The 456433-nt window shown below is 56.0% G+C and carries 461 protein-coding genes, 5 tRNA genes, 4 rRNA genes, 1 other RNA gene and 1 riboswitch (2 of these 472 running past the window's edge); of the genes, 200 read left to right on the top strand and 271 right to left on the bottom strand.

Translation table 11 applies throughout. From position 1 onward, the window contains the following. On the top strand, positions 1 to 534 hold the 3' end of the coding sequence (locus M2422_RS18140; RefSeq protein WP_064673288.1) for an integrase arm-type DNA-binding domain-containing protein. It extends 726 nt beyond the left edge of the window; 534 of the gene's 1260 nt are visible here — the last part of the coding sequence; the start codon falls outside the window, past its left edge; the stop codon is at positions 532 to 534. A 196-nt stretch (positions 535 to 730) separates the two neighbouring features. On the opposite strand, the gene M2422_RS18135 is transcribed toward M2422_RS18140, so the two are convergent. The 3 genes from M2422_RS18135 to M2422_RS18125 all read right to left on the bottom strand — a co-directional run bounded on the left by M2422_RS18135 (position 731) and on the right by M2422_RS18125 (position 3230). Continuing rightward, positions 731 to 1609: an integrase domain-containing protein gene (locus tag M2422_RS18135; protein WP_064673289.1), complete on the bottom strand. Its 879-nt coding sequence runs from the start codon at positions 1607 to 1609 to the stop codon at positions 731 to 733. Positions 1610 to 2544: 935 nt separating this feature from the next. After that, complete coding sequence (locus tag M2422_RS18130) at positions 2545 to 2766, bottom strand: helix-turn-helix transcriptional regulator (RefSeq protein ID WP_064673387.1); 222 nt, start codon at positions 2764 to 2766, stop codon at positions 2545 to 2547. Between the two features lie 2 nt (positions 2767 to 2768). Further along, the gene (locus tag M2422_RS18125) at positions 2769 to 3230 is read right to left on the bottom strand and encodes a hypothetical protein (RefSeq protein ID WP_064673290.1); all 462 of its coding nucleotides are present in this window, start codon (positions 3228 to 3230) and stop codon (positions 2769 to 2771) included. Between the two features lie 466 nt (positions 3231 to 3696). Between M2422_RS18125 and M2422_RS18120 the strand changes: the two genes are divergently transcribed. From M2422_RS18120 to M2422_RS18110, 3 genes are read left to right on the top strand one after another with little or no spacing between them, the layout of a single operon-like run. Beyond that, positions 3697 to 3987 (top strand): nucleotide modification associated domain-containing protein, encoded by a 291-nt coding sequence (locus M2422_RS18120; RefSeq protein ID WP_064673291.1) that lies wholly within the window; start codon positions 3697 to 3699, stop codon positions 3985 to 3987. Further along, positions 3980 to 4462 carry a TIR domain-containing protein gene (locus tag M2422_RS18115; protein ID WP_074399181.1) on the top strand — a complete coding sequence of 161 codons (483 nt, stop codon included), beginning with the start codon at positions 3980 to 3982 and terminating at the stop codon, positions 4460 to 4462. The genes M2422_RS18120 and M2422_RS18115 overlap by 8 nt, the downstream gene beginning before the upstream one ends. Then, positions 4463 to 5077, top strand: coding sequence for a hypothetical protein (locus M2422_RS18110; RefSeq protein ID WP_074399182.1), 615 nt, complete (start codon positions 4463 to 4465; stop codon positions 5075 to 5077). Here the strand turns inward: M2422_RS18110 and M2422_RS18105 are convergent. The 8 genes from M2422_RS18105 to M2422_RS18070 form a co-directional block, all read right to left on the bottom strand. Then, a complete protein-coding gene (locus M2422_RS18105) occupies positions 5070 to 6089 on the bottom strand; it encodes a thymidylate synthase (RefSeq protein ID WP_064673292.1) in 1020 nt (339 codons plus the stop codon). The two genes, M2422_RS18110 and M2422_RS18105, sit on opposite strands and share 8 nt — an antisense overlap. After that, positions 6076 to 7050 (bottom strand): nucleotide kinase domain-containing protein, encoded by a 975-nt coding sequence (locus tag M2422_RS18100; protein ID WP_064673293.1) that lies wholly within the window; start codon positions 7048 to 7050, stop codon positions 6076 to 6078. Before M2422_RS18100 ends, M2422_RS18105 begins: the two co-directional genes overlap by 14 nt. 24 nt (positions 7051 to 7074) lie before the next feature. Then, the gene (locus M2422_RS18095; RefSeq protein ID WP_064673294.1) at positions 7075 to 7638 is read right to left on the bottom strand and encodes a hypothetical protein; all 564 of its coding nucleotides are present in this window, start codon (positions 7636 to 7638) and stop codon (positions 7075 to 7077) included. 3 nt (positions 7639 to 7641) lie between these two features. Then, a complete protein-coding gene (locus M2422_RS18090) occupies positions 7642 to 8784 on the bottom strand; it encodes a toll/interleukin-1 receptor domain-containing protein (protein WP_074399183.1) in 1143 nt (380 codons plus the stop codon). Between the two features lie 344 nt (positions 8785 to 9128). Further along, a complete protein-coding gene (locus M2422_RS18085; RefSeq protein WP_064673296.1) occupies positions 9129 to 10271 on the bottom strand; it encodes a Fic family protein in 1143 nt (380 codons plus the stop codon). A gap of 602 nt (positions 10272 to 10873) precedes the next feature. Continuing rightward, the gene (locus M2422_RS18080; protein ID WP_231113502.1) at positions 10874 to 11296 is read right to left on the bottom strand and encodes a hypothetical protein; all 423 of its coding nucleotides are present in this window, start codon (positions 11294 to 11296) and stop codon (positions 10874 to 10876) included. Positions 11297 to 11462: 166 nt separating this feature from the next. Continuing rightward, positions 11463 to 11756 (bottom strand): DUF1493 family protein, encoded by a 294-nt coding sequence (locus tag M2422_RS18075; protein WP_231113503.1) that lies wholly within the window; start codon positions 11754 to 11756, stop codon positions 11463 to 11465. Positions 11757 to 11887: 131 nt separating this feature from the next. Further along, positions 11888 to 12439: a helix-turn-helix domain-containing protein gene (locus tag M2422_RS18070; protein WP_064673297.1), complete on the bottom strand. Its 552-nt coding sequence runs from the start codon at positions 12437 to 12439 to the stop codon at positions 11888 to 11890. 672 nt (positions 12440 to 13111) lie between these two features. Between M2422_RS18070 and pgaA the strand changes: the two genes are divergently transcribed. Genes pgaA through pgaD form a run of 4 tightly spaced genes read left to right on the top strand, consistent with a single transcriptional unit; the run spans position 13112 to position 19257 of the window. Continuing rightward, complete coding sequence (gene pgaA / locus M2422_RS18065) at positions 13112 to 15550, top strand: poly-beta-1,6 N-acetyl-D-glucosamine export porin PgaA (RefSeq protein ID WP_064673298.1); 2439 nt, start codon at positions 13112 to 13114, stop codon at positions 15548 to 15550. Between the two features lie 8 nt (positions 15551 to 15558). Further along, on the top strand, positions 15559 to 17496 hold the full coding sequence (gene pgaB, locus M2422_RS18060) for a poly-beta-1,6-N-acetyl-D-glucosamine N-deacetylase PgaB (RefSeq protein ID WP_064673299.1): 1938 nt from the start codon (positions 15559 to 15561) through the stop codon (positions 17494 to 17496). Further along, positions 17489 to 18817: a poly-beta-1,6-N-acetyl-D-glucosamine synthase gene (gene pgaC / locus M2422_RS18055; RefSeq protein ID WP_059347680.1), complete on the top strand. Its 1329-nt coding sequence runs from the start codon at positions 17489 to 17491 to the stop codon at positions 18815 to 18817. Before pgaB ends, pgaC begins: the two co-directional genes overlap by 8 nt. Further along, a complete protein-coding gene (pgaD, locus tag M2422_RS18050) occupies positions 18817 to 19257 on the top strand; it encodes a poly-beta-1,6-N-acetyl-D-glucosamine biosynthesis protein PgaD (protein WP_064673300.1) in 441 nt (146 codons plus the stop codon). Before pgaC ends, pgaD begins: the two co-directional genes overlap by 1 nt. A 178-nt stretch (positions 19258 to 19435) precedes the next feature. Here pgaD and gss read toward each other — a convergent pair whose 3' ends face one another. From gss to M2422_RS18020, 6 genes are all read right to left on the bottom strand, one after another. Then, on the bottom strand, positions 19436 to 21301 hold the full coding sequence (gene gss / locus M2422_RS18045) for a bifunctional glutathionylspermidine amidase/synthase (RefSeq protein ID WP_064673301.1): 1866 nt from the start codon (positions 21299 to 21301) through the stop codon (positions 19436 to 19438). Positions 21302 to 21412: 111 nt separating this feature from the next. Continuing rightward, entirely contained in the window at positions 21413 to 22390 is a 978-nt protein-coding gene (locus tag M2422_RS18040; protein ID WP_058841934.1) for an ABC transporter ATP-binding protein, read from the bottom strand. Beyond that, entirely contained in the window at positions 22387 to 23364 is a 978-nt protein-coding gene (locus M2422_RS18035) for an ABC transporter ATP-binding protein (RefSeq protein WP_064673302.1), read from the bottom strand. The genes M2422_RS18040 and M2422_RS18035 overlap by 4 nt, the downstream gene beginning before the upstream one ends. Beyond that, positions 23357 to 24202: an ABC transporter permease gene (locus M2422_RS18030; protein WP_064673303.1), complete on the bottom strand. Its 846-nt coding sequence runs from the start codon at positions 24200 to 24202 to the stop codon at positions 23357 to 23359. Before M2422_RS18030 ends, M2422_RS18035 begins: the two co-directional genes overlap by 8 nt. A 5-nt stretch (positions 24203 to 24207) precedes the next feature. Further along, a complete protein-coding gene (locus M2422_RS18025; RefSeq protein WP_081273732.1) occupies positions 24208 to 25161 on the bottom strand; it encodes an ABC transporter permease in 954 nt (317 codons plus the stop codon). A 45-nt stretch (positions 25162 to 25206) separates the two neighbouring features. Further along, a complete protein-coding gene (locus tag M2422_RS18020; RefSeq protein WP_064673304.1) occupies positions 25207 to 26796 on the bottom strand; it encodes an ABC transporter substrate-binding protein in 1590 nt (529 codons plus the stop codon). Between the two features lie 245 nt (positions 26797 to 27041). On the opposite strand from M2422_RS18020, the gene yghU reads away from it, so the two are divergent. Then, a complete protein-coding gene (gene yghU / locus M2422_RS18015) occupies positions 27042 to 27908 on the top strand; it encodes a glutathione-dependent disulfide-bond oxidoreductase (RefSeq protein WP_023309162.1) in 867 nt (288 codons plus the stop codon). Positions 27909 to 28060: 152 nt separating this feature from the next. Then, entirely contained in the window at positions 28061 to 28393 is a 333-nt protein-coding gene (locus M2422_RS18010) for a hypothetical protein (RefSeq protein WP_029740720.1), read from the top strand. Positions 28394 to 28500: 107 nt separating this feature from the next. Here the strand turns inward: M2422_RS18010 and M2422_RS18005 are convergent, their stop codons facing one another. The 4 genes from M2422_RS18005 to M2422_RS17990 all read right to left on the bottom strand — a co-directional run bounded on the left by M2422_RS18005 (position 28501) and on the right by M2422_RS17990 (position 31849). Further along, positions 28501 to 28755 carry a hypothetical protein gene (locus M2422_RS18005; protein WP_023309166.1) on the bottom strand — a complete coding sequence of 85 codons (255 nt, stop codon included), beginning with the start codon at positions 28753 to 28755 and terminating at the stop codon, positions 28501 to 28503. 127 nt (positions 28756 to 28882) lie between these two features. Continuing rightward, the gene (locus M2422_RS18000) at positions 28883 to 30430 is read right to left on the bottom strand and encodes a methyl-accepting chemotaxis protein (RefSeq protein ID WP_064673305.1); all 1548 of its coding nucleotides are present in this window, start codon (positions 30428 to 30430) and stop codon (positions 28883 to 28885) included. Positions 30431 to 30775: 345 nt separating this feature from the next. Next, a complete protein-coding gene (locus M2422_RS17995; RefSeq protein WP_023309169.1) occupies positions 30776 to 31264 on the bottom strand; it encodes a TIGR00645 family protein in 489 nt (162 codons plus the stop codon). Between the two features lie 81 nt (positions 31265 to 31345). Next, on the bottom strand, positions 31346 to 31849 hold the full coding sequence (locus M2422_RS17990) for an ESA_00282 family adhesion-associated protein (protein WP_023309170.1): 504 nt from the start codon (positions 31847 to 31849) through the stop codon (positions 31346 to 31348). Between the two features lie 103 nt (positions 31850 to 31952). On the opposite strand from M2422_RS17990, the gene M2422_RS17985 reads away from it, so the two are divergent. Both M2422_RS17985 and M2422_RS17980 read left to right on the top strand, forming a co-directional pair. Beyond that, a complete protein-coding gene (locus M2422_RS17985) occupies positions 31953 to 32357 on the top strand; it encodes a hypothetical protein (protein WP_064673306.1) in 405 nt (134 codons plus the stop codon). A 1-nt stretch (position 32358) separates the two neighbouring features. Next, complete coding sequence (locus tag M2422_RS17980) at positions 32359 to 32808, top strand: hypothetical protein (RefSeq protein ID WP_064673307.1); 450 nt, start codon at positions 32359 to 32361, stop codon at positions 32806 to 32808. 42 nt (positions 32809 to 32850) lie between these two features. Here the strand turns inward: M2422_RS17980 and exbD are convergent, their stop codons facing one another. Continuing rightward, the gene (exbD, locus tag M2422_RS17975; RefSeq protein ID WP_023309173.1) at positions 32851 to 33276 is read right to left on the bottom strand and encodes a TonB system transport protein ExbD; all 426 of its coding nucleotides are present in this window, start codon (positions 33274 to 33276) and stop codon (positions 32851 to 32853) included. A gap of 4 nt (positions 33277 to 33280) precedes the next feature. Further along, the gene (gene exbB, locus M2422_RS17970; RefSeq protein ID WP_023333405.1) at positions 33281 to 34012 is read right to left on the bottom strand and encodes a tol-pal system-associated acyl-CoA thioesterase; all 732 of its coding nucleotides are present in this window, start codon (positions 34010 to 34012) and stop codon (positions 33281 to 33283) included. A gap of 251 nt (positions 34013 to 34263) precedes the next feature. On the opposite strand from exbB, the gene metC reads away from it, so the two are divergent. Then, positions 34264 to 35451: a cystathionine beta-lyase gene (metC, locus tag M2422_RS17965; RefSeq protein WP_064673308.1), complete on the top strand. Its 1188-nt coding sequence runs from the start codon at positions 34264 to 34266 to the stop codon at positions 35449 to 35451. A 143-nt stretch (positions 35452 to 35594) separates the two neighbouring features. Continuing rightward, the gene (gene yghB / locus M2422_RS17960) at positions 35595 to 36254 is read left to right on the top strand and encodes a DedA family general envelope maintenance protein YghB (protein WP_023309176.1); all 660 of its coding nucleotides are present in this window, start codon (positions 35595 to 35597) and stop codon (positions 36252 to 36254) included. Positions 36255 to 36298: 44 nt separating this feature from the next. Here yghB and M2422_RS17955 read toward each other — a convergent pair whose 3' ends face one another. Further along, the gene (locus M2422_RS17955; RefSeq protein ID WP_033146645.1) at positions 36299 to 37198 is read right to left on the bottom strand and encodes an AraC family transcriptional regulator; all 900 of its coding nucleotides are present in this window, start codon (positions 37196 to 37198) and stop codon (positions 36299 to 36301) included. A gap of 195 nt (positions 37199 to 37393) precedes the next feature. On the opposite strand from M2422_RS17955, the gene yqhD reads away from it, so the two are divergent. After that, positions 37394 to 38557 (top strand): alcohol dehydrogenase, encoded by a 1164-nt coding sequence (gene yqhD, locus M2422_RS17950; protein WP_064673309.1) that lies wholly within the window; start codon positions 37394 to 37396, stop codon positions 38555 to 38557. A 105-nt stretch (positions 38558 to 38662) separates the two neighbouring features. Then, a complete protein-coding gene (gene dkgA, locus M2422_RS17945) occupies positions 38663 to 39490 on the top strand; it encodes a 2,5-didehydrogluconate reductase DkgA (protein WP_023309179.1) in 828 nt (275 codons plus the stop codon). An 83-nt stretch (positions 39491 to 39573) separates the two neighbouring features. Here dkgA and M2422_RS17940 read toward each other — a convergent pair whose 3' ends face one another. Further along, positions 39574 to 41745, bottom strand: a complete 2172-nt coding sequence (locus M2422_RS17940; RefSeq protein ID WP_064673310.1) for a YgiQ family radical SAM protein — start codon at positions 41743 to 41745, stop codon at positions 39574 to 39576. Between the two features lie 199 nt (positions 41746 to 41944). On the opposite strand from M2422_RS17940, the gene M2422_RS17935 reads away from it, so the two are divergent. Then, positions 41945 to 43420: a TrkH family potassium uptake protein gene (locus tag M2422_RS17935; protein WP_064673311.1), complete on the top strand. Its 1476-nt coding sequence runs from the start codon at positions 41945 to 41947 to the stop codon at positions 43418 to 43420. Positions 43421 to 43450: 30 nt separating this feature from the next. Here M2422_RS17935 and ftsP read toward each other — a convergent pair whose 3' ends face one another. From ftsP to M2422_RS17915, 4 genes are all read right to left on the bottom strand, one after another. Next, complete coding sequence (gene ftsP / locus M2422_RS17930) at positions 43451 to 44863, bottom strand: cell division protein FtsP (RefSeq protein ID WP_033146650.1); 1413 nt, start codon at positions 44861 to 44863, stop codon at positions 43451 to 43453. Positions 44864 to 44921: 58 nt separating this feature from the next. Then, complete coding sequence (gene plsC / locus M2422_RS17925; RefSeq protein ID WP_023333413.1) at positions 44922 to 45659, bottom strand: 1-acylglycerol-3-phosphate O-acyltransferase; 738 nt, start codon at positions 45657 to 45659, stop codon at positions 44922 to 44924. A gap of 163 nt (positions 45660 to 45822) precedes the next feature. Next, positions 45823 to 48081 carry a DNA topoisomerase IV subunit A gene (gene parC / locus M2422_RS17920; protein ID WP_029740706.1) on the bottom strand — a complete coding sequence of 753 codons (2259 nt, stop codon included), beginning with the start codon at positions 48079 to 48081 and terminating at the stop codon, positions 45823 to 45825. A gap of 118 nt (positions 48082 to 48199) precedes the next feature. Then, the gene (locus M2422_RS17915) at positions 48200 to 48601 is read right to left on the bottom strand and encodes a YgiW/YdeI family stress tolerance OB fold protein (protein WP_023309189.1); all 402 of its coding nucleotides are present in this window, start codon (positions 48599 to 48601) and stop codon (positions 48200 to 48202) included. Between the two features lie 139 nt (positions 48602 to 48740). Between M2422_RS17915 and qseB the strand changes: the two genes are divergently transcribed. The 4 genes from qseB to M2422_RS17895 all read left to right on the top strand — a co-directional run bounded on the left by qseB (position 48741) and on the right by M2422_RS17895 (position 51767). Beyond that, positions 48741 to 49400: a quorum sensing response regulator transcription factor QseB gene (gene qseB / locus M2422_RS17910; protein WP_064673312.1), complete on the top strand. Its 660-nt coding sequence runs from the start codon at positions 48741 to 48743 to the stop codon at positions 49398 to 49400. After that, complete coding sequence (gene qseC, locus M2422_RS17905) at positions 49397 to 50734, top strand: quorum sensing histidine kinase QseC (protein ID WP_064673313.1); 1338 nt, start codon at positions 49397 to 49399, stop codon at positions 50732 to 50734. The genes qseB and qseC overlap by 4 nt, the downstream gene beginning before the upstream one ends. A gap of 105 nt (positions 50735 to 50839) precedes the next feature. Then, entirely contained in the window at positions 50840 to 51421 is a 582-nt protein-coding gene (locus M2422_RS17900) for an NAD(P)H-dependent oxidoreductase (protein ID WP_023333418.1), read from the top strand. Positions 51422 to 51452: 31 nt separating this feature from the next. Then, a complete protein-coding gene (locus M2422_RS17895) occupies positions 51453 to 51767 on the top strand; it encodes a putative quinol monooxygenase (protein WP_008502984.1) in 315 nt (104 codons plus the stop codon). An 83-nt stretch (positions 51768 to 51850) separates the two neighbouring features. Here M2422_RS17895 and M2422_RS17890 read toward each other — a convergent pair whose 3' ends face one another. Genes M2422_RS17890 through M2422_RS17870 form a run of 5 tightly spaced genes read right to left on the bottom strand, consistent with a single transcriptional unit; the run spans position 51851 to position 56524 of the window. Then, positions 51851 to 52738: a MurR/RpiR family transcriptional regulator gene (locus M2422_RS17890; RefSeq protein ID WP_064673314.1), complete on the bottom strand. Its 888-nt coding sequence runs from the start codon at positions 52736 to 52738 to the stop codon at positions 51851 to 51853. After that, positions 52735 to 53685, bottom strand: a complete 951-nt coding sequence (locus M2422_RS17885) for an iron-siderophore ABC transporter substrate-binding protein (RefSeq protein WP_064673315.1) — start codon at positions 53683 to 53685, stop codon at positions 52735 to 52737. Before M2422_RS17885 ends, M2422_RS17890 begins: the two co-directional genes overlap by 4 nt. Positions 53686 to 53694: 9 nt before the next feature. Further along, entirely contained in the window at positions 53695 to 54735 is a 1041-nt protein-coding gene (locus M2422_RS17880) for an iron ABC transporter permease (protein ID WP_064673316.1), read from the bottom strand. Continuing rightward, the gene (locus M2422_RS17875; RefSeq protein ID WP_064673317.1) at positions 54732 to 55715 is read right to left on the bottom strand and encodes an iron ABC transporter permease; all 984 of its coding nucleotides are present in this window, start codon (positions 55713 to 55715) and stop codon (positions 54732 to 54734) included. Before M2422_RS17875 ends, M2422_RS17880 begins: the two co-directional genes overlap by 4 nt. Then, a complete protein-coding gene (locus M2422_RS17870; RefSeq protein ID WP_048979118.1) occupies positions 55712 to 56524 on the bottom strand; it encodes an ABC transporter ATP-binding protein in 813 nt (270 codons plus the stop codon). Before M2422_RS17870 ends, M2422_RS17875 begins: the two co-directional genes overlap by 4 nt. Before the next feature lie 386 nt (positions 56525 to 56910). Between M2422_RS17870 and M2422_RS17865 the strand changes: the two genes are divergently transcribed. Beyond that, on the top strand, positions 56911 to 59052 hold the full coding sequence (locus M2422_RS17865; RefSeq protein WP_064673318.1) for a TonB-dependent siderophore receptor: 2142 nt from the start codon (positions 56911 to 56913) through the stop codon (positions 59050 to 59052). A gap of 83 nt (positions 59053 to 59135) precedes the next feature. Here the strand turns inward: M2422_RS17865 and parE are convergent, their stop codons facing one another. From parE to nudF, 5 genes are read right to left on the bottom strand one after another with little or no spacing between them, the layout of a single operon-like run. Then, entirely contained in the window at positions 59136 to 61028 is a 1893-nt protein-coding gene (parE, locus tag M2422_RS17860; RefSeq protein WP_029740698.1) for a DNA topoisomerase IV subunit B, read from the bottom strand. Between the two features lie 28 nt (positions 61029 to 61056). Next, on the bottom strand, positions 61057 to 61638 hold the full coding sequence (yqiA, locus tag M2422_RS17855) for an esterase YqiA (RefSeq protein WP_008502976.1): 582 nt from the start codon (positions 61636 to 61638) through the stop codon (positions 61057 to 61059). Then, on the bottom strand, positions 61638 to 62465 hold the full coding sequence (gene cpdA, locus M2422_RS17850) for a 3',5'-cyclic-AMP phosphodiesterase (protein ID WP_024906493.1): 828 nt from the start codon (positions 62463 to 62465) through the stop codon (positions 61638 to 61640). Before cpdA ends, yqiA begins: the two co-directional genes overlap by 1 nt. Positions 62466 to 62492: 27 nt before the next feature. Then, complete coding sequence (locus M2422_RS17845) at positions 62493 to 62915, bottom strand: DUF1249 family protein (protein WP_003862516.1); 423 nt, start codon at positions 62913 to 62915, stop codon at positions 62493 to 62495. Continuing rightward, positions 62912 to 63544 (bottom strand): ADP-ribose diphosphatase, encoded by a 633-nt coding sequence (nudF, locus tag M2422_RS17840; protein WP_259141727.1) that lies wholly within the window; start codon positions 63542 to 63544, stop codon positions 62912 to 62914. Before nudF ends, M2422_RS17845 begins: the two co-directional genes overlap by 4 nt. A gap of 204 nt (positions 63545 to 63748) precedes the next feature. On the opposite strand from nudF, the gene tolC reads away from it, so the two are divergent. The 3 genes from tolC (at position 63749) to M2422_RS17825 (ending at position 67251) form a co-directional block, all read left to right on the top strand. Beyond that, the gene (gene tolC, locus M2422_RS17835) at positions 63749 to 65227 is read left to right on the top strand and encodes an outer membrane channel protein TolC (RefSeq protein ID WP_033146662.1); all 1479 of its coding nucleotides are present in this window, start codon (positions 63749 to 63751) and stop codon (positions 65225 to 65227) included. A gap of 192 nt (positions 65228 to 65419) precedes the next feature. Beyond that, positions 65420 to 66088, top strand: coding sequence for a DUF1190 family protein (locus M2422_RS17830; protein ID WP_029740695.1), 669 nt, complete (start codon positions 65420 to 65422; stop codon positions 66086 to 66088). Positions 66089 to 66090: 2 nt separating this feature from the next. Next, a complete protein-coding gene (locus M2422_RS17825; protein ID WP_064673319.1) occupies positions 66091 to 67251 on the top strand; it encodes a glutathionylspermidine synthase family protein in 1161 nt (386 codons plus the stop codon). A gap of 92 nt (positions 67252 to 67343) precedes the next feature. On the opposite strand, the gene ygiD is transcribed toward M2422_RS17825, so the two are convergent. Continuing rightward, positions 67344 to 68132: a 4,5-DOPA dioxygenase extradiol gene (gene ygiD, locus M2422_RS17820; protein ID WP_064673320.1), complete on the bottom strand. Its 789-nt coding sequence runs from the start codon at positions 68130 to 68132 to the stop codon at positions 67344 to 67346. 196 nt (positions 68133 to 68328) lie between these two features. Between ygiD and zupT the strand changes: the two genes are divergently transcribed. Further along, positions 68329 to 69102: a zinc transporter ZupT gene (gene zupT, locus M2422_RS17815; protein ID WP_033146665.1), complete on the top strand. Its 774-nt coding sequence runs from the start codon at positions 68329 to 68331 to the stop codon at positions 69100 to 69102. Positions 69103 to 69134: 32 nt separating this feature from the next. On the opposite strand, the gene ribB is transcribed toward zupT, so the two are convergent. Beyond that, positions 69135 to 69788: a 3,4-dihydroxy-2-butanone-4-phosphate synthase gene (ribB, locus tag M2422_RS17810; protein WP_023309208.1), complete on the bottom strand. Its 654-nt coding sequence runs from the start codon at positions 69786 to 69788 to the stop codon at positions 69135 to 69137. A 106-nt stretch (positions 69789 to 69894) separates the two neighbouring features. Next, positions 69895 to 70045, bottom strand: a riboswitch (FMN riboswitch). A gap of 119 nt (positions 70046 to 70164) precedes the next feature. Here ribB and ubiK point away from each other — a divergent pair. After that, positions 70165 to 70461, top strand: coding sequence for a ubiquinone biosynthesis accessory factor UbiK (gene ubiK, locus M2422_RS17805; protein WP_064673321.1), 297 nt, complete (start codon positions 70165 to 70167; stop codon positions 70459 to 70461). 117 nt (positions 70462 to 70578) lie between these two features. Here ubiK and hldE read toward each other — a convergent pair whose 3' ends face one another. Genes hldE through M2422_RS17790 form a run of 3 tightly spaced genes read right to left on the bottom strand, consistent with a single transcriptional unit; the run spans position 70579 to position 76228 of the window. Next, a complete protein-coding gene (hldE, locus tag M2422_RS17800; protein ID WP_033146667.1) occupies positions 70579 to 72009 on the bottom strand; it encodes a bifunctional D-glycero-beta-D-manno-heptose-7-phosphate kinase/D-glycero-beta-D-manno-heptose 1-phosphate adenylyltransferase HldE in 1431 nt (476 codons plus the stop codon). 40 nt (positions 72010 to 72049) lie between these two features. Next, a complete protein-coding gene (gene glnE, locus M2422_RS17795; protein WP_049015847.1) occupies positions 72050 to 74905 on the bottom strand; it encodes a bifunctional [glutamate--ammonia ligase]-adenylyl-L-tyrosine phosphorylase/[glutamate--ammonia-ligase] adenylyltransferase in 2856 nt (951 codons plus the stop codon). 21 nt (positions 74906 to 74926) lie between these two features. Beyond that, entirely contained in the window at positions 74927 to 76228 is a 1302-nt protein-coding gene (locus tag M2422_RS17790; protein WP_064673322.1) for an inorganic triphosphatase, read from the bottom strand. 229 nt (positions 76229 to 76457) lie between these two features. Here M2422_RS17790 and M2422_RS17785 point away from each other — a divergent pair, with 229 nt between their 5' ends. Beyond that, on the top strand, positions 76458 to 77078 hold the full coding sequence (locus tag M2422_RS17785) for a TIGR04211 family SH3 domain-containing protein (RefSeq protein ID WP_024906484.1): 621 nt from the start codon (positions 76458 to 76460) through the stop codon (positions 77076 to 77078). Positions 77079 to 77138: 60 nt separating this feature from the next. Continuing rightward, on the top strand, positions 77139 to 78380 hold the full coding sequence (locus tag M2422_RS17780) for a multifunctional CCA addition/repair protein (protein ID WP_064673389.1): 1242 nt from the start codon (positions 77139 to 77141) through the stop codon (positions 78378 to 78380). Between the two features lie 10 nt (positions 78381 to 78390). On the opposite strand, the gene bacA is transcribed toward M2422_RS17780, so the two are convergent. Together bacA and folB are read right to left on the bottom strand one after the other, a co-directional pair. Further along, positions 78391 to 79212 (bottom strand): undecaprenyl-diphosphate phosphatase, encoded by an 822-nt coding sequence (bacA, locus tag M2422_RS17775; protein ID WP_033146670.1) that lies wholly within the window; start codon positions 79210 to 79212, stop codon positions 78391 to 78393. Positions 79213 to 79317: 105 nt separating this feature from the next. Beyond that, complete coding sequence (folB, locus tag M2422_RS17770; RefSeq protein WP_064673323.1) at positions 79318 to 79686, bottom strand: bifunctional dihydroneopterin aldolase/7,8-dihydroneopterin epimerase; 369 nt, start codon at positions 79684 to 79686, stop codon at positions 79318 to 79320. A gap of 107 nt (positions 79687 to 79793) precedes the next feature. Between folB and plsY the strand changes: the two genes are divergently transcribed. Together plsY and M2422_RS17760 are read left to right on the top strand one after the other, a co-directional pair. Then, a complete protein-coding gene (plsY, locus tag M2422_RS17765) occupies positions 79794 to 80414 on the top strand; it encodes a glycerol-3-phosphate 1-O-acyltransferase PlsY (protein ID WP_023309216.1) in 621 nt (206 codons plus the stop codon). Between the two features lie 84 nt (positions 80415 to 80498). Continuing rightward, the gene (locus M2422_RS17760) at positions 80499 to 81965 is read left to right on the top strand and encodes an MFS transporter (protein WP_059446127.1); all 1467 of its coding nucleotides are present in this window, start codon (positions 80499 to 80501) and stop codon (positions 81963 to 81965) included. A gap of 40 nt (positions 81966 to 82005) precedes the next feature. Here M2422_RS17760 and M2422_RS17755 read toward each other — a convergent pair whose 3' ends face one another. Continuing rightward, positions 82006 to 82428 carry a MarR family winged helix-turn-helix transcriptional regulator gene (locus M2422_RS17755; protein WP_045356087.1) on the bottom strand — a complete coding sequence of 141 codons (423 nt, stop codon included), beginning with the start codon at positions 82426 to 82428 and terminating at the stop codon, positions 82006 to 82008. Positions 82429 to 82575: 147 nt separating this feature from the next. On the opposite strand from M2422_RS17755, the gene M2422_RS17750 reads away from it, so the two are divergent. The 9 genes from M2422_RS17750 (at position 82576) to ureG (ending at position 89214) form a co-directional block, all read left to right on the top strand. Then, positions 82576 to 83589 carry an alpha/beta hydrolase gene (locus tag M2422_RS17750; protein WP_064673324.1) on the top strand — a complete coding sequence of 338 codons (1014 nt, stop codon included), beginning with the start codon at positions 82576 to 82578 and terminating at the stop codon, positions 83587 to 83589. A 145-nt stretch (positions 83590 to 83734) separates the two neighbouring features. Beyond that, positions 83735 to 84562, top strand: coding sequence for an urease accessory protein UreD (locus tag M2422_RS17745; protein ID WP_064673325.1), 828 nt, complete (start codon positions 83735 to 83737; stop codon positions 84560 to 84562). Positions 84563 to 84572: 10 nt separating this feature from the next. After that, positions 84573 to 84875 carry an urease subunit gamma gene (locus tag M2422_RS17740; RefSeq protein WP_006811999.1) on the top strand — a complete coding sequence of 101 codons (303 nt, stop codon included), beginning with the start codon at positions 84573 to 84575 and terminating at the stop codon, positions 84873 to 84875. Between the two features lie 10 nt (positions 84876 to 84885). Further along, positions 84886 to 85200: an urease subunit beta gene (locus tag M2422_RS17735; protein ID WP_064673326.1), complete on the top strand. Its 315-nt coding sequence runs from the start codon at positions 84886 to 84888 to the stop codon at positions 85198 to 85200. Continuing rightward, the gene (gene ureC / locus M2422_RS17730; protein ID WP_064673327.1) at positions 85193 to 86896 is read left to right on the top strand and encodes an urease subunit alpha; all 1704 of its coding nucleotides are present in this window, start codon (positions 85193 to 85195) and stop codon (positions 86894 to 86896) included. Before M2422_RS17735 ends, ureC begins: the two co-directional genes overlap by 8 nt. Before the next feature lie 9 nt (positions 86897 to 86905). After that, positions 86906 to 87364 carry an urease accessory protein UreE gene (gene ureE, locus M2422_RS17725; protein ID WP_064673328.1) on the top strand — a complete coding sequence of 153 codons (459 nt, stop codon included), beginning with the start codon at positions 86906 to 86908 and terminating at the stop codon, positions 87362 to 87364. Positions 87365 to 87373: 9 nt separating this feature from the next. Beyond that, on the top strand, positions 87374 to 87913 hold the full coding sequence (locus tag M2422_RS17720; protein ID WP_064673329.1) for a HupE/UreJ family protein: 540 nt from the start codon (positions 87374 to 87376) through the stop codon (positions 87911 to 87913). Beyond that, on the top strand, positions 87913 to 88587 hold the full coding sequence (locus M2422_RS17715; RefSeq protein ID WP_063409301.1) for an urease accessory protein UreF: 675 nt from the start codon (positions 87913 to 87915) through the stop codon (positions 88585 to 88587). Before M2422_RS17720 ends, M2422_RS17715 begins: the two co-directional genes overlap by 1 nt. Positions 88588 to 88596: 9 nt before the next feature. Beyond that, the gene (ureG, locus tag M2422_RS17710) at positions 88597 to 89214 is read left to right on the top strand and encodes an urease accessory protein UreG (RefSeq protein ID WP_014071813.1); all 618 of its coding nucleotides are present in this window, start codon (positions 88597 to 88599) and stop codon (positions 89212 to 89214) included. Between the two features lie 46 nt (positions 89215 to 89260). Here ureG and tsaD read toward each other — a convergent pair whose 3' ends face one another. Then, the gene (gene tsaD, locus M2422_RS17705; protein ID WP_029741753.1) at positions 89261 to 90274 is read right to left on the bottom strand and encodes a tRNA (adenosine(37)-N6)-threonylcarbamoyltransferase complex transferase subunit TsaD; all 1014 of its coding nucleotides are present in this window, start codon (positions 90272 to 90274) and stop codon (positions 89261 to 89263) included. Positions 90275 to 90510: 236 nt separating this feature from the next. Here tsaD and rpsU point away from each other — a divergent pair, with 236 nt between their 5' ends. The 3 genes from rpsU to rpoD all read left to right on the top strand — a co-directional run bounded on the left by rpsU (position 90511) and on the right by rpoD (position 94588). Beyond that, on the top strand, positions 90511 to 90726 hold the full coding sequence (gene rpsU, locus M2422_RS17700; RefSeq protein ID WP_001144069.1) for a 30S ribosomal protein S21: 216 nt from the start codon (positions 90511 to 90513) through the stop codon (positions 90724 to 90726). A gap of 115 nt (positions 90727 to 90841) precedes the next feature. After that, positions 90842 to 92587 carry a DNA primase gene (gene dnaG, locus M2422_RS17695; protein WP_023333458.1) on the top strand — a complete coding sequence of 582 codons (1746 nt, stop codon included), beginning with the start codon at positions 90842 to 90844 and terminating at the stop codon, positions 92585 to 92587. A gap of 153 nt (positions 92588 to 92740) precedes the next feature. After that, positions 92741 to 94588 carry an RNA polymerase sigma factor RpoD gene (gene rpoD / locus M2422_RS17690; RefSeq protein WP_023309228.1) on the top strand — a complete coding sequence of 616 codons (1848 nt, stop codon included), beginning with the start codon at positions 92741 to 92743 and terminating at the stop codon, positions 94586 to 94588. A gap of 101 nt (positions 94589 to 94689) precedes the next feature. On the opposite strand, the gene mug is transcribed toward rpoD, so the two are convergent. Further along, complete coding sequence (gene mug / locus M2422_RS17685; protein ID WP_023309229.1) at positions 94690 to 95196, bottom strand: G/U mismatch-specific DNA glycosylase; 507 nt, start codon at positions 95194 to 95196, stop codon at positions 94690 to 94692. A gap of 125 nt (positions 95197 to 95321) precedes the next feature. Here mug and M2422_RS17680 point away from each other — a divergent pair. Beyond that, a tRNA-Ile gene (locus M2422_RS17680) sits at positions 95322 to 95397 on the top strand. Between the two features lie 81 nt (positions 95398 to 95478). On the opposite strand, the gene M2422_RS17675 is transcribed toward M2422_RS17680, so the two are convergent. The 9 genes from M2422_RS17675 to M2422_RS17635 all read right to left on the bottom strand — a co-directional run bounded on the left by M2422_RS17675 (position 95479) and on the right by M2422_RS17635 (position 102532). Further along, positions 95479 to 95679 (bottom strand): ogr/Delta-like zinc finger family protein, encoded by a 201-nt coding sequence (locus M2422_RS17675; protein ID WP_029741756.1) that lies wholly within the window; start codon positions 95677 to 95679, stop codon positions 95479 to 95481. 67 nt (positions 95680 to 95746) lie between these two features. Next, on the bottom strand, positions 95747 to 96901 hold the full coding sequence (locus M2422_RS17670; RefSeq protein ID WP_048979131.1) for a phage late control D family protein: 1155 nt from the start codon (positions 96899 to 96901) through the stop codon (positions 95747 to 95749). Continuing rightward, positions 96898 to 97362 carry a phage tail protein gene (locus M2422_RS17665; protein ID WP_023309232.1) on the bottom strand — a complete coding sequence of 155 codons (465 nt, stop codon included), beginning with the start codon at positions 97360 to 97362 and terminating at the stop codon, positions 96898 to 96900. Before M2422_RS17665 ends, M2422_RS17670 begins: the two co-directional genes overlap by 4 nt. Positions 97363 to 97373: 11 nt before the next feature. Continuing rightward, positions 97374 to 99653, bottom strand: a complete 2280-nt coding sequence (locus M2422_RS17660; protein WP_064673331.1) for a phage tail tape measure protein — start codon at positions 99651 to 99653, stop codon at positions 97374 to 97376. Next, positions 99646 to 99765 carry a GpE family phage tail protein gene (locus tag M2422_RS17655; RefSeq protein ID WP_064673390.1) on the bottom strand — a complete coding sequence of 40 codons (120 nt, stop codon included), beginning with the start codon at positions 99763 to 99765 and terminating at the stop codon, positions 99646 to 99648. Before M2422_RS17655 ends, M2422_RS17660 begins: the two co-directional genes overlap by 8 nt. 32 nt (positions 99766 to 99797) lie before the next feature. Continuing rightward, the gene (locus tag M2422_RS17650) at positions 99798 to 100106 is read right to left on the bottom strand and encodes a phage tail assembly protein (protein WP_064673332.1); all 309 of its coding nucleotides are present in this window, start codon (positions 100104 to 100106) and stop codon (positions 99798 to 99800) included. Between the two features lie 56 nt (positions 100107 to 100162). Further along, on the bottom strand, positions 100163 to 100681 hold the full coding sequence (locus M2422_RS17645; RefSeq protein WP_023309235.1) for a phage major tail tube protein: 519 nt from the start codon (positions 100679 to 100681) through the stop codon (positions 100163 to 100165). An 11-nt stretch (positions 100682 to 100692) separates the two neighbouring features. Then, positions 100693 to 101880: a phage tail sheath protein gene (locus M2422_RS17640; RefSeq protein ID WP_064673333.1), complete on the bottom strand. Its 1188-nt coding sequence runs from the start codon at positions 101878 to 101880 to the stop codon at positions 100693 to 100695. A 58-nt stretch (positions 101881 to 101938) separates the two neighbouring features. Then, complete coding sequence (locus tag M2422_RS17635) at positions 101939 to 102532, bottom strand: recombinase family protein (protein WP_032659854.1); 594 nt, start codon at positions 102530 to 102532, stop codon at positions 101939 to 101941. A gap of 155 nt (positions 102533 to 102687) precedes the next feature. Here M2422_RS17635 and M2422_RS17630 point away from each other — a divergent pair, with 155 nt between their 5' ends. Both M2422_RS17630 and M2422_RS17625 read left to right on the top strand, forming a co-directional pair. Next, positions 102688 to 102945, top strand: a complete 258-nt coding sequence (locus M2422_RS17630) for a hypothetical protein (protein ID WP_223998064.1) — start codon at positions 102688 to 102690, stop codon at positions 102943 to 102945. Beyond that, positions 102932 to 103126, top strand: a complete 195-nt coding sequence (locus tag M2422_RS17625) for a hypothetical protein (protein WP_064673334.1) — start codon at positions 102932 to 102934, stop codon at positions 103124 to 103126. Before M2422_RS17630 ends, M2422_RS17625 begins: the two co-directional genes overlap by 14 nt. An 86-nt stretch (positions 103127 to 103212) precedes the next feature. On the opposite strand, the gene M2422_RS17620 is transcribed toward M2422_RS17625, so the two are convergent. The 17 genes from M2422_RS17620 to M2422_RS17540 form a co-directional block, all read right to left on the bottom strand. Next, the gene (locus M2422_RS17620; RefSeq protein ID WP_033146685.1) at positions 103213 to 103812 is read right to left on the bottom strand and encodes a tail fiber assembly protein; all 600 of its coding nucleotides are present in this window, start codon (positions 103810 to 103812) and stop codon (positions 103213 to 103215) included. Then, positions 103812 to 104861: a phage tail protein gene (locus tag M2422_RS17615; RefSeq protein WP_064673335.1), complete on the bottom strand. Its 1050-nt coding sequence runs from the start codon at positions 104859 to 104861 to the stop codon at positions 103812 to 103814. Before M2422_RS17615 ends, M2422_RS17620 begins: the two co-directional genes overlap by 1 nt. Further along, on the bottom strand, positions 104858 to 105466 hold the full coding sequence (locus M2422_RS17610) for a phage tail protein I (protein WP_064673336.1): 609 nt from the start codon (positions 105464 to 105466) through the stop codon (positions 104858 to 104860). The genes M2422_RS17615 and M2422_RS17610 overlap by 4 nt, the downstream gene beginning before the upstream one ends. Further along, entirely contained in the window at positions 105459 to 106367 is a 909-nt protein-coding gene (locus tag M2422_RS17605; RefSeq protein ID WP_039260509.1) for a baseplate assembly protein, read from the bottom strand. The genes M2422_RS17610 and M2422_RS17605 overlap by 8 nt, the downstream gene beginning before the upstream one ends. A gap of 5 nt (positions 106368 to 106372) precedes the next feature. Then, the gene (locus tag M2422_RS17600; protein ID WP_064673337.1) at positions 106373 to 106723 is read right to left on the bottom strand and encodes a GPW/gp25 family protein; all 351 of its coding nucleotides are present in this window, start codon (positions 106721 to 106723) and stop codon (positions 106373 to 106375) included. After that, on the bottom strand, positions 106720 to 107361 hold the full coding sequence (locus tag M2422_RS17595; RefSeq protein WP_033146689.1) for a phage baseplate assembly protein V: 642 nt from the start codon (positions 107359 to 107361) through the stop codon (positions 106720 to 106722). The genes M2422_RS17600 and M2422_RS17595 overlap by 4 nt, the downstream gene beginning before the upstream one ends. 112 nt (positions 107362 to 107473) lie before the next feature. Next, the gene (locus M2422_RS17590; RefSeq protein WP_064673338.1) at positions 107474 to 107941 is read right to left on the bottom strand and encodes a phage tail protein; all 468 of its coding nucleotides are present in this window, start codon (positions 107939 to 107941) and stop codon (positions 107474 to 107476) included. Then, positions 107904 to 108149, bottom strand: coding sequence for an Rz1-like lysis system protein LysC (gene lysC, locus M2422_RS17585; RefSeq protein WP_229226321.1), 246 nt, complete (start codon positions 108147 to 108149; stop codon positions 107904 to 107906). Before lysC ends, M2422_RS17590 begins: the two co-directional genes overlap by 38 nt. Next, on the bottom strand, positions 108037 to 108450 hold the full coding sequence (gene lysB / locus M2422_RS17580) for an Rz-like lysis system protein LysB (RefSeq protein ID WP_249425401.1): 414 nt from the start codon (positions 108448 to 108450) through the stop codon (positions 108037 to 108039). Before lysB ends, lysC begins: the two co-directional genes overlap by 113 nt. 8 nt (positions 108451 to 108458) lie before the next feature. Further along, positions 108459 to 108968, bottom strand: a complete 510-nt coding sequence (locus M2422_RS17575) for a lysozyme (RefSeq protein ID WP_048981243.1) — start codon at positions 108966 to 108968, stop codon at positions 108459 to 108461. Next, complete coding sequence (locus M2422_RS17570) at positions 108952 to 109173, bottom strand: HP1 family phage holin (RefSeq protein WP_023309247.1); 222 nt, start codon at positions 109171 to 109173, stop codon at positions 108952 to 108954. The genes M2422_RS17575 and M2422_RS17570 overlap by 17 nt, the downstream gene beginning before the upstream one ends. Further along, positions 109164 to 109367 (bottom strand): tail protein X, encoded by a 204-nt coding sequence (locus M2422_RS17565; protein WP_064673340.1) that lies wholly within the window; start codon positions 109365 to 109367, stop codon positions 109164 to 109166. Before M2422_RS17565 ends, M2422_RS17570 begins: the two co-directional genes overlap by 10 nt. A 179-nt stretch (positions 109368 to 109546) precedes the next feature. Next, positions 109547 to 109987: a DinI-like family protein gene (locus M2422_RS17560; protein ID WP_081273730.1), complete on the bottom strand. Its 441-nt coding sequence runs from the start codon at positions 109985 to 109987 to the stop codon at positions 109547 to 109549. A gap of 109 nt (positions 109988 to 110096) precedes the next feature. Further along, positions 110097 to 112286 (bottom strand): replication endonuclease, encoded by a 2190-nt coding sequence (locus M2422_RS17555; RefSeq protein WP_064673341.1) that lies wholly within the window; start codon positions 112284 to 112286, stop codon positions 110097 to 110099. Position 112287: 1 nt separating this feature from the next. Further along, positions 112288 to 112509 (bottom strand): TraR/DksA family transcriptional regulator, encoded by a 222-nt coding sequence (locus tag M2422_RS17550; protein ID WP_045404086.1) that lies wholly within the window; start codon positions 112507 to 112509, stop codon positions 112288 to 112290. Further along, positions 112509 to 112736, bottom strand: a complete 228-nt coding sequence (locus tag M2422_RS17545) for a DUF2732 family protein (protein WP_023309252.1) — start codon at positions 112734 to 112736, stop codon at positions 112509 to 112511. Before M2422_RS17545 ends, M2422_RS17550 begins: the two co-directional genes overlap by 1 nt. 68 nt (positions 112737 to 112804) lie before the next feature. Next, the gene (locus M2422_RS17540; protein ID WP_033146696.1) at positions 112805 to 113143 is read right to left on the bottom strand and encodes a DUF5347 domain-containing protein; all 339 of its coding nucleotides are present in this window, start codon (positions 113141 to 113143) and stop codon (positions 112805 to 112807) included. 227 nt (positions 113144 to 113370) lie between these two features. On the opposite strand from M2422_RS17540, the gene M2422_RS17535 reads away from it, so the two are divergent. After that, positions 113371 to 113946 (top strand): phage repressor protein CI, encoded by a 576-nt coding sequence (locus M2422_RS17535; protein ID WP_047060318.1) that lies wholly within the window; start codon positions 113371 to 113373, stop codon positions 113944 to 113946. A gap of 282 nt (positions 113947 to 114228) precedes the next feature. Next, positions 114229 to 115398: a DNA repair protein gene (locus M2422_RS17530; RefSeq protein WP_033146698.1), complete on the top strand. Its 1170-nt coding sequence runs from the start codon at positions 114229 to 114231 to the stop codon at positions 115396 to 115398. Here M2422_RS17530 and M2422_RS17525 read toward each other — a convergent pair whose 3' ends face one another. Continuing rightward, a complete protein-coding gene (locus tag M2422_RS17525; RefSeq protein ID WP_064673342.1) occupies positions 115399 to 116163 on the bottom strand; it encodes a siderophore-interacting protein in 765 nt (254 codons plus the stop codon). A gap of 147 nt (positions 116164 to 116310) precedes the next feature. On the opposite strand from M2422_RS17525, the gene M2422_RS17520 reads away from it, so the two are divergent. Continuing rightward, on the top strand, positions 116311 to 116805 hold the full coding sequence (locus tag M2422_RS17520) for a PadR family transcriptional regulator (RefSeq protein WP_029741394.1): 495 nt from the start codon (positions 116311 to 116313) through the stop codon (positions 116803 to 116805). Here the strand turns inward: M2422_RS17520 and M2422_RS17515 are convergent. Then, on the bottom strand, positions 116802 to 118361 hold the full coding sequence (locus M2422_RS17515) for a methyl-accepting chemotaxis protein (RefSeq protein WP_023333505.1): 1560 nt from the start codon (positions 118359 to 118361) through the stop codon (positions 116802 to 116804). The two genes, M2422_RS17520 and M2422_RS17515, sit on opposite strands and share 4 nt — an antisense overlap. Before the next feature lie 337 nt (positions 118362 to 118698). Then, positions 118699 to 120219: a PAS domain-containing methyl-accepting chemotaxis protein gene (locus tag M2422_RS17510; RefSeq protein ID WP_064673343.1), complete on the bottom strand. Its 1521-nt coding sequence runs from the start codon at positions 120217 to 120219 to the stop codon at positions 118699 to 118701. Positions 120220 to 120654: 435 nt separating this feature from the next. Between M2422_RS17510 and ygjG the strand changes: the two genes are divergently transcribed. Further along, entirely contained in the window at positions 120655 to 122034 is a 1380-nt protein-coding gene (ygjG, locus tag M2422_RS17505) for a putrescine aminotransferase (RefSeq protein WP_023309267.1), read from the top strand. Positions 122035 to 122117: 83 nt separating this feature from the next. Here the strand turns inward: ygjG and M2422_RS17500 are convergent, their stop codons facing one another. Continuing rightward, a complete protein-coding gene (locus tag M2422_RS17500) occupies positions 122118 to 122720 on the bottom strand; it encodes a helix-turn-helix domain-containing protein (RefSeq protein ID WP_064673344.1) in 603 nt (200 codons plus the stop codon). Between the two features lie 42 nt (positions 122721 to 122762). Between M2422_RS17500 and M2422_RS17495 the strand changes: the two genes are divergently transcribed. Next, positions 122763 to 123452, top strand: coding sequence for a B3/4 domain-containing protein (locus M2422_RS17495; RefSeq protein ID WP_064673345.1), 690 nt, complete (start codon positions 122763 to 122765; stop codon positions 123450 to 123452). A gap of 55 nt (positions 123453 to 123507) precedes the next feature. Here the strand turns inward: M2422_RS17495 and lsrG are convergent, their stop codons facing one another. Genes lsrG through lsrA form a run of 6 tightly spaced genes read right to left on the bottom strand, consistent with a single transcriptional unit; the run spans position 123508 to position 129193 of the window. Further along, on the bottom strand, positions 123508 to 123801 hold the full coding sequence (lsrG, locus tag M2422_RS17490; protein ID WP_033146706.1) for a (4S)-4-hydroxy-5-phosphonooxypentane-2,3-dione isomerase: 294 nt from the start codon (positions 123799 to 123801) through the stop codon (positions 123508 to 123510). Continuing rightward, the gene (lsrF, locus tag M2422_RS17485) at positions 123798 to 124685 is read right to left on the bottom strand and encodes a 3-hydroxy-5-phosphonooxypentane-2,4-dione thiolase (protein WP_048981229.1); all 888 of its coding nucleotides are present in this window, start codon (positions 124683 to 124685) and stop codon (positions 123798 to 123800) included. Before lsrF ends, lsrG begins: the two co-directional genes overlap by 4 nt. Before the next feature lie 11 nt (positions 124686 to 124696). Beyond that, complete coding sequence (gene lsrB / locus M2422_RS17480; RefSeq protein ID WP_033146708.1) at positions 124697 to 125698, bottom strand: autoinducer 2 ABC transporter substrate-binding protein LsrB; 1002 nt, start codon at positions 125696 to 125698, stop codon at positions 124697 to 124699. Position 125699: 1 nt separating this feature from the next. Next, positions 125700 to 126677: an autoinducer 2 ABC transporter permease LsrD gene (gene lsrD / locus M2422_RS17475; RefSeq protein ID WP_064673346.1), complete on the bottom strand. Its 978-nt coding sequence runs from the start codon at positions 126675 to 126677 to the stop codon at positions 125700 to 125702. Then, on the bottom strand, positions 126678 to 127709 hold the full coding sequence (gene lsrC, locus M2422_RS17470) for an autoinducer 2 ABC transporter permease LsrC (RefSeq protein WP_064673347.1): 1032 nt from the start codon (positions 127707 to 127709) through the stop codon (positions 126678 to 126680). It lies immediately after the preceding gene. Continuing rightward, a complete protein-coding gene (lsrA, locus tag M2422_RS17465) occupies positions 127706 to 129193 on the bottom strand; it encodes an autoinducer 2 ABC transporter ATP-binding protein LsrA (protein WP_064673348.1) in 1488 nt (495 codons plus the stop codon). The genes lsrC and lsrA overlap by 4 nt, the downstream gene beginning before the upstream one ends. Positions 129194 to 129408: 215 nt before the next feature. Here lsrA and lsrR point away from each other — a divergent pair, with 215 nt between their 5' ends. From lsrR to M2422_RS17450, 3 genes are all read left to right on the top strand, one after another. Further along, positions 129409 to 130380 carry a transcriptional regulator LsrR gene (gene lsrR / locus M2422_RS17460; RefSeq protein WP_064673349.1) on the top strand — a complete coding sequence of 324 codons (972 nt, stop codon included), beginning with the start codon at positions 129409 to 129411 and terminating at the stop codon, positions 130378 to 130380. 32 nt (positions 130381 to 130412) lie between these two features. After that, positions 130413 to 132011, top strand: a complete 1599-nt coding sequence (lsrK, locus tag M2422_RS17455; protein WP_064673350.1) for an autoinducer-2 kinase — start codon at positions 130413 to 130415, stop codon at positions 132009 to 132011. Between the two features lie 206 nt (positions 132012 to 132217). Beyond that, positions 132218 to 134239 carry an NADPH-dependent 2,4-dienoyl-CoA reductase gene (locus M2422_RS17450; protein WP_064673351.1) on the top strand — a complete coding sequence of 674 codons (2022 nt, stop codon included), beginning with the start codon at positions 132218 to 132220 and terminating at the stop codon, positions 134237 to 134239. Between the two features lie 120 nt (positions 134240 to 134359). Here M2422_RS17450 and rlmG read toward each other — a convergent pair whose 3' ends face one another. Further along, positions 134360 to 135496, bottom strand: a complete 1137-nt coding sequence (gene rlmG, locus M2422_RS17445) for a 23S rRNA (guanine(1835)-N(2))-methyltransferase RlmG (protein WP_010435862.1) — start codon at positions 135494 to 135496, stop codon at positions 134360 to 134362. Between the two features lie 83 nt (positions 135497 to 135579). On the opposite strand from rlmG, the gene M2422_RS17440 reads away from it, so the two are divergent. From M2422_RS17440 to sstT, 4 genes are all read left to right on the top strand, one after another. Next, positions 135580 to 136083: a YgjP-like metallopeptidase domain-containing protein gene (locus M2422_RS17440; RefSeq protein WP_023333531.1), complete on the top strand. Its 504-nt coding sequence runs from the start codon at positions 135580 to 135582 to the stop codon at positions 136081 to 136083. Between the two features lie 70 nt (positions 136084 to 136153). Continuing rightward, positions 136154 to 137152 (top strand): Gfo/Idh/MocA family protein, encoded by a 999-nt coding sequence (locus M2422_RS17435; protein WP_048974668.1) that lies wholly within the window; start codon positions 136154 to 136156, stop codon positions 137150 to 137152. Positions 137153 to 137400: 248 nt separating this feature from the next. After that, positions 137401 to 138369, top strand: coding sequence for a TerC family protein (locus tag M2422_RS17430; RefSeq protein WP_029739669.1), 969 nt, complete (start codon positions 137401 to 137403; stop codon positions 138367 to 138369). 219 nt (positions 138370 to 138588) lie between these two features. Then, a complete protein-coding gene (gene sstT, locus M2422_RS17425) occupies positions 138589 to 139830 on the top strand; it encodes a serine/threonine transporter SstT (protein WP_064673352.1) in 1242 nt (413 codons plus the stop codon). Positions 139831 to 139968: 138 nt separating this feature from the next. On the opposite strand, the gene M2422_RS17420 is transcribed toward sstT, so the two are convergent. Both M2422_RS17420 and uxaC read right to left on the bottom strand, forming a co-directional pair. Continuing rightward, entirely contained in the window at positions 139969 to 141456 is a 1488-nt protein-coding gene (locus tag M2422_RS17420) for a UxaA family hydrolase (protein ID WP_064673353.1), read from the bottom strand. A 17-nt stretch (positions 141457 to 141473) separates the two neighbouring features. Further along, complete coding sequence (gene uxaC / locus M2422_RS17415; protein ID WP_047060289.1) at positions 141474 to 142886, bottom strand: glucuronate isomerase; 1413 nt, start codon at positions 142884 to 142886, stop codon at positions 141474 to 141476. 475 nt (positions 142887 to 143361) lie between these two features. Between uxaC and M2422_RS17410 the strand changes: the two genes are divergently transcribed. The 11 genes from M2422_RS17410 (at position 143362) to M2422_RS17360 (ending at position 150662) form a co-directional block, all read left to right on the top strand. Beyond that, a complete protein-coding gene (locus M2422_RS17410; protein ID WP_023333537.1) occupies positions 143362 to 144660 on the top strand; it encodes an MFS transporter in 1299 nt (432 codons plus the stop codon). Between the two features lie 115 nt (positions 144661 to 144775). Further along, entirely contained in the window at positions 144776 to 145552 is a 777-nt protein-coding gene (exuR, locus tag M2422_RS17405; RefSeq protein WP_023309288.1) for a transcriptional regulator ExuR, read from the top strand. A 344-nt stretch (positions 145553 to 145896) separates the two neighbouring features. Beyond that, a complete protein-coding gene (gene yqjA, locus M2422_RS17400) occupies positions 145897 to 146559 on the top strand; it encodes a DedA family general envelope maintenance protein YqjA (RefSeq protein WP_024906405.1) in 663 nt (220 codons plus the stop codon). Positions 146560 to 146561: 2 nt separating this feature from the next. After that, complete coding sequence (gene mzrA, locus M2422_RS17395) at positions 146562 to 146945, top strand: EnvZ/OmpR regulon moderator MzrA (RefSeq protein WP_039260467.1); 384 nt, start codon at positions 146562 to 146564, stop codon at positions 146943 to 146945. A 142-nt stretch (positions 146946 to 147087) separates the two neighbouring features. Then, positions 147088 to 147456 (top strand): DUF1090 domain-containing protein, encoded by a 369-nt coding sequence (locus M2422_RS17390; protein ID WP_023309291.1) that lies wholly within the window; start codon positions 147088 to 147090, stop codon positions 147454 to 147456. A gap of 31 nt (positions 147457 to 147487) precedes the next feature. Continuing rightward, complete coding sequence (locus M2422_RS17385; RefSeq protein ID WP_008503141.1) at positions 147488 to 147793, top strand: YqjD family protein; 306 nt, start codon at positions 147488 to 147490, stop codon at positions 147791 to 147793. 1 nt (position 147794) lies between these two features. Then, positions 147795 to 148187, top strand: coding sequence for a phage holin family protein (locus M2422_RS17380; RefSeq protein WP_023333540.1), 393 nt, complete (start codon positions 147795 to 147797; stop codon positions 148185 to 148187). Between the two features lie 2 nt (positions 148188 to 148189). Continuing rightward, positions 148190 to 148486: a YqjK-like family protein gene (locus tag M2422_RS17375; RefSeq protein ID WP_039260464.1), complete on the top strand. Its 297-nt coding sequence runs from the start codon at positions 148190 to 148192 to the stop codon at positions 148484 to 148486. Between the two features lie 253 nt (positions 148487 to 148739). After that, entirely contained in the window at positions 148740 to 149132 is a 393-nt protein-coding gene (locus tag M2422_RS17370) for a DoxX family protein (RefSeq protein ID WP_023309292.1), read from the top strand. A gap of 71 nt (positions 149133 to 149203) precedes the next feature. Beyond that, positions 149204 to 150190: a glutathione S-transferase family protein gene (locus M2422_RS17365; protein ID WP_064673354.1), complete on the top strand. Its 987-nt coding sequence runs from the start codon at positions 149204 to 149206 to the stop codon at positions 150188 to 150190. A 106-nt stretch (positions 150191 to 150296) separates the two neighbouring features. Next, positions 150297 to 150662, top strand: coding sequence for a DUF805 domain-containing protein (locus M2422_RS17360; RefSeq protein ID WP_029739660.1), 366 nt, complete (start codon positions 150297 to 150299; stop codon positions 150660 to 150662). 41 nt (positions 150663 to 150703) lie between these two features. Here M2422_RS17360 and M2422_RS17355 read toward each other — a convergent pair whose 3' ends face one another. Then, positions 150704 to 151606: a LysR family transcriptional regulator gene (locus M2422_RS17355; RefSeq protein WP_029739659.1), complete on the bottom strand. Its 903-nt coding sequence runs from the start codon at positions 151604 to 151606 to the stop codon at positions 150704 to 150706. A 104-nt stretch (positions 151607 to 151710) separates the two neighbouring features. On the opposite strand from M2422_RS17355, the gene M2422_RS17350 reads away from it, so the two are divergent. Continuing rightward, the gene (locus tag M2422_RS17350; RefSeq protein WP_033146726.1) at positions 151711 to 152412 is read left to right on the top strand and encodes a pirin family protein; all 702 of its coding nucleotides are present in this window, start codon (positions 151711 to 151713) and stop codon (positions 152410 to 152412) included. 81 nt (positions 152413 to 152493) lie between these two features. Here M2422_RS17350 and M2422_RS17345 read toward each other — a convergent pair whose 3' ends face one another. The 9 genes from M2422_RS17345 to garL form a co-directional block, all read right to left on the bottom strand. Beyond that, a complete protein-coding gene (locus M2422_RS17345) occupies positions 152494 to 152904 on the bottom strand; it encodes a Spy/CpxP family protein refolding chaperone (protein ID WP_048974673.1) in 411 nt (136 codons plus the stop codon). A gap of 151 nt (positions 152905 to 153055) precedes the next feature. Then, positions 153056 to 155350: a formate C-acetyltransferase gene (gene pflB, locus M2422_RS17340; protein WP_064673355.1), complete on the bottom strand. Its 2295-nt coding sequence runs from the start codon at positions 155348 to 155350 to the stop codon at positions 153056 to 153058. Between the two features lie 15 nt (positions 155351 to 155365). Continuing rightward, positions 155366 to 156574 (bottom strand): propionate kinase, encoded by a 1209-nt coding sequence (gene tdcD, locus M2422_RS17335; RefSeq protein ID WP_064673392.1) that lies wholly within the window; start codon positions 156572 to 156574, stop codon positions 155366 to 155368. 30 nt (positions 156575 to 156604) lie between these two features. Then, entirely contained in the window at positions 156605 to 157936 is a 1332-nt protein-coding gene (tdcC, locus tag M2422_RS17330; RefSeq protein WP_023333551.1) for a threonine/serine transporter TdcC, read from the bottom strand. 9 nt (positions 157937 to 157945) lie between these two features. Beyond that, positions 157946 to 158935, bottom strand: a complete 990-nt coding sequence (gene tdcB / locus M2422_RS17325; protein ID WP_033147079.1) for a bifunctional threonine ammonia-lyase/L-serine ammonia-lyase TdcB — start codon at positions 158933 to 158935, stop codon at positions 157946 to 157948. 100 nt (positions 158936 to 159035) lie between these two features. Continuing rightward, complete coding sequence (gene tdcA, locus M2422_RS17320; protein WP_008501504.1) at positions 159036 to 159956, bottom strand: transcriptional regulator TdcA; 921 nt, start codon at positions 159954 to 159956, stop codon at positions 159036 to 159038. Positions 159957 to 160632: 676 nt separating this feature from the next. Then, positions 160633 to 161009, bottom strand: an RNA gene (rnpB, locus tag M2422_RS17315) — RNase P RNA component class A. Between the two features lie 59 nt (positions 161010 to 161068). Next, positions 161069 to 161959 carry a 2-hydroxy-3-oxopropionate reductase gene (garR, locus tag M2422_RS17310; RefSeq protein ID WP_033146730.1) on the bottom strand — a complete coding sequence of 297 codons (891 nt, stop codon included), beginning with the start codon at positions 161957 to 161959 and terminating at the stop codon, positions 161069 to 161071. A gap of 21 nt (positions 161960 to 161980) precedes the next feature. Further along, entirely contained in the window at positions 161981 to 162751 is a 771-nt protein-coding gene (gene garL / locus M2422_RS17305) for a 2-dehydro-3-deoxyglucarate aldolase (protein ID WP_064673356.1), read from the bottom strand. Positions 162752 to 163124: 373 nt separating this feature from the next. Between garL and garD the strand changes: the two genes are divergently transcribed. Further along, entirely contained in the window at positions 163125 to 164696 is a 1572-nt protein-coding gene (gene garD, locus M2422_RS17300; protein ID WP_064673357.1) for a galactarate dehydratase, read from the top strand. Between the two features lie 153 nt (positions 164697 to 164849). Here the strand turns inward: garD and rsmI are convergent, their stop codons facing one another. Then, entirely contained in the window at positions 164850 to 165713 is an 864-nt protein-coding gene (rsmI, locus tag M2422_RS17295) for a 16S rRNA (cytidine(1402)-2'-O)-methyltransferase (protein ID WP_023309315.1), read from the bottom strand. 62 nt (positions 165714 to 165775) lie between these two features. Between rsmI and M2422_RS17290 the strand changes: the two genes are divergently transcribed. From M2422_RS17290 to dolP, 4 genes are read left to right on the top strand one after another with little or no spacing between them, the layout of a single operon-like run. Beyond that, positions 165776 to 167953: a penicillin-binding protein activator gene (locus M2422_RS17290; protein ID WP_064673358.1), complete on the top strand. Its 2178-nt coding sequence runs from the start codon at positions 165776 to 165778 to the stop codon at positions 167951 to 167953. Further along, positions 167911 to 168306: a YraN family protein gene (locus M2422_RS17285; RefSeq protein ID WP_064673359.1), complete on the top strand. Its 396-nt coding sequence runs from the start codon at positions 167911 to 167913 to the stop codon at positions 168304 to 168306. The genes M2422_RS17290 and M2422_RS17285 overlap by 43 nt, the downstream gene beginning before the upstream one ends. A gap of 21 nt (positions 168307 to 168327) precedes the next feature. After that, positions 168328 to 168918 carry a DnaA initiator-associating protein DiaA gene (diaA, locus tag M2422_RS17280; RefSeq protein ID WP_003861754.1) on the top strand — a complete coding sequence of 197 codons (591 nt, stop codon included), beginning with the start codon at positions 168328 to 168330 and terminating at the stop codon, positions 168916 to 168918. A 9-nt stretch (positions 168919 to 168927) separates the two neighbouring features. Beyond that, the gene (gene dolP, locus M2422_RS17275; protein WP_029739641.1) at positions 168928 to 169503 is read left to right on the top strand and encodes a division/outer membrane stress-associated lipid-binding lipoprotein; all 576 of its coding nucleotides are present in this window, start codon (positions 168928 to 168930) and stop codon (positions 169501 to 169503) included. Between the two features lie 67 nt (positions 169504 to 169570). Here the strand turns inward: dolP and M2422_RS17270 are convergent, their stop codons facing one another. Then, the gene (locus tag M2422_RS17270) at positions 169571 to 170608 is read right to left on the bottom strand and encodes a permease (protein ID WP_064673360.1); all 1038 of its coding nucleotides are present in this window, start codon (positions 170606 to 170608) and stop codon (positions 169571 to 169573) included. A 40-nt stretch (positions 170609 to 170648) separates the two neighbouring features. Continuing rightward, positions 170649 to 171293, bottom strand: a complete 645-nt coding sequence (locus tag M2422_RS17265; protein WP_064673361.1) for an NAD(P)H-binding protein — start codon at positions 171291 to 171293, stop codon at positions 170649 to 170651. A 128-nt stretch (positions 171294 to 171421) separates the two neighbouring features. Between M2422_RS17265 and M2422_RS17260 the strand changes: the two genes are divergently transcribed. Next, a complete protein-coding gene (locus M2422_RS17260; protein ID WP_023333577.1) occupies positions 171422 to 171940 on the top strand; it encodes a type 1 glutamine amidotransferase domain-containing protein in 519 nt (172 codons plus the stop codon). On the opposite strand, the gene M2422_RS17255 is transcribed toward M2422_RS17260, so the two are convergent. Continuing rightward, positions 171920 to 172354 (bottom strand): YhbP family protein, encoded by a 435-nt coding sequence (locus M2422_RS17255; protein WP_064673362.1) that lies wholly within the window; start codon positions 172352 to 172354, stop codon positions 171920 to 171922. The two genes, M2422_RS17260 and M2422_RS17255, sit on opposite strands and share 21 nt — an antisense overlap. Before the next feature lie 14 nt (positions 172355 to 172368). Here M2422_RS17255 and M2422_RS17250 point away from each other — a divergent pair, with 14 nt between their 5' ends. Then, positions 172369 to 172698, top strand: a complete 330-nt coding sequence (locus M2422_RS17250; protein WP_023309323.1) for a GIY-YIG nuclease family protein — start codon at positions 172369 to 172371, stop codon at positions 172696 to 172698. Here M2422_RS17250 and M2422_RS17245 read toward each other — a convergent pair. Both M2422_RS17245 and M2422_RS17240 read right to left on the bottom strand, forming a co-directional pair. After that, positions 172685 to 173188: a GNAT family N-acetyltransferase gene (locus M2422_RS17245; protein ID WP_023309324.1), complete on the bottom strand. Its 504-nt coding sequence runs from the start codon at positions 173186 to 173188 to the stop codon at positions 172685 to 172687. The two genes, M2422_RS17250 and M2422_RS17245, sit on opposite strands and share 14 nt — an antisense overlap. After that, entirely contained in the window at positions 173182 to 173706 is a 525-nt protein-coding gene (locus tag M2422_RS17240; protein ID WP_029739636.1) for an SCP2 domain-containing protein, read from the bottom strand. Before M2422_RS17240 ends, M2422_RS17245 begins: the two co-directional genes overlap by 7 nt. Before the next feature lie 211 nt (positions 173707 to 173917). On the opposite strand from M2422_RS17240, the gene M2422_RS17235 reads away from it, so the two are divergent. From M2422_RS17235 to M2422_RS17225, 3 genes are all read left to right on the top strand, one after another. After that, the gene (locus tag M2422_RS17235; protein WP_023309326.1) at positions 173918 to 174913 is read left to right on the top strand and encodes a peptidase U32 family protein; all 996 of its coding nucleotides are present in this window, start codon (positions 173918 to 173920) and stop codon (positions 174911 to 174913) included. A 7-nt stretch (positions 174914 to 174920) separates the two neighbouring features. Next, positions 174921 to 175799 (top strand): U32 family peptidase, encoded by an 879-nt coding sequence (locus M2422_RS17230; protein WP_064673363.1) that lies wholly within the window; start codon positions 174921 to 174923, stop codon positions 175797 to 175799. 78 nt (positions 175800 to 175877) lie between these two features. After that, a complete protein-coding gene (locus M2422_RS17225; protein WP_259141656.1) occupies positions 175878 to 176885 on the top strand; it encodes a luciferase-like monooxygenase in 1008 nt (335 codons plus the stop codon). A gap of 85 nt (positions 176886 to 176970) precedes the next feature. On the opposite strand, the gene mtr is transcribed toward M2422_RS17225, so the two are convergent. The 12 genes from mtr to M2422_RS17165 form a co-directional block, all read right to left on the bottom strand. Then, positions 176971 to 178215 carry a tryptophan permease gene (mtr, locus tag M2422_RS17220; protein WP_039260524.1) on the bottom strand — a complete coding sequence of 415 codons (1245 nt, stop codon included), beginning with the start codon at positions 178213 to 178215 and terminating at the stop codon, positions 176971 to 176973. A gap of 142 nt (positions 178216 to 178357) precedes the next feature. Then, positions 178358 to 180262, bottom strand: coding sequence for a DEAD/DEAH family ATP-dependent RNA helicase (locus tag M2422_RS17215; protein WP_064673365.1), 1905 nt, complete (start codon positions 180260 to 180262; stop codon positions 178358 to 178360). After that, entirely contained in the window at positions 180255 to 180335 is an 81-nt protein-coding gene (gene yrbN / locus M2422_RS17210; protein ID WP_097397692.1) for a protein YrbN, read from the bottom strand. Before yrbN ends, M2422_RS17215 begins: the two co-directional genes overlap by 8 nt. A gap of 107 nt (positions 180336 to 180442) precedes the next feature. Next, positions 180443 to 181327, bottom strand: a complete 885-nt coding sequence (nlpI, locus tag M2422_RS17205) for a lipoprotein NlpI (RefSeq protein ID WP_023309331.1) — start codon at positions 181325 to 181327, stop codon at positions 180443 to 180445. Between the two features lie 108 nt (positions 181328 to 181435). After that, positions 181436 to 183574: a polyribonucleotide nucleotidyltransferase gene (pnp, locus tag M2422_RS17200; protein ID WP_024906369.1), complete on the bottom strand. Its 2139-nt coding sequence runs from the start codon at positions 183572 to 183574 to the stop codon at positions 181436 to 181438. A gap of 242 nt (positions 183575 to 183816) precedes the next feature. Continuing rightward, positions 183817 to 184086: a 30S ribosomal protein S15 gene (gene rpsO / locus M2422_RS17195; RefSeq protein ID WP_003861789.1), complete on the bottom strand. Its 270-nt coding sequence runs from the start codon at positions 184084 to 184086 to the stop codon at positions 183817 to 183819. A gap of 154 nt (positions 184087 to 184240) precedes the next feature. Continuing rightward, positions 184241 to 185191, bottom strand: coding sequence for a tRNA pseudouridine(55) synthase TruB (gene truB / locus M2422_RS17190; RefSeq protein WP_064673367.1), 951 nt, complete (start codon positions 185189 to 185191; stop codon positions 184241 to 184243). Continuing rightward, on the bottom strand, positions 185191 to 185595 hold the full coding sequence (gene rbfA / locus M2422_RS17185; RefSeq protein WP_003024988.1) for a 30S ribosome-binding factor RbfA: 405 nt from the start codon (positions 185593 to 185595) through the stop codon (positions 185191 to 185193). The genes truB and rbfA overlap by 1 nt, the downstream gene beginning before the upstream one ends. Before the next feature lie 89 nt (positions 185596 to 185684). Continuing rightward, a complete protein-coding gene (gene infB, locus M2422_RS17180; RefSeq protein ID WP_029739629.1) occupies positions 185685 to 188372 on the bottom strand; it encodes a translation initiation factor IF-2 in 2688 nt (895 codons plus the stop codon). A 24-nt stretch (positions 188373 to 188396) separates the two neighbouring features. Beyond that, positions 188397 to 189899 (bottom strand): transcription termination factor NusA, encoded by a 1503-nt coding sequence (gene nusA / locus M2422_RS17175; RefSeq protein ID WP_029739628.1) that lies wholly within the window; start codon positions 189897 to 189899, stop codon positions 188397 to 188399. Positions 189900 to 189927: 28 nt separating this feature from the next. Further along, a complete protein-coding gene (gene rimP, locus M2422_RS17170; protein ID WP_014833432.1) occupies positions 189928 to 190380 on the bottom strand; it encodes a ribosome maturation factor RimP in 453 nt (150 codons plus the stop codon). Positions 190381 to 190587: 207 nt separating this feature from the next. Next, positions 190588 to 190664 (bottom strand) — tRNA-Met (locus M2422_RS17165). Between the two features lie 287 nt (positions 190665 to 190951). Between M2422_RS17165 and argG the strand changes: the two genes are divergently transcribed. After that, positions 190952 to 192298 (top strand): argininosuccinate synthase, encoded by a 1347-nt coding sequence (argG, locus tag M2422_RS17160; protein WP_064673368.1) that lies wholly within the window; start codon positions 190952 to 190954, stop codon positions 192296 to 192298. A 191-nt stretch (positions 192299 to 192489) separates the two neighbouring features. On the opposite strand, the gene M2422_RS17155 is transcribed toward argG, so the two are convergent. The 6 genes from M2422_RS17155 to rlmE form a co-directional block, all read right to left on the bottom strand. Further along, positions 192490 to 192576, bottom strand: a tRNA-Leu gene (locus M2422_RS17155). 9 nt (positions 192577 to 192585) lie between these two features. Next, positions 192586 to 192918, bottom strand: coding sequence for a preprotein translocase subunit SecG (secG, locus tag M2422_RS17150; protein ID WP_023333590.1), 333 nt, complete (start codon positions 192916 to 192918; stop codon positions 192586 to 192588). Positions 192919 to 193141: 223 nt separating this feature from the next. Next, positions 193142 to 194479 (bottom strand): phosphoglucosamine mutase, encoded by a 1338-nt coding sequence (gene glmM / locus M2422_RS17145; protein ID WP_045888050.1) that lies wholly within the window; start codon positions 194477 to 194479, stop codon positions 193142 to 193144. After that, positions 194472 to 195320, bottom strand: coding sequence for a dihydropteroate synthase (folP, locus tag M2422_RS17140; protein ID WP_048981192.1), 849 nt, complete (start codon positions 195318 to 195320; stop codon positions 194472 to 194474). Before folP ends, glmM begins: the two co-directional genes overlap by 8 nt. A 98-nt stretch (positions 195321 to 195418) precedes the next feature. Beyond that, complete coding sequence (ftsH, locus tag M2422_RS17135) at positions 195419 to 197353, bottom strand: ATP-dependent zinc metalloprotease FtsH (protein WP_029739626.1); 1935 nt, start codon at positions 197351 to 197353, stop codon at positions 195419 to 195421. A 102-nt stretch (positions 197354 to 197455) separates the two neighbouring features. After that, positions 197456 to 198082: a 23S rRNA (uridine(2552)-2'-O)-methyltransferase RlmE gene (rlmE, locus tag M2422_RS17130; protein WP_003861812.1), complete on the bottom strand. Its 627-nt coding sequence runs from the start codon at positions 198080 to 198082 to the stop codon at positions 197456 to 197458. A 127-nt stretch (positions 198083 to 198209) separates the two neighbouring features. Here rlmE and yhbY point away from each other — a divergent pair, with 127 nt between their 5' ends. Beyond that, entirely contained in the window at positions 198210 to 198503 is a 294-nt protein-coding gene (gene yhbY / locus M2422_RS17125) for a ribosome assembly RNA-binding protein YhbY (protein WP_003861814.1), read from the top strand. Positions 198504 to 198654: 151 nt separating this feature from the next. On the opposite strand, the gene greA is transcribed toward yhbY, so the two are convergent. Beyond that, a complete protein-coding gene (gene greA / locus M2422_RS17120; RefSeq protein WP_014171793.1) occupies positions 198655 to 199131 on the bottom strand; it encodes a transcription elongation factor GreA in 477 nt (158 codons plus the stop codon). Between the two features lie 228 nt (positions 199132 to 199359). Here greA and dacB point away from each other — a divergent pair, with 228 nt between their 5' ends. The 3 genes from dacB to pmrB are packed head-to-tail and all read left to right on the top strand — an operon-like array spanning position 199360 to position 202498. Continuing rightward, positions 199360 to 200793: a serine-type D-Ala-D-Ala carboxypeptidase gene (gene dacB / locus M2422_RS17115; protein WP_033146743.1), complete on the top strand. Its 1434-nt coding sequence runs from the start codon at positions 199360 to 199362 to the stop codon at positions 200791 to 200793. A 2-nt stretch (positions 200794 to 200795) separates the two neighbouring features. Next, positions 200796 to 201458: a two-component system response regulator PmrA gene (pmrA, locus tag M2422_RS17110; RefSeq protein WP_033146744.1), complete on the top strand. Its 663-nt coding sequence runs from the start codon at positions 200796 to 200798 to the stop codon at positions 201456 to 201458. After that, positions 201455 to 202498 carry a two-component system sensor histidine kinase PmrB gene (gene pmrB / locus M2422_RS17105; RefSeq protein ID WP_064673369.1) on the top strand — a complete coding sequence of 348 codons (1044 nt, stop codon included), beginning with the start codon at positions 201455 to 201457 and terminating at the stop codon, positions 202496 to 202498. Before pmrA ends, pmrB begins: the two co-directional genes overlap by 4 nt. 34 nt (positions 202499 to 202532) lie before the next feature. On the opposite strand, the gene cgtA is transcribed toward pmrB, so the two are convergent. The 4 genes from cgtA to rplU form a co-directional block, all read right to left on the bottom strand. Next, positions 202533 to 203708, bottom strand: coding sequence for an Obg family GTPase CgtA (gene cgtA, locus M2422_RS17100; protein ID WP_023333597.1), 1176 nt, complete (start codon positions 203706 to 203708; stop codon positions 202533 to 202535). A gap of 15 nt (positions 203709 to 203723) precedes the next feature. After that, positions 203724 to 204689 carry a DMT family transporter gene (locus M2422_RS17095; RefSeq protein WP_023309346.1) on the bottom strand — a complete coding sequence of 322 codons (966 nt, stop codon included), beginning with the start codon at positions 204687 to 204689 and terminating at the stop codon, positions 203724 to 203726. Positions 204690 to 204785: 96 nt separating this feature from the next. Then, on the bottom strand, positions 204786 to 205043 hold the full coding sequence (gene rpmA / locus M2422_RS17090; protein ID WP_004385076.1) for a 50S ribosomal protein L27: 258 nt from the start codon (positions 205041 to 205043) through the stop codon (positions 204786 to 204788). A gap of 19 nt (positions 205044 to 205062) precedes the next feature. Further along, complete coding sequence (rplU, locus tag M2422_RS17085) at positions 205063 to 205374, bottom strand: 50S ribosomal protein L21 (protein ID WP_003025032.1); 312 nt, start codon at positions 205372 to 205374, stop codon at positions 205063 to 205065. A 257-nt stretch (positions 205375 to 205631) separates the two neighbouring features. Between rplU and ispB the strand changes: the two genes are divergently transcribed. Then, positions 205632 to 206603 carry an octaprenyl diphosphate synthase gene (ispB, locus tag M2422_RS17080; protein WP_024906360.1) on the top strand — a complete coding sequence of 324 codons (972 nt, stop codon included), beginning with the start codon at positions 205632 to 205634 and terminating at the stop codon, positions 206601 to 206603. 229 nt (positions 206604 to 206832) lie between these two features. Further along, positions 206833 to 207120, top strand: a complete 288-nt coding sequence (sfsB, locus tag M2422_RS17075; protein WP_023309348.1) for a DNA-binding transcriptional regulator SfsB — start codon at positions 206833 to 206835, stop codon at positions 207118 to 207120. Positions 207121 to 207180: 60 nt separating this feature from the next. On the opposite strand, the gene murA is transcribed toward sfsB, so the two are convergent. From murA to mlaF, 7 genes are all read right to left on the bottom strand, one after another. Then, on the bottom strand, positions 207181 to 208440 hold the full coding sequence (gene murA, locus M2422_RS17070; RefSeq protein ID WP_023309349.1) for a UDP-N-acetylglucosamine 1-carboxyvinyltransferase: 1260 nt from the start codon (positions 208438 to 208440) through the stop codon (positions 207181 to 207183). A gap of 50 nt (positions 208441 to 208490) precedes the next feature. Then, positions 208491 to 208745 carry a BolA family iron metabolism protein IbaG gene (ibaG, locus tag M2422_RS17065; protein ID WP_008501458.1) on the bottom strand — a complete coding sequence of 85 codons (255 nt, stop codon included), beginning with the start codon at positions 208743 to 208745 and terminating at the stop codon, positions 208491 to 208493. Between the two features lie 126 nt (positions 208746 to 208871). Beyond that, complete coding sequence (gene mlaB / locus M2422_RS17060) at positions 208872 to 209165, bottom strand: lipid asymmetry maintenance protein MlaB (protein WP_023309350.1); 294 nt, start codon at positions 209163 to 209165, stop codon at positions 208872 to 208874. After that, on the bottom strand, positions 209165 to 209800 hold the full coding sequence (mlaC, locus tag M2422_RS17055; RefSeq protein ID WP_033146748.1) for a phospholipid-binding protein MlaC: 636 nt from the start codon (positions 209798 to 209800) through the stop codon (positions 209165 to 209167). The genes mlaB and mlaC overlap by 1 nt, the downstream gene beginning before the upstream one ends. 18 nt (positions 209801 to 209818) lie before the next feature. Next, a complete protein-coding gene (mlaD, locus tag M2422_RS17050; protein ID WP_033147081.1) occupies positions 209819 to 210367 on the bottom strand; it encodes an outer membrane lipid asymmetry maintenance protein MlaD in 549 nt (182 codons plus the stop codon). Positions 210368 to 210371: 4 nt separating this feature from the next. Then, positions 210372 to 211154, bottom strand: a complete 783-nt coding sequence (gene mlaE, locus M2422_RS17045; protein ID WP_010436044.1) for a lipid asymmetry maintenance ABC transporter permease subunit MlaE — start codon at positions 211152 to 211154, stop codon at positions 210372 to 210374. 7 nt (positions 211155 to 211161) lie between these two features. Continuing rightward, on the bottom strand, positions 211162 to 211974 hold the full coding sequence (gene mlaF, locus M2422_RS17040) for a phospholipid ABC transporter ATP-binding protein MlaF (protein WP_024906354.1): 813 nt from the start codon (positions 211972 to 211974) through the stop codon (positions 211162 to 211164). A 227-nt stretch (positions 211975 to 212201) separates the two neighbouring features. Between mlaF and M2422_RS17035 the strand changes: the two genes are divergently transcribed. From M2422_RS17035 to npr, 11 genes are all read left to right on the top strand, one after another. Next, positions 212202 to 213179 carry a calcium/sodium antiporter gene (locus M2422_RS17035; RefSeq protein ID WP_023309354.1) on the top strand — a complete coding sequence of 326 codons (978 nt, stop codon included), beginning with the start codon at positions 212202 to 212204 and terminating at the stop codon, positions 213177 to 213179. Positions 213180 to 213192: 13 nt separating this feature from the next. Next, complete coding sequence (gene kdsD / locus M2422_RS17030; protein ID WP_032659705.1) at positions 213193 to 214179, top strand: arabinose-5-phosphate isomerase KdsD; 987 nt, start codon at positions 213193 to 213195, stop codon at positions 214177 to 214179. Between the two features lie 14 nt (positions 214180 to 214193). Further along, complete coding sequence (gene kdsC / locus M2422_RS17025; protein ID WP_023309356.1) at positions 214194 to 214760, top strand: 3-deoxy-manno-octulosonate-8-phosphatase KdsC; 567 nt, start codon at positions 214194 to 214196, stop codon at positions 214758 to 214760. Then, entirely contained in the window at positions 214757 to 215332 is a 576-nt protein-coding gene (gene lptC, locus M2422_RS17020) for an LPS export ABC transporter periplasmic protein LptC (protein WP_064673370.1), read from the top strand. Before kdsC ends, lptC begins: the two co-directional genes overlap by 4 nt. Next, positions 215301 to 215855, top strand: a complete 555-nt coding sequence (gene lptA, locus M2422_RS17015) for a lipopolysaccharide ABC transporter substrate-binding protein LptA (RefSeq protein ID WP_033146750.1) — start codon at positions 215301 to 215303, stop codon at positions 215853 to 215855. The genes lptC and lptA overlap by 32 nt, the downstream gene beginning before the upstream one ends. A gap of 6 nt (positions 215856 to 215861) precedes the next feature. Beyond that, positions 215862 to 216587 (top strand): LPS export ABC transporter ATP-binding protein, encoded by a 726-nt coding sequence (lptB, locus tag M2422_RS17010; RefSeq protein ID WP_033146751.1) that lies wholly within the window; start codon positions 215862 to 215864, stop codon positions 216585 to 216587. A gap of 47 nt (positions 216588 to 216634) precedes the next feature. Further along, positions 216635 to 218068: an RNA polymerase factor sigma-54 gene (rpoN, locus tag M2422_RS17005; protein WP_047060252.1), complete on the top strand. Its 1434-nt coding sequence runs from the start codon at positions 216635 to 216637 to the stop codon at positions 218066 to 218068. Positions 218069 to 218090: 22 nt separating this feature from the next. Beyond that, positions 218091 to 218378 carry a ribosome hibernation promoting factor gene (gene hpf, locus M2422_RS17000; protein WP_008501444.1) on the top strand — a complete coding sequence of 96 codons (288 nt, stop codon included), beginning with the start codon at positions 218091 to 218093 and terminating at the stop codon, positions 218376 to 218378. Positions 218379 to 218460: 82 nt separating this feature from the next. After that, complete coding sequence (gene ptsN / locus M2422_RS16995; protein WP_008501443.1) at positions 218461 to 218952, top strand: PTS IIA-like nitrogen regulatory protein PtsN; 492 nt, start codon at positions 218461 to 218463, stop codon at positions 218950 to 218952. Positions 218953 to 218997: 45 nt separating this feature from the next. Further along, a complete protein-coding gene (gene rapZ / locus M2422_RS16990; protein ID WP_014885397.1) occupies positions 218998 to 219852 on the top strand; it encodes an RNase adapter RapZ in 855 nt (284 codons plus the stop codon). Then, positions 219849 to 220121 carry a PTS phosphocarrier protein NPr gene (npr, locus tag M2422_RS16985; RefSeq protein WP_003861872.1) on the top strand — a complete coding sequence of 91 codons (273 nt, stop codon included), beginning with the start codon at positions 219849 to 219851 and terminating at the stop codon, positions 220119 to 220121. Before rapZ ends, npr begins: the two co-directional genes overlap by 4 nt. A gap of 39 nt (positions 220122 to 220160) precedes the next feature. On the opposite strand, the gene mtgA is transcribed toward npr, so the two are convergent. From mtgA to lptF, 5 genes are all read right to left on the bottom strand, one after another. Then, the gene (gene mtgA / locus M2422_RS16980; RefSeq protein WP_064673371.1) at positions 220161 to 220886 is read right to left on the bottom strand and encodes a monofunctional biosynthetic peptidoglycan transglycosylase; all 726 of its coding nucleotides are present in this window, start codon (positions 220884 to 220886) and stop codon (positions 220161 to 220163) included. Then, entirely contained in the window at positions 220883 to 221536 is a 654-nt protein-coding gene (elbB, locus tag M2422_RS16975; protein WP_039260518.1) for an isoprenoid biosynthesis glyoxalase ElbB, read from the bottom strand. Before elbB ends, mtgA begins: the two co-directional genes overlap by 4 nt. 232 nt (positions 221537 to 221768) lie before the next feature. Next, the gene (gene arcB / locus M2422_RS16970) at positions 221769 to 224102 is read right to left on the bottom strand and encodes an aerobic respiration two-component sensor histidine kinase ArcB (RefSeq protein ID WP_064673372.1); all 2334 of its coding nucleotides are present in this window, start codon (positions 224100 to 224102) and stop codon (positions 221769 to 221771) included. Between the two features lie 135 nt (positions 224103 to 224237). Then, on the bottom strand, positions 224238 to 225320 hold the full coding sequence (gene lptG, locus M2422_RS16965; protein ID WP_024906346.1) for an LPS export ABC transporter permease LptG: 1083 nt from the start codon (positions 225318 to 225320) through the stop codon (positions 224238 to 224240). Further along, a complete protein-coding gene (lptF, locus tag M2422_RS16960; RefSeq protein WP_024906345.1) occupies positions 225320 to 226420 on the bottom strand; it encodes an LPS export ABC transporter permease LptF in 1101 nt (366 codons plus the stop codon). Before lptF ends, lptG begins: the two co-directional genes overlap by 1 nt. 266 nt (positions 226421 to 226686) lie before the next feature. On the opposite strand from lptF, the gene pepA reads away from it, so the two are divergent. From pepA to M2422_RS16935, 5 genes are all read left to right on the top strand, one after another. Then, positions 226687 to 228198, top strand: a complete 1512-nt coding sequence (pepA, locus tag M2422_RS16955; RefSeq protein ID WP_023309366.1) for a leucyl aminopeptidase — start codon at positions 226687 to 226689, stop codon at positions 228196 to 228198. Between the two features lie 86 nt (positions 228199 to 228284). Further along, complete coding sequence (gene holC / locus M2422_RS16950; RefSeq protein ID WP_008502815.1) at positions 228285 to 228728, top strand: DNA polymerase III subunit chi; 444 nt, start codon at positions 228285 to 228287, stop codon at positions 228726 to 228728. Then, a complete protein-coding gene (locus M2422_RS16945; RefSeq protein WP_064673373.1) occupies positions 228728 to 231583 on the top strand; it encodes a valine--tRNA ligase in 2856 nt (951 codons plus the stop codon). The genes holC and M2422_RS16945 overlap by 1 nt, the downstream gene beginning before the upstream one ends. A gap of 123 nt (positions 231584 to 231706) precedes the next feature. Beyond that, positions 231707 to 232210 (top strand): GNAT family N-acetyltransferase, encoded by a 504-nt coding sequence (locus M2422_RS16940; RefSeq protein WP_064673374.1) that lies wholly within the window; start codon positions 231707 to 231709, stop codon positions 232208 to 232210. A gap of 83 nt (positions 232211 to 232293) precedes the next feature. Beyond that, positions 232294 to 233313 (top strand): NAD(P)-dependent alcohol dehydrogenase, encoded by a 1020-nt coding sequence (locus M2422_RS16935; protein WP_033146757.1) that lies wholly within the window; start codon positions 232294 to 232296, stop codon positions 233311 to 233313. Between the two features lie 92 nt (positions 233314 to 233405). On the opposite strand, the gene M2422_RS16930 is transcribed toward M2422_RS16935, so the two are convergent. Beyond that, positions 233406 to 235052 carry a dihydroxyacetone kinase subunit DhaK gene (locus M2422_RS16930; RefSeq protein ID WP_045888044.1) on the bottom strand — a complete coding sequence of 549 codons (1647 nt, stop codon included), beginning with the start codon at positions 235050 to 235052 and terminating at the stop codon, positions 233406 to 233408. Between the two features lie 138 nt (positions 235053 to 235190). Between M2422_RS16930 and M2422_RS16925 the strand changes: the two genes are divergently transcribed. Next, entirely contained in the window at positions 235191 to 236693 is a 1503-nt protein-coding gene (locus M2422_RS16925) for a helicase HerA-like C-terminal domain-containing protein (protein ID WP_033146759.1), read from the top strand. Here M2422_RS16925 and M2422_RS16920 read toward each other — a convergent pair. Continuing rightward, positions 236673 to 237614: a TIGR01212 family radical SAM protein gene (locus M2422_RS16920; RefSeq protein WP_039260405.1), complete on the bottom strand. Its 942-nt coding sequence runs from the start codon at positions 237612 to 237614 to the stop codon at positions 236673 to 236675. The two genes, M2422_RS16925 and M2422_RS16920, sit on opposite strands and share 21 nt — an antisense overlap. 687 nt (positions 237615 to 238301) lie before the next feature. Between M2422_RS16920 and gltB the strand changes: the two genes are divergently transcribed. Then, complete coding sequence (gene gltB / locus M2422_RS16915) at positions 238302 to 242762, top strand: glutamate synthase large subunit (protein ID WP_064673375.1); 4461 nt, start codon at positions 238302 to 238304, stop codon at positions 242760 to 242762. Positions 242763 to 242771: 9 nt separating this feature from the next. After that, the gene (gltD, locus tag M2422_RS16910) at positions 242772 to 244190 is read left to right on the top strand and encodes a glutamate synthase subunit GltD (RefSeq protein ID WP_023309377.1); all 1419 of its coding nucleotides are present in this window, start codon (positions 242772 to 242774) and stop codon (positions 244188 to 244190) included. Between the two features lie 28 nt (positions 244191 to 244218). On the opposite strand, the gene sspB is transcribed toward gltD, so the two are convergent. From sspB to zapE, 5 genes are all read right to left on the bottom strand, one after another. Then, entirely contained in the window at positions 244219 to 244716 is a 498-nt protein-coding gene (gene sspB / locus M2422_RS16905) for a ClpXP protease specificity-enhancing factor (protein ID WP_064673393.1), read from the bottom strand. A gap of 5 nt (positions 244717 to 244721) precedes the next feature. Continuing rightward, on the bottom strand, positions 244722 to 245360 hold the full coding sequence (gene sspA / locus M2422_RS16900) for a stringent starvation protein SspA (protein ID WP_014885418.1): 639 nt from the start codon (positions 245358 to 245360) through the stop codon (positions 244722 to 244724). A gap of 308 nt (positions 245361 to 245668) precedes the next feature. Then, positions 245669 to 246061: a 30S ribosomal protein S9 gene (gene rpsI / locus M2422_RS16895; protein ID WP_003860436.1), complete on the bottom strand. Its 393-nt coding sequence runs from the start codon at positions 246059 to 246061 to the stop codon at positions 245669 to 245671. Positions 246062 to 246076: 15 nt separating this feature from the next. Beyond that, on the bottom strand, positions 246077 to 246505 hold the full coding sequence (gene rplM, locus M2422_RS16890) for a 50S ribosomal protein L13 (RefSeq protein WP_006178824.1): 429 nt from the start codon (positions 246503 to 246505) through the stop codon (positions 246077 to 246079). 291 nt (positions 246506 to 246796) lie between these two features. Continuing rightward, complete coding sequence (gene zapE / locus M2422_RS16885) at positions 246797 to 247921, bottom strand: cell division protein ZapE (protein ID WP_064673376.1); 1125 nt, start codon at positions 247919 to 247921, stop codon at positions 246797 to 246799. A gap of 189 nt (positions 247922 to 248110) precedes the next feature. Between zapE and zapG the strand changes: the two genes are divergently transcribed. The 3 genes from zapG to degS all read left to right on the top strand — a co-directional run bounded on the left by zapG (position 248111) and on the right by degS (position 251207). Next, positions 248111 to 248509 carry a Z-ring associated protein ZapG gene (gene zapG, locus M2422_RS16880; RefSeq protein WP_008502832.1) on the top strand — a complete coding sequence of 133 codons (399 nt, stop codon included), beginning with the start codon at positions 248111 to 248113 and terminating at the stop codon, positions 248507 to 248509. 171 nt (positions 248510 to 248680) lie between these two features. Then, complete coding sequence (degQ, locus tag M2422_RS16875) at positions 248681 to 250048, top strand: serine endoprotease DegQ (RefSeq protein WP_064673377.1); 1368 nt, start codon at positions 248681 to 248683, stop codon at positions 250046 to 250048. Between the two features lie 91 nt (positions 250049 to 250139). Next, the gene (gene degS / locus M2422_RS16870; protein ID WP_023309386.1) at positions 250140 to 251207 is read left to right on the top strand and encodes an outer membrane-stress sensor serine endopeptidase DegS; all 1068 of its coding nucleotides are present in this window, start codon (positions 250140 to 250142) and stop codon (positions 251205 to 251207) included. A 57-nt stretch (positions 251208 to 251264) separates the two neighbouring features. On the opposite strand, the gene mdh is transcribed toward degS, so the two are convergent. Beyond that, complete coding sequence (gene mdh, locus M2422_RS16865) at positions 251265 to 252203, bottom strand: malate dehydrogenase (RefSeq protein ID WP_023309387.1); 939 nt, start codon at positions 252201 to 252203, stop codon at positions 251265 to 251267. A 397-nt stretch (positions 252204 to 252600) separates the two neighbouring features. Here mdh and argR point away from each other — a divergent pair, with 397 nt between their 5' ends. The 3 genes from argR (at position 252601) to yhcN (M2422_RS16850) (ending at position 254087) form a co-directional block, all read left to right on the top strand. Beyond that, entirely contained in the window at positions 252601 to 253071 is a 471-nt protein-coding gene (argR, locus tag M2422_RS16860; protein WP_023309388.1) for a transcriptional regulator ArgR, read from the top strand. Between the two features lie 375 nt (positions 253072 to 253446). After that, positions 253447 to 253710: a peroxide/acid stress response protein YhcN gene (gene yhcN / locus M2422_RS16855; RefSeq protein ID WP_023309389.1), complete on the top strand. Its 264-nt coding sequence runs from the start codon at positions 253447 to 253449 to the stop codon at positions 253708 to 253710. A gap of 110 nt (positions 253711 to 253820) precedes the next feature. Further along, positions 253821 to 254087: a peroxide/acid stress response protein YhcN gene (gene yhcN, locus M2422_RS16850; RefSeq protein ID WP_032659672.1), complete on the top strand. Its 267-nt coding sequence runs from the start codon at positions 253821 to 253823 to the stop codon at positions 254085 to 254087. Positions 254088 to 254148: 61 nt separating this feature from the next. Here the strand turns inward: yhcN (M2422_RS16850) and M2422_RS16845 are convergent, their stop codons facing one another. The 5 genes from M2422_RS16845 to aaeX all read right to left on the bottom strand — a co-directional run bounded on the left by M2422_RS16845 (position 254149) and on the right by aaeX (position 259128). Continuing rightward, on the bottom strand, positions 254149 to 254421 hold the full coding sequence (locus tag M2422_RS16845; protein ID WP_023309391.1) for a barstar family protein: 273 nt from the start codon (positions 254419 to 254421) through the stop codon (positions 254149 to 254151). Positions 254422 to 254466: 45 nt separating this feature from the next. Next, on the bottom strand, positions 254467 to 255921 hold the full coding sequence (locus M2422_RS16840; RefSeq protein ID WP_064673378.1) for an NAD-dependent succinate-semialdehyde dehydrogenase: 1455 nt from the start codon (positions 255919 to 255921) through the stop codon (positions 254467 to 254469). A 90-nt stretch (positions 255922 to 256011) separates the two neighbouring features. Beyond that, complete coding sequence (aaeB, locus tag M2422_RS16835; RefSeq protein ID WP_033146764.1) at positions 256012 to 257979, bottom strand: p-hydroxybenzoic acid efflux pump subunit AaeB; 1968 nt, start codon at positions 257977 to 257979, stop codon at positions 256012 to 256014. A gap of 5 nt (positions 257980 to 257984) precedes the next feature. After that, on the bottom strand, positions 257985 to 258917 hold the full coding sequence (aaeA, locus tag M2422_RS16830) for a p-hydroxybenzoic acid efflux pump subunit AaeA (RefSeq protein WP_023309394.1): 933 nt from the start codon (positions 258915 to 258917) through the stop codon (positions 257985 to 257987). 7 nt (positions 258918 to 258924) lie between these two features. Further along, the gene (gene aaeX / locus M2422_RS16825; RefSeq protein WP_003860416.1) at positions 258925 to 259128 is read right to left on the bottom strand and encodes a p-hydroxybenzoic acid efflux pump operon protein AaeX; all 204 of its coding nucleotides are present in this window, start codon (positions 259126 to 259128) and stop codon (positions 258925 to 258927) included. Positions 259129 to 259307: 179 nt separating this feature from the next. Here aaeX and aaeR point away from each other — a divergent pair, with 179 nt between their 5' ends. Beyond that, a complete protein-coding gene (aaeR, locus tag M2422_RS16820) occupies positions 259308 to 260234 on the top strand; it encodes an HTH-type transcriptional activator AaeR (protein ID WP_023616809.1) in 927 nt (308 codons plus the stop codon). Between the two features lie 77 nt (positions 260235 to 260311). On the opposite strand, the gene tldD is transcribed toward aaeR, so the two are convergent. The 8 genes from tldD to csrD form a co-directional block, all read right to left on the bottom strand. Beyond that, on the bottom strand, positions 260312 to 261757 hold the full coding sequence (gene tldD, locus M2422_RS16815; protein WP_029740073.1) for a metalloprotease TldD: 1446 nt from the start codon (positions 261755 to 261757) through the stop codon (positions 260312 to 260314). 84 nt (positions 261758 to 261841) lie between these two features. After that, positions 261842 to 265645, bottom strand: coding sequence for an AsmA2 domain-containing protein YhdP (yhdP, locus tag M2422_RS16810; protein ID WP_064673379.1), 3804 nt, complete (start codon positions 265643 to 265645; stop codon positions 261842 to 261844). A 42-nt stretch (positions 265646 to 265687) separates the two neighbouring features. Beyond that, positions 265688 to 267157 carry a ribonuclease G gene (gene rng, locus M2422_RS16805; protein WP_010436156.1) on the bottom strand — a complete coding sequence of 490 codons (1470 nt, stop codon included), beginning with the start codon at positions 267155 to 267157 and terminating at the stop codon, positions 265688 to 265690. Beyond that, positions 267147 to 267740, bottom strand: a complete 594-nt coding sequence (locus M2422_RS16800; protein ID WP_047646446.1) for a nucleoside triphosphate pyrophosphatase — start codon at positions 267738 to 267740, stop codon at positions 267147 to 267149. The genes rng and M2422_RS16800 overlap by 11 nt, the downstream gene beginning before the upstream one ends. 9 nt (positions 267741 to 267749) lie before the next feature. Continuing rightward, complete coding sequence (mreD, locus tag M2422_RS16795; RefSeq protein WP_023309399.1) at positions 267750 to 268238, bottom strand: rod shape-determining protein MreD; 489 nt, start codon at positions 268236 to 268238, stop codon at positions 267750 to 267752. After that, a complete protein-coding gene (mreC, locus tag M2422_RS16790; protein ID WP_033146767.1) occupies positions 268238 to 269254 on the bottom strand; it encodes a rod shape-determining protein MreC in 1017 nt (338 codons plus the stop codon). Before mreC ends, mreD begins: the two co-directional genes overlap by 1 nt. Positions 269255 to 269316: 62 nt before the next feature. Then, positions 269317 to 270360, bottom strand: coding sequence for a rod shape-determining protein MreB (gene mreB, locus M2422_RS16785; RefSeq protein WP_000913396.1), 1044 nt, complete (start codon positions 270358 to 270360; stop codon positions 269317 to 269319). Between the two features lie 282 nt (positions 270361 to 270642). After that, positions 270643 to 272583: an RNase E specificity factor CsrD gene (gene csrD, locus M2422_RS16780; protein ID WP_064673380.1), complete on the bottom strand. Its 1941-nt coding sequence runs from the start codon at positions 272581 to 272583 to the stop codon at positions 270643 to 270645. Positions 272584 to 272765: 182 nt separating this feature from the next. Here csrD and M2422_RS16775 point away from each other — a divergent pair, with 182 nt between their 5' ends. The 14 genes from M2422_RS16775 to M2422_RS16710 all read left to right on the top strand — a co-directional run bounded on the left by M2422_RS16775 (position 272766) and on the right by M2422_RS16710 (position 285682). Continuing rightward, the gene (locus M2422_RS16775) at positions 272766 to 273740 is read left to right on the top strand and encodes an MDR family oxidoreductase (protein WP_032659658.1); all 975 of its coding nucleotides are present in this window, start codon (positions 272766 to 272768) and stop codon (positions 273738 to 273740) included. A gap of 77 nt (positions 273741 to 273817) precedes the next feature. Beyond that, positions 273818 to 274819: a protein-methionine-sulfoxide reductase catalytic subunit MsrP gene (gene msrP, locus M2422_RS16770; protein ID WP_064673381.1), complete on the top strand. Its 1002-nt coding sequence runs from the start codon at positions 273818 to 273820 to the stop codon at positions 274817 to 274819. Then, positions 274820 to 275419 carry a protein-methionine-sulfoxide reductase heme-binding subunit MsrQ gene (gene msrQ, locus M2422_RS16765; protein WP_032659655.1) on the top strand — a complete coding sequence of 200 codons (600 nt, stop codon included), beginning with the start codon at positions 274820 to 274822 and terminating at the stop codon, positions 275417 to 275419. A 234-nt stretch (positions 275420 to 275653) separates the two neighbouring features. Further along, positions 275654 to 276106, top strand: coding sequence for a type II 3-dehydroquinate dehydratase (gene aroQ, locus M2422_RS16760; protein ID WP_023309405.1), 453 nt, complete (start codon positions 275654 to 275656; stop codon positions 276104 to 276106). A gap of 21 nt (positions 276107 to 276127) precedes the next feature. Then, complete coding sequence (gene accB, locus M2422_RS16755) at positions 276128 to 276589, top strand: acetyl-CoA carboxylase biotin carboxyl carrier protein (protein ID WP_010436174.1); 462 nt, start codon at positions 276128 to 276130, stop codon at positions 276587 to 276589. Positions 276590 to 276599: 10 nt separating this feature from the next. Next, the gene (gene accC / locus M2422_RS16750) at positions 276600 to 277949 is read left to right on the top strand and encodes an acetyl-CoA carboxylase biotin carboxylase subunit (protein WP_023333644.1); all 1350 of its coding nucleotides are present in this window, start codon (positions 276600 to 276602) and stop codon (positions 277947 to 277949) included. 108 nt (positions 277950 to 278057) lie between these two features. Then, positions 278058 to 278300 (top strand): YhdT family protein, encoded by a 243-nt coding sequence (locus tag M2422_RS16745; protein ID WP_064673382.1) that lies wholly within the window; start codon positions 278058 to 278060, stop codon positions 278298 to 278300. Beyond that, entirely contained in the window at positions 278290 to 279741 is a 1452-nt protein-coding gene (gene panF / locus M2422_RS16740; RefSeq protein ID WP_064673383.1) for a sodium/pantothenate symporter, read from the top strand. The genes M2422_RS16745 and panF overlap by 11 nt, the downstream gene beginning before the upstream one ends. An 11-nt stretch (positions 279742 to 279752) precedes the next feature. Further along, positions 279753 to 280634, top strand: coding sequence for a 50S ribosomal protein L11 methyltransferase (gene prmA, locus M2422_RS16735; protein ID WP_047650964.1), 882 nt, complete (start codon positions 279753 to 279755; stop codon positions 280632 to 280634). Between the two features lie 128 nt (positions 280635 to 280762). Continuing rightward, entirely contained in the window at positions 280763 to 281503 is a 741-nt protein-coding gene (locus M2422_RS16730; protein ID WP_033146772.1) for a carbonic anhydrase, read from the top strand. A gap of 330 nt (positions 281504 to 281833) precedes the next feature. Then, the gene (gene dusB / locus M2422_RS16725) at positions 281834 to 282799 is read left to right on the top strand and encodes a tRNA dihydrouridine synthase DusB (protein ID WP_023309409.1); all 966 of its coding nucleotides are present in this window, start codon (positions 281834 to 281836) and stop codon (positions 282797 to 282799) included. Between the two features lie 23 nt (positions 282800 to 282822). Then, positions 282823 to 283119 carry a DNA-binding transcriptional regulator Fis gene (fis, locus tag M2422_RS16720; RefSeq protein WP_000462905.1) on the top strand — a complete coding sequence of 99 codons (297 nt, stop codon included), beginning with the start codon at positions 282823 to 282825 and terminating at the stop codon, positions 283117 to 283119. A 177-nt stretch (positions 283120 to 283296) separates the two neighbouring features. After that, a complete protein-coding gene (locus M2422_RS16715; RefSeq protein WP_023309432.1) occupies positions 283297 to 283461 on the top strand; it encodes a DUF2556 family protein in 165 nt (54 codons plus the stop codon). Between the two features lie 139 nt (positions 283462 to 283600). Next, positions 283601 to 285682 (top strand): bifunctional diguanylate cyclase/phosphodiesterase, encoded by a 2082-nt coding sequence (locus M2422_RS16710; RefSeq protein WP_064673384.1) that lies wholly within the window; start codon positions 283601 to 283603, stop codon positions 285680 to 285682. On the opposite strand, the gene envR is transcribed toward M2422_RS16710, so the two are convergent. After that, on the bottom strand, positions 285598 to 286317 hold the full coding sequence (envR, locus tag M2422_RS16705) for an acrEF/envCD operon transcriptional regulator (protein WP_074399187.1): 720 nt from the start codon (positions 286315 to 286317) through the stop codon (positions 285598 to 285600). The two genes, M2422_RS16710 and envR, sit on opposite strands and share 85 nt — an antisense overlap. A gap of 385 nt (positions 286318 to 286702) precedes the next feature. Here envR and M2422_RS16700 point away from each other — a divergent pair, with 385 nt between their 5' ends. The 7 genes from M2422_RS16700 to M2422_RS16670 all read left to right on the top strand — a co-directional run bounded on the left by M2422_RS16700 (position 286703) and on the right by M2422_RS16670 (position 296119). Then, on the top strand, positions 286703 to 287842 hold the full coding sequence (locus M2422_RS16700; RefSeq protein ID WP_064673385.1) for an efflux RND transporter periplasmic adaptor subunit: 1140 nt from the start codon (positions 286703 to 286705) through the stop codon (positions 287840 to 287842). A gap of 11 nt (positions 287843 to 287853) precedes the next feature. Further along, positions 287854 to 290967: an efflux RND transporter permease subunit gene (locus M2422_RS16695; RefSeq protein ID WP_064673386.1), complete on the top strand. Its 3114-nt coding sequence runs from the start codon at positions 287854 to 287856 to the stop codon at positions 290965 to 290967. A gap of 303 nt (positions 290968 to 291270) precedes the next feature. After that, complete coding sequence (locus M2422_RS16690; RefSeq protein WP_008502867.1) at positions 291271 to 291492, top strand: lipoprotein; 222 nt, start codon at positions 291271 to 291273, stop codon at positions 291490 to 291492. 473 nt (positions 291493 to 291965) lie between these two features. Beyond that, a complete protein-coding gene (locus tag M2422_RS16685) occupies positions 291966 to 292991 on the top strand; it encodes an amino acid ABC transporter substrate-binding protein (protein WP_023333654.1) in 1026 nt (341 codons plus the stop codon). Positions 292992 to 293058: 67 nt separating this feature from the next. Further along, positions 293059 to 294240 carry an amino acid ABC transporter permease gene (locus M2422_RS16680; protein WP_023309438.1) on the top strand — a complete coding sequence of 394 codons (1182 nt, stop codon included), beginning with the start codon at positions 293059 to 293061 and terminating at the stop codon, positions 294238 to 294240. 9 nt (positions 294241 to 294249) lie between these two features. Then, complete coding sequence (locus tag M2422_RS16675) at positions 294250 to 295353, top strand: amino acid ABC transporter permease (RefSeq protein ID WP_033146777.1); 1104 nt, start codon at positions 294250 to 294252, stop codon at positions 295351 to 295353. A gap of 7 nt (positions 295354 to 295360) precedes the next feature. After that, positions 295361 to 296119, top strand: coding sequence for an amino acid ABC transporter ATP-binding protein (locus M2422_RS16670; RefSeq protein ID WP_023309440.1), 759 nt, complete (start codon positions 295361 to 295363; stop codon positions 296117 to 296119). Positions 296120 to 296223: 104 nt separating this feature from the next. Here the strand turns inward: M2422_RS16670 and rrf (M2422_RS16665) are convergent. The 6 genes from rrf (M2422_RS16665) to M2422_RS16640 form a co-directional block, all read right to left on the bottom strand. Continuing rightward, positions 296224 to 296339: ribosomal RNA gene (gene rrf, locus M2422_RS16665) — 5S ribosomal RNA — on the bottom strand. Between the two features lie 43 nt (positions 296340 to 296382). After that, positions 296383 to 296458, bottom strand: a tRNA-Thr gene (locus M2422_RS16660). Between the two features lie 14 nt (positions 296459 to 296472). After that, positions 296473 to 296588, bottom strand: a 5S ribosomal RNA gene (rrf, locus tag M2422_RS16655). A 69-nt stretch (positions 296589 to 296657) separates the two neighbouring features. Next, positions 296658 to 299563: ribosomal RNA gene (locus tag M2422_RS16650) — 23S ribosomal RNA — on the bottom strand. 183 nt (positions 299564 to 299746) lie between these two features. Further along, positions 299747 to 299822: transfer RNA gene (locus M2422_RS16645), tRNA-Glu, on the bottom strand. 84 nt (positions 299823 to 299906) lie between these two features. Beyond that, positions 299907 to 301446: ribosomal RNA gene (locus M2422_RS16640) — 16S ribosomal RNA — on the bottom strand. The 16S, 23S and 5S rRNA genes sit together here with 2 tRNA genes alongside, the layout of an rRNA operon. Positions 301447 to 301917: 471 nt before the next feature. Between M2422_RS16640 and M2422_RS16635 the strand changes: the two genes are divergently transcribed. After that, positions 301918 to 302472, top strand: coding sequence for a gamma carbonic anhydrase family protein (locus M2422_RS16635; protein WP_058841964.1), 555 nt, complete (start codon positions 301918 to 301920; stop codon positions 302470 to 302472). Here M2422_RS16635 and M2422_RS16630 read toward each other — a convergent pair. The 6 genes from M2422_RS16630 to dprA are packed head-to-tail and all read right to left on the bottom strand — an operon-like array spanning position 302448 to position 306231. Beyond that, complete coding sequence (locus M2422_RS16630; RefSeq protein ID WP_064673108.1) at positions 302448 to 302696, bottom strand: DUF1488 domain-containing protein; 249 nt, start codon at positions 302694 to 302696, stop codon at positions 302448 to 302450. The two genes, M2422_RS16635 and M2422_RS16630, sit on opposite strands and share 25 nt — an antisense overlap. Then, complete coding sequence (gene aroE / locus M2422_RS16625; RefSeq protein WP_064673109.1) at positions 302693 to 303511, bottom strand: shikimate dehydrogenase; 819 nt, start codon at positions 303509 to 303511, stop codon at positions 302693 to 302695. The genes M2422_RS16630 and aroE overlap by 4 nt, the downstream gene beginning before the upstream one ends. 4 nt (positions 303512 to 303515) lie before the next feature. Continuing rightward, positions 303516 to 304088: an L-threonylcarbamoyladenylate synthase type 1 TsaC gene (gene tsaC, locus M2422_RS16620; protein ID WP_033146781.1), complete on the bottom strand. Its 573-nt coding sequence runs from the start codon at positions 304086 to 304088 to the stop codon at positions 303516 to 303518. Continuing rightward, positions 304081 to 304635 carry a type I DNA topoisomerase gene (locus tag M2422_RS16615; RefSeq protein WP_064673110.1) on the bottom strand — a complete coding sequence of 185 codons (555 nt, stop codon included), beginning with the start codon at positions 304633 to 304635 and terminating at the stop codon, positions 304081 to 304083. The genes tsaC and M2422_RS16615 overlap by 8 nt, the downstream gene beginning before the upstream one ends. A gap of 26 nt (positions 304636 to 304661) precedes the next feature. Then, on the bottom strand, positions 304662 to 305135 hold the full coding sequence (smg, locus tag M2422_RS16610) for a DUF494 family protein Smg (RefSeq protein WP_008503477.1): 474 nt from the start codon (positions 305133 to 305135) through the stop codon (positions 304662 to 304664). After that, positions 305107 to 306231, bottom strand: a complete 1125-nt coding sequence (dprA, locus tag M2422_RS16605; RefSeq protein ID WP_064673114.1) for a DNA-protecting protein DprA — start codon at positions 306229 to 306231, stop codon at positions 305107 to 305109. The genes smg and dprA overlap by 29 nt, the downstream gene beginning before the upstream one ends. A gap of 127 nt (positions 306232 to 306358) precedes the next feature. Here dprA and def point away from each other — a divergent pair, with 127 nt between their 5' ends. The 5 genes from def to mscL all read left to right on the top strand — a co-directional run bounded on the left by def (position 306359) and on the right by mscL (position 311135). Further along, positions 306359 to 306868, top strand: a complete 510-nt coding sequence (gene def / locus M2422_RS16600; RefSeq protein ID WP_006812188.1) for a peptide deformylase — start codon at positions 306359 to 306361, stop codon at positions 306866 to 306868. Between the two features lie 25 nt (positions 306869 to 306893). Next, on the top strand, positions 306894 to 307841 hold the full coding sequence (fmt, locus tag M2422_RS16595) for a methionyl-tRNA formyltransferase (protein ID WP_047059615.1): 948 nt from the start codon (positions 306894 to 306896) through the stop codon (positions 307839 to 307841). 51 nt (positions 307842 to 307892) lie between these two features. Continuing rightward, entirely contained in the window at positions 307893 to 309179 is a 1287-nt protein-coding gene (gene rsmB, locus M2422_RS16590; protein WP_064673111.1) for a 16S rRNA (cytosine(967)-C(5))-methyltransferase RsmB, read from the top strand. Positions 309180 to 309201: 22 nt separating this feature from the next. Then, positions 309202 to 310578 carry a Trk system potassium transporter TrkA gene (gene trkA / locus M2422_RS16585; RefSeq protein ID WP_008503482.1) on the top strand — a complete coding sequence of 459 codons (1377 nt, stop codon included), beginning with the start codon at positions 309202 to 309204 and terminating at the stop codon, positions 310576 to 310578. A gap of 146 nt (positions 310579 to 310724) precedes the next feature. After that, positions 310725 to 311135 carry a large-conductance mechanosensitive channel protein MscL gene (gene mscL / locus M2422_RS16580; RefSeq protein WP_023309449.1) on the top strand — a complete coding sequence of 137 codons (411 nt, stop codon included), beginning with the start codon at positions 310725 to 310727 and terminating at the stop codon, positions 311133 to 311135. Here the strand turns inward: mscL and M2422_RS16575 are convergent, their stop codons facing one another. From M2422_RS16575 to rpsJ, 31 genes are all read right to left on the bottom strand, one after another. Further along, positions 311136 to 311351 (bottom strand): alternative ribosome-rescue factor A, encoded by a 216-nt coding sequence (locus M2422_RS16575; protein WP_023333665.1) that lies wholly within the window; start codon positions 311349 to 311351, stop codon positions 311136 to 311138. Between the two features lie 57 nt (positions 311352 to 311408). Then, entirely contained in the window at positions 311409 to 311834 is a 426-nt protein-coding gene (gene zntR / locus M2422_RS16570) for a Zn(2+)-responsive transcriptional regulator (RefSeq protein WP_029740638.1), read from the bottom strand. A gap of 2 nt (positions 311835 to 311836) precedes the next feature. Beyond that, positions 311837 to 312205 carry a DUF1992 domain-containing protein gene (locus tag M2422_RS16565; RefSeq protein ID WP_064673112.1) on the bottom strand — a complete coding sequence of 123 codons (369 nt, stop codon included), beginning with the start codon at positions 312203 to 312205 and terminating at the stop codon, positions 311837 to 311839. 108 nt (positions 312206 to 312313) lie between these two features. Next, positions 312314 to 312697, bottom strand: a complete 384-nt coding sequence (gene rplQ, locus M2422_RS16560) for a 50S ribosomal protein L17 (protein ID WP_001216368.1) — start codon at positions 312695 to 312697, stop codon at positions 312314 to 312316. A 40-nt stretch (positions 312698 to 312737) separates the two neighbouring features. Next, entirely contained in the window at positions 312738 to 313727 is a 990-nt protein-coding gene (locus tag M2422_RS16555) for a DNA-directed RNA polymerase subunit alpha (RefSeq protein ID WP_002919219.1), read from the bottom strand. 25 nt (positions 313728 to 313752) lie between these two features. Further along, positions 313753 to 314373 (bottom strand): 30S ribosomal protein S4, encoded by a 621-nt coding sequence (rpsD, locus tag M2422_RS16550; protein WP_004868345.1) that lies wholly within the window; start codon positions 314371 to 314373, stop codon positions 313753 to 313755. 33 nt (positions 314374 to 314406) lie between these two features. Further along, on the bottom strand, positions 314407 to 314796 hold the full coding sequence (rpsK, locus tag M2422_RS16545) for a 30S ribosomal protein S11 (protein ID WP_003863312.1): 390 nt from the start codon (positions 314794 to 314796) through the stop codon (positions 314407 to 314409). A 16-nt stretch (positions 314797 to 314812) separates the two neighbouring features. After that, a complete protein-coding gene (gene rpsM / locus M2422_RS16540; protein WP_003863308.1) occupies positions 314813 to 315169 on the bottom strand; it encodes a 30S ribosomal protein S13 in 357 nt (118 codons plus the stop codon). 146 nt (positions 315170 to 315315) lie between these two features. Then, positions 315316 to 315432, bottom strand: coding sequence for a 50S ribosomal protein L36 (rpmJ, locus tag M2422_RS16535; RefSeq protein ID WP_000868187.1), 117 nt, complete (start codon positions 315430 to 315432; stop codon positions 315316 to 315318). A 31-nt stretch (positions 315433 to 315463) separates the two neighbouring features. Further along, entirely contained in the window at positions 315464 to 316795 is a 1332-nt protein-coding gene (secY, locus tag M2422_RS16530; protein WP_003863305.1) for a preprotein translocase subunit SecY, read from the bottom strand. 7 nt (positions 316796 to 316802) lie between these two features. Next, a complete protein-coding gene (rplO, locus tag M2422_RS16525; protein WP_003863304.1) occupies positions 316803 to 317237 on the bottom strand; it encodes a 50S ribosomal protein L15 in 435 nt (144 codons plus the stop codon). Positions 317238 to 317240: 3 nt separating this feature from the next. Beyond that, on the bottom strand, positions 317241 to 317420 hold the full coding sequence (rpmD, locus tag M2422_RS16520; RefSeq protein ID WP_003863301.1) for a 50S ribosomal protein L30: 180 nt from the start codon (positions 317418 to 317420) through the stop codon (positions 317241 to 317243). Positions 317421 to 317426: 6 nt separating this feature from the next. Continuing rightward, positions 317427 to 317927: a 30S ribosomal protein S5 gene (gene rpsE, locus M2422_RS16515; protein WP_003863299.1), complete on the bottom strand. Its 501-nt coding sequence runs from the start codon at positions 317925 to 317927 to the stop codon at positions 317427 to 317429. 14 nt (positions 317928 to 317941) lie between these two features. Then, a complete protein-coding gene (rplR, locus tag M2422_RS16510) occupies positions 317942 to 318295 on the bottom strand; it encodes a 50S ribosomal protein L18 (protein ID WP_003863297.1) in 354 nt (117 codons plus the stop codon). A 9-nt stretch (positions 318296 to 318304) separates the two neighbouring features. Beyond that, positions 318305 to 318838, bottom strand: a complete 534-nt coding sequence (rplF, locus tag M2422_RS16505) for a 50S ribosomal protein L6 (protein ID WP_003863296.1) — start codon at positions 318836 to 318838, stop codon at positions 318305 to 318307. Positions 318839 to 318850: 12 nt separating this feature from the next. Beyond that, on the bottom strand, positions 318851 to 319243 hold the full coding sequence (gene rpsH, locus M2422_RS16500) for a 30S ribosomal protein S8 (protein ID WP_006178918.1): 393 nt from the start codon (positions 319241 to 319243) through the stop codon (positions 318851 to 318853). Positions 319244 to 319273: 30 nt separating this feature from the next. Then, on the bottom strand, positions 319274 to 319579 hold the full coding sequence (rpsN, locus tag M2422_RS16495) for a 30S ribosomal protein S14 (RefSeq protein WP_003863291.1): 306 nt from the start codon (positions 319577 to 319579) through the stop codon (positions 319274 to 319276). Between the two features lie 14 nt (positions 319580 to 319593). After that, positions 319594 to 320133: a 50S ribosomal protein L5 gene (gene rplE, locus M2422_RS16490; RefSeq protein WP_001096206.1), complete on the bottom strand. Its 540-nt coding sequence runs from the start codon at positions 320131 to 320133 to the stop codon at positions 319594 to 319596. 14 nt (positions 320134 to 320147) lie between these two features. After that, positions 320148 to 320462 carry a 50S ribosomal protein L24 gene (gene rplX, locus M2422_RS16485; protein ID WP_003863287.1) on the bottom strand — a complete coding sequence of 105 codons (315 nt, stop codon included), beginning with the start codon at positions 320460 to 320462 and terminating at the stop codon, positions 320148 to 320150. 10 nt (positions 320463 to 320472) lie between these two features. Beyond that, positions 320473 to 320844, bottom strand: coding sequence for a 50S ribosomal protein L14 (gene rplN, locus M2422_RS16480; RefSeq protein WP_002919748.1), 372 nt, complete (start codon positions 320842 to 320844; stop codon positions 320473 to 320475). Between the two features lie 166 nt (positions 320845 to 321010). Continuing rightward, the gene (rpsQ, locus tag M2422_RS16475; protein WP_008503489.1) at positions 321011 to 321265 is read right to left on the bottom strand and encodes a 30S ribosomal protein S17; all 255 of its coding nucleotides are present in this window, start codon (positions 321263 to 321265) and stop codon (positions 321011 to 321013) included. Beyond that, positions 321265 to 321456 carry a 50S ribosomal protein L29 gene (gene rpmC / locus M2422_RS16470; protein WP_003863282.1) on the bottom strand — a complete coding sequence of 64 codons (192 nt, stop codon included), beginning with the start codon at positions 321454 to 321456 and terminating at the stop codon, positions 321265 to 321267. The genes rpsQ and rpmC overlap by 1 nt, the downstream gene beginning before the upstream one ends. Continuing rightward, positions 321456 to 321866 carry a 50S ribosomal protein L16 gene (gene rplP, locus M2422_RS16465; protein ID WP_002919759.1) on the bottom strand — a complete coding sequence of 137 codons (411 nt, stop codon included), beginning with the start codon at positions 321864 to 321866 and terminating at the stop codon, positions 321456 to 321458. The genes rpmC and rplP overlap by 1 nt, the downstream gene beginning before the upstream one ends. Before the next feature lie 12 nt (positions 321867 to 321878). Further along, a complete protein-coding gene (gene rpsC, locus M2422_RS16460; RefSeq protein ID WP_000529945.1) occupies positions 321879 to 322580 on the bottom strand; it encodes a 30S ribosomal protein S3 in 702 nt (233 codons plus the stop codon). 17 nt (positions 322581 to 322597) lie between these two features. Next, positions 322598 to 322930 (bottom strand): 50S ribosomal protein L22, encoded by a 333-nt coding sequence (gene rplV, locus M2422_RS16455; protein ID WP_002919773.1) that lies wholly within the window; start codon positions 322928 to 322930, stop codon positions 322598 to 322600. A 14-nt stretch (positions 322931 to 322944) separates the two neighbouring features. Further along, entirely contained in the window at positions 322945 to 323223 is a 279-nt protein-coding gene (gene rpsS / locus M2422_RS16450; protein ID WP_001138117.1) for a 30S ribosomal protein S19, read from the bottom strand. A 16-nt stretch (positions 323224 to 323239) separates the two neighbouring features. Beyond that, complete coding sequence (gene rplB, locus M2422_RS16445; protein WP_000301859.1) at positions 323240 to 324061, bottom strand: 50S ribosomal protein L2; 822 nt, start codon at positions 324059 to 324061, stop codon at positions 323240 to 323242. Between the two features lie 17 nt (positions 324062 to 324078). Beyond that, on the bottom strand, positions 324079 to 324381 hold the full coding sequence (gene rplW, locus M2422_RS16440) for a 50S ribosomal protein L23 (RefSeq protein ID WP_000617546.1): 303 nt from the start codon (positions 324379 to 324381) through the stop codon (positions 324079 to 324081). Continuing rightward, positions 324378 to 324983, bottom strand: coding sequence for a 50S ribosomal protein L4 (gene rplD / locus M2422_RS16435; protein WP_000424395.1), 606 nt, complete (start codon positions 324981 to 324983; stop codon positions 324378 to 324380). The genes rplW and rplD overlap by 4 nt, the downstream gene beginning before the upstream one ends. 10 nt (positions 324984 to 324993) lie before the next feature. Beyond that, positions 324994 to 325623: a 50S ribosomal protein L3 gene (rplC, locus tag M2422_RS16430; RefSeq protein WP_006178923.1), complete on the bottom strand. Its 630-nt coding sequence runs from the start codon at positions 325621 to 325623 to the stop codon at positions 324994 to 324996. 32 nt (positions 325624 to 325655) lie between these two features. Continuing rightward, positions 325656 to 325967 (bottom strand): 30S ribosomal protein S10, encoded by a 312-nt coding sequence (rpsJ, locus tag M2422_RS16425; RefSeq protein WP_001181005.1) that lies wholly within the window; start codon positions 325965 to 325967, stop codon positions 325656 to 325658. 380 nt (positions 325968 to 326347) lie between these two features. Between rpsJ and M2422_RS16420 the strand changes: the two genes are divergently transcribed. Beyond that, entirely contained in the window at positions 326348 to 326821 is a 474-nt protein-coding gene (locus tag M2422_RS16420; protein ID WP_064673113.1) for an A24 family peptidase, read from the top strand. Here the strand turns inward: M2422_RS16420 and bfr are convergent. From bfr to fkpA, 11 genes are all read right to left on the bottom strand, one after another. Next, positions 326805 to 327281: a bacterioferritin gene (gene bfr, locus M2422_RS16415; protein ID WP_008503492.1), complete on the bottom strand. Its 477-nt coding sequence runs from the start codon at positions 327279 to 327281 to the stop codon at positions 326805 to 326807. The genes M2422_RS16420 and bfr overlap by 17 nt on opposite strands. Positions 327282 to 327353: 72 nt before the next feature. Further along, on the bottom strand, positions 327354 to 327548 hold the full coding sequence (gene bfd / locus M2422_RS16410) for a bacterioferritin-associated ferredoxin (protein ID WP_008503493.1): 195 nt from the start codon (positions 327546 to 327548) through the stop codon (positions 327354 to 327356). Between the two features lie 179 nt (positions 327549 to 327727). After that, on the bottom strand, positions 327728 to 328912 hold the full coding sequence (tuf, locus tag M2422_RS16405) for an elongation factor Tu (protein WP_014068448.1): 1185 nt from the start codon (positions 328910 to 328912) through the stop codon (positions 327728 to 327730). Positions 328913 to 328981: 69 nt separating this feature from the next. Then, positions 328982 to 331096: an elongation factor G gene (gene fusA, locus M2422_RS16400; protein WP_033146789.1), complete on the bottom strand. Its 2115-nt coding sequence runs from the start codon at positions 331094 to 331096 to the stop codon at positions 328982 to 328984. A gap of 96 nt (positions 331097 to 331192) precedes the next feature. Beyond that, positions 331193 to 331663, bottom strand: coding sequence for a 30S ribosomal protein S7 (rpsG, locus tag M2422_RS16395; protein WP_004106370.1), 471 nt, complete (start codon positions 331661 to 331663; stop codon positions 331193 to 331195). Positions 331664 to 331759: 96 nt separating this feature from the next. Then, positions 331760 to 332134 carry a 30S ribosomal protein S12 gene (rpsL, locus tag M2422_RS16390; protein WP_000246815.1) on the bottom strand — a complete coding sequence of 125 codons (375 nt, stop codon included), beginning with the start codon at positions 332132 to 332134 and terminating at the stop codon, positions 331760 to 331762. 124 nt (positions 332135 to 332258) lie between these two features. Then, positions 332259 to 332546: a sulfurtransferase complex subunit TusB gene (gene tusB / locus M2422_RS16385; protein ID WP_033146790.1), complete on the bottom strand. Its 288-nt coding sequence runs from the start codon at positions 332544 to 332546 to the stop codon at positions 332259 to 332261. A 7-nt stretch (positions 332547 to 332553) separates the two neighbouring features. Beyond that, positions 332554 to 332913 carry a sulfurtransferase complex subunit TusC gene (tusC, locus tag M2422_RS16380; protein WP_033146791.1) on the bottom strand — a complete coding sequence of 120 codons (360 nt, stop codon included), beginning with the start codon at positions 332911 to 332913 and terminating at the stop codon, positions 332554 to 332556. Then, positions 332913 to 333299 (bottom strand): sulfurtransferase complex subunit TusD, encoded by a 387-nt coding sequence (tusD, locus tag M2422_RS16375; protein ID WP_033146792.1) that lies wholly within the window; start codon positions 333297 to 333299, stop codon positions 332913 to 332915. The genes tusC and tusD overlap by 1 nt, the downstream gene beginning before the upstream one ends. Beyond that, positions 333299 to 334021 (bottom strand): transcriptional regulator, encoded by a 723-nt coding sequence (locus M2422_RS16370; RefSeq protein ID WP_014171909.1) that lies wholly within the window; start codon positions 334019 to 334021, stop codon positions 333299 to 333301. The genes tusD and M2422_RS16370 overlap by 1 nt, the downstream gene beginning before the upstream one ends. Positions 334022 to 334187: 166 nt before the next feature. Beyond that, on the bottom strand, positions 334188 to 335006 hold the full coding sequence (gene fkpA / locus M2422_RS16365) for an FKBP-type peptidyl-prolyl cis-trans isomerase (protein ID WP_023309460.1): 819 nt from the start codon (positions 335004 to 335006) through the stop codon (positions 334188 to 334190). 238 nt (positions 335007 to 335244) lie between these two features. Here fkpA and M2422_RS16360 point away from each other — a divergent pair, with 238 nt between their 5' ends. Continuing rightward, positions 335245 to 335463 carry a protein SlyX gene (locus M2422_RS16360; protein WP_023309461.1) on the top strand — a complete coding sequence of 73 codons (219 nt, stop codon included), beginning with the start codon at positions 335245 to 335247 and terminating at the stop codon, positions 335461 to 335463. 197 nt (positions 335464 to 335660) lie between these two features. On the opposite strand, the gene slyD is transcribed toward M2422_RS16360, so the two are convergent. The 4 genes from slyD to kefG form a co-directional block, all read right to left on the bottom strand. After that, a complete protein-coding gene (gene slyD, locus M2422_RS16355; protein WP_014833521.1) occupies positions 335661 to 336251 on the bottom strand; it encodes a peptidylprolyl isomerase in 591 nt (196 codons plus the stop codon). A 94-nt stretch (positions 336252 to 336345) separates the two neighbouring features. Next, positions 336346 to 336546, bottom strand: coding sequence for a YheV family putative zinc ribbon protein (locus M2422_RS16350; protein WP_033146793.1), 201 nt, complete (start codon positions 336544 to 336546; stop codon positions 336346 to 336348). Positions 336547 to 336559: 13 nt separating this feature from the next. Continuing rightward, positions 336560 to 338365 (bottom strand): glutathione-regulated potassium-efflux system protein KefB, encoded by a 1806-nt coding sequence (gene kefB, locus M2422_RS16345; RefSeq protein WP_064673715.1) that lies wholly within the window; start codon positions 338363 to 338365, stop codon positions 336560 to 336562. After that, a complete protein-coding gene (gene kefG / locus M2422_RS16340; protein ID WP_021242220.1) occupies positions 338365 to 338919 on the bottom strand; it encodes a glutathione-regulated potassium-efflux system ancillary protein KefG in 555 nt (184 codons plus the stop codon). The genes kefB and kefG overlap by 1 nt, the downstream gene beginning before the upstream one ends. 135 nt (positions 338920 to 339054) lie before the next feature. Here kefG and M2422_RS16335 point away from each other — a divergent pair, with 135 nt between their 5' ends. From M2422_RS16335 to M2422_RS16320, 4 genes are all read left to right on the top strand, one after another. Continuing rightward, positions 339055 to 340959, top strand: a complete 1905-nt coding sequence (locus M2422_RS16335; protein ID WP_033146795.1) for an ABC transporter ATP-binding protein — start codon at positions 339055 to 339057, stop codon at positions 340957 to 340959. A 112-nt stretch (positions 340960 to 341071) separates the two neighbouring features. Next, positions 341072 to 342094, top strand: coding sequence for a hydrolase (locus M2422_RS16330; protein ID WP_064673714.1), 1023 nt, complete (start codon positions 341072 to 341074; stop codon positions 342092 to 342094). Next, a complete protein-coding gene (locus tag M2422_RS16325) occupies positions 342091 to 342309 on the top strand; it encodes a YheU family protein (RefSeq protein ID WP_008503016.1) in 219 nt (72 codons plus the stop codon). The genes M2422_RS16330 and M2422_RS16325 overlap by 4 nt, the downstream gene beginning before the upstream one ends. 30 nt (positions 342310 to 342339) lie before the next feature. Then, entirely contained in the window at positions 342340 to 343209 is an 870-nt protein-coding gene (locus M2422_RS16320) for a phosphoribulokinase (protein ID WP_023309465.1), read from the top strand. 66 nt (positions 343210 to 343275) lie between these two features. On the opposite strand, the gene M2422_RS16315 is transcribed toward M2422_RS16320, so the two are convergent. Next, positions 343276 to 343680, bottom strand: a complete 405-nt coding sequence (locus tag M2422_RS16315) for an OsmC family protein (RefSeq protein ID WP_008503018.1) — start codon at positions 343678 to 343680, stop codon at positions 343276 to 343278. A gap of 311 nt (positions 343681 to 343991) precedes the next feature. Between M2422_RS16315 and crp the strand changes: the two genes are divergently transcribed. Together crp and M2422_RS16305 are read left to right on the top strand one after the other, a co-directional pair. Then, the gene (gene crp / locus M2422_RS16310) at positions 343992 to 344624 is read left to right on the top strand and encodes a cAMP-activated global transcriptional regulator CRP (protein WP_000242758.1); all 633 of its coding nucleotides are present in this window, start codon (positions 343992 to 343994) and stop codon (positions 344622 to 344624) included. 57 nt (positions 344625 to 344681) lie between these two features. Beyond that, positions 344682 to 346769 carry a YccS/YhfK family putative transporter gene (locus M2422_RS16305; RefSeq protein WP_064673713.1) on the top strand — a complete coding sequence of 696 codons (2088 nt, stop codon included), beginning with the start codon at positions 344682 to 344684 and terminating at the stop codon, positions 346767 to 346769. On the opposite strand, the gene M2422_RS16300 is transcribed toward M2422_RS16305, so the two are convergent. The 4 genes from M2422_RS16300 to ppiA all read right to left on the bottom strand — a co-directional run bounded on the left by M2422_RS16300 (position 346766) and on the right by ppiA (position 349931). Continuing rightward, entirely contained in the window at positions 346766 to 347986 is a 1221-nt protein-coding gene (locus tag M2422_RS16300; protein ID WP_172421409.1) for an aspartate aminotransferase family protein, read from the bottom strand. The genes M2422_RS16305 and M2422_RS16300 overlap by 4 nt on opposite strands. An 87-nt stretch (positions 347987 to 348073) precedes the next feature. After that, positions 348074 to 348637, bottom strand: a complete 564-nt coding sequence (gene pabA / locus M2422_RS16295) for an aminodeoxychorismate synthase component 2 (RefSeq protein ID WP_047059796.1) — start codon at positions 348635 to 348637, stop codon at positions 348074 to 348076. A 30-nt stretch (positions 348638 to 348667) separates the two neighbouring features. Further along, the gene (locus tag M2422_RS16290) at positions 348668 to 349252 is read right to left on the bottom strand and encodes a putative adenosine monophosphate-protein transferase Fic (RefSeq protein WP_039263091.1); all 585 of its coding nucleotides are present in this window, start codon (positions 349250 to 349252) and stop codon (positions 348668 to 348670) included. Positions 349253 to 349358: 106 nt separating this feature from the next. Then, positions 349359 to 349931, bottom strand: a complete 573-nt coding sequence (gene ppiA, locus M2422_RS16285; protein ID WP_064673712.1) for a peptidylprolyl isomerase A — start codon at positions 349929 to 349931, stop codon at positions 349359 to 349361. A gap of 277 nt (positions 349932 to 350208) precedes the next feature. On the opposite strand from ppiA, the gene tsgA reads away from it, so the two are divergent. Then, positions 350209 to 351393, top strand: coding sequence for an MFS transporter TsgA (gene tsgA / locus M2422_RS16280; RefSeq protein WP_039263090.1), 1185 nt, complete (start codon positions 350209 to 350211; stop codon positions 351391 to 351393). Between the two features lie 3 nt (positions 351394 to 351396). Here tsgA and M2422_RS16275 read toward each other — a convergent pair whose 3' ends face one another. After that, positions 351397 to 352713, bottom strand: a complete 1317-nt coding sequence (locus tag M2422_RS16275; protein WP_064673711.1) for a cytosine deaminase — start codon at positions 352711 to 352713, stop codon at positions 351397 to 351399. A 239-nt stretch (positions 352714 to 352952) separates the two neighbouring features. On the opposite strand from M2422_RS16275, the gene nirB reads away from it, so the two are divergent. From nirB to M2422_RS16255, 4 genes are all read left to right on the top strand, one after another. Next, entirely contained in the window at positions 352953 to 355496 is a 2544-nt protein-coding gene (gene nirB / locus M2422_RS16270; RefSeq protein WP_064673710.1) for a nitrite reductase large subunit NirB, read from the top strand. Then, positions 355493 to 355819, top strand: coding sequence for a nitrite reductase small subunit NirD (nirD, locus tag M2422_RS16265; RefSeq protein WP_023309475.1), 327 nt, complete (start codon positions 355493 to 355495; stop codon positions 355817 to 355819). Before nirB ends, nirD begins: the two co-directional genes overlap by 4 nt. Positions 355820 to 355954: 135 nt before the next feature. Continuing rightward, positions 355955 to 357328: a siroheme synthase CysG gene (gene cysG, locus M2422_RS16260; RefSeq protein ID WP_064673709.1), complete on the top strand. Its 1374-nt coding sequence runs from the start codon at positions 355955 to 355957 to the stop codon at positions 357326 to 357328. A 143-nt stretch (positions 357329 to 357471) separates the two neighbouring features. After that, positions 357472 to 357642, top strand: a complete 171-nt coding sequence (locus tag M2422_RS16255) for a YhfL family protein (RefSeq protein WP_058841980.1) — start codon at positions 357472 to 357474, stop codon at positions 357640 to 357642. Between the two features lie 144 nt (positions 357643 to 357786). Here the strand turns inward: M2422_RS16255 and trpS are convergent, their stop codons facing one another. From trpS to pilM, 12 genes are all read right to left on the bottom strand, one after another. Beyond that, positions 357787 to 358791 (bottom strand): tryptophan--tRNA ligase, encoded by a 1005-nt coding sequence (gene trpS / locus M2422_RS16250; protein ID WP_023309477.1) that lies wholly within the window; start codon positions 358789 to 358791, stop codon positions 357787 to 357789. Beyond that, complete coding sequence (gph, locus tag M2422_RS16245; protein WP_033146807.1) at positions 358784 to 359545, bottom strand: phosphoglycolate phosphatase; 762 nt, start codon at positions 359543 to 359545, stop codon at positions 358784 to 358786. The genes trpS and gph overlap by 8 nt, the downstream gene beginning before the upstream one ends. Further along, positions 359538 to 360215, bottom strand: a complete 678-nt coding sequence (rpe, locus tag M2422_RS16240; protein WP_024907923.1) for a ribulose-phosphate 3-epimerase — start codon at positions 360213 to 360215, stop codon at positions 359538 to 359540. Before rpe ends, gph begins: the two co-directional genes overlap by 8 nt. A 41-nt stretch (positions 360216 to 360256) precedes the next feature. After that, positions 360257 to 361069 (bottom strand): adenine-specific DNA-methyltransferase, encoded by an 813-nt coding sequence (gene dam / locus M2422_RS16235; RefSeq protein WP_033146808.1) that lies wholly within the window; start codon positions 361067 to 361069, stop codon positions 360257 to 360259. 67 nt (positions 361070 to 361136) lie between these two features. Continuing rightward, positions 361137 to 362435, bottom strand: a complete 1299-nt coding sequence (gene damX, locus M2422_RS16230) for a cell division protein DamX (protein ID WP_259141516.1) — start codon at positions 362433 to 362435, stop codon at positions 361137 to 361139. Positions 362436 to 362527: 92 nt separating this feature from the next. Next, on the bottom strand, positions 362528 to 363616 hold the full coding sequence (gene aroB, locus M2422_RS16225; protein ID WP_064673708.1) for a 3-dehydroquinate synthase: 1089 nt from the start codon (positions 363614 to 363616) through the stop codon (positions 362528 to 362530). A gap of 57 nt (positions 363617 to 363673) precedes the next feature. Beyond that, a complete protein-coding gene (gene aroK / locus M2422_RS16220; RefSeq protein ID WP_003861630.1) occupies positions 363674 to 364195 on the bottom strand; it encodes a shikimate kinase AroK in 522 nt (173 codons plus the stop codon). 286 nt (positions 364196 to 364481) lie between these two features. Next, a complete protein-coding gene (hofQ, locus tag M2422_RS16215) occupies positions 364482 to 365705 on the bottom strand; it encodes a DNA uptake porin HofQ (RefSeq protein ID WP_231113511.1) in 1224 nt (407 codons plus the stop codon). Then, positions 365632 to 366036 (bottom strand): HofP DNA utilization family protein, encoded by a 405-nt coding sequence (locus tag M2422_RS16210; RefSeq protein ID WP_064673706.1) that lies wholly within the window; start codon positions 366034 to 366036, stop codon positions 365632 to 365634. Before M2422_RS16210 ends, hofQ begins: the two co-directional genes overlap by 74 nt. Next, positions 366026 to 366481: a hypothetical protein gene (locus M2422_RS16205; protein WP_064673705.1), complete on the bottom strand. Its 456-nt coding sequence runs from the start codon at positions 366479 to 366481 to the stop codon at positions 366026 to 366028. The genes M2422_RS16210 and M2422_RS16205 overlap by 11 nt, the downstream gene beginning before the upstream one ends. Positions 366482 to 366484: 3 nt before the next feature. Next, entirely contained in the window at positions 366485 to 366979 is a 495-nt protein-coding gene (locus M2422_RS16200; protein WP_033146814.1) for a PilN domain-containing protein, read from the bottom strand. Then, entirely contained in the window at positions 366976 to 367752 is a 777-nt protein-coding gene (gene pilM, locus M2422_RS16195) for a pilus assembly protein PilM (protein ID WP_064673704.1), read from the bottom strand. Before pilM ends, M2422_RS16200 begins: the two co-directional genes overlap by 4 nt. A 120-nt stretch (positions 367753 to 367872) precedes the next feature. On the opposite strand from pilM, the gene mrcA reads away from it, so the two are divergent. Next, entirely contained in the window at positions 367873 to 370425 is a 2553-nt protein-coding gene (mrcA, locus tag M2422_RS16190; RefSeq protein ID WP_064673703.1) for a peptidoglycan glycosyltransferase/peptidoglycan DD-transpeptidase MrcA, read from the top strand. A gap of 88 nt (positions 370426 to 370513) precedes the next feature. On the opposite strand, the gene nudE is transcribed toward mrcA, so the two are convergent. Beyond that, the gene (gene nudE / locus M2422_RS16185; protein ID WP_008503041.1) at positions 370514 to 371074 is read right to left on the bottom strand and encodes an ADP compounds hydrolase NudE; all 561 of its coding nucleotides are present in this window, start codon (positions 371072 to 371074) and stop codon (positions 370514 to 370516) included. Between the two features lie 324 nt (positions 371075 to 371398). On the opposite strand from nudE, the gene M2422_RS16180 reads away from it, so the two are divergent. The 5 genes from M2422_RS16180 (at position 371399) to pckA (ending at position 377598) form a co-directional block, all read left to right on the top strand. Continuing rightward, entirely contained in the window at positions 371399 to 373534 is a 2136-nt protein-coding gene (locus tag M2422_RS16180) for an intracellular growth attenuator family protein (protein WP_033146817.1), read from the top strand. A gap of 68 nt (positions 373535 to 373602) precedes the next feature. Beyond that, positions 373603 to 374286, top strand: coding sequence for a GMP/IMP nucleotidase (gene yrfG, locus M2422_RS16175; RefSeq protein ID WP_048976270.1), 684 nt, complete (start codon positions 373603 to 373605; stop codon positions 374284 to 374286). Further along, positions 374283 to 374684: a ribosome-associated heat shock protein Hsp15 gene (gene hslR, locus M2422_RS16170; RefSeq protein WP_029740483.1), complete on the top strand. Its 402-nt coding sequence runs from the start codon at positions 374283 to 374285 to the stop codon at positions 374682 to 374684. The genes yrfG and hslR overlap by 4 nt, the downstream gene beginning before the upstream one ends. A 17-nt stretch (positions 374685 to 374701) precedes the next feature. Continuing rightward, the gene (gene hslO / locus M2422_RS16165) at positions 374702 to 375586 is read left to right on the top strand and encodes an Hsp33 family molecular chaperone HslO (protein WP_161495995.1); all 885 of its coding nucleotides are present in this window, start codon (positions 374702 to 374704) and stop codon (positions 375584 to 375586) included. A 392-nt stretch (positions 375587 to 375978) separates the two neighbouring features. Beyond that, positions 375979 to 377598, top strand: coding sequence for a phosphoenolpyruvate carboxykinase (ATP) (pckA, locus tag M2422_RS16160; RefSeq protein WP_023309493.1), 1620 nt, complete (start codon positions 375979 to 375981; stop codon positions 377596 to 377598). A gap of 125 nt (positions 377599 to 377723) precedes the next feature. Here the strand turns inward: pckA and envZ are convergent, their stop codons facing one another. After that, on the bottom strand, positions 377724 to 379070 hold the full coding sequence (envZ, locus tag M2422_RS16155; protein ID WP_010436407.1) for a two-component system sensor histidine kinase EnvZ: 1347 nt from the start codon (positions 379068 to 379070) through the stop codon (positions 377724 to 377726). Next, entirely contained in the window at positions 379067 to 379786 is a 720-nt protein-coding gene (gene ompR / locus M2422_RS16150; protein WP_001157751.1) for a two-component system response regulator OmpR, read from the bottom strand. The genes envZ and ompR overlap by 4 nt, the downstream gene beginning before the upstream one ends. Before the next feature lie 232 nt (positions 379787 to 380018). Here ompR and greB point away from each other — a divergent pair, with 232 nt between their 5' ends. From greB to feoC, 5 genes are all read left to right on the top strand, one after another. After that, positions 380019 to 380492 (top strand): transcription elongation factor GreB, encoded by a 474-nt coding sequence (greB, locus tag M2422_RS16145; protein WP_064673702.1) that lies wholly within the window; start codon positions 380019 to 380021, stop codon positions 380490 to 380492. A gap of 87 nt (positions 380493 to 380579) precedes the next feature. Beyond that, positions 380580 to 382910, top strand: a complete 2331-nt coding sequence (locus tag M2422_RS16140) for a Tex family protein (protein ID WP_064673701.1) — start codon at positions 380580 to 380582, stop codon at positions 382908 to 382910. Positions 382911 to 383245: 335 nt separating this feature from the next. Continuing rightward, entirely contained in the window at positions 383246 to 383473 is a 228-nt protein-coding gene (gene feoA, locus M2422_RS16135) for a ferrous iron transporter A (RefSeq protein ID WP_008503050.1), read from the top strand. A gap of 30 nt (positions 383474 to 383503) precedes the next feature. Continuing rightward, positions 383504 to 385822, top strand: a complete 2319-nt coding sequence (feoB, locus tag M2422_RS16130; protein WP_064673700.1) for a Fe(2+) transporter permease subunit FeoB — start codon at positions 383504 to 383506, stop codon at positions 385820 to 385822. 10 nt (positions 385823 to 385832) lie between these two features. Continuing rightward, positions 385833 to 386069 carry a [Fe-S]-dependent transcriptional repressor FeoC gene (gene feoC, locus M2422_RS16125; protein WP_048976275.1) on the top strand — a complete coding sequence of 79 codons (237 nt, stop codon included), beginning with the start codon at positions 385833 to 385835 and terminating at the stop codon, positions 386067 to 386069. A gap of 33 nt (positions 386070 to 386102) precedes the next feature. Here the strand turns inward: feoC and M2422_RS16120 are convergent, their stop codons facing one another. Beyond that, complete coding sequence (locus tag M2422_RS16120; protein ID WP_033146824.1) at positions 386103 to 386372, bottom strand: YdgH/BhsA/McbA-like domain containing protein; 270 nt, start codon at positions 386370 to 386372, stop codon at positions 386103 to 386105. A 111-nt stretch (positions 386373 to 386483) separates the two neighbouring features. Further along, entirely contained in the window at positions 386484 to 387257 is a 774-nt protein-coding gene (gene bioH, locus M2422_RS16115) for a pimeloyl-ACP methyl ester esterase BioH (RefSeq protein WP_045888430.1), read from the bottom strand. A 36-nt stretch (positions 387258 to 387293) separates the two neighbouring features. Between bioH and gntX the strand changes: the two genes are divergently transcribed. From gntX to gntT, 3 genes are all read left to right on the top strand, one after another. Continuing rightward, positions 387294 to 387977, top strand: coding sequence for a DNA utilization protein GntX (gene gntX / locus M2422_RS16110; protein ID WP_064673699.1), 684 nt, complete (start codon positions 387294 to 387296; stop codon positions 387975 to 387977). 61 nt (positions 387978 to 388038) lie between these two features. Continuing rightward, a complete protein-coding gene (gene nfuA / locus M2422_RS16105) occupies positions 388039 to 388614 on the top strand; it encodes a Fe-S biogenesis protein NfuA (protein ID WP_008503055.1) in 576 nt (191 codons plus the stop codon). A gap of 390 nt (positions 388615 to 389004) precedes the next feature. Next, positions 389005 to 390321 carry a gluconate transporter gene (gene gntT, locus M2422_RS16100; protein WP_039263070.1) on the top strand — a complete coding sequence of 439 codons (1317 nt, stop codon included), beginning with the start codon at positions 389005 to 389007 and terminating at the stop codon, positions 390319 to 390321. Positions 390322 to 390401: 80 nt separating this feature from the next. On the opposite strand, the gene malQ is transcribed toward gntT, so the two are convergent. After that, positions 390402 to 392483, bottom strand: coding sequence for a 4-alpha-glucanotransferase (malQ, locus tag M2422_RS16095; RefSeq protein WP_064673698.1), 2082 nt, complete (start codon positions 392481 to 392483; stop codon positions 390402 to 390404). A gap of 9 nt (positions 392484 to 392492) precedes the next feature. Next, positions 392493 to 394886 (bottom strand): maltodextrin phosphorylase, encoded by a 2394-nt coding sequence (gene malP, locus M2422_RS16090; RefSeq protein WP_064673697.1) that lies wholly within the window; start codon positions 394884 to 394886, stop codon positions 392493 to 392495. 586 nt (positions 394887 to 395472) lie between these two features. Between malP and malT the strand changes: the two genes are divergently transcribed. Then, positions 395473 to 398178 (top strand): HTH-type transcriptional regulator MalT, encoded by a 2706-nt coding sequence (gene malT, locus M2422_RS16085; protein WP_029742188.1) that lies wholly within the window; start codon positions 395473 to 395475, stop codon positions 398176 to 398178. Between the two features lie 62 nt (positions 398179 to 398240). On the opposite strand, the gene M2422_RS16080 is transcribed toward malT, so the two are convergent. Genes M2422_RS16080 through glpE form a run of 3 tightly spaced genes read right to left on the bottom strand, consistent with a single transcriptional unit; the run spans position 398241 to position 400226 of the window. Then, complete coding sequence (locus M2422_RS16080) at positions 398241 to 398999, bottom strand: DeoR/GlpR family transcriptional regulator (protein ID WP_008503060.1); 759 nt, start codon at positions 398997 to 398999, stop codon at positions 398241 to 398243. 16 nt (positions 399000 to 399015) lie between these two features. Then, on the bottom strand, positions 399016 to 399846 hold the full coding sequence (glpG, locus tag M2422_RS16075; RefSeq protein WP_045888427.1) for a rhomboid family intramembrane serine protease GlpG: 831 nt from the start codon (positions 399844 to 399846) through the stop codon (positions 399016 to 399018). A 47-nt stretch (positions 399847 to 399893) separates the two neighbouring features. Further along, positions 399894 to 400226, bottom strand: coding sequence for a thiosulfate sulfurtransferase GlpE (gene glpE / locus M2422_RS16070; RefSeq protein ID WP_006177908.1), 333 nt, complete (start codon positions 400224 to 400226; stop codon positions 399894 to 399896). A gap of 302 nt (positions 400227 to 400528) precedes the next feature. Here glpE and glpD point away from each other — a divergent pair, with 302 nt between their 5' ends. After that, positions 400529 to 402037, top strand: coding sequence for a glycerol-3-phosphate dehydrogenase (glpD, locus tag M2422_RS16065; RefSeq protein WP_047059847.1), 1509 nt, complete (start codon positions 400529 to 400531; stop codon positions 402035 to 402037). Positions 402038 to 402132: 95 nt separating this feature from the next. On the opposite strand, the gene glgP is transcribed toward glpD, so the two are convergent. From glgP to asd, 6 genes are all read right to left on the bottom strand, one after another. After that, on the bottom strand, positions 402133 to 404580 hold the full coding sequence (gene glgP, locus M2422_RS16060) for a glycogen phosphorylase (RefSeq protein ID WP_029740650.1): 2448 nt from the start codon (positions 404578 to 404580) through the stop codon (positions 402133 to 402135). A gap of 18 nt (positions 404581 to 404598) precedes the next feature. Then, on the bottom strand, positions 404599 to 406032 hold the full coding sequence (glgA, locus tag M2422_RS16055; RefSeq protein WP_023309509.1) for a glycogen synthase GlgA: 1434 nt from the start codon (positions 406030 to 406032) through the stop codon (positions 404599 to 404601). Continuing rightward, positions 406032 to 407327 carry a glucose-1-phosphate adenylyltransferase gene (glgC, locus tag M2422_RS16050; protein WP_023337914.1) on the bottom strand — a complete coding sequence of 432 codons (1296 nt, stop codon included), beginning with the start codon at positions 407325 to 407327 and terminating at the stop codon, positions 406032 to 406034. Before glgC ends, glgA begins: the two co-directional genes overlap by 1 nt. A 17-nt stretch (positions 407328 to 407344) precedes the next feature. After that, positions 407345 to 409318: a glycogen debranching protein GlgX gene (glgX, locus tag M2422_RS16045; protein WP_064673696.1), complete on the bottom strand. Its 1974-nt coding sequence runs from the start codon at positions 409316 to 409318 to the stop codon at positions 407345 to 407347. Next, positions 409315 to 411501: a 1,4-alpha-glucan branching enzyme gene (gene glgB, locus M2422_RS16040; RefSeq protein WP_064673716.1), complete on the bottom strand. Its 2187-nt coding sequence runs from the start codon at positions 411499 to 411501 to the stop codon at positions 409315 to 409317. The genes glgX and glgB overlap by 4 nt, the downstream gene beginning before the upstream one ends. Before the next feature lie 249 nt (positions 411502 to 411750). After that, on the bottom strand, positions 411751 to 412854 hold the full coding sequence (gene asd / locus M2422_RS16035) for an aspartate-semialdehyde dehydrogenase (protein WP_033146834.1): 1104 nt from the start codon (positions 412852 to 412854) through the stop codon (positions 411751 to 411753). Positions 412855 to 413033: 179 nt separating this feature from the next. On the opposite strand from asd, the gene yhgN reads away from it, so the two are divergent. After that, positions 413034 to 413627 (top strand): NAAT family transporter YhgN, encoded by a 594-nt coding sequence (yhgN, locus tag M2422_RS16030; RefSeq protein ID WP_003861574.1) that lies wholly within the window; start codon positions 413034 to 413036, stop codon positions 413625 to 413627. Between the two features lie 153 nt (positions 413628 to 413780). Here yhgN and tusA read toward each other — a convergent pair whose 3' ends face one another. Further along, complete coding sequence (gene tusA, locus M2422_RS16025; protein WP_008503071.1) at positions 413781 to 414023, bottom strand: sulfurtransferase TusA; 243 nt, start codon at positions 414021 to 414023, stop codon at positions 413781 to 413783. Between the two features lie 167 nt (positions 414024 to 414190). On the opposite strand from tusA, the gene M2422_RS16020 reads away from it, so the two are divergent. Next, positions 414191 to 414856, top strand: a complete 666-nt coding sequence (locus M2422_RS16020; RefSeq protein WP_023309514.1) for a 7-cyano-7-deazaguanine/7-aminomethyl-7-deazaguanine transporter — start codon at positions 414191 to 414193, stop codon at positions 414854 to 414856. Positions 414857 to 414928: 72 nt separating this feature from the next. After that, a complete protein-coding gene (locus M2422_RS16015; protein ID WP_064673695.1) occupies positions 414929 to 415486 on the top strand; it encodes a DcrB family lipoprotein in 558 nt (185 codons plus the stop codon). Between the two features lie 4 nt (positions 415487 to 415490). On the opposite strand, the gene M2422_RS16010 is transcribed toward M2422_RS16015, so the two are convergent. Further along, positions 415491 to 416708, bottom strand: a complete 1218-nt coding sequence (locus M2422_RS16010) for an MFS transporter (protein ID WP_064673694.1) — start codon at positions 416706 to 416708, stop codon at positions 415491 to 415493. Positions 416709 to 416853: 145 nt separating this feature from the next. Here M2422_RS16010 and M2422_RS16005 point away from each other — a divergent pair, with 145 nt between their 5' ends. The 20 genes from M2422_RS16005 to acpT all read left to right on the top strand — a co-directional run bounded on the left by M2422_RS16005 (position 416854) and on the right by acpT (position 433946). Then, on the top strand, positions 416854 to 417903 hold the full coding sequence (locus M2422_RS16005) for an AI-2E family transporter (RefSeq protein ID WP_032662225.1): 1050 nt from the start codon (positions 416854 to 416856) through the stop codon (positions 417901 to 417903). A 337-nt stretch (positions 417904 to 418240) separates the two neighbouring features. Then, a complete protein-coding gene (locus M2422_RS16000) occupies positions 418241 to 418630 on the top strand; it encodes a hypothetical protein (RefSeq protein WP_023309518.1) in 390 nt (129 codons plus the stop codon). A 69-nt stretch (positions 418631 to 418699) separates the two neighbouring features. Further along, entirely contained in the window at positions 418700 to 419764 is a 1065-nt protein-coding gene (locus M2422_RS15995) for a methyltransferase (protein ID WP_048977523.1), read from the top strand. 66 nt (positions 419765 to 419830) lie between these two features. Then, on the top strand, positions 419831 to 420553 hold the full coding sequence (locus tag M2422_RS15990) for a beta-ketoacyl synthase chain length factor (protein ID WP_039263062.1): 723 nt from the start codon (positions 419831 to 419833) through the stop codon (positions 420551 to 420553). After that, positions 420550 to 421365 (top strand): 1-acyl-sn-glycerol-3-phosphate acyltransferase, encoded by an 816-nt coding sequence (locus tag M2422_RS15985; protein WP_064673693.1) that lies wholly within the window; start codon positions 420550 to 420552, stop codon positions 421363 to 421365. The genes M2422_RS15990 and M2422_RS15985 overlap by 4 nt, the downstream gene beginning before the upstream one ends. Further along, a complete protein-coding gene (locus M2422_RS15980; protein WP_008503081.1) occupies positions 421346 to 421603 on the top strand; it encodes a phosphopantetheine-binding protein in 258 nt (85 codons plus the stop codon). The genes M2422_RS15985 and M2422_RS15980 overlap by 20 nt, the downstream gene beginning before the upstream one ends. 10 nt (positions 421604 to 421613) lie before the next feature. Further along, positions 421614 to 421865, top strand: a complete 252-nt coding sequence (locus M2422_RS15975; protein ID WP_024908875.1) for an acyl carrier protein — start codon at positions 421614 to 421616, stop codon at positions 421863 to 421865. A 6-nt stretch (positions 421866 to 421871) separates the two neighbouring features. Continuing rightward, positions 421872 to 422459 carry a hypothetical protein gene (locus tag M2422_RS15970; RefSeq protein WP_064673692.1) on the top strand — a complete coding sequence of 196 codons (588 nt, stop codon included), beginning with the start codon at positions 421872 to 421874 and terminating at the stop codon, positions 422457 to 422459. Continuing rightward, positions 422452 to 423813: an acyl-CoA synthetase gene (locus M2422_RS15965; RefSeq protein WP_064673691.1), complete on the top strand. Its 1362-nt coding sequence runs from the start codon at positions 422452 to 422454 to the stop codon at positions 423811 to 423813. The genes M2422_RS15970 and M2422_RS15965 overlap by 8 nt, the downstream gene beginning before the upstream one ends. Next, the gene (locus tag M2422_RS15960; RefSeq protein WP_039263058.1) at positions 423800 to 424153 is read left to right on the top strand and encodes a hydroxymyristoyl-ACP dehydratase; all 354 of its coding nucleotides are present in this window, start codon (positions 423800 to 423802) and stop codon (positions 424151 to 424153) included. Before M2422_RS15965 ends, M2422_RS15960 begins: the two co-directional genes overlap by 14 nt. Continuing rightward, a complete protein-coding gene (locus M2422_RS15955) occupies positions 424144 to 425835 on the top strand; it encodes a glycosyltransferase (RefSeq protein ID WP_064673690.1) in 1692 nt (563 codons plus the stop codon). Before M2422_RS15960 ends, M2422_RS15955 begins: the two co-directional genes overlap by 10 nt. A gap of 3 nt (positions 425836 to 425838) precedes the next feature. Then, positions 425839 to 426261 carry a thioesterase family protein gene (locus tag M2422_RS15950; protein ID WP_023309526.1) on the top strand — a complete coding sequence of 141 codons (423 nt, stop codon included), beginning with the start codon at positions 425839 to 425841 and terminating at the stop codon, positions 426259 to 426261. Continuing rightward, positions 426258 to 426863 carry an outer membrane lipoprotein carrier protein LolA gene (locus M2422_RS15945; protein ID WP_064673689.1) on the top strand — a complete coding sequence of 202 codons (606 nt, stop codon included), beginning with the start codon at positions 426258 to 426260 and terminating at the stop codon, positions 426861 to 426863. Before M2422_RS15950 ends, M2422_RS15945 begins: the two co-directional genes overlap by 4 nt. Then, on the top strand, positions 426832 to 429156 hold the full coding sequence (locus tag M2422_RS15940; RefSeq protein ID WP_064673688.1) for an MMPL family transporter: 2325 nt from the start codon (positions 426832 to 426834) through the stop codon (positions 429154 to 429156). Before M2422_RS15945 ends, M2422_RS15940 begins: the two co-directional genes overlap by 32 nt. Then, on the top strand, positions 429153 to 429731 hold the full coding sequence (locus M2422_RS15935) for a DUF3261 domain-containing protein (RefSeq protein ID WP_033146845.1): 579 nt from the start codon (positions 429153 to 429155) through the stop codon (positions 429729 to 429731). The genes M2422_RS15940 and M2422_RS15935 overlap by 4 nt, the downstream gene beginning before the upstream one ends. A 1-nt stretch (position 429732) precedes the next feature. Continuing rightward, positions 429733 to 430902, top strand: a complete 1170-nt coding sequence (locus M2422_RS15930; protein WP_064673687.1) for a beta-ketoacyl-[acyl-carrier-protein] synthase family protein — start codon at positions 429733 to 429735, stop codon at positions 430900 to 430902. Then, positions 430899 to 431372, top strand: coding sequence for a hypothetical protein (locus tag M2422_RS15925; RefSeq protein WP_064673686.1), 474 nt, complete (start codon positions 430899 to 430901; stop codon positions 431370 to 431372). Before M2422_RS15930 ends, M2422_RS15925 begins: the two co-directional genes overlap by 4 nt. Next, positions 431369 to 432100 carry a 3-ketoacyl-ACP reductase FabG2 gene (locus M2422_RS15920; RefSeq protein WP_032662188.1) on the top strand — a complete coding sequence of 244 codons (732 nt, stop codon included), beginning with the start codon at positions 431369 to 431371 and terminating at the stop codon, positions 432098 to 432100. The genes M2422_RS15925 and M2422_RS15920 overlap by 4 nt, the downstream gene beginning before the upstream one ends. After that, a complete protein-coding gene (locus M2422_RS15915) occupies positions 432097 to 433326 on the top strand; it encodes a beta-ketoacyl-ACP synthase (protein WP_058842005.1) in 1230 nt (409 codons plus the stop codon). The genes M2422_RS15920 and M2422_RS15915 overlap by 4 nt, the downstream gene beginning before the upstream one ends. 2 nt (positions 433327 to 433328) lie before the next feature. Continuing rightward, positions 433329 to 433946 (top strand): 4'-phosphopantetheinyl transferase AcpT, encoded by a 618-nt coding sequence (gene acpT, locus M2422_RS15910; RefSeq protein WP_064673685.1) that lies wholly within the window; start codon positions 433329 to 433331, stop codon positions 433944 to 433946. Here acpT and arnF read toward each other — a convergent pair. The 8 genes from arnF to M2422_RS15870 form a co-directional block, all read right to left on the bottom strand. After that, positions 433894 to 434283 carry a 4-amino-4-deoxy-L-arabinose-phosphoundecaprenol flippase subunit ArnF gene (gene arnF, locus M2422_RS15905; RefSeq protein ID WP_064673684.1) on the bottom strand — a complete coding sequence of 130 codons (390 nt, stop codon included), beginning with the start codon at positions 434281 to 434283 and terminating at the stop codon, positions 433894 to 433896. The two genes, acpT and arnF, sit on opposite strands and share 53 nt — an antisense overlap. Continuing rightward, positions 434280 to 434615, bottom strand: a complete 336-nt coding sequence (gene arnE, locus M2422_RS15900) for a 4-amino-4-deoxy-L-arabinose-phosphoundecaprenol flippase subunit ArnE (protein WP_033146851.1) — start codon at positions 434613 to 434615, stop codon at positions 434280 to 434282. The genes arnF and arnE overlap by 4 nt, the downstream gene beginning before the upstream one ends. Beyond that, the gene (arnT, locus tag M2422_RS15895; RefSeq protein ID WP_064673683.1) at positions 434615 to 436270 is read right to left on the bottom strand and encodes a lipid IV(A) 4-amino-4-deoxy-L-arabinosyltransferase; all 1656 of its coding nucleotides are present in this window, start codon (positions 436268 to 436270) and stop codon (positions 434615 to 434617) included. The genes arnE and arnT overlap by 1 nt, the downstream gene beginning before the upstream one ends. Next, positions 436267 to 437169 (bottom strand): 4-deoxy-4-formamido-L-arabinose-phosphoundecaprenol deformylase, encoded by a 903-nt coding sequence (gene arnD / locus M2422_RS15890; RefSeq protein ID WP_058842007.1) that lies wholly within the window; start codon positions 437167 to 437169, stop codon positions 436267 to 436269. Before arnD ends, arnT begins: the two co-directional genes overlap by 4 nt. Next, positions 437166 to 439148, bottom strand: a complete 1983-nt coding sequence (gene arnA, locus M2422_RS15885; protein WP_064673682.1) for a bifunctional UDP-4-amino-4-deoxy-L-arabinose formyltransferase/UDP-glucuronic acid oxidase ArnA — start codon at positions 439146 to 439148, stop codon at positions 437166 to 437168. Before arnA ends, arnD begins: the two co-directional genes overlap by 4 nt. Next, a complete protein-coding gene (gene arnC, locus M2422_RS15880) occupies positions 439145 to 440128 on the bottom strand; it encodes an undecaprenyl-phosphate 4-deoxy-4-formamido-L-arabinose transferase (RefSeq protein WP_029740674.1) in 984 nt (327 codons plus the stop codon). The genes arnA and arnC overlap by 4 nt, the downstream gene beginning before the upstream one ends. Before the next feature lies 1 nt (position 440129). Continuing rightward, positions 440130 to 441269, bottom strand: coding sequence for a UDP-4-amino-4-deoxy-L-arabinose aminotransferase (gene arnB, locus M2422_RS15875; RefSeq protein WP_023309541.1), 1140 nt, complete (start codon positions 441267 to 441269; stop codon positions 440130 to 440132). Positions 441270 to 441595: 326 nt separating this feature from the next. Further along, positions 441596 to 442099 (bottom strand): phenolic acid decarboxylase, encoded by a 504-nt coding sequence (locus M2422_RS15870; protein ID WP_008503103.1) that lies wholly within the window; start codon positions 442097 to 442099, stop codon positions 441596 to 441598. Positions 442100 to 442198: 99 nt separating this feature from the next. Between M2422_RS15870 and M2422_RS15865 the strand changes: the two genes are divergently transcribed. Together M2422_RS15865 and M2422_RS15860 are read left to right on the top strand one after the other, a co-directional pair. After that, a complete protein-coding gene (locus M2422_RS15865; protein ID WP_064673681.1) occupies positions 442199 to 443080 on the top strand; it encodes a LysR family transcriptional regulator in 882 nt (293 codons plus the stop codon). 32 nt (positions 443081 to 443112) lie between these two features. Then, positions 443113 to 443907: an SDR family NAD(P)-dependent oxidoreductase gene (locus M2422_RS15860; RefSeq protein ID WP_045403298.1), complete on the top strand. Its 795-nt coding sequence runs from the start codon at positions 443113 to 443115 to the stop codon at positions 443905 to 443907. 5 nt (positions 443908 to 443912) lie between these two features. Here the strand turns inward: M2422_RS15860 and M2422_RS15855 are convergent, their stop codons facing one another. Continuing rightward, a complete protein-coding gene (locus M2422_RS15855) occupies positions 443913 to 444440 on the bottom strand; it encodes an NlpC/P60 family protein (RefSeq protein WP_029740677.1) in 528 nt (175 codons plus the stop codon). Positions 444441 to 444679: 239 nt separating this feature from the next. Here M2422_RS15855 and M2422_RS15850 point away from each other — a divergent pair, with 239 nt between their 5' ends. Continuing rightward, complete coding sequence (locus tag M2422_RS15850; RefSeq protein WP_014885577.1) at positions 444680 to 445342, top strand: HAD family hydrolase; 663 nt, start codon at positions 444680 to 444682, stop codon at positions 445340 to 445342. A gap of 60 nt (positions 445343 to 445402) precedes the next feature. Here the strand turns inward: M2422_RS15850 and M2422_RS15845 are convergent, their stop codons facing one another. Beyond that, entirely contained in the window at positions 445403 to 446428 is a 1026-nt protein-coding gene (locus M2422_RS15845; RefSeq protein ID WP_024908851.1) for a TerC/Alx family metal homeostasis membrane protein, read from the bottom strand. Positions 446429 to 446594: 166 nt separating this feature from the next. Next, complete coding sequence (locus tag M2422_RS15840) at positions 446595 to 446993, bottom strand: potassium channel family protein (RefSeq protein ID WP_023309546.1); 399 nt, start codon at positions 446991 to 446993, stop codon at positions 446595 to 446597. Positions 446994 to 447310: 317 nt separating this feature from the next. Here M2422_RS15840 and M2422_RS15835 point away from each other — a divergent pair, with 317 nt between their 5' ends. Beyond that, the gene (locus M2422_RS15835; RefSeq protein ID WP_048981458.1) at positions 447311 to 448645 is read left to right on the top strand and encodes an MFS transporter; all 1335 of its coding nucleotides are present in this window, start codon (positions 447311 to 447313) and stop codon (positions 448643 to 448645) included. Positions 448646 to 448682: 37 nt separating this feature from the next. Here M2422_RS15835 and M2422_RS15830 read toward each other — a convergent pair whose 3' ends face one another. Beyond that, positions 448683 to 449420: an IclR family transcriptional regulator gene (locus M2422_RS15830; RefSeq protein WP_023309548.1), complete on the bottom strand. Its 738-nt coding sequence runs from the start codon at positions 449418 to 449420 to the stop codon at positions 448683 to 448685. 169 nt (positions 449421 to 449589) lie between these two features. Here M2422_RS15830 and M2422_RS15825 point away from each other — a divergent pair, with 169 nt between their 5' ends. Continuing rightward, positions 449590 to 450282: an RraA family protein gene (locus M2422_RS15825; RefSeq protein WP_064673680.1), complete on the top strand. Its 693-nt coding sequence runs from the start codon at positions 449590 to 449592 to the stop codon at positions 450280 to 450282. After that, positions 450282 to 451220 carry an NAD(P)-dependent oxidoreductase gene (locus M2422_RS15820; protein ID WP_064673679.1) on the top strand — a complete coding sequence of 313 codons (939 nt, stop codon included), beginning with the start codon at positions 450282 to 450284 and terminating at the stop codon, positions 451218 to 451220. The genes M2422_RS15825 and M2422_RS15820 overlap by 1 nt, the downstream gene beginning before the upstream one ends. Positions 451221 to 451252: 32 nt before the next feature. Here the strand turns inward: M2422_RS15820 and M2422_RS15815 are convergent, their stop codons facing one another. Further along, positions 451253 to 452449, bottom strand: coding sequence for an NAD(P)/FAD-dependent oxidoreductase (locus M2422_RS15815; RefSeq protein WP_069303397.1), 1197 nt, complete (start codon positions 452447 to 452449; stop codon positions 451253 to 451255). 228 nt (positions 452450 to 452677) lie between these two features. Here M2422_RS15815 and pitA point away from each other — a divergent pair, with 228 nt between their 5' ends. Next, positions 452678 to 454177, top strand: coding sequence for an inorganic phosphate transporter PitA (gene pitA / locus M2422_RS15810; protein ID WP_023309552.1), 1500 nt, complete (start codon positions 452678 to 452680; stop codon positions 454175 to 454177). Positions 454178 to 454231: 54 nt separating this feature from the next. On the opposite strand, the gene uspB is transcribed toward pitA, so the two are convergent. Continuing rightward, a complete protein-coding gene (gene uspB, locus M2422_RS15805; RefSeq protein ID WP_003861224.1) occupies positions 454232 to 454567 on the bottom strand; it encodes a universal stress protein UspB in 336 nt (111 codons plus the stop codon). A 282-nt stretch (positions 454568 to 454849) separates the two neighbouring features. On the opposite strand from uspB, the gene uspA reads away from it, so the two are divergent. After that, positions 454850 to 455287 carry a universal stress protein UspA gene (uspA, locus tag M2422_RS15800; protein WP_003861223.1) on the top strand — a complete coding sequence of 146 codons (438 nt, stop codon included), beginning with the start codon at positions 454850 to 454852 and terminating at the stop codon, positions 455285 to 455287. A gap of 90 nt (positions 455288 to 455377) precedes the next feature. On the opposite strand, the gene rsmJ is transcribed toward uspA, so the two are convergent. Both rsmJ and prlC read right to left on the bottom strand, forming a co-directional pair. Further along, complete coding sequence (rsmJ, locus tag M2422_RS15795) at positions 455378 to 456130, bottom strand: 16S rRNA (guanine(1516)-N(2))-methyltransferase RsmJ (protein ID WP_029740252.1); 753 nt, start codon at positions 456128 to 456130, stop codon at positions 455378 to 455380. 7 nt (positions 456131 to 456137) lie between these two features. Continuing rightward, a protein-coding gene (gene prlC, locus M2422_RS15790) for an oligopeptidase A (RefSeq protein WP_064673676.1) crosses the window boundary here: on the bottom strand, positions 456138 to 456433 show its final stretch. It continues 1747 nt past the right edge of the window; the window shows 296 of its 2043 coding nt (coding positions 1748–2043); its start codon lies off the right edge, out of view; it ends in the stop codon at positions 456138 to 456140.

The following is a 456433-nucleotide window of genomic DNA, read 5'->3' as shown; positions in this document are numbered from 1 at the left end:
CGCTTTGCCCGCTGGGCGGAGATCGATCTGGATGGCGCAATGTGGACTATCCCCGCCGAGCGTGAGCCGATTCCGGGTGTGCGTTATTCAGAGCGTGGCGCGAAGATGAAAACACCACATCTGGTGCCACTGTCAAAACAGGCGGTGACGGTGCTGAAACAGCTAAAGCTGCTGTCCGGCAACAGTGAACTGCTGTTTCCCGGCGACCACGATCCGCATAAGCCGATGAGCGAAAACACCATCAACAAGGCGCTGCGGGTGATGGGCTACGACACAAAGGTGGACGTGTGCGGTCACGGCTTCCGCACGATGGCCTGTAGCGCGCTGATCGAGTCCGGGCGCTGGTCGAAAGACGCCGTGGAGCGGCAGATGAGCCATCAGGAACGTAACAACGTTCGTGCTGCGTATATCCACAAGGCGGAGCACCTCGACGAGCGCACTCAGATGATGCAGTGGTGGTCGGACTATCTCGACGCCTGTCGGCAGAAGTTCGTTGCGCCGTATCGGTATGACAGGCAGATTCAGGTAGCCTGAGCCATTCAGCGAGTCACGCCAGAAAGCAGATCTCAGCGGATCTGCTTTTTATTTGCACCAGCGTCGGAATCCATTTCGCTGCGCCAGTTACAGCCCTTTTAACCCTTTGGCCTTTTCCGGTCTGGCGCTGTTACCCTTACTATTCCTTTACCCTTCGGCCTTTTGCTTTTCATGATTGCACCAGAACAGGAAATTATTATTCTTCCCGTTGCCCGTAAACCTGCACCACATACCGCCCGCGTCCGTCGCCGTGGCCCAAATCCATCGCGGCCAGCGCCAGCGCTTCTTTTTCGCTGAATCCCTGCGCCAGATATTGGCGGAGCGCATCCTGCGTCCACGCATAGCGCAATGAATGCGGGGTATAAATCCCCGTCAGCCCGGCCTTCGCGATTTCTTTGCGCCAGTAATTCATGGCGCTCTGGAGGCTGGGCCGATCAATCAGCCTGCCGTTACGTTGCTCTGCGACAGACAGGGCGTTATCCAGCGCTTTTTTCACTGCGTCAGTATCCTGAATAACGGTTTCGCGCGGACGATGGCCTTTGGTGCCAAACACTACCGTCAGACGGGTTTCGCCGCGCTCCAGCGCCTGTTTCCACGTTTTTAATGACTGACAACACTGTACCGCTTCCTGCGAGCGCAGCCCCATCAGTCGCGCCAGTTCCAGCGTTGCTGCCAGCCCTGCGTCTTTGTCGCGGACGGCTTCCAGCACCCTGCTGTAATACTCCGGCGTGATGGCCCGGTTGGTGCCGTTACGGGATGCGCCAGCCAGTCCTAATGCTTTATTGGTCAGGCGCGAATGTTCCGCCACCTGCTTACGTCCGGCCTGTTGCAGCACACCACGCAACGCGGCCATTTCGTTTTGCAGCGTCCGTTTACCGATCTCCTGCGCCAGCCGCGCCTGAATATAGCATTCGATATGGCGAACCTTGATCTGTTCCACCCGCTGGATCTGGATATTCAGCGAGCGTAAATGGCGGCTGAACCGCTGCACAATGTGAATACGGTCATCCACCATTTTAAAACTGCCGCCAGCCCTTTTCGCCAGCGCCTTCATTTCACCACCTAATTTGCCCATAGCTACCCCTTGCCGCTGTTAAAAAGCACAATCTGGCCCCGGCGTATGCTTTGTGGCTGCGCCAGAACGATACCTTCACGCCGGGGTGGCAGGTTGTTGAGGTGTAGGGAGTTTCAGGCTGTACGCGGTACAGGCTGCCTGCCGTAGCAGGAAATTCTCCGGGGCGTCATGCCCCCCTCGGTATCGATCTTTTTCTCCTTTTCTGAACCGACAGCGGCCTGAAAACAGCGTGTCAGTGTGGGGGATTAAGGGCGCAGGCCAGACTTTCCGTGGCTTGCGTCGGCGTGGTGGAACGGCGTCACTTGCGCCCGCATTGCGGGACTCAAGTGACGCCTGGTTCAGCGTTACGCTCTGAGAACGCAAATTCTGGTGCAGTTTTACGGCCACGCGGCAGCAAATGCCTTACGGCAAATGCAGGCCGCAGCCCGTAAAAGTTAAGGGCGCAGGTGTGGCAGCAGGTTGAAGGGTTTACCGGAAAGTTTTCGGCACAGAGCAGCATTGATCAGAGATCTGGCGCAGGTAAAAGGCGCTGAAATTCAGCAGGTGTAAGTGAGCCGTGAAATCGGGTGATTTCCGGTTGGGTGGAATGACAGCCGATGAACTGGCGCAGTTAAAGAGTGTATCTGAGCCTCCGCCGCGATGTTCTGCGACCCGGTGTTTGCAGAGGTCTGCACCGGTAAAGGGATCAACCGTCCTGACGGAACAGGTGCTTCTTTCAGGTTGCGAAGCAAAGGGCGCTGTCGACGACAGCATAGAGCAGGAGGAAGATTACACCCGGTTTTCGCGAATGAAAAGGGGAAACCTTTTTTCTGGAAATTGAGTTTTTTGTGGATTTTTTCGCGATTTTATGAATGACAGTCTGCCGCGCTTCGCTTGCCTTCTCCCGATCTTCCGCCTGCACATGCAGCCAGAAGATCGGGAGAGTCTGTTTTGCTTTAGCAGTATTCAGGCTTGCGGTAGCGGGAAGGCCAGATTTGCTCTGGTGCAACGCCCAGCGCGTCGGCGATCAGTCTTTCCCCTTTGGGCCAGCGGCGGTTAAGCGCATTTGCCAGCGTGGAAGACGCCAGTCCGGATTTACGGGAAACGGCGGACAGCGACGTCCCCTGCTTTTTCAGCGCCGCGATAATGTCGGCAGAATGCCAGTCGGGTTGCATCATGATCATGCCGCCTCCCCGTCGATAAACTTCACACCGTCGGCGGTACGCAGCCAGCGCGGGGCTTTCATTTCCGCCGCGAAGTAGTTGACCAGGTCGTACAGCAGACAACTCAACTGCTTCTCCTTTTCAGAAGAAAATCCCTGCTCCGCCAGCGTCTGCGTCAGGGCGAGGCAGTAGCTACACAGTTCGGTGCATTCCGGCCCAAACTCGGGGGAATTCGCCGGGAGGGTGTCGACGGTCAGGCTTTCAACAAGATGGGGCGGAACGGGCTCTAACAGCGTGGGCTGGAGCAGCATCAGAGCGGCGCTGAGTCTGCCGCACAGCGCCATTTTCAACGTTGGGTCATCGTTTTCAATCAGGGTTTCGGCGAAGTTTTCGCAGTGGTCGGCAAGGACGGTGAAGTCCGTAGCGGCATTGAAGGGAACAGCAAGTAACGGGTGTGTCTGGATTGGGGTAGTAGCCATAAGGCAACCTCCGGTATGTGAATTTAAATTCCACCACCGAAGAGACCAATCTTCCGGGTGGTGGACTGAACGGAGTTGGTCTTACCGGCCATACCCACACCGGCGCACCTTGCGGTGCCCCCGCCCAGCCCACCATAGAGGTATAGCCGAACGCACGACATAAAAAAGACGCTAACGCGCCATATGTCGCAGGTATGATATTCGGGAGACCAATCCCGGCACCTGATTTGGCAGGTGCGTTCAATACGATACACCGACAAACACTAAACAACAAGGAAGTTAATGAAAAGACACATGAATCTTACTTTCTTACTGTGTCGCCTGCGTCGCGTTTTCTTGGCTTGAAAAGCCACATTGTTGGTGCTAGATTCGGATTTAGCCAAGAGAAAATCTAACAGTAGTAGTAAGTTAGGCTTCAGTTTTTCAAAATTCCTTAGAAAATTTTAAGCAAATTGAGGATGAATCGATGACAGAAACGCAGATACGCTCGATAACCGAAGATATCATACAGATATTACTAAAGAAAAATGCTGATTATGGCGGAGCAAGTTTTGATTTGGGTTTGAACGGTAATATGGTACATCTATGGGATAAGGTAAGGCGTTATCGAACCTTAGTTGAAAAACATAATAAAGGAGAGTCACCAAATTTTGAATCAATTGAGGATACCCTAAAGGACATTATTGGGTATGCAATTATTGGTCAAATTATTTTAAATAATGAAAAAAATGGAACAGAAGGAAGCCAAAATGAGTAACGTAAAAAACATTTTTATTAGCCATCATGGCAAAGATGATGAACATGTCCAAAGATTAAAAACTCGATTAAAAGATGATGGGTATGATGTCAGAAATAGTTCCGTTGATAGCACAAAACACCAAGACGTCAGGCCATCTGATAAAGAAATAGCTAAAGACTTAAGTGACGGTATTAATTGGGCTGGAACTTTTATCTGTTTGGTTGGAGAACAAACTCATTCAAGGAGCTGGGTAAACTATGAAATTGAAGAAGCATATAAACAAGGGAAACCTATTGTTGGCATTTATATGCATGGCTGTGCCAACTCCGTAGAGTTACCTGAGAATCTTGAAAAATATGGTAACTACGTAATAGGATGGAACTCATTAGATAAATTAGGTGATGTTTTAGATGGAAAGCCGATACCTCGTGAAAATCCAGATGGCACATTAAAAACGCCAAAATTTGATGTTGTGAGAGTGAATTGTAATTAAATGAAACACTTTACTTATAAAATTGACCATGATTTTGGTTTAGCTCCAAATCCTTTTTGGGGTTATTGTACTCTTGCTATCTGCAAATCAAGTATAAGAAGAAACAGAAATTTAAACATTGGTAGTTGGGTGTTTGGTACGGGTAGCGTAAAATTAAAAAATTTACATAAGTTAATTTATGCTATGAGAGTAGATGAAACGTTAACTTTTAATGAATACTGGAATGATCCAAGATTTTCACATAAAAAACCTATTTTAAGTGGAAGCTTACCACAGTTATATGGTGATAATGTGTACCACCAAGATCCAACTACCGGAATATGGATTCAGGAAGATTCAGCGCATTCACTTGCCAATGGTTTAGTTAATCAAAAACACCTTGACCGAGACATTAGTGGAAAAAACGTTTTAATATCTCAAAACTTTTATTATTTTGGTGATCATGCAGTTGACATACCTCAAGATCTAATTGAATCGACATGCACAAACAGTAGAGACAAGCAGTTTGTCGAAGAAGAACCAGCCATACAACTTCTATTATGGCTGGAACAAGAAGGTTATAATAAAAATTATCTTTATGGAAATCCTATAAGTTGGAAACAACATGTTAAATAGGTTTATCGGATATTATCTGATTTAAAATTGGATTAACAAAAACAACAGGGAGTTTATTTGTTTTAGAAAAAATTACTTTAGCCCAATCGTTAAAAAAATCGTCTCCAAAATCTTCCAGATATGATATTTCACCTAATCGTATTTTTTGTTCCCACTCACCCAATTTATTTACTTTTTCATCAAATCCTACTAAGGAATTAAAACTTTTCGGATAGGTAAAATAATCATCAACTACATCAGATATTGCAGCCAACCGCTCTACAAGTTCTCTATGAATATCATAATAATGAATATTATTAGCAATATGGTAATAAGAACCGACTTCTAACCCCAGAATCTTCGCGAAATATTCCTGCATGAATGTATAGTTAAAAATATTAACTGCACTAGCACCCCATATAAAATCATTTGAACGCATATATACTGTTAGATTCAATCTATTACTTTTGGGTTGTCTCATAAATTGTAACAATCTTGTGCAAGGAAGATCTTTTGTTTGCTTTATTCCTCCATCAATTTCGAAGCAATCTTTGGCAGGATCTCCAATTGTTATTATCCCTTGACGAGTATAAGGATCTTGCTTAAACTTCTCACTAATATAGTGAAACTGGTCAACTTCTAACATTTGAAATTTAGTAATATCTTCACTTTCTCCTTTCTTATAATCTAAAGCATTTCCATTGAAACATCGAAATCTAGGACCATATCCTCCCCGCATAAATTTTCTATCATCAGAAAAATCTTCCATTCTATTTAAATAAAACTGAATTAACTCTAAATCGTTTCGCCCTAACGCTAACCATAATGATTCTGCATATGGGAGGAAAACATTCCAATTTCTATCAGGAATTGTTACCCATCGAGAAAGTGGATTAGTAATTTTAATTACAATAGGTTCAGGGAGTTCCCAGCACGTTTTTCCTCTAGTTGTACGCTCAACTCCATGCTCTAATAAAATCTTAGCCATACCTGTAAGAAAACTATTTATTCCAGAAAACTCAACGGTAACCATATTCGAGAACCTTATCGTTTAAATTCCATTTGGGAGGGAAGAAATAGGATATATTAGACAAACTTTTTTTATATTTCTGTTTTATCCTTATATTCCCTAAATTTAATTCTGGCATTTTGACTCTTAAATACTTATCTGTTTCGCAAAAACAGTTTTGCAGATCAATAAGCTTAGGCTCCCTTCCTAATAAATTTTTAAAATTATTTTCTCCATAATACCCCCTATAATATTCGATGTTATCGTACGTATATTTTATTAAATCCTCATTACTGTAGCCACCGTTATCAATAAAGCATTTTTTTATTCCTCGAATAGCACCAATCCCTGCCATGACAAAACTATTTTCATCAAAATCGATGACATCACTATAGTTAAAATCAATAGCATACTGGTAAGCTAAAAAATCACCAATAAATGGGCACCCTCTAAGAATTAAAAAAACCTCATTCATATTCTTTGCTTTAATTATTCGTTCAAGAAGTTTTCCTTTGATAAATATTTCATCTATCATTCTTAACCATCGTTCATGTTTAGAAACATAGTGATTATACTCATTGTGACTTCCTGTCATAAGGTATGCAGAATTGAATATAGGAGTTACAGCTATTCTTTTAGCTAAAATTTTAGCCATATAATCTACATTGAAGTTAGAGCAAGATATATTACCAAGATGATTCTCTAAGTATTCCCATGTATCTATTCTATTAAAAACTTTAAAAATCAATATTCTAAGCAATATATCTCTCTCATCATAATTATGATGTGTGTATATTACATTTTTTATCAAATACTGACTCACTCTATCACACGCCCGATATACATTAGTGAATTTATTCAAAGCCAATATATTATCATCTGTCCATGGAGAATTTTCTTGATTAAATTTTCGCCAAAAAATCTCCATTCTCTCATTCATAAAATGAAAATAATACTTAAATGCTTCATGTCTTACTTTCACCATTTCAGATTCCTTAAAAATTCTTTATTATAATAGTTCGGAAAAAAACATGTTTGCAAAGTCAACCGTATATAAATCTGTTTTAATCATCCCAGATATTCCATCTGCCAATAACTTTGCTGCACCACCAGTAGCAGCTACTGGTAAAACTTTTGCATTTGGGTGAAAATTTTTAAAAATTTTAAATTCTTCCTCTGAACCATCCATTCCCCCAATGAAGACAGCAGCATCCAGATCGGTTCTCGAAAGCATAGCATTTCTCATTTCAAGAAGGCTTTGTTCTCTATCATTATTAACCGCATCGACATAAACAACATTATCAAATTTTTCGTTTTCATTAGGAAACCAATCTTCGAAATATCGACTTTGATAGAGAATAACTGATTGGGCATATTCAACTCCCATATCTTCACAGATATTCCAAATCATTGGGGTAATAGCAGGATGCCCTCCCCACACTATCCTATGTTCTCTTATAACAGCTATAACTAATTCTCTGACCGCACACTGAATTAAAAAAGGATTAGCTGTTTCATGGTATGTACCACGATCCACTAAGGGAACACTAGCAGAAAGAAAAATTGTACTCATTATTCAAGCCTCCCAATCAGCAAATCGCCAAGCCGCTTCAAAAGACTTAACCCATCGTACGCTATGTATCTCGCTTCCAAGCCACTCCAAATGCCCTAACCAACGAGAATGTAGCCCCACAGGATCGTATACAACTGCTACAGACTTTCTACTGGAATTAATTGACGCGTCATGAAGGGTTACAGAAGTAGGAACGCCCACAGTAGGATAAACAATAACTTCTTTTTCCCCAGGAAGGCGGATAAAAATAGCGTTATGCGCACCAACCCCCAATACTTCTCCTTGGATTTGAGTGACCGCATTCCGTATGTTACTAACAAGATTTAGGTTTCTTATCGCGTGGCTTTGGCTTCTAACCGTTTCTAACTGAACACATATTCTCTCAATAGCTTGCTGAGACAAAAATCCTGTGTTCTCGTCAAATTCATTAGCGAGTAATTCAACTCTACTTGCAGTTGCTGTTCTAGGAGAAGGTGTTGCATCAGGCCATCCCACACGCAATACAGCAATTCCTTTAGATAAGGCCCTCCCAAATTCCGCATTAGTCCATCTGCTCTCAAAATAAGTAGGTGTATCAAGCATGATTAACACATCAGAATCACATAAACGATGCCAAAGCATCGCCTGAAAGTCCTCCCCTAAAGCAATATCATGAGTATCTAAGAAAACATCGAATAAACGAGCAGACAATGCATCAAACAACTGAAGTGCAACCTGTTTTGCTTCATCTCTCCGATAACTCACAAACACCCGCCGTTGTCGTGGTAAGAGCCCCACACATTCCAACAGGGCTGTCGCAGTTCTTTCTGGGCCATGTACACTATAATCCAAGCAATTAATAGGCCTCAAAACATCTGGTATTTCTTCATGTACTTTTTTAATATCAGACACTACAGGAAGTATCGGTATACCTTTATGCAATAAATCAGAAACATTGGCAGATGATACATCTGGGGCACCAAAAAAAATCGCAGCAGCAGAGTTCGTTTGTTCAGGGATAAACTGCTTGGGATAAACACTCCATGCAACCTCTTTCCCCAATTCGAGGCCAAAAGGATGGAGCATATCCTTCAAGGCTTTCTCCAAATCACCCAAAACAGTTTCGTCAATCTCTCCAAGTACAGCAAGCTCATAAAAACTAGACAAGATTCTTCCTCCAGACAATTCCCTCGACACAATGCTGGCTCCAAGTCCCATAGTTATCTCATATCAATATCATGTTCAAATGACAACTCAGGGTATCTTGAATATCCATGATTCTACCTAGAGAAGGTAGCCTAATACCATGTAATTAAAGAAAAAAGGCCTAAGATACGAAACACAATTTTCTGCCACTAAACTGTGAGATATTTCACATAAAACGCAAAATAAAGAAGGAATCTAACGCATGATTTTTTCTCATTGTAAATTGTAAACGTCTATTATCTCACACGCATCACTAACAATATGATTTTATTATTTCTTTATAATTATAATAAACATTTATGACATCACAAATCAGGAATAAACCCTTCTTCCCGCAGAACCTTAATCACTCCACGTATCAGATACGAATTAGAAAATTTCGCCGTATAGGTACGCGCCCCTTCTTCTACTGGCTGGAGCAGTCCCCGTTCAATTAGTTTACCAAGCTGGTAAGTCACCTGCGTCGGTTTCAGATCAGGCAACACAGCACGTAGATCGCCCGCTTTTATCGTCCCCAGTTCAACCGCACGTTTCAGAACCTTTAATTCCAGCGGATTTATCAACCCTCTTTCCGACGAAAAATCGATGGCCGGATACAGGATCTTTTCGCTCAGGAAAGCGTGGTTCGTCAGTTGATCGACTTTCTTCAGCTCAGAGGAGATCCCCGAAAGCACATATAAGCACCATTCTTCCAGCCCCTGCTCTGTTCCCTTATCGGCTAACGAAAGCATGGCGTAATAGCGTTCACGATCGTTACAGAATACGGCTGTCGGATTGAGGACCCGACCACCTGTCTGAACGTTAAAACCATACTTGATAAGCAACGCATAGGTCAGCAATCTGACCGTTCTGCCATTACCGTTGCCAAAGGGATGTATCCAGCCGAAACGATGATGTACCAGCGCAATCTTCATCAAGTCATACTTTGGCTTATCGGCGCGGTTAATAAAGGAGGTCAGTTCCGCCATATAATCAGGGACGCGGATGTGGTCCGGCGGCAAATGGTCAGACTGAGCGATGCTGACGTTATGTTGCCGATATGCACCGGGCGTTCTGTCGCCTTCCTGTTGCAATCCGGCTACCGCCAGACTATGCAACTCGCGGATAAAATATTCCGTTATCTCATCGCCGTTGTTCAGATATTCGTCGATGTACTCCATCGCGGCTTCAATATTGTTGATTTCTTTGAGCTGATCCGTCGAACTCTGCGTTCCTTCAACCTTGCTTTCAACATAGTCGGCAAGCGTGGTGTGGTTTCCCTCAATTCTTGCAGAGCCAAGACTCTCCAGCATGTGGAATACGGCCTTCAACTGCGCAAACAGGATAGGGTGAACGTCGGTTTCCAGCCGCAGGTGCCGGAGTAGCTCCAACTCCGTCAGCGCATCGACCAAAGGGGAGTCAAAGCAGGGATTCAGGAGCGAGAGTTCAAAGTGATTAAATTGAGCCATGATGTTTAGTTATCTCAACTGGTGCATGACGGTATCTCAAAAGTATAGCAAAAATACTAATAGAATCTATAAATTAGAAATAACATCGTTTCTGATTATCTCAAAAACCGTTGTTCCAATATATCAAATGTAAGTTTGAACGATGTTCAATGTGAGGGGGAGGGGGATGGGGCTTTGTCTGCATAATGCAGTATGGATTTTTTAGTGCCGCTATATGTGGACACCGAACCGTTATGTGTGGAGTTTCCCCCACTATATGTGGACCTCAGACCGTTATGTGTGAACCTGACTCCACACATAACGAAGCTCCTACCCTTAAACAACGATTTTTCGTGATAAATATCACAAAAATAAAGCGATTTTTTATGGGGGCCTTCGTGGGGGCGCTGTTTCCGAGAAACACCAACAAAACCAATAACAAACAGTATGTTAATCGTGGATATGATTCCGAGTCCGGCACCACTATTTAGAAAACCCAGCCTATGGCTGGGTTTTTGCTATATGGCTACGGCCGATTTCTGGGCGTTGATAAGCGTGGCTTTAATGCAGGCACGCTTACGCTAATAGCCCGGTAAGTTAATACAGGCGGTGGCTCTTTTTTATCACTTAATTTTGCCGGATAAATTGCTGACCTGATTTGAAAGGTTGTCGTTGCTCCGCTTCATGTCATCAAGGCTTTTTTGCAATCGCTCGATCTTACTCTCCTGCTCAGAATTCTTTCTCTCAAGCTGTAAAACCTTCTGAGTTAGCTCATCGACTTTGCGGTTGTCGGACTTCATCTTACTCAGGCTATTCTGCATCTCCTGTAGATCCGACTCCCTGAAATCAGAAGGCTCGATTTCATCTGCATCAGAAATTACCGGGATATATCCTCCATTAGCGCTGCTGGGTTTGATACTAACCTGAACTTTATTTAGCCCCGCAGAGTGCGCGTAACCTATTGAAGAAAAATAAAAAAAAGAAACAACACACAGACCAGACAGATATTTATTCATTTCTAACGTCCTTTTAAATTTTTCAATCACTTCCAGGAGTCTCCTTCTGGTATCACCCGCTCAGGATAAAACACATGGCTTAGCCACTGGCAGTTCATAAACGGGGTTAAAGAGCAGAAGATACTATTCGTTTTTCATTATAATACGCGTTTCCTCTCCCCCAAAATCCAACCGCCACCCGATCATTTTCTGCCACCTAACATCCGCCGGTAGATAGCGGTTTGTACTGCCGATCGCGGAATTTTTTTCTGAGCCGAAACTGAAACCAAAACAGCTCCGGTTCAAAATAATGGTCCATCACAAAGTTGCTGTACTCAATTCCGTACCGGGGGAAAAGGTCAAGCAGCATGTCCTCAAGATCTTCAGGTATGAGATTGAAATGCTCCTGGAAGGTCCATTCTTTCTTTGCCGGAGATTTACGGTCACTGTAATTCTCAGTGAGGTAATCTAACAATTCTTGCTCATCATGTAGCATCAGAAAAATTTCCAACCAGTCTCTTCAACCGTGTCCATTACATCGTCCTTTCACTTGTTTTGAGCCAGAGTAAATCCATAGCTAAAACAAGGATGTCGTCACCGTCCAGTTTTCTTAAAACTCAGAATACCGCCCGCAAGTCAGTTCTATGCTTTTGGTTTCTCCCCACCCCAGGGATCGTTCCCACCTGCGTCCAGCAGTTTGTTTTTAAAGATAAACAAACACGCCTCGTTGAAGTTCTCCGCTCCCAGGCGTTCCGAGAGAGCCGTTCGTTTACGATAGAGGCTTTTCACCGACGTATTCAGCTCATCGGCGATGGCTTCCATCGGCATCCCTGCCCGCAGCAACCGCAGCATGATCGCTTCGTGCGTGCTAAGCCGTAAGTTAAGCAGCCACTTCGTGGTCAGGCGCCTGCCCTTCATATTGAGCACCAGGTTAAATAACGACGCCATATCCGGCGCGGTCAGCGACGTGTTCATAAATAACTTCATACTGAGCAGATTCTCCTCGCGGTGTCGCATATCGAGCATAACGCAGCAGATTGTTTTTTTCGTTCTGGCCGGATGGCGTATCAGGTAATCATATAAACGGAGCGGAGAACGACTATCAATCAATACAGAATATTCATCTGCACCGTTATCAAATATGTTTCTGTCAATCGAGTCGAGCAGGATAATATCCGGGAAAAATATCCGCATCCCCCTGACAAGGTAGCGATCCTGAGTCACTAAAACAATTGAAGTTGCCACTAACCATCCCTTTTAGATTAAAGCAAGCACGATCCCTCGCAAAGAAGGCCGCCTTCGTTTTATAGCGCTGTTATATTAACGATAAATGTATTCTGGCTTTGGACATCCCTCAATACAGACATTGATGAGTAAGACTTCCTGTAGACTATCATTCAATGGCTGCCATTAATTATAAATAAAAAACAATCGCAGAAAAGTCACTTCTCTAAACATTAAGAATTTTTGTCATGAAACTTCCCAAACATGCACCAGAAAGTACTTTAATTGAGGCAGGTAAACCACATTAAAAATATATACAAAGCTGTCACAATATAAATAAAATACCAATATATCAATCAGTTACAAATAAACAATCATTTCAATAAAACCGCCAAAAACCACTCGATACAGAATTATCTCAAAACAACACAGCCCCATTTCAACATATTTATCCGGCAACATATCAGGTGTACATTAGCTTTCACCCAGTCCACTGAGATAAGGATCCATAATTACCTTTAGGTAAGTACCCCGTAACATCACTGCATTCAGATTTAATGTTCTCATTTATGGCCTTTAACCCTGAGTTTAAAGGCGGCCGTGTTATGCAATGGATTCATGATAAACAAATGGCAAATAGATATGGAAAGATCGCTTCGCTTCAATACGTTATTCTTTTATCGCACCCCAACATTATTGTTTCTGTTATTCCTCTTTCCTGTTCTGGCTCAGGCTACTGAATCCGTATATGAGCAACAGATTCAACAGGCGCGTAACGGTAATTACTCGCCGTTTCTCGATTATCTTCAGCGTTATCAGCAGCAGCATGCCCTGACGCCAGAACACGTTGCGGACTGGTTACAGGTTGCGTCCTGGGCAGGTCATGATGACGAGGTTATTCAGGTCTGGCAGCGTTACGGTATTTATATGCCGCTGCCCGCCCGCGGCGTTGCTGCCGTCGCGCAATCCTGGCGGAATAAAAAAGCCTGGCAGCCAGCTCTGGCGCGCTGGAAAGAGGCGCGTAGCCTTGCGCCGGATAACGACGAGTATCGTATCGGCTACATAAAAACTCTCGCCGATGCCCGCATGGACACGCTTGCCCTGCAGGAAGCCCAACGGCTGGTAGCGGAAAATCCCTCTCAGGCACATCTTGAGACGCTCTCGTATGTCTGGTTACGCCAGGGAAAAAGCTGGGATCGGCTTCTGGCAGACACGCGCGCGCTGAATATCGCGCCTGAGAATAAAGCGCTCCTCAGCGAGCTGATCGACGCGCTAACGGATAGCCGGGTGAACACCCCCGCGCTGCAGCTTTCACAAAGCGTCACGCTGTCCCCCGCGGAGCGTCGCCGTCTTGAGCGTAATGCCGCCGCCGAACGGGTTCGCCTTGCCGATGTGCCCGGCAGAACAGAAAAGGAGCGCCTGCAGCTTGCGCAAACCGCGCTGAATCGTTACGACGATCTGCTTTCCCGCTGGCAAAACGATCCGCAGGCGGCGGAAGACGTCGTCCTGGCGCGTATCGACAGGCTTGGCGCGCTGTATGCGCATGGTGATTACCCGCAGGTCATCCGTGAATATCAGGCGCTGACGGCTGAGCAGCATCCGGTGCCGGGCTGGGCCATCGGCTGGGTGATTTCCGCGTATCTGCAGGAGCAAAACGCTGCCGCCGCCTTCGCGCTTCTGCAACGCTATCCGCAATACGCTTCCGATCCGCAGGACGAGGAGCACGCGCTTTTCTACGCCTGGCTGGATACGGGAGATTATCAATCCGCCCGCCGATATGCTGAGCGCCAGACCCGCAGCGTCCCGTGGACCCGCTACGATTTCGGCTCCCCAACCCCTCAGCCGAACGATCGGTGGCTTACCGGACAGTCGCTCCGCTTTAACTATTTGCTGGCAACGAATGCGCTGCCGGAAGCCGAAAAGCTGGCGCACCGTCTGGCGACAACGGCGCCGGGCAATCAGGGATTACAGATTGACTACGCCACCCTGCTTCAGGCGCGGGGCCTGCCACGTGCGGCCGAGCAAACGCTGAAAAAGGCGGAGGCGCTGGAGCCGTCCAATACAGAGCTAGAGCAACAGCAGGCTTACGTCGCAATGGATCTACAGGAGTGGCGACAGATGGATTTACTGGCCGACGACGTGCTTGCCCGCGCGCCTGCCGATCGCAGCGTCAGGCGTCTCGACAGGCTCAGAACGGTCCACCGCATGTCCGAGCTGCGCCTCAACGCGAGCAAGGGCTTGCACTCCGATAGCCCCGTCAGCGGGACTCACGACCTGAGCTGGGACGCCACGCTCTATGGCCCACCCGTAGCGGACAGCTGGCGGCTGTTTGCAGGCACCCGCTACGCGCAGAGTAATTTCGATGAAGGCAAAGGCACCAGCCGTCACCTTTTGGGCGGCGTCGAGTGGCGACCACGCGACCTCCAGCTCGAAGCCGAGCTTTCCAGCAACCGCTATCACGGCGAAAACAAGCCGGGCGCTCGCCTCGCAACAACGTACTTTGTGAACGATAGCTGGCAGGTCAGCGGCAGCCTGGAACGCCTGTCGCGCACTACGCCCCTTCGGGCGTTACGCAACGGCATTAGCGCCAACCGGGGTGAAGGTGGGGTGCGCTGGCATCAAAACGAGCGACGTGAGTACCAGTTCAGCGCCGCCCTCAGCCGCTTCTCCGACCATAACCGTCGCCAGGAATACACCCTCGCGGGCAAGGAGCGTCTCTGGCAGGCCCCGTCCCTGACGCTGGATCTCGAGCCGGGGATCGCCGCCAGCAAAAACAGCCTGCGCGACACGCTCTACTACAACCCGGCGCGGGATCTGTCCGTGACGGCGGCCCTGGCCGTTGACCATGAAATGTACCGCCATTACGACACCCTCTGGAGCCAGCAGTTCGTGGCGGGAGGCGGCAGCTACTGGCAGAAAAATCAGTCCGCTGGCGCCATCGCCCTGCTGGGTTACGGACAGCGCGTCCAGTGGAACAACGTCATTGATACCGGCGTGATGCTGAACTGGGATAAACGCCCTTACGACGGCAAACGCGAGAGCAACCTCTCCGTCACGTTTGACGCGACTTTACGCTTTTAAGGATGAATATGCTGAACACACGTTTTTCCGTGAGCCTGATACTCCTCGGCTGGCTCTGCCTCAGCGCGAGCGTCTGCGCGCAGGCGATCTCGTTCATTGCGCCCAAAGAGAGGCCGCAGCTGGAGGCGAGTAAACCCTGGCCGAAGAACCAGTTTCTGGTCCTGGCCTACCACGACGTCGAAGACGATGCCGCCGATCAGCGCTATCTCTCCGTTCGCACCAGCGCGTTAAACGAGCAGATAAGCTGGCTGCTGCACAACGGCTACCACGCCATCAGCGTGCAGGACATTCTCGATGCCCATGACGGGAAAAAAACGCTGCCGCCAAAAGCCGTTCTGCTCAGCTTTGACGACGGCTACAGCAGCTTTTACACCCGCGTCTGGCCGCTGCTTCAGGCATGGAACGTTCCTGCGCTGTGGGCGCCGGTGGGCAGCTGGGTGGATACGCCGGCAAATCAAAAAGTTAACTTCGGCGGCCTGATGACGCCCCGCGAGCGCTTCGCAACGTGGGACATGGTGCGCGAGCTCAGCCACTCCCCGCTGATTGAGATCGGATCGCATACCTGGGCCTCGCATTACGGCATTCCGGCCAACCCGCAGGGCAGCCGGGAACCGGCCATCGCCAATCGCTTTTATGACAAAGCGACGGGTCGCTATGAAACCGACCAGCAGTTCAGCCAGCGGATCGGCGATGACGTCCGTAAAGTGACTAAAAAAATCACGCAGGTGACGGGCAAAGCGCCGCGCGCCTGGGTCTGGCCCTACGGCGCCGCCAGCGGTACGTCGCTCGCTATCGCCAGACAGCAGGGTTACCGGCTGGCCTTCACCCTTGAGGACGGGCTGGGGAACGTGCAGGATCTGGGCAACATCCCCCGCCTGCTGATCGCCGGGAATCCCTCGCTCAAGGCGTTTGCCAGCACGGTCAGCCAGGTTCAGGAGCGCGATCCTGTGCGCGTCATGCACGTCGATCTCGACTACGTTTACGATCCCGATCCGGCCCAGCAGACCCAAAACATCAACAGGCTGATCCAGCGGGTTTACGACATGAAGATCAGCCATGTTTTCCTGCAGGCGTTTGCCGATCCGCAGGGCGACGGTAAGATCAAGGCGCTCTATTTCCCCAACCGTCGGCTGCCGGTTCGGGCCGATCTCTTTAATTTTGTCGCCTGGCAGCTGCAAACCCGCGCCGGGGTAAAAGTCTTCGCGTGGATGCCGGTGCTCTCGTTCGATCTCGATCCTTCCCTGCCGCGCGTGCAGCGCCGGGATCGTCAAACCGGCCAGCGGCGCGAAGCCACCGAGCCCTATATCCGGCTCTCCCCGTGGGACCCGCAGGTGCGCCAGCAGGTGACGGACATCTATGAAGACCTGGCCCGCTATGCCAGCTTCAACGGGATTTTGTTCCATGACGATGCGGCGCTGACGGACGTGGACGATGCCGGTCAGAACGCCACGCGCCAGAAAAGCCAGACGCTCATCGGGTTTACCCACGCCCTGAGCCTGGCGGTGAAGCATATTCGCGGTCCGCAGATAAAAACCGCGCGCAATATGTTCGCCTTACCCATTCTGCAGCCCGAAAGCGAAGCGTGGTTTGCGCAGAATCTTGATGATTTTCTGGCGGAGTACGACTGGACGGTGCCGATGGCCATGCCTCTGATGGAGTCCGTTCCGGCAGACGAGAGCGATGCCTGGCTGACGCGTCTGGTTAACGCGGTCGCCGCACGCCCCGGCGCGCTTGATAAAACCATTTTCGAGCTGCAGGCCAGGGACTGGGACCAGAAACCGCAGCGCGCCGTGTCCGACAGCCAGCTTGCGCAGTGGATGCGCGTGCTCCAGCTGAACGGCGTCAAAAACTACGGTTACTACCCCGACGACTTCATCAACAACCAACCTGATATCTCACGCATCAGGCCTGAATTTTCTTCGTACTGGTACCCTGACAATGACTGATCGCATTATCGCCTTCTCTATTTTATGTCTGGTATTCGGGTTGCCGTTAGGCGTGGCCGCCCTCTTTACCGGCGAACTGATTCTGGATTTCGTGTTCTTCTGGCCGCTGTTCATGTCGGTGCTCTGGATAACAGGCGGCCTCTATTTCTGGTTTCAGCTTGAACGCCACTGGTCGTGGGATAAAGACACGCCCGCCCCGACGCTCGCGGGTGAGCCGCTCATCTCTATTCTTATCCCCTGTTTCAACGAGGGACGAAATGCCCGGGAGACCATCAGCGCCGCGCTGGATCAGCGGTATGAAAATATAGAAGTTATCGCCATCAACGACGGATCCTCTGACAACACCGCGCAAGTGCTGCAGGAGTTGGCGCAGGAACAGCCGCGCCTGCGGGTGATTAACCTCGCGGAAAATCAGGGGAAAGCGCTGGCGCTTAAGGCCGGAGCCGCGGCGGCGCGGGGCGATCTGCTGGTCTGCATTGACGGCGACGCCCTGCTCGACCGTGATACCGCCGCTTATCTGGTGGCACCGCTGATTCAGTACCCCCACGTCGGGGCTGTCACCGGGAATCCGCGCATTCGCACGCGCTCCACGCTGATTGGCCGCATTCAGGTGGGCGAGTTCTCATCCATTATTGGGCTCATCAAGCGGACGCAGCGGATCTATGGCCGGGTCTTTACCGTCTCCGGCGTCATCGCCGCGTTTCGCCGACAGGCGCTGGCGGACGTCGGGTACTGGAGTCCGGACATGATCACCGAAGACATCGACATCAGCTGGAAGCTTCAGCTGCGCCACTGGGATATCTTTTTTGAGCCGCGGGCGCTGTGCTGGATCCTGATGCCGGAGACGCTGAGGGGCCTGTGGAAACAGCGTCTGCGCTGGGCTCAGGGGGGCGCGGAGGTGTTTCTGGTCAACCTTCGCAGGATCGTGCGCTGGGAGCATCACCGCATGTGGCCGCTGTTTCTGGAGTACGCGCTGTCAACGCTGTGGGCCTTCGCGTACGCGATGACGGTGCTGCTGTTCCTCCTCAGCCAGGTTGCGCCTGTTCCCGCCAGGCTGACCGTGGAGAGCCTTTTTCCACCGGAGTTTACCGGGCTGCTGCTGGGCGTGATGTGCCTGCTGCAGTTCCTGGTCAGCTTGTACATCGAGCGGCGCTATGAACGTAAAGTGGCCAGCTCGCTTTTCTGGGTGATCTGGTTCCCGATGGTGTACTGGATGATCGGCCTGTTCACCACCCTCGTCGCATTTCCAAAAGTCATGCTTAAACGCCAGCGCGCCCGCGCGCGCTGGATCAGTCCGGACCGGGGAAAAGGGAGCATTTAATGAACGAAAACACCTTAATTTTGACCGAGCATCGGCTCTTGCCGCGTCTTTTTGATGCCGCGCTAACGCTGGTGGCGTGGGGAGGATTTCTGTTTTTCCTGTATGCCCGTCTGTGGATGCAGCTAACCGATGAGAGCGACCACCGCTGGGGCGTGATTATCGCGTCCTTTAATACGGTGTTGCTCTACCTGCTGTTCGCCGCGATCAACGGCTGGCTGCTGATTTTGTGGTATCAGTACAACCGCCGCCGCGCCAACGTGAGACGGCGCCAGCCGGGCTATTTTCACCAGGAGGAGCTGGCCCGCAGCTTTAACGTCTCACCGCAGATCATCTCCGAGATGAGCCAGTACAACCTGCTGACGGTGTACCACGATCAGATTGGCCGCATCATCGATCTGAAGATCAGCGAGCGGCTGGAAGAGGAAGAGGAAGAACAGTAGCGAAAAGCCCCCGCAGGAGACCCTGCGGGCTGAGGGAACCACAGTATTTTGTAGCAAGGAACATAACGTGACCTGAGCCGTATGTTCCCCCTCACCCCAGCCCCTCTCCCTCAAGGGAGAGGGGGCCGTCCGTGCAGGCATTATTTTGTAGGCAACCCTCAACCCTGCGGGGAGATTTTTATAGCGAGTCCTTCACCACAATCAGCGGCTCAATATCGCTCTCTTTCTTCACCACCAGCGAGTCATCGCCGCGCAGACAGGTGCCGCCGTAGTTCCCGCCCACGGTGAAGGTGCAGACCTGTATGTACTTGCCGTCGACCTTCGGCAGGCACCACAGCTGCTGGTAGATGTTTTTGCGGTCAACAAACTTGCCGCTGGATTTATCCAGCAGTTCGTCCTGAGCGCTGATGAGATCGATATTGCTGCCGCAGCGGCCGGCAATCGGCTTGACGGCATAGCCGGTCTGCTTCAGCAGATCGTTAACCTCAAAATCGGTGTCGAGCAGGTAACGGTGATTCGGGAACAGCTGCCACAGAACCGGGAGAATCGCCTTGTTGCCGGGAATAACGGTCCACAGCGGTTCGAAGACCAGCACCTCCGGACGCAGCAGGACGTCAATCAGGCGCACCTCGCTCTCGGGATGTCCGGTCCGAATAGGCACGGCGGCGTATTCGGTTTCGCTGACCTCGCGGATCTGCTCTATCGCCGTTTCCCACGCCCAGGTTTTCCACACGCAGTTGACGTGGCGACCTTCGTCGTCAATCAGCTGCCCGGCGGCATCCCAGCTGAGCGCCTCCAGCCCGTGCAGGATTTTGGTCTCGAACCCGGCCTGCATCAGCGAACGCTGAATAAAGAGCGCGTGATAGTCCTCTTCGACATCGTTGTCCTGCATGATGTGGACGAACGGCCGCGCGTGGCTGTGCTTCCACGCGCCGGTCAGCTCTTCCAGCAGCCCTTCCGCCGGGTTATGCCCGCTGCCGCGATAGCCGTTTTTCACCCACTCTTCGAGAATCAGCCCGCCCTCGGTATGGCAGGACGCGGAGTCGGCGTTGTACTCGTAGACCTTAATGCCGCGCTCATCCATGCAGAAATCCATACGACCGGTGATCATATGGTGGCGACGCCACTGCCAGGAGAGGCGCAGGCGCGGCCAGAGGATTTTCGGGATGTCGAAAAGCGCCAGCAGGCTGTCGTCTTTCAGCACCTTGTCCGTCGCGTGCAGGTACATCAGGTGCAGTTCGTTGGTGGCCTTGATCAGCTCCTGCTCGGCGCTTTCGGTAATGGTGAAGTACTGGCAGGGATCTTTGTTGATCACATGGCCGTTGGCGCGGATATACGCCTGCTGCAGCGCATCATTTTCGTTAAGCCATTTTCCGTCGAACTGACGTTTGTTCTTCAGCCGCGCGCCGCTGATTTTCAGCAGTTCGCCGTCTATTTCCGGCTGGGGAATGCTGTGTTCCGCGTCGTCGGTCTGGATCATCCAGCCGAGAATCTCCGTGTCGTTGAAGGTGTCATGGATCGTGTAACACCCGTTCTCCACGCTCAGACGCAGCTCGCGCGTCCACTGCTGCCCGAGCGGCAGCGGGGAGTGAATCACGTTCTGCTCCGCAATACGCACCTTATCGTCGAGAAGCTGGGTTATCACCGCCACGTGGCCGGTCTCGTGAAACTCGCCGCCCTTTTGCCAGATCAGCAGCGCCCCGGCGCGCGGCGCGCGTTTTGAACCGTTGGCAAAAGCCTGAAGGGGCAGAATGTTATCGTTCACCACCTGGCGCAAAAAGCGCAGGGAGAAGATTTCCCACGCCATGCCGACATCGGTAAACACGAAGCCATAGTTGAGAAACAGGAAACGGCGGGCAAACTCAACGCATTGCCACTTGTGGCCCATGTATTCGTTGCCGATATAGCTGCGAAAATCCGCGTCTTCCGGGTATTTTCGCGGGTCCAGACTGCCGTAATTTGAAGAGTAAATCGCCACGCCACCGGGCGCATAGCCTAACAATGTCCCGAATGGCGCATCACTGCTTAACTTTCCTTTACGCATGTATCCAACCTAAAACAGGCAGGCGGCAATTTTTTTAAGGGTTGTCGTCGTCTGCACGTTGTAATTAACCTGACAGAGGGACATTTATCATACACCTGCGCGGCGCATTAACTACATGTTAAACAGCCAGCATGCCGCGAAATGCCCTGGCGCAATCTCCTGCATGGCTGGCTCCTGCGTCTGGCACACCGGCATCGCGTGCGGGCAGCGGCTGCAGAACTTACAGCCCGGCAGCGCGGACGTGGGGCCTGGAATGTCGCCGCGCAGGGTGGCGTCTTCGAGGTTACGGATGCGCGGATCGGGCTGGGGAACCGCCGCCAGCAGCGCGCGGGTGTAAGGGTGCGCCGGACGTTGATACAGTTCATTCGCCGGGGCCACCTCCACCAGTTTACCGAGATACATCACCCCAATGCGGCTGGAGATATGCCGCACCATGGAGAGATCGTGGGCGATGAACAGATAGGTTAGCCCCAGCTCCTGCTGCAGATCCTGCAAAATATTCACCACCTGCGCCTGCACCGAGACGTCCAGCGCCGAGAGCGGCTCATCGCACAGCACGAATTCAGGATGCACGGACAACGCGCGGGCAATACTGATGCGCTGACGCTGCCCGCCGCTGAACTCATGCGGGAATCGTTCAAGGTGCTCGTGCTTCAGTCCCACTTTGTAGAGCAGCGTTTCCGTACGTTCCCGCTGTTCTTCGCGGCTGTAGCCGTGAATCTGCATCGGCTCGGCCACCAGCTGTCGCACCGTCATTCCGGGGTTGAGCGAGGAGTAAGGATCCTGAAAAATCGCCTGCATCCGCTTACGCAGCGGCTTAAGCTCTTTTTCACGGGCGTGGGCGATTGCCTGCCCGGCGAAGTGGATCTCGCCCGAGGTGATATCGAAAAGGCGCAGGATGGCGCGCCCGAGGGTGGATTTTCCGCAGCCGGACTCCCCCACAAGGCCAAACGTTTCGCCGGGCTGGATATCAAAGCTCACGCCATCAACCGCCTTCACGGCCACGCCTTTACGCAGCAAACCGCCGTTGAGCGGATAGTGTTTGCGCAGATCGCGCACGCTCACTAATGGCGCCAGTTGTTCACTCATGCCTGAATCTCCTTGTCGGCCCATAGCCAGCAGGCGGCGCGATGGCCCTCTCCGGCAGTGTAAAATGCAGGCTGTCGTTCACACTGGGGCATGCGCTTCGGGCAGCGTTCCGCGAACGGACAGCCCGGCGGCGGATTAAGCAGGCCAGGCGGCGAACCTTCAATGGGCGATAAACGCTGATTGACCTCATCCGGACGCGGCAGCGAGGCCAGCAGCCCCTGGGTGTAAGGATGCGCAGGGCGATAAAAAATGTCCTCCACGCTCCCCTCCTCCATTACCAGCCCGCCGTACATCACCACCACGCGGCTGCAGACCTGCGCCACCACGCCGAGATCGTGAGTGATCAGCAAAATCGCGGTCCGGGTCTGCTGTTGCAGACTTTTTAGCAGGCGCAGGATCTGCGCCTGAATGGTCACGTCCAGCGCGGTGGTCGGTTCATCGGCGATCAGCAGCTTAGGGTTGCAGGAGAGCGCAATGGCGATCATCACCCGCTGGCGCATCCCGCCGCTGAACTCGTGGGGATACTGGTCGTATCGCCGTTCCGCCCCGGCAATGCCTACCTGTTCCAGCATGGCGATGGCCGCCGCTTTGGCCGCTTTTTTGCTGAGTCCTTTGTTGCGCATCAGGATCTCAGCCATCTGCTTGCCGATGGTCAACACCGGGTTCAGGGCGGTCATCGGATCCTGAAAAATCATCGCGATCTGGTTGCCGCGAATGGCGCGCATCTGCGCGGGCGTTTTCTGCGCCAGATCCTCATTCTGGAAGCGGATGCTGCCGCCGGTTATCCGTCCGTTGCTCCCCAGAAGCTGGATAATCGACTTACAGGTGACGCTTTTCCCGCAGCCCGACTCGCCGACGATGCCGACGAGTTCCCCCGGCTGAACCTGAAAGCTCACGCCGCGCACCGCGTGAACCTCGCCCTCGCGGGTGCGGAACGTGGTTTGCAGGTTCTCAAGCGCTAATAAGTTACTCATCGCGATTCGCTCCCGGCTCAAAGGCGGTACGGAACACATCGCCCAGCACGTTAAAGCTGAACACCGTCAGCAGGATCAGAATGCCGGGGAACATCGCCAGCCACGACGCTTCGCCAATATAAGACTGCGCGTTGTTAAGCATGCTTCCCCACGACGCCGCGGGCGCCTGCACGCCCAGCCCTAAGAAGCTGAGGGTTGACTCCATCAGAATAGCCGAGGCGATATTGAGCGTGGCCGCCACGATAATGGTCGGCAGCACGCCGGGAATAATGTGGCGCACGATGATGCGCAGCGGATGCTCTCCCGACGCGCGGGCATAAAGCACGTACTCGCGCTCTTTCACCGACAGGGTTTCAGCACGCACCAGACGCGACATGTTCATCCACGTCAGCAGGCTGATAATCAGAATGATGCTATCCACGCCCGGCTTGAGGTAAGCATTCACCACCAGCAGCAGGAAGAAGGCCGGAATGGCCATCAGGATATCCACGGCGCGCATCATCAGGTTATCCAGCCAGCCGCCAAAATAGCCGCTCACCGTTCCCACCACCGTGCCGATAAGCGTGGAAAAGAGCATCGCCAGAAAACCGACCATCAGGGAGATCTGGCCGCCATACAGCGCGCGGGTGAAGTAGTCGCGGCCGTATTCGTCGGTGCCAAACCAGTGCGCGGCATCCGGCGGCAACGTGCGCGCGCCGAGCGACATCCGATCCGGATCGTACGGGCTTAACCCCGCACAGAGCGCGGCGACGACGAAAATAAAAAGCACAAACAGAGAGAACTGCGCCGGACGGTTGCGGCGCAGCTGGTGACGAACCTGCTGCCAGCGTCTGCTCATCCGGGTTACCTCAGCGTACGAATGCGGGGATCGGCGAAGCGATAAAGCACGTCGGCGATCAGGTTTCCGACGATCAGCATCATCGACGAGAGCATGATGATCGCCATAATCAGCGGGTAATCCAGCGAGGCGATCGACTGGATCCCGAGCAGCCCCATCCCCGGCCAGGAGAAGACGCTTTCCGTCACATAGGCCCCCACAATCAGCTCTCCGAACGACAGGCCGAACAGGGTAATCACCGGCAGCAGCACGTTTTTCAGCACGTGGCGGAACAGAATACTGGAACGCGTGGCGCCGTAGGCAAGCTGGGTCTGCACGTAGTCGGCCGAGAGCTGAGAGATGGTGTTGGAGCGGATGTAGCGCACGTAGCTGGAAAGGTTGTAGAACGTGAGGGCAATACACGGCAGCACGCCGTGACGCAGCAGATCCAGCCCGTTATCCTCCATGCCGATGGTGCGCATCCCCATGCTGGGGAACCAGTTAAGCTGCACGGCAAAAATGGTGATGAGCAGGATGCCGAACCAGAATATCGGAACAGAAATGCCGATATAGGCGAATAAATTGAGCAGATGATCCAGCCAGCGGTGCTTAAATGCCCCCGCCAGCAGGCCCAGCGGGATCGCCAGCACGATCGCCATCAGCAGCGACGCGCCCATCAGCCCCAGCGTGGCCGGAATGCGTTCGCCGATCATCTCCAGCACCGGGCGGTGGTAGATCAGCGAATAGCCGAGATCGCCCTGCAGGACGTTTTTCAGCCACAGGACGTACTGCGTGACCAGCGGCTTATCGAGCCCCAGGCTCTGGCGAATACGCTCGATGTCTTCCGGGGCCATACGCGGCGTAATGTACGCCGCCACCGGATCGCCGGGCGCGAGCTTGACCAGCAGAAACGCCACCAGTGAAATAAAAAACAGCATCGGCAGCAGCTGCAGCAGCCGACGCGTGAGGAGTGTGTTCACGACGTGCCCTTTCAAAAGCCCCGACCTGACGGCCGGGGCAATCACTTATTTCTGATAGATTTTTGACAGATCCTGGAACAGATAGACCGGTTTCGGCTCCGCTTCCTCGGTGCCGCCAAAACGCTTGTCCACCGCGACGGTCGCATTGGTGTAGGCGATCGGGTAGTAGGTCATATCGTTCGCCACGGTCTGCTGAATTTGCTTGTAGATATCGGCACGTTTTGCGGCGTCGGTTTCGACTGCGCCTTTATCCCACAGGGCATCAAACTGCGGATTTTTGTAGTGCGCGTAGTTATAGGCTTCGTTGCTCATGAACAGCGATTTGTAACCGTCCGGCTCGGAGCCCATGATGTAGCCGCCCAGGTTCAGCTCCCACGCGGTATTGTTCATATCGAGGCTGCGCTGAGACATGGCGTTGGAGTCCAGCGGCATCAGCTCCACGTTCACCCCAATGCCCTTCAGCGCCTGCTGAATGTAGAGCGCCATGCTCTCCAGGGTTTTGTTGGTGTTCACATACGCCAGGCGCAGCTTGAGGTTGTCCGGCGCGCCGGACGTCTTCAGCAGCTCTTTGGCTTTTTGCAGATCGAACTTGTACTGCTCGACGTCATCCGTCTTGTAAAGCGTATCTGGCGTCAGGAAGGAGGTCGCCGGTTTAGCGTAGTCGAGCGAGGTAAAGGCGGTCTGGGTGAGCTCGTCTTTGTTGATGGCATACGCGATGGCCTGGCGCAGCGCTTTGCTCTTCATCACCGGCACGTTCTGGTTGAACGTCATATAGGCCAGACGGCCTTCCGGATAGACCACGAAGTCAAACTTACCGGTATTTTTCAGACGGTTCACATCCTGCGGGTCAACCATCTTGAGGTTGATTTCCCCGTTTTGCAGCGCAAGGTTGGCGGCGTTGCTGTCTTTGGCGAAACGGTAGGTGACCGAATCAAGCTTCGCTTTGCCGTTCCAGTAATCGTCAAAACGGGTCAGGGCGTAATACTGCCCGGCGCGGTACTCTTTGAATTTGAACGGCCCGGAGCCGACCGGCGCATCGTTTTTGCTGCTCTTTTCCAGGTCGCCTTCACCGGCGAACACGTGCTGCGGAATCGGGTAGATTTGTACCAGGGTGCCGGTAAAGGCCGCGCTGACCTGCGGTAGGGTGAATTTGACGGTGCGCTCATCCACCTTGCTCACCTGTACCGGCTTGTCGCCGTAGGTGAACATGCTGCGGAAGAAGCTGTGCTGTTTGGCATCCAGCAGCTTATTGAACGTAAAGACCACGTCGTCCGCCGTCAGCGGCTGGCCGTCCTGCCATTTGAGGTTGGGTTTTAACGTCAGGGTATAGCTCAGGTTGTCGGCGGAAGGCGTCAGGCTTTCCGCCAGGCCCCACTCAATGTTGCCGTTATTAAAGCTGTACAGTGGGGCATAGAGCGCCTGCATGATCGTTAACGTCGTACGGTCACTGGCATAGAGCGGATTAACGGCTAACGGGTCGCCGGAGGTAATTCCAATAATTAGCGAACCGCCCTCTTTTGGCGCGTCGTTTTTTGCCGCAGCCGCACTGTTTGTCTCTTTATTTTTCGCATCATCACAGCCCGCCAGGCCTAACGCGAGCGAAACGACCACTGCCGATAACAGAAGCTTGCGCATCTCACTAACTCCTTGCCTTATAAAGTGTTTATTACTGCATCTTTTATTTATGTTGAAGCATCATATTCAGCTTTATCGGTTTACGCATTAATTATGAAAATGCGATTTTCGATTAAGCTTATGCCGGATTTGATATATATAAGCGCCGGAAGGAATAGCGGCAGATCGATTACGCTCAGTTCGTTAAACGCTTCACAAATCTCCTGCTACACTGCCTCAACACATCACTCAAAAGGCAGGCCAACATGTCAGACAACACGTATCAGCCACCAAAAGTGTGGGAATGGAAAAAGAACGGCGGCGGCGCGTTCGCCAACATCAACCGCCCGATTTCCGGCGCGACCCATGAGAAAGATCTGCCCGTGGGCTCCCACCCGCTGCAGCTTTACTCTCTCGGAACACCGAACGGTCAGAAAGTGACGATCATGCTCGAAGAGCTGCTGGCGCTGGGCGTGACGGGCGCAGAATACGACGCATGGTTGATCCGCATCGGCGAGGGCGATCAGTTCTCCAGCGGGTTTGTTGAGGTGAACCCGAACTCGAAAATACCGGCGCTGCGTGACCACTCCACGAACCCGCCAACGCGCGTCTTTGAATCCGGCAATATCCTGCTCTATCTGGCAGAGAAATTCGGTCACTTCCTGCCGAAAGATCCGGCGGGACGCACCGAGACCCTGAACTGGCTGTTCTGGCTGCAGGGCGCAGCGCCGTTCCTCGGCGGCGGCTTTGGCCACTTCTACAACTACGCGCCGGTAAAAATTGAATACGCGATTGACCGCTTCACCATGGAAGCCAAGCGCCTGTTCGACGTGCTGGATAAACAGCTGGCGCGCGGTCGCTACGTGGCGGGTGAAGAGTACACCATCGCGGATATCGCCATCTGGCCGTGGTTCGGCTGCGTGGCGCTGGGCAGCGTCTATAACGCCGCCGAGTTCCTCGATGCAGAGAAGTACACAAACGTGCAGCGCTGGGCGAAAGACGTGGCGAATCGCCATGCCGTTAAGCGCGGCCGTATCGTTAACCGCACCAGCGGCGAGCTGAACGAGCAGCTCCACGAACGCCACGCGGCGAGCGACTTCGATACCAATACGGAAGATAAGCGTCAGGCGTAATGTTCAGCCGGGCGGGTCCCCGCCCGGCAACTGAGATCCCTGCCCAGGGCATGATTAGCTTAAAGGGTGAGCCGGTATTGCTGGCACTATCTGGACGTTTTTCTCGCGTGAGAAACGACGTCTCAACCGACAGCAGTCACAAAGGATCTGTTATGAAACTTATTAAAACAACGCTGGTTATCAGCGCCCTCATTTTTTCCACCTCGGGAATGGCTATCGACAAAACCGCCGCTGGCGCGGTAGCAGGCGCGGCCATTGGTGCGGCCACGGGCAAAGATCTGAAATCGACCGTTGGCGGCGCCGTCGTGGGCGCAGGCACAGGTGCCATGTTCAAAAACGGCGGCAAAGGTAAAGCCGCGCGTAAGGGCGGCGCGGTAGGTGCTGCCGTGGGCGCAGGTGCCGCGGCGGTTACCGGCAAGAGCGTGCTGAAAGGTGCGGCCGTTGGTGCGGGCACGGGCGCGCTGATTGGTGAAGCGACGCACTGATAAATACAGCCGGGCAACGCTGCGTTTGCCCGGCATGAATCACATCCCCGATGATGCTTTTCGTTTATTGTTCGTGCCTCATCCCTGAATAGTTTCCGTTAACCGCATTAATACTTAATGTCCCGCGCTTTTTGTCTTCCGGACTGTTTCATCTGACGCTTGTCCTGACGGCAGTCGTGATTACTCTGGTTATTGTTCGCCACGCAGGTCTGCTTCACCTGCCGCGACGCGTCGCGGGTTTCCTGCCTGACATCACGCGCCACGCGCCGCTCCTGCGCCTGCTGGGTCGCACTGGCAGAAACCGAGAACAGCATCAGAAGAATGCAAGAAAGGACAGGAATGACAGATAACGATCTGTTCATAGCAACACCTCGGAGAAGAGAGCCCAGAACGTCAGGGGGGTTAGCAAAAGAATAGCAGCTTCAGAAGGAGCTGAATGGGGAAGGCGTTAATAATATAAGGCCGCACAAGGCGGCCTTATAGGTTGCGTTATGCCGTCAGGCGGAACTTCTGCACCGAGCGCTGAAGCTCTTCGGTCTGGCGCTCCAGCGCCGCCGCTGCCGCAGAAACCTCTTCAACCAGCGAGGCGTTTTGCTGGGTAACGCCGTCCATCTGGGTAATGGCAATCCCGACCTGCGAAATACCCTTGCTTTGCTCCTCAGAGGCGGAAGCGATTTGCTTCATGATGGTTGTCACTTCCGTCACGTCGCGCAAAATCGCATCCATGGTGGTGCCGGTGTCGCTCACCAGCTGCGCACCCTGCTCTACGCGGGAAACGGAATCGGTAATCAGCCCTTCAATCTCTTTAGCCGCGTTGGCGCTGCGGCTTGCCAGGTTGCGAACTTCGCCTGCCACTACCGCGAAACCACGCCCCTGTTCGCCGGCACGCGCCGCTTCAACCGCCGCATTGAGTGCCAGAATATTGGTCTGGAAGGCAATGCTGTTGATCACGTTGGTGATTTCAGCAATTTTCTTCGAGCTTTCCGAAATACCGCTCATGGTGGTCACCACCTCTTCCACCAGCGAGCCGCCGCGGCTGGCGGTAGTTGAGGCGACATCGGCCAGCTGGCTGGCCTGACGCGCGCTTTCCGCGTTCAGTTTCACCGTGGCGGTCAGCTGTTCCATGCTGGCTGCCGTCTCTTCCAGCGCAGCCGCCTGCTCTTCGGTACGGGAAGAGAGGTCGTTGTTACCGCTGGAGATTTCCGTCGCGCCGCGCCAGATATTTTCACTGCCGGAGCGAATCGTGCTGACCGCTTCGCGCAGGCTGTCCTGCATCGCGCTCAGCAGCGGCACCAGCTGCCCCACGCAGTTGCGGCCGAACGGCTCAATGGGCTGGCTGAGATCGCCCTGGGCAATCTGGCGGAACTGCTGGCGAATGCGAGCCAGCGGTTTGACCAGCATCGCCACCAGATAACGGTCGGTGAAGAGCAGGATCAGCAGGCCGATAATCGTGGCGACGATAATCACCGTGCGGGTCATACTTGTCAGGCCGTCCACCACCACGCGGGTACTGTCGAGCGACTTCGCGGCGGCATTGTTGAACTCCTCAGCGGCCGCACCGAACGCGCGGCTCAGCGGTGGCGTGACGTTGTTGGCCTGCTGGCGATACCCCTCCAGAGCCCCCTGCTTCGCCTGCTGCATTTGCGGCGTGACGCCCTGTTCAAGCAGCGCCTGCCAGGAGCCGATCACCCGGGAAGAGACCTGCTCGTCCATCGGGCCTGGGGAGATCGCTTTCATCTCGGCCAGTTTCTTGCCCATGTTATCCAGCGCCTGTTGGGCAGAGGACAGATCCGGCGTGCCGCCTGCGGCTTTGTCTTCCATCGCACGGCTCAGACGGGTCACAAAGCGGAAATATTGATCGTTACCCTGGCTGAGTACCGTCATCTGTTTAACCAGCTGGCGATCGACTTCATTGCCATCCGATACGCGAGAAAGGGACCAGGTGCTGTACAACCCAACGCCCGCCCACATTAAACAAAAGATCCCGAGAATCGTCAGCATGACGAAACGGATCGTGAAATTACGGAGCATATTCATAAGTCTTCCTTGCCGTGAGGGTGAGTTCGCCCAGAGGCGAGTACTACTCTCGTTATCGGCAGGAAAGAGGGAAATTATAACGTTTTGTGATCATTTTTAATTAGCGTGGCTTCACTGGTCACACAGCTGCCGTTAATCATTAGGCCCGCGCTTAGTGATGCAATTTATGATGTGATAAGTGCAGAGTGGGAAAGCGCTTTGAATCTGTGGCAGGCGTCGTCGGATAAATAATGCTGTCTGATGCCCTCACCCCGGCCCTCTCCCACAGGGAGAGGGAGAAAGGCCGCACCGAGCGGTCCCCTCGCCCCTTTGGGGAGAGGGTTAGGGTGAGGGGTAAGGTGTACTTTATTTCTTACTGATCTTATCCAGATACCCCATCACAAACGCAGACAGCACAAACGTCAGGTGGATGATGACGTACCACATCAGTTTGTTATCCGGCACGTTCTTCGCGTCCATAAACACGCGCAACAGGTGGATAGAGGAGATCGCCACAATCGACGCGGCCACTTTATTCTTCAGCGACGAAGCATCCATTTTGCCCAGCCAGCTGAGCTTCTCTTTACGCTCGTCGATATCGAGCTGGGAGACAAAATTCTCGTAGCCGGAGAACATCACCATCACCAGCAGCCCGCCCACCAGGGTCATATCCACCAGCGACAGCAGAACCAGAATCAAATCCGCTTCGGCAATAGAAAAAATGTTCGGCAGAACATGCCAGATTTCCTGAAAGAACTTAATCGTCAGTGCGATAAGTGCCAGCGAAAGGCCAAAATAGACGGGGGCCAGTATCCAGCGGGAGGCGTACATGGCATTTTCAAAAAAGCGTTCCATAGAGTCCTGTTTGCAAAAGAAACCAGCGCCCAGTATATCTCAACGGCGCTGACTGTTTGCAATAACTCAACGGTACGTCACTCAGACGTTGTCTGGGTTTACCTCGGGACGTGCGTACTCCGGCCAGACAAGCGCCACCAGTTCAGGATAGGCTTCCAGACTGAACTCGCGAAAACACTGACGCAAATTTAATACGTCCAGATCGGAATAAGAGACCTTCTCGCCGTTAAGACAGCGCTTTTTAATATTGTCATAATATTTATAGACTGCTGAATTCAGATCGCTACAGCGACGCTGCGCCTCAAACAGTCCAGGCGTGTCATTAATTTCCGACATTTTCATGCGCTTAATTGTCGCGTGTAAAAAGTCGATATATTCGTGGTTCACCCGCCAGTACCAGACAGGCGTAACGGAGTTCATCAATACAGAGAAATGGTCTTCCCCTTCCTCTTTTGTCATCAGTTCAGGTTGCGGGGGTTCACTGGTGTCTTTCGACACTTTCGTTTTATTGAACTCCTGCATCAATAAAAGCACACCAGCGGTCAGTAATAGTAATGTGATGACCGTAAAAAAGATGCTGTTCATGGGTAGGCTCCTTTTTTTTTGATTTTAAATTTGCCTCATGATATTGTCAACGAATCTCACGCCTTTACCAACCCCACCCTGTTGAAAATAAAGGAAATTAAAAATGCTGCCCGACTATCTCGTCCCGGCTAAGTACCACATTACGCCTGTGGAACAGCAACCGACGGAAGCAGAAAAAGAGGCCAGTTTCACTCAGGGGAAAAGAAAGCTCTCTGATTTCGAGCCCGATATATTAATTGGTGTTTCCCGAACTGGCAAATCCCGAAATATGTTGCTGGAAGAGCACGATCGCCATATAAAAGATCGCTTATTTCGCGCCATAAAAATTGAAGCCTTTGTCCACCTGCTGAATGACCTGCAGGCCGAGGGTGAAATAGATTCCCAGAAACTAAGTCAAATAATGGCTGAAAAAACCGAAGAAATTAATGAAGCGGGCAATGAAATTTGGCTTAATTTAATTACGCGCGAAAAAAACAACCCAATCTTTTATAGCCTGGGGGAAGATTAACGTGAAAGAAGTTAAAAACAACGACGTTTATTTGACTTTAGATGATAAAAAAAGTGATGAATTTATCTTAAAGCAAAATCTCGAGGCGCTGAGAAACACAAAAAATGACGAGATGACGCGTATTACGCAAGACCTGGTATCGATCCCGGCGACGCTGGTTCGTCTGAAATGGCAGAATCGCCGTGAAATTTATCCGTTGCAGGTCAAAGAAGAAATTTACGGTGCCGTGATGAACGCCATCATAGAGCAGCGTCCCGAGCTGAAAGAGAAGCTTCTGGGACGTCTTGAGGCCAATTATCAGTATCTGCTTGCCAGAGAAATCTCCACCCTGCGTCTGACGCGCAAGCTGTCCGACGGTGAGTACCGTACCTCAAACGTCACCTGCGTGGCGCTTGATGAGGACGCGCTGGCAATCCCTTCTACCGCACCGACGGATAATAAAAACGCTTAAGCCGACAGGCATAAAAAAAGCCGGCTTTCGCCAGCTTCTTTATCACTTCGAGGCCGCTTTCTCTTCGCCGACCAGTCCAATCTTCAGGTAACCCGCCTGATGCAGCGTGTCCATTACCTTCATCATGGTTTCATAATCAACGGTTTTATCCGCGCGGAAGAAGACCGTGGTGTCTTTCTTACCGCCCGTAAGCTGCTCCAGCGCCGGGATGACCGAGTCGGCCGTCACCGGGTCGTTCCCGAGGAACATTGATTTATCCGCTTTCACCGACAGGTAGATAGGCTTCTCCGGGCGCGGCTGGGGCTGGCTGGAAGAGGCGGGCAGATTCACCTTCACATCCACCGTCGCCAGCGGCGCGGCCACCATGAAGATAATCAGCAGAACCAGCATGACGTCGATAAACGGCGTCACGTTGATTTCATGCATTTCGCCGTTATCGTCCAGATTTTCGTTTAGACGCATCGCCATACTCTTAACCTGCGCGCAGTTTAGACGCCGCGTGCACCGGCTTAACCGAGCTGGCGTTCAGGTCGAGATCGCGGCTTTGCAGCAGCAGAACCTGCGCGGCAACATCACCCAGCGTGGCTTTGTAGCTGCCAATCATGCGTGCGAAGATGTTGTAGATAACCACCGCCGGGATAGCGGCGACCAGACCGATTGCCGTCGCCAGCAGCGCTTCTGCGATACCCGGCGCCACGACCGCCAGGTTGGTGGTTTGGGTCTGCGCGATACCGATAAAGCTGTTCATGATGCCCCAGACCGTTCCGAAAAGACCGATGAACGGTGAGATCGCGCCGATGGTCGCCAGATAGCCATTGCCGCGTCCCATGTGTCGGCCAACGGCCGCAACGCGACGCTCCAGGCGGAAACCGGTACGTTCTTTGATCCCTTCGTTATCTTCACTGCCAGCGGAGAGTTCCAGCTCGTTCTGCGCTTCGTTCACTAACAGGGTGGTCAGGCTTTTCGCGTGGAAGGATGAGGTCATATCTGAAGCCTGATCCAGAGAGCGGGCTTCAGCCAGCTGCTGCTGTTCCCGCTTAAGGCGACGCTTCTGCGAAAGCAGCTCGGCGCTTTTGCTGAAGAAGATAGCCCAGGTGACAACGGACGCCAGAATCAGGCCGATCATCACAATCTTAACCACGATGTCAGCATGCTGATACATGCCCCAAACGGAGAGATCCGTCTGCATCAAATTATTACCCACTCTGTATCTCCAGGACGCAAATCACAAAATCTGAGCGTAATAATATCAAAACGCCGTCGAATTGATAGTAGTTCTCATTAGTATTTGCATGGTGCCGTAATTTTCGTTCACTTTCCTTGCGCTTACGCAGTAAAAATTTCTTATGCAAATTTTTGCTAATATTTTCTGCTTATTCGATAAGCCCCGGGGTGCAGTTTTTTCCAATCGTGGTAGTCTGGACGTCCAGACGTATAAAAACAGGGTTAGCGAACATGACAAAGAAGCATCTTGATACCACGCTGGTACAGGCAGGACGCAGCAAAAAATATACGCAGGGATCGGTCAACAGCGTGATTCAACGAGCCTCCTCGCTGGTGTTTGATACCGTTGAGGAGAAAAAAATCGCCACGCGCAACCGCGCGAAAGGCGGGCTGTTTTATGGCCGTCGCGGCACGCTAACCCATTTCTCTCTTCAGGAAGCGATGTGCGAGCTGGAAGGCGGCGCAGGCTGCGCGCTGTTCCCGTGCGGGGCGGCGGCGGTCGCCAACACCATTCTGGCGTTTGTGGAACAGGGCGACCATATCCTGATGACCAACACCGCCTACGAGCCCAGCCAGGATTTCTGCACCAAAATCCTCAGCAAGCTCGGCGTAACGACCGGCTGGTTCGACCCGCTGGTTGGTGAAGGCATTGCCGAACTTATTCAGCCAAACACGCGCATTGTGTTCCTGGAATCTCCGGGATCGCTCACCATGGAAGTTCACGACGTGCCGGCTATCGTGAAGGCCGTGCGCAGCAAAGCCCCAGAGGCGATCGTGATGATCGACAACACCTGGGCGGCGGGCGTGCTGTTTAAAGCCCTGGAATTCGACATTGATATCTCGATTCAGGCGGCGACGAAATACCTGATAGGCCACTCTGACGGCATGATTGGCACCGCGGTTTCCAACGCGCGCTGCTGGGATCAGCTGCGTGAAAATGCTTACCTGATGGGCCAGATGGTGGATGCAGACACGGCCTACATGACCAGCCGCGGACTCCGCACGCTGGGCGTTCGCCTGCGTCAGCACCATGAAAGCAGCCTGAAGGTGGCCGAATGGCTGGCGCAGCATCCGCTGGTTGAGCGCGTGAATCATCCCGCGCTATCGGGCAGTAAAGGCCACGAATTCTGGCAGCGTGACTTTACGGGCAGCAGCGGTCTGTTCTCGTTCGTGCTGAAAAAGCGGCTAAATAACGACGAGCTGGCGAGCTATCTGGATAATTTTACCCTCTTCAGCATGGCCTACTCCTGGGGCGGTTTTGAATCTCTGATCCTGCCTAACCAGCCGGAACAGGTTGCGGCTCTGCGCCCCGGCGGTGAAGTGGACTTCAGCGGCACCCTGATTCGACTGCATATCGGTTTAGAAAACGTTGACGATCTGATTGCCGATTTAGCAGCAGGGTTCGAGCGTATCGTGTAGAGTGCTGGCTGAAAATGTACTCCCTGGACGCTTTTGTGGACACCGCAAGCAGAAAAGTCTGCTTGAGTTGCGCCCGGGATCAAACCCGACGGGCGAATAAGGGAGTACAATAGCGCTATATCTGCTGTTCCACAGGAAAGTCCATGGCTGTTATTCAAGATATTATCGCGGCGCTCTGGCAACACGACTTTGCCGCGCTGGCGGATCCTCACGTCGTCGGTATCGTTTACCTCGTGATGTTCGCAACTCTGTTTCTGGAAAATGGATTACTGCCAGCCTCTTTTTTACCCGGTGACAGCCTGCTTTTACTTGCCGGGGCGTTAATCGGAAAAGGCGTCATGGACTTCACGCCAACGATGGTTATTCTCACTTCCGCAGCAAGCCTGGGCTGCTGGCTGAGCTATCTGCAGGGCCGCTGGCTCGGGAATACCCGCGTCGTGAAAGGCTGGCTGGCGCAGTTACCGCATAAATATCATCAGCGTGCGACCTGCATGTTCGATCGCCACGGCCTGCTGGCACTGCTGGCGGGGCGTTTCCTCGCGTTTGTTCGCACGCTTCTGCCTACGATGGCGGGCATTTCCGGTCTGTCAAACCGCCGCTTCCAGTTCTTCAACTGGCTGAGCGCTCTGCTGTGGGTGGGTGTGGTCACCACGCTCGGCTATGCGCTGAATATGATCCCCTTTGTGAAACACCATGAAGATCAGGTGATGACCTTCCTGATGGTGCTGCCGATGTTCCTGCTGGTGGCAGGACTGGTGGGAACCATCGCGGTGGTGATTAAGAAGAAGTACTGCAGCGCCTGATCCCCTCACCCTGACCCTCTCCCCATAGGGGAGAGGGGAAAAGCTTAAGCTCCCTGCATCGTTCTTATGCGTGACGCATCCTCTCCCGGCGTAACGCCGAAATAGCGCTTAAACTCCCGACTGAACTGCGACGCACTTTCGTAACCCACCCGCATCGCCGCCGCGCTGGCCTTCATGCCGTCGTGGATCATCAGCATCCGCGCCTTATGCAGCCGGTAGGTTTTAAGGTACTGCAGCGGCGAGGTGCTGGTTACCGACTTGAAGTTATGGTGAAACGCCGAGACGCTCATGTTCGCTTCCGCCGCCAGCTGGTCGACGCTGAGGTTTTCCGTGTACTGGCTTTCGATACGCTTGAGCACGCGGCTTATCAGGCTGAAGTGGGTCTGTCGGCTCACCAGAGCCAGTAACGCCCCGCCGCCCGGGCCTAGCAGCACGTGGTAGAGAATTTCGCGGACGATCTGTTTGCCCAGAATACGCGCGTCCAGCGGCCTTTCCATCACGTCCAGCAGACGTTCAATGGCGCAGAGGATCTCTTCCGACAGCGTCGCCGAGTTAATCCCGCTCGACGCCATAGACGGCTGGAAGAATTCGTCTTCGCCAATATCCATCAGCAGCTCCTGCAGCTGAAGAATATCGACGTTGACGCGAATACCGGCCAGCGGAACGGCCTCTGTCGCGAAGGTTTCACATTCGAAGGGTAAAGGTACCGTCAGGAGCAGATATTCATTGGTGTCGTAGCGGAACACGCGCTCGTTGATATAGCCAATTTTATGGCCCGAGAAGAGAAAAACGATGCCCGGCTGGTACATGACCGGCGTGCGCGTCCCGGGCTGCGTGCCGTAGAGCAGGCGAATGTCAGGAAGCAGATCGCTGACACCATTTTCTTTATCTATCAGTCTTTTAATCTGCGCAGTGAGCTGATGGCAGATCGCTTCACGGTTCATATTACGTTACTCCGGGTACGGTTTCCGAAGTTGACAGTGTGCGTCGTTTTCCGCGCTTTCTCCAGCGCTCTGTAGAAATGGGCAAGACATCGGCAGGAATGTGCATTGAGAGGATAGCCCCGGACAGACACAATGTGCAGCATCAGGTCGCCCTCTGCGCCACCACGGTTTTTCACCCACTAAAGGGAACGAGCAATGAACAACTTTAATCTTCACACCCCAACCCGCATTCTGTTTGGTAAAGACGCTATCGCCGATCTGCGCGCGCAGATCCCCGCTGACGCCCGCGTACTGATCACCTACGGTGGCGGCAGCGTGAAAAAAACCGGCGTGCTGGATCGGGTTTACAGCGCCCTGGACGGTCTGGACGTGCGTGAGTTCGGCGGCATCGAGCCAAACCCGTCTTACGAAACGCTAATGAACGCGGTGAAAATTGCCCGCGAAGAAAATATCACCTTCCTGCTGGCCGTCGGCGGCGGCTCCGTGCTGGACGGCACCAAATTCATCGCGGCGGCAGCGCACTACGCTGACGGCATCGATCCGTGGCACATTCTGGAAACCCGCGGCAGCGACATTAAAAGCGCCATCCCGATGGGCTCCGTGCTGACCCTGCCGGCCACCGGTTCTGAATCCAACAAGGGCGCGGTGATCTCCCGTAAAACGACCGGCGACAAACAGGCCTTTATGAACGAACACGTTCAGCCTGTGTTCGCGATCCTGGATCCGGTTTACACCTACACCCTGCCTGCGCGTCAGGTGGCGAACGGCGTGGTCGATGCCTTTGTTCATACCGTTGAGCAGTACGTCACGTATCCGGTAGATGCCAAAATTCAGGATCGCTTCGCGGAAGGCATTCTGCTGACGCTCGTCGAAGAAGGTCCGATAGCGCTGAAAGAACCGGAAAACTACGACGTTCGTGCCAACGTCATGTGGGCGGCAACGCAGGCGCTGAACGGCCTGATCGGGGCTGGCGTGCCGCAGGACTGGGCAACCCATATGCTGGGCCACGAGCTGACGGCGATGCACGGTCTGGACCACGCTCAGACGCTGGCCGTTGTGCTGCCTGCGCTGTGGAACGAAAAACGGGATACCAAGCGCGCCAAGCTGCTGCAGTACGCAGAACGCGTGTGGAACATCACCGAGGGTTCTGACGATGCGCGTATTGATGCCGCCATCGAAGCGACCCGAAGCTTCTTTGAAGGTCTGGGCGTGCCAACGCGTCTGTCCGGCTACGGCCTGGACGGCAGCTCCATCCCTGCCCTGCTGGCGAAACTCGAAGAGCACGGCATGACCCACCTGGGCGAACACGGCGATATTACGCTCGACGTGAGCCGTCGCATCTACGAAGCGGCACGCTAAGCGTTTTTGCCCTCCCGACTTTCGTTTTTTGACATTTCGTCCAGACTTAATGCACAACCCATCGCCGGAGGAACCCTCCGGCGATGCGCACCTGAAGGAGGAAAAATGGCAAACCAAACCGTAATCAAGCTGCAGGACGGCAACGTGATGCCCCAGCTGGGGCTAGGTGTATGGAAAGCCGGTAACGACGAGGTCGTCTCCGCCATTCATAAAGCCCTGGAAGTCGGCTATCGGTCCATTGATACCGCCGCCGCATATAAAAACGAGGACGGCGTGGGTAAGGCACTGGCCAGCGCTGGCGTCCCCCGCGATGAGTTATTCATCACCACGAAACTGTGGAACGACGATCAAAAACGTCCCCGCGAAGCGCTGGAGGAGAGCCTGGAGAAACTCCAGCTCGATTTCGTCGATCTCTGGCTGATGCACTGGCCGGTTCCGGCTATCGATCACTACGTTGATGCCTGGAAAGGGATGATTGAACTGCAGAAAGAGGGGCTGGTGAAAAGCATCGGCGTCTGTAATTTCCAGGTTCATCACCTGCAGCGGCTGATTGACGAAACGGGCGTTGCGCCAGTGATTAACCAGATCGAGCTGCACCCGCTGATGCAGCAGCGCCAGCTACACGCCTGGAACGCTACGCATAAAATCCAGACCGAGTCCTGGAGCCCGCTGGCGCAGGGCGGCGAAGGGGTGTTTGATCAAAAGATTATCCGTGAGCTGGCGGATAAATACGGTAAAACCCCGGCGCAAATCGTCATTCGCTGGCATCTGGACAACGGCCTGGTGGTCATCCCGAAATCGGTCACGCCATCGCGCATCGCCGAGAACTTCGACGTCTGGGATTTCCGTCTGGACAAAGAAGAGCTGGGTGAGATTGCGAAGCTGGATAAGGGTAAACGGCTTGGGCCGGACCCGGACCAGTTTGGCGGGTAATCGCGTAAAAAAGCCGGGTGGCGGCTTCGCCTTACCCGGCCTACGTGTCGACATAAAAACCCCGGCTTGCCGGGGTTTTTTATTTACGCTTTGCGCTTCACGGGCTTCTTCACACTCGAATTACCGTTCGAACGCTGATGCACAATCGGCGTGTGCTTGGTCAGCGCCGGGCGCGTATTGCGGTTCTGGCGACGCGCTTCGCGCATCTCATCCAGCGTCGGGGCCGGCACCAGGCAGTCGCGGCGCGAGCCGATCAGGTGTTTTTTACCCATCTCTTCCAGCGCCTGACGGATCAGCGGCCAGTTTTTCGGATCGTGGTAGCGCAGCAGCGCTTTATGCAGACGGCGCTGTTTATCCCCTTTCGGCACCACCACCTCTTCACTCTTGTAGCCAATCTTACTCAGCGGGTTCTTGCCGGTGTAATACATGGTCGTCGAGTTAGCGAGCGGTGACGGATAGAAGTTCTGCACCTGATCCAGGCGGAAGCGACGCTGCTTCAGCCACAGCGCCAGGTTCACCATGTCCTCATCGCGCGTGCCCGGGTGGGCGGAGATGAAGTATGGGATCAGGTACTGCTCTTTACCCGCCTGCTTTGAATAGGTATCGAACAGCTCTTTAAAGCGATCGTAGCTGCCCATGCCCGGCTTCATCATTTTCGACAGCGGGCCTTCCTCGGTGTGCTCCGGCGCAATCTTCAGATAGCCGCCGACGTGGTGCGTTGCCAGCTCTTTGATGTAGCGCGGATCTTCCACAGCGATGTCGTAACGTACCCCGGACGCGATCAGGATCTTCTTGATGCCCTTCAGGTCGCGCGCGCGGCGGTAGAGGTTGATCGTCGGCTCGTGGTTAGTGTCCATATGCTCGCAAATGCTCGGATAGACGCAGGAGAGGCGACGGCAGGTTTGCTCCGCGCGCGGCGACTTGCAGCGCAGCATGTACATGTTCGCGGTTGGGCCGCCAAGGTCGGAAATCACGCCGGTAAAGCCCGGCACCGAGTCGCGAATCGCTTCGATCTCATTGATGATCGAATCTTCAGAGCGGCTCTGGATAATACGCCCTTCGTGTTCGGTAATGGAGCAGAACGAACAGCCGCCGAAGCAGCCGCGCATGATGTTGATCGAGAAGCGGATCATCTCATACGCCGGGATACGGGCGTTACCGTACGCCGGGTGCGGCACGCGCTTGTACGGCAGCGCAAAGACGCTGTCCATCTCTTCGGTGGAGAGCGGGATCGCCGGCGGGTTAATCCAGATAAAGCGCTCGCCGTGCTTCTGCATCAGCGCGCGGGCGCAGCCCGGGTTGGTTTCATGGTGCAGAATACGGGACGCGTGCGCGTAGAGCACCTTGTCGGCTTTCACCTTCTCGTAGGACGGCAGCAGCACGTAGGTCTTTTCCCACGGTTTCGGGCGCGGCGGCTGCACAACGATTGACTTCGCTTCCGCTTTTTTCGGCTCAACCGGCTTGTTATCGGCACACGGCAGATCTTCACCGTACGGATGCGGGATCGGGTCGATTTTGCCCGGCATATCAATGATGCGGGAATCCACCCCGCTCCAGCCCGGCAGCGCCTCTTTCACCATAATGGCGGTATTGCGCACGTCGCGGATGCTGCTCACCGGCTCACCCTGCGACAGACGGTGCGCCACTTCCACCAGCGGACGCTCGCCGTTACCGTAAATCAGCATGTCGGCTTTGGAATCCACCAGCACCGAGCGGCGAACGGTATCTGACCAGTAGTCGTAGTGCGCGGTGCGGCGCAGGCTCGCCTCGATGCCGCCCAGGATCACCGGGACGTCTTTCCAGGCTTCTTTACAGCGCTGGGTATAGACCAGGGTTGCGCGGTCGGGGCGTTTACCCGCCACGTTATCCGGCGTGTAGGCGTCGTCATGGCGCAGCTTGCGGTCGGCGGTATAGCGGTTGATCATCGAGTCCATGTTGCCTGCGGTGACGCCGAAGAACAGGTTCGGTTTACCCAGACGCATAAAGTCGTCTTTGCTGTTCCAGTCAGGCTGGGAGATGATCCCCACGCGGAAGCCCTGCGCCTCAAGCATACGGCCACAGATGGCCATGCCGAAGCTCGGATGGTCAACGTAGGCATCGCCCGTGACCAGAATGATGTCGCAGCTGTCCCAGCCCAGTTGGTCCATCTCTTCCCTGGACATCGGCAGGAATGGCGCCGGTCCAAAGCAGGCCGCCCAGTACTGAGGCCAGGAGAAGAGGTCACGATCCGGCTGGATCAGGGAAATTGCGCTCATAATGCTTCCGAAGAAAAAATAGACAAAAGGAGCGGGATTATACGCTGTTCATCCGCCAGATTTGAAGAAAAGGATGCAGGAAGCAGGCAGATATTCGTGGAAGTCGTTAAAATACGGCGCCCTGATAATTTTGAATCATAATATTCACTATATTTTCCGGTGAGTTGCCCCGGAACGTGTTATTGCGCGGAGCTCTGTCGTGAAGCCCAACGATTCGTTACATGTATCCCAGCTGCGGGTTGTCCTTCACCTCTGCGGTTTTCTGGTTCTGCTGTACAGCCTTTCCATGCTGCCTCCGATGGTGATCGCCCTGCTGAATAAAGAGCGGACCTACTTTGCCTTCCTGACCACCTTTTTAACCTTTTTTACTCTCGGAGGGCTAACCTGGCGGGCAACCCGTCACGCCGGCATACAGCTTCGCACCCGCGACGGGTTTGTGATTATCGTGCTGTTCTGGCTGCTGTTTTCATTCATTAGCGCCATGCCGCTCTGGATGGATGACGGGCTACAGCTCTCCTTTGCCGACGCGCTCTTTGAAGGGGTTTCCGGGATCACCACCACCGGGGCAACGGTGATCGGGGACGTCAGCGCCCTGCCTAAGTCTTACCTTTATTACCGCGCACAGCTGAATTTTATCGGCGGGTTAGGCGTCATCGTGCTGGCCGTCGCGGTCCTGCCGCTGCTGGGCATCGGCGGCATGAAGCTCTATCAGTCAGAGATGCCGGGGCCGTTCAAGGAGGAGCGTCTGACTCCCCGCCTTGCCGATACCGCGCGGACGCTGTGGGTGACCTACTTCGCGCTGGGCGTGGCATGCACCCTGGCCTACTGGCTGGCGGGAATGTCATTTTTTGACGCCCTCTGTCACGGGCTGTCGACCGTGTCGTTGGGCGGGTTCTCCACCCGCAGCGAGAGCATTGGGTTTTATGACAGCCACGCGATTGAGCTGGTCGCCGGGGCGTTTTCACTGCTCTCCGCGTTCAACTTCACTCTCTGGTACGTCGCCATTGTCAGACGCACCCTGAAACCGATTCGCCGCAGCCCGGAGGTTAAATTCTTTCTGAGCGCCGCCGCGGTGATTATTGTCATCACCGCCTGGCAGGTCTGGCATGCCGGGATGTACAACGCCACGGATAGCCTGGTGCACGCCTTCTTCCTTGCCAGCTCGATGATGACCGATAACGGCCTTTCGACCGCCGACTATGCCAAATGGCCCGCACACACTATCTTCCTGCTGTTGAGCGCCAGCTTTTTTGGCGGCTGCGTAGGCTCGACCTGCGGCGGGATCAAAGCCCTGCGTTTTCTCATTATGTTCAAGCAGAGTATTCAGGAGATGAACCAGCTGGCGCATCCGAGAGCGCTGCTGAGCATTAAGGTGGGCAAAAGCGTGGTGAATGAACGCGTCCTGCGCTCGGTATGGAGCTTCTTTTTTCTCTACGTCATGATCACGGGCTTTTTTGTCTGGTCGCTCAATCTGATGGGCTACGACCTGTTTACCTCATTCGCAACGGTTGCCGCCTGCATCAACAACATGGGGCTGGGGTTTGGCGAGACGGCGTCGACGTTTGGCACGTTAACCGAGGGGGCAAAAATGCTGATGTGTGCGGCGATGATCTTAGGGCGTCTGGAAATTTACCCGGTACTGATTCTGTTCTCGCGCTTTTTCTGGCGGGCATAAAACATTCCCGGCGAACCGGGAATGTTGGGGTTAAGGTGCGGGGTTGATCAGCATCTGCCCCACGGAGCCCCTGTCCATCATCTCCAGCGTCTGGCTGTGGAACAGGAACGGGAAGTGCGGCCACGAAGGCTGACCGTAATAGACAAGCAGTTCAACCTGGCCGTCCACCCAGACGGTATCTTTCCAGCCGCGATCTTCCGGGAACGGCATCGCGCCGTTGACGTTGCGGATCAGGAATGCCACCCCTTCAATATGGAACGACTGCGGCATATCTGAACGGACCGTCCAGCGCTCCCAGGTGCCCTGCTGCGCGGTAATGTCGATGCGGTTAACGTCCCACAGCGCGCCGTTGATGCCCGGGTCATCGCCCAGGCTGATATCACGGCTGCGCACCGGCGAGCCGCTCATGATCTCCTGCGGCAGCAGGCGCATTGGCAGGCTATCGGTCACCAGCGGCAGCAGGCCGGTCGGGCGCAGGGTCAGCACCAGAGTCGAGACAAGAATACTCGACGGTTCAAAGAACCCGCGAATGCGGTCCACAATGCTGGCCGCTTCACCGCAGGTGACAGACACTTCATCCCCATTGGTCATATCAATGAGAACTTCGCGACGTTCGCCCGGCGAGAGCGCCAGCTGTTTGACGGAAACCGGCGCCGGTAAAAAGCCCTGGTCGCCGGAGATCACGTGCAGCGGACGGCCATCGCTCATTTGCAGCTGATAGCGGCGCGAGTTGGACGCGTTGAGCAGGCGCAGGCGCACCCAGCCTCGCGAGACCTCGACATACGGGCTTTGCGCGCCGTTGACCAACAGCGTATCGCCGACGAAGCCACCGCTGCCCGGCTCGCTGTATTCCGGCGTACCGAAATTATCCAGACGCTTGTCCTGGATGATAACCGGGAAGTCATCCACGCCGTAGTGGTTCGGGATCGGCAGGGATTTGCTGACCTCATCTTCCACCAGCCACATTCCGGCCAGGCCATTATAAACCTGCTGCGCCGTGCGGTTAGGCGTGTTGGCGTGATACCACAGGGTGGCCGCGCTCTGGCGAATCGGCAGAACGGGCGCCCAGTCGGCGCTGGGAGACATCATTCGCGCCGCGCCGCCAATTAACGGGCCAGGCACCTGCAGGCCGCTGATGGTCATGGCGACATTTTCAGGGGTACGGTTACTGTAGATGAGCTTTACGTCATCGCCATTCCACACGCGTATGGTCGGCCCAAGGTAACGTCCGTTAATGCCCCAGACCGGCGCGCGCGTCCCCTGGGTAAAGGACCAGTGGCTACGCTGCAGCGTCAGGAAAAGCGGCTGACCGCGACGGGATTCAATTAATGGCGGAATGGGCAGCGGCTGTTGCTGCCCGGCGGCGCTGGCTGTCAGCGGCATCGCACCCGCACAAAGGGCGATCCCGGAAGCCTGAATAAACTGACGCCGACTGAGTGACATATAAGCTCCATCTGAAACGACTAACAACGCGGGAATTCGTTTTCCCTTCAACGCCGGATTAAATCTTACCGGCGGCTTCTCTCTCTGCGACTTCTTTGTCGAGCTGCGCAATATGCTGAGCCATCAGCTCACGGCAGTGCGCTGCCAGCTCGCGCACCTGGTCTTTACCGTATTTGCTGGTATCGACGGGTGGCAGCATTTCGACAATCACCAGCCCGTTATTCAGGCGGTTAAGATTAATCTTATTCGAAGTATTGGAAACGCACACAGGAATAATTGGAACACCTGCCGCAATTGCGGCATGAAACGCACCGGTTTTAAACGGCAGCAGGCCGCGGCCGCGGCTGCGCGTTCCTTCCGGGAACATCCAGATTGAGATTCTGCGCTTTTTAAAATGATTGACCACTTCCGCAATGGTGCTGTGCGCTTTCGCACGGTTATTACGGTCGATCAGCAGGTTACCGGTCAGCCAGTACAGCTGGCCAAAAAACGGGATCCACAGCAGGCTTTTTTTCCCCACCGTCACGGTCGGTGGCAAAACGATATTTGCGGCGGTCACCATATCGTAATTGTTCTGATGGTTGGCGATATAGATGGCGTTACCGAAATTCTCCGCCCCTTCAGGCAGACGTTTTTCAACCTTCAGACCAAACAGCGGCGCAAGGCGACCGAACATATGGCCGAAGGTGGCAACATGCTTAGGATTACGCGGACTGAACAGGCAATAGATGCAGCCGAAAATACAGACCAGAATGCAGTAGATAACGGTAAGAATAAGACGAACAATATATAGCATAGCGACCTCTGAAGCCCCAACAGCTGACAATTATACTTCACCTGTGGCCAGGTAAGGACTTTATTACGAGCGCGTATTGTTAATCGCAACGCACGAATTAACAACGATTTTACGGGAAATTTTATTGAAACTCCCCCTCCGGGCAGAGGGGGATATCACGACATTACTCTTCGCTGTCACCCGCGGTGCTGCGTGCAGGAGAGTCAATCTCCACGCGGTCGATGCGCTGCAGGCCGCGCATCAGCGAGCCGCGGCGACCGCGCTCACCCACCACTTTCTGCAGCTCTTCCGGACGAAGCTTGATCTTACGCTTGCCGACGTGAATGGTCAGCGTGCTCTGCGGCGGCAGGAGGAAGAGGTGCGCCAGGCCATCTTCGCCTTTCGCGGCTTCCGCCGACGGGATGTTGATGATCTTGTTGCCCTTGCCTTTCGACAGCTCCGGCAGATCGCTGACCGGGAACATCAGCATACGTCCGGCGGTGGTGATCGCCAGCAGCATGTCGCTTTCGTTCTCAATCACCAGCGGCGCCATTACGTGGGCGTTGTCCGGCAGGCTAATCAGCGCCTTACCGGCACGGTTACGGGAGACCAGGTCGTTAAAGGTACAGATAAAGCCGTAGCCCGCATCGGAGGCCAGCAGCAGCTTCTGGTCATCGGCTTCCATCAGCATATGGTCAACCGTCGCCCCCGGCGGCAGCGTCAGCTTGCCGGTGAGCGGCTCGCCCTGCCCGCGCGCGGAAGGCAGCGTAATCGGGTCGATGGCGTAGCTGCGGCCGGTGGAGTCGATAAACGCCACCGGCTGGTTGCTCTTGCCTTTCACCGCCGCTTTGAAGCTGTCGCCCGCTTTGTAGCTCAGCCCCGGCGCGTCGATATCGTGGCCTTTGGCGCTACGCACCCAGCCGCTCTGCGACAGAACAATGGTCACCGGCTCGGACGGCTGCATGTCGTGCTCGTTCATGGCCTTCGCTTCTTCGCGCTCGTGCAGCGGAGAACGACGGTCGTCGCCGAAGGCGTCTGCATCGGCCTGCAGCTCTTTCTTCAGCAGGGTGTTCATCTTGCGCTCGGACGCGAGGATCGCCTGCAGCTGATCGCGCTCTTTTTCCAGCTCGTTCTGCTCGCCGCGGATCTTCATCTCTTCCAGTTTGGCGAGATGGCGCAGCTTCAGTTCGAGGATCGCTTCGGCCTGGGTTTCGCTGATGCCAAAGCGCGACATCAGCGCCGGCTTCGGTTCGTCCTCGGTACGGATGATCTCAATCACTTCGTCGATATTGAGGAACGCCACCAGCAAACCTTCGAGGATATGCAGGCGCTTAAGCACTTTCTCCAGACGATGGTTCAGACGACGGCGGACCGTATCGCGGCGGAAGGTCAGCCATTCGGTGAGGATCTCCAGCAGGTTTTTCACCGCCGGGCGTCCGTCGAGGCCAATCATGTTCAGGTTGATGCGGTAGCTTTTTTCCAGATCGGTGGTGGCAAACAGGTGGTTCATCACCTGCTCCATGTCCACGCGATTGGAGCGCGGCACGATCACCAGACGGGTCGGGTTCTCGTGATCCGATTCATCGCGCAGGTCGTCCACCATCGGCAGCTTTTTATTGCGCATCTGGGAGGCGATCTGCTCCAGCACTTTGGCACCGGAAACCTGATGCGGCAGCGCGGTGATCACCACGGCGCCGTCCTCTTTATTCCACACCGCGCGCATACGCACGGAGCCGCGACCGTTCTGGTAGATTTTGCGGATTTCCGCGCGCGAGGTGATGATCTCGGCTTCGGTCGGGAAATCTGGCCCCTGCACGATATCCAGCAGCTCGTCGAGCGTCGCTTTCGGCTGCTCAATCAGGGTAATAGCGGCTTTCGCCACTTCACGCAGGTTGTGCGGCGGAATGTCCGTCGCCATACCGACCGCGATACCGGTGGTACCGTTCAGCAGGATGTTCGGCAGACGCGCAGGCAGCATCTTCGGCTCCTGCATCGTACCGTCGAAGTTCGGCACCCAGTCAACGGTTCCCTGACCCAGCTCGCCCAGCAGCACTTCGGCATATTTAGAGAGGCGGGATTCGGTATAACGCATCGCCGCGAAGGATTTCGGATCGTCCGGCGCACCCCAGTTCCCCTGCCCGTCCACCAGCGGGTAGCGGTAAGAGAACGGCTGCGCCATCAGCACCATCGCTTCATAACAGGCGCTGTCGCCGTGCGGATGGTATTTACCCAGTACGTCACCGACGGTACGGGCGGATTTCTTAAACTTGGCGGTGGCGTTCAGCCCCAGTTCGGACATCGCATAGACGATGCGGCGCTGAACGGGCTTCAGGCCATCCCCGATAAACGGCAACGCCCTGTCCATGATGACGTACATGGAGTAGTTCAGGTAGGCGTTTTCCGTGAATTCATGTAGCGCGAGGCGCTCTGCCATATCGCTCATTACGTGTGATTCCTCAACTCAGAAACCGAAGGGTTTCAGGCAATATTGCCGCAGATACTACCTCATCTGATGAATTGAGTCACAAAGAAAAAGGGCCGCACAGGCGGCCCATTTCGGGTTATTTGTTCAGCTTAATAACCTGCTTCACGTCGATTTCAAACTCGTTCCAGTCTTTATCGACTTTACCCTGCAGTTCAACTTTATCCTGCGGAGTGACGGTCACGCCGTTCCAGCGCTTGTGGTCAATCTCAACTACGACCGTGCCGGACTCATCGCGGAAGGTGTAGCGGTCATCGGACAGGCGCTCGGTGATGTTCCCGCGCAGCTTCACCCAGGCATCGTCCTTCAGGTCTTTCACTTTTGCCGCAGTGGTGAGGTTGGCGTTGTTATCGACAAAACCGCCCTGCTGAGTTTGCGTCTGGGTCTGTGTGGCCGATGGGCCAGTAAAACCGCCCTGAGCAGCAAAGACCGGCGCGGTGGTCATCATCATGATGGCAGCAATTGCAGCGAATTTTTTCATCTTCATCTCTCCCTTTAATGTCGTTTCGCAATCCATTTAACAGGGTAATCCTTAACAACTTCTTAAGGGAAAAATTTATTTATTATTGCTGTACAGCAGGCGCTTACAGAGGGTTTACTGACGACATCAAGGAGGGAACATGCGCATTTTACTGGTAGAAGACGACAGGTTAATCGGCGACGGTATCAAGGCGGGGTTGAGCAAAAAGGGTTTTAGCGTGGACTGGTTTACCGACGGTAAAACCGGCCAGGCCGCGCTCTCCTCTGCACCCTATGATGCCGTGGTGCTGGATCTGACGCTGCCGGAAATTGACGGTCTGGACATCCTGCGCGCGTGGCGCGAGAGCGGGCGCAGCGAGCCGGTACTGATTCTGACGGCGCGGGATGCGCTTAACCAGCGCGTCGAAGGGCTACGTCTTGGCGCGGATGATTATCTCTGTAAGCCGTTCGCGCTGATCGAAGTGGGTGCCCGCCTCGAAGCGCTGGTCCGCCGCAGCCACGGCCAGGCGAGTAGCGAGCTGCGTCACGGGAAGGTCACGCTCGATCCAACCCGTCTCGTCGCCACGCTGGACGGTGAGCCGCTGACGCTCAAGCCGAAAGAGTTCGCGCTGCTGGAGCTGTTAATGCGTAACGCCGGTCGGGTGCTGCCGCGAAAGCTGATCGAGGAAAAACTCTATACCTGGGACGACGACGTCTCCAGCAACGCCATCGAGGTTCACGTCCATCATTTGCGCCGCAAGCTCGGGAGCGAGTTTATCCGCACCGTGCACGGCATCGGCTACACCCTGGGTGACGCATGAAACTGAGCCTGAAGCTGCGCCTGACGCTTCTCTTTTTACTTCTGTCTCTGACGGCCTGGTTTGCCGCCAGCCTGGTTGCCTGGCAGCAGACGACCCACAAGCTCGACAAGCTGTTCGATACCCAGCAGATGCTGTTTGCTAAACGGCTGCTGACGATGGATCTGGACGAGATCCGCGCCCCCGAACGCATGCGCGAGATCCCGAAAAAAGTGAAGCACGGTCGTCTGGACGACGACGCGCTGGCTTTCGCCATTTACGCCGTCGACGGCAAAATGCTCCTCAACGACGGTGAAAACGGACGCGATATTCCGTACCACTATCGCCGCGACGGGTTCGATAACGGGCAGCTGCAGGGCGACAACGACGAGTGGCGTTTTTTATGGCTAACCTCACCCGACGGGAAGTACCGCGTGGTGGTCGGCCAGGAATGGGAGTACCGCCAGGAGATGGCGCTGGACGTGGTCAGCTCGCAGCTGACCCCCTGGCTGGTGGCGCTGCCCGTGATGTTGCTGCTGCTGATCGTCCTCCTGAGTCGGGAGCTTAAGCCGCTGAAAAAGCTGGCGCAGACCCTGCGCTCCCGCTCGCCGGATGCCACCGATAAACTGCCGACCGAAGGTGTCCCTACGGAAGTACGCCCCCTGCTCGACTCGCTGAATCATCTCTTCGCGCGCACCCAGGAGATGATGATCCGCGAGCGCCGCTTTACGTCCGATGCCGCCCACGAGCTGCGCAGCCCGCTGGCGGCCCTGAAGGTGCAAACTGACGTGGCCCAGCTCTCTCATGACGATCCGCAGGCGCGGGAAAAGGCGCTGACGCAGCTGCATGCGGGCATCGACCGCGCTTCCCGGCTGGTGGATCAACTCCTCACGCTGTCGCGTCTGGACTCGCTGGATAACCTTGACGATGTCGAACCGATTCCCCTGGCCGACTTGCTGCAGTCGGCCGTGCTGGATATCTGGCATCCGGCGCAGCAGGCGGGCATTGATATTCGCCTGAACATCCATGCACCAGAGGTGACACGCACGGGCCAGCAGCTGCTCCTGAGCCTGCTGGTGCGCAACCTGCTGGACAACGCGATTCGCTACAGTCCGCGCGGCAGCGTGGTGGACGTGACGCTGGACGCGCGTGGCTTTACCGTGCGCGACAACGGCCCAGGCATTTCACCTGACGCGCTGGCGCGCATCGGCGAGCGCTTTTATCGCCCGCCGGGTCAGGATGCCACGGGCAGCGGGCTGGGGTTATCCATTGTAAAACGCATCGCCGCCCTGCACGGGATGCGCGTTTCGCTGGGCAATGCCCCTGAAGGCGGTTTTGAAGTGAAGGTCAGCTGGTAAGGGATTATTGCGTTTAACGCAAAAGACTTTGCACATTTTGCTCATTTTACCGCACCGTCCTCGCGCGTAGAATACTGGCCATACTCTCATCATCGAGGACAAATAATGAGCAATATCCTGATTATCAACGGTGCAAAAGAATTTGCGCACTCTAAAGGCCAGCTGAATGACACCCTGACCGAGGTCGCGGACGGTTTCCTGCGCGACGCCGGGCATGATGTTAAGGTCGTGCGTGCAGACAGCAATTATGACGTGAAGGCCGAAGTGCAGAACTTCCTGTGGGCTGATGTGGTGATCTGGCAGATGCCAGGCTGGTGGATGGGCGCGCCGTGGACCGTGAAAAAATACATGGACGACGTGTTCACCGAAGGTCATGGTTCACTGTATGCCAGCGATGGCCGCACCCGCTCTGACGCCTCCAAAAAATACGGCTCGGGCGGCCTGATTCAGGGCAAAAAATATATGCTCTCGCTGACCTGGAACGCCCCGCTGGAAGCCTTCACCGATAAAGATCAGTTCTTCGAAGGCGTGGGCGTCGACGGCGCGTACCTGCCGTTCCACAAGGCTAACCAGTTCCTGGGCATGGATCCGCTGCCGACCTTTATCGTCAACGACGTGATTAAAATGCCTGACGTCCCGAGCTATATCGCAGAATATCGCAAGCATCTCGCGGAAATTTTTGCTTAACTGGTAGCCTGGAATTAAAGGAGTAGTAAACATGCTTACCGTAATCGCAGAAATCCGTACTCGTCCAGGTCAACATCACCGTCAGGCGGTGCTGGATCAGTTCGCGAAAATTATCCCGACCGTACTGAAAGAAGAAGGCTGCCACGGCTACGCGCCGATGGTGGATGCCGCCACTGACGCCAGCTTCCAGGCGACCGCGCCAGACTCGATCATCATGGTTGAGCAGTGGGAAACCGTCGCGCATCTTGAAGCGCACCTGCAGACCGCGCACATGAAAGCGTGGAGCGACGCGGTGAAGGGTGACGTGCTGGAAACCCACATCCGCATTCTGGAGCAAGGGGTTTAAGTTTCCCCTCCCCCGCCCTCTCCCGAAAGGAGAGGGAGAACAGATCCAGGCCCGGTGAGCGTCAGCGCTACCGGGCTTTGTTTTTAGGTGCTTTTCTTCCCCGGCTTTAACCCACGGTGTAACTCGTTGATGCGCTTCATCGACTTGATGGTGCGCTGCGGCTCGGTGGAGGCGACGGATAAAATGATCATCTCCAGACACAGCAGCACCGTGCCGTGGAGCGGGATTTTGCCTTTTTCGCCGCCGCGCGGAACGTGGATCACCACGCTGGCCTCCTTGCTGAAACGCGAATCAAGGGCGTTAGTCAGCAGGATAGTTGGAATGCCCAGACGTTTTGCTTCACGCAGGGTGGTTTGCCCCTCCCGGTGCGCGGATTTCTGCGCCATCATCACCAGCACGTCGCCGCGCTGAAGCGCAATCAGCTGCTCGGCAAGCCCTATCCCGGTGCGGTTAAGCGGCGTGGCGGGTAACCCCATGCGGCTGAACAGCCTGGCGGTGTACTCGGCCAGAATGCCGGAGGCGCCAATGCCAAATATGGCGACCTGCCTCGCCTGCGCCAGCAGAGAGACCGCCTGCGCCATCGCGTAGCGGTTGTGGGGCTCGGATAACACCTCGCAGGTGTGTTGATGCCCCTCCAGGACAAAATCAATGCTCGCGTTGACGTCGCTGGCGAGCGTATTCACCGTGGTGGACATCTTTTCGCTTGAGGTGACCACCGGACCAAACCACTGCTCCAGCGTCTGCTTGAGATCGCGCAGCCCGGCGAAACCCAGCGCCTGAATGGCGCGGACCACCGTGGCATCCGACGTTTTCAATACGGCGGCAATCTCCATGGCGGTCTGCTCCATCACCGCCTCGCGGTTGTCATGGATATAGCGTGCAACCTGCAGCAGACGCGGCGTCAGCTGATGCGCACGCGCGCGGAAGCGGTCACCATAGACATCCACGCGCCCTTTCTCTTTGCGGATCACCGTGACGCCTCCGGCAGCGGACGCCCGGCAATCTGCGACTGCACCTGCGCGGCCATCAGCCCTAACGAGGCGTACGAATTCGAGATGGCCTCTTCACGCGAGATCAGCACGTAATGCCCGGTTCTGCAGGCATTCAGGAACTGACACCAGCCCGGCATGACCGCATCCATCGCCGCCAGCTCGTCCTGCGGTTTACCGCCCGTATCCCCGCGCCAGGTGGCGAAGACGAAATCGGCATCCAGCTCCGGCAGGCGCTCGGCGCTGACGTCGATGCGCCCTCCGTCCGGGATGGACTCAATCAGCGGCGGGAAGATGAACCCGGCGTCGCGCAACACGCGGCCCAGCGAGTGGTAGCTGTGCATGGCATTAATCTTTCCCTGATTCGCCTGAATCACGGACACGGTCACCTTGCTGGTATCAATTGTCGCCTTCAGCGCCTTAATCTGCTCCTGATAGCGCCGCTCCAGAACCTTGAGCCGCGCCTGCGTTCCCGTCAGCTGAGCCAGCTTGCGGTAGATCTCCGGCGCACCGCCGTCGAGATGATCGATGCTCACCGTCGGGGCAATTTTTGCCAGCTGTTCCAGCGGGGTGTTGCGGGTCGGCTCGGTAACGATGAGGTCAGGCTTTGCGGCGGCGATGGCTTCAATGTCGATATCGGCCGTGCCGATAAACTTAATGTCGGAATTATCAAAGTCGACGCCGGTCAACATGCCGCTGGAGCGCAGAAAGTGGCTGCCGTCCGGCCGCGTGCGGCCATGGCTTGCCACCGGCGGCACGCCAAGCTCAATCAGCGGAATGGTGATATCCAGATCGTGTAAAGAGACAATCCGTTTCGGATGAACCGGTACCACCACTTTTCGGTTAAGATCGTCAGTAAACGTCTGCGTCGGCTCCGCCGCACCCACCGCGAACCCCACCAGCAACAGCATCGAAAACACTACGCGCATTTTAGTCCCCTAAAATCTGTCCCGACGCTGCCAGAGCAGCAGCAGGAAAAACGGTCCGCCAATCAGTGAAATCACAATTCCCGCCGGCAGCTGCAGCGGGAGGAACGCCAGACGTCCGACGTTATCCGCCAGCAGCACCAGCAGCGCGCCCAGCACGGCGCTTCCCGTCAGGAGCGCGGTTTGCCCACCGCGCAGCAGCAGGCGCGCCATATGCGGGGCAATCAGCCCCACGAAACCTATACTGCCTACGCACGAGACGCAGGCCGCCGTCAGCACCACCGGGGCGAGAACCCGCAGCAGCGCCAGCCGGGTTATGCGCACGCCAAGGCCCGCTGCGGCCTGATTGCCGAGCAACGCCACGTCCGCAGCCCGCGCGGTAAACAGCAGCAGCGCAAACGCGGGGGCAGCCCAGAGCGTGGCTAACCCCACCAGCGTCCAGTTTGCCGCATGCAGGCTTCCCGCCAGCCACAGCATCGCCGTCTGCACGTCGCGCACGTCGGCGGTGGTGATAAAGACGCCCATTGCGGCGGCAAACGCCCACGACACGCCGATGCCGATCAGGATAAATCGCGGGCGCGAGATATCGCGCGCCAGGGCGATAACCAGCAGCGCGGTAAGCAGCCCACCGGCCATGCCGACCAGAGGACGCCAGGCCAGGCCCAGCGCCGGGAACTGAAAAATCAGCAGCAGTACCGCCGCGCTACAGCCCTCCTTCACGCCGATAAGCCCGGGATCGGCCAGACCATTGCGGGTGATGGACTGCATTGCCGCCCCCGCCATGCCGAGCATCGCGCCGCACAGCACCGCCATCAGCAGGCGCGGCAGGCGGATATCCATCACGATGTAGCGCGTCTCCGCCGTCAGGCTCTCAGGAGAAAACAGCGCCCGCCCGATGGCAGAGGTGGGAACAGGCAGAGATCCGTGCGTCAGGCCAAAGCCCAGCAGGCTTAACGCCACCAGCGCTAAAAGCGTCAGGCAGGCCAGCGCCCTCGGGCGAACCAGCGCCGATAAACGGCCAATACGGATCGCGCGGAATCCGGCCCGGTTCATTTGAACATCCTCGATGCCATAAAGATGAATACGGGTGCGCCGACCAGGGCCGTCATGATGCCGGTTGCCAGCTCCCAGGGCGTAAACAGCGTGCGGGCGGCGATATCCGCCAGCAGCAGAACCAGCGCGCCACACAGGGCAGACAGCGGCACCATAACGCGTAAATCCACCGACACCAGACGGCGAATGAGCTGCGGCACGACCAGGCCGATAAAGCCAATCGGCCCGGCAATTGAGACGGCCGCGCCGCAGAGCAGCGCGATGGCCAGCAGGGCAAGCAGGCGGGTTTTCAGCAGCGACACGCCAAGCCCCTGCGCCATCCGGTCTCCCAGCGCCAGCATGTTGAGCGAGGGCGACAGCCCGATGGCGAGAACAAAACCGGCTATTGCGGCCCACAGGGCGCTCCGGAGCGTCTGCACGTTGATCCCGGCCAGGTCCCCTGCCAGCCAGGTGCGCATGGCGAGCAGCGTCTGTTCATCGAGGATTAGCACCGCGGCGGTAATCGACGAGGCAAACGCCGACATCGCCACGCCGCACAGCGTGACCTTCATCGGCGTAAGCCCGGTGCGACCGGACGAGGAGAACATCAGCACCAGCAAAAACAGCGCGGCGGCACCGGCGGCGGCAACGAGCGGGCGCCCAAACGGCAGCGACAGCCCAAGCGCGCTGGTAATCACGACCGCCAGCGCGGCCCCGGCGTTGAGCCCCAGAATATGCGGCTCGCCGAGCGGGTTGCGGATCACGGACTGCAGCAGCACGCCCGCCACGCCGAGCGCGGCGCCCGTCACCATCGCGGCGCAGAGGCGCAGCAGTCTTAATTTGATAATGACGTTATGGTCGAAATTGCGCGGATCGAAATGGAAGAATGCCTCCACCACCGTCTGCGGGGCGATGAAGCGTGCGCCGATGCCCAGGTGCATAATCGCGCCCAGCGCCAGCAGCAGTGCGAAGATCGGAAAGGCCAGAGAGGAGCGCATCATGGCTGAACGGTACTCTGGCGAAACGGCATAAAGAACGGCTTGCCGGTCAACGGGTTTATGGACATATGCACGTCGACATCAAACACCGCTTTGATCAGCTCCGGCGTGCAGACATCGCCCTCATGCAATACGCCTTCAACTTTCCCCTGGCGTAAAAAGACCAGCGAATCGCCGTAGTTTACGGCGAAGTTGAGATCGTGCAGCACCACCACGACGGTACGTCCGTGCCGGCGGGTCAGGGTGTGCAGCAGTTCCAGGATCTCCACCTGATAGCGGAGATCGAGAAACGTCGTGGGCTCGTCAAGCAGGATATACGGCGTTTGCTGCGCCAGCGCCATGGCGATCCAGCAGCGCTGACGCTGGCCGCCGGATAAGCTTTCCACCGGCATATGGGCAAACTCCGCCGTGCCGGTCAGGCGCAGGGCCTCTTCCACCGCCAGCTCGTCCTCGTCGCTCCACTGGCGCATAAAGTTCTGCCAGGGAAAACGCCCGCGCGAGACCAGCTCAAAGACGGTCAACCCTTCCGGGAGCAGCGGAGACTGCGGCAGGATACCCAGCTGGCGGGCGACGGCTTTGGTCGGCTGCTCGTGGATCGCCTTGCCGTCGAGAACTGCCGCGCCGCCAAGCGGCTGAAGCAAACGCGCAATGGTGCTCAGCAGCGTGGATTTTCCGCAGCCGTTCGCCCCTACCAGCACGGTCATTTTCTGCTGTGGGATCGCAAGGGAGATATCATCAACGATGATTTTTTTCTGATAGCCCGCAGAGAGGTTCTCCAGAACCAGTCCCGGTTTTTTTGTGTTGTGAGCCACGTGAATGCCAACGTAATAAAAAAGCGCAACAAATATAAATAAAAATCATTCTCTTTTGAGAGTTTGACGCTGTGCCATGTAGTAGTCAAGAGAAGAAACACCCTGATAAAACCAGGGATAAGCCTGAGGGAAAATGAACAAGGAATGACTTTAAAAAGCATTTAATTCAATAAATTAATAATCATCCCGCTGCGCTTATACGCCCGGCTAAATGTTGTAGTCGATTTTTTATTTTTTCCATTTACTACTACATTCGCGCATGATTGAATGATTCTCAATTACATGTCCGATGCCCACCGTGGCTAACGGACAGACCGTAAAGGGCAATGACTCACACATTTTTCCGCGAAACGTCATTCGCGGGATATTTCGGGATAACAGATGTAATGGCTACGTTCACACCTTCACTCTCTGGGGTAAAAGGGCGCGCGCTCTTTTCACTGCTGTTCATGGCGCCGCTGGTGCAGGCAGCAGATAACACTGCGGCTAAAGGCGGCGAAACGCTTACCGTCACCGCCGATCCAAATACGACGGCGGAGGCCACGAATGGCTATCAGCCGTTGAATACCTCCACCGCGACGTTAACCAACATGCCGATGCTGGATATCCCGCAGGTGGTCAATACCGTCAGCGATAAAGTGCTGGAGGATCAGCATGCCACCACGCTGGACGAAGCGCTCTATAACGTCAGCAACGTGGTGCAGACCAACACCCTGGGCGGTACGCAGGATGCCTTCGTGCGCCGCGGATTTGGCGCGAACCGCGACGGCTCGATCATGACCAACGGCCTGCGCACCGTGCTGCCGCGCAGCTTTAATGCCGCAACCGAGCGCGTGGAGGTGCTGAAAGGCCCGGCCTCGACGCTTTACGGCATTCTCGATCCGGGCGGCCTGATCAACGTCATCACCAAACGCCCGGAGAAAACCTTCGGCGGTTCCCTCTCCGCTACCTCTTCCAGCTTTGGCGGCGGCACCGGACAGATCGATGTTACCGGCCCGATTGACGGCACGCGCCTGGCGTATCGCCTGACGGGCGAATATCAGGACGAGGATTACTGGCGTAATTTCGGCAACGAACGCAGCACCTTTATTGCCCCGGCGCTGACCTGGTTCGGCGACGATGCCACCGTGACCGTGCTCTATTCGCATCGCGACTATAAAACGCCGTTCGATCGCGGAACGATCTTCGATCTCAACACCAAAAAGGCCGTCAACGTCGATCGCAAAACCCGCTTCGACGAACCGTTTAACGTGACCGACGGCCAGTCCGATCTCGCTCAGCTCAACGCGGAGTATCGCCTAAACAGCCAGTGGACCGCGAAGTTCGACTACAGCTACAGCCAGGATAAATACAGCGATAACCAGGCCCGCGTGATGGCCTACGATTCAAAAACCGGCAACCTGACCCGCCGCGTGGATGCGACCCAGGGCTCGACCCAGCGTATGCACACGACGCGCGCGGATCTACAGGGAAACGTGGACATCGCGGGCTTTTACAATGAGATCCTGACCGGCGTGTCGTATGAGAATTACGATCTGCTGCGTACGGACATGATCCGCTGTAAGAACGTTAAGGATTTCAATATTTACCACCCGAGCTACGGCAGCCTCGGCAAGTGCACCACCGTCTCGGCATCCGACAGCGATCAAACCATTAAGCAGGAGAGCTACTCCGCCTACGCGCAGGACGCGCTGTATCTGACCGATAAGTGGATCGCCGTCGCCGGAATGCGCTATCAGTATTACACCCAGTACGCGGGCAAAGGCCGTCCGTTTAACGTGAACACCGACAGCCGCGACGACCAGTGGACGCCGAAGCTGGGTCTTGTTTATAAGCTCACCCCGGCGGTCTCGCTGTTTGCCAACTATTCCCAGACGTTTATGCCGCAGTCGTCCATTGCGAGCTACATCGGCGACCTGCCGCCGGAAACATCAAACGCGTATGAAATAGGCGCTAAGTTTGACCTGTTCGACGGCATTACCGCCAATATTGCGCTGTTTGATATCCACAAGCGCAACGTGCTGTACACCGAGAGCGTGGGTGATGAAACCGTCGCCAAAACAGCGGGCCGCGTGCGCTCGCAGGGCGTGGAGGTGGATCTCGCCGGGTCGCTGACCGAGAACACCAACATTATCGCCAGCTACGGCTATACCGACGCGAAGGTGCTGGAAGATCCGGACTATGCGGGCAAACCGCTGCCGAACGTGCCGCGCCATACCGGCTCCCTGTTCCTGACCTACGATATTCACAATGCGTTTGCCGGCAATACCCTGACGCTGGGCGGCGGCGGGCACGGCGTAAGCCGTCGCTCAGCAACCAACGGTGCGGATTATTATCTGCCGGGCTATTTCGTGGCGGACGCGTTTGCGGCGTACAAGATGAAGCTACAGTATCCGGTGACGCTGCAGGTAAACGTGAAAAACCTGTTTGATAAGACCTACTACACGTCGTCCATTGCGACCAACAACCTGGGCAACCAGATTGGCGATCCGCGCGAAGTGCAGTTTACGGTGAAGATGGAGTTTTGATGTAAAAAAGCCCGGTGGCGCTAATGCTTACCGGGCCTACGATCCATTCCCTCTCCCGGCGGGAGAGGGTTAGGGTGAGGGCATCAGGCCTCAATATCCGCCATATCGCCTTTCTCCTGCAGCCAGTTGCGTCGGTCTTCCGAACGTTTCTTGGCAAGGAGCATATCCATCATGGCGTTGGTTTGCTGCTCGTCTTCGTCGCTGATCGTCAGCTGCACCAGACGGCGCGTGTTCGGATCAAGCGTCGTTTCGCGAAGCTGCATCGGGTTCATCTCGCCCAGCCCTTTAAAGCGCTGCACGTTCGGTTTGCCCTTCTTGCGCTTCAGCTGTTCCAGCACGCCCGCTTTCTCTTCTTCCGTCAGCGCGTAGTAAACCTCTTTGCCGAGGTCGATACGGTAGAGCGGCGGCAGCGCCACGTGGACGTGACCGTTTTTCACCAGCGTTTTGAAGTGCTTCACGAACAGCGCGCACAGCAGCGTGGCGATGTGCAGACCATCGGAGTCCGCATCCGCGAGGATACAGATCTTGCCGTAGCGCAGCTGGCTCAGATCGTCGCTGTCCGGATCGATGCCGATCGCCACCGAAATATCGTGCACTTCCTGCGAGGCCAGCACTTCATCAGAAGAGACTTCCCAGGTATTCAGGATCTTACCCTTGAGCGGCATGATCGCCTGATATTCACGATCGCGCGCCTGCTTGGCCGATCCGCCCGCCGAGTCCCCTTCCACGAGGAACAGCTCGGTACGGTTGAGATCCTGCGCGGTACAGTCCGCCAGCTTGCCCGGCAGCGCAGGGCCGCTGGTCAGCTTTTTACGCACCACTTTCTTCGCGGCGCGCAGACGACGCTGGGCGCTGGAAATGGCCATTTCGGCCAGCATCTCTGCCGCCTGAACGTTCTGGTTCAGCCACAGGGTAAACGCATCTTTCACCACGCCGGAAACGAACGCCGCGCACTGGCGTGACGACAGGCGCTCTTTGGTCTGACCGGCAAACTGCGGATCCTGCATCTTCACGGAGAGCACGTAGGCGCAGCGATCCCAGATATCTTCCGCCGACAGCTTCACGCCGCGCGGCAGAATGTTGCGGTATTCGCAGAACTCACGCATCGCGTCCAGCAGCCCCTGGCGCAGGCCGTTGACGTGCGTACCGCCGAGCATGGTTGGGATCAGGTTGACGTAGCTTTCCGTCAGCAGCTCGCCGCCTTCCGGCAGCCACAGCAGCGCCCAGTCCACGGCTTCGGTATCGCCGCTAAAGTTACCGACAAACGGTTTTTCCGGCAGCGTTGGCAGGCCGTTTACCGCTTCGCACAGGTAGTCGTTCAGACCGTCGGCGTAGCACCAGGTTTGTGCGGTATTGTTAACGTGATCGGTAAAGGTAATTTCCACGCCGGGGCACAGCACCGCTTTGGCTTTCAGCAGGTGCGTCAGGCGAGAAACGGAAAAACGCGGGCTGTCGAAGAAGCTTTCGTCAGGCCAGAAGTGGACGCTGGTGCCGGTGTTGCGTTTGCCGCACGTGCCGACAACCTGCAGATCCTGCACCTTATCGCCGTTTTCAAACGCGATGTTATAGACCTGGCCGTCGCGGCGGACGTTCACTTCCACGCGTTTGGATAGGGCGTTCACCACGGAAATGCCCACGCCGTGCAGACCACCGGAGAACTGGTAGTTCTTGTTGGAGAACTTACCGCCCGCGTGCAGACGACAGAGGATCAGCTCAACGGCAGGCACGCCCTCTTCCGGATGGATATCCACCGGCATGCCGCGCCCGTCGTCGATGACTTCCAGCGACTGATCGGCGTGCAGAATGACGTCAACGCGTTTGGCATGGCCCGCCAGCGCTTCGTCCACACTGTTATCAATAACTTCCTGGCCCAGATGGTTTGGGCGCGTCGTATCGGTGTACATCCCCGGGCGGCGGCGAACCGGCTCAAGCCCGGTGAGGACCTCAATGGCATCAGCGTTATAGGTTTGCGTCATGATTTAAACTAGCAATTCGCATTGATTGTCAGTGGCTGTGCAGTCCAAGAAAATCGACAATCTGGGTGAAATGATTCTCAAAGCCCGTGAAAGCATGGTTTCCGCCCTCTTCTATAGTCTGGCGACAGGAGGCGTAATACGCCACTGCCTGGCGGTAATCCAGCACTTCATCACCCGTCTGTTGCAGCAGCCAGATGAGATCCGGTGCCTCAAGCGGGTCGACCTGCATAACTTTGAGATCGTAAATATGGCGTGACTCTAGCACATATTGCTGCCCGGTGTAGGGGTTCTCGTTTTCGCCAAGAAAGTCCCTCAGCAGCTCAAATGGCCGTACCGCCGGATTAACCACAACGGCGGGCAGCATGAAGCATTGTGAGAGCCAGGTGGCGTAGTACCCGCCCAGCGATGAACCGACCACACCGAAGGTTTCGCCGCCGTGCGCAAGCACAATAGATTCCAGCATCTCCGCGGCCTCTGCCGGGTAAGGCGGCAGCTGCGGGATAATCATCTCAACGTCGGGGTGATGCTCGCTCAGCCACTGGCGAAACTGTGTCGCTTTTGCGGAGCGCGGCGAGCTGTTGAATCCGTGCAGATAAAGGAGCGTAGACATCAATAGCCTTCTGAAGCGGTATCCGGGCGGAATTTTGCACCGGTCAAACGGCAGACTTCCGTGGTCAGCGTGCCGTCGGCATGCAGTTCCAGCCAGCGCCAGCCTGGCGCGATGGTGTCAAGCGTAAAGTTGGCGCAGTGCGGCTTAAACTGAACGCAGGTCGATGGCGTCGCCAGCATGCGGCGTCCGTTCCAGTCGAGATCCTGTTCCTGATGAATATGTCCACACAGCAGATTTTTCACCCGCGGGAACTTCGCCAGCACGCGATCCAGCGCCGCGGAGTTGCGCAGGCTGTGCTGATCGAGCCAGCTGCAGCCCGCCGGCAGAGGATGATGATGAAGCAACAGCAGCGTGTGACGTTCAGGTTCAGCAGCCAGTTTGGTCTCAAGCCAGTCGAGCTGAAACTCGCTTAACTCACCGTGCGGGACGCCAAACACCTGGCTATCAAGCAGCAGGATCTGCCACTGTTCACCCGCAAAAACACATTTCGCCGGAGAAATTCCCGCATCCTGAAGAGAGCTGTACATGGCGGGCTGGAAGTCATGGTTTCCTGGCAGCCAGACGCAAGGCACGCTAAAGCTCGCGATGCCTTCAGCAAAATGCTGGTAGGCCGCGGAGGACTGATCCTGCGCCAGATCGCCCGTTGCGACAATCAGATCGCATGCACGGTTTTCAGCGTGAATGGCGCTAAGTACCGCCTGATAACTCTCCCAGGTGTTGACCCCCAGTAGCGTTTCATGCTTTTCGGCAAAAAGGTGGGTATCGGTGATTTGTAATATCCTGACTGGCGCCCCACCAGCAACAGTCAGGTTCAACAGGCTTTCCAAATGGTGTCCTTAGGTAGGTTTATGACGCTAACAAACCGGAATCGCCATTGCTCCATGTGCTAAACAATATCTTAGCCAGTCGGCTAAAAACTGGTTAATTTGATGCTTTTCGTCGCGTTGATGCAACTTTTTATTCGGGTAATCATACCGCGCCTTGAAGCGAAAGATCTGCTGGCTTGAACACACTTCAGCGACCATCGCGTCGTGATAGAGGCGCACCGTCATCGACGGCAGGCTCCAGTAGCTAATGCTGGGTGCCGTTTGCTCAATCTCCACCAGCGTAGTGTAGCGCGTTGATTCTGTTATCGTTAACCGATACTGCGCGTTGCTCACCTGATAGCTTACCGTTTCGCCGGGTGCGTCGTTTCGCGGCAGCAGGCGGCGCAATTGTGCGAAATTGGTTTCGCACAGGCGCATCATTTCTGGGAAGTCAGGTGTATAGCGCTTCATTTTTTCCACTCGTTTCGTAATGTCTGATAATGCAGCTGCAGCCATTGCAGGGCGATGACAGACGCTGCGTTGTCGATTTTCCCCTCTTCTACCCACTGATAAGCCTGTTCCCGGCTCACCACATGAACCCGAATATCTTCGTTTTCATCTGCCAGACCGTGGATCCCTTCCGCCGTCGTGGCGTCCACTTCGCCCACCATTATGGACAAGCGCTCGCTGGTACCGCCCGGGCTTGCCAGATAGCTCAGCACCGGTTTTGTACGGCCCACCACCAGTCCGGCCTCTTCCAGCGCCTCGCGACGGGCGACGTCTTCAACAGACTCACCTTCTTCGATCATCCCGGCCACCATCTCCAGCAGCCACGGGCTCTCACTGACGTCATAAGCGGCGATGCGGATCTGCTCCACCAGCACAACTTCGTCACGCACTGGGTCAAAGGGTAGCAAGACTGCCGCATGCCCGCGCTCAAAAATTTCGCGTCTGATTTCGCCGCTCATTTCCCCGTTAAACAGGCGATGCCTGAAACGGTAAAGATCCATTGAAAAATAACCGCTATAAAGCGTTTCTCGTGCAATAATTTCTACATCGTTTTTGGCGAATGTCACGGGCAACTTTTCTGGTTTTTGCATGAGTCGAGTCCTGGTAGCAATGGTGATGAAATTGTGAATTTCAAGGCTGTTTGGCTGCCGTTTGTAAGGCTATATGGTAGATTGGTGCAAATTACCGCCAGATGGCACGTTACGCCAACCTTTTGGTATGGAAGATTCTGTTAGAATCGGCAATTATTTTTTAATTAGATCAGCGCTAATACTGCTTCACAACAAGGAATGCAAATGAAGAAATTGCTCCCCATCCTTATCGGCCTGAGCCTGACGGGCTTCAGTGCAATGAGCCAGGCGGAAAACCTGTTACAGGTCTACCAGCAGGCACGTCTGGGCAACCCTGATTTACGTAAATCAGCGGCCGATCGTGATGCTGCGTTTGAAAAGATTAACGAAGCGCGTAGCCCCCTGCTGCCACAGTTAGGTTTAGGTGCAGATTATACCTACAGCAACGGTTTCCGCGACGCTAACGGCGTAAACTCCAATGCTACCAGCGCCTCACTGCAATTGACACAGACGCTGTTTGATATGTCCAAATGGCGCGCCCTGACCCTGCAGGAAAAGAGTGCGGGTATTCAGGATGTGACCTATCAGACCGACCAGCAGACGCTGATCCTGAACACCGCCACGGCGTACTTCAACGTGCTGAGCGCGATTGACGCACTCTCCTACACCGAAGCGCAGAAACAGGCGATTTACCGCCAGTTAGATCAAACCACCCAGCGTTTCAACGTGGGCCTGGTCGCGATCACCGACGTGCAGAACGCCCGTTCACAGTACGACACCGTGCTGGCTAACGAAGTGACCGCGCGTAACAACCTCGACAACGCGCTGGAATCCCTGCGTCAGGTCACCGGGAATTACTATCCTGAGCTGGCGTCGCTGAACGTGGACAGCTTTAAAACGGATAAACCGCAGGCCGTTAACGCCCTGCTGAAAGAGGCGGAAAACCGCAACCTGAGTTTGCTGCAGGCGCGTCTGAGCCAGGACCTGGCCCGCGAGCAAATTCGTCAGGCGCAGGACGGCCATCTGCCAACCCTGAGCCTGAGCGCGTCTACCGGTGTCTCTGATACGTCCTATAGCGGCTCTAAAACCAATACGTCCCAGTATGACGACAGCAATATGGGTCAGAATAAAGTGGGTCTGAGCTTCTCCCTGCCGCTGTATCAGGGCGGTCAGGTCAACTCTCAGGTGAAACAGGCGCAGTACAACTTTGTTGGCGCGAGCGAGCAGCTGGAAAGCGCCCACCGCAACGTGGTGCAGACCGTGCGTTCCTCCTTCAACAACGTGAACGCCTCAATCAGCAGCATCAACGCCTATAAACAGGCCGTTGTGTCTGCACAGAGCTCCCTGGATGCGATGGAAGCGGGCTACTCGGTCGGTACACGTACTATCGTTGACGTGCTCGACGCGACCACCACGCTGTACAACGCGAAACAGCAGCTCTCCAGCGCGCGCTACCAGTACCTGATTAACCAGCTGAACATCAAACAGGCTCTGGGTACGCTGAACGAGCAAGACCTGCAGATGCTGAACAGCGCGCTGGGCAAACCGGTCTCCACCTCTCCGGACAGCGTTGCGCCGGAGAACCCGGAGCAGGTTGCCGCGGTTGATAACTTCAACGCTAACAGCAGCACCCCTGCGGCACAGCCGGCCGCTGCGCGTACCACTACATCCGCCAGCAAAGGCAATAATCCGTTCCGTAACTAAGAGTGTTATCAGGCCCACTGCGGCCTGATGCCCTCCACCCCACCCCTCTCCCACAGGGAGAGGGGCGCATCTGAATCACATCCGAACGTAAGCCAACGTAAAGATCCCCCTGATTCCGCCCCTCTTCGCTTCATTTTCAACCACTCATCCTCTATCCTGAGCGTTATTACCACTGGGTCCTGGAAGACAAACATGAAACGGACAAAATCCATAAATCACGCTTCGTTCCGCAAGAGCTGGAACGCGCGTCACCTCACCCCTGTTGCGCTGGCGGTCACGGCTGTCTTTATGCTGGCAGGCTGTGAGAAAAATGACGAAACGGTTTCGCTGTATCAAAACGCAGACGACTGCTCTGCCGCAACCGGCAAAGCCGCCGAATGTAAAACGGCTTACACCAGCGCGCTGAAAGAAGCGGAACGTACTGCACCGAAATATGCCTCACGCGAAGACTGCGTGGCGGAGTTTGGTGAAGGTCAGTGCCAGCAGGCACCGGCTCAGGCAGGCACCGCACCTGAAAATCAGGCGCAGGCGCAGTCCAGCGGCAGCTTCTGGATGCCGCTGATGGCAGGCTACATGATGGGTCGCCTGATGGGCGGCGGTGCGGGCTACCAGCAGCAGCCGCTGTTTAGCTCGAAAAACCCGGCCAGCCCGGCTTACGGTCAATATACCGATGCCAGCGGCAAAGGCTACGGCGCAGCGACCCCAGGCCGCACCGTGAACGTTCCGAAAACGGCGATGGCGCCGAAGCCTGCGACCACCAGCACCATCACCCGCGGCGGGTTTGGTGAATCTGTGGCGAAGCAGACCAGCATGCAGCGCAGTGCGACAGGCACCTCCTCTACTCGCTCAATGGGCGGCTGATCATGGAACGAGTCAGTATCACCGAGCGCCCGGACTGGCGCGAAAAAGCCACCGAGTACGGTTTTAACTTCCACACCATGTACGGCGAGCCGTACTGGTGTGAAGACGCCTATTACAAGCTCACGCTGGCTCAGGTGGAAAAACTGGAAGAGGTGACGGCCGAGTTGCACCAGATGTGCCTGAAGGTCGTGGAAAAGGTCATCGACAGCGACGAGCTGATGGCAAAGTTCCGCATTCCGAAGCACACATGGGGCTTTGTGCGCCAGTCGTGGAAAACGAATCAGCCTTCGCTTTACTCTCGCATGGATCTGGCGTGGGACGGCAAAGGTGAACCGAAGCTTCTGGAAAACAACGCCGATACGCCAACCTCTCTGTATGAAGCGGCGTTCTTCCAGTGGATCTGGCTGGAAGACCAAGCCAATGCCGGAAACCTGCCGGAAGGCAGCGACCAGTTTAACAGCCTGCAGGAAAAGCTGATTGAGCGTTTTGCCGAGCTGCGTGAACAGCATGGCTTTAACCTGCTCCATCTCGCCTGCTGCCGCGACACGGAAGAAGACCGTGGCACGGTTCAATATCTGCAGGACTGCGCCGCCGAAGCGGAAGTGGCGACCGAGTTCCTCTATATCGAGGATATCGGCTTGGGTGAAAAAGGTCAGTTTACGGATATGCAGGACCAGGTGATAAGCAACCTGTTCAAGCTCTACCCGTGGGAATACATGCTGCGCGAGATGTTCTCCACCAAGCTGGAAGATGCTGGCGTACGCTGGCTGGAGCCGGCCTGGAAGAGCATCATCTCTAACAAAGCCCTGCTGCCGATGCTCTGGGAGATGTTCCCGAACCACCCGAACCTGCTGCCAGCCTATTTTGCGGAAGATGATTACCCGCAAATGGAAAAATACGTTGTTAAGCCGATCTTCTCCCGCGAAGGCGCAAACGTCTCGATTATCGAAAACGGCAAGACGCTGGAAGCGGTTGAAGGGCCATACGGCGAAGAAGGGATGATCGTCCAGGAGTTCTATCAGCTGCCGAAATTTGGCGACAGCTATACCCTGATTGGCAGCTGGCTCATCAACGATCTGCCGGCCGGGATTGGCATTCGCGAAGATCGCGCGCTGATCACGCAGGATCTGTCACGGTTTTATCCGCACATTTTTGTCGAATAGGCCGCAACCTGATGCCCTCACCCCGCCCCTCTCCCACAGGGAGAGGGTGCAAACACTAAAAACGGCAACCTGAGGTTGCCGTTTTGCTTTTATTATCCCACCTGCACCGACAGCATACTCAGACTCCCCATCTCGATACCGTCGACCGGGATCGTCACCGGCTCCTGACCATCCCACGCGCCAAGCACGTACAGCAACGGCAGGAAGTGCTCCGGCGTCGGATTAGAGAGCGAACCGCCATCATGATCCAGATAGTTCACCAGCGGATGCTCCTCAGCCGGGCCTTGCCAGGTCAGGTTCGCTTTAACGTAGTCGTTAAAAGAGGTTGCCCACGGGTACGGCGTGTTCTCACCGTGCCAGCGTGCGGTACGCAGGTTATGCACCACGTTGCCGCTCGCCACCAGCATGATGCCTTCATCACGCAGGGTTGCCAGCTTGCGCCCCACCTCCAGATGCCAGGCCGCCGGTTTAGTGCTGTCGATGCTCAACTGCACCATCGGGATATCCGCGTCAGGATACATTTTAATCAGCACGCCCCAGGAGCCATGGTCAAAGCCCCAGGCTTCTTTATCCAGCGTCACAGGGACAGGTGCCAGCAACTCTACCAGCTTTTGCGCCAGCTCAGGCGACCCGGGGGCCGGATAATGCGTGTCGTACAGCGCCTGCGGGAAGCCGCCAAAATCATGAATGGTTTTTGGCGCTTCCATGGCGGTCACGCCGGTCCCACGGGTAAACCAGTGTGCAGACACCACCACGATCGCTTTCGGACGCGGCAACGTCTCGCCAAGATGACGCCAGGCGCGGGTATAGACGTTGTCTTCCAGAACGTTCATAGGGCTACCGTGGCCTAAAAACAGGGCTGGCATACGGGAAGAAGTCATGGTGATATCCTTACAGAAGGTGTCAATTTAATGGTGCTACATTACGCGCAATCCGGCAAAGATGAACGCAGATAAGCGTGAAGATCATCATCAGGAAATTTGAATGTAAGGAATGTGTAAAGCCGGGTTTTCACCCTCGCTTTGCCAGAAATGAATCATTTATATTAATGAGAATGATTATCATAAGGAGCAATGCATGTCAGTCCCCTTGATCCTGACCATACTGGCGGGCGCCGCGACCTTTATCGGTGCGCTCCTCGGCGTGCTCGGCCAAAAGCCCTCTAACCGCGTACTGGCCTTTTCACTGGGCTTTGCTGCCGGGATCATGCTGCTCATCTCCCTGATGGAGATGCTGCCTGCCGCGTTGGGCACAGAAGGCATGTCTCCGCTGCTGGGCTACGGCATGTTTGTCTTTGGCCTGCTGGGATACTTTGCCCTCGATCGGATGCTACCGCACGCGCATCCTCAGGATTTAATGCAGAAAAACGTGACGCCCATGCCGCGCAATATCAAGCGTACCGCCGTGCTGTTAACGCTTGGCATCAGCCTGCACAACTTCCCGGAAGGGGTCGCTACCTACGTGACGGCCAGCAGCAATCTTGAGATGGGCTTTGGCATCGCGCTGGCGGTCGCCTTACACAATATTCCTGAAGGACTGGCCGTCGCCGGCCCCGTGTATGCCGCAACGGGATCGAAACGCACCGCGGTGTTCTGGGCGGGGATTTCCGGGATGGCCGAAATCCTTGGCGGCGTACTGGCCTGGCTGATCCTCGGTAGTCTGGTCTCTCCGGTAGTGATGGCGGCGATTATGGCCGCGGTAGCCGGGATCATGGTTGCGCTTTCGGTGGATGAACTGATGCCGCTGGCGAAGGAGATCGATCCTAACAACAACCCCAGCTATGGCGTGCTGTGCGGAATGTCGGTAATGGGATTAAGTCTGGTTCTCCTGCAGACCGCAGGAATCGGGTAAAAAAACGCCGGGATATCCCGGCGTTTTTATTTTCAGCTGGCTTTGCGCTCGTGCGCCTGGCGATACTCAACCAGATCTTCAATCGTGACCACCGGCATGTTGTGCAGGCGGGCAAAGGTAATGCATTCCGGCGCGCGCGCCATGGTGCCGTCATCGTTGGTCAGTTCGCACAGCACGCCAGCAGGTTTGAAGCCAGCCAGCGTCACCAGGTCGATCGTCGCTTCGGTGTGACCACCGCGGGTCAACACGCCGCCCGCCTGCGCACGCAGTGGGAAGACGTGGCCTGGACGGTGCAGATCGGATGGCTTCGCACCATCAGCAATCGCTGCACGTACGGTGGTCAGACGGTCAGCCGCAGACACACCTGTGGTCACGCCATGCGCCGCTTCAATGGTCACGGTAAAACCGGTACCAAAGGCGCTGGTGTTGTTTTCGACCATCATCGGCAGATCGAGCTGCTTACGACGATCTTCATTAATACACAGGCATACGATGCCGCTGCCGTGACGGATGGTCAGCGCCATCTGTTCAACGGTCATGTTTTCGGCGGCGAAAATCATGTCGCCTTCGTTTTCACGGTTTTCATCGTCAAGCACCATCACACCGCGGCCTTCGCGCAGTGCATCCAGTGCATGTTCAACACGTTGAGTTGAAGTGCCAAAAGAGGAAAGTAGCGTCTGATTCATGGTAAAAAAACCTCATTAACATTATGGTTACCAGAATCAGGGCAGTCTTAGGAGCGCCGTATAAGCGGCAAAAAGATAACGTGAGCGGGCCCATGCCCGACTTGATCGTTACTCTCTCCCATCCGGACTCTAACCGTCGGCCCCGGAATTACACCGGATCTGCTGACCTTTGAGTATTCACCCAAAGCGCTCGCGGGCTTTCAGCGTCACGCTGATTTACCGCCGGTGGGGAATTTCGCCCCGCCCTGAGAATAAGCGAGATAACTATAACGCTATTGATTATCCTGGGCAATGCATAAGCATCAAACAATTTTGTTTACCCCGGGCATGACGCGCTACAATGGACACTAACACTTTTCCATCAAGGGAAACGCCAATGATTGACCCGAAAAAAATTGAGCAGATCGCGCGTCAGGTTCATGAATCTATGCCAAAAGGCATTCGTGAATTTGGTGATGACGTAGAAAAGAAAATCCGCCAGACCCTGCAGGCGCAGTTGGTTCGCCTTGATTTAGTCAGCCGCGAAGAGTTTGACGTGCAGACCCAGGTTCTGCTGCGCACCCGCGAGAAGCTGGCGCTGCTGGAACAGCGTCTGAGCGAGCTGGAAAACCGCCATGCGCCGGAAGAAGTGAAGCCGGCACCGGCCATTCCACCGGTGGATGACCAGGAGTAAGTGCGGCCTGTTGTGCCCGGTGGCAGCTACGCCTTACCGGGCCTACATGAACGCGTAGGTCGGGTAAGGCGCAGCCGCCACCCGACATAAAAAAACGGGCCAGCTGGCCCGTTTTTTTTACTGACTGTCTTTCTGGATCTTCTTGATGATGTTGGTGGTTGAGCACCCGTCCTCAAAGTTGAGCACCATCACCTCGCCGCCGTTGGCCCAGACCTCTTCGCTACCCGCGATTTGCTCCGGCTTGTAATCCCCACCTTTTACCAGCAGGTCCGGCAGAATACCGGCTATCAGGCGCTGCGGGGTATCTTCTTCAAACGACACCACCCAGTCCACCGCTTCCAGCGCGCCGAGCACAATCATACGCTGCTCGAGCGGGTTCACCGGACGCGTTTCGCCCTTCAGGCGTTTCGTCGATGCATCGCTGTTAACCGCCACAATCAGGCGATCGCCCAGCTTGCGCGCGTTCGCCAGATACGAAACGTGGCCCGCGTGCAGAATGTCGAACACGCCGTTGGTCATCACCACTTTTTCACCACGCTTGCGCGCGGCGGCGACGGCCACCTTCAGCTCGTCTTCGGTCATGACGCCAAAACCGGTATCCGCACGACCGCGCACCGCGTTTTCCAGCTCGATTGGCGAAACGGTTGAGGTACCAAGTTTACCGACGACCACGCCCGCCGCGGCGTTAGCGAAGTAGCACGCCTCTTCCAGCGAGTTTCCTGCTGCCAGCGTCGCCGCCAGCACGCCGATCACCGTATCACCGGCACCGGTCACGTCGTACACTTCCTGCGCCTGGGTTGGCATATGCAGCGGCGCTTTGCCCGGCTGCAGCAGCGTCATCCCCTGCTCGGAGCGGGTCACCAGCAGCGCGGACAGCTCGAAATCGGCAATGATCTTCATGCCGCGCTCAACCAGTTCGTCCTCGGTTTTGCATTTGCCCGCCACCGCTTCAAACTCGGAGAGGTTTGGCGTCAGCAGCGTCGCGCCGCGATAGCGCTCAAAATCGGTCCCTTTCGGGTCGATCAGCACCGGCACGCTGGCTTTACGCGCCAGCTGAATCATCGTTTGCACGCTCGCCAGCGCGCCTTTGGCGTAGTCGGACAGCACCAGCGCGCCAATATTGCCCAGCGCCTGGTTGATACGCTCGTGCAGCGGCTCAGGATCAACGCCTTCGAACCCTTCTTCAAAGTCGAGGCGGATCAGCTGCTGGTTGCGCGACAGCACGCGCAGTTTCGTAATCGTTGGGTGGGTCGGAACAGAAACGAAGTCGCACTTCACGTTCACGTCCGCCAGCGACTTGCTCAGCGCGCGCGCCGCATCGTCGATGCCGGTCAGGCCCACCAGACGCGACTGCGCGCCCAGAGAGGCAATGTTCATCGCCACGTTTGCCGCGCCGCCGGGACGCTCTTCAATGGTGTCGACCTTAACCACCGGTACCGGTGCTTCCGGAGAGATGCGGCTTGTAGGCCCATACCAGTAGCGATCCAGCATCACATCCCCAACAACCATTACCCCAGCACGTTCAAACTCTGGCAGTGTTACTTTCATTCCTGACTCCAGAAAGATTCACAATTTGCGCGCGATAATATCACACTTGATTTGTTACGCACGGTTCCACCAGCCACTTCTGCCAGCTGGCCGTTACCTGAGCACGTTCATGAGCAAAACAGTCCAGCGCCACGTGCCCCGGCTGCTCCTGCAGCGCCAGGTGGTGAAGCTCATCGCGCAGCGTCGTATAGGCGCGGGTTAAGGCCTGCGCCTCCTGCTCGTCCATGATGTCGTTTTGCGCCAGCAGCTCCAGAATGCGCACGTTATCGGACCAGCGCGTCAGCTTCGGCTTGTCGTGGGCGTGCAGCAGCACCAGATACTGGGTAATGAACTCAATATCGGTAATCCCGCCCTCGTCGGCTTTAATATCAAAGCGATCGCGGTGTTTATTGCCGAGATGCGCGCGCATTTTCTCGCGCATTTCGCGCACTTCAGTTTGCAGCGTGCTGCCATCACGCACGGTGGTCATAACGTCCTTACGGATGACGTCAAACTGCGTTTTGAGCTGCGGATCGCCATACACCACGCGAGCGCGCACCAGCGCCTGATGCTCCCACGTCCAGGCTTCATTCTTCTGGTAATCGGCGAAGGATTCCGTTGAGGTCACCAGCATGCCCGCCGCGCCGGACGGACGCAGACGGGCATCCACTTCATACAGAATGCCCGACGAGGTGCGGGTACTGAACAGGTGCATGATGCGCTGCGCCAGGCGCAGGTAGAACTGGCGCCCGTCAATTTCACGCTCGCCGTCGGTCATTACGTCAACCGGGCAGTCGTGCAGGAAGATTAAATCCAGATCGGAGCTATAGCCCAGCTCCCAGCCGCCAAGCTTGCCGTACCCCACGACCGCAAAGCCGCGTCCTTCACGTTCTGCCAAATGTTTCGGCTGGCCGTAGCGCGCCACCATCTGCACCCACGCCTGATGGACCACCGCGTCGATGATCGCCTCTGCCAGCCAGGTTAAGTGATCGCTCACTTTCATCACCGGCAGCGTTCCGGCGATGTCAGCCGCCGCCACGCGCAGCATCTGCGCCTGCTTAAACTGGCGCAGCGCCTCCAGCTGTTGCTCTTCGTCCTCTTCCGGCACGCGCAGCAGATACTGACGCAGCTCGTCCCGGTAGGCATCCGTCGCCGTGGGCTGATACAGCGTGTTTGGGTCGAGCAGCTCATCCAGCAGCAGCGGGTAACGCGCCAGCTTGTTGGCCACCATCGGCGACGCGGCGCAGAGCGTAATCAGGTGCTTCAGCGCCCCCGGAAACTCGCTCAGGAGTTCCAGATAGGTGGTACGCGTGATGATCCCGCTCAGCAGCGGCATCATGCGCGACAGCGGCACCGGCGCGTCCGCCCGCGAGCAGACCTCGCTCAGCAGGTGCGGCATCAGGTGATCCAGCACCTGACGGCCGCGCGGGCCGATGGCGCGTTTGTTCAGCTCAAGACGAAAATCAGCGATCAGCGCCACCACGCGATGGCGCGCGTCGTCGGTTAAGTGCGTCAGCACCGGCGTAGTGTCATCTTCCTGGAGCGCATCCTGCCACAGCTCGCGCCAGTGCTCGGAAAGGGCATCGTCCGGTGATTCACTTTCGTCATCACCGATCAGCTCGTTAAAGATGCGGCGCACGCCTGCCATATGGGCATCCAGCCGTTCGGTTAACGCCGCCCAGTCGTCCACACGCATGCCCCAGGCCAGGCGCGCCCGGTTAAGGTCATCGCCCGGCAGGGTCTGGGTCTGTTCGTCGTTGATGCTTTGCAGCAGGTTTTCCAGACGGCGCAGGAACAGATAGGCCTCGCGCAGGGTTTGCGCGTCGCCGTCCGGCAGCAGGTGCAGCTGCTCGATGGCGCTCAGCGTCGGTAACAGCGAGCGGGACTGCAGGGACGGCTCACGGCCACCGCGAATAAGCTGGAAGACCTGAACGATAAATTCGATTTCGCGGATGCCGCCCGCGCCGAGCTTGATGTTGTCCTTCAGCCCGCGACGGCGCACCTCACGGGCGATCATCCCTTTCATATTACGCAGGGACTGGATCACGCTGAAGTCGATATAGCGACGGAACACGAACGGGCGCAGCATGGCGCGCAGCTCGTTGGCGTAAGCGTCGTCGCTGTCGCCCATGATCCGCGCTTTAACCATCGCATAGCGCTCCCAGTCGCGCCCCTGCTCCTGGTAGTAATCCTCCAGCGCGGCAAAGCTCAGCACCAGCGGTCCGCTGTCGCCAAACGGGCGCAGGCGCATGTCCACGCGGTAAACAAAACCGTCCTGCGTCGGCTGATCCAGTGCCTTAATCAGACGCTGACCGAGGCGGGTAAAGAACTGGGCGTTGTCCAGTTCGCGACGGCCGCCGCGCGTGGAGCCGTTCTCGGGCCAGGCAAAAATCAGGTCGATGTCGGAGGAGAAGTTCAGCTCGCAGCCGCCCAGCTTGCCCATCCCCAGAATCAACAGCGGCTGAGGAACCCCTTCCTCGCTGCACGGCGTGCCCCACTCTTTACAGCAGGCGGCGTAGAGCCAGTCGCGCGCGGCGACAATCAGCGTTTGCGCCAGCTCGCTTAGCTGCTGCAGCGTGCTCTCTTCGCTCACCAGCTCCAGCGCCTGAGCCCAGGCAATGCGCACCATCACCCGACGGCGGAACTGGCGCAGGACGCGCATCAGCGTGGCTTCATCCGCAACGTCTTCGAGTGCGGTTTGCAGCCAGCCGGCGTAATGCCGCCACTCGTCCGCCTGCGGCGGCGCGTTCTCAAGCTCTGCCAGCCAGTCCGGGTTGGCGGTGATGCTTTCCTGCACAAAATCACTGAAGGCGAGCACGCTCTTCGCCTGCTCGCTTAACGATGACGCCGGTAATGACTCAGGCAGACGTTCGCAAACGGTCTGCCACTGCTGCTGTAACGGTGAAGAAAGCGGCATTATAGGGGTTCCTTGCCAGAGTTAACGTTTTCCGCTGTGCAGCCAGAACGGCTCCTGCGAAATGGCCTCATTACGGAAATGCTCAATCTCAATATGCTGGCGGGTTTCAATGGCATGCTTCAGACCCTGCCAGTTCTCCAGCCAGGCCTGCGCCTTCACGCCGTCATAGGCACCGGACAGCAGCACCATGCTGTCGATGTTGCGCGACAGACGGGGAAGCTGATCGCCATACTGGTCGCCCAGCGGGTAAGCAAACGTAGTCTTCAGTTCGGCGGCATGACGGGAAAGATGAATATCCGCGAAACGCTTAAAGTTTTCCGCGATTTTGGCCTCTGCTTTCGCATCCAGGAAGGCGCGCCAGCCGCGCGTCACCAGGAACTCGGTCAGCGCCAGTTTTGCCGTCGCGGCTTGCGGGCTGTAGATCGCCGTTTGCGCCGATACGTCGGAGAGCATCAGCGTTTCGGTTTGCGTCAGCAGGTCACGTAAGTGAGCGCTCGCTTTGCGAGGGACAATACCGCCGAACAGCGTCAGGGTATGGCGTACCAGGGCAATCGCCGCCAGCACGTGGGATTTCGCGTTTTTCACATTTCGCACCCACAGCTCTTCATGGTACTGCCACTGAGAAAGCGCCAGCTCCAGCGCGGCTTCCAGGCCCTGTTCAACGCTGGCTTTCGGCGCAACGTGCAGGATGGTCGTCTCTTTCAGCACGCGCGGCGCATTTCCGGCGGCCAGATGGTAACCCCGCGCGGCTTTACTCAGGCTTCCCTGACGTAACCCGGACTGGTTCACCAGCCTGCGCGCCAGCTTCAGCACGTCATTTACGTTCCCTTCCAGCAGCTCAAGCTCGAGTTCGCAAATCGGTTCCTGGAACTCACCCGCCTTCACGTCGCCCAGATCGAGGGCGATTTCGATGCGGCTTTTGCCTTCCGTCACCAGCCATTTTTCGCGCCAGAAATCAGTGCTGAACAGCGGCTGTACCTGCTCCGCCAGCGTGGAAGGCAGCTCGCCTTCCGGCCAGACTTCCGCCGGGAAACGGTCCAGCTCAAGTTCTGGCTTACTGATGTCGATATTGTATTCCGGGCGCTGGTGTAAACCGCCGACCACGCGGCCGGCAATTTTCATCGTCATCTCGTAGCGCCCGCTCGCGCCGCGGATGCGCAGCCCCATATCGTGGCGGCGAAGCCAGTTGTCTGGCGTTTCGTAATAGATATTAAGCAGTTGTACCGGTGCATGGTGTTCGCCGGAAAGCGTATGCAGATGCTGGCGGAGTGCGTCAACGCTGTCTTTTTCGACGATAAACTTTAATTCGATTTCTTGTGCCATAGCCTTGTACTTTTGCGTGCGTCACAGACGCGTCAATGAGGGCGAACTTCCTCGCCATTTGTTTGTCAGTACATAGTATTTTGCGCCAAATTGCCATGCAATGAGCAATTTGTCGGGCGTAAATCTATAGAGTCGTGACACAGATGATTCTGATTGCTGACGAATGCTTTGCGTAGAGACACTGTTGCCACTACTATCGTTCCACTATTTATGAAAATAACGACTAATGATGCTTAAATTACGCCTGATTGGACTTACTTTACTCGCTTTTAGCGCCGCAACCGCAGTGCACGCTGAAGAGAAGCGTTACGTTTCTGACGAACTGAACACCTGGGTACGCAGTGGCCCCGGAGATAATTATCGCCTCGTGGGCACGGTGAATGCCGGCGAGGAAGTCACCCTGTTACAGACCAACGCGGACACCAATTACGGTCAGGTGCGCGACAGTACCGGTCGCACTTCCTGGATCCCGCTGAAAGAGCTGAGCACCGTGCCAAGCCTGCGCACGCGCGTTCCCGATCTGGAAAACCAGGTGAAGACCCTGACCGACAAGCTGAACAACATCGACGGCACCTGGAACCAGCGCACCGCTGAAATGCAGCAGAAAGTGGCGCAAAGCGACGGGGTGATTAACGGTCTGAAAGAAGAGAACCAGAAACTGAAAAACGAGCTGATTGTCGCGCAGAAGAAGGTGAATGCCGCCAATCTGCAGCTCGACGACAAACAGCGCACCATTATCATGCAGTGGTTTATGTATGGCGGCGGCGTGCTGGGCGTGGGTCTGGTACTGGGTCTGGTGCTGCCGCATCTGATCCCAAGCCGTAAGCGTAAAGACCGCTGGATGAACTAATTCGTCTTCTCTGCCAGACTTACGTATTATTCTGGAAAAGAGAAAACGGGAGAGTTGGGCGTGAAGAGTTATCTGGTCGGTGGTGCGGTACGTGATGCGTTGTTAGGTCTGCCGGTCAAAGATAAAGACTGGGTTGTGGTTGGCGCCACCCCTGAAGAGATGCTCGACGCGGGCTACCAGCAGGTAGGCCGCGATTTTCCCGTGTTTCTGCACCCGAAAAGCCGTGAAGAGTATGCCCTGGCGCGTACCGAGCGGAAATCGGGCTCGGGCTATACGGGCTTCACCTGCTATGCCGCGCCGGACGTGACGCTGGAGCAAGATCTCCTGCGCCGCGATCTCACCATCAACGCGCTGGCGCAGGACGAGCACGGGCAGATCGTTGACGCCTATGGCGGTCAGAACGATCTGCGCAACCGTCTTTTACGTCACGTCTCCCCGGCGTTTTCTGAAGATCCGCTCCGCGTGCTGCGCGTGGCGCGCTTTGCCGCGCGTTACGCCCATCTCAGTTTCCGTATTGCCGATGAGACAATGGCGCTGATGACCGCCATGACCGAGGCGGGCGAGCTTGAACACCTGACGCCAGAGCGCGTCTGGAAAGAGACGGAAAATGCGCTCACCACGCGCAACCCGCAGGTCTTTTTCCAGGTCCTGCGCGACTGCGGCGCGCTGAAGGTGCTGTTCCCGGAAATAGACGCGCTGTTTGGCGTGCCTGCCCCGGCAAAATGGCACCCGGAAATTGATACCGGCGTACACACGCTGATGACCCTGAGCATGGCGGCCATGCTCAGCCCTGACGTGGACGTGCGCTTTTCCACCCTGTGCCACGATCTCGGCAAAGGCTTAACGCCAAAAGAATTCTGGCCTCGCCACCACGGGCACGGCCCGGCGGGGGTGAAGCTGGTCGAGGGGCTGTGCCAGCGTCTGCGCGTGCCGAACGAGATCCGCGATCTGGCGAAACTGGTGGCCGAGTTCCACGATCTGATCCACACCTTCCCTATCCTGAAACCGGCCACCATCGTTAAACTTTTCGATAACATCGACGCCTGGCGCAAACCCCAGCGCGTCGAGCAAATCGCGCTCACCAGCGAAGCTGACGTGCGCGGTCGTACCGGTTTTGAAGCGTGCGATTACCCGCAGGGACGCTTACTGCGCAAAGCCTGGGACGTAGCGAAAGCGGTGCCCACGAAGGACGTTGTCGAAGCGGGATTCAAAGGGCCGGAAATTCGCGAAGAGCTCACGAAACGGCGAATTCAGGCGGTGTCGGACTGGAAGGAAAAGCATTGCCCTCAGCCGAAAGACTGAGGGCCATCGGTCAGAAGAAGACCACGTACACCGCAGCCGCCACGATAAAGCGATAGATCGCGAACGGAATAAACGAGATACGCTTAATCAGCTGCAGGAAGGTTTTAATGGCAATCAGCGCCACGATAAACGCGGTGATGAAGCCGACGGCGAACATCGGAATGTCGCCAGCCGTCAGGAAGTGATAGCTCTTATAGACGTCGAGTACGGTGGCGCCCATCATCATCGGCACCGCCAGCAGGAACGAGAACTCTGACGCGGCGTAACGGCTTACGCCCATCAGCATCCCGCCGGAGATGGTTGCGCCTGAACGCGAGAAGCCCGGCCACAGCGCCAGACACTGGAAGCAACCAATGATAAACGCCTGACGATACGTCATATCGTCCAGACCTTCCGCGCGCGGCGTTTTTGGCTTCAGCACTTCCGCGGCGATCAGCAGGAAGCCCCCCACCACCAGCGCGTACATTACGTTAATCGGGTTAAACAGCGATTTGATGGCGTCGTGGAACACCAGGCCCAGCACCACCGCAGGGATCATCCCAAGCAGAATATGGATCAGTGACAGACGACCTTTACTGGCCCCCTCGTGCTGAGGCGGACGGCCAAAATGGATGCCGATCAGGCCAAACAGGCGACGCCAGAACATTACGACCACCGCCAGAATAGACCCCAGCTGGATCACCACTTCAAACGTTTTTGCGGTATCGCCTTCAAAGCCCAGCAGATGGCCAACGATAATCATATGGCCCGTACTGGAGACCGGCAAAAACTCCGTCAATCCTTCGACCACACCCAGTATTGCCGCCACCAGCAGCGAGTGCATATCGCTCATCTATAAACCCCTAAAAAGATATAAAAAAACGGTCGCCCCAACGGCTACCGTGAAAGATACAGCTTTAAGACCGGTATAACCTAAAATGGTTTAGCAATTATGACGTTAATTCTTGCCTTTCAGATTTGTGCCACGCTCAATAATGACGCCAACGTTGGTGGCGCGCGCCACCGCTCCCGGCTTGCTCAGCTTGATGCGCACCCACGGTGAGTTGAATTTTTTCAACAGCAATTCTGCGACTTCTTCCGCCACCCGTTCGACCAGCGCAAAACGTTGACCTTCAACGTGGCCGATGACCGCTTCACTGATATCGGCATAGCTCAGACAGTCGTTCACGTCATCGCTTTTTGCCGATTTGCGGTTATCCCATCCCATTTCGATATCGAACACCAGCTTCTGCTCGATGGTCTGTTCCCAGTCGTAAACACCAATTGTGGTGATTACCGAAAGTTGCTCTATAAATACAATATCCATCACGACCTGCCTGCTTTTTGGCTAAACCGGATACCACTTCCGGCGAATTATGCGTATTATCCACAGATGCTGAGAATACAGATACATTTTCAAAACGGAACAGCGTTATGAGTGCAATCGCGCCTGGAATGATCCTCCTCGCCTATCTTTGCGGCTCAATCTCCAGCGCCATTCTGGTCTGCCGCATTGCCGGGTTACCTGACCCGCGTGAAAATGGTTCCGGGAATCCGGGGGCGACCAACGTACTACGAATTGGCGGCAAGGGAGCAGCCGTAGCGGTTTTGATTTTTGATGTTCTGAAAGGGATGCTGCCCGTCTGGGGCGCCTATGCGCTGGGCGTTACGCCGTTCTGGCTGGGGCTCATTGCTATTGCTGCCTGCGTTGGCCACATCTGGCCCGTATTCTTCGGTTTTAAAGGCGGCAAAGGCGTTGCGACGGCCTTCGGTGCGATTGCACCTATCGGCTGGGATCTCACCGGCGTCATGGCCGGGACCTGGCTTCTGACCATTCTTCTGAGCGGCTACTCGTCGCTGGGCGCCATCGTCAGCGCGCTGATCGCCCCGTTCTACGTCTGGTGGTTCAAACCCCAGTTCACCTTCCCGGTGTCGATGCTCTCCTGTCTTATCCTGCTGCGTCATCACGACAATATTCAGCGCCTGTGGCGTCGTCAGGAGACCAAAATCTGGACGAAGCTCAAGAGAAAGAAAAAAGACGCTCCGAAGGGTTAGTTATGCCTTATAGCCAAATGTGATTTTGGTCACCTTCTGCCTGTGGTAACTGTTAGGGACACAACACAACCACACAAGAAGAAAATGGCTGAAATCACAGAATCAACTCCCCTTTCAACGGCAGGTATTCCCCCTGATGGCGACATCCAGTGGGTGCGCAGCGCGTCGGATGTATCACGCCTCGTTAATGACGGTTCTCAGGGCCGGACAAACGCCCGTATCGTGGTCGGAATCGCTTTGGGCGGCATTTTCCTCGATGCCTACGATCTGGGCGCGCTGGCGTTTGGCATTAAAGACATCACCCGCGAATTTAGCCTGACGCCCGCCGGTACCGGTATGGTGGCCTCGGCGATTACCTTTGGTGCCATTGTCGGGGCGCTGCTCGGCGGTTACCTCACGGATAAAATCGGGCGCTACCGCGTTTTTATGGCTGATATGGTGTTCTTCGTGGTGGCAGCGATCGCCTGTGCGCTGGCCCCGAACGAATATGTGCTCGCGGGCGCCCGCTTTGTGATGGGGCTGGGGGTCGGGATCGACCTTCCCGTGGCGATGGCGTTTTTAAGCGAGTTCGCCAGGCTGAAAGGGCCCGGAAATAAGGCCTCCAGCGTCGCGATGTGGTGCCCCACCTGGTATGCCGCCATCAGCATCTCCTACCTGCTGGTGCTTTTCTTCTACGCCGTGCTGCCGGAGAGCCACAGCGACTGGCTGTGGCGTTTGATTCTCGGCTTTGGCGCGGTGCCCGCGCTGGTGATTATCGCCATCCGCAGCCGCTATATGAGCGAATCTCCGGTCTGGGCGGCGAATCAGGGCAACCTGAAAGAGGCGGCGTCGATTTTACGCCAGTCGTATAACATCAATGCCCACGTGCCGCAGGACGCGCTCGGCCAGCCCGCACCTGTCGTGAATAAAGCAAAATGGTCAAATTATCTGAACCTGTTCCGCGGCATCTACTTGCGCCGCACGACGCTCGCTACGCTGCTTTCCGTCGTCTCGTCGTTTGCCTATAACGCCGTGGCGTTTGGTCTGCCGGTGATCATCTCCAGCTTCTTTGTCCAGTCGATGCTCACCACCATTCTCATTTCTCTGGCGCTTAACCTGCTGTTTGCCTTCGTCGGCGGACTGCTGGCGGTACGCTACGTACCACGCTTCGGCGCCTGGCGGATGTCGCTTGCGGGTTATGCCTGCCAGCTTGTCGCATTGCTTGGCCTGGCGCTGATTGGCCGACCGGAAGGTGCCTCTGAAGGCGTGCTTGCGGTGGCGATGCTGGCGCTTTTCCTGTTCGGTCAGGGCTTCGGCCCGGGCGCGCATACCATGACGTTCGCCTCCCTGAGCTACCCGACCTCGCTGCGCGGCGTGGGCGTGGGCCTCAACCAGACGCTGATGCGCAGCAGCTCGACGCTGTCGCTGTTTCTGTTCCCGCTGCTGGTGGCGTCGCTGGATACCGCCGTCTTCTGGGTGATTGCGCTGGCGCCGTTTATCGGCCTGGCGTCGCTGCTGGCGATCCGCTGGGAGCCGTCCGGGTATGATGTGGATGCGGAGGACTACCGGTAACGACACATCACTTCGGTGGGTTCACCCCGCCGAAGGTTTCTTATAAATCGTCAAGCAGCGTTCGGGAGAGTTTTTTTAGCGTCTCAAGCTCATCGTCATTCATCCGCATGCTGCAGCGAATCTGATCCGGCAATGCCATCACCCGTTTCTTCAGGTCTTTGGCCTTGTCGGTCAGTACAACATTTTTCATCCTTTCATCACCCACAACCGCGATACGGTTGAGAAATCCTTTTGCCTCAAGCTTTTGTACAAGCGGGGTTAATGTGCCCGAATCAAAAAACGTCTTATCGCTGAGATCGCGAAGTGGGATGTTATCTTTCTCATAAAGCGCCATCAAAACAACGAATTGCGGATAGGTTAGATCCATCTCTTGCAGTAAGGGGCGATACTGGCGAACGAACGCGTTGGTGACCGAGTACAGCGAGAAGCAAAGTAAATCGTCTAGCGTTTTGTTTTCTTTCATTTTTCTATCAACTCCGAATCGGTTTCCTGAAAAAATTATAAATAATGTTTGACTAAAAGTATCTTGCGCGCAAGTATTATAACAACAACTAAATAGCGCACTACATAGTTATCTCATCCGATCAAATACGCTTAAAGAGGTACTACCATGAAAACACTAACCGCCATCCTGGTTTCTTCAGTCTTCGCGTCAGCTGCGGCATCCGCTCAAACCACCAATACCCCAGCCCCGACCGCAGGCGTACAGGCATTTCTGAATGTTTTGAACTCCGGCAAGGGTAAGCCAATGGAACAGATGACCCCGCAGGAGGCCCGCCAGGTACTGATTGGCGCGCAGCAAGGCGCAAAACTGCCGCCCGCTCAGGTTTCTGAAAAAACGATCCAGGTAAATGGCCAGGCGATAAAACTGAAAATAGTGAAACCTGAAAACGCCAGCGGCACGCTCCCCGCCTTTATGTTCTTTCACGGCGGCGGCTGGGTGCTGGGTGACTTCCCTACCCACGAACGCTTAATCCGCGACCTCGTTCGCGCTTCGGGTGCCGCTGCGGTTTACGTCGATTACACTCCGTCACCTGAGGCCCATTTCCCGGTAGCAATTAATCAGGCCTATGAAGCGACAAAATGGGTCGCCGGGCACGGTCAGGAAATTGGCGTGGACGGTAGCCGTCTGGGTCTGGTGGGTAACAGCGTCGGCGGCAACATGGTAGCTTCGGTGGCGCTGCAGGCCAAACAGTTCAATGGGCCAAAAATTCGCTACAACGTCATGCTCTGGCCGGTTACCGATGCGAACTTTGATACTGCCTCGTATAACCAGTTCGAAAATGGCTATTTCCTGTCGAAAAACATGATGAAATGGTTCTGGGATAACTACACCACCAGCGCTGCCGATCGCAACAATATCCTTGCCTCTCCGCTTCGCGCCAGCACCGCGCAGTTGAAAGGCTTCCCCGAGACGCTGATCCAGACAGCTGAGCTGGACGTTCTGCGGGATGAAGGTGAAGCATTCGGGCGTAAACTGGATGCGGCTGGCGTCCCGGTGACCGTCACGCGCTATAACGGTATGATCCACGACTACGGCCTGCTTAACCCGCTGAGCCAGGAGCCAACGGTGAAAGTTGCCCTTGAGCAGGCAGGTGCAGCGTTGCATGAGCACCTGAAATAGTCTCGTCATTGCTTATACAGAGCACGGCCCCGGCCGTGCTTTTGTATTTCTCCTGCCCGCCCATCCATAAGCGACTCGTATGACAGGCTTCATTTCCGCCAGGGCATACTGAAACGTATCCCGATGGTGTGGAAATGGATGCAGCATGTTAGCAGCTCAGGTCACTGATAATACGTATAAAGGCTGGCAGGCGTCGCTTGCCCTGCAGTTTTGTCACACCCCTGAGAAAACCCTCCTGTACTCCGCCCACCACGTCGGGCCGCTCACCGTTCAACGTCCGTTTTACCCCGAAGGGGAAACCTGCCACCTTTACCTGCTGCACCCGCCCGGCGGGATTGTGGGCGGCGATACGCTGGACATTTCCGTTCGGCTGGACGCCAAAAGCCACGCGCTCATCACCATGCCCGGGGCGAGCAAGTTCTATCGCAGCAGCGGCCCGCAGGCGCGTCTGAACCAGTATTTTTACCTCGAGGAAGATTCCACCCTGGAGTGGCTGCCGCAGGACACCATTATCTTCCCCGGCGCGAATGCCGCGCTGCGCTCCGTCTTCCACCTGAAGGCCTCCAGCACGCTGCTGGCGTGGGAGCTGTACTGCCTGGGGCGTCCGGTGATAAGCGAGACCTTTAGCCACGGCACGCTGGAAAGCCGCCTTGAAATCTGGGTTGAAGACGAACCGCGCCTGATCGAGCGTCAGCATCTTAGCGACGGCGATCTCACGCCCGTCGCCGGACGTCCGTGGCTCGGCACGCTGCTGTTCTATCCGGCCAAAGAAGAACATCTCGACGCGGTGCGCGAACGGCTCGCCCCGCTGGAAAATTATGCAGGTGCAACGCTCGTTGACGATCTGCTGTCGGTGCGTTTTCTCTCCGACGACAACCTGATTTGCCAGCGGGTGATGCGCGACATCTGGCAGTCGCTTCGCCCGCTTCTCACCACCAAAACCGCCTGTTCGCCGCGTATCTGGCAGACATAAGAGAAACATTATGGAACTGACCCCCAGAGAAAAAGACAAGCTGTTGCTGTTCACCGCCGCGCTGGTTGCCGAACGCCGCCTTGCGCGCGGGGTAAAGCTCAATTACCCGGAATCGGTCGCGCTGATCAGCGCCTTCATTATGGAGGGCGCGCGCGATGGCGAAACCGTCGCCTCGCTGATGGAAGCGGGCCGCCACGTCCTGAGGCGCGACCAGGTCATGGAGGGCGTCCCGGAGATGATCCCGGATATTCAAGTCGAAGCCACCTTCCCGGACGGATCGAAGCTCGTCACCGTCCACAACCCGATCGTCTAAGGAGCGCGTGATGATCCCAGGTGAATACCAGATCCAGCCCGGAACGATTGCCTTCAACGTCGGGCGTGAAACCCAACGCGTGGTTGTCGAAAATCACGGCGACAGGCCGATCCAGGTCGGATCGCACTACCACTTTTACGAGGTCAACCCGGCGCTGAAGTTCGATCGGGAAGCCACCAAAGGCTACCGACTGAACATCCCGGCGGGCACCGCCGTGCGCTTCGAGCCCGGCCAGAAGCGGGAAGTGACGCTGGTTCAGGTCACGGGGGCGCAGCGCATTTTCGGCTTTCGCGGCGAGGTGATGGGCGAGGTGAAACATGGCTGAGATTTCACGCCGGGCATATGCCGATATGTTCGGCCCCACCACCGGGGATAAAGTGCGGCTTGCCGACAGCGAGCTGTGGGTCGAAGTGGAAGACGATCTCACGGTCTACGGCGAAGAGGTCAAATTTGGCGGCGGAAAGGTGATCCGCGACGGCATGGGCCAGGGGCAGATGACCGCTGAGGGCTGCGTGGATCTGGTTCTCACCAATGCGCTGATCGTCGATCACTGGGGGATCGTAAAAGCCGATATCGGCGTCAAGGACGGACGGATCTTCGCCGTCGGCAAAGCCGGGAACCCGGACATTCAGCCCGGCGTGACGATCCCCATTGGCGCGGCAACGGAAGTCATTGCCGCCGAGGGGAAGATCGTTACCGCCGGCGGGATCGACACCCACATCCACTGGATCTGCCCGCAGCAGGCGGAAGAGGCGCTGGTTTCCGGCGTCACCACCATGATCGGCGGCGGCACCGGACCGGCGGCGGGCACCAACGCCACCACCTGCACGCCGGGGCCATGGTATATCGCCCGCATGCTGCAGGCTGCCGATACGCTGCCGGTGAATATTGGCCTACTCGGCAAGGGTAACGGCTCCAGCCCGGACGCCCTGCGCGAGCAGATTGCCGCGGGCGCCATCGGGCTGAAGATCCACGAAGACTGGGGCGCGACGCCCGCGGCAATTAACTGCTCGCTGGAGGTGGCTGACGAGATGGATATTCAGGTGGCGCTGCACAGCGACACGCTGAACGAGTCCGGGTTTGTCGAAGACACGCTGGCGGCCATCGCCGGACGCACCATCCACACTTTCCACACCGAAGGCGCGGGCGGCGGCCACGCGCCGGATATCATCACCGCCTGCGCGCATCCGAATATTCTGCCCTCTTCCACCAACCCGACCTTGCCCTACACGGTGAACACCATCGACGAGCATCTCGACATGCTGATGGTTTGCCATCACCTCGATCCGGATATCGCCGAGGACGTGGCGTTTGCGGAATCCCGCATTCGTCGTGAAACCATTGCCGCCGAAGACGTGCTGCACGACATCGGCGCGTTCTCGCTTACGTCGTCAGATTCGCAGGCCATGGGCCGCGTCGGGGAAGTCATTATCCGCACCTGGCAGGTGGCGCACCGCATGAAGGTCCAGCGCGGCGCGCTGCCGGAAGAGACCGGTGAAAACGACAACTTCCGCGTAAAGCGCTACGTCGCTAAATACACCATTAACCCGGCGCTCACCCACGGCATCGCCCACGAAGTCGGTTCGATTGAGGCGGGCAAGCTGGCGGATCTGGTGGTCTGGTTCCCGGCGTTCTTCGGCGTGAAGCCTGCCACCATCGTCAAGGGCGGAATGATCGCCTGCGCGCCGATGGGCGATATCAACGCCTCGATCCCCACGCCGCAGCCGGTGCATTACCGTCCGATGTTTGGATCGCTGGGCGCCGCGCGCCACGCTACCCGACTGACGTTTATATCGCAGGCCGCCAGTGCGAACGGCATCCCGCAGCAGCTCAACCTGCAGAGCGCCATTGCGGTGGTGAAAGGCTGCCGGACGGTGAAAAAGGCGGACATGATCCACAACGGCCTGCAGCCGAATATCACCGTGGACTCGCAAACCTACGAGGTGCGCGTCGACGGTGAACTGATAACCAGCGAACCGGCTGACGTTCTGCCGATGGCGCAACGCTATTTCCTGTTTTAAGGAGTGATGATGATCTATTTAACCCAACGCCTGGACCACGCGCATCCGATTACCGCCAGCGTCACGCTGCCGATTGACGTGCGGGTGAAAAGCCGCGCCCGCGTAGCGCTGAACGACGGCCGCGAAGCCGGGCTGATGCTGCCGCGCGGCCTGCTGCTGCGCGGGGGCGACATGCTGACGACCGACGACGGCAGCGAGGTCATCGAAGTGATCGCCGCGCCGGAGTCAGTTTCCGTGGTGCGCTGCGCCGATCCGTTCCTGCTCGCCCGCGCCTGCTATCACCTGGGCAACCGCCACGTGCCGCTGCAGATCATGCCCGGCGAGCTGCGCTATCACCACGACCACGTTCTCGACGACATGCTGCGCCAGTTCGGGCTGGAAGTGGCCTACGCCAGCCTGCCGTTTGAACCGGAAGCGGGTGCTTACGCCAGCGATGCCCACAGCCATTCTCACGCTCATTCACATTAAGGATCCATCATGCGCAAGTATTTACCGCTGTTACTGCTGGCTTTTTCCGTTCCCGCGCTCGCGCATCCCGGCCACGGCACGGACAGCTTCCAGGCAGGATTTCTTCATCCGCTGACCGGGCTCGATCACCTGCTGATGCTGGCGGGCGCAGGCGTACTCTCGGCGCTGAGCGGTCGCAAACTCCTGCTGCCGTTTGCCACCCTCGGGATGATGCTTGTCGGCGCCATTGCGGGCAGCCTGTTCGGCGGCTTCAGCGGCATGGAGATGCTGATTATCGCCTCGCTGGCGGTATCCGGCGTGATGATGTTTAAAACTGAAAACCGTCTGCTGCTGGCGGTACCTGCCCTGGCGATGTTCCACGGCTGGGCGCACGGCGTGGAGATGTCCGGCCACAGCTTCTGGCTCTTCACCAGCGGCTTTATGCTCGCCAGCGCCACGGTGCTGTGCGCCAGCTTTGCCGCAGGGCTGCTGCTGCGCCGTCACGACGGCCTGCGTAAAACCTTCGGCGGCGGGCTGATCGTCTCTGCCCTGCTGGCGCTGATGAGCTGATGGAGCACGCCCGCCAGAGGCTGCGCCTGATGCAGCTCTCAAGCAGCAGCCTGCCGGTCGGGTCGTTTACCTGGTCGCAGGGGCTGGAGTGGGCCGTTGAGGCAGGCTGGGTCACCGACGCCGACGCGTTCAAACGCTGGCAAATCCAGCAGATGGAGCAGAGCTTTTTCTGCGTCGATCTGCCGCTGTTTATCCGTCTTTATCAGGCCTGTGAGCAACGCTCTCTTACAAATGCAAAACGCTGGACGGCATACCTTCTCGCCTGCCGGGAAACGCGCGAGCTGCGCGAAGAGGAGCGCAACCGTGGAGCGGCGTTTACGCGGCTGATTAAGAGCTGGGAACCTGACTGTCCGCCCGAATGGCTGCCGCTGTTTATGCAAAGCCAGCTCTGCGGCATGGCCTGGCTCGGCGTGCGCTGGGGCATTAGCGCGCGCGAGCTGGCGCTGAGCCTCGGCTACAGCTGGATGGAGAGCGCGGTGATGGCGGGCGTCAAGCTGGTGCCGTTTGGGCAACAGGCCGCGCAGCAGCTGATTATCGAACTGGGCGACCATTACGCCGCCGGGCTTGAACAGGCATTTTTGCGCAGCGACGACGCGCTGGGGGCAGCAACGCCGCTGTCCGCCATCGCCTCCGCGCGCCACGAAACCCAATATTCACGACTATTCCGTTCCTGAGGAGTCAACATGGCTGATTACAAACATCCCCTGCGCGTAGGCGTGGGCGGCCCGGTAGGATCGGGCAAAACCGCGCTGCTGGAAGCGCTCTGCAAGGCGATGCGCGACACGTATCACCTGGCGGTGGTCACGAACGATATCTACACCAAAGAGGATCAGCGCATCCTCACCGAGGCAGGCGCGCTGGAGCCGGAGCGCATCGTGGGCGTGGAGACGGGCGGCTGCCCGCATACCGCCATTCGTGAAGATGCGTCGATGAACCTGGCGGCGGTGGAGGCGTTAAGCGAGAAGTTCGGCAATCTGGATCTGATCTTCGTGGAAAGCGGCGGAGACAACCTGAGCGCGACGTTCAGCCCGGAGCTGGCGGATCTGACCATCTACGTGATCGACGTGGCCGAAGGGGAAAAAATCCCGCGCAAGGGCGGGCCGGGGATCACCAAATCCGATTTTCTGGTGATCAACAAAACCGACCTCGCGCCGTACGTCGGTGCGTCGCTGGAGGTGATGGAGCGCGACACCAACCGCATGCGCGGCGAGCGCCCGTGGACCTTTACCAACCTGAAGGCGGGTGACGGGTTAGCGACGATTATTGCATTTCTGGAAGAGAAAGGGATGCTGCGGGTGTAGTCAAACGATCCCCTCTCCCTGTGGGGAGAGGGTTAAGGTGAGGCGGTTACGCCTCCGGCAGTTCCGCCAGCGGCCAGCGCGGACGCACGGACACGCTCAGGTCGGACGTTGCGCCCGCGTTCAGGCGCACCATTCCGGCGTAAGCGATCATCGCGCCGTTGTCGGTGCAGAATTCCGGACGGGCATAGAACACTTCCCCGCGACGCTTTTGCATCATCTCGGCGAGCTTCGCGCGCAGCGTGCGGTTAGCGCTCACGCCACCCGCCATCACCAGACGCTTAAAGCCGGTCTGATCCAGCGCGCGCTTGCACTTGATCATCAGCGTGTCCACCACCGCATCTTCGAACGCGCGGGCGATATCGGCGCGGGTCTGCTCGCTGTCATCGTTATTGCGAATCGTATTCGCCGCGAAGGTTTTCAGCCCGGAGAAGCTGAAATCCAGCCCTGGACGGTCGGTCATCGGACGCGGGAAGACAAAGCGCCCTTCCGTTCCCTGCGACGCCATTTTCGACAGCATCGGGCCGCCCGGATAATCCAGACCCAGCAGCTTGGCGGTTTTATCGAACGCTTCACCGGCGGCGTCGTCGATCGACTCGCCCAGCAGCTCGTACTTGCCAATCCCCGTTACGCTAATCAGCTGCGTATGACCGCCGGAGACCAGCAGCGCCACAAACGGGAACTCAGGTGGATTCTCTTCCAGCATCGGCGCCAGAAGATGCCCTTCCATATGGTGAACCGGGATCGCCGGCACATCCCACGCAAACGCCAGCGAACGGCCAACCGTCGCGCCGACCAGCAGCGCGCCGACCAGGCCCGGGCCTGCGGTATAGGCCACAGCGTCGATATCGTTTGAACTCAACCCGGCCTCTTTCAGCGCCGCCTGAATCAGGGGAACCGTTTTACGCACGTGGTCACGAGAGGCCAGTTCAGGTACGACGCCGCCGTAGTCAGCGTGCAATTTCACCTGACTATACAGCTGGTTGGCCAGAAGCCCTTTTTCGTCGTCGTAAATGGCGATGCCGGTTTCATCGCAGGATGTTTCAATACCCAGTACACGCATGACTTGTTTTACCTCGTTTCAATACCGCGCAGTGTAGAGCCTGGGCGGGTTGATGTAAAACTTTGTTCGCCCCAGGAAGAAGGCTCGTGTATACTCCTCACCCTTATTAAAGTCCCTTTCAAAATCGCATCGGTGCTTTACAAAGCAGCAGCATTTGCAGTAAAATTCCGCACCATTTTGAAATAAGCTGGCGTTGATGCCAGCGGCAAACCGAATTTATTAAAGGTGAGAGTTACATGCCGGTAATTAAAGTACGTGAAAACGAGCCGTTCGACGTAGCACTGCGTCGCTTCAAACGTTCATGCGAGAAAGCAGGTGTTCTGGCTGAAGTTCGTCGTCGTGAGTTTTATGAAAAACCAACGACCGAACGTAAGCGCGCTAAAGCTTCCGCTGTGAAACGTCACGCGAAGAAACTGGCTCGCGAAAACGCACGCCGTACTCGTCTGTACTAATTGGTTGAGGGCCTCAGCCCTCAATTGACAGACAGAGTAATAGTCGTAAGGCCGTGCTTCCGGAAGGAATGCGCGGCTTGTTTTCGTTTATGAGTCACTAAAAATAACGGGGCATATGGCCGGAAGAATCCCACGCGTTTTCATCAATGACCTGCTTGCCAGAACCGACATCGTCGATCTCATCGACGCGCGGGTAAAGCTAAAAAAGCAGGGCAAGAACTACCATGCGTGCTGTCCGTTCCATAACGAAAAAACCCCCTCCTTCACCGTAAACGGTGAAAAGCAGTTCTACCATTGCTTCGGCTGTGGCGCACACGGTAATGCCGTCGATTTTTTGATGAACTACGACAAGCTCGAGTTCGTTGAAACCGTCGAAGAGCTGGCGGCGATGCATAACCTTGAAGTGCCGTATGAAGCAGGCAGTGGGCCAAGTCAGATCGAGCGCCATCAACGGCAAACGCTGTATCAACTGATGGATGGCCTGAATTCGTTTTACCAACAGTCTCTTAAGCACTCTGCGGCTGAGCCTGCGCGTCAGTATCTGAACAAGCGCGGACTGAGCGACGATGTCATTGCGCGTTTCGCTATTGGTTACGCCCCGCCCGGCTGGGACAACGTGTTAAAGCGTTTTGGCGGCAATAGCGAAGATCGTAAGTCTCTCATCGATGCAGGCATGCTGGTCACCAACGACCAGGGACGAAGCTACGACCGCTTCCGCGAACGGGTGATGTTCCCGATCCGCGACAAGCGTGGCCGGGTAATTGGTTTTGGTGGTCGCGTGCTGGGTGATGCCCTGCCGAAATACCTCAACTCCCCGGAAACCGATATTTTCCATAAGGGCCGCCAGCTGTACGGCCTTTATGAGGCGCAGCAGAATAATGCGGAACCTCCGCGTCTTCTGGTCGTCGAAGGCTATATGGACGTCGTGGCCCTGGCGCAGTACGACATCAACTACGCGGTTGCGTCGTTAGGGACGTCCACCACCGCCGATCATATTCAACTGCTGTTCAGGGTGACCAACAACGTCATCTGCTGTTACGACGGTGACCGCGCAGGGCGCGACGCCGCCTGGCGCGCGCTGGAAACCGCGCTACCCTATATGACCGACGGGCGTCAGCTACGCTTTATGTTTCTGCCCGACGGTGAAGACCCGGATACGCTGGTGCGTAAAGAGGGCAAAGCGGCGTTTGAAGCGCGGATGGAGCAGGCTCAGCCGCTCTCCACGTTTTTGTTTAACAGCCTGATGCCGCAGGTCGATTTGAGTACCCCTGACGGGCGCGCGCAGCTCAGTACGCTGGCGTTGCCGTTAATCAGCCAGGTGCCCGGCGAAACGCTTCGCATCTATCTGCGTCAGGAGTTAGGCAACAAGCTCGGCATTCTGGATGACAGCCAGCTTGAACGTTTAATGCCAAAACAGGCTGAAAACGGTGCGGTTCGCCCCGCGCCTCAGCTAAAACGCACAACCATGCGTATACTGATAGGGTTGCTGGTCCAAAACCCCGAGCTTGCGCCGCAGGTGCCATCTCTGGCGGGTTTAAACCACGAAAAATTGCCCGGACTTGGCTTATTTTCAGAACTGGTCAATACGTGTTTGTCTCAGCCAGGTCTGACCACCGGACAACTTTTAGAGCACTATCGCGGCACAAAAGAGGCCGCTACCCTTGAAAAATTGTCGATGTGGGACGATATAGCAGATAAGGACATTGCAGAAAAAACGTTCACCGACTCACTCAACCATATGTTTGATTCGATGCTTGAGCTGCGCCAGGAAGAGTTGATTGCTCGCGAGCGCACACACGGTTTAAGCAGCGAAGAACGCCGGGAGCTCTGGATGATTAACCAGGAACTGGCGAAGAAATAAAAAATTTAACGGCTTAAGTGCCGAATATCGATCGGGAAGCCCCCGGCAGCCGCACTGAGAGGCAGCGGCAAAAATATAAGTACGCCCTCGCTTTAAAGGTTGGCAGCCCCATCGCCGACACCAATCAAACGAATTAAGTGTGGATACCGTCTTATGGAGCAAAACCCGCAGTCACAGCTGAAACTTCTTGTCCAACGTGGTAAGGAGCAAGGCTATCTGACCTATGCCGAGGTCAATGACCATCTGCCGGAAGATATCGTCGATTCAGATCAAATCGAAGATATCATCCAAATGATCAATGACATGGGCATTCAGGTGATGGAAGAAGCACCGGATGCCGATGATCTGTTGCTGGCTGAAACCTCCAACAACACTGACGAAGATGCGGAAGAAGCTGCTGCACAGGTACTGTCCAGCGTGGAATCTGAAATCGGGCGTACCACTGACCCGGTCCGCATGTACATGCGCGAAATGGGTACCGTTGAACTGTTGACCCGCGAAGGCGAAATTGACATCGCAAAACGCATCGAAGACGGGATCAACCAGGTTCAGTGCTCCGTTGCCGAGTACCCGGAAGCGATCACCTATCTGCTGGAGCAGTACGATCGCGTTGAAGCGGAAGAAGCGCGCCTGTCTGACCTGATCACCGGTTTTGTCGACCCGAACGCTGAAGAAGATATGGCGCCTACCGCCACTCACGTCGGTTCTGAACTGTCTCAGGAAGAGATGGATGATGACGAAGACGAAGATGAGGAAGAGAGCGACGACGACACCGCGGACGATGACAACAGCATCGACCCGGAGCTGGCGCGTGAGAAGTTTGCCGAGCTGCGTACCCAGTACGAAGTGACGCGTGACACCATCAAAGCGAAAGGCCGCAGCCATGCCGCCGCTCAGGAAGAGATCCTGAAGCTGTCTGAAGTCTTCAAACAGTTCCGCCTGGTGCCAAAACAGTTCGACTACCTGGTGAACAGCATGCGCGTTATGATGGATCGCGTACGTACCCAGGAACGCATCATCATGAAGCTGTGCGTTGAGCAGTGCAAAATGCCGAAGAAGAACTTCATCACCCTCTTCACCGGCAACGAAACCAGCGAAACCTGGTTCAACGCGGCTATCGCAATGAACAAGCCGTGGTCTGAAAAACTGCACGACGTGAAGGACGATGTGCATCGCGGCCTGCAGAAACTGCATCAGATTGAAGAAGAGACCGGCCTGACCATCGAGCAGGTTAAAGACATCAACCGTCGTATGTCCATCGGTGAAGCGAAAGCCCGCCGTGCGAAGAAAGAGATGGTTGAAGCGAACTTGCGTCTGGTTATCTCTATCGCCAAGAAATACACCAACCGTGGTCTGCAGTTCCTGGATCTGATTCAGGAAGGCAACATCGGTCTGATGAAAGCGGTAGATAAGTTTGAATACCGTCGTGGTTACAAGTTCTCCACCTACGCAACATGGTGGATCCGTCAGGCTATCACCCGCTCTATCGCGGATCAGGCGCGCACCATCCGTATCCCGGTGCATATGATTGAGACCATCAACAAGCTCAACCGTATCTCCCGCCAGATGCTGCAGGAGATGGGCCGCGAACCGACGCCGGAAGAGCTGGCCGAGCGCATGCTGATGCCGGAAGACAAGATCCGTAAAGTGCTGAAGATCGCCAAAGAGCCAATCTCCATGGAAACACCAATCGGTGATGATGAAGATTCGCATCTGGGTGATTTCATTGAGGATACCACCCTCGAGCTGCCGCTGGACTCTGCGACCACCGAGAGCCTGCGCGCTGCGACGCACGACGTTCTGGCTGGCCTGACCGCCCGTGAAGCAAAAGTCCTGCGTATGCGTTTCGGTATTGATATGAACACCGACCACACGCTGGAAGAAGTGGGTAAACAGTTCGACGTTACCCGCGAACGTATCCGTCAGATCGAAGCGAAGGCGCTGCGTAAGCTGCGTCATCCAAGCCGCTCTGAAGTACTGCGTAGCTTCCTGGACGACTAATCGGTCCTGACAGTGAAAAAGCTCCCAATCGGGAGCTTTTTTTTGTTTATTCCCTCTCCCTGTGGGAAAGGGTAAGGGTGAGGGCATCAGGCCTCAGAGGATTACAGCCCCCGCACCATCAGCGCCTCATCCAGCTCCCGGTACGCCTCCACCAGCTTATCCAGCGTCGCCCTGTTGAGCCCGCTCGGGTTCGGCAGCACCCACACCTGCGTAACGCCAATCGTGATGCTCTGCTTGCCCCACTGCGTTCCACGCTGGCTAAACGCCTGCTCGTAGGCCTGCTTGCCGAGGATCGCCAGCGCGGCGGGCTGATAATCCTCTATCTTCTTGATCAGCTCCCGCCCGCCGCTGCGCAGCTCATGCAGGTTGACCTCGCTTGCCTGCACCGTAGGCCGCTCGACCAGCATGGTGATCCCGCAGCGCGTATCCAGCAGATGCTGCTCCTCTTCGGGCTTGAGTAGCCTGTCGGTAAACCCGGCCTGGTAGATCACCTTCCAGAAGCGATTACCCGGATGGGCAAAGTGAAAACCGGTGTGCGCCGAGGACTTACCCGGGTTGATTCCGCAGAACACCACCCGCAGGCCAGGGGCCAGAATATCGTTGATCATCTTTACTCCCGATCGATACATCGTCAGGGAAGTATAAAGGATTGATTATGCGTTGTTTATAAAAACAGCAGGCAGGTGTGAATGGCTGGATTGCTGCGGGGAGTTACTTTATAATTCACCGCCACGGCCCCTTAGCTCAGTGGTTAGAGCAGGCGACTCATAATCGCTTGGTCGCTGGTTCAAGTCCAGCAGGGGCCACCAAATTTTAGTTTTAGAATCATATGATTAAGCCACTCAATTGAGTGGCTTTTTTATTGATTTTTTGAGCCGGCAACGCAGCCGCTAACCGTGGTTTAGCGAAGCCGTTCGGACACGCTCAGAGGCGCCCGGGGTCGCGATCAGGCGCTCCACGGACTCCATCGTCACGAACGTACAGCTGCAATCCACATTGGTGCACTGATGATAGCGCTCTTTGGTATTTTCACTTAGATAGCGACTGGTACGCGCATGCGCAGAGTGCTTGCACTTAGGACAATGAAACATGTACCCCTCCACTTGATTCACATTTTGTGAATCAATAATACCCAAAATAAAACCAATAGCAACTACATTACTCACTATCAACAGTAAATTTTTCGCCGCTGACGTTCAGCTCAAGCTTAAGCTGCGTGGTAAATCCGCTATCGTTGAGGGTATGCACCACCTCGCTGATGATCCACGCCTGCTCGTCGATGATGCGTTTAAAACCGTTTACCAGTACCGGCGTTTCGGGGAACAGATCGGCGCGTCCCAGGGCAAGCTGGATGGAAAACTCTACGGTTCCCCGCTGAAGCGCGCGCCACTTAGCCTCTGCGGCCCTGAGCGCCTGCTCTTCAGAGGCATAAACCGTGGTTAGCTCAAATACGTTTTCCGCCGATCCCACCAGCCTCTCTTGCGGTTTCTGCTCCTTGCCTGCTGCTCCCGCTACCGGTGCGGCGGCATCCGGGTGCTGCAGTGCTTCTGTCTGCTGCCCTCCGGACTGACGAGCAATACTCAATTGAGGATTTTGTTGTTTGGGGTCACGCGTTTGCAGCCATTTGGCCGTTACGCCGGAATAATTTTCACGGTCAGCTATGGAAAAAAGGTGCTTATCTCCATCCCCACGTTCAATCATCATTAAGGAAAGCGGAGTGCCGCTGGCCGTCACGGCCTGGCCCGCTTTCATAAAGATAATCTTCCCGGCTTTGATTGAAACAAATGCTCCATTACGTTCAGCAAGGCGGGAGAGGAACGCCGCGTCTGTCTCCTGAGACTGGTCAATATGAGAGATGGCGATGGATGCAAGCCCCGACGCGACGCTGGCGGTCAACTGGTTACGCTGAGCGATGGTATCGACTATCGCGCCAATCGTCGTGTCATGCCACGACTGTTCGCGCCGCACGTTTAGCTTTCCACGAAAATCTGCGCTGAATCCCCGGATGGTCAGCGTATCCGGCGCGCCCCGGAAATGAATCGCATCAATCGTAAAGTCCCCTTTCTCCTCGAGCGGGGTTCCCTCCCATCCCAGCCATAAGGACAGCCTTGCCCCCCGGGCAGGCAAGTCCAGCAGCCCGTCGGAATCATCCAGCAGAATATCCAGCTGATCGGCTTCCAGCCCCCGTTTGTCGGTCATGGTCAGGCTGATAAGACGATGGCTGAAATTTTGCGTGATATCACGATCGTCAAGCTTAAGCATAAAATCAGGGGCGATTTTTCCACCCGCCCGGATATTCATTTCGGTGATCATCCCACCAGCCCTCCAATGCTATTCCGTGCGCTTTCCACCAGCTCTGAGGCCTGCGTTCGCAGGTCGCCAAACGTCGTCATCAGCGATTCGTCCACGCGTTTTAGCGACAGGGTAAACTCAATTTTTCGGGCGGTACCGTCACTGTAAAAATCCGAATGCGTGTGCGTGACTTTCTCAATGACAAACATGCCGTGAATGATGCCGGTACCGTCTATCAGCGGCCATGCCCGCCCCTCATTTGCCATCAGCTCAACCGCCTTGAGCGAAAGCCGCCCTCCCGTGAGTTCCGGGTAAAGTAAGCCGGAGAGGCTAAAGGATGTCTCACCTTCGCCAAGGTACTGCCAGGCTTTGGGTTTCCCGATGCGAGCGCTGGATGCCCAGCGGTAGTCTTTTGTGAATATCATTGACTGATACGGTAAGGTTCGTCGTTCAAAGACAAACAGCCCCAGCACCATTAACATTTTCTCTCTCCTCAACTATACATAAAGCTGGATTGCTGCCGTCTCGCTTTATCCTGTTCAATATTATCTATCGTCTCCCGGATTTGACGGGTCAGATCCGTTCCGGAGGCCGTGCCCCCCTGCAGCGTGATGTTATATTCGCTTTTACTCTGATCGACGTAAGAGCGTCCTCCAGTAGCGATGGTCGGCTGATACCCCAGGCTGCCGCCAGAGATCCCCGCGCCCGGAATATAAGCGCTGCCCGCCGGTGAGGATGCCGCTTCTGCTTTTGCCGCAGCGGCGTCGAGATCGCCCGACTCGTTTTTGATAATACCGAGCTTCTCCAGCAGCCAGCTGGCCTTGCCGCTCAGGCTATTAAAGAGATCAAGCGGGGCCATTAACGCATCGCCCAGCGCCTGACCAAAAATCACGCCAGCGTTTTTACAGCCATCCAGCGTTTCCTGCGTCGCCTTGATCGGCGTAATCAAGTCGGTGAACCATTGCCAGATACCGCCCAGCTTCTCCGAGATAGCGTCAAACACCGCCATCACCGGTGAGAACAGCGCACCCAGCGGTGCGAAAGCCGTTGAAAGCCCTTCCATCACCCCGCCAAAGAAGGCGCTGATGGGCTCCCAGTATTTAAAAATCAGCAAAGCACCGGCAGCAATCGCCGCGCCAAGGGCAATCACCGGCCAGCTAAGGGCACCCAGCACCGTCATGATGGCGCCGCCCACCACGCTGAATACCGTTCCCAACATCCCGGCCGCGGTAATAACCATATTGACGCCCGTCAGTACCGGGCCGATAACCGTGCCTACGCCACCCAGTACGCCAGCAAACGCCTGCGCGCCGACAACGATGCTGGCGAGGGTCTGCGTCAGCTCAGGGTTGGCATTCACCCAAAGGGAGGCCGTACCAAGCCAGCCGGTTGCGGTTGTTATCAGGTTGCGCAGAGCGCCATCCGCTTGATCAAATACATCAATCTTCAACCCGTTCCACGCGGCCTGGAATCGGTTGATATCGCCGTCAAGATTATCGGTCTGCACGGAAGCCGCGAGCGCGGTACTGCCCTTTGCCCCCTGCAACTGCTGGCGTTTTTCATCAAGCGATCCATCACCCGCAGCGGAAGCCACCGCCCCCGCAGCTTTTATGGCATCCGGAGTCTGAACGTGGCGCAACATCGCGCTGAGCGCATCCCCGGCGGCGGCACCTTTCATTCCTTTTTCCGCCAGAACGCCAAGCAGCGCGGTGGTCTCTTCAAGCCCCATACCGGATGCACCCGCAGCGGGCGCAGCAGAGGTGACGGCCGCCACCATCTCAGCGAGGCTGGAATTCGAAGAGGCAGAACCGCGCGTAAGCACATCTGCGATGCGTCCCGCGTCCGCATCGGCCAGGCTATACGCGGCCTGCGTGCTGGCGATCATATCGGCCGCGTTAGCCGCGTCGACATTCCCCGCCAGGCTGAGGTTGACCGTTGGCGCGGTGGCCGCAAGTAGCCCATCGGCGTCATAGCCTGAACGAGTCAGTTCGGTTTGTGCCCGGAGGACCGTATCTGCGGGTACTCCGGTCCTGGCGCTGACCTCCCGCGCCTGCTGGCGAATGGCCTCAAGCCGGGAATCCCCCTTCGCCAGGCCAAGGTTTGCCTGAATGGCCGACATCTGCTTTTCAAAGCTGATGCCAGGGGCGATAAACCGGGACGTCTGGTCAAAGCCCGCTTTTGCGATGCCCACGCCCGTATTCGCAAGCTGACGCACCCGCGCGGTAACGCGTTTGCCTGACTCGTAGCGATTCTGAACGACACTCAGCCGCTCCTGCTGCTGATTGACGCGGGCCAGCGCATCCCGCTGTCGGTTAAGCTGCTGCGTTTTTTCGCTGATGTGACTTTTTAAACGACGTTCATCCGACGAGAGCGTGCGCGTGTTCACTCCCGCCTGAGCGAGTTCAGTACGCTGACGCTGTACCGAGTAGCGTAAGCTGTTGTACTCATGCTTCAGGTCGACTGCCGATTTTCGGGCTGCAGTCAGCGCATCAGCCTGCGCCTGGGTGGGGTTTTGCGTGTTTTTAAACTGTACCGCCAGCGCCGCGGCCTGCTGTTTCGCCTGAGCAAGCGACTGCTCCGTCGTGGCGAGCCGGGCATTTGCTTTTCTGAAGCCGTTAATGCGCCCCGCCTGCTCATCGAGCGCCCCCAGCGCCGTCTGCGCATCGCGGATATCGCTCGCGAGAGTGAGGCTGGCGTTCTGGAGAGCGTTAAGCGGTCGGGTTGCCCGGTCGACTGCCTTAAGCAGCTCCTGAAGACTGACATTATTACTCATGGTGGTTTCCGCTTCGCTGCAGCGCTTTTTCGCGCCATAAGAGGAGTTCGGTCACGCTAAGGGAGTACAGTGCTGACGGCGGCCAGTGAAAAATCACCGCGATATCCGCCATCAGATCGTCGACCGACACATTTTCGGGAAATTTTAGCGAGCCGAAGCCGGTGACAAAAAACCGATCACCTTACCTGCAAAAGAGAGCAGATCGCAGGCATCCAGGCGTGCAACCTCATGCTCGGTCAGCGCTGGGGAGGTCATTCGCGGCAGCACCTTAATCAGCGCATCAACGTCAGATTGCGCCAGCGACGCCAGCGATACGCCGCGCAGGGTCCCCGCATTGGGTTTTGCGATGGTCACCTTTTCGATTTTTTGCTCGCCGCGCTGAACGGGGCTATCAAGCGTGACGATATGTGGGTTTTCACTTTCGTTCATGGCGGTCTCGTTGATATTTTCCATTTCGTTACTCTTCTGAAAGTTAACTCACCGGCCGGTCATCCCGGCCGGTTAAAGGGTTACAGGCCGATGGCCTTACGGTGTTCTGCCAGGCGATCGACGCCATCGACTTTGAGCACCATATTGATGATGTCGATTTCGATGATCTCTTTGCCATCAATGGTCAGCTGATAGTAAGCGCACTCGGTGGACATCTTGGTGGTGCCGCTCTCGCCCTGCTTGTTTTCACCGCCATCAAACTCTTTATGACGGCCGCGCATGACGATTTCGACGGCGGAGATTTCGCCGGTATCATCGCGCTGATAAGAGCCGGTAAAGCGCAGCGGCACGCTGTCCGCGCCCGGAGAGGCGTACTGCGCCCACAGCGCGGCGTCCGGCAGACCGCCGACGGTCCACTCCAGCGCCAGGGCATCATCGTCCAGGCCGAGGTCGACAGAGACCGAGCCCGGCATACCGCCGCCGCGATACTTCTCCAGCTTGCGGGTAAGCTTCGGTAGGGTCACGGACTCGACAACGCCCATATAGCTCAGGCCATCGTTGAACATATTTAGGTACTTAAGTTTGCGTGGTAACGCCATGCTTCAGCTCCTTAGCTGTTAACCGAATCTGACAGGTCTGCCAGATAGGTATCGGTGATGCGCTGGCGCAGGGTCAGATTTTCCAGCGGCGGGACGGGGGTGTAGTCGTAATCGATATACAGTTTCCCCGCTTTCAGGGTGGTTGCATCGTTCGACTCAGGGTCATACCAGCAGGAGCCGTCGACGATATAGCCGTTGGTTTTCAGCTCGCGGAACTTGGCGTTAATACCGGAAACGATGTCGCGAATAAGCGTTGGCGTGATGGGTTTATCCATCGCCCACGCGTGCGCTTCCGCCATGGTATCGGCCAGCACCTGTGCGGTACGGGTGTAGTTTTCAAAGACGAATAACGGATCGTCTGAGCAGGTACGGTTACCCCAGAATTTAAAGCCGTCGTTGCGAATCAGCGTGGTGACGCCAGCCTGGTTGAGCAGGTTCGCGTCGGTGGCCTGTTCCTGCAGATCCCAGGAGACAGAAGCGCTTACGCCAGTAACGCCGTTGACGCCAACGTTTGACAGGGTTTTATGCCAGCCCATGGTCTGGTCGATTTTGGCGCGCAGGCCAAGCGCGCGGGCGGTCGCCCAGGCCGTCGTCGTTGCGTTCGTGGTGGTATCCCATGCCAGAAAATCAGGATGGATAACCATCAGCTCGCGCTGGCTGAAGTATTGGCGATAGTTAATCGCCTCAGAAATGGTTTTACATCCCCACGCGCTGACATAGCCGAACGCGCGCAGGCTCTGGCACATGGCGGCCAGTGCGGTCGCCACTTCCTGAGAGTCCAGCCCCGGCACGCCGAGAATACGCGGCTTAACGCCGGTCACCGTTTTCGCCGTGAGAAGCGCCTTCAGGCCGGTATATTTACCGTTTTCATCAGTAGTACCGATGATGTTGGAAACGGTCTGCTTGCGCGCCTCTTCCGGGGTTTCAGCGGTGCCTTCGGCCACGCGAACAACCACGACAACCGGTTTGCACTGGTCGGCGATCGCCTGCAGAGAAGCGGACAGCGTCCCCGCCTTACCGGCTTTCGCAATTGCGTTTTGCACGTTGGTAATGAGCACGGGCTCGTTTAAAGGAAATGTCTTGTCGTCAGCATCGCTGGCCGTACAGACCATGCCGATGATTGCCGTCGAGACAGTGGAAATGGTGCGGGTGCCATCGTTGATTTCGATAACTTCCACGCCGTGGTGAAAATCACTCATCCGTTTAACTCCTTGGTTAGTTGGTGAGTGATATTGTCGCGGCTGGGCTTGCTATGAGCTAACCATCCCTGTCCAGCGGCCGCTGGCACAACGATTGTCCGACTATCGTGGCGGGGAATTTTTTATAAAGCGTGGAAATACCCACATCAAAAATTAACGCAACGCGCTGTCGGGATTCCCCGGAAGCAATCAGCCTGCCAGCCTGAGCCCATTCCTCCTGCGTCAATTTAGGGCGTCTGCCACCAATTCGTCCCTGTTCTCGCGCTGCGGCCAGCCCGGCGCACGTCCTCTCGACAATGAGTTCACGCTCCATTTCAGCAAGCGCCCCCATGATATGGAAGAAGAAACGCCCCATTGGCGTTGAGGTATCAATGCTATCAGTCAAACTGCGGAAGTTAATGCTTCGCTGGCGTAGTTCCTCCGTCATTGAAACGAGGTGGCGCATACTGCGCCCGAGCCGATCAAGTTTCCATACAACGAGAGTATCGCCCGCATTAAGTTGTCTGAGAGCTCGATTGAGTCCCGGTCTATTTGTCGATTTACCGCTGATTTTATCTTCAAAAATGAGCTCACATCCTGAACGCTGCAGCGCGTCACGCTGTAAGGCGGTGTTTTGTTCATTTGTTGACACGCGTATGTATCCAATAAGCATGGTATTTCTCTCCGTCAAAACCGGAAATCATGCCATTTAATGGATAAACACGCATTTTCGAAAACCTTGGTTTGGGAGGAGCTAAATACGTAACCAGTCGAGGAAGTAACGCAAATGGAGCTTGGGTAATATGGTCGGATGGAGCCATTGAGGTTATGGGGTATGGTGTAATCCTTGATAACGGCCTGGCAACGGTTAATTACCCAATTGCGCTGCCAGGTATAAGCCGCTATATCAGCATTGCCGAACGTCTTTCTGCTGATCCCGGTACTACGCCCAACTATGCTCATTCATCAATGATCATTGATGCTTTAACAACAAATGTCGGTTTCAAAGCTCGTTGCACAATGGCCGCAACGGGTGCCCCATCAAATAATGGTTTTTCGTGGAGAGTTTACTATGCGCCTATTTAATCCGATCACGATGACAGAGGTCATTCATGGTTTCCACGATACTGGAGGTGCTATTCAACTCCCTGAGGATAACTGGTTTTTCACGATGCGGGAAATACCAGAGGGAATGCGACTTGACGTCAATGAAAAAGGTGAGCCATCTCTTATGGAAATTAAATCTGATATCTCTGACAACGAATAAATGAATACGCTGTCTGGCTAAATGCAGAAAATATCAGGTGCTACTGATGATTATTGATCCATCAAAAGCACCCGATATTGAATGACCTATACCTCGGGTTTCGGTGGAAGGTTAAGGTTCGGAGCGGTATCGGTATCAACCTTAGTTAACTTATAACGATACCGCTGCCATTCAGTCAGACGAGGGATATCTGCATCATCAATGTAGCCTCCAGCCTGAGCATCTACCAATGGTGCGATAATTGCAGACGCTTCCGCTAGCAATGCAGTTTTCTGCTGTTCGGCCTTTGCCACATCCGCAGAGTGTTTCGCTTTTGCGTCGGTTATCCACTCGCTGCCATTCCACTTATCATATGGCGTTCCAGGGGCTTGTGTCGTCGTATCTTTCGGATAATCACCCGGTAGGGAAATCGTGACTTTCTCCCCTGACTTTGTGCTATATACAGTTTTACCGCGATGATCAGCGATGTACTCCCATCCGTTTAAGTCAAAGGTGCGGCAAATAGTAAAACCTTCTTTAATTTCACCAGGCGCATCAATGCATGACAAGGCTGGAATACCTACACCTTCCGCTAAATATTCAACCGAGGAGGAAATATATTCGCGCGTTTCACCATCGTAGTTAAACACAGTTATATCACCGGTCACTGTAGCAATAAGCTCATTGTTTAATTTTGCCTTCGCCATTATGCGGCCCTCACGATGTAGTTAAATGCGATGTTACGGGGGCGGGCGCCAAATGATGACTTTTGCCCCGTAATTGAAGAAATTATTCCAGCGGTACTAATATGTGACCATGATGGGCTATTATCGACAACGCTATCGAAATCACTCACTGCAATATATGCAGTTCCATCAGAATAACCGCCAACAAACATCCCAATCCCGGAACCAAACTGGGCTGACAGCAACCCCCTTCCGCTATCTATACCTCTGCCATCATCCCAGCCACGTATAAACTCAGCGCGAAGATCTGGCAGTTTGAGGGCTGGATAGGCAAGCGCCAATTTAGGGTACTGGGAGGCTGTGAACGCCGCTCCGTTGCATTTAAGCCACCCCGTCGGTGGAGTTGCTGATGTCCATGGAACGGGTACACCCACCGGCAAAGCAGAGCCTTCTCCCAAACCAAGGTTTTTGAGAACCTCGGCGCTCAACCCTGCATCGGCAATTTCTTTTAACGCATTGGCGATTAAAGGGTACTGTTTATGCGGATTATCAGCAGCAATATGCTTTTTCATCTGATCATCAGCGTAGCCCTTTACCTCAATAACTTTATCGTCAACGTACTGACGCGTTGCCAGCACAACCGACGGATCAATTTTCAGGGAAATTGACGATGTGCTCGACACAATAAGAATCATGCGGATGGTCTGCGTGCGGCCACTGCCTTCCTGCAGCTGAGGCTTATATGTCTCCGGGCAGTTAGCCACGGCGATCAGAATGCCGTCGTCGTCATAGAGACCGATCTCTCGGATCCAGAAACCGCCCTCATTCTCGGGAATAATCTGTTCAGCGATGATCTGGCTGGTATTGTTTGGGTCAACAGCGAGCAGGTTCAGCGGCGCTATGCGTTTTTGGTTGACGAGCTTCGTCTGCGCCGGGTCGGGGGTTGGCAACGTTCCGTTGGCGTCGCCTACCGCCATTTGCGTCAGGTTGAGTTGCGTACCAAGTGCCGTCGCGTTAGCTAGCCGCGCCGCGCCCTGATTCGTCAGTATGGCAAAATATTTTGCGGTCATGCGTTCACTCTCAGGTTATCAATCAAATGGATGGCCGAGGCCGGGTAATAATCACCACAGACAATAAGTTCCTCAGTGGTATAGGGGTAAACAGCCAGCGCATCGCCGTGATAGCATCCTGCGCCAACATAAAACTCTCCCGTTGAGCTCAGGCTGATAGCCAGCCCGGTCATGTGTCTACTTGCCGGTTTGGCATCCTCAATGAGCCGTTCAAGCTCCTGATACATTTCGTCAGTGATGCCGTTATCAAGCACACCGACAACCAGACGGAATGTGCCAGGCTCCTCACCGAGCTGCCACCACTCGCGCACCTCAATCAAAAAGCCAAGCGGTTCCACCACACGACGCAATGCGCTGATGGTTCCTTTGTGCTGATGGACGAAAAACGAGGACATAATGACGCTGCGCTTCGTGCTCTCCGGCCACGCCTCATCCCAACGGTCTACCGACAGCGCCCATGCCAGGTAGGGAAGTAAATTCACCGGGCACGCGCTGGGGTTCCATAAGGTGCGTAGCGGTACCGGCACTCGTTCAATATTCGAGAGCGCAGCGGCAGCGGCGACTTCCAGCGGCGAGGATCCAACGGGTAACAGCCTTTCACTCATCCGAACCCCCGATCGCTATCTGATACGAGGTACAGTTCGAGGCCTGCGACTTACTCAGTACAATGTCAGAGTGGGGAGATTCCAGTTCCACGCGCTGCACGCCTTCAACGTGAAGTGCTGCATAGATGGCCGAGAGACGAATATCGCGTCCAAGGCGATGCTGCGCGCTGATATAATTCCGCAGCTTCTGCTCTGCAGCTTGCCTGATGGGTTCAGCTTCTGGTCCGGGATAAACGTAGAGCGTTGCGTTTATCTTGTAAGGCACAATTTCTGCTGACTGGACAGTTACACGATCGCCGACCGGGCGGACGGTTTCAGCGTTAAGCGCTTTTTCAACAACCGCCAGTAGTTCAGGACGAGCGGTACCATCCCCCTCACGGGATAACACCGAAATCGTCACGTATGCGGGCTGAGGGCTTTCAACCGAAACGTCAGCGACCCGCCCGTCGGCACTTCGACCATGATATTCATAGGCTCCAACCGGCCCCGCGACGCTCAACCCTTCAAAGGCCTGCTGCGCACGCAGTCGCAGGTCAGCATCAGACTCCATGACGGCAGCCGTTGGCGGAATGGTAGTGTCATCGCCCGGGGTGATGGTCAGGCGTTCGGTATTATTGTTTCCCGCAATAACGTCCAGATCGTGACCGGAAGAATAGGCCAGCGTCACGGCCAGCGCAGCCTCATTAACCCGCTGGCGCCAGATAACTTCCCGGTAGGCATTCTCCTGCAGCAGCTTCACAATCGGCTCGGATTCCAGCGTCAGCGTCCGTGCAATCGCCTCTCGCTCCTCTTCCGGATAGAGGGAGACAAAGGTGGCCTTTCGTTCTGCCAACAGCGTTTCATAATCCACCTCCTCCACGACATCAGGCGCGGCGAGCTGGCTCAGATCAACAATAGCCATAGCGTTTAACTCAGTGAAATGGTGATAGAAAAGGATTGCCCGGAGGTCGGGCGCGTGCCGGTGATATCGACATACAACGTCCCGTCGTTCTCCGAACGCTCGAAAGTGATGGCCGTCAGGCTTATTCGCGGCTCCCATTTCTGGATGGCGGAATAACAGGCGGCCATGATTTGCAGACGCAGCGCCGGGCTCTGCGGCCTGTCGATCATCGCCGCCAGCAGCGAGCCGTAATCCCGCCGCATGACCCGCGAGCCAATCGGCGTAATCAGAATGTCGCGCACGCTTTGCCGGATGTGTTCCGCCTCTGAAAGGCTAAGCCCGGTCTGCCTGTTCATCCCCCTGTAACGCACCGTCATTGTGTCCCCTTAGTCCAGCTTCCGCCGCTTTGCACACTGCCGTGCGCGTGGTTATCCACCTGCACCCCGTTGGAGGTGAATTTACCGCCGGAATGCTCAATATTTCCGGCCATCACACCGCCCTTCTGCACTTCAAGAGAGGCAGTAATTAACTTGTTAGTGCACACCACTTCAGGCGTATCCAGCGTGATGCGGGACGTTGACGTCACCCTCACCTCCGGCACGGTGGCGGTCAGCGATTCAGAGGCGGTAATATCGGCCGTTTTAATGCCTGTAACCGTCAGCGCCCCGTGACCGGGTTCGTACTCGATGACCGCCCCGTCAGGAAACGAGACGTGGAACGCATCAGGCGACCCGGACGGCGCCGGATGGTCGTCAGAGAAAATGCCGGGCAGCACAAAGGCGGTATCAAGCTCGCCGCCGATGGCCAGCAGCAGCACCTGCTCTCCCTCGGAAGGGGCCCACCAGACGCGTGAACGTCCCGCACGACAGGTGAGCCAGTTCAGCCAGGTGGTTTTCATCCCGCCGGTCTGGACACGACAAAGCCCTCTGCTGAGGTCAACATCGGTCACAACACCGATACGAATAAGATTGCGGATCGCGCGAGCGATGCCGTTCATGGAAGTTAATGTATTCATGAGAAGAGAATGCCGTTCAGGAGGAACGGCAGCAACGAGACGGGGTTTTCTGCGGGATGATACAACAAGCGGTCCAGACGGCAGTCGGATGGCGGCCTTCAGCGCGGGGAAATTACTCCTCCCACTGGCTGACCAGCTCGCCGTTAACGTACAGCGCCTTCGGACGCGTGACGGGCTCCGGCAGCGGCGGCTCGGGGGAATACGTCGCGTGCAGAGCGCCCTGCTCCTGGGAAACAAGAATACGCTCGGTTAATTGCACGCTGATGGTGATATCCATCGTATCGTCATCGTTTAAGACGATCGCGAAGGTGTAACCGTTTTTGCGGCCTTCATCGAGGGTAAAAATATCCGGCTGGTTTTCCCGAAGCCAGGCCAGCACCGGGACGAAAAATCCCTCGCTGTCGCCGGTGAAGCCGCTAACCTTCGCGTTCAGCGCATACCGCTTTTCAAAGGAGAGCGAGGAGGCCTGGCGGGCGTCAATATTGCCGCCTCCGACCGACATCTGCAGGCGCTCCGGGTTGGCATTGAGTTGGGGGATCGCGTCAATTAATGCCTGACGCAGGCTCTTGAGTTTGTGCATCGAGTTTATCCTGACAGTCTTTAATGGTTTCAACCTGCAGCGCGCAGGCGATAAGGGCGTATTCCAGCCTGCGAATATCCGCGCTGAGATCGCCGTTAGTGGCGGGTTCGCTCCCCGGCATCGGGCAGCGGCTCACCTTCGGGCAGGCGTTGTAAACAATAGGCTGCGGAGGCGCAGGCGGTGCGGGTGTGCAGCCTGCGGACAGCATCAGGCAGCTGAGCGGTATACCAGCGGCGTAACGCTTCATTTTCATTGAGTAATCTCCCGATAGTCGCTTCCCTTCTTGCCCTCTCCTCGCCCGCGGCGACAAGCTCCTCACGGAGCCTGACCTGGGCGTTTTCATTTGCTCTGGCCATCCGCTGCGACAGGGACAGCTGCTGATTAAGCGTGGAGAGGGCTGTTTTTTGCTCGCTGGCGACCCGATTGGCCGTAGCTAAGGAACGGGACAGGTTCAGGTTGTCATGACGAAGCCACAGCGCGATGGCCAGCAGCCCGGCCAGCGCCAGCATGAGCGTTCTCACGGCAGCCCCTTCATGCACCAGGCCTTCTCGCGGACGCGACGGTTTTCCAGCCCGGCATTTTTGACGCCGTTGACGTACACCCAGCGGGTAAGCTGCCCGCATGCCTGCGGCCACTGTTTACGTTTGATAAAGGACACCAGCGTCGAACGGCAGGCGGCGCCTGCGCCGACATTAAAGGTAAAACTCACCAGCGCGTCATAGACCCGGGGCGGCATCTCTACCGGCGCACATGCCGCCAGACGCCGCTCGACGTTGAGCACATCAGCGACCAGATTTACCGCGGCCTCACGCTCGGTAATGTCCCGCGTCGGCACAACGTTTGCCGTGTGGCCAATGCCGGACGTCCATACGCCGGCGCTACACCGGTAGGGCGAGAGGCGACATCCTTCGAGATCGGCAATCAACGCCAATCCTTCCGGGGACGTTTTCAGTAATCGAAAGTCAGGCATCAGCACCGCCAGGGCCAGCACGCCGGCGACGCTGCAACGCTTAATGATTGAGTTCACGAATGCTCTTCTTATCGAGGCCAAGAGACTGGAGATAGCGCCAGGTTTTGCGCTTAAACCAGTAATTCGTCAGCGCGGTAAAAATGGCGCACAGACTCCCCACGTACAGCGCGACTTTTTCAGGAGACATCGCCCCGAACCAGGCCAGCGCCACGGCCAGCCAATAGGCGATAACCGTGGTGATTTTCTCCAGGCTCAGTCCCATAGGTTTACGGATTCTTTTGTGGGGGCGCTATTCACCTCCGGCATCTCTACCGGCGTGCCGTGAGGCAAGATAACGCCTAACTCCGCGAGGCCAGGATTGGCCTTCAGAACGGCTTCAACGACGCCAGCCGTGCGCCCATAAAAGCGGACGCAAACGGCATCAAGCGTGTCCCCCTGCATTGCATAGATTTTCATCAGACGCTCCCAACATCCGGTTTCCAGGTACCGTAGAGTTTCCCGGGCCAGAAGGCTTTTCGCTATCGCTGACGGATGGACAATCGCGGGCACAACAGATCGTCCGCGAGCGGCGAAGCGTGGTTCAACGGAAGCGCAAAACAGGAATGAGGATGTTGGTACGGGTGATAACGCCGGGGCTAGCGCCAGCTCTCGTCTTCCCAGACTTCCCGGAGGATAGCGTCCAGCGCCTCGCGATCGGCTTCTTTTTCAAGCCCCTGGAGCTCGACACCCGTCACCGATCCTATTTTCACGTTCACCCGCGATGACGGAAACAGGTAGCGTATTCTGCGGGTCAGTTCGCACTGAAAGGCCTCAACGACGGCATGATCGATCTGCTGATCTTTATCGAGAGTAATGTTCACCCGAACGTTGCCCTCTTTTTTGATTCGTTCCGGAACAGGCGATGCTGAGAACACAACGGTAAATGCGTTGTTCTTGAGTAAATTTCCCCGCGCAATCTCAGCAATCAAATTCAGGGCAATCTCACGATCTCTTTCCTGACACGTTCCTTCCGTCGTCAGTCGCGCAATCAGCTCGACTCGTTCAATCATGACCTGCTCGTTCAACTCTCTGTCCACACAACCTCCACCACGAGATACTGTATAAACATACAGTAGCACGTATTCACAAAAAGAGTGAAGCGAAAAATCAGAACCCTTCACGGTATGTACATGATATGGATGGAGATTAGCGTGCCCTCTGAGCGAAGAGATCCGTTAAAAGCCCAATACGTTCAAGGATTTTCCGCGCCTTTTGCTGGTAAGAACACGGTGCCGGAAATAGCGATCCGTCAGCTGCGCCCCTGCACCATTTATCGTTAAAGCGGCTGATGCCTCCCGCCATCAGATGCAGGGCTTCTGCCCGGCTGATGGCTATCCCGGTGGCGAGCCGTATCTCATCGATCACCTTCTCCGGTACCCCGTTCTGCGGGTCGCTCGCGAAGACGACGGGCGCTGTCGCGCCAGGGCGGATGAATTTGATGCGTTCGGTTAACGCCCGCCTCGCACGTCGGCTGAGGGGTTGAGAAAGATCGGTCTGCGTACAGTTATTGACAGAACTCCGAGAGGATACGGGCGCGTCCTTAAGATCCGCGGCCCGCTTCGGCACAATTTTCCACTGCGTGAGCCGGGTTAAAACTGGGCTGCCCGCGCCAACGGCAGAATCGTACACGCCGCGGATGCGGACCGTTTCCTCGCCGTACTGGTTAAACCCGGCGCGCGGCTCATACAGCGTGCGCACCTGTAAATCATCGCGACGCACAAACGGCCCGCCCTGCGCAGTAACGTAACCCGCCCAGTCCCCGGCGTCGGCAGCCTCCTGGACGGCAGCAAACTCAACGCTCAGACCGCGCGCGGCCTCGGCATCCACCAGACGCCGCAGCTCGCGGTAGACCGTTACCGGCGCGCCGCCGATGAACTGAAACTGGCGAATGTGCCAGCGCCCTGCCCAGGCCGACACGGCGGACGCCGTCTCCTTCAGCAGACCACCGCTTTCGTTATCGGTCTCGCCATCGAGCGCATAGCCGTCGATATTCTTTGAGATGTATTTGGCGATATAGCCGGTAGCGCTGCCTTTCTGCGGATCGATCGCGTCCGCGTGAAAGCGCGCCTGTCTGGCGCTTTCGCTCTGCAGCTCAGCGCCATCCTCCTGCCGGGCGTAATCCCCGATAATCCGGCGAACGCATTCGACGTCTTCCGGCAGCATAAACATCAGCATGTGCCAGTGGGGTGTACCGTCGTGATGGGGTTCCGCAACGCGGATACCAAAGATACGGCGCCCGTCCCGGTGCAGTTTTGCCCGGATACGCGCCCACAGTCGGGTAAAGTAGAGTTGCGTATCCGCCGGGCTGGCCCCGTTCCACTTCGCGTTGGGGAAGCCTGATTTCAGCGTCGCGTGATACTGCGCGGGCGCGGTTAAGGTATAGAACTCGCCCACGTAGCCCAGCGCCTCACAGATATTTTCAAACCCGCGGATGCGGGTCATCAGTTCACAGCGACGTATCGCCGGGTTGGCCGCCGAGCTGTCGTATTTTTCAATCAGGCTGATGCGGTTGCCCTCTTCATCTTCCAGCTCCATGCCCTTGAGAAATTCGCGCGTGCGGCGCTTCTGCTCGCGCCACTCGGTCACGCAGCGTTTGCTCGCATACGCCGTTCTCCGTTTGCTGACGTTGCCGAGGGCAATCTGCAAATGCTCGCGCCAGGCAGCCGCGATCCGACGCAGGCGCCCGCGCCACCACGCCTCGGAAAACATGCGGATCACAGCCGCAGCAACGTCATCTTTGTTGAAAAACGTCTTCGACACCCGCTCCCAGTGCGGAGGCGACACGTTGAACTGTCGGGCGATCAGTCCGGCGCGCTGATACCAGACGTACAGCGTCTGGTATTCACCCATCTCAGCATCGTTAATATTCGCCAGCTCGCCGCGAATAAAGCTGGCGATATCTGCGGCCAGCAGGTCGAGGTCCGCGCGGGACATATCCGGAAGGCGGTTATAGCGGCCCACCAGTTCGACCATCCGCGAGGCGAGGTATTGCAGAAGCTGAGTGTCGAAATGGCCGTCAAACACGGCCCTGGAGACCTCGTCGTGCAGGCCTGTGCAGGAATAGCGATCAGAGACCCGCCTCAGACGGGGCAACATCCTTTTGCAGAAGCGGATCAAAAAGGCGTTAGCCTGCGGGCTGCCCCGATGCTGTTCGAGGGCGTCAACCGTGCGCCAGACCTCGAAGCGTACGCAGTCGGGCTGCTGTGAGAGGGCAATTCTTGCCTGCTGCAGCGCCGCGAAAAGGCGATCGCGGCGCTGCTGTTGGGCGTGGGTGAGATAAGGGCTGGCAATGGCCGACCGTGGGGCATTCCACGGATAAGCAAATGACGTAGCCAACTTATCCTCCCCGGACGTGTTTATTTTTCATCTCCGCGATCTCCTGGCAGGTCACGCACAGGGCTACGCCAGGCACCGCTATTCGGCGCGCCTCCGGTATCGGGGCCTCGCAATCCTCGCAGAGGAAACGCGAAGGCGATGCGGGCCGTCTGCGGGCGCGATTAATGTATCGTTCTCTGTCTTCCTGCTCGCGCGCCTGCGCAAGATCGATAAAATCGGCCATCAGTGCAGCTCCTGGGATTCACGCTCGTAGCGAGCCGCCTCGTGGCACAGCAGTTCGGCAACGTCTTCTCCGCTCATGCCGGTTTTGTAGATATGGCTCGCCAGCGCCTCCAGACGCAGGGAGACCGCGAGGGCTCGCGCGCATCGTTCCTCTGTTTTTGCCTCTGCCAGCAGGCGCTTCAGTTCTTCACTTCCGATCGGATAAGGGCGGTTTTCACTGTTTCGCATCACGCGTTCTCCTTAAATTCAGGCAAAAGGATGCCCGGCGGGTTTACGCCATTAGTTTTTGGGTTGGGTTATATCGGCATGGTCAGCCGTTCAGGAAATAAACTCACGACAGCACGAAAATGATTCATGGCGTTAATCAGCGCCCTTTTCTCCTCTGTGGTTAGCTCACTGAGCTCGCACTCATGACGGGCGACGGGCAATCTCGCCAGGAAAAAGAGGGCGGCCAGCGCCCTGCTGTTCTCCTCAAAACAGGGATCGCGCTTATCGCGCAGCTCAGCCATAAACCGCGCCAGCTCTTTTCCGCTATCGCTCCCGTATCGGGCGCGCAGTTCAGCGATGTGGTTAAGCCCGCTAAGGCGAGCTCCCACGCTAAGTGGAACCCTTGCACGGGCAGCTTCTATCGCCATATCTCCCCACGCGTAAACTCACGCACGCTAGTGCGCTGAAAACGGGCACAGCACGGTTTTTTCCGCCGTTTGATGATTGCGATTTCAGATGCCATGCTGCATGATTCCCATTTTGATAATGTCTGCAATCATTAGCCTCTGTTTGCCAACGCCTGCCGCTGATTGCCCGAATTTGTAATGATACTAATACCCAAATGAGTATTAGTAAACACCCAAAGGAATATATTTTGATTTTAGATTCTCAAGTGAATAATGAAGAGTTACTCGATAGAATCTGTCAGGTATATGGTTTCACGCAGAAAATCCAGCTGGCCCGGCACTTTAATATCGCCGCCAGCTCGCTTCAGAACCGCTACGCGCGCGGTACCGTCTCTTACGACTTTGCGGTTCAGTGCGCGCTGGACACCGGCGCCAGCCTTCGCTGGCTGATGACCGGACAAGGTGCACAGTTTGAAGGTCACCCCGCACCGGGCGATCCGGTTTCGGTTTCCACATTCACACTGAGTGATGGAAAGCTGGAAGAAAATACCACTTTGAGTATTGACTCTGGTTTCTTTAGCAAACCGCTGGCTCGCGGCATCGCCGTTCGGGCGGAGGGAAAGCTGCACTTTATTGAAAAAGAAGCATCGTTAACCGACGGCCTGTGGCTGGTTGAGATTGAAGGCACTGCCAGCATCCGCGACCTCACGCTGCTGCCGGGTAAAAAACTCCACGTGGCGGGCGGCAAGGTTCCGTTTGAATGCGGTATCGACGAGATAAAAACGGTGGGTCGCGTAGTGGGGATTTACAGCGAGGTTAATTGAGGGTGGGTCGGATGCATTCGCCACCAAAGGTGGGGCGCTCGCTTTCGGGTAGGACACGGAAAAACCCGAGGCAGGGGAAAAAGAGGATCGACGCACATTAACAGGGCTGGTGAAGGTGTGGCATGTCGCTCTATCGGGTTTACCCCATAATGAGAGCACCACACATCAACTCATTAAAGAAATCCCCCATCGCGCCGATCATCATCCGTGTGTATTATTTCCTGTAGCTTTTACAACAACTAACCTTAACTCAAATACTTAAGCGCCAAAGCGAAAGGCATCATGAGCACACCGATCAAACGGCTAGAAATCATTAAAAATGCCATTGAACTGGAAGATGACGACATCATCCAGAGCCAGCTGACACGCCTGAAAAATGAAGCGTTTGACGATGAGCTACAGGCAATCGTCGTGGCGCTTGAGGAGAAGAACTACACCGCTGCGATGGCGGCAATTACCGCCTGGCTGCAGGGCCAGCGCGCCGTAACCCAGTGGCGAGATCCGCAGGTGGCCGCCAGCAAGCTGGAGCTGAAGGCGCTGGAAGAGCGTCTGCGCGATCTGATTGACCGCCGCAACGCCCGGGTGCAGCAGCTTGATGAGTTCAACGATCTCTATTTCTCTCGACTCGGACCGCTGATGCAGCAGATCCTCGCCCTGCGTAAAACGCTGGCCGAGCTCAATCTGCGCCGTCAGCAGGCGGAAGCGCGTCGTCGCGAGGAAGATTACCGTCGCTGCCAGCGCTATATGGCGCAGGCGGTAGAGGTGCTGGCGACGCTCACCCAACGCTGGCGCGATCTCCCGGCCGACTCCGTGCAGGCCGCTGAGGCGCGTAAGCATCTGGAACAGCAAAGCAATCTGATTGCCAACCTGCTGGCCGAAGCGCTGGAGCTGGAGAGCGGCTTAACGCGCGAAGAGGAGCCTGCGCGTCAGGCGCGCGACGACGCTAACGAAGAGTACGAGAAATATCGCGAGCAGCATCACGATGCCGAAGTGCGGCTGCGCAAGGGCAAGGATCTTTCGGAAGAGGATCGGAACGAGCTCAAGCGCCTCTGGCGGCAGGCGAGCAAGCTCTGCCATCCGGATCTGGTGGCGGACGACCTGAAAGAGGAAGCTAACGCGATGATGGTCCAGCTCAACCAGGCGAAGCAGCGTGGCGACGTTAAAACCATTCGCTCACTGGTGGCCCGGCTGCAGCAGGGCTTTGAGCCATTGATGGCAAGCGACAGGCTGAACGATCTGGAACGTATCCGCAAAAAAATGGCGCAGGTTCGCGAGCAAATCGACATTTTAGTGAACGAGCTGGCGGAGCTGGAGAAAGAGGAATCCTGGCTTCTGGTCTCGTCGCTGAACAATATGGAAGCTTACTTCGCTCAGCAGGAGAAAGCGCTGCACGAGGTCCGCGCCTCGCTCGAACATCAGGTGAGCGAAGCGCAGCTGGATTCCGCCGCCTGATTATCTGGCGTGCCAGTATGCGCTGGCACGCACCAGCTGCTGGTCAATAGCGTCGGTTTCAAACTGACGGCTCAGCGTCTTCACCACCTTCCCTTCCCCGGTCAGCCAGATGAAGTAATCTTCCTCTGGAACGGTCAGCGCCGCCAGATGGTCCGCTACCGCCTGCTCGCTGTGGCCCACCACCCAGGTGAAGTTGAATTCACTCAGGTGCGCCAGATACGCCTTATAAGAATCGTCCCCGACCGTCACAACCGCATGAATTTCCGGGCGAACCGGCAGTTTAGCAATGCTCTCCAGGCGTCGACGCAGCGCGGGCATGCCGGACTCGTCGCACACGTACAGCTGCCAGGCGTAATCCTCCGGCACCACCAGCGAACCGCGCGGGCCGCCGATGGTCAGCCTGTCTCCCGCTTTCGCCTCGACCGCCCAGCGGCTGGCAATGCCGCCGTCGTGAATGAAGAAATCGAGTACCAGCTCATGGTTTGCCTCGTCGTACAGCGGCGTATAGTCGCGCGTCTGAGGACGTACGCCGTCACCCCAGTCGATGCCTTCATCGGTGACCACCGGCGGTACAAATACCGTCCCAGGAGCCGGGAAAAAGACTTTTGTATGGTCGTCGAAACCGCGGGAACTAAAGCCCTCCAGCTGCTCGCCGCCTAAAACAATGCGCTGGAAACCCGCGCTGGCGCGCTCAACGCGGAGCACCGTCAGCTCGCGAAAGCGCAGGTCATTACGAACACGCTGTGGGTAACGGGTAGATGCCATTTTTAGCCCCTTATCTGGTGAATACGATATATCTAAATCAATTTTCAAATGATAATGATTACTAATAAGTAAAAATGCAAGATCTTTTAGATTGCATCTGAATATATCTTAGATATAGTTTAGATATATCAAATTGAGAGAACTACTATGCGACACGAACACGACAGCGGCGGGCGCCGACCGCGCTTTTTCGGCCACGGCGATCTGCGGCTGGTGATTCTGGATATCCTGACCCGCAGCGCGAGCCACGGCTACGAGCTGATCAAAGAGATCGAGAATCTGACCCAGGGGAACTACACCCCGAGCCCAGGAGTGATCTACCCGACCCTGGATTATCTTCAGGATCAGACCTTTATCACCATTACGGAAGAAGAGAACGGTCGTAAGACGATTACGATTACCGCTGAGGGACAACGCTGGCTGGACGAAAACCGGGAGCAGCTGGAACAGATCCAGGTGCGTATCAAAGCGCGTTCCGTCGGTTTTCAGCTCCGCAAAAACCCGCAGATGAAGCGGGCGCTGGATAACTTCAAAGCGGTGTTAGACCTGAAGGTGAATCAGGGAGAGCTCAGCGACGCGCAGCTCAAGCAGATTATCGGCGTTATTGACCGCGCGGCGCTCGAGATCTCCCAGCTGGACTAAGCCGGAGCGTGCTCGCTCACGCGGAAGACGCGTACCAGCTCCTTCAGGTGCATCGCCTGTTCGTTAAGCGATGCTGCCGCCGCCACAGACTCCTCCACCAGCGCGGAGTTCTGCTGGGTGGTGGCGTCAATCAGGCCAATCGCGCTGTTAATCTGCGAGATACCTTCCGTCTGCTCGTGGCTGGCCTGGCGGATTTCGCGCAGGATCACGTCCATCTCTTCCACGTTGCCGACCATCCCGTTGATCAGCGCACTCGCTTTTTCAACCAGGTTCATCCCGTCCTGGGTCTGGCTGGTAGAGCTCTCAATCAGCTCGCGGATTTCGCTGGCAGATGACGCGCTCTTCTGGGCAAGCTGGCGAACTTCACCCGCCACCACCGCAAAGCCGCGACCGTGCTCGCCGGCGCGCGCCGCTTCCACCGCCGCGTTCAACGCCAGAATATTGGTCTGGAAAGCAATAGCGTCGATCAGGTCGATAATGTCGGACATTCGGTTCGATGTTTCGTTAATCAGGCGCATTTTGCTGGTCACCTGCTTCATCATCTCGCCGTTGTTTTTGACCACCGTGGCGGCATCCGCCGAGAGGTTGGTCGCTTCCCCGGTATGCGAGGCGGTATTTTTCACCGTCGCGGTGATCTGCTCCATCGAGGCGGCGGTCTGTTCTACAGAACTTGCCTGCTCTTCCGTGCGCGCGGCCAGATCCTGGTTCCCGGCGACAATCTGCGCGGCTGCGCTGGAGATATTCTCCGAGCCGGTTTGCACCTGCTGCACGATGTCCAGCAGTCGCGTTTTCATCTCCATCAGCGCATGCAGCAGCAGACCCGTTTCGTCTTTACCATGTGGCGTGATGCTGCCCGTCAGATCGCCCTCAGAAATGGCTTTTGCAAAATGCACCGCCTCGCCGAGCGGACGAGTGATAGCGCGCACGATAAACCAGCCAATCAGGCTGCCTGCCGCAACGCTAAAAAGCGTGAGCAGGATCAGCAGCAGGCGGTTAGACCTGAAATCCCCTTCCACCTGCGCGCCGGCACTCTGCATCTCGCTGTTTTGAATGGTAATCAGCTCCTTCACCTTCGCTTTATAAGCCTGCTGCACGGCGAGGGTGGTGGTCATCATCTCCTGAATAGCGCCCGCACGATTGTTGTTCTGCACCGCCTGCAGAATGCGGTAGCGCGAGTCCAGATACTGCTGGCGCACGCTGCGGATCTCCGCCAGAACCTGCTGAGACTTTTGATCCTGCAACGCGTTGTTCAGCTCGCCCAGGATCACCGTGATGTGCTCGCTGATCTCTTTCAGGCGCTGCTGAGATTGCCCCGTATAGGTGCCCTGCTCGTCCAGCAGCATCAGCTGTTGAGTGCTAATAAATTCCTGGAAATTATCGATTAACTGGTTCGCTTTTACCGTGGTCGGATAATCGCTGGTAATAATCGATTGCATCCCGTTATTAGCCCGGTTCAGGCTCAGCAGAGACAGGCTCGCGCTGATGGCCATCAGGACAATAAAGAACCCAAACGCCAGAAATAATTTCGTGCCGATCTTTACGTCATGTAAGAACATATTTTCTCCATCGATGTGATTATTTCTCAGACGATCGCTGTTATCGGTAACGATTTCGCTAACTTTATGAGTTTGATCGTTTTTTTATTTCATAACCCCCGCAATGCATAGGTGTAGGCTATTAATATGGCCTCATCGATCGTTACCAGACCGTCAAACGGGGTATTTTCGAAATAGCATTCTGAAGAACTGACTTAGGCAGGAATAAATAACTGAGGCACTTTCTTTAGTTATTTAATATTAAATTAACAATAAACCACATTAATAGTCACAATCAGAAAAATAAAACGCCGCTTATTCCTTACGAAATAAACGGCTTTTTTGGAACATTACTGACTTAGTGGAGCACAGTCACCGCATCCTTGAGGCGTCCGGCGCGGTGCTTCACCATTGCAGAAATGTGGGCGCTCTCCTCGACCAGGTCGGCGTTTTTCTGCGTGATGCTGTCGAGTTCGGCCACCGCGCGGGTCAACTCTGACAGCCCGGTGGCCTGCTCGGAGGTCGCGTGGCTGATCTGGGCGATAAGCTGCGTCACGTTTTTCACCTGCACCACGATATCATCCATCGTGCGGCCTGCGGCGTGAACCTGCTCAGAGCCGGACTGCACCTTGCTGGCGCTGGCATCAATCAGTTTACGAATATCATTGGCGGCACTGGCGCTGCGGCTGGCGAGATGGCGCACTTCGCCCGCGACCACGGCAAAACCTTTTCCCTGCTCTCCTGCCCTTGCCGCTTCAACCGCCGCGTTCAGCGCCAGAATGTTGGTCTGGAAAGCGATATCGTTAATCAGGGAGGTAATCGAGCCAATCCGCTGCGTGCTGTCGGCAATGTCATCCATGGTTTTGACCACGGTCTGCATCGCGTTGCCCCCTTTCGTGGCCGCGCTGCTCGCGGCCACGGAGAGTTTATCCACCTCGGCGGCAGTTTCAGAGTTACTCTGAACGGAAGCGGCCATCTGGTTCATTGTTGCAACGGTCTGCTGCACGTTCGCCACGGTCTGACGCGTGCGATCGTTCAGATCTTCATTTCCCTGTGCCAGCCTGTCGCTGCCGTCACGGACGCTCACCACCTGGCTCGAGACGTCATTGATTAACCAGCGGCACATCAGGCCCAGCTGCCCGACCGCGCGCAGCGTCAGCCCCAGCTCGTCGCTGCGGTTCAGATGCTGCACGCTGTTGCGCTCACCGGTTGCGACCTTCAGCGCCTGTTGCGCCACATTCTCTACCGGGCGGACAATCTGTTGCTCAAACAGCAGCGTTCCCAGCAGCATCACCACCGCGGCAGCAACGAGCGGCATCCACCCGGCGGAAGTCGCGATCAGCGTGGCGGCGAGAACGGCAAAAAGCGCCGCCATCACGCTGCGCACGCGCCAGCGCAGCGGCATTGCCGGCAGTTTACCCAGCCAGCCTTTTCCAACCACCAGCCCCTTGTGCACACGTTTCTTACAGCTCCCGTCGTTCAGCGCCCGGTAGAGCGGCTCCACGGCCGCAATCTCTTCGGCTGTGGCTTTGGTGCGAATGGACATATAGCCCGTCACCTGCCCGCGGCGCACCATCGGCACCGCATTCGCACGCACCCAGTAGTGGTCGCCGTTTTTGCGCCTGTTTTTGACAATTCCGCTCCACGGCTCGCCCTGCTGCAGCGTGTACCACATATCGGCAAACGCGGCTTTTGGCATGTCGGGGTGGCGCACCATATTGTGCGGCTGGCCCGTCAGCTCATCGAGCTGGTAGCCGCTCACCTGCACAAAGGTGTCGTTGGCGTGTGTGATGTAGCTGTGGACGTCTGTGGTAGACATTAAGGTGGTGTCATCGTCCAGAGGATATTCATTCTGGGTGACATAGGTTGGAGAGGACATCGTGGGCATCCCTTGCAGGTTATTTGAATGTTAATTTTGTGGGTCAATGTTTTTTCGGCGGTAAACAATTTATCTTTAGTTGTTAAACTTGATGAAGATCGCAGATTTGACTTAAACCATACTTTTTGTACGATTTTATAATTCATTGATTTCAAATACTTTCGCAAAGAAATTACCTATAAAGCATGACCAGTTAATGCCCACTTAAGTTGCAGCCAATGCACTTCTTTAGTGCAGATGCGCTTTTCCGCCCTCATTTATCCTTTCTGTCCTGTACCGCTAAATCCCGTTTCGGTTGCTCCGGCATGATTAAATATTGTGCAACATTATTTTAACCTGGCGTTTATCCCGATTTTCGTTAAGTCATCTGAAGTGGCGTAATCCCTGCAATACTTAAACCAGTATCATGTGATACGCGATCCCCGGGAGCACATTTTGAACAGGTTACCTTCCAGCGCCTCGGCTCTTGCCTGTACCGCGCACGCACTGAATCTCATTGAGAAGCGAACGCTCGATCATGAGGAAATGAAACAACTTAACCGAGAGGTCATCGATTACTTTAAAGAGCACGTCAATCCAGGTTTTCTGGAGTATCGCAAATCTGTTACCGCCGGCGGGGATTACGGAGCCGTAGAGTGGCAAGCGGGGAGTCTTAACACGCTTGTCGACACCCAGGGACAGGAGTTTATCGATTGCCTGGGTGGTTTTGGTATCTTCAACGTGGGGCACCGTAATCCAGTTGTGGTTTCCGCCGTACAGAATCAACTTGCGAAACAACCTCTCCATAGCCAGGAACTGCTCGACCCGCTTCGCGCTATGCTCGCGAAAACGCTGGCGGCCTTAACGCCCGGCAAACTGAAGTACAGCTTCTTTAGCAACAGCGGCACGGAATCGGTCGAAGCGGCGATTAAACTCGCCAAAGCGTACCAGTCGCCGCGCGGGAAATTCACCTTTATCGCCACCAGCGGCGCGTTCCACGGTAAATCCCTGGGCGCACTGTCTGCTACCGCCAAATCCACCTTCCGCAAACCGTTTATGCCGCTGCTGCCGGGCTTCCGCCACGTGCCGTTTGGCGACATTAACGCCATGCGCACCGTGCTGAGTGAATGCCGTAAAACCGGTGATGACGTGGCGGCGGTGATCCTGGAGCCGATTCAGGGCGAAGGCGGCGTTATCCTCCCTCCGCAGGGCTATCTGCCCGCCGTGCGTCAGCTGTGCGATGAGTTTGGCGCGCTGCTGATCCTCGACGAAGTCCAGACCGGGATGGGGCGCACCGGCAAGATGTTTGCCTGCGAGCACGAAAACGTGCAGCCGGACATCCTGTGCCTGGCTAAGGCGCTCGGCGGCGGCGTGATGCCGATTGGTGCGACGGTTGCGACTGAAGAGGTCTTCTCGGTGCTGTTCGATAATCCGTTCCTGCATACCACCACCTTTGGCGGTAACCCGCTGGCCTGCGCGGCCGCGCTGGCAACCATCAACGTGCTGCTGGAGCAAAACCTGCCCGCGCAGGCGGAGCAGAAAGGCGACATGCTGCTGGACGGCTTCCGTCAGCTAGGCCGGGAGTATCCGGACCTGGTGCAGGACGCGCGTGGCAAAGGGATGCTGATGGCGATTGAGTTTGTCGATAACGAAACCGGCTATAGCTTCGCGAGCGAGATGTTCCGCCAGCGGGTGCTGGTCGCCGGAACGCTCAACAACTCGAAAACCATCCGCATCGAACCGCCGCTGACGCTGACGATTGAGCAGTGCGAGCAGGTGCTGAAAGCGGCGCGTAAAGCGCTGGCAGCGCTGCGAATAAGTGTGGAAGAGGCGTAATCAACGCCGGGTGGCGCTACGCTTACCCGGCCTACAAAATACTGCATGCAGGCCCGGTAAGCGTAGCGCCACCGGGCTGCTTTTTATCGGTGAAATTCCGCCACCGTCATGGTGAAGCGAAGCACGGTATCGCCTTCGTTCGCATATCCGTGCGCCGCTTCCGTTTTCGCCACCGCCGATGCGCCAGCGTTAACCTGGGTCACCGTCTCATCCACCGTCAACGTTAAAACGCCTTCGTTCACGTGCAGCAGCTCAAAGGTTCCCGCCGGGTGCCCCGGAGAGGTAAAGCGCTCTCCCGGCTGCATCTCCCACTGCCATAGCTCAATCATATCCGGGCCTGCGGTTCCCGCCAGCAGTCTGGCGCGTCCACCCTGTGCGCCCTGCCACAGCACCGGAATCGCGGCCTCTTCGATAACGTGCACCAGCGGCTCGCTGGATACGTTGACGATATCCGCTACGGAGATGCCGAGCGCGGCGGCCAGCTTGCACAAGATGGCGATACTGGGGTTGGCTGCGCCCTTTTCGATCTCCACCAGCATGCCTTTGCTAACGCCTGCCCGGCGGGACAGCTCGTCCAGAGACAGCTTTTTCTCTTTGCGCCAGTTGCGTATGCGGTTTGCCACGGCCAGGCTTACCTGGGCAACATTGGCACCCTGCGAAGTCATTATATTGACTTTATCAGTCATTGGTCACTACCATGGTATAAAACAGTCAATACAGGATTATTTATGTCTCTCGTTACGCCGTCAATAGATTCGCATCTTGCCGGGATTGCCCCGGGATTTCGGGCGCTGAGCATTCTGGTTGAAGCTGCGCCGATAACCCACCCCGAGGTTGCGCCCGCCGCGTTGGCGCAGGCCTGCCAGCAGATGTTGAATGATGATGTGCCATGGGCTGATGCACACCTTTCAGACTGGGATGAGGTGTTTAAAGCCTTCGGCGCGAAACCGAAACGCACGCCCTGCTCGGCATCTGCCCTGCGCAAGCGGGTACTGAAAGACGGTTCGCTGCCGTCGCTGGATCCGGTCGTAGATATCTATAACGCGGTGAGTATTCGCTATGCCATTCCGGTGGGCGGGGAAAATCTCGCGGCGTATTCGGGTGCGCCGCGTCTGACGCTGGCCGACGGCAGCGAGCCGTTTGATACCTTCAAAGAGGGACAACCAGTGATGGAACATCCGGAACCGGGCGAGGTTATCTGGCGCGACGATCTCGGCGTCACCTGCCGCCGCTGGAACTGGCGACAGGGGGTACGTACCCGTCTGGACAGGCAGGCACAATCCATGTGGTTTATTCTTGAAAGCCTGCCGTCGATGCCCCTTGCGGCACTGGAAGAGGCAGGAGAAGAACTGGTCAACAACCTGCAGCGGCTGATGCCGGGTGCCACGGCTCGGGTTCAGATGCTGGAGCTGGCCTGAAAAATGCCGGATGGCGCTAGCGCTTACCCGGCCTACAAAACCTTTATAACGCCTGTTACTCCGGCAACAGCCCCACAAAACTGCGTTTCTTGCGCGGCTCCGACATCAGCTCTTCGAGCTTATCCACGCACGCCAGATAGTGCGGGGTTTGCTTGTGCGCCAGCACCGCCTCTTCGTCTTTATAGGCTTCGTAGATAAAGAACCGGGTCTTCACCCTCGGGTCCTGCAATACGTCAAAACGCAGGTTTCCCGACTCCTGGATTGCCCCCTCGTGGTTAGCGCGAAACACCTCCAGAAACTCGTCTACCCGCTCGGGCTTAATGTTGATCTCCACCAGCGTCACGTTCATTTTGCTTCTCCCTGTTTCTCATCCTGCCAGAACTGGAACGCATCGCGGGCGTTCCAGTTCTCGTGAACCACTTTTTTCACCGCCTTCAGCATGGCGAGCGGCGCGCTGGACTGGAAGATGTTGCGTCCCATATCCACGCCCGACGCCCCCTGATCGATAGCCCGCCAGCACATCTCCAGCGCCTCGTGCTCCGGCAGCTTTTTGCCCCCGGCGATCACAATCGGCACCGGGCAGCTGGCGGTCACTTTTTCAAAGCCCTCGTCCACGTAGTAGGTTTTGACGAACTGCGCCCCCATTTCGGCGGCGATGCGGCTGGCCAGCGAGAAATAGCGCGCGTCGCGCGCCATCTCTTTCCCCACGCCCGTCACCGCCAGCGTCGGCATACCGTAGCGCGCGCCCGCATCGACAAGCTTGATGATGTTGTTGATCGACTGATGCTCAAACTCGCTGCCGATATACACCTGCGCCGCCACCGCGCAGACGTTCAGGCGCAGCGCGTCCTCCATCGCCACCGCCACGCACTCGTTGGACAGTTCGCCCAGAATCGAGTTACCGCCGGAGGCGCGCAGCACCACCGGTTTGTTCGTGGCGGCTGGCACCTGACTCCTGAGGATGCCGCGGGTGCACATCAGCACGTCGGTTTCGCCAAACAGCGGCGCGATGGAGAGGTCGATACGCTCAAGCCCGGTGGTCGGCCCCTGAAAGTAGCCGTGGTCAAAGGCCAGCATCACCGTGCGGTTGCTCTGCGGGTTGAAGATGCGCGCAAGCCTGGACTGCATGCCCCAGTCCAGCGAGCCGCAGCCCTTCAGGGTGTACGGCACATTCTGCTGCGCCGTGCCGATGCCAAAATCCTTGCCGTCTTTGATGTCGTCTAAATCAGCCATTTGCTCCCCCGTCAGAAATCGTATTTGCTGATGTTCTCTTTGGTGAACACCACGCGCTCCGGCAGCAGCACGATGCCGTTGCCCTTCGCCTCATACTGGTAGCCCTGCACGCTGTTCGGCTCGACCTTCAGCGCGCCGATATTTTTTACGTCCACGCTGTCGCCGACGTTAAGATCGCCTTTTTTCAGCAGGCGATCGGCGACGTTGACCGCAATTTTGCCCTGTTGTACTACATCCCACAGGCCGAAGGCTTTCACCGTGCCGCGCTCAACGTACGGGCGCATCACGTTCGGCGTGCTGAAGCCGACAATCGCCACCCCTTCCCGCTTCAGGTTTTCCGCCGCCTGCGCCGCCGCTGGAAGCGCGTTGGCGTCCGGGGCGATAATCGCATCCAGATCCGGATACGCTTTTAAGATCCCTTCGGCGGTTTGCAGGGATTTGGTGGCGTCGTTATAGCCAAACTGGGTCGTCACGACCTGCCACTGGGGGTGATCTTTCTCGATTTTGGCCTTCGCCTCTTTCACCCACTGGTTCTGGTCGGTGACGGTCGGGCTTGAGTAGAAGAACGCCACTTTAGCGTTCGGTTTGGTGACCTGTTTGCCCGCCATCTCCACCAGCAGGCCGCCCAGCTGCTCCGGCGTCCCCTGGTTGATGTAGATGCTGCGGCACTCCGGTTTGGTGTCGGAATCCCAGGTCAGGACCTTGACGCCGCGCTGCATCGCGCGCTTGAGCGCCGGGCAGAGGCCGTCCGGCGACACGGCGGAGACGATAATGGCGTTATAGCCCTGGTTAACGAAGTTATTGATGAGCTGCACCTGCCCGGAGACGCTCGGCTCGGTTGGGCCGTCGTAGGTCACGTCCACGCCGAGATCTTTCCCCGCCTCTTTCGCGCCGTTGCCGCCGCTGGTGAAGAACCCGACGCCCACCAGCTTCGGGATAAAGGCGATGCGGTCCGCCGCCTGCGCCGAGGCGAAGCTGAGGGCCATTGCCAGGACTATCAGTTTTGTTTTCATCTTACGCTCCGGATAGTTTTCTAAAGAGAGAACGCACCCACTCGCGGTGCAGACTCAGCGAACGTCCCATCACCACCACAACCAGCAGCGCCCCTGACAGCGCGCTCGACACCTGGTTAGGGATGCCGACCATCTGTAAACCCTGCTGCAGATACCCCACCAGCAGCGCCGCCAGCGCCGTACCGACAACCGAACCTGACCCGCCGTAGATATTGGCCCCGCCGAGCACGGCGGCGGTGAGCGCAGGCATCAGCAAATCGCGCCCCAGATCCGAACGCGCGGAGCCGAAATAGGAGACCATCACCAGCGCGGCAATCGCCGAGGCCACGCCCACCAGCCCGTACAGCGCGTAGGGCATGCCGTTCACCGACAGCGCCGCATAGCGCGCCGCGCGCGGGTTTTGCCCGATCAAAAACAGGTGACGACCAAAGCGCCCGCGGTGGGTAATCAGCCAGAAGAAAACCGTAATCACCGCGAACAGCACCAGCGGGATCGGCAGGCCCAGCACCGTGAGGTTAGCGAACGCCGTGAAGCCGTCCGGGAAGCCGCCGATGCCCTCGTAGCCCGTCGCGCCCGCCATGCCGGAGAGCAGCAGCGCGCCGCCGCCGTAGAGGTAAAGCGTGCCGAGGGTGATGACTAAAGGACTAATGCCGGTGTAGTGGATCAGCGCCGCATTCAGCAGTCCGCACAGCAGGCCGAGCAGCAGCGTCAATGGAATAGCGACCGCCATCGGCCACCCGGACTGCATCATCACGCCCAGCGCGATGGCGCACAGGCCGATAGTTGAGCCGAGGGAGATGTCGATCCCGCCGCTGATGATGACCAGCGTGAGCGGCAGCGCCACGATGCCGATGCAGATGAAGTCGCTGGTGCTGAACAGCAGCATGTTGACGTCGAGCATGCGCGGGTTGATGGCGCCAAAGAGAAGGATCTCCAGCACCAGTAAAATCAGCAGCGCGCTTTCCCAGTTAAGCCTCATTTACGCCACCTCTTTTTTGCGTTTGGGAAACGGGGTGACGTGCTTTCCCCCTTTGTTACCCGGCTGGAAGCGGCCGTACTTCAGCGCCCGCTGATGGCGCGCCAGCGCCTGGCGCAGACGCCCGTCGAGCACCAGCACGCCCAGCAGCACCAGCCCGGCGATAAAGTCGTTCCACCACGCCGGGAGCCTGAACAGCACCAGCACGGTGTCGATTTGGGTCAGGAAGAAGGCGCCGAGCAGCGCGCCAATCAGCGTGCCCGTGCCGCCCAGCAGCGAAATACCGCCGAGCACGCAGGCGGCGATGGCCTTCATCTCCAGCCCGCTGCCGGTCTGGTTGGGCACAAAGCCAATCTGCGCGGCAAAGACGATCCCGGCGCAGGCCGCCAGCATGCCGTTGAGGGTAAAGGCGATCATGCGGGTGCGGTTCACCGCCACGCCCAGCTGGCGCGCGGCGGCGAGGTTATCCCCCACCGCGTAGAAATCACGCCCGAACGCGGTGCGCGACAGCGTCCATGCGCCTGTGGCCGCGACGATCAACACCAGCATGCCGAGCGGCGAAATGCCGACGGCGGCAGGCTCAGAAAGGGATTTCAGCCCCGGCGGCAGCCCCTCAATCCACTTTCCGCCCGTCCAGAGCAGCATCGCCCCGCGGTACAGCCCCAGCGTGCCGAGGGTGGCGACAATCGCCGGGATGCGCAGCCCCACCACCAGGAACCCGTTGAACGCCCCGGCCAGCGCGCCAATAGACAGCGCGAAGAGAATGGAAACGGGCAGGCTGTAGCCGCTGTTCAGCGCCACGCCGACGGCAATGGCGGACAGCCCGACGGTTGAGCCAACGGACACGTCGATATTGCGGGTCAGCATCACCAGCGCGGCACCGATGGCCAGCAGGATCAGGATCTGCGAGCTGGCGAAAATCATCCCCAGCGTCTGTAAACTCAGGTAGGACGGATTCAGCGCCACCAGCACGGCGAATAGCGCCAGAATGGCGAGGAACGCGCTCAGCTCGCGGTTTTTCAGCAAGGTCTTCATGACTGCCCTCCGAATGCCAGCGCCATCATCCTGTCGAGGCTGACGGCGTGGCGCGGCAGCTCGCCGCTGAGCACGCCCTGATGCATCACCAGCACGCGGTCCGCAAGGCCCGGGAACTCGTCAAGATCGCTTGAGATCATCAGCACCGCCACGTTCTGCGCCGCCACGCTTTTTATCAGCTGGTAGATGTCGGCGCGCGCCGAGACGTCCACCCCGCGCGTCGGTTCATCGACGATCAGCAGTAAAGGGTTGGCCTCCAGACAGCGCGCCAGCAGCACCTTCTGCTGGTTGCCGCCGGAGAGCGTCCGCACGGTTTGATCCGCATGATTGAGCTTGATCCCCAGCGCCCGGTGATAGCGCTCCACCACCGCCGACTCCCGCTTGCGCTGCTGCCAAATCGATGGCTCGTTCAGCGCCACGGTGTTCCAGCGGATCGGCGCGTCGAGGAACAGGCCGGACACCTGCCTGTCTTCCGGCAGGTAGACCAGCCCTTTTTCCAGGCGTGAACTTACCGGCTCGGCGGTAAAGTCCTGATTCTCCAGCCAGACGCGTCCGCCGCGTACCGGCCGCAGGCCGTAGAGCGTTTCCGCAAACTCGGTGCGCCCGGATCCCACCAGCCCGGCCAGGCCGACGATCTCTCCGGCGTAGATCTCAAGGCTGAGATCGATAAACCCTTCCCCGGTGAGATCCTCTACCCGCAGCACCGGGAAATCCTGCGCCTGGGTGCGGCGGTTGCCCGGCAGCGCCAGCCACAGCTTTTGCGTATCGCTGAGGGATTTCTCCCGGCTTACCGGCGTCATGGCGGCGATCAGGGCGCTGTCGTCAAACTGCGCGGTTTCACCGCTCAGCACCACCGCGCCGTCGCGCATCACCGAGACGTGGCTTGCCAGCTGGCGAATCTCCGGCAGCTTGTGCGAGATAAAGACAATCCCGACGCCGAGTGCCTGCAGGGCGCGGATCTGGCGGAAAAGCCGCTCGGTTTCGCCCGGCGTGAGGGAGGCCGTGGGTTCGTCGAGGATCAGAATCCTGGCGTTGCGCATCAGACCGCGCAGGATCTCCACCATCTGCTGGTCCGCCACTTCCAGGGTGCTGGCAGTGGCGTCGAGGTTAAGCTGGCACTGGAGCTGCTGGAGCTTCTCCGCCAGGCGCTTTTCCCGATCGCGCTCGCGCGGCAGGCGGAACAGGATGTTTTCCCGCACCGTCAGGTTGGGGAACAGCAGCGGCTCCTGCGGCACCAGATAAATGCCTAACCCGTGCGCCTGAGCGGGCGTGAGCCGCGCATATGACTGCCCCTCGACAGAAAGTTCACCGCCGTCCGGCGTTTCGACCCCGGCGATGATCTTCATCAGCGTCGATTTTCCCGCGCCGTTTCCGCCCATCAGGGCGTGCACCTGGCCCGCAAGCAGCGTGAAATCTATGCCTTTTAGAACCGGCACGCCTGAGAACTGCTTGCTGATATTCCGCGCGTCGAGAAGTGGTGTCATCATCGCTCCGCTATTGAACAAATGATTTTTAGATTTAATAATGTTCAAAAGCGTAGACGGTGAACTATATTTACAACCGTGCAGGGATCACAGTTTTATCGATTGAGATACAGATAATCCAGAAACGATCTAAAAGATCCGTTTTGTCGCGTGGCTCACACTTTCCCTTCGCGTCATCACGAACATATGATCTAAATTTTTATAAGAGTTCAACTATGAGCGATAAACGCACTGCGGAAGAAGGACGGTTTGCCGGGCTGGCACTGGCGGAAGAGGAGCTGGTGGCGCGCGTGGCCTGGTGCTACTACCACGACGGATTAACCCAGAACGACATCGGCGAGCGACTCGGGCTGCCGCGCCTGAAGATCTCCCGCCTGCTGGAAAAAGGCCGTCAGTCCGGGGTGATCCGCGTGCAGATCAACTCCCGCTACGAGGGCTGCCTGGCGCTGGAGACCGAGCTACAGCAGCGCTTTGGCCTAAAGCTGGTGCGCGTGATGCCCGCGTTAAATACGCCGCCGATGAACGTGCGGCTCGGCATTGGCGCGGCGCAGTCGCTGATGGGCGTGCTGGAACTCGGCCAGCTGCTGGCGGTGGGATTTGGTGAAACCACCATGAGCAGCCTGCAGCACCTGAGCGGCTTTATCAGCTCGCAGCAGATCCGCCTGGTGACGCTCTCCGGCGGCGTCGGGCCGTACATGACCGGTATTGGCCAGCTGGACGCGGCCTGCAGCGTCAGCATGATCCCCGCCCCGCTTCGCGTGTCATCCGCAGAGGTGGCCGGGATCTTAAAACGCGAGACCAGCGTGCGGGACGTGATCCTCGCCGCGACCGCCGCCGACGTGGCGGTGGTCGGCATTGGTTCAGTGAACCAGCGCCGTGACGCCACGATACTGCGCTCCGGCTATATCAGCGAAGGTGAACAGCTGATGTATGCCCGCAAGGGCGCGGTCGGCGACATTCTCGGTTATTTCCTCAATGCCGAAGGGGAATGCGTCGAGGAGCTGGAGATCCACAAAGAACTGCTGGGCGTCACGCTCGATGAACTGGCGCAGCTGCCCACCATCGTTGGCGTGGCCGGAGGAGAAGAGAAAGCCGATGCGATTTATGCCGCACTGAAGGGTCGCCGTATCAATGGCCTGGTGACGGAGGAGACGACAGCCCGCGCGGTGCTGGCTCTGGCCGACTAAGAGCCGCCCTGCGCTAACAACGAGGCAAGCTCATGAGTTACCTTTTAGCGTTAGATGCAGGGACAGGCAGCGTTCGCGCCGTGATTTTCGATTTACAGGGCAACCAGATTGCCGTCGGTCAGGCCGAGTGGAAGCACCTGAGCGTGGAGAACGTGCCGGGATCGATGGAGTTCGATCTGGAGACCAACTGGCAGCTGGCCTGCCGGTGTATTTATCAGGCGCTGGAGCGCGCGCGCCTGAGCGCGGCGGATATTCAGTCCGTCGCCTGCTGCTCCATGCGCGAAGGGATCGTGCTGTACGACCGCGACGGCGAGGCCATCTGGGCCTGCGCCAACGTCGACGCCCGCGCCAGCCGCGAGGTGTCCGAACTCAAAGAGATCCACGACGATCGTTTTGAATCCGAGGTGTATGAGGTTTCCGGCCAGACGCTGGCGCTGAGCGCCATGCCGCGCCTGCTGTGGCTGGCGCACCATCGTCCTGACATCTACCGTAAAGCCGCCACCATCACCATGATCAGCGACTGGCTGGCGGCGAAGCTTTCCGGCGAGCTGGCTGTCGACCCGTCTAACGCGGGCACCACCGGCATGCTGGATCTCTTCTCCCGCGACTGGCGTCCGGCGCTGCTCGACATGGCCGGGCTGCGCGCAGATATCCTCTCCCCGGTGAAAGAGACCGGCACCGTGCTGGGCGCGATTACCAAAGAGGCCGCCCAGCAGAGCGGCCTGCGCGAAGGCACCCCGGTGGTGATGGGCGGCGGCGACGTGCAGCTGGGCTGCCTGGGGCTGGGCGTGGTTCGCGCCGGACAGACGGCGGTGCTGGGCGGTACCTTCTGGCAGCAGGTTGTCAATCTGCCGCAGGTGCGTACCGACCCCGAGATGAACATCCGCGTGAACCCGCACGTTATCCCCGGCATGGCGCAGGCGGAGTCGATCAGCTTCTTTACCGGGCTGACCATGCGCTGGTTCCGCGACGCCTTCTGCGCCGAGGAAAAGCTGATTGCCGAGCGGATGGGGATGGACACCTATTCCCTGCTGGAAGAGATGGCGAGCCGCGTGCCGGCGGGCTCCCACGGGGTGATGCCGATCTTCTCCGACGCGATGCATTTCAAGCAGTGGTACCACGCCGCGCCGTCGTTCATTAACCTTTCCATCGACCCGGAAAAGTGCAACAAAGCGACGCTGTTCCGCGCCCTGGAGGAGAACGCGGCGATTGTCTCGGCCTGCAACCTGGCGCAGATTTCGCGCTTCTCCGGCGTGACGTTTGAAAGCCTGGTGTTTGCGGGCGGCGGGGCCAAAGGCGCCCTGTGGAGCCAGATTTTAAGCGACGTCACCGGGCTGCCGGTGCGCGTGCCGGAAGTGAAAGAGGCGACGGCGCTCGGCTGCGCGATTGCCGCAGGTGCGGGCGCGGGGCTGTTTGCGGATATGGCCTCGACGGGCGAGCGGCTGGTGAAGTGGAGCCGCGAGTTCACGCCGAACCCGCAGCACCGCGAGCTGTACGACGGCATGATGCAGAAATGGCAGGCGGTGTACGCCGACCAGCTCGGGCTGGTGGACAGCGGGCTGACGACGTCGATGTGGCAGGCACCGGGGTTAGTAAAAACCCACACCCCTCACCCTGCCCCTCTCCCCTGAGGGGAGAGGGAAAAATCAGATCGAGCCAATTCTTTGAGACCGCACCAGCCAGTCCCTTCTCCCCTTTGGGGAGAGGGTTAGGGTGAGGGGCGAAGTTCTTTGAGATCTATCACAATCATTCGATCCCGCTTTTACCTTTCCGCTCCCGCTGGCTAAATTAGTAACTCATCCGACCACATAACAATAATTTTACACTGGAAGAGACTATGAGCCGCTACCCGTCGTTATTCGCCCCCCTCGATCTGGGGTTCACCACACTCAAAAACCGCGTGTTGATGGGCTCGATGCACACCGGGCTGGAGGAGCATCCGGACGGGGCCGAGCGTCTGGCAGCCTTCTATGCCGAGCGCGCCCGCCACGGGGTGGCGCTGATTGTCACCGGCGGCGTGGCCCCGGCGCCTTCCGGCGTGGGCATGGAGGGCGGCGCGGTTCTGAACGATGCGTCACAGCTGCCGCACCACCGCATTGTGACCGACGCGGTACACCGCGAGGGCGGTAAAATCGCCCTGCAAATCCTGCACACCGGGCGCTACAGCTATCAGCCGAACCTGGTCGCGCCGTCGGCCATTCAGGCGCCAATCAACCGCTTTAAACCTCATGCCCTCAGCCACGATGAGATCCTGGCGCTGATCGACGACTTTGCCCGCTGCGCGGCGCTGGCGCGCGAGGCGGGCTATGACGGCGTGGAGGTGATGGGCTCTGAAGGCTATCTGATTAACGAGTTCCTCGCGGCCCGCACCAACCAGCGCGACGACGAATGGGGCGGCGACTATGCCCGCCGGATGCGCTTTGCCGTGGAGGTGGTGCGCGCGGTGCGCGAACGTGCGGGCGCAGACTTTATTATCGTCTTCCGCCTGTCGATGCTCGACCTGGTGGAAGGCGGCGGCACGTTCGACGAAACCGTGCAGCTGGCGCAGGCGATTGAAGCCGCCGGTGCCACGATTATCAACACCGGGATTGGCTGGCACGAGGCGCGCATCCCGACCATCGCCACGCCGGTGCCGCGCGCGGCGTTCAGCTGGGTAACACGGAAGCTGAAAGGCAAAGTCTCTGTTCCACTGGTCACCACCAACCGCATTAACGATCCGCAGGTAGCGGACGATGTGATTTCACGCGGCGACGCCGACATGGTGTCGATGGCGCGCCCGTTCCTGGCCGATGCCGAACTGCTCTCCAAAGCGCAAAGCGGCCGTGCGGACGAGATCAACACCTGCATCGGCTGTAACCAGGCCTGTCTGGATCAGATCTTCGTCGGCAAGGTCACCTCTTGCCTGGTTAACCCGCGCGCCTGCCATGAAACCAAAATGCCGGTCGTTCCGGCGGTCAGTAAAAAGCGCTTGGCCGTGGTGGGCGCTGGCCCGGCGGGCCTGGCGTTTGCGGTGAATGCCGCCTCGCGCGGGCACAGCGTGACGCTGTTTGATGCGCTGGCGGAGATTGGTGGGCAGTTTAATATCGCCAAACAGATCCCCGGCAAAGAGGAGTTCTATGAAACCCTGCGCTACTACCGCCGGATGATCGACCTGACGGGCGTCGAGCTGCGGCTTAATCAGTTTGTCAGCGCGGCGGATCTGATCGGTTTCGACGAGGTGATCCTGGCGAGCGGGATCGTACCGCGCACGCCTGCGATCGAGGGTATCGATCATCCGAAGGTGTTGAGCTATCTGGATGTATTGCGTGACAAAACGCCGGTCGGCGAGAAGGTGGCGATTATCGGCTGCGGCGGGATCGGCTTTGATACCGCCATGTACTTAAGCCAGCCGGGCGAGGCTACCAGCCAGAACATCGCCGAGTTTTGCGTGGAATGGGGTATCGACACCAGCCTGAACCAGTCCGGCGGGCTACGCCCTGAAGGGCCGCAGCTGCCGAAAAGCCCGCGCCAGATCGTGATGCTGCAGCGCAAGGCCAGCAAGCCGGGCGAAGGGCTGGGCAAAACCACGGGCTGGATCCACCGCGCCACCCTGCTCTCGCGCGGGGTGAAGATGATCCCGGCGGTGAGCTACCAGAAGATCGACGACGAGGGTCTGCACGTCACGATCGGCGGCGAGCCGCAGTTGTTACGTGTGGATCATGTGATTTTATGCGCCGGGCAGGAGCCAAAGCGCGATCTGGCCGATCCGCTGCGCGAAGCCGGTAAAACGGTGCATTTGATCGGCGGGTGCGATGTGGCGATGGAGCTGGACGCGCGGCGGGCAATTGCGCAGGGGACGAAGTTGGCTCTGGCGATCTAGGGTATTGCCGGGCGGCCAGGGTAAAAGCAAAACGGCAACCCAGTTGCCGTTTTTAGCGTTTGCTCCCTCTCCCTGTGGGAGAGGGCCGGGGTGAGGGCATCAGGCCGCACATCCCCAATCTTAACGACGACGTCCCAGCTTCACCGCCTTCAGCACCACGAATTTATTGTTCGTCGCAACGGTGACGCAGTTGCCGAAAATCTTCTTCAGCTTGTGGAAGTAATCCAGGTGGCGGTTCGCCACGATGTACAGCTCGCCGTTGATTTTCAGGCAACGGCGCGCGTGGTGGAACATCTCCCACGCGACGTTATCCGTCAGGGCGTGCTTCTGGTGGAACGGCGGGTTGCAGAACACGGCGTTGAAGCGGAACGGCTCTACGCCGGACAGCGCGTTGTTGATCATAAACTCGCAGCGGTCCAGCGCTTCCGGCATGTTGGTTTCCACGTTCAGACGGCTGGAGGCCACCGCCATCGGCGACTCGTCGCTGAACACCACGCTGGCGTCCGGGTTCTTCGCCAGCAGCGTCAGGCCAATCACGCCGTTACCACAGCCCAGATCGACAATCTCACCTTCCAGATTTTCCGGCAGATGTTCCATAAAGAAACGCGCCCCGATATCCAGCCCGGTGCGGGAGAAGACGTTCGCATGGTTGTGGATGGTCCAGTCGGTGCCTTCCAGCTTCCAGCTCAGCGTCTCCGGCGCGTCGGCCAGCTCCGGCGCGCTGAAGGTGCAGTTGATCAGGCGCGCTTTTTTCCAGGCCAGCGTCGTGGTGGTCGGGCCGAGGACTTTCTCGAACAGCTCGAGCGTCGAGGTGTGAATATCGCGCGCTTTAGCGCCCGCGATAATGCGCGTTTCCGGCGTCACGACCTTACGCAGCGCACGCAGCTGTTGCTCCAGCAGCGCCATGGTTTTTGGCACTTTGATCAGCACCACGCCCGGCGCCTGCGGGTAGTCCGCGGTGCTGTCGAGGAATTTCACGCTGGATTCTTCGATGTCGTTATGGCGCAGGTTTTCACGCGTCGCCAGCTCGCTCAGGTAGGAATCGCCGATGCTGTATGGCGTGTGCTCCGCCAGGGCGCAGCCCAGCGCGCCAAAGGCGTCATTCAGGATCAAAACCGGGCCGCGGATTTCAGTCTCATCCAACTGCTGCAGCAGATATTCATCCGCCGCTTCCCACGCCATGAGCGGGTTAACGTCGTCCGTTTCCGGGAAACGTTTAAGGTTGAGTGAACGGAAACCGTTGTCTAAGTGGCTCATCGGCCCTCCTGAATGGTAAAATTTGGCGTATCCCTGAAAAGGGTGCGTGAGTATACCCGTTTTATTGTCGATTTGGGGCGTTGATGAACCAACTTACTTATCTCCAGGGCTATCCGGAGCATTTACTGACTCAGGTTCGCAGCCTGATTGCCGAGCAGAAGCTCGGCGCGGTGCTGGAAAAACGCTATCCCGGCACGCACGATTTCGCGACCGATAAGGCCCTCTGGCAGTATACGCAGGATCTGAAAAGCCGCTATCTGAAGAGCGCGCCGCCGATCAACAAGGTGATGTACGACAACAAGATCCACGTGCTGAAAAACGCGCTCGGCCTGCACACCGCCATCTCCCGCGTACAGGGCGGCAAGCTGAAAGCGAAGGCCGAAATCCGCGTCGCGACGGTTTTCCGTAACGCGCCGGAAGCCTTTCTGCGGATGATCGTGGTCCACGAGCTGGCGCACCTGAAGGAGAAAGAGCACGACAAAGCGTTCTATTCCCTGTGCTGCCACATGGAGCCGCAGTACCACCAGCTGGAGTTTGATACCCGACTATGGCTTACGCATTTATCGTTAAATGGTAATGCGGAATAGCGCACGCGAATTGTCATGATGACGTGCTACAGTGGCTAAAGGTTCCCCGCTACGGAGTACGTAAACGTTTATGATACGTTTCGCAGTCATTGGTACGAACTGGATCACGCGCCAGTTCGTCGACGCCGCCCACGAAACCGGCAAACTTAAGCTTACCGCAGTCTATTCCCGCAGCCTTGAGCAGGCGCAGAGTTTTGCCAACGATTACCTCGTTGAGCATCTCTTCACTTCGCTTGATGACATGGCGCAAAGCGACGCCATTGACGCGGTGTATATCGCCAGCCCGAACTCCCTGCACTTCCCGCAAACGAAGCTGTTCCTCAGCCATAAAAAGCATGTGATTTGCGAGAAGCCGCTGGCGTCAAATATTGAGGAAGTGGAAGCGGCCATTGCGCTTGCCCGCGAAAACCAGGTGGTGCTGTTCGAAGCGTTCAAAACCGCCAGCCTGCCGAATTTCCTGCTGCTGCAGCAGTCCCTGCCGAAAATTGGCAAAGTGCGTAAAGCCTTTATCAACTACTGCCAGTACTCGTCGCGCTATCAGCGCTATCTGGACGGCGAGAACCCGAACACCTTTAACCCGGCGTTTTCGAACGGCTCGATTATGGATATCGGTTTCTACTGCCTGGCCTCTGCCGTGGCCCTGTGGGGCGAACCGCACGGCGTCAGTGCGCAAGCCAGCCTGCTGGAGAGCGGCGTGGATGCGCACGGTGTAGCGGTGCTGGATTACGGTGATTTCAGCGTCACGCTGCAGCACTCCAAGGTGAGCGATTCCGTGCTGCCGAGCGAAATTCAGGGCGAAGCGGGCTCGCTGGTTATCGAGAAGATCTCCGAGTGCCAGAAAGTGAGCTTTGTGCCGCGCGGCGGCAAAGCGCAGGAGCTGACGCAGCCTCAGCATATTAACACTATGCTCTATGAGGCAGAGGTCTTCGCCCGTCTGGTGGAAGACAACGAAGTGAATCACCCCGGCCTCGCGGTGAGCCGCACCACGGCGAAGCTGCAAACGGAGATCCGTCGCCAGACCGGCGTGGTATTCCCGGCAGACGGCGTGAGCGCGGAAGCGATCGCGTAAAGCTGTGTAATGAAACGGCGCAAACCATTGACGAAACCGATGGTCTGACATATTTTGTTACCTGCAAAGGGGAGTAACTTCTTCGCCGGTGGATCGTCATTACGATGCGTTAAACACGCATCCGGTCGCCGGGCAACCTTCGTGGTTGTAAGTGAGACCTTGCCGGAAGGCGAGGTCTATGCATAAAAAGCTAACGGCTATCGTCTTCTGACCATAGCCGTTAGCTTTTTATGTGTAAGGAAAATAGTATGCATTCTGTCGGCACTCCAATGTTGTGGGGCGGATTCGCGGTTGTCGTGCTCATCATGCTGGCGATCGACCTCTTTTTGCAGGGCCGTCGCGGCGCGCACGGCATGAGCATCAAACAGGCTGCGGCCTGGTCTCTGGTGTGGGTCACCCTCTCCCTGCTGTTTTGTGCCGCCTTCTGGTGGTACCTGGCCTCGACCGAAGGCCGCGCGGTGGCCGACCCTCAGGCGCTCGCCTTCCTCACCGGTTATCTGATTGAAAAAGCCCTGGCGGTTGATAACGTCTTCGTCTGGCTGATGCTGTTCAGCTACTTTGCCGTGCCTGCTGCCCTGCAGCGACGCGTGCTGGTGTATGGCGTGCTGGGCGCGATTATCCTGCGTACCATCATGATCTTCGCTGGCAGCTGGCTGATTACCCAGTTCGAATGGCTGCTGTACGTCTTTGGCGCGTTCCTGCTGTTCACCGGGGTCAAAATGGCGCTGGCGAAAGAAGACGGCTCCGCGATTGGCGATCGCCCGCTGGTGAAGTGGATCCGTGGGCATCTTCGCATGACCGACAAGATCGAGAGCGAGCACTTCTTCGTGCGCAAGAACGGCCTGCTGTTCGCCACCCCGCTGCTGCTGGTACTGATTCTGGTTGAGCTAAGCGACGTGATTTTCGCGGTGGACAGCATTCCGGCGATCTTCGCGGTGACCACCGACCCGTTCATCGTCCTGACGTCTAACCTGTTCGCCATTCTCGGCCTGCGTGCGATGTACTTCCTGCTGGCGGGCGCGGCGGAGCGCTTCTCGATGCTGAAGTACGGTCTGTCGGTGATCCTGGTGTTTATCGGCATCAAGATGCTGATCGTCGATTTCTACCATATCCCGATCGCCATTTCGCTCGGCGTGGTGTTTGGCATTCTGATCGTGACGCTGATTATCAATACCTGGGTTAACCGCCAGCACGATAAGAAGCAGCAGGTGGAGTAATCCCCCTCACCCCGGCCCTCTCCCACAGGGAGAGGGTGAACACACTTTTGTAACGCAGCAGTTAAAAAATATGATGCAACACGTAAAATCCAGCATTTTACGCTTCCTTCCTTTCGCGCATTCCCTATACTCGACCAGGCAAACATTTACTTACATCCGGACATAAATGTGACTAAGAGCACATCCGGGATGGAACGCAATTTCACTCAGGAAATACGTATGAGCACACAATCAAGCGGACTGTTCGCGCGCCTGGCGCAGGGCAGCCTCGTTAAACAAATTCTGGTCGGGCTGGTGCTGGGTATTCTGCTGGCGATGGTGTCAAAACCTGCGGCGGAGGCCACGGGGCTGCTCGGGACCCTTTTCGTTGGCGCACTGAAGGCCGTGGCACCGGTACTGGTTCTGATGCTGGTAATGGCGTCAATTGCCAACCACCAGCACGGACAAAAAACCAACATTCGCCCCATTCTGTTCCTGTATCTGCTGGGAACCTTCTCGGCTGCCTTAACGGCCGTGGTGTTTAGCTTCCTGTTCCCCTCCACGCTGCACCTGACCAGCGCGGCCGGTGACATCACGCCGCCATCCGGCATTGTCGAAGTGCTTCGCGGACTGCTGATGAGCATGGTTTCTAACCCCATCACCGCGCTGATGAGCGGAAACTACATTGGCATCCTGGTCTGGGCGATTGGTCTGGGCTTCGCGCTGCGTCACGGTAACGACACCACGAAAAACCTGGTCAACGATCTGTCCAACGCCGTGACCTTTATGGTGAAGCTGGTGATTCGCTTTGCGCCAATCGGTATTTTCGGGCTGGTCTCCTCTACGCTTGCAACCACCGGTTTCGACGCGCTGTGGGGCTACGCGCAGCTGCTGGTTGTACTGGTCGGCTGTATGCTGCTGGTGGCGCTGGTGATCAACCCGCTGCTGGTGTTCTGGCAGATCCGCCGCAACCCGTATCCGCTGGTGCTGACCTGCCTGCGCGAAAGCGGCGTGTATGCCTTCTTCACCCGCAGCTCTGCGGCGAACATTCCGGTTAACATGGCGCTGGCGGAGAAGCTGAACCTGGACCGCGATACCTATTCCGTGTCGATCCCGTTGGGCGCAACCGTGAACATGGCGGGCGCGGCAATCACCATCACCGTGCTGACCCTGGCGGCGGTGCATACGCTGGGCATTCCGGTGGATCTGCCAACCGCATTGCTGCTGAGCGTGGTGGCGTCACTGTGCGCCTGTGGCGCATCCGGCGTAGCGGGCGGTTCGCTGCTGCTGATCCCGCTGGCGTGTAATATGTTCGGCATCCCGAACGAGATTGCGATGCAGGTTGTGGCCGTCGGCTTTATCATCGGCGTGCTGCAGGACTCCTGCGAAACAGCGCTGAACTCCTCTACCGACGTGCTGTTTACCGCAGCGGCCTGTCAGGCGGAAGACGCGCGTTTAGCGAAGAACCCCCTGCGCAGTTAACAACAAAAGCCCGGTGGCGGCTACGCCTTACCGGGCCTACAGGGTAAATGCAAAACGGCAACCAACGGTTGCCGTTTTTAGTGTTTGTACCCTCTCCCCATGGGAGAGGGTCAGGGTGAGGGCATCTGGCCGCACCGATTAAAGCGTCACACCACTCTTAAAGATCGCCAGCTCGCGAAAGTCGTTCTTCTCGTTACAGGTCTGCCTGCCGTTAGCAAATTCCACGATAGCGTCCACGAACTCCGTCAGCAGCTGCGGCATCGCTTTGCCGTGAATCAGCTGGCCCGCATCAAAGTCGATCCAGTGCTTTTTCTTTGCCGCCAGCTCGCTGTTGGTGGCGATTTTCACCGTCGGCACAAAACCGCCGTACGGCGTGCCGCGACCGGTACTGAACAGCACCATATGACAGCCAGCACCCGCCAGCGCGCTGGTGGCGACCGCATCGTTGCCCGGTGCGCTCAGCAGGTTCAGACCGTGGGTTTTCAGTCGCTCGCCGTAGCGCAGCACGTCAACCACCTGGCTCGCGCCCGCTTTCTGGGTGCAGCCGAGGGATTTCTCTTCCAGCGTGGTGATCCCGCCCGCTTTGTTGCCCGGCGACGGGTTCTCGTAAATCGGCTGATTGTGGGCGATGAAGTACTGTTTGAAGTCGTTCACCATGGTGACGGTCTTCTCAAAGGTCTCTTCGTCACGGCAGTGGCTCATCAGAATACGCTCCGCGCCGAACATTTCCGGCACTTCGGTCAACACCGTCGTGCCGCCGTTGGCAATCACGTAATCCGAGAAGCGGCCCAGCATCGGGTTAGCGGTAATGCCGGAAAGGCCATCTGACCCGCCGCACTCCAGCCCAAACTTGAGCTCGCTCAGCTTGCCCGGCTCGCGCCTGTCGTGGCGCATCACCTCATAAAGCTGGTGAAGCTGTTCAACGCCCGCTTCCACTTCGTCGTCCTGATGCTGGCACACCATAAAATGCACGCGCTCGGGATCGAACTCGCCCAGCGTGTCGCGGAAGGCGTCCACCTGATTGTTCTCGCAGCCCAGGCCGATCACCAGCACCGCGCCCGCGTTCGGGTGACGCACCATGTTTTGCAGCATGGTGCGGGTGTTAATGTGGTCGTCACCGAGCTGGGAACAGCCGTAGGTGTGGCTGAACAGATGCACGCCGTCAGTCCCTTCGGCGTTGTTGGTCTCTTTCAGGAAGCGCGTCTGGATCTGACGCGCAATTCCGTTGACGCAGCCGACGGTCGGGAGGATCCACAGCTCGTTGCGGATCCCCACGTCGCCGTTGGCGCGACGGTAGATCTGCACCTCACGATCGGCCGCCTGACGCTCTTCCGCGGGTAAATCAGGTTGATAGCTGTACTCGTCCAGATCGCTCAGATTGGTGCGGGTATTGTGTGAGTGAATGTATTCACCCGGCGCAATATCCGCCAGCGCATGGCCGATGGGCAAACCGTACTTCACCACGTTCTCCCCTTTCGCAATGGGGATCAGGGCAAACTTGTGCCCACGGACGATCGCCTGACGCAGGGTGACGCTCTGGTTATCAACGGTCACCACGTCGCCTTCAGCGAGATCCGTCAGCGCGACGGCCACGTTATCCAGCGAATGGATTTTGATGTATTGCATATCAACCTCAAACGGCCTTAGTTCAGTTCAATGGCGAAGTAGTCACGCGCATTGTTAAAGCAGATGTTTCTCACCATTTCGCCCAGCAGCTGGATATCCGCTGGCGCTTCGCCCGCGTGCACCCAGCGGCCAATCATCTGGCACAGAATGCGTCGGAAATATTCATGACGGGTATAGGACAGGAAGCTGCGGCTGTCGGTCAGCATGCCGACAAAGCGGCTCAGCAGGCCCAGCTGCGCGAGCTGCGTCATCTGACGCTCCATGCCATCTTTCTGATCGTTAAACCACCAGCCGGAACCGAACTGCATCTTGCCCGGCATCCCTTCGCCCTGGAAGTTGCCGACCATGGTACCCAGCACTTCGTTATCGCGCGGGTTCAGGCAGTACAGGATGGTTTTAGGCAGCAGGTTTTGTTCGTTCTGTTTGCTCAGCAGTTTTGACAGCTCTTCCGCCAGCGGACGATCGTTGATGGAGTCGAAGCCCACGTCAGCACCGAGCAGTTTGAACTGGCGCTGGTTGTTATTGCGCAGCGCGCCGATATGGTACTGCTGTACCCAGCCGCGACGCGCGTATTCCGCACCGAGGAACACCAGCACCGCCGTTTTAAACTGCGCCACTTCGTGCTCGCTTAAGCCTTCGCCAGAGAGACGACGCGCCAGAATGCTGTCCAGCTCGGCTTCGTTTGATTCCGCAAACAGCACCACGTCCAGCGCGTGGTCAGACACTTTACAGCCGTGCGCCGCGAAGTGATCCAGACGTTTGGTCAGCGCGGTTTGCAGGTCAGCGAAACGACGGATGTCGGTATCCGACACTTCCGCCAGCTTCGCCATGTAGTCGGTGAAGGTGGCCTGCTCAATGTTGAAGGCTTTGTCCGGGCGCCAGCTTGGCAGCACTTTGATATCAAAAGAGGTGTCTTTCGCGACAACGGCATGATGCTCCAGGGAGTCGATCGGATCGTCGGTGGTGCCCACCATCTTCACGTTCATCTGCTTCATGATGCCGCGCGCGGAGAAGTTATCCTGCGCCAGCAGCGCGTTGCAGCGATCCCAGATTTCATCCGCGGTCGTTGGGGAAAGCAGCTTGCCGGTGATGCCAAACGGACGGCGGAGTTCAAGATGGGTCCAGTGGTAGAGCGGGTTGCCGATGGTGTGTGGAACGGTTGCCGCCCAGGCGTCAAACTTCTCGCGGTCGGTCGCATCGCCGGTACACAGGCGCTCAGCCACGCCGTTGGTGCGCATGGCACGCCATTTATAGTGGTCACCCTTCAGCCAGATGTCATACAGGTTTTTGAAGCGATAATTTTCGGCAACCTGCTGCGGCGGTAAATGGCAGTGGTAGTCGAAAATCGGCTGGTCTTTTGCGTAGTCGTGGTACAGGCGGCGAGCAAATTCGGTATCTAACAGAAAATCTTCGGTCATAAACGGCGTCATTATCGTCTTCCTCATTACGGGAGCGCAGAAAGCGTATGTTCATATGCTGCAAAGTTATCACACCAATTTCCACCAACCGAAGCTTTTTTCGTGAGTGAGATCAATAAACGCCAACAAATAAATTACCCTCAATGAAGCAAACCCTTCTGCAGACCGCGCCAATACTGGCTTTGCGCGCGACGATTAATGTCCCCACAAAGAATCATACATTTGTGATGTCACTCACCTTTTAAAGTTGTATGACAAGTTATCTTTTCGCCGTCGCAAACACTCAGCCGACGGAATGCATTACCGGTGTGAGAGACATCGGGTTTAACGGTACGGATACCGACTTATGCACGCTTACTTATGGCAAGGTTCGGGCCGTTCCGGGACATGCTCCTGGTTACGCCCCTCCCGTTACACAACTGCTCCCGGAAACGGTTGAGAGGTTGCCGTGCTCTGGCGCGGAAATAACATAACGATGAGGTTTTAGATGCGTAAAATTAAAGGGTTACGTTGGTATATGATCGCACTGGTGACGTTAGGCACCGTGCTGGGCTACCTGACGCGTAACACCGTGGCAGCAGCAGCGCCAACGTTGATGGAAGAGCTGCATATCTCCACGCAGCAATACTCCTACATCATTGCCGCCTATTCCGCGGCGTATACCATCATGCAGCCTGTTGCGGGCTATGTGCTGGACATTCTCGGTACCAAAATCGGTTATGCCTTCTTCGCCATCGCCTGGGCGGTGTTCTGCGGTGCAACCGCGCTGGCAGGCAGCTGGGGTGGACTGGCGCTGGCGCGCGGTGCGGTCGGTGCGGCTGAAGCCGCGATGATCCCGGCGGGCCTGAAGGCCAGCTCCGAGTGGTTCCCGGCGAAAGAGCGTTCCATTGCGGTCGGCTACTTCAACGTGGGCTCGTCCATTGGGGCGATGATAGCGCCGCCGCTGGTGGTGTGGGCCATCGTGATGCACAGCTGGCAGATGGCGTTCATCATCTCAGGCGTGCTGAGCTTCGCCTGGGCGATGGCGTGGCTGATTTTCTACAAACACCCGCGCGATCAGAAAAAACTCTCCGAAGAAGAACGTGAATACATCATTGGCGGTCAGGAAGCGCAGCATCAGACCAACAACGGCAAAAAAATGACCGTCTGGCAGATCCTGGGCACCCGTCAGTTCTGGGGTATCGCCCTGCCGCGTTTCCTGGCTGAACCGGCCTGGGGTACCTTTAACGCGTGGATCCCCCTGTTCATGTTTAAAGTTTACGGCTTTAACCTGAAAGAGATCGCGATGTTCGCCTGGATGCCCATGCTGTTCGCTGACCTGGGCTGTATCGTGGGCGGCTACCTGCCACCGCTGTTCCAGCGCTGGTTTGGCGTGAACCTGATCGTTTCCCGTAAGATGGTGGTGACCATGGGCGCACTGCTGATGATAGGCCCAGGCATGATCGGCCTGTTCACCAGCCCGTACGTCGCCATTGCCCTGCTGTGCATCGGTGGCTTTGCGCACCAGTCCCTGTCCGGCGCGCTGATTACGCTCTCGTCTGACGTCTTTGGTCGTAACGAAGTGGCAACCGCCAACGGTCTGACCGGCATGGCCGCCTGGACCGCGAGCACCATGTTTGCACTGGTGGTCGGCGCGCTGGCGGATACCATCGGCTTCAGCCCGCTGTTCGCGGTGCTGGCGATCTTCGACCTGATGGGTGCGGTGGTTATCTGGACGGTGCTGAAAAGCAAATCGGCAGAGGAGCTGGCGAAAGAGTCACTCGGGAAACCGGCGACGCAGAGTTAGCGAAAATGCGTTTCGCCGAAGCCGCCTCCGGGCGGCTTTTTTAATGGCAAAATCTGGAGAGTGGCACGCAAAAGTGGTATAACAAATCATCTGCCGTACCCTGCCTGGAGCGCATATGGAAATCACCGAACCACGTCGTTTATATCAACAACTTGCTGCGGAGCTGAAAGATCGCATCGAGCAAGGCGTCTATCTTGTCGGTGATAAACTTCCCGCCGAGCGCTTTATCGCGGATGAAAAAAGCGTCAGCCGCACCGTGGTGCGTGAAGCAATTATCATGCTGGAAGTGGAAGGCTACGTTGAGGTACGCAAAGGCTCCGGCATTCACGTGATTTCTAATCTGCCGAAACACTCTCCCGTCGCGGACGAAAGTCTGGAATTCGCCAGCTATGGCCCGTTTGAGCTGCTCCAGGCTCGCCAGCTGATCGAAAGCAATATTGCTGAGTTTGCGGCGACGCAGGTGACCAAGCAGGACATCATGAAGCTGATGGAGATCCAGGAAAATGCCCGTAAGGAGAAATGTTTCCGCGATTCAGAGTGGGATCTGCAGTTCCACGTTCAGGTCGCCCTGGCAACCCAAAATACGGCCCTGGCGGCAATCGTTGAAAAAATGTGGACTCAGCGCGTTCACAACCCGTACTGGAAAAAACTGCACGACCATATCGATTCCCGTACCGTCGACAACTGGTGCGACGATCACGACCAAATCCTTAAGGCGCTGATTCGTAAAGATCCGCATGCCGCTAAGCTGGCGATGTGGCAGCACCTGGAAAACACCAAGCAGATGCTGTTCAACGAAACCAGCGATGACTTCGAATTTAACGCTGACCGCTATCTTTTTGCCGATAATCCGGTTGTTCATCTCGATACGGCTTCCAGTGCCGCAAAATAGATGACCTTTCTGCTGGCAGGCGCTACGTCGCGCCTTCCGGCTTACAGGAGTAAGCAAAACATATATAGTGTCAGCCTTTGTAAATCCCCTCGCTCACTTTCTGGGCTTACGCCAAAATCAACTCACCCCTGCAAATTCTGTGACGCAGAACGTTGGGCTTTGTTACAATTGGATTCAATTCCTTATTTTGTAAGTTAGTGCTTGCTAACCAGCCAATTAACAGGGAACAGTGTTGGCCACACCGCAATGTGTCCGCGAGCGACCATAATGAAATCACAACAATGTCGCCGTGCTGTTTGTCCCGGATAACAGGCGTGACGTTAACCGATTTCCAGGAACACTGAATGGAACTTTTGACCCAACTACTGCATGCCCTCTGGGCGCAGGATTTTGAAACGCTGGCCAACCCTTCCATGATTGGCATGCTCTATTTCGTCTTGTTTATGATCCTGTTCCTTGAGAACGGTTTGCTGCCTGCTGCTTTCCTGCCCGGTGACAGTTTGCTGGTGCTTGTCGGCGTGCTGTGTGCCAAAGGGGCGATGGCGTTTCCACACACCATTTTATTACTGACCGTGGCGGCCAGCCTCGGCTGCTGGGTGAGCTATATCCAGGGACGATGGCTGGGCAATACCCGGATCGTCCAGAACTGGCTCTCTCATCTTCCCGCGCATTATCACCAGCGGGCGCACCACCTTTTCCACAAGCACGGGCTTTCCGCGCTGCTGATTGGCCGCTTTATCGCCTTTGTTCGCACCCTGCTGCCGACCATTGCCGGTCTGTCGGGGTTGAGCAGCACGCGCTTCCAGTTCTTTAACTGGATGAGCGGCCTGCTATGGGTGCTAATTCTGACGACGCTCGGCTATGCGCTGGGTAAAACGCCGGTCTTTATGAAATATGAAGACCAGCTGATGTCCTGCCTGATGCTGCTGCCTGTGGTTCTGCTGGTCTTCGGCCTGATTGGCTCACTGGTTGTCCTGTGGAAAAAGAAATACGGAGCCAGAGGCTAACGATGGCTATCTCACCGCTCGCCCTGCGCCGTTTTGCCGTTGCCGTGATTACGCTGATCGTCCTCAGCGCCATGCTGCTGGCATGGAGCGCGCTTTCGCATCAGGAATCGACGCTGGCTATTCGCCCGGTAAACCAGGGCGCCAGCGTGCCTGACGGTTTTTCTGTCTGGCATCATCTGGACGCGAACGGGATCCGCTTTAAGAGCATTACCCCGCAGGACGATGTTTTACTGATCAAGTTTGATTCCCGTGCGCAAAGTGCCGCCGCGAAAGTGGTTCTCGACCGTACCCTGCCGCACGGGTATATCATTGCCCAGCAGGAAGATGACAGCCAGCCTGCAGCCTGGCTGTCATTGATTCGCGATACGTCGCATCGGTTTGGATAACTTCCAGGATTCCGAATCTTTTCACTCACTTTGGTGAATCCCCCGTTTACTTACTATGCTTAAGTACGCGGAGCATCCCTCAATGTACTCCGCATAACTTTGGATAGCGGCAAACGCCGCAACACAATGGAAGGTTTCGATAATGAAATTCCGCATGACTCTGGCTCTGGCCCTTTTTTCTTTAAGCACAGCATCCTTCGCAAACTCTCTCTGTCAGGAGAAAGAACAGGATATTCAGCGTGAGATCGGTTATGCCGAAAAGCATAACAATCAGCACCGTGTTGATGGTCTTAAAAAAGCGCTGAGCGAAGTGAAAGCGAACTGTTCAGACAGCAAGCTTCGTGCCGATCACAAGAAGAAAATCGCTGAACAGAAGGACGAGATAGCCGAGCGCCGTCGCGACCTGCAGGAAGCGAAAGAGAAAGGAGATGCGGAAAAAATTGCTAAGCGCGAGAAGAAGTTGAAAGAAGCGCAGGATGACCTGAAAGCGCTGGAAGCTCGCGATTATTGAGTTAACGGAAATCTCAACAGGAGAGAGAATCATGTCAAAAGATACGACGTCTGAACATCTGCGCGCTGAACTGAAATCCCTGGCCGATACCCTTGAAGAGGTGCTGAACTCCTCTGCTGACAAGTCAAAAGAAGAGGTCAGCAAGCTGCGCAGCAAGGCGGAGCAGGCGCTGAAAGAGAGCCGCTATCGCCTGGGTGAAACCGGTGATGCGCTGGCGAAACAGACCCGCGAAGCGGCTGCCCGCGCGGACGAATATGTGCGTGATAATCCATGGACGGGTGTAGGGATTGGTGCCGCAGTGGGTGTGGTACTGGGTGTCCTTCTGACGCGTCGTTGATATGGAAGATCCTCGTCACGCACAAGGGCCTGCTAACAACGTCCTCGGCATCGGCCAGCGTATTTTAACGACGCTGGTCGGGATTGCCGAAACGCGCGTCCGGCTGGCAGTGGTCGAGCTGGAGGAGGAGAAAGCGAACCTCTTCCAGATGCTGCTGATGCTCGGGCTGACCATGCTCTTCGCCGCGTTTGGCCTGATGAGCCTGATGGTGTTAATCATCTGGGCCATCGATCCGCAGTATCGTCTTAACGCGATGATTGCCACCACCGTCGTTCTGCTGGTCGCCGCGTTGATAGGCGGTATCTGGACGCTGCGTAAAGCGCGCAAGTCCACTTTCCTGCGCCATACGCGTCAGGAGCTGGCGAACGATCGCGCTCTGCTGGAGGATGACTAGCCGTGAGCGATAAAGCCGAACGTCAAAAGCGAAAAGCGTACCTGTTAAGCCAGATCCAGCAGCAACGGCTGGATCTGTCGGCCAGTCGTCGCGACTGGATCGACGCGACGCGACGGTTTGACCGGGGCTGGAATACCGTCCTGAGCCTGCGTTCCTGGGCGCTGGTCGGCAGCAGCGTAATGGCGATCTGGTCCGTTCGTCATCCGAACATGCTGATCCGCTGGGCTCGTCGTGGATTCGGCGCCTGGAGCGCCTGGCGTCTGGTGAAAGCCACGTTACGGCAGCAGCAGCTGCGGTGATAAAAGCAAAACGGTAACCCTGGTTACCGTTTTTTGTTTTTGCGGCCTCTCTCTGCGGGAGAGGGTTGGGATCAGGGCACCAGCGCGCACGCCCCCTTACTCAATATCTTTGAAGAAGATTGACAGTTTTCCTTGCTAACAATTACCACCCGCCCCGTTTATTATCCTCTCCATCGACAGCAACGCCGCGGTATCTACCCGGAATTGCAGACAAATAATGTTCAGCCGCTCATGTGGTTTCCTGGAGAGTAAAATGAAAAAATTAGAAGATGTTGGTGTACTGGTCGCGCGTATTCTGATGCCAATTCTGTTCATCGTGGCAGGTTGGGGAAAAATCACCGGTTATGCGGGTACCCAGCAGTATATGGAAGCCATGGGCGTTCCGGGGTTCCTGCTGCCGCTGACCATTCTTCTTGAGTTCGGCGGCGGCCTGGCGGTACTGTTCGGCTTCCTGACCCGTACTACCGCGCTGTTTACCGCAGGCTTCACCGTGCTGACGGCGTTCATCTTCCACAGCAACTTTGCGGAAGGCGTGAACTCTCTGATGTTCATGAAAAACCTGACCATCGCGGGTGGCTTCCTGCTGCTGGCCGTCACTGGCCCGGGCGCATACAGCATTGACCGCGTTCTGAATAAGAAGTGGTAAGCACGCTATACTGAATGAACACAAAGCGAGGAGACATCTCCTCGCTTTTGCTATCTGACGGAGGAGAAAAAATGGGACAACTCGTAGACGGCGTATGGCAGGATGTCTGGTATGACACCAAATCCACCGGAGGTCGCTTCAAGCGCTCAGTTTCGGCCTTCCGTAACTGGCTGACCGCCGACGGTGCGCCTGGCCCAAGCGGCGAAGGCGGCTTCGCGGCTGAGAAAGACCGTTATCATCTTTATGTTTCGCTTGCCTGCCCGTGGGCACACCGTACGCTGATTGTGCGCAAGCTTAAAGGTCTCGAATCCTTAATTCCGGTTTCGGTCGTGAACCCGCTGATGCTGGAAAACGGCTGGACGTTTGACAGTGATTTCCCCGCGGCGACCGGCGACGATCTCTACCACCACGATTTCCTTTACCAGCTCTATCTGCGCGCCGATCCGCACTACACCGGGCGCGTTACCGTGCCGGTGCTGTGGGACAAGAAAAACCAGACGATTGTCAGCAATGAGTCTGCGGAAATTATCCGCATGTTCAATACCGCGTTTGACGCGCACGGTGCCCGCGCCGGAGATTATTATCCGGCTGATTTGCGAGAGAAAATTGACGAGCTGAACGGCTGGATTTACGACAACGTCAACAACGGTGTCTACAAGGCCGGTTTCGCCACCAGCCAGGAAGCGTATGACGAAGCGGTTGGAAAGGTGTTTGAATCGCTGGAGCGTCTGGAGCAGATCCTGGGCCAGCATCGCTACCTGACGGGCGATCGCCTGACGGAAGCGGACATCCGCCTGTGGACCACGCTGGTTCGCTTCGATCCGGTCTATGTCACCCACTTTAAGTGCGACAAGCACCGCATCAGCGATTACCTGAACCTGCATGGTTTCCTGCGTGACATCTACCAGATGCCGGGTATTGCCGACACGGTCGATTTCGACCATATCCGCACCCACTATTTCCGCAGCCACAAAACCATCAACCCGACGGGCATTATCTCCATTGGGCCGTGGCAGGATCTGGATGAACCTCACGGGCGCGACGTCCGATTTGGATAAATACGAAGGGCATCACCAGATGCCCTTTTTTAATTCACAATCTCCATCTATCCTTACCTCGATCGCTTAGAAAACAAGTGATTGACTGACTAATGAGGCAAGGAAAATGGACTGGTATTTAAAAGTACTGCGTAACTACATTGGATTTGGTGGCCGTGCCCGCCGCAAAGAGTACTGGATGTTCGTTCTGGTGAACTTCATTCTCATTATGGTGCTGGGTATTGTGGATAAAATTCTTGGCTGGGAGCGGGCTGGCGGTGAAGGCGTGCTGACCACCATTTATGGCCTGTTAGTCCTGCTGCCATCGTGGGCGGTGCTGTTCCGTCGACTGCACGACACCGATCGTTCAGCGTGGTGGTTATTGCTGCTGTTGATCCCGATTATTGGCTGGATCGTGATTTTGATCTTCAACTGCCAGAGCGGGACGCCGGGCGAAAACCGCTTTGGTCCGGATCCTAAGATCGGCGCATAAAAAAAGCCCGGTGGCGCTTCGCTTACCGGGCCTACAAATTTTTATTTATTGTATTGCGTGAAAAGCTTCGGAATTTCGCGTAAACACCATGATTTGGCTTCGCCCATGCTGTCACGGCGCCACGCCATAATGATATCAACCTCGTGGCTATATTCCGGGCTGACTACGCGCAGCCGCCCTTCAGCAATGTCCTTTTCGACAAACGGGTACGGCATGGTCGCCACGCCCAGACCGGCCAATAGCGCCTGCCGTTTGTCTTCCAGCGAGGTCACCGTCAGACGAGGCTGTTTATCCAGCAGCTGCACCGTCAGCACCGGACGCTCGCGCGCGGTATCCGCTACCGCCACGCCGCGATACTTCACGCGCGTCACTTCAGAGAGCGGCTCCGGCTCCTGGTGAATCGGGTGATTAGGTGCGGCAACATAGACGTTCATCACGCTGTAGAGCTTGCGCGAGTTGATTTCCGATGAGGAACGGAAGTGCATGTCCGGCGCAATCACAATATCCGCCCTGCCCGTTTCCAGACGTTCCCACGCGCCTGCCAGCACCTCGGTGATGATTGACAGCTGCGTATTGGCCTTCGCCGCCAGGCGGTCCACCAGCGGGAACAGCGCTTCTGTCGGCACCAGCGCTTCGGTAACTAACGTCAGATGGGTTTCCCAGCCGCGCGCCAGCGCTTCGGCGTCCGTCGTGAGCTTGTCCGCCGCTTCCAGCAGCACGCGGCCGCGCTCCAGCAGCATTCGCCCCACGTTGGTGAATTTTGTTCGATGACCGGAGCGGTCAAACAGCACCACGTCCAGCTCTTCCTCCAGCTTCTGCATGGTGTAGCTTAGCGCAGACGGAACGCGCCCCAGCTCATCTGCCGCCGCCGCAAAACTGCCGCGCCGGTCAATCGCGTCCATGACGCGAAGCGCCTCAAGCGTCAATGCTCTCTCTTTAGCCATCTCGTTCTCATTCAGGAAATTTGAACATACCGGGCAGAATATCTGGCTAACAATGCAGCGTCCATACCTTTACCATTGTTTTAGTGTAAAGAGAGGTCAAGTTTATGATTACGACAAGAACAGCTAAACAGTGCGGACAAGCCGATTTCGGTTGGCTGCAGGCCCGCTACACCTTTTCCTTTGGACACTACTTTGACCCTAAACTCCTCGGTTACGCTTCACTGCGCGTGTTAAACCAGGAAGTGCTCGCCCCGGGCGCCTCCTTCCAGCCGCGTACGTACCCGAAAGTCGATATCCTGAACCTGATCCTGGAAGGCGAGGCAGAATACCGCGATAGCGAGGGCAATCATGTCCAGGCAAAGGCTGGCGAAGCGTTGTTAATTTCCACGCAGCCGGGCATCAGCTACAGCGAGCATAACCTCAGCAAAGACAAAACGCTGACCCGTATGCAGCTGTGGCTGGACGCCTGCCCCGAGCGGGAAAATCCGCTGGTACAGAAGTTAGATTTAACGGGCGATAAGCAGCAGCTGATTGCATCGCCGGACGGCAGTAAAGGTAGCCTGCAGCTGCGCCAGCAGGTGTGGCTGCACCATATCGAACTGAAGAAAGGTGATCAGGCGAGCTTCCAGCTTCATGGTCCGCGCGCCTATTTGCAGTCTATTCACGGTACGGTACATGCGGTGACGCACACGGAAGAGAAAGAAGCGCTCACCTGCGGCGACGGGGCGTTTATTCGTGATGAAGCGAATATCACCCTGGTGGCGGATACGCCGCTGCGCGCGCTGCTGATTGATTTGCCGGTTTAGAGAATGCTCTCACCCTAACCCTCTCCCAATGGGAGAGGGAACCGATCGAGCCACGGCAGAATCATCCGGCGCCGTAAGAAATCACTCTGCCAGCGCGTTAGCCATATCGGTTCTAATCTGCTTACGCTGTTCCGGCGTCAACACCTGGCTGACGTCGAAGTAATATTTCACGCGGTAATAGCGGGTCTGCTCTTCAATTTTGCTAAAGGCAGCAAGCTGGCTTTTCACCGTGCTTTCGTCCCATTTACCCGCCTGGAACATGTCGATCAGCGCGCCGTCCTTCACCCCCGTCATCGGGATCTTGCTGACATTTTGTTCCAGCTGCTTATGCAGATCTTCAATCTTTTTAACCTGCTCATTGCTGAGCTTCAGGTGCTGTACCAGCGGATCCTGCGAGGGAGACGGGGCAGCCTCAACGTTCGCGGCCTGCGCCGTAAAACTGCACGCTGCCAGCGAGGCGGCGGCCAGCGCAATACGGGTCATTTTCATCATCTTACTGTCCTTACATGCTGTGATAGGGAAAAGCAGGCGTATTGTTTTTCAAGAGCGGATGAATATGTGTGAGTAATTATATAAACAATTTTGTATGTTTAGCGGGCAAAAAAATGCCCCCAGGGTGAGGGGGCATGAGACCTGAATGTCGTCAGATAGATTGCGTAAACGTCCTCGAAATCACATCCTGCTGCTGCTCGCGCGTCAGGGCGTTAAAACGCACCGCATAGCCTGAAACGCGGATCGTCAGGTTCGGGTAATTCTCGGGATGCGCGATGGCATCGAGGAGCATTTCCCGGTTCATGACGTTGACGTTCAGATGCTGCCCGCCCTCAATGGACGCTTCGTGATGGAAGTACCCGTCCAGCAGCCCCACCAGGTTGGTTTTGCGCACCAGCTCGTCCTTGCCCAGCGCCTGCGGCACGATGGAGAAGGTGTAGGAGATCCCGTCTTTCGCGTAGGTGAACGGCAGCTTGGCCACCGACGTTAGCGAGGCCACGGCCCCTTTTCTGTCGCGGCCGTGCATCGGGTTCGCACCAGGGGCAAACGGCGTGCCGCCGCGGCGTCCGTCCGGCGTGTTCCCGGTCTTCTGGCCGTAAACCACGTTGGAGGTGATAGTCAGAATCGACTGGGTTGGCACCGCGTTGCGGTAGGTTGGCAGCGCCTGAATTTTCTTCATAAAGCGCTCCACCAGGTCGCAGGCGATGCTGTCCACGCGGTCGTCGTTGTTGCCGTACTGCGGATAGTCCCCTTCAATCACGAAATCGACCGCCAGACCGGTGTGGTCGCGCACCGGCTTCACCGTGGCGTATTTAATGGCCGACAGGGAATCCGCCGCCACCGACAGCCCGGCAATGCCGCAGGCCATGGTGCGATAGACGTCGCGGTCGTGCAGCGCCATCAGCGAGGCTTCGTAGCTGTACTTATCATGCATGTAGTGAATGAGGTTCAGGGCGCTGATGTACTGCACCGCCAGCCAGTCCATAAAGTGATCGAGGCTCGCCATCACGGTATCGTAATCCAGCACGTCGTCCAGCAGCGGCTCGGTTTTCGGGCCGACCTGGATCTTCAGCTTCTCGTCCACCCCGCCGTTGATCGCGTACAGCAGCGTTTTGGCGAGGTTGGCGCGCGCGCCAAAGAACTGCATCTGCTTGCCGATCACCATCGGGCTGACGCAGCAGGCAATGGCGTAGTCGTCGCTGTTGAAGTCCGCACGCATCAGATCGTCGTTCTCATACTGCAGCGAAGAGGTGACGATCGACACCTGCGCGGCGTATTTCTTGAACGCGATCGGCAGTTGTTCTGACCAGAGGATCGTCAGGTTCGGCTCCGGCGCAGGCCCCATTGTGTGCAGGGTATGCAGATAGCGGAAGCTGTTTTTGGTCACCAGCGTGCGCCCGTCCAGCCCCATGCCGCCGATCACTTCCGTCGCCCAGATCGGATCGCCGGAGAAGAGCGTGTCGAACTCCGGCGTGCGCAGGAAGCGCACCATGCGGATCTTCATGATGAAGTGATCGATCAGCTCCTGCGCCTGGACTTCATTCAGGCGCCCCGCCTGCATGTCGCGTTCAATGTAGATATCGAGGAACGAGGCCGTGCGCCCCAGCGACATCGCCCCGCCGTTCTGGGATTTGACCGCTGCAAGGTAGGCAAAATAGACCCACTGCACCGCTTCCTGGGCGTTCATCGCCGGACGTGAAATATCAAAGCCATAGTTCGCCGCCATCTGCTGGATCTGTAGCAGCGCGCGCCTGTGCTCCGCCAGCTCCTCACGCAGGCGGATCGTGGCTTCCAGATCTTCACCGCGCTCCAGCCTGCCCTGCAGATCGGCAAACTGAAGTTCGCGCTCGCGCACCAGATAAGCGATCCCGTATAGCGCCACGCGGCGATAGTCACCGATGATGCGTCCGCGCCCGTAGCCGTCCGGCAAACCGGTCAGCACGCCGGATTTACGGCAGCGCATCATCTCCGGCGAATAGACGTCAAACACGCCCTGGTTGTGGGTTTTGCGCAGGTCGGTAAACAGGTATTCGAACTGCGGATCCATCTCCCGGCCATAGGCTTCGAACGAGCTGCGGATCATGTTGATCCCGCCATAAGGATGCAGCGCGCGCTTGAGCGGCTTATTGGTTTGCAGGCCGACGATCGTCTCCAGATCCTGGTCGATATAGCCCGGCCCGTGGGCCGTAATCGTGGTGGCGATGTTGGTGTCGAAATCCACCGGGGCGTGGGTGGCATTCTCCTGGCGAATGCCGACCATTACCTTCTGCCACAGCGCCGTCGTTGCTGGCGTCGCCTGCGCGAGGAAAGCTTCATCGCCTTCATAAGGGGTGTAGTTATGCTGAATAAAATCGCGGACGTTGACGGCGTTTTTCCATTCTTCACCGCGAAACCCGGCCCATGCGTCGCTGTAGGGCGCGACGCCCGTATCAATTGTTACTTTCATGTGTTTCTCGCTTTATCAGGCGTAAGCCGCGGCCGGGGTAACCTTTCCAAGACGGAGGGCGTCCAGCGCGATCATTTTTTCTTCGTTGGTAGGGATAACCGCGCAGGCCACGCGGGACGATTCGGTGGAGATCACGCGTTCTCCCGCGCTCCCCGGCAGGGCATTTTTGGCGTCGTCGAGGATGATGCCGAAGACTTTCAGATGTTCCGCCACCAGCGCGCGGACAAGCTTCGAGTTTTCGCCAATGCCGCCGGTAAAGACCACCCCATCCAGGCGATGCAGCGACGCCGCGTGTCCGGCGATATGACGCGCAATGCGGTGCACGAAGGTGCGGATAGCCAGCTGCGCACGCTCGTTGCCTTCGTGCCAGGCTTTCTCCAGCGCGCGTAAATCGGAGGAGATACCGGAGATCCCCAGCAGCCCGGACTCTTTATTGACCACGCGCTCCAGATCCTCGAACGACTGGCCGGTCTGCTGGGCAATCCACGCCATCGCGCCGAAGTCCACATCGCCGCAGCGCGTCCCCATTACCAGCCCTTCCAGGGGCGTCATCCCCATCGAGGTATCGACGCTTTCGCAGTTGCACACCGCGCAGATGGACGCCCCGTTGCCGAGATGGGCAATCACCAGGCCGCTGTCGTCGGGGGACAGCCCGAGAAGCGTATGCGCCTGTGCGGCCACGTAGCGGTGAGAGGTGCCGTGGAAGCCGTAGCGGCGCACACCCAGCTCTTCAAAATAGCGGTACGGCAATCCGTACAGATACGCCTGCGGCGGCAGCGTCTGGTGGAAGCTGGTATCAAATACCGCGACCTGCTGCACGCCCGGGAACAGGCGCTCTGCGGCTTCCACGCCGCTCAGGTTGGCATAGTTATGCAGCGGTGCCAGCGGGGAGACCTGGCGAATCTGCGCGATCGCCTCTTCCGTGATCAGGGTCGACTCGCTGAAGAGGTTTCCCCCGTGCGCAATGCGGTGGCCAATTAAGGCCACGCTGCTCATCAGGTTACGCTTCTCCAGCTCCAGGGCGATGGCAGCCAGCGCCCCTTCGTAGTCCTGGTGAGCCAGTCTGGCCGGCTCACCCCCGTTCACGGAAATAAAGGCCTTCTCGGTGTTGATCCCGTCTGCAATGCCCGTCATCAGGGCATCGCAGCTGCTGGCGTCGAGCACCGAAAACTTAACAGAGGACGATCCGCAGTTAATAACCAGTACAACCGGAAATTCAATCATCATGTGACTCCGCTCTTCCTGAGCAATGGGTTAGAACAGTTTGTAAACGATATTCAGAATGGTCAGCAGGCCGACCGCGGTAACGAAGATGTTCTCGGTACGCCCTTTGTACTTCGCCAGCGCCGGTGCTTTGCGGATGGCATACATCGGCAGCAGGCAGAGCAGAGAGGCAATGATTGGTGCGCCCATGGCTTCAATAAGGTCCAGAATGTTCGGGTTAGCGTAGGCCACAACCCAGGTGGAGCCCATGATGAACACCATGCTGATGGTGTTCAGCTTGCCAACGGAGACTTTCTTCTTATCGCCCTTGTAGCCGAACTTGAGGATCAGGCCGTTCAACCCTTCCAGCGTGCCCAGGTAATGACCGAAGAAGGATTTGAAGATAGCCACCAGCGCGATGATGGAGGCACCGTATTCCAGTACCGTCGCGAACGTCGATTTGGTTCCTGACATTGACGCAAAGTGGTTCGCCAGGTAGGAGAGCACCGGAATGTTCTGCGCCTTGGCGTCCGCCATGTTCTGCGGAGAGAGCGTAAACAGGCAGCTAAAGGCGAAGAACATCACCACGGCCACCATCAGCAGGCTGGCGCGACCGATGATTTTGGAACATTTCTGCTCGGTGAACTCTTTCCCGAACTCCGGCTCGTACTCTTCGCGCTTGGAGACCACAAACGAGGAGACGATAGGCGAGAAGTTGAAGGAGAAGACCATGATGGAGATACCCAGCCACACCGTGACCAGAATGCCGTCATGACCGGTAAAGGCGATATCGCTCAGGTTGACCTGGTCAATCACCGCCGAGTTCCAGTAAGGGATCAGCGACAGGGAAATCAGCACAAGGCTGGCGATAAACGGGAACACCAGGAAGCTCATGACCTTCACCATCAGGTCTTTACCAAACCAGATAACAAAGGCCATCAACAGCAGCAGGAACAGCGCCACCACGCCGCGGTTCAGCGCAGGCAGCTGGAGCTGGTTTTCCCAGAAGGTCATAAAGGTGTTGGTAATGGTGACGCCGTAAATCCACAGCAGCGGGCAAATGGCGAAGAAGTAGAGGAAGGTGATCACCACCCCACCGGTTTTGCCAAAGTGCTCTTCCACCGTTTCGGTGATGTTGCCGGAGACGTTGCTGCCGGAGAGGCACAAACGCGCCAGCGCGCGGTGGCAGTAAAACGCAATCGGGAACGCGAGAACCAGCATCAGCAGGATAGGGATCAATCCACCAAAGCCTGCGCGAATGGGGAAGAACAGCACGCCTGCGCCAATGGCGGTACCAAACAGGCCGAGCGTCCATGTGGTATCAGACTTACGCCAGGAGGACGTTTTTGTCTGGCCAACGATAATGCTTTCAGTGTTGCTCATAGGTCACCTTTATGCGTCAACGAAGCCGGTAATTTGGGAAACACGGGAGAGATCGATATTGCCGCCGGAAATAATGCAGACGGTTTTACGACCCTGAATATAGTGGTCAAGCTTGCCGCTTAATAACGCGGCGCAGGCCAGCGCGCCGGCACCTTCCGTCACCACTTTATTTCGCTGAATAAGCGCGATCATGCTGTCACGAATGTTGTCTTCGCTGACCAGCACAATGTCATCAACCAGCTCGCGAACAATTTCGAACGGTAAATTACCGGGGCGAGAAACGTCACAGCCGTCGGCCAGCGTGCCACTAACGCGATGGCTGATTATTTCCCCGGCCTGATACGATGCCGCCATGCCGTGAACATTTTCTGACTGCACGCCGATGATATTAATGGTGGGGTTAATGGATTTAATTGCCGTCGCAATCCCGGCAATTAAACCGCCGCCGCCGATAGGCACAATAACGTTATCCACATCGTATAAATCTTCGAGAATTTCCAGACCGATGGTGCCCTGCCCGGCGATCACTTTGGCGTCATCGTACGGCGGAATAAAAATGCGCCCTTCCATCTCGACGATTTCGCTGACTTTGGCAATGGTGTCGTTGAAGTTCTCGCCGTGCAGCACCACTTCCGCCGAGTAGTCGCGCGTCGCGGCCACCTTGGATTTCGGCGCGCCCATCGGCATCACCACTTTGCCGTCGATGCCAAGCATCGCGCAGGAGAGGGACACACCCTGCGCGTGGTTTCCCGCGGAGCAGGCGACAACGCCTTTGCGTTTTTCAGCGTCGGTCAGCGAGCTTAATTTGTTAAACGCGCCGCGGATCTTAAACGAGCCGGTACGCTGCATGTTCTCAAACTTCAGGAATATTTCGCCCTTGCAGCGTTCGCTAAGATAATTCGAGCGCGGCATACCTGTTTTATATATTTTTCCTGCCAGTCGTTTTCTGGCGTCCTGAATATCTTCAATCGTTACCGGGAGATCGTAGGTAATATGCATAATATCCTCGTTATAATAATTCATTCTTTTCAGGCAAAGTCAGGGTATCAGAGCGTTACAGAGATAAGCTCTGGGTGTTTTTAAAATGATTACTCATTATTCATCGTCGTCTTTCGATATTCATCGACGAATACTGTTTTGCCAGCTCAACTAATACTGACGCCGATTTTTTAATCCTGTAATTTTTTGACCACACGGCGGCATAACGCGCCACGGGTAATTCATCTTCTACGGGCAGCACAATAAACTGGTCAGAACCGAACGGCGCAATCATGTCGCGGGGAATGACCGTCAGATAATCGGCATTCAGCACAAGGTTATAAATGGTGACGACAGAATCGGTCTGGACGATGTTTTCGATGCTGATGTGGTTGTCTTGCAGGGTGGTCAGAAGTTCTTTGTAGTAGCCCATATCGGTTTGCGGCATCACCCACTGCTCGTGCGTGAGCGATGCCAGTGTCGTCGGGCCGGTGCACGTTCGCGTTTTGCTGGCGACCAGCACAAACTCGGACTCAAACAGCGGTTCGACGTGCAGATCCTGCAGCAGCATTTCATCACTCAGCGTGCCGATAGCGAAATCCAGACGACCGTCGCGAATAGCCGGAAGGAAAGAGGAGAGCTGGGCTTCATACATCGAGACGCGTGCTTTCGGGAACACTTCCTTGAATTTTTTGATCATCTCGGACAGGAAGGTAAAGCCGATCAGCGACGGGTAGCCAAAGGAGACGTCCATGACGGTACTGAAGCTCAGGCTGTTAATCTCACTCACCATGTTTTTCATTTCGCGGGTGATCGACTCAGAGTACGAGAGCAGAACCTGACCCGCGGCAGTGAGTTTTACGCCGGTGTTTTTACGCACCATCACTTCCACGCCGAAGTAGGACTCAATATCGCTGATGATTTTGCTGACGGCGGGTTGCGTCAGGCCAAGCTGTCTTGCTGCAGAACCTATGGAGCCACTTTTAATGACTTCCTGAAATACCACGAGGTGCTGTGTTTTCGGTAGAATAATAGTGTTCATAATATTCTGCGCTTATTTCCCTATGACGGAGCGGATTCTACCTAATAGTGTTTAAGGGGGTATGTGCTGTCACTCACAATTTGCTTTTTCGCACGCTTCACAGGAACAGTGAAAACCAAAAAATGCATTTATTATCAATAACATAAATAAATACAGCCACACCATTACGCTGATATCGATCAATAAAAGCAGTAGTAATAAATTTATTTTATGGCGATAACCTTGATAAATTTTTCAGCGTTAAAAAAATCAATAAAGACGATCTTTCAGGCAATTAAAGACCAATAAATAACCGCTATTTGTTTGAAACATTCTTTCAGTTTATTAAATTTTTCCGATGCGAATTTTCAGGTTTGCGGAAAAGAGTGGAATGCGTCACATATTCACGGGAGAAATGTATTTGATTTCAATATATGCATATCAAACGCGAAAAGTTTCGGGATCATAAAGGTAACAAACATAACAAATCATCAATACTAAAAATCGCGTGTTTTTTAGCGTGAAATTTTGTGATGGCGATCGTCTACAGATGCAGGAGCGATACGGAAGGGATAAAAACAGTGAAATGTGCTTAATGTCGCAAATATGAGAATTGATGTCGTTTGTCCGGCGCTGCGCTTACCCGGCCAGCAACACCCGGAAAGCAAAAAACCCGCCGAGGCGGGTTTTTTTAAGAAGTTGAAGCTGACCGATAAGCCGGGTTCTGTCGTGGACAGTCATTCATCTAGGCCAGCAATCGCTCACTGGCTCAAGCAGCCTACCCGGGTTCAGTACGGGCCGTACCATGTGAACCCCTATTTGGCCTTGCTCCGGGTGGAGTTTACCGTGCCACGGACTGTTACCAGCCGCGCGGTGCGCTCTTACCGCACCCTTTCACCCTTACCTGATCCCGCTTGCGCGGGCCATCGGCGGTTTGCTCTCTGTTGCACTGGTCGTGGGTTTCCCCCCCAGGCGTTACCTGGCACCCTGCCCTATGGAGCCCGGACTTTCCTCCCCTCCGCCCGTCTCCCCCGAAAGGGACGACGACGAAGCGGCGACTGTCTGGTCAGCTTCGGCGCGCAGTATAGAGGGTTTGCGCGCCGCTGTCACCCTCAGGTGTGGGCACGGCGTGATTAACGCGCCACTTCCACCTTCGCCAGTTTTTCGTAGTAGCACGCAATCGCGCTGTGATCGGCCGTGCCCAGGCCATCCGCACGCAGCGCCTGCATCATCTCCATGACCGCCGCGGTCAGCGGCAGCTGCGCGCCTACGCCGTGTGACGTATCCAGCGCGTTCGCCAGATCTTTAATGTGCAGGTCGATGCGGAAACCGGGTTTGAAATTACGATCCATCACCATCGGCGCTTTGGCATCCAGTACGGTACTGCCCGCCAGACCGCCGCGAATGGCCTGATAGACCAGGTCCGGATTAACGCCCGCTTTGGTTGCCAGCGTCAGCGCTTCGGACATGGCGGCAATGTTCAGCGCCACAATCACCTGGTTTGCCAGCTTGGTCACGTTACCCGCCCCGATGTCCCCGGTATGCACCACCGAGCCCGCCATGGCTTTCATCAGGTCGTAGTATCTATCGAAAACGGCTTTATCTCCGCCGACCATCACCGACAGCGTGCCGTCGATCGCTTTCGGCTCACCGCCGCTGACCGGCGCATCCAGCATATCGACGCTCTTCGCTTTTAACGCCTCGCTGATTTCACGGCTTGCGAGCGGTGCAATAGAGCTCATATCAATCAACACCAGACCCGGCTTCGCACCGTCGATAATGCCGTTCTCACCCAGCGCAACCTCTTTAACATGCGGGGAGTTGGGCAGCATGGTGATGATGACATCGCACTGCTCGGCAATGGCCTTCGCGGTGGTGGCCGTTTCAGCGCCCGCCGCTATCACCTCTGCCACGGCCTGCGGATTGTGATCGGATACCACCAGTGAGTAACCCGCTTTGATGAGGTTCTTACTCATTGGTTTACCCATGATCCCCAGGCCAATAAAACCCACTTTCAGCGTCATAATCTGTTTCCTCAATGATGGTTATTTTTTAAAAGCGTCGGCTAATTTCTGCGTGGCCGAGCGGAAGACCCCGAGGTCGCTGCCGACGGCAACAAACGTGGCTCCCCACTCCAGATAGCGACGGGCGTCAGCCTCAACCGGCGCCAGAATGCCGCACGGTTTGCCGTGAGCTTTAGCGCGGGCAAAGATGTGCTGGATCGCGCGCTGCACGTCAGGGTGGCTGGCATTACCCAGATGGCCAAAGGCGGCCGCCAGATCGCTCGGGCCGACGAAGATACCGTCCACGCCGTTTGTGGCTGCAATCGCGTCAACGTTATCAACGCCCTGCTGGCTCTCGATCTGAACCAGAATAGTGATGTTGTTATTGGACTGCGTGAAGTAGTCCGGCACGGTGCCAAACATATTGGCGCGATGCGAAACGGAAACGCCGCGGATCCCTTCTGGCGGATAGCGCGTTGAGGCTACGGCCAGGGCCGCTTGTTCTTCCGTCTCCACAAACGGGATCAGGAAGTTGTAGAAACCGATATCCAGCAGGCGCTTGATAATTACCGGCTCGTTAGTTGGCACGCGCACTATCGGGGCGCTGGGGCTGCCTTTCAGCGCCATCAGCTGCGGAATAAAGGTGCTGATATCGTTCGGCGCATGTTCGCCGTCCAGCACCAGCCAGTCAAAACCGGCCAGGCCCAGCACTTCGGTGCTGATAGGGTTTGCCAGCGCGGACCAGCAGCCAATCTGAATCTGGTGTGCCGCGAGGGCCGCTTTAAATTTATTCGGGAAGATATCGTTACTCATCGTATTTACCTTTTTAATTCGCAGCCTATATCAGCATCATTTTATTTATCCAGACACCGCACCAGCATTATATTTATTATTCTGACGTATTTTGGCGTTATAAAATCGTCATTCAGTATAAAACGCAACCCACGACCGCACATTGTTTTAATGCTCAAGCATTGCGTAACATTTCAAAGATTTTTTTTGCATATGCACAAGGCGCTGGGCGCTAATGCACAGAATCAGGCATTACCGGTTCTGGAGCGATCGCGATCACATTTTCATATCCCCTATGCTGACATGCTTTAATTCTGAAAGCCGCGTATTTATTTCTACCATTAGAAAATTGGCTGAATTTATTATCAGACACTTTGCTGGAGAATACTGAACAATGGCCGACATTGAAATTCGACAGGCATCGCCGACGGCGTTTTATATAAAAGTCCACGACACCGATAATGTGGCGATAATTGTCAACGACAATGGCTTAAAAGCGGGCACCCGCTTTCCGGACGGGCTGGAACTGATTGAGCATATTCCACAGGGACATAAAGTCGCCCTGGTGGATATCCCTGCTAACAGCGAAATCGTACGTTACGGTGAAGTCATCGGCTATGCCGTTCGCTCTATACCGCAGGGCAGCTGGGTTGAGGAGTCGCTGGTGGCGCTGCCGGAAGCGCCGCCGCTGAACACGCTTCCGCTGGCGTCCCGCGTGCCGGAACCGCTTCCTCCGCTGGAGGGCTATACCTTCGAAGGCTACCGCAACGCGGACGGCAGCGTCGGCACCAAGAATCTGCTCGGCATTACCACCAGCGTGCACTGCGTGGCGGGCGTAGTGGATTACGTGGTGAAAATCATCGAACGCGATCTGCTGCCGAAATACCCGAACGTCGACGGCGTGGTGGGCCTGAACCACCTCTACGGCTGCGGCGTGGCGATTAACGCACCCGCTGCGGTAGTGCCGATCCGCACCATTCACAATATTGCCCTCAACCCGAACTTTGGCGGCGAGGTGATGGTAATTGGTCTGGGGTGTGAAAAATTGCAGCCAGAGCGCCTGCTGCAGGGCACCGAAGATGTGAAAGCCATTCCGGCAGACGAGGCCAGCATCGTGCGCCTGCAGGACGAACGCCACGTGGGTTTCCGCTCAATGGTCGACGATATCCTGCAGGTGGCTGAACGCCATCTGGACAAGCTCAACAAGCGCCAGCGCGAAACCTGCCCGGCGTCTGATTTGGTAGTGGGAACACAGTGCGGCGGCAGCGATGCCTTCTCCGGCGTGACGGCCAACCCGGCGGTGGGCTATGCGTCCGATCTGCTTGTTCGCTGCGGCGCCACGGTGATGTTCTCCGAGGTGACCGAAGTGCGTGACGCCATCCATCTGCTCACGCCACGCACCGTTAATGAAGAGGTCGGCAAGCGCCTGCTTGAGGAAATGGCCTGGTACGATAGCTATCTCGATATGGGCAAAACCGACCGCAGCGCCAACCCGTCTCCGGGGAACAAAAAAGGCGGCCTCGCGAACGTGGTGGAAAAAGCCCTTGGTTCGATTGCCAAATCCGGCCAGAGCGCGATTGTGGAAGTGCTCTCTCCGGGCCAGCGCCCGACCAAACGCGGCCTGATCTACGCGGCAACGCCGGCCAGCGATTTCGTCTGCGGCACGCAGCAGGTGGCGTCCGGCATTACGGTACAGGTCTTTACCACCGGGCGCGGCACGCCGTACGGCCTGATGGCGGTGCCGGTGATCAAGATGGCGACCCGTACCGAGCTGGCAAACCGCTGGTATGACTTAATGGACATCAACGCGGGCACCATCGCCACCGGAGAAGAGAGCATTGAGGACGTGGGCTGGAAACTGTTCCACTTCATTCTGGATGTCGCAAGCGGGCGGAAGAAAACCTTCTCCGACCAGTGGGGGCTGCATAATCAGCTGGCGGTGTTTAACCCGGCACCGGTGACGTGATTTTTCGCACCACATCTATCCCGCATTTAGGTAACCCGCCGGACACGCCGCAAACCTTCCAGGTTGAGGCGATACCTGTTGGCTAAATGACGCATAACGATCTGCAGGCCGGGTTAGGCTCAGCCGCCACCCGGCAAAACAGGCGGCAGGGGCTTACTCCCCCTGCTGCTCCAGCGCATGCTTGTACAGCGCATTTTTCTTCACGCCGTGAATCTCCGCCGCCAGCGCAGCGGCCTTCTTCAGCGGTAGTTCCGCCTGCAGCAGCGCCAGCGTGCGCAGCGCATCGGCAGGGAGCGCGTCTTCCTGCGCCTTATGCCCTTCGACGATCAGCACCATTTCACCCTTGCGGCGGTTTTCGTCTTCCTTCACCCACGCCAGCAGTTCACCCACCGGCGCGCCGTGGATCGTTTCCCAGGTTTTGGTCAGCTCGCGCGCCAGCACCACGTAGCGGGCTTCTCCCCACACGGTCACCATATCTTCCAGGCTCTCCAGCAGGCGGTGCGTGGATTCGTAGAAAATCAGGGTGCGCGGTTCCGCTTCCAGATCTTTTAACACGTCACGGCGGCCTTTGGATTTGGCAGGCAGGAAGCCTTCATAGCAGAAACGGTCAGACGGCAGACCCGCGGCACTCAGCGCAGCAATGGCGGCACACGGCCCCGGCAGCGGCACAACGCGAATACCGGCTTCACGACAGGTACGCACCAGGTGATAGCCGGGATCGTTGATCAGCGGCGTACCGGCGTCGGAGACCAGGGCAATGTTCTGCCCCTCTTTCAGCTTCGCCACCAGCGTTTCGGCTTTTTGTTGCTCATTGTGATCGTGCAGAGCAAACAGACGGGCGTTAATCGCGAAATGTTGCAGCAGCAGGCCGGTGTGGCGGGTATCTTCAGCAGCAATTAAATCAACAGCTTGCAGTACGGTGAGCGCACGTTGGGTAATATCAGACAAATTCCCGATAGGAGTAGGTACAATATAAAGCTGGCCTTGAGAATTATCTGCCGTTTCGTGTTGTTTCATTGTTTCGTCCGTATTGCCGATTTAATATTGAGCATTGCGTAAAAAAAATCACTGGATACAGTATGGTACCGTTAACGTTTCTTCGAAAAAAAGCCACGCGCAGCGTGCCGCTTCTGCTGGCAGCCCTGATCTTTGCAGGCTGTGGCACCCAGGCACCTGACCAGAGCACCGCCCATCTTCAGGGATCTGCTCAGGCTGATTCTGGCTTTTATCTGCAACAAATGTCGCAGAGTTCAAATGATACCAAGACCAACTGGCAATTACTCGCCATTCGTGCACTGCTGAAAGAGGGTAAAACCCAGCAGGCAGCCGAACTGTTTAACCAGTTGCCAAAAGATCTTAACGACGCCCAGCGTCGTGAGCAGAGCCTGCTCTCTGCCGAGCTGAAGGTCGCGCTGAAAGATTACGCCGCCGCGAAGAAGACCCTCGGTGACATTGACGTGAGCGCGCTGGATAAAAATCAGCAGGCTCGCTTCTGGCAGGCGGGCATTACCGCTGAGCAGGGACGTCCTTCTCTCACGCTGCTCCGCGCCCTCGTCGCGCAAGAGCCGCTGCTCGGCGGTGCCGATAAGCAAAAAAATATTGATGCCACCTGGCAAGCGCTTGCCTCGATGACTCAGGAACAGGCGCAGGCTCTGGTCATCAACGCCGATGAAAACGTCCTTCAGGGCTGGCTGGATCTGCAGCAGATGTGGTTTAACAACCGCAGCGATCCAAAGATGCTGAAGGCCGGTATTACGGACTGGCAGACGCGCTACCCGCAAAACCCGGGGGCGAAAATGCTGCCAACCCAGCTGGTAAACGTGCAGAACTTTAAGCCAGCGTCCACCAGCAAAATCGCCCTGCTTCTGCCGCTCAACGGCCAGGCGGCGGTGTTTGGCCGTACCATTCAGCAGGGCTTTGAAGCCGCGAAAAACGGTACCACTTCGGTAACCGGCAGCGCGGTTCCCGCGCAGGCGGCCCAGTCGGCTAACGTGAATGATGTGGTCAGCCCGTCCGCAGCGGAGACCAGCGATCTGACCACGGCGCAAGCGCCGGCGCAGGGTACGATGCAAAACCCGGTGACGGCCCCGACGACGCCTCCGGCTACAGCAGCACCTGCTGCGGCAGCCCCGGCTACTACAGCACCTGCTACTCAGGCTCCGGCCGAGACGCAAGCGGCACCAGCACCTGAAGCGACAGCAGAACAGCCTCAACCGCAGCCTGCACAACCCGCGGCCCAGCCTGCTGCGCAGCCGCAGACCGTGGCAACCACCAGCGCCAACCCGGGCGCTGAGGTGAAAATTTACGACACCAGCTCGCAGCCCCTTGACCAGGTTCTGGCGCAGGTTCAGCAGGACGGGGCGAGCATCGTTGTCGGTCCGCTGCTGAAAAACAACGTGGAAGAGCTGATGAAGAGCAATACCACGCTGAACGTGCTGGCGCTCAACCAACCTGAGCAGGTTCAGAACCGGGCCAATATTTGCTACTTCGCGCTTTCCCCTGAAGATGAAGCCCGCGATGCGGCGCGCCATATTCACGAGCAGGGTAAGCAGGCTCCGCTGCTGCTCATCCCACGCAGCGCGCTGGGCGATCGCGTGGCCAATGCCTTTGCCGATGAGTGGCAGAAGCTGGGCGGCGGCGTGGTGTTGCAGCAGAAATTTGGTTCCGCCTCTGAACTGCGCGCGGGCGTAAACGGTGGAGCGGGTATCGCGCTCAACGGCAGCCCTGTCACCGCGAGCCTGCCGCCGCAGCAGGGCGTGACGATTGGCGGCCTGACGATCCCTGCCCCGCCTACCGACGCGCAGATTAGCGGTGGCGGCAAAGTGGATGCGGCCTATATCGTTGCCACGCCGCAGGAGATCGCCTTTATCAAACCGATGATCGCGATGCGTAACGGCAGCCAGAGCGGCGCAACGCTTTACGCCAGCTCACGCAGCGCGCAGGGCACCGCAGGCCCGGATTTCCGTCTGGAAATGGACGGTCTGCAGTACAGCGAAATTCCGATGCTGGCAGGCAGCAACCCGGCGCTGATGCAGCAGGCGCTGAGTACCGTACGTAACGATTATTCGCTGGCTCGTCTGTATGCGATGGGTGTCGATGCATGGGCGCTGGCGAACCACTTTACCCAGATGCGTCAGGTGCCGGGCTTTGAGCTTAACGGCAACACCGGCGATCTGACCGCGACTCAGGACTGCGTGATCAACAGGAAGTTATCATGGCTCAAATACCAGCAGGGGCAAATCGTCCCGGCCAGTTAAGCCGTAAAGAGACCGGCGATGCGTGGGAGTTAAAGGCGCGTCGCTGGCTCGAAGGCAAAGGACTGCGCTTTATCGCCGCTAACGTCCGCGGGCGCGGCGGCGAAATTGATCTGATCATGAAAGAGGGTCAGGTCATCGTGTTTGTAGAAGTCCGTTTTCGACAGTCCTCCCGTTTTGGCGGTGCTGCCGCCAGCGTGACGCTCGCCAAACAACATAAATTATTACAGACTGCCCACTTGTGGCTTGCCCGCCATAATGGGAGCTTTGATACTGTGGATTGCCGGTTCGATGTGGTAGCCTTCACCGGAAATGAGATCGAATGGCTTAAAAACGCTTTTGGCGAAGACGCATAATTAAGATTTAAAAGGGATAACGTGCTCGAAAGAATTAAAGTGTGCTTCACAGAAAGCATCCAGACTCAGATTGCCGCGGCGGAAGCCCTTCCGGATGCTATCTCGCGTGCCGCAATGACGCTGGTGCAATCCCTGCTTAATGGCAACAAAATCCTCTGTTGTGGCAACGGCACGTCAGCCGCCAACGCACAGCATTTTGCTGCCAGCATGATCAATCGCTTTGAAACAGAACGCCCGAGTTTACCCGCCATTGCACTTAATACCGATAATGTGGTCTTAACGGCGATTGCTAACGATCGTCTGCATGATGAAATTTACGCAAAGCAGGTGCGAGCCCTGGGTCATGCGGGAGATGTGCTGCTGGCCATCTCCACGCGCGGCAATAGCCGGGACATTGTCAAAGCCGTTGAAGCCGCCGTCACCCGCGACATGACCATCGTGGCCTTAACCGGCTATGACGGGGGTGAGCTGGCGGGTCTGCTTGGGCCGCAGGATGTGGAAATCCGCATTCCTTCTCACCGAAGCGCGCGTATTCAGGAGATGCATATGCTCACGGTGAACTGCTTATGTGATTTGATCGATAACACGCTTTTCCCTCACCAGGATGATTAAGGAGTTCTTATGAAGGCTTTATCGACCCTCGCAGTCCTTATGTCTGCATTACTGCTTCAGGGATGTATCGCTGCGGCCGTTGTGGGTACCGCCGCGGTAGGCACCAAAGCGGCAACCGATCCACGCACCGTGGGGACACAGGTGGATGACGGTACGCTGGAGCTGCGCGTCAACAGTGCGCTGTCGAAAGACGAACAAATCAAGAAAGAAGCGCGTATCAACGTGACGGCTTATCAGGGCAAAGTGCTGCTGGCAGGCCAGGCGCCGAATCTGGAGCTAGCCTCTCGCGCGAAACAGATTGCGATGGGCGTCGAAGGGACCACAGAGGTGTTTAACGAAGTGCGCCAGGGCAAGCCAATTGGCCTGGGTGACGCCTCTTCCGATACCTGGATCACCACCAAAGTGCGTTCCCAGCTGCTGGGCTCGGACCAGGTGAAATCCTCCAACGTGAAAGTGACGACTGAAAACGGCGAAGTGTTCCTGCTGGGTCTGGTGACCGACCGTGAAGGGAAAGCGGCGGCGGATATCGCCAGCCGGGTGAGCGGCGTGAAGCACGTCACCACCGCGTTTACTTACATCAAATAAAAAAAATCCCCTCGCTTGAGGGGATTTTTTTGTAGGCCCGGTAAGCGCCAGCGCCACCGGGCTTTTTTTACATCAACGCAATACTGCCCACAATCACCCCGCTCAACGCCACCAGTCCTGCGGTCAGCCACAGCGCTTTCGCCGGGAACGACTTACGCAGCATGATAAGCGACGGCAGGCTGATCGCCGGCAGCGTAATCAGCAGCGCCAGCGCCGGCGCGGTGCCCATACCGGCCAGCATCATGGTCTGAACAATCGGGATCTCCGCAGCCGTTGGGATCACAAACAGGCAGCCTGCAACGGCCATCGCAATGACCCACATCAGCGTGTTGTCGATAGCGCCATCCGCATGCGGAAAGAGCCAGACGCGCGCCGCTCCCAGCACCAGTACCGCCAGGATATAGACCGGGATGGTGCTCCAGAAAAGCTGCCATAGCGCCCTGCCCCAGCGCGCAAAGAAGCCCCCCTGCGGCTCGCTGACGTCCAGCTCAACGGCTGCGGGTTCTGCGGCAGTATCCTTCACCAGTTTTTGCACCAGCGTCGCCACCACCAGCACGGTCAGCAGCCCGGCAACCAGGCGGATGAACGCGAAATGCCAGCCCAGCACAAAGCCCATAAACACCAGCGTCGCCGGGTTGAGCAGCGGGTTCCCCATCCAGAACGCCAGCGCGCCGCCCATCGACACGCGCTGACGCCGCATCCCTGCGGCCACGGGCGCGGCGCAGCAGGAACACATCATGCCCGGCAGGGAGAAGATCGTCCCCAGCAGCGTGCCCTGAAAGCGCGGCTGCCCAAGGGTTTTCACCAGCCAGTTACGAGGGATAAGCACCTGAATCAGCGAGCCCAGAATGACGCCTAAGACGGCGGCCTTCCAGACGGCAAGGAAGTAGACCATGGCATAGTCCCACGCCGCCTGCAGCGGGCTGGAATCAGCCTGAGCGAGAATAGATTTACCGATGCTGTGCGTTTCGGCGGCGGTGAAGGCTTTGCCGTAGTACGGCTGCCATTTCACGTACCAGAGGCCAACAATGACCACGAGAAAGAAGAGTGCGGGCTTCCACCATTGGACAGGTGTTGCCGCCTGAGATGAAGACTGACCAGTCATAGCATTCCCCGGAGAGTATTAGGTTATTAGCCGGGGGAGTTTACGCCTCGCCCTGCGCGATTTCACGCAGTTTTGCCGAAGGGATAATGTTGACGCCCGCTTTCGACGGGGCCAGCCCCTCTTTTAGCATCGCGCGCGCGACGTCCCGCGCCTCGATGGATTTCCAGTTGCCGGGAAGAATGCGAAACAGCGGGGCAAATATCGACTCGTTAAACCGGCGTTCATCCCGGTGGCCGATCAGCATCGAAGGGCGCACTATCGTCAGCTGCTCCCATTTCTGCGCAATCAGCGCATCCTCCATCTTGCCCTTTACCTTGTTGTAGAAGAAAGGCGACCCGGCACTGGCGCCCAGCGCGCTGACCACCAGAAAATGTTTGGCCCCCAGCTTTTTCGCCGTGAGCGCGGTATCCACCACCAGCGTATAGTCGGCGTGGATAAAGGCCTCTTTGCTGCCCGCCTCCCGCCGCGTGGTGCCCAGACAGCAAAAGGCGATATCAATGGGATCCTGCACCTGCGCCAGCGCGTCGGTCAGCTGAGGATCGTGCGGATTAAAGGCGCCGGATAAGTCCGCCAGCGGTCGACGCGTCGGGGCGGCGATATAATTCACGCGGCGATCCTGAATCAGCAGCCGCAGCAGATGATCGCCCACTAACCCGGTAGCACCTGTAATCAATACCTGACTCATCTTTTCCCCTTTACAGAATTGTCCGTTTGCGAACTCAGCGTCGTCGACCACACTTAGAAGTCTGTTACGGGTAAGTATTTACCACAAGCGGAGAAAAATCAGTCTGAAGCCAAAACAACGGAGGAAGCATGGGCAAGAAAATCGCAGTCTTGATTACCGACGAGTTTGAAGATTCAGAATTCACCTCTCCAGCAGAGGCGTTCCGCAAGGCGGGACATGAGGTCATCACCATTGAGAAAGAGGCGGGTAAAACGGTGACAGGCCATAAGGGCGAGGCGACCGTAACCATCGATGAGACCATCGATAACGTGAGCCCCTCAGATTTTGACGCCCTGCTGTTACCCGGCGGTCATTCCCCGGATTCCCTGCGCGGGGACGAGCGCTTCGTGACCTTCACCCGAGACTTTGTCTCGACCGGCAAACCGGTCTTTGCCATCTGTCACGGCCCGCAGCTGCTCATCAGCGCAGAAGTGGTCCGCGGGCGAAAGCTTACCGCCGTGAAACCGATCGTTATCGATCTGAAAAACGCGGGGGCCGAGTTTTACGATCAGGAGGTGGTCAACGACAAAGACCAGCTGATCACCAGCCGAACCCCGGACGATCTCCCGGCGTTTAACCGCGAAGCGCTACGCCTGCTCGGCGCGTAACCAGTGCAGCTTCTTGCCAAAGCCCAGGGTGTTGTCGGTAAATTTCAGCTCATCGAGGCGGATTTCCCACACCGGGGCTTTTAGCGCAGCGGCAACGGGAAAGCGGCGCGTGTAGAGCTTACGGCGCGCGTCGCTCTCTTCACCATCCAGACGACGGATCTCCCCTTTAAACTGCACGCCGCGGATCAGCGCGACCGTTTTCGGCTGGCCGTTTACCGTGCCTGCCACCTTTGCCTGCTGGCCGCTCATCTGCGCATGACGCGTTTTGTCTTCACTCATGACATAAAAAGCCACGCGCTCAGGGTCATAGTAGTAAAACGCATTTGCGCACCACATTTCACCCTCGTCACAGACGCACCAGGTGACAACATGCTGCTTCGCCAGCCAGCGGTTAATGGCGGCCAGTGTTTCCATTTTCGTTCTCTCTCATGCTATGGTGCGTTCACCTTAACATACTGAATCCGTTTACCGTGTGCTGGTTTCTCTATCTTGTCCGAACCGCTGATAACGCCCTCTACACCGGGATCACCACCGATGTGGCGCGGCGTTTTTTACAGCATCAAACGGGGAAAGGGGCAAAAGCGCTACGGGGGAAAGGGGAATTACAGCTCGCCTTCTCAGCGGCCGTCGGCGACCGATCGCTGGCGCTCAGGCTGGAATACCGCATCAAGCAGCTGACGAAGCGCCAGAAAGAGCGCCTCGTGACCGGAGACGGCTCCTTTGAGGCGCTGCGCGAGAGCCTGATTAAAAGCGATTGAAATGGTCGTGATACTCGACCAGGCCATTGACGCCGTTGAGCGCGTCGTCCGCCAGTCGATGGACCTGGAAAGCGGATTCCGTACCCGGCCAGCGACAGCGCAGATCGTAATGCGCGGCCTGCTCAAAGCCTAAACGGCCATAGAACGCCGGATCGCCCAGCGTGACAACGGCCGCGTAACCGAACTCATTGAGCGAATCCAGCCCTTCATAGACCAGCTGGCGTGCCAGCCCCTGCCCGCGATAGCTTTCATCTACCGCCAGCGGCGCCATGCCTACCCACTGCAGCTCTTCGCCCTGAACGATGACCGGACTGAAGGCAACATAACCCACCACCTGACCTTCGTCATCGGTGGCAACCAGCCCCAGCGTAATCAGGCCGTCTTCGCGAAGGTCGTGGACCAGTTGGGCTTCGGCATCGCTCGCAAAGGCGCGGCGTAACAACGCATCGATCCCCGGCGCATCAATCCCAATTTCGACTCGAATCAGCATGGCTCACCTACTGAAGTGTGTTTACCGTCCGGCGGGGTTTTCAGCCCTGCCTCAACGAAATCTGCCATTTGCATTAACATCACGCGCAGCGCTTTTGGCATCTGCTCCAGCTCAATGGCATCCATTAAATTCTTCACGTACAGGCCCAGCTCCGTGTCGCCTTCAATTACCAGACGGCGCTGGAAGAAGAGCGTATCCGGATCCTGCTTGCGCGCGGCGATCATCAGCAGATCGCTGGCGTTGGCGCTAAAGCTCACATCCGCGTCGGCGGATTCGCGTACGATCAGCTGGTCATTCTCAACGGAGGTAAACCAGCGCAGCCCGATGTCACGCACCTCAATGCTTAACCAGCGACCTTCCAGGAATTCCAGCTCGCCGTCCTGCAGCGCCTGGCGGAACTGCCAACTCAGGACCTGCTCCAGCACCTGGCGTTTTAGCGCGAACGGCGCCAGCTTGACCGGCACGCTCAGCATTGATGGTCCAAATTGTACGAGACGTGAACGCAGTTTATCCAGCACGAGCTTTACTCCCTGATATCTATAGTCCTGCTATTTTGCCATATCCGAAGCGCAACATAGCGGCGTAAATCAACAAACCGTCGTCAGCCGTACCTCATTATTGGTGTCATCAATACGCCATTAGCTGCCTTAAATCAAAAATTGTCGCGTATGGGTTAATTAAAATCCCAGCTCGTTAACAATTTTGCGATCGACTACATCAGGATAAATTATGGAGCTGCTCTGCCCTGCCGGAAATCTTCCGGCGCTTAAGGCGGCCATCGAAAATGGGGCCGATGCGGTCTATATCGGGCTGAAAGATGACACCAACGCCCGCCATTTTGCTGGCCTCAACTTTACGGAGAAAAAGCTTCAGGAAGCCGTTAACTTCGTTCACCAGCACCGCCGCAAGCTGCATATCGCCATCAATACCTTTGCTCATCCTGACGGCTACGCCCGCTGGCAGCGCGCGGTGGATATGGCGGCACAGCTGGGTGCCGATGCGCTGATCCTGGCCGACCTCGCCATGCTTGAGTATGCGGCAGAACGCTATCCCCATATTGAGCGCCACGTCTCTGTTCAGGCATCTGCCACCAACGAAGAGGCGGTGCGTTTTTACCATCAACACTTTGACGTGGCCCGCGTGGTGCTGCCGCGCGTGCTCTCTATTCATCAGGTTAAGCAACTCGCGCGCGTCACGCCAGTACCGCTGGAAGTTTTTGCCTTTGGCAGCCTGTGCATCATGGCCGAAGGCCGCTGCTATCTTTCCTCTTATTTAACCGGTGAATCGCCGAATACCGTCGGGGCCTGCTCTCCTGCCCGCTTTGTTCGCTGGCAGCAGACCCCGCAGGGGCTGGAGTCTCGCCTGAATGAGGTGCTGATTGACCGCTACCAGGACGGGGAAAACGCCGGTTATCCCACCCTGTGTAAAGGCCGCTATCTGGTCGACGGCGAGCGCTATCACGCGCTGGAAGAGCCGACCAGCCTCAACACGCTGGAGCTGCTGCCGGAACTGCTGGCGGCCAATATTGCCTCGGTGAAAATCGAAGGCCGCCAGCGCAGCCCGGCCTATGTGAGCCAGGTAGCGAAAGTGTGGCGTCAGGCCATCGACCGCTGCATGGCGGACCCGCAGAACTACGCTCCACAGCAGGCCTGGATGGAAACGCTTGGTTCGATGTCCGAAGGCACGCAAACCACGCTGGGCGCGTATCACCGTAAATGGCAGTGAGAAAATCATGAAATATTCATTAGGACCGGTGCTCTACTACTGGCCAAAAGAGACGCTGGAAGATTTTTACCAACAGGCCGCGACCAGCAGCGCCGACGTGATTTACCTCGGCGAAGCGGTGTGCAGCAAGCGCCGCGCCACCAAAGTGGGCGACTGGCTGGATATGGCGAAAGGACTTGCCGACAGCGGCAAGCAGGTGGTGCTCTCCACGCTCGCGCTGGTGCAGGCGTCGTCCGAACTGGGCGAGCTGAAGCGCTACGTTGAAAACGGCGAGTTCCTGCTGGAAGCGAGCGATCTGGGCGTGGTGAACATGTGCGCTGAACGCAGGCTGCCGTTCGTCGCGGGTCATGCCCTCAACTGCTACAACGCCGTCACCCTGCGCCTGCTGCTCAAACAGGGGATGACGCGCTGGTGCATGCCGGTGGAACTCTCCCGCGACTGGCTGGCAAACCTGCTTAACCAGTGCGACGAGCTGGGCATTCGCAATCAGTTTGAAGTGGAAGTGCTGAGCTACGGCCATCTGCCGCTGGCCTACTCCGCCCGCTGCTTTACCGCGCGCTCGGAAGACCGCCCGAAAGACGAATGCGAAACCTGCTGCATTAAGTACCCGAACGGACGCAGCATGCTGTCGCAGGAGAATCAGCAGGTGTTTGTCCTCAACGGTATTCAGACCATGAGCGGCTATGTCTATAACCTCGGCAACGAGCTGGCGTCGATGGACGGGCTGGTGGATATGGTTCGGCTGTCGCCGCTGGATACCGGCGTATTCGCGATGCTAGACGCCTTCCGCGCCAATGAAGACGGCGCCGCGCCGCTGCCGCTGACGGCAAACAGCGACTGCAACGGCTACTGGAGACGGCTTGCCGGGCTGGAGCTGCAGGCGTAAAAAAGGCTCACTTTGTTAACAACGGTTATCATTATTTAATGCAGTATTAAAGATTCACCGTCGACAAAGTGAGCTGTTATGACTGACAAAACCATTCCATTTTCGGTGCTGGATCTGGCGCCGATCCCACAAGGCTCCTCGGCAAGAGAAGCCTTTTCGCACTCTCTCGATCTCGCTCAGCTGGCCGAAAAGCGTGGCTATCACCGCTACTGGCTGGCCGAGCACCACAATATGGTTGGCATCGCCAGCGCCGCGACCTCGGTACTGATCGGCTATCTGGCGGCAAATACCACCACCCTGCATCTGGGCTCCGGTGGCGTAATGCTGCCGAACCACGCCCCGCTGGTGATTGCCGAGCAGTTTGGCACCCTGAATACCCTCTATCCTGGGCGTATAGATTTAGGGCTTGGTCGTGCGCCGGGCAGCGACCAGCCAACGATGCGCGCCCTGCGCCGCCATATGAGCGGCGATATCGACAACTTCCCGCGCGACGTGGCCGAGCTGGTGGACTGGTTCGACGCGCGCGATCCGAACCCGCACGTGCGCCCGGTACCGGGCTACGGTGAGAAGATCCCGGTGTGGCTGTTAGGCTCAAGCCTCTACAGCGCACAGCTCGCCGCGCAGCTTGGGCTGCCGTTTGCGTTTGCCTCGCACTTCGCGCCGGATATGCTGCATCAGGCGCTGCATCTTTACCACACGAACTTTAAACCGTCCGAGCGTCTGGAGAAGCCGTACGCGATGGTGTGCATTAACATCATTGCCGCCGACAGCAATCGCGACGCGGAATTCCTGTTTACCTCAATGCAGCAGGCGTTTGTGAAGCTGCGCCGCGGTGAGACGGGCCAGCTTCCACCGCCGGTGGAGAATATGCATCAGCTGTGGTCCGCCTCCGAGCAGTATGGCGTGCAGCAGGCGCTGAGCATGTCGCTGGTAGGCGATAAATCGAAAGTGCGCCACGGGCTGGACGCAGTGCTGCGCGAAACGCAGGCGGATGAGATTATGGTTAACGGCCAGATTTTCGATCACCAGGCGCGTTTGCATTCGTTTGATTTGGCCATGCAGGTGAAAGAAGAGTTGGTGGGGTAGCCTTTTTGCCGGATGGCGGCTTCGCCTTATCCGGCCTACGCGATCCCTGTAGGCCCGGTAAGCTTAACGCCACCGGGCAATGTATTTACTGGTAGACAGGCAACAGATTAAAACTCGACAGCACGTGTACCAGAGCGTTACCAACGCCGAATACCAGAATCAGCACAATCATCGGCTTGCCGCCCCAGACGCGGAATTTCGGGCTACCGAAGCGTTTACGTGATTTGCGCGCCAGCAGCGCCGGCACAATTGCCGCCCAGATAGTAGCCGCCAGCCCTGCATAGCCGATGGCGTACAGGAAGCCGTTCGGCCACAGCAGGCCGCCCACAATCGGCGGCAGGAAGGTCAGCAGCGCGGTTTTTAAACGCCCCATCGCAGAATCATCAAAGCCGAACAGATCCGCCAGATAGTCAAACAGGCCCAGCGTCACGCCCAGGAAAGAGCTCGCCACCGCAAAGTTAGAGAAGATAACCAGCAGTAGGTCCAGACTGCGGCTGTTCAGCACGCCGCTCAGCGCCTGCACCAGCACGTCGATGTTTCCGCCCTTCTGGGCAATGCCGATAAATTCCGGACGTGGGATGTTGCCCATCGTCCCCAGCAGCCAAATCACATACAGACCCAGCGCCAGCAGCGTGCCGTAGACCAGACACTTCACAATGGTGCGCGGATCTTTGCCGTAGTACTTCATCAGGCTCGGCACGTTACCGTGGTAACCGAACGACGCCAGACAGAACGGCAGCGTCATCAGCAGGTACGGCGTGTAGGAGGTGTTCACTTCGGCGACGTTAAACAGCGTGGCGGGCGTCACGTGCCCCAGCAGGCTGCCGAAGGTCAGGAAGAAAGTGATGACCTTCGCGCCTAATACGATCGCCGTCATGCGGCTCACCGCTTTGGTACTCATCCAGACGATAAACGCCACAGCCAGCGCAAAACATAACCCTGCCAGACGCGCCGGAACGTTCAGCGACATCTCCGAGAAGGTGTGATGCAGAATCGAGCCGCTCGCCGAAATATACGCGTAGGTCAGGATATAGAGCACAAACGCGATGGACAGGCCGTTCACCAGGTTCCAGCCTTTGCCCAGCAGATCTTTGGTGATGGTGTCGAAGCTGGAGCCAATGCGGTAGTTCAGGTTTGCTTCAAGGATCATCAGCCCGGAATGGAGCATGCAGAACCAGGTAAAGACCAGCGCCGCCAGCGACCAGAAGAACCACGCACCGGACATGACCACTGGCAGGGAAAACATCCCGGCACCAATGATGGTTCCGCCGATGATCACCACGCCGCCAAGCAGCGAAGGTGACGTTTGGGTGGTGGTTAGTGTCGCCATACAGCCTTTTCTCCAGTCAATCATGCGGTTCTGCATTTTAATGTGACGCACTGTACCAGTACAAGAGTACAAAAGGAATAAAAAAAGCCCCGATAGCGTGTATCGGGGCTGTATATTTTACTTTACGTCAGAAGCGTAAGGCTTACGCGTCACCGAAACGACGGCGGCTGGTGCCTTCTTCACGACGTGGGCCGCGGTTTTCGCGACGCTCGCCGGAGAAACGACGACCTTCACCACCGCGACCTTCGCTGCGGCCGCCTTCACGACGCTCGCCACCGAAGCTGCGACCACCGCCACGACGTTCACCACCGCGGTCTGGACGTGGCTGTGCATCGCCCATCAGCTGCATGTTCATCGGTTTGTTCAGGATGCGGGTACGCGTAAAGTGCTGCAGCACTTCGCCCGGCATGCCTTTTGGCAGCTCGATGGTAGAGTGGGATGCGAACAGCTTGATGTTACCGATGTAACGGCTGCTGATGTCGCCTTCGTTAGCGATCGCGCCAACGATGTGACGAACTTCAACGCCGTCATCACGGCCCACTTCAATGCGGTACAGTTCCATATCACCCGCGTCACGACGTTCACGACGTGGACGGTCTTCACCACCACGCTCTGGACGGTCACCACGTGGGCCACGGTCATTGCGGTCATTACGGTCGCCACGACGTTCGAAGCGATCGTCACGGTCACGGAATTCACGCTTAGGACGCATCGGCGCATCTGGTGGCACGATCAGGCTACGTTCGCCCTGAGCCATTTTCAGCAGTGCTGCAGCCAGGGTTTCCATGTCCAGCTCTTCGCCTTCAGCGGTAGGCTGAATCTGCGACAGCAGCGCACGGTACTGGTCCAGATCGCTGCTTTCCAGCTGCTGCTGTACTTTCGCGGCGAATTTTTCCAGGCGGCGTTTGCCCAGCAGATCTGCGTTTGGCAGGTCAGCTTCTGGAATGGTCAGCTTCATGGTGCGTTCAATGTTACGCAGCAGACGACGCTCGCGGTTCTCAACGAACAGCAGCGCACGACCCGCACGACCCGCACGACCGGTACGGCCGATACGGTGAACGTAAGACTCGGAATCCATCGGGATGTCGTAGTTCACAACCAGGCTGATACGCTCAACGTCCAGACCACGTGCTGCCACGTCGGTTGCAATCAGGATATCCAGACGACCGTCTTTCAGACGCTCCAGAGTCTGCTCACGCAGGGCCTGGTTCATGTCGCCGTTCAGCGCTGCGCTGTTATAGCCGCTACGCTCCAGGGCTTCAGCCACTTCCAGGGTCGCGTTTTTGGTACGAACGAAGATAATCGCCGCATCAAAATCTTCCGCTTCCAGGAAACGTACCAGCGCTTCGTTTTTGCGCATGCCGTACACAGACCAGTAGCTCTGGCTGATGTCCGGGCGAGTGGTAACGCTGGACTGAATACGCACTTCCTGAGGATCTTTCATGAAGCGCTTAGTGATACGACGAATCGCTTCTGGCATGGTGGCAGAGAACAGCGCGGTCTGATGACCGTCCGGGATCTGCGCCATGATGGTTTCGACGTCTTCGATGAAGCCCATACGCAGCATTTCATCTGCTTCATCCAGTACCAGGCCGCTCAGTTTAGAGAGGTCCAGAGTACCGCGCTTCAGGTGATCCAGCAGACGGCCCGGCGTACCGACAACAATCTGTGGGCCCTGGCGCAGGGCGCGTAACTGCACGTCATAACGCTGGCCGCCGTACAGGGCTACCACGTTTACGCCGCGCATATGTTTAGAGAATTCCGTCATGGCTTCTGCAACCTGAACAGCCAGTTCACGGGTTGGAGCCAGGACGAGGATCTGCGGTGCACGCAGGTCCGGATCAATGTTGTTCAGCAGCGGCAGCGAGAATGCTGCAGTTTTACCGCTACCAGTCTGGGCCATGCCCAGCACGTCACGACCAGAAAGCAGGTGTGGGATACACTCAGCCTGGATCGGAGATGGTTTTTCGTAACCCAGATCGTTAAGGGCTTCAAGGATAGGAGCCTTCAGGCCCAGATCTGCAAAAGTGGTTTCGAATTCAGCCATGTAGTACAAGTGCCTCGATATTAATGGCGGCCAGTCTACTTAGCTCATCGTGAAAATGATTAGCAATTTTCATTGAAAAGTGTGAACCGGCTCAAAGTAGGTGTATTGACGAACAACAACGCCCTCACCAGTTAAGGTGATGGCAATCAAAAGATTACGGGCTGATGTTTATGTCGTCAGCTATTGCTGGTCCGATTCTGCCAGGTCGTCATGCTCCTGGCCCAAGAGCGATAATTCCAACAATGCATAACGGTGCTCAACGAAGTTGTGTACGTTGTTAGCAACCGCTAATTTGAACAGTGCCGTAGCGCTGTCCATATCCCCCAGACTTAGGTAGTACTTACCTAAATAGAAGTTGGTTTCACTGAGATGCTCAGCGAGCGAGGTGTTATCCGTTGCGTCCGCCTTGAGGCGTTCCATCAGCGTTGCTTCGCTAATGTTGCCCAGGTAGAACTCGACAATGTTCCATCCCCACTGTTCCTTGTCCGATTTATCGAAGCGCTGTTTCAGTGCCTCTTTTGCCTGCTTCTCATCGAGCTTCCGCTCAACGATGTAAAGCCACAGGCTACGGAAAGGATCATTAGGATCGTCTTGATAAAACGCCAGCAGATCATCTTGCGCTAACTTATCACGACCGCCGTAATACAATGCGATACCGCGATTCAAGTGCGCGTAGTTGTAAGTTGGATCAAGCTCAAGTACAGAATCAAACGCTTCATAGGCAGCATCAAAATTGCCTGCCTGCGTTAAATAAATGCCTAAGTAATTGAATACTTCAGGCATATCAGGTCGGATAGCCAGCGCTTGTGAAAAATCATTTCGCGCCAATGCCCTCAGACCGAGACTATCATACAACACTCCGCGCTCATATAAAAGCTGTGCGCGTTCTTCATCGGTTAAAGCCCGACTGGCAAGTATTTGTTCCATGCGTGCCAGAATCACTTCCTGCTGCAAAGTCGGTTGCAATGGCACTGCGAGGACTTCGCTCTTACGCCAGGCAGAGTTGCTGCATCCTGCCAGCGTTAAAGCTGTCGCAACGAAACACCAGCGCAAAAAAGGCTTCATTTCCCACTCCCGAAGACAACTATTGGATGAACGTCCTGTCCCCCGGCGGCTTAACAAGGCGTCCTGCCTGATAATAGGCCCTCCGCAAAGCGGAGGGCAAATGGCAACTTACTCGCCTTGCTGTTCTGCTGCCTGTGCTTCTGGCGCAGCAGCTGGCTGAGACTGCTCGGTTGCTTCTTTAATGCTCAGACGGATACGGCCCTGGCGATCAACTTCCAGAACTTTCACCGGGACTTCCTGACCCATCTGCAGGTAATCGGTCACTTTCTCAACGCGCTTGTCAGCGATCTGAGAGATGTGAACCAGACCTTCTTTACCGCCACCGATGGCAACGAACGCGCCAAAGTCAACGATACGGGTCACTTTACCTGCATAGACGCGGCCCACTTCGATCTCTGCCGTGATTTCTTCGATGCGACGGATCGCGAATTTCGCTTTCTCGCCGTCGGTTGCTGCGATCTTCACAGTACCGTCATCTTCGATTTCGATCGTGGTGCCAGTCTCTTCGGTCAGCGCACGGATTACGGAACCGCCCTTACCGATAACATCTTTGATCTTGTCTGGATTGATCTTGATGGTGTGGATACGTGGAGCGAACTGAGAAATGTCGCCACGCGGCGCGTTAATCGCCTGTTCCATCACGCCCAGGATGTGCAGACGCGCACCTTTAGCCTGGTTCAGAGCAACCTGCATGATCTCTTTGGTGATACCTTCAATTTTGATATCCATCTGCAGCGCAGAGATACCTTCGCGGGAACCCGCTACTTTGAAGTCCATATCGCCCAGGTGGTCTTCGTCACCCAGAATGTCAGACAGAACAACGAAGTTGTCGCCTTCTTTCACCAGGCCCATTGCGATACCCGCAACAGCGGCTTTGATCGGCACGCCTGCATCCATCAGCGCCAGAGAAGCACCACACACGGAAGCCATGGAAGAAGAACCGTTGGATTCGGTGATTTCAGAAACCACACGAACGGTATACGGGAATTTGTCAGCTTCTGGCATCACTGCCAGCACGCCGCGCTTCGCCAGACGACCGTGACCAATTTCACGACGCTTCGGCGAGCCAACCATACCGGTTTCGCCTACGGAGTACGGAGGGAAGTTGTAGTGGAACAGGAAGCTGTCAGTGCGCTCGCCCATCAGTTCGTCGATGATCTGTGCATCACGTGCAGTACCCAGGGTCGCGGTAACCAGCGCCTGCGTTTCGCCACGGGTGAACAGCGCGGAACCGTGAGTACGTGGCAGAACGCCAGTACGCACATCCAGACCACGGATCATGTCTTTTTCGCGGCCATCGATACGCGGCTCGCCTGCCAGTACGCGGCTACGAACAACGTTTTTCTCGATTGCGTGCAGGATGTCGCTCAGTTCGTTAGCGTCCAGCGTTTCGTCTTCAGCAACCAGCGTCGCGATAGTTTCAGACTTGATCACGTCAACCTGAGCGTAACGCTCCTGTTTGTCAGTGATGCGGTATGCATCGCTCAGACGAGATTCTGCCAGAGCTGCAACACGTGCGTTCAGCGCGTCGTTTGCTGCTTCTGGCTGCCAGTCCCAACGTGGTTTACCGGCTTCTTTCACCAGGTCGTTGATGTTCTGGATAACGATCTGCTGCTGGTCGTGGCCAAATACCACAGCGCCCAGCATCTGGTCTTCGCTCAGCAGTTCAGCTTCGGATTCAACCATCAGCACAGCCGCTTCAGTACCCGCAACAACCAGGTCCAGCTTACTTTCTTTCAGCTCTTCCTGGGTTGGGTTCAGCACGTACTGGTCGTTGATGTAGCCAACGCGCGCGGCACCGATTGGGCCATTGAATGGAATACCAGACAGTGACAGGGCAGCGGATGCGCCGATCATGGCAACGATGTCCGGGTTAACCTGTGGGTTAACGGAAACAACGGTCGCGATAACCTGTACTTCGTTAACGAAGCCTTCCGGGAACAGCGGGCGAACCGGGCGGTCAATCAGACGCGCAATCAGGGTTTCGCCTTCGCTTGGACGGCCTTCACGACGGAAGAAACCACCCGGGATTTTACCGGCAGCGTAGGTACGCTCCTGGTAGTTAACGGTCAGCGGGAAGAAGTCCTGACCTGGTTTAGCTTTTTTCTGGCCAACAACGGTAACGAATACCGCAGTGTCATCCATGCTTACCATAACGGCAGCAGTAGCCTGACGTGCCATCATGCCGGTTTCCAGCGTGACGGTATGTTGACCATACTGGAATTTACGAACGATCGGATTCAGCAAAGTTCTGTCCTTTCTTAAATGTTTGACAGCACACCACCGGTGTGCTGTCGATTTAACCCGACCTTCTTCGCATCCTCGCGACTAATGACAACCAACACCCCCATGGGTGAAGCCTCTCATTAGCCGCGCGAACCTCTGCAATGAAGATCATTTATAGCAACAATACAATAGTTTCCAGTGAATTGCTGCCGTCTGGTTGAAAAAAGGGGCCATCAGGCCCCCTTTTCTGAAACTCGCAAGAATTAGCGACGCAGACCCAGACGCTCGATCAGCGCGGTGTAGCGTGCAACATCTTTACGTTTCAGGTAGTCGAGCAGTTTACGACGCTGAGAAACCATACGCAGCAGACCACGACGGCTGTGGTGATCTTTTTTGTGCTCTGCAAAGTGACCCTGCAGGTGGTTAATCTGTGCAGTCAGCAGTGCAACCTGAACTTCGGTAGAACCGCTGTCGTTAGTACCACGACCAAACTCAGAAACGATTTTAGCTTTAGCTTCAACGCTTAGAGACATTTTCAAACTCCAAAGTATAAAGAATGTAAGGATGCCGATCTCTAATTCAGCAATCCCATGTACGCCCCGCAGATTGTTAAACAATTTACCAGGCGTTAAGCGGCGATATTCTACTCGTCTCCCCTGCTTATCGCAAGACGAGGTGTTATCACCGTCACGCGTCGACCGGATATTCGACGACCAGACGACGCGGCGCAACGCGCCCTTCGCCATCCATTTCGCCCATACCGATGAATTTCCCTTCGTCACCTTCGGTCACGCGTACCAGTCCTTCCAGCGGCGCTTGTGCCGTACGAACCGGGTTGCCGTTCTTAAAGTAAACGGACGATGTTAAAGGAAGATTAACAACCGGGAAGTCCGCTGCCGGACTGTCCATCGGCATCAGCAAAGGATCCAGCAAATCTGCCGGCGCAATCCCCTGCGCTTCCGCCTGTTCTACCAGCTCGCGCAGATATTCCAGGGTCACCATCCGCTCCACCGGGTACTTGCTCACCGCCAGGCGGCGCAGGTAAATCACATGCGCGCCGCAGCCCAGCTTTTCACCGAGGTCGTCGATGATGGTGCGAATATAGGTCCCTTTCGAACAGTGTACTTCCAGCTCCAGTTCATCACCTTCGTGGCGAATAAACAGCAGCTCGTACACGGTTATCGGACGGGCTTCACGCGGAACGTCAATGCCCTGGCGCGCATATTCGTAGAGCTTCTTGCCCTGATATTTCAGCGCCGAATACATCGACGGCACCTGCATCGTGTCTCCACGGAAGCTCTCCAGCGCAGCATTAAGCTGCTCCGCGCTGAACGTCACCGGACGCTCTTCCACCACCAGGCCATCCGCGTCGGAGGTATCCGTGCGCTGGCCCAGTTTAGCGATAACGCGGTAGCGCTTATCGGAGTCGAGCAGGTACTGGGAAAACTTTGTCGCCTCTCCCAGGCAGACCGGCAGCATGCCGGTTGCCAGCGGATCGAGCGCGCCGGTGTGGCCCGCACGGTTGGCGTTATAAATGCGCTTAACTTTCTGCAGCACGTCGTTGCTGGAAGCGCCCTGGGGTTTATCCAGCAGCAGCACACCATGCACGTCGCGACCGCGACGACGAGGACGACTCATTAGTCCTCCTTGCTATCGTCCGCCGGGTTAACACGACGCTCGTCATCATGTTTAACCACGCTGGTCACCAGGTTGGACATACGCATACCTTCGACCAGCGAGTTGTCGTAGAAGAAGGTCAGCTCAGGCACGATGCGCAGGCGCATCGCTTTGCCTAGCAGGGAGCGGATGAAACCAGAGGCTTCCTGCAGCGCTTTAATGCCGTTTTTCACTGCCGCTTCGTCCTGATCGTTCAGGAAGGTGACGAACACTTTTGCATAGGCCAAATCGCGGGACATTTCGACACCGGAAACGGTGGTCATCATGCCGACGCGTGGGTCTTTAATTTCACGTTGCAGAATGAGTGCGATCTCTTTCTGCATTTCCTGCGCTACGCGCTGAGGGCGACCAAATTCTTTCGCCATAATAAATTCTCCAGACAAAAAAGGGGCTAAAAGCCCCTTTTAAAATTATTGCCGGGTGGCGCGAGGCGATCCCGGCTTACAATCGGTAATTAAGCGATGGTACGCTGAATTTCGATGATCTCGAACACTTCGATCATATCGCCAACGCGAACGTCGTTGTAGTTCTTCACGCCGATACCACATTCCATGCCGTTACGGACTTCGTTAACGTCATCTTTGAAGCGGCGCAGGGATTCCAGCTCGCCTTCGTAGATAACCACGTTGTCACGCAGTACGCGGATTGGGTTGTGACGCTTGATGTTACCTTCGGTAACCATACAGCCCGCGATCGCACCGAATTTCGGTGATTTGAACACGTCACGTACTTCAGCCAGACCGATGATCTGCTGTTTCAGCTCAGGAGACAGCATGCCGCTCATCGCTGCTTTCACTTCGTCGATCAGGTTATAGATGACGGAGTAGTAACGCAGATCCAGGCTTTCGGCTTCAATTACTTTACGCGCAGATGCATCCGCACGAACGTTGAAGCCAACCAGGATAGCGTTGGAGGCAGCAGCCAGGGTCGCGTCAGTTTCGGTGATACCACCTACGCCAGAACCGATGATCTTCACTTTCACTTCGTCGGTAGACAGTTTCAGCAAGGAGTCGGAGATCGCTTCCACAGAACCCTGAACGTCAGCTTTCAGAACGATGTTCACTTCGTGAACTTCGCCCTCGGTCATGTTGGCAAACATGTTCTCGAGTTTAGATTTCTGCTGGCGAGCCAGTTTAACTTCACGGAATTTGCCCTGACGATACAGCGCAACTTCACGCGCTTTCTTCTCGTCACGCACAACGGTCACTTCGTCACCGGCAGCCGGAACACCGGACAGACCCAGGATTTCCACTGGAATGGACGGACCCGCTTCCAGAACTTCCTGACCCAGTTCGTTACGCATCGCACGAACGCGGCCGTATTCGAAGCCACACAGAACGATGTCGCCCTTGTTCAGGGTACCTTCGCGTACCAGAACGGTTGCAACCGGACCACGACCTTTATCCAGGAAGGATTCGATTACCGCGCCGCTCGCCATACCATTACGGATCGCTTTCAGCTCCAGTACTTCAGCCTGCAGCAGGATCGCGTTCAGCAGGTCGTCGATACCGGTACCCGCTTTCGCAGATACTGGGATGAACTGCGCTTCACCGCCCCACTCTTCCGGCATAACGCCGTACTGAGACAGTTCGTTCTTCACGCGGTCCAGATCGGCTTCTGGCTTATCGATTTTGTTGACTGCAACAACCAGAGGCACCTGCGCCGCTTTCGCGTGCTGGATAGCTTCGATGGTCTGTGGCATCACGCCGTCGTCTGCGGCAACAACCAGTACAACGATATCCGTTGCCTGAGCACCACGAGCACGCATTGAGGTAAACGCTGCGTGGCCTGGGGTATCCAGGAAGGTGATCATGCCGTTTTCGGTTTCTACGTGGTAAGCACCGATGTGCTGGGTAATACCACCCGCTTCACCAGAGGCAACCTTAGTAGAACGAATGTAGTCAAGCAGAGAGGTTTTACCGTGGTCAACGTGACCCATGATGGTCACAACCGGTGCACGCGGTTCAGCCGCAGCGCCAGTATCACGGTCGCTCATTACTGCTTCTTCCAGCTCGTTTTCACGACGCAGGATAACTTTGTGGCCCATCTCTTCAGCAACCAGCTGTGCGGTTTCCTGGTCGATGACCTGGTTGATGGTCGCCATGGCGCCCAGTTTCATCATCGCTTTGATGACCTGAGAGCCTTTAACCGCCATCTTGTTCGCCAGATCGCCAACGGTGATGGTTTCGCCAATCACGACGTCACGGTTAACGGCCTGAGCAGGCTTCTGGAAGCTCTGCTGCAGAGCGGAACCTTTACGCTTACCGCCTTTACCGCCGCGAACAGCAGCGCGTGCTTCTTCACGGTCAGCTTTGGATTCAGCGTGTTTGTTGCCTTTTTTCGCCGGACGCGCTGCTTTTGCATTACGGCCACGGCCACGACCGCCTTCAACTTCACGGTCATTATCATCTTCAGCCTGACGCGCATGCTGAGAAGTGGTCACGTGATAGTCGCTGGTGTCTTCAGTCGGCTCAACGGTATTCACACCATTCTTCTCGTTTTCTTCTGCCATACGGCGCGCTTCTTCGGCGACGCGGCGAGCTTCTTCTTCCAGCTTACGGCGGGCTTCTTCTTCCGCTTTACGCTTCAGCTCGGCAGCTTCATTTTCACGGCGGGCTTTTTCAGCCTGGGCGGTTTTGGTCATTTCGTCTGTCTGTTGATTGCTCACTTTGTCTTTTTCCGCAGCGTCACGCTTCACTTTATCACTTGCGTCGCGTTTCGCTTTTTCTGCGGCCTCACGTTCAGCTTTTAATTCTGCTTCACGTTTGGCGGTTGCTTCCGCCTCACGCTGAGCTTGTTCTTCCGCTTCACGCTGTGCCTGCTCTTCCGCGGCAAGGCGTTCTGCCTCTTGCGGATCACGTTTTACAAAGGTGCGCGTCTTGCGGACTTCAATTTGGACCGATTTGCTTTTGCCACCGGTACCAGGGATGTTTAACGTGCTACGCGTTTTGCGCTGCAGCGTTAACTTGTCAGGCGTCGAACCGTGTTCACGGTTCAGGTGCGTTAACAAGGTTTGTTTTTCTTGCGCGGTCACCGAGTCATCAGCGGACTTCGGGATCCCTGCATCAGCAAATTGCTGTACCAGGCGGTCCACGGAGGTCTGAATCTCAGCAGCCAGCGATTTTACAGTTACATCAGTCATGCTGTTCCTTCCTGCTACAGTTTATTACGCTTCGTCGCCGAACCAGCAAATATTACGTGCGGCCATGATGAGCTCGCCGGCTTTCTCGTCGGTTAAACCTTCGATATCAGCCAGGTCATCAACGCCTTGCTCAGCGAGATCTTCCAGCGTACAAACACCACGGGCAGCCAGCTTGAACGCAATCGCACGATCAAGACCTTCCAGATTCAGCAGGTCATCAGCCGGCTTCTTATCGCCAAGGCTTTCTTCCTGAGCCAGTGCCAGGGTGGTCAGTGCGTTTTTAGCGCGTTCACGCAGGGCTTCAACGGTTGGTTCATCCAGACCGTCAATTTCCAGCAGCTCTTTCATTGGCACATAGGCCAGTTCTTCCAGCGTAGAGAAACCTTCTTCAACCAGAACAGTGGCGAAGTCTTCGTCAATATCCAGGTATTTAGTGAAGGTATCGATCGCCGCATGGGCTTCAGCCTGATGCTTAGCCTGCAGGTCATCAACGGTCATTACGTTGAGTTCCCAGCCGCTCAGCTGTGACGCCAGGCGTACGTTCTGACCGTTACGGCCGATTGCCTGCGCCAGGTTGCCCGCTTCAACAGCGATATCCATGGTGTGTTTGTCTTCGTCAACAACGATAGACGCCACATCAGCTGGAGCCATTGCGTTGATCACGAACTGCGCCGGGTTGTCATCCCACAGAACGATATCAATACGTTCGCCGCCCAGCTCAGTCGAAACTGCCTGAACGCGCGCACCGCGCATACCGACGCAAGCACCGACCGGGTCGATACGCTTGTCGTTGGTTTTCACCGCAATTTTCGCACGGGAGCCCGGATCGCGAGCCGCCGCTTTAATCTCGATAACTTCTTCACCGATTTCCGGCACTTCGATACGGAACAGTTCTACCAGCATTTCTGGTTTAGAACGGGTCACGAACAGCTGTGCACCACGCGCTTCAGGGCGAACGGCGTACAGAACACCGCGAATACGGTCGCCTGGGCGGAAGTTTTCACGCGGCAGCATATCTTCACGCAGGATCACGGCTTCAGCGTTACCCGGCAACCCTTCGGATTTGATCTCCAGGGAGATGTTGTCGCGGTTCACTTTCTTCACCACGCCGGTGATGATCTCGCCTTCCTGATCGCGGAACTGATCGACAACCAGCGCACGCTCGGCTTCGCGCACTTTCTGCACGATAACCTGTTTAGCGGTCTGAGTCGTGATACGGTCGAAGGTCACAGATTCAATCTGATCTTCTACGTACTCACCCACGTTCAGACTTTCGTCTTCAAAACGGGCAGCTTCCAGCGTGATCTCTTTGGTCGGCTGGGTCACTTCTTCAACGATTACCCAACGACGGAATGTATCGAAGTCACCGCTTTTACGATCGATTTCTACGCGAACATCGATCTCTTGTTCGTATTTTTTCTTGGTTGCTGTAGCCAGTGCACTTTCCAGCGCTTCGAAAATCTTCTCACGCGGCAGTGATTTCTCGTTGGAGACGGCTTCAACAACAGCCAAAATTTCTTTGTTCATCGCGGGCTTTTCACCTCAATCCAGACTGTTAAAAGTGGGGAACCAGGTTCGCCTTCTGGATATTACTCAGCGCGAACACTTCATCTTTGCCTTCGACTGTCACCGTGATCATTTCACCATCAACGGCTTTGATAATTCCCTGCCATTTACGGCGGTTCTGTACGGCCATACGCAGAACGAGAGCCACTTCTTCACCGGTAAAGCGCACATAGTGCTCGGCCGTGAACATCGGGCGATCGAGGCCAGGTGAGGAAACTTCCAGGTTGTACGCAACGGTAATCGGGTCTTCAACATCAAGAACCGCACTCACCTGGTGGCTGACATCAGCACAATCATCAACATTGATGCCATCTTCACTATCAATATAGATGCGCAGCGTCGATGTACGGCCGCGAACGAATTCGATGCCGACCAGTTCGTAGCCCAGTGCTTCGACCGGTGCAGTAATCATCTCTGTTAATTTTTGCTCTAATGTGGACAAGCCCACCCCCAAGACATAAAAAAAGGGCGTAAAGCCCAGTTATTCTGTAGTCAGATAACAAAAAACCCCGATAAATCGGGGCTTTAGATAACTGAACCCTATAGCCACAACTGTGGCCTGGAGCACTTTCCGAAAGAATTTTTTCAAATCCAGCTACGAAGGCTCTAAGTCTTCACAGTATATTTGAAAAAGAACTTTATGGGAAAGTGGTTGCGGGGGCCGGATTTGAACCGACGACCTTCGGGTTATGAGCCCGACGAGCTACCAGGCTGCTCCACCCCGCGCCTGAAACGTGGCAAATTCTACGCGTTTTGGACAGAATTTGCAAATAATGCTGGGATTTGGTACCGAAGACGGGACGTAAAATCGGCGTTTAGTATATTGATAGTTGACCCCACCTGTCAACCCAACTTCCGCCAGATCGATTAGACCAAAATTTTTACAAAAAACGCACGACTCTCTTCCGGTCTTCGCCAAAAGATGATTAAATGAATACTCACTTATTTTGCATAAAAATGCACAAGAGAGCGAAAGCGGTCTCTAATCAGTCAATCAAGCAGGGTTTTATTCTATGACGACGATTCTCAAGCATCTTCCGGTAGGACAACGTATTGGCATCGCTTTCTCGGGCGGCCTGGATACCAGCGCTGCACTGCTGTGGATGCGCCAGAAGGGAGCGGTTCCGTACGCCTATACTGCGAACCTGGGTCAGCCGGATGAGGACGACTACGATGCCATTCCTCGTCGCGCTAAAGAGTATGGTGCAGAGAACGCGCGCCTGATTGACTGCCGTAAGCAACTGGTCGCTGAAGGTATCGCGGCTATTCAGTGCGGTGCGTTCCATAACACCACCGGCGGCCTGACCTATTTCAACACCACCCCGCTGGGCCGTGCGGTCACCGGCACCATGCTGGTTGCGGCGATGAAAGAAGACGGCGTCAACATCTGGGGTGACGGTAGCACCTACAAAGGTAACGATATTGAACGTTTCTATCGTTATGGCCTGCTGACCAACGCCGAACTGCAGATCTACAAGCCGTGGCTGGATACCGACTTCATCGACGAGCTGGGTGGCCGTCATGAAATGTCCGAGTTTATGATCGCCTGCGGCTTCGACTATAAGATGTCAGTCGAGAAGGCCTACTCCACCGACTCCAACATGCTGGGTGCGACGCACGAAGCGAAAGACCTGGAATTCCTGAACTCCAGCGTGAAGATCGTTAACCCGATCATGGGCGTGAAGTTCTGGGACGAGAACGTCAAAATCCAGGCTGAAGAAGTGACCGTGCGTTTCGAACGCGGCCATCCGGTTTCGCTGAACGGTAAAACCTTCTCTGATGATGTTGAACTAATGCTGGAAGCTAACCGTATTGGTGGTCGTCACGGTCTGGGCATGAGCGATCAGATTGAAAACCGCATCATCGAAGCGAAAAGCCGTGGCATCTATGAAGCCCCGGGAATGGCGCTGCTGCACATCGCTTACGAGCGTCTGCTGACCGGCATTCACAACGAAGACACCATTGAGCAGTATCACTCTCATGGCCGTCAGCTGGGTAAACTGCTGTATCAGGGCCGCTGGTTCGATCCACAGGCGCTGATGCTGCGTGATGCGCTGCAGCGTTGGGTGGCAAGCGCGATCACCGGTGAAGTCACGCTGGAGCTGCGTCGCGGAAACGACTACTCCATCCTGAACACCGTGTCTGACAACCTGACCTATAAAGCAGAGCGTCTGACCATGGAGAAAGGTGAATCCGTGTTCTCACCGGACGATCGTATTGGTCAGCTGACCATGCGTAACCTGGACATCACCGATACCCGCGAGAAGCTGTTCAACTATGTTGAGAATGGCCTGCTCTCCGCCAGTTCAGGTAACGGTCTGCCGCAGGTTGAAAACCTGGAGCACAGCGATAAGAAGTAATCGCTGATGTAACATGCAAAAGGCGCCCACAGGGCGCCTTTTTTATTTTGATTTTCGTAGGCCCGATAAGCGCAGCGCCACCGGGCAACATGGCGGTTGACGCATGCGCTTACCCGCCCTACAAAAGATCGGAGATCTCGCAGTCTACAGACGAAAAAAAAACGTCTTTCGACGTCTTTCTTCTGGAATATTGGTACCGAGGATGGGACTCGAACCCACAAGCCCGTTAGGGCACTACCACCTCAAGGTAGCGTGTCTACCAATTCCACCACCTCGGTACAGAATACTTAGTGCGGGATATCGCTGGTTGGCTTAGCCGGTGCAGCTGGCTGAGTTTGCTCAGTTTTCGCTGGCGCGCTCAGATTTTCCCACTCACTTCCTTTGCTGGTCTTGTTGCTGTTGATATTGCCAAGCACAAGGCTGATGATGAAGAACAGCGTAGCCAGAATCGCCGTTGTGCGGGTCATGAAGTTCGCAGAACCACTTGAACCGAACAGCGTACCGGAAGCGCCTGCTCCGAAGGAGGCTCCCATATCAGCGCCTTTACCTTGCTGCAGCATGATCAGCGCTACGAGAGCGATGGCTACAATAAGGAAAATAACTAAAAGAGCTTCGTACATAATCAACCTGTTCCTTGCGGATTTGCCGCATACCAATGCTTCGACCAATTAGCAGGATTTTTGTTTCCCACTGAAGCGGGTGTGAATACTAACCAAAGCGAATGACCTTCGCAAGGGCATTTTTGACGCATTGTATCAACTGCGGAAAAAAACAGCAAAAAGCCATTAATTGCTTAAAACAAAGGCGACAAAAGCCGCCTTTTTATACATTTAGCGTGCACGATTATGCAGCTTTCACAGCGTCCGCAATACGGTGTGCAAATTCGGTTACCTGCGCTTCGTCTTCACCTTCCACCATCACGCGGATCAGCGGTTCAGTACCGGACTTACGCAACAGCACGCGTCCACGATTGCCCAGGGCCGCTTCAACGTCAGCCATCACCGCTTTGACGTTCTCGTTTTCCAGCGGATCGCCTTTACCGGCAGTGAAGCGTACGTTTACCAGGATCTGTGGGAACATTTTCATCCCGCTGCACAGATCGTGCAGGTTCATATGGTTGCGCGCCATTGCGGCAACCACCTGCAGCGCGGCCACGATACCGTCCCCAGTGGTAGTTTTGTCGAGCAGGATAACGTGACCCGAGTTTTCTGCGCCGATGCGCCAGCCCTTCTCCTGTAGTTTTTCCAGCACATAGCGGTCACCCACTTTCGCGCGGACAAACGGAATACCGAGCTGTTTCAGCGCCAGTTCCAGGCCCATGTTACTCATCAGCGTGCCCACCGCACCGCCGCGCAGCTGGCCCTGACGCAGGCCCTCACGGGCAATGATGTAGAGGATCTGATCGCCGTCGACCTTGTTACCTTCGTGGTCGACCATGATCACGCGGTCACCGTCGCCGTCCAGGGCAATGCCCAGGTCGGCTTTCTCTGCCAGAACACGCGCCTGCAGGGCACGAACATCAGTTGCACCCACCTGCTCGTTAATGTTCAGACCATCCGGCTCGCAGCCAATGGTGATGACTTTCGCACCCAGTTCGCGGAAGACATTCGGGGCGATGTGATAGGTCGCGCCGTTTGCACAGTCCACCACAATTTTGAGGTGAGCCAGGCTCAGCTCATTCGGGAAGGTGCCTTTACAGAATTCGATATAACGGCCCGCCGCATCAACGATACGGTTCGCTTTACCCAGCTCTGCGGAATCAACGCAGGTGATCTCTTTTTCCATTTCGGCTTCAATGGCTTCTTCCACGTCATCCGGGAGCTTGGTGCCGTCAATGGAGAAGAATTTAATGCCGTTGTCGTAGAACGGGTTGTGAGAAGCTGAGATAACAATCCCCGCTTCCGCACGGAAAGTGCGCGTCAGATACGCGACAGCAGGCGTTGGCATTGGGCCCGTAAAGGAAGCGGACAGTCCAGCCGCCGCCAGACCCGCCTCCAGCGCGGACTCCAGCATATAGCCGGAAATACGGGTGTCTTTACCGATAATGATCTTACGGGAACCATGACGCGCCAGCACTTTGCCAGCAGCCCAGCCGAGCTTCAGGACAAAATCAGGGGTGATGGGAGCATCGCCTACACGCCCACGGATACCATCGGTGCCAAAATACTTACGATTACTCATAGCGTTTGTTTTCCTTCGCTGCCAGTGTGGCTTCCACCACACGCATGGCTTCTACTGTTTCTTTGACGTCATGGACACGAATAATGTGCGCGCCCTGCATCGCCGCAATCACCGCGCAGGACAGGCTGCCGCTCAGGCGTTCGCTCGGCCCCACGTTCAGCAACTGCCCAATCATCGACTTTCTCGACATCCCCACCAGCAGCGGCAGGTCAAAGTGATGGAATTCCGATAAGCGCGCAAGCAACGCATAATTGTGGGAGAGATTTTTACCGAAACCGAACCCCGGGTCGAGCAACAATTTCTCTTTTGGGATACCTGCACGTTCGCAGCGCGCAATATGTTCAATAAAGAAGCGATTCACGTCGGCAAAGACATCGTCATACTTCGGTGCTTCCTGCATGGTTTTCGGTTGGCCCTGCATGTGCATCAGGCATACCGGTAACCCGGTCTCTGCCGCAGCTTCAAGTGCGCCGGGCTCAGTGAGCGAGCGAATATCATTGATAATGTGAGCGCCCACTCTCGCCACTTCACGAATCACTTCGGGTTTAGAGGTATCAACGGAGATCCATACTTCAAACCGCTGCGCGATAGCTTCAACCACCGGCACCACGCGCGCCAGCTCTTCTTCCACAGACACGTCAGCCGCACCAGGACGCGTCGATTCGCCGCCCACGTCAATAATGGTGGCACCCGCATTAATCATTAGATTCGCGTGTTTAACCGCCTCGATAAGCGTGTTATGCGTGCCGCCGTCAGAGAAGGAGTCAGGGGTAACATTCAGGATCCCCATCACATGGGGATGTGAAAGATCGAGATGCGAGTCCTGAGCGAATAATTTCATGGCGAAATCCCTGGTATCTATATCGTTAAACAGAAATGAAAAACCCCGGAGCAAGCTCCAGGGTTTGAGGTACAGACAAACGCTTCAACAGCAGTGACTTACTTATCGCCCAACTGTTCTGACATGGTGTTGCCCGGGTTTGGCGTACGCGGTTCATCAACCGGACGCGGCGCACGCGGGGTGCCATTGTTGTCAGAATTATTGGAAGCGCCTGGGTCTTCCCAGCCAGCTGGCGGACGCACTTCACGGCGCGCCATCAGGTCGTCAATCTGCGGTGCATCGATGGTCTCATATTTCATGAGCGCATCTTTCATCGAATGCAGGATGTCCATATTGTCGGTCAGGATCTGGCGTGCACGTGCATAGTTACGCTCTACCAGAGATTTTACTTCCTGGTCGATGATACGAGCCGTCTCATCGGACATATGTTTCGCTTTAGCCACAGAACGGCCCAGGAATACTTCACCCTCTTCCTCTGCATACAGCAGCGGACCGAGTTTGTCGGAGAAGCCCCACTGCGTCACCATGTTACGCGCCAGGTTTGTCGCAACTTTAATGTCGTTGGACGCACCGGTAGAAACATGTTCCACACCGTAGATAATCTCTTCTGCCAGACGACCGCCGTACAGGGTCGAAATCTGGCTTTCCAGCTTCTGACGGCTGGCGCTGATCGCGTCGCCTTCAGGCAGGAAGAAAGTCACACCCAGCGCACGACCGCGCGGAATAATCGTCACTTTATGCACCGGATCGTGTTCCGGCACGAGGCGACCGATAATCGCGTGACCCGCTTCGTGGTATGCCGTGGACTCTTTCTGCGCTTCCGTCATCACCATGGAGCGACGTTCCGCACCCATCATGATTTTGTCTTTCGCTTTCTCAAACTCCACCATCGATACGACGCGCTTGTTACCGCGAGCGGCAAACAGAGCAGCTTCGTTGACCAGGTTCGCCAGGTCAGCACCGGAGAAGCCCGGGGTACCGCGCGCAATGATTGCAGCGTCGATATCTGGCGCCAGCGGTACGCGACGCATGTGAACTTTCAGAATCTGTTCACGACCGCGAACGTCCGGCAGACCCACAACAACCTGACGGTCGAAACGGCCTGGACGCAGCAGCGCGGGGTCAAGTACGTCCGGACGGTTAGTCGCCGCGATAACGATGATACCTTCGTTACCTTCGAAGCCGTCCATCTCAACCAGCATCTGGTTCAGCGTCTGTTCACGTTCATCGTGACCACCGCCCAGACCTGCGCCACGCTGGCGGCCCACGGCGTCGATTTCATCGATGAAGATAATGCACGGTGCTGCCTTTTTGGCCTGCTCGAACATGTCACGCACACGAGATGCACCGACACCCACGAACATTTCAACGAAGTCAGAACCTGAAATAGTAAAGAACGGCACCTTCGCTTCGCCCGCGATGGCTTTCGCCAGCAGGGTTTTACCGGTACCCGGAGGGCCAACCATCAGCACGCCTTTCGGGATCTTACCGCCCAGCTTCTGGAAACGGCTCGGTTCACGCAGGTACTCAACCAGTTCACCCACCTCTTCTTTCGCTTCGTCACAACCGGCGACGTCAGCGAAGGTGGTCTTGATCTGGTCTTCCGTCAGCATACGCGCCTTGCTCTTACCGAACGACATGGCACCTTTGCCACCGCCGCCCTGCATCTGGCGCATAAAGAAGATCCAGACGCCGATAAGAAGCAGCATCGGGAACCAGGAAATGAAGATAGAAGCCAGCAGGCTTGGTTCTTCTGGCGGCTCACCTACCACCTTGACGTTTTTGGTCAGAAGGTTATCAAGCAGCTTAGGATCGTTCACCGGGATGTAAGTCGTGTAACGGTTACTATCTTTCTTGGTAACGTTGATCTCACGTCCGTTGATACGCGCTTCGCGAACCTGGTCCTGATTGACCTCCTGCAGGAAGGTAGAATAATCCACCTTGCGGCCATTCGACTCGCTGGGCCCAAAGCTCTGGAATACTGACATCAGCACAACGGCAATGACCAGCCAGAGTATTAGGTTTTTCGCCATGTCACTCAAGGGATTAACCTCATATTACAACTGTGTTAAAAACAGCGTCAGGATACTCTATATCCAGTTTCATTCAAACTTTCGCCTGAAATCTACCGGTTATCATTTTCGCCCGGTCGCTACAATATACACTTCTCGGGAACGGGCCCGGGAAGAGTCCGGCTTACGAACTTTAACCTTCGCAAACAGGGAGCGAATTTCCTTAAGATACTCCTCGAAACCTTCGCCCTGAAACACCTTCACAACAAAACTACCACCAGGCGCTAGTACATCACGACACATTTCTAACGCTAGCTCCACCAGATACATGGCGCGGGGGATATCCACCGCCGGTGTTCCGCACATATTTGGTGCCATATCAGACATGACAACCTGGACCTTACTGTCACCTACACGATCAAGTAACGCTTTCAGCACTAATTCATCACGAAAGTCGCCCTGAAGGAAGTCGACACCGACGATGGGATCCATTGGTAAAAGATCGCACGCGATGATTCGGCCCGTTCCGCCGATCTGCGTTACCGCATACTGGGACCATCCGCCAGGTGCCGCACCGAGGTCTACAACCGTCATCCCCGGCTTAAAAAGTTTGTCACTTTGCTGTATTTCATCAAGTTTAAACCAGGCACGGGAACGCAACCCCTTTTTCTGTGCCTGTTGAACATATTTATCGCTAAAGTGTTCCTGAAGCCAGCGGCTGGAGCTGGCAGAACGCTTTTTACCTGTCATTTAACATTTCCGTCCTGGTTCATCGTTACCTGCCTGTGACGTAAATTTCTACGCAGCTATTTGGCGATATAAGGGAGATGGCGGTAGAATGAACCGTTTTCAATCCCAACGTAAGCAAAAATATACGATGAATCTGAGTACTAAACAAAAACAGCACCTAAAAGGTCTGGCACATCCGCTCAAGCCTGTAGTCATGCTTGGCAACAATGGTTTGACCGAAGGGGTGCTTGCCGAGATTGAACAAGCGCTGGAACACCACGAGCTGATCAAGGTGAAAATCGCCTCTGAAGACAGAGACACTAAAAACCTGATCGTGGAAGCCATCGTGCGCGAAACCGGCGCCTGTAATGTACAGGTCATCGGTAAAACGCTGGTGCTCTACCGCCCATCTAAAGAGCGTAAAATCTCGCTGCCACGCTAAGGATATCCTGAATCAAACACATTTTCTGTGTGAAACGAGGGATTTCTGTCAGCAGGCGAGCAAAATGCCATGCTCCTTGAGTTGATAAAAGGCCGCTATGCGGCCTTTTTCTTTTCTTTACAATGTATCAACATCTTAGTAGAGAAGCGAATTACAGGTATTCAACCTTAATAATTTCGTATTCCACTTCACCGCCAGGGGTGCGAATGGTGACAACATCGTCCTGCTCTTTGCCAATCAGGCCGCGAGCAATCGGGGAGTTCACTGAAATCAGGTTCTGTTTGAAGTCTGCTTCATCATCACCCACGATGCGATAGGTCTGCTCTTCGTCGTTGTCCAGGTTCAGCACGGTCACGGTAGAACCAAAGATCACACGCCCGTTGTTAGGCATTTTGGTGATATCGATAACCTGTGCATTGGACAGTTTTGCTTCGATATCTTTAATACGCCCTTCACAGAAGCCCTGCTGCTCACGCGCGGCGTGGTATTCAGCGTTCTCTTTCAGGTCGCCATGCTCGCGTGCATCCGCGATAGCGGCGATGATTTCAGGACGACGCACGGATTTCAGGAAATCCAGCTCTTCGCGCAGTTTTTCGGCACCACGTAAGGTCATCGGAATAGCTTGCATTTGTTATACCTCTTAAACATTCCTGTTGGGAGCAGTGTTCCCTGCTCCTGCCCCCCTAAGCGGGCAAGAAGCAAAAAGAAAACCGACCCGGGAGCAATGCCCCAGGTCAGCAGCAATTTTTCAATTTGATATGCATTTTACCGCGAAGTTCACTATGGGTCATCGTTTACTTTGCAGTGCCATGCACCGTAGTATGACGGTTTGTTTTCGGGTTGTTAGCGCGAGATTATGCGATTTTCCAGATTTATCATCGGATTGACTACCAGTATAACGTTCACCGCCCAGGCCGCGAATGTTGATGAGTACATTAATCAGCTCCCCGCAGGCGCGAACCTTGCCCTGATGGTGCAGAAGGTTGGCGCACAGGCTCCCGAGATTGACTATCACAGTCAACAGATGGCCCTGCCTGCCAGTACCCAAAAGGTGATCACTGCCCTCGCTGCCCTGCTCCAGCTCGGGCCTGACTTCCGTTTTACGACCACACTCGAGACCAAAGGTAACGTCGAGGGTGGCGCACTGAAAGGCGATCTTATCGCCCGTTTTGGCGGCGATCCGACCTTTAAGCGCCAGGATATCCGCAATATGGTTGCGGTACTGAAAAAATCTGGCGTGCAGAAAATTGATGGCAATGTACTGATCGACACGTCCATCTTTGCCAGCCACGATAAAGCCCCAGGCTGGCCGTGGAACGACATGACCCAATGTTTTAGCGCCCCGCCCGCCGCCGCAATCGTTGACCGTAACTGCTTCTCGGTTTCGCTTTACAGCGCGCCAAAGCCAGATGATTTAGCGTTTATCCGCATAGCGTCCTACTACCCGGTCACAATGTTTAGCCAGGTCCGCACGCTGGCGAAAGGCTCCCCGGATGCGCAATATTGTGAGCTGGACGTCGTGCCGGGCGATCTTAACCGCTTCACGCTTACCGGCTGCCTGACGCAGCGCGCCGATCCGCTGCCGCTGGCCTTTGCGATACAGGATGGAGCAAGCTACGCGGGTGCCATTCTGAAAGATGAGCTGAAACAAGCGGGCATAACCTACACCGGCACGCTGCTTCGCCAGACGCAGGTCAATCAGCCCGGCACGGTCATCGCCAGCAAACAGTCTCCTCCGCTGCACGATTTACTGCGAATCATGCTGAAAAAGTCGGACAACATGATTGCCGACACCGTGTTCCGCATGATTGGCCACGCGCGTTTCGGCGTGCCGGGAACCTGGCGCGCGGGTTCAGACGCCGTTCGTCAGATCCTGCGCCAGCAGGCCGGGATCGAGCTGGGTAATACCATCGCCGTCGATGGCTCCGGATTATCGCGTCATAATTTGATCTCTCCGGCCACGATGATGCAGGTGCTTCAGTACATTGCACAGCATGACACTGAGCTAAACTTTATTTCAATGCTGCCGCTGGCCGGGCATGACGGTTCGCTGCAGTATCGCGCCGGGCTTCACGCTGCCGGCGTGGATGGCAAAGTATCCGCTAAGACAGGCTCGCTGCAGGGGGTTTACAACCTTGCAGGCTTCATCACTACCGCCAGCGGACAACGCATGGCATTCGTGCAGTATCTTTCCGGCTATGCCGTCGAACCGACCGACCAGCGCAATCGCCGTATTCCGCTTGTTCGCTTCGAAAGCAGGCTTTATAAGGACATCTACCAGAATAACTAGCGATGAAACTACTCATAGTTGAAGACGATCTGTTATTGCAGGAAGGGCTGGCGCTGGGGCTGGCCAATGAAGGGTATGCCCTCGACTGTGCTGGCACCGCAGCGGAGGCGGACGCCCTGATCCAGAGCGGCGAATACAGTCTGGTGATCCTCGATTTGGGCTTGCCTGATAAAGACGGCGCCACGCTGCTCAGCCAGTGGCGACGCCGCGGTATCGCCAACCCGGTGTTGATCCTGACGGCACGCGATGCCATTGAAGATCGCATCACCGGCCTCGATGCAGGCGCAGATGATTACCTGGTGAAGCCTTTTGCGCTTGCGGAGCTGCAGGCGCGAGTGCGGGCGTTGATTCGCCGCTATCAGGGCCATAGCGATAACTTACTCACCGACGGCGATATTACGCTGAATCTGCAAACCCAGCAGGTACTGCGCCGGGACCAGGCGGTAGAGGTGACGCCAAAAGAGTTCGCCCTGCTTACGCGTCTGATCATGCGCAGCGGACAAACGGTGCACAGAGAAACACTCCAGCAGGATATCTACTCCTGGCAGGACGATCCGGGGTCAAATACCCTTGAAGTTCACATCCATAACCTGCGTCGCAAGCTCGGCAAGGACAGAATCAAAACCGTCCGTGGCGTTGGCTATCGCCTTGAGAGCCAGAAATGAACAGCATGCGTCGGCGTTTGATGGTGCTGCTGGCGGTCATTCTCTTATTTTTCCAGCTGATAAGCGTCATCTGGCTGTGGCATGAAAGCCGCGAGCAGATCGGTTTTCTGGTGAATGAAACGCTGTCGGCAAAAGCCCGTAATAACCATGTCGAAAAAGAGATCCGCGAAGCGATTGCTTCCCTTCTCGTCCCTTCTCTGGTGATGGTAGGCTTTACGCTGTTTTTCTCTTTCTGGGCAGTCACCTGGATAACCCGACCGCTGAATAAACTGCGTGACAGCCTGGCTAACCGTTCGGCAGATAACTTAACTCCGCTTCCTATGTATTCCGACATGGAAGAAATCGGCGCGGTGACAACCTCCCTGAACCAGCTGCTCGCCCGGCTGGACAATACCATTCAGCAGGAGCGTCTCTTCACCGCTGACGCCGCACACGAGCTTCGAACGCCCCTTGCCGGTATCCGGCTTCATCTGGAGCTTATGGCGCAGTCAGGCGCACCACAGGCCGCGACGTTAATTAGCCGTATCGATCAGCTCATGCATACCGTCGAACAGCTGCTGATGCTGGCCCGTGCCGGACAGGCAATGGCCAGCGGACACTACGAAACCGTGAGCTGGACGGAAAATATCATTGAACCTCTCGGCCTGGGCCATGAAGCCAAAGAGCATACGGTGATTTGGCCCGCTAAAAGCGCGCTCACGGTTCAGGGAGACGCCGTGCTCCTGCGTCTGATGCTGCGCAACCTGCTGGAGAATGCCGGGCGCTACAGCCCGGCAGGGACAACGATTACAGTGACATTAACCGGGGTCGACGGGGGGACGCAGATCAGCGTGATCGATCAGGGGCCCGGTATTGATGACGCGCACCGACAGTCAATTACCGAGCCATTCCGCCGTCTTGACCAGCGCTACGGTGGCAGCGGTCTGGGGCTGAGTATCGTGCAGCGCATTGTACAGCTCCACCACGGCAGGCTGACGCTTGAGAACGGCGCTGAAGGTGGTTTGATCGCCAGCTGCTGGCTGCCCGCAACGCTGGAATAAAAAAAGCCCCCATAATGGGGGCTCTCGACAGATATTAGTGCTTGTAGATGAACTCGACGCCTTCTTCATCGTCTTCATCCCAGTCATCGTCCCAGTCTTCATCATCCTCTTCCGCTTCCAGCTCTTCGAGCTGCTGGCGGTGGTAGTCATCCCACATGAATTCGACTTTTTCAGGCTGTTTCGCTTCTTCCGCCTGAACAATTGGGTTCTCAATGATGAAGGTCATCACATCCCAGCACAGATCTTTCACGCCAACCTGGCTTGCCGCAGAGATCAGGTAGTATTTATCTTCCCAACCCATCGCTTCAGCAATCGCTTTAGCTTTCGCTTCCGCTTCGGCTTTGTCCATCAGGTCGATCTTGTTGAAGACCAGCCAGCGTGGTTTATTCGCCAGTTTTTCGCTGTATTTTTCCAGCTCACCGATGATGATGCGGGCGTTTTCAACCGGATCGGAACCGTCGATAGGATCGATATCGATAAGGTGCAGCAGCACGCGGCAACGCTCAAGGTGTTTCAGGAAGCGAATACCCAGACCCGCACCTTCCGCAGCGCCTTCAATCAGACCCGGAATATCGGCAACCACAAAGCTCTTCTCGTTATCCATACGGACAACGCCCAGGCTTGGTACCAGCGTGGTAAACGGATAGTCCGCCACTTTTGGTTTCGCCGCAGAAACGGCGCGAATGAACGTCGATTTACCGGCGTTTGGCATACCCAGCATGCCCACGTCTGCCAGAAGCATCAGCTCCAGCTGCAGATCGCGCTTATCGCCCGGCGTACCCATCGTTTTCTGACGCGGAGTACGGTTAACGGAGGATTTGAAACGGCTGTTACCCAGACCGTGCCAGCCGCCTTTCGCCACCATCAGGCGCTGACCGTGTTTGGTCATGTCACCCATGGTTTCACCGGTTCCCTGGTCAATCACACGCGTACCGACCGGAACCTTAATGGTGACGTCTTTACCGCGTTTCCCGGTACAGTCACGGCTCTGGCCGTTCTGGCCACGTTCAGCGCGGAAGGATTTTTCGAAACGGTAGTCGATCAGCGTGTTGAGGTTCTCATCCGCCTCCAGCCACACGTCACCACCATCCCCACCGTCGCCGCCGTCAGGACCGCCACGTGGGATATACTTTTCACGGCGGAAGCTCACGCAACCATTGCCGCCATCACCAGCCACGACCAGGATCGTCGCTTCATCAACAAACTTCATTTTACTCTCCGTAACTCATTCGCCTGAGCGGGGGACTACTACAACCGCTTCATTTTTGCGCCAACGTCCCCAAAGACGATGACCAATGGCGGAATACATCGCGCCCGCAACCACGACAAACGCACCGAGATAACCCAACAGGTTGAGCATCGGTCTGACGAAGACATCGGGCCAGGCCATTGATAACAAATCTGAAAATAACAGCGTAAACAGCGGAGTAAGCGTAATTAACGCGCTCACCTGTGCCGCCTGCCAGCGCGCCATCGCTTCGGCCAGCGCGCCATAACCGACCAGCGTGTTCAGCCCACAAAAAATGAGGCACGCCAGTTGCCAGTCGCTAAGCTGGGAAATCACACCCGGCTTTGCTAATGGCAGCAATGCTATTGTACACAAAGTGTACAATAAAAAGAGGATCTGCTGTGAGGCAAGACGACGCAATAACACCTTTTGTGCGACGCCATAGCTCACCCAAACCGTTGCTGCCCCCACACCAAAAATTACACCCCATGTGTAATCCGTCAGGCGGGTGAAAATCTCAATCAGACTGGTGTTGAAGAACATCACCAGACCGCACAGCAGCATGCTCGCCCCGATAATCTGCGTACCGCGCATCTTTTCCTTGAGGATAAAGACGCTGGCGACCATCATGCCCACCGGTGAAAGCTGACCTATCACCTGCGACGCCGTGGGGCTGAGATATTGCAGGGAAGAGCTGAACAGGATGAAGTTACCGAACAGACCGCCCGTCGCGATAGCCAGCAATACCAGCCAGCGCGGTTTGCGGAAGAGCCGCAAGGGTGGAAGCTTACCTTTGATAGCCAGAATGGCCCCGAGGCCGATGCTTGCCATCAGAAAGCGATAAAAGACCACCGTAGGCGGCTCCATCACTTCCAGTACCTGCTTCATTGCAATTGGCAGCGCACCCCAGCACATTGCGGTAGTGAGCGCCAAAAGAATACCAATGCCGGCCTGCTGCTTCATGCCCGTTTTCCCTACAGAAAAAATTACCGGGTTTCCAATGTAAAAAGCCCCGCAACAGGTTGCGGGGCTTTAATCCGTTACCGGACCGAGAAAACCTTACTCAGCAACGATGCTGATGTATTTACGGTTGTTCGGGCCTTTAACTTCAAATTTCACTTTACCGTCTGCTTTAGCAAACAGAGTGTGGTCACGACCGCAACCTACGTTGTTGCCAGCGTGGAATTTGGTACCACGTTGACGAACGATGATGCTACCCGCCAGAACGGATTCGCCACCGAAACGCTTAACGCCAAGGCGTTTAGCTTCTGAATCGCGACCGTTACGTGTGGAGCCGCCAGCCTTTTTATGTGCCATTTAAATCTCTCCTCAGGTCTTAGGCGCTGATGCCAGTAATTTTCACATCAGTGAACCACTGACGGTGGCCCTGCTGCTTACGGTAGTGCTTACGACGACGAAACTTAACGATTTTAACTTTCTCGCCACGACCGTGTGCAACAACTTCAGCTTTGATAACGCCGCCATCAACGAAAGGAACGCCGATTTTGACTTCTTCACCGTTTGCGATCATCAGAACTTCTGCGAACTCAACAGATTCGCCAGTTGCGATGTCCAGCTTTTCCAGGCGAACGGTCTGACCTTCGCTTACTCGGTGTTGTTTACCACCACTTTGGAAAACCGCGTACATATAAACTCCGCTTCCGCGCACGTCCTCGTATGAATCAGAGTGCGCTATAAATATTCACAATAGGGCGCGAATATTACGCAAAACGCGAGCCTTTGACAAGTGCTACCGTCAATACATGAAGAAAAAAAACACAACACGTACGGTAACGTTTATCTGTGCCGTTTTTTCAGTACAATCAGCACTACTATTGATAAACCGAAACCCTTCGTTACCCCATTGAAGATGGGATCAACAGGATAAAAAGCCCGGCTTTTGCGATGAATTTAGAAAAAATCAACGAGTTAACCGCGCAAGATATGGCGGGTGTGAATGCAGCAATCCTGGAGCAACTCAACTCTGACGTTCAGCTGATCAATCAGTTGGGCTATTACATCGTCAGCGGCGGCGGTAAACGCATTCGTCCGATGATTGCCATTCTGGCTGCCAGAGCCGTTGGCTATCAGGGAAATGCTCACATCACTATCGCAGCGCTCATCGAATTTATTCACACGGCGACGCTTCTGCATGACGATGTTGTGGATGAATCGGATATGCGTCGTGGCAAAGCCACGGCAAACGCCGCTTTCGGAAACGCAGCCAGCGTCCTGGTGGGGGATTTTATCTATACCCGCGCCTTCCAGATGATGACCAGCCTGGGCTCCCTGAAAGTGCTGGAAGTGATGTCCGAAGCCGTAAACGTCATTGCTGAAGGCGAAGTGCTGCAGCTGATGAACGTCAACGACCCTGATATCACCGAAGAAAACTACATGCGCGTCATCTACAGCAAAACGGCGCGCCTGTTTGAAGCGGCTGCCCAGTGTTCCGGCATTCTGGCCGACTGTACCGAAGCACAGGAAAAAGGCCTGCAGGACTATGGCCGCTATCTGGGTACGGCCTTCCAGCTGATTGATGATTTGCTGGACTACAGTGCGGACGGCGAAACGCTCGGTAAAAACGTGGGCGATGACCTGAACGAAGGTAAACCCACCCTGCCGCTGCTTCATGCTATGCGCAACGGAACAGCCGACCAGGCGAAAATGATCCGTGAAGCGATTGAGCAGGGAAATGGCCGCCATCTTCTGGAACCTGTACTAGAAACTATGGCTATCTGCGGATCGCTGGAATGGACGCGTCAGCGCGCGGAAGAAGAAGCCGACAAAGCCATCGAAGCGCTTCAGGTCATTCCAGACAGCCCGTGGCGCGAGGCACTGATTGGTCTTGCCCACATCGCCGTTCAGCGCGACCGTTAATCCCCTTGTTTCTCCCCGCAGCGATAGCGGGGAGATTCCAGTACACACCTGTAAATTCCGTGTTCATGTAAATTCATCGGTTTAGAGACCGCATGAATAAAGCCGTGTCTTATTCTGAATATCCCTTCAAGTAACGCGAACTTTTTAGAACAAGAAGTTGAAATGGGTATAGTAACCGCGTCGTTTCAGAAGAAACGGCGTAGGTGAATCCGAACTTAAGGACGGCGTTATGGATACGAAATTTATCGACTGGCACACGGCTGATATTATTGCCGCGCTGCGCAAAAGAGGCACTTCACTGGCAGCAGAGTCCCGCCGCCATGGACTGAGTTCTTCCACTCTGGCAAACGCCCTCACCCGCCCCTGGCCCAAGGGAGAATTAATTATCGCGACGGCGCTGGATACGCATCCGTGGGTAATTTGGCCTTCGCGCTATCACGATCCCATCACCCATGAATTTATCGACAGATCGCGCATGATTCGCCAGAGAAAGGTAAAAAGAGAACCGCAGGAATAACGCATTTTTGACAGGAACAGCAACCCCCCGGTCATTGCTGGCAGGGGGCTGCCGGAACGATTACTCGCCCTTCACACGCTCGATGTTGGCACCCAGCGCGCGCAGTTTATCTTCGATACGTTCATAACCACGATCGATGTGATAGATACGATCCACGATCGTTGTACCTTCCGCGATACAACCCGCCAGCACCAGGCTTGCAGACGCACGCAGATCGGTTGCCATCACCTGAGCACCTGACAGTTTCTCAACGCCGTGGCAAATCACGGTATTACTTTCGATCTCAGCATGCGCGCCCATACGGATCAGCTCCGGTACGTGCATAAAGCGGTTCTCGAAAATGGTTTCTGTGATGAAGCCAGTGCCTTCGGCAACCAGGTTCAACAGGGTGAACTGCGCCTGCATGTCCGTAGGGAACGCCGGATGCGGCGCCGTACGCACATTGACTGCTTTTGGACGCTGACCGTGCATATCGAGGCTGATCCAGTCTTCACCGATTTCGATATCCGCACCCGCATCGCGCAGTTTCGCCAGCACCGCATCCAGGGTATCTGGCTGCGCGTTGCGACAAACAATCTTACCGCCAGAAATCGCCGCAGCGACCAGGAAGGTGCCGGTTTCGATACGGTCCGGCAGAACGCGATAGACACCGCCGCCCAGACGCTCAACGCCTTCGATGGTGATACGGTCGGTACCCTGACCGGAAATCTTTGCCCCCAGCGCCACGAGGAAGTTGGCGGTATCCACAATCTCCGGTTCGCGCGCGGCATTTTCGATGATGGTGGTACCTTCTGCCAGCGTCGCCGCAGACATAATGGTGACCGTTGCGCCCACGCTCACTTTGTCCATGACGATGTGCGCGCCTTTCAGACGACCATTAACGGACGCTTTAACGTAACCTTCTTCCAGCTTGATCTCGGCGCCCAGCTTCTCCAGACCAAAGATGTGCAGGTCAACCGGACGCGCACCGATGGCGCAACCGCCAGGCAGAGAGACCTGCCCCTGACCAAAACGCGCCACCAGCGGGCCAAGCGCCCAGATGGATGCACGCATGGTTTTCACCAGATCGTAAGGGGCTGAGAAGTTGTTCACCTTGCTGGCGTCGATCCAGACGGAACCGTTACGCTCGACTTTCGTGCCCAGTTGGGTGAGCAGCTTCATGGTGGTGTCGATATCTTTCAGCTTCGGTACGTTCTGAATTTCTACCGGCTCTTCAGCCAGCAGCGCAGCAAAGAGGATTGGCAGCGCGGCGTTTTTAGCGCCAGAAATTGTGACTTCGCCCTGGAGACGCGTTGGCCCCTGTACACGAAATTTATCCATTGTGTGCTCTCTTATAAATTCAACCGTGCTGCGGGCCTGTCGCCCTCAGCTCAAAAACCGTTTAGTTTGCGATCGCGTGCCCACTCTTGCGGGGTGAACGCTTTAATCGACAGGGCGTGGATGCGGTTATCCGCAATATATTCCATCAGCGGCGCGTACACAGCCTGCTGTTTCTTCACGCGGCTCATACCGTCGAACATCTCACCCACAGCAATAACCTGGAAGTGACTGCCATCGCCAGTGACGTGGGCTTCCTGAAGGGAGAGTGCATTCATCAGCACTGTCTGGATTTCATGATTTTCCATGGGCTCTTAATCATCTGATAGTGAAAACAAGCCCAACATCTTAGAGCAAAGTGGCGTTGTCTTAAACAAGCAAAAAGCCCCGACGATGAAACAGTCAGGGCTTTCGGAAGTAACGCACTGAAAATATTAACGAGGCAGTACGTCCTGAGGGAGATTGTAGAGCTGCGCAAGGGTCACGACATTATCGCTCGCGCCGTGAAGCGTGACGCTTGTCCCCTGCTTTTTCCCCACGGCAATCAGATGGGCAAGCAGCGCAACACCTGCCGTATCCACCCGCGTGACGTCGGTTAAGTCGATAAGCGTCACGCCCTGCATCGCTTCGTGGCGTTTGTCCCACAGTGGGTTCAGCAGATCCTGATCCAGTTCACCGGACAACTTTAATGTCTCGCCTTCACGCGACCAGCTGAGTTGCTGTGACATTACTTCTTCTCATCCAGAGTAATTTTCTGGCGAGAGATAGACTGCAGCTGAGCGGTCAGGCCATCAATGCCTTTGGTGCGCAGTAGGTCGCTCCATTCGTTCTGTTTGGTGGTGATCATGCTTACCCCTTCGGCAATCATGTCATACGCCTGCCAGTGACCGGTCTGGCTGTTTTTACGCCACTGGAAATCCAGACGAACCGGCGGACGACCGTTAGGATCGATGATCGTCACACGGATAGGGACGATGGTCGCATCGCCCAGCGGCTGCTCAGGCGCAATCTGATAGGTCTGGCCGTGATACATCGCCAGCGCCTGGCCATAAGCCTGTTTCAGGTATTCACGAAACGCGGCAAAGTAGGCATCACGCTGCGCAGGGGTCGCGTCTTTGTAATAACGTCCCAGCACCAGCGCACCCGCATATTTAATCTGCACGTACGGCAGCAGCTCCTGGTCAACAACGTCGCGCAGATAATCAGGATTAGCACGAATTTTAGGCTGTTCGTTTTTAAGACGGTCGAAGGTCTTCTTCGCCGCTTCGTCCATCAGTTTGTACGGGTTACTCTGATCCGCAGCGTGGGCGGCGGTTAGAGGGGCGATGACCAGCATGGCAACCATTAACAGTCGTTTAAACATGAATGACTTCTCCTGATATTAATTCGCAGCACCTGGCGTCGGTGCGACGTCGGTATGATCTTCGCTCTGCGCAGGGGCAGCGTCGGATTTTTTCTCATCCCCTTTACTGTTGTAAAGGAACTGACCAATCATATCCTCCAGAACCATCGCGGATTTCGTATCCTGAATGACGCTACCGTCTTTAAGGATAGTCGTTCCCAGCTCGGGATCTTCAAAGCCAACGTTAAGCGCCAGATATTGTTCGCCCAGCAGGCCGGAAGTACGGATAGAAAGGGAACTGGTGTCCGGGATATGGTTGTAACGCTCTTCGATATCCATCGCGACGCGGGGCAGATAGGTTTTCTCATCCAGCGTAATGTCAGATACGCGTCCGATCACCACGCCGCCGATGCGGACCGGTGAACGCGCCTTCAGCCCGCCGATGTTATCGAAGGTGGCATAGATGCGATACGTCGGCTCGGTGCGTACAGACGTGATATCCGCCGCTCTCAGGCAGATAAACAGCGCGGCCAGCAGCGCCAGCAGCAGGAATACACCGACCCAAATTTCATTTTTTCTCGTTTGCATGAACTCAATTCCCAAACATCAGTGCGGTGAGCACAAAATCCAGACCCAGTACGGCCAGCGACGAATGTACGACTGTACGTGTAGTTGCGCGGCTAATGCCCGCCGACGTCGGGATGGCATCGTAACCATTGAACAATGCAATCCAGGTGACCGTAATGGCAAATACCACGCTTTTAATCAGGCAGTTAACCAGATCCATTCGCAGGTCGATGGCGTCCTGCATCGCGGACCAGAAGAAACCGGCATCAATGCCTTTCCAGTGCACACCAACCAGCGAACCGCCCCAGATACCCACGGCGACAAACAGAATAGTCAGTAACGGTAAAGAGATCACCCCAGCCCAGAAACGCGGCGAGATCACGCGACGCAGCGGATCGACCGCCATCATCTCCATGCTGGAGAGCTGCTCGGTCGCACGCATCAGGCCAATTTCAGCCGTTAATGCCGACCCCGCGCGCCCGGCGAACAACAGCGCCGCCACAACCGGCCCCAGCTCGCGCAGCAGCGAGAGCGCCACCAGCATCCCGAGGCTGGTTTCCGCACTGTAGGTTGTCAGAACCAGATAGCCCTGCAGCCCAAGCACCATACCGATAAACAGACCGGAGACAATGATGATGAGCATCGACAGCACGCCGACATTATAAAGCTGCCGCACCAGCAGCGGTGCGTGCTTACGGAATTCCGGCTTGCCGACCAGCGCGTTGAATAACATCAATCCGGCACGCCCGAACGTCCTGATGGTTTTTATGCCACGGTGTCCGAGAGCGGCCAACGCATTTAACAGCATGAGTGGCTTAACTCCCTATTCCCAGTAAATCGTCACGATAGTCGCCCGCCGGGTAGCGGAACGGCACAGGGCCATCGGCAATACCGTCAAGGAACTGCCGCACGCGCGGATCGCAATTTTCCTGCAGCGCCTGAGCGCTACCGTGTGCGACGATCTTTTTGTCCGCCACAATATAGGCGTAATCGGCAATGCTCAATACTTCCGGTACATCGTGAGATACCACAATGCAGGTGACGCCAAGCGCGCTGTTCAGTTCAGAGATGAGCTTCACCAGCACGCCCATCGTGATGGGATCCTGTCCAACAAACGGTTCGTCGAACATGATTAAATCAGGTTCTAATGCAATGGCGCGTGCCAGCGCAGCGCGGCGCGCCATCCCGCCGGACAGCTCCGAAGGCATCAACTTTGCGGCGCCCCGCAAACCGACGGCTTCGAGCTTCATCATCACCGTGCTTTTCAGCAGTTCTGGCGGCAGGCTGGTATGCTCACGCAGCGGATAGGCCACGTTATCAAAGACATTCATGTCGGTGAACAAGGCTCCCGACTGAAAGAGCATGCTCATGCGTTTGCGGACAGTATACAGACGCGAGCGTGACATCTCCGGGATGTTTTCGCCATCAAAGAGGATTTCACCGCTATCAGGTGGGATCTGCCCACCAATAAGGCGCAGCAGGGTCGTTTTACCGATCCCGGACGGCCCCATGATGGCAGTGATTTTGCCACGCGGTACGGTCAACGAAATATCATCAAATATCAATCTGTTGGCGCGAGAAAAACTCACGCCGCGAACATCGACTAAATTCGCCATCGTTTGGCTCATTTATGGTTCCTTTATTACCCTGCTCACGTTAAGGCATGCCGCCTGAATCAGCCCTCAACTCCGCATTTTTACAGAATAATAGCCGTTGAGGTTAGCGAAAGCTGGCATTTGTTTTACTTTTCCGGCGCATAAAGTCAAAATTAGGAATTCGTTACGCCTCAGACTGTATGCAGTCCAGCCATTCCCGTGCGATGGACCGACGAGTATACCTGAAGAAAGGACTTTTGATGCTTTTAGCAACAGCACTGTTAATAATTGGTTTACTTTTGGTGGTCTACAGTGCTGACCGTTTAGTGTTTGCTGCATCTATCCTGTGTCGCCTGACGGGCGTACCGCCTGTCGTCATCGGGATGACCGTGGTGAGTGTTGGAACGTCACTTCCTGAAATCATCGTCTCTGTCTCGGCATCGCTGCATGGTCAGTTAGATCTGGCAGTAGGTACCGCGATTGGCTCCAACATCGTCAATATACTCTTGATTTTGGGCCTGGCCGCACTGCTCCATCCATTTCGCGTGCATTCTGATGTTCTGCGCCGTGAATTGCCGCTAATGTTAATCGTAAGCCTGCTGGCAGGCTGCGTATTTTACGATGGTGTGCTGAGCTACAGCGACGGCATTTTCCTGCTGGCGCTGGCCGTTATCTGGCTGCTGTACAGTGTTAAAATCGCCCGTCTGGCTGAGAAGCAGGGTCAGGATAGCCTCACGCGGGAGCAGGTCGCCGAACTGCCGCGAGAAGGCACGCTGCCTGTTGCCCTGCTCTGGCTTGGCGTTGCGCTGATCATCATGCCGATGGCAACGCGCATGGTCGTGGATAACGCGACCGTGCTGGCGAACTATTTCGCCATCAGTGAACTGACCATTGGCCTGACGGTGATTGCCATCGGCACCAGCCTGCCGGAGCTGGCCACGGCCATTGCGGGGGCACGTAAAGGTGAGGATGACATTGCCATTGGTAATATCATCGGTTCCAACATATTTAATATCGCCATTGTGATGGGCCTGCCGGCCCTGATAACGCCAGGGCCCTTTAATCCCCTGGCGTTCTCACGCGACTACGGCGTGATGTTATTGGTCAGCGTGATATTTGCCCTGCTCTGCTGGCGGCGGCAACGACAGATCGGCAAAGGCGCAGGCGCGCTGCTGACGGGTGGATTTATCGTATGGATGGCGATGCTGTACTGGCTCTCGCCTCTTCTCTCTGGGTAAACGGAAACGCATTATGTCGCAAATAGAATTGCAGCCGGGTTTTGACTTTCAGAAAGCAGGCAAAGAGGTTCTGGAGATTGAACGTGAAGGTCTGGCGCAGTTAGATCGGTACATTAATCAGGATTTTAGTCTGGCATGTGAGAAGATGTTCTACTGTGCCGGCAAAGTCGTGGTGATGGGGATGGGTAAGTCCGGCCACATTGGACGCAAAATGGCGGCAACGTTTGCCAGCACCGGAACCTCTTCCTTCTTTGTACATCCGGGGGAAGCCGCGCACGGTGACCTGGGTATGGTCACGCCGCAGGATATCGTCATCGCGCTGTCCAACTCCGGGGAGTCCAATGAAATTCTGGCGCTGATTCCGGTACTGAAGCGACTGCAGGTGCCGCTTATTTGCATGACCAGCCGTCCGGAAAGCAGCATGGCGCGGGCGGCCGATATTCACCTGTGCGTGAAAGTGCCTAAGGAGGCCTGTCCGCTCGGCCTGGCGCCGACGTCCAGCACCACCGCCGCACTGGTGATGGGTGATGCGCTTGCCGTCGCGCTGCTCGAAGCCCGCGGTTTTACGCCGGAAGATTTCGCGCTTTCCCACCCGGGCGGCGCGCTGGGGCGCAAGCTTCTGCTTCGGGTAAACGATATTATGCACACCGGGGATGAGATCCCTCACGTCAGTAAAGAAGCCTCCCTGCGTGATGCGCTGCTGGAAATCACCCGTAAGAATCTGGGTATGACGGTCGTGTGCGACGATCTGATGAAAATTCAGGGGATCTTCACCGATGGCGACCTGCGCCGCGTGTTCGACATGGGTGTAGATGTCCGCACGCTCGGCATTGCCGATGTGATGACGCCGGGCGGTATCCGCGTCCGTCCGGGTACGCTGGCCGTGGATGTGCTGAACCTGATGCAGTCCCGCCACATTACCTCAGTGATGGTTGCCGATGGCGACCAGTTGCTGGGTGTGGTACATATGCATGATCTGCTGCGCGCAGGCGTAGTGTAATGAAGGATAAAACAATGAGTAATGCGGGTGCATCCCTTGCAACCTGTTATGGACCGGTCAGTACCCAGATGATGGCAAAGGCGGAAAACATTCGTCTGCTCATCCTGGACGTGGATGGCGTACTCTCCGATGGCCTGATTTACATGGGCAATAATGGTGAAGAGCTGAAGGCGTTTAACGTTCGCGACGGCTACGGTATCCGCTGTGCGCTCACCTCGGGTATTGAGGTTGCTATCATCACCGGACGAAAAGCTAAACTGGTAGAAGACCGCTGTGAAACCTTAGGTATTACCCATCTGTATCAGGGTCAATCCGATAAGATGGCGGCGTTTAAGGATTTACTGGGTAAACTGGCTATCGCACCGGAAAACGTGGCCTACGTCGGGGACGATCTGATTGACTGGCCCGTGATGGCTGAAGTTGGGCTGAGCATCGCCGTTGCCGATGCGCATCCGCTGCTGATCCCGCGCGCTGACTACGTTACCCACATCAACGGGGGCCGTGGTGCCGTACGTGAAGTCTGCGATCTGCTTTTGCTGGCGCAGGGCAAGCTTGATGAGGCCAAAGGGCAATCGATATGAGTAAAACCAGACGCTGGATTATCATTTTGCTTTCGCTTGTCGCACTGGTATTGATTGGCGTGAACCTTGCCGATCGCGACGATCCGCAAACGGAAGTGGTCAACAATAACGATCCAACCTATAAAAGCGATCACAGCGACACCGTGGTCTACAGCCCGGAAGGCGCGCTGAACTATCGCCTGATTGCCCAGCATGTTGAATATTTTTCAGATGACGGTATTTCGTGGTTTACCCAACCTGTCATGACCACATTTGATAAGGACAAAGTGCCGACGTGGTCAATTAAGTCAGATCGGGCAAAACTGACAAATGACCGTATGCTTTATCTGTATGGCCACGTTGAAGTCAACGCCCTGACCGCTGACTCGCAACTGCGAAAAATTACGACGGATAATGCCCAAATTAACCTGGTAACCCAGAACGTGACCTCGCAGGATCTGGTCACACTGTATGGCACAACATTTAATTCCAGCGGTTTGAGAATGCGCGGGAACTTACGCAGCAAGAACGCCGAGCTGATTGAAAAGGTTAGAACCTCCTATGAAATTCAAAACAAACAAACTCAGCCTTAAAGTAATTATCGCCAGCGCGATGCTGGCGACCAGTCTCCCCGCGCTTGCTGTAACGGGCGATACCGACCAACCGATCCATATCGAGTCTGATACCCAGTCTCTCGATATGCAGGGCAACGTCGTCACCTTCACGGGTAACGTCGTCATGACTCAGGGCACCATCAAAATTAACGCCGACAAAGTGGTCGTGACCCGTCCGGGTGGCGAGCAGGGCAAAGAGATCATTGATGGTTACGGCAACCCGGCCACCTTCTACCAGATGCAGGACAACGGCAAGCCGGTGAAAGGCCGCGCTTCGCATATGCACTATGAGCTGGCGAAGGACCTGGTCATCCTGACCGGAAACGCGTATCTGGAACAGCTGGACAGCAACATTACCGGCGACCAGATCACCTATCTGGTGAAAGAGCAAAAAATGCAGGCCTCCAGCGAGAAAGGCAAACGCGTCACGACCGTCCTGGTTCCGTCGCAGCTGCAGGACAAAGGCAAAGGCCAGGCCCCGGCACAGAAGAAGAGTAACTAATTCGTTATGGCAACATTAACTGCAAAAAATCTCGCGAAGGCCTACAAGGGCCGCCGTGTCGTAGAAGATGTCAGTCTGACCGTCAACTCCGGCGAAATTGTAGGGCTGCTTGGCCCTAACGGTGCGGGTAAAACCACCACCTTCTACATGGTCGTTGGCATTGTGCCGCGCGATGCCGGCAACATTATCATTGACGATGAAGACATCAGCCTTCTGCCGCTGCACGCGCGCGCGCGTCGCGGGATCGGCTACCTGCCGCAGGAAGCCTCCATTTTCCGTCGTCTTAGCGTTTACGATAACCTGATGGCGGTCCTGGAAATTCGTAACGATCTGACCAGCGAACAGCGTCAGGATCGTGCCAACGAGTTGATGGAAGAGTTCCACATTGAGCATCTGCGCGACAGCCTCGGTCAGGCACTCTCCGGGGGTGAACGCCGTCGTGTTGAGATTGCACGTGCGCTGGCCGCAAACCCGAAATTTATCCTTCTGGATGAACCGTTTGCCGGCGTTGACCCGATCTCGGTTATCGACATTAAACGCATCATTGAACACCTGCGTGACAGCGGGCTTGGCGTACTGATCACCGACCACAACGTCCGTGAAACGCTGGCCGTGTGTGAACGCGCGTATATTGTCAGCCAGGGCAATCTGATCGCCCACGGTACGCCGCAGCAGATCCTCGAAGACGATCATGTTAAGCGCGTCTATCTTGGGGAAGACTTCAGACTCTGATAGGGTAGAGGTAACGTAACGCCGAACCGGAGAAAAATGCTCTGAACATGAAGCAAGGTTTGCAATTAAGGCTCAGCCAACAACTGGCAATGACGCCGCAGCTACAGCAGGCAATTCGCCTGTTGCAACTGTCCACGTTAGAACTTCAGCAGGAGCTCCAGCAGGCGCTGGACAGCAACCCCCTGCTGGAACAAACCGATCTTCATGACGAGGTAGATACTCAGCAGTCACAGGATACAGAAGCGCTCGACACCGCGGATGCACTCGAACAAAAAGAGATGCCCGACGAGCTACCGCTGGATGCCAGCTGGGATGAAATCTACACCGCCGGAACCCCTTCCGGTACGCGTGCAGACTACCAGGATGATGAGCTACCGGTCTATCAGGGAGAAACCACCCAGTCGCTGCAGGATTACCTGATGTGGCAGGTGGAACTTACCCCCTTCTCCGATACCGACCGCGCGATTGCCACCTCAATTGTCGATGCCGTTGACGACACCGGCTATTTGACCGTCACGCTGGACGATATCCTGGAAAGCATGGGCGACGAAGAGATTGAACTTGAGGAGATCGAAGCCGTTCTGAAGCGCATCCAGCGTTTCGATCCGGTAGGCGTGGCCGCAAAAGATCTGCGCGACTGCCTGCTGATCCAGCTTTCTCAGTTCAGCAAAGAGACGCCATGGCTCGACGAGGCGCGCTTAATCATCAGCGATCATCTTGATCTGCTGGCCAACCACGATTTCCGCAGCCTGATGCGCGTCACGCGCCTGAAGGAAGAGGTGCTGAAAGAAGCGGTGAATCTGATCCAGTCGCTCGATCCGCGCCCGGGACAGTCGATCCAGACCAGCGAACCCGAGTACGTGATCCCGGATGTGCTGGTCAGAAAACACAATGACCGCTGGGTCGTTGAACTGAATTCAGACAGCATCCCTCGCCTGCAAATCAACCAGCAGTATGCCTCCATGTGCACCAGCGCGCGTAACGACTCCGACAATCAATATATTCGTAGCAATCTTCAGGAAGCGCGATGGCTGATCAAAAGTCTGGAAAGCCGAAATGATACGCTGCTGCGCGTCAGCCGCTGTATTGTCGAACAGCAGCAGGCGTTCTTTGAGCAGGGCGAAGAGTATATGAAACCGATGGTACTGGCGGATATCGCCCAGGCCGTCGAGATGCATGAATCAACCATTTCCCGTGTCACCACGCAGAAGTATCTGCACAGTCCACGCGGTATATTTGAGCTTAAGTATTTCTTCTCCAGCCATGTGAATACCGAGGGCGGCGGCGAAGCGTCGTCAACGGCCATTCGTGCCCTGGTGAAGAAGTTGATCGCCGCGGAGAACCCCGCGAAGCCACTAAGCGACAGTAAGTTAACCACCATGCTGTCCGATCAGGGTATTATGGTGGCACGTCGTACTGTTGCGAAGTATCGAGAGTCTTTATCCATTCCGCCGTCCAACCAGCGTAAACAGCTGGTCTGACACAACCGATAAGGAAGACACTATGCAGCTCAACATCACTGGACAAAACGTCGAAATTACTGAGGCTTTACGCGACTTCGTGAACGCGAAGTTTGCAAAACTCGAGCAGTATTTCGAAAGGATCAATCAGGTCTATATTGTGTTGAAAGTGGAGAAAGTGACTCATATCTCGGATGCCACCCTGCATGTTAACGGGGGTGAACTGCATGCCAGTGCGGAAGGGCAAGACATGTACGCTGCTATCGACGGCTTGATTGATAAGCTTGCACGACAGCTCAATAAACATAAAGATAAACTGAAACAACACTAATTGTCCGGGCAGTTAACGGGTGCAAGACGGCCTGTTGTGAAACACAACAGGCCATTTGTACAGTTAGCGCTTAGGTGAAATTATGATGAACAACGATTCCGCTCTTCAACTGAGCAATGTCCTTAACCAGGAATGTACCCGCAGTGCGGTTCACTGCCAGAGCAAAAAACGTGCGCTGGAGATCATCAGTGAACTGGCTGCCAAACAGCTGGGCCTGCCGCCGCAGGTGGTGTTCGAAGCGATTCTGACCCGTGAAAAAATGGGCAGTACCGGTATCGGCAACGGCATCGCGATCCCGCACGGCAAACTGGAAGAGGATACCCTGCGTGCCGTTGGTGTGTTTGTGCAGCTTGAAACACCCATCGCCTTCGATGCCATTGATAACCAGCCCGTCGATCTCCTCTTCGCGCTGCTGGTGCCTGCCGACCAGACGAAAACCCATCTGCATACGCTGTCGCTGGTCGCAAAACGTCTGGCCGATAAAACCATTTGCCGTCGACTGCGCTCGGCCCAAAGTGATGAAGAGCTCTATCAAATTATCACTGAAGCAGAAGGCAATCAGGATGATGCATAACCAGGAGATGGCCTTCACATCTGTTGTCCTGAGGAGAAACGGAACATGGTGCTGATGATTGTCAGTGGCCGTTCAGGGTCGGGGAAATCCGTTGCTCTGCGCGCCCTGGAAGACATGGGTTTTTACTGCGTCGATAACCTGCCGGTCGTGTTGTTACCCGACCTGGCACGCACGCTGGCGGAGAGACAAACCTCTGCCGCCGTCAGTATCGACGTTCGTAACATGCCTGAATCGCCAGAGATCTTCGAACAGGCCATGAGCAACCTGCCTGACGCGTTCTCGCCTCAGCTGCTGTTCCTCGATGCAGACCGCAATACGCTGATCCGCCGCTACAGCGATACCCGTCGTTTGCATCCGCTTTCCAGCAAGAACCTCTCTCTGGAGAGCGCTATCGATGAAGAGAGCGACCTGCTGGAGCCGCTGCGTTCTCGTGCCGACCTGATTGTCGACACCTCTGAGATGTCCGTTCACGAGCTGGCGGAAATGCTGCGTACCCGGCTGTTGGGTAAACGCGAGCGCGAACTGACGATGGTGTTCGAATCCTTCGGCTTTAAGCACGGTATTCCGATTGATGCGGATTACGTTTTCGACGTGCGCTTCCTGCCGAACCCGCACTGGGATCCAAAACTGCGTCCAATGACCGGTCTGGATAAGCCGGTGGCGGCGTTCCTCGACCGGCACACAGAAGTACACAATTTTATCTACCAGACGCGAAGCTACCTTGAGCTATGGTTACCTATGCTGGAGACAAACAATCGTAGCTACCTGACGGTGGCGATTGGCTGTACCGGCGGTAAACATCGTTCGGTTTACATCGCCGAACAGCTGGCCGACTATTTCCGCTCGCGCGGGAAGAACGTTCAGTCCCGTCATCGCACGCTGGAAAAACGTAAAACATGACCGTAAAACAAACCGTTGAGATCACCAACAAGCTGGGTATGCATGCACGCCCGGCGATGAAGCTGTTTGAGCTGATGCAGGGTTTCGATGCAGAGGTTCTGCTGCGGAATGACGAAGGCACCGAAGCGGAGGCGAACAGCGTGATTGCGCTGCTGATGCTGGATTCCGCCAAAGGGCGCCAGATTGAAGTAGAAGCCACCGGCCCTCAGGAAGAGGAAGCGCTGGCGGCGGTGATTGCCCTGTTTAACGCAGGGTTCGACGAAGATTAAGGTCTGCTATTCAGGCGGGTAGCGCTGCGCTTACCCGCTCTACATAAGATTATTACGCTGCATAAACTCCTCTCCACCCAGCTGATTCATCTGGCGCATAATCCACGCCTGACGGCTTCGCACATAACCTGATGGGGCACTGGCCTTAAAGCGGATAGGGTTCGGTAACACAGCGGCCAATAGCGCCGCTTCTGACATGCTCAGACGGCTGGCTGGCTTATTGAAATACCGCTGTGCTGCAGCTTCCACGCCAAATATACCGTCGCCAAACTCAGCGACGTTGAGATAGACGGTCAGAATGCGTTTTTTGCTCCAGACCGTTTCCATCCCCAGGGTCAACCCTGCTTCCAGCCCTTTTCGCACCCAGCTTCGACCATCCCACAGAAACAGGTTTTTGGCCGTCTGCTGCGACAAGGTTGATGCCCCGCGCACGCGGTTTTCATGGCGTTCGTTATGGGCTAGCGCCTTCTCAATGGCCGCCACGTCGAACCCCCAGTGCTCCGGGAATTTCTGGTCCTCCGCCGCGATGACCGCCAGCCCCATGAACGGGGAGATCTCGTCCATGCTCACCCAGTCAGAGTGGGCAACGTAGCTGAAATCGCCGCTGAACCACGCGCTAAGCTGGCGCTCAACCATAACGGCAGAGAACGGAACCGGCATAATGCTGAATAAAGCCAGCCCGCCTCCCCAGAATACCGCCAGCACAAGTACGATGCGCAAGAGAAAACGTTTCACCCCTGCGCCTGCGGCAAATTTACGCCTCATTCAGTCAGCACCAGCACGCGAGCCACCAGCTTTTCAATACCTGAGGCCGCCTCAGCGATATTATTCGCCAGCATATAAGCCGGCGTGGTGACAATTTTGTTATCTTCATCAACCACAATGTCATCAACCGGGCACGGAACGTGTTCGCCCCCCATTTCCTCGACGATCTCTGCGGTATCAATATCCGTCCCGATAGTCAGGCGCAGCGGGAAATCAAAAATCCTGGGCAGCATTGCCGGCGCGATGCAGATAAAGCCCTGCGGTTTTCCTGCCGCGTGCATGGCCTGCGACAGCGCCTTTAAATGAGGATCGACCTGACACTCCGCGCCCTGCGCAGCAAAGGTACTGAGATTTTTGGCCGCACCAAACCCACCCGGCACAATGAGCGCATCAAGCTCTGTAGGGTCTGCCTGAATAAGAGCATGGATATCACCTCGCGCAATACGCGCGGCTTCAATCAGTACATTACGGGTTTCCGCCATCGGCTCGCCGGTCAGATGATTAATCACATCCGCCTGATTTTTGTCCGGCGCAAAACAAATAACCTCTGCTCCCTGCTTAGCCAGGGCCAGCAGCGTGATTACGGCTTCATGTATTTCAGAACCATCGTAAACACCGCATCCGCTCAGCACGACACCAATCTTTTTCATCATGACAATCCTTTTCTGCAACTTGCTGAAGCACATTAATAATTTTGATTAAAACGCTATGCTTCACACATTTCACTGATTCATGTAACAAACCATTTAAGATTTGCTATCTTATCTGCGTGCGGCCTAAATTTTTCAGGCAGCGCCCTTTCGAAAATAACTTTATAAAACAGGCGCAGCCACGATTTCCCTGGTGTTGGCGCAGTATTCGCGCACCCCGGTTAATCCGGGGTCATTTTTTTCTGGCGTCTACCCAGGCTTTAAGCACCGCCACATCGTTTTGCCACTCTTGTTTCATCTCTTCAACCCAATCACCCACGTTATCTTCCCATGCGGGTAAATCAGGCGACTGAATCTGTTGACCCAGCTGCTGCAGATGGCGTAAGCCAACCGAGCCGGCGGCACCTTTGATTTTATGTCCTTCTTCGACGATGCCCTTCTGGTCACGAGCCGTCAGGTTTGATTCCAGCACGCTCAGATAGCCCGGCATCATTTTTTCGAACACCGCCAGACCATCGGTAATCAGTTTCGGACCCACCAGATCGATGTACTGCTCCAGCATCGCGGTATCGAGTATCGTTTGGGCTTTTGCGCTATCAACAGACGTCATGGTGCTCTCCTCTTCATCACGGGTATCCCAGAACTTCTTAATCATGGCGGTCAGAGCAGGCACCGCCAGCGGCTTGCTGAGTACATCGTCCATACCGGCATCGAGATACTCTTTTTTGTCTTTCAGCACGTTCGCCGTCAGCGCCACCAGCGGCGGCAGCTCGTCGGCCGCGTACTGACGCGTCAGCTCACGCGAGATATCCAGCCCGGTCATATCCGGCAGCTGAATATCCAGCAGAACAAGATCGTATTCGCCCGGTTTAAACATCTCCAGCGCGGCCTTACCGGTCATCGCGACATCCACGCTGTTGCCCAGTTTTTCCAGCACCGAGCGCGCCACAATCACGTTCAGCTCAATGTCTTCCACCAGCAGGACGTGCAGCGCTGGCAGCGGCATGTCGTCGTTTTCAAAGGTATCCTCAACCTCCTCCGCCACCGCCGGCGCATGGACCGTCAGCGTGAAGGTTGATCCTTTGCCCGGCAGGCTGACAACGGTGATATCGCCACCCATACTCTTCGCCAGCCGCTTAGAGACCGCCAGGCCAATGCCTGTTCCGGTAGCCGGTTTCCCGCCGTTGCTGTCCTTCACCTGGTAGTACATCGCGAAAATTTTGTCCTGCTCCTCCTGCGGAATACCCATCCCGGAGTCTTCCACCTCGAAGTGCAGCATATCGCCTTCGTCATAGCGGATGCGCACCGCCACCTGCCCCTTCTGGGTAAATTTCACCGCGTTGCTGATAAGGTTCCACAGGATCTGGCGCAGACGCGTGCCGTCAGTCACCACTTTATGCGGTAGCGGCAGGTTTGGCTCCATGACAAAGCTCAGTCCCTTCTGCTGCGCCTGCAGGCCGGAGAGATTTTCGAGGTCGGCAAGGAAGCTGGTGAAATCAACAGGCTGATTATCAAGCTGAACTTTACGGCGCTCCATCTTATCCATATCAATAATATCGTTGAAGATATTACCCAGCGTGACCGCGGATACATGGATAGTCTTGAGGTATTTTTCCTGCTCTGCTGTCAGGTCGGTATCCAGCAGAATACGGCTCAGCCCGACAATGCCATTAAGCGGCGTACGCAGCTCGTGGCTGATGGTGGAGATAAAGGTAGTCTTATCGCGGCTGGCGCGCTCCAGAGCGTCCTGGTAGCGCTTACGCTCGGTGATATCGCGGCCAAAGCCCATCAGGCCGTGGCGTTTCCCCACGCGGTCATAGTAGGGCACCTTACGGATCTCAAAGCAGGCTTTGCGTCCGTCCGGGTAATCCAGCCACTGTTCATAGGTCAGCGAGACGTTATGGCGGAATACTTTTTCGTCCGTCTCCATGACCTTGGCCGCCGCCTCTTCAGAGTAAACGTCCTGCGGCTTCAGGTTAATCAGCTGCTTCTCGCTTTTCCCGGTGAGCAGCTCCATCGCCCGGTTACAGCCGGAAAACTCTTTATCTTCATTACGGTAAAACACCAGATCCGGCGAAGCATCAAGGAACGACCGCAGGAAAGAGGATTGCTGTTCAAGCTGGATCTGCGTGACCTCGCGCTCTTTCATTTCGATTTTCAGCTGCTCCAGCGTGGCCTGACGCTCGGCTTCCGCCTTCTCACGATCGGAGATCTCCTGATTCAGCTGCGCAATGTTGTCTTTAAGCTGGACGTTGAGCTTCAGGTCGCGCTCGCGCATCTCTTCCAGTTTATCGACCAGTTTTGACAGACGCTGACGGGACTCTTCCAGCTGTTCAACCACTACGGAAAGGAAATAGACCGCCCAGGGCGTAATGAGCAAGCCAAAGAAGATGGAGCGGATAACGTCGATACTCTCGACCTGACCATGCAGAACCATGGTGACGGCCATTTGCACAACAATGGCCAGAACGACCAGCGCCAGCGCAAGCAGCATGGAGAAACGCACCAGCCCAAGCTTCATCATCAGGTCGACGTAATACTGGGCAAGCATTCGAATTTGCTTCATAGAGGATCCCTTCACGACTTTATCGCTCAATAATACTCAAATTCAGGGCGAGGCGTTGAAGGTTGTGAGAAAAAGTGCGGGGTGAAACAGGAGATTAGCCTCGCTCCCGGTTAACCGGAAGCGAGGAGAGGTCAATCAGGAGCGTTTCAACAGCAGCCAGAGGCTGATCAGGAGGAAACTGGCGCTTGGCAGCAGCGCACCAATTATCGGCGGAATGCCATAAACCAGCGTCAGCGGACCGAAGATCTGATCGAGCACGTAGAACACAAAGCCGAAGCTGATACCGGTCACGACGCGCACGCCCATCGGCACGCTGCGTAACGGGCCGAAGATAAACGACAGCGCCATCAGCATCATCACCGCCACGGACATCGGCTGGAAGATCTTGCTCCACATGTTGAGCTGATAACGTCCTGCGTCCTGCCCGCTCGACTTCAGGTATTTCACATAGTTGTGCAAACCGCTGATGGAGAGCGCGTCAGGATCCAGCGCCACAACACCGAGCTTATCGGGCGTCAGGTTGGTTTTCCACGTACCGGTTACCGTCTGAGAACCCGTAATCTGTTTCGGATCGGTCAGGTTAGATTCATCAACCTGGGACAAACGCCACTGTTTATGTTCGGCGTCAAATTTTGCCGAAGAGGCGTGTCGGACTGACTCCAGACGGCGCTGGTCATCGAAAGCATAGATGCTCACCCCACCCAGCTCATCATTCCCCTTCACCCGTTCGATGTAGACGAAGTTTTTACCGTCTTTAGCCCATAAACCTTGTTGGGTCGAGAGCAGCGAGCCGCCGTACATGGCCTGCGCACGGTAGTTACGCGCCATCTGTTCACCCTGCGGCGCGACCCACTCGCCAATCGCCATGGTCAACAGCACCAGTGGGATCGCGGTTTTCATTACCGACAGCGCAACCTGCATGCGGGTAAAGCCCGAGGCCTGCATAACGACCAGCTCACTGCGCTGCGCCAGCATCCCCAGCCCCAGCAGCGCGCCCAGCAGGGCCGCCATCGGGAAGAAGATCTGTACATCTTTCGGCACGCTGAGCAGGGTATACATCCCCGCGCCCATCGCGTCATAGCTCCCCTGGCCGGCTTTTTTCAGCTGATCGACAAATTTGATAATGCCGGAGAGCGACACCAGCATGAACAACGTCATCATGATGGTGGTAAAAATGGTTTTACCGATATAGCGATCAAGAACGCCAAACGCCTGCATTAGATGGCTCCTTTACGCGAGAATCGGGCACGTATGCGGCGCACAGGCACCGTATCCCACAGGTTTAATCCCAGCGCCAGTAAGATGTACAGGCTGTTGACGAACCATGTCCAGACCATAGGGTCCAGCTTACCCTTCGCGCCGTTAGAACGAATCGAGGTTTGCAGCAGGAAATAGATCAGGTAAAGCAGCATCGCCGGCAGCATAGAGAGCACGCGGCCCTGGCGCGGGTTCACCACGCTCAGCGGAACGACAATCAGCGCCATCATAAACACGGTGAATACAAGCGTAATACGCCAGTGGAACTCAGCACGCGCCCTGTCGGTATCGGTATTCCACAGGGTACGCATGTCCATTTGCTCGGTATCCGTTGGATCGAGCGCCACCGCCTGATGGCCGATAATGGCCTGATAGTTCTGGAAATCCGTAATACGGAAGTCGCGCAGCATGGCTGTGCCTTCGAAACGGGTGCCTTTGTTCAGCGTCACGATCTGAGAACCATCTTTGCGCTGAGCAAGCTGGCCGGAGTCTGCAACCACCACGGAAGGACGCGCGTTACCTTTGGGACGTAACTGCGCCAGGAATACGTCGTTGAATTTACTGCCGTCAACGCTCTCAATGAACAGCACGGAGTTACCGTCGGTCGCCTGCTGGAACTGCCCCTGGGCTAAGGCTGCCATGCCGGGGTTGGCTTTCGCTTCGGCCAGCACTTCGTCCTGATGACGGGAAGACATGGGACCCGCCCACATCACATTCACCGCCGCGACAATACCCGTGAACAGCGCCAGTATCATGGCCGCTTTCACCAGTACCGCTTTGCTCAGGCCACAGGCATGCATCACCGTGATTTCACTCTCGGTGTAGAGTTTCCCAAGCGTCATGAGCAGGCCAAGGAAAAGACTTAGCGGCAGGATGAGCTGCGCCATTTCCGGGATCCCTAAGCCAAGCAGGGAAAGCACCAGATTTGTTGGAATTTCGCCGTCAACGGCCGCACCGAGGATCTTAACCAGCTTCTGACAGAAAAAAATCAGCAGCAGGATGAAGAGGATCGCCAGTTGGCTTTTGAGCGTCTCCCGCACCAGATATCTTATGATTATCACTTTAAATACGCCCGTAAAAACCCGTCTCTTTGCTGGAAAATCGCTTGTTTCATGGCTTAAACGTCATTTATTCTCTTGAGTCGTCGAAATCATCGCTAAGATTAAAACATCCGGCGGATTCACGCTTCAGGACTTTTTCTGACGTGTCGAAACCGTAGTAACGTAAGATTAACACGAAGTCACCACAACAGCGGACATGAGTTACGAAAGGTTTCAATTCTATCCGTAGCTGCCGCCGTTGTCTTTAAGATTCAGGAGCGTAGTGCATGGAGTTCAGTGTAAAAAGCGGTAGCCCGGAGAAACAGCGGAGTGCCTGCATCGTTGTGGGCGTCTTTGAACCACGCCGACTCTCCCCGATCGCCGAGCAACTCGATAAAATCAGTGACGGCTATATTAGCGCCCTGCTGCGCCGTGGCGAACTGGAAGGCAAACCTGGGCAGACGCTGTTACTGCACCATGTTCCGAACGTACTGTCAGAACGTATTCTGCTGATTGGCTGCGGCAAAGAACGCGAGCTGGATGAACGTCAGTATAAGCAGGTAATTCAGAAAACAATCAATACGCTGAATGATACTGGCTCAATGGAAGCCGTCTGCTTCCTGACGGAGCTGCACGTTAAAGGGCGTAACACCTACTGGAAAGTGCGTCAGGCGGTTGAAACGGCAAAAGAGAGCCTGTACAGCTTCGATCAGCTGAAGACCAATAAAAGCGAGCCGCGTCGTCCTCTGCGTAAAATGGTCTTTAACGTGCCAACCCGTCGCGAGCTGACCAGCGGCGAACGCGCGATCCAGCACGGTCTGGCGATCGCGGCCGGCATTAAAGCGGCTAAAGATCTCGGCAACATGCCGCCTAACATCTGTAACGCGGCATACCTGGCCTCTCAGGCGCGTCAGCTGGCCGACGCCTACAGCAAAAACGTCATTACCCGCGTCATCGGCGAACAGCAGATGAAAGAGCTGGGGATGCACTCTTACCTGGCGGTCGGTAACGGCTCGCAGAACGAATCCCTGATGTCCGTCATCGAGTACAAAGGCAATCCGTCCGAAGACGCGCGCCCGATTGTGCTCGTCGGTAAAGGCCTGACCTTCGATTCCGGCGGTATCTCCATCAAGCCTGCCGAAGGCATGGATGAGATGAAATACGACATGTGCGGTGCGGCGGCGGTTTACGGCGTGATGCGCATGGTCGCGGAACTGCAGTTGCCTATCAACGTGATCGGCGTACTGGCGGGCTGCGAAAACATGCCTGGCGGGCGCGCCTATCGTCCGGGTGACGTTCTGACCACCATGTCCGGCCAGACCGTTGAAGTGCTGAACACCGACGCCGAAGGCCGTCTGGTGCTGTGTGACGTGCTGACCTATGTTGAGCGCTTCGAGCCGGAAGCGGTGATTGACGTCGCTACCCTCACCGGAGCCTGTGTGATTGCGCTGGGTCACCATATCACCGGCCTGATGTCGAACCACAATCCTCTGGCGCACGAGCTTATTGGTGCCTCAGAGCAGGCCGGGGATCGCGCATGGCGTCTGCCGCTGGGTGACGAGTATCAGGATCAGCTGGAGTCTAACTTTGCGGATATGGCGAACATTGGCGGACGTCCTGGCGGGGCGATCACCGCGGGCTGCTTCCTGGCACGCTTCACCCGCAAGTACAACTGGGCGCACCTGGATATCGCGGGCACCGCATGGCGCTCCGGTAAAGCCAAAGGCGCAACCGGCCGTCCAGTGGCGCTGCTGTCGCAGTTCCTGCTGAACCGCGCAGGTTTTAACGGCGACGAGTAAGTCAACACGGCAGTAAACCGTAGGCCGGGTAAGGCGAAGCCGCCACCCGGCTTAAGCATTTAAAGTGAGCACAAGAAGCCCCATATATGAAGAATGCAACGTTCTACCTTCTGGACAACGACACCCATCAGGATGGCCTCAGCGCCGTAGAACAGCTGGTGTGTGAAATTGCCGCAGAACGTTGGCGCGCAGGTAAACGCGTTCTGATTGCCTGTGAAGATGAACAGCAGGCGATTCGCCTGGATGAAGCGCTGTGGGCGCGCCCCCCGGAGAGTTTTGTGCCGCATAACCTGTCGGGCGAAGGCCCGCGCGGCGGTGCACCGGTTGAAATTGCCTGGCCGCAAAAGCGCAACAGCAGCGCGCGCGATATTTTGATTAGCCTGCGGATAGATTTTGCAGATTTTGCCACCGCTTTCACAGAAGTGGTAGACTTTGTCCCTTACGAAGAATCTTTGAAACAACTGGCGCGCGAACGCTATAAAGCGTACCGCCTGGCTGGTTTTAACCTGAATACGGCAACCTGGAAATAATGGAAAAGACATATAACCCACGCGATATCGAACAGCCGCTTTACGAGCACTGGGAACAGCAGGGCTATTTCAAGCCTAACGGCGACGAAAGCAAAGAGTCCTTCTGCATCATGATCCCGCCGCCGAACGTCACCGGCAGTTTGCATATGGGTCATGCTTTCCAGCAGACCATCATGGACACCATGATCCGCTATCAGCGTATGCAGGGTAAAAACACCCTGTGGCAGGCGGGGACTGACCACGCGGGTATCGCGACCCAGATGGTGGTTGAGCGTAAAATTGCCGCTGAAGAAGGAAAAACCCGCCACGACTACGGTCGCGACGCGTTCATCGACAAAATCTGGCAGTGGAAGGCGGAATCCGGCGGCACCATTACCCGTCAGATGCGCCGTCTCGGCAACTCCGTGGACTGGGAGCGCGAGCGCTTCACCATGGACGAAGGCCTGTCCAACGCCGTTAAAGAAGTCTTCGTCCGCCTGTACAAAGAAGACCTGATTTACCGCGGCAAACGCCTGGTAAACTGGGATCCAAAACTGCGCACCGCCATCTCTGACCTGGAAGTGGAAAACCGCGAGTCTAAAGGCTCCATGTGGCACATCCGCTATCCGCTGGCCGATGGCGCAAAAACCGCCGACGGCAAAGATTACCTGGTGGTCGCAACGACCCGTCCGGAAACCCTGCTGGGCGATACCGGCGTGGCCGTTAACCCGGAAGATCCGCGTTATAAAGATCTGATCGGCAAATTCGTGGTGCTGCCGCTGGTAAACCGCCGTATTCCGATTGTGGGCGACGAACACGCCGATATGGAAAAAGGCACCGGCTGCGTAAAAATCACCCCGGCGCACGACTTCAACGACTATGAAGTTGGTCGTCGTCACGCCCTGCCGATGATCAACATTCTGACCTTCGACGGCGATATCCGCGAAAGCGCAGAAGTGTACGATACCAAAGGCAACGAATCCGACGTTTACTCCAGCGACATCCCGGCTGAGTTCCAGAAGCTGGAGCGTTTTGCCGCGCGTAAAGCCATCGTGGCTGCCGTTGACGCGCTCGGCCTGCTGGAAGAGATCAAACCTCACGATCTGACCGTGCCGTACGGCGACCGTGGCGGCGTGGTTATCGAGCCAATGCTGACCGACCAGTGGTACGTGCGTGCCGACGTGCTGGCGAAACCGGCTGTGGAAGCGGTTGAAAACGGCAGCATTCAGTTCGTGCCGAAGCAGTACGAAAACATGTACTTCTCCTGGATGCGCGACATTCAGGACTGGTGTATCTCCCGTCAGCTGTGGTGGGGTCACCGTATTCCGGCGTGGTACGACAACGAAGGCAACGTTTACGTTGGCCGTAGCGAAGACGAAGTGCGTCAGGAAAACAACCTGAGCGCGGACATTGCGCTGCGTCAGGACGAAGACGTGCTGGACACCTGGTTCTCCTCCGCGCTGTGGACCTTCTCCACCCTCGGCTGGCCAGAAAACACCGACGCGCTGCGTCAGTTCCACCCAACCAGCGTGATGGTCTCCGGCTTCGACATTATCTTCTTCTGGATTGCCCGCATGATCATGATGACCATGCACTTCATCAAAGACGAAGACGGCAAGCCGCAGGTTCCGTTCCATACCGTCTACATGACCGGTCTGATCCGCGACGACGAAGGCCAGAAGATGTCCAAGTCCAAGGGGAACGTGATTGACCCGCTGGATATGGTTGACGGTATCTCTCTGGAAGATCTGCTGGAAAAACGTACCGGCAACATGATGCAGCCGCAGCTGGCTGAGAAAATCCGCAAGCGCACCGAGAAGCAGTTCCCGAACGGGATCGAGTCTCACGGTACCGACGCCCTGCGCTTCACCCTGGCGGCACTGGCCTCAACCGGTCGTGACATCAACTGGGACATGAAGCGTCTGGAAGGTTACCGTAACTTCTGTAACAAACTGTGGAACGCCAGCCGTTTCGTGCTGATGAATACCGAAGATCAGGATTGCGGCTTCAACGGCGGCGAGATGACGCTGTCTCTGGCAGACCGCTGGATCCTGGCGGAATTCAACCAGACGGTGAAAGCGTTCCGCGAGGCGCTGGACAGCTACCGCTTCGATATCGCGGCGGGCATTCTGTATGAATTCACCTGGAACCAGTTCTGCGACTGGTATCTGGAGCTGGCGAAGCCGGTGATGAACGGCGGCACTGAGGCGGAGCTGCGCGGCACGCGCAACACGCTGATTACCGTTCTGGAAGGTCTGCTGCGCCTGGCGCATCCGGTCATTCCATTCATCACCGAAACCATCTGGCAGCGCGTGAAGGTGATTGCAGGCATCAACGCCGATACCATCATGCTGCAGCCGTTCCCGGAATTCGATGCGGCCAAGGTTGATGAAGCGGCGTCCGCGGATACCGAGTGGCTGAAACAGGCGATCGTTGCGGTACGTAACATCCGTGCTGAAATGAACATCGCCCCAGGCAAACCGCTGGAGCTGCTGCTGCGTGGCTGCAGCGAGGCTGCCGTTCGTCGCGTCAACGAGAACAACACCTTCCTGAAAACCATGGCGCGTCTGGAAAGCATCACCGTGCTGCCTGCGGATGACAAAGGTCCGGTTTCCGTGACAAAAATCATCGACGGCGCCGAGCTGCTGATCCCAATGGCGGGCCTGATCGACAAAGACGCCGAGCTGGCTCGTCTGGCGAAAGAAGTGGCAAAAGTCGACGTGGAAATTGGCAAAATCGAAAGCAAGCTGGCGAACGAAGGCTTTGTCGCCCGCGCGCCGGAAGCGGTCATCGCGAAAGAGCGCGAGCGTCTGGTTGCCTTCGCCGATGCGAAGACCAAGCTGATCGAGCAGCAGGCGGTTATCGCAGCCCTGTAATGCTTTTACCCCTTACGCTTCAGGGCGTAAGGGGTATCCTTCCTGAAAACTCCTCGCTTGCACTCCCCTTTCTGCGGTGCTATTAACAGCAGTTATGTGTCAATTTTTGTAATGAGTAATGCTATGAGCGTGATTACCCCCGTCGCGACGACGATGCGCCGGATCGCTGAGCAGGATAACCCGGCAATCGCCGCCGTTATCCGCACCGTTTCTGCCGAATATGGCCTGACGGCTGACAAAGGCTACACGGTTGCTGACCCTAACCTGGACGAGCTTTACCAGCTCTACAGCCAGCCAGGGCATGCCTACTGGGTAATCGAGCAGAACGGCCTGGTGGTGGGCGGCGGCGGCGTGGCGCCCCTCAGCTGCAGCGAACCGGATATCTGTGAACTACAGAAAATGTATTTCCTGCCAACGGCGCGCGGGCAAGGACTGGCAAAAAAGCTGGCGCTGATGGCGCTGGACCACGCGCGCAAGCAGGGTTTTACACGCTGCTACCTTGAAACAACCGCTTTCCTCAAAGAGGCCATCGGCCTTTATGAACATCTGGGCTTTGAGCATATCGATGCGCCGCTGGGCTGTACCGGCCACGTTGATTGCGAAGTCAGGATGCTGAAAAGTCTGTAAGTTTCGTTCCTGCCCTCTTCTGTTAAGCGGCTGTAAACTGAATGCTCTACACTCTCAGTTCACACCACAACGGGGGAAACACGATGTCGAAGATAAAAAGCTACGCCGCACCGCAGGCGGGTGCAGAACTTGAGCTGTACGAGTACGATGCGGGCGAACTAAAAGCAGAAGACGTCGAAGTACAGGTTGATTACTGCGGGATCTGCCACTCGGATCTCTCGATGATCGATAACGAATGGGGCTTCTCGAGCTATCCGCTGGTTGCCGGGCACGAAGTCATTGGCCGCGTCGTGGCGCTCGGTAGCGCCGCGCAGGACAAAGGGCTGAAGGTAGGCCAACGCGTGGGCATTGGCTGGACGGCACGCAGCTGTGGTCACTGTGACGCCTGTATCAGCGGCAATCAGATCAACTGCCTCGAGGGCGCCGTTCCCACTATTCTGAACAAGGGCGGTTTTGCCGACAAACTGCGCGCCGACTGGCAATGGGTGATCCCGCTGCCGGACAGCATTGATATCGAATCCGCAGGTCCGCTGCTGTGCGGCGGTATCACCGTCTTCAAACCTCTGCTGATGCACCACATCACCGCCACCAGCCGCGTGGGCGTCATTGGTATTGGCGGCCTGGGGCATATCGCCATCAAGCTGCTGCACGCGATGGGCTGTGAAGTCACGGCGTTCAGCTCCAACCCGGCGAAAGAGAAAGAAGTGCTGGCGATGGGTGCGGATAAAGTGGTGAACAGCCGCGATCCTGACGCGCTGAACGCGCTGGCTGGGCAGTTTGACCTGATCATCAACACCGTTAACGTCGATCTCAACTGGCAGCCGTACTTTGAGGCGCTGGCCTACGGCGGTAACTTCCACACCGTAGGTGCCGTAATGAAGCCGCTGCCGGTTCCGGCGTTTACCCTGATCGGCGGGGATCGCAGCGTGTCAGGCTCCGCGACCGGTACGCCGTTTGAGTTGCGCAAGCTGATGAAGTTTGCCGGACGCACCAAAGTGGCGCCGACCACCGAACTGTATCCGATGTCGAAAATCAACGAAGCGATCCAGCACGTGCGTGACGGCAAAGCCCGCTACCGCGTGGTGTTGAAAGCGGATTTTTGATGTGACATTGGCGGGGAATGTGCGGCCTGATGCCCTCACCCCAACCCTCTCCCACAGGGAGAGGGCGCACACACTAAAAACGGTAACGGTCGTTACCGTTTTGCATCTACCATGGCCTTAAACACCTCAGCCACCGCGACCGCACCGGGATCCATTACCCCATCCAGATTCTCTTTATTCACATACGACGAGCGCCCCGCACCGGCTTTCGCCATTTTCGCCGTTGCTTCGGCACCGTGCTGTGCTGCCTTCGCCGCTGCCTGAAGATCGCCATTCTTCAATGCTTCAAGCGCCGGTTGCAGCGCGTCGATCAGGGTACGATCGCCGAGATCTGCCCCACCGTACTGCTTCATCTGCGCCAGCCCGCTGAGCAATGCCTCGGGCAGCGGCTGACCATCGTGAAGCTTTTGCCCGGCCGCGGTGAAGAAGATCGACATCAGCACCCCGCTCGATCCGCCCATCACCGTCGCCAGCCGCTCGCCCACCAGCAACAGCAGCGTCGATACGTTATCAAGCGGGAGCTTGCGATCCTCCAGACGCTGCGCAATATCCCGCGCCCCTTGCGCAAAAGTGGAGCCGGTATCACCGTCGCCCACTTTGGCATCCAGCGCGTTCAGTCGGTTTTCCAGCTGGAGCAGCGTTTTCGTCACCGAGGAAACATACTCGCCCACCCGCAGATTGTCCGACGGAGTGTATTCCACGCGATCGTGAATGGCGGTATGCGCCACGGTGCGCAGTGGCGCAAACGCCACGGGCTTCTGCCAGCCCAGCGTTTCGACCTCGGCGTGAATCGCCTTTTCAAAGAAGTCATTAAGCTTCAGCAGCGTGAGCGAAAAGCCCTTCATGTCCAGCGCGCTCACCAGCGGCGCGGGGCCTATCAGGTACGCGATCTCCTCTTTCAGCGCCGAATGCGCCAGCTCTTTGGTCAGCAGCGCCATCTCCAGCGCCGATACGCCGCCGAGATTGTTAATCAATACCGCAAACCGCCCTTCTCCCGCCTGCGCGCGTAACGGCGTCACCAGCGTGTCGATAATGGCTTTACTGTTCTGCGTATCCACGACGGAAGCACCGGGCTCGCCGTGAATGCCCAGCCCCAGCTCGACATGGCCCTGCTTAATGCGCCCCTCTTCCTCGTCGCTGCCCGGCAGGTTGCACGTTTGCATCGCAACGCCCAGGCTCCAGAGGTTATCGCAGGCCTGTTGCGCAATATCCCGCACCTCGCTTAGCGATTTACCGTGCTCCGCCGCATAGCCCGCAATCTTGTGCACCAGTGCCGTACCGGCAATACCGCGCGGCTGTTTGTTATCCGGCAGCGCGATATCGTCCGCCACGATCGCCATCTCCACCTTCAGGCCGTAGCGTTTGGCTTTTTCAGCCGCCAGACCAAAGTTCAGGCGATCGCCGGTGTAGTTTTTGACGATCAGCAGACAGCCGCGATCGCCCGTGACCGCCACAATGGCGTTCAGCACCGCATCCACGCTCGGCGAGGCAAACAGATCGCCACACACTGCCGCCGTCAGCATCCCTTTGCCAACAAACCCGGCGTGCGCGGGTTCGTGGCCTGAGCCGCCGCCGGAGATCACCGCCACGCGGCTTTTGTCCCAGTCGCCGCGTGCGACGATCCTGATGGCCGGATCGATATCAAGTTTGACGAGATTTGCGTGTGGCGCAGAAAGCAGTATGCCTTCAATGGCATCGTTGACCAGCTGTTTGCGATCGTTAAAGAAGAATCTGGACATCGTTTCCCACTATTTTTGTGAACCGTATGCAAAAGCATAGTCCGCGCTGGATAATGCGCCGCAAAGTCAGGAATTTACTCAACCAAATTGCGGCCAGATTGCCTATACTCCCCCCAGGACAAAGAGAGGAAGCGCATCATGAGTACACCATTGTTAATTGCCAGGACGCTGGAAAAAGAGCTGTATTTACTGCCCTCGATGGCGAACCGCCACGGTCTCATCACCGGAGCGACCGGGACGGGGAAAACCGTCACCCTGCAAAAGCTGGCGGAGTCGCTTTCGGAGATTGGCGTACCGGTCTTTATGGCTGACGTGAAAGGCGATTTAACCGGTGTGGCTCAGGAAGGTACGGCCTCTGAGAAACTGCTCGAACGGCTGAAGAATATTGGCATCACGGACTGGACGCCGCATAACAATCCGGTGGTAGTGTGGGATATCTTTGGTGAGAAAGGCCACCCGGTGCGCGCTACCGTCTCCGATCTCGGCCCGCTGCTGCTGGCCCGTCTGCTTAACCTCAACGACGTGCAGTCCGGCGTGCTGAATATTATCTTCCGCATTGCCGACGATCAGGGGCTGCTGCTGCTTGATTTCAAAGATCTGCGCGCCATTACCCAGTACATCGGCGATAACGCCAAATCCTTCCAGAACCAGTACGGCAATATCAGCAGCGCCTCGGTGGGTGCCATTCAGCGCGGGTTACTGACGCTGGAGCAACAGGGCGCCGAGCACTTCTTCGGCGAGCCGATGCTGGATATCAAAGACTGGATGCGCACCGACAGCAGCGGCAAAGGCATCATCAACATTCTGAGCTCCGAGAAGCTCTACCAGATGCCAAAGCTCTACGCCGCCAGCCTGCTGTGGATGCTCTCAGAGCTCTACGAACAGTTACCGGAAGCGGGCGATCTGGAAAAACCGAAGCTGGTCTTCTTCTTTGACGAAGCGCACCTTCTGTTTAACGACGCGCCGCAGGTATTGCTGGATAAGATTGAACAAGTCATTCGCCTGATCCGCTCCAAAGGCGTTGGCGTCTGGTTTGTCTCGCAAAACCCATCGGACATTCCGGATAACGTTCTCGGCCAGCTCGGTAACCGCGTGCAGCACGCCCTGCGCGCCTTTACGCCGAAGGATCAGAAAGCGGTGAAAGCCGCCGCGCAAACCATGCGCGCCAATCCTGCCTTTGATACCGAAGCGGCGATTCAGGCGTTAGGCACCGGTGAAGCGCTGATCTCGTTCCTGGATGCGAAGGGCAGCCCGTCCGTGGTGGAACGCGCCATGGTGATCGCGCCCTGCTCGCGCATGGGGCCGGTTACCGACGATGAACGTAACGGCCTGATTAACCACTCTCCGGTTTACGGGAAATACGAAGACGAGGTGGATCGCGAGTCCGCGTTCGAGATGTTGCAAAAAGGGGTGCAGGCGACAACGGAGTCGCAGGATGCGCCTGCCGCTAAAGGACAGTCCGTCGCCGTGGATGACGGTATTCTCGGGGGGCTCAAAGACATCCTGTTCGGCAGCACCGGGCCGCGCGGCGGCAAGCGCGACGGCGTGGTACAGACCATGGCGAAAAGCGCGGCGCGGCAGGTCACCAATCAGATAGTGCGCGGCATGCTGGGAAGTCTGTTAGGCGGCCGTCGCCGGTAGACGGGGAACCCACGGGCGGCCAAGCGCTGAACCCTGCACACCGTTCTCCTGCAGATAGCGGTCGATTTCCACCATCCCCGTCCAGCGGTTCTCACACCATAGCGGTGCCAGAAGCGTTGGACGGCGGGCGCTGGCCGAGATGCGATGGTAAACAATTTCCGGCGGGGTGTGGCGAATCATCTCCCCCGCTGTAACCGTATAGTCCTCAAGCTCAATACCGCTTAACCGACCGGCTTCCCAGGCTTTCGCCATAATGCTTCCCGTAACGATATGCAGCGGGTGTAGCTTAATGCCGTCCACGCCGGTCTCAACCACCTTTTCCAGCGTCTCCAGGCCGTGCTGCAGCCCTTCACCCGGCAAGCCGACAATCAGATGCGAGCAGACCTTCAGCCCACGCTCGCGGGCCAGGCGCGTGGTGCGCTGGTAGCAGGCGAAATCATGACCACGGTTAATACGGTGCAGGGTTTTGTCATGCGCGGTCTGCAAGCCCAGCTCCAGCCAGATCTCGTAGCCTTGTTCTTTGTACTCGCTGAGCAGGTCCAGCACCGCGTCCGGTACGCAGTCCGGGCGCGTGCCCACGCACAGCCCAACGATGTTAGCCTGGCTGACGGCCTGCTGATACATAGAGCGCAGCACCTGCACCTCCGCCCACGTGCTGGTGTAGGCCTGAAAATAGGCCAGATATTGCTTCGCGCGGTTCACCAGGCTCGCCTGATGGGCAAGCTGTTCAGCGATAGATTTATGCTGCTGGGCTTCGTCAGCAAAGGACGCAACGTTACAGAAGGTGCAGCCGCCGCGCCCGATGGTGCCATCGCGATTCGGGCAGCTAAACCCGCCGTGCAGCGTCAGCTTATGAACCTTTTGCCCGTAGCGCTGCAAAAGATCCCCACCAAACATATTGACTAATTTCTGTAACTGCATAATCTGATAGACCGTCCCGGAGAAAGGGGACAAGCCTGCCACTTTTAGCCTCTGTCGGCGATGACCTGGATCAATCGCCCCGGACGGCCTTTATCTATATGAATAAATAATCAGGATTACTGCAATTTCATTCACGCCATTCGTGATTACTTTTCCTTATGTTCTGATTGTTTTTTTCATTTATAGCGCCACCACTGAAAAACAGTGGGTTTATGCGGGTTTGTAGCCAATGCCAGATTATTATTCTGCTATAAAACTGCTATTCAGCACGCTACATTGATAATACCGCTTTCATATAGTGAGTCAGATCACACTCCGCTGCGTCCTGCCAGGGCATACAATCAATGTAAAAATAGTTAAATACCCTTTAATTACAATCAGATAAACTCTCTTTAGCACATTTTTGTATAAATAAGATTGCCATTTGACCTGTGTATCAATTCCCGATAAGTTGGAAATCCGCTGGAAGCTTTCTGGATGAGCGGCCTGCTCATCATATTTATGCAGTAATTGAGATTCCCTCTGAAGCAAGTCCTCAAACTTGTTTACCTGCGCCAAAGGATGAAAAAGAGGGCGAATGCGAGGTCCGCGTATGAAACGCAAACCCCGTCGCCATGCTCTTTCTGTGCCTGTGCGCCACGGTAAAGTTCAGTGGGAAGCCCGACGAGCCTGGGGAGGTTCACTGATATGTTGTACGATAAATCCCTTGAGAAGGATAACTGTGGTTTCGGCCTGATCGCCCACATAGAAGGCGAACCTAGCCACAAGGTAGTGCGTACTGCTATTCACGCACTGGCCCGAATGCAGCACCGTGGCGCTATTCTTGCCGATGGTAAAACCGGCGACGGTTGCGGCCTGCTGCTGCAAAAACCGGATCGTTTCTTCCGCATCGTGGCGGAAGAGCGCGGCTGGCGTTTAGCCAAAAACTACGCTGTCGGCATGCTGTTCCTGAATCAGGATCCTGAAAAGGCTGCCGCCTCACGCCGCATCGTCGAAGAAGAACTTCAGCGTGAAACCCTGTCGATTGTCGGCTGGCGCAATGTGCCAACCAACGAAGGGGTGCTCGGTGAAATCGCCCTCTCCTCGCTGCCTCGTATTGAACAGATTTTCGTTAATGCGCCTGCGGGCTGGCGTCCGCGTGATATGGAACGCCGTCTGTTTATCGCCCGCCGCCGCATTGAAAAACGTCTCCAGGACGATAAAGAGTTCTACGTCTGTAGCCTCTCTAACCTGGTGAATATTTATAAAGGTCTGTGTATGCCGGCTGACCTGCCGCGCTTCTACCTGGACCTGGCGGACCTGCGTCTGGAATCGGCCATTTGCCTGTTCCACCAGCGCTTCTCCACCAACACCGTTCCACGCTGGCCGCTGGCTCAGCCGTTCCGCTACCTGGCGCACAACGGCGAGATCAACACCATCACCGGTAACCGCCAGTGGGCCCGCGCCCGTACCTATAAGTTCCAGACGCCACTGATCCCTGACCTGCACGATGCCGCGCCGTTCGTGAACGAAACCGGCTCTGACTCCAGCTCCATGGATAACATGCTGGAACTGCTGCTGGCGGGCGGGATGGACATCGTGCGCGCCATGCGTCTGCTCGTGCCACCGGCCTGGCAGAACAACCCGGATATGGACCCTGAGCTGCGCGCGTTCTTCGACTTTAACTCCATGCACATGGAGCCGTGGGACGGCCCGGCGGGCATCGTCATGTCCGACGGTCGCTTCGCTGCCTGTAACCTGGACCGTAACGGTCTGCGTCCGGCACGCTACGTTATCACCAAAGACAAGCTCATCACCTGCGCCTCTGAAGTCGGTATCTGGGATTACCAGCCTGACGAAGTGGTCGAGAAGGGCCGCGTCGGCCCGGGCGAGCTGATGGTTATCGACACCCGCGGCGGGCGCATTCTGCACTCAGCCGAAACCGATCACGATCTGAAAAGCCGCCATCCGTACAAAGAGTGGATGGAGAAAAACGTCCGTCGCCTCGTGCCGTTCGAAGATTTATCGGATGAAGAAGTGGGCCGCCGCGAACTGGACGACGATACGCTTGCAAGCTTCCAGAAACAGTTTAACTACAGCGCGGAAGAGCTGGACTCCGTTATTCGCGTGCTCGGTGAAAACGGCCAGGAAGCGGTCGGCTCGATGGGTGACGATACCCCGTTTGCCGTGCTCTCCAGCCAGCCGCGCATCATTTACGATTACTTCCGTCAGCAGTTCGCGCAGGTCACCAACCCGCCGATCGACCCGCTGCGCGAAGCGCACGTGATGTCGCTGGCTACCAGCATCGGTCGCGAGATGAACGTCTTCTGCGAGGCCGAAGGCCAGGCGCACCGTCTGACCTTTAAATCGCCGATCCTGCTGTACTCCGATTTCAAACAGCTCACCACCATGAAAGAGGAGCACTACCGCGCCGACACGCTCGATATTACCTTCGACGTGACCGAAGCGAGCCTCGAAGAGACGGTGAATGCGCTGTGTGACAAAGCCGAACAGATGGTGCGTAACGGTACCGTTCTGCTGGTGCTGTCCGACCGTAATATCGCGAAAAACCGTCTGCCGGTGCCTGCCCCGATGGCGGTCGGCGCTATCCAGACGCGTCTGGTCGACAAGAGCCTGCGCTGTGACGCCAACATCATTGTGGAAACCGCCAGCGCCCGCGACCCGCACCACTTTGCCGTGCTGTTAGGCTTTGGCGCGACGGCGATCTACCCGTACCTGGCCTACGAAACGCTGGCACGCCTGGTGGATACCCGCGCGATCGACAAAGATTACCGCGCGGTGATGCTGAACTACCGTAACGGCATCAACAAAGGCCTGTACAAGATCATGTCCAAAATGGGCATCTCGACCATTGCCTCCTACCGCTGTTCGAAGCTGTTTGAAGCGGTTGGCCTGCATGACGAGGTCGCCAACCTCTGCTTCCAGGGCGTGGTCAGCCGCATCGGCGGCGCCGGTTTTGCTGACTTCCAGCAGGATCTGGTGAACCTGTCCAAACGCGCCTGGCTGGCACGTAAGCCGCTGGATCAGGGCGGTCTGCTGAAATACGTTCACGGCGGCGAGTATCATGCCTACAACCCGGACGTGGTGCGTACGCTGCAGCAGGCGGTTCAGAGCGGTGAATACAGCGACTACCAGCAGTACGCTGAGCTGGTAAACAACCGTCCGGCGGCAACGCTGCGCGACCTCATTGCCCTCAATCCAGGCGATGAAGCGGTCAGCATTGACGAGGTTGAGCCTGCATCCGAACTGTTCAAACGCTTCGATACCGCGGCGATGTCCATCGGCGCGCTGAGCCCGGAAGCCCACGAAGCGCTGGCGGAAGCCATGAACAGCATCGGCGGCAACTCCAACTCCGGCGAAGGCGGTGAAGATCCGGCGCGTTACGGCACCAACAAAGTGTCCCGTATCAAGCAGGTGGCATCCGGTCGCTTTGGCGTGACGCCTGCGTACCTGGTCAACGCCGACGTGATCCAGATTAAAGTCGCTCAGGGTGCTAAACCGGGCGAAGGCGGCCAGCTGCCGGGTGATAAAGTTACTCCGTACATCGCCAAACTGCGCTATTCCGTGCCGGGCGTGACGCTGATCTCCCCGCCGCCGCACCACGATATCTACTCTATCGAGGACCTGGCGCAGCTGATTTTCGACCTGAAGCAGGTCAACCCGAAGGCGATGATCTCCGTGAAGCTGGTTTCCGAACCGGGCGTCGGCACCATCGCGACCGGCGTGGCGAAAGCCTATGCGGATCTCATCACCATCGCCGGCTATGACGGCGGCACCGGCGCAAGCCCGCTCTCCTCCGTGAAATATGCGGGCTGCCCGTGGGAGCTTGGCCTGGTGGAAACCCAGCAGGCGCTGGTGGCTAACGGTCTGCGTCACAAGATACGCCTGCAGGTGGACGGCGGCCTGAAAACCGGCCTCGACATCATCAAAGCGGCGATCCTCGGCGCGGAAAGCTTCGGCTTCGGTACCGGCCCAATGGTTGCGCTTGGCTGTAAATACCTGCGTATTTGCCATCTGAACAACTGCGCAACCGGCGTGGCGACCCAGGATGAGAAGCTGCGTAAGAATCACTATCACGGCCTGCCGTTCAAAGTGACCAACTACTTTGACTTCATCGCCCGCGAAACCCGCGAGCTGATGGCGCAGCTGGGCGTGAAACGCCTGGTGGACCTGATTGGCCGCACTGACCTGTTGAAAGAGCTGGAAGGCTTCACCGCCAAGCAGCAGAAGCTTGAGCTGTCTAAGCTGCTGGAAACCGCGCAGCCGCACCCTGGCAAAGCGGTCTACTGCACCGAGAACAACCCGCCGTTCGATAACGGCGTGCTGAACGCGCAGCTGCTGCAGCAGGCGAAACCGTACGTGGACGACAAGCAGAGCAAAACGTTCTGGTTTGATATCCGCAACACCGACCGCTCCGTGGGCGCCTCCCTCTCCGGCTACATCGCGCAAACGCACGGTGACCAGGGGCTGGCAGCGGATCCGATTACCGCGCACTTCAGCGGTACCGCGGGTCAGAGCTTCGGCGTATGGAACGCAGGCGGCGTTGAGCTGTACCTGACCGGCGATGCCAACGACTACGTCGGTAAAGGCATGGCGGGCGGTCTGCTGGCGGTGCGTCCTCCGGTTGGCTCAGCCTTCCGCAGCCATGAAGCCAGCATCATCGGTAACACCTGCCTGTACGGCGCGACCGGCGGTCGTCTGTTTGCAGCAGGCCGTGCGGGCGAGCGTTTTGCGGTGCGTAACTCCGGTGCTATCACCGTGGTGGAAGGCATTGGCGATAACGGTTGTGAATACATGACGGGCGGGATTGTTTGCGTTCTGGGTAAAACCGGCGTGAACTTCGGCGCGGGCATGACGGGCGGTTTTGCGTATGTCCTGGACGAAGACGGTGAGTTCCGCAAACGCGTGAACCCGGAGCTGGTGGAAGTGCTGGACGTTGATACGCTGGCTATCCATGAAGAACACCTGCGCGGTTTGATTACCGAACACGTGCAGCATACCGGTTCTTCGCGCGGCGAAGAGATCCTGGCGAACTGGCCAGCGTTCTCTGCGAAATTCGCGCTGGTTAAGCCGAAGTCCAGCGATGTTAAAGCCCTGTTGGGTCACCGTAGTCGTAGCGCAGCAGAGCTGCGCGTGCAGGCGCAGTAAGGAATTCAGATGAGCCAGAACGTATACCAGTTTATCGACCTGCAGCGTGTTGATCCGCCAAAGAAACCGCTGAAGATCCGCAAAATTGAATTTGTTGAAATCTACGAGCCGTTTTCAGAAGGCCAGGCCAAGGCACAGGCAGACCGCTGCCTGTCCTGCGGTAACCCTTACTGCGAATGGAAATGTCCGGTACATAACTACATCCCGAACTGGCTGAAGCTGGCTAACGAAGGACGTATTTTTGAAGCCGCCGAGCTGTCTCACCAGACCAACACCCTGCCGGAAGTGTGCGGCCGCGTGTGTCCTCAGGACCGTCTGTGCGAAGGCTCCTGTACGCTGAACGACGAGTTCGGCGCGGTGACCATCGGCAACATTGAGCGCTATATCAATGATAAAGCGTTCGAGATGGGCTGGCGTCCGGATATGACCGGCGTGAAGCAAACCGACAAGCGTGTGGCAATCATCGGCGCGGGCCCGGCGGGCCTGGCCTGTGCGGACGTGCTGACCCGCAACGGCGTGAAGGCGGTGGTCTTTGATCGCCATCCGGAAATCGGCGGTCTGCTGACCTTCGGTATCCCGGCCTTCAAGCTGGAAAAAGAGGTCATGACCCGTCGCCGTGAAATCTTCACCGGCATGGGCATTGAGTTCAAACTGAACGTGGAAGTGGGCCGCGACGTGCAGCTCGACGACCTGCTGAAGGATTACGACGCCGTGTTCCTTGGCGTGGGCACCTATCAGTCCATGCGCGGCGGTCTGGAGAACGAAGACGCGCCGGGCGTGTACGACGCGCTGCCGTTCCTGATTGCCAACACCAAGCAGATCATGGGCTACGGTGAAACCGCCGATGAGCCGTTCGTCAGCATGGAAGGCAAACGCGTGGTTGTGCTGGGCGGCGGTGATACCGCGATGGACTGCGTGCGTACCTCCATTCGTCAGAATGCGGCACACGTGATCTGCGCCTACCGTCGTGACGAAGAGAACATGCCGGGCTCTAAACGCGAAGTGAAAAACGCGCGTGAAGAGGGCGTGGAGTTCCAGTTCAACATCCAGCCTCTGGGTATTGAAGTGAATGCCAACGGTAAAGTGAGCGGTGTGAAGATGGCGCGCACTGAGATGGGCGCACCGGATGCGAAAGGCCGTCGTCGCGCCGAGATCGTCGCCGGTTCTGAGCACGTGATCCCGGCCGATGCCGTGGTGATGGCGTTCGGTTTCCGTCCTCACAGCATGGAATGGCTGGCGAAGCACAGCGTTGAGCTGGATTCGCAGGGCCGCGTGATTGCGCCAGAAGGCAGCGACAACGCATTCCAGACCAGCAACCCGAAAATCTTCGCCGGTGGCGATATCGTTCGCGGTTCTGACCTGGTGGTAACGGCGATTGCCGAAGGCCGTAAGGCGGCTGACGGGATCCTGAACTACCTGGAAGTGTAAAAAAAAACAGGCCCGATTGGGCCTGTTTTTATTTCACGACGCGAAGAGCCGGACGACCACCGCGCGGAGGCGGATCGTCATCAGGATCATTGTCGTCAAGACGATCGGGTTTATCGCCATCGATAAGTGACATCACCGTGTCGCTTTCACGCTCATCGGATGCGTTGTCATCATTCAGGCTGGCAACATCTTCATCATACGCCGCTTCCGGCTCGAACATGGTACCCGCACCGTTTTCACGCGCGTAGATAGCCAGCACGGCTGCCAGCGGCACGGAAACCTGACGCGGCACGCCGCCGAAACGCGCGTTGAAGCGCACTTCATCGTTTGCCAGCTCCAGGTTACCCACCGCACGCGGCGCAATGTTCAGTACGATTTGTCCGTCACGCGCGTATTCCATTGGAACCAGCACGCCCGGCAACGTCACATCCACAACCAGGTGCGGCGTGAGCTGGTTATCCAGCAGCCATTCATAGAAGGCGCGCAGCAGATACGGACGGCGTGGGGTAAGTTGTGACATTTCCACAGTCATTAGCCTCGGCCGAGACGCATTTCACGTTCCGGTTCAGTTAAAGATGCCAGGAAAGAGTCGCGTTCAAATACGCGAGTCATATAGCCCTTCAGCTCTTTCGCGCCAGGACCGCTGAACTCTACGCCCAGGGTTGGCAGACGCCACAGCAACGGTGCCAGGTAGCAATCCACCAGGCTGAACTCATCGCTCAGGAAGAATGGTTTCTGACCAAACACAGGGGCGATTGCCAGCAGCTCTTCACGCAGTTGCTTACGTGCAGCGTCAGCTTCAGAAGCGGAACCGCTGGTAATCACGTTCATCAGCGAGTACCAGTCTTTTTCGATACGCTGCATGTACAGGCGGCTTTCACCACGCGCGACAGGGTAAACAGGCATCAGTGGCGGATGCGGGAAACGCTCATCCAGATATTCCATAATGATACGGGATTCCCACAGGGTCAGCTCGCGATCCACCAGCGTCGGTACGCTTTGGCTCGGGTTGAGATCGATCAGATCCTGAGGCGGGTTATCCTTTTCCACATGCTCGATCTCAAAACTGACACCCTTCTCGGCCAGCACGATACGAACCTGATGGCTATAAATGTCAGTAGGACCAGAAAACAGCGTCATTACCGAACGTTTGTTGGCAGCGACAGCCATGAAAACCTCCAGGTATATTCAGAATTTTTACTGCTACCAGCCCAACAGGGGCCAGCCAGATGTTGTATCGCCCATCCCAGAGAAAACACATTGTTCAAGAAACGAACAAAAATCGAGTATTCACCGATATTTGGGCAGAAAATTGGATGATAGTTTACCAGATTTTGATGGCTTTGTGGTGAGGGGATTCTGGAAATGTGGAAAAAGAGAAGATATATGCATGGATATTGTGGATAACCTGCGCATTATCCATAAAAAAACCCGCCGAAGCGGGTTTTTCGCCAATCGTTCTGCGTAAGCAGAATGGATTAACGTTTGGAGAACTGTGGACGACGACGTGCTTTACGCAGACCCACTTTCTTACGTTCAACCTGACGCGCGTCACGAGTAACGAAGCCAGCTTTACGCAGTTCAGAACGCAGGGACTCGTCGTACTCCATCAGAGCGCGGGTGATACCGTGACGGATCGCACCAGCCTGACCGGAGATACCACCACCTTTAACGGTGATGTACAGATCCAGTTTTTCTACCATATCAACCAGTTCCAGCGGCTGGCGAACTACCATGCGGGCAGTTTCGCGACCGAAGTATTGTTCCAGAGAACGCTGGTTGATTACGATTTTACCACTGCCCGGTTTGATGAAAACGCGAGCTGCGGAACTTTTGCGGCGACCAGTGCCGTAGTATTGATTTTCAGCCATTGCCTATAATCCCGATTAGATGTCAAGAACTTGCGGTTGCTGTGCCGCGTGGTTGTGCTCGTTGCCTGCGTAAACTTTCAGTTTACGGAACATAGCACGACCCAGCGGGCCTTTTGGCAGCATGCCTTTAACCGCGATTTCAATCACACGCTCAGGACGGCGGGCAATCATCTCTTCAAAGGTCGCTTCTTTGATACCACCGATGTGGCCGGTGTGGTGATAGTACACTTTGTCAGTACGCTTGTTGCCGGTTACAGCAACTTTATCAGCGTTCAGAACGATGATGTAATCACCGGTATCAACGTGCGGAGTGTATTCCGCTTTATGCTTACCGCGCAGGCGACGAGCCAGTTCAGTAGCCAGACGGCCCAGAGTTTTACCGGTCGCGTCAACAACATACCAGTCGCGCTGTACGGTTTCTGGTTTAGCTGTAAAAGTTTTCATTAAAAGCTTACCCAAATAATAAGTTACACGTTGGTGAACACCCAAACGTTTAGTCAGTTGAGGTTCACACGACAAAGTCCGGCAAACCTACCCCTTCGAATAGCACATGCCGACACATAGAAAGTTTCGGGAAAAAAACCTTCTCGTAACGTGGGGTCGCAAGATTATAGAGAAGTTGAGGTCAAAGATCGACCCTTAAATGTGATTTGGAATGGGTTTTTCGAGGGTGGGTATTGTGCGGTCTGGTGCCCTCACCCCCAGCCCCTCTCCCACGGGAGAGGGGGGCATTTGTTACGGCATATGCTCCAGCTTCAGGTATTCTTCGCTCTGCATCTCCTGCAGGCGCGACAGGCAGCGCTGGAACTCAAACTTCAGCCGCTCGCCCTGGTAAATCTCATATAAAGGTACCTCAGCGCTGACCACCAGCTTGACGTGGCGCTCATAAAACTCGTCCACCAGCGCAATGAAGCGCCGTGCTTCGCTCTCCATCAGCCGCGTCATCACCGGTACGCCCAGCACCATCACGGTGTGGAACAGACGCGAAAGCGCAATGTAGTCGTGCTGGCTGCGGGCATCCACGCAGAGCGTCGTAAAGGAGACCGCCAGCGTTTGGTTTTCGACGCCAAGGGTGGGCAGCGGTCGATGGTTAATCTCGAGTTCCGGGGCGTGCTCGCGTTTTGCTCCCGCCAGCGCCAGCCAGAGTGTATCCATCTCGCGGGTGGTCTCTGCATTTAACGGCGAAAGCCACAGGTGCGCCTGGGTCAGCGTGCGCAGACGATAATCGACACCGGCATCGACGTTCATGATATCGCAGTGCTGCTTGATGGCATCGATGGCGGGCAGGAAGCGTGCGCGCTGCAGGCCGTTACGATAGAGTTCATCCGGCGGGATATTCGACGTAGCCACCAGCGTGATCCCGCGGGCAAATAGCGCCTTCATCAGGCCGCCTAGCAGCATGGCATCGGTGATGTCAGACACAAAAAACTCGTCGAAGCAGAGCACGTCGGTTTCCGCCTTGAACCTGTCGGCCACAATCTCCAGCGGATCGCTCTTGCCCTGCAGTGCGGTCAGCTCTTCATGTACCCGCAGCATAAAACGATGGAAGTGCAGACGCTGTTTACGTGCGCCAGGCAGGCTCAGATAGAACATGTCCATCAGCCAGGTTTTTCCGCGACCGACCCCGCCCCACATATATAAACCGCGCACCGGCGCGTGAGCCTGTGGCGCTTTTTTACCGAGCAACCGCCCAAACGCCGCCTTTAGCCCACCGTTCTGTTCGACTTCAGCGGGTTTTGCCGTGAGCTCCTGGTAAATCATCTCCAGACGGTTTACCGCCTCACGTTGAACGTCATCAGGCTGATGAGTGCCCTCGTTAAGGGCCAGTTGATATCGCGATGCAGGGGACAGGTTTTGCATAATCTTATTGTTATTCCTTCAATTAACGCTCACCAGCAGACGTGACTGATGAAAAAAAGGCCGTTCTACACTACGCGATGATACGTCAGGATTCCACTTCTGCAGAAATAGCGGTTATAGTGGCATTATCAGGCACAGGCAGGAGCCGAGCCAACACCCTACGGAACAACAAGACAACGGGAGAAGTTCATGACCTGGGAATATGCGCTAATCGGTTTAGTCGTCGGCATCGTCATCGGTGCTGTGGCCATGCGTTTCGGTAATCGCAAATTGCGTCAGCAGCAGTCACTGCAGTACGAACTGGAAAAGAACAAAGCCGAGCTGGAAGAGTATCGTGAAGAGCTGGTCAGCCACTTTGCCCGTAGCGCCGAGCTGCTGGACAACATGGCAACCGACTATCGTCAGCTTTATCAACATATGGCAAAAAGCTCCAGCAGCCTGCTGCCGGAAATGACCGCGGAAACCAACCCGTTCCGCAACCGTCTGGCTGACTCTGAAGCCGGTAACGATCAGGCGCCCGTTCAGATGCCTCGCGACTATTCCGATGGCGCGTCCGGCCTGCTGCGCGGCGGTGTAAAACGCGATTAATCGCACAACCTGAATATATTTTACGGGCGCAGCGATTGCGCCCGTCCTTTCCTGATGACCCCAGCTATCATTTAGTTAAACACCTCATTGTTCAGCGGTTTAAAATTCAATAACATCAACGTGTTTTTAGGGCCGTTTTTCCTTTATTCCAGGTTACGAGAGTCAACATCGATGAAGAAAAAAAACCAGCTGTTGAGCGCTATCGCGTTAAGTGTCGGGTTATCTCTCTCGGCGTCCGTCCCTGTATTTGCCGCCATTCCCTCCCAGGTGCCTGGCCAGGCGGCCATTCCAAGCCTCGCGCCTATGCTGGAAAAAGTGTTGCCGGCGGTCGTCAGCGTTCAGGTTGAGGGCACCGCAGTACAAAGCCAACGCGTCCCTGAAGAACTGAAAAAATATTTTGGCGATGAGTCTACCGACCAGCAGGCTCAGCCTTTTGAAGGCCTGGGTTCTGGCGTCATTATTGATGCGGCAAAAGGCTATATCCTGACCAACAACCACGTCATCAGCCAGGCCGATAAGATCAGCGTCCAGCTGAACGATGGCCGTGAATTTGATGCCAAACTGATCGGCGGCGATGACCAGAGCGACATCGCGCTGCTGCAGGTGCAAAATCCGAGCAACCTGACCCAGATTGCCATCGCGGATTCCGACAAACTGCGCGTCGGCGATTTTGCCGTCGCCGTAGGCAACCCCTTTGGCTTAGGGCAGACCGCCACCTCCGGGATCGTCTCGGCGCTCGGGCGCAGCGGCCTCAATCTGGAAGGGCTGGAAAACTTTATCCAGACCGATGCCTCAATCAACCGGGGTAACTCCGGCGGAGCGTTGCTCAACCTTAACGGCGAGCTGATTGGGATTAACACGGCGATTCTGGCCCCGGGCGGCGGCAGCATCGGGATCGGTTTTGCTATCCCCAGCAATATGGCCAAAACCCTGGCGCAGCAATTGATCCAGTTCGGTGAAATCAAACGCGGGCTGCTGGGTATTAAAGGTATGGAGATGAGCGCGGATATCGCAAAAGCGTTCAATATCAACGTACAGCGCGGGGCGTTTGTCAGTGAAGTGCTGCCAAACTCCGGCTCGGCAAAAGCGGGCGTGAAATCGGGGGATGTGATCGTCAGCCTGAACGACAAACCGCTGAACAGCTTTGCAGAACTGCGCTCACGGATTGCCACGACGGAACCTGGCGCCAAAGTGAAGCTGGGCCTGATACGTGACGGTAAGCCGCTTGACGTTGAAGTGACGCTGGATAAGAGCACTTCATCCTCGGCCAGTGCGGAGCTTATCGCCCCGGCGCTACAGGGGGCTACGTTGAGCGACGGGCAGCTGAAGGACGGTACGAAAGGCATCAGCATCGACACCGTCGAGAAGAGCAGCCCTGCCGCACAGGCCGGATTGCATCAGGATGACGTGATTATCGGTGTAAACCGCAACCGCGTGCAGTCTATTGCCGAACTGCGCAAGGTGCTGGAAAGCAAACCAGCGGTTATTGCCCTGCAGGTCATGCGTGGCAATGAGTCCATCTATATTCTGTTGCGCTAAGCATTTGCGACCCGGACATCACCGCTGCGTGTGATGTCCGGATAACTCATGTTATGCTGCAAATCGTTCCTTTTTTAACGACACGCGCATCATGCTTTTAAAGCTCTTACGTTCTACTGTCATCGGTTTGATTGTCGCTGGCCTGCTGCTGCTGGCGCTGCCGTCTTTACGTCAGTTCAATAAACTGTCGGCTCCCCAGTTCGATAGCACGGATGAAACGCCGGCCACCTATAACCAGGCCGTCCGCCGTGCCGCACCTGCTGTGGTTAACGTCTATAACCGTGGTCTGAATACCTCAGCCCATAACCAGCTGGAGATCCGTACCCTCGGCTCCGGCGTAATCATGGACGAGCGCGGCTACATTATTACCAACAAGCACGTGATTAACGATGCCGACCAGATCATCGTCGCCCTGCAGGATGGCCGCGTGTTTGAGGCGTTACTCGTTGGGTCTGACAGCCTGACCGACCTGGCCGTGCTGAAAATTAATGCCACGGGCGGTTTGCCGGTCATCCCGATCAACCGTAAACGTACCCCGCATATTGGTGACGTCGTACTGGCTATCGGTAACCCTTACAACCTGGGCCAGACCATCACCCAGGGGATTATCAGCGCGACCGGTCGTATCGGTTTGAACCCCTCCGGGCGGCAGAACTTCCTGCAAACCGATGCCTCCATCAACCACGGTAACTCCGGCGGGGCGCTGGTCAACTCGCTGGGCGAGCTGATGGGCATCAATACCCTCTCGTTCGATAAGAGTAACGACGGTGAGACGCCGGAAGGGATCGGCTTTGCCATTCCGTTCCAGCTGGCGACCAAAATCATGGATAAACTGATCCGCGACGGACGCGTGATCCGCGGCTATATCGGTATCGGCGGGCGCGAAATTGCACCGATGCATACCCAGGGCGGCGGTATCGATCAGATTCAGGGTATTGTGGTTAACGAGGTGGCACCGGGTGGTCCGGCGGCTAACGCAGGGATTCAGGTAAACGATGTCATTGTGTCGGTCAACGGCACGCCAGCGGTCTCTGCGCTGGAGACGATGGATCAGGTGGCAGAAATTCGCCCGGGTTCTATCATCCCTGTTGAGGTCATGCGCAACGATAAGAAACTGACGCTGCACGTGACGATTCAGGAATACCCGGCCACTAACTGACAGGCATAAAAAAACGGAGCGATAAGCTCCGTTTTTTTTACCGGGAGACGGTTCGTATTACTTGTTAACGAACTCTTCGCCCAGGGTGATATCTTTCTTCAGCGTATCCAGCATGCCTTCCATCGCGTGTTGTTCAAACGCGCTCAGCGTACCAATGGATTTACGCTCTTCGATACCGTTTTTACCCAGCAGCAGCGGCTGAGAGAAGAAGCGAGCGTGTTCGCCATCGCCTTCAACGTAAGCGCATTCAACAACGCCTTTCTCGCCCTGCAGAGCGCGAACCAGTGACAGACCAAAACGCGCAGCCGCCTGGCCCATAGACAGGGTTGCAGAACCGCCACCCGCCTTCGCTTCCACCACTTCGGTGCCCGCGTTCTGGATGCGTTTAGTCAGGTCAGCCACTTCCTGCTCGGTGAAGCTCACGCCTGGGATCTGCGACAGCAGAGGCAGGATAGTGACGCCAGAGTGACCGCCGATTACCGGTACTTCCACTTCTGTTGGCTGCTTGCCTTTCAGCTCAGCAACAAAGGTGTTGGAACGGATGATATCCAGCGTGGTTACGCCGAACAGTTTGTTTTTGTCGTAAACACCCGCTTTCTTCAGCACTTCTGCCGCGATAGCCACGGTGGTGTTCACCGGGTTAGTGATGATCCCGATGCATGCTTTCGGGCAGATTTCTGCAATCTGCTGCACCAGGTTTTTCACGATGCCCGCGTTGACGTTGAACAGGTCTGAACGATCCATGCCTGGCTTACGCGCCACGCCTGCAGAAATCAGCACCACGTCGGCACCCTGCAGCGCAGGACGTGCATCTTCACCGGAGAAGCCTTTGATTTTTACAGCAGTCGGGATGTGGCTCAGGTCAACCGCCACACCTGGGGTTACCGGAGCAATATCGTACAGGGAGAGTTCTGAGCCTGAAGGCAGTTGGGTTTTCAGTAGTAGGGCAAGCGCCTGGCCGATACCACCAGCAGCGCCGAGGACTGCGACTTTCATCCTAAACTCCTTATTATGGTTAACTTAAGTATCTGTAAATCCGTTGCGGCGACCATAATTCAGCAAGTAAATAATTACAATTTTCGTAGCTAAAGAATTTGAGGTCACGCGACTTTATCTCTCACCAGAAGACTATCTGACGACAGAGGGCAACGCATTAAGAGGTGGTTACAATACACCCTGCCCCGCCACCAAAACAACATCATTTTGATAACATTTAATTTACTTTTAAGCTTATTTGCGCGGCGTGACCCAGGCATGTTTTCTGATAACGAAATCTGATAAAATCACTCCCTTTCATAACATTATTTCAGCCTGGCGCTGAGTAGATAATTTGCATAAAAATTCATCCACATGCATAATAATGTTGTTTCTATCGTCATATTCCGGGTGACTTATGCGAAGCTCGTCTAAGCAAGAAGAATTAGTAAAGGCGTTTAAGGCGCTACTCAAAGAAGAGAAATTCAGTTCTCAGGGAGAAATTGTTCAGGCGCTGCAGGAACAAGGCTTCGATAACATCAACCAGTCGAAAGTCTCCCGCATGTTAACGAAATTTGGCGCGGTGCGTACGCGTAACGCCAAGATGGAGATGGTCTATTGCCTGCCGGCAGAACTTGGCGTGCCGACCACCTCCAGCCCGCTCAAAAACCTGGTTCTGGATATCGATCATAACGATGCCGTCGTGGTGATCCACACAAGCCCGGGTGCCGCGCAGCTCATTGCCCGCATGCTGGACTCGCTGGGTAAAACGGAAGGTATCCTCGGGACTATCGCCGGTGATGACACCATCTTTACCACACCGGCTAGCGGTTTCTCTGTGAAAGATCTCCACGAAGCCATTCTGGTACTGTTCGAACAGGAACTCTAATCCCCTCTCCCCGTAGCGCCGCTGCGGGGATCGTTCTGCTTCCGCTGCGTTCTCCCCTCTTTTCTACTGCCCTTCACTTTGACAAATAGTGCTTTTTACCGCCTATTAACATTCATCTGGTGAATGCTAAATCAAAAAATCGCACAAAAAATCAAAAGCTGATATCCATATGATTTTATTAGATATAACCAACAAAAATGAACAAAAAACGCCCAATATTATGCGATTTGGTTATAAAAAACAGACTGGTTAACACGTAATAACAATAGAAACCATTAGTCTGGTATTAATTTTTACCGTTATTAGTGTATACTTGATTTTGTGATGAGGGTCACGAAACAAGACCCCACTAAAAAATTCGACGAGGTAAAAATCATGAAAATCAAATCAACTGTAGCGGCGCTCAGCGTCCTGTCCGTCCTGTCATTCGGTGCTTTCGCAGCTGACTCTATCAATGCTGACCAGGCGCAATCCCGTCAGGCCATCGGTACGGTTTCTGTCGGCGCGGTCGGCACATCGCCAATGGACATGCATGAGATGCTGAACAAAAAAGCGGAAGAACAGGGTGCGTCATCCTATCGCATCATCGAAGCGCGTTCCGGTGACCACTGGCACGCCACCGCTGAGCTGTACAAATAAGTTTTAGTAATAACTGAAGACGTAAATCTCCACTCAACGGCACCAGGCATAAAAATAGCGGTTCAACCCTTCTCGCCGTTGAGTAAAAACCCTATTCAGGAGTAAAGACTATGAAAACCAAATTGATCATCGCAACCCTCGGTCTGGCATCCGTTCTCTCTTTCGGCGCGAGCGCAGCCGTACAGCAGGTGAATGCCGACCAGGCACAAAATCTACAGCGTATGGGCAGCGTCTCCGTAACGTCTGTCACCGGTTCACCGATGGATATTCGTCACGAACTTGCCGCCAAAGCTGAAAAAGCAGGCGCCAGCAGCTATCGCGTCACCGAACTGAATCAGGGTGACCACTGGCATGCAACGGCAGAACTGTATAAATAAACCCTCGTCGTATCTCATCATACGACTTGCCCCTGGCCTTATGGTCAGGGGCTTTTTTCATTCAATGCCGCGCGTTAAAGCGCAGCTGACCTTCAAGCTCTTCTTCCGCTTCATCGAACAGCAATATCAGCGCGCCAAAACGTCTTCGCAGCTTATCGGGCAAATGGATGAACTCAATTTCCAGCGGTAGCGGCAACTGACTGCCGGTGACCACGTCCCACAGCGTATCCAGATTTGTCACGCTTTCCCGTTCAAGATCAAACGCCCGGATAAATTCACGGTAGAAGTCTTCCTGACTGTCGATCTCGTCAAAATCAAACGTATAGGTTTTCATTGCCAGCCACCCAGTCCAGGCGAGCGGCAGATGCCGCCCTGTCTATTATAATCCCCCAATATGCAGGGTTTTAACTTCCAGATACTCTTCCAGCCCCAGCACGGAGCCCTCTCGTCCAAGGCCTGACTCTTTTACGCCGCCAAAGGGCCCAAGCTCCGTGGAGACGGCGCACTCGTTGATGCCGATCATCCCGCTCTCGATGGCCTGTGAAACGCGGAAGACCCGGGAAAGATTCTGGGTATAGAAGTAAGCCGCCAGCCCATAGGGCGTGTTGTTGGCGCGCTGGATGACTTCATCTTCCGAGGTGAAACGGAAGCACGCCGCCACCGGGCCAAACGTCTCTTCTTCTGCCAGCTTCATGCCTTCATGGCAGTCGCCCAGCACGGTTGGCATCCAGAAATTTCCGCCAAGCGGATGAAGCTTACCTCCTGCCAGTACGGTTGCGCCCCGGGCAACGGCGTCGTCGACATGCTCACGCACCTTGTTGACCGCCGAAGGTTCAATCAGCGGCCCGACGACCACCCCCTCTTCGAGACCATTACCCACCTTCAGCGCCTTCACCGCATCGGCAAGTTTATTCACAAATTTGTCGTAGACGGTTTCCTGAATATAAAAACGGTTCACGCTGACGCAGACCTGCCCGGCATTGCGGAACTTGTTGGCGATCGCGCCCTTAACCGCTGCGTCGATGTCCGCATCCTCAAAAACGATATACGGGGCATTTCCCCCCAGCTCCATCGAGACTTTTTTCATGGTTTCTGCGGCGTTACGCACCAGCGTTTTGCCGACGGAGGTTGAGCCGGTAAAGGAGATTTTACGCACGTCGCGGCTTGCCATGATCGCATCGCTGATTTCATGCGTATTCCCGGCGACGGCGTTGAGAACACCGTCGGGCACACCGGCCTGTTTCGCCAGCGTAAGCAGCGCAAATGCGCTGAGCGGCGTGTTATTGGCCGGTTTAATGACCCCGGTGCATCCTGCTGCCAGCGCCGGGCCTAACTTGCGGGTGAGCATGGCCATCGGGAAGTTCCACGGCGTAATCGCCGCGACCACACCAATAGGTTCACGGGTCGCCAGAATGCGTGAGCCGGGTTTGATCGGCGGAATAATTTCACCGTTCGCGCGTTTGGCCTCTTCGGCAAACCACTGGATAAAGCTGGCGGCGTACTCGACTTCTCCCTCCGCTTCTTTCAGGGGTTTGCCCTGTTCTGTGGTCATCAACCGCCCGAGCCAGCTTTTATTCTCAATAATCAGTTCGTACCAGCGGTAGAGAATCGCCGAGCGTTCTTTCGCGGTTTTGGCACGCCATGCCGGGAAGGCCTGGGTAGCTGCTGCAATAGCGTCTTCGGTCTGCGCTTTACCCGCTTTAGCGACTTTAGCAATGACCTCGCCGGTCGCGGGATTCAGCACATCAAAGGTTGTATCCAGCGTTTTCCAGATTCCGTTGACCAGATAACCGGTCTGAAAAAGGATGTGGTCCTGAAGCGCCTGGGTCGTCATGTGTTCTCCCTTTCTGAAATGTAAGAACGTGCTGGAATAAGTATAGCCACAAAAAAACCGACGCTTTTGGCGTCGGTTTTTTTACTTCAGTCAGTTATCCGTGAGGGCATTCTGGTAGCGATGCAGCATAAACACCAGCCGTCCTACCGGCTCGGTCACCTGAGGCGGCGCCTCCCAGTGCTTGAGCTTTTCCTGATAGGTATCGAGCTCTTCAAGCAGCTGCGTAAAGTAGCGACGCCGTTTGTCATCGCTGCTGGCAGAAAGCACGTGATCGGCGGTACGACGCAGCTGGCGGTGGTATGCCGACAAATCGTCGTTGATCGGCACGGGCGCGTTACGCAAACGCTGGTGCGCAATGATCATGGTTAACGCCAGGCGGAACTTCGCGATATCGCCCGGGAACTTGTTCAGCAGCAAAAACAGCTGCTGGTAGAGCGCGGGCAGGTGGTTCTCTTTACGGCGCGCGGTATTGGTTGTCAAAGATGACACGGCAGCCGACACGAACTGGTTCAGCAGCACGCGGCCCGTTCTTGCCTGCGAGTTATCCCGCACCAGCAGTATCACCATCATGGCCAGGAAGCAGCCCACCAGCTGGCCTAACGCGCTGTCGAGGAACTGGCTGAAATGGAAGGTCATCGGGTTATCGAGAACGATGATGTTAATCGTACTCGCCAGCGCCCCCAGCGATCCCAGACGCCGCTTTTGCACTTCAATGCCGATAAAGAACGCCATTACCGCCAGGCTAATACAGAGCAGCAGCATACTCTGTTGCGTCGACGGGATGATGACCAGGAAATAGAGCGCGCCTATCGGCAACGCGGCAATCGTGCCGTAAAGGAAATCAATGGCGACCATACGCGGATTAGGCAGACGCATCGCCAGTGCGGTCACAACGGCAATCATCACCATCGCGCCGCTGCCGGACGTCCAGCCCGTCCACAGCCAGAACAGCGTGCCGAGCATGCAGGCAAGCGTCGTACGCCAGAAATTGACCATGGCGTGATGGCGCTCGGCGGATTCCGCCTTGATCACCACTTCCCCCTGCAGCACCTCTTCTTCCGCCGCGCTGATTTTGGTGTTACCGATCACGCCGCGCTTCAGAAGCAGATAGCGCGTCGCGGCGCCGACCCAGGTGTAGATGGTTACCGGCGTGTCGCGCTCCCCGGTCCAGGCAATCACCCGGCGCATGCGCTTAAGCTGCTTATGCACGTCCTGTACGGTTTCCACCGGCTCGGCAAACAGTTCGCGGAACGTATCGGTGACCGCTTCCGGCCGGGTGTTCTGAATCAGATAGGTTTCACAGGCCTGGGTAATCAGCGTCAGAGAGACGGTGTTGAGGGCTTTCAGGCGTCGATTCGCGCGGGCCCAGCGCGACGACTCCATATTAAGGTTGCTGCGCATTCCTTCCAGCGCCTGCGTACGACGTACCAGCCCGCTCCAGGCTTTATCCACCTCTTCGCTGTCGCCATGCTTAATGCACAGCTGCATCAGCTGATACTGGGCAACAATCAGCGCGTCGAGCTCACGGTCGACTTCCTGCTTGATGGAGCGCGGAGAGAAAAGCAGGTCAGCGACGATAGCGCTGACAATACCAATCACAATCTCGCTGCAGCGCTCAACCGCAAACTGCGGGGCGAGCAGCGGTTCACTTTGGATTGTGATGACAATAATCAGCGCGGTATAGCCCGCCAGTCCCCAGGCGTAGGAGTTCTCCACTTTCACCAGAGACGAGATCCAGGTGCAGAAACCCGCCCAGATACAGCACACCATCAGCATCAGCAGCGGGGTGCGGATCATCAAAATAATAATGGTCAGCGCCGCGAAACAGCCGATAAACGTCCCGATGATACGCAGCATCCCGCGATAGCGGATCGCGCCAGAATAGGGCTCCCCGCCCGCGGCAAAGGCAGGGCCCGCCGCGACAATCGCAGCCGTCAGCACTGCCCAGCGAGGGGTTTCAAGCTGGAAGTGAAAGCCAACAAACAGCGCCAGCACGATGGCGCACGCCAGCTTCACGGCGAAGCGAATGTGCTGGCTGGCGATGGAAAAGATACCCATGGCGATTAACCAAACTCGCGAAGGCGGTGGGCAATTTTACGGAAGAACGAGTCCTGGCTGGCATCCCGGTCCTTTTCACCGGTGATCACCACCGTCGCCGTGGTACCCGCAGGCCACAGATTTCCCTGCTGTTCATCAAGATGAATACGTACCGGCACGCGCTGGGCCAGACGCACCCACTCCAGGTTGGAATCGACCGTCGCCATCCCTTTGGCATCGTTAGAGCTGCTGGAGTTAGTCACCCCTGCGGCAACGCTGTCGACGGTGCCTTTAAAGACGCGGTTGCTGCCGAGCGGCGTGATTTCCGCCCGGTAACCTGGGCGCACGCCTTCCAGCTTGGTCTCTTCCATATAGGCGAGCACGTAGAAGGAGTTCTGTTTAACCAGCGCCACGGCAGTTGAGCCACGGGTAATGAATTCCCCGGCATAGACGTTGAGGTTGGTCACCCAGCCATCGGACGGCGCGCGGATCACGGTGCGCTCGAGATCGAGCTTCGCCAGATCGCGCGTTGCCTGCGCTTTCGCCAGCTGGTGCAGCACGGTTTGCAGCACGTTGTTGGACTGATCAATCTCTTCACGGGACATTGCCTGAACGCCCAGCTGGTTACGGCGCCCTGCCTCGCGGCGTTTCTCCGCAGCCAGCGCCTGGTAATAGGCCACGTCCGCTTCCGCCTCTTCCAGCGCTTTCTGGTAACGAGGCTGGTCGATGGTGAACAGGACCTGATCTTTCTTCACCAGCTGGTTATCGTGGACGTTGACCGCTGTGATAAGACCGGCCACGTCAGGGGCTATTGCCACCACATCGGCGCTGAAGCGTGCATCACGCGTCCACGGTGATTCGGTGTAATAAACCCAGGCGCGGAAAATAGCGATGAAGGCGAGGATAACCAGCGCCATCGTGATGGCGGTGCGGGAGATTTTTCTTGTTAGCGTTTTCACATCAACCTCAGACAAACATGCGCGATATCAGATAAAACAGGCAGCAATACAGCGCGGTATTGAACAATGCAGGGTGCCAGACGAAATCGTAGATCCCGGTAGGGACCAGCACCTTGCGCACCAGCCAGAAGATCGCCAGTGATAAAAGAAGCTCGAAAAATATCGGTGGGAACGACAGACCGAACACCACGATAACGGGAAACAGACTCATGTTGACCTTGATAAGAGAGAGTGCAGGCTTCAGAATTTTTTAGCGCACGCCACCGCAGGAGAGCAAGAAACGCCGGGCGAGAATGGCGCAGCCGTTATGTAATTAATAATATATTAACGTAACTGTTATGCTGTTATCTATAATATGTGATCTAAATCACTTTTAAGCCAGAGTGAACAATGGAACGTTTAAAACGCATGTCGGTCTTCGCCAAAGTGGTTGAGCTGGGCTCTTTTACCGCCGCTGCACGCCAGCTTCAGATGAGCGTCTCATCCATCAGCCAGACGGTGTCCAAACTGGAAGATGAGCTTCAGGTCAAGCTGCTCAACCGCAGTACCCGCAGCATTGGGCTGACGGAAGCGGGTAAAATTTACTATCAGGGCTGTCGCCGTATGCTGCTTGAAGTGCAGGATGTTCACGAACAGCTCTATGCCTTCAACAACACCCCCATCGGCACGCTGCGCATCGGGTGTTCTTCAACTATGGCACAAAATGTTCTCGCTGCCATGACGGCGGATATGCTGAAAGAGTACCCCGGTCTTACGGTCAATCTGGTGACGGGTATCCCGGCGCCGGATCTGATTGCCGACGGGCTGGACGTGGTGATCCGCGTCGGCGCGTTGCAGGATTCCAGCCTGTTCTCGCGTAGGCTGGGCAGCATGCCGATGGTCGTCTGCGCCTCGAAAAGCTATCTGGCGCAGTACGGCGTTCCGGAGAAACCCGCCGATCTCACCAACCACTCGTGGCTGGAGTACAGCGTGCGGCCCGATAATGAATTTGAGCTGATTGCCCCGGAAGGGATTTCTACCAAACTGCTGCCGGAAGGGCGGTTTGTCACTAACGATCCGATGACCATTTCACGCTGGCTGGTGGCCGGCGCCGGGATCGCCTACGTGCCGTTAATGTGGGTGATCAACGAGATCAACAGCGGCGTGCTGGAGATCCTCTTCCCGCGCTATCAGTCCGATCCGCGTCCGGTGTACGCCCTGTATACCGAAAAAGACAAACTCCCGCTCAAGGTTCAGGTGTGTATTAACTATCTGACCGAATATTTTGTGGACGTGGCGGAGCTGTTTCAGGGGATGCGGGGGAGAAGGAAAGAGTAGGCCTTTTTCCATAAGGACGAGGGAGAAAAGACAGCGCGGAGCAGCCCCCTCTCCCCTTTGGGGAGAGGGGCAGGAAATTACGCCGTGCCGCCCACCGTCAGGTTGTCCACCTTCAGCGTTGGCTGGCCCACGCCAACCGGCAGGCTCTGGCCCTCTTTACCGCAGACGCCCACGCCGTTATCCAGCTTCAGATCGTTACCGACCATGGAGATCTGCTGCATGGCTTCAATGCCGGAGCCAATCAGCGTCGCACCCTTCACCGCTTTGGTCACTTTGCCTTTCTCGATCAGATACGCTTCTGACGTGGAGAAAACAAACTTACCGGAGGTGATGTCCACCTGGCCGCCGCCAAAGTTTGGCGCAAAGATACCGTAATCGACGGATTCGATAATCTCCTGCGGCGTCGATTTGCCCGGCAGCATGTACGTGTTGGTCATGCGCGGCATCGGCAGATGCGCGTAAGATTCACGGCGTCCGTTGCCCGTCGGCGCGACGCCCATCAGGCGCGCGTTGAGTTTGTCCTGCATGTAGCCTTTCAGCACGCCGTTTTCGATCAGCACATTGTACTGGCCTGGCGTACCTTCATCATCGATAGCCACCGAGCCGCGACGATCGCGCATGGTGCCGTCATCCACCACGGTGCACAGCTCAGAGGAGACAAGCTGCCCGATTTGACCGCTGAACACGGACGTCCCGCGACGGTTAAAGTCGCCTTCCAGGCCGTGGCCTACGGCTTCATGTAACAGTACGCCCGGCCAGCCGGCGCCCAGCACCACCGGGAATGAGCCCGCCGGCGCCGCGACGGCATTCAGATTCACCAGCGCCATGCGCACGGCTTCTTTCGCCCAGGCGTCAGCGCGTGCTTCACCGTCAACGTCGCCCAGGAACCAGTCATAGCCGAAACGACCGCCGCCGCCGCTTGAGCCGCGTTCGCGTTTGCCGTCGTCATCGACCTGCACGCTGATAGAGAGGCGCACCAGCGGGCGAACGTCTGCCGCAAGGGTACCGTCCGTTGCCGCAACCAGAATCAACTCATACACGCCGCTCAGGCTGGCTGAAACTTCCTGCACGCGTTTATCCGCCGCGCGGGCGACTTTGTCCACGCGACGCAGGATATCCAGCTTCTCTTCACGGCTCATGCTCTGCAGCGGATCGATGCTGGTATAAAGCGCTGAGTGCTGCACTTCGCCCAGAGTTTTCACGCGACCATCACCGGTATCACGCACAATGGTACGTGCGGCCTGCGCGCTCTGCTCGAGCGCGGTAAGGCTAATCTGATCGGCATAGGCAAAACCGGTTTTCTCGCCGCTGACGGCACGGACGCCGACGCCCTGGTCGATGTTGTAGGAGCCATCTTTGATGATGCTGTCTTCTAAAACCCAGGATTCGTGATAGCTCGACTGGAAATAAAGGTCGCCGTAGTCGAGACGGCGTTCGGTCAGTTGACCAAGAATGGAGAACAGGTCCTGATGGCTCAGGCCGTTCGCTGCGAGCAAATGTTCACTTACCAGGTTCAGACTCATCGTATTGCTACTCGTTCGTTGCCGCCCGTGGCGGTATAAAGATCGTATTTATTGAGAGTGAGGCAATTACCTGCCCACGTCAAATCATTGCTGTGCATCTTTGCGCGGCTGGCGCAGCACCTCGTTAATCTGCGGTTTATCTACCGGACCGGTAATGCGGTAGCGCAGAATGGAGACCTTGCTCCACAGCGGACCCAGCACTTTGCTGGCGGCAAACACCGCCGCACCGACAATCGGGTTCACCACAAAGGCCGCCGCCACGCCCACGCTCGCGGAAATTTCCGGCGCCACCACGGCTTCCATATCCAGCTCGCGATGCACGAGGTTAACGGAGCCTTTCATAGCGATATCCGCTTCCAGGCCATCCACCAGCGTGTCGTCCGTATGCAGAACACCGTCCTTGATCCACGCCGTGCTGCGGATGGAATCGTAGTAGAAACCTTCGCTGAAGGTATCGCTGAAATCGAAGCGCAGCTTGCGCAGCAGCGCATCAAAACTCAGCAGGCGCAGGATCTGCCCGGCGCGCCCCGTGCTCACGTCGGCAATTTCACCTTTGCCGAAGCGGGTTTTCAGAATGCCGTTCAGCGAGGCCTCATCCGGCTTCCACGGAGCGTCACGCCAGTGAAGATCGTAATCGACGTCAAACGACGAGCCGCGCAGCGGCGTGCTGATTCCAAAGAAATTGGCTGCCGCATCCAGCTTGTTGCCTTTAATGTCGCCCTTCAGGGAAGTTCGCTGCTCGCCCGGGTTATTCACCCATTCCCCTGCGGCCGTCATGCGGCCAAAACCGGTATCAACCAGGCCACCGGAGAGCGTAAGCGTGTTGGCCTGAATAGTGAAATCACCGTCAATACGGCCATATTTCTGCCCCCACAGCCAGCACTCCGCGCAGCGCAGCTGGAGATCGGGCCAGCCGCTAAAATCGACGCGGGAGACATTGCTCAGCGGCGAGGCTTCTGCCGGTTTATCTTTCCCGCTCGCGGCGCTTGCCGGGTTGTAGTAGAGGTAGCGGATCGCCGCCTGCCACGGCGCGTGATTGCGCATGGTCAGCGTGCCGTTGATCTCCCTTCCCTGGGCCTCCACCTTCGTGCCGTTAGCGCCAGGCTGTGAAACCAGGCTCAGGTTGTTCCACTGCTGCCCGCCCAGCATCAGCGACGGCGTGCGTACGGTAATGGCTTGCGGGAACTGGGCGGTTTCATCAACGTTTTGCCCGACGCCTTTCTGGAAAAGCGCCAGCCACTCTGCACCGTCCATCGGCGGGAGATTCAGCTCAATGCCCGACTGCTCCGGCAGAGGCGGCGTGGAGCGGCTATCCGTTGTCCAGATGGCTTTGTCGAGGGTGAGCTTGCGGTTAAGCAGCCAGCGGCTGTTGAAGTGGTTTGTCCCGCCCGCGCTTCCGGTCAGCGCGAAGCTGTTCAGGTTGCCATCGACGTTCAGCTTTACCGGCAGCGGCTGTCCGGCCTGTTTATCCAGCGGCGCAGGCAGCTGGCTCTGAAGGTTTTTCAGATCGCCCGTGATGTCGACCTTATACTGAGCACCCGCGTGATATGGCAGGTCGATTGCCACTTTACCCTGCCAGGCGACTGCGCCCTGCACTGACGCCTCAATGGGTTTCGGCAGGACCTCCATGCGCGCTGGCTGCCAGTTACCGTCCAGATTGACGGCTACCTGATAAGCCTTTTCACCCTCGGTGGTCGTGAAGTCGATATTAACGGGCTGATTAAACCAGCTGGCCGTAAGCGGCTCGCTCTTCAGGTTTCCGTTGTCAAAGCTGAACTGCCCGCTGAGATTTTTCAGCGTGCTCTCAAGGGGTTTGATGAACAGGCTGTTGTTCTTAAGGCGGACGTCGCCTTTGGCGGTGGTCATCTCGCCGTCCAGCGGGATATCAAGATGTAAGCGAGCATTCACATCGCCATCAAGCTGTAGCTGCTGGAGCGTCGCCGCCAGCGAATCTTTCAGGGGCGTCTCCTCAAAGTACGGCCCCACCGCTTTGCCCGGGCCATTGATGTCGGCATCAATCAGCAGCTTCTCTTTGGAGTAATCCGGGATGTTGGCCGTCAGGTTGCTGGCCGTCACGCCGCCCAGCGCCACGCTGTCGGACTTCATCCATAGCCCGTCATTGAGGAAGTTGAGCTCGATATCCAGATCTTTCAGCGCGGGCCAGCCGGGCTGGAACGCAAAGGTCGCGTTATGTAACGGCACCAGCACCTGGAACTGGCCTTCATTGTGTTTGTACGGGAAAAGATGCGGATTACCGCCGTACACCAGCGTGGCATTGTCCGCCTGACCGCCCTGAATCGCGCCGCTGAGATAGTCCACCAGGGCTTTTCCCATCAGGTTTTCCGGGAAGTAGCGCCAGGCCTGAGAGCCGTCATCGGTGCTGATCCCGGCCAGAATACCCAGCCACGGCTCGTCACCCACAGGCTGCAGATAGCGGAAATCGCCGCGCGCGTGCACCGCTTTGGCTTTCACATCGATATGGCGGCCATCAAGCTGGAAGCCCTTGTCGTTACGGAGCCAGTTAAGCACCGCGCTGCCCTGTTCGATTTCCAGCGGCGCGCGGAAGACCGTCTCGTAAGGCATTTTGGCATCGTGCATATCAACCGTCAGCCTGCCGTTTTCCACGCTGCCTTCCAGCTTACCGCTAAAGTGCTCCGCCCCCGGCAGCAGCTTCCACTGCTTCCAGGCAAGATCTTTCCACGTTGCCTGGAAGCGGGTTTTTTCCGTCGCCTGGAGCGGGATATCCAGCGCCAGAGCGTCTATCTTCCCGCTAGGCTGCGTTGCCAGCCAGATCTCGCCCAGGTCCGGAGAGAGCTTTGCCGCCATCGAGCGCAGGCCCTCAATGGCCGCCAAATCGAGGTTGCTGGCGCGGATGCGCAGCTCGTCGCTGCGTTTACTGGCCGTGCCGCCGACGTCCTGCTCCGGCATCCAGGCCAGCGTCAGCGCACCGCGCGGCCACGGCTTGCCGTCCATGGTGATGCGCGTATCCGGAATGGCAAACTGCCAGCCCTCTTTTTCCTGCGTCACGTGCGCGGTGAGGTTATCGACGGAAAGCTGATGCTGCTGTTTTTCGCCTTTCCAGCTGGCGCCCCCCTGCTTGAGCCAGATATCGCCGCTGGCAAATTCACCTTTGGTCAGGGTCAGCCAGCCTTCAAGGCTGAAACGGGCAGTCTCCAGCTGCATATTTTGCTGGAGCCAGTCGCCCAGCCACGGCTTTACGTCAACATCGTCGGCCTGCAGCCAGACTTTGCCGTTGTTTAACAGGCCGTCATCGTCCCGCAGATCCATGCGCACCTGCATCACGCCGTGCTGGCCGTTCAGGCTTGAGAGATTGACCTGCCCCTCAGCGCGGTGACGTTCTTTACCGTTGAGCCAGGTCAGCTGAGGGATCGCCAGTTCGGCGCGCTGGCCGGAGAGGGTAATGAAGCTCACTTCACTGTCGCGCAGATCGAAGTGATCGAACTGACGGAGGAAAAGATCGCTGAAGCGGTTGGCTTCCAGACCCTGACCGCTATCGCCGCCGGACAGAGGCGTATTGGTCATGAACTGGAGTTGATAAAAGGTGAGATCGCGAAACTGCCAGCGCAGATGCAGCAGGCTTTGCCAGACGTCCAGCGCCAGGGTCACGCGTTTGATTTTCAGGTGGCCGCCATCTTTGAGGCTGGCGTTGATATCCCGGACATCGAGCGTCGGGCCAAAATTCTGCCAGTTAGCGCTAATCTGGCTTACGTTCACCGGCACGCCGGTGGTGGATTCAATTTTAGCCAGCAGTTGCGGACGCCAGCTGTCCAGATGCGGTAATACGAGGCGTAGCCCGCTCACGAGCAACGCGACAATCACGACCAGCGTTGCCCCTGTAAGCAATAAAATCCCCGGCAATCGCCTCACGCATCTCTCCTTGTCAGCTTTCGTCACGCAGCGTACTGCGTCTTACATCATCACGACGTCAAACTGCTCCTGGTTATAGAGCGGTTCAATTTGTACTTTTACCTGTTTGCCGACAAAGATTTCCACTTCCGCCAGCGCGTGTGACTCTTCGCCTTTCAGCGCTTCAGCCACCGCAGGGGAAGCATAGACCAGAAAACGATCGGAGTCGTAGGCATGATGAACACGGACGATTTCGCGCATAATTTCATAGCAGACGGTCTCAACCGTCTTTACCGTTCCGCGCCCATGGCAGGTTGGGCATTCATTACACAGCACATGCTCAACGCTCTCGCGGGTACGCTTACGCGTCATTTCCACCAGCCCCAGCTGCGAGAAGCCGTTGATGCTGGTTTTCACGCGATCTTTGCTCAGCGCCTGCTCAAGCGAGTGCAGCACGCGACGACGATGGTCTTCATTACTCATATCGATGAAGTCGATGATGATAATGCCGCCCAGATTGCGCAGACGAAGCTGCCGCGCAATGGCCTGCGTGGCTTCGATGTTGGTGTTGAAGATGGTGTCATCGAGGTTGCGATGGCCGACAAACGCGCCGGTGTTGATATCGACGGTGGTCATCGCTTCGGTCTGATCGATGATCAGATAGCCGCCGGACTTCAGCTCGACCTTACGCTCCAGCGCGCGCTGGATCTCGTTTTCGACATCATAGAGATCGAAGATCGGCTGACGCCCTGAATAATGCTCCAGCAGGCCAGGCATCTCCGGGATGTACTCAGCGGTAAATTCCAGCAGCGCTTCATAGGTCAGGCGCGAATCCACGCGAATGCGGTCGAGCTGGGCATCGGCAAAGTCGCGCAGAACGCGCTGAGCAAGGGCCAGCTCACCGTAGAGCTGGTAGCGGGTCTGGTTGCGTTTTTTACGCTCCATCACCTTTGTCCAGACGCGCTTCAGGTAAGCCGCATCCGACGCCAGGTCTTCTTCGCTGATCCCTTCCGCAGCGGTACGGATGATAAACCCGCCCTGCTCATCGCAGTAGGCGCTGACCACTTTCTTCAGACGCTCGCGCTCGGTTTCGCTCTCAATACGCTGCGAAACGCCCACGTGCGACGCGCCGGGCATAAAGACCAGATAGCGGGAAGGTAAGGTAATGTCGGTGGTCAGACGGGCGCCTTTGGTACCGAGGGGATCTTTCACCACCTGCACCATCAGATCCTGCCCCTGACGCACCAGTTCAGAAATATCGCGCACGGCAAACTGCTTTTGCTCTTCGCCCGCGACGCACTCGGTGTGCGGCATGATATCGGAGGCATGTAAAAACGCCGCCTTATCCAGTCCAATATCTACAAAAGCCGCCTGCATACCCGGTAGTACACGACTGACACGACCTTTGTAGATATTGCCTACTATTCCGCGCCGCGCTTCACGCTCAATATGAATTTCCTGAAGAATGCCACCATCAATATAGGCCACACGGGTTTCCGATGGCGTTACGTTTACCAACAATTCAGCCGTCATAATTATCCCTTCCCTCACGCAGTGAGTTAAAATTGCTCAGCAACTCATACGTTTCCACCAGCGGTAAGCCGACTACGGCGTGATAGCTGCCATTAATCTTCCTGACAAAACAGCCACCCAGCCCCTGAATACCGTATGCACCTGCTTTATCCATCGGTTCACCGCTGGCAATATAAGCGGCGATGTCGTCGTCGGTAAGTACTCTGAACGTCACTTCGGTCACCACCAGGCAATCCAGCACGTGCTGGCGGTCAGCCAGCGCGACGGCCGTCATCACCTGATGCGTTTGTCCGGACATTTTGTGCAGCATGCGCGCCGCATGATCGGCGTCGCGCGGTTTCTCAAGCACTTCACCGTTCAGAATAACGATGGTATCTGCTCCCAGCACGGGAAGATCGCGTGACACACTGGCCACGCCCGCCTGCGCTTTCTCGCGCGCCAGGCGAGACACGTACTGTTGAGCGCTTTCGCCCTCAGCACGTTTTTCTTCAATGCCGGTAACGATGCGTTCAAAAGAGACCCCTAGCTGCGTCAGGAGTTCCTGACGGCGCGGGGAGCCGGAAGCGAGATACAAAGACGTCATAGAAACCTTTTATTGCACAGCAAACTGCTGGCGAACCTTACGCATCAGCAGGAATAACCATGGCCAGAGCACACCGTTTACTACACTACTCCAGAACACTTCCGGTCGGAAAGAGACGTTGATCACTAAAAACTCTGCCCAGAAAACAACGATATCCGCAGCGAGCGACAATAACATCACCACCAGGGCCTGTTGCCAGAGCGCAAGGTTACGAAAGAGCTGGAATTTGAGTGCGACGAGGTACGCAATAATGCTCATGGACAAGGCGCGCACGCCAAGCGTAGAGCCGCTAATGAGATCCAGTATGGCACCCATCACGAAACCTGTGCCGACATTTACGCGATGCGGCAGGGCAAGGATCCAGTACAGTAAAATGAGTAATACCCAGTTTGGCCGGAAAACGAGAATGTCATCCGGCCAGGGCATCACTTGCAGTAACAGTGCAATGAGAAACGAGAGCCAGATGACCCAGCGTCCCTGGCTACGATAGCTTGCCACTACTGCCCTCCCGAAGAGAGTTTAGGCGGTGGCGGCGCATCCGGCAGCGGCTGCGTTAACCCGGTTGCCGGCGCCGGTACTGGCGCAGGCGGCCCCATGGAATCCGCAGGCGGGAGAACCTGCGGCATCATCTGCATCAGGCGCTCGTTCGCCACGCGATGCACCTCTTCAGGCGTCATCGGATTAGAACCGTTACGATCGGCGCCCCACAGCAGCAGCAGATAGCGCAGACGCTGCAAACCGGCGGTTGGACGGGCCTGAATCACGGTATAGGCACGCTGGGTGTCCAGCTTGACCGAAGAGACCACCGCAACCGGATAGCCTTCAGGGAAGCGTCCACCCAGGCCGGACGTCACCAGCACGTCGCCCACGCGAATATCCGTGTTAGCAGGCAGGTGTTCCAGCTGCAGGTCGTCCGTACAGCCGTTACCAGCCGCAATCACGCGGATGTCGTTGCGCAGAACCTGGATCGGCAGCGCATGCGTGGCATCGCAAATCAGCAGCACGCGGCTGGTCAGTTTAGCCACGGCAACAACCTGGCCCACAACGCCTTTATCGCTGATAACAGGCTGACCTTCATACACCCCGTTCACGCTCCCTTTGTCGATCACAACCTGATCGCTGTAGGGGTCGTTCACGGTGGAGATCACCTGCGTGACCATTTTCTGCTCATCCTGACGCAGCGGCGAGCCGAGCAGCTCACGCAGACGCGCGTTTTCCTGCTTGTATTGCCCCAGCATCAGCAGTTCACTGTTTTTCAGCAGCAGTTCCTGACGTAATGCCCGGTTTTCGAGTTCGAGTTGGTCGCGCGAAGACAGCGTTTGAGAAACGGAGTCGAGCAGTTCACGGGGACCATTTGAAACAAAGTAGAAAGGACTGACGGCGGTATCCATGTACGTTCTGATCTGGCTGAACGTACCGAGGCGGCTATCGGCAATAATGACCCCAAGCGCAACCAGAACCGCCAGAATAAGGCGAAACTGTAGCGATGGGCCACGGCTAAAAATTGGCTTCATAGGCTATGCGTATTCTCGCGTCAGAGAGAAAGGGTAGCAAATTGCTACCCTCTCAAACTCGACTACTCTTCGCTGAACAAATCGCCGCCGTGCATGTCGATCATTTCCAGCGCCTTGCCACCACCACGGGCGACGCAAGTCAGTGGATCTTCTGCAACTACGACAGGAATACCTGTCTCTTCCATTAACAGGCGGTCGAGGTTACGCAGCAGCGCACCACCACCGGTCAGAACCATACCGCGCTCGGAGATATCGGATGCCAGCTCTGGTGGACACTGTTCCAGCGCAACCATTACCGCGCTCACGATGCCCGTCAGTGGTTCCTGCAGAGCTTCCAGAATTTCGTTGGAGTTCAGGGTGAAACCGCGTGGAACACCTTCAGCCAGGTTACGGCCACGCACTTCGATCTCACGCACTTCATCGCCCGGATACGCAGAGCCGATTTCGTGTTTGATACGCTCTGCGGTGGCTTCACCAATCAGAGAGCCGTAGTTACGGCGCACATAATTAATGATGGCTTCATCGAAGCGGTCACCACCGATACGTACGGAAGAGGAGTACACCACGCCGTTCAGAGAGATAACGGCCACTTCAGTGGTACCACCACCGATATCCACAACCATAGAACCGGTAGCTTCGGAAACAGGCAGGCCAGCACCGATGGCCGCAGCCATTGGCTCTTCAATCAGGAACACTTCACGTGCACCTGCACCCTGGGCAGATTCACGGATTGCGCGACGCTCTACCTGGGTTGCACCAACCGGCACACACACCAGAACACGCGGGCTTGGACGCATGAAGCTGTTGCTGTGAACCTGCTTGATGAAGTGCTGAAGCATTTTTTCAGTCACAAAGAAGTCGGCGATAACGCCGTCTTTCATTGGGCGAATGGCGGCGATGTTGCCAGGGGTACGACCCAGCATCTGCTTCGCGTCATGACCCACTGCAGCCACGCTTTTCGGCGAGCCTGCACGATCCTGACGAATGGCCACAACGGAAGGCTCATTCAATACGATGCCTTGTCCTTTTACATAAATAAGGGTATTCGCGGTACCCAGGTCAATGGACAGGTCATTGGAAAACATGCCACGAAATTTTTTCAACATACTAAGGGATAATCCTGAAAGCTGGGGCGGAAAACAAAATCCGCTTACTTTACCAACCACACGCAGCAGCGACAAGGCGCAAAAATCATCTGCAACGGTGAAAATTTGTGCAGTACGTTTCCTGATGTTACAAAATCATCCCCTGACTCCCTCAGGGCTGAGTAAACAGTAGCGTTCCCCACTGACGTTTGTAACCCGTTACAGGTCGTTCACTGGCTTTTTGCTCGACATACTCAAAGCTACAGGCGCGATATTCTACGTGAAAACAGCGTAAACGGCAGGTCAAACAGAGTATCTTTGCAAATATTTTTTCACGTTGGTGTCAAGCGGTTGAGAGGCAGCAAAAAAATCCCCCTGACCGCCCATCACGCCGCGCGCTGTTAACATCTGCCATTCGCTTCTGGAGCGCACGCCCGTGGCGAATACTTGTGTTCGCGTACCCTTGCACGCTTCTACCAGACTCTGTACCAGCAGCTGGTTTTCCGTACGCTTCTCAATATTCCTTACCAGCCCCGGATGTAGCTTTAATAACTCCACATCCAGTTCCTTGATCCAGTTGGTGCTGACCAGCGTTAAACCTGCCTGCGTCACAGCGATACGTGCACCGAGCGCATTGATCAAACGTACCACCGGACGTAACCGGCTGATGTGTTGACCTACATCGGCCTCAGCAAGTTCAAAAATAATGTGTTTACGTTGCGATTTTTCGCATTGCATTAACGTATCACGTAGCCAGCGCTGAAAACGTGGGCGTATTAACGACTCCACGGTGACCTGTAACGCCAGGTTTTCTTCAGGCCAGAAGGATAAAAACGGAATCAGCCGGGTAATTTGCTGGCGGTCATACTCTTCGGACAGGCCAAATTGCAGCACCATCGGCAGATATTCCGCAGAGATGACCTCTTCGGTACCGTCAAAAATACGACACATCAGTTCACGGTGATGAACGTTGCCGTTTTTCATGACCGCGGGTTTTTGATAAATACGTGGACCGCCGCGGCTGAGCATTTGCTCAATCAGCGTTCGCCAGCGCACGTTGCCGCGCCCTTTTTCCGGCAGCGAGTCATCGTAAACCGCCCATCCGTTGGCCCCCTGTAACACGGCGTTGCGGGTAGCGGCTTCCGCATGTTCCATCACCTGCTCTGTGGATTGTCCGCCACGCCAGGCGCAGATCCCCATGTGGACCATATCGTCCCTGTCGAGCATTTTGCTCTGCGGCAGCGCATCTACCGCCTTCAGCAGCTGGCTGGCGATGCTTTCGGATTCCTTCAGCGTACGATGAGGCAACAGCACGGCAAAGTCGCTGCGGTGATAGCGGGCCAGCAGCGCGCCCGGGTAGCGCATAATAAAGGTGGAGAGCAGGTTGATCAGCGTAAAGAGGTTTTCTTCCGCGGCTCGCTGTCCCCAGGTGTCGCGCAGGAGATCGAAATCGGGCAGGCGAATCATCATCACCACCCCGTGTGTCCCCACTTTTTCTGAATCGTCGAGCAGCGTGGCGAGCTGATTATCAAAGAAAAGACGGTTGTTAAGGCCAGTTTTATTATCCTGCGCCGCATAAGAGCGGATCAGCGTATCCATACGGCTGCGCTGGTCGCTGGCAAACTGGATTTCGGAGAGCAGAGTATCCAGCGCGCTGCTGGCGCGTGACGGCCACTCGTGGACAGAGCCACGCACCTGCGGGCCGCGTTCACCGTTCAGGATACGTACGGATCGCATCTCCAGCAGCTCCTGACCAGAGAGCTGGCGGCGCAGCCAGCGGACCGCGAGAAAGATCAGCAGGACGATAAACGCAACGGCGACGGTGAGCGGTGCGGTGGTCATCATGGAACGGAAATAGCTGGCCATCGGATCGAGGTAGACCATGTGTATGGTCATCCCCGGATTTTTAAGGGAATGCACCGTCACTTCCCGATACTGGCTTACCACGCCCGCGGGGCGATAGCTTCCCGGTCGTTCATGGCTTAAAACACGATGCTTTCCCTGCAGAATGTCGATCTGAACGATATCAACAGGTACCATCAACTCATCAAGCTCACGGGAGAGCCCCGGTAGGGGCGTCGTCAGCAGACGCGTATCAATCACCGAGGCAACAGACTGTACCCGGTTGACCAGCTTGTCCTGAATGGCGGTGTAAAAACTCAGGGAACAGCCCAGAAGCGTAACAAAAATGGTAAGCCCCGTCAGCAAGGTGATAAAAGCTGAGAACTTCGTCGTTAATCGCATCCTTGAGATTACTCCGTGGGTTGATGGGGTAGCGAGTAAGCGCTAACTTGCATTTCAAATGCGGCATACTACCAAATCGGGCGTATCTGGCAATTTATTGCGTTAAATCGGCACTGCGTTTCCCTGAGCGAGTATAGTCTTCAGAAATTATTTTCCAATCATCTGAGTCGTGAGGACCCCGTATGCAGGCTTTGATATTAGAACAGCAGGACGGCAAAACGCTTGCCTCAGTGCAGGCGGTTGAAGAGAGTCGCCTGCCGGAAGGCGACGTAACCGTCGACATCGACTGGTCCAGTTTAAATTATAAAGATGCGCTGGCTATTACCGGTAAGGGTAAAATCATCCGAAATTTCCCTATGGTGCCGGGGATCGATTTCGCTGGCCGGGTTCATACCAGCGAGGATCCGCGCTTCCATCCAGGCCAGCATGTGCTGCTCACCGGCTGGGGCGTGGGTGAAAATCACTGGGGTGGGCTGGCAACGCAGGCGCGCGTGAAGGGCGACTGGCTGGTGCCTGTGCCGAAAGGCATGGATGGCCGCAAGGCGATGATCGTCGGCACGGCAGGCTTTACCGCCATGCTATGCGTGATGGCGCTGGAAGATGCGGGTATTCGCCCTGAGTCAGGGGAAATTGTCGTCACCGGCGCGAGCGGAGGCGTGGGCAGCACGGCAGTCACGCTGCTCCACAAGCTGGGCTATCAGGTCGCTGCGGTTTCCGGCCGAGAAAGCACCCATGACTATCTGCGCCAGCTCGGCGCCAGCCGCATTCTCAGCCGCGACGAATTTGCCGAAACCCGTCCGCTGGAAAAACAGGTTTGGGCAGGGGCGGTGGATACCGTCGGTGATAAGGTGCTGGCAAAAGTCCTGGCGCAGATGAACTACGGCGGCTGCGTGGCAGCCTGCGGTCTGGCGGGCGGATTTGCCCTGCCAACCACCGTGATGCCATTTATTCTGCGTAACGTACGCCTGCAGGGTGTGGATTCCGTAATGACCCCGCCGGCCCGTCGTCATGAAGCCTGGGAACGGCTGGTGCGCGATCTGCCGGAATCTTTCTATACCCAGAGCGCAACGGAGATAACCCTCAGCCAGGCGCCGGAATACGCCAGTAAGATCATGGACAACCAGTTCCACGGCCGCGCGCTGGTGAAAATCGCCTAATCTTCAAATTTTCGTGACATATTCGCGCGAATCCCTCTCCTCCGTCATGCTTAGAAAAACGCATGACGGAGGATGCCATGAAAAACCGAAAACTGACGGAAGCTGACGTAACGTCTGAGTCTGTCTTTATGTTACAGCGCCGCCAGATCCTGAAAATGCTTGGCATCAGCGCCACAGCCCTGACGCTCTCTCCCGCGGCACACGCCGACCTGCTCGACTGGTTTAAAGGCAACGATCGGCCAAAGGCCCCATCCGGCGCCCCGCTCACCTTTACGAAACCGGCCGAATGGCAAAACAAGCTGACGCTCACGCCGGAAGATAAAGTTACCGGCTACAACAACTTCTACGAATTTGGTCTCGATAAGGCCGATCCTGCTGCCAACGCCGGCAGCCTCAAAACCGACCCGTGGACGCTGAAAATTGATGGCGAAGTGGCGAAACCCCTGACGCTTGACCACCACGAACTCATCACCCGTTTCCCGCTCGAAGAGCGCATCTATCGCATGCGCTGCGTGGAAGCCTGGTCGATGGTGGTGCCCTGGGTCGGCTTCCCGCTGCATAAACTGCTGGCGATGGTTGAGCCCACCAGCAACGCAAAATATGTCGCTTTCCAGACGCGCTATGCGCCGGACGAGATGCCCGGGCAGAAAGATCGGTTTATCGGCGGCGGGCTTGAATATCCGTATGTGGAAGGGCTACGTCTCGACGAAGCTATGCACCCCCTCACCCTGCTGACCGTTGGCGTATATGGCAAAGCGCTTCCGCCGCAGAACGGTGCCCCTATCCGTTTAACCGTACCGTGGAAATATGGTTTCAAAGGGATTAAATCTATCGTCAGCATTAAGCTTACCCGCGAACGTCCGCCAACCACCTGGAATCTGGCGGCTCCGGACGAATACGGCTTCTTCGCCAACGTTAACCCGCACGTGGATCATCCGCGCTGGTCGCAGGCAACCGAGCGGTTTATCGGTTCCGGCGGTGCGCTGGACGTGAAGCGCCAGCCGACGCTGCTGTTTAACGGCTATGCGGATGAAGTGGCCTCGCTTTACCGTGGCCTCAACTTACGGGAGAACTTCTGAGTGCGTTTAACGGCAAAACAGATTACCTGGCTGAAAGTGCTGCTGCACCTGGCCGGGCTGCTTCCTTTTATATGGCTGTTCTGGGCCGCAAGCCAGGGGCTCTTTAGCGCAGACCCGGCGAAGGATATCCAGCATTTTACCGGTCGGATGGCTCTGAAATTTTTGCTGGCCACCTTGCTCGTCTCGCCGCTGGCGCGCTACGCTAAACAGCCCTTATTGATACGCACCCGTCGCCTGTTAGGGCTATGGTGTTTTGCCTGGGCGACGCTGCACCTCACCAGCTACGCCCTGCTGGAACTGGGAATTAACAATCTGGCGCTGCTTGGCCGCGAACTGGTGACACGTCCTTATCTGACGCTGGGTATCGTGAGCTGGGTGGTTTTACTGGCGTTAGCGCTGACATCCACGCAATATGCGCAGCGAAAACTGGGCAGGCGCTGGCAGCTTCTGCATAACTTCGTCTATCTTGTCGCGATCCTCGCTCCCATTCATTACCTGTGGTCGGTGAAGATCCTCTCGCCGCAGCCAATCCTTTATGCACTGGCGGCCGTGGCGCTTTTGGCATGGCGTTACAAGAAATTCCGCCAGTGGTTGCGATAGTTCGCGAAACTGTGCGTTTTCCCGCAGATTACCCGTCAACCGCAAATCTTTTTCGGATAGCGGTTGATAATCTTCCCTGATAAGACCAGTATTTAGCTGCTAAATGCTACGAAATCGTTATAATGTGCGACCTTGGTTCGCCTGACAGCGGTTTTAAGCCTCTGAAAAGGTGACATTTGCGTTTCGAAGGTATATTTTGTTTTTTACCCGAAAATCGCAGGAGATAGCGGCATAATGACTGATAAATTCCATATCTTAGTTTTGAACGGACCGAACCTGAACATGCTCGGCACCCGTGAGCCAGAGAAGTACGGCACGCTAACATTGAGTGAAATTGTTAACCGTCTGGGAACGGAAGCAGCGTCACTGAATGTGGATTTGGATCATTTTCAGTCGAATGCGGAGTACGCACTCATCGACCGTATTCATCAGGCTAAAGACAATGTGGACTATATCCTGATCAATCCGGCCGCGTTTACGCACACCAGTGTTGCTATCCGCGACGCACTGCTCGCGGTGAGTATCCCGTTTATCGAGATCCACCTGAGTAATGTGCACGCCCGAGAGCCGTTCCGTCACCATTCGTATCTGTCAGATATCGCTGCTGGCGTTATCTGTGGACTGGGCGCAGACGGCTATTCATACGCTTTACAGACAGCGGTAAAACGCTTGTCACAATCACACTAAACAAGAGTACGGAACCCACTCATGGATATTCGTAAGATTAAAAAACTGATCGAGCTGGTTGAAGAATCAGGCATCTCCGAACTGGAAATTTCTGAAGGCGAAGAGTCTGTACGCATCAGCCGTGCAGCCCCAGCCGCTAGCTTCCCGGTAATGCAGCAAGCTTATGCTGCGCCAGTGCAGCAGCCTGCGCTCTCTGCAGCCGTTGCGCCAGCAGCTGAAGCCGCACCTGCCGCTGCAGCAGAAATCAGTGGTCACATCGTACGTTCCCCAATGGTTGGTACTTTCTACCGCACCCCGAGCCCGGACGCGAAGGCGTTCATCGAAGTGGGTCAGAAAGTCAACGTAGGCGATACCCTGTGCATCGTTGAAGCGATGAAAATGATGAACCAGATCGAAGCAGACAAATCAGGTACTGTGAAAGCGATTCTGGTCGAAAGTGGTCAGCCGGTTGAATTTGACGAGCCGCTGGTCGTCATCGAGTAACGAGGCGTACATGCTGGATAAAATTGTTATCGCCAACCGCGGCGAGATCGCACTGCGTATTCTTCGTGCCTGTAAAGAACTGGGCATCAAGACCGTCGCTGTGCACTCAAGCGCGGATCGCGATTTAAAACACGTATTGCTGGCGGATGAGACGGTCTGTATTGGCCCGGCTCCGTCCGTAAAAAGCTATCTGAACATCCCGGCTATCATCAGCGCCGCTGAAATCACCGGCGCGGTGGCAATTCATCCGGGTTACGGCTTCCTCTCTGAGAACGCCAACTTTGCTGAGCAGGTTGAACGCTCTGGCTTCATCTTCATCGGCCCGAAAGCCGACACCATCCGCCTGATGGGCGACAAAGTGTCTGCAATCACCGCGATGAAAAAAGCCGGTGTTCCAACCGTACCAGGCTCTGACGGCCCTCTGACCGACGACATGGATGCTAACCGTGCTCATGCTAAACGCATTGGCTATCCGGTTATCATCAAGGCGTCCGGCGGCGGCGGCGGTCGCGGTATGCGCGTTGTGCGCAGCGATGCTGAACTGGCGCAGTCCATCTCCATGACCAAAGCAGAAGCGAAAGCCGCTTTCAGCAATGACATGGTGTACATGGAAAAATACCTGGAAAACCCACGCCACATCGAAATTCAGGTGCTGGCTGACGGTCAGGGTAACGCGATCTATCTGGCAGAACGTGACTGCTCCATGCAGCGTCGTCACCAGAAAGTGGTCGAAGAAGCACCAGCACCGGGCATTACCCCGGAACTGCGTCGCTACATCGGCGAGCGTTGCTCCAAAGCGTGTGTCGATATCGGCTATCGCGGTGCAGGTACCTTTGAGTTCCTGTTCGAAAACGGCGAGTTCTATTTCATCGAAATGAACACCCGTATTCAGGTTGAACACCCGGTTACCGAAATGATCACTGGCGTTGACCTGATCAAAGAACAGCTGCGTATCGCTGCAGGCCAGCCGCTGTCCATCAAGCAGGAAGAAGTTGTGGTGAAAGGCCATGCGGTAGAGTGCCGTATCAACGCCGAAGACCCGAACACCTTCCTGCCAAGCCCGGGTAAAATCACGCGTTTCCACGCGCCGGGTGGCTTTGGTGTGCGCTGGGAGTCTCATATCTACGCCGGTTACACCGTACCGCCGTATTATGACTCAATGATCGGCAAGCTTATCTGCTACGGCGAAAACCGTGACGTGGCGATTGCCCGCATGAAAAACGCCCTGCAGGAGCTGATCATCGACGGTATCAAAACCAACGTTGATCTGCAGATGCGTATTATGAGCGACGAGCACTTCCAGAATGGTGGAACCAACATCCACTATCTGGAGAAAAAACTCGGTCTGAACGAGAAGTAAGAGACCTGTGTTGCTAAAAGGCCGGATTATCCGGCCTTTTTTATTTCTGGGGATCCCCAGGCCCCATCATGTACAATCCCCGCTTTCTTCATCCACAAGGGACAAAAAATGGACAAACGTTTTGTTCAGGCCCATAAAGAAGCGCGCTGGGCGCTGTGGCTGACCCTTCTCTATCTCGCTGCATGGTTAGTAACTGCTTACTTATCTGACTCCGCTATTGGCATCACCGGCCTGCCGCACTGGTTCGAAATGGCGTGTCTGCTGGTACCGCTGGTCTTCATCCTGCTGTGCTGGGCAATGGTGAAATTCATTTATCGCGATATTCCGCTGGAGGACGATGATGCAGCTTGAAGTCATTCTGCCGCTTATCGCTTACTTGTTAGTGGTGTTTGGTTTATCCGTTTACGCCATGCGTAAAAGAACGACGGGCACCTTCCTGAACGAGTATTTTCTGGGTAGCCGCTCGATGGGCGGCGTCGTGCTGGCCATGACGCTGACCGCGACCTACATCAGCGCCAGTTCGTTTATCGGCGGGCCCGGTGCGGCCTATAAATACGGGTTAGGCTGGGTGCTGCTGGCGATGATCCAGCTTCCTGCCGTCTGGCTCTCTTTGGGCATACTGGGTAAAAAATTTGCCATTCTGGCGCGCCGTTATAATGCCGTGACGCTCAACGATATGCTGTTTGCCCGCTATCAGAGCCGTTTACTGGTGTGGCTGGCCAGCTTAAGCCTGCTGGTGGCCTTTATTGGCGCAATGACGGTACAGTTTATCGGCGGGGCACGCCTGCTGGAAACGGCAGCGGGTATTCCCTACGAGACAGGCTTGATCATCTTCGGAGTCAGCATTGCGCTGTATACCGCGTTTGGCGGATTCCGAGCCAGCGTGCTGAACGATACGATGCAGGGCATGGTTATGCTTATCGGCACTCTTGTCCTGCTGGTCGGCATCGTCCACGCCGCGGGCGGCCTGAGCCATGCGGTTGAAACGCTCGAGACGATCGATCCAAAACTGGTTTCGCCGCAGGGCGCGGATGACATCCTTTCGCCAACCTTTATGACCTCGTTCTGGGTGTTGGTGTGCTTTGGGGTGATTGGCCTGCCGCATACCGCCGTACGCTGTATCTCTTACAAAGACAGCAAAGCCGTGCACAGAGGTATCATTATCGGCACTATCGTGGTTGCGATCCTGATGTTTGGTATGCACCTGGCGGGCGCGTTAGGTCGGGCAGTTATTCCTGACCTTACCGTACCCGATCTGGTTATCCCAACCCTGATGGTTAAAGTGCTGCCGCCATTTGCCGCCGGGATCTTCCTCGCCGCACCGATGGCCGCCATTATGTCGACCATCAACGCTCAGCTGCTGCAAAGTTCCGCTACGATCATAAAAGATCTCTATCTGAACCTGCGTCCTGAGCAGGCAGAGAATGAACGGCGCCTGAAGCGCATGTCGGCCGTTATTACTCTGTTGTTAGGGGCATTGCTGCTGTTAGCCGCGTGGCGCCCGCCGGAGATGATTATCTGGCTGAACCTGCTGGCATTTGGTGGGCTTGAAGCGGTATTCCTGTGGCCGCTGGTGTTAGGGCTCTACTGGGAGCGCGCGAATGCCGCCGGTGCGCTGAGCGCGATGATTGTCGGCGGCGTGCTTTACGCCGTCCTCGCAACGTTTAAGATTCAGTACCTGGGCTTCCATCCGATTGTGCCTTCGTTACTGCTAAGTTTACTGGCGTTTGTGGTGGGGAACCGTTTCGGTCAGCCCGTCCCACAACCCGCTATGATTTCTACTGATAAATAAAGAGTTTTGCCATGCCGTGGATCCAACTAAAACTGAACACAACCGGCGCGAACGCCGAAGAGCTGAGCGATGCGCTGATGGAGGCCGGTTCGGTCTCTATCACCTTCCAGGACACGCATGACACGCCGGTCTTTGAGCCGCTGCCGGGCGAAACCCGCCTGTGGGGTGATACCGACGTTATTGGCCTGTTTGATGCCGAAACCGATATGAAAGAGGTTGTCGCGATTCTGGAGAATCATCCTCTGCTGGGCGCGGGTTTCGTGCATAAAATCGAACAGCTGGAAGACAAAGACTGGGAACGCGAGTGGATGGATAACTTCCACCCGATGCAGTTCGGCAAACGTCTGTGGATCTGTCCGAGCTGGCGCGATGTCCCTGATGAAAGCGCAGTCAACGTGATGCTCGACCCGGGTCTGGCGTTTGGTACCGGTACTCACCCAACCACGTCTCTGTGCCTGCAGTGGCTGGATGGTCTGGATCTGGACGGTAAGACAGTGATCGACTTCGGCTGTGGATCCGGGATCCTCGCGATTGCAGCCCTGAAGCTGGGCGCGGCAAAAGCCATCGGGATCGATATCGATCCGCAGGCGATTCAGGCCAGCCGCGATAATGCCGAGCGTAACGGCGTCTCCGATCGTCTGGAGCTGTATCTGCCGGATGCTCAGCCAGACGCCATGAAAGCCGATGTGGTGGTCGCTAACATTCTGGCGGGCCCACTGCGCGAACTGGCCCCGTTAATCAGCGTGCTGCCCGTTGAGGGCGGTCTGCTGGGGCTTTCCGGTATCCTGGCAAGCCAGGCCGACAGCGTGTGTGAAGCCTACGCCGATCTCTTTGCCCTCGACCCGGTGGTGGAAAAAGAAGAGTGGTGCCGCATCACCGGGCGTAAAAAATAAGAATCTGGCGTGGTCATCTGACCACGCCTCTCACCCTCTGATAATCCTCTCTCCCCCGTTCATTCTTCGGTAAAATAACCCTACAAATCATGTTTATTTGTATTACAAAAATTCACCGGAAGAATATGATGACACACGTTACAGGCAAGGCAGCGCTGCTGGCGCTGAGCATGATTTCGGCTTCAGCATTTGCATCACACTGGAGCTATGAAGGGGAAGGTTCACCGCAACACTGGGGCGAGATGGACGAGGCATACAAGACCTGTCAAAGCGGTATGAACCAGTCTCCTGTTAATATTGATTCGACCACTAACGCCCATCTCTCCCCGCTACAAACCCACTACGTTGACGGCCCTGTTACGCTGACGAACAATGGCCATACCATTCAGGCAGGTGAACAGGCGAACACCCGCGATACCCTTACTCTCGATAAGCAAACCTGGACGTTACAGCAGTTCCATTTCCACGCGCCGAGCGAAAACACCGTACATGGCAAGAGGTACGCGATGGAAATGCATCTGGTTCATAAAAATGCCAGTGGGGAACTGACGGTGGTGGCGGTCATGTTTGATAAAGGGGCCGCAAACCCGGAGCTTGAAAAACTGTGGCGCGTTATGCCTCAGCAGGCCGAGCAGAACGTCTCCATCAAACAGGATCTCAACCTGAACAAACTGCTGCCAAAAAATAAAACGTACTGGCGCTTTAGCGGTTCACTGACCACTCCACCGTGTTCAGAAGGCGTTACCTGGATTGTACTTAAGCAGCCCCTGACGGTTTCTGCAGAACAACTTGCCAGATTCACCCGAACAATGCATCACGATAATAACCGTCCGGTACAATCGCTGCATGGGCGCGTCGTGGTCGAATAACACGCATTTTTCGCATGACGATCATGTTCTAAAATGCGACGCAGATCGCAAAGAAGTGGGGAAATCTGCTGTTAAAAACAGCAGATTATCCCGCTTCAGCGACGCATTTATTCAGAAATGATGAGAAGTTACGGGAAATTGTAAGCGCCCATAAAATAACCATTACCATATAACTTAATGATTTAAATAATGAATAATTTTTAACGGGAAGATTGGGCGGCGATTCCTTGATCTACAACAGTGGATTGTTCAAAGTTTGGCCTTTCATCTCGTGCAAAAAATGCGTAATATACGCCGCCTTGCAGTCACAGTATGGTCATTTCTTAACTCATGCGCATCGGACACCACCAGCTTAGAAATCGCCTGATCGCAGCCCCAATGGCAGGTATTACAGACCGGCCGTTCAGGACGCTGTGCTATGAGATGGGAGCCGGTTTAACCGTATCCGAGATGATGTCGTCTAACCCGCAGGTTTGGGAAAGCGATAAATCCCGCCTTCGGATGGTGCACGTTGATGAACCAGGTATCCGCACCGTGCAAATTGCCGGAAGCGTGCCTGAAGAGATGGCAGATGCCGCGCGGATTAACGTGGAAAGTGGTGCCCAGATTATTGATATCAATATGGGGTGCCCGGCCAAAAAGGTGAATCGCAAGCTTGCAGGTTCAGCCCTTCTGCAATACCCCGACCAGGTGAAAGCTATCCTGACGGCGGTTGTCAGCGCGGTGGACGTTCCTGTTACGTTGAAGATTCGCACGGGTTGGTCGCCGGAACACCGTAACTGTGTAGAGATTGCCCAACTGGCCGAAGACTGTGGCATTCAGGCCCTGACCATCCATGGACGCACTCGCGCCTGTTTGTTCAACGGTGAAGCTGAATACGACAGCATTCGGGCAGTTAAGCAGAAAGTTTCCATTCCGATTATCGCGAATGGCGACATAACTGACCCGCTTAAAGCCAGGGCTGTACTCGACTATACGGGAGCTGATGCTCTGATGATAGGACGTGCAGCTCAGGGAAGACCCTGGATCTTCCGGGAAATCCAGCATTATCTGGACACTGGGGAGCTGCTTGCCCCGCTGCCTTTGGCAGAGGTTAAGCGCTTGCTTTGTTCGCATGTTCGGGAACTGCATGACCACTACGGTCAGGCAAAAGGGTACCGAATTGCGCGTAAACACGTCTCCTGGTATCTCCAGGAGCACGCTCCAGATGACCAGTTTCGGCGCACATTCAACGCCATAGAGGATGCCAGCGTACAGCTGGAGGCGTTGGAGGCATACTTCGAAAATCTTGCGTAATGAAATAAAGAGCTGACAGAACTATGTTCGAACAACGCGTAAATTCTGACGTACTGACCGTTTCTACCGTTAACTCTCAGGACCAGGTAACTCAAAAGCCCCTGCGTGACTCGGTTAAACAGGCACTGAAGAACTATTTTGCTCAACTGAACGGTCAGGATGTTAATGACCTGTATGAGCTGGTACTGGCTGAAGTTGAACAGCCACTGTTGGACATGGTGATGCAATACACCCGCGGTAACCAAACCCGCGCTGCGCTGATGATGGGTATCAACCGTGGTACTCTGCGTAAGAAACTGAAAAAATACGGCATGAACTGATACTAATCAGTTAAATGCTTGTTTAAAAAGGCGCTCTTCGGCATGGGGAAGCGCCTTTTTTATTACCTGCGCTTCTCCGTCAACGCATTGTAAACCTTCGCCTCTCCTGCTTTTCAACCCCAGTTTTTCGTGTATATTTCCCCCACCTTACTGGCGATTTTCTCGCGGAATGACACAATGATTCGTAAATACTGGTGGCTGGTTGTCTTTGCAATCTCCGTTCTCATTTTCGATACACTCCTTATGCAGTGGATTGAACTGATGAGCACCGAAACCGATAAGTGTCGCAATATGAACTCCGTCAATCCGCTGAAACTCGTGAACTGCTCAGAGCTCGACTAACCGCCCGATTGCGCAAATCACCCCCTTATTACCCACTAAAAACGGGGATTTAAATCCCTTTGAGCCATTACCTGACGGTGATAATGTCTCGCCCTTCTCAACCACTCTAGCGTAACCCCACACTCGAGTAGAACCGTCCATGCTGGTCAGCCAATACAACCATATCCTTGTCGTCCTCTCCTTTGTTGTTGCCATTCTTGCTGCGTATACCGCGCTGAACATGGCTGCACGCGTCGCCGGGAGTGAAGGTGTCGCTGCCCGCGTCTGGCTGGCTGGCGGCGGTATTGCTATGGGGATTGGCGTGTGGGCCATGCATTTTATCGGCATGCTGGCGATGGACCTCTCCATGAGCATGAGCTACAACGCCACCCTGACGGTATTATCTATGGTCATCGCCGTGGGTTCGTCGCTGTTTGCGCTATGGCTTGTGAGCTGCGAGCAACTACGCCTGCGCCGACTGCTGCCCGGCGCGCTGGTGATGGGGAGCGGTATTGTGGCCATGCATTACACCGGCATGGCGGCGCTGGAGGTGATGCCCGGGATAATCTGGGACAAGGTCTGGGTGGCCATTTCGGTCGTGATTGCGCTTGCCGCTTCACTCGCGGCATTATGGCTGACCTTCCGCCTGCGTCGCGAAGCCGCGCAGGTCGTGCTGATGCGCATGGGTGCCGCCATCACGATGGGAATTGCCATTGCCGGCATGCACTATGCCGGGATGAAAGCGGCGCAGTTTCCGATGTCCACAATGGTTCACCATGAGGGTATCAACGGGAGCTGGCTGGCGGTGCTGGTCAGCGTCGTCGCGCTCTCAATTCTTGGGATCACCCTGCTGGTGTCGATGCTGGATGCCCGCCTTCAGGCACGCACCGCCCTTCTGGCCTCGTCGCTGGCAGAAGCTAACCGGGAACTCGCTCAGCTGGCGCTACACGATACCCTGACGCGTCTGCCCAACCGTATCCTGCTGGAAGACAGACTCGATCAGGCCATCAGCAAAGCCGATCGTGAAGGGAACCACTTTGCCCTGATGTTCATGGATCTTGACGGCTTTAAAGCCATCAATGATGCCTACGGCCATGATGTCGGTGACAGGCTGCTGGTCGCCGTTACGCAGCGCCTGCTGCTTCTCCTGAAGGGCCAGTTCACACTTGCACGCATCGGCGGTGATGAATTTGTTCTGCTGGCAGAGGGAGAAGGTCCGGACGACGCGGCATCGCTGGCGAATTCGCTGGTGCGCGCGATCGATAGCCCGTTCAATCTTAGCCCCTATGAACTGGTGGTGACCCTCAGCATTGGTATCGCGCTGTACCCTCACGACGGCAAAACCGAGCGTGAGCTGATGTTTAACGCCGACGCGGCGATGTATCACACGAAGCATATGGGCCGTAACGGTTATCACTTCTTCCAGCCCTCCATGAACACCCTGGCGCAGACCCATCTCCAGTTAATGAACGATCTGTGGATGGCGATCGATCGCAATGAGCTGCGCCTGCTGTATCAGCCAAAATTTCACGCCCCGGCGGGCCCGGTCCTCGGATTCGAGGCGCTGTTGCGCTGGCAGCATCCTAAGCAAGGGTTACTGACGCCGGACCTTTTTCTGCCGCTGGCGGAAAAAACGGGGCTGATCGTCCCGATTGGCAACTGGGTGATTAATGAAGCCTGTCGCCAGCTGCGGGAATGGCATCTTCAGGGACATCAAAGCTGGTCAATGGCGGTAAACCTGTCGACACTGCAGTTTGAACAACCTTCGCTGGTTAAAACGGTTCTCGACTGCCTGGCACTTCACCAGGTGCCACCGGAAATGTTGATCCTCGAAGTGACGGAAACCACGGCGATGAGCAACCCGGATGAGAGCGTACGGGTGCTGACAGAGCTGACGAATGCGGGGGTGAAGGCCTCCATTGATGATTTTGGCACCGGATATTCGAGCCTGCTGTACCTCAAGCGCTTACCGGCCTGTGAATTGAAAATCGACAGGGCGTTTGTGCAAGAGCTCAGCGGCGAGAGCGAGGATGCCACTATTGTCTCTGCGATTGTGGCTCTCGCTAAAACACTTAACCTGAAAGTTGTGGCTGAAGGTGTGGAAACCGAAGCGCAGCAAGCCTTTTTAACCGAGCTGGGCTGTAACACCCTTCAGGGTTATCTGTTAGGTAAACCCGTCAGCGCGCAGACCATAGAAGCACTTTGTGCCCGAGGGGAAATGTTACCCGGCGCTGAGCAATAAGCACCCTCATCTGGCGACACGCGAATAACCGGGAGTGTCGCCAGTATGCTATCGACCAGAGCGGGAGCCTGCTGATAAAGATTAAAACTGTCGTTATTCATTAACCAGTTTTTAATTATTCCGCTAAAAAAAGCGTGGAATACAATCATGGTGAGATCAACATTCACCTGTGGCGAAATGATGTTTCGCGAAATACAGGTCTCCAGCGTGGCGCGTAGCGTGTCATCGTTGAATCCGATACGCTTTCTGATTTCACGTTCAGAAATCATATCGCTGCTAAATTCACACTTATGATACAGAATTTGTAAAAGCGCACATTGCCGGGGTTCATGGGCAATATACTGCAGCGCAGTAATAAATTGCTCACGAAGTTTTAACAATGGATCGTCACTATCGGAAAGGGAAAGCCTGTCGTGAATAATCTCGCGAAGCGGTAATTGCTGTTCCCAGATGGCATTAAATATTTCAGATTTACTGGTGAAGTGCCAGTAGATCGCGCCGCGCGTCACCTTAGCAGCATCAGCGATATCCGTCAGCGTCGTGCTGGCTACGCCCCGCGTCGCAAACTGTTCAATAGCCGCCTCAATCAGCTGCTGCCGGGTTTGTTGAGCCTCTTCTTTCTTTTTACGCGCCATAGGCAACTACTCGTTACTCACAAGGTTTAAAAGTAATATTGCGTTCATGCAAATGTAAGTATTCACTAAAAGCCGTTTTAATTTTGCACAAAAAAAGTCACCCGTCTTAATTTATAATCAATATAAATATATCGCTCCAATTAAATTGGCGGAGTGAATAATTAAAAACATTAAATTCATTTACCTGATTAACATGCCTGAAGTATATCCCTGAATGGACCCGGTCTGATTCTGATTTTTTCTACGAGCATGGTCATTCGCACTTATAAATTAAAAAACATTAAATACCCTCATTATTATACGCAGCTACATTTTATTTTTATCCCTCTGCCCCTGCTACCGATTCGCGGCATATATCGGTGAATGGGTATTTAAAGGAACAGTAATGACGAATCATTTCAGACGTTTGCCCTTATCCGGTTTCATTGTCTGCGCGGTACTGCTCACTGGATGCGATGGTCAGGAAAATCAACAGCAACACCAGCAGGCGCCTCAGGTCAGCGTGCATATTGTGAAAAGCGCGCCTCTGGCGGTCACCACTGAACTCCCGGGCAGAACAGATGCATTTCGCGTTGCGGAGGTTCGTCCTCAGGTTAGCGGCATTATCCTGCGCCGTAACTTCGCGGAGGGTAGCGATGTAAAAGCGGGCGAGTCACTTTACCAGATTGATCCTGCGCCCTATCAGGCAGCCTATGACAGCGCGAAAGGCGAACTGGCGAAGGCTCAGGCGGCGGCCAATATTGCGCACCTGACGGTGAAACGTTATCTCCCTCTGGTAGGCACCCAGTATGTCAGTAAGCAGGAGTATGACCAGGCCGTGGCGACGGCTCAGCAGGCAGATGCCAGCGTGGTTGCCGCAAAAGCGGGTGTTGAGAGCGCACGTATCAACCTTGCCTACACCAAAGTGACCTCTCCGGTTGATGGTCGTATCGGAAAATCCAGCGTGACCGAAGGGGCGCTGGTGACGAACGGGCAAGCCGCAGCGCTGGCAACGGTCCAGCTTCTCGATCCGATTTATGTTGATGTCACCCAGTCCAGTAATGATTTTATGCGCCTGAAACAGACAAGCCTGCAAAAAGGTGATATCGCCAGCAACGTTGAGCTGCTGATGGAGAACGGGCAGCCCTACCCGCTAAAAGGCACATTGCAGTTCTCTGACGTCACGGTCGATGAAAGTACCGGCTCGATTACCCTGCGCGCCATTTTCCGGAACCCTCAGCATCTGTTGTTACCCGGCATGTTCGTTCGCGCCCGCATTGATGAAGGCACCCAGCCGGAGGCGATTCTGGTACCACAGCAAGGCGTGACCCGTACACCGCGAGGCGATGCAACCGTCCTGGTGGTGAATGATAAAAATCAGGTTGAGCCGCGAACCGTCGTGGCCCCTCAGGCAATTGGCGATCGCTGGCTGGTGACGGAAGGGCTGAAAAACGGTGACCGCGTGATTGTCAGCGGGCTACAGAAAGTCAGACCCGGGGTAACCGTCGTCGCCACGCCTGATATCACCACGACGCCAGCCGGTTAAGGGACGACGACATGGCTAATTTCTTTATTCAAAGACCGGTTTTCGCCTGGGTACTTGCCATCATTTTGATGATTGCAGGCGGGCTGGCCATTCTCAAACTTCCCGTCGCACAGTATCCGACCATTGCTCCTCCCGCCGTGGCGATATCCGCGACTTACCCGGGAGCGGACGCTCAAACGGTACAGGATACCGTGACCCAGGTTATCGAACAGAACATGAACGGTATCGATAAGCTGATGTATATGTCCTCCACCAGCGATTCAGCGGGTAACGTCACCATCACCCTGACCTTCGAGTCAGGAACCGATCCGGACATCGCCCAGGTACAGGTGCAGAACAAGCTGCAGCTCGCCATGCCGCTGCTGCCGCAAGAGGTTCAGCAGCAAGGGATTGGCGTGGAGAAATCCAGCAGCAGCTTCCTGCTGGTCGCCGGCTTTGTTTCAGACAACAAAAATCTCACGCAGAATGACATCTCTGACTATGTCGCTTCGAACGTTAAAGATGCCATCAGCCGAACGTCTGGCGTCGGTGATGTTCAGCTGTTTGGCGCTCAGTATGCGATGCGCATCTGGCTCGACAGCAACGCGATGAACAAATACCAGCTGACGCCGCAGGATATTATCAACCAGCTGAAAACGCAGAACGACCAGATAGCAGCGGGCCAGCTGGGCGGAACGCCGTCCATTCCCGGGCAACAGCTGAATGCCTCAATCATCGCGCAAACCCGCCTGAAATCACCGGAGGAGTTTGGCCGCGTGACGCTCAAGGTGAATCAGGACGGCTCGATGGTTCATCTGAAGGACGTGGCTCGTATTGAGCTGGGTGGCGAAAACTACAACATGGTCACTAAAATCAACGGGCAGGCGGCAACCGGCCTGGGGATTAAGCTGGCAACCGGGGCAAATGCGCTGGACACCGCGGCAGCCATTAAGAGCAAGCTGGCGCAACTGCAGCAGTTCTTCCCGCAGGGGCTGAAAGTTGTCTATCCCTATGACACCACCCCTTTTGTGAAAATCTCCATTCACGAAGTGGTGAAGACCCTGTTTGAAGCAATCATTCTCGTCTTCCTGGTCATGTACCTGTTCCTGCAAAACCTGCGGGCGACGCTCATCCCGACTATCGCGGTGCCGGTCGTTCTGCTGGGTACCTTTGCGGTTCTGGCGGCATTCGGTTTCTCCATCAACACCCTGACGATGTTCGGTATGGTGCTGGCGATAGGTCTGCTGGTCGATGATGCTATCGTGGTCGTTGAGAACGTTGAACGCGTCATGGTCGAAGACAAACTGCCGCCGAAAGAGGCCACGCAGAAGTCGATGGAGCAGATCCAGGGTGCACTGGTGGGGATCGCCATGGTGCTCTCGGCGGTCTTTATTCCGATGGCCTTTTTTGGCGGCTCGACGGGGGCGATCTATCGTCAGTTCTCGCTGACTATCGTTTCCGCTATGGCGTTGTCCGTACTGGTTGCGCTAATCCTTACGCCCGCACTCTGCGCAACGTTGCTTAAGCCCGTATCCGGCGACCATCATGAGAAGAAAGGTGGCTTCTTCGGCTGGTTTAATGCGCTCTTTGATAAAAGCGTGGAGCACTACAGCAACAGCGTGAGCGGTATTTTGCGTAAGACAGGGCGCTATCTGGCGGTGTACGTCATTATCGTCTGTGGGATGGCGGTGCTCTTCCTGCGCTTGCCTACCTCCTTCCTGCCCGAAGAGGATCAGGGGGTGTTTATGACGATGGTTCAACTCCCGGCGGGTGCAACCCAGACGCGTACTCAGCAGGTCCTCGATCAGGTTCAGGATTACTATCTGAACAACGAAAAGGCGAACGTGGAATCCGTCTTTACCGTAAACGGCTTTAGCTTTAGCGGCCAGGGTCAGAATGCCGGTATTGCCTTCGTCAGCCTGAAGCCCTGGGAGGAGCGCCCGGGGGCGGAAAACGGCGTTGAAGCCATTGTGGGTCGCGCGACAAAAGCCTTCAGTCAAATTACAGATGGCCTCGTGTTCCCGTTTAACCTGCCTGCAATTATCGAACTGGGTACCGCCACGGGCTTCGATTTTGAATTGATCGATCAGGCCAACCTGGGGCATACCCAGCTGACGCAGGCGCGTAACCAACTGCTCAGCATGGTGCATGAGCACCCTGACCTGCTGGTTCGCGTGCGCCCTAACGGTCTTGAAGATACGCCTCAGTTCAAGCTGGATGTCGATCAGGAGAAAGCGCAGGCGCTGGGCGTCAGCCTTTCTGACGTCAATCAGACGATTTCGACGGCCTTAGGTGGCACCTATGTGAATGACTTTATCGATCATGGCCGAGTGAAAAAGGTCTACGTACAGGCCGACGCAAAATTCCGTATGTTGCCGGGAGATATTAATAACCTTTACGTGCGCAGCGCGAATGGGGAAATGGTCCCGTTTTCAGCCTTCAGCAACGCTCGTTGGGTGTATGGTTCACCTCGTCTGGAACGCTATAACGGGATGCCCTCTATGGAGATACTGGGTGAATCAGCCCCGGGTAAAAGTACCGGTGAGGCCATGGCTATGATGGAAAGTCTCGCGGCAAAACTGCCTTCCGGCATCGGCTATGACTGGACGGGGATGTCTTATCAGGAGCGGCTCTCGGGTAACCAGGCGCCTGCCCTGTACGCCATTTCACTGATCGTGGTGTTCCTGTGCCTTGCTGCGCTGTATGAAAGCTGGTCCATTCCGTTCTCCGTTATGCTGGTTGTGCCGCTTGGGGTCATTGGGGCTCTTCTCGCAGCGTCGCTGCGCGGGTTAAACAATGACGTCTATTTCCAGGTCGGCCTGCTGACGACGATTGGTTTATCGGCGAAAAACGCCATCCTGATCGTCGAATTTGCTAAAGACCTGATGGATAAAGAAGGCAAAGGCATTATTGAAGCCACGCTGGAAGCTTCCAGGATGCGCCTTCGACCGATCCTGATGACGTCTCTGGCCTTTATTCTTGGCGTCATGCCGCTGGTGATCAGCACCGGGGCCGGGAGCGGCGCGCAAAACGCCGTCGGTACGGGCGTTATGGGGGGAATGCTTTCCGCAACGCTTCTGGCGATTTTCTTCGTGCCCGTTTTCTTTGTGGTTGTTCGGCGACGGTTTACTCACCATAAAGGTTAATGTTTCCCTGAAAAGGCACCTCTGGTGCCTTTTTATTTTTAACTTAAACAACGAATTAGGTTTTACATAAAGGAAGCATTAAGAATATGATGATTTGCATTAAGTAAAAACAGTCTCTTGCAACTCCACAATGTCTCCATTAATTCCTCCTGAAACCGACTTTTCTCCACGATTTTTACAAACTACATAATTTGAGATTATTCCTCGTGTAACGAGGACTTACCCCGGTGGTAAAATAACCTCCAGTTCGTTAATAGCCCTCCTGGCTTTATAGCGGATGAGAAATAATACTGAGGTAACATCATGAAAAGATTCATTTCCGTTGCACTTCTCGCTGCGCTGCTTGCTGGTTGCGCGCACGATTCTCCATGTGTACCGGTTTACGACGACCAGGGCCGACTGGTTCATACCAATACCTGTATGAAAGGCACCACCCAGGATAACTGGGAGACTGCGGGTGCTATCGCCGGCGGTGCTGCCGCAGTAGCGGGTTTAACACTGGGTATTGTTGCCCTCACGAAGTAACATCTGTTGAGAAAGCGCGGCTCTGGCCGCGCTTTTGCTTTTAATGAGTGCAATATTTTCAAATAAGTAAAAAAATAGCCCTGTAAATATTCACTAAATTAATCTAAGCCTGAAGTCAGTCACAACTTTTTAGCATATTCATTCAAATTACTTATTCTATCGTGATGATTTTCACACATTAAGATTATTGAATACCCTGCCAATATTCACGCGGAAAACTATCTCTTCTTTTTCCTGACCCGACTCGCAACTTTTGCTCCGATTTGTGGCACAGGTTGTAATTTCGCACCGTTTCGGGGCGCTCGTTTTATTTAAGCCTGTCTACACTCAGCATTAAGCGTTCACTCGTCTCTTATTTTGTCGAACGCAAAACTGGCATTACGTTTGCTTTATAAACGTTGGCCAAAGCCACAGACAGGTAAAGCGTTTAAAAACGCCTCTATAACGATAAATTTCGCCACACAGGATGCATTATGAAAAAGACGATGATAGCCAGCCTGGCCGCTGCAGGCATGTTGTTTGCCGTAGCCGGTCAAGCCCATGCGGGAACGACACTGGATGCCGTTAAAAAGAAAGGTTTTGTTCAATGTGGTATCAGTGACGGTTTGCCTGGCTTCTCTTATGCCGATGCGAACGGCAAATTTACCGGTATTGATGTGGATGTCTGCCGTGGCGTTGCAGCCGCCGTTTTTGGCGATGACAGCAAAGTAAAATATACCCCGCTGACGGCGAAAGAACGCTTTACTGCGCTGCAGTCCGGCGAGGTCGACATGCTCTCCCGTAATACCACCTGGACTTCCTCCCGTGATGCCGGCATGGGGATGTCATTTACGGGCGTGACCTATTATGACGGCATCGGCTTCCTGACCCACAATAAAGCGGGCCTGAAAAGCGCCAAGGAACTGGATGGCGCCACCGTTTGTATCCAGGCGGGCACCGATACCGAGCTGAACGTCGCGGATTATTTCAAAGCAAACAACATGAAATACACCCCTGTGACATTCGACCGCTCGGATGAATCGGCCAAAGCGCTGGAATCCGGCCGTTGCGACACGCTGGCCTCTGACCAGTCACAGCTGTATGCCTTACGCATTAAGCTGAGCAACCCGGCAGAGTGGATTGTCCTGCCTGAAGTCATCTCCAAAGAGCCTCTCGGCCCCGTCGTTCGTCGTGGCGATGAAGACTGGTTCTCCATCGTTCGCTGGACGCTGTTTGCCATGCTGAACGCAGAAGAGATGGGCATCAACTCTAAAAACGTTGATGAGAAAGCCGCTAAGCCATCCAACCCGGATATGGCACACCTGCTCGGTAAAGAAGGTGATTTCGGCAAGGATCTGAAGCTGGATAACAAGTGGGCTTACAATATCATCAAACAGGTGGGCAACTACTCTGAGATCTTTGAACGCAACGTGGGATCGGAAAGCCCGCTGAAGATCAAACGCGGCCAGAACAATCTCTGGAACAACGGCGGTATTCAGTACGCACCACCAGTTCGTTAAGTCATAGCTGTAACGGGCACTGCTCCGGCAGTGCCCACTCCAGAGTCATGGTTACTGAGGTTTCTTTATGTCCCATCGCCGCTCAGCCGTAAAAGGATCGCTATCCTTTTCTCATCCCGCGGTCCGCGCCTGGCTATTCCAGATTATTGCTATTGTTGCGGTTGTTCTCATCGCCGTGTATCTCATCCATAACACCATCACCAACCTGAATAACCGCGGCATTACCTCCGGTTTCGCGTTTTTAGATCGCAGCGCGGGGTTTGGTATTGTTCAGCACCTTATTGATTACCAGGAAGGTGACACGTACGGACGCGTGTTCGTGGTCGGTTTACTGAATACGCTGTTGGTATCGGCGCTTTGTATCGTCTTCGCATCGATACTGGGCTTCTTTATTGGCCTGGCGCGTCTTTCTGAAAACTGGCTCCTGCGGAAACTGTCGACTGTTTATATCGAGACGTTCCGCAATATCCCCCCGCTCCTGCAGATCTTCTTCTGGTATTTCGCCGTACTGCGTAACCTTCCCGGTCCCCGCCAGGCCGTCGACGCGTTTGAGCTGTTTTTCCTGAGTAACCGTGGGTTGTCCATTCCTTCTCCTCAGCCGGGTGAAGGGCTGTACGCTTTTATCGGCGCGATTGTGATAGCGCTTGCGCTCTCTGCGGGGGTATTCCGTTTTAACCGCAAGCATCAGATCAAAACCGGTCAGCTTCGTAGGACCTGGCCCACGGCAGCTGTCCTGATCGTTAGCCTGCCGCTAATAGCACACTGGCTGTTTGGGGCAGCGCTGCACTGGGATATTCCACATCTGCGGGGCTTTAACTTTCAGGGCGGGATGGTATTAATTCCCGAGCTGGCAGCCCTGACGCTGGCGCTGTCGATTTATACGTCCGCCTTTATCGCAGAAATCATCCGTGCAGGGATCCAGGCCGTACCTTATGGACAGCACGAGGCGGCACGCTCGCTGGGATTGCCCCATACCGTGACGCTTCGCCAGGTCATCATTCCGCAGGCTTTACGGGTCATCATTCCCCCCCTGACCAGCCAGTATCTCAATATTGTCAAAAACTCGTCGCTGGCCGCTGCCATTGGTTACCCGGATATGGTGTCACTCTTCGCCGGAACCGTGCTTAACCAGACCGGACAAGCCATTGAAACCATCGCCATCACGATGTCTGTCTATCTGATCATCAGCCTGGTGATTTCACTGCTGATGAACCTTTATAACCGCCGTATAGCACTGGTCGAGCGCTAAGGATCTATGATGACAAAAGCGATACTGTCGCACTCCTCGCGCCCTGCCAACTCGACAGGTGGACGTTTCATTCTCTGGGCGCGTAAGAATCTGTTCTCCAGCTGGAGCAACAGCCTGCTGACGATTGTCTGCCTGTGGCTCATGTGGGAATTGATTCCTCCCCTGCTGAACTGGGCGTTTTTACAGGCCAACTGGGTCGGTTCAACCCGAGCTGACTGCACAAAAGCCGGCGCCTGCTGGGTGTTTATTCATGAACGTTTCGGTCAGTTCATGTATGGATTGTATCCCCATGAACAGCGCTGGCGGATAAATCTGGCGCTGGTTATCGGCCTGCTCTCTGTCGCGGCTATGTTCTGGAAAAAGCTGCCTCAGCGTGGACGCTATATTGCTGCCTGGGCCGTAGTTTATCCGATTATTGTCTGGGTACTGTTGTATGGCGGTTTCCTGGGACTGGAACGCGTTGAAACACGCCAGTGGGGCGGGCTGACGCTGACGCTGATTATCGCTTCAGTGGGGATAGCTGGTGCTTTACCGTGGGGGATTTTACTGGCCCTGGGACGGCGTTCAAAAATGCCGATCGTCCGTGTGCTCTCCGTTATCTTCATTGAGTTCTGGCGCGGCGTACCGCTTATCACCGTGTTGTTTATGTCGTCGGTCATGCTGCCGCTGTTTATGGCAGAGGGAACAACCATCGACAAGCTGATCCGTGCCCTGGTGGGGGTGATTCTCTTCCAGTCCGCCTATGTCGCTGAAGTTGTACGTGGTGGTCTGCAAGCGTTGCCTAAGGGCCAGTACGAAGCGGCGGAATCACTGGCTCTCGGTTACTGGAAAACGCAGGGACTGGTCATTCTTCCACAAGCACTCAAGCTGGTCATTCCGGGTCTGGTCAACACGATCATTGCCCTCTTCAAGGATACCAGCCTGGTGATCATTATCGGATTGTTCGATCTCTTTAGCAGCGTGCAACAGGCAACCGTTGACCCTGTCTGGCTGGGTATGTCCACCGAAGGATATGTCTTTGCTGCCCTGATCTACTGGATCTTTTGTTTTAGCATGTCGCGCTACAGCCAGCATCTGGAAAAGCGCTTTAACACCGGGCGTACACCGCACTGAGGAAATTATGAGCCAAATAACTATGACACCCGCCGACGCGATGATTACGCTGGAAAATGTGAATAAATGGTACGGACAATTTCATGTCCTGAGGGACATTAATCTTAAGGTAAAGCAGGGAGAACGCATCGTCCTTTGCGGCCCTTCGGGCTCCGGAAAATCCACAACCATTCGCTGTATTAATCATCTTGAAGAACATCAGCAAGGACGCATTGTGGTTGATGGTATCGAGCTGAATGAAGATATCCGCAATATCGAACGCGTACGTCAGGAAGTAGGAATGGTATTTCAGCACTTTAATCTGTTTCCGCACCTGACCGTTCTGCAGAACTGTACGCTTGCGCCGATTTGGGTACGAAAGATGCCGAAAAAGGAAGCGGAGGCGTTGGCAATGCACTACCTGGAACGCGTACGTATCGCAGAGCATGCCAATAAGTTCCCTGGCCAGATATCGGGTGGCCAACAGCAGCGTGTGGCTATCGCCCGTTCGCTGTGTATGAAGCCGAAAATTATGCTGTTTGATGAACCGACATCTGCCCTCGATCCAGAAATGGTGAAAGAGGTTCTGGACACCATGATTGGGCTGGCACAATCCGGCATGACCATGCTGTGTGTGACGCATGAGATGGGGTTTGCGCGAACCGTGGCCGACCGGGTGATCTTTATGGACCGCGGTGAGATTGTCGAACAGGCGCCGCCGGATGAGTTCTTTGCCCATCCGAAGTCAGAACGTACGCGAGCATTCCTGTCACAGGTAATTCATTAGTTGTTTGCTCTGCCGGGTGGAGGCTTCGCCTTACCCGGCCTACCTTTTTTCGCGCATAAACGCAAAAAGGCCATCCTTTCGGATGGCCTTTTCACTTATTTGATGTCTGGCAGTTCCCTACTCTCACATGGGGAGACCCCACACTACCATCGGCGCTACGGCGTTTCACTTCTGAGTTCGGCATGGGGTCAGGTGGGACCACCGCGCTAAAGCCGCCAGACAAATTCTTTTACTTCTTGCCGAACTTTAACCTAAGTATAAAGTGGTGCTGATACCCAGAGTCGAACTGGGGACCTCACCCTTACCAAGGGTGCGCTCTACCAACTGAGCCATATCAGCACGCTAAATTTGATGCCTGGCAGTTCCCTACTCTCACATGGGGAGACCCCACACTACCATCGGCGCTACGGCGTTTCACTTCTGAGTTCGGCATGGGGTCAGGTGGGACCACCGCGCTAAAGCCGCCAGGCAAATTCTGTTAATCTGTATCAGGCTGAAAATCGTGTCTCTCTCTTCGCCGAAACAGCTTCGGCGTTGTAAGGTTAAGCCTCACGGTTCATTAGTATCGGTTAGCTCAACGCATCGCTGCGCTTACACACCCGACCTATCAACGTCGTAGTCTTCAACGTTCCTTCAGGACTCTCAAGGAGTCAGGGAGAACTCATCTCGGGGCAAGTTTCGTGCTTAGATGCTTTCAGCACTTATCTTTTCCGCATTTAGCTACCGGGCAGTGCCATTGGCATGACAACCCGAACACCAGTGATGCGTCCACTCCGGTCCTCTCGTACTAGGAGCAGCCCCCCTCAATTCTCCAGCGCCCACGGCAGATAGGGACCGAACTGTCTCACGACGTTCTAAACCCAGCTCGCGTACCACTTTAAATGGCGAACAGCCATACCCTTGGGACCTACTTCAGCCCCAGGATGTGATGAGCCGACATCGAGGTGCCAAACACCGCCGTCGATATGAACTCTTGGGCGGTATCAGCCTGTTATCCCCGGAGTACCTTTTATCCGTTGAGCGATGGCCCTTCCATTCAGAACCACCGGATCACTATGACCTGCTTTCGCACCTGCTCGAGCCGTCACTCTCGCAGTCAAGCTAGCTTATGCCATTGCACTAACCTCCTGATGTCCGACCAGGATTAGCTAACCTTCGTGCTCCTCCGTTACTCTTTGGGAGGAGACCGCCCCAGTCAAACTACCCACCAGACACTGTCCGCAACCCGGATTACGGGTCTACGTTAGAACACCAGCCATTAAAGGGTGGTATTTCAAGGTTGGCTCCACGCAGACTGGCGTCCACGCTTCAAAGCCTCCCACCTATCCTACACATCAAGGACCAGTGTTCAGTGTCAAGCTATAGTAAAGGTTCACGGGGTCTTTCCGTCTTGCCGCGGGTACACTGCATCTTCACAGCGAGTTCAATTTCACTGAGTCTCGGGTGGAGACAGCCTGGCCATCATTACGCCATTCGTGCAGGTCGGAACTTACCCGACAAGGAATTTCGCTACCTTAGGACCGTTATAGTTACGGCCGCCGTTTACCGGGGCTTCGATCAAGAGCTTCGCGTTGCCGCTAACCCCATCAATTAACCTTCCGGCACCGGGCAGGCGTCACACCGTATACGTCCACTTTCGTGTTTGCACAGTGCTGTGTTTTTAATAAACAGTTGCAGCCAGCTGGTATCTTCGACTGATTTCAGCTCCACCCGCAGGGGCTTCACCTACATATCAGCGTGCCTTCTCCCGAAGTTACGGCACCATTTTGCCTAGTTCCTTCACCCGAGTTCTCTCAAGCGCCTTGGTATTCTCTACCTGACCACCTGTGTCGGTTTGGGGTACGATTTGATGTTACCTGATGCTTAGAGGCTTTTCCTGGAAGCAGGGCATTTGTTACTTCAGCACCGTAGTGCCTCGTCATCACACCTCAGCGTTAAAAAGGTACCGGATTTACCTGGAACCTCCGCCTACATGCTTAAACCGGGACAACCGTCGCCCGGCTAACATAGCCTTCTCCGTCCCCCCTTCGCAGTAACACCAAGTACAGGAATATTAACCTGTTTCCCATCGACTACGCCTTTCGGCCTCGCCTTAGGGGTCGACTCACCCTGCCCCGATTAACGTTGGACAGGAACCCTTGGTCTTCCGGCGAGCGGGCTTTTCACCCGCTTTATCGTTACTTATGTCAGCATTCGCACTTCTGATACCTCCAGCATGCCTCACAGCACACCTTCAACGGCTTACAGAACGCTCCCCTACCCAACAACACCTAAGTGTCGCTGCCGCAGCTTCGGTGCATGGTTTAGCCCCGTTACATCTTCCGCGCAGGCCGACTCGACCAGTGAGCTATTACGCTTTCTTTAAATGATGGCTGCTTCTAAGCCAACATCCTGGCTGTCTGTGCCTTCCCACATCGTTTCCCACTTAACCATGACTTTGGGACCTTAGCTGGCGGTCTGGGTTGTTTCCCTCTTCACGACGGACGTTAGCACCCGCCGTGTGTCTCCCGTGATAACATTCTTCGGTATTCGTAGTTTGCATCGGGTTGGTAAGCCGGGATGGCCCCCTAGCCGAAACAGTGCTCTACCCCCGAAGATGAGTTCACGAGGCGCTACCTAAATAGCTTTCGGGGAGAACCAGCTATCTCCCGGTTTGATTGGCCTTTCACCCCCAGCCACAAGTCATCCGCTAATTTTTCAACATTAGTCGGTTCGGTCCTCCAGTTAGTGTTACCCAACCTTCAACCTGCCCATGGCTAGATCACCGGGTTTCGGGTCTATACCCTGCAACTTAACGCCCAGTTAAGACTCGGTTTCCCTTCGGCTCCCCTATACGGTTAACCTTGCTACAGAATATAAGTCGCTGACCCATTATACAAAAGGTACGCAGTCACACCACGAAGGTGCTCCCACTGCTTGTACGTACACGGTTTCAGGTTCTTTTTCACTCCCCTCGCCGGGGTTCTTTTCGCCTTTCCCTCACGGTACTGGTTCACTATCGGTCAGTCAGGAGTATTTAGCCTTGGAGGATGGTCCCCCCATATTCAGACAGGATACCACGTGTCCCGCCCTACTCTTCGAGTTCACAGCCTGTGTGCTTTCGTGTACGGGACTGTCACCCTGTACCGTGCGACTTTCCAGACGCTTCCACTAACACACAAGCTGATTCAGACTCTGGGCTGCTCCCCGTTCGCTCGCCGCTACTGGGGGAATCTCGGTTGATTTCTTTTCCTCGGGGTACTTAGATGTTTCAGTTCCCCCGGTTCGCCTCGTTAACCTATGTATTCAGTTAACGATAGTGCAACGAATTGCACTGGGTTTCCCCATTCGGACATCGCCGGGTCAAAGGTTCATATCACCTCGCCGGCGCTTTTCGCAGATTAGCACGTCCTTCATCGCCTCTGACTGCCAGGGCATCCACCGTGTACGCTTAGTCGCTTAACCTCACAACCCGAAGATGTTTCACTTCTGATTGCGAAAATTTGAGAGACTCGAACACACCATTAAAGATGTGTCGTTTCAATTTTCAGCTTGATCCAGATTTTTAAAGAGCAAATATCTCAAACGTCACCCGAAGATGAGTTTTGAGATACTGAGGCAGGTGACTTTCACTCACGAACCAGCAAGTGGCGTCCCCTAGGGGATTCGAACCCCTGTTACCGCCGTGAAAGGGCGGTGTCCTGGGCCTCTAGACGAAGGGGACGTGAAGTCTCAATCGCAAGACGCCTTGCTATTTACTTTTCATCAGACAATCTGTGTGGACACTACAAAGGCAGGTTCTTTAAGGTAAGGAGGTGATCCAACCGCAGGTTCCCCTACGGTTACCTTGTTACGACTTCACCCCAGTCATGAATCACAAAGTGGTAAGCGCCCTCCCGAAGGTTAAGCTACCTACTTCTTTTGCAACCCACTCCCATGGTGTGACGGGCGGTGTGTACAAGGCCCGGGAACGTATTCACCGTAGCATTCTGATCTACGATTACTAGCGATTCCGACTTCATGGAGTCGAGTTGCAGACTCCAATCCGGACTACGACGCACTTTATGAGGTCCGCTTGCTCTCGCGAGGTCGCTTCTCTTTGTATGCGCCATTGTAGCACGTGTGTAGCCCTACTCGTAAGGGCCATGATGACTTGACGTCATCCCCACCTTCCTCCAGTTTATCACTGGCAGTCTCCTTTGAGTTCCCGGCCTAACCGCTGGCAACAAAGGATAAGGGTTGCGCTCGTTGCGGGACTTAACCCAACATTTCACAACACGAGCTGACGACAGCCATGCAGCACCTGTCTCAGAGTTCCCGAAGGCACCAATCCATCTCTGGAAAGTTCTCTGGATGTCAAGAGTAGGTAAGGTTCTTCGCGTTGCATCGAATTAAACCACATGCTCCACCGCTTGTGCGGGCCCCCGTCAATTCATTTGAGTTTTAACCTTGCGGCCGTACTCCCCAGGCGGTCGACTTAACGCGTTAGCTCCGGAAGCCACGCCTCAAGGGCACAACCTCCAAGTCGACATCGTTTACGGCGTGGACTACCAGGGTATCTAATCCTGTTTGCTCCCCACGCTTTCGCACCTGAGCGTCAGTCTTTGTCCAGGGGGCCGCCTTCGCCACCGGTATTCCTCCAGATCTCTACGCATTTCACCGCTACACCTGGAATTCTACCCCCCTCTACAAGACTCTAGCCTGCCAGTTTCGAATGCAGTTCCCAGGTTGAGCCCGGGGATTTCACATCCGACTTGACAGACCGCCTGCGTGCGCTTTACGCCCAGTAATTCCGATTAACGCTTGCACCCTCCGTATTACCGCGGCTGCTGGCACGGAGTTAGCCGGTGCTTCTTCTGCGGGTAACGTCAATTGCTGAGGTTATTAACCTCAACACCTTCCTCCCCGCTGAAAGTACTTTACAACCCGAAGGCCTTCTTCATACACGCGGCATGGCTGCATCAGGCTTGCGCCCATTGTGCAATATTCCCCACTGCTGCCTCCCGTAGGAGTCTGGACCGTGTCTCAGTTCCAGTGTGGCTGGTCATCCTCTCAGACCAGCTAGGGATCGTCGCCTAGGTGAGCCGTTACCCCACCTACTAGCTAATCCCATCTGGGCACATCTGATGGCAAGAGGCCCGAAGGTCCCCCTCTTTGGTCTTGCGACGTTATGCGGTATTAGCTACCGTTTCCAGTAGTTATCCCCCTCCATCAGGCAGTTTCCCAGACATTACTCACCCGTCCGCCGCTCGTCACCCGAGAGCAAGCTCTCTGTGCTACCGCTCGACTTGCATGTGTTAGGCCTGCCGCCAGCGTTCAATCTGAGCCATGATCAAACTCTTCAATTTAAGTTTGATGCTCGTGAATTAAACTTCGTAATGAATTACGTATGTTCACTCAGAGACTTGGCATTCATTTTTCGTCTTGCGACGTTAAGAATCCATGTCACTTTGAGTGCCCACACAGATTGTCTGATAAATTGTTAAAGAGCAGTGCAACGCGGCTTTCGCTCACCGTTGCGAGGTGGCGTATATTACGCTTTCCTCTTTCAGAGTCAACCCGTTATTTCAGAATTTTTCTCTTCAACCGAACCGCTTGCTGTGTGAAGTGATTCACATCCGCCGTGTCGATGGAGGCGCATTATAGGGATCCCATTTTTTAGCACAAGTATTTTTTAGATCTTTTTTTCCGACTGCTGATTTTCCGCGCTTTTCGCTGAAATCCCGCCCGATCTGCTTAAATATTGACGTATTTTGCCTTGTCGTGATCCATTAATATGATCAAAGTCTTCTGTATAGCGCTCATTGTTAGAGGTAGATATGCCCGCAGTATTACGTCCTTATAAAGATCTGTTCCCCCAAAAAGGCGATCGCGTGATGATCGATGCCAGCAGCGTGGTGATCGGCGATGTCCGAATGGCCGATGATGTCAGCATCTGGCCCCTCGTCGCCATCAGGGGAGATGTTAACTATGTGTCGATTGGCGCCCGTACCAATATTCAGGACGGCAGCGTTCTGCATGTCACGCACAAATCCTCCTATAACCCGGACGGTAATCCCCTCATCATTGGAGAAGAGGTTACCGTCGGCCATAAAGTGATGCTTCACGGCTGCACTATCGGGAATCGCGTACTTGTTGGCATGGGGTCGATTTTGCTGGATGGCGTCATAGTAGAAGATGACGTAATGATTGGTGCCGGTAGCCTGGTCCCGCAGAACAAACGGCTGGAGAGTGGCTATCTCTATCTGGGAAGCCCGGTAAAACAGATCCGCCCCCTGAAGGAGGCGGAGATCGAAGGATTAAAATACTCGGCGAACAACTACGTTAACTGGAAGAATGACTATTTGGATCAGGACAACCAAACCCAGCCCTGATCGTCTTCCTGCTGTTCGCGGATTAAATCGCTGGCTTCCTCTTCCAGATCCCAGCGATTTTCACAAAATATCGCTATCGGGTCTGAACCGCCAAAACGGCGCAACAGCGTCTCCCCATGAATGGCACAGGTAAGTTGCATCCCCTGCACCAGCACCGGAAAACAGACCGTTTGTTTAGTCTCATCCCAGTTCTCTCTGTCCGGGAAATGGATAGCCTGGTTCACGCCGAAAGCTCCTGCTTTAACTTTTCAATGACAGGTTCGACAGCTGGCAACACACCATGCCAGAGCAGCACCGCATGCGCGGCCTGCCCCACCAGCATTCCCAGTCCATCGGCTAACTGCTTCGCGCCGTGTTGTTCACACCAGTTAAGGAAAGGCGTTTTCCCTTTCTGATAAAACATGTCATAGAAGTACATATGCGCGCTGACCAGAGAAGCAGGAATTAACGGGATCTCGCCATTGATGCCGCTGGACGTGGCATTGATGACAAGATCGAACTCACGATCGTCAAGATCGTCAAGCGCTACCGCGCTCACGCTGCCGGTATGCTCAAACAACGCCGCCAGCGCTTCCGCGCGGGAAAAGGTTCTGTTGGTAATGGTCACCGCACAGTCCAGTGAAAGCAGAGGCAACAGTACTCCCCGCGATGCGCCACCCGCACCAATCAGCAGGACCCGAAACCCGGGCTTAATAAACGACAGTCGTTCCAGATCGCTAAGTAAACCAATTCCGTCGGTGTTGTCACCCAAAAGGCGCCCATCCTCAAGCCGTTTTAGGGTATTGACTGCACCAGCCAGTGAAGCGCGCTCGGTCAGTTCATCCGCACGTTCAAAGGCTTCCTCTTTAAAAGGAACCGTCACATTCGCGCCTTTACCGCCCGCGGCGAAAAAAGCCTCCAGCGTTGGAATAAATGCATCCACCGGGGCCAGTACGCGACCATAGGGATGATTTATCTGCAGCTGCTTCGCAAATTGCTGATGAATCAACGGTGACTTGCTGTGTGCAATCGGATTACCAAAAACAGCATAGGTTTCCATGAGATTACCCCTGGCGAAAACGTTCGCCGGTCAAGGCGTCGCGAATTTCAGACGGATTCAGGCGCCCTCCCGTTTCACCGACAGCGACTGGGAAGTCGTTCCCGAACTGCGCCAGTACTTCTTCGGTTGTCCGACAAGGTGGCAATCCGGTCAGGTTGGCACTAGTTGAGACCAGCGGTTTACCAAATGCCAGGCAAAGTTCAACCACCAGCGGATGGTCAGTTACGCGAACGGCGAGGGAATCAAAACGTCCGGTTAACCAGCGAGGCGTAGTCGGCTGCGCCGGGAAAACGAAGGTCACCGGGCCAGGCCACGCGGAGAAGATCGTCTCGCGCTGCGCTGGCGTCAGCATGGAGTCATCGATATAGGGTTTAAGCTGCTCATAATTCGCAGCGATCAAAATCAGCCCTTTCTCGACGGGTCTTTGTTTTAAGGCAAGCAGTCGGCTCACGGCCGTCTCGCTGTCAGGATCGCAACCGACTCCAAAAACAGCCTCAGTTGGATAGGCGATGACTTCTTCTTTTTTTAGTACGTCCACAGCATGCGCAATGGAGCCTGATGGCAGGTTATTATTCACTATTTTGATCCGCCGTAACCGGCTTTCCACATTGTTTACTGGCGCAGAAGCGTTTCATGCCTTGCGCGGTTTTCTTCTCTATAAGTAGCGGATAATTGCAATGATGGCAGGTTCCCGCTACCGGTTTAAAATTGATAACGAACTGGCATTCAGGGTAGCGATCGCACGAATGGAAAGTCTTACCATAACGGGAACGGCGCTGTACCAACTGACCGCGCTGACACTGAGGGCACGCAATTGCCGTTTCATCAGGCTTATCAATTTGTTCCGTATGCTCACATTCCGGGTAGCGGCTACATCCAATAAACATGCCGAATCGCCCCTGCCGCAGGGCTAATTCACCACCGCAGAGTGGGCAATACTGACCCTCCAGAATTTTAACTATATGTCCATCCGCCTGGCTTTTCAGGGGACGGACATAATCACATTCCGGATAGTGTGAACAACCGAGAAACGGGCCGTGTTTCCCGGACCGAATAACAAGTTCAGCCCCGCACTGCGGGCAGGGCTCGTTTTTATGCACCGTGAATAGTGCTGATTTGGCCATAACAACTCTTGGTGCTGCACATTGAATTAGTGCAGCATACCTTCATTCACTTCAAAGAGTAATTCTTCCATTTGCTGATAGGCGTTTTCACAGCCCGGGATATTAAACAGAACCATCAGGATCACCCACTTGAGATCTTCCAGTTCAAATTCTGCTGTATCCAGCGCCATGACGCGCTCTATCACCATTTCTCTCGTTTCGAGGTTCAGCACCTGAATCTGCTCAAGGAATAAGATGAACCCCCGGCAGCTGGCATCCAGCCTTTCACACTCTTCCGCAGTATAAATGCGTACTGACAATGGGTCAGAAGCAAGCTGCATCGGTTCGGCGAGGCCTTCCTGATAATCAGCCAGTTTTTCCAGCCACATCAACGCATTATAGATATCTTCCCGCTCAAACCCCGCATCGGTAAGATCCTGTGTCAATTTGTCCTGATCCACTCGCATTTCTGCTTCGTTATGGATGTAAGTCTCAAACAAATACATCAGTACGTCGAACATGGCATGCCCTCCTTAATCGGACATAGCCGCCGGGTACAGCTGCGATCCACCCTGCTAACTCCAGTTCGAGTAGCTGTGCTACCGTTACTGGCACAGGTTGGCCGGCACGTTCAGCGACAACGTCAACAGGTGTTACCTCATCTCCTACGTTAGCCAGGAGCTTGGGAAATGGCAATGCCACCTTTCCCTGATCTGATGAATATTGTCGCTTTTCGGGATCTTCCTGCAGCCATTGCAACCCATATTGCAAATTTTCAAGAATATCTCCTACTTCCGTTACCGGCGTTGCCCCTTGCTTAATCAACCAGTGGGGCCCCTCGCATCCGGGATTACCTATCGGTCCAGGCAAGGCGAAGACTTCTCTTCCCTGTTCGAGCGCGCATCGCGCCGTGACCAGTGAACCGCTTCGGCGTGCCGCTTCAACCACCAGCACGCCTTTGCTAAGCCCGCTGATAATCCGATTCCGACGCGGAAAGTTTGCCGGCCTGGGCTGTGCGGAAAGCGGAAACTCAGAAACTATCGCGCCGTCAGATTCAATAAGCCGCATCGCCAGTGCCTGATGCCGGCGTGGATAAATGCTAAAAAGACCGTTCCCCAGCACCGCTACGCTTCGTCCCTTAACTGACAGCGCCGCGCTATGGGCTACGCCGTCAATACCGCAGGCCAGCCCGCTGGTAATCGTGAAACCGCTTTGCGACAGTTGTTCGCACAGGATTTTCCCCCATCGCTCGCCGTACCATGACGGCGCACGGCTGCCTACCACCGCCAGCTGAACGGTATTGAGCGCCTCAGGATTACCTTTTACGAATAACGCCCCGGGATAATCAGGGATCGTGCGGAGCAAAGGGGGATATAGGGGATGGTTGGGCGTTAATAAATGATGTCCCGGCTGCTCAAGCCACACAAGGCTACGTTCCAGCTCGCTCTTATCGAGTGCAAAGAACCGTTCAGCCTGCTTTGCTGTCAGCCCGGCGTTTCTGGCAACGAGCACGTTGAGATGTTCCAGCTTCTGCAGTCGCGCAGCCGCTTCCAGCATTACATCACCACATAGAGGCCCAGTGTGTACTAGCCGTAGCCATATCTCGGTAGACGTCATCCTTTCCCCTGCCATAAGCGGCCTCCGCAATCATTGCGATTGGTCACTGATGCTGTCAATCGATGGGGGATTTGTCTAGAATAGAGAGAGTATTCTTATCAACTCCTGAACACGACTCTGGAAATTTATGGCAGTTTTGCAAGTGTTACATATTCCGGACGAGCGCCTTCGCATCGTCGCTGAACCGGTCAAAGAAGTGAATGCAGAAATCCAGCGTATCGTTGATGATATGTTCGATACCATGTACGCCGAAGAAGGTATTGGCCTGGCGGCGACGCAGGTGGATATTCATAAGCGTATTATCGTGATTGATGTTTCCGAAAATCGCGATGAGCGTCTGGTGCTGATCAACCCTGAGCTGCTCGAAAAGAGTGGCGAAACCGGTATTGAGGAAGGCTGTCTGTCCATTCCTGAACAGCGCGCTTTAGTACCGCGTGCCGAAAAGGTGAAAATTCGCGCTCTGGATCGTGACGGTAACCCGTTCGAACTGGAAGCAGACGACCTGCTGGCGATTTGTATTCAGCATGAGATGGACCACCTGGTCGGTAAACTGTTTATCGATTATCTCTCGCCGCTGAAACAGCAGCGTATTCGTCAAAAAGTAGAGAAACTGGATCGTTTGCGTTCTCGCGCATAACGTCCCCCCGGATACAAGGATCATCGTGTCTAAAACACTACGTATTATCTTCGCGGGAACCCCTGATTTTGCAGCGCGTCATCTTGACGCGCTGTTATCGTCTGGTCACCAGGTTGTTGGCGTCTTTACCCAGCCGGACCGTCCGGCAGGTCGCGGCAAAAAACTGATGCCGAGCCCGGTAAAGGTGCTGGCAGAAGAACATGGGCTACCCGTATTTCAGCCCGCATCGTTGCGCCCACCGGAAAATCAGCAGCTGGTTGCCGACCTGAATGCCGACGTAATGGTAGTGGTGGCTTATGGTTTAATTCTGCCAAAAGCTGTGCTTGATATGCCCCGCCTGGGTTGCATCAACGTGCATGGGTCTTTGCTCCCGCGCTGGCGTGGTGCTGCACCTATCCAGCGCTCGCTGTGGGCTGGTGATGCCGAAACGGGCGTTACCATCATGAAGATGGACGTAGGTTTAGACACCGGCGATATGCTGTATAAACTGGCGTGCCCCATAACGTCAGACGATACCAGCGCTACGCTGTATGACAAACTGGCAGACCTTGGCCCACAAGGGCTTATCGAGACGCTCCAGCAGCTTGCTGACAATACGGCGAAACCGGAAGTTCAGGATGACGCGCTGGTGACTTATGCCGAAAAACTGAGCAAAGAAGAAGCGCGTATCGACTGGTCCCTGTCAGCCGCGCAGCTTGAACGCTGCATTCGCGCTTTTAATCCGTGGCCGATGAGCTGGATGGAGATTGATGAGCAGCCGGTGAAAGTCTGGAAAGCCTCCGTCATTAGCGGTACTACCACGGCTGAACCCGGTACGATTATTGACGCCAACAAGAACGGAATTCAGGTGGCGACTGGGCAAGGGATCCTGAATCTTGAATCGCTACAACCGGCCGGCAAGAAGGCCATGAGCGCTCAGGATCTGTTAAATTCCCGTCGCGAATGGTTTATTCCGGGCAATCGTCTTGCCTGAGCAAATCTATCCTTAAGGCCCGGTGTTCCGGGCATTTTTATTTTTACGGTTATGAAAAAACAAAATCTACGCAGTATGGCGGCTCAGGCCGTTGAGCAGGTTATCGAGCAGGGCCAGTCACTAAGTAACGTCCTGCCTCCCCTGCAACAAAAAGTATCTGATAAAGACAAAGCCCTGCTTCAGGAGCTCTGCTTTGGCGTTCTGCGCACGCTTTCTCAGCTTGAGTGGCTGATTAACAAGCTGATGTCACGCCCAATGACAGGCAAGCAGCGCACCGTACACTATTTGATTATGGTGGGCTTTTATCAGCTTCTTCATACCCGCATCCCACCTCATGCCGCGCTGGCTGAGACGGTTGAAGGCGCTGTTGCGATTAAACGCCCTCAGCTGAAAGGGCTGATCAACGGCGTACTGCGTCAGTTCCAGAGACAGCAGGAAGAGCTTCTGGCTGAATTTACCCAAAGCGAAACACGTTTCCTGCACCCGGACTGGCTGTTGAAGCGCCTGAAAAAAGCTTATCCACAGCAGTGGCAGGAGATTGCCGATGCCAACAACCAGCGCCCGCCAATGTGGTTACGCGTGAATCGTAATCACCACAACCGTGACGCATGGCTGAGCTTGCTCGAAGAAGCTGGAATGAGTGGATTCCCGCATGAAGCCTATCCGGATGCCGTACGCTTAGCCTCACCTGCACCGGTACATGCATTACCCGGTTTTGATGAAGGTTGGGTAACCGTACAGGATGCCTCGGCGCAGGGTTGCATGACCTGGCTTGAACCCAAAAATGGTGAGCAGATCCTCGATCTTTGCGCCGCACCTGGGGGCAAAACGACGCATATTCTGGAAGTGGCTCCGCAGGCCAGCGTGATGGCCGTGGACGTCGATGAACAGCGTCTCTCACGCGTCTACGACAACCTCAAGCGTCTCGGCATGAAGGCTCAGGTTAAGCAGGGCGATGGGCGCAAACCCGCAGAGTGGTGTGGTGAAACCCAGTTCGATCGCATTTTGCTGGACGCCCCCTGCTCTGCAACCGGTGTTATTCGTCGTCATCCGGACATCAAGTGGCTACGCCGCGATCGTGATATTAAGGAACTTGCCCAACTGCAATCCGACATTCTCGACGCCATTTGGCCGCATCTTAAATCTGGCGGAACGCTGGTCTATGCGACCTGCTCCGTACTGCCGGAAGAAAACAGCCAGCAAATCGCGGCCTTCCTTAAACGTACGCCGGACGCCGCGCTGAGCGATACGGGAACGCCTGAATGCCCGGGTCTGCAGAACCTGCCGGGTGCTGAAGAGGGCGATGGCTTCTTTTACGCTAAGCTAATCAAAGAGTGATGTTGAGAACAGGTCACGAGATATGAAGATTATCATTCTGGGTGCAGGACAGGTGGGCGGAACGCTGGCGGAAAACCTGGTTGGCGAAAACAATGACATCACAATTGTTGATACCAACGGCGATCGTCTGCGTGTCTTACAGGACAAGTTTGACCTGCGCGTGGTGCAGGGTCATGGTTCGCACCCACGCGTTCTTCGTGAGGCGGGCGCCGACGATGCCGACATGCTGGTTGCGGTAACCAGTTCGGACGAAACCAATATGGTGGCCTGTCAGGTGGCCTACTCGCTTTTCAACACGCCAAACCGAATTGCGCGCATTCGCTCTCCGGACTATGTTCGCGATGCTGAAAAACTGTTTAATTCCGAAGCGGTCCCCATTGACCACCTCATCGCGCCAGAACAGCTGGTTATCGACAATATCTATCGCCTGATCGAATATCCGGGCGCCCTGCAGGTAGTGAACTTTGCCGAGGGCAAAGTGAGCCTGGCAGTAGTTAAGGCCTATTACGGCGGACCATTGATCGGCAATGCGCTTTCCACCATGCGCGAGCACATGCCGCATATCGATACGCGCGTCGCAGCCATTTTCCGTCACGACAGGCCAATTCGCCCGCAAGGCTCCACGATTGTCGAAGCCGGTGATGAGGTCTTCTTTATTGCGGCCTCACAGCATATTCGTGCGGTGATGAGTGAACTTCAGCGTCTCGAAAAACCCTATAAGCGCATTATGCTGGTCGGCGGCGGCAATATCGGTGCCGGCCTGGCACATCGGCTGGAAAAAGATTACAGCGTGAAGTTGATCGAGCGCGATCAACAGCGTGCTGCTGAACTAGCGGAAAAACTGCAAAATACGATCGTATTTTATGGTGATGCGTCGGATCAGGAGTTGCTGGCTGAAGAGCATATTGATCAGGTTGATCTCTTTATTGCCGTCACCAACGACGACGAGGCGAATATAATGTCCGCCATGCTCGCGAAGCGCATGGGGGCTAAAAAAGTCATGGTGCTTATCCAGCGTAAGGCGTATGTCGATCTGGTTCAGGGCAGCGTTATTGATATTGCCATTTCCCCTCAGCAGGCGACAATTTCCGCTCTCCTGAGCCATGTTCGTAAAGCGGATATTGTCGGTGTGTCATCGCTTCGCCGTGGCGTAGCGGAAGCTATTGAAGCCGTGGCTCATGGAGATGAAACGACGTCGCGCGTCGTCGGCCGTTCGATCGACGAAATTAAACTGCCGCCAGGCACGATTATCGGCGCCGTTGTGCGCGGGAATGATGTCATGATTGCCAATGATAATTTACGAATTGAGCAAGGCGATCACGTTATTATGTTCCTTACCGATAAAAAGTTTATTACCGACGTCGAACGTTTATTCCAGCCAAGTCCATTCTTCCTTTAAAGAATTGGGTGCTCGAGTAAGAGCACCCTTACTTTATCCTTCTCATTTCTGTGCCTTTTATTTTTCATAATGTTTAATTATCCCGAATGGCAATTGGCTAATCATTTGTTAAACTTAAACTCGTCAGCTGGCACAAGGAGAGAACAATGAGTTTTATTAAAGAATTTCGCGAATTTGCGATGCGCGGGAACGTGGTAGATTTGGCAGTGGGTGTCATTATTGGTGCGGCATTCGGCAAGATTGTTTCATCATTAGTGGCCGACATTATCATGCCACCTTTAGGGTTGTTAATCGGCGGCATTGATTTCAAACAGTTCGCTTTCACGCTGCGTGAAGCGCAGGGTGATGTTCCGGCAGTAGTGATGCACTACGGCGTATTTATTCAGAACGTATTTGATTTTGTGATTGTCGCGTTTGCCATATTTATGGCCATCAAGCTGATCAACAGGCTCAACCGTAAAAAAGAAGAGCCGGCTGCAGCACCTGCGCCAACGAAAGAAGAAGTGCTGTTGAGTGAGATCCGCGATCTGTTAAAAGAGCAAAATAACCGCGTCTAATCAACAGATAAAAGCAGGAAGGCCAGTGGTAAATAAGCGATTCGCTTGCTTGCCACTGGCCTCCCAGTTACCCCGTTTTTCATGTTTGTCTTTACGCAGATAACTTCCTTTCCCTTTTTTATTCTTCTCAACGCGCTGCCTGAATAACGGGTCGTGAAGTAACGCCTCAATGGCATTGTCCTTAATTTGTCCTTTCGTGTGCTGATAGCGGCTCATAATGTCTCCAGAGCAGGGTTTATGACGAAGCGAGTCTAGACCCGGTTGAACTAAAAATCAACAGCCCTGCGTTTCTCCACTCGCTCCCTGTTCAAGAGCTTCGAGGATTGAACAATAAATGCTGCTGTGTGCCGTACCGCAGCAGGCATCATTCAGCCTTTGCAGAGAGCGCTGCATGGTTTGCAGTTCCTGTATACGCGCTTCAACTTCATCCAGCCGGGCCTGCACGATGCTTTTAGATTCCTGGCAGGTGTGATGTTCCGGATCGATGCGGATCGATAATAATTCGCGGATCGAATCCAGTGTAAAACCGAGCTGACGCGCATAACGAATAAACCGCAGGCGCTGCAGATCGTTATCGGTATAAAGGCGAAAGCCCCCTTCAGTCCGAACTTCATGATCGATCATCTGCTGCTTTTCGTAATATCGGATGGTATCCGGCGTGACGTTCGCAAGCTTCGCAAGTTCACCGATACGGTACATAACTACTCCTCGTTTATTTTCTGCATCAATCTTTCACCGTATTCACCGCGCAGAAAATCAGTGTTCATACCAGCCTGGCGCAGCTTGAGTTCAAGCAGGGCGAGGCGGCGGCTAAGTTCAGAATGTCGTGGATCGTCATAGCGGATCCCTTTGAGAAGATCGGCCAGTTCAACAGCCTCTCTGCGCTGTTCGAGCTCCGGGGGGAGACAGCCCGCATTTTTCAGTAAACGGTAACCAGCCCGTAGTTCAGGCGCGATGTGCGAGTCATCGTCAAGCGCAAGGCGTTCGCCGCTCCCCGGGAGATCGTCGAATTCACCTTTTTTTTGGGCATCGCGAATATGGCGTTCTGCCCACTGGTCGAGCAACCACATTACCAGCTCCAGGAGATGAACAGAATTGATACAGACATTGTAGAGAAGTGGGGATATCGCGGATATAAAAAAACCCGCCGGAGCGGGTTTTTTTTACGTTACTGCAGATTACTCTGCAGCAGCTTCTGCTTTCTCTGAACGATCAACCAGCTCGATGTAAGCCATCGGCGCGTTGTCGCCTGCACGGAAACCACACTTCAGAATGCGAGTGTAACCACCGGCACGGCTCGCGAAACGCGGGCCCAGTTCGTTAAACAGTTTTGCCACGATCTCGTTATCACGAGTACGGGCGAATGCCAGACGACGATTAGCAACGCTGTCAGTCTTGGCAAGAGTAATCAGCGGCTCAACTACGCGACGCAGCTCTTTCGCTTTAGGCAGGGTCGTCTTGATGATCTCATGACGAACCAGTGAACCTGCCATGTTGCGGAACATAGCCTGGCGATGGCTGCTGTTGCGGTTCAGTTGACGACCACTCTTACGATGGCGCATGACCTTATCCTTCTCAGTAAAACCTTAACCTGTGATCCGGTTACTCGTCAGCAATGCTTGCTGGTGGCCAGTTTTCCAGGCGCATGCCCAGAGACAGACCACGTGAAGCCAGCACGTCTTTAATCTCGGTAAGAGATTTTTTACCCAGGTTCGGCGTTTTCAGCAACTCAACCTCGGTACGCTGTACCAGATCACCGATATAGTGGATAGCTTCTGCCTTGAGGCAGTTAGCAGAGCGGACAGTCAATTCGAGATCGTCAACAGGGCGCAGCAGGATCGGATCGAATTCTGGTTTCTCTTCTTTCACTTCCGGCTGACGTACATCACGTAAGTCAACGAAAGCTTCCAGTTGTTCTGCCAGGATGGTCGCCGCACGACGAATCGCCTCTTCAGGATCGATTGTGCCGTTGGTTTCCATTTCGATGACCAGCTTGTCCAGGTCGGTACGCTGTTCTACACGCGCTGCTTCAACATTGTAGGCAATACGCTCTACAGGGCTATAGCATGCGTCGACCAGCAGACGGCCGATTGGGCGCTCATCTTCTTCCGAATGAATTCGGGCAGAAGCCGGCACATAACCACGACCGCGCTGAACTTTGATACGCATGCTAATAGCTGCGTTCTCATCGGTCAGGTGGCAGATCACGTGCTGCGGCTTGACGATTTCAACATCACCGTCGTGGGTGATGTCGGCTGCAGTCACAGGGCCAATGCCAGATTTATTCAGAGTAAGAATAACTTCATCTTTACCCTGAACTCTCACCGCCAGCCCTTTCAGGTTGAGCAGGATTTCAAGGATATCTTCCTGAACGCCTTCTTTGGTGCTGTACTCATGAAGTACACCATCAATCTCAACCTCGGTCACCGCGCAACCCGGCATCGATGAGAGCAGAATACGGCGCAGTGCGTTACCCAGAGTATGGCCAAAGCCACGCTCTAAAGGCTCAAGGGTCACCTTGGCGTGCGTCGAACTCACTTGCTCGATATCTACCAGGCGCGGTTTTAGAAACTCTGTCACAGAACCCTGCATTGTGTCCTCTCTTTGGTACTAAGCTTTACTTGGAGTAAAGCTCGACGATCAGGTGTTCGTTAATGTCCGCAGACAGATCAGAACGTTCTGGCTGACGCTTGAACGTACCTTCCATCTTGCCAGCATCAACTTCCAGCCAGGTTGGCTTTTCACGCTGCTCAGCCAGCTCCAGAGCGGCCTTCACGCGAGATTGCTTTTTCGCTTTCTCACGAATGCTAACAACGTCATTCGCTTTAACCTGATAAGAAGCGATGTTAACAACACGACCGTTTACCATGATTGCTTTGTGGCTAACCAGCTGACGTGATTCAGCACGAGTAGCGCCGAAGCCCATACGGTATACAACGTTGTCCAGACGACCTTCCAGCAGAGCCAGCAGGTTTTCACCTGTGTTGCCTTTCAGACGTGCTGCTTCTTTATAGTAGTTACGGAACTGACGCTCCAGCACACCGTACATACGGCGAACTTTTTGCTTTTCACGCAACTGCACACCATAGTCAGACAGACGCGGTTTACGCGCACCGTGCTGGCCAGGAGCTTGTTCAATTTTACACTTGGTATCGATCGCGCGAACGCCAGACTTAAGGAATAAGTCGGTGCCCTCACGACGGCTCAGCTTGAGCTTAGGACCCAAATATCTTGCCATTTTCTATCTCCAACTAACCTAAAAAACGGAGCGTTATACGCGACGTTTTTTCGGCGGACGACAACCGTTATGAGGGATCGGAGTCACATCAGTAATATTCGTGATGCGGAAACCAGCGGCGTTCAGAGCGCGAACAGTAGATTCACGACCCGGACCCGGACCTTTAACCATAACTTCCAGATTCTTGATGCCGTATTCTTTTACGGCTTCTGCGCAACGCTCTGCTGCAACCTGAGCTGCGAACGGAGTGGATTTGCGAGAACCACGGAAACCGGAACCACCGGCTGTTGCCCAACCCAATGCGTTACCCTGACGATCAGTAATAGTAACGATGGTGTTGTTGAAAGAAGCATGGATATGAGCCACGCCGTCAGAGACTTGTTTTCTTACACGTTTACGTGCACGAACTGGTGCCTTTGCCATTATTCAATCACCCCGATTATTTCTTGATCGGTTTGCGCGGACCCTTACGGGTACGTGCGTTGGTCTTAGTACGCTGACCGCGCACTGGCAGACCACGACGATGACGCAAACCGCGATAGCAACCAAGATCCATCAGGCGCTTGATGCTCATGCTGATTTCACGGCGCAGATCACCTTCAACGACAAATTTGGCAACTTCGTCACGCAGCGTGTCGATTTGTTCTTCAGACAGCTCACTGATCTTAACATCTTCAGCGATACCCGCTGCAGCCAGAATGGCTTTAGAACGGGTCTTGCCGACGCCGTAGATCGAAGTTAATGCGATCACAGCATGTTTCTGATCAGGAATGTTAATGCCTGCTATACGGGCCACTATGCACTCCTACTATTTAATATGTACGCACCATGCTGAAAAGCCCGTTTTCAGGATACTCAAATGGAAACGTACAGACATACAAAAGATTGGCTGGCTAATCTAGCCAGCTCAACCCAACTTTGCAAGAAAAATATGCGAAATAATCAGCCTTGGCGCTGTTTATGCTTCGGCTCGGCACTGCAAATCACACGGATGACACCATCACGCTTAACGATTTTGCAGTTACGGCATAATTTCTTGACGGAAGCACGAACTTTCATTTTTACTCTCCGTAACTTCTCAGGCGACCATTTAGCGGCCGTAGCCTTTCAGGTTCGCCTTCTTCAATGCAGACTCGTACTGACTGGACATCATCAGAGTTTGCACTTGAGCCATAAAGTCCATAATCACGACAACAACGATAAGCAGTGAGGTCCCACCGAAGTAGAACGGTACTTTCATTGCATCACGCATGAACTCCGGGATCAGGCAGATAAAAGTAATATAAAGCGCACCAACCAAAGTCAGGCGAGTCATTACTTTATCGATATACTTCGCCGTTTGCTCTCCCGGACGAATTCCTGGTACAAATGCACCGGACTTCTTCAGGTTATCTGCTGTTTCACGCGGGTTGAAGACCAACGCCGTGTAGAAGAAACAGAAGAAGATGATCGCAGACGCATAGAGTAACACATAAAGTGGTTGCCCAGGCTGCAAATACAGCGAAATTGTTGTCAGCCAGTTCCAACCAGTACCGCCCCCGAACCATGACGCGATGGTCGCCGGGAACAGAATAATACTGGAAGCGAAGATAGCCGGGATAACCCCCGCCATGTTCACTTTCAGCGGTAAATGTGTGCTCTGTGCAGCATAGACACGACGACCTTGCTGACGTTTAGCGTAGTTCACCACAATGCGGCGTTGACCACGTTCAACGAAGACAACAAAGAACGTCACTGCAAATACTAATACTGCAACCAACAGCAACAGGAGGAAGTGCAGGTCGCCTTGACGCGCTTGCTCGATAGTATGGGCGATGGCTGGCGGGAGGCCCGCGACAATACCGGCGAAGATAATGATAGAGATACCGTTACCGATACCACGCTCAGTAATCTGTTCGCCGAGCCACATCAGGAACATAGTCCCTGTGACCAGACTTACAACAGCGGTGAAGTAGAATGCAAAGCCCGGGTTTAACACCAGGCCCTGCATACCAGGCATATTCGGCAGACCGGTAGCAATACCGATCGACTGGAATATTGCCAGCACCAGAGTACCGTAACGGGTGTACTGACTAATCTTACGACGTCCAGACTCCCCTTCTTTCTTCAACTCTGCCAGGGCCGGATGAACGACCGTCAGCAGCTGGATAATAATAGATGCCGAAATGTACGGCATAATACCCAATGCAAAGATAGAAGCACGGCTGAGAGCACCACCAGAGAACATGTTGAACATTTCAATGATGGTGCCTCGCTGTTGCTCAAGCAGTTTGGCAAGTACAGCGGCATCGATACCAGGGATCGGAATAAAAGAGCCAATACGGAACACAATCAGCGCGCCGATAACAAACAGCAGTCTGCGTTTCAGCTCGCCAAATCCACCTTTGGCACTTTGAAAATCTAATCCCGGTTGCTTAGCCATCTGCTACTTATTCCTCAATTTTACCGCCAGCAGCTTCGATAGCAGCACGAGCACCTTTAGTAACACGCAGGCCACGAACAGTTACCGGAGTAGAAACTTCACCAGCCAGGATCACTTTCGCGAACTCGATCTGGATACCGATAATGTTTGCTGCTTTCAGCGTGTTCAGGTCTACAACGCCGCCTTCAACTTTCGCCAGGTCAGACAGACGGATTTCCGCTGTGATCGCTGCTTTGCGAGAGGTGAAGCCGAACTTCGGCAGACGACGGTACAGTGGCATCTGGCCACCCTCGAAACCGCGACGTACGCCACCGCCAGAACGAGAGTTCTGACCTTTGTGACCACGACCACCGGTTTTGCCGAGGCCAGAACCGATACCACGACCCAGGCGTTTACCCGCCTTTTTAGAGCCTTCGGCCGGAGACAGAGTATTTAAACGCATCTCTTACTCCTCAACTTTAACCATGAAGTAAACCGCGTTGACCATACCACGAACAGCAGGAGTATCCTCGCGCTCAACGGTATGACCAATACGACGCAGACCCAGGCCAAGCAGCGTTGCCTTGTGTTTCGGCAGACGACCGATTGCACTGCGGGTTTGAGTGATTTTAATAGTCTTTGCCATGGTCAATTACCCCAGAATTTCTTCAACGGATTTACCACGCTTGGCAGCGACCATTTCTGGAGAATTCATATTTTCCAGGCCATCAATAGTTGCACGAACCACGTTGATCGGGTTGGTGGAACCATATGCTTTGGCCAGAACGTTATGAACCCCAGCAACTTCCAGAACGGCGCGCATTGCACCACCGGCGATGATACCGGTACCTTCTGAAGCTGGCTGCATGAATACACGAGAACCCGTGTGAACACCTTTAACTGGGTGTTGCAGGGTACCGTTGTTCAGCGCGACGTTAATCATATTGCGACGGGCTTTTTCCATCGCTTTCTGGATCGCTGCTGGAACTTCACGCGCTTTACCGTAACCAAAACCAACGCGACCGTTACCATCGCCTACTACAGTCAGAGCTGTGAAGGAGAAAATACGACCACCTTTAACGGTTTTAGATACGCGGTTTACCGCGATCAGCTTTTCCTGCAGTTCGCCAGCCTGTTTTTCGATGTGAGCCATCTTACACCTCTACCTTAGAACTGAAGGCCAGCTTCACGGGCAGCATCTGCCAGTGCCTGGACACGACCATGATATTGGAACCCGGAACGGTCAAAGGAAACATTGCTGATGCCTTTTTCCAGAGCGCGTTCAGCAACAGCTTTACCTACAGCTGCAGCGGCGTCTTTGTTACCGGTGTACTTCAATTGTTCTGAGATAGCTTTTTCTACAGTAGAAGCAGCTACCAGAACTTCAGAACCGTTCGGTGCAATTACCTGTGCGTAGATATGACGCGGGGTACGATGTACCACCAGGCGAGTTGCACCCAGCTCTTTGAGCTTGCGGCGTGCGCGGGTCGCACGACGGATACGAGCAGATTTCTTATCCATAGTGTTACCTTACTTCTTCTTAGCCTCTTTGGTACGCACGACTTCGTCGGCGTAACGAACACCCTTGCCTTTATAAGGCTCAGGACGACGGTAGGCGCGCAGATCTGCTGCAACCTGACCGATCAGCTGTTTATCAGCGCCTTTCAGCACGATTTCAGTTTGAGTCGGACATTCTGCAGTGATACCGGCCGGCAGCGGATGCTCAACAGGGTGTGAGAAGCCCAGAGACAGGCCTACTGCATTCCCTTTGATAGCTGCACGATAACCTACACCAACCAGCTGAAGCTTTTTAGTGAAGCCTTCGGTAACACCAACAACCATTGAGTTCAGCAGGGCACGCGCGGTACCAGCCTGAGCCCATCCATCCACGAAACCATCACGTGGACCGAAGGTCAGAGCGTTATCTGCATGTTTAACTTCAACAGCTTTGTTGAGGGTACGAGTCAGCTCGCCGTTTTTACCTTTGATCGTAATAACCTGACCGTCGATTTTTACATCAACGCCGGCAGGAATAACGACCGGTGCTTTAGCAACACGAGACATTCTTTCCTCCGATTAGGCTACGTAGCAGATAATTTCGCCACCAAGACCAGCCTGGCGCGCTGCACGATCAGTCATAACACCTTTAGAGGTAGAAACAACTGCGATACCAAGACCAGCCATAACTTTTGGCAGCTCATCTTTTTTCTTATAGATGCGCAGGCCTGGGCGGCTGACACGCTGAATGCTTTCTACAACAGCTTTACCCTGGAAATACTTAAGAGTAAGTTCCAGTTCCGGCTTGGTGTCGCCTTCAACTTTAAAATCTTCGATAAAACCTTCTTCCTTCAGCACGTTGGCAATTGCCACTTTCAGCTTGGCGGAAGGCATGGTGACCGCAACTTTGTTCGCGGCCTGACCGTTACGGATACGGGTCAGCATATCCGCGATCGGATCTTGCATGCTCATCTGTCTTTACTCCCGTGATTCAATTGGTAATTACCAGCTAGCCTTTTTCAAGCCTGGCACTTCACCGCGCATGGCGGCTTCACGCAGTTTGATACGGCTCAACCCAAACTTGCCCACATAACCATGTGGACGACCTGTTTGACGACAGCGGTTACGCTGACGAGACGGGCTGGAATCACGCGGCAGAGACTGCAGCTTGAGAACCGCATTCCAACGATCTTCGTCGGAAGCGTTCACATCAGAAATGATCGCTTTCAGTTCAGCGCGTTTAGCGAAGAATTTATCAGCTAAAGCTACGCGCTTTACTTCGCGTGCTTTCATTGATTGCTTAGCCATTCAGTAACCCTACCTTACTTGCGGAACGGGAAGTCAAAGGCAGCCAGCAGAGCACGGCCTTCTTCGTCAGATTTCGCAGTAGTGGTAATGGTAATATCCAAACCACGCACGCGGTCGACTTTATCGTAGTCGATTTCTGGGAAGATGATCTGCTCACGGACACCCATGCTGTAGTTACCACGACCGTCGAAAGACTTAGCGGACAAGCCACGGAAGTCACGGATACGTGGAACAGCAATAGTGATCAGGCGCTCAAAGAACTCCCACATGCGTTCGCCACGCAGAGTTACTTTACAGCCGATCGGATAGCCCTGACGGATTTTGAAGCCTGCAACAGATTTGCGTGCTTTGGTGATCAGCGGTTTTTGACCGGAGATTGCTGTCAGGTCAGCTGCTGCGTTATCCAGCAGTTTCTTGTCAGCGATCGCTTCACCAACACCCATGTTCAGGGTGATCTTCTCGACCCGAGGGACTTGCATGACAGAATTGTAGTTAAACTCAGTCATGAGTTTGTTAACTACTTCGTCTTTGTAGTAATCATGCAGTTTCGCCATCGTACTACTCCAAATTACTTGATAGTTTCGCTGTTAGACTTGAAGAAACGGACTTTTTTGCCGTCTTCGAATCTAAAGCCTACACGGTCAGCCTTGCCGGTAGCCGCATTGAAGATTGCAACGTTAGAAACCTGAATAGCAGCTTCTTTTTCAACGATGCCACCTGGTTGGTTCAGGGCCGGAACCGGCTTCTGATGTTTCTTAACCAGGTTGATACCTTCAACGACAAGTTTGCCGGAAGACAGAACATTTTTTACTTTACCGCGTTTACCTTTATCTTTACCGGTTAACACGATAACTTCGTCATCACGACGGATTTTCGCTGCCATGATTCGCTCCTTAGAGTACTTCTGGTGCCAGAGAGATAATTTTCATGAACTTCTCAGTACGAAGTTCACGAGTTACCGGCCCAAAGATACGCGTGCCGATAGGCTGCTCGCTGTTATTGTTTAAAATAACGCATGCATTACCATCGAAGCGAATGACAGAACCGTCAGGGCGACGAACACCCTTCTTGGTGCGCACCACTACCGCCTTCAGCACATCACCTTTTTTGACCTTACCACGTGGAATTGCTTCCTTGATGGTGATCTTGATGATGTCGCCTACGCCTGCGTAGCGACGGTGCGAGCCACCCAGAACCTTGATACACATTACGCGACGTGCACCGGAGTTGTCGGCGACGTTCAGCATAGTCTGTTCTTGGATCATTTTAGTGCTCCGCTAATGTCAACTACTACCTGAGACTCTAAAATCAGAGCCGTTAAAAAGCCCCATATCGAGGGCGCGGCATTATAACACCGCTTCTGCAATATGGGTAGAAAAAATAAACGGCTCATCGCTGAGCCGTTTATTCGTATTGAGAAGGCGTACTGTATTACAGAACCGCTTTCTCTACAACGCGAACCAGCGTCCAGGACTTAGTCTTGGACAGTGGACGGCATTCACGGATTTCAACCTTGTCGCCGATACCACATTCGTTGTTCTCGTCATGTACGTGCAGTTTGGTCGTACGCTTGATGAATTTACCGTAGATCGGGTGTTTCACAATACGTTCGATAGCTACAACAATGGATTTCTCCATTTTGTCGCTAACAACACGACCTTGCAGAGTACGGATTTTATCGGTCATTACGCACCCGCCTTCTGAGTCAGTAAAGTCTTAACGCGTGCAACATTGCGACGCACTTGCTTCAGCAGGTGAGTCTGTTGCAGCTGGCCACTTGCAGCCTGCATACGCAGGTTGAACTGCTCACGCAGCAGGTTCAGCAGCTCAGCGTTCAGCTCTTCAACGCTTTTTTCACGCAGCTCTTTTGCTTTCATTACATCACCGTCTTAGTTACAAAGGTGGTTTTGATAGGCAGTTTCGCTGCTGCCAGGCCGAAGGCTTCACGGGCCAGCTCTTCCGGAACACCGTCCATTTCATAAAGGACTTTGCCCGGTTGGATCAAGGCAACCCAGTACTCCACGTTACCTTTACCTTTACCCATACGAACTTCCAGTGGCTTCTCGGTGATCGGTTTGTCCGGGAATACACGGATCCAGATCTTACCTTGACGCTTAACTGCACGGGTCATTGCACGACGTGCTGCTTCGATCTGACGTGCAGTCAGACGACCACGGCCAACAGCTTTCAGACCGAAAGTGCCGAAGCTAACATCCGTACCCTGCGCCAGACCACGGTTGCGGCCTTTGTGCACTTTACGGAATTTTGTACGCTTTGGTTGTAACATCAGCGACGCTCCTTATTTACGGCCTTTACGCTGCTGCTTTTTAGGTTGAGCAGCCGGTTTTTCCGGTTGTTCAACAGCAGCCATACCACCCAGGATCTCACCTTTGAAGATCCATACCTTAACGCCGATTACACCGTAAGTGGTGTGCGCTTCAGAGGTGTTGTAGTCGATGTCAGCACGCAGAGTGTGCAGCGGTACGCGACCTTCACGGTACCATTCGGTACGTGCGATTTCCGCGCCGCCCAGACGGCCGCTAACTTCAACTTTAATACCTTTAGCGCCCAGACGCATTGCGTTCTGTACAGCACGCTTCATAGCACGACGGAACATAACACGACGTTCCAGCTGTGAAGTGATGCTGTCAGCAACCAATTTAGCGTCCAGTTCAGGCTTACGAACTTCAGCGATATTGATCTGTGCAGGAACGCCAGCGATATCCGCTACGACCTTGCGCAGTTTTTCTACGTCTTCGCCTTTCTTACCGATAACGATGCCAGGACGAGCAGTGTGAATAGTCACACGGATGCTCTTCGCTGGACGCTCGATAACGATACGAGATACAGACGCTTTAGCCAGTTCCTTAGTCAGGTACTGACGTACTTTAAAATCGCTGTCCAGGTTGTCAGCGAATTCTTTGGTGTTCGCAAACCAGGTAGAGTTCCATGGTTTTACAATACCCAGGCGAATACCATTAGGATGTACTTTCTGACCCATTGCTAGTCTCCAGAGTCTCAGCGATCGGACACAACCACAGTAATGTGGCTGGTGCGCTTCAGGATGCGATCTGCACGACCTTTCGCACGCGGCATAATGCGCTTCATGCTTGGGCCTTCATCTACGAAAATTTTCGCGACTTTCAGATCGTCGATGTCAGCGCCATCGTTGTGTTCAGCGTTAGCAATGGCAGATTCCAGTACTTTCTTGACCAATACCGCAGCTTTCTTGTTGGTATAGGTCAGGATGTCCAGGGCCTGCGACACTTTCTTACCGCGAATCAGGTCAGCAACAAGGCGAACCTTCTGAGCAGAAGAACGAGCATGGCGATGTTGAGCTAAAGTTTCCATCTCTTCCTCCTACCTTATTTCTTCTTCGCTTTTTTATCAGCAGCGTGGCCGCGATAAGTACGAGTCGGTGCGAATTCACCCAGTTTGTGACCAACCATTTCGTCGGTAACAAAGACTGGAACGTGCTGACGACCATTATGGACAGCGATGGTCAAACCGATCATGTTAGGAAAGATCGTTGAACGACGGGACCAAGTGCGCAGGGGCTTCTTGTCTCCGCTTTCCACCGCTTTCTCTACCTTCTTCAGCAAGTGCAGGTCAATAAAAGGACCTTTCTTGAGAGAACGTGGCATGGCTTATCCTCTAAAATTATTTGCTACGGCGACGTACGATAAATTTATCAGTACGCTTGTTGCTGCGGGTCTTCTTACCTTTGGTCTGAACGCCCCACGGAGTTACCGGGTGCTTACCAAAGTTACGACCTTCACCACCACCATGTGGGTGGTCGACTGGGTTCATCGCAGTACCGCGAACGGTAGGACGAACACCACGCCAGCGTGCAGCACCTGCTTTACCCAGAACGCGCAGCATATGCTCAGCATTGCCAACTTCGCCCAGAGTAGCGCGGCAGTCTGCTTCGACTTTACGCATTTCACCAGAACGCAGGCGCAGGGTGACATAAGCACCATCACGAGCAACGATCTGAACGTAAGTACCAGCGGAACGTGCCAGCTGACCGCCTTTACCTGGTTTCATTTCTACGTTATGAACGGTAGAACCAACCGGGATATTGCGCATCGGCAGGGTGTTGCCTGCTTTGATTGCAGCATCAACGCCAGACTGAATCTGGTCGCCAGCTTTCAGGCCTTTAGGGGCCAGGATGTAACGGCGTTCGCCGTCTTTGTACAGAACCAGCGCGATGTTCGCGGAACGGTTCGGATCGTACTCAAGACGTTCAACAACTGCTGGGATACCGTCTTTGTTGCGTTTGAAGTCAACAATACGATAAGCCTGCTTGTGGCCACCACCGATGTGACGAGTGGTGATACGGCCATTGTTGTTACGACCACCGGATTTGCTGTTTTTTTCCAGCAACGGAGCAAAAGGTTTGCCCTTGTGCAGCTCAGGGTTAACCACTTTAACTACGTGGCGACGACCCGGAGATGTCGGTTTACATTTAACAACTGCCATTGTATTACTCCTCCGACTTACTCAGCGCCGCCAACGAAGTCCAGATTCTGGCCTTCTTTCAGGGTGACGTAAGCTTTTTTCCAGTCGCTACGACGACCGATACGCTGTCCGTGACGTTTAACTTTCCCTTTAACTACCAGGGTGTTAACGACTTCGACTTCGACTTCAAACAGTTTCTGCACAGCAGCTTTGATCTCTGCTTTGGTCGCGTCTTTAGCAACTTTGAGAACGATGGTGTTTGTTTTTTCCATCGCAGTAGACGCTTTTTCAGAAACGTGCGGTGCGCGAAGCACCTTCAGCAGACGTTCTTCACGAATCATGCCAGCATCTCCTCAACTTGCTTAACAGCATCAGCAGTCATTACGACTTTGTCGAAGGCGATCAGGCTAACCGGGTCGATACCAGTCGCATCGCGTACGTCAACCTTGTGCAGGTTACGTGCGGCCAGGAACAGGTTCTCGTCCAGCTCACCGGTGATGATCAGCACATCTTCCAGAGCCATGTCTTTCAGTTTCTGTGCCAGCAGCTTAGTTTTAGGCGCTTCAACAGAGAACTTCTCGACAACGATCAGACGATCCTGACGTACCAGTTCGGACAGGATGCTTTTCAGCGCGCCGCGGTACATCTTTTTGTTAACTTTTTGACTGTGGTCCTGTGGACGCGCAGCGAAGGTCACGCCACCTGAACGCCAGATCGGGCTCTTGATAGAACCTGAACGCGCACGGCCGGTACCTTTCTGGCGCCATGGCTTTTTGCCAGAACCAGTTACTTCAGCACGAGTCTTCTGAGCACGAGTACCCTGACGAGCACCAGCTGCATAAGCAACAACAACCTGGTGAACCAGCGCTTCGTTGAAATCACGACCGAAGGTAGTTTCGGAAACAGTCAGCGCGCTCTGCGCGTCTTTCAATACTAATTCCATTGCTATCCCCTTACGCCTTCACAGCTGGTTTAACGATCAGGTCGCTACCGGTTGCACCCGGAACTGCACCTTTAACCAGCAGCAGGTTGCGCTCAGCGTCAACACGTACTACGTCCAGGCTCTGAACGGTCACACGTTCGTTACCCAGCTGACCTGCCATTTTCTTGCCTTTGAACACTTTGCCCGGAGTCTGGTTCTGACCGATAGAACCCGGAACGCGGTGAGACAAGGAGTTACCGTGGGTAGCGTCCTGGGTACGGAAGTTCCAGCGCTTAACGGTACCAGCAAAACCTTTACCTTTAGAGGTACCGGTTACGTCAACTTTTTTAACGTCAGCAAACAGCTCAACGCTAATGTCCTGACCTACGGTGAACTCTTCGCCTTCAGCAAGACGGAATTCCCACAGACCACGGCCAGCTTCTACGCCAGCTTTAGCGAAGTGACCCGCTTCTGGTTTGGTTACACGGTTAGCTTTTTTAGCACCAGTGGTCACCTGAACAGCGCGGTAGCCATCGTTAGCCAGATCTTTAACCTGGGTAACGCGGTTTGCTTCAACTTCGATTACGGTTACTGGGATTGAAACGCCATCTTCAGTGAAGATGCGGGTCATGCCCACTTTTTTACCGACTAAACCAATCATTGTATCAACCTCTCAATCGCTCGATGACCTGATTAACCCAGGCTGATCTGCACGTCTACACCGGCAGCCAGATCCAGACGCATCAGAGCATCAACGGTTTTCTCAGTTGGCTCAACGATGTCAACCAGACGCTTGTGAGTGCGGATTTCGTACTGATCACGCGCGTCTTTGTTGACGTGCGGAGAGATCAGAACGGTGAAGCGCTCTTTGCGGGTCGGCAGCGGGATCGGACCACGGACTTGCGCACCAGTGCGCTTAGCAGTCTCGACGATTTCCGCGGTTGATTGATCGATCAGACGATGATCAAACGCTTTAAGGCGGATACGGATTCTTTGGTTCTGCATGAGACCAGAGCTCCAATTATTTTATAAACGAAAATGATTACTCCTCAAACCCATTACGATTGATGGGAGAGTGTAACCGTTCTTACGTAGCTCCCCAATTGGGAGCATTGTTGAGTAACAAAATGAGCTACTCTGGTTCTGATTGAACCCGCCGTCAATTACGACAAGCCCGCGCATTATACGTAAATCTGGACAAGACGCAAGTGCCGTTTAGAAATTAAGCGCCATAGGCGCAGTATGCGTAAGGGCGCGCAACTTTTTATGCAATGTATCCCTTCTCAATGCTTTGTCTCGAGCCCCTACGCAAGTGTCGTTTTTATAGATTGCCGACCAGGTCGATTATAGCGAGGATGCGCTCAAACCCTTTTGAGGCCTTTTCCATGTTAACCACCCTCCCCTTTTTGCTGGTCTATTTTTCGCTGACTGCCTTTCTCGTCCGTGCAGATATTCGCTACGGACTGCTTCCTGATAAATTTCTCTGCCCGTTGCTATGGGCGGGCCTGCTCTTTCAGCTCTGCGTCCAACCTGATTTTCTGCCAAGTGCAGTGGTGGGAGCGATGGCTGGATATGTCGGCTTTGCCGTTATTTACTGGGGATATCGGTTTATCTGCCGGCGTGAAGGGATGGGATACGGCGATGTAAAATACCTGGCGGCGCTTGGTGCGTGGCATGGCTGGTGCATGCTGCCTACGCTGGCGTTACTCGCTGCGCTTATGGCGCTACTTAGCATTCTTGTGTTTTCGTTACTCACCGGCGATAAGGGAGCATTAAAAAACCCACTGCCTTTTGGGCCATTTCTGGCAGCAGCGGGTTTATGCGTAGGCTGGAAGACGGTGGTTACTCTTCCACTTTAATCTGCGACTGAAGGTAGTTCTGCAGACCGATTTTAGCAATCAGATCCAGCTCCGTTTCCAGCCAGTCAATATGGCCTTCTTCATCGGCCAGGATCTGGATCATCATATCGCGACTAACGTAGTCATGTACGCTGTCGGCATAAGCAATGGCTTCACGGAGATCTTTGGCGCCTTCAAGTTCCAGCCTGAGGTCGGAACGCAGCATCTCTTCGACATCTTCTCCGATGCCCAGCTTTCCGAGATCCTGCAGGTTTGGAATACCTTCAAGGAATAAAATACGCTCGATATATTTATCAGCGTGCTTCATTTCATCGATCGATTCATGGTACTCAACGTCGTTCAGACGTTTAAGCCCCCAGTTTTTGAACATTCTCGCGTGAAGAAAGTACTGGTTAATTGCGACAAGCTCATTTCCCAATAATTTATTGAGATAACTTATGATTTTAACATCACCTTTCATTATATAGTCCCTCCGCTTCCACTCATTGAAGCGTAGATCGGGCTACAGGGATGTCAAAAAAAAGATGGGCGCTTACGCGATCTCTTTGTATTCCGGGATCTGCATCAATTCGTCCTGCATGATCTCTCGCGCAGCACGTACACATTTACCGCATTGATTTCCCACCGGAACAAATTTGCGTAGTTGCTGAAATGACTGAGGCTGAAACTGACGAACGGCCTGACGTATTTTCTTGTCGCTTACACCATTACATAAACAAACGTACATAGAGACTCCCGTTCAAATTATGCGCAAAGTGTAAGTGAGAATGGTTATGATTACAATAGCACAAACGCCACAATACGGGGCGGGAGCAGGCAAAAAATGCGAAATTTTGTGACAGTAACTGAGCGGCAGAAAACAAAAAAGGACGCCGAAGCGTCCTTTTTTTATTCGGGGATAATTAATTAGCCCAGAACTTTAGCAACAACGCCCGCGCCAACGGTACGGCCGCCTTCACGGATTGCGAAACGCAGACCGTCGTCCATCGCGATTGGGTGGATCAGAGTCACAACCATCTTGATGTTGTCGCCTGGCATTACCATCTCAACGCCTTCTGGCAGTTCGATGGTACCGGTCACGTCAGTTGTACGGAAGTAGAACTGTGGACGGTAGCCTTTGAAGAACGGAGTATGACGGCCGCCTTCGTCTTTGGACAGGATGTACACTTCAGATTCGAACTTGGTGTGTGGCTTGATTGAGCCTGGCTTCGCCAGAACCTGACCACGTTCGATTTCTTCACGTTTGATACCACGCAGCAGAACACCAACGTTCTCACCAGCACGGCCTTCGTCCAGCAGTTTGCGGAACATTTCAACGCCAGTACAGGTAGACTTAGCAGTCTCTTTGATACCAACGATTTCAACTTCTTCACCAACTTTGATGATACCGCGCTCTACACGACCGGTAACAACGGTACCACGACCGGAGATGGAGAATACGTCTTCGATTGGCAGCAGGAACGGCTTGTCAATCGCACGCTCTGGTTCTGGGATGTAAGAATCCAGGAAGCCAGCCAGTTCGATGATTTTAGCTTCCCACTCAGCTTCGCCTTCCAGCGCTTTCAGAGCAGAACCACGAACGATTGGAGTATCGTCGCCTGGGAAATCGTACTGAGACAGCAGTTCACGAACTTCCATCTCTACCAGTTCCAGCAGCTCTTCGTCATCAACCATGTCGCATTTGTTCAGGAACACGATGATGAAAGGAACGCCTACCTGACGACCCAGCAGGATGTGCTCACGAGTCTGAGGCATTGGGCCGTCAGTCGCAGCAACAACCAGGATCGCGCCGTCCATCTGCGCAGCACCGGTGATCATGTTTTTAACATAGTCGGCGTGGCCTGGGCAGTCTACGTGTGCGTAGTGGCGAGTCGGGGTGTCATATTCAACGTGGGAAGTGTTGATGGTGATACCACGAGCTTTTTCTTCTGGTGCGTTATCGATCTGGTCGAATGCACGAGCAGAACCACCGTAGGTTTTAGCCAGAACGGTAGTGATTGCAGCAGTCAGGGTAGTTTTACCATGGTCAACGTGGCCGATAGTACCAACGTTGACGTGCGGTTTTGTACGTTCAAATTTTTCTTTAGACACGGCTATATTCCTTACTATAGTGCTCTCCCCTGTGGAGAGAGCACGGGACTTAGGTTTTAATCCTGTGGATTACTTACCACGGGCTTCAATAACGGCCTGAGCAACGTTGTTAGGCGCATCATCATACTTCAGGAATTCCATGGTGTATGATGCACGACCTTTGGTCAGAGAACGCAGCTGAGTTGCATATCCGAACATTTCAGACAGCGGAACTTCAGCGTGGATCTTAACGCCAGTTACTTCGGATTCCTGACCACGCAGCATACCGCGACGACGGCTCAAGTCACCGATAACGTCACCGGTGTTCTCTTCAGGAGTTTCTACTTCAACCTTCATGATTGGCTCAAGCAGAACTGGTTTTGCTTTCTTAAAGCCTTCTTTAAAGGCAATAGACGCAGCCAGTTTAAACGCCAGTTCAGAGGAGTCAACGTCGTGGTAAGAACCGAAGTGCAGACGAACACCCATGTCAACAACCGGATAGCCAGCCAGAGGGCCTGCTTTCAGCTGTTCCTGGATGCCTTTATCAACGGCTGGGATGTATTCGCCAGGAATTACACCACCTTTGATGTCGTTGATGAACTCGTAACCTTTCGGGTTAGAGCCCGGCTCCAGTGGGTACATGTCGATCACAACGTGACCGTACTGACCGCGACCACCAGACTGCTTAGCGTGTTTACCTTCAACATCGGTAACTTTCGCGCGAATCGCTTCGCGGTAAGCAACCTGAGGTTTACCCACGTTCGCTTCAACGTTGAATTCACGCTTCATACGGTCAACGATGATGTCCAGGTGCAGTTCACCCATACCAGCGATGATGGTCTGGTTAGATTCTTCATCAGTCCATACGCGGAATGATGGGTCTTCTTTCGCCAGACGGCCCAGAGCCAGACCCATTTTTTCCTGGTCAGCTTTGGTTTTTGGTTCAACTGCGATGGAGATTACCGGCTCAGGGAATTCCATACGCTCCAGAATGATCGGGTGATCCGGGTCACACAGGGTGTCACCAGTGGTCACGTCTTTCAGACCGATAGCTGCAGCGATGTCGCCCGCACGAACTTCTTTGATCTCTTCACGTTTGTTAGCGTGCATCTGTACGATACGGCCAAAACGTTCACGCGCCGCTTTCACGGAGTTCAGGATGGTGTCACCGGAGTTAACCACACCAGAGTAAACGCGGAAGAAGGTCAGGTTACCCACGAATGGGTCGGTAGCAATTTTGAACGCCAGTGCAGAGAATGGCTCTTCGTCGCTTGCGTGACGCTCAGCCGGAGTATCTTTACCGTCGTCCAGGATGCCGTTGATCGCAGGAACGTCAACCGGGGATGGCAGGTAGTCAACTACCGCATCCAGCATCGCCTGAACACCTTTGTTCTTGAACGCAGAACCACAGGTTACCAGGATGATTTCGTTGTTCAGAACGCGCTGACGCAGAGCTTTTTTGATCTCTTCTTCAGTCAGTTCTTCACCACCCAGGTATTTCTCCATCAGCTCTTCAGAAGCTTCAGCAGCGGATTCGATCAGGTTCTGGTGCCATTCGTCAGCCAGGTCCTGCATTGCAGCTGGGATATCTTCGTATTCGAAGGTAACGCCCTGGTCTGCATCGTTCCAGTTGATGGCTTTCATTTTCACCAGGTCGATAACGCCGGTGAAGCCTTCTTCAGCACCAATTGCCAGCTGCAGCGGAACAGGGTTCGCGCCCAGACGGGTTTTGATCTGGCCAACAACTTTCAGGAAGTTAGCACCCATACGGTCCATTTTGTTAACGAACGCGATGCGTGGAACTTTATATTTGTTCGCCTGACGCCATACGGTTTCAGACTGTGGCTGAACACCACCAACTGCGCAATAAACCATTACCGCGCCGTCAAGAACACGCATGGAACGTTCTACTTCGATGGTGAAGTCAACGTGGCCCGGGGTGTCGATGATGTTTACGCGATGCGGTTCGTACTGCTTAGCCATACCTGACCAGAATGCAGTAGTCGCTGCGGAGGTGATAGTGATACCACGCTCCTGCTCCTGTTCCATCCAGTCCATGGTGGCTGCGCCGTCATGAACTTCACCGATTTTGTGGTTTACACCGGTGTAGAACAGAATACGTTCGGTAGTAGTGGTTTTACCGGCGTCGATGTGCGCACTGATACCGATGTTACGGTAGCGTGCGATGGGTGTTGTACGAGCCATTTGATTCCTCGTTTATATCTTTAGGCGTTCAGTTAAGTTACCCAGAGCGGGCGGCTTCTCTGAAGCGCCCGCCTGGTGACTAATACTCCGAAGGGATTACCAACGGTAGTGTGCGAACGCCTTGTTGGCTTCTGCCATACGGTGAACGTCTTCACGTTTCTTAACTGCAGTACCTTTGTTGTCTGCAGCATCAGAAAGTTCGTTCGCCAGACGCAGAGCCATGGATTTATCACCGCGTTTACGAGCAGCTTCAACGATCCAACGCATTGCCAGAGCATTACGACGAACCGGACGAACTTCAACTGGAACCTGATAAGTAGAACCACCAACGCGGCGGGACTTAACTTCTACGGTTGGGCGAACGTTGTCGAGAGCGACTTCGAAAGCTTCCAGTTCATTTTTACCAGAACGCTGAGCCAGGGTCTCAAGCGCGCTGTATACGATTGCTTCTGCAGTAGATTTTTTACCATCTACCATCAGGATATTTACAAATTTTGCCAGCAGTTCTGATCCGAATTTCGGATCTGGAAGAATTTTACGCTGACCAATGACGCGACGACGTGGCATGGGAATACTCCGTTGTTAATTCAGGATTGTCCAAAACTCAAAGAGTTTAGTTTGACATTAAGATAAATCAGTTTGGCCTTACTTAACGGAGAACCATTAAGCCTTAGGACGCTTCACGCCGTACTTGGAGCGAGCCTGCTTACGGTCTTTAACACCTGAGCAGTCGAGCGCACCACGAACGGTGTGGTAACGAACACCCGGAAGGTCTTTAACACGACCGCCACGGATCAGGATCACGGAGTGCTCCTGCAGGTTGTGACCTTCACCACCGATGTAGGAAGTCACTTCGAAACCGTTAGTCAAACGCACACGGCATACTTTACGCAGTGCGGAGTTTGGTTTTTTAGGAGTGGTGGTATATACACGAGTACATACGCCACGTTTCTGCGGGCAGGCTTCCAGCGCAGGCACGTTGCTCTTTGCAACTTTGCGTGCGCGTGGTTTGCGTACCAGCTGGTTAACTGTTGCCATTAAATAGCTCCTGGTTTTAGCTTTTGCTTCGTAAACACGTAATAAAACGACCTCATACAATATGAGGACGCGAAATTTTAGGGCTACGTCGAAAAGGTGTCAAGAAATATACAGCGATCTCAAATCACCAGTTCATTTGACTGGCGTGCGTCACAGTAAGATTGACGAAATCAGTATAGCCAACCACGTCAATTTTGGCTGAAATTTGACCAGAAAGACCCCGCGCATCCAGATCGTCCTTCAGCGCAGAGACTGTTATGGGGGCATTCGTGAGAATTTCAACGAAACGACTGCCGTCCAGTGCGGCAAGCACACCATCCTGAATCAGCAGCAGGTCATCACCTTCGCGCAGCATACTCAGTAACGCGTCGATATCACATTGCCACGGTGAATGGCTCAGAGTATGGAGCATGTCAGCCTCAGAAAGTCAGAACGGTGTCGTAGTGGGAAAGGTGTTCGCGCAATGCAGCAGAAGACAAGACTGTCACATCCAGCACGAAAGGCGTTGCCTCGTTTAGGCCGCGCGCAGCCAGGGAGTCGGCACAGACATAGAAGGTTTCGATATCGTAAAGCGGTAACACTTTGAACGTCGCGATGTAATCACGCGCCAGAATGGCCTGAGGCTGTTGCCCCGCCAGAAGCTGAAATACGCCGTCGCCCAAAAAGAAGACACCGATATCTTCGGTCAATGCTGAGGTCGCGAGCAGCGCATCCAGCCCTTCTCTGCCGGACGCATTGCCGTGCGGTGCGGAGGAAAAAACAAACGCGACACGCTTCATCAGAATTGCACCACTCTGTCGCAGGTTAATGCCGCCTGTGCCAGTGCACCCAGGCCACTCAACGAAAAGCCGGGCTGCAGGTTAGAACCCGATAAACCAAGACGTGCGGCTTCGGTTGCATCGGTCACCCCGCGGCGCAGTGCCGCCGCCACGCAGATGTGCAGTTCTACGCCCTGCTTTTCGTTTAATGCCTGCCAGGCGCGCACCAGATCGAATTCGTCGCTCGCCGGTGACGTAAACTGATTCGCGTTATACACCCCTTCCCGATAGAAGAAGACGCTCGCTAGCTCATGTCCGGCCGCCAGTAGCGCATGCGCAAACTGCAGCGCGCTGCTGGCCTGCTGAGTGCCGTACGCCGGGCCTGTCACCATTAACGCAAAACGCATTATTTGTCTTGTCCCTGGAAATCGCCGCTTTTGAACTGGCGAATATAGAGGTAGACCGTGTGCTTGGAGATGTTCAGACGATCGGCCACCTGGTTGATGGCGTCTTTAATATCAAAAATCCCTTTTTCGTAGAGATTGAGCACGATCTGGCGATTTTTGGCGTTGTTCGAGACGTTGCGATCGGCATTCACCTCTTCAATCGTAAACTCAAGCGTCTGGGTCACCAGATCTTCAACGGAGGAGGCAAAGTTAACAGAAGAGCCAACGTCCGGCGTTTCTGGTGGAATAAAGGTGCTCATGATTTGCGAGAATGGCACATCAAGGTTCATGTTGATGCACAGCAGCCCAATAACACGATGCTCGCGGTTTCGAATCGCGATGGTTTCTGATTTCATCAGCACGCCGCTTTTGGCGCGGGTGAAATAGCATTTTGAGACGCTGCTGTCCGCGCCGGTCATGTCATGCAGCATACGCAATGCAAGGTCGGTAATTGGCGAACCAATTTTACGGCCAGTATGTTCACCATTCGCAATGCGGATGGCGGAACACTTCAGATCTTGCAGGGAGTGCAATACGATTTCGCAGTGGGAGCCAATGAGCATCGCTAACCCGTCCACTACCGCTTCGTAGGATTTCAGAATATCGAAGTCGGTCTGATCGAAAGGACGTTGATCCAGCAAATCAAGTTCACTGGTTTCGTTGGTTAAAAGCGACCTGGACATGAAAAAAACACTCCTTTTCAGGAGCCTGTCGTTAGGTTTTCAGGGCAGGCTCATTATCTACACGGACAACTAAATTAATACAGCGTGCGTAGCGCTTTCCAGTGTTAATTATATCTGCCCCACAATAAAAAAACCGCCGCCTGAAAGGCGGCGGTTTTTTTCAACATTACTTCTTAGCAGCAGCGGCTTTATCGTCAGCCGGTGCGTCTGCTTTCGCATCCGCTTTCGGTGCCGGTTTGATATCCAGCAGCTCTACGTCAAAGACCAGCGTAGAGTTAGCAGGGATACCCGGAACGCCGGTTTTGCCATAGGCCAGATCCGGTGGGATAACCATCTTGATCTTGCCGCCTTTCTTGATGTTTTTCAGGCCTTCAGTCCAGCCAGGGATCACACCATCCAGACGGAAGGAGAGCGGCTCACCGCGGGTGTAAGAGTTGTCGAACTCTTTACCATCGATCAGCGTACCTTTGTAGTTCACAACCACGGTGTCGCTGTCTTTAGGCGCATCGCCGGTGCCTTCTTTCTCAACTTTGTACACCAGGCCAGTAGAAGAGGTTTTCACACCTTTCTCTTTAGCAAAGGTATCGCGGTAAGCTTTGCCTTTCGCTTCGTTGTCTTTAGCGTCCGCGTCCATCTTGGTCTGCGCGGCACCCTTCACGCGCGCTTCGAACGCCTGCAGAGTCTGTTCAATTTCCTGGTCAGACAGCTTGCTCTTATCTGCAAATGCGTCCTGAACGCCCGCGATCAGCTGAGCTTTATCCAGTTTGATGCCCAGTTTCTCTTGTTCTTTCAGAGAGTTTTCCATGTAGCGACCCAGAGATGCGCCCAGTGCGTAGGCGGATTTCTGGTCGTCATTTTTGAACGCCGCTTTGCTGTCAGCAGTGGCAGCAGGCTTCGCAGCAGTATCAGCAGCGAATGACAGCGGCGCGTTCAGCGCAACAGCCATCGTCGTCGCCAGCAGCGTTACTTTAAACAGTGATTTCATCCATATCTCCAGGGCCTGGGGACTCTCACCCCAGCGTTAAACGTAAATGAGTTACGTACTATAAAACGTTGCGGAAGAAATCTACAGACAGACACTTCCAATTCTCGCCACTTTTCAGACTATTTTTGTTTAAATAAGTTTCCTGCCAAGGGGATGCGGACTGTACTTAAGGATAAACTCAGTTAAACTGCGCCGCCGCAGGGCCATTATGGCGAATCTGAAATAAACGAGGTGAATGATGAAGGATACAGCAATAGAAGCGAGAATGGCTGAGCTGGAAAGCCGCCTGGCTTTTCAGGACATCACCATCGAAGAGCTAAACCAGACCGTGACCGCACATGAGCTCGAAATGGCAAAACTGCGGGATCATATGCGCCTGCTGACGGAAAAGCTGAAGGCTACACAGCCGTCAAACATTGCCTCTCAGTCAGAAGAGACGCCACCTCCTCATTATTGAGGCGTAAAAAAAGCGGGATTATCCCGCTTTTTTTGTGCCCGGTGGCGCGAAGCTTACCGGGCCAACATACTAAATACCCTATGGATTTCGAGTCGCAGGAAGGCGGCAAGCTTGAAAATCCCCGGGAGCATAGATAACTATGTGACCGGGGTTTGAAAGCGCAGCCAACGCACATGCGGCTTGAAAGACGACGGGTATTAGTGGCAACCGCAGCCGCCGTTACCGCAACCACCTTTACCGTGGTCATGACCATGGTCGTGATCGTGGCCGTGACCACCGCAGCAGCCGTCGTGGCCGTGATCGTGGTCATGGTCGTGACCATGCGCACCGTGAACGTGGCCATGAGCCAGTTCTTCTTCGGTCGCTTCACGGATCGCAACAACTTCTACGTTGAACTTCAGGTTCTGGCCAGCCAGCATGTGGTTACCGTCAACCACGACGTGGTCATCTTCCACTTCGGTGATTTCAACAGGAACCGGGCCCTGGTCAGTTTCAGCCAGGAAGCGCATGCCAACCTGCAGTTCGTCAACGCCCATGAACACGTCTTTAGGAACGCGCTGAACCAGGTTGTCGTCATACTGACCGTAAGCGTCGTTCGCGCCTACAGCAACGTCAAATTTGTCGCCAACTTCATGACCTTCCAGCGCGTTTTCCAGGCCGGAAATCAGGGAACCGTGACCATGCAGGTAGTCAAGCGGCGCACTCACCGGAGACTCATCAACCAACACACCGTCTTCTGTACGTACCTGATAGGCCAGGCTGACCACCAGGTCTTTTGCTACTTTCATGATATCTCCTGAGCGTGGGAAAATTGCTGGCGCAGATTGTAGCGGAAATCTGCACCCGTGTACCCTTTAGCTTAAAAAAACTCAGGGCATATCGCTAGTCCGGATGAAAAATCCCGATAACTTGCTCTTCTTTGCGAACGTGATCGCGGGCCTCTTTATCGGCCTCACGCATCTGGTGACCGCACTTAACACACTCAACAACATCAACATTATTTTCCCGCCACATCGCCAGGGTATCTTGCGCCTGACAGGTCGGGCATTTTGCACCCGCGATAAAGCGTTTACGTACAGCCATCTTTCGTTACCCTTTATTCAAATTCATCCCAGCCATCAAGCTGGCGTCGTTCCTGTTGCATCTCTCGCTGGAAGATCTCCTCCAGCTCGCGACGCGCTTCCCGCACGCGGGAGATCTGCGCCGTATCGGTATGTACCGGCATCAGCTCGCGCAGCATCCGCATATCCAGCCGGCGGAAGTGCATCTGGGCGCGCTGCGCCTGATGCGGATGCATGCCGAGCGAGATCAGCGCCTTACGGCCCAGCTCCAGCGCACTGGAGAACGTCTCACGGGAGAAGTGTTTCACACCCGCCTGCAACAATTCGTGAGCTTCAACACGTCCCCGCGCACGCGCCAGAATATGCAGATGCGGGAAATGCTGCTGGCACAGATCCACCAGCTTCATCGTGTCTTCCGGATCGTTACAGGTAATCACGATGGACTCTGCCGCTTCCGCCCCCGCCGAGCGCAGCAACTCGAGCTGGGTCGCATCGCCGTAGTAAACCTTGTAGCCATATTTACGCATCAGGTTGACCGCGCTGATATCCCGCTCCAGTACCGTAATGCGCATTTTGTTCGCCATCAGCAGGCGTCCAATCACCTGTCCAAAACGGCCAAAGCCCACCACAATCACCTGCGGCTTATCGTCTTCCACCCACGGCGCTTCGTCTTCATCGTCATTTGGGTTCAGGCGGCGCGACAGCAGTTTATCCACCAGCTTCATCAGCAGCGGCGTGGTCATCATAGACAGCGTGACCGTCACCAGCAAAAGCGCCATCTGATCGTCTTTAAACAGCTTCTGGGAGGATGCGGTCGAGAACAGCACAAACGCGAACTCGCCTCCCTGGCTTAACACGCTGGCAAACTGCATGCGTTCCGAACTGCGCAGCCCGTAGATACGCGCCATGACGTACAGTACCAGCATCTTCACCGCCACCAGGATAGCGACGCTCACGACCACCCACAGCAGATGGGTATAGAGCACACCGAGGTTGAGCGCCATCCCCACAGAAATAAAGAACAGGCCTAACAGCAGCCCTTTGAAGGGATCGATGGCAATTTCCAGCTCGTGCCGATACTCGCTCTCCGCCAGCAGCACCCCGGCGATAAAGGTCCCGAGCGCCATCGACAGCCCCAGCGCGTCCATAAACAACGCCGATCCCAGCACCAGCAGCAGCGTCGCGGCGGTAAACACCTCGCGAACGCCCGACGCGGCAATAAAGCGGAACACGGGACGTAACAGGAAACGACCGCCAATCAGCATGCCCGCGAAGGCCAGCACCTTCATGGCGATTTTAGCCCAGTCGAAGTGATCGTCCCCGGACCCCGCCAGCAGCGGCACCAGCGCCAGCGCCGGGATCACCGCCAAATCCTGGAACAGCAGCACCGAAAAGCCCAGCTGACCGGCTTCGTTGCGATTCATCCCTTTGTCGCGCATCAGCTGCAGCGCCATCGCCGTCGACGACATCGCAAGGCCTATCCCGCCAATCACCGCCGCCTGCCATGAAAAGTGGGTCAGCATTAGCAGCCCGCCCAGGATCGCGGCGCTGAATAACACCTGCGCGGCGCCCACACCAAAGATAGAGCGTCGGAGCTGCCACAATTTCGAAGGATTCAGCTCCAGGCCGATGATGAACATCAGGAACACCACGCCCAGCTCGGAGAAATGGAGGATCTCATCGACATCGCTGATGAATCCCAGCCCCCAGGGACCAATCGCGATCCCCGCCAGCAGATAACCCAGCACCGCACCGATACCAATACGGGCTGCAAGCGGCACGGCGACGACGGCCGCAAATAAAAACAGCACCCCGGCGAGGAGTAAATTCGATCCTTCCATTAACGACCTCCTGCCGGAATAGGTGACGCCAGCCATTCACCGTAGGCTCTGGCGTGGCTTGCCAGCTCTTTCGGATCCTGACGCCGCGCCCAGTAGACAATAATCGGGCTCATCCAGTGCATACGGCACATCGCCGCCGTCAGCTCGAATGGCCTGAGGATATCGCTCATCGGATAGCGGTTCAGCCCGTCGTGACGGTAAGCGCTTTCGGGTTCACCGGTCGTAATCACGCTACGCCAGTACTTTCCCGCCAGCTGGTTGCCCCCCACCCCGCTGGAGAAGCCCCGGCTCAGCACGCGGTCCAGCCACTCTTTCAGCAGCGCCGGACAGCTATAGGTATAAAGCGGATGCTGGAACACAATCACGTCATGCTGACGCAGCAGCTCCTGCTCGTAAGGGATATCAATAAAGAAATCAGGATAGTGCGCGTAGAGATCGTGCACCGTTACGTTACTAAGCTGTGTGGCCGGCTTAAGCAGCACCCGGTTTGCCACCGAGTCCTGAGATTCCGGATGGGCATACAGCAGCAGCACTTTTGCTGTCTGAGACATCATTCCCCTCCCGGTCTTGTTTCTGTTTTTGTGTATCGTCGCTGTTTTGGGCTACCATGGCGGCCCGGTGCGGAAAATGGCCCACACCTTACATTATCATAATGACAAATTAACATAGTCGGAACATACGGCGCTTCTATGATTGTTTTCTCCTCGTTACAAATTCGTCGCGGCGTGCGCGTCCTGCTGGATAACGCCACTGCTACCATCAATCCGGGCCAAAAAGTGGGTCTGGTCGGCAAAAACGGCTGCGGTAAATCCACCCTGCTGGCGCTGCTGAAAAACGAGATTAGCGCGGATGGCGGTAACTTTACCTTCCCGGGAAACTGGCAGCTCGCCTGGGTAAACCAGGAGACGCCGGCGCTGAGTGAACCGGCGCTCGACTATGTTATCGACGGCGACCGTGAATACCGCAAGCTCGAAGCGGAACTTCATTCTGCTAACGAGCGCAACGACGGTCACGCCATCGCCACCGTTCACGGCAAGCTGGACGCCATCGACGCGTGGACCATTCGCTCCCGCGCCTCCAGCCTGCTGCACGGCCTGGGCTTCAGCAACGAACAGCTGGAACGTCCGGTCAGCGACTTCTCCGGCGGCTGGCGTATGCGCCTCAACCTGGCGCAGGCGCTGATCTGCCGCTCTGACCTGCTGTTGCTCGACGAACCGACCAACCACCTCGATCTCGATGCGGTTATTTGGCTGGAGAAGTGGCTCAAGAGCTATCAGGGCACTCTGATTCTGATCTCCCACGACCGCGACTTCCTTGACCCGGTGGTGGATAAAATTATTCATATCGAACAGCAAACGATGTTCGAGTACACCGGCAACTACAGCTCCTTCGAGCGCCAGCGCGCGACGCGTCTCGCCCAGCAGCAGTCCATGTACGAAAGCCAGCAGCAGCGCGTGGCGCATCTGCAGAGCTTCGTGGATCGCTTTAAGGCCAAAGCCTCAAAAGCCAAGCAGGCCCAGAGCCGCATCAAGATGCTGGAACGCATGGAGATGATCGCCCCGGCGCACGTGGATAACCCGTTCCACTTCAGCTTCCGCGAGCCGGAAAGCCTGCCTAACCCGCTGCTGAAAATGGAAAAAGTCAGCGCTGGCTATGCCGACCGCATTATTCTCGACTCCATCAAGCTCAACCTGGTGCCGGGTTCCCGCATTGGCCTGCTGGGGCGTAACGGCGCCGGTAAATCGACGCTGATCAAACTGCTGGCGGGCGAGCTTAACCCGGTCAGCGGCGAAATCGGCCTGGCGAAGGGCATCAAGCTGGGTTACTTCGCCCAGCATCAGCTGGAATTTTTACGCGCGGATGAATCGCCGATTCAGCACCTCGCGCGTCTTGCGCCGCAGGAGATGGAGCAGAAGCTGCGCGACTATCTCGGCGGCTTCGGCTTCCAGGGCGATAAGGTGACTGAAAACACCGAGCGCTTCTCCGGCGGCGAAAAGGCCCGTCTGGTGCTGGCGCTGATCGTCTGGCAGCGCCCGAACCTGCTGCTGCTCGATGAACCGACCAACCACCTGGATCTCGACATGCGTCAGGCGCTGACCGAAGCGCTGATTGAGTTCGAAGGCGCGCTGGTGGTGGTTTCGCACGACCGTCACCTGATCCGCTCCACCACGGACGATCTCTATTTAGTGCACGGCGGCAAAGTCGAACCGTTCGACGGCGATCTGGAAGACTATCAGCAGTGGCTGACGGACGTGCAGAAGCAGGAAAACCAGCCGGAAGAGTCAGCGAAAGACAACGCCAACAGCGCGCAGGCGCGTAAAGACCAGAAGCGCCGTGAAGCGGAGCTCCGCACCCAGACGCAGCCCCTGCGTAAAGAGATTACCCGTCTCGAAAAAGAGATGGAAAAACTCAACGCCACGCTGGCTATCGTTGAAGAGAAGCTCGGCGATAGCGGCCTGTATGACCAGAGCCGCAAGGCTGAGCTGACCGACTGCCTGCAAACCCAGGCGAAGACCAAATCCAGTCTCGAAGAGTGCGAGATGGCGTGGCTCGACGCGCAGGAACAGCTGGAAGCGATGCTGCAGGCTGACTGACTTATTTACCCCGTTTGAAGAGCAGAATCCGTACCGGGTTCGGAAATCCAGCTTAAACGGGGTACAATTCGGAAAGTATCGTAAATTTCCGACAAGAATCAGCATCGCGCTTATGACCCAAATCATTCCATCAGACTTCGACATTGCGGCCGAAGACAGCACTGAGTTCGTGCCTATGCGCGGCGTGGCCAATCCCCATTTGCAGACCATGCTGCCGCGACTGATCCGCCGCAAGGTTCAGTTCACCCCGCACTGGCAACGGCTTGACCTGCCAGACGGTGATTTTCTGGATCTCGCCTGGAGCGAAGCGCCTGAACAGGCTCGCCATAAGGCGCGTCTGGTGGTTTTCCACGGTCTGGAAGGCAGCCTGCACAGCCCGTATGCGCATGGGCTAATTGAGGCGGCAAAAGCGCGCGGCTGGCTCGGCGTGGTGATGCATTTTCGCGGCTGCAGCGGTGAACCGAATCGTCAGAAACGCATTTATCACTCGGGTGAAACCGAAGACGGGACGTGGTTTTTACACTGGCTGCGGGAAAATTATGGCACCGTGCCAACGGCCGCCGTGGGCTACTCGCTGGGCGGCAATATGCTGGCCTGTCTGCTGGCCAAAGAGGGCGAAAGCGTACCGCTGGATGCCGCCGTCATTGTCTCCGCGCCGTTTATGCTCGAGCAGTGCAGCTACCACATGGATAAAGGCTTTTCCCGCGTCTACCAGCGCTACCTGCTCAACCTTCTGAAGGCCAACGCGGCGCGTAAGCTGAAGGCCTACCCGGATACCCTGCCGGTAAGCCTGCGCCAGCTGAAAAAGGTGCGTCGGATCCGCGAGTTCGACGACCTGATCACCGCGAAAATCCACGGCTTCGCCGATGCGATTGACTATTATCGTCAGTGCAGCGCCATGCCGCTGCTCAGCAAGATCACGCAGCCGACGCTGATTATTCATGCCAAAGATGACCCGTTTATGGATCATCACTCGATCCCCGCTCAGGAATTCCTGCCCGACAACGTTCACTATCAGTTGACCGAGCATGGCGGCCACGTCGGGTTTATCGGCGGCACGCTGCGCCGCCCGAAAATGTGGCTTGAGGCGCGAATTCCTGACTGGCTGACCCCTTATCTGGACGGTGCAAAATGATTATTCCCTGGCAGGATCTGGCTCCCGAAACGCTCGATAATCTGATTGAAAGCTTTGTATTACGCGAAGGCACCGATTATGGTGAACAGGAACGCTCGCTTGAGCAAAAGGTCAACGATGTTAAGCGCCAGCTGAAAAGCGGCGACGTGGTGCTGGTGTGGTCAGAACTGCATGAGACGGTCAATATCATGCCCCGCAACGCGTTTCACGGCTGATCTTCCACCCTTTTCAGTCAGGGAGTTGCTATGTCTGCCAGACATCCGGTTATTGCCGTTACGGGGTCGAGTGGTGCGGGAACCACCACCACCAGCCTCGCATTTCGCAAGATTTTCGCCCAGCTGAATCTCCGTGCGGCGGAGGTCGAAGGCGACAGCTTTCACCGCTACACGCGTCCGGAGATGGACATGGCCATTCGTAAGGCGCGCGATTCGGGTAAACACATCAGCTACTTCGGCCCGGAGGCCAATGACTTCGGCCTGCTGGAACAAACCTTTATAGAGTACGGTAAGAGCGGCAAAGGGCAGTCCCGCAAGTATCTGCACACCTATGATGAAGCCGTACCCTGGAATCAGGTGCCGGGAACCTTTACCCCGTGGCAGCCGCTGCCGGAACCCACCGACGTCCTGTTTTACGAAGGATTGCACGGCGGCGTGGTCACGCCTCAACACGACGTGGCGCGCCACGTGGATCTGCTGGTCGGCGTGGTCCCTATCGTTAACCTGGAGTGGATCCAGAAGCTGACGCGCGACATGAGCGAGCGCGGCCATTCGCGAGAGGCGGTGATGGACTCCGTGGTGCGCTCCATGGAGGATTACATTAACTTCCTGACGCCGCAGTTCTCCCGCACCCATATCAACTTCCAGCGCGTGCCGACGGTGGATACATCGAACCCGTTTGCCGCTAAAAGCATCCCGTCGCTGGATGAGAGCTTTGTGGTGATCCATTTCCGCAATCTCGAAGGCATTGATTACCCCTGGCTGCTGGCAATGCTGCAGGGCTCGTTTATTTCGCACATGAATACGTTAGTCGTGCCGGGCGGGAAAATGGGGCTGGCGATGGAGCTCATCATGACGCCGCTGGTGGAGCGACTGATGGAAGGGAAGCAGATCGCGTGAGCATGTTCCCTCTCCCTGTGGGAGAGGGTTAGGGTGAGGGCATCAACACGCACGATGCCCCATCAATCACGCCTCGATCACTTCATACGAATGCGTGATTTTTACCGCTTTCTCCAGCATTAACGCCACCGAGCAGTACTTCTCCGCAGACAGGTCCACCGCACGCGAGACCGCCGCGTCTTTCAGCTCTTTACCGGTGACCACAAAGTGCAGGTTAATATGGGTGAACAGGCGTGGCGCCTCTTCGCGACGCTCTGACGTGAGTTTAACCTCACAATCCGTCACGTCATGACGTCCTTTTTGCAGAATCGACACCACGTCAATTGCGCTGCATCCGCCTGCCGCCATCAGCACCATTTCCATTGGGCTGGGTGCTTTATCGCCGGAGTTACCGTCCATCAAAATCTGGTGTCCTGACGCGGACTCGCCCAGGAACGTTAAACCTTCAACCCATTTCACGCGCGCTTGCATATTCATTAACTCCAACGTTGCATTTTTGGTGACAGATTACGTGTGCGTTACATTTATCGCAATGGAAGGCGACCTGCATCATGCTGAAGCGAGACACCAGGAGACACGCGGCGAAAGCTATGCTAAAACACTCAGGATGCTACAGTAATACATTGACGTTACACGTGTATGCAGAGGACATCAAACTTTACTGGCTGCGAAACGTTACGGTAGCCGACTTCCCAGGGTATGGGTAAGAATTCGATTGCAACCCCAGAGTCCGGATGCATCTGATGACTCTGGTGACAGCTTATAACAGAGGATAACAGCGCATGGTGCTTGGCAAACCGCAAACAGACCCGACTCTCGAATGGTTCTTGTCTCATTGCCACATTCATAAGTACCCATCGAAGAGCACGCTGATTCACCAGGGTGAAAAAGCGGAAACGTTGTATTACATCGTTAAAGGCTCGGTGGCAGTGCTGATCAAAGATGAAGAAGGGAAAGAGATGATCCTTTCTTATCTGAACCAGGGCGATTTCATCGGTGAACTGGGCCTGTTTGAAGAGGGCCAGGAACGTAGCGCCTGGGTTCGAGCAAAGACAGCATGTGAAGTGGCTGAAATTTCTTACAAGAAGTTCCGTCAGCTGATTCAGGTTAACCCTGACATCCTGATGCGTCTTTCTTCCCAGATGGCGCGCCGTCTGCAGGTCACGTCAGAGAAAGTGGGTAACCTCGCCTTCCTGGACGTTACCGGCCGTATCGCACAAACCCTGTTGAACCTGGCGAAACAGCCAGACGCCATGACCCACCCGGACGGCATGCAAATTAAAATTACCCGTCAGGAAATTGGTCAGATCGTCGGTTGCTCCCGTGAAACAGTAGGCCGTATCCTGAAAATGCTGGAAGATCAAAACCTGATCTCCGCCCACGGTAAAACCATCGTGGTCTACGGAACGCGTTAATTCCGCTTAAACGGCGTGCCATCGCAAGGTGTCACGCCGTTTTTGTCTCTACTCCCCATGTGGCGCAGGCTGATCTATCACCCGGAAGTTAACTACGCACTGCGGCAAACGCTGGTGTTGTGTCTTCCTGTGGCCATAGGCCTGATCCTCGGACATCTTCAGCAAGGCCTGCTGTTTTCCCTCGTACCCGCCTGCTGCAACATTGCCGGTCTGGACACGCCGCATAAGCGCTTTTTCAAACGCCTGATCGTTGGTGGCTGCCTGTTTGCTGGCTGTAGCCTCGCCGTACAACTCCTGCTTGCCCGGGATATCCCGCTGCCGCTGATCCTGAGCGTACTGGCGATGACCCTTGGCGTCACGGCGGAAATCAGTTCGCTGCACGCCCGCCTGCTTCCCGCCTCGCTGATTGCGGCCATTTTCACGCTCAGCCTCGCCGGGAACATGCCGGTGTGGGAGCCGCTGCTGATCTACGCCCTGGGGACATTATGGTACGGGCTGTTTAACTGGTTTTGGTTCTGGCTGTGGCGGGAGCAGCCGCTGCGTGAATCCCTGAGCCTGCTCTATGTGCAGCTTGCGGATTACTGCGAAGCCAAATACACCCTGCTCACCCAGCATACCGATCCGGAAAAATCCTTGCCGCCGCTGCTGACGCGCCAGCAGAAGGTGGTGGATCTCATAAGCCAGTGCTATCAGCAGCTGCATATGCTCGCCGCCAACAAGAACCACGAATACAAACGGCTGCTGCGCACCTTCCAGGTCGGGCTGGATCTACAGGAGCATATCTCCGTAAGCCTTCACCACCCGCAGGAGGTGCAAAAGCTGGTCGAGCGCAGCCACGCCGAAGCGGTGATCCGCTGGAACGCGCAGACCGTCTCGGCACGTCTGCGCGTGCTGGCCGATGATATTCTCTACCACCGCTACCCGACGCGCTTTAACATGGACAAGCAGCTGGGCGCGCTGGAGAAAATCGCCCGCCAGCATCCCGATAACCCGGTCGGCCAGTTTGCCGCCTGGCACTTCAGCCGCATCGCCCGCGTGTTACGCACGCAGCGCCCGCTTTATCCCCGCGACCTGATGGCGGATAAGCAAAAACGGCTTCCGCTATTGCCCGCGCTCAAAAGCTATCTTTCTCTTAAATCGTCCGCCCTGCGCAACGCCGCAAGGATCAGCGTGATGCTCAGTACCGCCAGCCTGATGGGCATGGCGCTGCACCTGCCGAAACCCTACTGGATCTTAATGACCGTGCTGTTTGTCACCCAGAACGGCTACGGCGCCACGCGGGTGCGAATTCTGCATCGGGCCGGCGGAACGATGGCCGGGCTGATCATTGCGGGCGTGACGCTGCACTTCCACGTGCCGGAAGGCTATACCCTGGCAGGGATGCTGGCGATTACGCTGGTGAGCTACCTGATTATCCGCAAAAACTACGGCTGGGCGATGGTGGGCTTTACGGTGACGGCGGTATATACGCTGCAGTTGCTCACGCTCAATGGCGAACAGTTTATTGTCGCCAGGCTGATTGATACCCTGATCGGCTGCCTGATTGCCTTTGGCGGCATGGTCTGGCTGTGGCCGCAGTGGCAGAGCGGGCTGCTGAGGCAGAACGCCCACGACGCGCTGGAAGCCGACCAGCAGGCTATTCGCCTGATCCTGAGCGACGATCCGCAGCCCTCCCCGCTGGCCTATCAGCGGATGAAGGTCAACCAGGCGCACAACGCCCTGTTTAACTCGCTCAACCAGGCGATGCAGGAGCCGGGCTTTAACTCGCACTATCTGGCAGACATGAAGCTCTGGGTGACGCACAGCCAGTTTATCGTCGAGCATATTAACGCCATGACCACGCTGGCGCGCGAGCACACGATGCTGACGCCGGATCTGGCGCAGCGCTATTTGCAGTCGTGTGAAATTGCGTTGCAGAGGTGTCAGCAGCGTCTGGAGTATGACGCGCCGGGCGAGTCGGGCGACTCAAACATTCTGGAAGCGCCGGAGACGTTAACCCACGGGCCAATGAGCACGCTGGAGCAGCATTTGCAGCGCGTTCTGGGGCATCTGAACACCATGCACACCATTTCGTCGGTGGCATGGCGTCAGCGTCCGCATCACGGCATTTGGTTAACGCGCCGGCTAAAGCGAACCGAGTATTAGCCTTTTACGATCTTCTCGACCGCCGCGGCAAAGCGGGTTAAACCGTCTTCGATGTCTTTGTCTTCTACCACCAGCGACGGCGCAAAGCGCATCACGTCCGGCCCGGCATTAAGCACCATCACCCCTTCGTGTGCGGCGGCGTGCAGGAAGTCGCGCGCGCGGCCTTTGTACTGCGGCTTCAGTTCGGCGCCAATCAACAGCCCCATCCCGCGAATTTCGCTGAATACATCGTACTGTTCATCAATCTTTTGCAGGTGTTTTACGAACAGCTCGCGCTTCGCGCTCACGGCGTTCAACACCTCCGGCGTGTTGATAATGTCGAATGCGGCACCCGCCACGGCACTCGCCAGCGGGTTACCGCCGTAGGTGGAACCGTGAGAACCGACGTGGAACGCGGAGGCGATCTCCTGCGTCGTCAGTACCGCACTCACCGGGAAACCGCCGCCGAGCGCTTTGGCGCTGGTCAGGATGTCCGGCGTCACGCCGTAGTGCATATAAGCGAACAGATCGCCGGTACGCCCCATCCCGCACTGCACTTCATCAAAGACCAGCAGCGCCTGATGCTCGTCGCACAGCGCGCGCAGCCCTTTCAGGAATTCCGGAGTTGCCGCCGTCACGCCGCCTTCCCCCTGGATCGGCTCGACAACAACGGCGCAGGTATGGTCGTCCATGACCGCTTTCACCGCGTGCAGATCGTTAAACGGCACGTGGACAATGTCGGCCGGTTTCGGGCCAAACCCGTCGGAATACTTCGGCTGGCCGCCAACGGAGACGGTAAAGAAGGAGCGTCCGTGGAAGGCATTGTGGAAGGCGATGATTTTGGTTTTGTACGGGCTGTGGCGCGTTGTCGCGTAGTAGCGTGCCAGCTTAAACGCAGTTTCGTTGGCTTCAGTGCCGGAGTTCATAAACAGCACGCGCTCGGCAAAGGTCGCATCGATGATCTTGCGGCCCAGGCGCAGCGCCGGTTCGTTGGTGAACACGTTGCTGGTATGCCACAGGGTTTCGCCCTGGGTTTTCAGCGCCTCAACCAGCGCGGGATGGCAATGACCCAGCGCCGTGACCGCAATACCGCCCGCGAAATCCACATACTCTTTACCCTGCTGATCCCAGACGCGGCTGCCTTTCCCCTTCACCGGGATAAACTCAGCCGGTGCATAAATCGGCAGGATCACTTCATCAAATGTCGCGCGGGTAATTGCTGGTTGTTCAGTTGCCATGTCATGACCATCCATTTTTATGTCACAGTGATTGTGAAAATATAATCACAAAATATGCATAAAAAATCACAGCAAGGCAACAGATATTCAGCGATTGAGGAAATTTGCCAGCAGCGCGTGCCCCTGCTCGCTGAGGATGCTTTCCGGGTGGAACTGCACGCCTTCGAGGTCCCATTCGCGGTGGCGAATCCCCATGATCTCCTGCGTATCGCTCCAGGCGGTCACCTCAAAGCAGTCGGGCAGGGTCGACGGGTCAATCACCAGGGAATGGTAGCGCGTCACGGTTAACGGGTTATTGAGCCCCGTGAATACCCCGGTGCCGGCGTGGGTGACCGGAGAGGTTTTACCGTGCATCACTTTCGCGGCGCGCACGATGGTGGCACCAAACGCCTGAGCAATCGCCTGATGGCCCAGACAAACGCCCAGGATCGGCAGCTTGCCGGCATAGTGCTGGATAACATCCAAAGAAATACCCGATTCTGACGGCGTACACGGCCCCGGAGAAATCACGATTTTCTGCGGAGCCAGCGTCCCGATATCGGCCAGTCCGATCTCGTCGTTGCGGCGGACAACCACCTCTGCACCCAGTTCACAAAAATACTGGTAAAGGTTCCAGGTGAAGGAATCGTAGTTATCAATCAGCAGAATCATGGCGGCTCCCGAAAAAAATGCCGCCCTATTCTACTCAGATTCCCGCGCTTCGCTCACTACTTTGGCAAAGATAGCGTTGAGCGCGGTTAAATCCCCCGTTGCGCCGCTTCGGTTAGCCGCCACCCACTGGTCGGGATCGATATCGCGCCAGTCCAATGCGTAGCCCGCGTGGAGCGCCAGCTGCTCGAAGAAAACGCGCTGGGCAATACCGTTGCCGCGCATAAACGGATGCAGCATGTTGATTTCGCAGTAATAGTGGCTAACCCGGTCAACAAACGCCGCTTTCTCAAGACCCACGAGATACTTTTCGCTTTCCAGCGCCGCCATCAGCTCGTTGCCCATCTTCTCGATGTATTCGAAATGGCAGAAAGGAATATCCCCTTTAAAAATATCGTCGGTACGGAGCTCGCCCGCCCGCTTCATCTCGCTGCGGTACAAATGACGATGAATGAGGCACAGATGGGGCAACCCGGGCGCGGAAGGCCCAAGCTCCAGCGTCTCAATATGGGGCTCTGAGGGACCATTACCTTTTTCAAGGAGACAACTGGCCTGTAAATTGACGTTACGCTGCTGTTCCCAGAGACGGGATTTTTGCTTGTCGGTGAGCTTTTTCACTTAACGCCTCCCTGAATAGTCCGTTTGCCACAAGTATAAGCAGCAAAACGCGCTTTCGCAGGGAGGGTCATATAACGCGGGCAGAAGAAGCCCGCGCTCAGAAGAATTACGGCAGAACTTTTGCGGAGAGGATAACCACCGGTTTTGTCGGCACATTCTGGTACGGACCGACGTCGTGAGTAGGCACCTGAGAAATCTTATCGGCCACGTCCATGCCTTTCACAATCTTACCGAAAACGGCATAGCCAAAGTCGCGCTGACCGTGGTCGAGGAAGGCGTTATCCGCCACGTTCAGGAAGAACTGGCTGGTCGCGCTGTCTTTGTCTGCGGTACGCGCCATGGAGATGGTGCCGCGCTTGTTCAGCAGGCCGTTGTCCGCTTCGTTTTTGATTGGCGGGTTAGGCTGCTTCTGCTGCATCTGCTCGTTGAAGCCGCCGCCCTGCACCATGAAGCCTGGGATCACGCGGTGGAAAGTGGTGTTGTTATAGAAACCACTGTTCACATAGTCGAGGAAGTTTTTTACGGAAACAGGGGCTTTCTGGCTATTCAGTTCCAGCTCAATATTCCCGGCAGAGGTGGTCAGCAGAACGTGAGGGTCCCCTTTGGCTGCCAGCGCAGCAGGGGAAACGGCAGAAAGAGCAAACACAGCTGCGACAGCCGCCAGTGTTGATTTGAGCATGAGAATTCCTTAACAAAGCGCAGTATAAAAAGCGAATGGCTTGATTCTAAAGAGCAGTATGAACGGAGACCAGCCTTTTACCTAATTTTACGAAATTGAAACAATTATTACCGCGCAAACGATTGGTTACGCCGTCAATTAATGTGATTTAGATCACACCAAAACCTGCAATGACGTAATCATTGCCCTTAAAAGATAGGAATAGATCACTTTAGCGACTAAAATCTGCCCGCTCTCAGCGCCCCCGGGCGTTTTTCTTTTTCTGAACAGGCCAGACATGACTAACAGCAATCGCATCAAGCTCACATGGATCAGCTTCTTCTCCTACGCCCTGACCGGCGCGTTGGTGATCGTCACCGGGATGGTGATGGGGAATATCGCAGACTACTTCCAGCTGCCCGTTTCCAGCATGAGTAACACCTTTACCTTCCTCAACGCGGGGATCCTGATCTCTATCTTCCTGAATGCCTGGCTGATGGAAATCGTCCCGCTGAAAACCCAGCTGCGCTTTGGCTTTGTGCTGATGGTTGCCGCCGTGGCGGGCCTGATGCTGAGCCACAGCATCGCCCTGTTCTCCGCAGCTATGTTCGTGCTGGGTCTGGTCAGCGGGATCACCATGTCGATCGGTACGTTCCTCATTACCCACATGTATGAAGGCCGCCAGCGCGGCGCGCGTCTGCTGTTTACCGACTCCTTCTTCAGCATGGCCGGAATGATTTTCCCGATGGTCGCGGCGGTTCTGCTGGCGCGCAGCATTGAGTGGTACTGGGTTTATGCCTGCATCGGCCTGGTCTACGTGGCGATCTTTATTCTGACCTTCGGCTGCGAGTTCCCGGTGCTGGGCAAGAAAGCGCAAACCACCGCCGAGCCGGTTGCGAAAGAAAAGTGGGGCATCGGCGTGCTGTTCCTCTCCATCGCCGCGCTGTGCTACATCCTGGGCCAGCTGGGCTTTATCTCCTGGGTACCGGAGTACGCGAAAGGTCTGGGCATGAGCCTGAACGATGCGGGTAAACTGGTGAGCGATTTCTGGATGTCTTACATGTTCGGCATGTGGGCGTTTAGCTTCATCCTGCGCTTCTTCGACCTGCAGCGCATTCTGACCGTGCTGGCGGGGCTGGCGACCGTGCTGATGTACCTGTTCATCAACGGTTCACCGGAGCACATGCCGTGGTTCATTCTGACCCTGGGCTTCTTCTCCAGCGCCATTTATACCTCTATCATCACCCTGGGCTCCCTGCAGACCAAAGTGGCCTCGCCGAAGCTGGTTAACTTCGTCCTGACCTGCGGCACCATCGGCACCATGCTGACCTTCGTGGTCACCGGCCCGATCGTCGCCCACAGCGGCCCGCTGGCGGCGCTGCACACCGCGAACGGTCTGTATGCCGTGGTGTTCATCATGTGCTTCGTTCTGGGCTTCGTGACCCGCCACCGCCAGCACAACGCGGCGGCAGCGTCTCACTAACCCCTACGCCCCTTTGCGCTCGGCAGAGGGGCTGTTTCTGGCAAAACTTACCTCTTCTCCTCCGATATCCATCTGGATCCACGTCTGCGCCAGCTGCGTCGTGGCGATCACCCGTCCCTGACGAATCGACCAGCGCACCGGCACCTGACAGCGCACCGCTTCAAACCCGCTCTCGGCAGGCAGAATAATCAGGTTCGCCGGGTTCCCCGTGGCAATACCGTAATCGCTCAGGCCGAAGGTACGGGCGCTGTTATGGGTGATGAGATTCAGGCCGCTGTCGATTTGCGGATAGCCCATCATCTGACAGACGTGCAGCCCCATGTGCAGCACCTGCAGCATGTTGCCGGTGCCGAGCGGGTACCACGGGTCGAAGACGTCGTCATGACCGAAGCAGACGTTAATGCCCGCTTCCTGCAGCTCTCTCACCCGGGTGATGCCGCGGCGCTTCGGATAGTCATCAAAGCGCCCCTGCAGATGAATATTGACCAGCGGGTTAGCGACGAAGTTAATCCCCGACATTTTCAGCAGACGGAAGAGCCGCGAGGTGTAAGCGCCGTTGTAGGAATGCATGGCGGTGGTGTGGCTGGCCGTCACGCGCGGGCCGATGCCTGCCTCATACGCCAGCGTTGCCACCGTCTCGACAAACCGCGACTGCTCGTCGTCGATTTCATCGCAGTGGATATCCAGCGGACGGTCATATTTCTTCGCCAGTTCAAAAGCGATATGCAGCGACTGTACGCCATACTCGCGGGTGAACTCGAAGTGCGGAATCGCCCCCACCACATCGGCCCCCAGCTTTAACGCCTCTTCCAGCAGCGCCGCGCCGTTCGGGTAAGAGAGAATACCTTCCTGCGGGAACGCGACGATTTGCAGCGTCACCCACGGGGCAACCTCCTGCTTCACCTCCAGCATCGCCTTCAGGGCGGTGAGCGTCGGGTCGGAGACATCCACATGGGTACGGACAAACTGGATACCGTTGGCAATTTGCCACTTCAGCGTTTTCCAGGCGCGCGCTTTGACATCCTCATGGCTAAGCAACGCCTTGCGCTCCGCCCAGCGCTCAATGCCTTCGAACAGCGTGCCGGACTGGTTCCAGTTCGGCTCACCCGCGGTCTGGGTCGTATCAAGATGGATATGCGGCTCAATGAACGGCGGGATCGCAAGCCCGCCGCGCGCGTTCAATACTTCATAACTTTCGGCGTGGGTGTCGTCCATCGGGGTGATGTCACCAAATCGCCCGTTCTCAATGGCGAGCTGCCACAGCCCTTCCCGACCCGGTAAACGAACATTCTGAACAAGCCATAACGGTGTTGTAGACATACCCTTCCCCTAAAAAACGCCGCTGATATTGAGGCGTATCGATTTTGGCAAAACCGCCCCTGATTTGTACACAAATTCAACGAGCACGAAAAGCCTGCGATTTCCGCCACTTATAAAAATCCTGACAAATCAGTTATATACCACCTAAGGAGTAGGCGAAGACGTATTTGATTTGCATCAATAAGCGCCCCTGCTGAATCGTTAAGGTAGGCAATAATAGAAAAGAAATCGAGGCAATAATGAGCAAAGTCAGACTCGCTATCATCGGTAACGGCATGGTCGGCCACCGCTTTATTGAGGATCTTCTCGATAAGGCCGATGCTGAGCAGTTCGATATTACCGTGTTCTGTGAAGAACCCCGCAAGGCGTACGACCGTGTGCACCTGTCTTCCTACTTCTCCCATCATACCGCCGAAGAGCTCTCTCTGGTGCGCGAAGGTTTCTACGAGAAGCATGGCGTAAAAGTGCTGGTGGGCGAACGCGCTATCACCATCAATCGTCAGGAAAAAGTGATCCACTCCAGCGCCGGGCGTACGGTTTTTTACGACAAGCTGATCATGGCGACGGGCTCCTATCCGTGGATCCCGCCGATCAAAGGCTCGGAAACTCAGGATTGCTTCGTCTACCGTACCATTGAAGACCTCAACGCCATCGAATCCTGCGCCCGTCGCAGCCGTCGCGGCGCGGTCGTCGGCGGCGGCCTGCTGGGTCTGGAAGCGGCAGGCGCGCTGAAAAACCTCGGCGTTGAAACCCACGTCATCGAATTTGCCCCGATGCTGATGGCCGAACAGCTCGACCACATGGGCGGTGACCAGCTGCGTCGTAAAATCGAAAGCATGGGCGTGAAGGTTCACACCAGCAAAAACACCAAAGAGATCGTTCAGGAAGGGACTGAAGCGCGCAAAACCATGCGCTTTGCCGATGGCAGCGAGCTGGAAGTGGACTTCATCGTCTTCTCCACCGGTATTCGTCCGCGCGACAAGCTGGCGACCCAGTGCGGTCTGGCCGTGGCGCAGCGCGGCGGGATCATGATCAACGACACCTGCCAGACCTCCGATCCGGATATCTACGCGATTGGCGAATGCGCCAGCTGGAACAACCGCGTATACGGTCTGGTGGCACCGGGCTACAAAATGGCGCAGGTCGCCGTGGACCATATCCTCGGCAGCGAAAACGCGTTTACCGGTGCAGACATGAGCGCCAAGCTGAAGCTGCTGGGCGTGGACGTGGGCGGTATTGGCGATGCGCACGGTCGTACCCCGAATTCCCGCAGCTATGTCTATCTCGACGAAAGCAAAGAAGTCTATAAACGTCTTATCGTCAGCCAGGACAACAAAACTCTGCTCGGCGCGGTGCTGGTGGGCGACACCAGCGACTTCGGCAACCTGCTCCAGCTGGTGCTGAACGCCATCGAACTGCCGGAAAACCCGGACGCGCTGATCCTCCCGGCGCACGCGTCCAGCGGCAAGCCGTCTATCGGCGTGGATAAACTGCCGGACAGCGCGCAAATTTGCTCATGCTTCGACGTCACCAAAGGCATGCTGATCTCCGCCATCAACAAAGGCTGCCACACCGTGGCGGCGCTGAAAGCGGAAACCAAAGCCGGTACCGGCTGCGGCGGCTGTATTCCGCTGGTCACTCAGGTGCTGAACGCCGAACTGGCGAAACAGGGCATCGAAGTGAACAACAACCTGTGCGAGCACTTCGCGTATTCTCGCCAGGAGCTGTATCACCTGATCCGCGTGGAAGGCATCAAGTCCTTCGACGAACTGCTGGCGAAACACGGTCAGGGCTACGGCTGCGAAGTGTGTAAACCGACCGTCGGCTCCCTGCTGGCCTCCTGCTGGAACGAGTACGTACTCAAGCCGGAACACACGCCGCTGCAGGACACCAACGACAACTTCCTGGCGAACATCCAGAAAGATGGCACCTACTCCGTTATTCCACGCTCAGCCGGTGGCGAAATCACGCCGGAAGGGCTGGTCGCCGTGGGCCGTATTGCGCGTGAATTTAACCTCTACACCAAAATTACCGGCTCCCAGCGTATCGGCCTGTTTGGCGCGCAGAAAGACGATCTGCCGGAAATCTGGCGTCAGCTCATTGAAGCCGGCTTCGAAACCGGTCACGCGTATGCCAAAGCGCTGCGCATGGCGAAAACCTGCGTGGGGAGCACCTGGTGCCGCTACGGCGTCGGCGACAGCGTGGGCTTCGGCGTGGAGCTGGAAAACCGCTACAAAGGCATCCGCACCCCGCACAAAATGAAGTTTGGCGTCTCCGGCTGTACCCGCGAATGTGCGGAAGCGCAGGGTAAAGACGTGGGGATCATCGCCACCGAGAAGGGCTGGAACCTGTACGTCTGCGGCAACGGCGGGATGAAGCCACGCCACGCGGACCTGCTGGCGGCGGATCTCGATCGCGACACGCTGATTCAGTATCTCGACCGCTTCATGATGTTCTATATCCGCACCGCCGATAAGCTGACCCGTACCGCCTCCTGGCTCGATAACCTGGAAGGCGGCATCGACTACCTGAAAGCGGTGATCATCGACGACAAGCTGGGCCTGAACGAACATCTGGAAGCCGAGATGGCGCGCCTGCGCGAGGCGGTGATCTGCGAATGGACTGAAACCGTCAACACCCCGGCGGCGCAGACGCGCTTCAAACACTTCATCAACAGCTCCCAGCGCGACCCGAACGTACAGGTAGTGCCGGAGCGTGAACAGCATCGTCCGGCGACACCGTATGAACGTATTCCGGTCACGCTGGTGGAGGAAAACGCATGAGCCAGTGGATAAACATTTGCGATATTAACGACATCATCCCGGCCACCGGCGTATGCGCGCTGCTGGGCAGCGAGCAGGTTGCGATTTTCCGCCCTCGCCACGATGAACAGGTTTTTGCCATCAGCAATATCGACCCGTTCTTCGAGGCCAGCGTGCTTTCCCGCGGACTGATTGCCGAGCATCAGGGCGAACTGTGGGTCGCCAGCCCGCTGAAAAAGCAGCGTTTCCGCTTAAGCGACGGTTACTGCATGGAAGATGAGAGTCATTCAGTGAAGCACTATGACGTTCGCGTGAAGGACGGCAAGGTGCAGCTGAAAGGCTGATCCCCCGCCTTTTCAATACGAAAAGCTTATGACCCCTTATGGGTAACGGCAGGAAAAACCGTATGTTTTGTACGATTCCTGCTGTTATCCTGACGTCAATTCTTACCCCCTCCATGAAAGCTGCGAGGTAACGTCGTGGATCACCTGCCGATTTTCTGTCAATTACGCAACCGCGACTGCCTGCTCGTGGGCGGCGGCGACGTGGCTGAACGCAAAGCGCGCCTGCTGCTAGAGGCTGGCGCCCGGCTCACCGTCAATGCCCTCACCTTCGCCCCACAGTTTGAGGTCTGGGCTCAGGAAGGGATGCTCACGCTGGAACAGGGTGAGTTTGATGAATCCCTGCTCGATACCTGCTGGCTGACGATTGCCGCAACGGACGACGATGAAGTGAACCAGCGCGTCAGCGACGCCTGCGAAGCGCGCCGAATCTTCTGCAACGTGGTGGATGCGCCGAAAGAGGCCAGCTTTATCATGCCCTCGATTATCGACCGCTCGCCGCTGATGATTGCGGTGTCGTCCGGCGGACGCTCGCCGGTTCTCGCCCGCCTGCTGCGGGAAAAGCTGGAGGCCGTGCTGCCGCAGCACCTTGGTCAGATAGCGCATTACGCCGGGCAGCTCCGCTCCCGCGTGAAGAAAACCTTCTCGACCGTTGGCGAGCGTCGTCGCTTCTGGGAAAAATTCTTTGTGAACGACAGGCTGGCGCAGTCGCTGGCGAATCAGGACACCAAAGCCGTAGAAGAGACGACCGAACAGCTGCTCAGCGAGCCGCTGGACCATCGCGGCGAAGTGGTGCTGGTGGGCGCAGGCCCCGGCGATGCGGGCTTGCTGACGCTGAAAGGGCTACAGCAGATCCAGCAGGCCGATACCGTAGTTTACGATCGCCTGGTCTCTGATGACATCATGAACCTGGTACGCCGCGATGCCGACCGCGTATTCGTTGGTAAACGGGCGGGCTATCACTGCGTGCCGCAGGAGGAGATTAACCAGATCCTCCTGCGCGAGGCGCAGAAAGGTAAGCGCGTGGTGCGCCTTAAGGGTGGCGATCCGTTTATCTTTGGTCGCGGCGGCGAGGAGCTGGAAACCCTGTGTGACGCGGGTATTCCGTTCTCCGTGGTGCCGGGCATTACGGCGGCATCCGGCTGCTCAGCTTACTCTGGCATTCCGCTGACCCACCGCGACTATGCCCAGAGCGTGCGTCTGGTGACGGGCCATCTGAAAACCGGCTGCGAGCTGGACTGGCATAACCTGGCCGCGGAAAAGCAAACGCTGGTCTTCTACATGGGGCTGAACCAGGCCGCGACGATTCAGGCGAAGCTGCTGGAGCACGGCATGGAGGCTGATATGCCGGTTGCGCTGGTGGAAAACGGTACGTCCATCAAGCAACGCGTGGTGAATGGCGTGCTGACGCAGCTCGGTGAACTGGCGCAGCAGGTCGAAAGCCCGGCGCTGATTGTGGTGGGTCGCGTGGTTGAGCTGCGCGATAAGCTGAACTGGTTCTCGAATCACTAACGCATATTCTTCCTTTGCGGAGTAGTCCTTATGCGGACTACTCCCCTCTTACCGCTGTCGATAACATACCGCCCCGAAGTGGAATTTCTCCCTTTATTCCCTTGAGTTACATCCAACTTTCGTTTTTAAGACAAGGAATGCGTATGTTCAAACTGGCAAAAGCCGCCGTTCTGGTTGGCCTGTTATCGACTCTGACTGCCTGTACCGGTCATGTACAGAACACCAAAAATAACTGCAGCTACGATTACCTGCTGCACCCGGCGGTCTCCATTTCGAAGATCATCGGCGGTTGCGGCCCGGCGGCGGATCAGTAAGCGTTTTTCAGGCGTAAAAAAACCGGGAATTTCCCGGTTTTTTAGTTTAGGGACGTGCGGCCTGATGCCCTCACCCTGACCCTCTCCCACAGGGAGAGGGAACAAACCCTAAAAACGGTAACGCTGTTACCGTTTTGCTTTTACCTACGGTTTACCCACAAACCCAATCGCTTCGTACACCGCTTTCAGGGTTTCGGACGCGCGCGCGCTGGCTTTTTCCGCGCCGTCTTTCATCACCTTCTGCAGGAAAGCTTCGTCGTTACGGTAGCGGTGATAACGCTCCTGCAGCTCGGTCAGCATGCCGGAAACGGCGTCTGCCACTTCACCTTTCAGGTGGCCGTACATCTTGCCTTCGAAGTGTTTTTCCAGTTCAGGAATGCTCTGGCCGGTCACGCCGGAGAGGATATCCAGCAGGTTGGAGACGCCCGCTTTGTTCTGCACGTCGTAGCGCACTACAGGCGGCTCGTCGGAGTCGGTGACTGCGCGCTTGAGCTTTTTGACGACGGATTTCGGATCTTCCAGCAGGCCGATAACGTTGTTGCGGTTATCGTCAGACTTGGACATCTTCTTGGTCGGCTCCAGCAGCGACATCACGCGCGCGCCGGACTTCGGAATAAACGGCTCTGGCACTTTGAACACATCGCCGTAAATCGCGTTAAAGCGCTGGGCGATATCGCGGCTCAGCTCCAGGTGCTGCTTCTGGTCTTCACCTACCGGTACCTGGTTGGTTTGATACAGCAGGATGTCCGCCGCCATCAGCACCGGATAGTCGAACAGACCGGCGTTGATGTTTTCAGAGTAGCGCGCGGATTTATCCTTAAACTGGGTCATGCGGCTCAGCTCGCCGAAATAGGTGTAGCAGTTCAGCGCCCAGCCCAGCTGCGCGTGCTCCGGCACGTGAGACTGAACGAAAATGGTGCTCTTCTCAGGATCGATGCCGCAGGCCAGGTACAGCGCCAGGGTGTCCAGGGTGGCTTTACGCAGCTTCTCAGGATCCTGACGCGCGGTAATCGCATGGAGATCGACGATGCAGTAAATGCAATGGTACTCATCCTGCATGCTGACCCACTGACGTAACGCACCCATGTAGTTACCAATGGTCAATTCACCTGAAGGCTGTGCGCCACTAAAAACGATGGGCTTAGTCATTATTCAATTCCTGATGTTCACTGTGCGAAAGCCCGAGTGCGGGCAACAAATCTTTGAAGTGGTCGAAGACCACATCCGGCTCACTTAATGTGATGGCTTCACCGTAGTTGTAGCCATAGGTTAATCCGACGGAAGGACACCCAGCCGCTCGGGCAGCCAGAATATCATTGCGCGAATCCCCGACAAAGAGCAGCTCCGCAGGCGTTAAGGATAATTTTCCTGCCACCAGCAACAGCGGTTCCGGATGCGGCTTTTTGTTCTGCACGTCATCGCCGCCCACAATCACGGAGAAATACTTCGCGATATCGAGCGCTTCCAGCAGCGGTGCAACAAACGGCGTCGGTTTGTTGGTCACCAGCCCCAGCGGAATGCCCTTCGCGTGCAGCGCGCTCAGCGTTTCCTGAACGTCCGGGAACAGGAAACTGCCCTCCTCGACGGTCTCTTCATAGAAACGATCGAACAGTTTGCGCAGAATCCGCAGCTGTTCATCCTTAGGGATGTCAGCGTGGTCAACGCTCGGTTTACCCTGCGCGGAACGCTGCGACGCGCGCTCCTGACGCGCCCACGTCAACGCGCGCTCCATCAGGACATCGGCGCCGTTGCCAATCCACGTTACCACGCGCTCTTCCCCCGCAACGGGGAGTTCAAGGGCGTACAGCGCCTGGTCTACGGCGCTCGTTAAGCCCGGCGCGCTGTCGACCAGCGTGCCGTCGAGGTCAAATGCGATACCCCGAATTGCCTGCAATTTATCCATGACTTACCTTCGCCAGCTCACGGCGCATTTCATCAATGACTTTTTTGTAATCCGGTTGGTCGAAAATTGCCGAACCTGCAACGAACATATCCGCGCCGGCTGCCGCAATTTCACCAATGTTATTCACTTTCACACCGCCGTCCACTTCCAGGCGAATATCGTAACCTGACTCATCAATACGACGGCGCACTTCACGCAGCTTATCCAGCGTGTGGGGAATGAACGACTGACCGCCAAAGCCCGGGTTAACGGACATCAGCAGAATCACGTCCAGCTTGTCCATGACATAGTCGAGATAGCTCAGCGGCGTGGCCGGGTTAAACACCAGGCCCGCCTTACAGCCGTTCTCTTTGATCAGCTGCAGCGTGCGGTCCACGTGTTCAGAGGCTTCAGGATGGAAAGTGATGATACTGGCACCCGCTGCGGCGAAGTCAGGCACGATGCGATCAACAGGCTTAACCATCAGGTGAACGTCGATCGGCGCGGTAATGCCATAGTTACGTAATGCCTTGAGCACCATTGGGCCAATGGTCAGGTTAGGGACGTAGTGGTTGTCCATAACGTCGAAATGGACGACATCTGCGCCAGCCGCGAGAGCTTTGGCGGTGTCTTCACCCAGGCGGGCAAAATCGGCCGACAGAATTGAGGGAGCAATCAAAAACTGTTTCATCCGCTTCTCCTTGAAATGTGTTTACCGGCGGGCAAAACGGCTCAGGGGCGATAAAGAGCCAGAAGTTCGTCCACCTTTTTACGTGTGCCGCCGTTGCTGCTAATGCTACGCCGCACTTTGACCTGAAAATGCTTCGCGGCTTTATACCATTCGCGCGTATCAGGCGTGTCGTGATTCGAAATTAACACCGGAATTCTTTTGCTGACCAGCTTTTCTGCCATCTCCGCCAGACGGGCCTGTTCGGCCGGGCTGAAGCTGTTGGTGTGATAAGCGGTGAAATTCGCCGTTGCAGACAGTGGTGCGTAAGGCGGGTCACAGTAAACCACCGAGTTTACGCCTGCCAGCTCCATACACTCTTCATAGGAGAGGCAATGAAACTCTGCGTTCTGCGCTTTTTCGGCAAAGTGGTACAGCTCGTCCTGCGGGAAATACGGGCGCTTATAGCGACCAAACGGCACGTTAAACTCTCCGCGCAGGTTATAGCGGCACAGGCCGTTGTAACCATGACGGTTGAGATAGAGGAACAGCAGCGCCCGACGGAACGGATCCTGACTCTGATTAAACTCAGTGCGGAACTGGTAGTAAACGTCCGGCTGATTATTCTCCGGCGTAAACAGTTTGCGCGCCTCTGCGACATACTCTTCGGTACGCAGCTTAACAATGTTATAGAGGCTGATAAGGTCGTTGTTGATATCCGCCAGGATATAACGAGAAAAATCGGTGTTGAGGAACACCGATCCCGCACCCACGAAAGGCTCGATTAGACACTCGCCTTTTGGCAGGTGCTTTTTAATATCATCGAGCAGGGGGTATTTCCCCCCTGCCCATTTCAGAAAAGCGCGATTTTTTTTCATGCTGACTAACTGATTACACCTTCTCCGGCTGTGGAGAAAGCTCCGACAGCATCCTGCGCTTTAAACATTACTTCAGATCGGCCTGAACCTGATGAATCGGCTTCGCCCAGGGATTTTTTGCCTGAACATCCGCTGGCAGTGCCGCTACGGCACGTTTCGCTTCATCTTTGGACGAATAAACGCCGCTGACCAGCACATACCACGGTTGACCGTTACGGGTCGTCTGATAAACAACATAGTCTTTCAGATTTGATTTCTTCGCCCAGCTGTTGAGGTTGTCATAGTTAGACGAACTGCTCAGCTGCAGCGTGTAGTTGCTGGATGGCGCAGACTTCATCGAGCCAACGTTACCTGCAGTTTTGCCTGCGGCGCTGCTGGAGGCTGTTGCCGTGGCTGCTGGAGCCGTTGCTGCAGGTGCCGCTGTGGTTGCCGTTGCTTTCGGCGCAGTCTGCGTGACTGGCGCTTTAGCAGGCTCGCTCACCGCAGCCGTTTCGGTGCGTTTCGGCTGTGCCGGTACGGCTTTCACTTCAGGCGCTTTTACGACTGCCTGAGGTTTGGTTTCACGCTTAGGCTCAATCACCGCCTGCTTACGTTCAGGACGCGTCGCAGTTTGCGTCTGGCGCGGTTTGGTTTCCGTCGCAGCCGTTTGTGGCTGAGCGTTACCACCGCGAATCGGGGCAACGGTTGCCGGCTCAGTTGGCAGCGTAGAGTTAACCACGACGTTATCAACCTGCTGCTGGTTCTGCGGCTGCGTCAGCGCATTGTTCAGATCACCCTGAACTTCTACGCGCTGCTGGCCTTCAGGCGTAGCAGGTGCCTGACCCTGAGCAGGGGTTGAAGAAACGGGCGGCAGAGAAACATCCTGCGGCGCTGTGGTGTTACCTGCGGTCTGCTCTGCGGAAGTCGCACCCGGTGCAGGCTGTGCGCCATTCGCCTGATTGGTCGCATCGTTACCGGACAGGTTGATGCTCTTCTCAGCGGAAGCAGTTTGCTCGGTTGAGTTCGTTGACGGTGCTTTAAGCGCGGAGCCAATGCCGACAATCAGCAGCACAAGCACCAGAACGCCCAGGCCCATCATGATGTACTGGCGGGAAGCCGGTTTCGGCACAGCGGCTTTTTTACGTTTACGTGGGCGACGCTCTACAGGCTGTTCGTCCATTGAATCTTCTTCGGACTCATAATCCTCTTCTGCTCGCTCTTCGTGCGCGTTGCGGCTGCGCGAAGGGCGACGATCGTCTGCATCCAGATCAACATCGTCAAAGTTGATCTGCGGCTCGTTATCACGTTCTGAAGATTGACGAGAACGACCAGTACGACGATCGCTGGGATCGGGTTTCAGCTCGTCTTCTGGTTTGAATTCATCCATTTAACACCCCACTCAAAGGCTTATGCTAACGACTTTGCATTTCACCTGAAGCTAAACGACCACCTGCGACAGTGGCCTGACCTTTCTAGTTGTTACGCCTGCTGACAATCAGCGATAGCGCCAAGAACGACATCGTGCGGCACTCCGCCGCGCACTTCACTCTTCCCTATTGCAAGCGGGAGTACAAGACGCATCTCACCTGCCAATACTTTTTTATCGCGCATCATGTGGGGTAAATACGCTTGCGCCGACATCTCCTGCGGCCCGGTTACCGGCAAACCTGCACGCTCCAGCAGCGCAATGATGCGTGCCGTCTCTTCAGGTTTAAACTGCCCCAGACGTTCAGAGGTGCGCGCTGCCATGACCATACCGGCCGCGACGGCTTCACCGTGCAGCCAGTTGCCGTAACCCATCTCGGCTTCAATGGCGTGGCCAAACGTATGCCCAAGATTCAGTAAAGCACGTAAGCCCGTTTCACGCTCGTCTGCAGCGACAACTTCTGCTTTCAGTTCACAACAACGACGAATGCAGTATGCCAGTGTAGCCTCATCCAGGCACAGCAGCGCATCCATATTCTCTTCAAGCCAGCTAAAGAACTCGCCATCCAGAATAATGCCGTATTTGATCACTTCCGCCAGACCCGAAGCCAGTTCGCGCTTCGGCAGGGTTTTCAGACAGTCGAGATCCACCACCACCGATGCGGGCTGGTAGAACGCGCCAATCATGTTTTTGCCGAGCGGATGGTTGACTGCCGTTTTGCCACCCACAGAGGAGTCGACCTGGGACAGCAACGTGGTCGGGATTTGAATAAAACGGACGCCACGTTGATAGCTTGCGGCCGCAAAGCCGGTCAGATCGCCCACAACACCGCCGCCCAGGGCAAGCAGTGTTGTATCGCGACCGTGCGGTTTTTGCAGCAATGCGGTAAAGACGGTATCCAGTACCGTCAGGTTTTTATACTGCTCGCCATCGGGGAGAATCACACTGTCGACTTTTACGCCCGCCTGCTCAAGCAGGTGGCGTACGCGGTCGAGATAAAGCGGAGCCAGCGTCTCATTGGTGACCAGCATCGCCTGATCACCCGCTTTCAGTGGTAAAAAGGAAGCTGGGTCGTTAAACAAACCAGCCGCGATGGTGATAGGGTAACTACGTTCCCCGAGAGTAACTGTAATCCTCTCCATGACGCGACATCCACCTTTAATGCTTTTACCCGCAGGCGAGTGTATATAAAGCCAGAATCAGTTGCTTTCCAGCATATGAATAATCTGGTTTGCAACCACTTTAGCGCTCTGGTCGTCAGTACGAATGGTCACGTCGGCAATCTCTTCATACAGCGGATTGCGTTCATCGGCCAACGCTTCCAGAACTTCGCGTGGTGGCGTTTCAACCTGCAGCAGCGGGCGCTTTTTATCGCGCTGCGTACGTGCCAGCTGTTTCTCGATGGTCGTCTCAAGATAGACCACTACGCCACGGGCGGAGAGACGGTTACGGGTTTCGCGAGATTTCACAGAACCGCCGCCTGTTGCCAGAACGATGCCCTGTTTTTCCGTGAGTTCGTTGATCACTTTTTCTTCTCGGTCACGGAAACCTTCTTCGCCTTCTACATCGAAAACCCAGCCCACATCAGCTCCGGTTCGTTTCTCAATCTCTTGATCAGAATCGTAAAATTCCATATTGAGTTGTTGAGCTAACTGACGCCCAATAGTGCTTTTGCCGGCACCCATAGGCCCAACCAGAAAGATATTGCGTTTCTCTGCCATTTTATCGGTACTACTAAGACTATTCGTTAATGGTAATTCCCGCTTCGCAGACACCCAGCGTAGCAGGACATGAACTGAAACCTCATATGCAATAGAGCGAGAGTCAGACTAAAAATTATCTCAATACTCCGGCTTGTTTGGCAACTGATTAAATCACCGCGCCGGGCGCATAAGGTAATAAGACGTAAGTCCAACTCAAATCGGTACTCCTTGTATGCTAATTCATGCCCCACGTCAAACATCTGCAACAAACTGAATGCAAAATCATTGCGGGGATCGTTACCCGTCAGCGAATACCGACCAGACGTGGTGTAATAAACACCACTAGCTCGCGCCGTTCATTATCCTTCCCATCGTGGCGAAAAAGCTGCCCAAGCCAGGGGATTTTCCCCAGCCCCGGCACGCTGTCGCTGCCGGTTTTGTTCTTCTGCGAAAAAATTCCGCCCAACGCCAGCGTTTCTCCACTTTTTACCTCCACCTGGGTTTCTATCTCCTGTTTGTCGATCGCCAGCGTTTCGCCGTCCGCCTGCTGCAGAACCTGTCCCGGCATATTTTCACTGATGTGCAATTTCAGGCGCACGCGCCCTCCCGGTAAGACCACCGGCGTGACCTCCATCCCTAATACCGCCTCTTTAAACTCAACGGAGGTTGCCCCGCTTTCACCGCTTGAGACCTGATACGGAATTTCACTCCCCTGCTTGATGCTGGCCGGTTGCATATGCGAGGCCAGCAGCCGCGGGCTGGCGATGATATCGACCTGCTGTTTTTGCTCCAGCGCAGAAAGCTCCAGATCCAGCAGCCGACCATTGATCCGTCCGATGTTAAAACCCACGTGGCTGGTGGCGCTGGCGACGGAAAGATCGCTGCCAAGCGTGGTGAGCTGGCCAACCTTTCCCGCGTCGGCGGCGTCGGCGAGATTCCATTTCACTCCCAGCTCACGCAGGCTTTTTTCATTAATGGTCACAATATGCGCCGCCAGCTCGACCTGTTCGACGGGAATATCCATCTGAGCGGCCCAGCGCTGCAGCGTCTCCACCACCGTCTGGTTATCGCGAATCAGTAGCCGGTTGGTGCGTTTGTCGAGAGACAAACTTCCCTTTGGGCTCAGGAGTTTTTCCGCGTCTTTTTGCAGCTCTCCGGCATCGGCATAGGAGAAAGCGAGGCTGTGAGAAACCAGCGGTGCCTCAAGCTGTCGACGCGTTCGCTCCTGTTCTGAACGCTCCTGCTGTTCACGCTGCCAGGCCGCGGTATGCACATAAAAAATACCGCCCTCCTCTCGCAAAACAAGGCCAGCGCTGGTGACAACCGTCTGTAACGCTTGCCGCCAGGGGACGCGCGTCAGGTTGAGCGAAAGCGAGCCGCCGACGTCAGGCGATATCACCAGATTTCGGTTCTCCTGTGCGACCAGGCTCTGCAGCACCTGGACTACAGGCACGTCATCCACCACCAGCGTGACCGGTTTTGGCGCGGCGGCCCACAGCGGATGGCTGAACGCCATCAGCCACAGCATTATCCGTAAATTCATTCTTATCCGTTCCTTCTCGTTGCCACGTCCATGTTCCTGGTTCACATGTGTCACCCACATCAACAACCAGTTCCGTTTCATTGATGGCTGTTATCGTCCAGCCCGCCGGGAAGCGTTCATGCGTTTTCAGCCGGTACCAGTGCTTTTGCCCATCCTGTAAAATGCCGATAGCCTGCTGTCCTACCACCATGCCGCGATAGCGCCACTGCGCCAGCTCGCCAATGGCACAGGGATCGTCCGGCGGGCGAAACGGATCGCGCATGCCGGTCAATAGCAGCGCTGAGCAAACCAGCAAATATCGCGCGCTATTTCGCATGTTCCAGCTCCAGCCGCAGGCGCAACGCTGTACCTTGTGGGGCAATCGCGAAAGCGGCGATCTGCACATCCCGCTGCGCCAGCCGGGAAAAAAGCGCCGGGAGAGCCTGCCACTCCACCTCCAGCATCAGTTCCCCTCCGTTCTGCAGCGGCTTCCAGTGAACCAGCGTTGCGTTATCACCCTGAAAATCGAGCGGGGAAAACGGCGTCAGCTCGCGTACTTCCGTTGTTTCCGTACGAAACGGCAACTTTCTGACGGCAGGCCATAACGCCGCGTTCGTCCTCGCGTCCTGAATCAGCTGTCGCTGTCGTTCAGCACACTGCCTGTCCAGCGGTCTGAGCAAGGTGCCCCACGCGGCCAGTCCTGCCAGGAGGCTCCCCAGACACCACAAAAGCACCCGATACCAGGGACGGCTTTCGCACCAGCGTTCTAACAAGGTATCCATGCGTTACCCCTCGCTTTTAAGATGGAGGGTGAACATCCAGCGCCCCTGGCTGTCCTGCCGAAGCTCACCCGCCGTTCCGGGCGTAAAACCCGCTATTTGGCCCAGCGCATCGCGCAGAGCAGACAGGGCTGGCAGGGTTATGGCATACCCGGTCAACATCAGAGCAGGAGGCTGATAGCGAAGCTCTGTCAGCCAGACCTGTGAAGGAGTGGCGCGGGAAAGGGATTCCAGCACCGGTTGCCATGCGCGTTGTTGACGTGTCTGTGCTGGCTTCTGCGCCTGTGAGGCGAGTTTCTGCCGGGAAGCAAGCGCGTGCTGCACGGTCTGCATTCCCGTCAGCTCCGTTTGCAGCGCGTGCAGCCTCATAACAGGGTTTATCCGCAGGCAGAAAATGACCGCGAACATCAACAGCACGGTGCCGACACACATTGCCCCCCAGAAACGCAGGCATCGTGCGCGCCGCTGCTGTCGCCAGGGCAGAAAGTTCATGAGGCTCATCCGGGCACCTCGCTCATGGCCAGCGCCAGCGCAACGGTATAATCAGCGCCGCAGTCCGGTAGCGGGGCCTGGCAGCGCTCCAGGATTTCCCACGGATCACGTCGGTTATCAAACAGCGCGATGTCATCCGGACCAAGCGCCAGCAGAGCCGCCAGCTCGGCCACGCTTTCGGCTTCTGTGGTAAAGCGGCGTCCCCACTGGTGGCGCATCGCCCACAGCCACTGCCGATCGTCGCGCCAGGCGACGCACGTCGCTGGCGCCACCGCAGGAAGAAGATTTGCCAGCGCGCTGGCATCCGGCGTAATGGCCACCAGCCGCAAACGCAGCGTTTTCGCCAGCGCCAGTAGGGTATCAACCTCGTTGTTTTGCGCGGCGGTCACGTGAAAGGTATTGCTGAAGGTATCCTGCGCGTAATCGAAACAGAGCGTATCGGCAGACATCTCCAGTTCGCGCGCGAGCGCCGCGCCAAGCCATGAGAGCTGCTCGCTGTCGCGCAGCGCAACGGTCGGACGGGGGAGCGACCGTTGCAGGGTGCGTGCTGCCGGGAAAGAGAGGAACACCCGGTGGTAGTGCGGCAGCGTTTTCCGCCAGTCGCGTAACGCATCAACCAGCTGTTCTGGCTGACAAATTTTGCCGTCACGAATGATGCCTTCGGCCAGAGGAATCGCCCACCAGCGGCGCAAGCACCAGCCCGACTTCTCCCGGGCCAGGGCGACGATCTGCACCCTATCCTGTTGAATATGAACGCCCGTTTGCCATGTTTTGAAAGCCATGCTTCACGATCTCCTTATCGCCCGTCGTCTTGACGGCTATATCAATGAATCAGGCTTGCCTTTATACTACCGCGCGATTGTTTAGAAACTGCCCAAGTGAAACCAAATGGGAAATCTCCGGTGAAGTTCGTAAAGTATTTATTCATCCTTGCAGTCTGTTGCATTCTGCTGGGAGCAGGCTCGGTTTACGGTTTATACAAATATATTGAGCCACAGCTACCTGATGTCGCCACGCTTCGCGATGTGCGCCTCCAGATCCCGATGCAAGTCTATAGCGCCGATGGCGAGCTGATGGCGCAGTATGGCGAGAAGCGTCGTATTCCGCTGACCTTAAACCAAATCCCCCCCGTGATGGTGAAAGCCTTTATCGCCACGGAGGACAGCCGTTTTTACGAGCACCACGGTGTCGATCCGGTGGGGATTTTCCGTGCCGCGAGCATTGCGTTGTTCTCTGGTCACGCCTCTCAGGGGGCAAGTACCATCACGCAGCAGCTGGCGCGTAACTTCTTCCTCAGCCCTGAAAAGACGCTGATACGTAAGATCAAAGAGGTATTCCTCGCGATCCGTATTGAGCAGCTGCTGAGCAAAGACGAAATCCTTGAGCTGTACCTCAACAAAATCTACCTGGGTTACCGCGCCTATGGCGTGGGGGCTGCCGCACAGGTGTACTTCGGTAAGCCCGTTGAGCAGCTCACCTTAAGCGAAATGGCAACCATCGCCGGTCTGCCGAAAGCGCCGTCCACCTTTAACCCGCTCTACTCGCTCGATCGCGCCACCGCGCGCCGTAACGTCGTTTTGTCACGTATGCTGAGCGAAGGCTACATCAGCCAGAGTGAGTACGACCAGGCGCGTAACGATGTCATTGACGCTAACTACCACGCCCCTGAGATCGCCTTCGCGTCCCCTTACCTGACCGAAATGGTTCGCCAGGAGATGGTGAATCGCTATGGTGACAAGGCCTACGAAGATGGCTATCGCGTGTACACCACCGTCACCCGTAAGGTCCAGCAGGCGGCTCAGGAAGCGGTGCGGAACAACGTGATGGACTACGATATGCGTCACGGCTATCGCGGCCCGTCAAACGTGCTCTGGAAAGTGGGCGAAAGCGCGTGGGACAGCAAAAAAATCACCAGTACGCTGAAGGCGCTGCCAACCTATGGTCCGCTCCTTCCTGCCGTGGTGACGCAGGCCGATCCTCAGGAAGCCGTTGCGACGCTCGCGGACGGTACTTCCGTCTCGCTGCGTATGGACGGTATCCGCTGGGCGCGTCCTTACCGCTCGGATACGCTGCAGGGCGCAACGCCGCGTAAAGTGACCGATGCCGTCCAGACCGGGCAGCAAATCTGGGTGCGCAAGGTAGGCGAATCCTGGTGGCTGGCACAGGTGCCGGACGTCAACTCAGCCCTGGTCTCTATCAATCCACAGAACGGTGCCATCCTGGCCCTGGTCGGCGGGTTTGATTTCAACCAGAGCAAATTTAACCGCGCTACCCAGGCGCTGCGTCAGGTCGGTTCCAATATCAAACCGTTCCTCTACACGGCAGCGATGGATAAAGGCTTGACCCTCGCCAGCATCCTTAACGACGTGCCAATCTCCCGCTGGGATGCCGGTGCCGGTTCCGACTGGCAGCCGAAGAACTCCCCTGCGGAGTATGCCGGCCCAATTCGTCTCCGTCAGGGCCTGGGACAGTCGAAAAACGTGGTGATGGTGCGCGCCATGCGCGCGATGGGCGTCGACTATGCCGCAGAGTATCTGCAGCGCTTCGGTTTCCCGGCGCAGAACATCGTTCGCACCGAGTCGCTGGCGTTAGGCTCCGCCTCGTTTACGCCGCTTCAGGTCGCACGCGGGTACTCGGTGATGGCTAACGGCGGCTTCCTGATTGACCCGTACTTCATCAGCAAGATCGAGAACGATCAGGGCGGCGTGCTGTTCGAAGCGAAGCCGAAAATTGCCTGCCCTGACTGCGATATTCCGGTGATTTATGGCAATACGCCGAAATCCGAGGTGCTTGAAAACAAGGACATGGAAGACCCTGCCGTGTCTCAGGAGCAGCAGAGCGGCGTCGTGCCGCAGCCGCAGCTTGAGCAGGCTAACCAGTCGCTGGTGGCACAGACCGGCGCGCCGGAGTATGCCCCGCACGTGATCAACACGCCGCTGTCGTTCCTGATCAAAAGCGCGCTGAACACCAACATCTTCGGTGAACCGGGCTGGCAGGGCACAGGCTGGCGCGCAGGGCGCGATTTGCAGCGTCATGACATCGGCGGTAAAACGGGGACAACCAACAGCTCGAAAGACGCGTGGTTCTCCGGCTACGGTCCGGGCGTGGTGACGTCGGTCTGGATCGGTTTCGACGATCACCGCCGTGACTTAGGTCGTACAACGGCCTCCGGCGCGATTAAGGATCAAATTTCCGGCTACGAAGGCGGTGCGAAGAGCGCGCAGCCGGCCTGGGACGCCTACATGAAGTCCGTTCTTGAAGGCGTGCCGGAGCAGCCGTTAACGCCACCGCCAGGCGTGGTGACGGTTAATATCGACCGCAGCACGGGTCAGCTCGCCAACGGCGGTAATAGTCGCGAAGAGTATTTCATCGAGGGCACGCAGCCAACCACGCAGGCGGTGCACGAGGTGGGGACAGAGATTATTGATAACGGCGAGACGCACGAGCTGTTCTGACAACAAAGCAAAACGGCAACCTCTGGTTGCCGTTTTTGTGTTTGCTCTCTCTCCCGTGGGAGAGGGTTGGGGTGAGGGCATCAGGCCACTACAGTCGCCCCTGCCCCTTCAACCACTCCCGTACCAGGAACAGCGCGCTCACGTTGCGAGCCTCATTAAAGTCAGGGTCTTCCAGCAGATCCATCAGGTGCGCTAGCGGCCAGCGAACCTGCGGCAGCGGCTCCGGCTCATCCCCTTCCAGCGATTCAGGATAGAGATCTTCAGCCACCACGATATTCATTTTGCTGGAAAAATAGGACGGCGCCATGCTTAGCTTTTTCAGGAATGAAAGCTCATTCGCACCGAAGCCGACCTCTTCTTTCAGCTCGCGGTTTGCCGCTTCAAAGACGGTTTCACCCGGGTCGATAAGCCCTTTCGAGAACCCAAGCTCGTAAGATTCCGTTCCCACAGCGTATTCGCGGATCAAAATCAGATGATCGTCGACAATGGGAACAATCATCACCGCTTCGCGCGAAGAGGGGCGCATACGTTCATAAACGCGACGCACACCGTTGCTGAACTCCAGGTCCACACTTTCGACATTAAACAGGCGCGATTTGGCGACAGTTTCAACATTCAGAATGGTGGGTTTTTGTAATGGTTTGCTCATCTTGATGGGTCTTAGCAGTGAGAACTGGCGTTATTGTGCGATATGCCGCACGGTTTCGGCAATGTCAATCGTTCTTTATTTACATTTGTGCAACGTATCAGGGATCAATCCTCAATTCAAAACAAATGTCAAGAGGTTGAAATGTTTCCAGGAATTTGCTGATATCGCGCCATAACAGGCTTTGCTATCATCACCGGTCACTGGGATGCGCTTCAGAATGCTCAAGTTCGACTCCATACTTGCCGATAGCCAGCCACAGACTCTCATTCAATGTAAAGGTGCTACTGACTACACCTGTAAGAAGATAAGTAAGATGGGGAAAGCATGAGCACCATTTTGATTGTTCTCGCTGCTATGCTGGCCGGCGCGTTGGTTGCAGGGTGGTTGTACAGGCGCCGCGTACAGCGCCGTTATCGTCTGCCCTTTTTAAACGCATTTGCGGGTGCGAGCACGCGTAAACTCACGCAGGACGAGCGCGATGCGGTTGAAAACTATCTCGAAATCCTGAACCGTACTCAGTTAACGCCTGGGCCAACGGGAGCCACCGCTGCGCCCGTCGCGCTAAAGCTTAATGCGCAAAGTGATACCGTGCTCTGCGTGACGCGCTCCATCACGCGCTATGGCATCACCACTGATGACCCCAACAAATGGCGCTATTACCTTGATTCCGTCGAAGTGCATCTGCCCCCGTCCTGGGAGCAATACATTAATGACGAAAACAGCGTTGAGCTGATTCACACCGATTCGTTGCCTCTGGTAATCACGCTTAACGGCCATACGCTGAATGAATACCTTCAGGAAGCCCCGCGTTTTGCGCTGGAACGCGCGAGTTCAACGCAGGCGTCCATTCGTGGCGAAGAGACAGAGCAGATCGAACTGCTGAACATTCGCCAGGAGACGCATGAAGAGTACGCCCTGAGCCGCCCGGACGGCATCCGTGAAGCCATTCTGATCGTTGCTGCCTTCCTGCTCTTTTTCATCTGCCTGCTGACGCCGGATGTGTTTGTCCCCTGGCTGGCTGGCGGCGCGGTGCTGCTGCTGGCCGGCGGGCTTTGGGGTCTCTTTGCTCCACCGGCTAAAACCTCGTTGCGCGAGATCCACTGCCTGCGCGGTACCCCAAAGCGCTGGGGCCTGTTCGGTGAAAACGATCAGGAGCATCTCAACAATATTTCGCTCGGTATTATCGACCTGATCTACCCGCGCCACTGGCAGCCGTGGATCGCACAGGATTTAGGGCAGAAAACCGATATTGATATCTACCTTGACCGCCACGTTGTGCGTCAGGGGCGCTTCCTGTCTCTGCATGATGAAGTGAAAAATTTCCCGCTTCAGCACTGGCTACGCAGTACGGTCATTGCCGGCGGCGCCGCGCTGGTCTTAGCCATGCTGCTGCTTTTCGTGCCGCTGGATATGCCCATTAAATTCACCCTGTCATGGATCAAAGGGGCGCAAACCATTGAAGCGACAAGCGTCAACAAACTGGATGAAGCCGGTGTACGCGTGGGGGACACGCTGCGCCTGAAGGGAACCGGGATGTGTAATATTCACACCCCGGGGGCGTGGAACACGCGTCAGAGCTCGCCGTTCATGCCGTTCGACTGTTCGCAAATTATCTGGAACGACGCGCCGCCGCTGCCGCTGCCGGAATCCGAAGTGGTGAATAAGGCCACGGCTCTCACCCAGACGGTTAACCGCCAGCTGCACCCGAAACCGGACGATGATTCGCGCGTCAGCCCCGCGCTGCGCTCGGCCATTCAGAAATCAGGCATGGTTCTGCTGGATGATTTTGGTGACATCGTCCTGAAAACGCAGGATTTATGCTCCTCTCAGGATGAGTGCATACGCCTTAAAAACGCCCTGGTAAACCTGGGGAACAGCAAAGACTGGGACTCGCTGGTAAAACGCGCCGAAGCGGGACGACTGGATGGCGTTAACGTGCTGCTGCGTCCGGTGAGCGCGGAATCGCTGGATAACCTGGTCGCCACCTCGACGTCGCCGTTCATGATGCGCGAGACCACCCGTGCGGCTCAGGCGCTGAACAGCCCGGCGCCGGGTGGCTTTGTGATTGCAAGCGATGAAGGCAGCGACCTTGTCGATCAACCCTACCCGCAGGTTGCGCTTTATGACTACCCGGCGCAGGAGCAGTGGAGCCAGTTCCAGCGCCTTGCGCAGATGCTGATGCAAACGCCGTTCAGCGCCGAAGGGATTGTCACGAGTATTTATACCGACGCCAACGGCACTCGCCATATCGGCCTGCACCGGATGCCGGATAGCGCAGGCTTGTGGCGTTACATCGGCACCTCTCTGCTGATGACCGCGATGCTGATCGCCATTTTCTGGAACGGCTTTATGGCCCTGCGCCGCTACCAGCGCTCGCGCACCCGGCTTGCCGACATTCAGCAGTATTATGAAAACTGCCTCAATCCAAAGCTGATCCCCTCGTCTGAGAGCCTGATCTGATAACGTCGTTGCGCGGCAAGTTGTGCTACCCTGTCGCGCACGTTTCTTCTGGCTGGAGTTCCCCCCTAATGCATCTTGATATCGCCTGGCAGGAGGTAGATACCGTTCTGCTGGATATGGACGGCACGCTGCTCGATCTCGCCTTTGATAACTATTTCTGGCAAACGCTGGTTCCTGAAACCTATGGCGAGCAGCAGGGGATCTCCCCGGCAGAAGCGCAGGCATTCATTCGTTCGCAATATAGTGCGGTGCAACATACGCTAAACTGGTACTGTCTTGACTACTGGAGCGAGCGCCTCGGTCTGGATATTTGTGCCATGACCACCGCCCAGGGCCCGCGCGCCGTTCTGCGCGAGGATACCGTGCCCTTTCTGGATGCGCTGAAAGCGAGCGGCAAGCGCCGTATTTTGTTGACCAACGCGCATCCACATAATCTGGCGGTGAAGCTGGAGCATACAGGTCTGGCGTCGCACCTTGATTTATTACTTTCCACCCACACATTTGGTTATCCGAAAGAGGATCAGCGGTTGTGGCATGCGGTAAGGGAAGAGACGGGTTTGCAGCCAGAACGTACGTTGTTCATTGATGACAGCGAGCCCATTCTGGATTCCGCGGCAAGGTTTGGCATTCGCTACTGTCTGGGCGTGACCAATCCTGACTCTGGCCTGGCTGAAAAAAGCTATCTGCGCCACCCTGGACTGAACGACTATCGCCAGATGATCCCCTCACTGATCGTGAAGGAGACGCCATGAAAGAAAAACCCTCTGACGGGGTAAGACTGGATAAATGGCTGTGGGCAGCGCGTTTTTATAAAACTCGCGCCCTCGCCCGCGAGATGGTTGACGGCGGAAAAGTGCATTACAACGGCCAGCGCAGCAAACCAAGCAAGCTGGTTGAGCTGAATGCCACCTTAACGCTGCGGCAGGGCAACGATGAACGTACGGTGGTGATTAAAGCCATTACCGAACAGCGTCGACCTGCAGCGGAAGCCGTACTGCTTTATGAAGAGACGGCGGAGAGCATTGAAAAGCGCGAGAAGACCGCGCTGGCGCGCAAAATGAACGCGCTGACGATGCCCCACCCGGACCGGCGACCGGATAAAAAAGAGCGTCGCGATCTGATGAAATTTAAACACGGTGAGACTGATTAACCTCACCCGCACGAGAGATGAAAATGGCCCAACACGACCAATTACACCGCTATCTGTTTGAACAATTCGCCGTGCGCGGCGAGCTGGTCACTGTATCCGAAACCTGGAAACAGATTCTGGAAAACCACAACTACCCGCTGCCGGTGAAGACCCTGTTGGGCGAACTGCTGGTTGCCACCAGCCTGCTGACGGCGACGCTGAAGTTTGCCGGTGATATCACCGTGCAGCTGCAGGGTGACGGCCCGATGACGCTGGCGGTGATCAACGGCAATAACCAGCAGCAGATGCGCGGCGTGGCGCGCGTTCAGGGCGACGTGCCTGAAAATGCAGACCTCAAAACGCTGGTGGGTAATGGCTACCTGGTGATCACCATCTCCCCTGAGGAAGGTGAGCGCTATCAGGGCGTGGTGGGTCTGGAAGGCGATACCCTGGCAGCCTGCCTGGAAGACTACTTCATGCGTTCTGAACAGCTGCCGACGCGTCTCTTCATCCGCACCGGTGAAGTCGACGGTCAGCCTGCTGCGGGCGGTATGCTGCTGCAGGTTCTGCCTGCGCAGGACGCACAGACCAATGACTTTGAGCACCTGGCGACGCTGACCGAAACCATCAAAGCGGAAGAGCTGTTCAACCTGTCGGCGACCGACGTACTGTGGCGTCTGTACCACGAAGAAGAAGTGACGGTTTACGATCCGCAGTCCGTGGAATTTAAGTGCACCTGCTCACGCGAGCGCTGTGCTGGCGCGCTGAAAACCCTGCCGGATGAAGAGATCGACAGCATCATGGCGGAAGACGGCGAAATCGATATGCACTGTGACTACTGCGGTACGCACTACGTGTTCAATTCGATGGATATCGCTGAGATCCGCAATAACGCCTCCCCGGCGGATCCGCAGGTTCACTAAACCTCTTTCCCCTCTCCCTAACCCTCTCCCCAAAGAGGAGAGGGAACTTGAACCCCCTCTCCCCTTTGGGGAGAGGGCTGGGGTGAGGGGTAAAAAACTCCCCCCAAGCTGAATCGTTTTCCTTATGTAACTCTTACGTAATTTTCTTACGTGTATGCGATTACATTCACATTCTTTCCGATAAAATCACCACTCTTTAACCTTTTCGGAACATTTTCCCCAACCAAAAAGCGATTCCTGCGATAATCCGCCTGCGCTGTGACTGGAGTCGCAGCGTTTTCCGTTAGTAAGGGTTTTGTCCAGATGCGTAAATCTATGAGCCCCGTCGCGGTTAACAACCTCAGAAAAACCCTACAATTTCAGGCAGTACATATTGGCTAAGGAGCAGTGATATGCGTGTTACTGGTTTAACCCCGCAAGATCTCAAGGCTTATGGTATTCACGACGTCCAGGAAATCGTCTACAACCCCGACTACGATACGCTGTATCAGGAAGAGCTCAATCCAGCACTGGAAGGATACGAGCGTGGTGTGTTGACGAATCTTGGTGCTATCGCCGTCGATACCGGTATTTTTACCGGTCGTTCGCCGAAAGATAAGTATATCGTCCGAGACGAAACCACCCGCGATACGCTGTGGTGGGCTGACAAGGGCAAAGGGAAGAACGACAACAAACCGCTCTCCCCGGAAACCTGGCAGCACCTGAAAGGGCTCGTCACCCATCAACTTTCCGGCAAGCGTCTGTTTATTGTCGACGCTTTCTGCGGCGCTAACGCCGATACCCGTCTCTCCGTGCGTTTTATCACTGAAGTGGCCTGGCAGGCGCATTTCGTGAAAAACATGTTTATTCGTCCAACCGACGAAGAGCTGCAGGATTTCACCCCGGATTTCATCGTGATGAACGGTGCGAAATGCACGAACCCACAGTGGAAAGAGCAGGGTCTGAATTCCGAAAACTTTGTGGCCTTCAACCTGACCGAGCGTATCCAGCTGATAGGCGGTACCTGGTACGGCGGCGAAATGAAGAAAGGGATGTTCTCGGTCATGAACTACCTGCTGCCGCTGCGGGGCATCGCCTCCATGCACTGCTCGGCTAACGTCGGTGAAAAAGGCGACGTGGCGGTATTCTTCGGCCTGTCCGGCACCGGGAAAACCACCCTGTCCACCGATCCAAAACGTCGCCTGATTGGCGATGACGAACACGGCTGGGATGACGACGGCGTATTCAACTTTGAAGGCGGCTGCTACGCGAAGACCATTCGCCTGTCTGAAGAGGCCGAGCCTGATATTTTCCACGCGATCCGTCGCGATGCGCTGCTGGAAAACGTCACCGTGCGTGCCGACGGCTCCATCGACTTCGACGATGCGTCGAAAACGGAAAACACCCGCGTCTCTTACCCGATCTACCACATCGACAATATCGTGAAGCCGGTGTCAAAAGCGGGTCATGCCACGAAGGTTATTTTCCTGACCGCGGATGCGTTCGGCGTGCTGCCTCCGGTGTCTCGCCTGACGGCCAGCCAGACGCAGTACCACTTCCTCTCCGGCTTCACCGCCAAGCTGGCGGGTACCGAGCGCGGCGTGACGGAGCCAACCCCAACCTTCTCCGCCTGCTTCGGCGCGGCTTTCCTGTCGCTGCACCCGACGCAGTACGCTGAAGTGCTGGTGAAACGCATGCAGGCATCAGGCGCGCAGGCATACCTGGTGAACACCGGCTGGAACGGTACCGGCAAACGTATCTCTATCAAAGATACCCGCGCGATTATCGACGCCATTCTGGATGGTTCTCTGGACGACGCCGAAACCTTTACGCTGCCGATGTTTGACCTGGCGATCCCAACGTCGCTGCCGGGTGTGGATACGCATATCCTCGACCCGCGCAACACGTACGGTTCTCCGGAGCAGTGGCGCGAGAAAGCAGAATCGCTGGCGAAGCTGTTTATCGAGAACTTCGAGAAGTACACCGATACCCCGGCGGGTGCTGCGCTGGTGAGCGCGGGTCCGAAGCTGTAGTCCTTCTCCCTCTCCCCGTGGGAGAGGGCCGGGGTGAGGGCATCAGACCGCAGAGACCGCATTTTGTCGGGTGGCGGCTTCACCTTACCCGACCTACAAAAAAGGGTGGCAATTGCCACCCTTTTTTAACCCTCTTTCACCTGCCCCCGCGTCACCGGGACCGGCAGCCAGGCGCGAATGCTCAGCCCACCCCGCTCGCTGGTGCCAATCTCCAGCAGTCCGTTGTGGTTATCGATAATACGCTGAACAATCGCCAGGCCTAAGCCCGTGCCGCTGGTGCTGCGAGCGCTGTCGCCGCGCACAAACGGCTGGAACAGATGCTTACGCTGCTCGGGCTTGATGCCCGGACCGTCGTCTTCCACCTGGAACCAGGCGCGGTTGAGTTCAGACCCGCTGCTGACTTTAATCCAGCCATTGCCGTAGCGCGCCGCGTTGACCACCATATTCGCCACTGCACGTTTGATGGAGAGCGGGTGCATGCGTACCTGAATTTCACCCGCCTGCAGGTCGGTATCAATCTCACGCTCGTAGCCGCTTTCCGCCGCCACCACTTCGCCCAGCACCGCGTTCAGATCCGCCATCTCCATCGGCATCTCCTGCCCGGTGCGCAGGTAGTCGATGAATTGCTCAATGATGGCGTTACACTCTTCGATGTCCTTGTTAATGGACTCGGCGAGATAACCGTCCTCTTCCCCCATCATCTCCGTCGCCAGACGAATACGCGTTAGCGGCGTGCGAAGGTCATGGCTGACGCCTGCCATCAGCAGCGTACGGTCATCCGCCAGCTGCTTCACGCCTGCCGCCATATGGTTAAACGCGCGCGTCACCGAACGGACTTCCGAGGCGCCATACTCGCGCAGCGGAGGTGGAATAATCCCTTTACCGACCTGCAGCGCAGCGTGCTCCAGGTCGACCAGCGGTCGGTTCTGTATACGGATAAATAGCCACGCGCCGCCTATCGCCAGCAGCATAATCGCCAGGGTGTAGCGGAACAGCGGCGAGAAGTCGCCCTGATGGATTTCGGTCAGCGGAACGCGCACCCAGATATTGGGTGACAGCCAGGTTTTCAGCCAGACGACGGGCGAGCTTTTGTTGACCTCAACGCGCACTTCCGTTGGGCCGCCCAGCTGCTGCGCCATCTGCTGGCTGAGGAATTCGTAGTGCTGCGCCCAGCGCAGGCCAGCGTCTTCCGCCGCTTCGTTGGAGTAGAGCGAAATGCCCAGCTCACGGTAGATTTCACGGCGAAACGCCGGGGGAACGACGAGCTGCGTGCCGTCCTCCAGCTGCAGTTTGTCGGTCATCAGCATACGGACTTCGTAGGCCAGGACCTTATTAAACTGCTGGAGGCTCGGCAGGATCGCAAAGTTCAGCACCACCAGATAGGTCGTCACCAGGCTGACGAACAGCAGGGTGACGATCAGCAACAGGGTGCGGGCAAACGAGCTACGCGGCGAGAAGCGCATTCGCCTCATGCTTTAGAGCCGTCCGGGACGAACACGTAGCCCAGACCCCATACGGTCTGAATATAACGAGGATGCGCAGGATCTTCTTCCACCATGCGGCGCAGGCGGGAGATCTGCACGTCAATGGAGCGTTCCATTGCGGAGTATTCGCGACCGCGCGCCAGGTTCATCAGCTTGTCGCGGGAAAGCGGTTCACGCGGGTGGCTGACCAGCGCTTTCAGGACCGCAAACTCGCCGCTGGTGAGCGGCATTGGCTCGTCTTCACGGAACATCTCGCGCGTGCCGAGGTTCAGCTTGAACTTGCCGAAGGCAATGACGGCTTCTTCCTGAGACGGTGCCCCAGGCAGTTCGTTCGCCTGACGGCGGAGAACAGCGCGAATACGCGCCAGCAGTTCACGCGGGTTAAACGGTTTTGGAATGTAGTCATCCGCGCCGATTTCGAGGCCGACGATACGGTCAACTTCCTCACCCTTCGCCGTCACCATGATGATCGGCATCGGGTTGCTCTGGCTGCGCAGACGGCGGCAAATAGAAAGCCCGTCTTCGCCAGGCAGCATCAGGTCGAGAACCATCAGGTGGAAAGATTCACGGGTCAGCAGACGGTCCATCTGCTCAGCGTTCGCGACGCTACGAACCTGGAAGCCCTGCTCGGTCAGATAACGCTCCAGCAGCGCGCGCAGGCGCATGTCGTCATCCACGACCAGAATTTTGTAGTTCTCTTGCATTGTGTGTACTCCCAAAGGTTCGGATAGTCTTTGTAACAGCGTATTCTAAAAAAGTGCACGTATTCGACCAGTTAATTCTGGTATAAATTCTAGTCGAAATTGTTACAAAGCATATTTAACAGCAGCTTATCTGCTCATTTCATCACATAAATCATTATTAATCCTGTCTGTTACACTGTGCGGTACGTATTGTGCGCAAGACAGTTAACCGGCAGGCAGCAAAGGCTTTACCATGAAAACGCCCCTGATCACCCGCGAAGGGTACGAAAAGCTCAAAAAAGAGATGGATTACCTCTGGCGCGAAGAGCGTCCTGAAGTAACCAAAAAGGTGACCTGGGCGGCAAGCCTGGGCGATCGCAGCGAAAACGCTGACTACCAGTACAACAAAAAGCGGCTGCGCGAAATTGACCGCCGGGTTCGCTATCTGACGAAGTGCCTCGAGAATCTCAAAATTGTCGATTACTCCCCGCAACAGGAGGGCAAAGTGTTCTTCGGCGCGTGGGTGGAGATTGAAAACGACGATGGCGACACTCTGCGTTTTCGCATTGTCGGCTACGATGAAATTTTTGGTCGTAAGGACTACATCTCCATCGACTCCCCGATGGCTCGCGCGCTGCTGAAAAAGGAAGTGGGCGATCTGGCCGTCGTTCAGACTCCAGCCGGTGAAGCCAGCTGGTTCGTCAATGAGATCGTCTACGTAAAATAGTCCGAGAGCGCCCTCCCCGGCTGGCATTTTGCCGTGTCAGCCCGTATAACTATCCCCTGATTTTTCGACTCAACAGATGATAAAGCCATGATGAAAGATTCGCTCTGCCGCATTATTGCGGGTGATATTCAGGCCAGAGCCGAACAGGTAGAAGCTGCCGTTCGCCTGCTTGATGAAGGGAACACCGTGCCGTTTATTGCACGCTATCGTAAGGAAGTCACCGGCGGTCTGGATGACACGCAGCTGCGTAACCTGGAGACCCGTCTGGGCTATCTGCGCGAGCTGGAAGAACGTCGTCAGGCGATCCTCAAATCCATCGGCGAACAGGGCAAGCTGACCAGCGAGCTTGAAAGCGCCATTAACGGTACCCTGAGCAAAACCGAACTCGAAGATCTCTATCTGCCGTACAAACCGAAGCGCCGCACGCGCGGGCAGATTGCGATTGAAGCGGGTCTTGAGCCGCTGGCCGACCTGCTGTGGAACGAGCCGTCCCACGATCCGGAAACTGAAGCTGCCAAATTTATCGACGCCGACAAAGGCGTAGCGGACACCAAGGCCGCCCTTGACGGCGCACGCTACATTCTGATGGAGCGCTTCGCCGAAGACGCCGCCCTGCTCGCTAAAGTGCGCGATTACCTGTGGAAGAATGCCCACATCGTCTCTACCGTCGTCGCGGGTAAAGAGGAAGAAGGCGCGAAATTCCGCGACTACTTCGATCACCACGAACCGATCTCTACCGCCCCTTCACACCGCGCGCTGGCGATGTTCCGCGGCCGCAACGAAGGCGTGCTCCAGCTCTCCCTGAACGCCGACCCGCAGTTCGACGAGCCGCCGAAAGAGAGCCACTGCGAGCAGATCATTATCGACCATCTCGGCCTGCGCCTGAACAACGCCCCGGCGGACAGCTGGCGCAAAGGCGTGGTGAGCTGGACCTGGCGCATCAAGGTGCTGATGCACCTCGAAACCGAGCTGATGGGCACCGTGCGCGAGCGCGCCGAAGACGAAGCGATTAACGTCTTCGCCCGTAACCTGCACGACCTGCTGATGGCCGCTCCTGCCGGCCTGCGCGCGACCATGGGTCTCGATCCGGGCCTGCGTACCGGCGTGAAGGTCGCTGTGGTTGACGGCACCGGCAAGCTGGTGGCGACCGATACCATCTATCCGCACACCGGCCAGGCAGCGAAAGCGGCCGTTGTGGTAGCGGCGCTGTGCGAAAAATACAACGTGGAGCTGGTTGCCATCGGCAACGGTACGGCTTCACGCGAAACCGAGCGTTTCTACCTCGACGTGCAGAAGCAGTTCCCGAAAGTGACGGCGCAGAAAGTGATCGTCAGCGAAGCGGGGGCATCCGTCTATTCCGCGTCCGAGCTGGCGGCCCAGGAGTTCCCGAACCTGGACGTTTCCCTGCGCGGTGCGGTCTCTATCGCACGCCGCCTGCAGGATCCGCTGGCGGAGCTGGTGAAGATCGACCCGAAATCCATCGGCGTGGGCCAGTATCAGCACGACGTGAGCCAGACTCAGCTGGCGCGCAAGCTGGATGCGGTGGTGGAAGACTGCGTAAACGCCGTCGGCGTTGACCTGAACACCGCTTCCGTTCCCCTGCTGACCCGCGTGGCGGGCTTAACCCGCATGATGGCGCAGAACATCGTCGCCTGGCGTGATGAGAACGGCCAGTTCCAGAACCGTCAGCAGCTGCTGAAGGTGAGCCGTCTGGGGCCAAAAGCCTTTGAGCAGTGTGCGGGCTTCCTGCGCATCAACCACGGCGATAACCCGCTGGATGCCTCCACCGTTCACCCGGAAGCGTACCCGGTTGTGGAGCGTATTCTGGCCGCCACCCAGCAGGCACTGAAAGATCTTATGGGTGACAGCTGCGCCCTGCGCAATCTGAAAGCCGTTGATTTCACCGATGACAAATTTGGTGTTCCCACCGTTACCGACATCATCAAAGAGCTGGAAAAGCCGGGCCGCGATCCGCGCCCTGAGTTCAAAACGGCGACCTTTGCTGACGGCGTGGAAACCATGAACGACCTGCTGCCCGGCATGGTGCTGGAAGGCGCGGTGACCAACGTCACCAACTTTGGCGCGTTTGTGGATATCGGCGTGCATCAGGACGGTCTGGTGCATATCTCTTCCCTTGCCGACAAGTTCGTTGAAGACCCGCACACCGTGGTCAAAGCGGGCGACATCGTGAAGGTGAAAGTGCTGGAAGTCGATCTGCAGCGCAAGCGTATCGCGCTGACCATGCGTCTGGACGAGCAGCCGGGCGACACCAGCGCGCGCCGCGGCGGCAATGGCGGTGGCCGCGAGCAGCAGCGCCCGGCCGCAAAAGCGGCAAAACCGCGCGGACGTGATGCTCAGCCTGCAGGCAACAGCGCGATGATGGATGCGCTGGCGGCAGCGATGGGTAAGAAACGCTAAGGTTACAATGCCCCTCACCCTAACCCTCTCCTCAAAGGGGAGAGGGGATCGCACGGTGCGGTCTTTCCCCCTCGTCCTCATGGGTGGGGGAATAAAATCATATCGAAATATATGAAACCGATTGCATAGCCATATTTAAACCACGAATTATCACCCCGTTAACAAATACTCCCCTTTTCGTTTTCCTGGCAATTCAGCAAATATTGAGCCAGGTCAAACAGGCCGTAAATTAATACCGTAAACAACATTCCGTCACAGTTTTAATATTGCTGATAAAAACTATTCTCATTATCATCCCATAGTAGATAATTTAACCTTTCGTGGAATCAGGCGTTATGCAATTCACTCCAGACAGTGCATGGAAGATTACCGGTTTTACCCGCGAAATTAGCCCAGCCTATCGGCAAAAGCTGCTGTCGCTGGGCATGCTGCCCGGCTCGTCATTCCAGGTCGTGCGCGTGGCGCCGCTGGGCGATCCGGTTCATATCGAAACCCGCCGCGTGAATCTGGTGCTGCGTAAGAAAGACCTCGCGTTAATAGAAGTCGAAGCCTTATCCCGATAACAAGCCAGCGGTTTCAGTGAGTCTAAAAAAATGAAAAAGTTAACTATTGGCTTAATTGGCAATCCTAATTCCGGCAAGACGACGCTTTTTAACCAGCTAACCGGAGCCCGCCAGCGCGTGGGCAACTGGGCGGGCGTGACGGTTGAGCGTAAAGAGGGCCAGTTCACGACAACGGACAACCAGGTGACGCTGGTTGACCTTCCCGGCACCTACTCCTTAACCACCATTTCGTCGCAAACCTCGCTCGATGAGCAGATTGCCTGCCACTATATTCTCGGCGGCGACGCGGACCTGCTGATCAACGTGGTCGACGCTTCCAATCTCGAACGTAACCTTTATCTGACGCTGCAGCTGCTGGAGCTGGGGATCCCCTGCATCGTGGCGCTCAACATGCTCGACATTGCGGAGAAACAAAAGCTGCGTATCGACGTCGATGCCCTCTCCGCGCGCCTGGGTTGCCCGGTCGTTCCGCTGGTCTCGACGCGCGCTCGCGGTATTGATGCGCTGAAGCTGGCCATTGACCGTCACCAGGGAAATCATGACATTGAGCTAGTGCATTACGCGAAGCCTCTCCTGCGCGAAGCCAATGTGCTGGCGCAGGAGATGGACCAAAGCATGCCTGCGAAACAGCGCCTGTGGCTTGGCCTGCAGATGCTGGAAGGGGATATTTACAGCCGCGCTTACGCCGGGCATGCGGCCGATAAGCTGGACGCCACGGTGGCCCGTCTTAGCGACGAGCTGGACGACCCGGCGCTGCACATCGCCGATGCGCGTTACCAGGCCATCGCCTCGATTTGCGACGTTGTCAGCAACGCCCTGACGGCAGAGCCCAGCCGCTTTACGGCGGCGGTGGATAAAGTTGTGCTTAACCGCTTCCTCGGTTTGCCCATCTTCCTGCTGGTCATGTACGTGATGTTCCTGCTCGCCATTAACATCGGCGGTGCACTCCAGCCTATTTTCGACGCTGGTTCCGTCGCGGTCTTCGTCCACGGAATTCAGTGGGTGGGTTACACCCTGCACTTCCCGGAATGGTTAACCATCTTCCTCGCACAGGGGATCGGCGGCGGTATCAACACCGTTCTGCCTCTGGTGCCGCAGATCGGCATGATGTATCTGTTCCTCTCGTTCCTGGAAGATTCCGGCTACATGGCTCGCGCCGCGTTCGTGATGGATCGTCTGATGCAGGCGCTGGGTCTGCCTGGTAAATCCTTCGTCCCGCTGATTGTCGGCTTCGGCTGTAACGTACCGTCGGTGATGGGCGCACGCACCCTGGATGCGCCGCGTGAACGTCTGATGACCATCATGATGGCGCCGTTTATGTCCTGCGGTGCCCGTCTGGCCATCTTTGCGGTCTTTGCCGCAGCCTTCTTTGGTCAGCAGGGCGCGCTGGCGGTCTTTTCGCTGTACGTGCTGGGCATCGTGATGGCGATCCTCACCGGTCTGATGCTGAAGCACACCATTATGCGCGGTGAAGCGTCGCCGTTTGTGATGGAGCTGCCGGTGTATCACGTGCCGCATCTGAAAAGCCTGGCGATCCAGACCTGGCAGCGCCTGAAGGGCTTTGTGCTGCGCGCCGGTAAGGTGATTGTCATCGTCAGCATTTTCCTGAGCGCGCTGAACAGCTTCACCCTCAGCGGGCAGGCGGCAGATAACATCAACGACTCTGCCCTCGCCTCCGTCAGCCGCGTCATCACGCCGGTCTTCAAACCGATTGGCGTGCATGAGGATAACTGGCAGGCAACCGTCGGGCTATTCACCGGCGCGATGGCGAAAGAGGTGGTTGTCGGCACCCTGAACACGCTTTACACCGCAGAGAACATTCAGGAACAGGAATTTAATCCGGCAGAGTTTCATCTCGGTCATGAACTGCTGGGTGCCGTAGAGGAGACCTGGCAGAGCCTGAAAGACACCTTCAGCCTGAGCGTGCTGGCGAACCCTATTGAGGCCAGCAAAGGTGACGGCGAAATGGCAACAGGTGCCATGGGCGTGATGGGCGAGAAATTTGGCAGCGCGTCCGCGGCCTACAGCTACCTCATCTTTGTTCTGCTCTACATTCCGTGCATCTCCGTGATGGGGGCGATTGCCCGCGAGTCCAGCCGCGGCTGGATGGGCTTCTCCATCCTGTGGGGGTTAAACATTGCGTACTCGCTGTCGACGCTCTTTTATCAAACCGTTAATTTCAGCCAGCATCCGCGCTACAGCCTGGTCTGCATTCTCGCGGTTGTGCTGTTTAACGTGATAGTGCTCGGTTTACTGCGGCGTGCGCGCAGCCGCGTCGACATCGACCTGCTGGCAAACCGTAAAACCGCCGCGACCTGCTGCAGCAGCCCGGCGGGCGACTGTCACTAAGGAGTAAACCATGGCATCGTTGATTCAGGTTCGTGACCTGCTGGCACTGCAAGGGCGAATGGAGGCGAAACAGCTGAGCCTCAGCCTGCATACGCCGCAGCCGATGATCGATGCCATGCTGGAAAGGCTGGAAGCCATGGGGAAAGCCGTGCGGATTCAGGAAGAAGCGGACGGTTGTCTCTCCGGCAGTTGTAAAAGCTGTCCGGAAGGAAAGGCCTGCCTCAGGGAGTGGTGGACGCTGCGTTAACAAAGCCGGGCATCGCTGCCCGGCTTTATCGTATTACTTGTAGACGTCCGCCGTTGCGCGTACGTTTTTGGTCTGTTTTTCTGCACTGGTGACGACATAGTACGTTCCGCCCAGCTCATCCGCTTTCTTCGACAGCTCTCTGCGAGCATCCATCGGCGCGGTGGTGTCAGACGTAGAAATCTCACCAATTTTCGTCAGATTCATGCCGGCAACTTTATCTTTTTCCAGCTCTTTTGCCGCAAAGACGCCAAATGACAGTGACCCAATAACCAGAGAAGTGACAATACCTGTAACAAGTTTCATAGCCTGACTCTCCATAGGATTGTTGTTTTGATTATCGTAGGCAGAACAACCGCAACGACATCTGGAGTATGGTTGCGGTGTGTTACTTTTTCCAGGCAGGATAGAAAATAATCAGTCGAAACGTTGACTTAACGCAATCAGCGCTGAACAAAATTCCGTCGGATGAGAGATAAACGGGGCATGTGCGGCTTTGGCAATGATCTGCGATTCACTCTCCGGCCAGAGTGAATCCAGCAGCGGAACCACTTTGCGCGGCACAATCCCGTCGAGGTAACCGTAGATACGCAGGTGCGGTACCGTCAGCGCGGCCAGCGGCTCGCGCAGGTCAACCGTTTTCAGGAGCTCAAGTCCGCCGTTAAGCACCTCAACCTCCGGCATCGGCAGCGAAAGCACGGTCTGCTTCAGCGTTCGGGCATCCTTACGCGCGGTGTCAGTGCCCATTGTCTGCAATGCCAGGAACCGCTCTACGGTCCGCTGGAAATCTTCGCTCAGCTGCTGCTGGAAGCCCGCCAGCACGTCAGGCTTGATCCCCGGCCACTCTTCCTGCGCGCTAAAACAGGGCGATGACGCCACCGTCACCAGCGCTTTTACGCGTTCAGGCCGCGACAGCGCAATCTGGCTCGCCACCAGCCCGCCCAGGCTCCAGCCCAGCCAGACCGCGTTTTGCGGCGCAGCGTCCAGAACCTGCTGCGCCATCTCATCAAGCGACAACGCGCCATACCCACGGCTGCGGCCAAAGCCGGGTAAATCCACCAGATGCAGCGTGAAATGCGAGGCAAGTTCCTCACGTATGCAATGCCATATCTCCGCATTCAGGCCCCATCCGTGCAGCAGCACAAGATGGCAATTTCCTGTCCCGACGGTCTGCCACCACAGCGTCTTCATCAGTTACTGTTCTCTTTTTTCACATGGAGGTTGCACATGCTAACAGTACCCGGCTTGTGCTGGCTATGCCAAATGCCGCTGGCGCTCAGCGGGTGGGGCGTCTGCTCCGTCTGCACGCGATCGCTGCAATGGCGTATCGGGATCTGTCCACAATGTGGTTTACCGGCCACGAACCCCTCGTTGCCCTGTGGCCGCTGCCTGAAAAAATCCCCGCCGTGGAGCGCGCTGGTGGCAGTGGATGATTATGTTCCGCCGCTGAACAGGCTGATCCACGCGCTGAAGTTTTCCGGGCAGAGCTCGCTGGCACAGCCCCTTGCCCGCCTGCTGTTGCTGGCGGTTTTGCAGGCGAGACGTCACCGGGCACTGCCGAAAATTGACATGGTGGTGAATGTCCCTTTATACCGACATCGGCACTGGCGGCGCGGCTATAACCAGAGTGATCTGCTCTGCCGTCCCCTCGCACGGTGGCTCGGCTGCCGGTATGAGGCCCGCGCGCTGACACGCGTTCATGCCACCGCCATCCAGCATCAGCTCAGCGCACGGCTTCGCAAAAGAAACCTCAAAAATGCCTTTCGCCTTGAATTGCCGGTCGACGGTCTCCATATCGCGATTGTGGATGATGTCGTCACCACGGGCAGTACCGTTGCTGAACTTTCCCGACTGCTTTTGCGAAGCGGCGCCGCGTCGGTTCAGGTATGGTGTCTGTGCCGTACCTTGTAGCCCTTCTTCAATGGGCGTATGATTATACCCAGGTAATTTAGTCAACTATTAGGCCAAAGCTATGATCCGTATTTCCGATTCTGCACAAGCGCACTTTGCCAAACTGCTGGCAAATCAGGAAGAAGGGACGCAGATCCGCGTGTTTGTGATTAATCCAGGCACTCCGAATGCAGAATGTGGTGTTTCTTATTGTCCTCCGGATGCTGTGGAAGCGACTGACACTGCCCTTAAATTTGAACAGCTCACCGCCTACGTTGATGAGCTGAGCGCACCGTATCTTGAAGATGCGGAGATCGACTTCGTCACCGATCAGCTGGGTTCTCAGCTGACCCTGAAAGCGCCGAACGCGAAAATGCGTAAAGTGTCTGACGATGCCCCGCTGATGGAGCGCGTTGAGTATCTGCTGCAATCCCAGATCAACCCACAGCTGGCGGGCCACGGCGGTCGTGTTTCCCTGATGGAAATCACCGACGAAGGTTTTGCCATTCTGCAGTTTGGCGGCGGCTGTAACGGCTGCTCAATGGTCGATGTAACGCTGAAAGAAGGGATCGAGAAGCAGCTGCTGAACGAGTTCCCGGAACTGAAAGGCGTGCGTGACCTGACCGAGCACCAGCGCGGCGAGCACTCTTACTACTAATTCAGTATCCGTCTGTATCGCCCGGTGGCGCTGCGCTTACCGGGCCTACAGAAATAGTGAGGTCTGATGCCCTCACCCCCGGCCCTCTCCCACGGGAGAGGGTGAAAACATTAAAAACGGTAACCTCATGGTTACCGTTTTGCGTTTACCTCCCATATGTTGACCTGCGTCTCATAATTCAAATTTAGCCTCCCAGGGTGATTCTCAATCGAGCCATGTTACCCGTATCATTCTCGTGGGCACTCAGCATCCTTATAACAGCCGACTAAACTTAATGGTTTCGAAGGCATCAGTATGAGTGCCGTTAACACTCTGTTCCCAGTTGGGACAATCGGAATTTGTCGTTGAAACAATGACGTTACCCATAACAATTCAAAGGCCAGGTAAATCATGCCATTAGTCATCGTTGCTATCGGTGTTGTGTTATTACTGCTCTTGATGATCCGTTTCAAAATGAACGGATTTATCGCTCTGGTTCTGGTGGCACTTGCAGTCGGTCTGATGCAGGGTATGCCGCTGGTTAAAGTTATCAGTTCCATCAAAGCCGGCGTCGGCGGTACGCTCGGCAGCCTGGCGTTGATCATGGGCTTCGGCGCCATGCTCGGCAAAATGCTGGCAGACTGCGGGGGCGCGCAGCGAATCGCCACCACGCTGATTGCCAAATTTGGCAAGAAGAACATCCAGTGGGCGGTGGTATTAACCGGTTTTACCGTCGGCTTCGCGCTGTTCTATGAAGTGGGCTTCGTGCTGATGCTGCCGCTGGTGTTCACCATCGCGGCTGCGGCAAACATCCCGCTGCTGTATGTCGGTGTGCCAATGGCTGCGGCGCTGTCCGTGACTCACGGCTTCCTGCCGCCGCACCCGGGTCCAACCGCTATCGCAACCATTTTCCACGCGGATATGGGTAAAACCCTGCTGTTCGGTACGATTCTGGCGATCCCAACCGTGATTCTGGCGGGCCCGGTTTATGCCCGCTTCCTGAAAGGCATTGATAAGCCGATTCCGGAAGGTCTGTACAGCGCCAAAACCTTCACCGAAGAAGAGATGCCGGGCTTTGGCGTCAGCGTCTGGACCTCTCTGGTACCGGTGATCCTGATGGCGATGCGTGCCGTGGCGGAGATGATTCTGCCGAAAGGTCATCCGTTCCTGTCCGTTGCGGAATTCCTCGGTGACCCGGTCATGGCAACGCTGATTGCGGTGCTGATCGCGATGTTCACCTTCGGCCTGAACCGTGGTCGTTCAATGGATCAGATCAACGACACGCTGACCTCGTCCATCAAAATCATTGCCATGATGCTCCTGATCATCGGCGGTGGCGGCGCATTCAAGCAGGTTCTGGTCGACAGCGGGGTGGATAAATACATCGCTGCCATGATGCATGAAACCAACGTATCGCCGCTCCTGATGGCCTGGTCTATTGCCGCGGTTCTGCGTATTGCGCTGGGTTCTGCGACCGTTGCGGCGATCACCGCGGGCGGTATCGTTGCCCCGCTGATTGCGACCACGGGTGTTAGCCCTGAGCTGATGGTTATCGCCGTCGGTTCCGGTAGCGTGATTTTCTCTCACGTTAACGACCCTGGCTTCTGGCTGTTCAAGGAGTACTTCAACCTGACGATCGGTGAAACCATCAAGTCCTGGTCCGCGCTGGAAACCATTATTTCGGTGTGCGGTCTGGTCGGGGTACTGCTGTTGAATATGGTGGTTTGATGTAAAAAAGCCGGGTAGCGCTGACGCTTACCCGGCCTACATTCTATTTCCTCTCCCTCTGGGAGAGGGTTAGGGTGAAACTACCGCTTCTTGCCCACCGCCCTTCTGCGTTTGTCCAAATCCTTAATCAGCTTGTTCACCCCGTCATCGGCAAACATCTTCTCAAGCGATATGGACAGCTTGCGACGCCAGTTCTTGTACTGATAGCTGGTCCCCGGAATGTTCACCGGCTCCGCCATATCAATCCAGTCTTCCGGCTGCAGGCCCAGCAGGGCGCTGTTGCTGTCGGCAATATAGCGCTGCAAGCCGCGATTGAGGGTAGCGGTCATCGACATCAATGACGCCTTATGTCCGGCACGTTTCGGCAGACAGCCCTGCTTGTGCAGCGCATCCAGCAGCCCCTGTTTGGAGTGTTCGCGATCCTGATACAGCCCGCGCAGAACCTCTTCATCAGGATACAGACCCAGCGTTTTGCCGAGCGTCAGATCGCCGCTTTCCCAATAGCCACGAAGCGTAGGAAGGTCATGCGTCGTCGCGACTGCCATTGACTGTTCAGGGTACGCTTTCGGCGCGCGGAAGGTTTTCTCATGGTCGTTTTCAAAATAGAGCACTTTATAGGAGTAGACGCCGCTGTCGCGGAGCTTGCTGACAATTTCCACCGGCACGGTACCGAGATCTTCACCGATCACCATGCACTGGTGGCGTTTACTTTCCAGGGCCAGGATCGACAGCAGATCGTCAACCGGATACTGCACGTACGCCCCGTGATCGGCCGTTTCACCGTACGGGATCCACCACAGACGCAGCACGGACATCACGTGGTCGATACGCAGCGCGCCGCAGTTCTGCATGTTCGCGCGCAGCAGGTCGATGAACGGCTCATAGGCGCGCGCCGCCATGACGTGCGGATCCATCGGCGGCAACCCCCAGTTCTGACCGAGCGGCCCAAGAATATCCGGCGGCGCGCCGACGGAGGCTTTCAGACAGTAAAGCTCACGGTCGCACCAGGTTTCCGCGCCGCCCTCTGCCACGCCGACGGCCAGATCGCGATACAGGCCGATCGGCATCTTATAGCCCTGGCTCACCTGCCAGCAGGCGGCAAACTGGCTGTACGCCAGCCACTGCAGCCACAGGTAGAAGTCCACTTCATCGGCATATTTTTTACAGAACGCTTTTACTTCAGGCGTGTCGACAGACTGATACGCTTCCGGCCAGACCGGCCAGCCCCAGCGCATTTCGTCCTCCTTCACCTGATATGCGTGCAGCGCATCAAACGCCGCCTGCCAGTACAGGCTCTCGCCCTCCTGCGTCACAAACTGGCGGAACGCGGCCATCTGCTCGTCATCGCGCTGCGAAAAGCCTTTCCACGCCAGACGCAGCGCGGCCATTTTCAGCGCCGTGACGGTGGAATAGTCCACCCAGTCCGCGTCGCGCGCCTGCTTCAGGGCCTGCTGCGTGGTGCTGAGTTTCCACCACGCCTGCGCCTCTTTGCTGTTTTTGAAGTCATCTAACGCGTTAACGTCGATATAAATCACGTTCAGCCAGCGACGGGACGACGGGCTGTACGGGCTGGCGCTCTCCGGGTTGGCCGGATAGAGCGCGTGGATCGGGTTGAGCCCGATAAACGCGCCGCCGCGCTCGCCCACATCCGCCAGCATCTTTTTCAGATCGCCAAAATCACCGATGCCCCAGTTGCTGTCGGATCGCAGCGTATAGAGCTGCACGCAGGCGCCCCACAGTTTTTTACCTTCGAGCAACGCCTGCGGCTCGTAGCAGCGTTTTGGCGCGACGATCACCCGGCAGTGGAAACGACGATCGTCCTGGGTGAGCGTTAAGGTGTGATACCCCTCCGGCAGCTTCGCCGGAAGGTTTAACGTTTTGCCGCCGGTGGCGTGGCCTTTGTGCTGATGCCCCTCTTCGGTGGTAAGCAGCCAGCTAAACTCGCCGCGCCCCTCCACCGCCAGCGGCATCTTTTTGCCTGCGGTGAACACCTTCACGTTCGGCACCGGCGCAACCGACGCTTTCGCGTCGGCTTTGTGCATGGCATCCAGCAAACGTCTTTTGGTGTCGGCGCCAATAGACTGCGGTTTGCCGTGCGCATTAATGTAACTGAGGCTGATCCCCGCCGCCTGCGCGGCGCTGTCCAGACGTTTACTCTCCATCGCGCTTCCTTAGCGTTTTGCCTGCCAGATACGGGCCTGATAATCACGGATTGAACGGTCAGAGCTGAACATACCGCAGCGCGCGGTGTTCAGAATGCACGCGCGGGTCCACGCCTCCTGGTCACGATACAGCACGTCGACCTGCTTTTGCGCTTCTACATAGGCCGTGAAGTCCGCCATCACCAGATACGGGTCACCGCCGTGTTTGTCCATGCTGTGCAGCATCTGGTCAAACGCGTGCTTGTCGCCGTCGCTGTATTTACCGCTTTCCAGCTCCTTCAGCACCGCGTCGAGCACTTTGTCTTTCTTACGCCATTTCACCGGGTCATAGCCTTTGGCTTTGATGGCCTTCACCTCTTCCACGGTATGGCCGAAGATAAAGATATTCTCTTCCTCGACCTTCTCGGCGATTTCGACGTTTGCCCCGTCGAGCGTACCGACGGTCAGCGCGCCGTTCAGCGCCAGCTTCATGTTGCCGGTACCGGACGCTTCTTTACCTGCCGTAGAGATCTGCTCGGAAATATCCGCCGCCGGGATCAGCATTTCAGCCGCCGAGACGCAGTAATCCGGCAGGAACACCACCTTCAGCTTGTCGCCCACTTTCGGATCGCTGTTGATCGCCGCCGCCACTTTATTGATGGCGAGGATAATGTTTTTCGCCAGGTAATAGCCCGGCGCCGCTTTCGCACCGAACAGGAACACGCGCGGCACGCGGTCGGCCTGCGGGTTCTCGCGGATCTCTTTGTACAGCGCCAGAATGTGCAGCAGGTTCAGGTGCTGGCGTTTGTACTCGTGCAGACGTTTGATCTGGATATCGAAAATGGCATTCGGGTTGATCTCAATGCCGGTACGCACTTTCACAAACTCCGCCAGGCGAACCTTGTTCTCCAGCTTGATCGCGCGGTACTGCTCGCGGAACTTCGCGTCGTCAGCCTGTTTTTCCAGGTTGATGAGCTGGTCCAGATCGTTGGCCCACTCTTTCTTCAGGGTCTTGTCCAGCAGACCGGCCAGCAGCGGGTTGCACTGCTTGATCCAGCGACGCGGCGTGATGCCGTTGGTCACGTTGTGGAATTTGGTCGGCCAAAGCTGGTGGTATTCCGGGAAGAGATCTTTGACCACCAGATCCGAGTGCAGCGCCGCCACGCCGTTCACCGCAAAGCCGCTGACCACGCACATGTTCGCCATGCGCACCTGTTTATCGTGAACCACCGCCAGCTTCGCCCAGACCGCTTTGTTGCCCGGCCAGGTTTTATCCACCAGGATTTTAAACTGGTCGTTAATCTTGTTGATGATCTGCATGTGGCGCGGCAGCAGCGTTTTCACCAGCTTCTCATCCCAGCACTCGAGCGCTTCTGGCATCAGGGTGTGGTTGGTGTAGGCAAAGGTACGGCTGGTGATGGCCCAGGCGTCATCCCAGCTCAGCTGGTGCTCGTCGATCAGCACGCGCAGCAGTTCCGGGATCGCAATCGTCGGGTGCGTGTCGTTGAGCTGAATCACTTCGAAGTCCGGCAGCTGCGCCAGCTTGCGGCCCGCCAGATGATGGCGACGCAGAATGTCCGCCACGGAGCAGGCGCACTGGAAGTACTGCTGCATCAGGCGCAGCTTTTTACCGGCCAGGTGGTTGTCGTTCGGGTAGAGGACTTTGGTCAGCTTTTCGGCGTCGATGCCCTGCTGCTCGGCGCGAAGGAAATCGCCGTCGTTGAATTTGGTCAGGTTAAACGGATGCGCGTGCTTCGCCTGCCACAGACGCAGCGGCTGCGCCACGCCGTTACGGTAGCCGAGCACCGGCAGATCCCAGGCTTCACCGGTAATGGTGAACGCCGGTTCCCAGAGCCCCTGCTTTGTCACTTTCCCGCCAATGCCGACCTGCACATCCAGCTGCGCGTTGTGGCGGAACCACGGATAGGTATTGCGATGCCAGTCGTCCGGCGCTTCCATCTGATGGCCATCGGCAAACGACTGACGGAACAAGCCATACTGATAGTTCAGGCCATAGCCAATCGCCGACTGGCCGACGGTCGCCATGGAGTCGAGGAAACAGGCCGCCAGACGTCCCAGACCGCCGTTGCCCAGCGCCGGGTCAATCTCTTCTTCCAGCAGGTCAGTCAGGTTAATGTCGTGTTCTTTAAGGACGTCACCAACGTCCTGATACCAGCCGAGGTTCAACAGGTTGTTGCCCGTCAGACGGCCAATCAGGAATTCCATTGAAATGTAGTTTACATGGCGCTGGTTCTTCACCGGCTTTGCCAAAGGCTGAGCATCCAGCTGTTCTGCGAGCGCACCGCTCACTGCCTGCCACCACTGGTGAGGCGTCATCTCGTTTGCAGCATGAAGGCCAAAACGCTGCCACTGACGCGTCAGGGCAGCCTGGAATTGAGCTTTGTTGAAGGTAGGCTGTGACATAGGGGATCGGCATCCTTTAGAAAGAAAACACAAGTTGGCGCTAGTGTGCCTGGCTCATTTCCCCTCTTCCTCCTCCTGTGGGGGATTAGACAGGGAGGAGTAGCGGGGATGAGCATAAAAGTGTGATCGAGGCCACTCTCAGAGCATAGTTCGAGTGTGCCCGGAAGATAAAAAAGTAACCGGGGAGAATGTCAAAGAAATGAAATGCAGTTTCGGGTGAAATTAATCCGTTCTGAAATGATTACTTACGTAGAATAATAATTTAGCCATCGGGACACATCTCAAAAGACTATTACTCTCACTCAACTTTACCCGCACTTTATTAAATTTGACGTCACTATACCTTTCTGAAACCAGTTTCAGCGCAGCGGCAATGTATACAGACAAACCAGCAGTGACGCGGCGTTACGGCCCTTTCGAGAAAGTTCCAACATTTGCCTGAATGTTTTGTGACAGAGTGCAAATTCAGAACCACAAAACCCAGACATAACTTGCAATAGTTCTCTTTCTGTTCGACCTTATATCGTATTAATTACGAAGCGCAAAAAAAATAAAATCTCTCGTTCCCCACAGTGAAGTGAAACCTATGTTGATTCCGTCTAAATTAAGTCGCCCGGTTCGTCTTGACCATACAGTGGTCCGCGAGCGTCTGTTGGCTAAACTTTCCGGCGCGCATAATTTCCGACTGGCGCTGGTTACGAGCCCTGCAGGCTATGGAAAAACAACGCTCATTTCGCAATGGGCCGCGGGTAAAAGCGATCTTGGCTGGTACTCCCTCGACGAGGGCGATAACCAGCAGGAGCGTTTTGCCAGCTATCTGATTGCCGCCATACAGCAAGCCACCCATGGACACTGCGTCGCCAGTGAGGTGATGGTGCAAAAGCGCCAGTACGCCAGCCTGTCCTCCCTTTTCTCTCAGCTGTTTATCGAACTGGCCGAATGGCATCGCCCGCTTTACGTGGTGATTGATGATTACCATCTCATCACTAACCCGGTGATTCATGAGTCGATGCGTTTCTTCCTGCGCCATCAGCCGGAAAACCTGACTTTAGTGGTGCTGTCACGCAACCTGCCGCAGTTGGGTATTGCCAACCTGCGCGTGCGCGATCAGCTTCTGGAAGTGGGCAGCCAGCAGCTGGCCTTTACCCACCAGGAAGCGAAACAGTTCTTTGACTGCCGCCTGACATCACCGATTGAGGCCGCCGAGAGCAGCCGTCTGTGTGATGACGTTGCCGGCTGGGCCACGGCGCTGCAGCTCATCGCGCTCTCTGCCCGACAAAACAACAGTCCGGCGCATCAGTCTGCCCGGCGTCTGGCGGGCATCAACGCCAGTCACCTTTCCGACTACCTGGTGGATGAGGTGCTGGACAGCGTCGATCCCTCGACGCGTAATTTCCTGCTGAAAAGCTCGCTGCTGCGCTCCATGAACGATGCGCTCATCGTGCGCGTGACGGGCTGTGAAAACGGTCAGCTGCAGCTCGAAGAGATTGAACGTCAGGGCCTTTTCCTGACGCGCATGGACGATCCCGGCGAGTGGTTTAGCTATCACCCGCTGTTTGGCAGCTTCCTGCGCCAGCGCTGTCAGTGGGAACTGGCGGTTGAACTGCCGGAGATCCACCGCGCCGCTGCCGAAAGCTGGATGGCGCAAGGCTTCCCGAGCGAGGCCATCCACCACGCGCTGGCCGCCGGTGATGCCAGCATGCTGCGCGATATCCTCCTCAACCATGCGTGGGGCCTGTTTAACCACAGCGAGCTGACCCTGCTGGAAGAGTCTCTCAAAGCCCTGCCGTGGGAAAGCCTGCTGGAGAACCCGCGTCTGGTGCTGCTGCAGGCCTGGCTGATGCAGAGCCAGCACCGCTACAGCGAAGTGAACACCCTGCTGGCACGCGCCGAGCAGGAGATGGAAAGCGAAATGGATACCACCCTGCACGGCGAATTTAACGCGCTGCGCGCTCAGGTGGCCATTAACGACGGCGACCCGGACGAAGCTGAACGGCTGGCGATGGTCGCGCTGGATGAACTGCCGCTGGCTAACTTCTACAGCCGCATCGTGGCGACCTCTGTGCACGGTGAAGTGCTGCACTGCAAAGGCGACCTCACCCGTTCCCTTTCACTGATGCAGCAAACCGAACAGATGGCGCGTCGTCATGATGTCTGGCATTACGCGCTGTGGAGCCTGATCCAACAGAGCGAGATTTTATTCGCGCAGGGGTTCCTGCAGGCCGCCTGGGAAAACCAGGAAAAAGCGTTCCAGCTGATTCGTGAACAGCACCTGGAACAGCTGCCGATGCACGAGTTCCTGTTGCGTATTCGCGCTCAGCTGCTGTGGGCATGGTCGCGTCTGGATGAAGCAGAAAGCTGCGCCCGCCAGGGTGTGGATGTCCTTTCCAGCTTCCAGCCTCAGCAGCAGCTGCAGTGTCTGGCGCTGCTGGTACAGTGCTCGCTGGCACGCGGCGATCTCGATAACGCCCGCAACCATCTGAACCGCCTGGAGAACCTGCTCGGCAACGGTCAGTATCACAGCGACTGGGTCTCAAACGCCGATAAGGTCCGGGTGATTTACTGGCAGATGACCGGCGATAAAAAATCCGCCGCCAACTGGCTGCGTCAGACGCCAAAACCCGAATTTGCGAACAACCACTTCCTGCAGAGCCAGTGGCGGAACATTGCCCGCGCGCAGATCCTGCTCGGTGAATTAGAGCCCGCAGAGATTGTGCTGGAAGAGCTGAACGAGAACGCGCGCAGCCTGCGTCTGATGAGCGACCTGAACCGCAACCTGCTGCTGCTGAACCAGCTTTACTGGCAGGCGGGTCGTAAAAACGATGCCCAGCGCGTGCTGCTGGAAGCGCTGCAGCTGGCTAACCGCACCGGCTTTATCAGCCACTTTGTAATTGAAGGTGAAGTGATGGCGCAGCAGCTGCGTCAGCTTATTCAGCTCAACACGCTGCCGGAGCTGGACCAGCATCGCGCCCAGCGCATTCTGCGCGAGATTAACCAGCATCATCGGCACAAGTTCGCGCATTTTGATGAGAACTTTGTTGAGCGTCTGCTGAACCACCCGGAAGTGCCGGAACTTATCCGCACCAGCCCGCTCACGCAGCGCGAATGGCAGGTTCTGGGTCTGATCTATTCAGGCTACAGCAACGAGCAGATTGCCGGTGAGCTTGCGGTGGCGGCGACCACCATCAAAACGCATATCCGCAATCTGTATCAGAAGTTGGGCGTGGCGCATCGTCAGGATGCGGTGCAGCATGCGCAGCAGCTGTTGAAGATGATGGGGTATGGCGTGTAGGACCTCTGCGGTCTGATGCCCTCACCCCGGCCCTCTCCCACAGGGAGAGGGAGAACGGCTTTTCAACACAACTCTAACTGCAAATTATTATCTTTAATCACCTGCATCACGCCCGCCGGCGGCATCACGTCGGTATAAACAGCATCCACCATGCTGATGCTGCCCATGTTTACCATCGCATTTCGGCCAAACTTCGAATGGTCTACCACCAGCATCACGTGACGTGAGTTCTCAATAATCGCGCGCTTGGTGCGCACCTCGTGATAATCAAACTCCAGCAGCGAGCCGTCGCTGTCGATGCCGCTGATCCCGAGAATGCCGAAGTCGAGGCGGAACTGAGAGATAAAATCGAGGGTCGCTTCGCCGATAATGCCGCCGTCGCGGCTGCGCAGTTCGCCGCCCGCGAGGATGATGCGGAAGTCGTCTTTCTGCATCAGGGTATTGGCCACGTTCAGGTTGTTCGTGACCACGCGCAGGTTCTCGTGATCCAGCAGCGCATGGGCGACCGCTTCCGGCGTGGTGCCGATATCAATAAACAGCGTCGCCCCGTTCGGGATCTGGCTGGCGACCTTGCGGGCAATGCGCTCTTTCTCTGCCGTCTGCGTGGCTTTACGGTCATGCCAGGAGGTATTGACCGAACTGGACGGCAGCGCCGCGCCGCCGTGGTGGCGAAGAATTCGGTTCTGATCGGCCAGGTCGTTCAGGTCACGACGGATGGTTTGTGGGCTGACGGCAAACTGCTCCACCAGCTCTTCGGTGCTGACGTATCCCTGTTTTTTTACCAGTTCGATAATAGCGTCATGACGTTGTGTTTGTTTCATCAATTATCCCTGAGAATTATGTTCGTTTTCGCGCATGGAGCGTGTCGGCAAAGGCCATCGCCAGCCCCACGGCCAGCCCGGCGACGTGTGCACCGTTGGCAATAGACATACCAAACAGATCAAACCATCCGGCAATTAGCCATATTAACGCAAAGGTTATTAATCCGCGTTGCAGATAGATGCCGCTTTCCGGATCGCGCTCCCCGCGAAGCCAGACATAGCCCATCAGGGCATACACGACGCCCGACAGCCCGCCGAACCACGGCCCGCTGAACTTGTGCTGCACATAGCCGCTCAGCAGGGCGCTGATAAGGGTGATAACGATCAGCTTGCCGCTGCCCAGACGCTTTTCAACAGCGCCGCCGAGATACCACCACCAGAGCAGGTTGAAGAGAATATGCATCACCGAGAAGTGCATCAGCGCGTGGCTAAAGTAGCGCCAGACGTCAAACTCAAGAGACGGGTCATAGGGCCAGGCCAGGGCAATCATCACGCTCTGGTCGCCCACCACGTTCATAATGATGAAAACGATAATGCAGGCCGCCATCAGCAGCAGCGTAAACGGGCCGGCGCGCTCGCGGATGGTGGCGAGGAAGGGAAAACGGCTGTAGTGCAGTCCGCTGTCGGTCTGCCCGGACTGCCAGCTGGCCGCCAGATAGCGCGGGTCGCCGGGGTTCTCAAGAAAACGCGCCAGCTCTTCGTTTACGCGCGCGGCCTGGCTCTCGTCGGCCAGCCAGACGTCGGTCTGCGTATGTTGCTGAATGGTCAGAATAACGCCCTGCGTCGCCATATAGTCGACAAACGCCTGGGCGACGCGCGGGTTGGTAAAAGAGGTGATCATCAACATGGGCAGCGGTCGCTTATTTCCACACAAAAGGGGACAGTATAGCGGGATCAGCGCTCAAAAGCGTATTCCACTTCTGCCGGGAAATGACGATGCCAGGCATCGAAACCGCCGTCGACGCTGTATACCGCGTCGTAGCCCTGCTGAAGCAGATACTGCGCCGCGCCTTTGCTGCTGTTGCCGTGGTAGCACATGACCATCACCGGCGTCTCGAAGTCGTTATCGCGCATAAACGCGCCCAGCGTGTCGTTAGTGAGATGAAACGCGCCCGGCGTGTGGCCCATCGCAAAACTCTGCGGATCGCGGATGTCCACCAGCACCGCTTTTCCCTGGTGCATCTTCTGGTGGGCTTCTTCTACGTTAATACATTCAAACTGATCCATGGTGTTCTCTTTCGCTTATTCAGGTTTTATGCCGCCTGCTGACCCTCACCCCTGCCCTCTCCCTAAAAGGGAGAGGGAGCAAACCATCCCCTCGCCCCTCTGGGGAGAGGGTTAGGGTGAGGGGAGAGAGCATCAGACCGCACTATTTTACCCCGTAGTGTACGTCCTGGCGGCGGGTAAACGCCATTATGTTATCCATATCACTCTAAATTGTTTTTTTGATGTTACCAAAAGCGCGTTCCTTTGCTATTATGAGCGATATCGAACATTTCTGAGCTTTAACGAAAGTGCATGAGGGTGTTATGGAAACCAAAGATCTGATTGTGATAGGCGGTGGCATCAACGGTGCCGGTATTGCGGTCGATGCCGCAGGACGCGGTTTATCCGTACTGATGCTGGAAGCTAACGACCTCGCCTGCGCGACGTCGTCCGCCAGCTCCAAACTGATTCACGGTGGCCTGCGCTACCTGGAACACTACGAATTCCGCCTGGTCAGTGAAGCACTGGCCGAACGTGAAGTGCTGCTGAAAATGGCCCCGCATCTGGCGATTCCGATGCGCTTCCGCCTGCCCCATCGCCCGCATCTGCGTCCGGCGTGGATGATTCGAATCGGTCTGTTTATGTACGATCATCTGGGTAAACGCACCAGCCTCCCGGGTTCGACAGGTTTGCGTTTTGGCTCAGAATCGGTCCTTAAGCCTGAAATCGTGCGCGGTTTCGAATATTCCGACTGCTGGGTGGACGATGCGCGTCTGGTGCTGGCGAATGCCCAGATGGTCGAGAAGAAAGGTGGCGAGGTGAAAACCCGTACCCGTGCGACCTCTGCCCGTCGTGAAAACGGCCTGTGGATTGTGGAAGCGGAAGACATCGATACCGGCGAGAAATTCAGCTGGAAAGCGCGCGGTCTGGTGAACGCCACCGGCCCGTGGGTGAAGCAGTTCTTCGACGACGGCATGCATCTGCCTTCGCCGTACGGCATTCGCCTGATCAAGGGCAGCCACATTGTGGTACCGCGCGTGCATACGCAGAAGCAGGCCTACATTCTACAGAACGAAGACAAGCGCATCGTGTTTGTGATCCCGTGGATGGACGAGTTCTCGATCATCGGCACCACCGACGTGGAGTACAAAGGCGATCCGAAGAACGTCGAGATCGACGAGAGCGAAGTGAACTACCTGCTCAAAGTGTATAACGCGCACTTTAAGAAACAGCTGTCACGCGATGACGTGGTCTGGACCTACTCCGGCGTGCGTCCGCTGTGCGATGACGAGTCTGACTCACCGCAGGCGATTACTCGCGACTACACGCTCGATATTCACGACGTTGACGGTCAGGCGCCGCTGCTTTCCGTGTTTGGCGGCAAGCTGACCACCTACCGCAAGCTGGCCGAGCACGCGCTGGAAAAACTGGCACCGTACTATAAAGGTATTGGCCCGGCGTGGACCAAAGGCGCGGTATTGCCCGGCGGTGATATCGGCGACAATCGCGATGATTATGCCGCGAAGCTGCGCCGTCGCTTCCCGTTCATCACCGAAGGGATGGCGCGCCACTATGCCCGCACCTACGGCAGCAATACCGAGCTTTTCCTGGCCGACGCGAAGGACATTGCGGATCTGGGCGAACATTTCGGCCACGAGCTGTACGAAGCCGAGCTGCGCTACCTGGTTGAGCACGAGTGGGTTCGTCGTCTGGATGATGCTATCTGGCGTCGTACCAAAGAAGGGATGTGGCTCAACGCCGAGCAACAGTCTCGCGTGGCGCAGTGGTTACAGCAAAATGCGGGGAAGCGTGAGCTGTCGCTGGCGTCGTAATACGATCGGTGCGGGCTGATGCCCTCACCCTGACCCTCTCCCACAGGGAGAGGGAACAAACACTAAAAACGGCAACCGAGGTTGCCGTTTTGCTTTTACAACCTCACCGGATCAATATGCCAGATCGTCTCGGCATATTCCTTGATGGTCCTGTCGGACGAGAAATAGCCCATATTGGCGATGTTATACATCGCGGCGCTGGTCCACTTCTCCTGCTGACGGTACAGCTCGTCAACCTTATCCTGACAGTCCACGTAGCTGCGATAGTCCGCCAGCACCTGGTAGTGATCGCCAAAGTTAATCAGCGAATCGACCAGATCGCGATAGCGGCTCGGTTCATCCGGGCTAAACACGCCGGTGGCGATCTGCGTCAGCACCTGACGTAACTCTTCATCCTCTTCGTAATATTGACGCGGCGAGTAGCCTTTCCTGCGCAGCGCCTCCACCTCTTCCGTCGTATTACCGAAGATAAAGATATTTTCTTCGCCCACGTGCTCCAGCATCTCGACGTTCGCCCCGTCAAGCGTACCAATGGTCAGCGCGCCGTTGAGGGCAAACTTCATGTTACTGGTGCCGGATGCTTCCGTACCCGCCGTGGAAATCTGCTCAGAGAGATCCGCCGCCGGGATGATCATCTGCGCCAGGCTCACGCTGTAGTTCGGAATGAACACCACTTTCAGCTTGTCGCCAATGTCCGGATCCTGGTTGACTACCTTCGCCACGTCGTTGATGAGATGAATGATGTGCTTGGCCATGTAGTAGGCGGAAGCCGCCTTACCGGCGAAGATCTTCACGCGCGGCACCCATTCGGCCGTTGGATCGGCCTTAATACGGTTGTAATGGGTGATCACGTGCAGCACGTTCATCAGCTGACGCTTGTATTCGTGGATGCGTTTGATCTGAACGTCAAACAGCGCTTTCGGGTTTGCCACCACGTTGAGGTGCATCGCCAGCCAGACCGCCAGACGCTTTTTGTTCAGCAGCTTGGCTTCGCGCACGGCTTTGTTCACCGTCGGGAAATCAATATGCTGTTCCAGCTCGCTCAGCTGGCTCAAGTCGGTACGCCAGGTACGGCCGATATTCTCGTCCAGCACCTCAGAGAGCGGCTGGTTGGCCAGCGCCAGCCAGCGGCGCGGCGTGACGCCGTTGGTCACGTTGCAGAACCGCGTCGGAAAGATTTTCGCGAAGTCCGCAAAAAGCGACTGCACCATCAGGTTCGAGTGGAGCTCGGACACGCCGTTGACCTTGTGGCTGATGACGACCGCCAGCCAGGCCATGCGCACGCGGCGCCCGTTCGATTCATCAATGATGGATGCGCGGCTCAGCAGCCCGGTATCGTTCGGGTATTGCTCCTGCAGGGTCTTGAGGAAGTAGTCGTTAATCTCAAAGATAATCTGCAGATGGCGCGGCAGGATTTTGCCGAGCATGTCTACCGGCCACGTTTCCAGCGCTTCGCTCATCAGCGTGTGGTTGGTGTAGGAGAATACCTGACAGGTCACTTCAAACGCGTCATCCCAGCTGAACTTGTGTTCGTCGATCAGCAGGCGCATCAGCTCCGGAATGGAGAGCACCGGGTGGGTGTCGTTAAGGTGGATCGCGGTTTTCTCCGCCAGGTTGGCGTAGGTTTTGTGCAGCTGATGGTGGCGGCTGAGGATATCCTGAATCGTCGAGGAGACGAGGAAATACTCCTGACGCAGGCGCAGCTCGCGACCGGAGTAGGTCGAGTCATCCGGGTACAGCACGCGGGACACGTTCTCGGAGTGGTTTTTGTCTTCCACCGCCGCAAAGTAGTCCCCCTGGTTGAATTTACCGAGGTTGATTTCGCTACTGGCCTGGGCGCTCCACAGGCGCAGCGTGTTGGTGGCATCGGTGTCATAGCCGGGGATAATCTGGTCGTAGGCCACGGCCAGGATCTCTTCCGTTTCTACCCAGCGGGATTTTTTGCCTTCCTGCTGGATACGTCCGCCAAAGCGCACCTTGTAGCGCGTATTGTGGCGCTTAAACTCCCACGGGTTGCCGTACTCCAGCCAGTAGTCCGGCGACTCTTTCTGGCGCCCGTCGACGATATTCTGTTTGAACATACCGTAGTCGTAGCGAATACCGTAGCCGCGGCCCGGCAGCGCCAGCGTTGCCAGCGAGTCGAGGAAGCAGGCGGCGAGACGCCCCAGACCGCCGTTGCCGAGCCCCGGGTCGTTCTCTTCGTCGATCAGCTCTTCTAAATCTAACCCCATCTCTTCCAGGGCGGTTTTAACGTCGTCATAAATTCCGAGCGACAACAGCGCGTTGGACAGCGTGCGGCCAATCAAAAATTCCATCGACAGGTAGTAAACCTGACGCGTTTCCTGCGAGAGCTGGGCGCGGTTTGAGCGCAGCCAGCGTTCCACTAAACGGTCACGCACCGCAAACAGGGTGGCGTTCAGCCACTCGTGCTTGTTGGCGATAACCGGATCTTTCCCGATGGTGAACATCAGCTTGTAGGCGATGGAGTGCTTTAACGCCTCAACGCTGAGCGTGGGTGAAGAGTAGCTAAATGGAGCGTTCATATCAGTAACTTCGCCTCGTTACATCAAGCGTTGATAGAGATCGCGGTATGACTGCGCCGCGACATGCCAGCTAAAGTCCATGGACATCGCCTGACGCTGAACGTAACGCCAGAGCGATGGACGGGACCACAAGACGAAAGCACGCCGAATCGCCCGAAGCAGCGACCAGGCATTACTGTCCTCAAAGACAAACCCGCTGGCGATACCGTCCGCCAGGTTTTCCAAAGAGCTATCGGATACGGTATCCGCCAGTCCGCCCGTGCGGCGCACCAGCGGCAGCGTGCCGTATTTCAGGCCGTAAAGCTGCGTCAGGCCGCAGGGTTCGAAACGGCTCGGCACCAGGATGACGTCCGCGCCTCCCATGATGCGGTGCGAGAACGCTTCGTGATAGCCAATCTGCACGCCCACCTGCCCCGGATGTTCCGCCGCAGCGGCAAGGAAGCCTTCCTGCAGCACCGGGTCGCCCGCGCCGAGCAGCGCCAGCTGTCCGCCCTGCTCCAGTAAACCGGGCAACGCCTCCAGCACCAGATCCAGCCCTTTCTGGCTGGTCAGGCGGCTGACCACCGCGAACAGCGGCACTTTATCGTTAACCTTCAGGCCCATTGCAATCTGCAGCTGGCGTTTGTTCTCCGCTTTGTCTTCCACGGAATCACGGCCATAGCGCGCCGCCAGCAGGAGATCGGTTTCCGGGCTCCAGATCTGTTCATCCACGCCGTTCAGAATGCCCGACAGGCGGCCTTCGCGGTGGCGCTGTTGCAGCAACCCTTCCATGCCGTAACCAAACTCCGGCTGGGTGATCTCACGCGCGTAGGTTGGGCTCACGGCGGTAATATGATCGGCGTAATACAGCCCGGCTTTCAGGAACGAGATCTGCCCGTTAAATTCCAGCCCGTGCATGTTATAGAACGATAATGGCAGATCGATTTCACTCATGTGATGGGCATAGTACATCCCCTGATACGCCAGGTTATGCACGGTAAAGACCGATTTCGCCGGATGGCCGCGCGCCGCGAGATACGCCGGGGCAAGCCCGGCGTGCCAGTCGTGCGCGTGCACCACATCCGGGCGCCAGAACGGATCCAGCCCCGTCGCCATTTCTGCCCCGACCCAGCCGAGCAGCGCAAAGCGCAGCACGTTATCGGTGTAGGCGAACAGGTTCGTATCGTGATACGGGCTGCCCGGTCGATCGTATAAGTGCGGCGCGTCGATCAGGTAAATCCCTACGCCATTGTAATGTCCAAACAGCAGGGTGATGCGTCCGGCGAAGGTCTCACGGCGGGTCACCACTTTTGCATCCGGAATACCGCGCCGGATATCCGGAAAGGCGGGCAGCAGGACTCGGGTATCCACGCCTCCGGCGATTTGCGCCGCCGGTAATGCACCCAGAACATCTGCCAGACCGCCCGTTTTTAACAACGGGAACATCTCAGAACATACATGTAAAACCTGCATCATCGCTCCTGTTTGATCTGCAGCTTCCGCAACATTTCCCGTGTGACTAACACGATCCCCTCTTCCGAACGATAGAAACGACGCGCGTCTTCTTCCGCGTTCTCACCAATCACCATCCCTTCCGGAATGACGCAGGCACGATCGATAACGCAGCGACGCAGACGGCACGAGCGCCCTACCCAGACATCAGGCAGTAAGACTGCCGAATCGATATTACAGAATGAATTTATCCGCACGCGGGGGAACAGCACCGACTGCACCACCACAGAGCCTGAAATAATGCACCCGCCGGACACCAGCGAGTTCAGCGTCATACCGTGGCTGCCGGAGCGGTCCTGCACGAATTTGGCCGGCGGCAGCGATTCCATATGGGTACGAATCGGCCAGTTCTGGTCGTACATATCCAGCTCAGGCGTGACCGACGCCAGGTCGAGGTTCGCTTTCCAGTACGCTTCCAGGGTTCCCACATCGCGCCAGTAAGGTTCCGCATTGGGGTCGGACTGCACGCAGGACAGCGGGAAAGGATGTGCATACGCCATGCCAGCTTTAGTGATTTTCGGAATGATGTCTTTACCGAAGTCGTGGCTGGAGTTTTCGTCTTTATCGTCGTCTTCAAGCAGCTCATAAAGATAATCTGCATCAAAGACATAAATCCCCATGCTGGCGAGCGATTTGGTGTCATCGCCCGGCATGGTTGGCGGGTTCGCCGGCTTTTCAACAAAGTCGATAATTTTGTCGTCGGCATCCACGTGCATCACGCCAAACGCCGTCGCTTCAGCAACGGGCACAGGCAGACACGCTACGGTGCAGCGCGCCCCTTTTTCGACGTGGTCGATGAGCATGTGGGAGTAATCTTGCTTGTAGATATGGTCCCCGGCGAGGATCACGATGTATTCCGCGTTATAGCGGCGAATGATGTCGAGGTTCTGCGTCACTGCATCCGCCGTTCCGCGGTACCAGTTCTCACCGTGGACGCGTTGCTGAGCGGGAAGGAGATCGACAAACTCGTTCATCTCTTCGCTGAAGAATGACCAGCCGCGCTGGATATGCTGAACCAGCGTGTGCGACTGATACTGCGTAATGACGCCAATACGGCGAATGCCCGAGTTCAGGCAGTTGGAGAGCGCAAAGTCGATGATACGGAACTTACCACCAAAGTGAACGGCCGGTTTCGCGCGCTTGATGGTCAAATCTTTCAGACGGGTACCACGTCCACCCGCAAGTATCAGGGCAACCGTTTTTAATGGTAGCTGGCGTGCCAACATTAAGGGATCGTTCTTCTCTAATCTAACCATGACTAACTCCTTTTTTATCATCTTTGGAATACGCACACTCCGTGCGCAGGCCCGTGCCAGACAGCCATTACTACCGGATTATCCGCTCCGGCAAAGGGGGGAACAGCTCGCCATTCCCCTTCAGGTAAAACAATCTCTGCGACGTCATCCGTCGCGTTCAGCGTGACCAGCCATTTATCCGACAGCAGGATTTGCAGGCGTGGTACGCCGTGTTGCCACTCTTGCGCGCTTAACGGTTGCGCGTCTTGATTCAACCAGCGAACGTTGCCGTCACCCTCTTCCCACCAGCGGTCGGCGGTCAGCGCGGGGATCTGCTGGCGAAGATGGATCAGCGCAGCGGTAAAATGAATCAGCCCGCTGTTGGCTTCACCCCAGTCGAGCCAGGTTAACGTGTTGTCCTGGCAATACGCATTGTTGTTACCGTGCTGGCTGTGGCCGTGTTCATCGCCTGCCAGCAGCATCGGCGTGCCCTGCGACAATAAAAGCGTTGTCAGCAAAGCGTGAACGCTGGCGCGTCGCCGCTCGATGACGTCAAGGCTTCCGCCTAACCCTTCTATACCATGATTAAAGCTATGGTTATTGTTAGTACCATCGCGATTCTCTTCGCCGTTTGCCTCATTGTGTTTCTGATTGAAACAAACGCAGTCCCTGAGCGTAAAACCGTCGTGTGCCGTCAACAGATTGACGGTGGCCGACGGGCGTTTGCCGTCGCGCTTAAAGAGATCGCTTGAAGCGGCAAAGCGTCCGGCGAACTCCCCCAGCGACAGATTCCGTTCCAGCCAGAAGCGGCGCGCGGCATCGCGGTAGTGATCGTTCCACTCGGCAAACAGCGGCGGGAAATTCCCGACCTGATAACCGCCTTCCCCGATGTCCCACGGCTCGGCAATGAGCTTCACCTGCGAGAGCACCGGACAGTTTTTTATCGCCTCAAACAGCGGCGCCTGCTGGCTGAACGCTGGCGTGCGCCCCATCACGGGTGCCAGATCGAAACGAAAACCGTCGACGTGGAACGTCTCCACCCAGTATTTCAGGCATTCATAAGCAAAATGCGTGACCGCCGGATGGCTGAGGTTGAGCGTGTTACCGCAGCCGGTCCAGTTCTCATAATCGCCATCCTGCCTGATCCAATAATAGCTACGGTTATCAATTCCGCGCATGGAGAGCGTCGGACCGTCGAGATCGCTTTCGGCACTGTGGTTGAGCACGACGTCCAGAATGACCTCAATGCCCGCCGTATGGAGCGCCTTCACCGCATCGCGAAACTCGTCCCGCGCCGTTTCCGGATGGGCGGCATAGCGTGGCTCAAGCGCGAACATCGCCAGCGGGTTGTAGCCCCAGTAGTTGCTTAGCCCCAGCCGCTGCAGGCGCGGCTCGCTGGCGAAATGGGCCACGGGTAACAGTTCCAGCGCGGTGATGCCGAGGTGTTTCAGGTAGGCAATCATGGTGGGATGCCCGAGCGCCTTATAGGTGCCGCGCATCTCTTTGGGGATCGACGGGTGCAGGTACGTCAGCCCTTTGACGTGGGCTTCATAAATAACGGTATTGCCCCACGGCGTCTGCGGCGGGGCATCGTCTTCCCAGTCATAAAGATCGTTTACCACCACGCTTTTTGGCGCGACGGGCGCGCTGTCGCGGTGGTCGGGCTCGCCGTAGCCCACGTGGAACAGCGGGTCGTCTTTAAATTCGCCGTCCACGCGGTGCGCGCACGGGTCAATCAACAGCTTCGCCGGGTTAAACCAGTGCCCCTGCGCCGGATCCCACGGACCATGTACGCGAAAGCCATAGTGCATGCCTGGCCGTCCTCCGGCCAGGTAGCCGTGCCAGGTATCCCCCGTGCGCGCGGGTAAATCGTAACGGTGCTCGTTACCTTCCCCATCAAACACGCACAGTTCTACCCGCTCAGCGTGAGCGGAAAAGAGGGTGAAATTGACACCCTTTCCGTCAAAACGTGCGCCGAGCGGTTCGGGTTTACCTGCCGTAAGCTGCGTCATTCGCCCTCCCGCATCAGCCAGATGGTGCCAAGCGGCGGCAGCGTCAGGCTCAGGGAGTTGGGTCGCCCGTGGCTTTCGATGGCGTCGCTCTGGACCAGCCCGCCGTTACCGGCGTTGCTGCCGTGATAGTGCATGGAGTCGGTATTCAGGATCTCGCGCCATTTGCCCGGTTGGTTAATGCCGAAGCGGTAATGTTCGCGCGGCACCGGCGTGAAGTTGCTGGCGACGACGATCTCGTTACCCGCTTTGTCACGACGCACAAAGACAAACACCGAGCGCTCGTGGTCGTCCACCACCAGCCACTCAAAGCCGTACGGATCGAAGTCGAGCTCGTGCAGCGCTTTGTGGTGGCGATAGGTCAGGTTCAGGTCGCGCACCAGACGCTGCACCCCGTGGTGCCAGTTGTCGCCGCCTTCCAGCAGGTGCCAGTCGAGGCTGGCATCGTGGTTCCACTCGCGTCCCTGGGCGAACTCATTGCCCATAAACAGCAGTTTCTTGCCCGGGAAGGCAAACATCCAGCCGTAGTAGGCGCGCAGGTTGGCAAACTTCTGCCACGCGTCGCCCGGCATGCGGTCGAGAATGGATTTTTTGCCGTGTACCACTTCATCGTGCGACAGCGGCAGCATGAAGTTTTCGGTGTAGTTGTAGAGCATCCCGAACGTCAGCTTATCGTGATGATACTTACGGTGAACCGGATCCAGCTTCATGTAGTCGAGCGTGTCGTGCATCCAGCCCAGGTTCCACTTATACCAGAACCCCAGGCCGCCTGATGACGGCGGACGGGAGACGCCCGCAAAGTCGGTCGACTCTTCCGCCATGGTCACGGCACCGTCCACCTGTTCGCCGATAATGCGGTTGGTATTGCGCAGAAATTCAATCGCTTCCAGGTTTTCACGGCCGCCAAACTCGTTCGGGATCCACTCGCCCTCTTTGCGGCTGTAGTCGCGGTAGATCATCGACGCCACCGCATCGACGCGCAGGGCATCAATGCCAAACCGCTCGATCCAGTACAGGGCATTCCCGACCAGATAGTTTGCGACCTCACGGCGACCGTAGTTATAGATCAGCGTGTTCCAGTCCTGGTGATAGCCTTCGCGCGGGTCGCTGTGCTCGTACAGCTTCGTGCCATCAAACTCTGCCAGCGCAAAGTCATCCGATGGGAAATGGCCCGGCACCCAGTCGAGGATGACGTTCAGCCCGGCGGCATGCGCGGCATCAATGAAATAGCGGAAGTCATCGCGCGTGCCGAAGCGGCGCGTTGGCGCATACAGCCCGGTAGGCTGATAGCCCCAGCTGCCGTCGAACGGGTGCTCGTTGACCGGCAGCAGCTCAAGGTGGGTAAAGCCCATCCATTTGGCATAGGGCACCAGCTGGTCGGCAAGCTCCCGGTAGCTGAGCCAGAAGTTGTTATCGGTATGGCGACGCCAGGAGCCAAGGTGTACCTCATAGACGGAGATCGGCGCATCAAAGCGGTTGGCCTGTTTGCGCTCCTCCGTCTGGACGACCTTCTCCGGCAGGCCGCAAATCAGCGACGCGGTATCCGGGCGCATCTGCGCTTCGAAGGCATACGGGTCGGCTTTGATGCGCAGCTTGCCGTTGGCGTCGATCATCTCGAATTTATAAAGCTGCCCGGGGTGCGCTCCGGGGATAAACAGCTCCCAGATGCCGGTTTCCCGGCGCAGGCGCATCGGATGGCGGCGACCGTCCCAATAGTTGAACTGGCCGACAACGGAGACGCGCTGGGCGTTAGGCGCCCACACGGAGAATCGCGTGCCGGTAATGCCGTCCATGGTATCGGCATGGGCACCCAGCGTTTCATAAGGGCGAAGATGCGTTCCTTCGGAGAGCAGCCAGGCATCCATCTCTTTAAGCAGAGGGCCAAAGCTGTAAGGATCGTCAATCAGGTTTTGCTGACCGTGCCAGAGAACGGCGAGCTGATAGCGAAAAGGGTTTTTACGGCGGGGCATCACGCCCGAGAAGAAGCCACGGGAATCGAGGCATTCAAGATTACCGACCTTGCGGCCGGTTTTGGGTTCAATCACCCAGACTTCTGTGGCATCCGGTAACAGTGCCCGAACTTCAAGGCCATCCTCAGTTTGATGCATCCCAAGCACAGAAAAGGGGTCAGCAAAATGACCCGCAATAAGCGCATTAATCACGTCTCTATCCACACGATCGGACATGGTATTCATCCTGTTTTTTATGTCGTCCTTTTTAAGCGCTCCGGGACGACTTTTAATGTGACCTGAACGGGACAGCACAAAAATGTGCATCCATTCTGCTCCGTTCGAACCTCAGGTAAGAAATGACTCTTCCTTAAAGCATAGCCAACGCTCTAGATGACTCCTGATAAAAAATAAGACATACGCGTGTTACTCCATGTAGTACGCAAAAAAAAGGGGTGAAAATCACCCCCGGTAGTTAACAAATTATTACGCCAGCTGGCGCAGCATGCGGCGCAGCGGCTCGGCGGCGCCCCACAGGAGCTGGTCGCCGACGGTGAACGCGGAGAGGTACTCCGGCCCCATGTTCAGCTTGCGCAGACGGCCAACCGGCGTGGTCAGCGTGCCGGTCACGGCAGCCGGGGTCAGCTCGCGCATGGTGATATCGCGATCGTTTGGCACCACTTTCGCCCACGGGTTGTGCGCGGCCAGCAGCTCTTCCACGGTCGGAATAGACACATCTTTTTTCAGTTTAATGGTGAAGGCCTGGCTGTGGCAGCGCAGCGCGCCGATACGCACGCACAGACCGTCAACCGGAATGGTGTTCGCGGTCGCGAGGATTTTGTTGGTCTCGGCCTGGCCCTTCCACTCTTCGCGGGTCTGGCCGTTATCCAGCTGTTTGTCGATCCATGGGATCAGGCCACCGGCCAGCGGTACGCCGAAGTTGTCCACCGGCAGCTCGCCGCTGCGGGTCAGCTGAGTCACTTTACGTTCAATATCGAGGATCGCGGACGCCGGGTTTGCCAGCTCGGTCGCGACGCTCTGGTGCAGCTGGCCCATCTGGGTCAGCAGCTCGCGCATGTGACGCGCGCCGCCGCCGGACGCCGCCTGGTAGGTCGCCACGGAGACCCACTCCACCAGATCCTGCGCGAACAGGCCGCCGAGGGACATCAGCATCAGGCTGACGGTGCAGTTACCGCCGACAAAGGTTTTCACGCCGTTGTTCAGGCCGTCGGTGATGACGCCCTGGTTCACCGGGTCGAGAATGATGATGGCATCGTCTTTCATACGCAGCGAAGAGGCCGCGTCAATCCAGTAGCCCTGCCAGCCGCTTTCACGCAGCTTTGGATAGATTTCGTTGGTATAATCGCCGCCCTGGCACGTCACAATAATGTCGAGTGCCTTCAGCGCTTCCAGATCGTAAGCATCCTGCAACGTGCCTGTGGTACCACCAAAGGACGGAGCAGCCTGGCCGAGCTGGGAAGTGGAGAAGAAGACCGGGCGGATAGCGTCGAAATCGCGCTCTTCAACCATGCGTTGCATGAGTACAGAGCCGACCATACCGCGCCAGCCGATAAAACCAACGTTTTTCATAGCATTTTTTTCCTGCTGAGGGTGTGTGCTGATTGTGCAAGCCAGTATTGAACTGGGATATGCTTCACATTACAAAATGCTGCCAAAGTCGCAAGCGAAATTAATCGATGATTGCCCGGCAATCAGAAAAAGCGCTAATCATCGGAATAACACTACTAAGTATCAGGGATAATTTAAAGATGAGTGAAATCATTTCCGCGGCGGTTTTATTGATCCTGATTATGGATCCACTGGGAAACCTGCCTATCTTCATGTCGGTGCTGAAGCACACCGAGCCGAAGCGCCGCCGGGCGATCATGATCCGCGAGCTGCTCATCGCCCTGCTGGTGATGTTTATCTTCCTGTTTGCCGGTGAAAAAATTCTCGCGTTCCTGAACCTGCGCGCCGAAACCGTGTCGATTTCCGGCGGGATTATCCTGTTCCTGATTGCCATTAAGATGATTTTCCCGAGCGCGGAAGGCAGCAGCAGCGGCCTGCCTGCGGGTGAAGAGCCGTTTATCGTGCCGCTGGCAATTCCACTCGTCGCCGGGCCGACGATTCTGGCGACGCTGATGCTGCTGTCGCACCAGTATCCGAATCAGATGAGCCATCTGGTGATTGCCCTGCTGATCGCCTGGGGCGGGACGTTTATCATCCTGCTGCAGTCGTCGCTGTTCCTGCGCCTGCTGGGTGAGAAAGGAGTGAACGCACTGGAGCGCCTGATGGGGCTGATTCTGGTGATGATGGCAACGCAGATGTTCCTGGACGGGATCCGCGCGTGGATGAAAGGCTAGGCAAACGCAAAACGGCAATCAAAGATTGCCGTTTTTAGTGTTTGCACCCTCTCCCCGTGGGAGAGGGCCGGGGTGAGGGCATCAGGCCGCAGAGGACACATATTCGTCGGGTGGCGGCCTCGCCTTACCCGACCTACAGCAACGCCAGCCCATCTACCCCTTACGAATCAAATACCGGTACGGCAGCGCCTCGGTCTGCTGTGCCACCAGCTCATGCTCCATAAAGGTACAAAAGCCGGGAATATCGCGGGTCGTGGCCGGGTCGTCGGCAATAATCAGCAGCGTTTCACCGGTCTGCATGTTGCGCACGGTCTTACGTACCATCATTACCGGTTCCGGGCAGCGAAGGCCCTGGGCATCAAGAGTGTGGTCTGGGCTGGAAAACAGGTCGGTCATGGTCTTCTCGGTCTGGTAAAAACGGCTGTAGTTTACGCCCGGTTGCGATCAATGCAAACCAGGTTAACGATTGCGTAAAAACTAACCATTGCAATGTCCTGCCAAAGCAGTATCATGCTGCGGTTTTTATTGGGTTCCCTCACCCCAACGTATAAAAAGGTCACAATATGACGTCGTTTTCTGAATCACAGCGCGTAAAAGCGTTGTTCTGGCTTTCGCTTTTCCATTTGCTGGTGATCACCTCCAGCAACTATCTGGTGCAACTCCCAATCTCCATCTTTGGTTTTCATACCACCTGGGGCGCATTCAGCTTCCCGTTTATTTTCCTCGCGACGGATTTGACCGTGCGTATCTTTGGCGCACCGCTGGCTCGCCGTATTATTTTTTCGGTCATGCTCCCGGCGCTGTTCATCTCGTACGTGGTTTCGTCACTGTTTTATATGGGAAGCTGGCAGGGCTTTGAGGCGTTAACCCACTTCAACCTGTTTGTTGCCCGTATCGCCGCGGCAAGCTTTATGGCCTACGCGCTGGGGCAGATCCTCGACGTGCATGTGTTTAACCGCCTGCGTCAGAATCATCGCTGGTGGATGGCGCCAACCGCCTCCACGCTGTTCGGTAACGTGAGCGATACGCTGGCCTTCTTCTTCATCGCCTTCTGGCGCAGCCCGGATGCGTTCATGGCCGAACACTGGATGGAAATCGCGCTGGTGGACTACTGCTTCAAGGTCCTCATCAGCATTGTGTTCTTCCTGCCGATGTACGGCGTGCTGCTCAATATGCTGCTGAAAAGGCTGGCAGATAAATCTGAAATCACGGCATTGCAGGCTGGTTAAGGGTTCGCTTTATCAGTTGTGATAAGATGAGCGAATGAGCCGTTATGGCCGTTTATCGAAAGGAAGAAGTCAATGCGCAATCTGGTTAAATATGTCGGGATTAGCCTGCTGGTTGTGGGTCTTGCAGCCTGTGATAACAGCGACACGAAAACGCCTGCTCAGGGCGCATCCGCAGAGAGCAACGCGACCGGCCAGCCGGTGAATCTGATGGATGGCAAACTCAGCTTCTCTCTGCCAGCCGATATGACCGATCAGAGCGGCAAGCTGGGCACCCAGGCGAATAACATGCACGTTTACTCCGACGCAACCGGGCAGAAAGCGGTCATTGTGATTGTGGGCGACGACACCAGCGAAGACCTGTCCGTCCTGTCCAAACGTCTGGAAGATCAGCAGCGCGGCCGCGATCCTCAGCTGCAGGTCGTGACCAATAAATCCATCGAGCTGAAAGGCCACACGCTGCAACAGCTCGACAGCATCATCTCTGCAAAAGGCCAGACCGCCTACTCTTCTGTGGTGCTGGGCAAGGTTGATAACAAACTGCTGACCCTGCAGATCACCCTGCCAGCCGAAGATCAGCAGAAAGCGCAGACGGCTGCTGAAAACATCATTAACACCATCGTGATCCAGTAACGCTTCACGACGATGACGTGGCCTCCGGTGCCTGCACCGGGGGCCATTTTTTTAGCCGCCACGTCAGCAGCAGCGCAATCACCACCAGACCCGCCGCGGCAAGATAGATCACCGGAACCCCTGCCCAGGCCATCACCAGCCCCGCCAGCGGGCCGGTAATGCCTAAAGACATATCCATAAATACCGTATAGGTCGCCAGCGCCGCCCCCTGATTCTGCTGCGGCACGGCTTTTACCGCCACCACGCCCAGCGCCGGGAAGACCAGGGAAAAGCCAGCCCCCGCGAGGAATACGCCCACTTTCGCGACCCAGGGCACCATCGCAATTCCGGTCAGCAACAGCCCGACTATCTCTATCGCAAAGCAAATCATCGCCACATTCAGCCCGCCAAGACGGTTGATGCCGTTAGGGAAAAGCAGGCGGGCGCCAACAAATGCACAGCTAAACAGGGTTAACGCAAAGGCTGCGCCGTCCCAGCCTTTGGCGTCGTAGAACAGGGTAATGAAGGTCGCAATCACGCCGAAGCCGGTGGTCGCCAGCGCCAGGGCCATACCGTACGGCCAGACGCGCCCCAGCACCGCCCGAAACGGCAGCGGCTTGCCCTTGCTGGCCTTCACTTTCGGGCGCGGCAGCGCAAAGAGGATTGCCAGCAGCGCGACCGCCATAATGGTGATGGAAAGCCCATACAGCCCGCCAAGCGCATAGCAGGCCACGCCGAGCGGCGCCCCGAGCGCCATCGCACCGTAGGTGACAATCCCGTTCCAGGATATCACCCGGCCAATGTGCGGCGCGCCTACCACACCCACGCCCCACAGCGTCGAGCCGGTTCCCGCCAGACTTTGCCCGATGCCAAGAATAACGCGGCCCAGGCAGAGCAGCGCCAGGCTGACCAGCGGCCAGTGGCCGGTGGTGGCAGCCAGCAGATAGCTCAGGCCACTGAGGAAACAGCCGCACAATCCCACCACCACGATGCTTTTTGGACCGAACGCGTCCGCGTAGCGCCCGGCATGCGGGCGGCTGAGGAGCGTGGCGAAATATTGCAGGCTTATCACCAGCCCCGCCCAGAAGGCGCTGAAGCCCATCACGTCATGGACATAGCCCGGCAGGACCGCCAGCGGCAGGCCAATGGTCAGATAGCTGGCAAAGTTGAAAATCACAACGGAAACGATGCGCAGATTGAGGCGCAGTCCGCTCAGTGCCGGTTCAGCGGCAGGTTCGGGCATGGGGTTCTACCTGGATTTTTTACAACAGTGTTTCACTATTACCACGGCGCAATAAGAAAATCAGCCCCGACTTTCAGATTAACGGTGCCAGACGAAGCGAAGCCCGGGCACTACACTTATCGGGTCATCATATTAAGGAACACGCATGATCGCTAACCCGTCCGACAAAGCAGGACTCCACATCTTATTAAAACTCGCCTGTCTGGTGGTTATCCTTGCGGGTATCCATGCTGCCGCTGACATTATTGTTCAGCTCCTGCTGGCGCTCTTTTTTGCCATCGTGCTTAATCCTCTGGTCACCTGGTTTTTACGCCGGGGCGTCAGCCGTCCGGTAGCCATCACCATCGTGGTTATTGTCATGCTGATTGGCCTGACGGCGCTCTTCGGCGTGCTGGCGGCATCGCTGAGCGAATTCTCCACCATGCTGCCGCAGTACAACAAAGAGCTGACGCGTAAAATTGTCGCGCTGCAGGAGATGGTGCCCTTCCTCAATCTGCATATCTCACCCGAACGGATGCTGCGCAGGATGGACTCCGAGAAGGTCATGACCTACGCCACCACCTTGATGACGGGGCTTTCCGGCGCGATGGCCAGCATTCTGCTGCTGGTCATGACCGTTGTGTTTATGCTGTTCGAAGTTCGCCACGTCCCCTATAAGCTGCGCTTTGCGCTGAACAATCCGCAAATTCACATTGCCGGGTTACACCGGGCCCTGAAGGGCGTCTCCAAATATCTGGCGCTGAAAACGCTCCTGAGCGTCTGGACCGGGGTGATTGTCTGGCTGGGGCTGATGCTGATGGACGTGCAGTTCGCGCTGATGTGGGGCGTGCTGGCCTTTCTGCTGAACTACGTGCCCAATATTGGCGCGGTGCTTTCCGCCGTGCCGCCGATGATTCAGGCGTTTCTGTTTAACGGCTTCTACGAATGCATGCTGGTCGGCGCGCTGTTCCTCGTCGTGCATATGGTGCTGGGCAATATTCTTGAACCGCGCATGATGGGACACCGTCTGGGCATGTCGACGCTGGTGGTGTTTTTATCCTTACTGGTTTGGGGATGGCTGCTGGGCCCGGTCGGTATGCTGCTGTCGGTTCCTCTAACCAGCGTATGTAAAATCTGGATGGAGACCACCAAAGGCGGCAGCAAGCTGGCGATCCTGCTCGGGCCGGGGAGGCCGAAAAGCCGGTTACCCGGCTAACCGACCTACCTGTACAGGTAGGTTTAAACCGTCAGTAATACACCGTAAATTACCGCGTCCCTAATCCGTCGCGGTATTTTTATTTGCGTTAAGGCGATACTCATTCTGTTTTTAATTACGCCGCGCGCATTACGTTGTAACGCAACTCATGATTTAACGCAAATTATAAAAAATGAAATTCTTATTTATTTTCCATGTTATTATGCCCGTCTTCGCGTCAACGTAATGTAAACATTAATATTGATTAAAAAATACACCCAGCGATAACAAAAAGCCGGATGAATATTATTTGTAAAAAACACTACCTTTAATTGTTATTATTGATATGGAGTTGTTGATGAAAAAGATCGTTAAATGGTGTGCTGCTGCCGTATTCGTTGGCGCACTGGCAGGCTGTGCGCGCACCGCCCCAATTGCTCAGGTTCACTCTATTGTAAGCGCGGGCCATACTGCCGATCAGGTAAAAACGGCAATTTTGAAAGCAGGCCAAAAACGCGACTGGATCATGACGGAAACCGGCCCGGGAATGATTAAGGGGCGTCTGCAGTCACGCGATCACTCCGTCCAGGTAAGTATTCCGTACACGGCCACAAGCTATTCAATCAACTATGAAAACAGCCTTAACCTGAAAGCGGCAGACGGTAAAATTCACAAAAATTATAACCGCTGGGTAAATAACCTCGACCACGATATTCAGCTGAACCTCTCCGCTGGCGCCGCGCTGTAATATTTTTCTAAAGTCGGGCCGCGTATGGCCCGATAACCTCTTTTTATTAGCCTCAAAGGTTACGCAGGAATGTACGAAAAGGACACACTCAGCGCACTGGATGCCATTACCGAAGCGCAACGCATCGCCTTTGCCCCGATGTTATTCCAGACTGCGCTTTGTCTGCGTAACTCAGGCGTTCTCGCCTGGCTCGATAAACAAGGTAAAGCGGGGGCAAGCCTCGACGAAATAACCGAACACAGCACGCTCGGCAGCTATGGCGTCAGCGTACTGCTGGATATGGGATTAAGCGGTCGAATTGTTACCCAACAGAATGGACGTTATTTCCTGGCGAAAGTGGGCCATTTTTTACTGCACGACGAAATGACCCGCGTAAATATGGATTTCACCCAGGACGTTTGTTATCAGGGGCTATTTCACCTGGCGGACGCCCTGCAGGAGGAAAAACCTGCCGGATTAGCCGTGTTTGGCAACTGGCCAACCATCTACCCGGCGTTATCCCAATTACCTGCTCCGGCGAAAGAGAGCTGGTTCGCCTTCGATCATTACTATTCTGACGCCGCTTTTGACGCTGCGTTGCCATATATATTCGCAAGCTCGCCGACAAAATTGTACGATGTGGGCGGAAATACGGGTAAATGGTCGTTACGCTGCTGCCGCTATGACGAAAATGTTGCCGTGACGATCCTCGATCTGCCGCAGCAGATAGCGCTGGCGCAGGAAAACATCGCAAAAGCAGGTTTTTCTCATCGTATTGCATTCCATGCTGTCGATATGCTTAGCCCAGCAACATTGCCGGGTGACGCCGACGTCTGGTGGATGAGCCAGTTCCTGGATTGTTTCTCTCCGGATCAGATTGTCGCCATGCTGACGCGCGTCGCACAGGCCATGAAGCCAGGCGCACGTTTGTGCATCATGGAGCTTTTCTGGGATGCTCAGAAATTTGAAGCAGCCTCTTTCAGCCTGAATGCCACCTCGCTCTATTTCACCTGTATGGCGAATGGCAATAGCCGGTTTTACAGCGTAGAGAAGTTCTATCGCTACCTGGAGAGCGCAGGTTTCAGCGTTGAACAGCGGCTGGACAACCTTGGGGTCGGTCATACCCTGCTGATATGCACCAAACGTGAACAATAGAGCAGCTTAGCTGCCGGGTGGCCCAGTCTGCCCTTTGAATACGGTTTTTTTCGCGGACGCGCGTAGATGAAATTTTCACTGAACATTATCGACTGGCAGGCGAGAGCGCCAGGACTCAGCGATGCCACAGAGTGGCAGGCATGGTCGCGCCTGCAGCTGGCCGTTGACCCAGCGGCCCCGCTTCCCCGCCTGACCGCTTTACCCATGATGACCGCGCGCCGCCTCAATTCAGGCAGTAAGCTGGCGGTGGATATTGGTCTGGCCATGCTGCAAAACCACGCCATTGATGCCGTCGTCTATTCCAGCCGCCACGGCGAGCTGGAGCGCAACTACCGTATTCTGCATGCTCTGGCGACCGGGCAGTCCGTTTCACCCACCGACTTCGCGATGTCCGTGCACAATTCCGCGGTGGGCAATCTCACGATCACCGCACGCCAGGCCATCGTCTCGTCATCCATTTCTGCCGGGCTGGACACCTTCCAGCAGGCTTTATGCGAAGTGCTGAGCCTGCTGCATGCGGGCTATTCCCGCGTCCTGCTGGTCGATTTTGACGGCGCGCTGCCGGAATTTTACCATCCGGCGCTACCGCCGCACATGCCCACCTGGCCATACGCGCTGGCGCTGGTGATTGAATCCGGCAACGGATTGCAGTGTGAAACCCGCAGCGGCAGCACGGGTGAAGAACCCGCCCTGCCGCAAAGCCTGATGTTCCTGCAGCGCTATCTCAGCGAGGAACGTCAGTTTGCGGTGCCCGGCGAACGTTTGCTGTGGCAATGGACGCGCGCATGAACCGCCTGGCTGCCCGTATCAACTGGTTATGGCGTCTGGTGATGACCGGCTTCTGCTTCGCGCTGTTTGGCGTGGGCGGGCTGATGCTGTCGCTGGTCTGGTTCAACCTGCTGCTGATCGTCCAGCGCGACCGCGCCAGCCGTCGCCGCCTGGCGCGTCGCAGCATTGCGGCCAGCTTCCGCTTCTTCCTGACCGTTGCGCGCGGCCTCGGCGTACTGGACTATCGCATTCACAATCTTGACGCGCTGCGCAGCGATCGGGGTTGTCTGGTGGTGGCTAACCACCCCACGTTAATTGACTACGTGATTCTGGCGTCGGTGATGCCCGAAACCGACTGCCTGGTGAAAAGCGCGCTGCTGCGCAACCCCTTTGTCAGCGGCGTGATCCGCTCGGCGGATTATCTGATTAACAGTGAAGCCGAGCCCCTGCTCGCGGCCAGCCAGCAGCGTCTGGCTCAGGGCGACACGCTGTTAATCTTCCCGGAAGGCACGCGTACCCGGTTTGGCGAGGCTATCTCCCTCCAGCGCGGCGCGGCAAATATCGCCGTGCGCTGTAACAGCGATCTGCGGGTGGTGCTGATCCACTGTAGCGAACACCTGCTGGATAAAAAAAGTCACTGGTATGATGTACCGCCAGAAAAACCTGTTTTCACCGTGGATGTCCGCGACCGCGTGAACATCGACGAATTTTACGATGCAAATGAACAAGAACCGGCGCTGGCGGCAAGGCAGTTAAACCGGCATCTGCAGCATCGATTAACATCAGGCCTTCAATCTTTGTCAGGAATTAATGATGCAAGCGCTTTATCTTGAAATTAAGAATCTCATTATCACCACGCTGAATCTGGACGAGCTTACCGCAGAGGATATTGATACCGATGCCGCGCTGTTTGGCGATGGGCTGGGTCTGGACTCCATTGACGCGCTGGAACTGGGTCTGGCGGTAAAAAACCAGTATGGCGTGGTGCTTTCTGCCGAAAGCGAAGAGATGCGCCAGCACTTCTTTTCCGTCGCCACGCTGGCGTCCTTTATCAACGCTCAACGCGCCTGAGATGTGAACGATGACTGAACAAGAAACCATTTATCAGGAAGTCTGCGGCCTTCTGACCAAGCTCTTTGAAATCGACCCGCAGGACATTACGCCCGAAGCCCGTCTTTACGAAGACCTGGAGCTGGACAGCATTGATGCGGTGGACATGATTGTTCATCTGCAGAAGAAAACGGGCAAGAAAATCAAGCCGGAAACCTTCAAGTCGGTTCGTACCGTTCAGGATGTGGTAGACGCCGTCGAACAGCTTCTGCGCGAAGAGTAAGACGTCGTGCGTGGTGGACGGACGTTCCCGGTCATCCCACTGCTGACGGGGCTGATGCTGCTGGCGTGGCCCTTCCTGATTGGATTTGGGCTGACGCACAACAGCCTGCAGTGGCTGTTGCCGTTGATGGCGCTGGTATTGCTGCTGCGGCTGCGCCAGGCGCGGCGGAACGCTGGCCCGATGCGGTATGTGGTGCAGTGCGTGGCGCTCGCGGGCATTGCGCTCTGCGCGGCAAGCTACCTGCTGAAAACCCACCAGTGGCTGCTGTTCTACCCGGTGGTCGTCAACCTTGTGATGCTGGCCGTGTTCGGCGGTTCGCTGTGGACCGCGATGCCGCTGGTCGAACGGCTGGCGCGCTTGCGCGAGCCAAACCTGCCCCCGGAGGGCGTGCGCTATACCCGCAAGGTGACCCTCGTCTGGTGCGGCTTTTTCATCGGTAACGGCGCGATGGCGCTGTTCACCGTCCTCCACGGCGACATGCGTCTGTGGACGCTGTGGAACGGTATGGTGGCCTACATCCTGATGGGGACGCTGATGGCGACAGAGTGGCTGGTGCGCCAGCGGGTGATAAAAAAAGAGATGCACAATGACTAACCCCCTTCCGCTGGGCCAGTGGCTAAACGCGCCGCGCCCTGACGATACGCCCGTTGCCTGGCTTGACGATCGTACCTGGACGCTGGGCCAGCTGCGCCACGACGTGACCTTACTGGTCGACACCCTGCGTCAGCAGGATGGCGAACGCTGGGCGCTGTGCTTTGAAAACAGCTACCTGTTTATCGTTGCGCTGCTGGCCTCGCTGCACGCCGGCAAAACGCCGGTCATTCCCGGCCATAGCCGCGTCTCGCAGCTTGAAGAACAGCAGGCGTTGTTTAGCGGCGTTCTGAGCGATCGGACTCTCGGTTTCCATGGCAAGCTGCTTGTGGTGGCCTCCAGCCATCAGACGGCTCACCGCTGGGCGCCCCTGCCGGAGATTGACGAAAGCCGCTTCGTAGAGCTGTTCACCTCCGGCTCCACGGGTACCCCGCGCCGGGTGATTAAGCACATCGTCAGTCTGGATCGCGAAGCCCGTCTGCTGGCTGACCGCTTCGGCGAGCGTCTGGCCGGCTGTAGCGTTGTCGCCTCGGTCGTACCGCAACATCTGTACGGACTGACATTTCGCATCGTATTGCCGATGGCGCTGGGCCTGCCGCTGCATGCCGCGATGCTCTACTACGCTGAGCAGCTGGCCGCCCTTCCTCATGACCGGCATTACCTGTTCATCAGCAGCCCGGCGTTCCTGAAGCGCCTGGATACCGAGCTGGCCGCGCCGCCCGTCAGGATGCTGATTTCAGCAGGCGGAATGCTGCCCTGGTGTGACGTCTCCACCACCGCGGGCTGGCTTAACATCTGGCCTGACGAAATTTATGGCAGCACCGAAACCGGGATCCTCGCCTGGCGCCATCGCCAGCAGGATCACGTCCCGTGGCTCGCGTTCCCCGGCGTTATCTTCCATCAGGAAGAGGAAGCCTGTCGCGTCACGTCGCCACTGATCCATGAGGAAGAAGGACTCCAGCTGGACGATATCCTCCACTTCGACAGCGAGGGGCTGTTCAGCATCGCCGGTCGTCGCGGGCGGGTGGTCAAAATTGAAGAAAAGCGCATCTCGCTTAACGAGATCGAACGTCGCCTGCTGGAGCTCGACGGCATTTGCGAAGCGGCTGCGCTGCCGGTCACGCGCGGAGGCCGTCAGGGGATTGGTGCACTGCTGGTGCTGGATGAAGCGGTTCGCCAGCGCGGGTATATGCAGGATAAAAAAGCGCAGGAGTTCGCCTGGCGTCGCGCCCTGCTGCCGTGGCTTGAGCCGGTCGCCGTTCCGCGCTACTGGCGCATTGTCGATGAAATGCCGGTAAACAGTATGAACAAGCGTGTCTATGCGCAGCTAGAGGAGTTATTTCATGAAAATTCATGAACTTGAGCGCCACCAGACACAGCCGGAGAAGCTGGAAATCATTTTGCATCTCGACGCGGCGCTGTTCTGGTTTCAGGGCCATTTTGCCGTACAGCCGCTGCTGCCCGGCGTTGCGCAGCTTGACTGGGTGATGCACTACGCCACGACGTTACTGGCGCCGGGCTACCGCTTTCACAGCATTCAAAACGTGAAGTTCCAGGCGCCTCTGCTGCCGGAAACCACGGTGACGCTGGTGCTTGAGTGGCATGCCGAACGTCAGATGCTGACCTTCAGCTACCAGCGTCACGCCGGGGCGGAGCGCCATACCGCCAGCAGCGGGAAAATTCGGCTATGTCAGTAACCTTCCGCCCCTGCGTGCTGATCCCGTGCTACAACCACGGCGCCATGATCGCCCGCGTGCTGTCGCGTCTCGCACCGTTCGGCCTGCCGTGCCTGGTGGTGGATGACGGCAGCGAAGCGAGCACCCGTCAGGAGCTCGAGCGCCTGGCGGCGGAGCAGCCGCAGGTAACGCTGGTCCGCCTGGCGCAAAACGCCGGAAAAGGTGCCGCGGTCATCAGGGGGCTGGAGGAGTGCGCGCGCGCGGGCTATACCCACGCCGTGCAGGTGGACGCGGACGGTCAGCACGCCATCGAAGATATTCCCAAACTGCTGGCGCTGGCGGAGTGCCACCCGGACGCGCTGATCTCCGGCCAGCCCATTTATGATGATTCCATTCCGCGCTCGCGGCTCTACGGGCGCTGGGTAACCCACGTCTGGGTGTGGATTGAGACCTTATCCCTGCAGCTTAAAGACAGCATGTGCGGCTTTCGAGTCTACCCGGTCTCGCCCACGCTGCGCCTGGCAGCGCGTGAAACGCTCGGCAAACGGATGGACTTTGACACCGAAGTGATGGTCCGTCTCTACTGGCAGGGCAACGCCAGCGTCTTTCTGCCCACCCGCGTTACCTACCCGCAGGACGGGTTGTCCCACTTCGACGCGTTAAAAGATAACGTGCGGATCTCCCTGATGCATACCCGGCTGTTCTTCGGCATGCTGCCCCGCATGCCCGGCCTGCTTTTTCGTCGACGCCGCCAGCACTGGGCGCAGCAGGACGAGGTCAAGGGCCTGTGGGGCATGCGCCTGATGCTGCGCGTCTGGAAGCTGATGGGCCGCCGGGCCTTTACCGTGCTGCTGTGGCCGGTCATCGGCGTGTACTGGCTTATCGCACGTCCGGCGCGGCTGGCCTCGCGGCAGTGGATTGAGAGAGTGAAGCAAGAACTGCGTCAGCGGAACATACCCGTTCCCCCGCGGCTCAACAGCTTTTTCCATTTCATGCGCTTCGGCAACGCGATGCTGGATAAAGTCGCCAGCTGGCGCGGTGAGCTGCAGTTTGATCGCGACGTGGTCTTTGCCCCCGGCGCGAGCGAAACGCTTAATATCGCGGCGCCGCAGGGCAAGCTGCTGCTGGCCTCGCATCTTGGCGACGTAGAGGCCTGCCGTGCGCTGGCCCAGCTGGACGGCAGCAAAACTATCACCGCCCTGGTCTTCAGCGAAAACGCCCGGCGCTTTAAGCAAATCATGAGCGAAATGGCGCCCCAGGCGGGCGTGAATTTGATGTCGGTCACCGACATCGGCCCGGACACCGCGATTGCCATCAAAGAGAAGCTTGAGCGGGGAGAATGGGTCGCCATTGTGGGCGACCGCATCGCGGTGAATCCGCAGCGTGGCGGCGAGTGGCGCGTGATCTGGAGTCCGTTCATGGGCCAGCCAGCGCCGTTCCCACAGGGGCCGTTTATCCTGGCCTCCATCCTGCGCTGCCCGGTGGTGCTGATTTTTGCCCTGCGCCAGCAGGGTAAGCTCGTCCTGCACAGCGAACCGTTTGCCGACCCGCTGCACCTGCCGCGCGGCGAACGCCAGCAGGCGCTGCAGGAGACCGTCGATCGCTACGCGCAGCGGCTGGAGCATTACGCCCTCCTGTCGCCGCTCGACTGGTTTAATTTTTTCGATTTCTGGCATCTGCCAGAGTCCAGAGAGAAGGAGTAAAGGGTGCTGACCGATCCCCGCTTTACGACTGAAGTTGAGATCACCGTTCCGTTCCACGACGTCGATATGATGGGCGTGGTCTGGCACGGTAACTATTTCCGCTACTTTGAGATCGCCCGCGAGGCGCTGCTCAATCAGTTTGACTATGGCTATCGCCAGATGAAGGCCTCCGGCTACGTCTGGCCCGTCGTCGATACCCGGGTGAAATACCGCGATGCGGTGACCTTTGAGCAGCGTATTCGCGTCCGCGCGCACGTTGAAGAGTATGAAAACCGCCTGCGCATAGCCTATCAAATTTTCGATGCGCAGACCGGCAAACGCACCACCACCGGCTACACCATCCAGGTAGCGGTGGAAGAAGCCACCCGCGAAATGTGCTTTGTGAGCCCGGCAATACTGTTTGAACGAATGGGAGTGACGCCATGAAATGGTGGCCTTTGCTGGCGCTTCTCGTCAGCCCGCTGGTCAGCGCCGTGACGCTGGATGAACTGCAGCAGCGCTTCACCGGGCAGCCCGTCGTGCGCGCGCACTTCGAACAGGTTCGCACCATAAAAGATATGCCGCAGCCGCTGCGCTCGCAGGGCGAGATGCTGATCGCCCGCGACAGCGGCCTGCTGTGGGATCAAAAAGCGCCGTTTCCGATGACGCTCCTGCTGGACGACATGCGGATGGTTCAGGCCATTAACGGCCAGCCGCCGCAGACCGTCACCGCCGACAATAATCCGCAGATGTTCCAGTTCAACCATCTTCTGCGGGCCCTGTTCCAGGCCGACCGCAGGGTGCTTGAAGAGAACTTCCGCATCGATTTTAAAGACCTGGGCGCCGGCCGCTGGTCGCTGGTGCTTACGCCAAAAACGACGCCGCTGGACAAGATTTTCGCCACCCTCGATCTGGGCGGCGCGACCTATCTGGAGACGATTCGCCTCAACGATAAACAGGGCGACCGTACCGATATCGCCCTTTCACGCCACCAACTGACGCCCGCCAGCCTGACCGATGACGAACGCCAACGCTTTGCCGCACCGTAAATCCCTGCGCCCGGCGCTGCTGTGGGCCACGCTATGCCTGATTCTGCTGGGCGTGCTGCTGTCGCTGCTGCCCGGCGCGCGTCTGAACAGCAGCGTGCTGGCCATGCTGCCGAAGCAGACGCTGGGGGCGATCCCGCCGGCGCTCAACGACGGGTTTATGCAGCGTCTCGACCGCCAGCTGGTCTGGCTGGTCAGCCCCGGCAAAGAGCCCGATCCGCGCGTGGCGCAGCAGTGGCTGGCGTTGCTGCAAAGCAGCGATTCGCTCAGCGAGGTCAAAGGCCCGATGGACGCCGCCGGGCAAAAGGCCTGGGGAGAGTTCTTCTGGCAGCACCGAAATGGCCTGATCGATCCCGCCACCCGCGCCCGCCTGCAAAACGGCGGAGAAGCGCAGGCGCAGTGGATTTTATCTCAGCTCTATTCGGCCTTCTCCGGCGTCAGCGGCAAAGAGCTGCAAAACGATCCCCTGATGCTGATGCGCGGCTCGCAGCTCGCTCTGGCGCAAAACGGCCAGAAGCTGCGGCTGATGGACGGCTGGCTGGTCACACAGGATGAGGCGGGAAACTACTGGTATCTGCTGCACGGCGAGCTGGCGGGCTCGTCATTTGATATGCAGCAGACCCACCGGCTGGTGACGACGCTTAACGCGCTGCAGGATAGGCTAAAAGCGCGTTACCCCCAGGCGCAGCTGCTTTCGCGCGGGACCGTGTTCTACAGCGATTACGCCAGCCAGCAGGCCAAACGCGACGTCTCGACGCTGGGCATCGCCACCCTGCTCGGCGTGTTCCTGCTCATCGTCGCGGTGTTCCGCTCTCTGCGCCCGCTGCTGCTGAGCGTGCTCTCCATTGCCATCGGCGCGCTGGCGGGCACGGTGGTGACGCTGCTGCTCTTTGGCGAACTGCACCTGATGACGCTGGTGATGAGCATGAGCATCATCGGTATTTCAGCCGACTACACGCTCTACTACCTGACCGAACGGATGGTGCACGGCGCGGAGCACTCCCCCTGGCAAAGCCTGGCCAAAGTACGCAATGCGCTGCTGCTGGCGCTGCTGACGACCGTCGCCGCCTACCTGATTATGATGCTGGCCCCCTTCCCCGGGATCCGCCAGATGGCGGTGTTCGCCGCCGTGGGGCTGAGCGCCTCCTGCCTGACGGTGATGTTCTGGCATCCGTGGCTGTGCCGGGGTTTACCGGTGCGCCCGGTTCCGCTGATGGTTATCATGCTGCGCTGGCTGGCCGCGTGGCGACGCAATAAAAAATTGTCCGTGGGTTTGCCCGTCGCGCTGGCGCTGCTCTCCGCCGTGGGGATGAGCACCCTGAGGGTGGACGACGACATCGCCCAGCTGCAGGCCCTGCCGAAAGATATTCTGGCGCAGGAGAAGGCCATTACCGCCCTGACCGGACAGAGCGTCGATCAGAAATGGTTTGTGGTTCATGGCGCCTCGCCTCAGCAAACGCTGGAGCGGCTGGAAGCCTTTACCCCGGCGCTGGCACAGGCGCAAAAAGCCGGAGAGATCGCCCGCTGGCGTACGCTGCCGCTGAACTCGCTGGCGCGCCAGAAAAGCGATCTGAAGCTGCTGCGCGAGGCTGCCCCTGCGGTAACTAACGTGCTGAAAAGCGCCGGGCTCAACGCCGTATCCCCGAATCTCGACGCCATGCCGGTCAGCGTGGACGCGTGGCTTAAAAGCCCGGCCAGCGAAGGCTGGCGTCTGCTCTGGCTGACCCTGCCTAACGGGGAAAGCGGCGTGCTCGTGCCGGTGGACGGCGCGAAAAACAGCGCTTACCTCGGTGAACTGGCCGCACGCCATGACGGCGTCGTCTGGGTCGATCGCAAAGCCAGCTTTGACAGCCTGTTTGCCCTCTACCGCACGCTGCTGACGGGGCTACTGTTTGCCGCGCTGGCGGTGATTGCCTGCGGGGCGATGCTGCGCCTCGGCTGGCGTAAAGGGCTGATAAGCCTGGTGCCGTCCGTGCTGTCGCTGAGCTGCGGCCTGGCGGTGCTGGCCGCAACGGGCCACCCGGTGAATCTGTTCTCACTGCTGGCGCTGGTACTGGTGCTCGGCATTGGCATTAACTACACGCTGTTTTTCAGCAACCCGCGCGGTACGCCGCTGACCTCGATGCTGGCGATTACGCTGGCCATGATGACCACGCTGCTGACGCTGGGCATGCTCGTCTTCAGCGCCACCCAGGCCATCAGCAGCTTTGGCATCGTGCTGGTGAGCGGTATTTTTACCGCCTTCCTGCTGGCTCCGCTGGCGATGCCGGATAAGAAAGAGAGAAAACGTAAATGAACGCTTTTTATCGCGCCGTTGCGCTGGCCGCGGCGCTGCTGCTGGCGGGCTGCAGCCATTCGACCGATACCAAAGAGACGCGGCCTCAAGCCTGGCTCCAGCCGGGCACCAGAGTGACGCTGCCCCCGCCCGGCATCAGCCCGGCGGTAAGCTCCCAGCAGCTGCTGACCGGCAGCTTTAACGGACAAACGCAGTCCCTGCTGGTGATGCTCAACGCGGATGCGCATAAGGTGACGCTGGCCGGGCTTTCTTCCGTGGGCATTCGTCTGTTCCTGGCAACGTACGATGAGACCGGTATTCATACCGAGCAGTCGATCGTCGTGCCGCAGCTGCCGCCCGCCAGCCAGGTGCTGGCCGACGTGATGCTCAGCCACTGGCCGATTAGCGCCTGGCAGCCGCAGTTGCCGAAGGGCTGGACGTTAACGGACAATGGCGATCGGCGCGAGCTGCGTAACGCCAGCGGCAAGCTGGTGACGGAGATTGTCTACCTGCAGCGCAAAGGCAAGCGCGAGCCGATCAGCATCGAGCAACACGTCTTTAAATACCACATCACCATTCAATATCTGGGTGACTGAGATGATTTATATATCCGCTGTTGGCATGGTCAACGCGCTGGGCAACTCGCCTGACGAGATTGCCGCGAACCTGACGGCAGGCGTGGCGCCGGGGATGCACGCCCGGACCGGCTGGTTGCAGGGTTTACCCGAAGCCGTACTGGGCGGCGTGGAAGGCGAGCTTCCACCCATCCCGGACGCTTTCGCCGCACACCGCACCCGCAATAACCAGCTGCTGCTGGCCGCGCTGGCGCAGATTCAGCCCGCCGTTGACGAGGCCATCGCCCGCGTCGGTCGCGACCGCGTGGCCGTGGTGCTGGGGACCAGCACCTCCGGGCTGGACGAAGGCGATGAGCACGTGCGCCACATGGCCCATGGCGAAGCGAGCACGCGCTGGCAGTATCCGCAGCAGGAGCTTGGCGATCCGTCCCGCTTCCTCGCCAACTGGCTTCAGCTCGAAGGCCCGGCCTATACGATCTCCACGGCCTGCTCTTCCAGCGCGCGGGCGATGATCGGCGGCAAACGTCTGATTGAAGCCGGGCTGGTGGACATCGCCATTGTCGGCGGAGCCGATACCCTGAGCCGGATGCCCGTCAACGGCTTTAACAGCCTTGAATCCTTCTCCCCTACGCTCTGCGAGCCGTTTGGTCGCGACCGCCGGGGGATCACCATTGGTGAAGCCGCCGCGCTGATGGTATTGAGCCGGGAGCCCGCGGACGTGGCGCTGCTCGGAACGGGCGAATCCAGCGATGCGTACCATATTTCCGCCCCGCATCCGCAGGGTGAAGGGGCGATAAGGGCTATCGCGCAGGCGCTTAACGAAGCGGATATGCAGCCGCAGGATATCGGCTACATCAACCTGCACGGCACGGCCACGCCGCTCAACGATCAGATTGAATCGCAGGTGGTTCACGATCTCTTCGGGGAAAGCGTGCCGTGCAGCTCAACCAAACACCTTACCGGCCATACGCTGGGCGCCGCCGGTATTACCGAAGCGGCCCTGAGCTGGCTGATTCTGACGCGCGATCTGCCATTGCCGCCGCAGGACTTCGCCCGCTACGCGCCGGACGACACGCTGGCGCCGTGCGGCCTTCTGCACCAGCGCGCCGCCCTGAAAAAGCCGGTCATTTTGTCTAACTCGTTCGCGTTTGGCGGCAACAACGCCAGCATCCTGCTGGGGAGAGCCTCATGAGCTACTTATCACCCGAAGCCTATCTGCCGCACGAGGCGCCGATGATGCTGCTGGGGTCCGTTGAGAACGTTACGGACGACACGGCGGTCTGCCGCGTGGCGGTCAACGGGCAAAGCGTGCTGGCGCCGTTTCTCAACGCCGATGGCGACCTGCCGGGCTGGTACGCGCTCGAGCTGATGGCGCAGACCGTCGGCGTCTGGTCAGGCTGGCATCGCCATCAGCAGGGGCAGGATCATATCGCGCTGGGCATGGTGCTCGGCGCGCGCGAGCTGGTCTGCGCCAGCGGGCGTTTCGCCGCAGGCCTGACGCTGGACATCACCGTTAAGCTGCTGATGCAGGACGAACGCTTCGGCAGCTTTGAATGCGCGATTTCCGCTAATGAAGAGACGCTGGCCACGGGCCGGGTCAACACCTTCCAGCCGAGCGCAGAAGAATTAACATCGCTTTTTAATCAGGGATCTAACGCATGAGTCGTTCCGTACTGGTCACAGGGGCCAGCAAAGGCATAGGGCGCGCCATCGCTCGTCAGCTTGCCGCCGACGGGTTTACCGTAGGCGTGCATTACCATCGTGATGCCGCAGGCGCGCAGGAGACGCTGGACGCCATCACGCAGGCGGGTGGCAACGGTCGTTTACTCGCCTTTGATGTGGGCAACCGCGAACAGTGCCGCGAGGTGCTGGAGCAGGAGATTGAAGCCCATGGCGCATGGTATGGCGTGGTCAGCAACGCCGGAATTACCCGCGACGGCGCCTTTCCGGCGCTGAGCGAAGACGACTGGGACAGCGTGATCCACACCAATCTCGACAGTTTTTATAACGTCATTCACCCCTGCATTATGCCGATGATTGGCACCCGTAAAGGGGGGCGCATTATCACCTTATCGTCCGTGTCCGGCGTGATGGGCAACCGCGGACAGGTGAACTACAGCGCGGCCAAAGCGGGCATTATCGGCGCCACTAAAGCGCTGGCGATTGAGCTGGCAAAACGCAAAATCACCGTCAACTGCATTGCCCCGGGGCTGATTGATACTGGCATGATTGAGATGGAAGAGGCCGCGCTGAAGGAAGCCATGTCCATCATCCCAATGAAACGGATGGGCCAGGCTGAAGAGGTCGCCGGGCTGGCAAGCTATCTGATGTCAGATATTGCGGGCTACGTTACCCGCCAGGTCATTTCCATTAACGGAGGCATGCTATGACGCGTCGCGTGGTGATTACGGGCATGGGCGGCGTGACCGCCTTTGGCGAAAGCTGGCAATCCGTTTCCAGCAGGCTGCTGGCGTATGAAAACGCGGTGCGTAAAATGCCGGAATGGCAGGTGTACGATGGCCTGCATACCCTGCTGGGCGCGCCGATCGATGATTTCACGCTGCCGGAACACTATACCCGCAAGCGTATTCGTGCCATGGGCCGCGTGTCGCTGATGTCGACCCGCGCCACCGAGCTGGCGCTGGAGCAGGCGGGGCTGATTGGCGAAGCGGTGCTCACCAACGGTCAAACCGGTATCGCCTACGGTTCTTCGACTGGCAGCACCGGCCCGGTCAGTGAATTCGCGACCATGCTCACCGAAAAGCACACCAATAACATCACCGGGACAACCTACGTCCAGATGATGCCGCACACCACGGCGGTGAATACCGGGCTGTTCTTTGGACTACGCGGCCGCGTCATCCCGACGTCGAGCGCCTGTACCTCCGGCAGCCAGGCGATTGGCTACGCCTGGGAGGCGATTCGCCACGGGTATCAGACCGTGATGGTCGCGGGGGGCGCGGAAGAATTGTGTCCGTCTGAAGCGGCGGTGTTTGACACGCTGTTTGCCACCAGTCAGCGTAACGACGAACCCAAAACCACCCCTTCACCGTTCGATACGCAGCGCGATGGTCTGGTCATTGGGGAAGGCGCAGGCACCCTGATTCTGGAAGAGCTGGAGCACGCCAGAGCGCGCGGGGCGACAATCTACGGTGAGATCGTGGGCTTTGCCACCAACTGTGACGCGGCCCATATCACCCAGCCTCAGCGTGACACCATGCAGATTTGCATGGAGCAGTCGCTGGCCATGGCGGGATTAAGCGCCCGGGATATGGGGTATATCTCCGCGCACGGTACCGCCACCGATCGCGGCGATATCGCCGAAAGTCAGGCCACTGCCGCCATCTACGGTGACAGCGTGCCGGTGTCCTCGCTGAAGAGCTATTTTGGCCATACGCTGGGTGCCTGCGGCGCGCTGGAAGCGTGGATGAGCCTGCAGATGATGCGTGAAGGCTGGTTTGCCCCGACGCTCAATTTAACGCAGCCGGATGAGCAATGCGGTGCTTTAGATTATATTATGGGGGAAGCCCGTCAGATTGACTGCGAGTATCTGCAGAGCAATAACTTCGCGTTTGGCGGCATCAACACCTCGATTATCATTAAACGCTGGGCGTAACTATGTACCAGTTTGTACTGGGAAAAATCTCCACCCTTTGCGCGGACCCGCTGGCGTCAGCGCTCGCAGACAGGGCGCCTCAGGGTGCCCGACAGGCCTCCTGGCTGGCCGGGAGGACGCTGCTCGCCAGAGCGTTATCCCCTCACCCGCTCCCCGACATCATTTACGGCGAGCAGGGCAAACCGGCCTTTGCGAAGGGAAATCCGCTGTGGTTCAACCTGAGCCATAGCGGTGACGATATCGCCCTGCTGATGAGCGATGAAGGCGAGGTTGGCTGCGATATCGAAGTGATTCGCCCGAGGAAGAACTGGCAGGCGCTGGCTAATGCGGTATTCAGCATGACCGAGCATGACGAGCTGGAGCGTGAAGCGCCCGAGGAACGGCTTTCCGCCTTCTGGCGTATCTGGACGCGGAAAGAAGCGATTGTGAAACAGCGTGGCGGCAGCGCCTGGCAGATTGTCAGCATCGACAGCACGGCGCAGATGCACGCGGTCAGCCAGCTACAGGTCGGCTCGCTGAGCCTTGCCGTCTGCACATCGACCCCTTACACCCTGACCCACGAGTCGATTATTCACCTCGGGACGTTCGGGGCAGAAAAATCACTAACACACCCAGAATAATAAACCCGACGCCCACCAGCCCGTGCCAGGAGAAGCGTTCTCCCCAGCCGGGCAGCAGGATCGCCGCACCCCACACCAGAATATAGCTGAGGCTCAGCAGGGCATACGCTTTGCTGAGCGCCATGCGATGCAGCGCCAGATACCAGCAGCCCATCGAGGCCACGTACCCCGTCAACCCCAGCAGCAGCGCACCCGTGCCGGACGAGAAGTGCCACAGCGCGGAAACAAACGCCAGGAGCTCACTGACCGGTGGCAATGCCTGCATGGCCTCGCGCAGCAACAGCTGCGCCGCGCTGACTAACAGCACGCTGCATAAGGCCCAGAACGCTCCTTTCACAGGCTCCCTCCCAGGATAACAATCCCAATGATGATGAACCCTACTCCCAGCCAGTGATGCGCAGCAACGTGCTCACGCCAGAACGCCTTCGCCGCCAGCGTCACCCAGACAAAATTGAGGCTCAGCATAGGATACGCGATGCCGACAGGCAGGCGTTGCAGCACCACCAGCCAGACCAGCATCCCGCTGCCCAGCGCCAGCAGTGCCAGGCCAAGCCACAGCGCGATATGCGTCCCGCGCCGCCCGGCTTTCGCCGGACGGGTGGCCTGTTTCTGGCACAGCTGCCCCGCGCAGCTGAGCAGGCTTGCCAGTATCAGCCAGATCCAGGTCATCACTTCGGCAGGTACTCCAGCAAGGCCAGACGCCCCTGGATATAGAGATTGTCCGGCTGCGGTAAATTCGCCCGTGAAATATCGTCGCGTTTTGACAGCAGCATCACCAGCGACACGCGCCCCTGCTGACGATGCGCTGCCAGCCACTGCGCGAAGTCGTCCTCACTGACAAAACGATCTTTCACATCGGGATAATCCAGCCCGTAGCGCAGTTCGCCGCTCTGACCAAACAGCGTGATGTCATTGCGCTTCAGCTCCCACGCCAGGCCCGCGGCCACGCCCACGTTATTGGCCAGCACGAATCGGCTTTCCTGAAGCGGCTCGCGCACGGTATCGACCAGCGACTGCGGCTGTTTGGAATCCACCACCAGGTTAGGAATGGCAAAACCAATCAGCAGCGCCAGCCCTGCGGGGCACAGTGCCGCCAGCCACCAGCGCTGCTGGCTCTGTCTGAAGGTAAACCAGCCTACCGCGGCCCAGATGAGGAACGCCACCACCGCACAGAAGACTTTGTACAGTTCGACCGACGTCCAGACCGGATGCTTAGACAGTCCCCACGGCGAGACCACCAGCGCCGCCACCACGCCGATAACGCCAAACGCCAGGTTAATCCCGCCGTTAATGCGTAACGCTCTGGCACCTTTTTCCGCCGCGAGGCAGGCATAGCGCGCCATCAGGATGGCCAGCGGGGCAAAGCACGGCAGGATATAGGTCGGCAACTTGCCTTTGGCGATGCTGAAGAACAGCAGCGGCATCACCACCCAACCCAGCAGATAGAACCCGCCACCCGCGTTTTGTCGGTCATTCCAGCCGAGACGAATCGCACCGGGCAAAAGCGCAAGCCACGGCAGGCTGCCAGCGATCAGGAACGGTATGTAGTACCAGAACGGGGCTTTGTGTTGCGCGTCGCTCTGGGCAAAACGCTGAATATGCTCAACCCAGAAGAAATAACGCCAGAAGTCAGGTTCACGCTGCGCAATAGCCAGCCCCCACGGCAGAACAATCAGCACACAGCTCAGGATCGCGAGCCAGCCAAAAATCAGCACCTCTTTCCAGCGCTTATGGGCGATTACCCACGGCAGCACGCCAATCACCGGTACCGCCAGCGCCAGGAAGCCTTTGGTCATCACCCCCATCCCGCAGGCCAGCCCAAGCAGCACATAGCCGCCCGCTTTTCCGGCAACGGTTTGGGCCTGTGAGGCCAGCCAGAAGCTGCACATCGCCGCCACCAGCCACAGGGTGATGATAGGATCCAGCACCGCATACGTGCCGATGCCATACACCAGGAACAGGGTCAGGAAGATAAGACCGGAGAAAATGGCGGTCCGCTTATCTCGCCAGAGACGCCATGCCATCCAGATGACCAGCAGCGCCGCTAACCCGGTGGAGAATATAGAACCGGCGCGCACGGCGAGGTTGGTGTGCCCGAACAGCAACTGCCCGATGCTGTTGATCCAGTAGCCAGCAATCGGTTTTTCAAAGTAACGCAGCCCCAGAAAATGCGGGACAACCCAGTCTCCGGATGCCAGCATTTCGCGGCTGATTTCCGCATAGCGCGTTTCATCAGGCTGCCAGAGCAGACGAATATCGACCGGAATGAGGTAGTAAACGATAAACAGTGCGAGAAGCGCTAAGCCATAACGGGCTGTTTTCATGGGACCGGACTCACGGTTTGTTGATAGCCAAGCCAGCCTTCCCGGCCAGCCATTTCATTACGGACGACTTTGCCCACGGGCAGGGTGCTGAGGTCGTCCGGCAGCAGCTCGCTCAACGGACAAAATTCAATGCCCTCCTGAGCGGCCATCGTCAGCAGTTCGTCGAAATCATGCTGATACGCAATCCCTTCCACTTCGGCATGGATGGTATACACCGGCGTGCCGGCGTCACGATGGATGCGGTCCAGAATGTAGCGATTGAACTCATCCGCCTTCACCTCGCGCCCGACCACTTCATCCCAGGTGGGAAGCGTAACCGGAATTTGCACCGTTCCGTAGCGATTTTCGCCTAACAGCGGCAAAAAAGGTCCGGTTCCGCGGCAGTCGCTGTTGTAGCGAAACGCAAAGGCTTCTTTGGCCTTCACGACGCGCTGATCCGCACGCCATCCCGCCACGGCGGAGCAGCGCACGGGCTGACCGGTAATGGCCTCCAGCTCCAGCATCCCACGCTCGACCTCACGGGACAGGCGCGGGATATCCCAGACGCCCGCCCAGGCTTGCCAGGCATGGTGGTCCCAGGCGTGCAGACCCACCTCATGATGCTGAGCCGCCTCACGGATAACGGCTTCATTACCCGCGCCGATACGTCTGCCGGGCCAGGCGGTGCCAGCCAGCAAAATATCCCAGCCGTAGAGGGATGCTGCGCGCGAGCGCAGCATTTTGAACAGAAATGCCGGTTTAATCAGACGCCATAAATGGCGTCCCATGTTGTCAGGCCCCACGCTGAAGAAAATGCTGGAACGCACACCGTGCTTGCTCAGCAGTTCCAGCAGTTTGGGTACGCCGTCACGCGTTCCCCTGAAGGTGTCGACATCAATGCGTAAACCGACTTTTTTCATGAGTCCTGTTCCGACAGCTCCACGGTGCGCAGGAAGAAATCGAGCGTTTCGTCAATGGTCTGCTCCATCTTCACCGTCGGCGTCCAGTTCAGGCAGCGCTTCGCGTTGCGAATGCTTGGCTTACGGTGCTCAACGTCCTGATACCCTTTGCCGTAGTAGCTGCTGCTTTCCACTTCGCGGAAGCCGGCAAACGGCGGGAACTTGTCGCGCAGCGGATGGCGCTCAAAGCTGGCCAGCAGCATCTCTGCCAGCTCGCGAATGCTCGCTTCGTTGTCCGGGTTACCGATGTTGATGATTTCACCGTTGCAGCGGTTATCTTTGTTTTCGATGATGCGGAACAGCGCTTCGATACCGTCGCTGATATCCGTAAAGCAGCGTTTCTGTTTCCCGCCTTCGATAAGCTTAATTGGCGAGCCTTCTACCAGGTTCAGGATCAGCTGGGTGATCGCACGGGAGCTACCAATACGCGCCGCGTTGAGGTTATCCAGACGCGGGCCCATCCAGTTGAACGGACGGAACAGGGTAAAGCGCAGGCCCTCTTTCTCGCCGTAGGCCCAAATCACGCGGTCCAGCAGCTGTTTGGAGACGGAATAAATCCAGCGCTGTTTGTTGATCGGCCCGACCACCAGGTTGGAGGTGTCTTCATCGAAGTTCTTATCGGTACACATGCCGTACACTTCAGACGTGGACGGGAAGATGATGCGCTTGTCGTATTTCACGCAGTCGCGGATGATCTTCAGGTTCTCTTCAAAGTCCAGCTCGAACACGCGAAGCGGGTTACGGGTGTACTCGATTGGCGTGGCAATGGCGACCAGCGGCAGCACCACGTCGCATTTTTTAATGTGGTATTCAATCCACTCGGAATGGATGCTGATATCCCCTTCCACGAAGTGGAAACGCGGGTTGTCGAGGAAACGGCTGATGGCGTCAGAGCCGATATCCAGACCGTAGATTTCGTAGTTATCGTCTTTAAGCAGACGTTCGGTCAGGTGGTTACCGATAAAGCCGTTCACGCCGAGGATCAGCACGCGGGTACGGCGCTTGATGGCAACAACCGGTGCGCTGGTGATCAGCGCTCCGGCCACCAGACCCAGAGACTGCGCCAGCTGCGTGCCCTGCACGTACAGGCCGTTGTCGGTTTGTCCGGTGACGATCTCCAGCGCCTGCTCGCCGCAGCTCACAATCAGCGGAGAGACAGAGACGACTGTGCCCGGTTTGGCAGCCGGAATATCGTCACGCACGCGGGATTTCCAGACGATAAATTTGCTTACGCCCGCAAAGCTGTACGCGCCCGGCCACGGGTCGGTCACGGCACGCACCAGGTTGTGCAGCTGGCGAGCAGGCTTGTTCCAGTCCAGACGACCATCTTCCGGCGCGCGGCGGCCAAAGCTGCTTGCCTTGCTCTCGTCCTGCGCGGTCTCGCTGAAGGTGCCGTTGAGAATACCTGGAAGTGCATCACGCAGCAGCGTCTGTGCCGACGCATTCAGCTTTTGATGCAGCTGCAGCGCAGTTTCGTCCGCATCAATAGCGACCTTCTGCTGTGCCACGATAGCGCCCGCGTCCGCACGGCGCACCATGCGGTGCAGCGTCACGCCCGTTTCCGTTTCACCGTTCACCAACACCCAGTTCAGCGGCGCGCGGCCACGGTAGGCGGGCAGCAGAGAACCATGAAGATTAAAGGCGCCTTTTGCGGCCAGGCCTAAGATCTCGTCGGAAAGCAGGTTGCGATAGTAGAACGAGAAGATTACGTCAGGCGCGAGCGCGCGGATGCGCTCCACCCACAGCGGATGGTTGACGTCGTCCGGTGCATAAACCGGGATCCCGCGCTCGGCGGCGATACGCGCCACGGAGCCAAAAAAGTTATTCTCTCCGGCCGTGTCCGGATGGGTAAAGATTGCCGCAATGTCATAGCCCGCTTCCAGCAGGGCCAGCGTGCCCGTGCACCCCATATCGTGATAGGCAAATACAACAGCTTTCATGGGTGAATTTCCTCTTGAGATGCTTTGTGTTCCTGACGGACAACACGTTGAATAAAGTAGCGCGGACGCGCGCGAACATCGTTATAGATACGGCCAATGTATTCACCGAGAAGGCCCATCCCGACAAACTGGGCGCCGATGAACATAAACAGCACGGCAAAGAGCATGAAGACCCCTTCCGCCGCCCACTGCGGGCCAAAGACCAGTCGCAGCACCACCAGCAGAACGGACAGCGCAAACCCGGCCACGGCGATGATGCTGCCGAACACGCTCAGCAGACGCAGCGGCGTGGTGGTCAGGCAGGTGATGAGGTCATACATCAGGTTGATGAGACGCATAAAGCTGTACTTCGATTCCCCGTGCTCGCGCTCGGCGTGCAGAACCGGAATCTCCGTTGCCTTGCGGGCAAAGGTGTTGGCGAGGATCGGAATAAAGGTGCTGCGCTCATGGCAGTGCAGCATCGCGTCGACAATGTGGCGGCGGTAGGCGCGCAGCATGCAGCCGTAGTCGCCCATCGCTTTACCGGTCGTGCGCTGGATAAGGCGGTTGATGGTGCGTGAGGCCAGCTTGCGGAACAGACTGTCCTGACGGTTCTGACGTACCGTGCCGACCACGTCATAGCCTTCATCGGCTTTGGCGACCAGGCGCGGGATCTCTTCCGGCGGGTTTTGCAGGTCAGCGTCCAGGGTGATGACCAGATCGCCCGTAACGTGGCTAAACCCCGCCATAATCGCCGAGTGCTGGCCGTAGTTACGGTTGAGCAGCACGGCAACAATATGGCTGCCTTCGGCCTGCGCGGCCTCGGTCAGCATCAGCGCGGAATTATCGCTACTGCCGTCATCTACCAGCAGAATTTCATAAGCCTTGCCCATCGTGTCGCAGGCGGCGGTTGTACGACGGATCAGTTCGGGCAGGCTCTCCTGCTCGTTATAAACCGGGATTACCACGGAAACTTTTTGTACAGGCGGTGCACTGAACATATCAATGTCCTGCAAGCTGATGGAGTGCGGTAATGACGCGGGTTGTGTCGTCATGAGTCATGTCCGGGAAAAGAGGGAGAGAACAAATACGCGCGCTATTCCATTCAGAATTCGGGAGCGATACATCAGGAAAACGCTCGCGGTAGTATTTTTGGGTGTGCGCCGCGCGGAAGTGGAGGCCGGTACCGATGCCTTTCTCTTTCAGCGCCGCCATCAGGTTGTCGCGGGAAATTCCGCAGCGCGCTTCGTCAACGCGAATAATAAACAGGTGCCAGGCGTGCACGTGCGGCCATGACGGAATGGTGAGCGGCTGGAACGGCGTATCGGCAAGCTCACGCAGGTAGCGTTCAGCAATTTCCTGGCGGCGTCTGTTGGCCTCTTTCAGCTTGCCTAACTGCACCAGCGCCAGCGCGGCGTTGATGTCTGCCAGGTTGTATTTATAGCCCGGCGCGATCACTTCCGCCTGCGGCGCGCGGCCGTGCGTCTGGCGGTCATAGGCATCTACGCCCAGGCCATGGAATTTCAGGCTGCGGATCCGCTGTGCCAGCTGGGCATTATCCGTGACGACTAAGCCGCCTTCCGCGCAGGTCATATTTTTAATGGCGTGGAAGGAAAAAATCGCGGTCCCTTTCCATCCCACATGACGGTTCTTGTAGTACGTTCCGGCGGCATGGGCCGCATCTTCAATAACCGGAATACCGTGACGTTCACCGATGGCATGAATGGCGTCGATTTCACACGGCGCGCCAGCATAATGAACGGGAATAATGGCTTTGGTACGCGGGGTAATGGCGGCTTCAACGGCTTCTGGCGTCACCATTAACGTATCTTTGTCCACATCAATCATGACCGGCGTGGCGCCCAGCAACACGATCATATTCAGCGTGGATACCCAGGTCTGGGAAGGGGTAATAACTTCATCGCCCGGGCCAATATCCAGCGCCATCAGCGTGACGTGCATACCTGCGGTGGCTGAACAGACGGCAATCGCATGCTGATTCCCGGTAAGCTGACAGAATGCCTCTTCAAGTTCCTGATTCTTTGGCCCTGTGGTGATCCAGCCCGACATCAAAACGTCCTGAAGCGCCGCAATTTCCTCAGCGCCCATCGACGGCCGCGAAAAAGGCAGAAAATCACTCATTATTAATTTCCTTGCAATAAAAATGGCATGTTTTTGATATTAACCAAATGCCAGCCCGTTTATTTCAACGAACCATAAACTTATATCAAAGTAGCTCTCTTTCCTTAGGGAAAAATTAAGACAACGTTTGCAACGTTATAAGACAACTAGCAGCCAGTTGAAAAACAACAAGTTAAATTAATATTAAATATTTTTAATGTGATCTTTCGCAACATTTTGAAATGGATTCATTTAAACCAATCATCAACAAACAAAAAAAATCCCGGCCATTTCAAAATAATATGAAATAGCCGGGAACTTTTCTTTTTAGTTAATTGTCGCGCTTATTAGAGATTATCTGGAAAGTTTTTCGGTAATTCACTGGCCGCACAGGCAATAACGCTTTCATTATTGGCACCGCAATCGCGCACAAAGGTGATCGTGGCAAATTCATCAATCACTTCCGTTGGATACGCCGGACCCGCATCGCGATAGCTGTTCATCAGCGGAATATGGTCGTTCTGGAAGCAGACGGTTTTTTCCGGATTGTTCATGACCCAGCGTGGGAAGAAGATGGTGCCGTGGAACAGCTTGTCGCCCAGGTTCACAATCAGGCTGACGTCGGTACCGGTTGGTTCGGTCCAGGAAATTTTATAGATGCTCTCGCCTACCCGCACGATATAAGCCTGCTGATCTTTCACCCAACGGTTGGCCACAAGACCGCTGTGAATACGGTAATCAAGCGTGGTCTCATTTTTTACGTAAATCTCGTAGTTCCAGCCGTTATCGTAGGTATATACAAGATGTTTACCAACAAAGCCGCTTAAGTCGTGTTTGTCGAAGGTGTTCATAAGATGTCTCCTTTGTTTTGATGAGACGATCGTACCCATTCAAAAAATGAATGAATAACGCTATGTTTTAATCAAATTCATCCAAATTTTAGATAAATCATGCATAAGACGACGCTGGAACAATGGGCTTTACTGGAAAGAGTGGTGGAAGCGGGCAGCTTTGCCAAAGCCGCGGAAGAAACCCACCGCAGCCAGTCCTCGGTGAGCTATAACCTGTCGCTGCTGCAGGAGCGACTCGGCGTGGCGCTGCTGGTGCCGGAGGGGCGACGGGCGGTGTTAACCCCGGCCGGAGAGCTTCTTCTCAACCAGGTTAAACCGCTGCTGAAAGCGTTTTCGTACGTTGAGACGCGCGCAGTAACCCTTCGCAACGGGATGCGCACGCGGTTAGATCTGGTGGTGGACTCCATTTTCCCGCGCCGCCGCCTGTTCGCTATTCTTCGTCAGTTCCAGCAGCAGTATCCGCAGACTCAGGTACGTCTGACCGAGGTGCTGGAAAATACCCGCGCCGATGCCATTAACGACGAAGCCGATGTGATGGTCTTAACCCGCCGCCAGGATATCACCGGGCTCGGCGAATGGCTGATGAATATCGACTTTGTTGCCGTGGCCCATTCCCGGCATCCCTTGTTTCACCTCGACGCGCCGCTCAATGATGAGATGCTGCGCCCGTGGCCGCTCATCCAGATTGCGGACAGCCAGCCCGCCGCGCGCGCGGCCGGCGAGTCGTGGACCTTCTCCACCATCGATGCCGCCATAGAGGCCGTCGTCTCTCAGGTCGGCTACGGCTGGCTGCCAGAGGAACGCATCCAGACCCAGCTGGATCAGGGCGTACTCAAACGCCTGCCGCTGAGCCACGGTGCGCGCAGGGCAACGCCGCTACACCTGATTGTTAAGCGTTCCCTCGCCCCGCTTGATGAGCAGGTTGAGACGCTATTGCGCCTTTTTAGCCAGGAGCCGTCATCCTCACCTGCTACGCTTTAAGGTCCGAACGTTAAATCGAGAAGGAGCAGATGATGAAAATCGACTTTGCGGGGAAAGTGGCGCTGGTGACCGCCTCAACCGGCGGGATCGGGTTCGCCATTGCCAGAGGTCTGGCAGAAAGCGGTGCGGAAGTGATCGTCAATGGCCGCAGCACGGAATCGGTGAATAAAGGCATTCAGCAGCTCCAGCAGGTGGTGCCGGGCGTGCAGGTGCGCGCCGCGATTGCCGACCTCAGTACGGCGGAAGGGGTCGAGTCGCTTCTGAAGGTAGCGAATAACGTCGATATTCTGGTCAACAACGCCGGGATTTACGGTCCTCAGGATTTCTATGCCACCGACGATGAGACCTGGGAGCGTTACTGGCAGACCAACGTGATGTCCGGCGTGCGCCTTTCCCGGGCCCTGCTGCCGGGCATGGTGCAGAAAGGCTGGGGACGCGTGGTGTTTATCTCCTCCGAGTCGGCCTGCAATATTCCGGCGGATATGATCCACTACGGCGTGACCAAAACGGCGCAGCTCTCGCTGGCGCGCGGTCTGGCGAAGTTCGTGGCGGGGAGCGGCGTGACGGTCAACAGCGTCCTGCCGGGCCCGACGATGTCTGACGGTTTCGCAGAGATGATGAAAGATGAAATCGAAAAAACCGGCAAATCGCTGGAGCAGCTGGCGAAAGAGTTTGTGATGGCCAACCGCCCCAGCTCGGTTATCCAGCGCGCGGCCACGGTTGAAGAGGTGGCCAATATGGTGATTTATGTCTGTTCGACCCAGGCCTCCGCCACCTCGGGCGCGGCGCTGCGCGTCGACGGTGGCGTTGTGGATGACATCATCTGACGCTGTCAGGCCGCGCTGCCTGCGATGCGACGGGCGGTAATGTAGTGTGCCTGCCAGTAATCATCCGTCAGGGTTGAAACCGTTACGCCCTGACTGGTTGAGGCATGAATAAACTGGTTTTTGCCAATATAAACGCCGACGTGCTTGCGGTTCGGGCCCGTCTGGAAGAAGACCAGATCGCCGGCTCTCAGGCGGTATTGCGCCACCTGCACGCCGCGATGGATCTGTTCACTCGTCGTGCGCGGCAAATTAAGATGCGCCGCATCGGTGAACAGGTGCTGCATCAGTGCGGAGCAATCCACCCCGCGATGCGTGGTTCCGCCCCACCGGTACTGGGTGCCTTTCCATTTCTGGTATTGATCGAGAATACGCGAGCGCAGCGGGCCTGTTTCCTGATGCACCAGCGCAGATTTCGCCGGTGATGCCGCCAGCTCGCTGTTCATCGATAACATCGACGCTGGAAGTTGAAAGCTGAACGCAGAAAACGAAGCAAAACTTAACGTGAGGATTGAAATAAGCGATCTAAGAGTCATATCAAGAAAGAAGTAGTGAGTGAGTTTTTCCTTACCTGTGGGGGCCAATGGTTCCCCTAAATATCTTGCGATGTGGCGATAATATAGACAGCTCGTTTTTTCACCAATTGTTATCGAGGCCAAAAATGGACTCACTTTGAGATCGCAAGATCGAGAAAAAAAGAGTGGTGATATAAGGACTGTCCAGCTAAAGCAGGTAAACTGATCCGCAGAATGTGTATTTCAGCTAAGACGTATTTATGACCAATATGATTGCCGACGAGACGGTGGCTAAATCCAGCGTGCTCTCTGTCTTTGACTTTGACGGGACATTAACGCACCACGACAGCTTTATCCCTTTCCTGCGTTTTGCCTTCGGCAAACGTTACTTCGCGGGCCGTCTGGTGCGCATGGCGCTGCCCACGCTCCACTGCGTGCGTCGCAAGCTGACGCGCGATGAGCTGAAGGAAGTGCTGATTAAAACCTTCCTGACGGGCGTGGATGAACACTGGTTACGCCAGCAGGCGGAAGCCTTTTGCGAAAAATACTGGAACAAGCTGATGCGCCCCGAAGGGGTTCTGGCGGTGGCGGCTGAGGTGAATTCCGGTGCGGAAGTGACCATCTGTTCCGCGTCCCCGGCGCTGGTGCTCCAGCCGTGGGCTGACAAACTGGGCATTAAGCTGATTGGCACGCAGCTGGAAGTGAAAGACGGCAAGCTGACGGGGCGCATCACGGGCAATAACTGCCGCTGCGCCCAGAAGGTGGCAAGGCTGGAAAAAGTGTATGGCGATCTGAACGCATATCACCTGCGCGCTTGGGGCGACACCCGCGGCGACCACGAGCTGCTGGCGGCGGCGCAGGATCCGCACTGGCGGCACTTCCACCACCCCCGCAAGCGTCGGAATTCACCGATTAAGGGTTAGGTGCGGTCCGGTGCCCTCACCCCGGCCCTCTCCCACAGGGAGAGGGAGAAAGGCGGTACATCAGGCCTCACGTTTCCCCGGGAACATCACGCTCGCAATAATCCCCAGCGCCAGCACGCCCAATACCACAAACAGGCTGGCCGTGGCGCCAATGCTGTAACCGTGATGCCAGAAGTGATCGGTGGCATTTAACCCCAGCTTGAACGCCACGAAGAACAGCAGCAGCACCACGGCTTTCTCGAGGTGCACCAGATACTGCTTCAGCGCTTCCAGCACGAAGTAAAGCGTACGCAGGCCGAGAATGGCGAACATCATGGCGCTGTAGATAATCAGCGGCTCGCGGCTCACGGCAATAATGGCCGGCACGGAGTCAAACGCGAACATGACGTCAGAGAGCTCGACGACGGCTACGCAAAGCAGCAGCGGCGTCGCATAGCGCTTCGCCTTCTTCACGCGTCCGACCATCACGTCCTGGTTTTCCGGCTTTTCAAGCTCAGCATCCACCTCTTTCTGGGTCAGAATAAAGGCGTTGCTGCTGATTTTCGGCCAGACCGGATAGAAGCGCTTCACCAGGCGATAGGCGAGATGACCCGAGTAATCTTCCACTTCGTCGCTCTCTTCATTGCGTCTGAGCATCATCACCGCCGTCCAGCCGACGACCAGCGCGAAGATCACCTCAACGTACGGCCCCAGGCTTAACAGGCTGGTGCCGATAGCCACAAAGATGCCGCGGAAGACTATCGCCCCCAGCACGCCCCAGTAGAGCACGCGGTGACGGTACTTATCCGGCACGCCGAACCAGGCGAAGATCGCCATCATCACGAACAGGTTATCGACGGAGAGCACCTCTTCCAGCGCATAGCCGGTGAGGAACAGGCTCGCCATCTCGGCGCCGTGGTGAACATACAGGAATCCGGCGAAGGCCATCGCCATCATGACCCAGAAAATGGACCACATCGCCGCGCTTTTCAGCGAGACGGGTTTATCGTGACGGTGCATAAAGAGGTCGATAAACATCGCCCCTACGGCCATCACCACAAAGACAACAACGGTTTCCGTCGGGAAACCGAGATGAGCAGCAGACATACAAAACCCTTTTGGCAGACAAAACACAACACCATGCAAACTGGCGTAAACCAGGAACAGAAAAGGGCGAGCCGTTAATCAGCCTCTTCGCCCTCAAAGTCGCGGCCTTCAGGCCGCGCAAGGAGGAGTACTTTACCTTACCAGGCGGGGATCGCGCATCTGCCGTTTAGGCGCTCATGCCGCGCAAACGCTGCAGCACCGCCACCAGAACCGCCACAGACCAGCCCACCATCAACGCGCCCACCAGCCCTTCCACCCCGCCGATGAGCCGCCAGTGCTGGGGTAACGTGACGTCGCCGTATCCCACGGTAGCGTAGCTGACCAGTGAAAAATAGAAGCTGGTGTTCCAGTCATTAAACGCGTCGATGACAAAATAAAACGCAGCAAACAGTCCGGCCTCAAGGAGGTGGGCGAAGATCATGGAGATCACGATACCGACATTGCGTAAAACGATGCGTACCGCCGAATCGACTTCTAATTTGATGAACTTTAAAACGCCAAACATCCACAGCGAATGGATCACCACGGTAAGGGTAAGCAAAATAATAATACTGAGTAGCTGCATGATGCGTGCTCGACCAAAAGGAATCTGGCCCCGCGAACGAGGCGGGGCACCTAGTCGAAGCTTAGTTGAATGACGAGGAAAAGTTGGTGCAATAATTGCGTTGCGTGATTATCTCCCTTGCAGCGTGCCCTCTTTGCGGCTGGTTCGACTGCTGTGAGCGATATATCTGCAGCGCACTATCTGTGAGTCACCTCTTATTTACATCATTTAAACCTTCCATTAACTGGATAAAAATAACGCGCCGTCGCTATAGTGGTTTTGTTTAATAAAACTGAGTTGTACCTAATAAAACAAAGAACAAACCCTGCGAGGACACAATGACAGAACATTTACGTAACGGCGCTACCGCCACCGAGGACATAGAAAGAGAGACGATGCGGAAGGTGATCTGGCGTATTCTCCCGTTTCTGATTGTCAGTTACCTGGTCTCCATTATCGATCGCGGGAATATCGGCATGGCTTCGCTGCAGATGAATGAGGACCTTGGCCTCAGCAAAGCCGCGTTTGGCTTCGCCAGCAGTCTTTACTTCGTGGCCTATTTTTTGTTTGAAGTACCCAGCAACCTGGCCATGCAGAAAGTCGGCGCCCGGCTGTGGATCCCGCGCATTATGATCAGCTGGGGCATCGTCTCCATGTGTATGGCCCTGGTGCAGAACACCACGTCGCTCTATATCGTCCGTTTTCTTCTCGGTGCTGCAGAGGCGGGCTTTTTCCCGGGCGTCGTGCTGTATCTGACCTGGTGGATCCCGTCCCGCTACCGCGCACGCATTATTGCGTCCTTTATGGTCGCCATCCCGCTCGCTAACTTCATCGGCTCCCCGCTTTCCGGGTTGATACTGTCACTGGATGGCTGGCTGGGCCTTCGCGGCTGGCATCTGCTGTTCATTATTGAAGGCTTGCCGGCGGTGCTGCTGGGTATTGCAGCCTGGTTTATTCTCCGGGATCGCCCTCATCAGGCGAGCTGGCTCAGCAGCGAACAGAAACAATGGCTGGAAACCACGCTGGAAACCGAGCGCAATCAGCAAAAGAGTATCGGACACCAGACGACGTGGCAGTTGCTGAAGCATCGCCAAATCTGGCTGATGGCGCTGATTTACGCGGGTGCATCTTCCGCGGGCACGACCATCAGCGTCTGGTCTCCTCAACTGCTGAAATCCTTCCATCTGGATAACCTTGAGACAGGTCTGTTTAACGCCATTCCTTACGGTCTGGCATCGGTTCTCATGATTGTATGGGGACGGAATTCCGATCGTACCAACGAACGCCGCTGGCATACCGCACTCACGCTGTTCATGATTGCCGCCGGCGTGTTCGCCGCCTTTGTAAGCGTCTCGCTGTCTGCCACGATCGTTATCCTCAGCATTATGCTGATAGGCGCTTATTCAATGAAAGGGCCTTTCTGGGCGCTGGCGTCCGGTTGGATGAGCAGTACCTCAGCGGCGGCGGGACTGGCCGCGATTGGCGCCATCGCAAACCTGATAGGTGGGGCGGTGATGGTAAACGCGTACGGCATTATCAATGAGCGGACAGGCAGCTACACGCTGGCAATGCTTCCGCTGGCCGCGCTGTGCGTGGCCGGGGGTATCGCGGTGCTCATTATGGGGCGGCAGGCCCGCCGCGCTCAGCTACACGAAAAACAGGTCACGCATTAACGATGACAGAAGCGGGACATTTGTCCCGCTTCTGCATTTAAAGATTTTCTTCCGCCGCGTCGCTCGTTTCACCAAAGAACTGCTGACAGAAGGGCTTGCTGGCGCCCATTTTCTGCGACAGACGGCTTGCAGCCGCCTTCATCAACTGCCCTATCTCCTTCTCACGACGATCTTCCGTCAGCCGCGAGATGGGGCCGGTCAGGGCTAACGCCGCAACCAGCTTGTCGTGAACGCCGAAGACAGGCATCGCAAACGCAGCGGTGTGGGGATCGCGCGCGCCTGACGTGTAGAATGGGAGTTCAGCGTCTTCCTCCGGCAGGCTTTCATTGAGCCCCCAATGACGCAATACCTTACTGATGGCCGAATTATCGAGCGGGAACTGGCTGCCGGGAAGATTGCTGTGTCGCAGGCCATGCGACGCTTCAGCGCGAAACAGGCAAAGCCGCTGCCCTCCCTCCAGCACATACCAGCTGGCACTCTCCTGAGACGCCAGGGATAAGGCCTGGAGCTCTGGCTGGACCACCCGGGAAAGGTGGAAAGATTGTTCATACAGCTTGCCGAGGTAAAGCAGACGTGGGCCCAGCGCATAATTGCCGTCTTCATGCCTGACGACGTAATTCATCCGTTCAAGAGAATTCATCAAGCGGTAAACCGTGGTTTTGTGATAACCCGACAGCTGTGCCAGCGCGGTCAGCGTCAGGCTCTCATCTCCAGGACGGAAGCAATCCAGTAAAGCCAGCGCTTTTTCAACCGCTACAACGCCTTCATTCCCCATCATTATCTCCTTGTTAGCCCGGCAGTGAGTGTACCTCAAATTTTGTGAGTCACTTCGTGTTTACATCACAAACGCCACCACGGGTCTGGCTAAAAGGAAATCAACACCGCTATAGTTGTTTTGTTCTGTACACCTGCATTGTACTCAGTAAAACAATATGGAGGCATTTATGTCCGTTAATGAAAAAAAACCGATTAATCGCCAGTTCGAGCGCGTTTCTGCCGAGGACGTTCGTCGGGCTGCCGAGTATCAGGCAGCTATTCTGGCCGACGTGGCCGGTCGCCGCGGTACGCTTCATGGCCGCATCAAACCGCTGGCCCCACACATGTCCGTTGCGGGTCCGGCCATCACCGTTGAAGTGCGTCCGGGGGATAATCTGGCGATTCATGCCGCGATGGCGGTGGCGCAGCCCGGCGATGTCCTGGTCGTCGATGGCAAAGGCGACCTGAGCTGCGCGCTGCTTGGGGAAATCATGGCCACTCAGGCTCAGGCGAGCGGCATTGCGGGCATTATTATTGATGGCGCTGTACGTGACGCCGACACCCTGAGCAAAGGTCACTACCCCGTCTTTTCTGCCGGTTTGAACCCCTGCGGCCCGACAAAGTTAATTTCTGGCCGGGTTAATCATCCCATTTCAGTCGCCGGGGCGACGGTTCAGGCCGGGGATCTTGTTGTCGCGGATATCGACGGCGTGGTCGTTATCCCGCGCGATGAGGTTCAGGAGGTTATCGCTCTGGCAAAAGAAAAGCTGGAGATGGAGACCCGGCGTCTTGCTGCCATCCGTGAAGGCGATTTACGTCCACACTGGCTTGATGACGCGCTTCGTAAGGCAGGTATGTTGAGCGACGAGGAGACGCTGTGATGGGGGGCAAAGACGTAGTGCTGGTTACCGGAAGCGACCTGGCGGAGCAGGCCATGGTGATGTTGCAGGGCTTTGAGGTAGTGTTTGCGGGCCGCCAGCCCACAGAAGATGACCTGATCGCGCTGTGTAAACGACACAATCCTGTGGCGATCCTGGTACGTTACGGCAGGATCACCGCGAAAGTTATGGATGCCGCCCCGGCTTTGCAGGTTATTTCCAAGCACGGAAGCGGGATCGATGTGATAGACCAGACGGCAGCGGCCGAGCGCAACATCGCCGTCCGGGCTGCGCCAGGTGCAAACGCGGCGGCAGTGGCTGAACATACCTGGGCGCTGATCCTCGCCTGCGCAAAGTCAGTGGTGCCTCTGGACAAGCGGCTGCGAGACGGGCACTGGGATAAGGCGACGCATAAATCCATTGAACTGGAGGGCTTAACGTTAGGGCTAATTGGGTTGGGTGCTATCGGCTCGCGCGTGGCGACTATTGGTCACGCTTTCGGCATGAAGGTGCTGGCTTACGATCCCTATGCTAAGACTATGCCTGCCCTGTGCGAACGCGCAGAAACGCTGAACGGACTTCTTTCCCGTTCCGATGTCATCTCTTTGCACTGTCCGCTGACCGATGAGAATCGGGGGATGATCAATAGCGAAACGCTCGCACACTGCAAGCGGAACGCAATTCTGGTCAATACGGCACGCGGTGGGCTGATCCACGATGAGTCGTTACTGGCGGCGCTCAGGGATGGCACGCTGCACAGCGCCGCGCTGGACAGCTTTACCCACGAGCCGCTGACCGCGCCGCACCTCTGGCAGTCCGTAGAAAACGTGGTTATTTCACCGCATATTGGCGGTGTTACCGCAGCGTCATATATCAGGATGGGGACCGTGGCCGCGAGCAATATTCTTGCTGTGACAGACGTCACCACCGTCAGCTCGTAAAGCCAACCGTGACGAGTGGCTGTGCTCTTATGTCACTTGTCTTCTGCCAGCGCCTGAGCGCACGCCCAGGCACTTGCCCATGCCCACTGGAAGTTGTACCCGCCGAGCCAGCCGGTCACATCCATCACTTCGCCAATAAAATAGAGCCCCGGCACGTTGCGCGCTTCCATGGTGCGGGACGAGAGCTCATTCGTATCGACGCCACCCAGCGTGACCTCTGCGGTGCGGTAGCCTTCGGTGCCGTTTGGCTGCACGCGCCAGTTTGTCAGGGTCTCGACCAGCGTTTCCTGCTCGCGGCTGTTAAGCTGCTTGAGCGACACGTCCGGGATCTGCCCCAGCGCCTGCAAACATTCCACCAGACGTTTTGGCAGCTGCATTGCCAGGGTGTTTTTCAGGCTTTGATTCGGGTGCGCGGTACGCTGCTCGTTAAGGAACGCGTCGAGATCGCAATCGGGAAGCAGGTTAACCGTGACAAACTCCCCCGGCTGCCAGTAGCTGGAGATTTGCAGTACCGCCGGGCCGGAGAGGCCGCGATGGGTAAAGAGCAGATTTTCGCGGAACACCGTCCCGTCTTCGGCGGTAATGACGGAGGGAACGGACACGCCGGACAGCGTCTGAAGCTGTTCCAGAAGCGGTTTATGCAGCGTAAATGGCACCAGCCCGGCGCGCGTAGGCAAGACTTTCAGGCCAAACTGTTCGGCAATCTTATAGCCGAACGGGGAGGCGCCCAGCCCCGGCATAGACAGGCCACCGCTGGCGATCACCAGGCTATCTGCATTGACGGTTTCACCGTTCAGCTGCAGCGTATAGCCCTGGTCGTCGCGCGCGACCTCCAGCACTTCCGTGCGCAGGCGCATGACGACGCCGCCCTTCTCGCACTCGGCCACCAGCATATCGACAATCTGCTGCGCGGAGTCGTCGCAGAACAGCTGCCCCAGCGTCTTTTCATGCCACGCGATACCGTGCTTACCCACAAGGTCGATAAAATCCCATTGGGTGTAGCGCGCCAGCGCAGATTTACAAAAATGACGGTTTTGGCTCAAATAGGCCGCGGGTTCAACATACAGATTAGTAAAGTTGCAGCGCCCGCCGCCGGACATCAGGATCTTACGGCCGGGCTTTTTACCGTTATCCAGCAGCAGCACGCGACGACCCGCCTGTCCGGCCATTGCCGCACAAAACATACCCGCCGCACCGGCGCCAATTACCACGGCATCAAACCTTTCCACGTCAAAACCCTCTTTGTTAACTGCCGCGGATTGTAAAGTTTCCTCTGTGGTCACACCAGCGTAAAAAGATATTACAAAGCCATTTCATTGAAATTTAAAGAATATCCTTTCTAGTGCTTTTCTCAAATCAGGTGGTATGTCAAAAAAAGTCTATATTTCACTTTGCCCGCCGCGCATTTGTCCTGGATAATGCGCCGCGTTCATGTCCTCAAAATGGCGTAACGTCCTATGCTACATTTGTTTGCCGGCCTGGATTTACATACCGGGCTTTTATTATTGCTTGCTCTGGTTTTTGTACTGTTTTACGAAGCGATCAACGGCTTCCACGACACTGCAAACGCAGTAGCGACGGTTATCTACACTCGCGCAATGCGATCGCAGCTTGCGGTTGTTATGGCGGCGGTATTTAACTTTTTTGGTGTTCTCCTGGGCGGGCTGAGCGTTGCGTATGCCATCGTGCATATGCTGCCAACGGATCTGCTGCTTAACGTTAGTTCTGGCCATGGCCTCGCTATGGTGTTCTCAATGCTGCTTGCTGCAATTATCTGGAACCTCGGTACCTGGTATTTTGGCCTGCCTGCATCCAGTTCTCACACCCTCATCGGCGCGATTATCGGTATCGGGTTAACCAACGCCCTGATGACCGGGACATCGGTTGTTGATGCGCTGAACCTGCCTAAAGTATTGGGCATTTTCGGCTCCCTGATCATCTCCCCTATCGTGGGTCTGGTAGTCGCGGGGGGATTGATTTTCATCCTGCGTCGCTACTGGAGCAACACGAAAAAACGTGCGCGTATCCACCTGACGCCAGCAGAGCGTGAGAAGAAAGACGGCAAGAAAAAGCCGCCGTTCTGGACGCGTATCGCCCTGATCATTTCTGCTATCGGCGTGGCCTTCTCTCACGGCGCGAACGACGGGCAGAAAGGCATTGGTCTGGTGATGCTGGTTCTGATCGGCGTCGCACCGGCAGGCTTCGTGGTGAACATGAACGCCTCGGGTTACGAAATCACCCGTACCCGCGATGCGGTCAACAACGTTGAAACCTATTTCCAGCAGCATCCTGACCTGCTGAAAAAAGCGACCGGCGTTGATCAATTGATCCCTTCTCCTGAAGCCGGTGCAACCACCGCGCCTGGCGAGTTCCACTGCCATCCGGCAAACGCGATTAACGCGCTGGAACGTGCGAAAGGCATGCTGGGCGATATCGAAAGCTACGACAAACTGGCTGTAGAACAGCGTGGTCAGCTTCGTCGTATCATGCTCTGTATCTCTGATGTGACCGATAAAGTCGCGAAGCTGCCAGAGGTGAATGGTGACGACAAACGTCTGCTGAAGAAACTGAAAAGCGATATGCTCAACACCATCGAGTACGCGCCAATCTGGATCATCATGGCCGTCGCGCTGGCGCTCGGTATCGGTACGATGATTGGCTGGCGTCGTGTGGCGACCACCATCGGCGAGAAGATCGGTAAGAAAGGCATGACCTATGCGCAGGGTATGTCCGCGCAGATGACGGCGGCAGTGTCTATCGGTCTGGCGAGCTACACCGGTATGCCGGTATCCACCACCCACGTACTCTCTTCGTCCGTGGCAGGTACCATGATTGTTGACGGTGGCGGTCTGCAGCGCAAAACCGTGACCAACATTCTGATGGCCTGGGTGTTCACCCTTCCGGCGTCCATCCTGCTGTCTGGCGGTTTGTACTGGATTTCGCTGAAGCTGATTTAATCGGTTGAAGGCGACAAAAAAGCGGGTCAGGAAATTGACCCGCTTTTTTTATGCTCAGTGCCAAATCATCAATGCAATCATACTGACTACGACCAGCCCGCACAGGGCGCTGGTCAAAATGAACTGACGACGCAGGCGCTCGCAGCGACGAATAAACTCTTCATCGTGATGATCGCGGTAGCGCTGGTAGTAGATGTACCCCACCAGACGCATCTGCTTGCTGGGCTGTCCATGCGAGGTGAAGAACCCTCCACCGTCCACATACTGATAAAGCAACGGATCGCAACCACGAAGTACCACTAACAGCGCACGTAACGATGAGAAGTAGCGCGCCATATTCACTATGCAAACCACGCATAACGCCCAAAACAATGCGACGGTGCTAATCATACATCCTCCCCGGCGTCCGCCCACGAAGCAAGGCTCCTGAGCTACCGCACCCCAATGCCCTGACAGACAGTTCAGTGAAAGAATGACCAAAATCGATCCGGTTCGCGTTTTAATATCCGAACGGCTCATTTAACAGTGTAGGAGATCCGTTAATTTTTTTGCCACAAGGTTAATCGTTATCAACACCAAAGCTTGAAAAATATGTTTAACTGGGCCGTAATGAAAGTATCAGACGACGGCATTCTCACTTAGTCATCGATAACTTAAGGAAGGAGTAACACTATGGCTTACAAACACATTCTCATCGCGGTTGACCTCTCTCCGGAGAGCAAAGTGCTGGTTGATAAAGCGGTATCCATGGCACGTCCCTACAACGCGAAAGTTTCGCTGATTCACGTTGACGTGAATTACTCCGACCTCTACACCGGTCTGATCGACGTGAATCTTGGCGATATGCAGAAACGCATTTCCGAAGAGACTCACCATGCCCTGAGCGAACTCTCCACCAACGCGGGCTATCCGATTACCGAAACCCTGAGCGGCAGCGGCGACCTGGGCCAGGTGCTGGTTGATGCGATCAAGAAATACGATATGGACCTGGTGGTTTGCGGTCACCATCAGGACTTCTGGAGCAAGCTGATGTCTTCAGCGCGCCAGCTGATTAACACCGTTCACGTGGATATGCTGATTGTTCCACTGCGTGACGAAGAAGACGAGTAAGTGCGTTAAACTCCCCTAACCCTCTCCCAAAGGGAGAGGGGATAGATCGAGGACACAGGCCGGGTAAGGCGAAGCCGCCACCCGGCTTTTTTATTCCGGCGTACCCGGATAAATATCAAACCGGTGCCCTTTGGTGGTCACCGCGTTAGTGGTCGCAACGTCCGCCAGCGGCGGCGCATAGTCCGGGCGCTTTACCACCACCCGCTTCGTGGCAAGCTGACGAGCCGGCTCCAGCAGGCCATCGGCATCCAAATCAGGCCCCACCAGCGACTGAAACACCCGCATCTCTTTCTTCACCAGCGCGCTTTTCTGCTTATGCGGGAACATAGGGTCGAGATAGACCACCTGCGGGCGCGGGGTGATATCCGTCAATGCCGTCAGGCTGGAGGCGTGGATCAGCTGTAGTCGTTCCTGCAGCCACGGGCCGACTTCCGGGTCCGCATAGCCCCGCGCCAGCCCGTCGTCGAGCAGCGCAGCGACCACCGGGTTACGCTCCAGCATCCGCACGCGACAGCCGACGGACGCCAGCACAAACGCATCGCGCCCCAGCCCCGCCGTGGCATCGACCACGTCCGGAAGGTAGCTCCCTTTAATGCCGACCGCTTTGGCCACCGCTTCGCCGCGACCGCCGCCAAACTTGCGCCGGTGCGCCATCGCGCCGCCGACAAAATCGACGAAAATCCCGCCGAGCTTCGGTTCGTCGCGCTTGCGTAATTCGAGATGTTCCGGCGTCATCACCAGCGCCATCAGGTTTTCTTCATCGTGCTCCAGCCCCCAGCGGGCCGCCAGAACAGATAAGGCGCCGTCTCCGGCGCCTGTTTCATCTACTAAGCAGATCTTCACGTAACAATCAGCCTTTGATCCCGTAATGCTCAAGCATCGCGTCCAGCTGCGGCTCGCGGCCGCGGAAGCGTTTGAACAGCACCATTGGCTCTTCAGACCCGCCGCGGGTCAGGATGTTATCGAGGAACGACTGGCCGGTTTCGCGGTTGAAGATCCCCTCTTCTTCGAAGCGGGAGAAGGCATCTGCCGCCAGCACGTCGGCCCACAGGTAGCTGTAGTAGCCCGCCGCGTAGCCGCCGGCGAAGATGTGGCTGAAGGCATGCGGGAAGCGGCCCCAGGTTGGCCCTGGAATAACGGCAACCT

Origin of the sequence: Enterobacter sp. SLBN-59 (assembly GCF_024807915.1) — a bacterium.
GTDB classification, from domain to species: domain Bacteria; phylum Pseudomonadota; class Gammaproteobacteria; order Enterobacterales; family Enterobacteriaceae; genus Enterobacter; species Enterobacter asburiae_B.
This window is presented reverse-complemented; position numbering and strand designations above follow the sequence as displayed.

Bases quoted from the DNA above. Each gene is read 5' to 3' on its own strand.
- malP (WP_064673697.1), bottom strand. From the start codon at position 394,886: ATGTCACAGCCTACCTTCAACAAAGCTCAATTCCAGGCTGCCCTGACG.
- M2422_RS18095 (WP_064673294.1), bottom strand. From the start codon at position 7,638: ATGAGTACAATTTTTCTTTCTGCTAGTGTTCCCTTAGTGGATCGTGGT.
- lsrA (WP_064673348.1), bottom strand. From the start codon at position 129,193: ATGACACCACTTCTCGACGCGCGGAATATCAGCAAGCAGTTCTCAGGC.
- rpsD (WP_004868345.1), bottom strand. From the start codon at position 314,373: ATGGCAAGATATTTGGGTCCTAAGCTCAAGCTGAGCCGTCGTGAGGGC.
- sfsB (WP_023309348.1), top strand. From the start codon at position 206,833: ATGGATACGAAATTTATCGACTGGCACACGGCTGATATTATTGCCGCG.
- M2422_RS16020 (WP_023309514.1), top strand. From the start codon at position 414,191: ATGACGTCGTTTTCTGAATCACAGCGCGTAAAAGCGTTGTTCTGGCTT.
- tldD (WP_029740073.1), bottom strand. From the start codon at position 261,757: ATGAGTCTGAACCTGGTAAGTGAACATTTGCTCGCAGCGAACGGCCTG.
- yqjA (WP_024906405.1), top strand. From the start codon at position 145,897: ATGGAACTTTTGACCCAACTACTGCATGCCCTCTGGGCGCAGGATTTT.
- M2422_RS17235 (WP_023309326.1), top strand. From the start codon at position 173,918: ATGGAGCTGCTCTGCCCTGCCGGAAATCTTCCGGCGCTTAAGGCGGCC.
- yhgN (WP_003861574.1), top strand. From the start codon at position 413,034: ATGAGTGAAATCATTTCCGCGGCGGTTTTATTGATCCTGATTATGGAT.
- M2422_RS17875 (WP_064673317.1), bottom strand. From the start codon at position 55,715: ATGATGCGCTCCTCTCTGGCCTTTCCGATCTTCGCACTGCTGCTGGCG.
- arnC (WP_029740674.1), bottom strand. From the start codon at position 440,128: ATGTTCAGTGCACCGCCTGTACAAAAAGTTTCCGTGGTAATCCCGGTT.
- mreB (WP_000913396.1), bottom strand. From the start codon at position 270,360: ATGTTGAAAAAATTTCGTGGCATGTTTTCCAATGACCTGTCCATTGAC.
- M2422_RS17500 (WP_064673344.1), bottom strand. From the start codon at position 122,720: ATGACTGATAAAGTCAATATAATGACTTCGCAGGGTGCCAATGTTGCC.
- M2422_RS16370 (WP_014171909.1), bottom strand. From the start codon at position 334,021: ATGTCCAGGTCGCTTTTAACCAACGAAACCAGTGAACTTGATTTGCTG.
- tdcB (WP_033147079.1), bottom strand. From the start codon at position 158,935: ATGCATATTACCTACGATCTCCCGGTAACGATTGAAGATATTCAGGAC.
- yqiA (WP_008502976.1), bottom strand. From the start codon at position 61,638: ATGTCTACGCTCCTTTATCTGCACGGATTCAACAGCTCGCCGCGCTCC.
- greA (WP_014171793.1), bottom strand. From the start codon at position 199,131: ATGCAAGCTATTCCGATGACCTTACGTGGTGCCGAAAAACTGCGCGAA.
- degS (WP_023309386.1), top strand. From the start codon at position 250,140: ATGCTTTTAAAGCTCTTACGTTCTACTGTCATCGGTTTGATTGTCGCT.
- lsrF (WP_048981229.1), bottom strand. From the start codon at position 124,685: ATGGCTGATTTAGACGACATCAAAGACGGCAAGGATTTTGGCATCGGC.
- rpmA (WP_004385076.1), bottom strand. From the start codon at position 205,043: ATGGCACATAAAAAGGCTGGCGGCTCCACACGTAACGGTCGCGATTCA.
- M2422_RS17650 (WP_064673332.1), bottom strand. From the start codon at position 100,106: ATGGAAAATATCAACGAGACCGCCATGAACGAAAGTGAAAACCCACAT.
- M2422_RS15865 (WP_064673681.1), top strand. From the start codon at position 442,199: ATGCATAAGACGACGCTGGAACAATGGGCTTTACTGGAAAGAGTGGTG.
- tusD (WP_033146792.1), bottom strand. From the start codon at position 333,299: ATGCGTTTTGCGTTAATGGTGACAGGCCCGGCGTACGGCACTCAGCAG.
- M2422_RS16080 (WP_008503060.1), bottom strand. From the start codon at position 398,999: ATGAAACAAACACAACGTCATGACGCTATTATCGAACTGGTAAAAAAA.
- rplD (WP_000424395.1), bottom strand. From the start codon at position 324,983: ATGGAATTAGTATTGAAAGACGCGCAGAGCGCGCTGACTGTTTCCGAA.
- M2422_RS15930 (WP_064673687.1), top strand. From the start codon at position 429,733: ATGATTTATATATCCGCTGTTGGCATGGTCAACGCGCTGGGCAACTCG.
- glmM (WP_045888050.1), bottom strand. From the start codon at position 194,479: ATGAGTAATCGTAAGTATTTTGGCACCGATGGTATCCGTGGGCGTGTA.
- M2422_RS16140 (WP_064673701.1), top strand. From the start codon at position 380,580: ATGATGAAAGATTCGCTCTGCCGCATTATTGCGGGTGATATTCAGGCC.
- damX (WP_259141516.1), bottom strand. From the start codon at position 362,435: ATGGATGAATTCAAACCAGAAGACGAGCTGAAACCCGATCCCAGCGAT.
- dusB (WP_023309409.1), top strand. From the start codon at position 281,834: ATGCGCATCGGACACCACCAGCTTAGAAATCGCCTGATCGCAGCCCCA.
- M2422_RS17390 (WP_023309291.1), top strand. From the start codon at position 147,088: ATGAAATTCCGCATGACTCTGGCTCTGGCCCTTTTTTCTTTAAGCACA.
- M2422_RS16800 (WP_047646446.1), bottom strand. From the start codon at position 267,740: ATGACGTCTTTGTATCTCGCTTCCGGCTCCCCGCGCCGTCAGGAACTC.
- M2422_RS17630 (WP_223998064.1), top strand. From the start codon at position 102,688: ATGGGGTATGGTGTAATCCTTGATAACGGCCTGGCAACGGTTAATTAC.
- mlaE (WP_010436044.1), bottom strand. From the start codon at position 211,154: ATGCTGTTAAATGCGTTGGCCGCTCTCGGACACCGTGGCATAAAAACC.
- uspB (WP_003861224.1), bottom strand. From the start codon at position 454,567: ATGATTAGCACCGTCGCATTGTTTTGGGCGTTATGCGTGGTTTGCATA.
- M2422_RS17620 (WP_033146685.1), bottom strand. From the start codon at position 103,812: ATGGCGAAGGCAAAATTAAACAATGAGCTTATTGCTACAGTGACCGGT.
- M2422_RS16305 (WP_064673713.1), top strand. From the start codon at position 344,682: ATGTGGCGCAGGCTGATCTATCACCCGGAAGTTAACTACGCACTGCGG.
- glgA (WP_023309509.1), bottom strand. From the start codon at position 406,032: ATGCAGGTTTTACATGTATGTTCTGAGATGTTCCCGTTGTTAAAAACG.
- mreC (WP_033146767.1), bottom strand. From the start codon at position 269,254: ATGAAGCCAATTTTTAGCCGTGGCCCATCGCTACAGTTTCGCCTTATT.
- M2422_RS17600 (WP_064673337.1), bottom strand. From the start codon at position 106,723: ATGACGGTGCGTTACAGGGGGATGAACAGGCAGACCGGGCTTAGCCTT.
- argG (WP_064673368.1), top strand. From the start codon at position 190,952: ATGACGACGATTCTCAAGCATCTTCCGGTAGGACAACGTATTGGCATC.
- M2422_RS16255 (WP_058841980.1), top strand. From the start codon at position 357,472: ATGTTCAAACTGGCAAAAGCCGCCGTTCTGGTTGGCCTGTTATCGACT.
- dprA (WP_064673114.1), bottom strand. From the start codon at position 306,231: ATGACGTCTACCGAGATATGGCTACGGCTAGTACACACTGGGCCTCTA.
- aroQ (WP_023309405.1), top strand. From the start codon at position 275,654: ATGACTGATAAATTCCATATCTTAGTTTTGAACGGACCGAACCTGAAC.
- M2422_RS17865 (WP_064673318.1), top strand. From the start codon at position 56,911: ATGGCTACGTTCACACCTTCACTCTCTGGGGTAAAAGGGCGCGCGCTC.
- plsY (WP_023309216.1), top strand. From the start codon at position 79,794: ATGAGTGCAATCGCGCCTGGAATGATCCTCCTCGCCTATCTTTGCGGC.
- rplQ (WP_001216368.1), bottom strand. From the start codon at position 312,697: ATGCGCCATCGTAAGAGTGGTCGTCAACTGAACCGCAACAGCAGCCAT.
- def (WP_006812188.1), top strand. From the start codon at position 306,359: ATGGCAGTTTTGCAAGTGTTACATATTCCGGACGAGCGCCTTCGCATC.
- M2422_RS17410 (WP_023333537.1), top strand. From the start codon at position 143,362: ATGCGTAAAATTAAAGGGTTACGTTGGTATATGATCGCACTGGTGACG.
- tsgA (WP_039263090.1), top strand. From the start codon at position 350,209: ATGACTAACAGCAATCGCATCAAGCTCACATGGATCAGCTTCTTCTCC.
- M2422_RS16710 (WP_064673384.1), top strand. From the start codon at position 283,601: ATGCTGGTCAGCCAATACAACCATATCCTTGTCGTCCTCTCCTTTGTT.
- M2422_RS17995 (WP_023309169.1), bottom strand. From the start codon at position 31,264: ATGGAACGCTTTTTTGAAAATGCCATGTACGCCTCCCGCTGGATACTG.
- holC (WP_008502815.1), top strand. From the start codon at position 228,285: ATGAAGAATGCAACGTTCTACCTTCTGGACAACGACACCCATCAGGAT.
- M2422_RS17940 (WP_064673310.1), bottom strand. From the start codon at position 41,745: ATGAGCGCAATTTCCCTGATCCAGCCGGATCGTGACCTCTTCTCCTGG.
- M2422_RS17230 (WP_064673363.1), top strand. From the start codon at position 174,921: ATGAAATATTCATTAGGACCGGTGCTCTACTACTGGCCAAAAGAGACG.
- trkA (WP_008503482.1), top strand. From the start codon at position 309,202: ATGAAGATTATCATTCTGGGTGCAGGACAGGTGGGCGGAACGCTGGCG.
- plsC (WP_023333413.1), bottom strand. From the start codon at position 45,659: ATGCTATATATTGTTCGTCTTATTCTTACCGTTATCTACTGCATTCTG.
- mlaD (WP_033147081.1), bottom strand. From the start codon at position 210,367: ATGCAAACGAGAAAAAATGAAATTTGGGTCGGTGTATTCCTGCTGCTG.
- M2422_RS17885 (WP_064673315.1), bottom strand. From the start codon at position 53,685: ATGCGCGTAGTGTTTTCGATGCTGTTGCTGGTGGGGTTCGCGGTGGGT.
- M2422_RS15945 (WP_064673689.1), top strand. From the start codon at position 426,258: ATGAAATGGTGGCCTTTGCTGGCGCTTCTCGTCAGCCCGCTGGTCAGC.
- M2422_RS18035 (WP_064673302.1), bottom strand. From the start codon at position 23,364: ATGAGTAACTTATTAGCGCTTGAGAACCTGCAAACCACGTTCCGCACC.
- lsrG (WP_033146706.1), bottom strand. From the start codon at position 123,801: ATGAACGTGACGCTGGTGGAGATCAACATTAAGCCCGAGCGGGTAGAC.
- M2422_RS18030 (WP_064673303.1), bottom strand. From the start codon at position 24,202: ATGAGCAGACGCTGGCAGCAGGTTCGTCACCAGCTGCGCCGCAACCGT.
- gltD (WP_023309377.1), top strand. From the start codon at position 242,772: ATGAGCCAGAACGTATACCAGTTTATCGACCTGCAGCGTGTTGATCCG.
- acpT (WP_064673685.1), top strand. From the start codon at position 433,329: ATGTACCAGTTTGTACTGGGAAAAATCTCCACCCTTTGCGCGGACCCG.
- mzrA (WP_039260467.1), top strand. From the start codon at position 146,562: ATGGCTATCTCACCGCTCGCCCTGCGCCGTTTTGCCGTTGCCGTGATT.
- M2422_RS18100 (WP_064673293.1), bottom strand. From the start codon at position 7,050: ATGGTGAAAGTAAGACATGAAGCATTTAAGTATTATTTTCATTTTATG.
- accC (WP_023333644.1), top strand. From the start codon at position 276,600: ATGCTGGATAAAATTGTTATCGCCAACCGCGGCGAGATCGCACTGCGT.
- exuR (WP_023309288.1), top strand. From the start codon at position 144,776: ATGGAAATCACCGAACCACGTCGTTTATATCAACAACTTGCTGCGGAG.
- M2422_RS17720 (WP_064673329.1), top strand. From the start codon at position 87,374: ATGCGCAAGTATTTACCGCTGTTACTGCTGGCTTTTTCCGTTCCCGCG.
- uxaC (WP_047060289.1), bottom strand. From the start codon at position 142,886: ATGACGCCGTTTATGACCGAAGATTTTCTGTTAGATACCGAATTTGCT.
- M2422_RS18040 (WP_058841934.1), bottom strand. From the start codon at position 22,390: ATGAGTGAACAACTGGCGCCATTAGTGAGCGTGCGCGATCTGCGCAAA.
- yghB (WP_023309176.1), top strand. From the start codon at position 35,595: ATGGCTGTTATTCAAGATATTATCGCGGCGCTCTGGCAACACGACTTT.
- rpsN (WP_003863291.1), bottom strand. From the start codon at position 319,579: ATGGCTAAGCAATCAATGAAAGCACGCGAAGTAAAGCGCGTAGCTTTA.
- M2422_RS17595 (WP_033146689.1), bottom strand. From the start codon at position 107,361: ATGAATACATTAACTTCCATGAACGGCATCGCTCGCGCGATCCGCAAT.
- mdh (WP_023309387.1), bottom strand. From the start codon at position 252,203: ATGAAAGTCGCAGTCCTCGGCGCTGCTGGTGGTATCGGCCAGGCGCTT.
- M2422_RS17385 (WP_008503141.1), top strand. From the start codon at position 147,488: ATGTCAAAAGATACGACGTCTGAACATCTGCGCGCTGAACTGAAATCC.
- ppiA (WP_064673712.1), bottom strand. From the start codon at position 349,931: ATGCTCAAATCAACACTGGCGGCTGTCGCAGCTGTGTTTGCTCTTTCT.
- M2422_RS17655 (WP_064673390.1), bottom strand. From the start codon at position 99,765: ATGGCGGATATCGCGGTGATTTTTCACTGGCCGCCGTCAGCACTGTAC.
- lptG (WP_024906346.1), bottom strand. From the start codon at position 225,320: ATGCAGGCGTTTGGCGTTCTTGATCGCTATATCGGTAAAACCATTTTT.
- folP (WP_048981192.1), bottom strand. From the start codon at position 195,320: ATGAAATTATTCGCTCAGGACTCGCATCTCGATCTTTCACATCCCCAT.
- ftsH (WP_029739626.1), bottom strand. From the start codon at position 197,353: ATGGCGAAAAACCTAATACTCTGGCTGGTCATTGCCGTTGTGCTGATG.
- rpsI (WP_003860436.1), bottom strand. From the start codon at position 246,061: ATGGCTGAAAATCAATACTACGGCACTGGTCGCCGCAAAAGTTCCGCA.
- ubiK (WP_064673321.1), top strand. From the start codon at position 70,165: ATGATTGACCCGAAAAAAATTGAGCAGATCGCGCGTCAGGTTCATGAA.
- aaeB (WP_033146764.1), bottom strand. From the start codon at position 257,979: ATGGGTATCTTTTCCATCGCCAGCCAGCACATTCGCTTCGCCGTGAAG.
- M2422_RS17530 (WP_033146698.1), top strand. From the start codon at position 114,229: ATGAGCACACCGATCAAACGGCTAGAAATCATTAAAAATGCCATTGAA.
- M2422_RS16930 (WP_045888044.1), bottom strand. From the start codon at position 235,052: ATGTCCAGATTCTTCTTTAACGATCGCAAACAGCTGGTCAACGATGCC.
- gntX (WP_064673699.1), top strand. From the start codon at position 387,294: ATGCTAACAGTACCCGGCTTGTGCTGGCTATGCCAAATGCCGCTGGCG.
- aaeX (WP_003860416.1), bottom strand. From the start codon at position 259,128: ATGAGTCTGTTTCCCGTTATCGTGGTGTTCGGTCTGTCGTTCCCACCG.
- ribB (WP_023309208.1), bottom strand. From the start codon at position 69,788: ATGAATCAGACGCTACTTTCCTCTTTTGGCACTTCAACTCAACGTGTT.
- tusB (WP_033146790.1), bottom strand. From the start codon at position 332,546: ATGCTCCATACTCTGAGCCATTCACCGTGGCAATGTGATATCGACGCG.
- nlpI (WP_023309331.1), bottom strand. From the start codon at position 181,327: ATGAAGCCTTTTTTGCGCTGGTGTTTCGTTGCGACAGCTTTAACGCTG.
- parE (WP_029740698.1), bottom strand. From the start codon at position 61,028: ATGACGCAAACCTATAACGCTGATGCCATTGAGGTCCTCACCGGGCTT.
- M2422_RS16010 (WP_064673694.1), bottom strand. From the start codon at position 416,708: ATGCCCGAACCTGCCGCTGAACCGGCACTGAGCGGACTGCGCCTCAAT.
- msrP (WP_064673381.1), top strand. From the start codon at position 273,818: ATGAAAAACCGAAAACTGACGGAAGCTGACGTAACGTCTGAGTCTGTC.
- pabA (WP_047059796.1), bottom strand. From the start codon at position 348,637: ATGATTCTGCTGATTGATAACTACGATTCCTTCACCTGGAACCTTTAC.
- M2422_RS17565 (WP_064673340.1), bottom strand. From the start codon at position 109,367: ATGAAAATCTATGCAATGCAGGGGGACACGCTTGATGCCGTTTGCGTC.
- M2422_RS16325 (WP_008503016.1), top strand. From the start codon at position 342,091: ATGATTATTCCCTGGCAGGATCTGGCTCCCGAAACGCTCGATAATCTG.
- M2422_RS18110 (WP_074399182.1), top strand. From the start codon at position 4,463: ATGAAACACTTTACTTATAAAATTGACCATGATTTTGGTTTAGCTCCA.
- bacA (WP_033146670.1), bottom strand. From the start codon at position 79,212: ATGAGCGATATGCACTCGCTGCTGGTGGCGGCAATACTGGGTGTGGTC.
- M2422_RS17360 (WP_029739660.1), top strand. From the start codon at position 150,297: ATGGACTGGTATTTAAAAGTACTGCGTAACTACATTGGATTTGGTGGC.
- pgaB (WP_064673299.1), top strand. From the start codon at position 15,559: ATGCTGAACACACGTTTTTCCGTGAGCCTGATACTCCTCGGCTGGCTC.
- crp (WP_000242758.1), top strand. From the start codon at position 343,992: ATGGTGCTTGGCAAACCGCAAACAGACCCGACTCTCGAATGGTTCTTG.
- elbB (WP_039260518.1), bottom strand. From the start codon at position 221,536: ATGAAAAAGATTGGTGTCGTGCTGAGCGGATGCGGTGTTTACGATGGT.
- rpsH (WP_006178918.1), bottom strand. From the start codon at position 319,243: ATGAGCATGCAAGATCCGATCGCGGATATGCTGACCCGTATCCGTAAC.
- pgaD (WP_064673300.1), top strand. From the start codon at position 18,817: ATGAACGAAAACACCTTAATTTTGACCGAGCATCGGCTCTTGCCGCGT.
- M2422_RS17540 (WP_033146696.1), bottom strand. From the start codon at position 113,143: ATGGCGATAGAAGCTGCCCGTGCAAGGGTTCCACTTAGCGTGGGAGCT.
- gntT (WP_039263070.1), top strand. From the start codon at position 389,005: ATGCCATTAGTCATCGTTGCTATCGGTGTTGTGTTATTACTGCTCTTG.
- dnaG (WP_023333458.1), top strand. From the start codon at position 90,842: ATGGCCGGAAGAATCCCACGCGTTTTCATCAATGACCTGCTTGCCAGA.
- M2422_RS16730 (WP_033146772.1), top strand. From the start codon at position 280,763: ATGACACACGTTACAGGCAAGGCAGCGCTGCTGGCGCTGAGCATGATT.
- lsrD (WP_064673346.1), bottom strand. From the start codon at position 126,677: ATGAGGCTTAACTGGGAAAGCGCGCTGCTGATTTTACTGGTGCTGGAG.
- M2422_RS18135 (WP_064673289.1), bottom strand. From the start codon at position 1,609: ATGGGCAAATTAGGTGGTGAAATGAAGGCGCTGGCGAAAAGGGCTGGC.
- rpmD (WP_003863301.1), bottom strand. From the start codon at position 317,420: ATGGCAAAGACTATTAAAATCACTCAAACCCGCAGTGCAATCGGTCGT.
- gss (WP_064673301.1), bottom strand. From the start codon at position 21,301: ATGCGTAAAGGAAAGTTAAGCAGTGATGCGCCATTCGGGACATTGTTA.
- rplU (WP_003025032.1), bottom strand. From the start codon at position 205,374: ATGTACGCGGTTTTCCAAAGTGGTGGTAAACAACACCGAGTAAGCGAA.
- M2422_RS16320 (WP_023309465.1), top strand. From the start codon at position 342,340: ATGTCTGCCAGACATCCGGTTATTGCCGTTACGGGGTCGAGTGGTGCG.
- trpS (WP_023309477.1), bottom strand. From the start codon at position 358,791: ATGACTAAGCCCATCGTTTTTAGTGGCGCACAGCCTTCAGGTGAATTG.
- M2422_RS17900 (WP_023333418.1), top strand. From the start codon at position 50,840: ATGAGCAATATCCTGATTATCAACGGTGCAAAAGAATTTGCGCACTCT.
- M2422_RS15955 (WP_064673690.1), top strand. From the start codon at position 424,144: ATGTCAGTAACCTTCCGCCCCTGCGTGCTGATCCCGTGCTACAACCAC.
- M2422_RS17550 (WP_045404086.1), bottom strand. From the start codon at position 112,509: ATGGCCGATTTTATCGATCTTGCGCAGGCGCGCGAGCAGGAAGACAGA.
- M2422_RS15845 (WP_024908851.1), bottom strand. From the start codon at position 446,428: ATGTCTGCTGCTCATCTCGGTTTCCCGACGGAAACCGTTGTTGTCTTT.
- M2422_RS17605 (WP_039260509.1), bottom strand. From the start codon at position 106,367: ATGGCTATTGTTGATCTGAGCCAGCTCGCCGCGCCTGATGTCGTGGAG.
- M2422_RS16920 (WP_039260405.1), bottom strand. From the start codon at position 237,614: ATGCAGTTACAGAAATTAGTCAATATGTTTGGTGGGGATCTTTTGCAG.
- M2422_RS15860 (WP_045403298.1), top strand. From the start codon at position 443,113: ATGAAAATCGACTTTGCGGGGAAAGTGGCGCTGGTGACCGCCTCAACC.
- aroE (WP_064673109.1), bottom strand. From the start codon at position 303,511: ATGGAAACCTATGCTGTTTTTGGTAATCCGATTGCACACAGCAAGTCA.
- M2422_RS16745 (WP_064673382.1), top strand. From the start codon at position 278,058: ATGGACAAACGTTTTGTTCAGGCCCATAAAGAAGCGCGCTGGGCGCTG.
- M2422_RS15975 (WP_024908875.1), top strand. From the start codon at position 421,614: ATGACTGAACAAGAAACCATTTATCAGGAAGTCTGCGGCCTTCTGACC.
- rplE (WP_001096206.1), bottom strand. From the start codon at position 320,133: ATGGCGAAACTGCATGATTACTACAAAGACGAAGTAGTTAACAAACTC.
- M2422_RS16635 (WP_058841964.1), top strand. From the start codon at position 301,918: ATGCCCGCAGTATTACGTCCTTATAAAGATCTGTTCCCCCAAAAAGGC.
- M2422_RS18070 (WP_064673297.1), bottom strand. From the start codon at position 12,439: ATGCGGATATTTTTCCCGGATATTATCCTGCTCGACTCGATTGACAGA.
- argR (WP_023309388.1), top strand. From the start codon at position 252,601: ATGCGAAGCTCGTCTAAGCAAGAAGAATTAGTAAAGGCGTTTAAGGCG.
- M2422_RS15855 (WP_029740677.1), bottom strand. From the start codon at position 444,440: ATGACTCTTAGATCGCTTATTTCAATCCTCACGTTAAGTTTTGCTTCG.
- rplV (WP_002919773.1), bottom strand. From the start codon at position 322,930: ATGGAAACTTTAGCTCAACATCGCCATGCTCGTTCTTCTGCTCAGAAG.
- M2422_RS17345 (WP_048974673.1), bottom strand. From the start codon at position 152,904: ATGATGAAAATGACCCGTATTGCGCTGGCCGCCGCCTCGCTGGCAGCG.
- lysB (WP_249425401.1), bottom strand. From the start codon at position 108,450: ATGCTGGCGCTGGCCGGGCTGCTGGCCATCGCGCTGTGGCTTCGTCAT.
- tdcC (WP_023333551.1), bottom strand. From the start codon at position 157,936: ATGAGCAACACTGAAAGCATTATCGTTGGCCAGACAAAAACGTCCTCC.
- dolP (WP_029739641.1), top strand. From the start codon at position 168,928: ATGAAGGCTTTATCGACCCTCGCAGTCCTTATGTCTGCATTACTGCTT.
- dam (WP_033146808.1), bottom strand. From the start codon at position 361,069: ATGAAAAAAAATCGCGCTTTTCTGAAATGGGCAGGGGGGAAATACCCC.
- rplW (WP_000617546.1), bottom strand. From the start codon at position 324,381: ATGATTCGTGAAGAACGTCTGCTGAAGGTGCTTCGCGCACCGCACGTT.
- rpsJ (WP_001181005.1), bottom strand. From the start codon at position 325,967: ATGCAGAACCAAAGAATCCGTATCCGCCTTAAAGCGTTTGATCATCGT.
- yhcN (WP_032659672.1), top strand. From the start codon at position 253,821: ATGAAAACCAAATTGATCATCGCAACCCTCGGTCTGGCATCCGTTCTC.
- M2422_RS15915 (WP_058842005.1), top strand. From the start codon at position 432,097: ATGACGCGTCGCGTGGTGATTACGGGCATGGGCGGCGTGACCGCCTTT.
- M2422_RS15925 (WP_064673686.1), top strand. From the start codon at position 430,899: ATGAGCTACTTATCACCCGAAGCCTATCTGCCGCACGAGGCGCCGATG.
- M2422_RS16015 (WP_064673695.1), top strand. From the start codon at position 414,929: ATGCGCAATCTGGTTAAATATGTCGGGATTAGCCTGCTGGTTGTGGGT.
- infB (WP_029739629.1), bottom strand. From the start codon at position 188,372: ATGACTGATGTAACTGTAAAATCGCTGGCTGCTGAGATTCAGACCTCC.
- M2422_RS16360 (WP_023309461.1), top strand. From the start codon at position 335,245: ATGAAGGATACAGCAATAGAAGCGAGAATGGCTGAGCTGGAAAGCCGC.
- bfr (WP_008503492.1), bottom strand. From the start codon at position 327,281: ATGAAAGGTGATGTTAAAATCATAAGTTATCTCAATAAATTATTGGGA.
- M2422_RS18020 (WP_064673304.1), bottom strand. From the start codon at position 26,796: ATGCGCAAGCTTCTGTTATCGGCAGTGGTCGTTTCGCTCGCGTTAGGC.
- M2422_RS17440 (WP_023333531.1), top strand. From the start codon at position 135,580: ATGAACCAACTTACTTATCTCCAGGGCTATCCGGAGCATTTACTGACT.
- M2422_RS17435 (WP_048974668.1), top strand. From the start codon at position 136,154: ATGATACGTTTCGCAGTCATTGGTACGAACTGGATCACGCGCCAGTTC.
- rpsS (WP_001138117.1), bottom strand. From the start codon at position 323,223: ATGCCACGTTCTCTCAAGAAAGGTCCTTTTATTGACCTGCACTTGCTG.
- M2422_RS17670 (WP_048979131.1), bottom strand. From the start codon at position 96,901: ATGATCACCGAAATGAATATCCGGGCGGGTGGAAAAATCGCCCCTGAT.
- nfuA (WP_008503055.1), top strand. From the start codon at position 388,039: ATGATCCGTATTTCCGATTCTGCACAAGCGCACTTTGCCAAACTGCTG.
- bioH (WP_045888430.1), bottom strand. From the start codon at position 387,257: ATGAAGACGCTGTGGTGGCAGACCGTCGGGACAGGAAATTGCCATCTT.
- M2422_RS15850 (WP_014885577.1), top strand. From the start codon at position 444,680: ATGACCAATATGATTGCCGACGAGACGGTGGCTAAATCCAGCGTGCTC.
- rpsQ (WP_008503489.1), bottom strand. From the start codon at position 321,265: ATGACCGATAAAATCCGTACTCTGCAAGGTCGTGTTGTTAGCGACAAA.
- M2422_RS16275 (WP_064673711.1), bottom strand. From the start codon at position 352,713: ATGTCTACAACACCGTTATGGCTTGTTCAGAATGTTCGTTTACCGGGT.
- tusA (WP_008503071.1), bottom strand. From the start codon at position 414,023: ATGACCGACCTGTTTTCCAGCCCAGACCACACTCTTGATGCCCAGGGC.
- rplP (WP_002919759.1), bottom strand. From the start codon at position 321,866: ATGTTACAACCAAAGCGTACAAAATTCCGTAAAGTGCACAAAGGCCGC.
- M2422_RS16565 (WP_064673112.1), bottom strand. From the start codon at position 312,205: ATGTGGTTGCTCGACCAGTGGGCAGAACGCCATATTCGCGATGCCCAA.
- ureE (WP_064673328.1), top strand. From the start codon at position 86,906: ATGATCTATTTAACCCAACGCCTGGACCACGCGCATCCGATTACCGCC.
- mtgA (WP_064673371.1), bottom strand. From the start codon at position 220,886: ATGAGGCGTAAATTTGCCGCAGGCGCAGGGGTGAAACGTTTTCTCTTG.
- arnB (WP_023309541.1), bottom strand. From the start codon at position 441,269: ATGAGTGATTTTCTGCCTTTTTCGCGGCCGTCGATGGGCGCTGAGGAA.
- M2422_RS16315 (WP_008503018.1), bottom strand. From the start codon at position 343,680: ATGCAAGCGCGCGTGAAATGGGTTGAAGGTTTAACGTTCCTGGGCGAG.
- M2422_RS18105 (WP_064673292.1), bottom strand. From the start codon at position 6,089: ATGGTTACCGTTGAGTTTTCTGGAATAAATAGTTTTCTTACAGGTATG.
- M2422_RS17245 (WP_023309324.1), bottom strand. From the start codon at position 173,188: ATGCTGATTCGAGTCGAAATTGGGATTGATGCGCCGGGGATCGATGCG.
- tdcA (WP_008501504.1), bottom strand. From the start codon at position 159,956: ATGAACACTATTATTCTACCGAAAACACAGCACCTCGTGGTATTTCAG.
- pilM (WP_064673704.1), bottom strand. From the start codon at position 367,752: ATGGCTTTCAAAACATGGCAAACGGGCGTTCATATTCAACAGGATAGG.
- mug (WP_023309229.1), bottom strand. From the start codon at position 95,196: ATGATCAACGATATTCTGGCCCCTGGCCTGCGGGTGGTGTTCTGCGGA.
- M2422_RS16675 (WP_033146777.1), top strand. From the start codon at position 294,250: ATGACAAAAGCGATACTGTCGCACTCCTCGCGCCCTGCCAACTCGACA.
- M2422_RS17750 (WP_064673324.1), top strand. From the start codon at position 82,576: ATGAAAACACTAACCGCCATCCTGGTTTCTTCAGTCTTCGCGTCAGCT.
- kdsC (WP_023309356.1), top strand. From the start codon at position 214,194: ATGAGTAATGCGGGTGCATCCCTTGCAACCTGTTATGGACCGGTCAGT.
- M2422_RS16685 (WP_023333654.1), top strand. From the start codon at position 291,966: ATGAAAAAGACGATGATAGCCAGCCTGGCCGCTGCAGGCATGTTGTTT.
- rpsL (WP_000246815.1), bottom strand. From the start codon at position 332,134: ATGGCAACAGTTAACCAGCTGGTACGCAAACCACGCGCACGCAAAGTT.
- degQ (WP_064673377.1), top strand. From the start codon at position 248,681: ATGAAGAAAAAAAACCAGCTGTTGAGCGCTATCGCGTTAAGTGTCGGG.
- glgB (WP_064673716.1), bottom strand. From the start codon at position 411,501: ATGTCCGATCGTGTGGATAGAGACGTGATTAATGCGCTTATTGCGGGT.
- lptC (WP_064673370.1), top strand. From the start codon at position 214,757: ATGAGTAAAACCAGACGCTGGATTATCATTTTGCTTTCGCTTGTCGCA.
- lsrR (WP_064673349.1), top strand. From the start codon at position 129,409: ATGAGCGATAAACGCACTGCGGAAGAAGGACGGTTTGCCGGGCTGGCA.
- rpsU (WP_001144069.1), top strand. From the start codon at position 90,511: ATGCCGGTAATTAAAGTACGTGAAAACGAGCCGTTCGACGTAGCACTG.
- M2422_RS17270 (WP_064673360.1), bottom strand. From the start codon at position 170,608: ATGACTGGTCAGTCTTCATCTCAGGCGGCAACACCTGTCCAATGGTGG.
- M2422_RS17895 (WP_008502984.1), top strand. From the start codon at position 51,453: ATGCTTACCGTAATCGCAGAAATCCGTACTCGTCCAGGTCAACATCAC.
- M2422_RS17660 (WP_064673331.1), bottom strand. From the start codon at position 99,653: ATGAGTAATAATGTCAGTCTTCAGGAGCTGCTTAAGGCAGTCGACCGG.
- zapE (WP_064673376.1), bottom strand. From the start codon at position 247,921: ATGCAAAACCTGTCCCCTGCATCGCGATATCAACTGGCCCTTAACGAG.
- M2422_RS17260 (WP_023333577.1), top strand. From the start codon at position 171,422: ATGGGCAAGAAAATCGCAGTCTTGATTACCGACGAGTTTGAAGATTCA.
- yqhD (WP_064673309.1), top strand. From the start codon at position 37,394: ATGAACAACTTTAATCTTCACACCCCAACCCGCATTCTGTTTGGTAAA.
- M2422_RS17610 (WP_064673336.1), bottom strand. From the start codon at position 105,466: ATGAGTGAAAGGCTGTTACCCGTTGGATCCTCGCCGCTGGAAGTCGCC.
- zntR (WP_029740638.1), bottom strand. From the start codon at position 311,834: ATGTACCGTATCGGTGAACTTGCGAAGCTTGCGAACGTCACGCCGGAT.
- M2422_RS16555 (WP_002919219.1), bottom strand. From the start codon at position 313,727: ATGCAGGGTTCTGTGACAGAGTTTCTAAAACCGCGCCTGGTAGATATC.
- M2422_RS17285 (WP_064673359.1), top strand. From the start codon at position 167,911: ATGGCTCAAATACCAGCAGGGGCAAATCGTCCCGGCCAGTTAAGCCGT.
- M2422_RS16330 (WP_064673714.1), top strand. From the start codon at position 341,072: ATGACCCAAATCATTCCATCAGACTTCGACATTGCGGCCGAAGACAGC.
- glnE (WP_049015847.1), bottom strand. From the start codon at position 74,905: ATGCCGCTTTCTTCACCGTTACAGCAGCAGTGGCAGACCGTTTGCGAA.
- rsmI (WP_023309315.1), bottom strand. From the start codon at position 165,713: ATGAAACAACACGAAACGGCAGATAATTCTCAAGGCCAGCTTTATATT.
- rplO (WP_003863304.1), bottom strand. From the start codon at position 317,237: ATGCGTTTAAATACTCTGTCTCCGGCCGAAGGCTCTAAAAAGGCGGGT.
- tdcD (WP_064673392.1), bottom strand. From the start codon at position 156,574: ATGATTGAATTTCCGGTTGTACTGGTTATTAACTGCGGATCGTCCTCT.
- qseC (WP_064673313.1), top strand. From the start codon at position 49,397: ATGAAACTGAGCCTGAAGCTGCGCCTGACGCTTCTCTTTTTACTTCTG.
- M2422_RS18115 (WP_074399181.1), top strand. From the start codon at position 3,980: ATGAGTAACGTAAAAAACATTTTTATTAGCCATCATGGCAAAGATGAT.
- M2422_RS17825 (WP_064673319.1), top strand. From the start codon at position 66,091: ATGGAACGAGTCAGTATCACCGAGCGCCCGGACTGGCGCGAAAAAGCC.
- pflB (WP_064673355.1), bottom strand. From the start codon at position 155,350: ATGAAAGTAACAATTGATACGGGCGTCGCGCCCTACAGCGACGCATGG.
- M2422_RS16845 (WP_023309391.1), bottom strand. From the start codon at position 254,421: ATGAAAACCTATACGTTTGATTTTGACGAGATCGACAGTCAGGAAGAC.
- M2422_RS16420 (WP_064673113.1), top strand. From the start codon at position 326,348: ATGTTAACCACCCTCCCCTTTTTGCTGGTCTATTTTTCGCTGACTGCC.
- M2422_RS15825 (WP_064673680.1), top strand. From the start codon at position 449,590: ATGTCCGTTAATGAAAAAAAACCGATTAATCGCCAGTTCGAGCGCGTT.
- M2422_RS17675 (WP_029741756.1), bottom strand. From the start codon at position 95,679: ATGTTTCATTGTCCTAAGTGCAAGCACTCTGCGCATGCGCGTACCAGT.
- ispB (WP_024906360.1), top strand. From the start codon at position 205,632: ATGAATTTAGAAAAAATCAACGAGTTAACCGCGCAAGATATGGCGGGT.
- hofQ (WP_231113511.1), bottom strand. From the start codon at position 365,705: ATGCTGTGGCTGATGGCGTTCAGCCATCCGCTGTGGGCCGCCGCGCCA.
- lsrK (WP_064673350.1), top strand. From the start codon at position 130,413: ATGAGTTACCTTTTAGCGTTAGATGCAGGGACAGGCAGCGTTCGCGCC.
- M2422_RS17635 (WP_032659854.1), bottom strand. From the start codon at position 102,532: ATGCTTATTGGATACATACGCGTGTCAACAAATGAACAAAACACCGCC.
- M2422_RS18005 (WP_023309166.1), bottom strand. From the start codon at position 28,755: ATGAACAGATCGTTATCTGTCATTCCTGTCCTTTCTTGCATTCTTCTG.
- M2422_RS16005 (WP_032662225.1), top strand. From the start codon at position 416,854: ATGATCGCTAACCCGTCCGACAAAGCAGGACTCCACATCTTATTAAAA.
- fkpA (WP_023309460.1), bottom strand. From the start codon at position 335,006: ATGAAATCACTGTTTAAAGTAACGCTGCTGGCGACGACGATGGCTGTT.
- mlaC (WP_033146748.1), bottom strand. From the start codon at position 209,800: ATGTTTAAACGACTGTTAATGGTTGCCATGCTGGTCATCGCCCCTCTA.
- arnE (WP_033146851.1), bottom strand. From the start codon at position 434,615: ATGACCTGGATCTGGCTGATACTGGCAAGCCTGCTCAGCTGCGCGGGG.
- M2422_RS17095 (WP_023309346.1), bottom strand. From the start codon at position 204,689: ATGAAGCAGCAGGCCGGCATTGGTATTCTTTTGGCGCTCACTACCGCA.
- pmrA (WP_033146744.1), top strand. From the start codon at position 200,796: ATGAAACTACTCATAGTTGAAGACGATCTGTTATTGCAGGAAGGGCTG.
- qseB (WP_064673312.1), top strand. From the start codon at position 48,741: ATGCGCATTTTACTGGTAGAAGACGACAGGTTAATCGGCGACGGTATC.
- zapG (WP_008502832.1), top strand. From the start codon at position 248,111: ATGACCTGGGAATATGCGCTAATCGGTTTAGTCGTCGGCATCGTCATC.
- gph (WP_033146807.1), bottom strand. From the start codon at position 359,545: ATGGATAAATTGCAGGCAATTCGGGGTATCGCATTTGACCTCGACGGC.
- M2422_RS15985 (WP_064673693.1), top strand. From the start codon at position 420,550: ATGAACCGCCTGGCTGCCCGTATCAACTGGTTATGGCGTCTGGTGATG.
- M2422_RS15870 (WP_008503103.1), bottom strand. From the start codon at position 442,099: ATGAACACCTTCGACAAACACGACTTAAGCGGCTTTGTTGGTAAACAT.
- M2422_RS17715 (WP_063409301.1), top strand. From the start codon at position 87,913: ATGGAGCACGCCCGCCAGAGGCTGCGCCTGATGCAGCTCTCAAGCAGC.
- rpmJ (WP_000868187.1), bottom strand. From the start codon at position 315,432: ATGAAAGTTCGTGCTTCCGTCAAGAAATTATGCCGTAACTGCAAAATC.
- M2422_RS18125 (WP_064673290.1), bottom strand. From the start codon at position 3,230: ATGGCTACTACCCCAATCCAGACACACCCGTTACTTGCTGTTCCCTTC.
- lptB (WP_033146751.1), top strand. From the start codon at position 215,862: ATGGCAACATTAACTGCAAAAAATCTCGCGAAGGCCTACAAGGGCCGC.
- uspA (WP_003861223.1), top strand. From the start codon at position 454,850: ATGGCTTACAAACACATTCTCATCGCGGTTGACCTCTCTCCGGAGAGC.
- murA (WP_023309349.1), bottom strand. From the start codon at position 208,440: ATGGATAAATTTCGTGTACAGGGGCCAACGCGTCTCCAGGGCGAAGTC.
- M2422_RS17370 (WP_023309292.1), top strand. From the start codon at position 148,740: ATGAAAAAATTAGAAGATGTTGGTGTACTGGTCGCGCGTATTCTGATG.
- rng (WP_010436156.1), bottom strand. From the start codon at position 267,157: ATGACGGCTGAATTGTTGGTAAACGTAACGCCATCGGAAACCCGTGTG.
- fis (WP_000462905.1), top strand. From the start codon at position 282,823: ATGTTCGAACAACGCGTAAATTCTGACGTACTGACCGTTTCTACCGTT.
- nudF (WP_259141727.1), bottom strand. From the start codon at position 63,544: ATGCAAAAACCAGAAAAGTTGCCCGTGACATTCGCCAAAAACGATGTA.
- nudE (WP_008503041.1), bottom strand. From the start codon at position 371,074: ATGAGCAAACCATTACAAAAACCCACCATTCTGAATGTTGAAACTGTC.
- mlaB (WP_023309350.1), bottom strand. From the start codon at position 209,165: ATGTCACAGCAACTCAGCTGGTCGCGTGAAGGCGAGACATTAAAGTTG.
- dacB (WP_033146743.1), top strand. From the start codon at position 199,360: ATGCGATTTTCCAGATTTATCATCGGATTGACTACCAGTATAACGTTC.
- M2422_RS17590 (WP_064673338.1), bottom strand. From the start codon at position 107,941: ATGCACAAACTCAAGAGCCTGCGTCAGGCATTAATTGACGCGATCCCC.
- rplM (WP_006178824.1), bottom strand. From the start codon at position 246,505: ATGAAAACTTTTACAGCTAAACCAGAAACCGTACAGCGCGACTGGTAT.
- yhbY (WP_003861814.1), top strand. From the start codon at position 198,210: ATGAATCTGAGTACTAAACAAAAACAGCACCTAAAAGGTCTGGCACAT.
- cgtA (WP_023333597.1), bottom strand. From the start codon at position 203,708: ATGAAGTTTGTTGATGAAGCGACGATCCTGGTCGTGGCTGGTGATGGC.
- garR (WP_033146730.1), bottom strand. From the start codon at position 161,959: ATGACGCTGAAAGTGGGTTTTATTGGCCTGGGGATCATGGGTAAACCA.
- M2422_RS17640 (WP_064673333.1), bottom strand. From the start codon at position 101,880: ATGAGTGATTTTCACCACGGCGTGGAAGTTATCGAAATCAACGATGGC.
- csrD (WP_064673380.1), bottom strand. From the start codon at position 272,583: ATGCGATTAACGACGAAGTTCTCAGCTTTTATCACCTTGCTGACGGGG.
- pgaA (WP_064673298.1), top strand. From the start codon at position 13,112: ATGGAAAGATCGCTTCGCTTCAATACGTTATTCTTTTATCGCACCCCA.
- M2422_RS16840 (WP_064673378.1), bottom strand. From the start codon at position 255,921: ATGACGACCCAGGCGCTTCAGGACCACATCCTTTTTCAGACCGGTTAT.
- ureC (WP_064673327.1), top strand. From the start codon at position 85,193: ATGGCTGAGATTTCACGCCGGGCATATGCCGATATGTTCGGCCCCACC.
- M2422_RS17380 (WP_023333540.1), top strand. From the start codon at position 147,795: ATGGAAGATCCTCGTCACGCACAAGGGCCTGCTAACAACGTCCTCGGC.
- feoC (WP_048976275.1), top strand. From the start codon at position 385,833: ATGGCATCGTTGATTCAGGTTCGTGACCTGCTGGCACTGCAAGGGCGA.
- rplN (WP_002919748.1), bottom strand. From the start codon at position 320,844: ATGATCCAAGAACAGACTATGCTGAACGTCGCCGACAACTCCGGTGCA.
- dkgA (WP_023309179.1), top strand. From the start codon at position 38,663: ATGGCAAACCAAACCGTAATCAAGCTGCAGGACGGCAACGTGATGCCC.
- tolC (WP_033146662.1), top strand. From the start codon at position 63,749: ATGAAGAAATTGCTCCCCATCCTTATCGGCCTGAGCCTGACGGGCTTC.
- M2422_RS17625 (WP_064673334.1), top strand. From the start codon at position 102,932: ATGCGCCTATTTAATCCGATCACGATGACAGAGGTCATTCATGGTTTC.
- kefB (WP_064673715.1), bottom strand. From the start codon at position 338,365: ATGGAAGGATCGAATTTACTCCTCGCCGGGGTGCTGTTTTTATTTGCG.
- pitA (WP_023309552.1), top strand. From the start codon at position 452,678: ATGCTACATTTGTTTGCCGGCCTGGATTTACATACCGGGCTTTTATTA.
- prmA (WP_047650964.1), top strand. From the start codon at position 279,753: ATGCCGTGGATCCAACTAAAACTGAACACAACCGGCGCGAACGCCGAA.
- M2422_RS17035 (WP_023309354.1), top strand. From the start codon at position 212,202: ATGCTTTTAGCAACAGCACTGTTAATAATTGGTTTACTTTTGGTGGTC.
- parC (WP_029740706.1), bottom strand. From the start codon at position 48,081: ATGAGCGATATGGCAGAGCGCCTCGCGCTACATGAATTCACGGAAAAC.
- garL (WP_064673356.1), bottom strand. From the start codon at position 162,751: ATGAGTAACGATATCTTCCCGAATAAATTTAAAGCGGCCCTCGCGGCA.
- sstT (WP_064673352.1), top strand. From the start codon at position 138,589: ATGAGCACACAATCAAGCGGACTGTTCGCGCGCCTGGCGCAGGGCAGC.
- secG (WP_023333590.1), bottom strand. From the start codon at position 192,918: ATGTACGAAGCTCTTTTAGTTATTTTCCTTATTGTAGCCATCGCTCTC.
- M2422_RS15965 (WP_064673691.1), top strand. From the start codon at position 422,452: ATGACTAACCCCCTTCCGCTGGGCCAGTGGCTAAACGCGCCGCGCCCT.
- M2422_RS17785 (WP_024906484.1), top strand. From the start codon at position 76,458: ATGCTTAAATTACGCCTGATTGGACTTACTTTACTCGCTTTTAGCGCC.
- M2422_RS17520 (WP_029741394.1), top strand. From the start codon at position 116,311: ATGCGACACGAACACGACAGCGGCGGGCGCCGACCGCGCTTTTTCGGC.
- yrfG (WP_048976270.1), top strand. From the start codon at position 373,603: ATGCATCTTGATATCGCCTGGCAGGAGGTAGATACCGTTCTGCTGGAT.
- truB (WP_064673367.1), bottom strand. From the start codon at position 185,191: ATGAGTCGTCCTCGTCGTCGCGGTCGCGACGTGCATGGTGTGCTGCTG.
- hslO (WP_161495995.1), top strand. From the start codon at position 374,702: ATGAAAATGGCCCAACACGACCAATTACACCGCTATCTGTTTGAACAA.
- M2422_RS16715 (WP_023309432.1), top strand. From the start codon at position 283,297: ATGATTCGTAAATACTGGTGGCTGGTTGTCTTTGCAATCTCCGTTCTC.
- M2422_RS17265 (WP_064673361.1), bottom strand. From the start codon at position 171,293: ATGAGTCAGGTATTGATTACAGGTGCTACCGGGTTAGTGGGCGATCAT.
- M2422_RS16775 (WP_032659658.1), top strand. From the start codon at position 272,766: ATGCAGGCTTTGATATTAGAACAGCAGGACGGCAAAACGCTTGCCTCA.
- M2422_RS17915 (WP_023309189.1), bottom strand. From the start codon at position 48,601: ATGAAAAAATTCGCTGCAATTGCTGCCATCATGATGATGACCACCGCG.
- garD (WP_064673357.1), top strand. From the start codon at position 163,125: ATGGCCGACATTGAAATTCGACAGGCATCGCCGACGGCGTTTTATATA.
- M2422_RS17570 (WP_023309247.1), bottom strand. From the start codon at position 109,173: ATGGGACTGAGCCTGGAGAAAATCACCACGGTTATCGCCTATTGGCTG.
- M2422_RS16350 (WP_033146793.1), bottom strand. From the start codon at position 336,546: ATGGCTGTACGTAAACGCTTTATCGCGGGTGCAAAATGCCCGACCTGT.
- sspA (WP_014885418.1), bottom strand. From the start codon at position 245,360: ATGGCTGTCGCTGCCAACAAACGTTCGGTAATGACGCTGTTTTCTGGT.
- rpoD (WP_023309228.1), top strand. From the start codon at position 92,741: ATGGAGCAAAACCCGCAGTCACAGCTGAAACTTCTTGTCCAACGTGGT.
- greB (WP_064673702.1), top strand. From the start codon at position 380,019: ATGAAAACGCCCCTGATCACCCGCGAAGGGTACGAAAAGCTCAAAAAA.
- mscL (WP_023309449.1), top strand. From the start codon at position 310,725: ATGAGTTTTATTAAAGAATTTCGCGAATTTGCGATGCGCGGGAACGTG.
- hslR (WP_029740483.1), top strand. From the start codon at position 374,283: ATGAAAGAAAAACCCTCTGACGGGGTAAGACTGGATAAATGGCTGTGG.
- M2422_RS17845 (WP_003862516.1), bottom strand. From the start codon at position 62,915: ATGAAGCGCTATACACCTGACTTCCCAGAAATGATGCGCCTGTGCGAA.
- M2422_RS17735 (WP_064673326.1), top strand. From the start codon at position 84,886: ATGATCCCAGGTGAATACCAGATCCAGCCCGGAACGATTGCCTTCAAC.
- M2422_RS17985 (WP_064673306.1), top strand. From the start codon at position 31,953: ATGCTGCCCGACTATCTCGTCCCGGCTAAGTACCACATTACGCCTGTG.
- M2422_RS17645 (WP_023309235.1), bottom strand. From the start codon at position 100,681: ATGGCGTTACCACGCAAACTTAAGTACCTAAATATGTTCAACGATGGC.
- M2422_RS15820 (WP_064673679.1), top strand. From the start codon at position 450,282: ATGGGGGGCAAAGACGTAGTGCTGGTTACCGGAAGCGACCTGGCGGAG.
- feoB (WP_064673700.1), top strand. From the start codon at position 383,504: ATGAAAAAGTTAACTATTGGCTTAATTGGCAATCCTAATTCCGGCAAG.
- rsmB (WP_064673111.1), top strand. From the start codon at position 307,893: ATGAAAAAACAAAATCTACGCAGTATGGCGGCTCAGGCCGTTGAGCAG.
- M2422_RS16200 (WP_033146814.1), bottom strand. From the start codon at position 366,979: ATGAGCCTCATGAACTTTCTGCCCTGGCGACAGCAGCGGCGCGCACGA.
- npr (WP_003861872.1), top strand. From the start codon at position 219,849: ATGACCGTAAAACAAACCGTTGAGATCACCAACAAGCTGGGTATGCAT.
- M2422_RS15935 (WP_033146845.1), top strand. From the start codon at position 429,153: ATGAACGCTTTTTATCGCGCCGTTGCGCTGGCCGCGGCGCTGCTGCTG.
- rplX (WP_003863287.1), bottom strand. From the start codon at position 320,462: ATGGCAGCGAAAATCCGTCGTGATGACGAAGTTATCGTGTTAACCGGT.
- rlmG (WP_010435862.1), bottom strand. From the start codon at position 135,496: ATGAGCCACTTAGACAACGGTTTCCGTTCACTCAACCTTAAACGTTTC.
- folB (WP_064673323.1), bottom strand. From the start codon at position 79,686: ATGGATATTGTATTTATAGAGCAACTTTCGGTAATCACCACAATTGGT.
- yghU (WP_023309162.1), top strand. From the start codon at position 27,042: ATGTCAGACAACACGTATCAGCCACCAAAAGTGTGGGAATGGAAAAAG.
- M2422_RS17290 (WP_064673358.1), top strand. From the start codon at position 165,776: ATGGTACCGTTAACGTTTCTTCGAAAAAAAGCCACGCGCAGCGTGCCG.
- gltB (WP_064673375.1), top strand. From the start codon at position 238,302: ATGTTGTACGATAAATCCCTTGAGAAGGATAACTGTGGTTTCGGCCTG.
- M2422_RS17665 (WP_023309232.1), bottom strand. From the start codon at position 97,362: ATGTTAATGGTGCTGGGGCTGTTTGTCTTTGAACGACGAACCTTACCG.
- nirD (WP_023309475.1), top strand. From the start codon at position 355,493: ATGAGCCAGTGGATAAACATTTGCGATATTAACGACATCATCCCGGCC.
- M2422_RS16945 (WP_064673373.1), top strand. From the start codon at position 228,728: ATGGAAAAGACATATAACCCACGCGATATCGAACAGCCGCTTTACGAG.
- M2422_RS15960 (WP_039263058.1), top strand. From the start codon at position 423,800: ATGAAAATTCATGAACTTGAGCGCCACCAGACACAGCCGGAGAAGCTG.
- metC (WP_064673308.1), top strand. From the start codon at position 34,264: ATGACAAAGAAGCATCTTGATACCACGCTGGTACAGGCAGGACGCAGC.
- M2422_RS15980 (WP_008503081.1), top strand. From the start codon at position 421,346: ATGCAAGCGCTTTATCTTGAAATTAAGAATCTCATTATCACCACGCTG.
- M2422_RS18120 (WP_064673291.1), top strand. From the start codon at position 3,697: ATGACAGAAACGCAGATACGCTCGATAACCGAAGATATCATACAGATA.
- arnT (WP_064673683.1), bottom strand. From the start codon at position 436,270: ATGAAAACAGCCCGTTATGGCTTAGCGCTTCTCGCACTGTTTATCGTT.
- rpsC (WP_000529945.1), bottom strand. From the start codon at position 322,580: ATGGGTCAGAAAGTACATCCTAATGGTATTCGCCTGGGTATTGTAAAA.
- M2422_RS17430 (WP_029739669.1), top strand. From the start codon at position 137,401: ATGCATTCTGTCGGCACTCCAATGTTGTGGGGCGGATTCGCGGTTGTC.
- M2422_RS16695 (WP_064673386.1), top strand. From the start codon at position 287,854: ATGGCTAATTTCTTTATTCAAAGACCGGTTTTCGCCTGGGTACTTGCC.
- M2422_RS17545 (WP_023309252.1), bottom strand. From the start codon at position 112,736: ATGCGAAACAGTGAAAACCGCCCTTATCCGATCGGAAGTGAAGAACTG.
- M2422_RS15840 (WP_023309546.1), bottom strand. From the start codon at position 446,993: ATGCAGCTACTCAGTATTATTATTTTGCTTACCCTTACCGTGGTGATC.
- M2422_RS17830 (WP_029740695.1), top strand. From the start codon at position 65,420: ATGAAACGGACAAAATCCATAAATCACGCTTCGTTCCGCAAGAGCTGG.
- hpf (WP_008501444.1), top strand. From the start codon at position 218,091: ATGCAGCTCAACATCACTGGACAAAACGTCGAAATTACTGAGGCTTTA.
- M2422_RS18085 (WP_064673296.1), bottom strand. From the start codon at position 10,271: ATGGCTCAATTTAATCACTTTGAACTCTCGCTCCTGAATCCCTGCTTT.
- M2422_RS17225 (WP_259141656.1), top strand. From the start codon at position 175,878: ATGACTGACAAAACCATTCCATTTTCGGTGCTGGATCTGGCGCCGATC.
- M2422_RS15920 (WP_032662188.1), top strand. From the start codon at position 431,369: ATGAGTCGTTCCGTACTGGTCACAGGGGCCAGCAAAGGCATAGGGCGC.
- secY (WP_003863305.1), bottom strand. From the start codon at position 316,795: ATGGCTAAGCAACCGGGATTAGATTTTCAAAGTGCCAAAGGTGGATTT.
- tusC (WP_033146791.1), bottom strand. From the start codon at position 332,913: ATGAAGCGTGTCGCGTTTGTTTTTTCCTCCGCACCGCACGGCAATGCG.
- rplC (WP_006178923.1), bottom strand. From the start codon at position 325,623: ATGATTGGTTTAGTCGGTAAAAAAGTGGGCATGACCCGCATCTTCACT.
- rplF (WP_003863296.1), bottom strand. From the start codon at position 318,838: ATGTCTCGTGTTGCTAAAGCACCGGTCGTTATTCCTGCCGGCGTTGAT.
- asd (WP_033146834.1), bottom strand. From the start codon at position 412,854: ATGAAAAACGTTGGTTTTATCGGCTGGCGCGGTATGGTCGGCTCTGTA.
- mtr (WP_039260524.1), bottom strand. From the start codon at position 178,215: ATGGCGACACTAACCACCACCCAAACGTCACCTTCGCTGCTTGGCGGC.
- M2422_RS15940 (WP_064673688.1), top strand. From the start codon at position 426,832: ATGACGAACGCCAACGCTTTGCCGCACCGTAAATCCCTGCGCCCGGCG.
- M2422_RS17250 (WP_023309323.1), top strand. From the start codon at position 172,369: ATGCTATGGTGCGTTCACCTTAACATACTGAATCCGTTTACCGTGTGC.
- pepA (WP_023309366.1), top strand. From the start codon at position 226,687: ATGGAGTTCAGTGTAAAAAGCGGTAGCCCGGAGAAACAGCGGAGTGCC.
- ureG (WP_014071813.1), top strand. From the start codon at position 88,597: ATGGCTGATTACAAACATCCCCTGCGCGTAGGCGTGGGCGGCCCGGTA.
- M2422_RS17495 (WP_064673345.1), top strand. From the start codon at position 122,763: ATGTCTCTCGTTACGCCGTCAATAGATTCGCATCTTGCCGGGATTGCC.
- ptsN (WP_008501443.1), top strand. From the start codon at position 218,461: ATGATGAACAACGATTCCGCTCTTCAACTGAGCAATGTCCTTAACCAG.
- envR (WP_074399187.1), bottom strand. From the start codon at position 286,317: ATGGCGCGTAAAAAGAAAGAAGAGGCTCAACAAACCCGGCAGCAGCTG.
- M2422_RS17755 (WP_045356087.1), bottom strand. From the start codon at position 82,428: ATGAAAGAAAACAAAACGCTAGACGATTTACTTTGCTTCTCGCTGTAC.
- ygiD (WP_064673320.1), bottom strand. From the start codon at position 68,132: ATGACTTCTTCCCGTATGCCAGCCCTGTTTTTAGGCCACGGTAGCCCT.
- panF (WP_064673383.1), top strand. From the start codon at position 278,290: ATGCAGCTTGAAGTCATTCTGCCGCTTATCGCTTACTTGTTAGTGGTG.
- M2422_RS17790 (WP_064673322.1), bottom strand. From the start codon at position 76,228: ATGGCACAAGAAATCGAATTAAAGTTTATCGTCGAAAAAGACAGCGTT.
- ftsP (WP_033146650.1), bottom strand. From the start codon at position 44,863: ATGTCACTCAGTCGGCGTCAGTTTATTCAGGCTTCCGGGATCGCCCTT.
- malT (WP_029742188.1), top strand. From the start codon at position 395,473: ATGTTGATTCCGTCTAAATTAAGTCGCCCGGTTCGTCTTGACCATACA.
- kdsD (WP_032659705.1), top strand. From the start codon at position 213,193: ATGTCGCAAATAGAATTGCAGCCGGGTTTTGACTTTCAGAAAGCAGGC.
- rpsK (WP_003863312.1), bottom strand. From the start codon at position 314,796: ATGGCAAAGGCACCAGTTCGTGCACGTAAACGTGTAAGAAAACAAGTC.
- M2422_RS15835 (WP_048981458.1), top strand. From the start codon at position 447,311: ATGACAGAACATTTACGTAACGGCGCTACCGCCACCGAGGACATAGAA.
- yrbN (WP_097397692.1), bottom strand. From the start codon at position 180,335: ATGAAAATTGCTAATCATTTTCACGATGAGCTAAGTAGACTGGCCGCC.
- fusA (WP_033146789.1), bottom strand. From the start codon at position 331,096: ATGGCTCGTACAACACCCATCGCACGCTACCGTAACATCGGTATCAGT.
- glgX (WP_064673696.1), bottom strand. From the start codon at position 409,318: ATGACGCAGCTTACGGCAGGTAAACCCGAACCGCTCGGCGCACGTTTT.
- pmrB (WP_064673369.1), top strand. From the start codon at position 201,455: ATGAACAGCATGCGTCGGCGTTTGATGGTGCTGCTGGCGGTCATTCTC.
- rbfA (WP_003024988.1), bottom strand. From the start codon at position 185,595: ATGGCGAAAGAATTTGGTCGCCCTCAGCGCGTAGCGCAGGAAATGCAG.
- M2422_RS16300 (WP_172421409.1), bottom strand. From the start codon at position 347,986: ATGGCAACTGAACAACCAGCAATTACCCGCGCGACATTTGATGAAGTG.
- M2422_RS17365 (WP_064673354.1), top strand. From the start codon at position 149,204: ATGGGACAACTCGTAGACGGCGTATGGCAGGATGTCTGGTATGACACC.
- M2422_RS16935 (WP_033146757.1), top strand. From the start codon at position 232,294: ATGTCGAAGATAAAAAGCTACGCCGCACCGCAGGCGGGTGCAGAACTT.
- M2422_RS18010 (WP_029740720.1), top strand. From the start codon at position 28,061: ATGAAACTTATTAAAACAACGCTGGTTATCAGCGCCCTCATTTTTTCC.
- lsrB (WP_033146708.1), bottom strand. From the start codon at position 125,698: ATGAAAACAAAACTGATAGTCCTGGCAATGGCCCTCAGCTTCGCCTCG.
- M2422_RS16925 (WP_033146759.1), top strand. From the start codon at position 235,191: ATGAGTACACCATTGTTAATTGCCAGGACGCTGGAAAAAGAGCTGTAT.
- M2422_RS17745 (WP_064673325.1), top strand. From the start codon at position 83,735: ATGTTAGCAGCTCAGGTCACTGATAATACGTATAAAGGCTGGCAGGCG.
- M2422_RS17515 (WP_023333505.1), bottom strand. From the start codon at position 118,361: ATGTTCTTACATGACGTAAAGATCGGCACGAAATTATTTCTGGCGTTT.
- M2422_RS17955 (WP_033146645.1), bottom strand. From the start codon at position 37,198: ATGAACCGTGAAGCGATCTGCCATCAGCTCACTGCGCAGATTAAAAGA.
- M2422_RS17760 (WP_059446127.1), top strand. From the start codon at position 80,499: ATGGCTGAAATCACAGAATCAACTCCCCTTTCAACGGCAGGTATTCCC.
- arnA (WP_064673682.1), bottom strand. From the start codon at position 439,148: ATGAAAGCTGTTGTATTTGCCTATCACGATATGGGGTGCACGGGCACG.
- exbD (WP_023309173.1), bottom strand. From the start codon at position 33,276: ATGGCGATGCGTCTAAACGAAAATCTGGACGATAACGGCGAAATGCAT.
- accB (WP_010436174.1), top strand. From the start codon at position 276,128: ATGGATATTCGTAAGATTAAAAAACTGATCGAGCTGGTTGAAGAATCA.
- glgP (WP_029740650.1), bottom strand. From the start codon at position 404,580: ATGAACGCTCCATTTAGCTACTCTTCACCCACGCTCAGCGTTGAGGCG.
- rpsE (WP_003863299.1), bottom strand. From the start codon at position 317,927: ATGGCTCACATCGAAAAACAGGCTGGCGAACTGCAGGAAAAGCTGATC.
- rplB (WP_000301859.1), bottom strand. From the start codon at position 324,061: ATGGCAGTTGTTAAATGTAAACCGACATCTCCGGGTCGTCGCCACGTA.
- M2422_RS17255 (WP_064673362.1), bottom strand. From the start codon at position 172,354: ATGGAAACACTGGCCGCCATTAACCGCTGGCTGGCGAAGCAGCATGTT.
- lsrC (WP_064673347.1), bottom strand. From the start codon at position 127,709: ATGAAGACCTTGCTGAAAAACCGCGAGCTGAGCGCGTTCCTCGCCATT.
- glpE (WP_006177908.1), bottom strand. From the start codon at position 400,226: ATGGATCAGTTTGAATGTATTAACGTAGAAGAAGCCCACCAGAAGATG.
- M2422_RS17510 (WP_064673343.1), bottom strand. From the start codon at position 120,219: ATGTCCTCTCCAACCTATGTCACCCAGAATGAATATCCTCTGGACGAT.
- lysC (WP_229226321.1), bottom strand. From the start codon at position 108,149: ATGCTGTCCGCAGGCTGCACACCCGCACCGCCTGCGCCTCCGCAGCCT.
- M2422_RS16670 (WP_023309440.1), top strand. From the start codon at position 295,361: ATGAGCCAAATAACTATGACACCCGCCGACGCGATGATTACGCTGGAA.
- slyD (WP_014833521.1), bottom strand. From the start codon at position 336,251: ATGAAAGTAGCAAAAGACCTGGTGGTCAGCCTGGCCTATCAGGTACGT.
- M2422_RS18130 (WP_064673387.1), bottom strand. From the start codon at position 2,766: ATGATGCAACCCGACTGGCATTCTGCCGACATTATCGCGGCGCTGAAA.
- ompR (WP_001157751.1), bottom strand. From the start codon at position 379,786: ATGCAAGAGAACTACAAAATTCTGGTCGTGGATGACGACATGCGCCTG.
- rapZ (WP_014885397.1), top strand. From the start codon at position 218,998: ATGGTGCTGATGATTGTCAGTGGCCGTTCAGGGTCGGGGAAATCCGTT.
- feoA (WP_008503050.1), top strand. From the start codon at position 383,246: ATGCAATTCACTCCAGACAGTGCATGGAAGATTACCGGTTTTACCCGC.
- pckA (WP_023309493.1), top strand. From the start codon at position 375,979: ATGCGTGTTACTGGTTTAACCCCGCAAGATCTCAAGGCTTATGGTATT.
- pgaC (WP_059347680.1), top strand. From the start codon at position 17,489: ATGACTGATCGCATTATCGCCTTCTCTATTTTATGTCTGGTATTCGGG.
- M2422_RS17350 (WP_033146726.1), top strand. From the start codon at position 151,711: ATGATTACGACAAGAACAGCTAAACAGTGCGGACAAGCCGATTTCGGT.
- rpe (WP_024907923.1), bottom strand. From the start codon at position 360,215: ATGAAACAGTTTTTGATTGCTCCCTCAATTCTGTCGGCCGATTTTGCC.
- tsaD (WP_029741753.1), bottom strand. From the start codon at position 90,274: ATGCGTGTACTGGGTATTGAAACATCCTGCGATGAAACCGGCATCGCC.
- zupT (WP_033146665.1), top strand. From the start codon at position 68,329: ATGTCAGTCCCCTTGATCCTGACCATACTGGCGGGCGCCGCGACCTTT.
- M2422_RS17615 (WP_064673335.1), bottom strand. From the start codon at position 104,861: ATGACCGCAAAATATTTTGCCATACTGACGAATCAGGGCGCGGCGCGG.
- aroK (WP_003861630.1), bottom strand. From the start codon at position 364,195: ATGGCAGAGAAACGCAATATCTTTCTGGTTGGGCCTATGGGTGCCGGC.
- M2422_RS17740 (WP_006811999.1), top strand. From the start codon at position 84,573: ATGGAACTGACCCCCAGAGAAAAAGACAAGCTGTTGCTGTTCACCGCC.
- M2422_RS16575 (WP_023333665.1), bottom strand. From the start codon at position 311,351: ATGAGCCGCTATCAGCACACGAAAGGACAAATTAAGGACAATGCCATT.
- M2422_RS15990 (WP_039263062.1), top strand. From the start codon at position 419,831: ATGAAATTTTCACTGAACATTATCGACTGGCAGGCGAGAGCGCCAGGA.
- M2422_RS17450 (WP_064673351.1), top strand. From the start codon at position 132,218: ATGAGCCGCTACCCGTCGTTATTCGCCCCCCTCGATCTGGGGTTCACC.
- glgC (WP_023337914.1), bottom strand. From the start codon at position 407,327: ATGGTTAGATTAGAGAAGAACGATCCCTTAATGTTGGCACGCCAGCTA.
- M2422_RS16205 (WP_064673705.1), bottom strand. From the start codon at position 366,481: ATGGATACCTTGTTAGAACGCTGGTGCGAAAGCCGTCCCTGGTATCGG.
- M2422_RS17525 (WP_064673342.1), bottom strand. From the start codon at position 116,163: ATGGCATCTACCCGTTACCCACAGCGTGTTCGTAATGACCTGCGCTTT.
- M2422_RS16335 (WP_033146795.1), top strand. From the start codon at position 339,055: ATGATTGTTTTCTCCTCGTTACAAATTCGTCGCGGCGTGCGCGTCCTG.
- M2422_RS16700 (WP_064673385.1), top strand. From the start codon at position 286,703: ATGACGAATCATTTCAGACGTTTGCCCTTATCCGGTTTCATTGTCTGC.
- M2422_RS17420 (WP_064673353.1), bottom strand. From the start codon at position 141,456: ATGCAATACATCAAAATCCATTCGCTGGATAACGTGGCCGTCGCGCTG.
- rpsO (WP_003861789.1), bottom strand. From the start codon at position 184,086: ATGTCTCTAAGCGTTGAAGCTAAAGCTAAAATCGTTTCTGAGTTTGGT.
- bfd (WP_008503493.1), bottom strand. From the start codon at position 327,548: ATGTACGTTTGTTTATGTAATGGTGTAAGCGACAAGAAAATACGTCAG.
- rpoN (WP_047060252.1), top strand. From the start codon at position 216,635: ATGAAGCAAGGTTTGCAATTAAGGCTCAGCCAACAACTGGCAATGACG.
- rplR (WP_003863297.1), bottom strand. From the start codon at position 318,295: ATGGATAAGAAATCTGCTCGTATCCGTCGTGCGACCCGCGCACGCCGC.
- arnD (WP_058842007.1), bottom strand. From the start codon at position 437,169: ATGAAAAAAGTCGGTTTACGCATTGATGTCGACACCTTCAGGGGAACG.
- M2422_RS15830 (WP_023309548.1), bottom strand. From the start codon at position 449,420: ATGGGGAATGAAGGCGTTGTAGCGGTTGAAAAAGCGCTGGCTTTACTG.
- nusA (WP_029739628.1), bottom strand. From the start codon at position 189,899: ATGAACAAAGAAATTTTGGCTGTTGTTGAAGCCGTCTCCAACGAGAAA.
- lptA (WP_033146750.1), top strand. From the start codon at position 215,301: ATGAAATTCAAAACAAACAAACTCAGCCTTAAAGTAATTATCGCCAGC.
- M2422_RS18000 (WP_064673305.1), bottom strand. From the start codon at position 30,430: ATGAATATGCTCCGTAATTTCACGATCCGTTTCGTCATGCTGACGATT.
- glpD (WP_047059847.1), top strand. From the start codon at position 400,529: ATGGAAACCAAAGATCTGATTGTGATAGGCGGTGGCATCAACGGTGCC.
- ibaG (WP_008501458.1), bottom strand. From the start codon at position 208,745: ATGGAAAATCATGAAATCCAGACAGTGCTGATGAATGCACTCTCCCTT.
- M2422_RS16690 (WP_008502867.1), top strand. From the start codon at position 291,271: ATGAAAAGATTCATTTCCGTTGCACTTCTCGCTGCGCTGCTTGCTGGT.
- M2422_RS16210 (WP_064673706.1), bottom strand. From the start codon at position 366,036: ATGCGAAATAGCGCGCGATATTTGCTGGTTTGCTCAGCGCTGCTATTG.
- malQ (WP_064673698.1), bottom strand. From the start codon at position 392,483: ATGGAGAGTAAACGTCTGGACAGCGCCGCGCAGGCGGCGGGGATCAGC.
- kefG (WP_021242220.1), bottom strand. From the start codon at position 338,919: ATGATGTCTCAGACAGCAAAAGTGCTGCTGCTGTATGCCCATCCGGAA.
- yhcN (WP_023309389.1), top strand. From the start codon at position 253,447: ATGAAAATCAAATCAACTGTAGCGGCGCTCAGCGTCCTGTCCGTCCTG.
- nirB (WP_064673710.1), top strand. From the start codon at position 352,953: ATGAGCAAAGTCAGACTCGCTATCATCGGTAACGGCATGGTCGGCCAC.
- M2422_RS16940 (WP_064673374.1), top strand. From the start codon at position 231,707: ATGAGCGTGATTACCCCCGTCGCGACGACGATGCGCCGGATCGCTGAG.
- aaeR (WP_023616809.1), top strand. From the start codon at position 259,308: ATGGAACGTTTAAAACGCATGTCGGTCTTCGCCAAAGTGGTTGAGCTG.
- M2422_RS16000 (WP_023309518.1), top strand. From the start codon at position 418,241: ATGAAAAAGATCGTTAAATGGTGTGCTGCTGCCGTATTCGTTGGCGCA.
- M2422_RS17355 (WP_029739659.1), bottom strand. From the start codon at position 151,606: ATGGCTAAAGAGAGAGCATTGACGCTTGAGGCGCTTCGCGTCATGGAC.
- rpmC (WP_003863282.1), bottom strand. From the start codon at position 321,456: ATGAAAGCAAAAGAGCTGCGTGAAAAAAGCGTTGAAGAGCTGAACGCT.
- envZ (WP_010436407.1), bottom strand. From the start codon at position 379,070: ATGAGGCGAATGCGCTTCTCGCCGCGTAGCTCGTTTGCCCGCACCCTG.
- smg (WP_008503477.1), bottom strand. From the start codon at position 305,135: ATGTTCGACGTACTGATGTATTTGTTTGAGACTTACATCCATAACGAA.
- mlaF (WP_024906354.1), bottom strand. From the start codon at position 211,974: ATGAGCCAAACGATGGCGAATTTAGTCGATGTTCGCGGCGTGAGTTTT.
- M2422_RS16680 (WP_023309438.1), top strand. From the start codon at position 293,059: ATGTCCCATCGCCGCTCAGCCGTAAAAGGATCGCTATCCTTTTCTCAT.
- M2422_RS17880 (WP_064673316.1), bottom strand. From the start codon at position 54,735: ATGAACCGGGCCGGATTCCGCGCGATCCGTATTGGCCGTTTATCGGCG.
- rpsG (WP_004106370.1), bottom strand. From the start codon at position 331,663: ATGCCACGTCGTCGCGTCATTGGTCAGCGTAAAATTCTTCCAGATCCG.
- M2422_RS16615 (WP_064673110.1), bottom strand. From the start codon at position 304,635: ATGGCCAAATCAGCACTATTCACGGTGCATAAAAACGAGCCCTGCCCG.
- rlmE (WP_003861812.1), bottom strand. From the start codon at position 198,082: ATGACAGGTAAAAAGCGTTCTGCCAGCTCCAGCCGCTGGCTTCAGGAA.
- arcB (WP_064673372.1), bottom strand. From the start codon at position 224,102: ATGAAGCAAATTCGAATGCTTGCCCAGTATTACGTCGACCTGATGATG.
- M2422_RS15995 (WP_048977523.1), top strand. From the start codon at position 418,700: ATGTACGAAAAGGACACACTCAGCGCACTGGATGCCATTACCGAAGCG.
- aroB (WP_064673708.1), bottom strand. From the start codon at position 363,616: ATGGAGAGGATTACAGTTACTCTCGGGGAACGTAGTTACCCTATCACC.
- glpG (WP_045888427.1), bottom strand. From the start codon at position 399,846: ATGTTGATGATCACCTCTTTTACCAACCCGCGCGTCGCCCAGGCGTTT.
- M2422_RS17215 (WP_064673365.1), bottom strand. From the start codon at position 180,262: ATGGCTGAATTCGAAACCACTTTTGCAGATCTGGGCCTGAAGGCTCCT.
- M2422_RS17990 (WP_023309170.1), bottom strand. From the start codon at position 31,849: ATGAACAGCATCTTTTTTACGGTCATCACATTACTATTACTGACCGCT.
- hldE (WP_033146667.1), bottom strand. From the start codon at position 72,009: ATGAAAGTAACACTGCCAGAGTTTGAACGTGCTGGGGTAATGGTTGTT.
- M2422_RS16180 (WP_033146817.1), top strand. From the start codon at position 371,399: ATGAGCACCATTTTGATTGTTCTCGCTGCTATGCTGGCCGGCGCGTTG.
- M2422_RS16120 (WP_033146824.1), bottom strand. From the start codon at position 386,372: ATGAAACTTGTTACAGGTATTGTCACTTCTCTGGTTATTGGGTCACTG.